This is a genomic window from Vibrio lentus, assembly GCF_030409755.1.
GTDB lineage: Bacteria > Pseudomonadota > Gammaproteobacteria > Enterobacterales > Vibrionaceae > Vibrio > Vibrio lentus.
The window spans coordinates 2,594,739-3,056,111 of the sequence record NZ_JAUFQE010000002.1; the positions used below are offsets into that span (position 1 = coordinate 2,594,739).

Consider the following 461,373-nt stretch of genomic DNA (forward strand, 5'->3'; position numbering starts at 1 on the left):
CAAACGTTTAGTTATGACATATCATAAAAAAGAGCTTGTAATTCGACCGCTGGAATTTAGAATAGCCGTCTAGATGTAGAAACACCTACAAAATATACTGTATTTAATGGCGGCGCTTCCTAGCTTGCGACGCCTAAAATTATTTGCATTTAACTATTTGCAACTAAAAACTAAACTAAAAGTGGAGCTCTCATGGCTAAGCACCTATTCACTTCTGAATCTGTTTCAGAAGGCCATCCAGATAAAATTGCAGACCAAATCTCTGATGCTGTTCTTGATGCCATCTTGGAACAAGATCCAAAAGCACGTGTTGCTTGTGAGACTTACGTAAAAACCGGCATGGTTATGGTTGGCGGTGAAGTAACAACGTCTGCATGGGTTGATATCGAAGAAATCACTCGTGAAACAGTTCGTGAAATTGGTTACGTTCATTCTGATATGGGCTTTGACGCTGACTCTTGTGCAGTACTAAACACAATTGGTAAGCAGTCTCCAGACATCAACCAAGGTGTTGATAAAGCCGATCCTAAAGATCAAGGCGCAGGCGACCAAGGTATCATGTTTGGTTACGCGACTAACGAAACACCAATCCTAATGCCAGCTCCAATTACTTATTCTCACCTTCTTGTTAAGAAGCAAGCTGAAGTACGTAAGAGCGGCAAGCTTGACTTCCTTCGCCCAGATGCGAAATCTCAAGTTACGTTCCAATACGACCAAGGTAAGATTGTTGGTATCGACGCAGTGGTTCTTTCAACTCAACACTGTGATTCAGTAACAACACCTGACCTACGTGAAGCGGTAATGGAAGAGATCATCAAGCCAGTACTTCCTGCTGAGTGGATCAACAAAGACACTAACTTCTTCATCAACCCAACCGGCCGTTTCGTAATCGGTGGCCCAATGGGTGACTGTGGTCTAACCGGTCGTAAGATCATCGTTGATACCTACGGCGGCGCAGCTCGTCACGGTGGCGGTGCATTCTCTGGTAAAGATCCATCAAAAGTTGACCGTTCTGCAGCTTACGCAGCTCGTTACGTTGCGAAAAACATCGTTGCTGCTGGTATGGCTGACCGTTGTGAGATTCAATTGTCTTACGCTATCGGTGTTGCAGATCCAACATCTATCATGGTTGAAACGTTTGGTACTGAGAAAGTAGCTCACGAAATCATCATTGAAGCAGTTCGTCAAAACTTCGACCTACGTCCATACGGTCTTCAAGAGATGCTGAACCTTCTTCAGCCTATCTACAAGCAGACTGCTGCATACGGCCACTTCGGTCGTGAAGAGTTCCCTTGGGAAGCGACTGACAAAGCAGCAATCCTTGCGGACTTCGCTGGCCTAAAATAATTTAGCCACTGCGATTTGTTTCTTTAAAGCCCTTACTGCTTAGTAAGGGCTTTATTTTTATGCACTTACCAAACCTTTCCTTGCTAGAACACCCTGCCCAAGTCTTCTTTACCGTTAACCACTTAGTATAAAAACCCACCGATAATTTGTGTTTTCGAACACTACTGACAATAGTTAAGGTAACTCCTAGGCGATCAAGCTCACATTTAACTCAAAGTAATTCAGTCTGATAGCTCTCGTTAAATGCACGCTAGAACAATAACTGGGACGAAAAAGAGCATTTTAGCTCAACACCATAATCCTCATATGATCGCAATACTGAGCTTTATGGAACTATAACTAGGACGTTATTTAACTAGGGGGATATATGCCTCGTACTGTACACCCATCCGAACTGAACGATAAGAAACACAAGGTCAGCGATCAGGATTATGCTCGCACTATTCCTTGTAACCAAGTAAGCATATCCGCCCCATTCCATTGGTTATCGCTTGCACTGCATGACTTAGTGAGAATGCCATTAATCAGCGCATTTTACGGTTTGTGCTTTATGGGTGCGGCCATCGCAATTGTTCAACTTGTCCAATGGCAAGGAACACATTTGGTCGTTATGCCAAGCTTGATTGTGTACATGCTAATAGGGCCGTTTCTTGCCTTAGGCCTGTATGACGCAGCCTGGGAAAGAGAAAAGGGGCACAACGCTAGCCTACTGCACTCGATGAAAGCCATCACACGGAACTCAACCCACCAATGGGCGTTTGCGATTGTATTAATGGTCGCGATGATATTCTGGATGCGTATCGCAGCATTATTGCACGCACTTTACCCTTCAGTACAAGGTGCACCATTGACCGAATTTGCTCCCTTCTTAATTACAGGATCTGTGATTGGTTTTGTTATCGCTAGCCTGATATTTAGTATCTCAGCATTTTCAATTCCACTAATGATGGAGAGACGTGTAGATGTAATGAGTGCGATTTTTACTAGCTTCAACGCTGTTAAATCAAACATCCCTGCGATGGTCGTTTGGGCTGGTATCATTGGTACTGGTATCTTAGTCGGCTTCGCGACCTACGGTGTGGGTATGATTGTAACGATGCCATTACTTGGCTACGGAACATGGCATGCTTACCACGAAGTCATCAAAAAGAAACATCACGTTTAAATCGTTTCACGATCGATGAGCAATGTTATGATAAGGCCTTAGCTTAAACGCTGAGGCTTTTTTTGGAGTTAACAACGCTTGTCTTACACCCCGCAACAACATCGAGTAAATAAAAAACTGGGCGAATGCCTAGCTATCGCTAATCAACATTTTTCTCGTGAATTTCCATGCCCAACCGTCACTTACAAGTTAAGAGGAAAGGCAGCGGGAAAAGCCTACCTCCAGTTAAACGAGATAAAACTCAACCAAGTGCTATTCAGAGAAAATGAAGACGCCTTTATTAACGAAGTCGTGCCTCATGAACTCGCACATCTGATCACATATCAGGTCTTTGGACGAGTTAGGCCTCACGGCAATGAGTGGAAATACGTGATGGAAAAGGTATTCAATGTACCGGCCAGAACGACCCACAGCTTGGAAATCACCTCAGTGCAGGGCAAAACTTTTGAGTATCGCTGTGATTGCACCACTTATCCCCTGTCGATAAGACGACACAACAAAGTCATCCGCAACCAATCAACGTATCGTTGCCAACAATGCCAACAAACCTTAGCTTTTACCGGCCTTCAATTGAGCTAAGTCTTAAGCTCATAAGGTAACGTGAATAAATGTAATAGAGAGAACTAACATTTGAGTGCTAGACTGTTGTTTATCATACTTTCATCAGTCTTTTTCTATGCAAAAAACCTCTCCAAAAGTATTTGGCCTATCGGTGTCCTTTTACCTATCAATAGTATTTGGCCTACTGGTAACCCAAAGCGTTTTCGCCGCTCCACCAAGTTCGTTCTCCAAAGCTAAAAAAGAAGCGGTGAAGATTTATCTCGATCACCCGACTTCATTTTATTGTGGTTGTGACATCACTTGGAAAGACAAAAAGAAAGGTATCCCCGACCTCGACGGCTGTGGTTATCAAGTCCGAAAACAACAAAAGCGAGCAAGTCGGATTGAATGGGAACACGTGGTTCCAGCTTGGCAATTCGGCCACCAGCGTCAGTGCTGGCAAGATGGCGGACGTAAGAACTGCACTCGCAATGACAAAATATTTAAATCGATGGAAGCCGACCTTCATAATCTAACTCCGGCAATTGGCGAGGTTAACGGTGATCGATCCAATTACAATTTCAGTCAGTGGAATGGAATGGATGGCGTGAGTTACGGTCAGTGTGAAATGCAGGTCAACTTCAAACAGCGTAAGGTTATGCCGCCAGACAGAGCAAAAGGTTCTATCGCGCGTACTTATCTTTATATGAGCCAAGAGTATGGTTTCAAACTATCTAAGCAGCAGACTAACCTGATGATGGCGTGGAACAAGCAATTCCCTGTCGATAAGTGGGAATGTACTCGTGATAAGCGAATCTATGCGATCCAAGGTAATCACAACCCATTTGTTTTCCCTGCTTGTAAATAACACGACTCAGGCAACCAACATCTCCAATTGCCTCCATCTCAAACAAGAGTTTCAGAATTGCCCCTGAAACTCTTGCTCTACCCTTGTTTTTTCAACTAAAAGCATCCATGTTAGGCAGAGACAAAATACCCAAATGACACTATTTATAGGTTTACCAGCATGAGAATCCCTCGTATCCATCACCCAGAACGCATTCATCAGTTAGGTTCACTCGCTTTAGGCGAAGATGCCGCGGGTCATGTTGGTCGAGTCCTTCGTATGAAAGAAGGCCAAGATGTTCTTCTATTTGATGGCAGTGGCGCTGAATTCCCTGCGACCATTGCTGAAGTATCAAAAAAGAACGTCACAGTTAATGTTACTGAACGTATCGAACGTAGCAGCGAATCTCCGTTAGACTTACATTTAGGCCAAGTGATTTCACGTGGCGACAAAATGGAATTCACGATTCAGAAATCGGTTGAGCTTGGTGTAAACACCATTACCCCACTGATTTCAGAGCGCTGTGGCGTTAAACTGGATACTAAACGCTTCGAGAAAAAGCTCGCTCAGTGGCAAAAGATTGCTATCGCAGCATGTGAACAATCTGGTCGCAATACGGTTCCGGTTATTCGCCCAATTATGCAGCTTGAAGAGTGGTGCAGCGAACCGAGTGAAGCGTTAAAGCTAAACCTGCATCCTCGTGCAAAATACTCAATTAATACCCTTCCAGAACCCATCAGTAAGGTACGCCTATTGATCGGTCCTGAGGGCGGACTGTCAGCTGAAGAAATCGGTATGACAGAACAATACAAATTTGAAGAGACGCTACTCGGCCCACGTGTACTTCGTACCGAGACAGCGGCTCTAACCGCAATTACTGCCTTACAAGTCCGTTTTGGCGATCTAGGCTAGGAGAAACAAATGATCAAACTTGGCATCGTAATGGATCCAATTTCATCCATTAACATCAAAAAAGACTCTAGCTTTGCCATGATGCTTGAAGCTCAGCGTCGTGGTTACGAAATCCATTACATGGAAATGGATGATCTACATTTAGATCAAGGCGTAGCCATTGCTGACACTAAGGTTGTTGAACTAAAAGAAGATCCAAACGGCTGGTACGAGTTCAAATCAGAACAGACTATCGCGCTATCTGATTTAGATGCGGTTCTGATGCGTAAAGATCCTCCGTTTGATACTGAGTACATCTACGCGACTTACATTCTTGAGCGTGCTCAAGAGAACGGTGCACTGATCGTCAACAAGCCACAAAGCCTACGTGACTGTAACGAGAAGTTGTTCACGGCTTGGTTCCCTGAACTGACACCAACCACCATCGTGACTCGTAAAGCTGAAAAGATTAAAGCGTTCCGAGAAGAGCACGGTGACGTGATCCTAAAACCACTTGATGGTATGGGCGGCGCGTCTATCTTCCGAGTGAAAGAAGGCGATCCAAACGTATCAGTGATCATTGAAACACTGACTAACCACGGTCAAAACTACGCAATGGCACAAACCTTTGTTCCAGACATCAGCAATGGTGATAAGCGTATTCTTGTGGTTGACGGTGAACCAATGCCTTACTGTCTAGCTCGTATTCCGGCGAAAGGGGAAACTAGAGGTAACCTTGCTGCTGGCGGTACAGGTGAAGCTCGTCCTCTAAGTGAAACAGACTGGGCTATCGCAAGAGCAGTTGCCCCTGCACTGAAAGAGAAAGGCTTAATCTTTGTTGGGCTTGATGTTATCGGCGACAAACTGACTGAAATTAACGTAACAAGCCCTACTTGTATCCGTGAAATTGAAGCTGCTTTTGATATTTCGGTAACGGGCAAATTAATGGATGCAATCGAGCGTCGCGTTAACGCTAAATAGCCTAAACTAAAGAAAGCCTTAGCTATTCGAAACACAAAAATATCTAGGCAAAGAACAATGAGCGGCTTTACGCCGCTCTTTTTCCTTTACTGGGAACACACTGGCAGGAGGCTCTATGAATTTAACGAACCACTTTCTGGTCGCTATGCCCGGAATGAAAGACCCATACTTTCAAAATTCGGTGATCTATCTTTGTGAGCACAATGACGAAGGTGCGATGGGTTTGATGATCAACGCTCCTATCGATGTCACTGTTGGCGGTATGCTTAAGCAAGTTGAGGTTGATTCTGAACAGCCGAAACCCAACCAAGCAAGCCTTGATAAGCCAGTACTTAATGGTGGGCCAGTCGCAGAAGATCGTGGGTTTATTTTGCACAAACCCAAAGGCAGTTATCAATCCAGCATCAACATGACGGATCAAATCTCGGTAACAACCTCGAAAGATATTCTAATGGTGTTAGGGACAGAAGATGAACCTATGCATTATCTGGTCGCGCTTGGTTATGCCGGATGGGAACCAGGACAACTGGAAACTGAGCTGACTGAAAATTCATGGCTAACCGTCGAAGCCGATCCAAAGGTTATCTTCAATACGCCAATTTCGGATCGCTGGAAAGTTGCCGTGCAAATGTTAGGTATCAATGCGGCTCAGCTTTCAGCAGACGCTGGCCACGCATAGCCCGACTCAGCTCAATAAAATAAACACTCTCAAACACAGATTAATTTGGAAGCCCCATGTCACGAACAATTATGGCATTTGACTACGGTACAAAAAGTATCGGCAGTGCGATAGGACAAGAGATCACAGGCACAGCAAGCCCTTTAAAAGCCTTTAAAGCCAAAGATGGTATCCCCAACTGGGATGACATAGAAAAACAAATCAAAGAGTGGCAGCCGAATCTTATCGTGGTTGGTCTGCCTACCGATCTTCACGGTAAAGATCTAGCAACCATTACACCCAGAGCGAAGAAATTCGCTAACCGTCTTAAGGGACGCTTTGGTGTGGATGTTGAATTGCATGATGAGAGACTTTCTACGACAGAAGCAAGGGCCGACCTTTTTGAAATGGGTGGCTATAAAGCGCTAAGCAAAGGTAATGTCGATAACCAGTCTGCGGTCGTCATTTTAGAGAGCTGGTTTGAAGCACAATATTCATAACGAAAAATAAGTGAGCAAAATGTAAGGTAACTTGTGATCCCACTCGAATTTCACATCGTAATGTCGATGCAATTCAAAAATAAGAACGTGGGAGTTCACATGAAAATTTTTCTAGCAATCTTCGCCGCTCTAGCAATATCAGCATGTAGTTCAATGGGTGGTGGCTCAGCGGGTTACACTGGCGAACAATATCCGACTAAAATTAAATTAGAAAAAGAACGCGGTTACTCGAACGATAACAACAGCTTTGCAAACCACTAATTTACTCGCTTCACAAAAAACCCGCTTCTAGAGCGGGTTTTTTATTGGTTTTAAGATTAAGCACTAAGCACTAAGCACTAAGCACTAAGCACTGAATCTACCCCATATCAATCTTAACGCCAGACAAAGCGCCAGTCCCGTAGTCATCATCGCCACGTCTGGTTTTCAACATCAAGCGCAAGTCATTGGCTGAATCTGCACTGTGGAACGCATCTTCTTCGCTAATCTTGCCAGCAACGACTAAATCATACAAAGCTTGGTCAAAGGTCTGCATCCCAATCTCTTTCGATTTAGCCATCGTCGCTTTAAGCTCATGCAAGTCACCACGACGAATTAAGTCAGACACTCGTGGGCTGTTGAGTAAAATCTCAAACACACCATGACGACCGCTGCCATTCTTATCTCGGATTAATTGCTGAGCGACCACACCACGCAGGTTCATCGACAGATCAAACAGGAACTGCTCTTTCTGCTCTTTTGGTACCAAGTGAAGAATACGCTCTAGTGCTTGGTTAGCGTTATTCGCATGCAGTGTAGCCATACACAAGTGACCCGTCTCAGCAAAGGTCATCGCGTATTCCATAGTTTCACGGCTACGGATTTCGCCAATCAAGATCATATCTGGTGCTTGGCGCAAAGAGTTCTTAAGTGCGACTTCGTAACTCTCGGTATCGAGCCCGACCTCACGCTGAGTCACGATACATTTTTTATGTTCATGGACAAATTCAATCGGGTCTTCAACCGTTAGGATATGACCTGAACGATTGGTATTGCGATAGCCTGTCATCGCAGCCATCGAGGTCGATTTACCAGAGCCAGTCGCACCAACCACCAGCACAAGTCCGCGCTTAGCGATTGAAAGGTCTTGCAGCACATCAGGAAGCTTTAATTGCTCAAAGGTTGGGATGTTAGTCTCGATACGTCGAATAACCGCTCCAGGTAGCTCTCGTTGAAAGAATGCACTGACACGAAAACGACCAAAGTCACGCACAATGGCAAAATTAGCCTCACGCGTTTGCTGATATTCATCGCGTCGGTCTTGATCCATCATCGCATCAAGAAGCTGAGATACTTGAGCCACATTCAGTTTCTCTCCCTGAGGGCGAAGTTCACCATCGACACGAAACAGGATTGGAGCATCGACAGTGATATAAAGATCCGAAGCCTTTTGAGAAAGCATCCCCTCAAGGATTTGATTCAATTCCATTTTGTTATCCTTGATTAAAACATAGAGGTTTCAATTTCGATCTTTTTCTCGACCTCTTCTGAATCAACCAAGCCTTGAGCCATCAACTGCTTCGCATTTTGCTCCATGGTCTGCATACCATGTGCCGCGCCCGTTTGAATGATCGAATACATCTGCGCGACCTTGTCTTCACGGATCAAGTTTCTGATCGCAGGTGTCGCCATCATGATCTCATGACAAGCGACACGACCACCACCGACACGCTTTAACAGCTTCTGGGCGATCACCGAACGTAACGATTCAGACAACATTGAACGCACCATATCTTTGTCGCTACCCGGGAATACATCGATAATACGGTCGATAGTTTTTGCCGCAGAGCTCGTGTGCAAGGTACCAAACACTAAGTGACCCGTTTCTGCTGCGGTTAGCGCTAAGCTGATCGTCTCTTGGTCACGAAGCTCACCAACAAGGATAACGTCTGGATCTTCACGTAACGCACTGCGCAGCGCAGCTTTGAAGCTGTGAGTGTCGCGGTGCACTTCTCGTTGGTTGATTAAGCATTTGTTGTTGGTATGAACAAATTCGATCGGGTCTTCAATCGTCAATATATGCTTATTATGGTTACGGTTAACGTAATCCACCATCGCAGCCAAAGTTGTCGACTTACCTGAACCCGTCGGCCCTGTCACCAAGACTAAACCTTTTTCGTAATTAGATATTCTTTCAAAGATCTCAGGAGCTCCTAGCTGTTCAAGGGTAGGAATCTCTACTGGAATGGTACGAAATACAGCAGAGCAACCACGAGATTGATTAAAAGCATTAACACGGAAACGACCAACGTTGGGTAATTCAAAAGAGAAGTCGACTTCCAGTTTTTCTTCGAACTCACCACGTTGTGAATCACTCATGATCTCAAAAACCAAACGATGCACATCGGCATGACTCAAAGCTGGTATTCCAAGCTTCCTTACTTCACCATCTATACGTACCATTGGAGATACACCCGCAGAAAGATGTAGATCTGACGCGTTATGCTTTACACTAAAATCTAGTAACTCAGTGATATCCATTTATTTTCCCTTAAGTAAAGTCAGCTATGAGTAGTATTCAACAAAATATCGAACAAATCACCTCACAGATTCGTAGTGCTGAGCAAAAGTGCGGACGAGCTCCAGAGTCCGTGCAACTTTTAGCCGTCAGTAAAACTAAACCTATTGATGCGATTCTAGAAGCCGCACTCGGAGGCCAAGTTGCCTTTGGTGAAAACTATGTTCAAGAAGGTGTCGATAAAGTAAAACACTTTTCAGAACAACATTCTAACCTAAATTTAGAATGGCATTTTATTGGCCCAATTCAATCCAATAAAACCCGCCCTATCGCAGAAAGCTTCCAGTGGGTGCATTCTGTCGATCGCGATAAAATCGCGCAAAGGCTTAATGATCAACGACCAAACGAACTTCCACCTCTACAAGTACTCATTCAAGTGAACACGAGTGGTGAAGATTCGAAATCAGGAACGTCAGAAGAGACAGTTTTTGCACTCGCAGAGTTGATTTCATCGCTCCCCAACCTCACCTTAAGAGGATTGATGTCGATTCCTGCAAACGTATCTGACTATCAATCTCAGCTTAATGCATTTTCTCAACTGGCGGATCTTAAAGGCAAGCTAGCCGTGAAGTATCCAAACATAGATACCCTTTCGATGGGTATGAGTGGTGATATGGATGCAGCAGTTGAGGCTGGTAGCACCATGGTTCGTATTGGAACGGCTATCTTCGGAGCTCGTGATTACGCGAAATAGCGACGGCAAGCAGCAAGAAATAGCTACAGCAAGCAACGAAAAATACAGTATTGATACCGCTTCGCTTCAACCGCGCAGCGACACGCTCAGGATTTTATATATGGAACATAAGAACATCGCCTTTATTGGGGCGGGAAATATGGTTCGCTCGATTGTAGCGGGCTTAGTGGCGAGTGGTTACCCAGCGCAAAAGATTACTGCAACAGCGCCTTCAGACACCAGAAGACTGCCGTTAGAGCAAGAGTACGGCATCAATACCACCAGCGATAATATTGCCGCAGCAGAGCAAGCAGACGTTGTTGTACTATCAGTGAAGCCACAAATGATGGCTGATGTATGCAAACCCTTACAAAGCATCGACTTTAGCAACAAACTGGTTATCTCAATTGCCGCGGGTATTAATGCGAATCGACTCAATGAGATGTTAAACTGCCAGCTAAACCTTGTACGTGTTATGCCAAACACGCCATCACTGCTTGGTAAAGGGATGAGTGGCCTTTATGCTGACTCAATGGTTAGTCAAGGTGATAAAGAGTTCGCTTCTCAGTTAATGCAAGCCGTAGGTCAAGTAAGCTGGGTTAAACAAGAGTCTGGTATCAACAACATCATTGCGGCAGCAGGTAGTGCTCCGGCTTACTTCTTCCTGTTTATGGAGGCGATGCAAGCTGAAGCAGTTAACCAAGGTTTTGACCAAGAAACCGCTCGTAAATTAGTGCAGCAATCTGCATTAGGCGCGGCAGAGATGGTAGTAGCAAATCCAAATACTGAATTATCAACACTGCGTGAACAAGTGACTTCAAAAGGCGGAACGACCGCAGAAGCATTGCGCACGTTTAACGACCATCAACTATCTGACATCGTAGCGAAAGCCATGCAATCGGCGGTTGCTCGAGCTGAAGAGATGGAAAAACTGTTTTAATACTAGTTACAAGTACAAAAGCATTGTGTCGTTCGGGTGATACCTAAGCGGCAAGTAAATCCGAAAAAGGAAACAATATGAATTCGATGAGCTTTCTGATCTCGACCGTTTTTGATCTTTACATCATGGTTGTGATCTTGCGTATCTGGCTACAAGCATCACGTGCAGATTTCTACAACCCGTTCTCACAATTTATCGTAAAAGCGACACAACCGGTTGTTGCCCCACTACGCCGAGTGATTCCATCAATAGGCAGCCTTGACCTTGCGACTGTTGTATTCGCTTATGTGCTGTGTGTACTTAAGTTCGTCGCTCTAAACTTGATTATCTCTGGCGGTGCGGCTGTATTTGATATCAGCTTCCTGATCTTTGGTGCACTATCTCTGCTCAAAGCAGCTGGTGGCTTAATTTTCTGGGTTCTGCTAATCCGTGCAATTCTGAGCTGGGTTAGCCAAGGCCGTAGCCCAATCGAATACGTATTCCACCAATTAACAGAACCAATGCTAGTTCCAATTCGCCGCATCCTTCCTGATATGGGTGGCTTCGACCTAAGTGTGCTGGTTCTGTTCATTGTTCTGCAATTTGCGAACTTCCTAATGGGCGACATGATCGGTCCTATTTGGTATCAGCTATAATTCAAGTACGAACCTCAGGTACTTTGACGATGCCAAAAGCAGTTTGGGCCGAAGAGGACGATATTCTTCTTCGGCTCTATATCCAACCCAAGGCAAGCCGCGATAAAATCGTTGGCTTACACGGAGAGGAACTGAAAATTGCCATTACTGCACCACCGGTTGATGGCAAAGCCAATGCTCACTTAGCGAAATACCTTGCGAAACAATTTAAGGTCGCGAAAGGGCAAATTAAGATAGAAAAGGGAGAGCTCGGTCGGCATAAGCAAGTTCGAATATGCTCACCAAGCCAGATCCCAACTGAAGTCAAAGCCATCCTATGATGGCTTTTTGCTATTTATTGGAGTCATTATGCGTCTATGGATAACAGCACTAATCACCGCTCTGATTGCCCTACCAAGCTCGGCAGGACAATTTAAAAGTATCAAGGATGTCGAGGTTCATTACTCGGCTTTCAATTCCACGTTTTTAACTGCGCAGGTCGCTAAGCAATATAAGCTGAAACGAAACGGATACTCAGCGATTCTAAATATCAGCGTGCTAGACAACGCTTCTCTAGGCAAGCCTGCAACAACGGCTAAAATTACGGGAACAGCACGAAACCTAGTAGGCAATACTCGTACGCTTAACTTCCGTGAAATAAAGGAAGGTGATGCGATTTATTACCTTGCTGAGTTCCCTATCACTCACGAAGAGAATATCACTTTTGATATTGATGTTAACGCAGGTTTGAAAGGCACTGGACCACTGCGTTTCACACAAAAATTCTATATAGAAGAGTAGCTTCAAAGCTCACATTTCTAGTCATTAACTTATTAGAGCCACATCCCCATGAGTAAGATTGTTTTAGCAACAGGCAACCAAGGCAAAGTTCGCGAGATGGCAGATATTCTGTCTGAGTTTGGTTTCGACGTTGTCGCGCAAAGTGAATTTAACGTTTCAGAAGTCGCAGAAACAGGAACGACTTTCATTGAAAATGCCATCATCAAAGCTCGCCACGCTGCGAAAGAGACGGGGCTACCAGCCATTGCTGACGATTCTGGCTTAGAAGTTGATTACCTTAATGGTGCACCCGGTATCTACTCAGCGCGTTACTCAGGTGAAGGAGCTACTGATAAGCAAAACATCGAAAAGCTGTTAGATGCTATGCAAGGTGTCGATGTTGAAAAGCGTACCGCTCGTTTTCACTGTGTATTGGTGCTAATGCGTCACGAAAACGATCCAACTCCATTAGTATGTCACGGTAAATGGGAAGGTCGCATTCTGACTGAAGAACACGGTGAGAATGGCTTTGGCTACGATCCTGTATTCTTTGTACCAGAAGATAACTGCGCCTCAGCAGAACTTGAATCGTCACGTAAGAAGCAACTGTCACACCGTGGTAAAGCCCTCGCGTCATTATTCAAGACTCTCAAGGAGCAAGCTCTGTAATGCACAATGCAGCGCTAATACCACCCGCACTCAGCCTTTATGTCCACATTCCATGGTGTGTACAAAAGTGTCCGTATTGTGATTTTAACTCTCACGCTCTAAAAGCCGAGATTCCTGAAAAAGAGTACATCGATGCTCTGCTTGAGGATCTCGATACCGATATCGAAAAATACCAACTCAATGGCGCACCTCGCCCATTGCATTCGATCTTTATTGGTGGCGGCACGCCGAGTCTATTTTCTCCAGAAGGAATAGGTCGATTGCTGCAAGGCATTGAACAACGCATCCCGTTCAAACCTGAAATAGAAATCACCATGGAAGCTAATCCGGGAACTATCGAAGCTGAGCGTTTTGCTGGTTACCAAAAAGCAGGCATAACTCGAATCTCGGTGGGTGTGCAAAGTTTTGAACAAGAGAAACTGGAAAGGCTTGGGCGTATTCACGGTCAAGACGAAGCTGTCAACGCAGCTCATTTAGCACATAAAATCGGACTAAATAGCTTCAACCTAGATCTAATGCACGGCTTACCCGATCAAAGCATTGATCAGGCCTTGGCTGATTTGGACAGAGCGATCGAGCTTAATCCTCCGCATTTATCTTGGTATCAGCTAACAATAGAACCTAACACCATGTTCTATTACAAAACGCCAAAGCTGCCTGACGATGATGACCTTTGGGATATTTTCGACTTAGGCCATAAGAAGCTCGCAGACGCAGGTTATGTACAGTACGAAATTTCAGGCTACAGCAAGCCAGGATATCAGTGTCAGCATAACCTCAACTACTGGCGCTTTGGTGACTACCTAGGTATTGGCTGTGGCTCTCATGGCAAGCTGAGCTTTGCAGATGGACGTATTGTTCGCACCACTAAGGTTAAACATCCTAGAGGCTACCTAGCAGCGTATCAGAATCTGGTGAAACCCTATCTGTCGGATGAACTTGAAGTACCTAATGACGACCGCCCTTTCGAGTTCTTCATGAACCGCTTCAGGCTAATGGAAGCGTGTCCAAAACAAGACTTCATTGATACGACTGGGTTAGAGTTTGATTCGATTCAGCCAACGATAGAGTGGGCCAAAGAGCTCGGTTATCTTAATGAGACCGACAGCCATTGGCAGATCACTGAAAAAGGAAAACTCTTCTTAAACGATTTGCTTGAAGCCTTTATGGCAGAAGAAGACGAATAGTTCGAGATTCGAGATTCGAGATTCGAGATTCGAGATTCGAGATTCGAGATTCGAGAAGTATTGCGTAAGGGTTGGCTTTAGGGTCAACCCTTTTTATTGTAAAAATCTTTCTCGAAGCGAAGCGCTCTATAGGACAAAGTCTGTGCTCGCATCTCGCACCTTTCTTCTAAAAAATAGAACGACCAATACGCTCAGAGAGCAATTCTAAAGCCTGAGTTCCCGCTAGTGAATTACCCGACGCGTCCAGTTCCGGAGACCACACCGCGATCGTCATTTCGCCAGGAACAATCGCAATAATCCCACCGCCAACACCCGATTTACCCGGCATACCAACACGATAAGCAAACTCTCCCGCCCCATCGTACAAACCACATGTCGCAAGCAAAGCATTCAGCTGTTTGGTTTGAACTGGCGTGATGATCTCTTTCTTGGTTTGAACCGACACGCCTTTGTTCGCCAAATAGCTAAAGGTTTTCGCCAAGTCCACACAGGTCATTTTAAGCGCACAAGCATGAAAGTAATTGTTGAGTACGGGAATAACATCGTTCTCAAAATTACCAAATGAACGCATCAAATAAGCGATAGCCGCATTACGATCGCTGTGCATCATCTCAGAAGCCGCCACAACCTTGTCATACACGATATGTGTATCACCTGATAGCTGACGGACAAATTCTAATAAACGGTGTCTTGGTGCTGATAGACGGCTTTGTAATAAGTCGGCAACGACAATAGCGCCAGCATTAATAAACGGATTACGAGGAATGCCGTGTTCCATCTCAAGCTGAATCATCGAGTTAAAGGCTTGTCCTGAAGGCTCCTTCCCAACGCGTTGCCAAATTTCTTCCGGCTTATACAACACCATTGCTAGCGTCAGGCTCAGAGCTTTCGAAATAGATTGCACTGAGAATGCTTCATCAGCATCGCCAGCTTGAATAACTTCACCTTCATTGGTGTATACAGCAATCGCCAGTTTCTGGTTCGATACGCGAGCCAATGCAGGAATATAGTCAGCGACCTTTCCCTGACCAATTAAGGGACGAACTTCGTCTAAAATCTCGGCTAAAATAGCTTGAGTTGGTTTCATGTGAGCTTACTTCTTATTGTTATTTTTGTAGGGGTGTGACATTCAGTTTTGTCCTTAAACTTCTAATTTGATAAAAGCCTAAGGACAAAAAAGCCAACACTACAATAATGTTGGCTTTTATCAATCCCATAAAATGTAAGGTTAAGATCTTAATCCGATCTCACCTTCATTTTTTATTCAGAATTACTTAGTACGCTTGAACTTAATGTCCCAAACACCGTGACCTAAACGGTGGCCACGAGCTTCAAACTTAGTCAGTGGACGCTCGTCTGGACGAGGAATGTAATCACCATCTTCAGCGATATTCTCGAAACCTGGAGCTACGTTCATCACTTCAATCATATGTTCTGCGTAGTTTTCCCAATCTGTTGCCATGTGGAAAATACCAGTATCAAGTTGCAGCTTACCGCGAACCATCTCTGCAAACTCAGCCTTAACGATACGACGTTTGTGGTGACGAGCTTTATGCCATGGGTCAGGGAAGAACAGTTGCAGTGTATGCAGGCTGCTGTCTGGGATCATGTGTTCAAATACTTCTACTGCATCGTGACACATTACACGCAGGTTAGTTACGCCAGCATCGCGAGCTGTACCTAAACACGCACCAACACCTGGGCTGTGAACTTCAATACCTAAGAAGTTTTTCTCAGGCGCATTCTTTGCCATTTCAACCAGTGATGCACCCATACCGAAGCCAATTTCTAGTACAACAGGGTTGTCGTTGCCAAACACTTCTTTCCAATTAAGAAGTTCTGGGTTGTAGTCGATACCCATTGTTGGCCAACATTCGTTCATCGCGTTTTCTTGGCCTTTTGTTAAGCGGCCTTCGCGTCGAACAAAACTACGGATCTTACGAACCAGTTTGCCGTCTTCAGTATATTCGTTAGTGGTCACTTCACTCATTGATTTTTGCCTGCACATTGATTAATCAAAGCGGGGATTATCCAAAGAATTGCCTCCGGTGCAAGTCTTTCCGTGGATAAATTCCCACACAATTTGTCTGTTTTACATCCAACCGTAAGTGTGGTGCAATTTCACTCCTAATAATAGCAAAGCATAGAGCATGTCGTGACTCCTTTCGCAACCGCCATATTAAAGTGGTATGACGCCTTTGGGCGTAAAGAATTACCTTGGCAACAAAACAAAACCGCCTACACCGTTTGGCTATCTGAAATCATGCTTCAGCAGACTCAGGTTGCCACGGTGATTCCATACTACCAGCGCTTCTTAGAGCGCTTTCCAACGGTTATCGACCTAGCAAACGCTGAACAAGATGAAGTGCTCCACTTATGGACGGGGCTTGGTTATTACGCGCGAGCTCGTAACCTTCACAAAGCAGCCAAGATTGTTGCCGAGCAATACGGTGGTGAATTTCCGCTTTCTATCGAAGAAATGAACGCGCTACCGGGTATTGGACGCTCTACTGCCGCTGCAGTGCTGTCCTCTGTGCATAAACTCCCTCATGCGATTCTTGATGGCAACGTCAAGCGCACCTTGGCGAGAAGCTTTGCAGTAGAAGGTTGGCCTGGGCAAAAGAAAGTCGAGAACCAGCTTTGGGAACACGCAGAAGCACACACTCCCAATCAAGATGTTGACAAGTACAATCAAGCCATGATGGATATGGGTGCGATGGTTTGTACTCGTAGCAAGCCCAAATGTACGTTGTGCCCGATTGAAAGCATGTGTGAAGCTAAGAAGCTCGATAAACAGCTCGATTTCCCTGGTAAGAAGCCTAAGAAAGAAAAGCCAATAAAAGAAACATGGTTTGTAATTCTGTACCACGATAATCAAGTATGGCTCGAACAACGCCCTCAGTCTGGTATCTGGGGAGGACTGTTCTGTTTCCCTCAAAATGAAAACGCAGAGATCGAACATCAATTAGATATTCGTTCGATCAAAGACAACGAAGCCGATTCGATCAAGACCATGATTGCGTTTCGACATACTTTCAGCCACTACCACTTAGATATCACACCTGTATTAGTAAAATTAGATAAACAACCAGATTTGATAATGGAAGGGACTAAAGGTCTCTGGTATAACTTATCAAAACCGGAAGAAATTGGCCTAGCCGCTCCTGTAAAGCAGCTTATTGAGAGCCTACCCTTTGAACTGAACGACGACGTTTGAATCAACGAACGCGATAAGAGGAACCACTATGAGCCGCACTGTATTTTGTGCTCGCCTTCAAAAAGATGCTGAAGGCCTAGATTTTCAACTTTACCCAGGTGACTTAGGTAAGCGTATCTTTGACAACATCTCTAAAGAGGCTTGGGGACAATGGCAAAGCAAACAAACCATGCTTATCAATGAGAAGAAGCTAAACATGATGGATCCTGAACATCGTAAACTTCTTGAAACTGAGATGGTTAACTTCCTTTTTGAAGGTAAAGATGTCGTTATTGATGGCTACACTCCACCAAGCGAATAAGACATTTATTTAAGCAAATTTTAATGACATCATGGTTAACGCTGCGATGTCATTTTTGTATGAGGAACTATGAAAAAGCTAAGTTACTTCCTAACAGCCATGTTGTTAACTGGGTGCAGTCGTGAATTTGTCGAAAGCATTTATGATGTTAATTACGAACCAACCAACCGATTTGTCAGTAATTTAGCGGAGCTACCCGGTCAATTTGAAAAAGACACAGGGGCGTTAGATTCTTTAATTAATAGCTTTTCTGGCAACATCCAAAAACGTTGGGGCAGTAGTGAAGTAAAGATGGCGGGCAAGAGTAACTATGTGAAATACATAGATAATTACTTGAGCCGTTCAGAAGTAAACTTTAGCCAAGGTCTAATCACAGTTGAAACCGTATCCTCAACTGATCCTAAAAAGCACCTCAAAAATGCAATAATGACGACACTTTTAACGCCAGATGATCCTGCGAATGTCGATCTATTCTCTTCCAAAAGCATCAAGTTAGAAGGTCAACCTTTCCTCTATAACCAAGTCGTTGATCAGGATAAGAAGCCTATCCAATGGACATGGCGTGCTAACAAATTTGCTGATTACCTGATCGCCAATAACCTAAAAACCAAGGAAGTCGACTTTAAAAAAGCGTATTACGTCGAAATTCCAATGGTGGCCGATCACGCCAGCAAACGAAGCTATAAGTACGCCGATATCGTTCGTCGCGCATCTCAACGTTATGACATTCCTGAAGACTTGATTTACGCAATCATCAAAACAGAAAGCAGTTTCAATCCATACGCCGTGAGCTGGGCGAATGCTTATGGTCTTATGCAGGTGGTCCCAAAAACGGCAGGCCGAGATGTCTTTAAACTCGTCAAAAAGAAATCTGGAGAGCCTAGTCCTGAGTACTTATTCAATCCAGAAAACAACATAGATGCTGGCACTGCGTACTTTTACATCCTTAAAAATCGTTATTTGAAGGACGTGCAACACCCAACCACACTTGAATACAGCATGATCTCAGCATACAACGGTGGCACTGGTGGGGTACTCAATACCTTCAGCAAGGACAGAAAGCGGGCAATGCGTGACCTAAACTCATTGCAACCTAGTCAAGCTTACTGGGCACTGACAAAGAAACACCCAAACAAAGAGTCGCGTCGATACTTAGAAAAAGTAACAAAATTCAAGAAAGATTTTAACCAAGGTAAAACGTAAGCCTCACTTTTGAATAAAAAAACAACTAACGAACGTTTTTTTTAATTATTTTCAAAAAAGGTGTTGACGGTTATGCAGAAAATCCGTTTAATAGCGCTCCGTTGCCCGGATAGCTCAGTCGGTAGAGCAGAGGATTGAAAATCCTCGTGTCGGTGGTTCGATTCCGCCTCCGGGCACCACAATTTGATTTGTTGGTGTCATTACTCTTTAACAGGGAGTAGCAACACGAACAAAAGCATAAAGAATTTAGTGTGCCGACTTAGCTCAGTAGGTAGAGCAACTGACTTGTAATCAGTAGGTCACCAGTTCGACTCCGGTAGTCGGCACCATTCTTTTGCCTCGATAGCTCAGTCGGTAGAGCAGCGGATTGAAAATCCGCGTGTCGGTGGTTCGATTCCGCCTCGAGGCACCATTATTTGGTACTTAACAAATAATGGTCTTTATAGACCTGATGTTGAGACAAGTAATTCCCCTTTAGTTCAGTTGGTAGAACGGCGGACTGTTAATCCGTATGTCGCAAGTTCAAGTCTTGCAAGGGGAGCCACTTTAAAGAACTTCATTTTATATGAGGTTTTAATTAGAGAGTTTACTCTCTAAAGCAAAGAATTTAGTGTGCCGACTTAGCTCAGTAGGTAGAGCAACTGACTTGTAATCAGTAGGTCACCAGTTCGACTCCGGTAGTCGGCACCATTCTTTTGCCTCGATAGCTCAGTCGGTAGAGCAGCGGATTGAAAATCCGCGTGTCGGTGGTTCGATTCCGCCTCGAGGCACCATTATTTGGTACTTAACAAATAATGGTCTTTATAGACCTGATGTTGAGACAAGTAATTCCCCTTTAGTTCAGTTGGTAGAACGGCGGACTGTTAATCCGTATGTCGCAAGTTCAAGTCTTGCAAGGGGAGCCACATTCAAGAAAGCCAAGTCGAAAGACTTGGCTTTTTTTTGTTTGAGCAAAAGCTAACTCTATTCAGTATTGCCGCCAACTCAACATCAAGCCCTGATCATCTCCATAAAGTTAAAGCATCCCCTTTCCTATCTCGACAGTATCCATCCTTGAATTCGTTCAAACCCTCTCGATACAAACTAAACCACCTCTGAAATTAAGCACCTTTAGCCGCGTATCGTCACATAAAAACAAACAACATGTCAGTCCGTTACTTTTTTTGCTTCGTAAATTTAATCTTCATCATGTTTTGATATCTTTCTGATATCTGCCCTACACGACTTAGATTAAGATTCGATGAATTATATCTAATACTAATTATTGAATCGCTACGCAGGAAAATATGAAATTAAAAACGCAAGCTTACTTATTATCGGGCATCATCTTGATCGCTCTGCTGGCGCTAACTGCTACTGGTTTATGGACCTTGAGAGTCGCTAGTAACATGGACAACAAAGCTCGTGTGACAGAGCTATTTAAGAGCGCATACAGCATTCTTACTGAAGTCGAAAAAATGGCTATTGATGGCACTCTAGAAGAACAACAGGCCAAACAACTTGCTACTCGCCTACTACGTAACAACATCTATAAAGACAATGAATACGTTTATGTTGCGGATGAAAACATGACGTTTGTTGCGACACCTCTGGATCCACAACTACACGGGACCAGCTTTAATGATTTTAAAGACGGTGATGGAAACAGTGTTGGCCAACTCATTCAACGAGTACTTGGCAATCGTACTGGCCAGATCATTGAGTACACCTGGACACAAAAGCTTCCAGACGGAACGATTGAAGAAAAACTGTCTATTGCAGAGAAGACTCCGCATTGGGGTTGGGTTGTCGGTACAGGTATCGGCTTCAATGAAGTCAATGCACGTTTCTGGTCAACGGCTCAATGGCAATTGTTTCTATGTGTCGTGATTGCTGGTCTTATTTTATCAAGCCTAATTGTATCTATTAAGCGAATGCTGGCACTTCTTGGCGGAGAACCTAAAGATGTAAGAGAAGCGGTACAAGCCGTCGCAGAAGGCCGCATTCAAACCTCTTTTGAAACTCAGGCAATAAACGGCAGTATTTATCACGCTGTACAACAAATGAGTAAGTCGTTAGCCGAGCTAGTATCAAACCTTAATGCCTCAATGCTGGCATTAAGAGGTGAGTTACAGCGCGTGGAAGATCGTGCAGGTTCTATCGCTCAGCTGACCGAGACTCAGCAACAGTCGACTGAGATGATCGCGACAGCTATGACGGAAATGGCCTCTTCAGCCAACAATGTTGCTGATTCAGCGGGCGATACAGCGCGTAATACTGACGAAGCTGATAAACAGAGCCAACATACTCAGCGCCTAATTCACAACACAGTAGATAACATTCAAGGTCTAGCAGGCCAACTCGGCACAGCAAGTGAAGCCGTCGCTAACTTAGATAGCGATGTACATAACATCGTTAAGGTCTTAGACGTCATCGGTGATATTGCGGAACAAACTAACCTTCTAGCACTGAATGCAGCAATTGAAGCGGCGCGTGCTGGTGAACAAGGTCGCGGATTTGCCGTTGTAGCAGATGAAGTTCGCAACCTTGCAGGTCGAACACAGTCAAGCACCAAAGAAATCCAGCTAATGATCAATAACCTTCAAGAAGGCTCTCGTAACGCGATAAAAACTATGGAAGTGTGTGCGACTACCAGTGAAAGCACCGTAACAGAGTCTCAGAATGCCTCTGAAGCACTACAACAGATAGTTGTGGCGTTAGAGTCTATTTCATCAATGAGTCATCAAATCGCGACAGCCGCCGCTGAACAGACTCAGGTGAGTGATGATATTTCGAAGCGTATCAATATGATCGAAGAAAGTGGCAACCAACTGAGTAATGTAGTGACAGAAAGTCATAACAGCACTCAAACACTCGCCTCTCTTTCTAACGAATTAGAAGCTTGGGTTAATAGGTTTGAAGTAAAACACTAAACTCTCAGCAAAATTCTTAAATATAAAAGCACGTTTTCATACGTGCTTTTTTTATTTCGACGCCCATTCAGTGTAGTTAACCGTAGTTTTACTATCTTTTAGAGCATGCTAGACCTAGGCTTTTTGCCCCAAACGAACAAAAACAACCCACTAAGTATAGAAAAACATCAAACAATACTTTTTTTGCAATTTAATGTTGACCCAGAACGCGAAAACACGTTTAATACACCTCGTCGCCCGGATAGCTCAGTCGGTAGAGCAGAGGATTGAAAATCCTCGTGTCGGTGGTTCGATTCCGCCTCCGGGCACCACAATTTATTTGTTGGTGTCCTAGAAAACAACAGTAAAGCACAAAGAAATATTATGTGCCGACTTAGCTCAGTAGGTAGAGCAACTGACTTGTAATCAGTAGGTCACCAGTTCGACTCCGGTAGTCGGCACCATTTCTTTAAAGCTTTAAGAATAATTCCCCTTTAGTTCAGTTGCTAGAACGGCGGACTGTTAATCCGTATGTCGCAAGTTCAAGTCTTGCAAGGGGAGCCAAGTTAATCATCAAGCATAAGCTTTTTGATTCATGATGCCGACTTAGCTCAGTAGGTAGAGCAACTGACTTGTAATCAGTAGGTCACCAGTTCGATTCCGGTAGTCGGCACCATTCTCTTGATTAGAGACTAAACAATCAATTCCCCTTTAGTTCAGTTGGTAGAACGGCGGACTGTTAATCCGTATGTCGCAAGTTCAAGTCTTGCAAGGGGAGCCAATTAGAAAAGGCCGCATCATTGATGCGGCCTTTTTGCATTTAAAGATCCGAATTTCCCCATGCAAGTACCTTCACCTCTCTAATACCCTTTCGATTCAGTAACTAACCGTTTCATGTTCTTCCAAAACTACCAAGCTTCACTCTTTAATTCGCTTTGAATCCCTAACCTAGCAACAGCGACACATTTAAATAAGAGTCACTCATAACATACTTACCATTTATGTCATTGATGAAGAGCTCGGCTGAAAAAAATCAATGACTAAGTATGGAAACAAGACAACTTAATAAAGAATCAACTAAGCTCTAGAAAGGCTCTGTTGGCTGCTTAAAATGAAGTAACATACAACTCACTCTTTATCGAAACTATCCACCACGATAGCTCCCATAGACGCTGGCATGGAAATAACGATAACCCTTTTGATAGATACAATTGGATCGCTTAATAAAGGCAGTTTGTCCAAACAAGTCAGCACCAAAGCAACAACCAATGCAGTCATCACATAAGCAATAACAATTCTGAAAATAAACACCGGCAATCGAGCGACAATATCTTTTTGAAATACACTCTCATACGTGTAAAAGCCAAGGAATAAAGCAGACAATAGAAACAACAACAGCAAGTTAGCGGTAGGTAAAGTCTCCCCTAACTTCCAGGCTTCTTCAGAAAAAGAAATTGGCACGGCCAAAGCAAAAGATCCTACAAATATCTGGCTGGCATCTTCAAAGTTAAAGCTTAATTTCATAGATCTACCTTTAAGGCTTTAGGGCGCAATCGATTTGTCGAACCAATCCCAAAACTATCAGTTCATGAACTTGGGTAATTTGGGCTATCAACTAACAAAGATCACTTTGAGTAACCTTATACTAGCCTCCTTTACCAACACACAACTTAAACTAGTAAGCAATAAATCAAATGACTCACAGGCAAAGGCGTGTATCGCTGTAACCCATGATGACAAATCAATAACTAATATCGAGTAAACAAACACACCTCAGTAAAAAACCAGAAACATCACGAAGATCGAGTCAATTCTTCCTCTAAACCAGGATACGGGAGATGTTCTATCTAGATGATTGATCGAATACTGTCATTTCAAACCTTAGCTATTCTAATCATTAGCTGCAGACCAACACATAGCTAGTCACTTAAATACTATATCTAGAATTGTTAGCCTTTACTAAGCAAATGAAACAAGGTGCTAAAATACGCTTCAAAATGGCTTTAGGGTTAATGTATGCTAGGAGTAGTTAATTAATACCGACAAGCTCTACCACGCTCTAAAAAGGCTTCTAACGCACAGCTAGAGCCTTATCTTCATCAAAGAATTCCGACCGAAAGAATAATCGAGTTCGTAGACAAGCACATTGCCAATATTAAAGAGTAATACTCATAACCTAACTGAAGTCATGATGGCACACCCCAAACGAAACTGGGCATTCCCTCTATCAACAGATCTCATATAGCGCTAGACAGTTGGAGAAACTGTAGATGAGCCAGCACGACTTGGTTTACCAGGGACAAATCCCTATAACTCCACACTTTCGATTACGATACCTTAATAAGTTAAGTAGCTAATGATGTAGGCTGTTGAAATATATCTAAGTCATTCTCGATTAGAATCGTAAGAAAGCCCAGCTATTGATAACAGAGCTTCCCCAATAAGTATCTAGATATGAGGCATTGCAAGCTATTGGGATTGCAGGTCGCACTGAGAAACCTTATCCAAGTAAAGGGTAAGCCTAGTCTTTAAGGCCAGATTTTCGAAGTAGGGCTGAAATTCACACGACTGAGCAATGAGCTGAGCCCATTCTAAAAATGTAGAAAGCCTCACGAGGCGTTCTAATCAGTGATTGAATTACTGGGAAACCTTTTTCGGAACTAGTCTGTCTAACCCCAAATATGAAACTGGAAACGACGAAAGCCTAGTCGTGAGACTAGGCTTTCTAATAAGTGGCGAATGGTCAGCTATAGGCACCCCCTCGCAGGGCTCGTTCGAGCGAAGGGTAGAAATACAATTATTTAGATGTAAAAAAGCCCCGCTATTTCTAGCGAGGCTTCTAAATAAGTGGCGGAGTGGACGGGACTCGAACCCGCGACCCCCGGCGTGACAGGCCGGTATTCTAACCAACTGAACTACCACTCCGCAGTGTCTATTCAGCATAATGCAATTTAAGCCTGACGATGTCCTACTCTCACATGGGGAAACCCCACACTACCATCGGCGCTATTGTGTTTCACTTCTGAGTTCGGCATGGAATCAGGTGGGTCCACAATGCTATGGTCGTCAAACAAATTCTGGTGTTAACTTGATGAATCAAATTAACTAAATAGTGGTGCTGATACCCAGACTCGAACTGGGGACCTCACCCTTACCAAGGGTGCGCTCTACCGGGCTGAGCTATATCAGCAAATTGAAAATCGTTAAAAACGATTCTCTAAATTTAAAGCCTGGCGATGTCCTACTCTCACATGGGGAAACCCCACACTACCATCGGCGCTATTGTGTTTCACTTCTGAGTTCGGCATGGAATCAGGTGGGTCCACAATGCTATGGTCGCCAAGCAAATTTTAAAATTCGGAAAACTGGATTTAAAAGTATCTCTTCAAACTCATTCAAGGTCTGGTCTTTCTTTGAGTCCACAAAACCCCTTGGGTGTTGTATGGTTAAGCCTCACGGGCAATTAGTACAGGTTAGCTCAATGCCTCGCAGCACTTACACACCCTGCCTATCAACGTCGTAGTCTACGACAACCCTTTAGGACACTTATAGTGCCAGGGAAAACTCATCTCAAGGCTCGCTTCCCGCTTAGATGCTTTCAGCGGTTATCGATTCCGAACTTAGCTACCGGGCAATGCCATTGGCATGACAACCCGAACACCAGAGGTTCGTCCACTCCGGTCCTCTCGTACTAGGAGCAGCCCCTTTCAATTTTCCAACGCCCACGGCAGATAGGGACCGAACTGTCTCACGACGTTCTAAACCCAGCTCGCGTACCACTTTAAATGGCGAACAGCCATACCCTTGGGACCGACTTCAGCCCCAGGATGTGATGAGCCGACATCGAGGTGCCAAACACCGCCGTCGATATGAACTCTTGGGCGGTATCAGCCTGTTATCCCCGGAGTACCTTTTATCCGTTGAGCGATGGCCCTTCCATTCAGAACCACCGGATCACTATGACCTGCTTTCGCACCTGCTCGAATTGTCATTCTCGCAGTCAAGCGGGCTTATGCCATTGCACTAACCACACGATGTCCAACCGTGTTTAGCCCACCTTCGTGCTCCTCCGTTACTCTTTGGGAGGAGACCGCCCCAGTCAAACTACCCACCAGGCACTGTCCGTAATCCCGATTCAGGGACCAACGTTAGAACATCAAAACTACAAGGGTGGTATTTCAAGGACGACTCCACCACATCTAGCGACGCGGTTTCATAGTCTCCCACCTATCCTACACATGTAGGTTCAATGTTCAGTGCCAAGCTGTAGTAAAGGTTCACGGGGTCTTTCCGTCTAGCCGCGGGTACACTGCATCTTCACAGCGATTTCAATTTCACTGAGTCTCGGGTGGAGACAGCGTGGCCATCATTACGCCATTCGTGCAGGTCGGAACTTACCCGACAAGGAATTTCGCTACCTTAGGACCGTTATAGTTACGGCCGCCGTTTACCGGGGCTTCGATCAAGAGCTTCGACCGAAGTCTAACCCCATCAATTAACCTTCCGGCACCGGGCAGGCGTCACACCGTATACGTCATCTTACGATTTTGCACAGTGCTGTGTTTTTAATAAACAGTTGCAGCCACCTGGTATCTGCGACTCTCGTCTGCTCCATCCGCAAGGGACTTCACTGATAAGAGCGTACCTTCTCCCGAAGTTACGGTACCATTTTGCCTAGTTCCTTCACCCGAGTTCTCTCAAGCGCCTTGGTATTCTCTACCCGACCACCTGTGTCGGTTTGGGGTACGATTCCTTACAATCTGAAGCTTAGAGGCTTTTCCTGGAAGCATGGCATCAATGACTTCACTACCGTAGTAGCTCGACATCGTATCTCAGCGTTAAGAAAGTCCGGATTTACCTAAACTTTCCGCCTACGTACTTGAACCTGGACAACCGTCGCCAGGCCCACCTAGCCTTCTCCGTCCCCCCATCGCAATTGTAAGAAGTACGGGAATATTAACCCGTTTCCCATCGACTACGCCTTTCGGCCTCGCCTTAGGAGTCGACTTACCCTGCCCCGATTAACGTTGGACAGGAACCCTTGGTCTTCCGGCGAGGGAGTTTTTCACTCCCTTTATCGTTACTCATGTCAGCATTCGCACTTCTGATACCTCCAGCAGCCCTTACAGACCACCTTCAACGGCTTACAGAACGCTCCCCTACCCCACATACCCTAAGGTACGTAGCCGCAGCTTCGGTGTATAGCTTAGCCCCGTTACATCTTCCGCGCAGGCCGACTCGACCAGTGAGCTATTACGCTTTCTTTAAATGATGGCTGCTTCTAAGCCAACATCCTGGCTGTCTGAGCCTTCCCACATCGTTTCCCACTTAGCTATACTTTGGGACCTTAGCTGGCGGTCTGGGTTGTTTCCCTCTCCACGACGGACGTTAGCACCCGCCGTGTGTCTCCCGGATAGTACTTACTGGTATTCGGAGTTTGCAAAGGGTTGGTAAGTCGGGATGACCCCCTAGCCTTAACAGTGCTCTACCCCCAGTAGTATTCGTCCGAGGCGCTACCTAAATAGCTTTCGGGGAGAACCAGCTATCTCCAGGTTTGATTGGCCTTTCACCCCTAGCCACAAGTCATCCGCTAATTTTTCAACATTAGTCGGTTCGGTCCTCCAGTTGATGTTACTCAACCTTCAACCTGCCCATGGCTAGATCACCTGGTTTCGGGTCTAATCCTAGCAACTGTACGCCCAGTTAAGACTCGGTTTCCCTACGGCTCCCCTAAACGGTTAACCTTGCTACTAAAATTAAGTCGCTGACCCATTATACAAAAGGTACGCAGTCACACCACGAAGGTGCTCCTACTGCTTGTACGTACACGGTTTCAGGTTCTATTTCACTCCCCTCACAGGGGTTCTTTTCGCCTTTCCCTCACGGTACTGGTTCACTATCGGTCAGTCAGTAGTATTTAGCCTTGGAGGATGGTCCCCCCCATATTCAGACAGGATATCACGTGTCCCGCCCTACTCGATTTCACTGATTATGATGTGTCGGTTACGGGGCTATCACCCTTTATTGCGAGACTTTCCAGACTCTTCACCTGCATCATTAAAAGCTTAAGGGCTAATCCAATTTCGCTCGCCGCTACTTTCGGAATCTCGGTTGATTTCTCTTCCTCGGGGTACTTAGATGTTTCAGTTCCCCCGGTTTGCCTCCTGTTGCTATGTATTCACAACAGGATACGTGCTTATGCACGTGGGTTTCCCCATTCAGAAATCCCAGACTCAAAAGGTTATTACTACCTAATCTGGGCTTATCGCAAGTTATTACGTCTTTCATCGCCTCTGACTGCCAAGGCATCCACCGTGTACGCTTAGTCACTTAACCATACAACCCGAAAGGGTCTTAGTGTATGGCAACTAACCAAGGTTTTTGGTTGTCATCAAGAAGGGTTAATTCCTGATAACTGTTTGCCGGACTCAATTGTGAATCAATGTAAACATTGATTCGAATACAAGACACTTGAATGTGTTTGTTGTGTTTATCAATAAAGATAAACATTGAGAACTTTTAAATTTGATTGAATTACTCGTAAGTAATCAAATCAGTCAGCTTTCCAAATTGTTAAAGAGCTTGATTTCTTTCGAAACCATTTTTAAAGATTCTTAAGGAAAAACCCTTAAAGATGGTGGAGCTATGCGGGATCGAACCGCAGACCTCCTGCGTGCAAGGCAGGCGCTCTCCCAGCTGAGCTATAGCCCCATCTAGGTATCTAGTCGATATTGGTGGGTCTGAGTGGACTCGAACCACCGACCTCCCGCTTATCAGGCGAGCGCTCTAACCAGCTGAGCTACAGACCCAATATCGTCTCTTTTACTTTCTAAACCTAATCAATCTGTGTGGACACTCATCGTGGTATCTTCGTATAAGGAGGTGATCCAGCCCCAGGTTCCCCTAGGGCTACCTTGTTACGACTTCACCCCAGTCATGAACCACAAAGTGGTGAGCGTCCTCCCCGAAAGGTTAAACTACCCACTTCTTTTGCAGCCCACTCCCATGGTGTGACGGGCGGTGTGTACAAGGCCCGGGAACGTATTCACCGTGACATTCTGATTCACGATTACTAGCGATTCCGACTTCATGGAGTCGAGTTGCAGACTCCAATCCGGACTACGACGCACTTTTTGGGATTCGCTCACTATCGCTAGCTTGCTGCCCTCTGTATGCGCCATTGTAGCACGTGTGTAGCCCTACTCGTAAGGGCCATGATGACTTGACGTCGTCCCCACCTTCCTCCGGTTTATCACCGGCAGTCTCCCTGGAGTTCCCGACATTACTCGCTGGCAAACAAGGATAAGGGTTGCGCTCGTTGCGGGACTTAACCCAACATTTCACAACACGAGCTGACGACAGCCATGCAGCACCTGTCTCAGAGCTCCCGAAGGCACACCTGCGTCTCCGCTGGCTTCTCTGGATGTCAAGAGTAGGTAAGGTTCTTCGCGTTGCATCGAATTAAACCACATGCTCCACCGCTTGTGCGGGCCCCCGTCAATTCATTTGAGTTTTAATCTTGCGACCGTACTCCCCAGGCGGTCTACTTAACGCGTTAGCTCCGAAAGCCACGGCTCAAGGCCACAACCTCCAAGTAGACATCGTTTACGGCGTGGACTACCAGGGTATCTAATCCTGTTTGCTCCCCACGCTTTCGCATCTGAGTGTCAGTGTCTGTCCAGGGGGCCGCCTTCGCCACTGGTATTCCTTCAGATCTCTACGCATTTCACCGCTACACCTGAAATTCTACCCCCCTCTACAGCACTCTAGTTCACCAGTTTCAAATGCAGTTCCGAGGTTGAGCCCCGGGCTTTCACATCTGACTTAATGAACCACCTGCATGCGCTTTACGCCCAGTAATTCCGATTAACGCTCGCACCCTCCGTATTACCGCGGCTGCTGGCACGGAGTTAGCCGGTGCTTCTTCTGTTGCTAACGTCAAGATGCGCAGCTATTAACTACACACCCTTCCTCACAACTGAAAGTACTTTACAACCCGAAGGCCTTCTTCATACACGCGGCATGGCTGCATCAGGCTTTCGCCCATTGTGCAATATTCCCCACTGCTGCCTCCCGTAGGAGTCTGGACCGTGTCTCAGTTCCAGTGTGGCTGATCATCCTCTCAGACCAGCTAGGGATCGTCGCCTTGGTGAGCCATTACCTCACCAACTAGCTAATCCCACCTAGGCATATCTTGACGCGAGAGGTCCGAAGATCCCCCTCTTTGGCCCGTAGGCATTATGCGGTATTAGCCATCGTTTCCAATGGTTATCCCCCACATCAAGGCAATTTCCTAGGCATTACTCACCCGTCCGCCGCTCGACGCCCATTAACGCACCCGAAGGATTGTTAGTGTCGTTTCCGCTCGACTTGCATGTGTTAGGCCTGCCGCCAGCGTTCAATCTGAGCCATGATCAAACTCTTCAATTTAAGATTTTGTGACTCAACGAATACTGACTTCAAAACTACTATGTAATTTTAAAGCTATTACCATTCCAACAGAATGGTAATGAATTGACTGTGCCGAATAACTACAAGTAGTTAAACGTATTGGTCACTCAGTTCATTGAAATCAAGTTTGTTACCGAAGTAACTGTCATTACCTAAGTAATAACGTTTTGATATTCATCAACGAGTGCCCACACAGATTGATAGGTTTAAATTGTTAAAGAGCTTTGCTTTCAGTGCCTTAGCACGTAAGCAGGACGCGTATAATACGCTTTCCACTTTGAAAGTCAACATAAAATACTAAGAAAACTTAGAACTCTATGGTGACTTGTCTATTAAATAGACAAAGTCGAAATTAAAGCCTGGCGATGTCCTACTCTCACATGGGGAAACCCCACACTACCATCGGCGCTATTGTGTTTCACTTCTGAGTTCGGCATGGAATCAGGTGGGTCCACAATGCTATGGTCGCCAAGCAAATTTTAAAATTCGGAAAACTGGATTTAAAAGTATCTCTTCAAACTCATTCAAGGTCTGGTCTTTCTTTGAGTCCACAAAACCCCTTGGGTGTTGTATGGTTAAGCCTCACGGGCAATTAGTACAGGTTAGCTCAATGCCTCGCAGCACTTACACACCCTGCCTATCAACGTCGTAGTCTACGACAACCCTTTAGGACACTTATAGCGCCAGGGAAAACTCATCTCAAGGCTCGCTTCCCGCTTAGATGCTTTCAGCGGTTATCGATTCCGAACTTAGCTACCGGGCAATGCCATTGGCATGACAACCCGAACACCAGAGGTTCGTCCACTCCGGTCCTCTCGTACTAGGAGCAGCCCCTTTCAATTTTCCAACGCCCACGGCAGATAGGGACCGAACTGTCTCACGACGTTCTAAACCCAGCTCGCGTACCACTTTAAATGGCGAACAGCCATACCCTTGGGACCGACTTCAGCCCCAGGATGTGATGAGCCGACATCGAGGTGCCAAACACCGCCGTCGATATGAACTCTTGGGCGGTATCAGCCTGTTATCCCCGGAGTACCTTTTATCCGTTGAGCGATGGCCCTTCCATTCAGAACCACCGGATCACTATGACCTGCTTTCGCACCTGCTCGAATTGTCATTCTCGCAGTCAAGCGGGCTTATGCCATTGCACTAACCACACGATGTCCAACCGTGTTTAGCCCACCTTCGTGCTCCTCCGTTACTCTTTGGGAGGAGACCGCCCCAGTCAAACTACCCACCAGGCACTGTCCGTAATCCCGATTCAGGGACCAACGTTAGAACATCAAAACTACAAGGGTGGTATTTCAAGGACGACTCCACCACATCTAGCGACGCGGTTTCAAAGTCTCCCACCTATCCTACACATGTAGGTTCAATGTTCAGTGCCAAGCTGTAGTAAAGGTTCACGGGGTCTTTCCGTCTAGCCGCGGGTACACTGCATCTTCACAGCGATTTCAATTTCACTGAGTCTCGGGTGGAGACAGCGTGGCCATCATTACGCCATTCGTGCAGGTCGGAACTTACCCGACAAGGAATTTCGCTACCTTAGGACCGTTATAGTTACGGCCGCCGTTTACCGGGGCTTCGATCAAGAGCTTCGACCGAAGTCTAACCCCATCAATTAACCTTCCGGCACCGGGCAGGCGTCACACCGTATACGTCATCTTACGATTTTGCACAGTGCTGTGTTTTTAATAAACAGTTGCAGCCACCTGGTATCTGCGACTCTCGTCTGCTCCATCCGCAAGGGACTTCACTGATAAGAGCGTACCTTCTCCCGAAGTTACGGTACCATTTTGCCTAGTTCCTTCACCCGAGTTCTCTCAAGCGCCTTGGTATTCTCTACCCGACCACCTGTGTCGGTTTGGGGTACGATTCCTTACAATCTGAAGCTTAGAGGCTTTTCCTGGAAGCATGGCATCAATGACTTCACTACCGTAGTAGCTCGACATCGTATCTCAGCGTTAATGAAAGTCCGGATTTACCTAAACTTTCCGCCTACATACTTGAACCTGGACAACCGTCGCCAGGCCCACCTAGCCTTCTCCGTCCCCCCATCGCAATTGTAAGAAGTACGGGAATATTAACCCGTTTCCCATCGACTACGCCTTTCGGCCTCGCCTTAGGAGTCGACTTACCCTGCCCCGATTAACGTTGGACAGGAACCCTTGGTCTTCCGGCGAGGGAGTTTTTCACTCCCTTTATCGTTACTCATGTCAGCATTCGCACTTCTGATACCTCCAGCAGCCCTTACAGACCACCTTCAACGGCTTACAGAACGCTCCCCTACCCCACATACCCTAAGGTACGTAGCCGCAGCTTCGGTGTATAGCTTAGCCCCGTTACATCTTCCGCGCAGGCCGACTCGACCAGTGAGCTATTACGCTTTCTTTAAATGATGGCTGCTTCTAAGCCAACATCCTGGCTGTCTGAGCCTTCCCACATCGTTTCCCACTTAGCTATACTTTGGGACCTTAGCTGGCGGTCTGGGTTGTTTCCCTCTCCACGACGGACGTTAGCACCCGCCGTGTGTCTCCCGGATAGTACTTACTGGTATTCGGAGTTTGCAAAGGGTTGGTAAGTCGGGATGACCCCCTAGCCTTAACAGTGCTCTACCCCCAGTAGTATTCGTCCGAGGCGCTACCTAAATAGCTTTCGGGGAGAACCAGCTATCTCCAGGTTTGATTGGCCTTTCACCCCTAGCCACAAGTCATCCGCTAATTTTTCAACATTAGTCGGTTCGGTCCTCCAGTTGATGTTACTCAACCTTCAACCTGCCCATGGCTAGATCACCTGGTTTCGGGTCTAATCCTAGCAACTGTACGCCCAGTTAAGACTCGGTTTCCCTACGGCTCCCCTAAACGGTTAACCTTGCTACTAAAATTAAGTCGCTGACCCATTATACAAAAGGTACGCAGTCACACCACGAAGGTGCTCCTACTGCTTGTACGTACACGGTTTCAGGTTCTATTTCACTCCCCTCACAGGGGTTCTTTTCGCCTTTCCCTCACGGTACTGGTTCACTATCGGTCAGTCAGTAGTATTTAGCCTTGGAGGATGGTCCCCCCATATTCAGACAGGATATCACGTGTCCCGCCCTACTCGATTTCACTGATTATGATGTGTCGGTTACGGGGCTATCACCCTTTATTGCGAGACTTTCCAGACTCTTCACCTGCATCATTAAAAGCTTAAGGGCTAATCCAATTTCGCTCGCCGCTACTTTCGGAATCTCGGTTGATTTCTCTTCCTCGGGGTACTTAGATGTTTCAGTTCCCCCGGTTTGCCTCCTGTTGCTATGTATTCACAACAGGATACGTGCTTATGCACGTGGGTTTCCCCATTCAGAAATCCCAGACTCAAAAGGTTATTACTACCTAATCTGGGCTTATCGCAAGTTATTACGTCTTTCATCGCCTCTGACTGCCAAGGCATCCACCGTGTACGCTTAGTCACTTAACCATACAACCCGAAAGGGTCTTAGTGTATGGCAACTAACCAAGGTTTTTGGTTGTCATCAAGAAGGGTTAATTCCTGATAACTGTTTGCCGGACTCCATTGTGAATCAATGTAAACATTGATTCGAATACAAGACACTTGAATGTGTTTGTTGTGTTTATCAATAAAGATAAACATTGAGAACTTTTAAATTTGATTGAATTACTCGTAAGTAAATCAATCAGTCAGCTTTCCAAATTGTTAAAGAGCATAAAGCAAAAAGCTTTAATCAATAACTTACGTTATTAATTAAAGCTCTGGCTTTAACTAAATCTAAACCATCAATCTGTGTGGACACTCATCGTAAGTATCTTCGTATAAGGAGGTGATCCAGCCCCAGGTTCCCCTAGGGCTACCTTGTTACGACTTCACCCCAGTCATGAACCACAAAGTGGTGAGCGTCCTCCCCGAAAGGTTAAACTACCCACTTCTTTTGCAGCCCACTCCCATGGTGTGACGGGCGGTGTGTACAAGGCCCGGGAACGTATTCACCGTGACATTCTGATTCACGATTACTAGCGATTCCGACTTCATGGAGTCGAGTTGCAGACTCCAATCCGGACTACGACGCACTTTTTGGGATTCGCTCACTATCGCTAGCTTGCTGCCCTCTGTATGCGCCATTGTAGCACGTGTGTAGCCCTACTCGTAAGGGCCATGATGACTTGACGTCGTCCCCACCTTCCTCCGGTTTATCACCGGCAGTCTCCCTGGAGTTCCCGACATTACTCGCTGGCAAACAAGGATAAGGGTTGCGCTCGTTGCGGGACTTAACCCAACATTTCACAACACGAGCTGACGACAGCCATGCAGCACCTGTCTCAGAGTTCCCGAAGGCACACCTGCGTCTCCGCTGGCTTCTCTGGATGTCAAGAGTAGGTAAGGTTCTTCGCGTTGCATCGAATTAAACCACATGCTCCACCGCTTGTGCGGGCCCCCGTCAATTCATTTGAGTTTTAATCTTGCGACCGTACTCCCCAGGCGGTCTACTTAACGCGTTAGCTCCGAAAGCCACGGCTCAAGGCCACAACCTCCAAGTAGACATCGTTTACGGCGTGGACTACCAGGGTATCTAATCCTGTTTGCTCCCCACGCTTTCGCATCTGAGTGTCAGTGTCTGTCCAGGGGGCCGCCTTCGCCACTGGTATTCCTTCAGATCTCTACGCATTTCACCGCTACACCTGAAATTCTACCCCCCTCTACAGCACTCTAGTTCACCAGTTTCAAATGCAGTTCCGAGGTTGAGCCCCGGGCTTTCACATCTGACTTAATGAACCACCTGCATGCGCTTTACGCCCAGTAATTCCGATTAACGCTCGCACCCTCCGTATTACCGCGGCTGCTGGCACGGAGTTAGCCGGTGCTTCTTCTGTTGCTAACGTCAAGATGTGCAGCTATTAACTACACACCCTTCCTCACAACTGAAAGTACTTTACAACCCGAAGGCCTTCTTCATACACGCGGCATGGCTGCATCAGGCTTTCGCCCATTGTGCAATATTCCCCACTGCTGCCTCCCGTAGGAGTCTGGACCGTGTCTCAGTTCCAGTGTGGCTGATCATCCTCTCAGACCAGCTAGGGATCGTCGCCTTGGTGAGCCATTACCTCACCAACTAGCTAATCCCACCTAGGCATATCTTGACGCGAGAGGCCCGAAGGTCCCCCTCTTTGGCCCGTAGGCATTATGCGGTATTAGCCATCGTTTCCAATGGTTATCCCCCACATCAAGGCAATTTCCTAGGCATTACTCACCCGTCCGCCGCTCGACGCCCATTAACGCACCCGAAGGATTGTTAGTGTCGTTTCCGCTCGACTTGCATGTGTTAGGCCTGCCGCCAGCGTTCAATCTGAGCCATGATCAAACTCTTCAATTTAAAGTTTTGATTACCTAAATTAATAGGTGTGACTCAACGAATACTGACTTCAAAACTAATATTCATTCGAAAATGAACATGTAATTCTAAAGCTATTACCATTCCAACAGAATGATAATGAATTGACTGTGCCAAATAACCGAAGTTATTCGTATTGGTCACTCAGTTCATTGAAATCAATTTTGATTCCGAAGAATCTGTTTTATCTAACGATAAAACGTTTTGATATTCATCAACGAGTGCCCACACAGATTGATAGGTTTAAATTGTTAAAGAGCTTCACTTGTTGAGCGTTCCTTTTAGCAAGGAGCCTCTCGAAGTGGACGGCCATTCTAGCGTTTTAATTCTCAGTGTCAAACACTTATTGGGAATTAATTTCTACTTTTAAAAAGTAGGAGCGATTAAACGCTTTAAGCTAGTTGCCTTACCAACATTCTGCGCTGAAGCCTTGTGGCGTCTGCCGTGTCAGTGAGGCGGCATTATAGAGATGCCACTCATATTGGCAAGCAATAAATGCGTTTTTTATTGAAAAAAGAGGTTAAGTGAGGACATTTAAACCAAAGGCTTATTTATACCAGTTTCACCCCAAGTTTCGAACAAATTACCCACAGCGACCTGTGGATAACTACTCACCATTATCAAAAAAGTAAGATAAACGAGCCCTAGGGTTTAGATATTCTCTAACTTGTTCCGGTAGCTTGCTTGGATGAACAGCATTAACGATTTTGATCTCTTTAATAAAGAGGTCAATGATCGGGGCTTGGGTTCTTGGCACGCTAGGATCGTAGATCAGTACATTTGGATAAAGCATATGCTTGGCGTTAACAGATATCACAATCCCAATCGAATCATTTGAAAGCTGTACTACGGTTCCTGGTGGGTAGACTCCCATAAACTTAACCAACAGCCCCAAATTATCTTGGCTATATAGATATTTGCCGTTCTTATATAAGTGAGACAATGCCAAGTATGGGATCATTTGTTGATATTGCGTTTTACCATGGCAAAGATTATCGAAAGCGTTAGCCACTGCAACTATCTTGGCAAACTCATCGATCTCATCTTCTTTTAAACCTTCAGGATAACCAGAACCATCATTCATCTCATGATGTTGAGCAATCACCTTTTTAGCACTTTCAGGAAAGTCATCAATTGTTGAGACAATATCTGCACCATATTTGGTGTGAAGCTTTAGGTAGTTCTCTTCTGGTACCGTTAGTGCGCTCTGCTTTCTTAATATCGCGACTGGTATTTTGATTTTGCCTACATCGTGGAACAATGAGGCAAATGAAAGATCTTTCAACTGTTGCGTATTGTAGCCTTTAGCTTTACCTATCATTAGCGCAATAACAGAGACATTTAATGTATGAAAGTAGATATCTTCAAAGTCAGCTTTTGCATTCATGAGATGCAAGGTGACGTTATCATCGCTCACTAGGGTTTCGACAATATCATCAACAAGAGCCTTAACCTCCCCTACCGCATCTAATGGGCGATTACGGATTTTAGTCATCACTGAACGCATTCGAGCAAGCGAACGTTCGAACTCTTTCTCGCAATGGCTCACCCTACGACGGTAAGAGCTTAGAGTTTCGATACGCTCATGCTTATCTTTCCACATTCTTTCTGCTTCAAGGCTTACCTGTAAATCACCATCAAGGTCTTGTTCACTCACATGGTTAGGGGGTAAAGGTGATGTATCACTTTGGTTCGGGTTTATATAGACGTGCTTAATCCCAAGGTGTCGAATGACTTTTACTTGGGCGTCGTCTTTGATTTTAAAGCTGTTGAGTAGAAATGGGTGTTCATTCCATTTTACTGGGAGTCGTACATGTAGACCGGGCTGAATGCGATCTACGGTAATCTTTATGCTGCCCATTTTTATATATAATATTGATTATTAATCTCTATTTATAATTCTAATAAAACCAAGCAGCAATTTCACTATCCAATTTCACAGGTTCAACTTAAAGAATCACAGTGCACCATCCAACGTATACCGAACTTGTCTTCTACTTTGCCAAACCGGGCACCCCAAAAAGTATCCGCTAGCGGTGTCATTATACGCCCGCCTTGCTTTAGCTTTTCAAAGATGTGTTCTTGAGTGGCGGTATCCTCGGTAACAAGCGAGAGTGCAAGGTTGTTCCCTTCGAGCTCCTTGGCTTTAACACCATCGGACATCATCAGCTTCATGCCGAACGCTTCAAACTCAGCATGCATAATCCAATCAGGTTGAGCTCCCTCTATTACTTGTGGCGCATCACTAAAAAGTTGTTTAGATAAAACTACACCGCCAAAACACTTATGGTAAAAATCCAACGCTTCATTACAACGACCATCAAAAAACAAGTAAGGGGTTACTGTCAGCATATATCTCTCCTCTATTATTCCTTTAAACATAGACAATAGAAGAGAGATTGGTAGGTAACATCATGATTTAAGATGATTAATTCACTAAGGAATCGAATTACGAAGGGAAACCGTGAGATTTAGGAATGAAACCACAAGATCTGACTGATTGAAAAAGCATTCCTGCCGCCACCACGAAGGCAACGTATTCTGGTCTCCGGATACAACAAAGCCCCGACTTGAGTCGAAGCTTTGTCATTTAAATATGGTATCGGTAGGCGACTTGACTGGGCTGCATCCAAGCCGGCACGCCGGATTTCAAATTAACAAACACCTAAAACGACGAAAGGTCGCTATAAAAGCGACCTTTCTATGTTTGGTACTGGTTTAGACCGACTGATTGGACAGGCATTCCTGCCGCCACCGCGAAGGCAACGTTTTCTGCTCTCCAGATACAACAAAGCCCCGACATGAGTCGAGGCTTTGTTATTTAAATATGGTACCGGTAGGCGGACTTGAACCGCCACGCCCGAAGGCAACGGATTTTGAATCCGTCGTGTATACCAATTTCACCATACCGGCATTATCTTGGGGCATTGCCCTTTCGATGTTTGGCATTATACGTATGCGAACTGATGTGGCAAGTATAAAAACTTGAATTCATGTGTGTTTGCCGATAATTTCGCCACTAAGTCATAAGCTGTGCGTCATGTCTCTTTTCACGCCAAGCCTTAGACTATATTCTGACGCCTAAATTTTTGAAGAAGTAATAACACCATGACATCAACAAACACAATGCCACCAGCAGGAGTAATGCGCCGATTTGGTGCCTTGTTCTATGACGCCCTTATCGTAATCGCTATTGAAATGTTGGCGGCTGGCGTCATTGTCGCTCTACTGCACGCACTCATGGCTCTTGGCGTTTTTAACCATAGCGGTTATGCCGATGTTAGTGACTTCTTAACGAACCACCCTATCTGGAGCCCAGCATATACTTTCTACTTAGTCGTAGTTTGGGTGTACTTCTTTGTATTCTTCTGGACAAGAGCTGGCCAAACGCTAGGAATGAGAGCTTGGAAACTGCGTGTTCAAAACAAAGATGGCTCAGCAATTACGGTAACCCAAGCACTGATTCGCTTAGGAACCTCAGGGTTTGGATTGGCAAACTTATGTGTTCCATTCGATCCTCAGAAGCGAGGCTTTCACGACATCTGGGCTAAGACTGAAGTAGTCGTGCTACCACAAGCACGATAACGCTATTAATCTCACTACAATCAAGATCAAAAAAGGAAGGCGTTATGCCTTCCTTTTTCTATTTACAGTTTCCGCCTTAAGAGCATTATGGCTATTCCGAGGAACACCACGCTCGGGGCGAGCGCACCAAAGGCCGGTGGTATTTGATAAACCAAACTGACCGGACCAAAAAACTCACTGGATATATAGAAGGTAAAACCTGCAATAACCCCCGAAAGAATTCTTGCTCCCATAGTCACACTTCGTAATGGACCAAAGATAAACGACAGTGCCATCAACATCATGACCGCTATCGAGATAGGCTGAGTTATCTTTCTCCATAAAGCGAGCTCATAGCGTGATGCATCTTGCTCCGACGCTTTTAGGTAGGAAACATAATCATACAATCCACTTAAAGACAGCTCTTCAGGCTTAACCGTTACAATCGCAAGCTTATCTGGAGCGAGTGACGTCTTCCATGAGTATGTCGGTAGGCTTTCTTTGGTAATTTGAATCTCATTTTCGAACGACGTGATCTCGACATCGTTCATTGTCCAAACGTTGTCTCCAACGTAATCGACCTCTTTAGAGTATATCGCCGTTTTAAGTGCCTTATTCTCATCAAAGCGCCACATGTTCAAACCATATAGCTTTTCATCGTCAATTTTGACAACGAATATAAAGTCATTGGCATCACGCGCCCATACCCCACTTTGGGTAGAGATAATATTACCACCAGCAATCGATATAGTTCTCAGATCACGAGCCATCTTCTGTGCTTGAGGCGCACCCCATTGACCAAGAAGAGTCACCACGATCATTAATGGAATGGCGGTTTTGAGTACCGATAGGCCAATATCTAACTTAGAGAAACCAGCAGCTTGCATCACCACCAGCTCAGAACTCGCAGCAAGCATACCCAATCCAATCAATGCACCAAGTAATGCGGCCATTGGAAAGAACATCTCGATATCGCGAGGGATACTCAATAGAACGAAATACAGCGCTTGTAATAGGTCATAGGTACCACGACCAACCTTTCTCAGCTGCTCTACGTACTTGATAATTCCAGAGAGACCAACAAACGTCACCAATACCAGTGACGTAGTTGCGATGATGGTTCTGCCTATATATAAATCGAGAATCTTAAACACGGCTTAAGCTAACCTTTTATTCTTGAATTTTTCTTTCAAACGCCTTACTGGCACGCTATCCATAAAGTTTGCACCAATTGCGACAAATAACAACAACGCATTAATTGGCCACATGCCAACTACCGCAGGGATACTCCCCTCTTCAATCGAAGATTTGGTTGCACTAATTGCTAAGAAATAGGTTAGGTAAATTAGAATAGCTGGCCCAATTTTAGCGAAACGACCTTGTCGAGGGTTCACCGCAGACAGTGGCACGACAAGCATGGTCAACAATGGAATACAAAGCACCAATGAAATTCGCCACTGTAATTCCGCTTTAGCACTGTTTTCTGGATTGCCAATCAGTTCGAGCGTAGGAATGGCTTCCCAATCTCGACCTTTTTTCTCAACCTCACGCTGACCAATTAAGCCTTCGTACTCTTCAAAGTGCGTCACCATATAATCAAGACGTGTTGGAATCCCTTCATGACGGGTACCATCGTACATCACAATCACTTGGCGACCATCGCTGAGTTCTTTTACATCACCTGACTTAGAGAACATCACACTAGGCAATACCGAATCACGTGGGCGCATTTGAGCAACGAACACATTTTCTAACTTGTTACCGTCGATATCATCAATGAAAACGACAGAAGAACCATCCGGCGTACCTTCAAACTTACCTTTCGGAAGTAAATCAACGCTATTTTCTGCAGCGACTTCTTCATACATTTGCTCAACTTTGTCTTGCGACCAAGGAGATAACCAAAATGAGTTAAAGGCAGCAACAGATGCGGTAATCAAAGCCAAATAAAGCGCAGATTGGATAAGGAATTTGTTACCAATACCCGTAGCGTTCATTACGACTATTTCACTTTCAGCGTAAAGACGGCCAAAAGTAAGCAAAATACCAATATAGATACTGAGTGGAAGCATCAACAAGCCCATTGCTGGCATATTTAGACCAACAATCGACAATATGAGGCTCGCAGGAATATCACCATCAGAGGCGTCCGCTAAAACACTGATGAATTTTTGGCTGAGAAACACGAGAAAGAGAACAAAAAAGATCGCAAATTGGCTCTTGATTGTCTCGCGGATCAAATATCTAACAATAATCACGCTCAAATTACCTATACAAAACTTGTTTTTTTGATTGAATCACTATAATTTCCCGTTGAACCTTTTATTTTTTTAAATTTTTAGCTAAGTGTTAGCGTTCTTCTTTAAGGTTAGTTCCATTATAGGATCCAACAAGTAAGAACCCATTATCTAACATTTAGTTCGATTTGTCTTCAGGATGTAGGAGTACGCATGGAGTTCAGTGTAAAAAGTGGCAGCCCAGAGAAACAGCGCAGCGCATGTATCGTTGTCGGTGTATTCGAACCGCGCCGCCTTTCTCCAGTAGCCGAGCAATTAGATAAGATTAGCGATGGCTATATTAGTTCACTGCTTCGTCGCGGTGATCTAGAGGGTAAACCTGGCCAGATGCTGCTACTGCATCAAGTACCTGGTGTACTTTCAGAACGTGTTCTACTGGTAGGCTGTGGTAAAGAACGTGAGCTAGGCGAGCGTCAATACAAAGAAATTATCCAAAAAACCATCAGCACACTAAACGAAACAGGTTCTATGGAAGCAGTATGTTTCCTTACAGAGCTTCACGTTAAAGGTCGCGACACTTACTGGAAAGTTCGTCAAGCGGTAGAAGCGACTAAAGATGGTCTTTACACATTCGACCAATTTAAGAGCAACAAACCAGAGACTCGTCGTCCATTGCGTAAATTGGTATTCAACGTACCAACTCGTCGTGAGCTAAGCCTTGGCGAAAAAGCGATTTCTCACGGTCTTGCTATTGCTTCAGGTGTGAAAGCATCTAAAGATCTTGGCAACATGCCACCGAACATCGCAAACCCGGCTTACCTAGCTTCTCAAGCTCGTCGTTTAGCTGACGATTATGAGACAGTAAAGACTAAGATCATCGGTGAAGAAGAGATGGAAAAGCTGGGTATGACTTCATACTTAGCAGTAGGCCGTGGCTCTAAGAACGAATCTATGATGTCTATCATGGAATACAAAGGTGCTGCTGACCCAAATGCAAAACCTATCGTTCTAGTTGGTAAAGGTCTTACTTTCGATTCAGGCGGTATCTCACTTAAGCCTGGTGAAGGCATGGATGAGATGAAGTACGACATGTGTGGTGCTGCATCTGTATTCGGCACAATGAAAGCATTGGCGAAACTTAACTTGCCAATCAACGTTGTAGGTATTCTTGCTGGCTGTGAAAACATGCCGGGTAGCAATGCTTACCGCCCTGGTGACATTCTAACGACAATGTCTGGCCAAACTGTTGAAGTACTCAACACTGATGCTGAAGGTCGCTTGGTTCTATGTGATGCTCTAACTTACGTTGAGCGTTTTGAACCGGATTGTGTTGTTGACGTTGCGACATTAACTGGCGCGTGTGTTATTGCTTTAGGTCACCACATCAGTGGCGTTCTATCAAACCACAACCCTCTTTCTCATGAACTTGTTAATGCTTCAGAGCAAGCAAGTGACCGTGCATGGCGTCTACCTATGGCAGACGAGTACCATGAGCAGCTAAACAGCCCGTTTGCTGATATGGCAAACATCGGTGGCCGCCCAGGCGGTACTATCACCGCAGGTTGTTTCCTGTCTAAATTCACCAAAAAGTACCACTGGGCTCACATCGACAGTGCAGGTACCGCGTGGAAGTCAGGTGCAGCGAAAGGCTCGACAGGTCGTCCTGTCTCAATGCTAGTCCAATTCTTATTGAACCGCAGCGGCCATGAGACTGAAGAGCAATCTTCAAAATAATGAAAAGGGCCTACGGGCCCTTTTTTAATAAGCGCTATTTGTTAGATCCTGTTAACCAAGTAACATTAATATCCACAATTTTCAGTTCGAGTGTTAAATATGCAGACTGCTACGTTTTACATTGTGTCTCCAGACAGCCCGCAAGCCAGTGAAGAAGGTTTTGCTCACTACGTGTTGTTTCTTGCGCAGCATTTTGCAAAACAAGGCGCTAAGCTTTATCTCAACTGTAACGATAAAGATCATGCTGAGCGTATCGCTGAAGTTTTTTGGCAAGTAGAGCCTACTGAATTTATCGCGCACAACTTGGTTGGCGAAGGTCCAAAATATTCAACGAATATTGAGATAGGCCATCAAGGTGTCAAGCCTAATTGGAACCGCCAATTGGTAATAAATCTGGCCGATAATCATACAACCTTTGCGAACGCCTTTGCTCAGGTGATAGACTTCGTTCCTTGCGAAGAAAAACCTAAGCAACTCGCTCGAGAAAGGTATAAAATTTACCGTCAGGCTGGATATCAGCTACAAACTATCGAGATTCAACATCCATAGTCAAACCTCATAGTTAAAGCTATCTTTGGATTTAGATTCAAGAAGCTTCACTTATGAAGTTTGACCACGATTAACCATTCACAGTATCCGTTTAAGAGCACTATGGAAAAGACATACAACCCAACATCAATCGAACAAGCTCTGTATAAGACTTGGGAAGAGAAAGGCTACTTTAAGCCACACGGTGACACATCAAAAGAAGCTTACAGCATCATGATCCCGCCACCGAACGTCACTGGTAGCCTACACATGGGTCACGCGTTCCAAGATACGATCATGGATACGCTTATCCGTGCTCAACGTATGAAAGGCAAAAATACGCTTTGGCAAGTGGGTACTGACCACGCTGGTATCGCAACTCAAATGGTTGTTGAGCGTAAGATCGCTGCTGAAGAAGGCAAAACAAAACACGACTACGGCCGTGAAGCTTTCATCGACAAGATCTGGGAATGGAAAGGCGAATCAGGTGGCACGATCACTCAACAACTTCGTCGTCTTGGTGCATCTGTAGATTGGGATCGTGAGCGATTCACTATGGATGACGGCCTATCGGCTGCGACTCAAGAAGTATTTGTTCGCCTATACGAAGAAGACCTAATCTATCGTGGTAAGCGTCTAGTAAACTGGGATCCTAAACTGCACACTGCAATTTCTGATCTTGAAGTTGAGAACAAAGACAAAAAAGGTTTCATGTGGCACTTCCGCTACCCACTAGCGAATGGTGTTAAAACTGCTGACGGCAAAGACTACATCGTCGTTGCGACTACGCGTCCTGAAACCATGCTTGGTGATACCGGCGTTGCAGTTAACCCTGAAGATCCTCGCTACAAAGATCTTATCGGTAAAGAAATCCTGCTTCCTATCGTAAACCGTCTTATCCCTATCGTAGGTGATGAGCACGCTGACATGGATAAAGGCACGGGTTGTGTGAAAATCACGCCAGCTCATGACTTTAACGATTACGAAGTGGGCAAGCGCCATAGCCTACCAATGATCAACATCCTAACGTTCAACGGTGATATCCGTGATGCGGCTGAAATCTTCACAACGAACGGTGAAGAAAGCGATGTGTACTCAACAGAGCTTCCAGCTAAATACCAAGGTATGGAGCGCTTTGCAGCTCGTCGTGCAACGGTTGCTGAATTTGAAGAACTAGGCCTACTTGAAGAAATCAAAGATCACGATCTAACCGTTCCTTACGGTGACCGTGGTGGCGTGGTTATCGAACCAATGCTGACTGACCAATGGTACGTGCGTACAGCACCTCTTGCTGCGCCTGCTGTTAAAGCCGTTGAAGATGGTGAAATCCAATTCGTACCTAAGCAGTACGAAAACATGTACTTCGCGTGGATGCGTGACGTGCAAGATTGGTGTATCTCTCGTCAACTTTGGTGGGGTCACCGTATCCCAGCATGGTACGACAACGATGGTAAAGTTTACGTAGGTCGCACTGAAGAAGAAGTTCGTGAAAAGAACAACCTTTCACCGGTAATTGTTCTTAAGCAAGACAACGACGTTCTTGATACATGGTTCTCTTCTGCACTTTGGACGTTCGGCACACAAGGCTGGCCTGAAGATACTGAAGCAATGAAAACGTTCCACCCATCAGAAGTACTAGTATCTGGTTTTGATATTATCTTCTTCTGGGTTGCTCGTATGATCATGATGACCATGCACTTCGTGAAAGACGAAGATGGCAAGGCTCAAGTACCTTTCAAAACAGTTTACATGACGGGCCTTATCCGTGATGAAAACGGCGACAAGATGTCTAAGTCGAAAGGTAACGTACTTGACCCAATCGATATGATTGACGGCATCGGCCTTGAAGAGCTAGTAGAAAAGCGTTGTGGCAACATGATGCAACCTAAACTGGCTGCTAAGATCGAAAAAGCAACACGTAAGACTTTCGAAGATGGTATCGAACCATACGGTACCGATGCACTGCGTTTCACTCTTGCTGCTATGGCTTCAACTGGCCGTGACATCAACTGGGACATGAAGCGTCTTGAAGGTTACCGTAACTTCTGTAACAAGCTATGGAACGCAAGCCGTTACGTACTGATGAACACAGAAGAGCACGATTGTGGCATGTCACTGTCTGTAGAAGACCGTGCAAACATGGAATTCTCTCTAGCAGACAAGTGGATTGAATCTCAGTTTGAAGTTGCAGCGAAAGAGTTTAACGCTCATCTAGACAACTACCGTCTAGACATGGCAGCAAACACGCTTTACGAATTCATCTGGAACCAATTCTGTGACTGGTACCTAGAGCTAACTAAACCTGTTCTTTGGAAGGGTACTGAAGCTCAACAACAAGCGACTCGTTACACGCTTATCACGGTTCTAGAGAAGACTCTGCGTCTTGCTCACCCTGTTCTTCCTTACATCACTGAATCTATCTGGCAAAGCGTTAAGCCACTAGTAGACGGCGTTGAAGGCGAGACCATCATGACTCAAGCGCTTCCTCAGTTTAATGAAGCTAACTTCAATACTGAAATCGTTGACGACATCGAATGGGTTAAAACTTTCATCACAGCTATCCGTAACCTACGTGCGGAATACGACATTGCACCAAGCCAAGGCTTAGAAGTAATGATCAAAGTCGCTGATGAGAAAGATGCAGCTCGTATCGAAGCAAATAAGATCGTTCTTACTTCTCTAGCTAAGCTAGACGATATTAAAGTTCTAGCAGACGGCGAAGCGACTCCAGCTTGTGCAACTAAGCTTGTTGGCAAATCTGAGCTGATGATCCCAATGGCGGGTCTTATCGACAAAGATGCTGAGATTGCTCGTCTAGATAAAGAAGTAGCGAAAACTCACGGTGAGATTAAGCGTATCGAAGGTAAGCTAGGTAACGAAGGTTTTGTTGCTAAAGCACCAGAAGCCGTTATCGCGAAAGAGCGTGAAAAGCTTGAAGGCTACCAAGAAACTCTTGTTAAGCTAGAAGAGCAAAAAGCGACAATCGCTGCTTTATAATCCATGCGATAGTTTTTAAGTAAGAAAAAGGGCAGGTAATAATCTGCCCTTTTTATTGTCTAAAATTCGGTTTCAATTGTTTGATTAACACATTCACATTAGATAACAATGATTTAAGCATTAACACTAGCCTTCACCAGTAAACAACTAATGTACGTCCCTCAATGACTCAATCCGTTCACCCAATTCAGGATGAGAGCTGAGCCATGTGGGTAGTTCAGCATGTCCATCAGAACCTTTTCCTAACAATTCAAACATCTCAATCATAGCTTGATTAGAACCATGTAGCTCGATCATCGAATAGGAAGCAAATGAATCCGCTTCTCGCTCTGCATCTTGTGATTGACCATTATTTGCAACAAACACACCAAGACCCGTAAGGTTATCAATGATCCCAGAGCTTTCACCAGTCAAAGCCGCCACAGTTACTGATAACAAACTGGATCGAACCAATACTTTCATTACATGCTGATGTTGAACATGTCCTAATTCATGTAACAAGATACTGTCTAGTTGCTCTTTCGTCTCAGTCAACCGAACTAAGTCATCTAATACAATGATTGTTCCCGCACTCAGTGCAAAAGCATTGGCGCCAAGTTCTGAAGAACGAAAGACCAACTGTACATCGCCCTCAATATTCATTTGTTGCAACTGCTTTTCAAAGCGCTGACGAATATGATGCTGTCGCTCTTCCGGCAGAGTAGAGCTCTCAAAGAACTGTTCATCTAAAGACTCTAAAACCTGTATTTCAACCAGTCGAGGCACTGAATCAGGCAAATAAGTGACTATTTTGTTAGTTAACCACGGGATCCCATGAGTAAACATAGAAATAGTAAGTAACACAAGAACAACACTACTAAGTAAGATAGCCGCGATGTTCTTCTCTAATTTACCTAAGAAATTATGTTTACCTCTGTCTCTCAAATAGGCGTCCAATTCATCACTTGCCTCTGTGATAAATTGCCATCCATCTGGGAATTTGAGCTTTGTTGGAGCGGATCCAACGCCTCGCATAATTTCAACACGTTCAAAATATGCAGAAACAATAGAACCATCCCCATCCACACTCAGGAGTAGTTTATCAGGGTGAGATATATCTAAAATGGCCTCGCAGCGTTCAGAACTACGAGGCGGGTGTGCAACACCAGAGATCATTTAGCCAATACCAAGATCAACATTAAACGCTTGAGCTATTTCATCAGAAATAGCCGATTCCACATCAGACGGTTGGTCGTTTGCTACTAGTAAATCTAAGTTACCTTGAACATACGTATTCTCCGACAAGTAGTTCATCGTTCTTACCATCACCCATGGTCTAGCTAACCCGAGGGTAATCACTTGAAGCAAGAAGTTAGTTAATACTAAAAGCATGTAGCTTTTTATCGTTAATGTCGAAGCAAAACTTAACGTTGAATAGGCCTCATTTTCTTTTCCTTCAAGCACTAATTTAGAGAAAGTATAATTTCTAATTTTTACTTGAATGTAAGCAGCAATCGCAATACTCATAACAATGAAAGCAAAGTAATAAGCAACTACCATTGAAGTCAAACTTCCGTTGTTAGCGATTTCGGATAACGACTCAGGGTTGTTGATCATGTTGAAGCCAACGGCACTGAAGAGAGCCAAGACGGCAACAATAGAGACAATCAGCCAAGCAATCATACTGGTTAAGTATACTTTGAAATAAAAGCCATCTTGGTAATCAGCTTTAAACTGACGATCGCCATAGCGATAACCATTAGAAAAATAATTGGCGATACCGGCAAGTAGCCAGGATTGTAAATAAACATAAGAAGGTATCGATATTAAAATGGCGATGCCACCAGCAATCATGTTCATTTGCATAGTAAATATTATTGCCATGATTGCCGTAAATACGCCGACACCCACAACAAGACCGCGCCCAAGAATTGCCCAATATGCTCCGGAAACAGTACCATGGAAAGAGAAGTGAACATTTCGAAAGCTTGTCATTGCAGAATCAAAACGAGCATTACTGCGAGACAACAATGGCAACAATGCAAAGAAAGCCAGTAATAAAACCAATGCAACCTGAGGAGCAAATTGATTACTGACTCCCCAAGCGACTACACAAATCAACGCAATGATTCGCCCTTTCAATATTTGTATAGGCTTACCATGATATTCAAAGCTATCACTGCCAATAAATGTATTCCCATAAAAGTAACGTTTATTTCGAACTTTTGCCCAAGCCGAGTAAATACCCAATGTGATGACGGATAAAAGGATGTTAACGATCCAAATACCAAAATATTCGTTACCCTTTCCCTTAAAATTCACCCTAGTTTCTAACTGTTTTGTTTCCATTTCTCTATTCCATTTGACGTTTTAAAAACAACCATGTACATCTGCGTGCACATCAACAACGTAAAAATATAGAAATACATCATTCTGATCAATTGATAATTAATATAAAAAGAGAGCGAACTATCAACATTAACCCTTTGATCTCTAATTTATTCTCCCTTCCTACAATAATCCCATTGACATAGTTGCGATTCGCACTTAAATTATAGTTGTACATCGCAACCATATTAAGAGGCAACATGACTTCAGCACAACTTAGAGAATTATCACGTCAGCTCGTTCGACAGCTTGGAATGCTCGACAAAGATTGTGGTGATATTGCCCTACCTCCGATTCAAGCTCATACACTTATTGAACTAGAACAGCAGCCATTAACCGTGAACCAATTAGCGGATAAGCTCAATATTGATAAATCCAACGCCAGTAGAGCAGTCAACAATCTAGCGAAGAACTCGTTAATTCAAACCTCACCACACCCCAACGATAAGCGCAGTGTTGTGGCTTCAGTAACAGAGCAAGGAATAAACACTCTTGCCAAACTTCACAATCAACAGAATCAATTTTATGACTCGGTACTTGAGCGTTTAACGGAAGCGGAAACTCAACAAGTTTCGGGGGGAATCGAGCACTACCTTAAAGCACTGCAACAAAGCCACGCTTCAATCGATGTGGTGGTTCGCCCCCTACAACAGCAAGACAACACCGTAGTAGCCAATGTGATTCGCCAAGTCTCTTATGAAAACGGGCTAACTGAAGATAAAGGCTATGGTGTTGCTGATCCCACCTTAGAAGACATGTTCAGTGTTTATAACAATGAAAGAGCTCAGTATTGGGTGATTGAACTTGATGGAAAGGTTGTTGGTGGTGGTGGATTTGCACCATTAGCCGGCATGCCAGAAGTCTGTGAACTGCAAAAGATGTACTTCTTGCCAGAAACCAGAGGCAAAGGCTTAGCGAAGAAGTTGGTTAATATGTCGATGGAGAAAGCTAAGGAACTGGGTTATCAACATATGTATCTAGAAACGACCGAATGCCTTAATGCCGCCGTTAAACTTTACGAAAAATTGGGCTTTGAACACCTTGATTCAGCTTGGGGAGAAACAGGCCATGACGCTTGTGAGGTTGTCATGGCCAAAACGCTATAATGTGTTTTTGAAATAGGGTTAGCGTCGGCAGTTCATTGGATGACAAGCGAGTGAGTAAATTGATTCATTACGTAACGGGCTAATTGAATAACAGCTAGTTACGCAAAAAGTTACTCACACAAGAGGCTGGATTCAAGGCTACGAAAGAACTCTCTTTTTGCCCATCGAGTTCTACTTCTAACTGATATAAATGCTTAGGGTTGGGCTTCTCAAGGTTAAATACCATTGGAGCCTCAACCTGAAACACAACACCCGTATGTTCTGCTCGCACATCAATCGGCATCACGAGAGTCATACCATTAAACTTGATTGATGCCGATATTAATCCCGGCTTTAGCGTTTGATAGATAACATCTACTTTAAACTCACAGCCACCACCGTGATGCCAGATTTGCTCGGTGACGACTTGCTCAAGCTTGACGTTACGAACGAACTGCAGATATGGAGCTTGCCAGATTCCGATACGAGAATCTGATTTAGCGACGACCTGTGAAGGGATAGAGTCATCCATATCCTCTTCAAGCAACAGGCTCTCCTCTTCTTCAAGGAAAAGGATCTCAAAACGATTTCGACCAGGCTGCATATAAGGACGGATGTCTTTGCGATATTCAGCTTCGCTGCCATCACAGTCAAACACGGCAACGCCATTGAGTCGTACTTCTGCAAAGTAGTCAACGCCTGCGACGACTAGCTCAACAAATGGGCACGCCAACATGGCATCATCCACTTCGATGTCATGCATCAGGTGCCACTCTTGCTCTGCGATTTCCTCTTCACTCAAGCTATTAGGGAGCTTTGAGCTTAATGGAGCAGGAAAGGTAATGTCATCTTGTGGGATAGAGAGATCCGTCAGTGGCGAAATTTGCCAAAGACCATCGAGAGGTAGCCGCATGTCATTCCTTGAGCTAGATCAATTTTGACCGCATTATAATGAATGAATGCATATAAAGACATTTATTTTTCTGAGGACAAAAAAATGCCAGCTCAAGGCTGGCATTCTTTAAAACTGGGAGAGATTACTCTTCGTCTTCATCATCTTCGTCAGGGTAGATAGCATCTTCACCTTCGTAGTAAGTGCCCCAACCGTCGTAGATAATGTCAAACTTCTCTGCAAGATTTACAAGCTTCTCAACTTGCTCATCAATCGCTTCTGCGTTCAGAGTACACTGCATCGTTGCATCACAACAAAGAAGCTTGTTGCCATCTTCGTCTTCTGTCTCTTCAGCTTCAAGTACTTCAAAGCCCATTTTGAATGCTTCAACAACGGCTTTCTCAAGTACTGCGAAATCTTCAGCGAATAGGTGATGCTCGATATCGTATAGAGCTTCAGGATCGCTACCATCTTCGATTAGTGCTTCAATGATGTCGCGAGTCTCTCCTTTTTGAAATTCAATTAATTCCGCTACTGATAGATATTCATCTTCGTGAGACATGTGTCTGCTCCAGAGTGTTGACTATGAAAAGATCAAATTTGATTGCCACGAAATATGGCACGGATCGCCTAGAAAAGCCACCTAGATCAGGTGTAGAAGAGTAAGTTTATCGCTAGATAACAGAAGGGATATCAATTAAAAAGTGAAATCAAAATCACAGAAACAAATTTTCAACATATTATTAACCATCGTGTGTTTTAGCATTTCATTTTTATTGTTACTTTTAGCCTTACTCCTTCAAAATTGAGTGGTTAGTCATATCAGATGCATACTGCCGATCACTTCAACGATGCATAAAACCTCACTTATAAGTAAGTAACTGCATAAATTTTGAATGAAAAATCACGTTCACCAAGCAAAGTGGATTATCGAATCACTGAAATTGGAGCATAGATCCGCAAAAAGTTTGTTCCAGAACTCAGCCTTTCGGTTGGATTTTAATATTAACAATCCCATACGACTCAGCATTTAAAACCAAAAATATCAAAATAACATAACCTTTACACAAGTTTCAAAACTTGCATATTACGAACAAGCTTGTCATAAATAGACGCTGGATTAATAGTAAGGATGCAAAATGAGTAAGCTGTACGTTGGCTCCGAAGTCGGTCAATTAAGACGAGTTCTCCTAAATAGGCCTGAAAGGGCACTCACCCACCTCACCCCTTCTAACTGTCATGAGCTACTCTTTGATGATGTACTTGCAGTAGAAGCAGCAGGTGAAGAACACGATGCCTTTGCGACAACACTTCGTAACCAAGACGTTGAAGTGTTATTACTGCATGACCTACTGGTTGAGACACTCGCTGTAGCACAAGCTCGTGAGTGGCTGCTTAATACTCAAATCTCTGATTTCCGTTACGGCCCTACATTCGCACGTGATTTAAGAGAGTACCTTGCTCAAATGGACAATGAGCACTTGGCTACCATCCTACTTGGTGGTTTAGCCTACTCTGAGCTTCCTATTAAATCTTCTTCAATGCTACCGAAGATGCATCGCCCACTTGATTTCGTTATTGAGCCGCTACCTAACCATCTATTTACCCGCGATACTTCTTGCTGGGTTTATGGCGGTGTCTCTCTTAACCCTATGATGATGCCTGCTCGCCAACGAGAAACGAATCACTTGCGAGCAATATATCGCTGGCACCCTGTATTCGCAGGGCAAGATTTCATTAAGTACTTCGGTGATGAAGATCTTCATTACGACAACGCCAATATTGAAGGTGGAGATGTACTGGTTATCGGTAAAGGCGCTGTTCTTATCGGTATTTCAGAGCGTACCAAGCCACAAGGTGTCGAAAACTTAGCTGCGAGTTTATTCAAGTCCGGTCAAGCTAAAGAAGTGATTGCGATTGATTTACCGAAGCACCGCTCTTGTATGCACCTTGATACGGTGATGACGCACATGGATATCGACACATTCTCAGTCTATCCAGAGATCGTTCGCAAAGACTTAGACACCTGGCGCTTAACGCCGAAAGAAAATGGCGAAATGCGAGTAGAGAAAGCTGAAAACTACTTAACAGCGATTGAAGGCGCACTGGATCTCGATCAACTGAAGATCATCACAACTGGTGGTGATAACTACGAAGCTGAACGTGAACAGTGGAATGACGCTAACAACGTACTGACGGTGAAACCGGGTACGGTTATCGGTTATGAGCGTAATGTTTACACCAATGAGAAATACGACAAAGCAGGCATCGAAGTTCTGACAATTCCAGGCAATGAACTGGGTCGCGGTCGTGGTGGCGCTCGTTGCATGAGCTGTCCTATAGAAAGAGACGGTATTTAACTCAAGTAGTTCAGTAAAGCGAACACATAACTTATCTAGGCCAGTACAATTGTACTGGCCTTTTTTATCAAATTAACAAAATAAATATTCACAAATATAGCATTTTTATGTTTAACTAAGTTCTTCATTGATTCTATATACCCAAGGAGCGAGAGATGGCATTTAATCTTCGCAATCGTAACTTTCTAAAACTTCTCGACTTTACTCCTAAAGAGATTCAGTTTTTACTCGACCTGTCTGCTGACCTTAAAAAGGCTAAGTATGCAGGTACAGAGCAAAAAAAGCTTAACGGTAAAAACATCGCTTTGATCTTTGAAAAAGCATCAACTCGAACTCGATGTGCCTTTGAGGTAGCTGCTTTTGATCAAGGAGCTCAGGTCTCTTATTTGGGCCCTTCTGGTTCTCAGATTGGTCAAAAAGAATCAATGAAAGATACCGCGCGTGTATTAGGTCGTATGTACGATGGCATCGAATATCGTGGTTTTGGCCAGAGTATTGTCGAAGATCTTGGCGCTTATGCGGGTGTGCCGGTTTGGAATGGTCTAACCGATGAGTTCCATCCAACTCAGATCTTGGCTGATTTCCTTACTATGATCGAACATGGTCGCGGTAAACATCTGCATCAAATCAGTTTTGCTTACCTAGGAGATGCACGTAACAACATGGGTAATTCTCTGTTAGTAGGTGCAGCTAAAATGGGTATGGATATTCGCCTTGTCGCGCCTAAAGCGTTCTGGCCAGAAGAACAGCTCGTTGAAGAGTGCCAAGCTATCGCGCAAAGTACAGGTGCCAAAATCACGCTGACAGAAGACGTTGCCGAAGGTGTGAAAGGTTGTGATTTCCTTTACACCGATGTTTGGGTTTCGATGGGTGAAGCGCCAGAAGCTTGGGACGAACGTGTGGCTGTGATGACGCCTTACCAAGTGAATATGGATGTCATAAAGCTCACTGGTAACCCTCAAGTGAAGTTCATGCATTGCCTGCCAGCTTTCCACAACAATGAAACCGTGATCGGCCAGCAAGTCGCAGACAAATATGGAATGAACGGTTTGGAAGTAACAGACGAAGTATTTGAGTCCGACTACTCGATTGTGTTTGATGAAGCAGAGAATCGCATGCACACCATCAAAGCGGTAATGGTCGCGACACTTGGCCAATAGAGAATAATGAAAGTAAACAAAAGCTTGATGTAATCGCTTGCGCTCACAAATTGAAAGCGTATAATTCTCGGCAATTTGTCTGAGAGTAGTGAAAATGACGCCAAGCAATGTTGTGATAAAACATAATAAAATTGTGAAAACACCAAATATTGCTCGCAAGCTAGCATGCTTGCCAGGCCGTCTATTCTGCTTTTCAGCACTTTTTTAAAGCCTCCCATTATGGGGGGCTTTTTTATGGCCAATACATTATTGTGGGGAAGAAGATCATGGCGAATTCGCTCTATCAAAAGCACATCATCTCAATTCCAGAGCTTTCTCGTGAAGAGCTAGAATTAATTGTTCAAACGGCAGGTCAACTTAAAGCTGAACCAAACCCAGAACTCATCAAGAACAAAGTTGTTGCCAGCTGCTTCTTCGAACCTTCAACACGAACTCGTCTCTCTTTTGAAACGGCTATTCAGCGCATCGGTGGTGATGTGATTGGTTTCGATAGCGGTGGTAACACGTCACTGGCGAAGAAAGGCGAAACGCTAGCAGACTCAGTACAGGTTATCTCTTCATACGTTGATGCTTACGTAATGCGCCATCCTCAAGAAGGCGCAGCGCGTCTGGCTTCTGAGTTCTCAAACGGTGTACCTGTGATTAACGCGGGCGACGGCGCAAACCAACACCCAACACAAACGTTATTAGACCTCTTCTCTATCGCCGAAACTCAAGGCCGCCTCGACAACCTTAACGTTGCATTCGTTGGTGACCTTAAGTACGGCCGTACGGTTCACTCGCTAACTCAAGCACTAGCGAAGTTCGACAACATCTGTTTCTACTTCGTTGCTCCAGAAGCACTGGCGATGCCTGACTACATTTGTGAAGAACTTGATGAAGCGGGTATTAAGTACCAACTGCTGACAGACATGGAAGATGTGATTCCTGAGCTGGATGTTCTGTACATGACTCGAGTTCAAAAAGAACGTTTTGATGAATCGGAATACGCACACATCAAATCAGCGTACATCCTGACAGCTCCGATGTTGGAAAATGCACGTGATAACCTAAAGGTTCTTCACCCTCTTCCTCGTGTTGATGAAATTACTGTCGATGTCGATAAAACACCTTACGCTTACTACTTCCAGCAAGCTGAGAACGGTGTTTACGCTCGTGAAGCATTGCTAGCCCTTGTTCTTAACGAAACGCTGTAGAGGAGAGATATCATGTCTAAAGAGACTCAATTAAAAGTTGAAGCAATCAAGAACGGAACGGTTATCGACCATATCCCAGCCAATATCGGGATCAAGGTACTCAAACTGTTCGACATGCATAACTCTAATCAGCGAGTAACGATTGGCCTAAACCTGCCATCCTCAGCTCTAGGCGGTAAAGACTTACTCAAGATAGAGAATGTGTTTATCACTGAAGAACAGGCGAGCAAGTTAGCACTTTACGCGCCTCACGCGACCGTAAACCAAATCGAAGATTACGAAGTGGTTAAGAAGCTACCACTAGAACTTCCTGAGCAAATCAACGATGTGTTCGAGTGTCCAAACACCAACTGTATTACTCACAATGAACCCGTTGAAAGCAGCTTTAAGATCTTTGAAAAGAAAGAAGATATTCGATTGAAGTGCAAATACTGCGAAAAAGTCTTCTCTCGTGAGATCGTGACAGAAAGATAACGTCATACGGCAACACCGATCGAACGCAAAAACTATTCAATACCTCGCCTGTGCGGGGTATTTTGCTCTTTACCTATCCTAAGTTTGAAGGCACACTAAAAATCGCTTTTTATCCAATAACTGATGGAATAACCAATGACTAAAGTACTTCACACAGAATCTGCTCCAGCTGCAATCGGCCCATACGTACAAGGTGTTGACCTTGGCAATATGGTTCTGACTTCTGGTCAAATCCCAGTAAACCCAGCAACTGGTGAAGTATCTGCAGATATCGCAGTGCAAGCTCGCCAATCTCTAGACAACGTTCAAGCGGTTGTTGAAGCTTCTGGCCTGACTGTAAAAGACATCGTAAAACTAACGGTATTCGTTAAAGACCTAAACGACTTCGGTACAGTAAACGAAGTTTACGGTAAATTCTTTGATGAGCACGGTGTTGCAAACTACCCTGCACGTTCATGTGTTGAAGTAGCGCGTCTGCCAAAAGATGTAGGTATCGAGATCGAAGCTATTGCGGTTCGCAAATAGGTTTTAATATCTAGAATAAACGGTTTCTAGTAAACAAGTTGACATAAAGCTGAGCGTTTATCAGATACAAAAAAGGTTGCCCAATTGGCAACCTTTTTTATTGTTCATCGTTTCGCTTAGATGATTACTTCTTATTAAGCTCAACCACTTCTTTGTCTAACTCTTCAAGCTTCGCAGCCATCTGCTCACGAGCTAGGTTAGCCAGTTGACGAACATTAGACTTATCGTAATCTTCAGTGCTGATTGGTGGCAGCATTTCAACAATCACATGACCATTGTTCCAACGGTTCAGCTTCACGCCACCTGTTGAGCTACATACGATAGGGATAATAGGTAAGCCAGCGCCAATCGCAGCATGGAAAGCACCCGTTTTGAATGGCAACAAACCACGACCACGAGAACGAGTCCCCTCAGGGAACATCCATACTGAAACATCACTCTCTTTAAGGCTAGTAACCACTTGGTCAATCGTACCTACCGCTTTGCTGCGGTTAGCTCGGTCAATTAGGATATTACCCGTCAGCCAATACAGCTGACCAAAAAGAGGCATCCACGCTAAGCTCTTCTTACCAACAGTCACAACCTTAGGTGTTACCGCTGATGAAATCGTGAATAGATCCCAGCTGTTTTGGTGGTTTGCAACGTAAACATGTTGGCCACGAGAGTAAGCATCTTCCGGGATACGAAGCTCTAACTTCATACCAAAGATTTTCGACATGCGACCGAAATAACGACCAAAGGTAAATACGTGTTTCGGGTTGCGTGGGCTTAGTAAACAGTAACCACACCCAAATACAAACATAAGAATCGCAAATATCGCCACTGCGAAAATACGTAATATTGCTATCATTTTGTTCCTCACAACCGCCAAGTTGATTCATCTATTTGCACAAAATAAGCAATAGATTCACTGGCGGTAAATACAACTATAAAAAAGCCGAAACCAAGGTTCCGACTTTTCTGTTTTCATCTTACTGATTCATGAACTCACTAACCTAAGTTAGTTCGACTCGCTAAACCGTGTAATGTTTGCGCCTAAGACTGACAATTTATCTTCAATCTTATCGTAGCCACGATCGATGTGATAAATACGGTCAACAATGGTTTCACCTTGAGCAATACAGCCAGCAATAACAAGACTCGCAGATGCGCGAAGGTCCGTTGCCATTACTTGAGCGCCGCTCAATTTTTTGGTTTCACCACAAATAGCCGTGTTGCCTTCTATTTCCGCTTTTGCGCCCATTCGCTGTAACTCAGGGATGTGCATAAAGCGGTTTTCAAAGATAGTCTCAGTGATAACACCACTGCCCTTCGCCATCATGTTAAGCAGAGTAAATTGTGCTTGCATGTCGGTTGGGAAACCTGGGTGAGGTGCTGTTACGATTTTCACCGCTTTCAGCTCACGATCTGTCATATCAAGGCTGATCCAGTCTTCGCCTGTTTCAACCTTCGCACCCGCTTCTTCAAGCTTCGCTAATGCAGCTTCAAGAAGATGAGCGTTAGTGTTACGACAAACGACTTTACCGCCAGACACTGCCGCAGCAACCAAGAACGTACCTGTTTCAATACGGTCAGCAACCACAGAGTGTTGGCCACCACCAAGACGCTCAACGCCTTCGATAGTGATCGTGTCTGTACCTGCGCCAGAAATCTTAGCACCCAGTTTGTTTAGGAAATCAGCCGTATCAACAATCTCAGGCTCGCGCGCTGAGTTATCTAATACAGTTGTACCTTCAGCCAATGTTGCCGCACACATGATAGTAATGGTGGCACCCACACTTACTTTATCCATCACGATGTGCGCGCCTTTCAGACGGCCATCAACACTTGCTTTCACATAACCATCTTCCAATACAATGGTCGCACCTAGTTGCTCTAGGCCATGGATATGTAAATCAACAGGTCGGGCACCAATCGCACAACCACCAGGAAGTGACACTTGGCCTTCACCAAAACGAGCAACTAGAGGACCTAAAGCCCAGATAGAAGCACGCATTGTTTTTACTAAATCATAAGGCGCACAAAATTCATTAATTTCGCTGCCATCAACATGAACACTACCGTTACGTGATACTTTTGCGCCTAAACGCTTGAGTAGTTCCATCGTAGTATCGATGTCACGTAGGTGAGGAACGTTACTTACTTCCACTGGCTCTTCAGCAAGAATTGAAGCAAATAAGATAGGTAGCGCTGCATTTTTTGCGCCTGAGATCGTCACTTCACCGCTTAGCGGCTTATCCGATCCAATAACTCGAAACTTTTCCATCATAAACCTTAAAGTGACATCAGTTTCTTATCACGTTCCCACTCTTCAGGCGTAAAAGCCTTAATAGAAAGAGCATGGATATCATTGCGTTGAATGTATTCCATTAGTGGGCCGTAGATTAGTTGCTGCTTCTTAACTCGATTCATGCCGTCAAAACATGCATCAACCGCAACAACTTCGTAATGACTGCCTTCACCCTTCACGAAAATCTCCTGAAGGTTCAGTGCCGCTGCTAATAATTCTTGTACTTTTGTGCTGTCCACAAATAGCTCCTGCCTAATTTTTTATGTGTTCTGCCATCATTGGCTGGATATTGCTCAATTGGAACAACGTTCGTAATTGTTCTGGCACGAAACTGAGCATTATATGACAGTTTTGATTTTTTGCATGCTCTAATAAGTGAATTAGCATCACCATTCCTGCTGAATCGACCCGATTTATATGGCTAAGGTCAATTTCAACGCTCGATTCCGTTGTTTGCCACTTTTCCAATATTCGCCAGATTGCAGGAACGCTGTCTCGGTCGATATCACCGAGCAGCTGATACTCTTTAGAGCTTAGTGCTTGCCATTGAGAATGGCTCATTATTTGTTGCTCTCAAAACGAATGGGCTGCGCTGCCAATTTCTCTAGTTCGTCAGCAACTTGTAAGATGCCTTCTTGACGAATTTTAGTATTCCACTCTGACTGCTTGCTTGATAATAGACTAATACCTTCAGCAACCATATCGAATGCCTTCCATTCGCCTGACTTCTTGTCTTTGCGTAACTTAAATTCAAGCTTAATGTTTGGTCGCGGCGTATCAATGATATCGACCTTTATACTCGTAATACGGCTATCCGCTTTGATTTTTGGTTCTGGACCAAATTGAATCGTCTGATCCGTGTACTGCGTCAGTACTTGAGCATAAGAAGAAACGAGGTACTTACGGAATGAATCGATAAATACACGCACGTCTTTTCTGTCCGCACCTTTTAGGTTTGGCCCTAACAACTTAAGTGCTGCATATTGAGCGTTCACATAAGGCATCAATTCTTCTTCTACAATAACCTTCAATAATTCAGGATCATTGTGGATGTTCTCTTGTTCGTTCTTCAGGCGTTCAAAAGACACTTCGGCTACTTGAGTCATCATCTGATAAGGCTGAGTGCGATCAATCGATTCTTCAGCAAGAACTTGAGTCGACATCAGCAAAGCAACCGCTGTTATAAACCATTTTTTCAATAGGCTATTCGTCTTTAACATGAGACTACTCCTTAGCTTCATTATCATCAGAACCGCCAACGCTATACAGCACTTGGCCTATCAAATCTTCGAGCACTAATGCTGATTTGGTGTCTTCAATCGAGTCACCATCAACCAACATCTCTTCATCTTCAAAAATGAAGCCCGGAACAAGGCTGATGTACTGCTCACCAATTAAACCAGACGTTAAAATTTGAGCACTAGAGGTATCAGGAAATTGTGAGTACTTCGCATCAATAGACAGTTCAACCACAGGGAGATAGCTTTCAGTATCAAGCTGAATGCTCTGAACTCGGCCAACAACCACGCCACCCACCTTTACCGGAGAGCGAACTTTCAGGCTACCAATGTTGTCAAAGGTCGCTTTTAAGTTGTAAGTATGGTTTGAACCTAGACCTTTTACGTCAGCGACTTGAAAGATCATGATTAAGATTGCGCAAATTCCGGCAATAACAAAGGTGCCGACCCATAATTCTAATTTTCGAGTTTGTTGCATGATTAATTCCCAAACATCAATGCGGTAAGAACAAAATCTAGCCCTAATACCGCTAGAGAAGAGTGCACTACAGTGCGTGTGGTTGCTTGACTAATACCTTCAGAGGTCGGTACTGCATCATAACCATTGAAAAGCGCGATCCACGTTACGGTGATAGCGAAGACCATACATTTGATCATGCTGTTGCCAATATCTCGACCCAGCTCAACAGAAGATTGCATCGCAGACCAAAAGCTACCGTGGTCGATGCCTTTCCAATCAACACCCACTAGCTGACCGCCCCAAATACCTACCGCCATAAAGATCATCGCAAGCAATGGCATAGAGATAAGCCCAGCCCAAAGTCGTGGTGCAATAATGCGTTTAAGAGGATCAACGGCCATCATTTCAAGGCTAGAGATCTGCTCCGTCGCTTTCATTAAGCCAATTTCAGCCGTTAACGCAGAACCAGCACGCCCAGCAAATAAAAGCGCGGTTACCACAGGGCCGAGTTCACGTAGCAACGACAGCGCGACCATCTGCCCAAGGTTACCTTCAGCACCGTAATCAATTAATACGACATAACCCTGTAGGCTAAGTACCATGCCAATAAACAGACCCGAAACCAAAATAATAGCTAGTGACTGAACGCCAACGCTATAAAGTTGTTTAACTAATAAAGGGAAGTTTTTTAGTCTCGGGACGCCAAACAAGGCGCCAAATAACATCAGGCTTGCTCGACCAAATGACTCGCAGATCGCAAGTGTTCGTTTGCCGACACCCGCAATAGTTTTCGCAATCATATTAAAACAAATCCTTTTCTAGACTCTTTGCCGGGAACCGAAACGGCACAGGGCCATCCGCATCACCCAGCAAAAATTGCTGCACTCTTGGATCGTCATTGTTGTACAGTTCTTCGGGAGATCCAGCAGCAATAATTTTACTATCAGCCATTAGGTAAACCCAATCAGCAATACTCATCACTTCTGGAACATCGTGAGAAACGACAATCGAGGTTAAACCCAAGGCTTGATTCAGATTGCGAATAAGCTCAACTAAAACACCCATGGTGATTGGGTCTTGGCCAACAAAAGGCTCATCATACATAATCAGTTCCGGATCCAAAGCAATCGCACGAGCCAACGCCGCTCGTCTTGCCATGCCACCGGATAACTCACTCGGCATCAATTGAGCCGCACCACGCAACCCTACCGCTTCAAGTTTAAGCAAAACCACAGTACGAATGAATTTCTCGTTAAGCTCAGTATGTTCTCGAAGGGGGAATGCCACGTTATCAAAGACATTGAGATCCGTAAAAAGTGCACCCGATTGAAAAAGCATGCTCATTTTTTTACGGGCTTGGTATAACTTACGACGTGACAATGCAGGGATATTATCGCCATCAAACCACACTTCCCCAGCATCTGGAGGCAGTTGACCGCCAATCAAACGGAGTAAGGTGGTTTTACCAATCCCAGACGGTCCCATGATTGCAGTAATTTTGCCTTGAGGTACCTCTAAGCTAATATCATCAAAGATAACTCGCTCGCCTCGAGAGAAGCTGAGATTTTTAACCTTCACAAGCTCAGTATTCAACATAACCTGTTGTTTCCTTGCTCTAAAAAACATCAATTATGGCTGTAATAATAATGAGTCTACTTTAGAATTAAAAGCACTGTTCGATTAATTACACAAAACAAAAAGACAGGCAGGGATTTGAAAGCATTGAAAAATTCACCTTTCGGGTACATTTCTTTACCACTAACCCGGAATTAATTTGTAGAGTGACTTCCCTTTTATCTATCAACAAGTCAAAATTAGCGGTTAATTCTCCGTTTTTTATTAATTTTTAGGAATCATCATGCTTGAAGCGATTGCGTTTCTCATTATCGGTCTAGGTTTTTTGGTGTGGAGTGCAGATAAACTGGTTTATGGAGCCGCTGCTCTTGCCCGCAACTTCGGTATTTCACCTTTAGTTATCGGTATGACGATTCTTGCAATGGGATCTTCTGCGCCAGAAATGATGGTTTCAGCAACAGCTGCTCTCGACGGAAAAACAGATACAGCAGTTGGTAACGTTTTAGGTTCTAACATCGCTAACATCGCTCTGATTTTAGGTATTACAGCGCTTATTAAGCCACTATCTATCAGCTCTGGTGTGATTCGCCGTGAACTACCATTGATGATTGGTGTCACTCTACTTGCAGGCGCTTTGCTGTGGGACAACCATTTAGGGTTCTACGAAGGCGTGTTGTTGTTTGTTCTTTTTGCCGCATTCTTATTCGCAATGCTACAAATCAGCCGCAGTGAGAAAAAGAATGGTGATGCCTTTCTTGAAGAGCAAGAATCTGAAGTTCCTGAAGGCGTAAGCAACCCTAAAGCCGCAATGTGGGTTGTGGTTGGTCTAATTGTTCTGCCTCTCGCTGCCAATATGTTGGTTGATAACGCGGTTGTTATCGCGAAGTTCTTTGGCATGAGCGACCTTGTAATTGGTTTAACCATCATTGCCGTTGGCACTAGCCTACCTGAACTTGCAGCCTCTCTTGCTGGTGTAATGAAGGGTGAAGATGACATGGCCGTGGGTAATATCATCGGTTCAAACGTATTCAACATTCTCGCGGTTATGGGTATTCCGGGCATCTTAAATCCATCAATCTTGAGTGAATTTGCGATGGGTCGTGATTTCTGGGTAATGCTAGGCGTATCGCTACTGCTTGTTGTAATGGCACTCGGTAAATCTCGCAGTGTGAATCGTATTGAAGGTGGCGTATTGATTGTGACGTTTGTGGCGTATCAAAGTTACCTACTAATGAACATGTCAGCTTAATTATTGATTTAACTTCCCGTACTTGGAGTATTTGATGTCTCAGTCATTCGATTATCGCAGTGTTGCAAAGCAAGTTTTAGAAACCGAAGTTGCAGGTCTTACTCAATTAGACCAATATTTTAATGATGATTTTTGCAAAGCTTGCGACCTTATCCTGAACAACAAAGGAAAAGTGGTTGTGATGGGCATGGGGAAATCTGGTCACATCGGTAACAAAATAGCAGCAACATTGGCAAGTACAGGTACATCCGCTTTCTTCGTACACCCTGGGGAAGCCGCACACGGTGATCTAGGCATGATCGGAGCTGGTGATGTTGTGATAGCGATATCCAACTCGGGTGAATCAGGTGAGATCCTGAGCCTATTCCCAGTCCTGAAGCGTTTGAACATCAAGATCATCAGCATGACTGGTAAGCCAGCTTCAAACATGGCGACGTTATCTGATATTCATTTGCAAATATCCGTGCCAGAAGAAGCGTGTCCATTAGGGCTTGCGCCAACAACCAGCACCACGGCAACCTTGGTGATGGGTGATGCATTAGCCGTCGCACTTTTACAAGCCAGAGGCTTTACTGCGCAAGATTTTGCTTTGTCTCACCCTGGCGGCGCTTTGGGTCGACAACTATTATTGAAGCTTGAAGATATCATGCACACAGGTGATGCACTTCCTGTCGTTGCACCTAACGCCCTAGTCAGAGATGCTCTACTAGAGATATCGCAGAAAGGTCTCGGTATGACCGCGGTTGTTGGCGATGACGGTCAAATGGCAGGTATTTTTACCGACGGTGATTTACGTCGTATCCTAGACAAGCGCGTTGATATTCATAGCACGCAGATCGGCGATGTAATGACACAAAACCCAACCGTAGCAGAGCCAAATATGCTCGCGGTTGAAGGCTTAAATCTGATGCAAGCAAAAAGCATTAATGGCTTGATGTTATGTCATGAAGGCAAGCTCGTCGGTGCCCTCAATATGCATGACTTACTCAAAGCAGGAGTAATGTAATGACAAACACAGTAGAAACTTTATATGGCACAGCAGACGCAGCCGTATTCGAATTGGCAAAAGATATCAAACTACTGATTTGCGATGTTGATGGTGTATTCTCAGATGGTCGCATCTACATGGGCAACAACGGCGAAGAACTGAAAACATTCCACACTCGTGATGGTTACGGCATTAAATCACTGATGAACGCAGGCATTGAAATCGCGATCATCACCGGTCGTAAATCTCAAATTGTTGAGAACCGTATGACGGCTCTTGGTATTAAACTTATCTACCAAGGTCAAGATGATAAAGTTAAAGCCTACCAAGATATTTGCGATAAGCTTTCTGTAGACCCAATCAATACGGGTTACATCGGTGACGATCTGATCGATTGGCCAGTGATGGAAAAAGTTGGCTTGAAGGTATGTGTGGCAGATGGTCACCCACTGCTTGCTAGACGAGCGAATTACGTAACAACCATTAAAGGTGGTCATGGTGCGGTGCGCGAAGTGTGCGACCTTATCCTACAAGCAAGAAATGAACTCGACATGCATAAAGGTTTAAGCATATGAGTTTTACTCGTATTATCTATTTAATACTCATATTTATTGCTTCTTGGTCGACCTATTACTTGTTCGACAAAGAGCAGCAATCAACGATACAAGTAGCTCCAAATTTAGAGCTGCCGGCTTTTAGTGGCAAAAGTTTAGATAACATCAGTTATGACGAAAGCGGTATTCGTAGCTACCAGGTTGAATCAACCTACTTGGAACACTACTCCGTTGTTGGTGATACACATTTTCAAAACCCGGTTCTCTCAGTTTTCCGTGAAGGACATACGATTGAATGGCAAGTGACCGCTGATCGCGCGATCATGGATGAAAATCAAGTCGTCACTTTTTATGATAACGTTGTAGCCAAGAACCTATTGCCAGAAGCGAGCTTCGATACCATGACAACTGATAAAATGGTTGTTGAGCTCACTAGCCGAGATTTTTATTCAGATACTCCGGTCCATATGATCGGTACATTTTTTGAAACTGAGGGACAAGCAATGAAGGGTAACTTCGGTACCAACAATGCAACCCTCTTTAATTCTGTTCAAGGTAGATATGAAACTCTTACCCCTTAGTTTACTTGCTTTTGCCTTTGCTGCGCCGAGCGTATACGCCCTATCTTCGGATAGCGAGCAGCCTGTCTACATTGATTCAGACAGTCAGCAGCTGGATATGAAAAGCAACAAAGTCACATTCATCGGCGATGTTGTTCTTAAGCAGGGCAGCATCAATATCAATGCTGATAAAGTGATTGTTACTCGAAACGCAGTCAACGGTGAAATTGAAGAAATTCAAGGCTTCGGCAAGCCCGCAACCTTCTCTCAGCTTACTGACGACGGGAAGACACTCTACGGCGAAGCTGACGACTTACATTACCAGCTTGTTGCTGACAGATTGATCATGACTAAGAATGCAATGCTATCTCAAGATGGCAGCATCATTCGTGGTTCTAAAATCACTTACCAGATCGGCTCTCAAAAATTAGTCGCTGACAGTGGTGAGAACAAACGTGTATCAACGGTTTTACAACCTACTGAAGTGAACAAATAATCATGGCAGTACTTACAGCAAAGAACCTAGCGAAAACATACAGCAAGCGTAAAGTCGTGACCGACGTAAGCTTACAGGTAGAGTCAGGCCAGATCGTAGGATTACTTGGGCCCAACGGCGCAGGTAAAACCACATCTTTCTATATGATTGTTGGCTTAGTTGCGCGTGATGAAGGCACTATCAGCATTGATGACCTCGATATCAGTATCTTGCCAATGCACAGTCGTTCACGCCTTGGTATTGGTTACCTGCCTCAAGAAGCGTCGATTTTCCGTAAGTTGTCAGTTGAGAATAACATCATGGCCGTTTTACAAACGCGTGATGAGCTGACTCACGAACAGCGTCAGGATAAGCTAGAAGACCTGCTTGAAGAGTTCCATATCCAACATATCCGAACCAGTAATGGTATGGCTCTGTCGGGTGGTGAGCGCCGTCGTGTTGAGATTGCCCGCGCACTGGCAGCCAATCCTCAGTTTATTCTATTGGATGAACCGTTTGCTGGTGTTGACCCAATCTCGGTTATTGATATCAAGAAAATCATCGTTCACCTACGCGATCGCGGCTTAGGCGTTTTGATTACCGACCACAACGTTCGCGAAACATTGGACGTGTGTGAAAAAGCTTACATTGTGAGTCAAGGACACCTGATTGCAGAGGGTACTCCTGAAGATGTTCTCAATAACGAACAAGTTAAACAAGTTTATCTAGGCGAACAATTCCGTCTATGATTATATAGAGAGTATCGAGAGTTCTTAGAATAATAACTAGGTAAGTACCACTGAATGAAACCCTCATTACAACTTAAGCTAGGCCAACAGTTAGCAATGACTCCTCAATTGCAGCAAGCGATCCGTTTGTTGCAATTGTCTACATTAGATTTGCAGCAAGAGATTCAAGAAGCACTAGAATCCAACCCACTACTCGATGTCGAAGAAGGCAATGAAGAAACGCCTACATCAGAAGAGAAACCTAGCAGTGACGAGAAAGAAACAGTTGAAACCGCAGAACCGGACTTACCTGATAGCTCCGAATTAATCGAAAAATCAGAGATTGGCAACGAACTAGAAATCGATACCACTTGGGAAGACGTTTATAGCGCAAATACCGGAAATACGGGTATTGCCATTGACGACGATATGCCCGTCTATCAAGGTGAAACAACTCAAAGCCTACACGACTACCTACTTTGGCAACTCGACCTAACACCATTCTCTGAAACTGACAGAAGCATTGCTTTCGCGCTGATTGATGCCATTGATGACTATGGCTACCTCACCGTATCTTGTGAAGACATCCTTGAAAACTTCGATAGCGAAGAAGTAGAGCTTGATGAGATTGAAGCCGTCCGCAAGCGAGTTCAGCAATTTGACCCACTCGGTGTTTGTTCAGTGAACCTACAAGATTGTTTGTTACTGCAACTGGCAACGTTCCCTCAAGACACGCCTTGGCTCAACGAAGCTAAGTTAGTACTTACTAGCCATATCGATCAACTCGGTAATCGTGATTACAAACTGGTCATCAAAGAGACTAAGTTGAAAGAAGCAGAGCTACGTGAAGTTTTGCAGCTCATTCAACAACTGGACCCTCGTCCTGGCAGTAAGATAACCCCAGACGAAACTGAATATGTCGTTCCCGACGTATCAGTATTCAAAGATCTGGGTAAATGGTTAGTGACCATTAATCCCGACAGCGTGCCTAAACTAAAAGTAAATCAGCAATACGCTGACTTAGGTAGCAAAGGTAATAGCGCCGATAACCAATACATCCGCTCAAATTTGCAAGAAGCGAAATGGTTAATTAAGAGCCTAGAAAGCCGAAATGAGACGCTACTCAAAGTTGCACGATGTATTGTTGAACATCAACGCGGTTTCTTCGAACATGGCGCAGAAGCCATGAAGCCGATGGTACTGAATGATGTGGCTTTAGCCGTCGACATGCACGAGTCGACTATTTCTCGTGTAACGACTCAGAAATTCATGCACACCCCTCGTGGCATATTTGAACTCAAATACTTTTTCTCTAGCCATGTCAGTACTGACAATGGCGGTGAATGTTCATCGACAGCAATTCGCGCGCTCATTAAGAAGCTTGTCGCGGCTGAAAATACCGCTAAACCTCTCAGTGATAGTAAGATTGCTGCTTTACTGGCTGACCAAGGAATTCAGGTAGCTAGACGTACGATAGCGAAATACCGTGAGTCTCTGGGCATTGCCCCATCGAGTCAGCGTAAACGTCTGCTGTAGCTTATTTAGTTAGCTATTTAAGTGATATATCAGGCAACCAACTGAAAAGGAAAGTCTATGCAAATCAATATTCAAGGCCATCACGTTGATCTTACCGATTCAATGCAAGACTATGTTCACACCAAATTCGACAAACTTGAACGCTTTTTTGACCATATCAATAGTATTCAAGTTGTTTTAAAAGTTGAGAAAATCAATCAGATTGCAGAAGCGACCCTTCATATAAATCAAGGCGAAATTCATGCAGCAGCAACAGATGAAAGTATGTATGCTGCGATTGATTCATTGGTTGATAAACTCGTTCGCCAACTCAACAAACACAAAGAAAAGCTAAGTAGTCACTAACATGCAATTAAGCGAAGTACTTTCATTGGACTGCACCAAAAGTGCTGTCCAATGCACAAGCAAAAAAAGAGCCCTTGAGCTCATCAGTCAAATCGCCGCTGAAAGCTGCGGTCAAGATTCAACAGAACTGTTTGAGTGCATGTTGAGCCGTGAAAAGATGGGCAGTACTGGCATCGGCAATGGCATCGCTATTCCGCATGCTCGTATGAATGTCAGTGATAAAGCGATTGCTGTATTACTGCAATGCCAAGAACCCATCGAATTTGATGCGATTGATAACCGTCCTGTCGACCTATTATTTGCTCTGCTTGTTCCTAGTGAACAATGTAAAGAACATCTAAAAACCCTTTCTTGTATGGCAGAACGACTTAACGATAAGCAGACCCTTAAACAGTTGCGTAATGCTCAGAGTGATCAAGAGCTTTACGACATCATGATTCAAGTGCCAACTTGCGAGCAATAGCATGCGATTAATCGTTGTTAGTGGCCAATCTGGGGCCGGTAAAAGTGTTGCGCTACGAGTCCTTGAAGACTTGGGGTATTACTGTGTTGATAACCTACCAGTAAATCTACTCAGCGACTTTGTCGAATCAGTTCGCGAAATCAATCAGAACGTTGCTGTCAGCATTGATATCCGTAACCTGCCGAAAGAGCCGAAGTTAGTCACAGATACGCTAGAACAGCTAGAATCTGCAACCGACATCGACGTCAATGTGCTGTTCCTAGATGCGAGCAAGCAGACGCTACTGAAACGCTACAGCGAAACACGCCGAATCCACCCTCTTTCGATTGGCCAAGACAAGTTATCACTTGAACAAGCTATCGACTTAGAGAAAACCCTTCTGACACCTCTCGCAGAGCAAGCTTGCATCGTCATTGATAGCAGTGACTGCAATCTTTACGAGTTAAGTGAAAAGGTTCGATTTAAAGTTGAAGGAAAAGAGAAGCAAGAGTTAATCATTGTCTTTCAATCTTTCGGTTTTAAATATGGTCTACCCAGTGACGCTGACTATGTGTTTGATGTTCGTTTCTTGCCAAACCCTCACTGGGAGCCGGCGCTTCGACCATTGACTGGGCTTGATGCGCCTATCCATTCTTTTCTAGAAAAACACTCTGAAGTGCTTGAACTCAAACAGCAGATCCAAGGCTTTGTTGAGCAGTGGTTACCGATGTTAGAGAAGAACAATCGCAGCTACCTAACGGTCGCGATTGGTTGTACCGGTGGCAAACATCGCTCAGTGTATTTAACGCAGAAAATTGGTGAGTACTTCGACCAACTTGGACACCAAGTTCAAATTAGACACGCCTCCCTAGAGAAACAACAGCAGGTTTAACCATGGAATTAACTCGAACTGTACTGATCCAAAATCGTTTGGGTCTTCATGCTAGAGCGGCGGTAAAGTTAGTTGAACTCGCACAAAGCTTTGATGCCACTATCACTATCCACAGTGAAGAAGACAAAGTCGCGACAGCTGACAGTGTTATGGGGCTTCTCATGCTGGAATCAGCGCAAGGCCAACATATCACCATTCAAGCCGCGGGTACTGATTCGCAACAAGCCTTGGATGCTGTCTGCCATTTAATTGAAGACAAGTTTGATGAGGGCGAGTAGCTCAAAGCACTGCTCTAAATACCCAATAGTCCGGAGCAACTTCCGGACACGATTAAATCTTAGTTCTAACTAAGTTTATGATTTAAATAAGCCCCAGAATTAAGTTACTATTCCAAGCATTGTTAGAATAATGAGATAGGAGGAAAATATGGCAGAGCAATTAGAATTCGACCAAGCTCACCAAACCCTCCAAGAAGTCAGCGAAGCCCTAGAAAACGGCCGATTTGTTCACGTACGCCGACTACTTCAGGACATGGAGCCTGAAGATATTGCACACCTTTTAGAAGCCTCCCCTCGCAAAAGTCGTGATGTACTCTGGCAACTCACCGATCCTGAAGACTACGGTGAAATTCTTGATGAGCTAAACGAAGACGTCAAAGATGCTCTTGTGTCGAAAATGGCACCAGAAACCTTGGCAGAAGCAACCGAAGGTATGGAGACCGATGACGTCGCGTACGTACTTCGAAGCCTACCCGACGATGTTTCTCGCGAAGTCCTTTCTCAAATGGACTCCGTTGATCGTGCCTTAGTTGAAACAGCACTATCGTACCCAGAAGATTCAGCGGGTGCGTTAATGAACACCGACGTAATCACGATCCGTGGTGATGTCGATGTTGAGGTCGTCCTGCGTTATTTACGTATGCGTGGTGAATTACCAGACGCTACCGATGCATTGTATGTTATTGACGACGACGAACGCCTGATAGGTAACCTATCGCTCAGCACACTGATTACGACGCAACCCGATGTTGCGGTTTCCGAAGTGATGGAAGATGCAGACGAAGCTATCGCGGTTGAAACCAGTGCCTCTGATATCACCAGTCTATTCGAACGTCGTAACTGGGTGTCAGCTCCTGTTGTCGATGTAAATCAACATCTTGTCGGTCGTATCACGATCGATGATGTGGTTGATGTCATTCGTGAGGATGCCGAACACTCGATGATGAGCATGGCGGGTATGGACGATGACGAAGATACCTTCGCTCCGGTCGTAAAATCCGCACGTCGTCGTAGTGTCTGGTTAGGCGCAAATGTTTTAGCAGCACTCGCCGCAGCGTCTGTGTCTAACATGTTTGAAGCGACACTGAATGAGATGGCAGCCATCGCTGTTTTGATGACCATCGTACCGTCCATGGGCGGTGTTGCTGGTAACCAAACCGTCGCTCTGGTCATTCGTGGTTTAGCACTTGGTCACATCGGTGACAGTAACAAACGCGAACTACTACTCAAAGAAGCCTCTATCGGCTTCCTTAACGGCATTCTATGGGCCGTTATCATTGGCGGTATAGTCGTAGCTTGGAAAGGCAATTGGATCTTGGGAGGCATTATCTCAGCAGCGATGATGACGAACTTGATTGTCGCAGGTATTGCAGGTGTAACCATTCCAGTGATGCTGAAGAAGATGAATATCGACCCAGCCCTTGCTGGCGGTATGGCATTGACCACTGTAACCGATGTTATTGGCCTATCGGTGTTCTTAGGCTTAGCGACCATACTGATCTAGTTAGCAAAAGCAGCTAGCCAACTTTTGGCGAAAAACAAAAAGGGAGCTATCAGCTCCCTTTTTAATTCATCAGATTAGCTTTAATTGAATTACTCGCCTGCGACTTTCATCGACTCAAGCAAGATAGAACCGGTTTGAATTTGCGAACGCGTTTCAACGTCGTTACCTACCGCTACAATCTGAGTGAACATGTCTTTTAGATTGCCCGCGATCGTCACTTCCGACACTGGGTATTGGATCTCTCCATTCTCAACCCAGAAACCTGCTGCGCCACGAGAGTAATCACCAGTCACGGTATTCACACCTTGCCCCATCACTTCAGTCACAAGGAAACCTGTGCCTAATTCTTTTAGCATTTGCTCAAAGTTTTGACCGGTAGATTTAACGAACCAGTTATGGATACCACCCGCATGACCTGTCGGTGTCATTTCCATCTTACGAGCAGCATAGCTAGTCAGAAGGTAAGTTGCTAACACACCATCCGTGATAATTTCACGATCTTGAGTGTAAACACCTTCGCTGTCGAACGGACTTGAAGCCAAACCACGTAAGATATGCGGACGCTCAGAGATATTGAACCAATCTGGTAGGATTTTCTGACCTAGGTGATCCAGTAAGAACGAAGACTTGCGGTAAAGGTTGCCACCGCTAATTGCCATCACAAGGTGGCCAATTAGTCCTGTAGCGACGTCGTTAGCGAACATGATTGGGTATTGACCTGTTGGAAGCTTCTTCGCATCCAAACGGCTTACAGTCTTTTCTGCGGCTTCTTGACCAACACGCTCAGGCGTCCAAAGCTCATCACGGTGACGTGCAACGGTGTAGCTGTAATCACGTTCCATTTCGCCATTAGCACCTTCACCAATCACACAACAGCTTGTGCTATGACGGCTTGATGCGAAGCTGGCTAGTAAACCGTGGCTATTACCATAAACCTTAACGCCATAATGGCTGTCGTAGCTTGCGCCATCACTTTGTTTGATCTTGTCGCTGTACGCGAGTGCTTGTCTTTCGGCAGCAATCGCAATCTCAGCGGCATAGTCAGGGTTCGGCTCATCAGGGTGAAAAAGATCCAAATCAGGAATTTCTTTCACCATATATTCTTTAGGTGCTGGACCTGCAAACGGGTCTTCAGAAGTGTATTGAGCAATATCAAGCGCGGCTGCGACGGTTTGAGCAATCGCCTTCTCGCTCAGATCAGATGTAGATGCGCTGCCTTTCTTCTGGCCGCGATAAACAGTAATGCCTAGAGCACCATCACTATTAAATTCAACGTTTTCCACTTCACACATACGTGTTGAAACACTTAAACCCGTTGACTTAGTAATAGCGACCTCAGCTGCGTCTGCACTCACTGATGCCATATCCAACGCTTTAGCTACTGCGGCTTCTAGCTCAACTCTTTGCTGGGCGACTTGCTGTTTTACATCCATATCTATTCTAATTTTTTAGGTCAATATTACGTAGGATAACAAGAATTTCGCTTTCTCCCCAAGATTCTTGCTAAAATAGGCAATATATTCGTTTGAGATAGTGACATAGGCAGAAAAGATGGCTCGCAAAAACCAAAAAGCCCCATGGGAACCAGAAGAAGAAATCATCTGGGTAAGTAAGACTGAAATGAAAACGGACATGGACGCCCTGCAAAAGCTGGGAGAAGAGCTTGTTGAACTAAAGCCTTCTATTCTTGATAAGTTTCCTTTGTCTGAAGATCTGGCTTTAGCGATTAAAGATGCACAGCGCTTTAAAAATGAAGCAAAGCGCCGTCAGCTTCAATACATTGGTAAAGTAATGCGTAATGTAGATCCAGAGCCGATTCAAGCGGCTTTAGATAAGATTCGCAACAAACACTCTCAAGCAACAGTTGAACTGCACAAACTAGAGCAACTGCGTGACCGCGTTGTTGCTGAAGGCGATGCTGCCATTTCAGACGTGATGGATATGTACCCTGAAGCAGACCGTCAACGTCTTCGTCAGCTAGCTCGTCAAGCTAACAAAGAGAAATCAGCGAACAAGCCAGCAAAATCTTCTCGTGAGATTTTCCAAATCTTAAAAGAGCTAAAGCTAGGCGACTAATTTTTGCCTCCCTTTACTCAGAAAGATAGTAAAAGACCTAGCACATGCTAGGTCTTTTTGTATTTGACGCTCTCAATATAAAGAAGTATTCAATATCAGGACTCAGTCGTTATTCTCCAGCTCGAACAAAGGAACTCAATTCGCCTTGTGGGTGATCGGCAGTTAGCGCATCTATCGAGTCTTCGACTAAAACCTTACCCAGTGCCACAAACACAAACTTGTTTGCGATACTGCGCGCATCACCTAAGTGGTGTGTCACCATCAAAACAGTAATGTTTCGCTCTGCTGCTAATCGCTTCACTAAGCTCAGCATCTCTTCACGAAGCAAAGGATCAAGCGCCGAAAAGGGCTCATCAAGCAGCCAAATGTCATGTGGCTGTACGAAGCATCGAGCTAGCGCTACACGCTGACGTTGACCGCCCGATAAATGCTCCGGCAATCTATCCAAATACTCCGCGACCCCAACTTGTGCGGCTGCTTGCTCAACTTCAAGCTTTTGGGTTGCCGTAAGCTTTAACCCTGGGTGCAGCCCCAAACCAATATTTTCACGCACGGTGAGATGGGCAAACAAGTTATGCTCTTGGAACAACATAGCTAATGGGCGTTGATGTGCTTCTTTGCCTATCAAAGATTGCCCTGCTACCGAGATCTCACCCGATGTCGGCTCAATAAAACCAGCAACCAGTGCCAGCAGTGTTGATTTACCCGCCCCACTAGGCCCCATCAATGCAACAATGTCGCCCTGCTCTGCTTGAAAATCAAAACTAAACAACTCTCGGTGATAGTGGTAATCCACATCTTTCATCACTAACATCATCGGTTCCTTAACCCTTTAGCATCTAGCTTTGAGTTTCGAGTAAATAAAAATTCTATCAGACTAAAACTGCCGACACTCAATAACAGCAGACTGACCGAAACAACGGCGGCGGCTTCCATTTGATAGCTGCCTAGCAATTGGAATAGATACAAAGGTAGTGTTCTAAAATCATGACTGCCAAACAAGGCAATCGCACTTAAATCTCCCATTGCAAGCATGAAGCTAATCGAGAATGCGTGCGCCATAGGTTTACGTAATGCTCGCCATTCCACCAGCCTAAATCGCGTAAAGCCGGTCATCCCTAAGCTCGCACACACATACTGATACTGCTGAGACAGGTGCAGCATAGGTTGAGCCAAGGTTTTAATCACGTAAGGCAGCGCCATCAAACTGTTTACTGCAATCACAATAAAGAAAGCCAAGCTGAACACATCGGTAAATGAACGCAGCAATAAGAAAAGGCCAGTACTGATCACTAACCCCGGTGTCACTAAGATAATCGTGCCAATCAGCTCGATTTTATCGGCTCGAAAATTCTTATTCTGCAAGCGCCATGCTCGACTGGTCAGCAGTATCGCAATACCAATAAAAACGGCGATAACACTGGCCAAGGAAGCGACACGAACTGAGGTCATTAACGCCGCCCAAAACGGTTCACTGCTGAGTACCGTCAAAGCTTGAGAGTTAATACCACTAAAGATAACCATGGCTAATGGCGGCAATACCAGCATTGAGACTACGATGATCCAAAAGCTATCCCAAGCTTTTGACCACCAGCTGTCCTTAACCAAATATTTATCTTCCGACAGCTGGCTGGCTGTCACAGAGATTGACTTAGACAGGCGCTGAATACTCACCGCTAACACACCACACAGTAGCATTTGCCATATTGCGAGTAACGCACCAGCCTGTAAGTCAAAGTCGAATTTAATCGCTTGATAGATGGCTAGTTCAATCGTGGTCGATTTAGGGCCTCCACCAAGAGCCATTACGGTAGCAAAGCTGGTGAAGCACAACATGAAAACTAAACCACAAACATGTGGTAGTTGTTGTCTTAAACGTGGCCATTCGACCCATTTAAATTTATTCCAATGGCTCATGCCCAAATGAGCACACAGCTTGTGTTGCTCGGCAGGCACGGTATCCAAAGCTTGTAAAAGTAAACGGCTAGCATAAGGCAGATTAAAGAAAACGTGCGCCAGCAAAATGCCATTCAAACCATAAATCGAGAATGGCAATTCAATGTCGAAGTTAGCCAAAAATTTAGCTAACCAGCCACTGTTACCATAAATCGCAAGCAAGCCAAAGACACCGACTAACACAGGCAGAACCAAAGTCGACGCGAACAGTCTTAACAACAAAGCTCGTCCAAAAAATTGCCTGCGACACAGAGCATGAGCAACGGGTATAGCAAAGCCAACACTCAGCACAGTTGAGAGTATCGCTTGATAAAAACTGAATTTCGTTACATGCCAATAGTAAGGATCGGACCATACTTGGCTGATATCAAGAGAAGGGGCATTGCTAAGCAATGCCCCAACTGCTGAAACCACGAAGGCGGTAATGAGTATCGCAACCCAGATCCCGACCTTAGGTGTTTTCTTTATCATAAATTGATTTTTTACCGTGAATAGTTCGCTCAAAGTATATCGAACGAACTTTTAAATACAGGACGTTAAAAAGTAAGCGCACTCTGCCATTCGCGAATCCAAGGCTTACGCTTAGCGGCAATTTCTTCAGGCGTAAAGCTCAGAGCTTTCTGCGGTACCGTTAACTGCTCGAACCCTTTTGGTAGTTCGATGTCAGTCACTGGGTACATCCAGTTGCCCGTTGGCATTGCTGATTGGAATTCGTCACTTAGAATAAACGCCATAAACTCATCAGCAAGTTTCTCGTTCTTGCTACCTTTTACCTTGGCTGCCACTTCAACTTGAGTGTAATGACCTTCTTCAAAGCTTGCAGCTGCGTACTTAGAATCACTTTCTGCAATGATGTGATAAGCCGGAGAAGTTGTGTAAGACAACACTAAATCAGACTCTCCTTCTAGAAACATAGAGTAAGCTTCAGACCAGCCTTTAGTCACAGTAACCGTTTTCTGAGCAAGTTTCTTCCATGCTGCAGTTGCTTCATCACCGTAAACCGACTTCATCCAAAGCATCATGCCTTGGCCTGGTGTTGATGTACGTGGGTCTTGGTAGATAACCTTGAGGTCATCACGCTGCTCGACCAATTCTTTCAAACTCTTAGGCGGGTTTGCTAATTTCTCTTTGTTATAGATAAACGCAAAGTAACCAAAATCATAAGGAACAAAGGTGCTGTCGTTCCAACCGTTAGGAAGTGTCACTGATGACGTATCAACACTGTGCTCAGCTAATAAGCCTGTCGCTTTCGCTTCAGCCATTAGATTATTATCTAGGCCTAACACGATGTCTGCTTTGCTGTTACCACCTTCAAGACGCAAGCGGTTAAGAATAGACACGCCATCTTCTAGCGCGACAAAATTCACATCACAGCCACACTTTTCTTCGAATGCTTTTTCAACGGCAGGACGAGGGCCCCAATCCGCAGCAAAAGAATCATAGGTATATACAGTTAGAGTATTGTCTGCAGCAACGGCAGAAAAAGAGATGGCTGTAGTAACAGCAAGGGTTGTTAATGTGAATTTCACTGGACGCTCTCCATGGTCTGAGCGGCACAGGTTTGAGGGAGGAGAACGGTAGAAGTTGTTCCTAACTCAATTCCTACGCCAGCATTATCTGGTTCAGGTTTACGGGTCCCAAGCACTTGCTTGATCTCAGCTCGCATTCATTATTTGAATGGTTAGCTCCCCGATGAGTGTTCAGAATTGTAATTCGAATTTTAACAATAAGCTATCAAGTTTGGATCAATTACGTTGATCGTAACCCCAACGTGGCACTAAACCTTGCTCAATACCAAGATGATCCAAAATACGCGCCACCATAAAATCGACCAGATCTTCGATCGACTTAGGTTGGTGATAAAAACCCGGAGCCGCAGGCATGATCGTTACGCCCATGGTCGAGAGTTTGTGCATGTTCTCTAGATGCAGCGTAGAAAATGGCGTCTCACGAACCACCAACAGCAGCTGGCCTCGCTCTTTCATAACCACATCAGCAGCTCGCTCAATCAGGTTATCTGATAGACCATGAGCAATTGAAGCTAAGCTTCCCGCAGAACATGGACACACCACCATCTGCTTCGGTGCTGCAGAACCAGAGGCAACCGGTGAGAACCAGTCATCTTTGCCACACACCACCAGCTTTTCTGGGTCGCAACCTAAATGCTTAACCAAAGCTTGTTTCGCTGCGTCAGGCCCAGCAGGTAACTTAAGTTCATGCTCAGTCGCCAACACCACTCGCGCTGCCGACGATATCAGCAAATAGACCTGATAATCTGCCGCCAATAGGCATTCAAGTAAACGCAGTCCGTAAGGCGCACCAGATGCGCCAGTGAAAGCGAGGGTTATAGCTTTATCGTGTTTTGTCATGTTCTCAATTACTTCAAATTATAGGGGCTTGGATGCCGTTAGCCCTGAGTGCCAACGCATCCAACAGTTTCTGGTGAATACCACCAAAACCACCGTTACTCATTACCAAGATTTGGTCGCCCGCTTGTGCCTCTGAGACAATTCTAGCAACGAATGCGTCCATGTCATCACTAACGTGCGCGGGTTGATGGCACGCATCGGCCACGTCTTGTACAGACCAATCAATGTTATCCGGTTGGAATAAGTAGGTAGAATCCGCCTGCTTGAGCGAATCAGCCAAGGTTTCTTTGTGCACACCACGCTTCATGGTGGCAGAACGCGGCTCTAAAACGGCAATGATTTTCTTTGTGTCGACCTTATTACGTAAGCCGCCCAGCGTAAGTTCAATCGCTGTAGGGTGATGAGCAAAATCGTCATAGACAGAAACGCCTGCCACTTCGCCTTTAAACTCTAAGCGACGCTTGGTATTAATGAACGTCGCCAGTGATTCGCACCCTAAGTCAGGTGTGACACCAACATGCCTTGCCGCCGCAATCGCCATCAAAGCATTGTTGACGTTATGATCGCCAACCAAATCCCAATCTACGGTTCCAACACATTCACCTTGGAAGTACACCTCAAATTTAGAGCCGTCTTTAACCAGTTTCTTGGCATCCCAATCACCGAGTTCACCACTCGACTCAGTTTCACTCCAGCAGCCACGAGATAACACATCTTGGATCGCGGTGTCTTGCTTCGGTGAGAAAATACGGCCATTACTTGGTACAGTGCGAACCAAATGATGGAACTGTCGCTTGATTGCCTCAAGATCATCAAAGATATCTGCATGATCGAATTCGAGATTGTTCATCACTAACGTTCTTGGGTGGTAATGAACAAACTTAGATCGCTTATCGAAGAAAGCGCTGTCGTATTCGTCAGCTTCAACCACGAAGAACATGCTTTCACCAAGGCGAGCAGAGATACCAAAGTTACCCAACACACCACCAACAAGAAAGCCCGGCGCGTAACCGCAGTCTTCAAGGATCCAAGCCAGCATGCTCGATGTTGTTGTCTTACCATGCGTTCCAGATACCGCCAGAACCCAACGGTCATGCAACAAGAACTCTTGCAACCACTGCGGCCCTGAAGTGTATCTAAGGTTGTTATCCAATACATACTCAACACACGGGTTACCACGGCTCATCGCATTGCCAATGACTACTAAGTCAGGTCTTGGTTCTAATTGGCTCGGGTCGAACCCTTCAATAATCTCAATCCCCTGAGACTCCAACAAGGTGCTCATTGGAGGATAAACATTCGCGTCACTACCAGTAACCTTGTGACCTAATTGACGAGCCAATACCGCAGCACCACCCATGAAGGTGCCACAAATTCCTAAGATATGAATATGCATATATTGCTTCCAAACGCTTGGCTAAATGAGCCATGTCTAAATCAAACTACTTGCACTCATTATCATTAAATGGCGATTAAAAGCGAGCCACAATGCAAAACAAATTTAGTCGACATAGTAAGTGAGATCTGTGTCGCTTAGTTCATTACCATTAAAAAGATCTAACCTTTAGAATTTAGGTAAGCGTCTAGATGAATAAAGCCCATATAAGAGGCTAATTCTACAGTGCTCAAATCCCCCCTAATATTCAGAGAAGTTTAAGGAAATAACATGTCTGAGATGCGCACCCTTGGTGAATTCATTGTTGCAAAACAAAATGACTTCCCCCATGCAAGCGGTGATCTATCATCCCTTTTGTCATCAATTCGTCTTGCTGCGAAAATTGTTAACCGCGAAATTAACAAAGCAGGTCTTGTCGACATTACTGGCGCTGTTGGTACAGACAACGTTCAAGGTGAAGAGCAACAAAAGCTAGACCTATACGCGAACGACAAGTTTAAAGCTGCACTTGAAGCCCGAGACCAAGTTTGTGGTGTTGCGAGTGAAGAAGAAGACGAAGCCGTTGCCTTCAATAAAGAGCTCAACAAAAACGCAAAATACGTCGTGCTGATGGATCCACTTGATGGTTCTTCAAACATCGATGTGAATGTATCGGTTGGTACAATCTTCTCTATCTACCGTCGAGTATCACCGATTGGTACTCCGCCAACACAAGAAGATTTCCTACAACCTGGGCACAAGCAAGTTGCCGCGGGTTACGTAATTTACGGTTCTTCAACCATGCTTGTTTACACAACAGGTGCTGGTGTAAATGGTTTCACCTACGACCCATCACTGGGTACCTTCTGTCTATCTCATGAAAACATGATGATCCCTGATGAAGGCAAGATTTACTCGATCAACGAAGGTAACTACTTCCGCTTCCCAACGGGTGTTAAAAAGTACATCAAGTACTGCCAAGAAGATGAGCCGAGTGACAACCGCCCTTATACTTCTCGTTACATTGGTTCTCTAGTATCAGATTTCCACCGTAACCTGCTAAAAGGCGGCATCTACTTATACCCAAGTACACAAAGCCACCCTCAAGGTAAGTTGCGTTTGCTTTATGAGTGCAACCCAATTGCTTTCCTTATGGAACAGGCTGGTGGTATCGCTTCAGACGGTGTTCAACGTATCATGGATATCAAACCAACAGAGTTACACCAACGTGTACCTTTCTTTGTTGGCTCAACAGACATGGTTCGTAAGGTAGAAGAATTTCTTGAGCTTAACCAAGACTAATCCTCTCGTTTATTTCTCAAAATAACACCATTAAAAAAGCCAGCATTCACATGCTGGCTTTTTGTTTATTCATTGAATTATCGAACATCAAATTTCGATTCAGCACCTCGTTCATAGTTGAAGCGGAACCATTTATCGATGTCATCACAAATTCCAAGATAGGTTTCACCACGACGCCCTAGCGCTCTTGGATTCTGAGAACAATACTGAGTTTTACCCACTTCGTAACCTTGGCCATAAGCGGCATACAAGTTTGCATCAATTGATGGTGAAGACGCGGCTTCAGCCAAACTTGCTTCAGTCTGTTTGGTTTTTCCTTTCAGCGCCATTTCTTCGCCAAAGCTCTGCCAATCGGTCGTGTTCATTGATGTTGGTGGCGGAGTTTGCGCACAACCAAATAGCATTACTGATAGCACCAATAATATATATTTCATAATTTCCTCCTGATGGAAAAGACTAGCTCGTACATTGAGACTTTTAGCTATTACGTCAGAATGCTTCCAGTAGTTCATTCACTATAGCGGGTTGTTCCGCTTACACCAGTCACCCGAAAGTATTTCTTTATTAGCTGTTAGATCAAGCTGATACAAATATACCCATGCTAATCCAAATATAGTCTCTATTTGCTCGCGACGATACTCAACAGGGACATCTTCTAGCCGATCGAGCGACTCCAAAATTTCGTCGTTAATGATATAGACCTCGCCAGCGACACTTTTCTTTCCAAAAATCATCGCCGGATAGGCACCTAAATCAAAAAGAGTAAACGACTCTGGTGTATCAAAGCGCCCCAACAACTCACAATGCTGCAAATAGTGGTGATTAGACTGGCCTTCTCTCAACGTGCCATAGACGAACACAAGATGCTGCATAAACCCTCCACAAGCCCTTCATACTTTTACTTCGATGAATGGCTGAAACATTATCTACTCGAGCTCAAATTACTCTATTCAAACTTCTTTACTCGAACTCGAATTGATAAAGAAGGTCCACAGCACTGTCTAGGCCCGATACGGCTTCAACATAGAGATCCTGCATCAATCGATAACGAACAGTAAATTCACCTAACGAGTTGAAGATACCCACGCCATATTTCACCTGTAAGCCAGGCAGAATGTAGCCACTTACCGTTACTTGTGAGTCATCACCAGAACCTGCGGTATCCAGTTGTAAATCTTGCACACCAAACGCTTCACCGATTTCGCCGACAACTTTACCGCTCTTCGCCAAGCTCAAGCCAATTAAGGTGGTTGTCATCGAACCGCTCGACTCGCCGTCGATATCTTGGCCACGCAATATATAAGACAGCGCATTCGCTTGAGGCATCGCTGGGTCAGAATAAATCTCAATGGTCGGCTCTGTCGCAGGGCCCGTCACTCGAATACCTGCGGTCACATCATCCTGAGTATTATCTGGGTTACGTATCGCATTGATTGCTACGTATGGCTGATCCGGCGGACCATTCATTAGAATCTTACCTTCTTCGATCAACAGATCTTGTCCGAATGATTGGTAAGTACCATCGACGATGTTCACTTCACCGGTAATGAATGGACCTTGGTCTTTTTGAGCCACATTGAGCTTACCAACCAAGTCGCCTTCAAGACCGAATGCTGACAATTTAAAGTCATCACCAATGGAGATATTAATATTGGTCATCACATTGAATGGAATCGTGTCTTCATTTTCTGGCTCAAGATCTTTATTCAAGATAACTTGATCAGAGGACACACCAACCGCTGTCGGCGGTAAGTCTTCGACAACAATACGTCCCCAAGGCAATGCAATATCACCCGTAATTTTTGCAAGCTCTGGCGTGACATCAATGGTCATGTCGGGAACAACCTTCACCTTCACCATAGGCGGGATAACAACCATCAACTCGTCGGCAAACACTCTGACATTAGAGTGCCATGCTTGAAGGTCCTGCCAATCCCCAGAGCCTTCGATATCAAGGTGACCATCCGGTGTTTCAACATTGGCATCTAACTTCGCGCTGTAGCCGTCAAAATCGAGGTCAATACGACCACCTTTAATATCCACTGGCGTCACATCGCCTTTGACTTGAATACCATCAACAGAGAATTGGCCAAAGACTTGAGGATGCATCAAGGAGCCTTTTACTTTTAAATCACTCTCAAGATCCGCCTTCAATAGGCTGTATTCACCAAGAATCGGCTGTAAGAAATCCAGATGGAACGTTGTCAGCTGAATTGCCGCATCAACCATTTTGTCGTCAGCGAGAATATCCGGTAGCGACACAGTGCCAGACAGGTCACCATTATCAGACACATCCAACTTAAAATCGGCATCCAGTTTGTTATCTTTCAGTTGGGCATTCAATGCAACGCTTTCCCAACCTAATGTGATTGGCTCACCAACTTGCTGAACAACCTGACCTTTCGGCATATCGACGCTAACCGTCACCTCAGGTTCACCTTGTTCCGACCACTTAGCATGAGCGGTCGCATTCACTAAGCCCTGTAGTTGTGTTTCTTTAGGCACAAAGGCTTTAATCTGTTCGAAGTCGAATTGGTTGATCGCCAATTTGGCCTCACCCGACTTTCCGACACGCACGTCTTCATCCAGACACACACTCGAACCCGATTGCTTCCAACAGTGCGCTTGTACATCAGCAAACTGATTATCGACATCCGCCTTAATTGCGACAGGTTGATCTAATACCCAAGGTCCCTGCTGAGTGGTAATTTTGACTCTATCTAACGCCCCATCCCAAATAAGAGAAGGTTTTTGAATCAACTCACCGGAAATCGCTAAGCTTGTAGACACGATGTCGGATATCACATCAAGTGTCACGGTATGCTTCTTCTCACCACCACTCACTGTTAAGTCGATGCTTTCAACACTCTGATCTTGATAGGTTAAGTTCTTGGCTTTTAGTACAAGATCAGCTTGAGCTTCAGGTAATGGCAGTGGAACCACAGATCCATTGAGCGACAAGGATTCCAGTGTAGCCTCGTTATTCCAATCGACCTTATCAACATTTAAAGCAAGATCGACCTCAGGTTCTTTCGTTGGGCCGCTCAGTTGGATGCTACCAATCACTCTGCCTTTCAACTCGGGAATACTTTTTGCGATCTCAGGGAAGAAGATCTCAACGCCCATGTCCCATTGCTTATCAAGCTCACCCAGCGCCTTAATCGAGTTAACACCGTGAGCCAAACTCAAACCACTGGTTTTCAGTTTAGGTTCACCGCTCGCGCTGCGATCAGACGCTGACAACTGCCCTTCGATATCCAGAGGGTATTCTCGCAAGATCCCTTCAATATCGAGCTTCGGTAGTTCAATCGCCCAACCACCCGCTTCCGTCAACTCACCCGAAGTGACGATGCTTCCGCTAATGTTACCTTCGGCTTCAGGCCACTGTAGACCCGGTTGTATGTCTTTGAGCGTCACATCGGCTTGCCAATTAACGAGCTTCTTCCAGTTCGCTTTGACTACACCATTTAGTTCGCCACCCAAGGTATTCAGTTTCAAGCGTTCAAGTTCAATCTGTTCTGTGGTGCCTTTGCCTTGCAGGTCGATGGCTAACGCAGGTATCTCCTTACCGTTCGCTTTGCCTTTAAGTTGCACATTAAAACCATCTAATGAGCCATCGGCTTTGAACTTCTCGATAGCCGCTTGATAGTCACTTTTACCGGTTAGAGGCCATTGCGCTTTACCTCCCTCTAAAAGAAGGTCAAATGGCAGAGTCGGTTCTAAGGGTTGAATATCACCAGACAGTTGTGCCTCAATCAATTCAGAAAACTGAGAATCTAAGTGCAGCTTAGCCACGCTGCCTTGTGCTTTCAGCGATAATTTCTGACCAGCGAGGTCGGTTTCTTTCACTAACGCATCCAAAGAAAGTTCTAGCGGATAGCCATCCTTGAGCTCAACCTTCGTCGCTAAATTCGCGCTTACTTGTGGCATATCGAGTTCGAGAGTAGAAACATCGACCGTATGTTTCCCTGCTCGAGCTTCTAGTCCAAGGTGGTTTACCACAATCGGTGTTTCTTGTTCTAAAGTGAAATTGTTGAGATCAAAACGCTCAAGTACAACCTGCAAAGGAATTAAGACTTCAGGCAACTCGATAGCCGTTTTAGTAGCAGCCTCTGGTTCTACCGTTTCGGTTTGCGGTTCTTCTGTCGATTCTGCAAGCTTAACTTTTAGGTCATTGAACAAGGTTGGCGATACCGTCAGCGTTTCCCCCTGCATACCTAGAGCCGTTGAGAACAAACCCCATTCAATTTCATGACCCAAGATATTCAATTTGATATCAGACAACGCGATACGATTGATCACTATTGGTAGTGGTGTTTTCACCGATGTCACGGGCGGAGTCGGTTCTGCTTCTTCTGTTGAAGCTGGTGGTAATTCAGTAAATGCGAAATCCAAACCTTGAATCGCTAAGCGGTCGACACACAATTTAGGGTCGAGTAAACAACGAGGATTAATCGCCAAGTTCAGCTTTTTTACCTTGGTGTCGATATGCAGGCTGTCATCTTTAAATTGAACATTATTAAGCGTAAAGCTTGGGAACAGAGCCCCTTTAGTGCTTTCTACTTTAAGTTGTGGCAATGCTTTTTCAGCGCCCCATAGCACTGTATTCAACCCAGGATTGGTGAACAAAACAAAACCGAGCAGGGCTATCAACAACAGCAAAATAGACGTCAGTGAAATTGACGTCCATTTTATGCATTTACCCATCACTTTGATCATAATTCTGGCCCTAAGCTAAAGTGTAACTGGAACTCATCACCTTTTGCTGCATCTAGACCCCAAGCAAAATCTAAGCTCACAGGACCGACGGGCGACGCCCAACGAACCCCGACGCCGGTACCATGTTTCCATTCAGGTTTATCATTGAAGGCATCACCAATATCGTAGAAAGCCGCACCCCACCAATTCCCAACCAATCGGTATTGATATTCAAAAGAGCTGGTTGCAATAAATTTTGCACCCGTTAGTGCGCCACTTTCATCACGAGGAGAGATAGATTCATAACCATAACCACGAATACTGTTATCACCACCGGCAAAGAACCTTAGCGAGGGAGACAGCTTCTCAAACTCGTCGGCAAAGTTTCCGCCGAATTGAAGGCGAGTTAAACCGCGGTGATTATTACCAATGCTGCGAATCCATGCGGTTTGGCCTTGAAAACGCACTACCTTAGTTTCAGATAATAAGGTGTCATCAGCCGCTTCAAACATAATGGTTTGTTTATCGCCCCACATCGGCATCGACCCACCACGCGTTCGAGTTCGCGAGAAAGAGATACCCGGCAACACGAATTGCGCTAAGTCATCTTGCAAACCTTGTTCATAGTTTTCGACCAAGTATCGAATAAATACAGTACGTTGCCAGCCATTATCCAGACGCCAATATCTTTCTAAGGCTAAGTTTGACTCCAAACTTTTTGTATCTCGGTTATCCAAGTTCTTCATACCGTACTTAATTTGATAGTAGTCATTAAGCACGTCATCCAATGGGATTTTATAAGCCGCGGTAATCGTCTGCTCGGGCTTGGAGATCGACAGGCTACTATTGAAGCTATGACCTTTCTCGTTAACCCAAGGTTTCTTCCATTTTAGGGTGCCTTTTACACCAAGGTCTGTTGATACACCGATACCTGTTTCGATTTGGTTACGCGCTTGCGGAGCAAGACTCACCTTCATCGGAATTTCACGGCCTTCGCCCAATTGGCTTAAATCAGGTTCAACAAAAACAGAAGAGAACCAATCCGTATTGGACAGGTTTTGGTTGTACTCACCGACTTTGGTTATCGAGTAAGGTTCGCCATCCTCAAATGGTTTAAGTGACTGCACCTTATCTTCTTCAATCTGGCTACCGGTAACCTGAGTGGTACCAAAGTGGTAGCGGATACCACTGTCATAATGAAGGCGAACATAAGCACGGTTTAATTCGGGAGCGACTTCGAGCTTACTGAGGTCGTAAGCCCCATCGAAATAACCTTTCGCTAATCCAAGGTTACGTATCGACGATTTCAAAGAATCATAATTACCATGATTAAGCACTGAGCCTTTAGACAGATTGCTCTTGGCGATCAAAGCCAAAAAGTCAGGATCATCTTTGGCTTCACCAGTTAGAACGATATCTGAAGTATAAATAACAACAGGCTCTCCCTGCTCAACCGTGACCGTCAGCTCGGTATCATCTTCGGCGTGAGTAAATGTGATGCGAGGTTGGTAGTAACCTAATGCATTCAGCGCTTCTTTGATCATAGATTCCAAGCGTGATTGGAACCTTAGCGAAACCGAGTACTCTTCTTCAGGGATCGCACTCAGATAAGCATCAACATTATCCTCAAGCGCTCCATCTAGCCCTTTAATTTCAAGGGAAACGTCAGCGAAAGCGAGCGTCGATGACAGTAGAGTGCCAATCAGAACTGGTAAAGTTTTTCTTATCATGTTTAATTGGTGAAGAAGTTATCAATACGTTAATAAGTGAAAAGAAATAATACCGCTAAAAAGGCATTGAGTCTGTAATAAATCCTGCAATAACACGGTCTAATTTAAAGACTTAGTCAATATGAACTAACCGTTGATATGAACCTACAGTTAGTAAAAGCCAACGCGGTAAACGTATGCGAAAAGGAATATAACATGCTAAACAAACAACAACTGGTTTCCGCAGCAACCGCATTACCGGGAAATGCTGACCCAATCCAAATCACTGAGCGCCATTTTGTCAATCAAACGGATCTACTCGATGCTCCTACGGGTTCTCAACAAGAAGTCCTACTTGGTATGGGATGCTTCTGGGGAGCTGAGCGTTTATTCTGGCAACTGGATGGCGTGATCTCCACATCCGTTGGCTACGCAGGTGGGTACACGCTCAATCCTACTTATGAGCAGGTATGTAGCGGGCAAACCGGCCATACCGAAGTTGTTCGTGTCATTTTTGATAGCGAACAAACGTCTCTAGCTCGAATACTTGAGACCTTTTGGGAACGCCATGACCCAACTCAAGGTATGCGTCAAGGCAACGATTTGGGGACCCAATATCGCTCGGCAATTTACACATTCAGTGAACAGCAGCAAGCTGTCGCCGAACACTCCAAACAAGAATATCAACGAGCGATGACTGAATCTTTAGGCAACGAGATCACGACGGAAGTTCTACCTGCTGGAAAATATTTTTTCGCGGAAACCTACCACCAACAATACCTAGCAAAAAACCCTAACGGTTACTGTGGGTTGGGCGGTACGGGTGTGTGCTTCCCTCCACAATAATTTGTGTTAGGCATACCAACTAGAACGTCACCCATAAAAAAAGGGCTTCCAATTAGGAAGCCCTTTTTCACTATAAATCTATTTAATACAAGACAATTCAATAAAGCTCAGTTACACCGGCAGTGCAGCAATTGTGCCGTTAACTTCTTTAAAAATAGTGAGCTTTTGTTTGTCTGAAACTTCAGGAAGAAGCACCTTGCCTTGGTCGAAGCGAAACTCTCCGATACCTTCAATAGCAAACTGGCCTTTGAACAGGACTTTAACGAAACGCGCCACCTGATGTGGACGGTAAGTAGAAAATTTTCTTAACATAATACAACCTCAATTCCATTTGAGTACTACAGTCGCGCACCTGAACACCACCGTATTCAAAGCACATTAAATCGCTAATTCCTTTAGCAAACAGCAAGATAATCTATTGTTCATCTCGATATTGATGCATTATACCTTTTGGTAACAAGCCTGCAACTTATTTCTACGTCGTACGATAAAAAAGTTAAAGAGGCATTTTTCAAATTTCATATTATACTTCCAGAGCAAACCAATAAGCGGAACAAAAATATAATGAAAAACAAAACTCTACTGGCTTTTTTAGCCGCAGCCTCTCCACTCTTTGCCAATGCTCACAACTTATCTGTAGGTGAAACTCTGCCTGCTGTCGATGTTAGCAACTATGGTGAAATCGTACTAAACGACGGAAATACTGGATATCAAGCTTGGGCAACCAACGCTCTTCTAGGTAAAGTTCGCGTCGTTCAAGCAATCGCTGGCCGCAGCAGCTCTAAAGAGCTCAACGCACCACTGATGGCAGCCATTACAGCATCGAAATTCGCAGAAGACAGCTACCAAACCACTACCATCATCAACCAAGATGATGCGATTTGGGGTACGGGGTCTTTTGTTAAATCATCAGCCGAAAGCAGCAAAGAAGAATTTCCATGGTCTTCTATGGTGCTAGATGAAGACGGAGCCGTCGCGTCATCATGGGCTTTAGCAGAAGAAAGCTCAGCGATTATCGTTCAAGACAAGCAAGGTAAAATATTGTTTGTTAAAGAAGGCGCTCTCAACGAATCAGAAGTCACGCAAGTTATTGAATTGATTAAAGCCAGCCTTTAATCAGATAATCGCGTCTTTTTCGAGACCTGACCAAAGGATATTGTTATATTATAACAGTATCCTTTTTTAATTCTGTGGTTAATCATCCTCATGTGGCAAAACACACCTAACAATGTGAAACGCAAAACAGGCTTGTTGCTTGGGCTGATGCTCATGTTAAGCGTGTTAGCAGCGACACATATTGTGGATATCGACCCAGATCATCACTCTTCACATCATTGTGAGCTGTTTTCGATAAATCAGTTCATTACGGCGCACTCACTGCCACAGATCCCAGAGTTCCATTCAGAATTTACTGCCACTATCACAGAATCAGTAATTTCGTTACAGCGCTTGTATTTCGCTTATTTAGCACGTTCACCTCCTGTAAAGATCGCTTAATTACCACTATTTTTTAATTAATCTTTATTCAGGAAAAAAACATGAAACCTACTATTTTAGCCGTTGTTATCGGCATGACTGTCTCTGCGAATGTTCTAGCTAACGAAGAGTTCCGCTCTCACGAAGCACACGTGCACGGTAAAGTTGAAGTAAACATAGCTCAAGATGGACAAGAGCTGCTTGTTGAAGTAACGGCTCCCGGCGCTGATGTGGTTGGCTTTGAACATGCTCCAGAGACTGCCGAGCAGAAGAAAGTGTTTGAGCAAGCTATCGCGCAATTAAATAAGCCAGAAGAGCTATTTGGTTTCAACAATGCAGGCTGTACGCTGAAGTTCAAGTCAGTGACGAACACCTTGGAAGGCGATCATGATGACCATGAAGGCCATGAAGGCCATGACCACGCAGAACACGATCATGACGACCACAAAGGCCATGACCACGCGGAACACGATCATGACGACCACAAAGGCCATGACCACGCAGAACACGATCATGACGACCACAAAGGCCATGACCATGCTGAACACGATCATGATGACCATGAAGGCCATGATCACTCAGAAGGTGGGCACGGTGAGTTCACTGTCGAGTATCATTACCAATGTTCAAACATTGCGAAGCTGGATACCGTTAACACCCAATGGTTCTCTAAATTCGGCAACACCAAGTCTATGACTGTGAACCTGTTAACTGACAGCGCGCAAATTCAAGAAATACTTAATGCCGAGCGTATTAGTTTTCAATTCTAATCACGATTAGATTGAATTAAACGCAGATAAACAGCCAAGTAACGACCTGCTTACTTGGCTGTGCAAATCGGTGTGTTCTGGGAATTTATTTTTCTAATAGCTGTCCAGTAAATACACCGCTTTAATCATTGGAGCTAATATGTCTTTTGACAGTTCATCACTTGTGGTCAAACTCGAAAATATCAGCTTTCGTTGGAAGCCTGAATTATCCCCAACGCTAGAGATCCCCTCACTGCATATCCAAGCCCAAGAGCACCTTTTCATCAAAGGGCCTAGTGGTTGTGGGAAGTCAACATTATTAGGGTTATTGACCGGAATTAACCAAGCAGAGCAAGGTGAAGTTTCTATCCTTGGCCAAGATCTCACACAGCTAACGCCTCGCCAGAGAGACAAGTTCAGAGCCGATCATATTGGCTATATATTCCAACAATTTAATCTGCTTCCTTACTTATCCGTGATCGACAATGTGACGCTTCCTTGCCAGTTTTCAAAGATTCGTAAACAGCAAGTCACTGAAAGTCAGAACAGCCTGCAAGCCACCGCTCAAGAATTATTGCTCAGATTAAAGCTACCGCAAGCCTTAATGAACAAACCTGTTACTGAGCTGAGTATTGGTCAACAGCAACGTGTCGCTGCAGCTCGCGCTTTAATCGGCCAACCAAAGATCATCATTGCCGACGAACCAACATCGGCTTTGGATCATGACAACCGAGAAGCCTTCATCGAATTGTTACTCGAGCAAGCAAATCAAGCCGGGTCTACTCTGATATTTGTCAGTCACGATCCAACATTAGAAAAGCTGTTCACTCGAACCATAGATTTAAAAACCGTTAACCAAGCTAAGGTTGTCGTATGAAAGTAATTACTCACTTAGCCCTAAAAAGCGTACTCAACCGTAAAGCCACCGCTATTCTGACGATTCTCACCGTGGCAGTGTCAGTGATTCTATTACTCGGTGTTGAACGTGTAAGAACCGAAGCAAAGAGCAGTTTTGCCAATACGATTTCAGGTACTGACCTTATCGTTGGTGGCCGTTCTGGTCAGGTAAACCTACTGCTTTATTCAGTATTTAGAATCGGTAATGCAACCAACAATATCGACTGGAAAAGTTACGAAGAATTTAGCCAGCATAATGCCGTAAAGTGGGCGATACCCATCTCATTGGGAGATTCGCACAAAGGCTTCCGAGTTATGGGTACAAACCATAGCTACTTCGAAAACTATCGCTATGGAAGTAAGCAACCACTTACTTTTCAGCAGGGTAAAGAGTTTAAACAGCTATTTGATGTAGTAATTGGGGCTGATGTCGCGAAGAAGTTAGATTACAAAATCGGTGATCACATCATTCTTGCACACGGTATCAGTGATGTTGCCTTTAGTCGCCATGATAACCTGCCCTTCACAATTGTCGGTATACTCGCGCCAACCGGCACACCAGTAGATAAAACCGTGCATGTTTCGTTAGAGGCTATTGAAGCGATTCACGTGGGCTGGGAATCAGGAGCCAACCTAGGGCACACGCCAGATGCAGAAACATTAAAGACCTATGATTTCCAACCTAAGCAGATTACCGCGATGATGGTTGGCCTTAAATCGAAAATCCAAACCTTTGCACTGCAACGAGAAATCAATAACTATCGCCAAGAACCTTTGAGCGCCATTATGCCGGGTATTGCGCTTCATGAATTGTGGGGAATGATGGCCGTTGCAGAACAAGCACTACTGATTGTTTCAGGGTTTGTTGTAGTCGCGGGACTATTAGGAATGCTAAGTAGCCTACTGACTAGCTTGCAAGAAAGACGTCGAGAGATGGCCATTTTGCGTGCGATGGGAGCAAGGCCTCGCCATGTCTTTGGTTTACTGATCAGTGAAGCAAGTGCACTGACCTTCCTTGGTATAACACTAGGGGTTGCAGTTTTGTTTGCCCTAATCGCAGTAGTTGCTCCTATTGTGCAACAAAGCTATGGTATCAATATATCGATATCCGCAATCACCCCTCATGAGTGGAAACTGCTTATACTGGTACAAGTTGCCGGAATCATTATCGGCTTTATTCCCGCTTTCAGGGCTTACCGTCAGTCATTGTCTGATGGCATGACTATTCGAATCTAAAATAGGAACCTACGATGCAACGCAAATTCCTACTGATATTTGGGCTACTTCTGTTCCCATTTATCAGCACAGCTCACGCTGAAACCGCACCGACTGACGAATCGGTATTAACTTTGGATTGGATTGATTTGATTCCGGAATCAGAACGTGCTCAGCTGGATTCGTTCGGCATGCCGACGGTTAACCACGACAGCATGGACAAACCTCAACAATCGACACTTGGCGCTGTTCGCCCTGAGCTGAATGGCAGCACAGTAAAGATTCCTGGCTTTGTGATTCCATTGGAAGGTGATGAAAACATGATCACTGAATTTCTGCTGGTACCGTACTTTGGCGCATGTATCCACGTGCCGCCACCGCCGCCGAACCAAATCATCTACGTGAAGTTCCCTAAAGGTGCACCAATACAGCAACTATGGGATGTGATTTATTTAGTAGGTACGCTAAAAACCGAGTCAATAAGCCACGACTTAGCTCAAACAGGTTATCTTATTGAAGGTACAGCAATAGAAGAATATGACGACATGTAGTCATTAGAAGGGTGGCTCACGGATGAGCTGCCATCACTGAACAAGTGAACTTATTAAATAACAGTTTCATAACGATATTGTTAGACTAGATTACGCGATGTAATTAGACAAATATGCTAGGACAGCGACATAAGTAGCGAGTAATAACCCTATACTAAGCTGTTTCTTCAGCTTGTTATCATTGACTTGATTCATAACTCCTCCTTGAGAATTACAACAAATTTAACATTTTATTATCATTAGCAAAAGTAAAATTTTGTTGAAACCTTCAACTCTGCACGCAAAATCTAGCCACCAATAAGATAAAGAGTTACATTTTAGACAGTTAAGTCGTCTCCTTACGGTACTCTTATGTCAGAAACCAAACAGCCAGTGATCATTGAGCATGCTAGCGATACACAGCACAAGCATGAGAAAAAGCCTCATATTACCGACAGCACAAGCAGAATGCTGCACATCGCACAGAGCTTCGGCTTAGATTCCTTAATCAGTCATAGTGCAAAACCAAGCGATAAAGCTGAGAGTACGCTTATCGAGCGGGCGCTATTACGAGAGAAAAAACGTAAAGAACTGCGTCAAAAGAATCTAGAACAGATTCTGAAATTGGCGCACTCTTCATGTAAGGATGAAGCGGCTGGAGATCCTGATCAGGACTGGTTATATCGCTTTTTCGATATGGCACAAGAGATCCACAATACATCGATGCAGAGACTATGGGCTCAGGTATTAAAAAGAGAAGTCACCAACCCAGGTTCGACGTCGATGAAGGCACTGCAGATCTTGCAAGACATGACGCCAAAAGAAGCACTCACCCTACAAAGAGCGGCGTCACTTGGCTGTAGTTTTGGTAGTGATAGCAGCAGAAAGCTATTACTTGGTTTCAAATCTCATGCTGGAATATTCAGTTTCGGCAAAAGAGACACCACCAACACCATCAACCTTGGTGGACACAACCTACCCTACTCTAGCCTGCTCCATTTAATTGAGCTCGGTATCATTCTAGGCACTGAATTAGAGTCTGGTGAGATTGATTTCGACCCAGCGTTGCACCTGACTTATCAAGGTAAGAGCATGTCACTGGCACCTATCTCAAAAGGGGTTAAGCTGGTTTACTACCGATTCAGTCCAACCGGTAATGAGTTGTGCACCTTACTTGGCAACAAACCCAACATGCAGTATTACGACCAACTGATTACTCTATTGAGTCAGAAGTTCACGGTACAGACAGAAGTGAAAAGCAGTGTGAATTACACCGTCTAGGCACTCGACGGTGCAAAAAATAGACGGTGTAAAAGGTGAAGAGTATTAAGAAGAATAAAGAGAATCTAGAGGATAGGTTTCTTGTCTCGGTAAACCAAGGCTGCACTATTTATCGGTCGTGAATAAGCAGATAAACAGCTGAGTAGCCTTACATACCAACGATCTCAATTGGCTAAAATATTACGCTTCTCTAAAGCATCAATACACAATTCGACCAGTTCATCGAGTGTCTTCTCACCCGCAGGTAGATCTATCTCAGGATTCTGAGGCGCTTCGTACACTGAGCTAATGCCCGTAAAATTCGGGATTTCTCCAGCACGCGCTTTCTTATACAAACCTTTAGGATCACGCTGTTCGCAAACCTCAAGTGGCGTATTAACAAACACCTCTAGAAACTCACCTTCCGGCAATAAATCACGCACCAACTGTCTCTCCGCTTGATGTGGAGAAATAAACGCTGACAACACGATCAAACCCGCGTCCGCCATCAATTTAGCGAGCTCACCAATACGACGGATATTCTCTCGACGGTCTTGCTCAGAGAAGCCCAAGTCACTACATAATCCGTGACGGACATTATCACCATCCAATAAGTAAGTATGGTAACCAAGCTGTGCCAAGCGGTTTTCTAATGCTCCAGCGACTGTCGACTTCCCAGAACCAGATAAACCCGTGAACCAGAGCACGGCTGGTTTTTGTGATTTCAGATCAGAGCGAAATGTTTTATCAATCGAGTGTTGATGCCACACAACATTCTCATCTTTTGGTTTGAGTACTGCGGTCATAATTAGTCCTTTAAATAAACAGCATTAAAATGGGAAAAAGTAAGGAATTAGGGTCAGCACCAAGCCCGAATAGACAATCGAGATTGGGATGCCGATACGTAGATAATCCGTGAGATGGTAATTACCTACGCTATAAACAAGTAAATTAGTTTGGTAGCCGTATGGCGAAATAAAACTAGCACTGGCACCAAATAGAACCGCCATAATGAATGGCATAGGGTCAACGCCATAGCCGATAGCCATGCTATAGCCGATTGGGAAAGAGAGTGCTGCGGCCGCATTATTGGTAACAAGTTCTGTCAAAACCAATGTCATGAAATAAGTCGCGACTAACGCACCAAACACGCCCCAGCCATTAAAGGCTTCCATAAACATCAGCCCCATCCGCTCAGACAAACCCGATGAAATCATCAATTGAGCAATAGAAAGTGCAGAGCCAACGATCACCACAATATCAACCGGAAAACGGCGACGAAGCTCACCCAGTTGCACCACACCAAAGGCCACCAGCAACAGTAAGAAACCAGCCAGCCCTTTGATAATCGGCACGACTTCAGCAAGGGCTAAACCAATCACACTGGCAAAACCGAGCAATACAAACGTCGATTTATCCGCATCAAGCTTGGCACTCGAGTCCAAGTCATTCATCAACACAAATTCTTTGCTGTGTTGCTGGCGCTGTTCTTCAAAGCGTTTGCCAGGAACCAGAATCAAGGTATCACCAGCGGTTAGCGTGATGTTTCCAAGACCACCTTCAAGGCGCTCATGGCCACGACGAATGGCAACCACAACCGCATCGAAACGGTCTCTGAACTGGCTGGTTTTCAGGGTTTTGTTACAGAAGCTTGCCGACGAGCTCACCACAACCTCAACAAAGCTCTGGCCGTTAAGGTGATGTTGGCCAAACAGGGTTAATCCTTGGATTTCTTGCAGTGTCGCCACACTCTCGACATCGCCACAAAACAGCAGTCGGTCACGAGCTTGCAATATGAAATCAGGGTCGATAGACGCCGTGGTTTTACCGTCTCGAATCACTTCCGCTAAGAACAATTTTCTCAGAGCTCTAAGATTATTTTCGCTAACACTGCGGCCAACTAACGGTGAACCGGGCTCAACTCTGGCTTCTAGAAAGTAAGGCAGATCGTCCTGCGATCCATCATCGTAGCTTGGTAGGAAGTAACTCAGAGGAATAAGGATCAACACACCACCGATCAAGACCGCTAAACCGATCAAGGTTGGTGTGAAAAAATTTAAGCTCGGCAATCCCGCATCTTCAACAAAGCTATTGATGATCAAATTGGTTGAAGTGCCGATCAATGTCAGCGTTCCACCTAAGATGGCAGCGTAAGACAGAGGGATAAGTAACTTAGATGGCGCGTGTTGCTGATTACGTTTGATCGCTCCGATCAAAGAGACAACCACCGCTGTGTTATTAGTAAAAGAAGAAAGTAACGCTGTGGAAATACCCAACTTCGCAACCACGGTACCTAGCCTGCCTTCAGAGATATTGCGGCTAACCCAGCTGATTAAGCGAGTTTTCTCCAACGCACTTGATGCGAGGATCAGAAGAATTAAAGTCAGTAACGAGGAGTTAGTGAAGTTATTGGCTAAGCTCGACAAGTCGATCATACCAGCCATAAAAGCAATAAACGCCGCGCCAGCAAAGATAAAGCTTGGCTTAATACGGGTAACGAGCAGGCAAGTAATAATGCCGAGCAAAATCGCTAATACAAATCCTTGTTGCCACATATACCCGTCCTTTATGGCGGAAACGATGAGTTTCCACCTGATTCAATAAGCTGTTGCTTGGTCGTTTATGACTTCAGTAATTGGCTTAGATCTTTGGCATCCCAATGAGGGAAGTGCTTACGAACCAGAGCGTTGAACTCAAGTTCAAATGCAGAGAAGTTACCGACTTGCTGTTCAACAGAATCCAAACGGTCTCGAATCAAACCCGCACCAACCGTCACGTTGGTTAGACGGTCGATAACGATAAAGCCACCGGTATCGGCACTCTCACGGTATTTATCCAGTGCGACAGTCTCGTTCAGTGACCATTCACACAAACCAATACCGTTCAGTGGTAACTCATCGACAGCGTGAGTCGACAGGTTGTTGATGTCATATTGATGACGAACCGTTTCAACCTGACCGACGGTTTTCTTGCCTGCGATTTTGATGTCGTAAGCTTTACCCGGTTGCAATGGTTGCTCTGTCATCCACACGATGTCTGCCAATACATGGTTAGTGGATTCAATTTGCGCGTTTTCCAACACAATCAAATCACCACGGCTGATATCGATTTCATCTTCAAGAGTCAGTGTTACCGCCAAACCCGCTTGTGCTGATTCAAGTTCACCATCAAAGGTCACAATACTTGCCACCTTAGAGGTTTTACCTGAAGGCAACGCCTTGATTTCATCACCCACACTGACACGGCCAGACGCAACGGTGCCTGCAAAACCACGGAAGTCTAAGTTAGGACGATTGACATACTGCACAGGGAAACGGAATTCGCCTGCAGAACGTTTTTGGTCAATGTCGACGTTCTCTAACACTTCTAATAGAGACGGACCTTCGAACCATGCAAGCTCTTTGCTTGGCGCAGCAACGTTAATACCTTCAAGTGCCGAAACTGGCAGAATCTGAATATTAGTTTCGCCCTCTAGGTTTTCAGCAAACTCTAGGTACTGATCGCGAATCTCCTCAAAACGATCTTGCGAGTACTCGACGAGATCCATTTTGTTGACTGCGACGATGAAATGCTTCAAACCAAGCAGGTTAGAAATAAACGAGTGACGACGTGTTTGATCCAGTACACCCTTACGAGCATCAATCAAGATCACAGCCAGATCACACGTTGAAGCGCCTGTTGCCATGTTGCGCGTGTACTGCTCATGCCCAGGAGTATCAGCAATAATGAATTTACGTTTTTGCGTCGAGAAGTAGCGATAAGCCACATCGATCGTGATGCCTTGCTCACGTTCAGCTTGCAAGCCATCAACAAGCAATGCCAAGTCAGGTTTCTCACCTGTAGTACCCACTCGTTGGCTATCCGAGTGAACCGCTGCTAGCTGATCTTCATAAATCTGTTTTGTATCATGGAGCAAGCGACCGATTAGCGTACTTTTACCATCGTCTACCGAGCCACAAGTTAAAAATCTAAGCATAGATTTATGCTGATGCTGACTTAGATAACCTTCAATCCCTAGTTCAGCCAATTCGGCTTCTACTGCACTATTCATTTTTCTTTCCTTAGATTCTTAGAAATAACCTTGGCGCTTTTTCAGCTCCATTGAGCCCGACTGATCATGGTCAATCGCTCGACCCTGACGCTCACTGGACGTTGCCACCAGCATCTCTTCAATAATGCCTGTTAGCGTATTCGCCTCAGATTCAACGGCTCCGGTTAGTGGGTAACAGCCCAAAGTACGGAAGCGAACGCTTTTCTCTTCAATCACTTCACCTTCTTGCAGCTCCATACGGTCATCATCAACCATGATCAGCATGCCATCACGCTCAACCACAGGACGTTTGTCTGAAAGGTAAAGTGGAACAATATCGATGCTCTCTAGGTAGATGTATTGCCAGATATCAAGCTCAGTCCAGTTAGATAGCGGGAAGACACGAATGCTTTCGCCCTTATTAACCTGACCGTTGTAGGTGTGCCAAAGCTCAGGACGCTGGTTTTTTGGATCCCATGTGTGGTTCTTGTCGCGGAAAGAATAAACACGCTCTTTCGCTCGAGATTTTTCTTCGTCACGACGCGCACCACCAAAAGCGGCATCGAACCCGTACTTGTTTAACGCCTGCTTAAGGCCTTGAGTTTTCATGATGTCAGTGTGCTTAGAAGAACCATGTACGAACGGGCTACATCCCATCTCAATACCTTCTGGGTTCTTATGTACTAAAAGGTCGAAGCCGTACTTTTTAGCCGTACGATCACGAAACTCAATCATCTCGCGGAATTTCCAATCCGTATCAACGTGCAATAGTGGGAATGGAATCTTGCCTGGATAAAACGCTTTGCGAGCTAAATGAAGCATCACAGAAGAATCTTTACCGATGGAGTACATCATCACTGGGTTATCAAACTCAGCAGCAACTTCACGGATAATATGAATACTTTCCGCTTCAAGCTGTTTTAGGTGGGTTAAACGTTCTTGGTCCATTTCAGTGCTTCCTTTAAGGCTCGCAGTACGAGCAATTCATTACTTGGTCTTGCCAAGCAAGGGATTTAACTCATCCACTTGAGTGAATGGGAGTATTGGCACTAGAAGAAAACAGAAGCTTCGTTTTGAGCTATCCTTGCTATTCATCTGCCTGATACGTCCTTGATATAGGCATTATGACGAGCCTCTCATATTACTGGAAATTCTAAAATTTCATTTTTTATTCGAAAAGCTGATAAGGGATGAGATTCATCGATAAATTGGTGAAATGAATGGACTAATACTATCGATGTGATTTGTACATTGATTGAGCAGGTTTGGGAGGCGTCTTGCAGAACACCATAAAGTAATCGATCTAAGTCACGAATTAACATTCGTTGTAATCATTGTTTCATTCGGTTTTGTTACATTACGCAACGAATTTTCTACTATCCACTTTGGAGCTACAAAATGAAAGTTGCAATGAAACCTTTGTCATTGGCTGTACTTGCGGGTCTTGGTTTGACTCTAGCAGGCTGCACAACAACACCAGATACCGATGAAGTGATTAAATTACGTGTCGTAGAAACGACGGATATCCATACCAACCTAATGGATTACGACTACTACAAAGACAAGCCATCGAAAAAAATCGGCTTAGCACGTACTGCAACTCTAGTAAAAGAAGCTCAAAGCGAAGTAACCAACAGCGTATTAGTTGATAACGGTGACTTGCTGCAAGGTAGCCCAATGGGTGACTACATGGCAGACAAAGGCATCGAAGCGGGCGAAGTTCACCCTGCATACAAAGCAATGAATCAACTAAGCTACGACGCTGCAAACCTAGGTAACCACGAATTCAACTACGGTCTTGAGTTCCTAGAAGAGTCTATCAACGACGCTGATTTCCCATACATCAGTGCTAACGTTTACGACGCAGAAACCAAAGAACACTACTTCACGCCATACATCATCAAGACGCACATGTTTGAAGATACTGCTGGCGTAAAACATGAAGTAAAAGTCGGCTACATCGGTTTTGTTCCACCACAAATCATGACGTGGGATAAGAAGAACCTTGAAGGCAAAGTGATCGCTCGTGACATCATTGAGACAGCTAACGAGTTAGTGCCTCAAATGAAAGCGGAAGGCGCTGAAGTTATCGTTGCTATCCCTCACTCAGGCGTATCAACTGACCCGTACAAAAATGGCGAAGAGAACTCAACGTTCTACCTATCTGAAGTAGACGGCATTGATGCAATCGCATTCGGCCACTCTCACGCAGTGTTCCCTGGTAAAGGTTTTGATGACATTCAAGGCATCGACAACGAAACTGGCACAATGAACGGCGTTGCGGCAGTAATGCCAGGTCGTTGGGGTAGCCACGTTGGTGTTATGGATCTAACACTTGCACAAAAAGACGGTAAGTGGGAAGTCGTTAAAGGCCAATCAGAAGCGCGTCCGATCTACGACAAAATCGAGAAGAAATCTCTTGCTGCCGCTGATGAAGGCATCGTAACAGCACTAGAAAAAGACCACGCTGGTACTCGTGAGTTTGTTAACCAACCGATTGGTAAAGCAGACGATGTGATGTACAGCTTCTTATCTCTAGTACAAGACGATCCAACAGTTCAAATCGTTAACCTTGCACAGAAAGATTACGTTGAACAGTTCATCCAAGGTGACCCAGACCTAGATGGTACGCCAGTACTTTCAGCAGCTGCACCATTCAAGGCCGGTGGCCGTAAGAATGACCCAGCGAACTTCACTGAAGTTGAATCTGGCCAACTGACATTCCGTAACGCAGCTGACCTGTACCTTTACCCGAACACGCTAGTCGCGATGAAGGTAACAGGCCACGAAGTAAAAGAGTGGCTTGAATGTTCTGCTGGTCAGTTCAACCAAGTGGATGTTAACTCAACAGCACCACAACAGTTGATCGAGTGGGATAACTTCCGCACTTACAACTTCGATGTTATCGACGGTGTTGATTACCAAATCGACGTAACTCAACCTGCGAAATACGATGCAAACTGTAAAGTCGTTAACCCTGACTCACAGCGTATCGTTGGCCTAACTTACCAAGGTAAGCCAATTGACATGAAGCAAGACTTCCTGATCGCAACCAACAACTACCGTGCATACAGTGCTAAGTTCCCAGGTACCGGTGAAGACTTCATCGCATTTGATGCACCAGATGAAAACCGTACTGTTCTTGCGAACTACATCTCTCGCGTAAGCAAAGAGCAAGGTCAAGTTAGCCCAACGGCTGATAACAACTGGTCATTTGCGCCAATCAAAACGGATAACAAACTAGATATCCGCTTTGAAACATCTCCAAGCGACAAAGCGGCAGAGTTCATCAAAGAAAAGGGTCAATACCCGATGAAACGTGTTGCGACTGACGATGTTGGTTTTGCTGTTTACCAGATTGACCTAACTAAATAGATTACCCAGTAATCCATAGTTAACGTTCTGAAAGGCTGAGTTTAACGACTCAGCCTTTTTCTTTTGTTATTTATAAATCGAATCCACTGCCCTATTTTTCTCACCGTAAACACCCGCTAATTCAATACCCAAACAGCACGACTCAAACCGTCAATCGATTTAAGTCCCCACAAAAAAACACTAATCAGCTGTAAGTTTTTCTCTGCTCCTCCTGTCTATTTAATTTACTACACTCAATGAATGGCCAATAAGCCATTCATCTATAGGATAGATAAGGGTATTTGATGAGCACCGTCGAGAGTATTCAAGCATGGTTAAATACAGGAGAAGAATCGCTGCTATGGCTGATGCTTGGCATTATCGCGCTTTCTTACTTGCTTGAAGATCTGGCGATTGTTACAGCGGCAGGTTTAGCAACTCAAGAGTTCATGCTTCCTCAATATGCGTTGCTTGCCATTTTCATCGGCATTGCCACAGGTGATCTCGGTCTCTATTACCTAGGTAAATCAGGACGTTATTTCCGAGGCGTTCGTTACAAAGCCCTCACCAACCGATACTTTCGTGCACTTCGCACTAAATTACGTCAAAACGCTTTCAGCAGTCTTTTTGTCATCCGCTTTATTCCCGGGCTTCGTACCGTCGGTTTTACCTTAAGTGGCTTTTTCGCAATCCCACTGCCTACTTTCCTGTTTGCCGTTATTAGTGCCACTGCGCTCTGGACTGGCATTGTCTTCTCTGCCATCTACTATTTAGGGACATCAGCGTGGCTGCAAGCCTCTGAATATCAATGGATCATCATCCCGTGTGCCATCGCTTTGCTGTTTATCGGCAATCAATTAATGAATAGAACCTACTCTAGAGGATTATCATGAGTTCACCGCAAGATATTCGCATCATTCCAGCACATCAAATCAATGCAGGCATGCCCTTGCTTGAAAAAGATACCGTGCGCAGTGTCTCTCCTTATGAGTTTCTTCCAACTTGGTTCTTCTACACGCCAGTGGTGATTCAAAGCCTGATGCAAGGGTTACGGCACTTTGACTGGGCGCTACCGCTCATCGCCAACCCGAGTATTAAGTTAAGCGGTATGGTAGGCGAATCAAAACACGAGATACTGAGCCTTGCCGGATCATCGAGTCAGCGTTGGATCTCTCCGTTTATCACCTTAACCAAAACGGATCTTAGCAGTAAGAAACAAGCCGAAGATGCGCGCAGCGCACTCATACAGTCGGATCTCGATTTCCCGATTGTGGCCAAACCGGATCTTGGTTGTCGAGGTGTTGGCGTTAAGCTGATCAACACACAAGATCAACTTGAGCAGTATGTTGAATCTTTCCCAAATAATGCTCGCTTTCTATTGCAAGAAAAGGCGCCTTATCAAGCCGAAGCGGGTGTTTTCTATGTTCGCTACCCAAAAAAAATATCCGCCTTCTTAGAAGGCGGTTTTGCTTTATAACCCCCTAAAAGGGGGCGTCCGCGCTATCAGTTCTTCAATAACTGTAATTGTTGTTCATACTCTATGTCCTGCTTATCTTGGTGTCGTACATATCGCCGAATGACTTCTTCATTCACACCGACCGTATCTACAAAATACCCTCTAGCCCAAAAGTGATTTCCCCATAATTTCTTACGTATATGTGGGAATCTATTGAAAAGTCGAATTGCTGTTCGGCCTTTTAAAACTCCTAACAAACTCGATACTGATAACTTGGGAGGAATAATGACAACAAGATGAACATGATCTGGTTGAACATTTAATTCTAAAACTTCGCAGTCTTTCATATTGCACAAAATATAGATTGAACGATAAAGCTCCTTTCCTACCTTATCTTTCAAAATCTTATATCTGTACTTTGGAGTCCAAACTATATGGTATTTGCAACGCCAATAGACATGTGATGAACTTCTGTAATCGCCCATGTGGTTGTTTCCTCTTACTTGTGGTGAATAAGAGGTTACTTCTAACATGGGCACTTCTTCAGGCTATAGCCTCAAGGAACAATCACCACCGCCCTAGGCGGTGGTTTTGAGGAGCCAATAAAAAGCAAGGCGAGATCATCTCGATCACACTCAAATACGCACCAATGGTGACGGGGAATGGTGCCTCAACACTCAAGCAGTTAATTGAAAATAGCCCGCGTGCTGGGCAGCTTAGTCACCTCTATCTACCGAGACATCAAGATAAATTAGATCAAGTGCTCGCAGAGGGCGAAGAGTTCCAACTCGCATTCGCAGGTAGCCATAGCCGTGGTTGTATCTTCCGAGACGGCAATCAATACATCACTCAGGCTTTAACTGAACGCTTAGATGAGATATTCGACGACTTCGATGGCTTTCACTTTGGTCGACTCGACGTCAAATTCAAGGACATGCACAGCCTAATGAACGGCGAGGACTTCACTATCCTTGAGGTCAATGGCGCAAGCAGTGAGGCCGGGCACATCTGGGATCGCAACACACCATTGCGAGAGATATTTTCTACGCTACTCCTGCAATACCGCATTCTTTTTGATATTGGCGCTCAACAGAAACAAAGAGGCCACCAGCCTCCTTCTTTTAAGAGCTTATTTAACGCGTGGCAAGAAGAGCGACGTCTTGTTCAACAATATCCGACCACCGATTAACTTTGTACGAGGATCATGAATGAACCCCATAGCCCAACCGAGCGCCCTCACCTCTCTCTCTCCTAGTATCAAGGGAGCGGTAGAGATATTGAATCAGGGTTTAGAGTTTTTGTTAGCCATATCTGACAGCGACTATCTGACACGAGCAAAGCCGCACGTCACAAGTTCTATTGGTGAGCATACTCGTCACACGCTCGATCTTTTTCACGCTCTGATTTTAAAAGAGAATGCGACCGTTGATTACAACACTCGTCGTCGTGGTCACCCTGTCGAATTCGATAGGTCGATTGCGTTGAAAGAGATCCATTACGTGATCAACTGGCTTGAACGATTAGACCGTAGAGATCTCGAAGCGCCTATCATGATCCAAACCGAAGTTTCGATGGATACACAAGTATTTGCCAGCCTGCCTTCTACGCTAGAAAGAGAGGTTACCTTTGCTGCGCTGCACGCCAATCATCATTACGCGATGATCAAAGTGATCACGACCTTTCTTGATGTCGAAACATGCAACACCTTTGGTTATGCCCCAACCACCAGCAGCTATTTGAGGGAGCAATAATCATGTGTTCAGTATCTTGGCTACTTGAAGACAATGGCTATCAGGTCTTCTTTAATCGTGATGAACAAAAGACACGTGCACTGGCGATGCCACCTAAACAATATCGAGTTAACGGCGTCGATATCATCATGCCACTCGACCCAACCGGTGGTGGTAGCTGGATCAGTATCAATGAGTTCGGGCTTTCGTTATGCCTACTCAATAACTATCAAGGCATCGTACCTGATGGCCTTTTAGTCAGCCGTGGTTTGTTACTCAAGAACCTATCATCGAGTCGTAATATCAGTCAGCTCTCTGAAGCATTTCATAAGCTCGACCTGCACTCTTTTGCCCCATTTACCTTGCTGGCTTTCGCGCCGAACTTAACTCAACACCATGGTTTGGTTATCGCCTATATGTGGGATGGCATTCAACAAAAAATAGTCGAAACCGATTCTCCACTGTTCTCATCCGGTGTTGATTTAGAGCGAGTACAAGCCTATCGACAAGCAAAATACGATCAGCTTATGGCAACGGGTAAGAATCAACAGAACTTACTTCAGTTTCACTCTCACCATCACAGCGAACAACCTCATTTAGCGACCTGTATGCATCGTGAAGACGCGCACACAGTGAGCTTTACACACTTACGCAATCTACACGGCCAAGCCTCGATGCTTTACGCACCCGGCTCGCCTTGTGAACCCATTAAACCATGCCAGATAAATCAACAGCGTTTTACCTTCGATTTATCACCAGCAATCAATCTATAGATGGAGTCCATCATGAGAAAACTATTAACCATGGTCATGCTACTTGTTAGCCCATATGTATTTGCCGCCGATGAAATCTACACCGGATTCTTTAGCAGCAAGGCGCTCGATGGCTACGACACTGTGGCTTATTTCACTTCAGGTAAGCCTATTGAAGGCAGTAAAAAATTCAGCACCGAGTACAAGGGCGCGGACTGGTATTTTTCTTCTGAAAAGAATCTGACTTTATTTGTTAATAATCCTGAAAAATATGCCCCTCAATATGGTGGTTATTGCGCTTGGGCTGTTTCAGCAAAAAGTGATTTTGCACCCGGTGACCCGAATCAATGGACAATTGTTGATAACAAGCTTTACCTCAACTACGACCAAGAGATTAAACAGCGTTGGGAACAAGACCGAGCACAACATATTCAAAAAGCCGACACCGTTTGGCCGCAACTGATCAAATAAGGGAATAACCATGACATTCACTCCAGCTAAACATATCCCTGCGGCATTTATTGCGTTTGTGTTCATTCAGTCGCTATTTTTTAAGTTCACCGGCTCATACGAAACTGAGCATATCTTTGGCACCTTGGCGACATGGTCTGGCTTAAGTTGGTTCGGTTCATTTGGCGGCTACTTGATTGGGTTCGCTGAATTGATTGCGGCTATTTTGCTGTTTACTCGTTGGCATGGCCTAGGTGCCATCATAAGTGTGGGAATTATGAGTGGCGCTATTTTCTTCCACCTGTTTACGCCGCTCGGTATTCAAATGCCTGAGTTTAATGCAGCGGGTGAAATTGTTGGTTATGACGGCGGATTACTGTTTGGTATGGCATGCCTAGTGTGGCTGTGCGGTGCATTTTTAAGTGTGAAAGATTTCAAGAATCAAGACGGTTTCCTAAACAACTTTAGTCAATAAGGTAGCTTCATTATGATTGATAGTCCTTTTCGTTTACCACGTTACACGCCTTTTGGTTTAGGTGAGTCTGTTGTCGAGTGGGCAACTGGGCTATCTAAACTAGATAAACTCTATCAAGATAGACCTGATGAGTTGTCTAGTTTTGAATTCATGCATCACACCCTATCGGCTTTGAATATCGACTATTCTGTTTCCGCAGGCGCCACTGATAATATTCCTGAGGAAGGATCCGTAGTCATTGTAGCTAACCACCCGCTTGGCGCGATTGAAGGTGTGATCCTTGCTGATCTCGTAGGATCGGTAAGGAAGGATGTAAAGGTGTTAGCGAATGAACTGCTCAAGCGACTGCCTGAACTGGACGATCTTTTCATCGGGGTCGATGTCTTTAATAGTAAAGAATCGAAACGCACCAACGCTAAAGCCATTCGAGATGCCAATCGTCATTTGGCAGACGGTGGACTGTTGATTGTGTTCCCTGCTGGCGAAGTATCGAGTTACCGTAAAGGGGCAAAAACACTGACAGATATCGAATGGAGTAAATCGGTTGCCAAGTTTGTTAAGCGTCATCAGGCCACTACGGTTCCTATCTTTATCAATGGTAAAAACAGCGAGCTTTTCTATCAAGCCGGACGAGTTCATCCACTGCTAAGAACGGCTTTACTTGGGCGTGAACTTCTTAATAAACGAGCGACTACCATCTCTATCTCTATCGGCTCTTCAATCCCATACTCAGAGATAAAATCGTTTGAACAAGAAATGGATATCGTCAACTATCTGCGACTCAATACCTATCTGATGAGTCAACAAGATAGCCCTAGCACGCCAGTCCATGCGCCCTCTTTTGACACTCAGGTTATTGCGCCTATTCCATCAGAAGTACTCTCTATAGAAGTCGCGTCACTGCCTCAAGAAATGAGATTACTTGAACAGGGAGATTTTGAGGTGTATTGCACACCAAGCCAGTCGATCCCCAATTTAATGCGCGAGATTGGTCGAGTAAGAGAAGAGAGCTTTAGAGAGGTCGGCGAAGGCAGCGGGCTTGCCTGTGATTTAGATGAGTATGACCTTTACTACCATCAACTGTTTGTGTGGAACAAAGCTAAGGCTGAACTGGTCGGGGCGTACCGACTTGGTATGGTCGACAAGTTGATCGCTGAGCACGGGCTTGATCAACTCTATTCCCGCAGTCTGTTTAACTACAATCAAGAATTCATCGATACCTTAGACAACAGTATCGAGCTTGGGCGTTCTGTAGTGAGCAAGCCTTATCAAAAGAGCCTTAACTCACTATTACTATTGTGGAAAGGTATCGCGGCCTTCGTGTATCGTCACCCTCAATACACTCACCTATTCGGCCCAGTCAGTATCAGTAATGATTACAGCCACAATGCGCGCCTGTTGATCGCGACCACCTTATCAATCCACCATTATGATGAGGAAAAGGCTAATCTGGTTTCTCCTTCTTCACCGCTCAATACCAGTAGTCATGTGTTCTGGCAAAATCACCTGTTATCGTCATTGGCGAGTGTTCCTCTGCTCTCTAAAGTATTAGCACGTATGGAGCAAGGAAAAGGCCTACCAGTACTACTGCGCCAGTATCTAGGGATGAACGGTAAGTTGGTGTGCTTTAACGTCGACCCATCATTTAATGATGCTCTGGATGGCTTGATTGTGGTTAACCTTAAGAAAGTACCACTGAAAACTCTTGGTAAATACATGGGTAGAGAACTTGCTCAAGATTATCTAGAACAGCACGCTCGACGCTGATTTAGCCTGCTCTGTACCTATACTCAAATAAGTGCGATGATTTCGCCACTTATTTGGGTTAGGTTATTTCCATGCACACCTCTTTTATCGAACAACTACAAAGCTTTGACTTCTCTGAAAGTCAGATTGAATCTCTATTAGCCGTCGCCAAGCCGCTTGAGCTACCCACTAGACACATCCTGATCAATCAAGGTGAAATGGCGAGTTCAATCTACTTTGTACTTGAAGGCTTGTGCCACGCTTGTTATCTCACTAATGACGGTAAGCAATACAGCAAAGAGTTCTACTGGGAACAAGATTGGATTATCGGCTTTGAGAGTCTGATAAAAAGCCAAGCGTCCCCTTACCTGTTAGAAACACTCACACCAATTACTATGTTAGAACTGCCAATGAACGCGGTTATCGAGTGGCGCGCATCAAACAACCCTTTGTATTTAAAGTTATTAGAAACTCAACTGATGCATAAAGAAAACAAAGAACGCTTTATGCTGCTCTATACTCCCGAGCAACGCTATCAACTTTTCTGCGAACATTATCCCGACCTGGAACAGCGCTTGAACGACAACCAGATTGCCGCTTACCTAGGAATAACCGCGATAAGTCTGAGTAGAATTAAAGGTCGAATTAACAATAGTTAATGCCAACAATCATCGCACATAGTACATTCAGAGCATCGATAACCTCTGGATGTAAACATGATCACTTGGCACTCAATTCCCTTCTCTGAACTTTCAACACAACAGCTTTATCAACTACTTAAATTACGAGTAGATGTGTTCGTCGTTGAGCAAAATTGCCCTTACCCAGAGCTCGATGGTAAAGATACACTCGCAGGTGTTGAACACTTGCTTGGCTATGCTGATGAAGAGTTAGTGGCGTGTGCACGCTTGTTACCACCAGGGACTTCTTACGACAACACGAGCATCGGCCGAGTGGCGACTAAGCAATCGGCAAGAGGTGATGGTTTAGGCCATCAATTGATAAAAGAAGCGTTAACACGCTGTGAGGCTCTTTGGCCTAGCACGACTATCGATATTGGTGCGCAACAACACCTAGAAAACTTCTATGCGAGCCACGGCTTCAAAACGATCTCTGAGATGTACTTGGAAGACGATATTCCGCACGTTGATATGAGATTAGAGAAGTAATGTCGAATATCACTGTCGGTATCCTATTGCTGATTGCAGGTAATTTGTTTGCCTCGCTTTCCGACGTAGCGGTAAAACTGTTGAATGGCGAAGTGCCACCTCTTCAGTATATTTTTTTCCGACAGTTGATATCTCTGCTCATCATCACCCCTTTGTGGCTACAGCAGAAAAAGGAACAACGACGCTTACAACAAGCCAAAGTAACCATCATACGCGGACAGCTGATATTAATTGGCAGTGGATGTATGGTTGTCGCGATTACCCATTTATCTTTGGCTACCGCCAACGCTGTATTTTATGTCGCACCCTTGTTGATGCTGCCTTTATCGATGTTTCTACTCAAAGAGCAGCCCGCACTGGGTAAGGTGATAGCAACCACTATCGGCTTCATTGGCGCACTGATTGTCTTGAGGCCATCGCAATTTCATTGGGCAGCATTGTTTGCATTAGGCACAGCGCTGACGCTCGCACTGTTCAATGTCTTGGTAAGAAAGCTTCCGAGTGAGCAAACGGTGGTCACTACGCTGTGGTGGACAACGTTATTCTCTATTCCAGCATCACTAATACTGTGCTTCCTATACTGGCAACCGGTATCTGTGGAGCATTTGGGATACATAGCACTCAGCGCAACACTCATATTGAGCTATAACGGCCTTGCTGTTTCCGCCTACCAGAAAGCGCATTCGAGTCAAATCGCCTTGGCTGAATATTCAGGATTAGTGTTTGTCGCACTAATAGGCGCAATATGGTTTGATGAGATTCCAGATACGTTAACCTTTATCGGAATCATGCTTATCATCTTGCCACTCGCCCCTTTCAAGCGACCAAAAAAAAGAGCTAACACTTAGCTCTTTTCTATCGTTTATCTATGTCTACCGAAACATTTTAGCGCACGGCTCTATATTAGACCTATTTGCTGCGGCCAAAACCACCGTCAGACAAACGGAAAAACATCACTGACGTGTCGCCCTTCTCTAGCTGCAGAATATCCAGTTGCCCAGTTTCGGCTAGCTTGAATCTAACTAGCTGACCTTTTCTGATCTGACTCAGCGGCTTGTCTGAACCTTCAATCCGTACTAACGCATTCAAATCAGACAACGGTAAATCGTTGTTTCGAAAAACTTGTGCCAACGTATCGCCCTGTTTAACCAGGTACTCCTGCCAGTTATTGTTGCTCGGTTCTGATGAACTGTTCTTGGCATTTTGCTGTTCGCTTAAGCCAACGGTGTTAATTTCAAGCTCAACGCGCGATGTGGTTGGGGCTGCGTCTACTTTAGGTTCTGGTAGCGGCACGAAAAGTAAGATTAATACGATCGGCGAAATCACCATCAATAGTCGTTGGTGTAATTTCGGTAATGATCCCCAAGTTTGTACTGTTGAGGTTTTCATTTTCTTTATATCGATCGAACTTAGTTTCTCTTTGACCTGATTCAGTCGATCCTTGAACTCTGCTAAGTGGTCTACTTTCTGTTTTTTCTTTTGACGACGATTCATGCCACTGCGTCCTATACATTGAATAACTACAGTATAAAAACCAAAGTACCAACAGTATAGATCTTTCCGCTACAACAGAGACCAAAGCGAGAAAATTGACATAGCTGTGATTTGGACACGGTAAAGCGTAAGTGATCAGGGGCTAGCCGTTTATTCAGGCTGCTAATACTGGTATTCTTACCCTTTTCGTACTGACAAAAAGAGTGACTTTTCATGTCTGAAGTAAAATTTGAAACTGTAGAGCAAAAAGCTAGCTACGGTATCGGTCTACAAATGGGCCAACAACTTGCTGGTTCTGGTCTTGAAGGCCTAAACGTTGACGCAATCGCTGCTGGTATCGCAACAGCTCTAGTTGGTGACATGCCAGCTATCGAAGTTGACGAAATCAACAACGCACTACAAGAGCTACACACTCGTGGTGAAGCTGCACGTCAAGAACTAGCTAAAGCTGCAGCTGCTGACGGCGAAGCTTTCCTATCTGACAACGCTCTTCGTTCAGAAGTAACAGTTCTTGAGTCTGGTCTTCAGTACGAAGTACTAACTGAAGGCACTGGCGAAATCCCTACTGCAGACAAGCAAGTACGTGTTCACTACCACGGCGAACTAACTGACGGTACTGTTTTCGACAGCTCTGTATCTCGCGGTCAACCTGCTGAATTCCCAGTAACTGGCGTAATTCAAGGTTGGGTACAAGCTCTACAAATGATGCCTGTTGGCTCTAAGTGGAAGCTATACATCCCTCAAGATCTAGCATACGGTGAGCGTGGCGCAGGTGCTGCAATCCCACCATTTGCAGCTCTAGTATTCGAAGTAGAACTTCTAGCTATTCTTTAATTTTTATAAAAACCTTTAGTAAAACAAAATACTATAGGCAAATAAAATTGAAATAATTCAACGGCGATGTGACTACATCGCCGTTTTTCGTTTATAGTGAATAGGTCGATTACTTTATTACTTAAGGAAGAATAATGAAGAAGATACTCATCACTGTACTCAGCAGCCTTGCTGTAGTCTCTTGCGCTAGCACGAGCGATTCTGAACAAACCGGTTCATCATCAGATACCAACTATTCCCAACTATCACAAACTGCACTGATGGCAGCGGTGAATATGTGGTCTCAACAAAATGAAACAACGCCACTTGCTGATACCGTTGCTGACCAAGCGTCTGTAACGAGCGATCAAGCTATCGGCGGAATCGGTTCAATGTTGGCGCTTGCACAAAATTCACTTGGCTCTGCCGACAATAAAGAACTTGCGACGCTTATTCCTGGAATGTCTTCACTTGAATCTACTGGCTTATCATCGGTTCTAAGCTCACAAGGTGCTGTTGAAAGTGCGTTTGCTGGGTTAGGTATGGATTCGTCAATGGTTACGACATTTGCACCAATCATTCTTCAGGCACTTCAATCACAAGGTGCAACGAGTGGCCTTATGGATTCACTTGCCGCTATTTGGCAGTAGGCCTTAGCGATTAGCGATTAGTTGAAGAATATTGTAAGGGCACTTCGGTGCTCTTTTTTGTGCATGAAAGAAAAGGGATTTGAGATACGAGATACGAGATACGAGATATGAGATACGAGATACGAGATACGAGATACGAGATACGAGATACGAGATACGAGATACGAGATACGAGATACGAGATACGAGATACGAGATACGAGATACGAGATACGAGATACGAGATACGAGATACGAGATACGAGATACGAGATACGAGATACGAGATACGAGATACGAGATACGAGATACGAGATACGAGATACGAGATACGAGATACGAGATACGAGATACGAGATACGAGATACGAGATACGAGATACGAGATACGAGATACGAGATACGAGATACGAGATACGAGATACGAGATATTTTTGAAAAATGAAGCAGAGAAGGCAAGAATAAATGCCAAACATCGTGGTGCTAGTTTCTTGCTCTAAAGACACAAAATCCAGATACAAAAAAGCCGAGCTAATGCTCGGCTTTTGTATTAAGAATCTAGTATAGATTACTCAGCAGCTTCTTCAGCAGCTGGGCGGTCTACAAGCTCAATGTAAGCCATTGGAGCTTTATCACCAGTACGGAAACCACATTTAAGAATGCGAGTGTAACCACCTTGGCGAGCCGCGAAACGCGGGCCTAGTTCATTAAATAGTTTTGCCACAACTTCGTTATCACGAGTGCGAGCAAATGCAAGACGACGGTTAGCAACACTGTCTGTCTTAGCTAGGGTAATCAACGGCTCAATTACGCGACGTAGTTCTTTTGCTTTAGGCACGGTAGTTTTGATAACTTCGTGACGAACAAGAGAGCTAGCCATGTTGCTGAACATCGCTTTGCGATGACTGCTGTTGCGGTTGAGTTGACGACCACTTTTACGATGGCGCATGACCTAATCCTTCTAACTTTTCGATTAATCTTCAGCGATTGACGCTGGTGGCCAGTTTTCTAGGCGCATGCCTAGAGAAAGACCACGTGAAGCAAGCACATCTTTAATCTCTGTAAGAGATTTCTTACCAAGGTTTGGCGTTTTAAGTAGCTCAACCTCAGTGCGCTGTACAAGATCACCGATGTAGTGAATCGCTTCTGCTTTCAAACAGTTAGCAGAGCGAACTGTTAGTTCAAGATCGTCTACAGGACGCAGTAGGATAGGATCGAATTCTGGCTTCTCTTCCTTCTCCTCAGGTACACGTACATCACGAAGATCTACGAACGCATCCAGTTGTTCAGCTAAAATAGTAGCTGCACGACGGATTGCTTCCTCAGGTTCAAGAGTACCGTTCGTTTCCATATCGATAACAAGCTTGTCTAAGTCAGTACGTTGTTCTACACGTGCCGCTTCTACAGCGTAGGCGATTTTATCGACCGGGCTGTAAGTAGCGTCAACAAGTAGACGACCGATTGGACGCTCATCTTCTTCAGTATGGATACGAGCTGAAGCTGGAACGTAACCACGACCACGTTCAACTTTGATACGCATAGCGATCTCAGCGTTGTCATCCGTAAGGTGACAAATAACGTGCTCAGGGTTAGCGATCTCTACATCACCATCGTGGGTGATGTCACCTGCAACAACAGGGCCTGAGCCTGATTTGTTCAGTGTAATAAACACTTCATCTTTGCCTTCAGCAACGCGTACAGCCAAACCTTTAAGGTTTAGAAGGATTTCTAGGATATCTTCCTGAACGCCTTCTTTAGTGCTGTATTCGTGTAGCACACCTTCGATTTCAACTTCTGTTACGGCACAACCCGGCATAGAAGATAGAAGAATGCGGCGAAGAGCATTACCTAGAGTATGGCCGAAACCGCGCTCTAATGGCTCAAGAGTTACTTTCGCGTGTGTCGTATTGATCTGTTCAATGTCAACAAGACGCGGCTTAAGAAATTCTGTTACAGAACCCTGCATTGTGTCCTCTCTTTTTTTAACCTTACTTAGAGTAAAGTTCGACGATCAAGTGTTCATTGATGTCAGCTGATAGGTCAGAACGCTCAGGCATACGCTTGAATGTACCTTCCATCTTGCTAGCATCTACTTCAATCCAAGTTGGCTTTTCACGTTGTTCAGCAACTTCTAGAGCCGCTTTAATACGAGATTGCTGTTTAGCTTTCTCGCGGATAGAAACAACGTCGTTTGCCGCTACTTTGAAAGAAGGAACGTTTACAACTTTACCGTTAACTAGAATAGACTTGTGGCTAACTAGTTGACGAGATTCAGCACGAGTAGCGCCAAAGCCCATACGGTAAACTACGTTATCAAGACGACCTTCAAGAAGCTGAAGCAGGTTTGCACCTGTGTTGCCTTTAAGACGTGCAGCTTCTTTGTAGTAGTTGCGGAATTGTTTTTCTAGAACGCCGTAAATACGACGAACTTTTTGCTTCTCACGAAGCTGAACGCCATACTCAGATAGACGACCGCGACGAGCGCCGTGTACACCTGGTGCGTTATCAATTTTACACTTGGTATCGATCGCACGGACACCAGACTTAAGGAATAAGTCAGTACCTTCGCGACGGCTAAGCTTCAGCTTAGGACCCAAATATCTTGCCATGATCTTTCTCCAATATTCCTAGAAACGAAACTTAAACGCGACGTTTCTTAGGTGGACGACAACCGTTATGAGGGATTGGTGTCGCATCAACAATGTTAGTGATACGGAAACCAGCAGCGTTCAGTGCACGAACAGTAGATTCGCGACCTGGACCTGGACCCTTAACCATAACTTCCAAGTTCTTTAGGCCATATTCTTTAGCCATTTCACCACAACGCTCAGCTGCAACTTGTGCTGCGAACGGAGTAGATTTACGAGAACCACGGAAACCTGAACCACCAGCTGTAGCCCATGCAAGAGCGTTGCCTTGACGGTCAGTGATAGTTACGATTGTGTTGTTGAAAGAAGCATGGATGTGCGCTACGCCATCAGCTACTTGCTTGCGTACGCGCTTACGCGCGCGAGTTGGTTGTTTTGCCATTGTACTCTACCTTATCCGACTATTTCTTGATCGGCTTGCGCGGACCCTTACGGGTGCGAGCGTTGGTTTTAGTACGCTGTCCACGTAGTGGTAGACTGCGACGATGACGAAGACCGCGGTAACAGCCAAGGTCCATAAGACGCTTGATGTTCATCGATACTTCACGACGTAGATCACCTTCTACAGTGTACTTAGCTACACCATCACGCAGTTGATCGATCTGCTCTTCAGTTAGTTCACTGATCTTAGCATCTTCAGCAATACCCACTTCAGCTAGAATAGCTTGAGAGCGAGTTTTACCGATACCGTAGATTGCAGTAAGTGCAATTACAGAATGCTTATGATCAGGAATGTTAATGCCGGCTATACGGGCCATTATTCACTCCTAAGGGGTTCATAAAAGAATTATCCGCAGCAAAGCCCGTGATGGATACGCTGCGGCATACTACTTCTTTTGCACGCAAAAGGTAGGCCGAGGAATATACTCGACTCTACCTTGTATTTCAAGTAAAAATTTCTGCTAATTAGCCTTGGCGTTGCTTATGCTTTGGCTCACTGCAAATCACGCGAACGACACCGTTACGCTTGATAACTTTACAGTTACGGCAGATTTTTTTAACGGAAGCACGAACTTTCATTGCTAAACTCCGTAATGGAATCTAAATGCTACAACCGGATTAACGGCCGTAACCTTTAAGATTCGCTTTCTTTAACACAGAATCATACTGTTGTGACATCAGATGAGTCTGTACCTGTGCCATGAAATCCATGATAACAACCACTACGATTAGTAGGGATGTGCCGCCAAAGTAGAAACGAACGTTCCACGCGACCATCATGAACTCAGGAATCAGACATATAAAAGTAATGTATAGAGCGCCCGCTAGGGTTAGTCTAGTCATCACTTTATCGATATATTTCGCTGTCTGCTCACCTGGGCGGATACCGGGTACGAATGCACCAGACTTCTTCAAGTTATCAGCTGTTTCACGTGGGTTAAACACCAACGCTGTATAGAAGAAACAGAAGAAGATTATAGCTGCTGCATAAAGCATTACATACAAAGGTTGACCTGGGCTAAGAGCTAATGACACGTCAGTTAACCAACCGAACGCGCTGCTTTCACCATTTTGACCAAACCATTGCGCTAATGTTCCTGGGAACAAAATAATACTTGATGCAAAAATCGCTGGTATAACACCTGCCATATTAATCTTAAGTGGCAAGTGAGAACTTTGTGCTGCAAACACTTTACGACCTTGTTGACGCTTCGCATAGTTAACGACGATACGACGTTGACCACGCTCCATGAAAACCACGAAGTAAATTACAGCAAAAGACAATACCGCGATAAACAACAGAAGAAGCACATGCAATTCACCTTGACGCGCTTGCTCGATTGTTTGACCGATTGCAGAAGGCAATCCAGCAACAATACCTGCAAAAATCAGAATGGAAATACCATTACCGATTCCTCGCTCAGTGATTTGTTCACCTAACCACATCAAAAACATGGTACCAGTTACTAAACTCACGGTAGCAATAAGCGTAAACATGGTTTGGTTGATAACAACCAGATTGTCGACCATGTTTGGTAAGCCTGTTGCGATACCAATAGCTTGGAATGTTGCAAGTACAAGCGTGCCGTAGCGTGTATATTGGCTTATCTTACGACGGCCTGCTTCACCCTCTTTCTTGAGTTCCGCTAACGCTGGATGAACTACAGTTAGCAATTGGACTACGATCGATGCCGAAATGTACGGCATGATACCCAATGCTAATATAGATGCACGCTCAAGAGCACCACCGGAGAACATGTTAAACATTTCTACGATGGTACCTTTTTGCTGATCGAACAAATCGGCAAGTACAGCTGCGTCAATACCAGGGATCGGCACAAAAGAGCCGGCTCGGAATACTAAAAGTGCACCAATTACGAATAACAAGCGCGACTTTAATTCACTTAAGCCGCTCTGAGCACTACGAAAATCTTTTCCTGGTTTCTTAGCCATCTGTACCTCGTTCCTCGAGATTATTCCTCGATTTTACCGCCTGCAGCTTCGATTGCAGCTTTAGCGCCTTTAGTCACGCGTAGACCTTTAACAGTCACAGCTTTGCTTAGGTCACCAGAAAGAACGATCTTAACAAACTCGATGTTCTTAGTGATAACGTTAGCAGCTTTAAGGCTGTTAAGATCAACTACGTCACCTGTTACTTTCGCTAGCTCAGCTAGACGAACTTCAGCAGACACTAGGCTCTTACGAGAAGTGAAACCGAATTTAGGTAGACGTTGTTTTAGAGGCATTTGACCGCCTTCAAAACCTGGACGAACAGAGCCGCCAGAACGTGACTTTTGACCTTTGTGACCGCGGCCACCTGTTTTACCAAGGCCAGAACCGATACCACGACCTACACGCTTCTTAGAAGGTTTAGAGCCAGCAGCCGGTGATAGAGTATTCAAACGCATTCTGATTACTCCTCAATCTTAACCATGTAGTAAACCTTGTTGATCATACCGCGTACGCACGGTGTATCTTCAAGTTCTACTGTATGGTTGATGCGACGAAGACCTAGACCTTTAAGACACGCTTTGTGCTTAGGTAGGCGACCAATTGAGCTTTTAGTTTGAGTTACTTTAATAGTTGCCATCGTGTTCTTACTCCGAAATAGATTCAACAGTTAGACCACGTTTAGCAGCAACCATTTCTGGTGACTTAACGTCTACTAGAGCACCAATCGTTGCGCGAACAACGTTGATTGGGTTCGTTGAACCGTATGCTTTAGAAAGTACGTTATGTACGCCTGCAACTTCAAGTACGGCACGCATTGCACCACCGGCAATAACACCTGTACCTTCAGCAGCTGGCTGCATGTAAACTTTAGAGCCCGAATGACGACCTTTCACCGGGTGGTGAAGAGTGCCTTCGTTAAGCGCAACAGTAACCATGTTACGACGCGCTTTTTCCATTGCTTTTTGAATCGCAGCAGGTACTTCACGAGCTTTGCCGTAACCGAAACCTACGCGACCATTACCGTCACCAACTACTGTTAGTGCAGTGAAGCTCATGATTCGACCACCTTTAACCGTCTTAGATACACGGTTAACAGCGATCAGCTTTTCTTGCAAATCATTAGCTTGTTGTTGTTCTTTAGCCATCTTCCAACCCTACCTTAGAATTTCAGACCAGCTTCGCGAGCAGAATCTGCTAGCGCCGCTACTCGACCGTGGTATTGGAAACCAGAACGATCAAATGCAACTGTAGCTACGCCTTTTTCAAGAGCGCGCTCAGCAACAGCTTTACCAACTGCTTTAGCTGCATCAACGTTACCAGTGTTCTTAACTTGCTCACGGATCGCTTTTTCTACAGTAGAAGCAGCTGCGATAACCTCAGAGCCGTTTGCCGAGATAACTTGAGCGTAAACGTGGCGAGGAGTACGGTGTACTACCAAGCGAGTTGCGCCAAGTTCTGCAATCTTACGACGTGCACGTGTAGCACGACGGATGCGAGATGCTTTCTTATCCATAGTGATACCTTACTTCTTCTTAGCTTCTTTAGTACGCACATTTTCATCTGCGTAACGAACACCTTTGCCTTTGTAAGGCTCAGGAGCACGGTAAGAACGAATGTCAGCCGCAACTTGACCTACTACTTGCTTATCGCAACCAGTAATGATGATCTCAGTTTGGCTAGGGCACTCAGCTTTAATACCTTCAGGTAGAGCGTGCTCTACTGGGTGAGAAAAACCAAGAGTTAGAGCTACAGTATTGCCTTTCATAGCAGCACGGTAACCAACACCCTTAAGAGTTAGCTTCTTAGTGAAGCCCTCAGTAACACCCACAACCATGTTATTAACTAGAGCGCGAGCTGTACCAGCCTGTGCCCATGCGTTAGTAACGCCTTCTTTCGGACCGAAAGTAAGGTTGGTTTCTTCCTGTGCAATAACTACGGCGCTGTTAAGAACGCGAGTAAGCTCACCTTTGCTACCTTTTACAGTAACTTCTTGGCCGTTTAGTTTCACCTCTACGCCAGCTGGAATAGCGACAGGTGCTTTAGCAACACGAGACATAATCTACTCCTTAAGCTACGTAACAGATGATTTCACCGCCAAGACCTGCTTTACGAGCAGCACGGTCAGACATCAGACCCTTGGAAGTAGAAACAACTGCAATACCAAGACCACCCATCACTGTAGGTAAAGAGTCTTTATTCTTATAAACTCTTAGACCAGGACGTGATACACGCTTGATTTGCTCGATTACAGGTTTAGCTTGGAAGTACTTAAGAGTAACTTCTAGCTCAGGTTTTGCTTCGCCGTCAACAGCGAAGTCTACGATGTAACCTTCAGCTTTAAGTAATGCAGCAATTGCAACTTTAAGCTTTGAAGAAGGCATTTTTACAGCAACTTTGTTTGCTGCCTGACCGTTGCGAACGCGGGTCAGCATATCCGAAATCGGATCTTGCATGCTCATAAGATTTACTCCAAATGATTAAGTGGCAATTACCAGCTAGCCTTACGAAGACCCGGAATCTCGCCTTTCATGCAAGCTTCGCGAACCTTAATACGGCTTAGACCGAATTTACGTAGGTAACCGTGTGGACGACCAGTTTGGTTGCAACGGTTGCGCTGACGTGATGCACTTGAATCACGTGGAAGAGATTGCAGTTTAAGAACCGCATTCCAACGATCTTCTTCAGATGCGTTTACATCGCTAATGATAACTTTTAGCGCAGAACGCTTTTCAGCGAACTTAACTACTAGTTTTGCACGTTTAGCTTCACGTGCTTTCATTGATTGTTTAGCCATAACAGTAACCCTACCCTTACTTACGGAATGGGAAGTTAAAGGCAGCCAGCAGAGCTCGGCCTTCCTCATCGGATCCCGCAGATGTCGTGATAGTAATATCAAGACCGCGGACACGATCGACTTTATCGTAGTCGATTTCCGGAAAGATGATTTGCTCGCGAACGCCCATGCTGTAGTTACCGCGTCCGTCAAAAGACTTAGCGCTAACACCACGGAAATCACGTACACGTGGAAGTGCGATAGAGATTAAACGCTCTAAAAATTCCCACATGCGCTCACCACGCAAGGTTACTTTACAACCGATTGGGTAGCCTTCACGAATTTTGAAACCAGCTACAGATTTACGCGCTTTAGTGATAAGTGGCTTTTGACCAGAGATCGTTGCCATATCAGCTGCTGCGTTTTCTAGCAGTTTCTTATCGTTGATTGCTTCACCAACGCCCATGTTTAGGGTGATTTTCTCAATCCTAGGGACTTGCATGACGCTTGTGTAGCTGAACTCTTTGGTAAGCTCAGCGACTACAGACGACTTGTAGTAATCATGCAGTTTCGCCATAGTAGAACTCCAAATTACTTCTAATTAGTTAGAAACAGTTTCGCCGTTAGATTTGAAGAAACGAACTTTCTTACCATCTTCGATACGGAAACCGATACGGTCTGCTTTACCAGTAGCCGTGTTAAAGACTGCAACGTTAGAAGCATCAATAGCTGCTTCTTGTTCAACGATGCCACCTTGTTGACCTAGAGCCGGAACCGGCTTTTGGTGTTTTTTAACAAGATTGATGCCTTCAACAACAACTTTACCAGTTGTCAGAACCTTAGTTACTTTACCTTTCTTGCCTTTATCTTTACCAGCAAGAATGATTACTTCGTCATTACGACGGATTTTAGCTGCCATGTTGCCGCTCCTTACAGAACTTCAGGTGCTAGTGATACAATCTTCATGAATTTCGCGTTACGAAGTTCACGAGTCACAGGACCAAAGATACGTGTGCCGACTGGTTGCTCAGTAGTGTCATTTAACAATACACAAGCATTACTGTCGAAGCGAATGACAGAACCGTCTGGGCGACGAACGCCTTTACGGGTGCGCACTACTACCGCCTTCAGAACATCACCTTTCTTTACTTTACCGCGAGGAATCGCTTCCTTCACTGTAACCTTGATGACGTCACCGATATGTGCATAACGGCGGTGAGAGCCACCCAGAACCTTAATACACATTACCTTGCGCGCGCCAGAGTTATCTGCTGCGTCAAGTGTACTTTGCATCTGGATCATTGTTAGTGCTCCGCTAAATATTAAAACTAGACCCTCTCGGGTCGGGCTGCCTCTTTAAAAGGGACGCGAATTGTACCACCCTTTTTTTAAATTGGGTAGACAAAAAACAAGCGGCTCCAAAAAATTATTTGGAGCCGCTTTAAGTCATAGAATTACAAAGATTAAATCTTCGCTTTTTCTAGAACTTTAACCAATGTCCAAGACTTAGTCTTAGACAGAGGACGACACTCAGCGATTTCAACTTTGTCGCCTAGGCCACAAGTGTTGTCTTCGTCGTGTGCGTGTACTTTAGTCGTGCGTTTGATGAACTTACCGTAAATTGGGTGTTTTACAGTACGCTCAATAGCAACAACGATAGACTTGTCCATCTTGTCACTTACTACACGGCCTTGCTGGATGCGGTTAGTTTCGCTCATTATGCGCCTGCCTTTTCAGTCAAAACAGTTTTCACACGTGCGATGTCACGGCGTACAGCTTTTAGAGTATGAGTTTGCTGTAGTTGACCAGTTGCAGCTTGCATGCGCAAGTTAAACTGTTCACGTAGCAAATTCAATAGCTCAGCGTTAAGCTCTTCAACGTTCTTTTCGCGTAGATCTTGTGCTTTCATCACATCACCTGCTTAGTTACAAAAGTAGTTTTAACAGGCAGTTTACGTGCCGCTAGGCGGAACGCTTCACGTGCCAACTCTTCAGGTACGCCATTCATCTCGTACATAACTTTGCCTGGTTGGATTTGAGCAACCCAGTACGCAACTGAACCTTTACCTTTACCTTGACGAACTTCAAGAGGCTTTTCAGTAATCGGTTTGTCTGGGAACACACGGATCCAGATTTGACCTTGACGCTTAATGTGACGTGTCATAGCACGACGTGCCGCTTCGATTTGACGTGCAGTCAGACGACCACGGCCAACAGCTTTAAGACCGAATTCGCCGAAGCTCACTTCAGTACCTTTAGCTAGACCACGGTTACGACCAGTCATAACCTTGCGGAACTTAGTACGTTTTGGTTGTAGCATCGTTCGACTCCTTACTTACGGCCTTTACGCTGCTTCTTAGGCTTATCGCCTTTAGGCTCTACTGCGTTAGCAGCTGGCATACCGCCTAGAATCTCACCTTTGAAGATCCAAACTTTAATGCCGATCACACCGTATTGAGTGTGAGCCGAAGAAGTTGCGTAATCAATGTCTGCACGTAGAGTGTGTAGAGGCACACGGCCTTCACGGTACCACTCTGAACGTGCGATTTCAGCGCCGCCAAGACGGCCGCCTACTTGTACTTTGATGCCTTTAGCGCCTAGACGCATAGCATTTTGTACCGCACGCTTCATTGCACGACGGAACATAACACGACGCTCTAGTTGAGACGCGATGCTATCAGCTACAAGCTGACCATCTAACTCAGGTTTACGTACTTCAGCGATGTTGATCTGCGCTGGTACACCTGCGATTTTAGCTACAGCTGCACGTAGTTTCTCTACGTCTTCACCTTTCTTACCGATAACAACGCCAGGGCGAGCAGTGTGAATAGTCACACGGATGCTCTTAGCTGGACGCTCGATAACGATACGAGATAATGATGCTTTTTGTAGTTCCTTAGTAAGGAACTGACGTACCTTGAAGTCGCCGTCTAGGTTGTCAGCGAATTCGTTGGTATTAGCAAACCATGTAGCATTCCAAGGCTTAACGATGCCAAGACGAATACCATTAGGATGTACTTTCTGACCCATTGCTTAATCTCCTAGTCTTTAGCGATCTGCTACAACAATAGTGATGTGGCTTGAACGCTTCAAGATACGATCCGCACGACCTTTAGCACGAGGCATAATGCGCTTCATGATAGGGCCCTCATCTACGAAGATTTTAGCGACATTTAGATCGTCGATATCTGCACCTTCGTTATGTTCCGCGTTAGCGATAGCTGACTCAAGAACTTTCTTAACTAGTACAGCAGCTTTTTTGTTGCTGAAAGTTAGAATTTCTAGAGCCTGGTCTACCGACTTACCGCGAATTTGGTCTGCAACTAAGCGAGCTTTCTGTGGAGAAATACGAGCAAAGTTATGTTTAGCTAAAGCTTCCATCATCTACTCCTTATTTCTTCTTAGCTTTCTTATCTGCAGCATGACCGCGATAAGTACGAGTTGGTGCAAATTCGCCCAGTTTGTGACCGATCATTTCTTCGGTAACGAAAACTGGAACGTGCTGACGACCATTATGGACAGCGATGGTCAAACCAATCATTGTTGGGATGATCATTGAGCGACGGGACCAAGTCTTAATAGGCTTTTTGTCTCCGCTTTCCACCGCTTTCTCTACCTTCTTCAGCAAGTGTAGGTCAATAAAAGGACCTTTCTTGAGAGAACGTGGCATGGCGATTCCTCTTTATAGATTATTTATTACGACGACGTACGATGTACTTGTCAGTGCGTTTGTTCTTACGAGTCTTGAAGCCCTTAGTAGGAACGCCCCAAGGAGAAACTGGGTGACGACCACCAGATGTGCGGCCTTCACCACCACCATGTGGGTGATCCACCGGGTTCATTACTACACCACGTACGGTTGGACGTACGCCGCGCCAGCGTGAAGCACCAGCTTTACCAAGTTCACGTAGCATATGCTCAGAGTTACCAACTTCACCGATCGTTGCACGACCTTCAGAAAGTACTTTGCGCATCTCACCAGAACGTAGACGGATAGTTACGTATGCACCATCGCGAGCGATGATTTGTACATATGCACCAGCCGAACGAGCTAGTTGAGCACCTTTACCAGGCTTAAGTTCAACACAGTGTACAGTAGAACCTACTGGGATGTTGCGCATCGGCAGAGTGTTACCTGCTTTGATTGGCGCATCAGAACCAGATTGAATCTGGTCACCTGCGTTAACACCTTTAGGTGCAATGATGTAACGACGCTCACCGTCTGCGTACAGAACTAGAGCGATGTTAGCACTACGGTTTGGATCGTATTCTAAACGCTCAACTTTCGCTGGGATACCGTCTTTAGTACGTTTGAAGTCAATCAAACGGTAATGGTGCTTATGACCACCACCGATGTGACGTACTGTGATACGACCGTTGTTGTTACGACCACCGTTCTTAGAGTTTTTCTCTAGAAGTGGTGCGTATGGCTTACCCTTGTGCAGGTCAGCGTTAACAACTTTAACGACGTGACGACGACCAGGGGAAGTCGGCTTACATTTAACAATAGCCATTTTTACTACTCCTGTTATTCCGCGCCGCCAACGAAGTCAAGATCTTGACCTTCTTTCAAAGTAACGTAGGCTTTTTTCACGTCTGAACGACGGCCTTCACGCATACCTTGACGTTTGGTCTTACCCTTTTGTACAAGAGTATTTACTGACTTAACTTCAACTTCAAATAGCTTTTCTACAGCTGCTTTGATCTCTTTCTTAGTTGCATCTTTAGCTACTTTGAAAACGATAGTGTTCGCTTTCTCAGCCGCCATAGTTGCTTTTTCAGAGATGTGCGGAGCACGTAGAACTTTTAAGATACGTTCTTCAGTGATCATGCTAGCATCTCCTCAACTTGCTTAACTGCGTCAGCAGTCATTAGAACCTTGTCGAATGCAATTAGAGATACTGGATCAATACCAGCAACGTCACGTGCGTCAACTTTGTACAGGTTACGAGCAGCTAAGAATAGATTTTCATCTACTTCGCCAGTTACAATCAGAACGTCGTTAAGCTGAAGCTCATTAAGCTTAGCTAAAAGTTCTTTTGTTTTTGGTGCTTCTACAGAGAAGTTATCAACAACGATTAGACGCTCTTGACGAATCAACTCAGAAAGAATGCTTTTCATAGCACCGCGGTACATTTTCTTGTTAACTTTTTGGCTGTGATCTTGTGGTTTCGCAGCAAAAGTAACACCACCTGTACGCCAGATTGGGCTACGAATTGTACCAGCACGTGCACGGCCAGTACCTTTTTGGCGCCATGGCTTAGCACCGCCGCCTGATACTTCAGAACGAGTCTTTTGAGCACGAGTACCTTGACGAGCACCTGCTGCATACGCAACAACTACTTGATGTACTAGAGCTTCGTTAAAGTCACGTCCGAAAGTAGTCTCGGAAACAGTTAGTGCATCAGCACCTTTAACCATCAATTCCATTACTTACTCCTAGACGTTATGCTTTAACAGCAGGTTTTACGATCACGTTACCGCCTGTTGAGCCTGGTACTGCACCTTTAATAAGGAGTAGATTGCGCTCAGCGTCAACACGTACGATCTCTAGGTTTTGAGTCGTTACACGCTCAGCACCCATGTGACCTGCCATTTTCTTGCCTTTAAACACGCGGCCTGGAGTTTGACATTGGCCAATTGAACCCGGTGCGCGGTGAGACAAAGAGTTACCGTGAGTCATATCTTGAGTAGAGAAGTTCCAACGCTTGATAGCGCCTTGGAAGCCTTTACCTTTAGATGTACCAGTAACGTCTACTTTTTTAATTTCGTTGAAAAGTTCTACGTTTAGCTCAGCGCCAACTTCAAACTCTTCGCCGTTTTCTAAACGGAATTCCCAAAGACCGCGACCTGCTTCAACACCCGCTTTCGCGAAGTGACCAGCTTCAGGTTTAGTTACACGGTTAGCTTTCTTAGCACCAGTAGTTACTTGGATTGCTGCGTAGCCGTCTGTCTCAAGAGTTTTAACTTGAGAAATACGGTTCGCTTCAACCTCAACAACAGTTACTGGGATAGAAACGCCTTCTTCGGTAAATACGCGGGTCATACCCACTTTACGTCCGACTAGACCAATCATTATTCTTATCTCCCTTAACCTAGGCTGATTTGAACATCAACGCCAGCTGCAAGATCAAGACGCATTAGAGCATCAACAGTTTTATCTGTTGGCTCAACGATGTCGATCAAACGCTTGTGAGTACGAATTTCGTACTGGTCACGTGCATCTTTGTTGACGTGTGGAGAGGTAAGAACAGTGAAACGCTCTTTACGAGTAGGAAGTGGAATAGGACCACGAACCTGTGCGCCAGTACGTTTTGCTGTTTCAACGATTTCCGCAGTTGAAGCATCGATTAACTTGTAATCAAACGCTTTAAGGCGGATACGAATACGTTGGTTCTGCATGAGACAGAGCTCCAATTATTAAAAATTACACAAACAATATCGCCACTCAAGCTCGAAAGAACGAGAGAATGCCGATTGATTTATGTGAAACCGTAGCATCCAAAATCAGGACGCATTGTCAGTTAACTTTTGAAGTAAACACAAGGTTTACTATTTTTATTAACCGCGAACATAAGCTGAGTATACATTACTAGGTAAGACCTACTCCTCAGTGCTCATTGGTTCACAAACCGGCGTTAGCCAGTGCGATGCATTATACAGATCACATTTTGGTATGCAAGTGGCGTTGGAAAAATAATCGGAATATATTTGATGGAAGCAATCGATGGTAGCTGAAGGTCGAAGGTCGAAGGTCGAATAGCAAAGAACAGAGAAACACTTGGGGAATTGTAGAAACGAAAAAGGTTAGAAAAATAAAAGGGAAGCCGAAGCTTCCCTTTTTTAATGCAGTTCTTCTAATGAAGAGTGTGCAAAATCAATTCGCGATTAAGCGAAGATTTTAGCTACAACACCAGCACCAACTGTACGGCCACCTTCGCGGATTGCGAAACGTAGACCTTCGTCCATTGCGATTGGAGCGATTAGCTCAACAGTCATTTGAACGTTGTCACCTGGCATTACCATTTCTACGCCTTCTGGTAGAGTGATATCGCCTGTTACGTCAGTTGTACGGAAGTAGAACTGTGGACGGTAACCCTTGAAGAAAGGAGTGTGACGGCCGCCTTCGTCTTTAGAAAGTACGTATACTTCAGACTCAAACTTAGTGTGTGGGTTGATTGAACCTTTAGCAGAAAGTACTTGGCCACGTTCAACGTCATCACGCTTAGTACCACGTAGAAGTGCACCAACGTTCTCACCTGCACGACCTTCGTCAAGCAGTTTACGGAACATTTCAACACCAGTACAAGTAGTAAGAGTAGTTTCTTTGATACCAACGATTTCTACTTCGTCACCTACACGTAGGATACCGCGCTCGATACGACCAGTAACTACAGTACCACGACCTTGGATTGAGAATACATCTTCAATAGGAAGTAGGAACGGTAGATCAACAGCACGCTCTGGAAGTGGAATGTAAGAATCTAGTGCTTCTGCAAGCTCAACGATCTTGTCTTCCCACTGCTTTTCGCCGTTTAGAGCGCCAAGTGCAGAACCTTGAATTACTGGAAGGTCGTCTCCTGGGTACTCGTACTCAGAAAGAAGTTCACGAACTTCCATTTCTACTAGCTCAAGTAGCTCTTCGTCATCAACCATGTCACATTTGTTCATGAATACGATGATGTAAGGGATACCAACTTGACGACCAAGTAGGATGTGCTCACGAGTTTGTGGCATAGGGCCATCTGTAGCAGCAACAACTAGGATACCGCCGTCCATTTGAGCAGCACCAGTGATCATGTTTTTAACATAATCGGCGTGTCCAGGACAGTCTACGTGTGCGTAGTGACGTTCAGGAGTATCGTACTCAACGTGAGAAGTTGCGATTGTGATACCGCGCTCGCGCTCTTCTGGAGCGTTATCGATAGATGCGAAATCTTTAGCAACACCGCCGTACACTTTTGCAAGTGTAGTACAGATAGCAGCAGTTAGAGTTGTTTTACCGTGGTCAACGTGGCCGATAGTACCAACGTTTACGTGCGGTTTCGTACGTTCAAATTTTTCTTTAGACACAATCGTGTTCCTTCCTAGTTATGATTCGCCACGTTCATTATTGAGCGAGACGCGCCAGAAATTGCTATTTTATGCGCCAACTCTCGTTAGCGCAATATTTGGACGCATTGTTCTTTCAAAAAATGAAAAAAATGCATCCCTTTTGTTTAACCACGCTCTGCAATGATTGCATTAGCAACATTTTTTGGCACTTCGGCGTACTCACTAAACTCCATAGAGTAAGAAGCACGACCTTGTGTCGCAGAACGTAAATCAGTTGCGTAACCGAACATGACAGACAACGGAACTTGTGCACGAATTATCTTCAGGCCAGCTGTCCCCTCGTCCATACCTTCGATGATGCCGCGACGACGGTTAATATCGCCAACAACGTCACCCATCCAGTCTTCTGGAGTAGTTACTTCAACTTTCATCATAGGCTCAAGCAAAACTGGTTGCGCTTCTAGTGCACCCGTTCTGAAAGCCATAGAGGCAGCGATTGTAAACGCCATCTCACTTGAATCTACTTCATGGTAAGAACCATCATATAGTGTAGCTTTGATATCCAAAACTGGATAGCCCGCTAATACACCATTGTTCATTTGTTCTTCAACGCCTTTAGCGACAGAGGTAATGAACTCTTTTGGCACGATACCATTGGCAATTTCATCTACGAAGACAAAGCCTTCACCGGCTTCTGATGGTTCCAGTTTCAGCCACACGTGACCGTACTGTCCTTTACCACCATGTTCGCGGATAAATTTACCTTCAGCTTTCGCTGTACCACGAATGGTTTCACGATAAGCAACTTGCGGATTACCAACGTTGCAGTTCACACTGAATTCACGCTTCATGCGGTCAACGATGATATCTAAGTGCAGTTCACCCATACCAGAGATTAGTGTCTGGCCAGTTTCGTCATCCGTTTCTACACGGAACGATGGATCTTCTGCCGCTAGCTTACCTAACGCGATAGTCATTTTGTCTTGATCAGCTTGAGAGCGAGGCTCTACAACGATCTGAATAACTGGATCTGGGAATTCCATACGCTCAAGAACAATTTTATGGTTCTGGTCACATAGAGTTTCACCAGTAGTAACATCTTTAAGGCCTATAATGGCTGCGATGTCACCTGCTCGTACTTCTTTTACTTCTTCACGTTTGTTTGAGTGCATTTGAACAATGCGCCCTAAACGTTCACGTTGTTTCTTCACAGAGTTGTAAGCTGTTTTACCGCTTTCAACAACACCAGAGTAAACACGGATGAAAGTTAAAGTACCAACAAATGGGTCTGTTGCAATTTTAAATGCTAGCGCTGAGAACGGTTCTTTGTCGTCCGCGTGACGCTCGATTTCATTCTCGTCATCATCGATACCTTTAATCGCAGGTACATCGACTGGAGAAGGAAGGAAATCAACAACTGCATCTAGAACAGCTTGTACGCCTTTGTTTTTGAAAGCACTACCGCAAGTTGCAAGTACGATTTCATTGTTAAGGGTACGAGTACGAAGACCTTGTTTGATTTCAGCTTCTGTCAATTCACCTTCTTCAAGGTACTTATCCATCAGCTCTTCATTTGCTTCTGCAGCAGCTTCAACAAGTTCTGTACGATATTCTTCAGCCATTTCTTGCATGTCTGCTGGAATGTCTTCGTACGTAAAAGTCATGCCTTGGTCAGCTTCGTTCCAGTTGATTGCCTTCATCTTAATAAGATCGACAACACCCTGGAAGTTTTCTTCAGCACCAATGTTCAGTTGAATCGGAACAGGAGTCGCACCTAGGCGGTCCTTGATCTGTTCAACTACGCGCAAGAAGTCTGCGCCGGTACGGTCCATTTTGTTAACGAAAACCATACGCGGAACTTGGTACTTATCAGCTTGACGCCATACTGTCTCTGACTGAGGTTCAACACCAGATGAGCCACAGAAAACAACAACTGCACCATCAAGTACACGCAGAGAACGTTCTACTTCGATTGTGAAGTCAACGTGTCCAGGAGTATCGATGATGTTGATACGGTGGTCAGAATACTGAGCTTCCATACCACGCCAAAACGTAGTAGTTGCTGCTGAAGTGATCGTAATACCGCGCTCTTGCTCTTGCTCCATCCAGTCCATGGTTGCTGCACCATCGTGAACTTCGCCGATTTTGTGAGAAAGACCGGTATAGAACAGAATACGTTCACTTGTGGTTGTTTTACCTGCATCTACGTGAGCAACGATACCGATATTACGGTACTGCTCAATAGGAGTTTTACGAGCCACGGTTGAATCCTCTTATTAGAGACTTAGGGACTATTGCTATGTCTAGATTGTGCGTTAAAAGCGATGCTTCGCTAAAAAGCTTTGCCCTAGAAATAGCAATAGTTCCTAGCATAAGCATAGGAACTAAAGAAGTGCTGCAAGGAACCTTGCAGCACTGAAAAGGTATTACCAGCGGTAATGTGCGAACGCTTTGTTTGCGTCAGCCATGCGGTGAACGTCTTCACGTTTCTTAACCGCAGTACCTTTGTTCTCAGACGCGTCTAGCATTTCAGCAGCTAGGCGTTGAGCCATAGATTTTTCACCACGCTTACGCGCAGCTTCAACTACCCAACGCATAGCAAGAGCGTTACGGCGAACCGGACGAACTTCTACAGGTACTTGGTAAGTTGAACCACCCACACGGCGAGATTTAACTTCTACCGCTGGGCGAACATTTTCAAGAGCTTCTTCAAATACAGCTAAGTGATCTTTACCAGATTTCTCAGCCATAGTTTCTAGTGCAGTGTAAACAATCTTCTCTGCAGTAGATTTTTTTCCGTCAACCATAAGGATGTTAACGAATTTTGCCAGCAGTTCAGATTTGAACTTAGGATCTGGAAGGATCTTACGCTGGCCTATTACGCGACGACGTGGCATGGAATTTCTCCGTTGTCTTCTTCAGGTTTTTTCCAAAACTTTTCAGAATAATAAATAAATAGTGTTTGGCCTTACTTAACGCTTTCTTTTAAAAAAAGACGCATTAAGACTTAGGACGTTTCACACCATACTTAGAACGACCTTTCTTACGGTCGTTAACGCCTGCACAGTCAAGTGCACCGCGAACAGTGTGGTAACGCACACCTGGTAAATCTTTAACACGACCACCACGGATAAGAACAACACTGTGTTCTTGAAGGTTATGACCTTCGCCGCCGATGTATGAAGTAACTTCAAAGCCGTTAGTTAGACGAACACGACATACTTTACGTAGTGCTGAGTTCGGTTTTTTTGGAGTAGTAGTATATACGCGAGTACATACACCACGTTTTTGTGGGCACGCTTCTAGTGCAGGCACGTTGCTTTTAACAACCTGCTTTACACGAGGAGTACGTACCAACTGGTTAATAGTTGCCATTAACTAGCTCCTGATTTACTTGAAAGTAAGCTTGATGAAAAATCTAGCCCTATTACACATAGTGTAAATAGGGACGCAAAATTCTATTCAGCAGTGGGATGTGTGTCAAGAAATATACAGATCTTTTTTAGCCGTCTAGAGCTCAGGATGGTCTTTTTTTAACCATACTGATAAAACACAGCTACCAAGTGACTGATTTGTCGTTCAAAACCGTCAATTTGACGAAGCCATCGAAGTCCACTTGATTCAGAGTACTTGAAGCAAGTTGTTGTAAACCTCGGCTATCGAGATCTGTTTTTAATACCGACACATGTTCAACGGTTGAGATTTGATTGAATAACTCATGATTTGGAAGGCAAACATACACCGCATCTTCAACCAAAAGGATATGATCCTGCTGTTGCGAGTACGCCAATGCAAGCTTGAGTTTATCTACTGATTTTACAATATGAAGCATAACGTTCCCTAGAAAGTCAGTATTTTTTGGGTCTGAGCTAACTTCTGCGTCAACTCACTCACTTCTAGCGCAGTCACATCGATCAACAAGTTATCTATCGAGAGGCCGAACTGATTGAGGCTATGTTGACACACGTAAACCTGCTCGATGTCGTAGAGATCCATGAGCTTGAATGCAGAAATATAGTCACGTGATAGGGATTCATCTGGCTGTTGAGCCTTGAGAAGCTGTGTAACGCCATCACCGACAAAGAATACGGTAATGTCTTCACTATAGGCTGAAGCCGCTAGCAGTGCGTCTAGCCCTTCCCTACCCGCAGCCGTAGTATGAGGAAAAGTGTTAAATACAAAGGCCAATTTGCTCAAAACTGCACAACCCTATCTTGCGTTAAAAGTGCTTCAGATAAGCTCCCTAACCCAGCTTGGGTAAACCCAGCCGCCAAGTTAGAGGCACTCAATTGATGTTGTGTAGCTTCGTCCGTGCTGATCACTCCGCGTCTGAGCGCAGCAGCCACACATGTCTCTAGGCTAACATTGTGCTCATCCGCCAGTTTTTGCCAAGCGGAAGCCAAGTCAAATTCATCATTAGCAGGCACAGTAATGCCAGAGCCATTGCTGACACCATCTTGATAGAAGAACACACTGTGGAGTTTGTGGCCCTGTTTCAATAGAGCCACGGCAAACTGATAAGCACTTCTTGCGGATTGTGAGCCGTAAACCGGCCCATTAACTAGGAGTGTGTAGCTTAACAACCCTCTTCATCCTCTGTTTTGCGTTGACGGATGTATAAGTAAACGGTGTGCTTAGAGATATTCAATCGCTCAGCTACACGGTTAATCGCGTCTTTAATATCGAAAATACCTTTGTCGTAAAGCTCCATCACGATTTGACGGTTCTTAGTATTGTTCGATACTGATTTGTCTGCATTGATTTCTTCAATGGTGCGTTCAACCGTTTGGTCGACAAGCTCTTCCACATCACTTGCAAAGTTTACTGATGATGCAGCTTCGTCCGCATCTTGCGTAGGCATGAAAGATTGCAGTACTTGTGAGAATGGCGCATCTAGGTTGACGTTAATACACAACAAGCCAATCACTCGGTCTTCACCATTGCGGATAGCAACCGTGATCGACTTCATCAATACTCCGCCTTTAGCACGAGTAAAGTATGAACGTGAGAAGTTACGCTTAGAACCTTCAATATCTTTCAGCATCTTTAATGCAAGATCGGTGATCGGCGAACCAACCTGACGACCTGTATTTTCGCCGTTGGCAATTTTAATCGCAGAAGTATTGAGGTCTTCTAAAGAGTGTAAAACGATTTCACAAAACGGACCGATAAGACTCGCAATACCGTCAACCACGGCCTCATAAGATCTTAAGATAATTTTATCGTGTTCACTGAATGGCATGACGTGGACTGATTCCATTTCAAGTAACACATCCGCATTGACTGTTTCTGTAGTAGTCACTTATTCCTTACCTTCGTGTGAAAAATCAACAAATTTATGTAAGTTTATCAGAAAATTTTAATTGCACACCTAGCTAACATTGCAACTAGTGATTTAGAACAACTTTAAAAATCAAATACTCATTTAAAAAGCAAAAAAAAAGCCCAACTCAACGTTAGGCTTTTTATTCAATCCACGAATTTTAATACGAAATATTCATTCGATACTTTCGTTCGATATTACTGAGCAGGAGCTGCTTCAGCGTTATCGATTTTCAGTAGCTCAACTTCAAATACTAGTGTTGAGTTAGCTGGGATAGTCGGTGTGTCTTGCTCACCGTATGCTAGCTCTGGCGGGATTACGAATTTGTACTTAGAACCAACTTGCATCAGTTGTACGCCTTCAGTCCAACCTGGGATTACGCGGTTTAGTGGGAATGTTGCTGGTTCGCCACGATCGTAAGAGCTGTCAAACTGAGTACCGTCTGTTAGCGTACCTTTGTAGTGTACTTGAACTGTATCAGTGTCTTTTGGAGATGCGCCTTCGCCAGCTGTCATTACTTGGTAAAGTAGGCCAGATTCAGTTTGCTTCACGCCTTCAGTCTTAGCGAACTCAGCGCGGAAGTCATCACCCGCTTTCTTCACTTCAGCTGATTTCTCTGCCGCTTGTGCTTGCATTGTTTCAGCAACACGCTTGTCTAGAGCTTCAAGTGCAGCGCGAGTCTCTTCTTCGTTCAGTGCAGTTTTTTCTGCAAATACGTCTTCAATACCTTGAAGAACCATATCTTTGTCTAGGTTGATGCCTAGCTCGCTTGGCTTATCAATGCTTGTGCTTAGGTAGTTCGCGAAAGATACACCGATTGCGTATGCCGCTTTGTCGTCTTCTGTTTTAAAGTTTACTGCTGCAACTTTAGCTTCTTCTACCTGTGGAGCTTCTGCCTTTGGTTCTTCTTTCTGACAACCAACTGCTAGCATAACCGTTGCGGCAAGCAGTGATACTTTTAAAACTGATTTCATTGAATTCTCCAATTAATGGCCAAGCCATTGGTTATTGTGCACAAATCTAATGATTAGATTGGTGTGAATACGTTAGTTATAACAATATACTAGTCATATGTCTTTCGACAAAAACCGGATTATTAGACGTGATGCAAATATTTTTCCATTCATTGCTATGTGCAATTGTCATCACCTTGTTAAATGGATGTTTTTTCTTCCAAGATGATGAGCAACGTTGGGAAATTGAACCCAATGGTGCCACCAGCTTTGCCCTAAGCAGAGATGGACGCTTCGCCCTACTCTACTCTCAACAAAAACACTTACTGCTCTGGGACTTAGACCAAAACAAAGAGCTCGCTCAACTCGGCCCGCAAGACCAATCAGAAAACCAAATATCGCGTATCCGCATCTCTGACAATGGTCGCTTTGCGATTACCGCCAGTCAGATGAATTTCGCCGTTTGGGACCTATCTTGGACTCAAGCTGAAGGGCTATGGTCTATTTCCGATGGCTTGATTCGCGATGTCGATATATCCAGCAATGGTGAAAAAGTCTTACTTGGCCTGTCTAACGGCAAAGCCATCTATGTGGACTTAGTCACCGGACGCCGTCTGGAGTTCCTCGCTCACCGAGAAAAAGTTAATTCCGTCTCCCTCTCTTCGAATGGGCGCTACGCATTATCGGGTGGTAACGACTACAAAGCTTACCTTTGGGATACCGAATCAGGCTTGGTGTTACGTACTTTCGAGCATGAACAAAGAGTAGTACGAGTTGCACTACAACGGGATGGAGAATTGGCTTTTACTTCCGATGGCGGTAACCAAGCGATGATTTGGGATCTAGAAACGGGTGAACCTCAAGCGCAATTGCAGAGCTGGTCTCGACAGCTGATATTCTCCAGTGCTCGCTTTTCTGACGACGGCAGTATGTTGGTGACAGGTACGCCATCAAGCCAAGTGAGCGTGTGGAATACTCAAGATGGAAAACGAATTTCTCGTCACGATGCTGAGCCATTAAAAGATGCTCGCCCTCCCCGCGCGGTAGTGTATGATGCAGCCTTTGATGAAAAGAACCGTGTTATATCGGGCACCTCTGCGGGCATCGCCCAAGCTTGGAATGTGGATTAAGAACGATGACAGAAAAGCGAATTGAACAACTAGAAAGCCGCGTGAATGACCTAGAATGTCAGTTGGCTTTCCAAGAACAAACCATTGAAGAACTCAATGAAGCGCTTAGCCAACAACAGATGTTGATCACGAGAATGCAAGATCAAATGAAGTTCGTGGTAGGTAAAGTGAAAAATATGGATGGCTCAAACCTCGCTGATGCATCAGAAGAGACGCCACCTCCACACTATTAAGTGCGGTTTAAAGATAACGAATTAATTCTAGCGACGCATATCGTTAGTCTCTCGTCCTCGATGTGTAAACACATTTCAGGGCGGGACATAGAAAACCAAAAGGGCGACAGATGCTTATCTGTCGCCCTTTTGTTTGTTTAATCTGCGCTAATTCAACTAAAACCAGTTAAGCCAATACAAGCTTATTAGTCGTCGGCATAAATTTTCACTTCCACGCAGCCGTTCGTATCAACACTCGCGCGATACATTCCTGAACTGTTCATACCGAAATGAATATCACCTTGGCCATCGATAGCAATCAAACCGCCTTCGCCACCCATGGTTTTCAGTTCACCTTGAATGATGTGTTCACAAGCCGTATGCACATCTTCCTTGAGATAACGCATTCTTGCCGCCACATCACTGGCAACCATCTTTCTAAGGAAGAACTCCCCCATACCTGTTGTTGAAACGGCCACGTTGCCATTTTCAGCCACAGTGCCTGCACCGATGATTGGAGAATCTCCCACACGGCCGTATTTCTTATTGGTTACGCCACCAGTGCTGGTTGCGGCTGCTAAATTACCTGCTTGGTCTAACGCCACCGCACCAACCGTGCCGTACTTTTTGTCATCTGGGTATTTCTCAGCTTGCTCTTCATCATATTTCGCTTCAGACAGAGCAAAGATGCCTTTCTCTTTCATCGACTGAAGTTGATCATAGCGGCGCTCAGTAAAGAAGTAGTCTTGCTCGGTAAAGGTGTACTCATGCTCAAACGCAAACTTCTCGGCACCTTCACCAATCAGTAACACGTGGTCGCTTTTAATCATCACGTCACGTGCCAGCTCTATCGGGTTTTTAATATGACGGACACCGGCAATAGCCCCCGCATCCATTTCACGACCGTGCATCACAGAAGCATCCATCTCCACAAATTCATCATGAGTCAGAACAGAACCTTTACCAGCATTAAAATGCGGACTGTCTTCCATCACTTTAACCGATGCAACCACCGCATCCAGAGCATCACCACCCGATTGCAACACTTGATAACCGGCCAAAACAGACTTTTCCAAAGCCTCGGTAATACCCGTTTTTAATTCATCGCTCATTTGTTCTCGTAAGATGGTGCCTGCACCACCATGAATGGCAATTGAAAAAGGCTGTGACATGCGAACTCTCCACTGACGTCGTCTTATAATGTTGTGCTATCAATACCACATCCAAGGTTTGATGTCTGATAGCGAAAACCAAACTTTTTACGAATGCTTAGATTTGCGGATGCTTAGATTTACGGATACAGAGCTCGATAGATTAAAAGCCAGCTCAGAAAGCTCAGTTCCTAAACGAAAAAAGCCTCCGCAAGGGAGGCTTTCAGTATTCTTAAACTAAACCGTTAATTCGGTATTAGTGAGAACCACAGCTACCGCCGCCGCAGCAGCCGTCTTTTTTCTCTTCGCCGTGGTCATGGCCTTCGCCACCACAACAACCGCCTTCGTGGTCGTGATCATGGTCGTGACCGTGGCTACCACAGCCGCCTTCTTGGTGTACGTGACCGTGCTGAACTTCTTCTTCAGTCGCTTCACGAACCGCTACAACTTCAACGTCAAACGTTAGAGTTTGGCCAGCAAGCATGTGGTTACCATCAACAACAACTTCGTCGCCGTCTACTTCAGTAACTTCAACTGGGATTGGACCTTGGTCAGTATCCGCTAGGAAACGCATGCCAACTTCGATTTGCTCAACACCTTGGAACACGTCAGCAGGAACACGTTGAACTAGGTCATCGTTGTGATCGCCGTATGCGTCTTCTGGAGTAACAGTTGCTGAGAACTTGTCGCCAGCTACTTTGCCTTCAAGCTCTTTTTCAAGACCTGTAATTAGGTTGTTGTGACCGTGAAGGTAATCTAGTGGAGCTTCTGCAGTTGATTGGTCAACTACTACGCCATCTTCAAGTTTCACTTGATATGCAACACTAACTACTACGTTCTTTTCAATTTTCATGAGAGCTCCAAGGAGGTTTGGACTAAGCTCGAACAGTTGAGCTTAGGAAAAATTCTGTACCGGGATATTATGGGGATCAATTAACGAAACTCAATCATTCTGGCTTAAAAATACCGATCATTTCTTGATTTGCGTGTTCAGATTTCTCTACAGTTTTCGGTTTACGCTGCTCGGTAAAGTCACAATCGACGCATTCCACCAGCTCGATATTATTTTCAACCCACCAACGGAGTGTGTCTTGAGTACTACAGCTTGGGCAGCTCGCCCCAGCGATAAAGCGTTTTTTCTGTTTCACGTTCATATCCTTTACTACTCTGGATTCGCAGTTCTTCTATTCATCTCTGAGTTAAAGACTCTGTAGAGACCGCGTTTATTATTAGGGTGTATTGTTGTTGATTATAATATCTGGATTTTAAGTTCTGAAGAGCTATTCACTCCAGACTATTGCCAGTAATTTCGAGATTGGTGATCGTTTTCCATCTCGTGTCCAAAAATCTCTTCGAGCTCTTTACGAGCCTCTTTCGCTCGCTGGGCTAACTCGGCATCTTCATTATGCTGAGGAAGTAACTCTTTCAGCATACCATTATCCAATTTCCTAAAGTGTGCTTCTGCTCGCTTCGCTTTATATGGATGCATGCCAAGTTCGGTCAATGTTTGACGACCCAAATCTAATGCCCCAAGGAAGGTTTCACGCGAGTAGTTACTCACACCATGGTTAAGTAATTGATACGCTTCAACACGGCTTCGAGCACGCGCTAAAATTTTCAATTGTGGGAAATGCTGCTTACATAAATCCACGGTCTTCATGATTTCATCGGGAGAGTCGGTACACAACACAATGGCTTCTGCCTTATCAGCTCCCGCAGCTCTTAATAATTCAAGGTGAGTAGAATCACCGTAGAACACCTTGTAACCGAACTTTCTAAGGATGTGTATTTGGCTGGCATCACTTTCAAGGACAGTGATACGAATCTTATTGGCATACATCAGACGACCAATGATCTGACCGAAACGACCAAAGCCCGCAATAATCACTCGAGGGCTACGATCAACCACATCCGAAGACATCGCGTTTTCACTGATTTGATTGAGTTGACGAGCAAAGAAGCGATCTTGCAGCTTAAGCATCAATGGCGTGGTCACCATAGAAAGGCTCACAACAACCAGTAAGAACGACACTTGGTCGCCGCTTAAGATGCCTTGTGCACTCGCTGCGGTAAAAATAACGAAGGCAAACTCACCACCTTGGCTGAGAATCATCGCCATTCGGCTGCGCGCTTTAGCTTGAGTGCCGAAGATACGAGCCAGCGCATACAACACCAAGCCCTTCAATACGACCAGAGACGACACCGCGATAAGTATTGCGAATGGGCTTTCTGCCAATAAACCTAGGTTTACCGCCATCCCCACAGAGATAAAGAACAGACCAAGCAGTAACCCTTTGAATGGGTCAATCGCGATCTCAAGCTCGTGTCGATATTCACTTTCAGCCAGAAGTACGCCCGCCAAGAAAGTACCTAATGCCATCGACAAACCAATCTGCTGCATGATAACGGCAATACCAATCACCAATAACAGCGCTGCAACCGTGAACAACTCACGAACACCGCTCATGACTACATATCGGAATAGTGGTCTCAACAAGACAACTCACGAACACCGCTCATGACTACATATCGGAATAGTGGTCTCAACAAGAAGTGACCACCGACAAGCAAGCCAATCACACCGCCCAGCATCCAAAGCATGTCCGCCCAACTGCCACCGGTATTACCCGCGAGCAAAGGCAGCATCGCCAACATTGGGATTACGGCAATATCCTGAAAAAGTAAGACGGCAAAGCCTGACTGCCCCGCTTCTTTACCACCGAGCTCTCGCTCTTCAATAACGCGCAAGGCGATGGCTGTCGAAGACAGCGCTAAACCCATACCTATTACCAGGCTAGTTTGCCAAGTTAATCCGAACAGACAGGCGATGGCGGTAATAATCAGAGTGGTGATCAACACTTGCGCGCCACCCAACCCAAGAATAGGCGCCCGCATCTGCCACAATTTTTTAGGGTTAAGCTCTAAACCAATCAGAAAGAGCAGCAGTACCACCCCAAACTCGGAGAAATGCAGAATCGCTTCGACATCGCTGATTAAACCAAGCCCCCAAGGGCCAATCGCCACGCCAGCTAATAGATAGCCGAGTACTGAGCCTAGGCCAGCTCGCTGCGCGATAGGAACCGCGACCACAGCAGCCGCTAAAAAAATAACGCTACTTTGTAGAAAATCGTTAGTCAGAGCCATCATTCGCTCCTATATCTTGTAGCGGGTCTCGCAACCAATTTCGATAAGCTTCCGCGTGTTGGTAACGCGTCATGTCCGAGACGTTTCTTGCCCAGTGTAAAACCAAAGGTGACATCCAGTGCATCTGACACAAAGCGGCGGTTAACTCGAATGGCTGCAAAATCTCTTGTAATGGATATTTATTATAGCCTGCCTCTCCAAACGCCTCTTCTTTACCACCAGTCGTGATCACACTGCGCCAGTGTTTTCCCTTAAGGGCACTCTGCTCACCAAACGCAAAACCTTTGCCTAATACTCGGTCAAACCACTCTTTCAGTAGCGATGGGCATGAATACATAAACAAAGGGTGTTGGAAGACAATCACATCATACTGAAGCAGTAGTTCATGCTCATAAGGCACATCAATAAAGAAATCAGGATACGTCGCGTAGAGATCATGGATTTTGACATGCCCAAGCGACTCTATCTTTTTAACCATCATTTGATTGGCAATAGAGGTTTGTGGCTCAGGGTGTGCGTAGATCACTAGCACCTTTGGCACAGCTTTTTGTGTCGAGGGAGTATTACTCATTCCTTTGAAACATTCCTTTTAGAGCTAAACGGTGGCAAGGCCACAAGAATTTAAGCAAAAGTTATTAATATGTTATTGGCATCATAACGCAAATTGCATTGTGATCGACTTTTATCTGGATTCAGCCTACTATGCAGGCGTCTGTTCACCTCTAATTTCTATGCTACCTCTATATGATTACTTTCTCTGACATTCAATTGCTACGCGGCGGTAAGCCACTTCTCGACCAAGCATCTGCAACCCTTCATCCTGGCGACAAAGTCGGTTTAGTCGGTAAAAATGGCTGTGGTAAATCTACGCTGTTCGCCTTAATTAAAGACGAGCTATCGATTGATGCCGGTTCATTCAGTAAACCCGCTCACTGGGAAATGGCTTGGGTTGCACAAGAAACCCCTGCATTAGAAAGAAAAGCCATTGAGTATGTAATTGATGGTGACAGAGAATATCGTGGCCTTGAAGAGCAACTGGCGAAAGCAGAACAAGCCGACAACGGTACATTGGTAGCAGAGATACACGGCAAGATTGAAACCATTGGTGGTTACACCATCAATTCACGAGCAGCTGAATTACTGGATGGCCTTGGTTTTCGCCAAGAGCAAATGACATGGAACCTGACCCAATTTTCGGGTGGTTGGCGTATGCGTTTGAACTTAGCGCAAGCCCTTCTATGTCGCAGTGACTTACTGCTGCTCGATGAACCAACCAACCACTTAGACTTAGATGCTGTGATGTGGCTAGAGCGCTGGCTACAAAACTACCCTGGCACACTGGTTCTTATCTCGCACGATAGAGACTTCTTAGACCCGATCGTCAACCGCATCGTGCATGTTGAGAACCAACAGCTTAACGAATACACCGGTAACTACTCGTCGTTTGAGACTCAACGTGCTCAAAAACTGATCCTGCAACAAGCGATGTTCCAAAAGCAGCAGAAGCAAATGTCTCACATGCAGAGCTACATTGACCGTTTCCGCTACAAAGCTTCAAAGGCTCGCCAAGCGCAAAGTCGTATTAAAGCGCTTGAGAAAATGGAACAAGTGCTACCCGCTCAATTTGACAATCCATTCAGCTTTGAATTTAGAGAGCCGGACGCGTTGCCGAACCCAATCATGATGATGGATGAGGTATCGGCCGGTTACGACGACAACCTGATTCTAGAAAAGATTCGCCTTAACCTTGTTCCGGGTAGCCGTATCGGTCTACTGGGTCGAAACGGTGCGGGTAAGTCGACACTGATCAAGCTGCTTTCAGGCGAACTGAAACAGCAAGGTGGTGAGCTGAGCTATTCGCAAGGCGTTAAGATGGGTTACTTCGCTCAGCATCAATTAGAGACGCTGCATCCAGAAGAAACGCCACTGCAACACATGATGCAGATTGCGCCTAAACACACCGAACAACAACTGCGAGATTATCTCGGCAGCTTTGGCTTCCAAGGTGAAAAAGCACTCGATAAAGTGGCTCCGTTTTCGGGTGGTGAAAAAGCACGATTGGTACTGGCTCTGCTGGTATGGCAAAAGCCAAATCTATTATTACTCGATGAACCAACCAACCACTTGGATCTCGACATGCGTCAGGCGCTGACCTTCGCACTGCAAACGTTTGAAGGTGCGATGGTTATCGTATCGCACGACCGTTACTTACTGCGTGCAACCACCGATGACTTGTACCTAGTACACGACCGTCAGGTTGCGCCGTTTGATGGTGATCTTGACGATTACTATAAATGGCTGACTGAACAGCAAAAAATTGAACGTAAAGAAGCGCAAGCGTTAGCTCCAGCCAAAGACAGCGCGAACAGTGCGGCATCGAAGAAAGAACAAAAACGTAAAGAAGCCGAGTTCAGAAAACTGACCGCGCCTATTCGCAAACAATTGACTCAGTTTGAAAAGAAAATGGATAAGTTGACGCTTGATCTTGAAGAGGCTGAACAGCAATTATCTGACACTTCACTTTATGAAGCTGAAAATAAGGCTAAACTGAATAAAGTACTCGCTCTGCAAGCGAGCAGTAAGTCACAGCTAGAAGAAGTTGAAATGGATTGGATGTCCACTCAAGAAGAGCTTGAGCAAATGGAACAGGAAATGGATAGCTTATGAGCCCAGAGCACGCCTCGACATCACTAACACTGGAACGACTATGGCAATTTAGCCTTCAGTATTACAGTGTGCGCGGTGTAAAGGATGCGTGCTTAGCTTTGCAAAACCAGTTCCACGGCAACGTCAATCTACTGCTGCTTCTCAAATGGCTTGATGAGCAGCAATTGTCTTTTGCTGAAGAAGAGTGGCATAAAGTTCAACAGTGCTTGAGCCGCTCTGAAACTCTTCTTCACAGCTATCGAGAGCTGCGTAAGCACCTCAAACCTCAAGTTATCGATTCTCTCTACCGCGAAGCACTCCAATTTGAGCTGCAGCTAGAGAAGCAACAGCAATCTGATCTCGTCGACTGCATCAACTCTCTGCATCTCTCCTGCAATCAACAATCGCCACTCGCATTTGAGTATTGTCGGCTACTCGGCGCAGAAAACCTCTATGATGCTTTTTCTGAACCAGCCCCTCAGCCTTAACTCGTTACCTTTCCCTTTTATTCCGTCTAGATCCAAGCTTAACCTCGATATTATTCAATCAGTTACTCATGGCGTGTTTTTGTAGCTCGTCTCTGTGAAACCCTTGCGCTTATGCCGAGAATCAACCAAGCTCAAATAAAAACGTGGGCGTTTCACTAAAAGCTCAACACTTTTCAAAGCCCATAAATAAGCATGGACTGTTTTATGACAATATTTACCGCTGCTGCTGGTTTATCAAATCCTCACCTACAGACCTTGGTACCTAGGTTTATTAGAAAGCAGGCGTTGTTTGCTCCTCAATGGCAAACCTTAGAAACACCCGATGGTGACTTTCTCGACCTTGCATGGAGCGAATCACCCGATGGTGACAGCTCCAATGGTGACGAATCCAATAGTGACAACTTGAGTAATGACAACCCAAGCTCTGATAATCAAAGATCTGACAAACCAAGCTCCGACAAACAAAGCAATAAGCCCATCTTCATCTTATTCCATGGATTAGAGGGGAGCTTTGAGAGCCCTTACGCCAATGGACTGATGAATGCGTTTGCTAAGGATGGTTGGTTGTCCGTGATGATGCACTTCAGAGGTTGCAGCGGAAAGCCGAATCGCTTAGCTCGTGCTTACCATTCTGGAGAGGTCGAAGATGCGCGCTTCTTTTTAAGGCATCTGCATTCAAGGTTTCCCAATAACCCTAAGGTTGCGGTTGGGATCTCGCTAGGCGGCAACATGTTGGCTAATTATCTCGCCGACTATGCTGATGATCCGTTAATCTCAGCGGCGACGATTGTTTCAGCCCCCTTTGACCTTGCTTGTTGTTCAAGTCGTATTGAACAAGGCTTCTCCAAACTCTATAAAAAGTACCTGCTCAACTCTTTGAAATCGAATGCATTGAAGAAACATAAGCTGCTGCAAGAGAAGATTGGCATCTCAGCAGAAAGCATCAAGAAGATCGATAAGCTGTATGAGTTTGATGAGCGAATCACTGCGCCTCTGCACGGCTTCAAGAATGCACAAGATTACTATGCTCAATGCTCTGCTTTGCCGAAGTTAAATCGGATTAAGCTACCGACTCAGATCATTCATGCGAAAGATGACCCTTTCATGACCGATGATGTGATTCCAAAATTCGTTCTACCTGACAACATCGATTATCGTCTGTTTCAAAAAGGCGGCCATGTGGGGTTCATTACTGGTAGCACGCTCAAACCAAGGTTTTGGTTAGAAGAAGCATTACCCGCCTACTATGAAAGTATTCAAGATTCGGCATAATGGCCGAGCCTTTTAAGGGCTGAGTGATAGGCGTCGCTAGACACACTAATCAACACATCAATAAACCTATTTATGAACATATCCATGAACATAAAAGAGAGAAGTATTTATGATCATCCCATGGCAAGACATCGCACCAGAAACGCTAGAAAACCTCATTAAAGAATTCGTGCTGCGTGAAGGCACAGACTACGGTGACGTAGAGGTTTCACTGCAAAACAAGATTGACCAAGTGAAACATCAATTAGCCTCAAAGGAAGTCAGTATCGTGTTTTCTGAGCTGCATGAAACCGTTGATATTCAAGTCACAAAACGCTTCTAAGCTGCGCTCATAAAGGAGCCGTGTTATAGTGGTAAACGATTGCTAACAAGTAAGTTACTCAAAAGACAAGGGTTGTCATGTCCGCTAAACATCCAATTATTGCGGTGACGGGTTCATCTGGAGCCGGCACCACCACTACCTCAGAAGCCTTCCGTAAAATGTTCAATATGATGGACGTGAAGGCAGCTTGGGTTGAAGGGGATAGTTTCCATCGCTTCACTCGACCAGAGATGGATGTCGAGATCCGTAAGGCGCGCGAGCAAGGTAAGCACATCAGCTACTTTGGTCCACAGGCTAACGATTTTGGCGCATTAGAAGAGTTCTTCCGTCAATACGGAAATGAAGGCACGGGTAAAGTCCGTAGCTATCTACATACCTTCGATGAAGCCGTTCCTTACAACCAAATGCCCGGCACCTTTACGCCATGGCAAGAGATCCCTGAAAACTCGGATGTGATGTTCTACGAAGGCCTTCATGGTGGCGTAGTCGATGGCGACATTAACGTCTCGCAACACGTCGATCTGCTTATCGGCATGGTACCTATCGTAAACTTGGAGTGGATCCAGAAATTCGTTCGTGACACACGCGATCGTGGGCACTCTCGCGAAGCGGTGATGGATTCTATTGTTCGTTCAATGGATGATTACCTTAACTACATTACCCCGCAGTTTTCGCGCACTCATATCAACTTTCAGCGTGTCCCTACCGTAGATACATCGAATCCACTGAACGCCAAAGGGATTCCAAGTTTAGACGAAAGCTTCGTAGTTATACGTTTGCGCGGCATCAAAAACGTCGATTTCCCTTACCTTTTGGCTATGATTGATGGCTCATTTATGTCACGTCATAACACGCTCGTGGTGCCAGGAGGCAAGATGAGTTTTGCTATGGAGCTCATTGTAAGGCCAATTCTACAACAACTAATCGAAACCGGAAAAATAGGTTAACAAAACGACATTCTGGTTGATTACTTTTCATACCGTGATCATGTGCACAATTTTGCGTAAAAAATCGTAGCTTGGTCACGATTAAAATCAAGAAATAGTACCTGAAAAAGGATACTATTCTTAAACGAAACACAAGATAGCTTGCAGCACTCAACGAGTGCTCTTATCCTAACTGAGTCAATTCAGGCTTAGCTAAAATACGGAAAGCGGCAAGCATACCCTGCAGAGGAAGTGAGATATTATGGTTCTAGGTAAACCTCAAACCGATCCAACATTAGAGTGGTTCCTTTCACACTGTCATATTCATAAGTACCCTTCAAAAAGTACTTTGATTCATGCTGGTGAAAAGGCAGAAACCTTGTACTACATCGTTAAAGGTTCTGTGGCTGTTCTTATCAAAGACGAAGAAGGTAAGGAAATGATTCTTTCTTACCTAAACCAAGGCGACTTCATCGGTGAACTTGGACTTTTCGAAGAAGACCAAGAGCGTACTGCGTGGGTTCGTGCTAAATCTCCTTGTGAAGTAGCTGAAATTTCTTTCAAGAAATTCCGTCAACTTATCCAAGTGAACCCAGATATCCTGATGCGCCTTTCAGCGCAAATGGCAAACCGTCTACAAGTAACTAGCCAAAAAGTTGGTGACTTAGCGTTCCTTGACGTTACCGGTCGTATCGCTCAAACGCTACTTAACCTAGCGAAACAGCCAGATGCAATGACTCACCCTGACGGCATGCAAATCAAGATCACTCGTCAAGAGATTGGCCAGATCGTTGGTTGTTCTCGTGAGACCGTAGGTCGTATCTTGAAGATGCTTGAAGAGCAGAACCTAATTTCTGCACACGGTAAGACTATCGTGGTATACGGCACTCGTTAATCTCGATTAATTGAGCCAAAAATTTGAAAGCCACCAAATGCAAATTTGGTGGCTTTTTTGTTTTCTAAAGATCTAGAGAGCAGATGCGAGATGCGAGATGCGAATGGGACACTTACAACTTCCAAACGTAAACACTCTCGAAGCGGAGCGTACCCGCATCTCTAGGGCAAAGCCCGTGCTCGTATCTTTCTTTAACCGTTGGTGCTTTCAAAGATTTTGTCAGCTGATGCCGCGACAAATCCGGTATAAAGCTCACCATTGGCCATCGCATAACGCTTAGCGAACTCATAGAAGCCACCAGGAATCATCTCATTGCCTTCAACAAATGAAACTGGGACTTTATCTGCCATTGTTGATGATTGCTCTAATAAGACCTCTGGAGAGCCTTTCACCTCGCCGCCAGATGCATTGATCGTGAATCCTGATTCGCTCAGGTAATCATTTACTGCCTGAACTTCATCAAAAGTGTCGAGTTGATTAACGCTCACCGTAAAGTGGTTTGCACCGTAACCATGAGCCGCTAGCCAAGAAGCGTATTCACTCTCTTTTGCTAGCACTTGGAAATCTGCGAAGCTCAAATCCCAAAGACGACCACCAAACAAGAATTCATGACCTTGAAGCTTACTTGCGTCCACTTGCTCAACCAACTTAGCAACGATCTGTTGTAAGCCACTTGAACACTCTTCTACCTTCAACTCACTAATGAACACTTTTGGTTGGTTTGGATCTGGGTGCTCGTAGTGCTTAGCCACTAGCTTCTTGCTCTCAAATAAGTAATCGCCACACGCCTTGTAACCTAACTCAAGGAAAGGTTTAGCCAATGTTTCAATACCTAGCGGTGCAACATTGAAAGTACGCAGTGCAATGTGATCATTAATCAGCGCTTCGTCTTCTTTCAGCAAGTGATGCACTTTCTCTGCCGATGGACAAAGCCTGTGAATGTAATCGTCCCATAGTGATTTAAAGAGTAGATCGGGCGTCATGGTGACTCCTTGTCAGAGGTTCTAGCAAGCTAGTAATTTGGATTAGAAAGGGAGAGGCTGGACATAGAGTCAGCAGCCATCAGCCTGTGACATACTTGTTCTATTATTATCTACCGCCCAATCGAGGTGTCGGACGTGGGTGAAAAGAGGAAGCGATAACACCGCTTCCTTATTACACAATCAATGAATCTGTTACTCATGAACCTAGAGCTCATAAGCTTATGATTCATCAAGTTAAAGCTTAAAAGCCAAAACTACAGCTCAATACCTGGGCTAAACGTAGCTGGCAGTTGAGTTTCACCACCTTCCATTGAAGCCATAGGGTAAGCACAGTAGTCAGCCGCGTAGTAAGCACTTGGGCGTAGGTTGCCTGAAGCACCCGGGCCGCCAAATGGTGCATCACCACTTGCGCCTGTTAGCTGGCGGTTACGGTTAACAATACCCGCACGGATATGGTCAACGAAGTATTCCCATTCAGAATCATCTGTTGATACAAGACCCGCCGACAAACCAAAGCGCGTGTCATTAGCCAGCTCAACGGCTTGCTCTAGCGATTGGTAGCGAACCACTTGCAGCAATGGGCCGAAGTACTCTTCATCTGGCAACTCAGCAATGTTGGTTGCATCGATAATACCCGGAGAAACAAACGCCGCTTCGCCCGCTTTTGCTTCAACTAGGCTTACACCACCTAGTGATTGCAGATTAGCTTGCGCGTCCAAAATGAACTTAGCCGCCGCTTCAGAGATCTGTGGTCCCATGAAGGGTGCTGGCTCAGCGAATGGCTGATCAACACGAATCTTCAAGGTAGCCGCAACAAGCTTATCGAGCAGTTGATCGCCCTTCTCGCCAACAGGAACATACAAGCGACGAGCACACGTACAACGTTGACCTGCACTGATGAAGGCTGATTGAATAATGGTATAAACCGTCGCGTCAGCATCACCAAATTGGTCACTGATCACCATAGGGTTGTTGCCACCCATCTCTAGCGCCAGCATCTTGCCCGGTTGACCTGCGAATTGACGGTGAAGGATATGACCGGTATTAGCACTACCCGTGAATAGCACGCCATCAAGACCTTTAGCATCGGCTAGTGCGATACCTGTCTCTTTAGCGCCTTGCACTAGGTTGATCACGCCAGCAGGAAGGCCAGCTTCTTGCCATAGCTTCATCGCAAACTCACCTGTCCAAGGTGTCTGCTCTGACGGCTTAAATACCACGGTATTACCCGATAGCAGTGCTGGAACAATATGACCGTTAGGTAGGTGACCTGGGAAGTTGTAAGGACCAAATACCGCCATAACGCCTAATGGACGATGACGCAGTACGATTTGGTTACCTGTCGCTTCACGTGAAGCTTCACCAGTACGTTCGTGGTATGCACGAATAGAGATAGCGATCTTGCCCGCCATCGCGCCCGCTTCAGTACGAGTTTCCCAAATCGGTTTACCTGTCTCTTTTGCAATAATCTGTGCTATCTCTTCGCTGTTCTCTTTTACTTTCTCAGCAAAGTTCAACACGATCGCTTCACGCTCTGCAAAGCTCAGTTTCTTCCAAACTAAGAACGCATCACGAGCCGCTGCTACTGCAGATTCAACCTGCGCTGGTGTTGCACTATCGCCTTGCCACACCACTTCATTGTTGTATGGGCTTACTGATGTCATGGCGTCGCCTTGACCTGCCACCCACTGTCCTGCTATCCACTGAGTCATACTTCTATCCTTAAAATCTTCGACAGATAATCGCCGCTCTTATTGAGCCAACATGCGAACGAATTCGCCTTCTTTTACTTCAAGAGCGCTTGCTACTTCAGATGATAAAATCACTGTGTCGCTTGCTTGGTCATACGCGCCTTTCGCGGCTACTGCGCGGAAGTTCTCAAACGAGGTATTACCAATTAGGAAGTCTTTAGAGCTGGAGTGCTCTGCAATTTGAACCTGAGCTCGAATCGCATGACGCACTGATTCAATGTTTCTTAAATCACACTCAACCGTTGGGCCTGCATCAAAGATGTCGACATAACCACGGTTAGTGAAACCTTCACGTTCCAACAACTTAAGTGCAGGGCGTGTATTATCATGTACCTCTCCAATCACCGCCTGAGCTTCTTTGCTCAGTAGGTTCACGTAGATAGGCAGCTTCGGCATTAGGTCAGCAATGAAGCCTTTCTTACCAATACCAGTTAGGTAATCTGCAAGCGTGAAATCAATTGAGAAGAAGTGCTCTTGCAGCCATTGCCAGAAAGGTGAGTTACCTTCCGCATCCGATACACCACGCATCTCAGCAAAAATCGTTTTCGAGAAACGCTCTGGGTGCTCTGACATGATCAGGAAGCGACACTTCGACATCAAACGACCATTCAATCCACCACGGAAAGCTGGACGCAAGAACAGTGTGCAGATCTCACTGCATCCGGTGTAGTTATTGCCGAAAGTCAGTAGTTTCACGACGTTATTCACGCCAAGCTTTTGCGATGAGTGAACCACTTTGCTGATGTGGTAAGAGTAAAACGGAACATCCCAGCCAATTGAGGCTTCGATGCCTGTGGTGCCTGCAACTTCTCCCGTTTCAGTGTCGAAGCCAACCATTAGGTAGCCTTCATCACCGGGTTCAGTCACGTCTTGTTTGGCAAAGCTGTATTCAGAGTGAGTAATTCGGTTAGTTAACAGTTCTTCGTTAACCGGAAGAGATGTGAATCCGTGACCAGATTCAACCGCGCAGGTATGCAGCGCATCGTAATCAGATAATTTTATTGGGCGAACAACTAGCATCAATATTCCCTCCAGATGCAAAACAGGCCCAAAACCAGAAGCTTGGGCCTTTAGCAGTACGTCATGGGATCGCTCTAATGGCGATCATTCCTATGACGCCGCTCAGGCTAAACTAGCGTAGCGATTGCTTTGTCTAGTTTTGATAAACCTTCTTCAATTTCTTGTGTAGTGATAACCAGTGATGGCGTGAAACGAACCACGTTTGCACCCGCAACCAGTACCATCAAGCCTTGTTCGCCTGCTGCTACCAATACATCACGAGCACGACCTTGCCATGCTTCATTAAGCGCAGCGCCTAGCAATAGGCCTTTACCGCGAACTTCACTGAATATTTGGTATTTGTCGTTAATCTTAGCTAAACCATCACGGAATAGTGCTTCGCGTTCTTTCACGCCAGCCAACGTTTCAGGTTGGCTTACTACGTCAACAACTGCTTCAGCAACGGCACACGCCAGTGGGTTACCACCGTAAGTAGAACCGTGCGTACCGACTTTTAGGTGCGTCGCAAGCTCAGATGTTGTTAGCATTGCACCGATAGGGAAACCACCACCTAGTGATTTCGCAGTGCTTAGGATATCAGGTGTTACACCTAGACCTTGGTAAGCGTAAAAGTTACCTGTACGGCCATTACCTGTTTGCACTTCATCAAAGATAAGCAGCGCATTGTGTTTGTCACACAGTTCACGAACCGTGTTCACGAACTCAGATGTTGGAGAGATGATACCGCCCTCGCCTTGTAGAGGTTCCATCATGATTGCACATGTGCGATCTGAGATGTGCGCTTCTAGCGCTGCAATATCGTTGTAAGGCAGGTGAGTTACATCGCCCGGTTTAGGACCGAAGCCATCAGAGTAAGCCTCTTGACCACCCACCGTTACGGTAAAGAAAGTACGACCGTGGAAACCTTGTTTGAATGCAATGATTTCAGATTTCTCAGGACCGTGAACATCCGCTGCCCAACGACGAGCTAGCTTCAATGCGGCTTCGTTCGCTTCAGCACCAGAGTTGGCAAAGAATACTTTTTCTGCAAAACATACGTCTGTTAGCTTCTTCGCTAGACGCAGTGCAGGTTCATTGGTCATTACATTACTTAAATGCCAAATCTTGTTTGCTTGCTCAGTAACTGCGTTAACCATTGCTGGGTGACAGTGACCCAAACAGCTCACAGCGATACCACCAGCAAAGTCGATATACTCTCGGCCTTGTTGGTCCCAAACGCGTGCGCCTTCCCCTTTTACTGGGATCATTTCCATTGGGTTATAACAAGGCACCATCACCTCATTAAACAGACTACGTTCTACTTTTTTTTCCACTGTCATCGTACATTCCTTCTCGATACCGCAAGCTTCGCAAATAAGCGTACTGGTTCATAAGTGAGACAAAGATATTTTCTCTCGCCATAATCCCGCTGCAGCATTATATTTACATTTAATTAACGTTTTCAATAGTAGATTATTCTTTAGCCATCCCTAACAGCCAGCTAAACGTCACTACCTATGACTATTTATGCATCAATTAATCTGTTTTATGAAGCTTTTTTTACCTAAACGCATAACCAGTAATAGCAAAGCCTTACTGGCATTGCGGTATATAGGGTTCGAGACGAAATAAGGCGAATAATTTTGCATAGGCCAAAAACTTAGCCTGAAGAGAGAGAAATGTTATAAAAAGTGATCGGCGTCAGAGGAGTAAGAGGCGCGTAGCGCCCGAATTTAAACGCTTAACGAATGGGCTAACAGGTTCAACTGGCTTATTTAGACGGAGAAAGAGTCAAATTTAAACACTCAGCGTGCTAGGAAGTTAGCGAGAAGCTGGTGTCCTTGCTCTGTTTTAATCGACTCAGGGTGAAATTGCACCGCATCAATCGGCAAGGTTTTGTGTTGATAACCCATGATCTCATCCATGCTGCCATCTTCGAATTCCGTCCAAGAGGTCAATTCAAAGCAATCAGGTAGCGTGCCATTTTTCACTACTAGAGAATGGTAACGTGTCACGGTTAGAGGGTTATTAAGCCCTTGAAAAACGCTCTTGCCATTGTGGCGGATTGGAGAGGTTTTACCGTGCATCACTTGTCTGGCTCGCACTACTTCACCACCAAAGACTTGAGCAATGGCTTGATGACCAAGGCACACACCTAAGATAGGCAACTTACCCACGAAGTGTTCAATGACTTGTAGAGAGATTCCCGCATCATCGGGCGCACACGGGCCCGGCGAGATAACAAGGTGACTAGGCTTTAGCGCTTCAATACCCGCAATATCAATCTCATCGTTGCGAACAACTTTCACAGTGACCCCTAACTCACAGAAATACTGATACAAGTTATAGGTAAAAGAGTCGTAGTTATCGATGATAAGTAACATGGGTCGAAATCGTTTGCTAAATACTAAATGATTGGGAGATATAGGGGCGGTATTGTGCAATACCCATGGCGAAAGGCAAGTGGAAACTGCATTTCGCCAATAATTAAGGCCAACCTAAGTTGACCTTAATTGTTTACAGATAACTTTCAGTTACCTGAATCAGCTGGCTTACATGGTTAACGATGTCGCTACTTGCGACGACGCCACATTGCTAAGCCAAACAATGACATCAGTGCACCGAAGCCAAATGAACCGCCTACTCGCAGTTCAAGAACAGCAGGATCATGATCCGATGAACGGAAGTGATCTTGATACTTAGGTAGGTCACCTTTGAACTCTTCGTTGTAGTCAAACAACGTCGACTCACCACCATTGATGTGCCAATCGGTCGCATCAACTACTCTATCTTTCAGGCTGTCACTGATCAACAAATGATCCAAGGCACCGACTTCATCATTGTATGAGTAGCTCCAGCTGTCTGGGTGCTTTTGAGCCACAGCATTAATGTAGCCGTAGTTCTTAGTAATTACCGCACCGCTGTCACCAAACTGCTCAACGCCGTCAATGTAAGTGTTACGCGCCGCTTTGATTTGCTTACCGTATTTCTCTTCAGAGTAATCCGTCAGTACCAGCATTGGGTCTTCCATGCCGTACGAGTTCATATCACCCAGAATCACTTTATGGCCTTTGATGCCGTCTAGCGCTTCACCTAATGCAACTGCCGCAGCAACACGGAAGTTCTCACATGAACCTTGCTTATCGGCATCAACGCCACCTTGACCGCCCTGCTCAACCGGTGCAGCATCTTCCCAACACTTAGAACCTTTCGACTTAAAGTGGTTGATCGCTACGGTGAGTTTCTCTTTGGTGCCCTTAACTTTAAAGGTTGGCGCCAACGAGTCGCGTTGATAGTTCTTACCGTCTTCAATCACCTTGCCAGAATCATCTAACACTTCTGGCGCTTGTTGGCTTGGCATCGCGATAACACGACTGTCTTTAAGCTTAACCACTTTCTTACGGTAGATAACGCCCGTTGTAATGACATCAGTACCAATCGAGTCCATCTCGTCGGTCACGCCATCTTCGTTCGAGTCGACAGCCACAAAGGTATAGCGGTCTTTCTTGCGCTCAATGCGGTCATTCAGTTGGTTAACAAGCTGCTGAATGGCAGAGCCTTCACCAAAGCCGTTATTCTCAATTTCCATCAAACCAATAATGTCAGCGTCTAAGCGAAGAATCGCATTCACAATCTTCTCTTGTTGCATCTCAAACTCAGTCATGGTGTTCGCGCCACGGTTGTTACCATGCTGATTCGCATCGCCACCAAATGGAGAGTTAAAGTAGTTCAAGACATTGAAAGTCGCGATACGTAGATCACCTTCATCCATATCAGGTTTGTCAGTACGTGGGTCATTACGTACAAAGTTCTCAGCCGAGATCTGGTTGGTTGTCACTAAGCGATACTCGCCGTAGCTGTAAGTCAGCACGCCTTCTAGGCCAACAATGGTGTCATCGATACGGATGTAGTCTTCCGTCGAACCATCTTGGTCGATATCGGTGCGGCCAAAGTCTGGGTAGAAAGGTACTTGTCCGTCAGCCGCTTTTTGATCGGTTTCAACGAAAAGACGACGGTCTGCGTTATCTTCCGTTTGTTGTTTCGCGTCTTCAGAACCTGCAGCGAAAAGCTGGTTCGGTTGCATGTTAATACGCTCATGCGCCAGTACCATGTTGTTACGACGACCTGCGTAGTCATAACCAAAGGTACGAGTGACACGCATATCAAGCGCTTCCGTCGTTTTCACCAACATACCTTCGTAGCGTTCAAGCGTTGCAGCGAAGTTTTCATCACTGTCTAGAGCTTCAATCGCCATTGCTTCAAGCGCTTGTTGCTCGCCCTGTTTTAGCCATTGGTTGTTTTCAACTTTAAGCTGAGTATGGCTGTAGTATTCTTGAACCTTACCTTTCACACACACCACATCGCCCGCAGCCAGCTCTGAGCTAGATTGATTGGTGTGAATAAATAGGCCTTCAGAAGTGCTTGAATTGAAGTCGTCATCAAGTGCTTGCAGGTAGAAACCTTTGGTTATGCCCGTAGTCACTGCGCTAACCACACCTTTTACGAAATACTCATCGTCGGTGATGTACGGGTAACCATCAATGAACGGCGATGTTGCGCCCTCACCTTGGATCTCTTGAATGGTGGTGAATACTGGGGCAGAGCCATCCTGTGTACAAGTGAACGCTTCTGGCAGTTCAACACTGTCTAGTGAACCTAGCCCTTCAATGTTGTCTTTTGGTAGCGATACCCATTGCGAAGCATCAAACGTCGCCGAAGGTGTTTGTGTCGCACGAACCAAAGTAACATCTTTGCCCCAGTCCACATCGCCCATCAAACCAACAACATCATGTACCGAACCATCTGAATTCAAGATAGCCAACGGGTCGTCACCGTTATGATTAGCGATAGAAGCATTAATGATGTCAGCTTTAGCTTTAATCTCATCACTCGCACTAGAATGTGCGACTACAAGTACTTCACCGGGCGCTAAAACGTGGCCATCCAAAGGTAAAGTGGCACCCCATGATCCGTTGCCGTTCGCTGACTTAGCCAGTGAATAACCATCTAAATTCATGCTGCTATCGCCGTTATTGGCAATCTCAACCGCTTTGTTGTAGCTGCCGCCTTCCACATATTGTGAAATAAACAAATCAGCGTGTGCACTTGCCGTTAGCAAGCTACCAATTGCCACTGCTAGCAATGAAGGTTTGTGTAAAAGAGCCATCCGTTTCACCTGAGTACATTGATTTATAGTCACTGCCATCTATGGGCAGTCATGTATTTTGTGGTAACTATCAGGTTTATTTATGAAAGGAATAAGTCAGTTGGCAAGAAAATGAGGAACTTATCACTTTGGAATCATCAATTGTTTGGCACGTTATATATTTCCAACACAAATAGAAATGAGCTGAATTTTATAAACTTAAAGACCCATTAACAGGATCATCTGCACAGCATTAATATTATGAATATGTTAGCTAGATAATGCTTAAATTATCAATTCAAACAAGAGGTTTACTGGGAAGGCAAATGGAGCGGGCAATAAAAAGCCCAAAGTAAACAAAGTCACTTTGGGCTAAAATTCTCAAGCGAGTTATTTTAGTTCACTCTATGGGCGAGTAACAAAACCTACCGCTTCGTATGCTTTTTTCAGTGTTACTGCAGCACGCTCAGAGGCTTTTTCAGCACCCGCTTTCATTACTGCGTCCATGTAAGCACGATCAGCACGGATACGGTGGTATTCAGATTGAATCGGCTCAAGCATCTCAACCAATGCTGCGCCTACATCTTTCTTAAATGGACCGTACATTTCAACGCCTTGGTATTGCGCTTCGATCTCTTCGAACGTTTTGCCCGTCGCCGCAGAGTACAGACCCATTAGGTTAGAGATACCTGCTTTGTTTTCCCAATCGTGAGCGATACGTGGTGGCGTTTCTGCATCCGTTTGCGCTTTGTTGATCTTCTTGATGATCGACTTAGGCTCTTCTAGCAGAGTAATTACGTTCTTACGGTTGTCATCCGACTTAGACATTTTCTTAGTCGCATCTTGCAGGCTCATTACACGCGCATTCACTGTTGGAATGTAAGGTTCTGGAACTTGGAAGATTGGTGTTTCTGGGCCGTAGATGTTGTTAAAGCGATTGGCGATATCACGCGCTAGCTCTAGGTGTTGTTTCTGGTCGCTACCTACTGGTACTTGGTGCGCGCCGTAAAGCAGGATATCTGCAGCCATCAACACTGGGTAGTCGTATAGGCCTACGTTTACGTCATTTGAGTGACGTGCAGACTTATCTTTGAACTGAGTCATACGGCTCAGTTCACCCATTTGTGTGTAACAGTTAAGAAGCCAACCAAGTTGAGCATGCTCTGGTACGTGTGACTGAACAAATAGCGTGCTCTTCTTTGGATCAACACCGACAGCAAGACAGATTGCTAATGCGTCTAGAGTCGCTTCATGCAACGCTTTCGGGTCTTGACGAACCGTAATTGCGTGAAGGTCTACAACACAGTATTGGCAATCGTAATCATCTTGCATCTGTTGCCATTGACGTAGAGCACCCAAGTAGTTACCGATACTTAGTTCACCAGATGGTTGAACACCACTCAATACGATGGGCTTGCTCATGGTTTTAATTCCTTTGCTTGTTCGCTAAGCTCGTTAACTTAGTTTCTTAACGTAGTATCTGAAAAACTTAGCTTCTTAACTTTAAAATAGAAAAGCCGCACAGCTCTTCTGTACGGCTCATCCAGTGTACTCATTGATAAGTATTTTGCTAGTGGGTTAGCTAACTTTTGTCCGCTTTATGCTGAAACTAGAACGACATCTAGTAATTGCGCAATGTTGTCTGCGACATAGTCAGGGTTTGATGCTGAAATCGGCTCACCGTGGTTGTAGCCGTAAGTCAGACCAAACGAGTGGCAGCCTGCATTCTTAGCGGCTTTGATGTCGTTGCTTGAATCACCAACCATTAGCATCTCTTCAGCCTTCACATTGTGCTTTTCTAGCAACCAATTCAGTGCCACTGGGTTCGGCTTTTTCTCTGAGAAAGAGTCGCCGCCCAACACATCAACAAAGTACTTATCGATACCGTGCTGCGCCAGAACGTCTGGTACAAATTTCGATGGTTTGTTGGTTACCAGCGCCATGGTGAAGCCCGCTTTGTCTAGCTCTGCTAGCGTCTCTTTAACTGATGGGTAAAGGTGGCTTAGCTTATGGCCGCCCTGCTCGTAGAAATCATCAAACAGGATGCGCGCTTTCTTCAGTAGCTCTGGCTCAAGGCTTGGGTCAACCGTCAGGTTGCGGCTCAATGAACGTCCGATAAGAACATCAGCACCATTACCCACATAGTCGCGAACTTGTTCTTCGCTTACTGAAGAAAACCCCAGTTCCTGACAAGCTTGGTCAGCGGCAACAGCCAAATCAGGCACGCTATCTAACAAGGTTCCATCCAAATCAAAGGCGATCAGTTTTATTGAGCTTAATGACATCTTACTTTCCTATTTATAATTTTCGCCTTATGAGTTGAGCTATAAGACGTAAAAAAGGGGCCAATGAGCCCCTTAATCTAAATTTTTTTGATTTTAGGTCAACAGACCTTAGTTCTACTTTTATGCGTTAACTTTTGCAAGCTCTGCACGCATCTCATCAATCACTTCTTTGTAATCTGGTTGATTGAAGATAGCGGAACCGGCAACGAACATATCTGCGCCCGCTTCTGCAATTTCACGGATGTTATCAACCTTCACGCCGCCATCAATCTCAAGGCGGATATCACGGCCAGATTCGTCAATAAGTTTACGAACAGCGCGCAGCTTATCAAGAGTATGAGGAATGAAAGATTGACCGCCAAAACCAGGGTTCACTGACATCAGTAGAATCATGTCGACTTTGTCTAGGATGTAATCAAGGCAAGAAAGTGGCGTTGCTGGGTTCAATACTACGCCTGCTTTACAGCCGTGTTCTTTGATTAGCTGTAGAGTACGATCAACGTGCTCAGAGGCTTCAACATGGAAGGTAATCATTGATGCGCCGGCTTTAGCAAACTCAGGTACGATGCTATCCACAGGCTTAACCATTAGGTGAACATCGATAGGCGCTGTAATACCGTAGTCGCGTAGCGCTTTACAGATAGGAGCGCCAAAAGTCAGGTTCGGTACGTAATGGTTGTCCATCACATCGAAGTGCACAACATCAGCACCTGCTGCGAGTACTTTCTCTACGTCTTCACCAAGACGAGCAAAATCTGCAGACAAAATCGATGGAGCGATTAGAAAATCTTTCATACCAAACCTCTTAAGAGTGAGTAAATTGCGAATATCACCGCCTTGTGACCTCTCGTAACAAATACAAGACTCGATCCCAAGACTATTTGGTGTGCAATTCTACCTAAGCACCCAAGCAGATCCTAGCAGTTCGAAAGATTAGTTTATGAAAGTCCCCGTGAGTCACTCAATTTGATGAGTTCGAGGGTTATTCTGACTACTACAATTCTGTTGAAGCGTGTTGCTGGTTTTTCTCTTTATGAAAAAGCGCCAGTAACTCATCGACTTTATTGCGCCCTGCGCCATTACGGCTAATGGTGCGCTTAACCTTGACCACGTTTAGCTCCGCACCATGGTATAAACGGCGCGTTAAGGTGGTGTCATGGTTTGAAATCAATACAGGGATGCCTCGTTCCATTGCCGCTCTTTCTGCAACATCAGCCAAGGCCGCTTGATCATCTAAGCTGAAGCCATTACCCGCGTAAGAGGTAAAGTTAGCAGTGCTAGACAATGGCGCATAAGGAGGATCACAATAAACCACACAGCCTTTACGGGCGCGGCTAAAGGTCTCACTGTAGCCTTCACAAACAAACGTCGCTTTTTTTGCTTTCTCAGAGAAAAACTCAAGCTCAGCTTCTGGGAAATAAGGTTTTTTGTAAGAACCAAACGGAACATTAAAACCACCTTTCTTGTTGTATCGACACAGGCCATTGAAGCCAAATCGGTTCATATACAAGAAAGCAAGCGAGCGATACATGACATTGTCGGTACCATTGAACTCAGCTCGAATATCTAAAAAGACTTCTTTGCGATTATTCTCAGGACAGAACCAGCGCTTCGCTTCAGAGATGTAAGTTTCAGGGTCAGTTTTAAGAAGGTTGTACAAGTTGATAAGATCGGGATTGATATCCGCAAGCAGGTACTGTTCAAAATCAGTATTCAAAAACACTGAGCCTGCACCGACAAACGGTTCTACCAATTTTCGAGCAGGTGGCAGGTGACGTTGGATGTCTTCAACTAGGCCATATTTACCACCAGCCCATTTTAGAAAGGCACGCTGCTTTTTCATTTACTGCTCTATCTATCAACTCAAAAATAAGGCTGCGGAATGTAACATATTTTGAGGCTAAGCTCAGGGTTATTTCGCACGTTCTATCTCTCGATGCACTTGATTCATCGATTTTGCCCAAGGTTCCAACTGTTGAAGTGGTTTTGATAATGCACTTACCGCGTCTCGCGCCACTTGAATCGTCGGGTAATCTTGATAAGTGATGATAAACCACTTGGTGTCATTACGAAGTGTTGGGTAAATACGAACCTTGTCTTCGACTTCATATTCTTCAATAAAAGACTGAACATCTTCTAATGACGTCATCGCGCTCAACTGTAAGGTATACGCGCGTGGCGAGATAGCTTGTAACTCTTCACGAGCAAATGAGAAGGTGATCTTTTTCGTCGGCGGTGTTGATTCAGTTAGGTCTGCATCTTCATCAACTGAAGCTTGTGACTCGTTGTTCGCAGCATCAGGTTGCACGCTCACCGCGGCACCTGTGTTTTCTTCAACGGCAGCATCAATCGCACTGGTATCGGCACTTTTCGGCTTGTCATCCAATAACGCATCAACCACATCAGAAGTAATCACCACACGTTGCTGCTCTTGTTTTACTTCGCCAACACTGGCTGTACCTTCCACCACAACCGGTGGTAAAGATGAACTGTCATCGTCAGCACCTTGGTAACTCATGTCAGTGTCGGTTTCAGAATCAACCGAACCGTCGATTCCTGTTTGCTCTGTGCCACTTTCCACTTCAACCGTCGGGATAGCGGTCTGTTCTATCGGTGCAATGAGAGATTGCGCTTTATCATCAGGGGTTGGCTGACTGAACATCCACCAGTAACCGCCGCCGATAACAACCAACAACAACGCCACCACAATCGCGATATTGATAGGTGAACCAATAATTGAGCGAATAATAATCCTTTTTTCCACTTTCAATTCTCCTAAGGCCATTAACTCACCGGGCAAAGGTTGCGCTTTATTAAACGCACGTCGCACGCGAGCTTCAGACTCATCATCAACATATCGAATCACCAGTGATTCAAAGAAATGTTCAGCTTCGGGTTGGGATAGATTATCGATTTCTAGATCGATAGGCTTGTGTTGTTGACCGTAGCTCAGACGTGTTAACAGCGGGTCTAAATGGCCAGGTTCCGAGAAGAGAACGATATTGATCGTCCATTGAGGATTAGATTGAGCCTCAAGTACCAGCATCCACAGTTCGGATACTAGGAGTTCTGAGAGTCGGTGGGCATCATCGATAACGATAACCACATGACACGAATCTCCATCCAGTAACCGTGCAAGGCTATCTGATAAAGAGTCATGTTGATTAAAGAGTGGATCAGAAACGATCTGACTAAGAATAAGAGCTCGGTGTTGCTGATCATCTTGGCTTGGGTGACAAAGCAGTAAGCACTGATTCTTTTCTGTCGACCACGACTCTAGATAACGCTGAGCTAACCATGAACGGCCAGAGCCAGTTTTACCAGCGACCGTGACTAGGTTTGAGCCAAAGTTAGTCAAAAGCTGTAAGCGTTCTAATAGCTCAACTTGAGATTCTAACTCTAATACTCTTAATTCATGAGCCAAACTCATTGGGGATCCCTACTGATAAGATCGATCAGTAAAACGCTTCAGTTGCCTAGGGGTTAACTAGGCAACATCACAACCAAATTTAAAGAGTACGGCAGAAATCAATCGCTTGTTTAATGATGTCTTGAGGCACATCAGCGACCACTTCAGCAGTACCAATACTTGTTGGCAATACCAAACGTAACTGACCAGACAGCACTTTTTTATCGCGCATCATGTGCTGCATAAAGTCTTCAAAAGACATGCTTTCTGGCGTATGGATTGGCAGTTTCGCATTCTTGAGTATAGAAATAATTCGCTCAAGCTGCTGCTGAGAGATCAGTCCCTGTAATTGAGCCGTTTTGGCTGCCATTACAGTACCTGAAGACACAGCTTCACCATGTAGCCAATTACCATAGCCTAGTTCTGCTTCAATCGCATGACCAAATGTATGACCTAGGTTCAATAACGCTCTGATTCCTGACTCTTTTTCATCGATAGCAACCACTTCAGCCTTAATTGCACAACAACGAGCAATTGCGGTGATCAGTGCTTGTTCATCAAGTTGATAAAGTTTCTCTAGATTCAGTTCCAACCAATCAAAGAAGGTTTCATCATAGATGATGCCGTATTTGATGACCTCAGCAATACCCGCTGCAAACTCACGCTCAGGAAGCGTTGATAAACAGTTTGTATCGATGATGACAGATTTTGGTTGATAGAAAGCGCCGATCATATTCTTGCCAAGAGGATGGTTCACTGCGGTTTTACCACCTACAGAGGAATCCACTTGAGAAAGAAGTGTCGTCGGGATCTGAATGAAATCAATACCGCGTTGGTAACAAGAGGCAGCAAAACCGACCAAATCACCGATAACGCCACCACCTAAAGCAATCACCACCACATCGCGGCTGTAATTTCCTTCAAGCATGTAGCTCATCACTGAGTTGAACGTTTCAAGTGTTTTGTACTGCTCACCGTCTGGCAACTCTAAAAGAGAAGTTTGACAGCCTACTTGATCCAATAGCGATAAAATTTTATCGGCATAAAGAGGCGCTACTGTCACATTACTGATAACAACAACTTTCTGTTTGCCTGATAAAAAAGAAAGGTACGCCGGGTCTTCAAATAACCCGGCGCCAATAGAGATAGGGTAGCTACGCTCAGCTAGATTGACCGTAATCCGTTCCATGGGTTTGCTCTCCGAAAAAAATGAACTTAACGTTCTTCTAGCATTTTTACGATCTGGTTGGCTACCACTTTTGCACTTTGGTCGTCAGTACGAACTGTGTAGTCCGCCACTTCGTCGTATAGTGCGTTGCGAGATACAGCTAGATCTTCTAGCACATCACGCGGGTTGTCTGTTTGAAGTAGAGGGCGTTTCTTGTCGCGGTTAGTGCGAGCAAGTTGCTTTTCAATTGTTGTCTCTAGGTATACAACAATGCCTCGTGCAGATAGACGGTTACGGTTCTCTTTGCTCAGTACTGAACCACCACCTGTCGCAAGAACAATACCTTGTTCTTCTGTCAGATCGTTGATTACAGATTCTTCGCGCTTACGGAAACCATCTTCGCCCTCAACATCAAAAACCCATGCGATGTCTGCGCCAGTGCGCTCTTCGATCACAGTGTCAGAGTCTAAAAACTCCATATGAAGTTGGGAAGCTAGGTGTCTACCAATTGTACTTTTGCCGGCGCCCATTGGGCCAACAAGAAAAATATTGCGTTTCTCAGCCATGTTTTTAGCAGTAATTTACAACGTTAATTCAATGACATCGCCACAAGGTAGGTCAGTACAAGTACTGAAATTAAAAGGCCCGTGGCACCGATTCCTCACAGATAATTCGTGATAAGACCCGAAATTATCAAGGTTAGGTGCCACTAATGCAACTTTATTTTTAATCTAATTGTTCATTACTGAATCACAACTTTAGGTGTAACAAAAATAAGTAGTTCACTTTTACCCACATTTTCATAGCTGCGACGGAACAATGCCCCCAAAACTGGCAGGTCTCCCAACAACGGAACTTTGTCGACTGTGCTGCTAACACTGTGTTGAAATATCCCACCAAGAACAACCGTTTCACCATTATTAACAAGCACTTGCGTGCCAATTCTTTGGGTATCGATTGCTACAGCCTCACCGGTTCCTGTTTTCACAACCTGACCCGGTCTGTCCTGTGTAACACTCAAATCTAATACCAGACGATTGTCAGGGGTTATCTGTGGTGTGACCTTAAGACTCAAGACCGCTTTTTTAAATGCGACCGAAGTTGCACCACTGGAAGAGGATTCTAAATAAGGGATTTCAGTACCTTGCTCAATGTAAGCGGGCTTTTTATTGGTGGTGATTAAGCGTGGGCTAGAAATAATCTCAGCTTTTGATTCTTGTTGCAGTGCCGATAATTCAAGATCAAGCAAGGTATCTGAACCCAGCTTAGCCACCTGAAACGCAATGCTTGATGCATTAGGCGATGTCGCCCCTAGATTAACGTTGAGGTAATCGTCAATCGCACTATCTCCACCATTATCGTCATACGGTGCAATTTGTGATGGATGGTTACCTTCTATTGAGCCGCCGACTTTGAAGCTTCCGTTGGTCGAGGAAACGCCCCAACGCACTCCTAGTTCATCAAGATTACCCTCGGTAACAGTGACAATACGCGCTTCTATCTGAACTTGCTTCACGGGAATGTCTAGCGATTCAATGATGCCTCGTATCACCGCAATGTTTTCTTCCAATTCACGAATGAGCAGTGAGTTAGTTCTCTCATCAATGGTAATCGAACCGCGGTCAGACAGCATACTCACCGCCCCTTCCCCGCCAATCATATCGGCGATGTCGGTCGCTTTAGCAAAGTTAATCTTGATGATTTCCGATTTAAGCTCACCCAGCTCTTCTTCCAAACGAGATTTTTCTAAGGCTTGCTGCTCTCGAAGGTCAAGTTCAGCTTTTGGCGCAACCAAGATGACATTGCCATCAACACGCTTATCCAAGCCTTTAACTTGTAAGATAATGTCGAGAACTTGCTGCCAGGGTACGCCATCTAACCGTAAAGTGAGGTTTCCTGAGACCGAATCAGACACCACTAAGTTGAAGTCGTTGTAATCTGCAATGAGCTGAAGAACATTACGAACTGGAATGTCTTGGAAATTAATTGAGATGAGTTTGCCCTCTTTCTCCAACACACTCTTCTCAGCGACACTCTCTTTAACCAGCGGCTTACTCACGATGACCTCGATAAAACGACCTTTTAGGTTGTACTCGTATTGATAATCATCGGCGATCGTGGCTAACAGTCGGGTACTCGGCGTTTCTCTGAAGACCTCAACCCCTTCAACTAAGGTGGCAAAGTCTTTTACATCCAACAAATAAAGCTTGTCGTCATCCACCTTAGTATTAAGCAGTTCAATGCTCAGCCCTTCTTGAACTCTTTGAACATCGACCACCGCAGTGCTGGTTGCCAATTCAATAATGATGACCGCATCTTTGTTCTTGTTGACCCTGAAATCGATGTTGTCCAAATTATTGGGTGATGTCTCTGCGTAACTCATCACGCTAAAAAACAACATCATAGACAGCACTGCACCCTGTAGCCCTTTGTTCATTATCTCGCTTATTCCTTTAATCATAGTTACATCTCATATCCACATCGTGTGGCATTGGTTTACTTCAGAGCCAGCCTAACGTTGCGCTTATGCCAACAACCTAAGCCATCTGGAAGAGTTTCATTAATCTGAACGTACTGGCTCGTCACCTTAGTCACTCGGCCATTATTGAGGCCGATAAACTGGCCCTTCTTCACATTCACCACATTGCCCCTTGGCGTTTGCACTAAACCAAACACACTGGAGCCACTGCCCATCACGCCTCTTAAACGCAGCTTACTCAGCGGGTACTTCTCTAGCTTGCCATTTCGAGAGCGTGCGCTTGGTTGCCAACAGTCTTTCTTAACCAAAGGTTGGTTTTGCACAATGGCTTCTTTGGGAAGTTCAAAGGGAGGGCGAAATGCTCTTCGCTGATAGTTAGCGGCTACAAATTCCGTTGCTGGGACAAGCTGCTCGACCTCTTTTTTTGCTTTGGTTTCAACTTGCACCACAAAATCTTCTAACGAATCTTGATTGGCTTTACAGCCCGTCAGCACGAGCAGTAACAAGGTTGAACACAACGCTCTATTGAGTTTCATCGTCTACCTCCGACTTAAACTGGTAGGTATAAGCGCGAACTCGGAAATGCAACGTGCTGCTTTCTTGACTGACTCGCTGCCAATTCACATCATCGAAGCTAATAATGCGCGGCAGCTTGGCGATGGCCGCAGAGAAGTCACCAATTTCATGGTAGTCACCCGTCAGCTCGATATTGAGCGGTAAGCGATAAAGAAACTCTTTGTTCTGCTTTTGTCCCCAATCAATTCGAGTAAAGGTCAGCGCATTATCCAAGCCAAGTTCATTGACGGAAGCCAACATACTGGCGAGCTCTTTTTGCACGGGTAATTGCTCTAACAGATAATCGTAACGGCTAGTCAGCTCATCCAACAGGCTCTGAAGCTTCGGTAGAGCTGCGACCTTATTGGCTTTAATCCTTAAAGTGGCTTTCAAGGTCTGCTCTTGCTGCTTCAATTGTTGCAGTTCATCATCCATTGGCATGATGTAGAACCAAACGCCAACGCCCTGAATCAAGATCATCAGCAATAGAACCACCGCCAGTTGAGGCAGTAGCGGCCATTCAGTGATCTCATCGACATCAAGGTCTTGCAAACTGACCATATTTTGAAAACTAGCCATGGTTTGCCCCCTTCTCTTTTATCTTCGCGGTTGTGCTCTCTGCGGTTGTGTTGTCTAAAGAAACAGGGCTAAACACAAAAGAGACCTTGAAGGTCTGGAACTCCTTATTGAAGCGCTTACGGTTATGAACAATGGAATGCATCTCGACACTGTTAAGTGACTCAGAGCGCTCCAAGTTATCCAACATAGTCGCAAGGCGAGCGGTACTGTCGCTGATGCCCGACATTTCAATCTCTTGACCATTCATCTTTATCTTGTCGACATAGACGCCCTCAGGAATCAGCTCTGGCATCAAGTTCATGAAGTCAGTGGTCTTGTTGCGACCAAGCTGTAAGGATTCCACAACGTCGAGTCGAGTCAGGATCGCTTTATGTTCTTGCTCCGCGACTTTCAGTGATTGGATTTGTCGGTCGAGCTGGGCAATGTATTGCTTTAGGTAAGTAAGACGTGCTTGCTGCTTGTCTTGCTGAGCATGGAAATAGTTGCCCACCGCCCATTGCCCTGCAAGCGCGATGATGACACCAAGAATGACCAGATGAACAAAGCGCTTTTTGTGCTGAGCGCGAATCTCATCACGCCAAGGCAACAGGTTAATTTGATGCAACATGCTTTCCCCCTTGCCATTTAAGCCCACTCATCGCCATACCAGCCGCAATTCCAAAGTGTTGCCAGTCCATCGGCAGTCGGTATCTCTTGGCGACCTTATTCTCAAAAAGAGATAAAGGGTTTAGCGACTCACAGCTCAGCTGAAAGTGACGCTCAAGCTCTTCGGTGACCATGGGAATGCTGGCACCCTCACCCATCAACCAGATCCCTGAGATCGGTTGAAGCGTATTGACCGAGGAATAGAGCTGCAACTGACGCTTAAGCTTTTCAATCAAGTTAACAATGAACTTATGTGTCTCCTCTGCGGTGCCGAATACGCTCTCGATATCATCAGGGGTGTCAGTGCTACGGAGATCTTGGGTACCAAAAGCAATATCTTTGTAAAACGGGGCTGAACCTTGTGGAATGATGCCTAATGATGTTTGGTCGACACCCACATCCACCAGCAACCAATTACCCTTTTCTGGATACATGCGCGAAGCCAACTGCCAGATATTGAGTAACCCATGCGCCTGCGTATCCACCACTACAGGTTTAAAACCTGCCTTGGTTAAAGCATCCGCTCGACTCTCTACTACTTCTTTACGAGTGGCGTACACCTGATAACTGCTTGTCGATCCTTTACCAAATCGTTTGTCTTCCAGCTTTACAAAATCTAAACTCAGCTCCTCGATAGGAAAGGGAGACTGGTGAGCAAAGGTTTGATAGATCGAAAACTCTTTTTCTCTGTCTTCTAACTCACTCTCTATTTGCAGTACTTTGCTGATCACTGTGTTATCAGGTACCGAAATGGCGACGTTGCGACAGCCAAAAGGCAGTTCTTTCCTAAGTTCTTTAAGTTTCTTAACAGTTTTCTGATACTCCAGAGTATGGTTAGCTGTAAAAATGTCGTCCGAAATCGGCAGCTCTTTGTATCCCACTAGGGCATACAACTCCCCCACGGGTTTTAGTACCACGGCTTTGATGCTGTGATGATTTATATCTATACCTGTAATTAATGATGAACCCATGTGACCTAGCTCCTGAAGTGCCAAGCATTTCGTTGATTATCTAGGGGTTGTGATTATTAGTTAAATAAGCGTTAATAAACGAAAGCTAAGTTTTTAGCCTAGAGTACAAGGGTTTGCTGCTTATCAGCCTTAACTAATCAGGGATTATCCGGTGAAGTTCATAAAGCGATTATTCATATTTACATTGATTTGCATGATTCTTGGAGTCAGTACAATTTTCGGGTTTTATTATTACGTAAAACCAGAGTTACCTGATGTTGCCACTTTGCGTGACGTAGAACTCCAAACGCCAATGCAAGTCTTCAGTCAAGACGGTAAGTTGATCTCTCAATTTGGTGAAAAACGTCGCAACCCAGTGACTTATGACGAGATACCTCGCCACCTTGTTGAAGCCCTGATTGCTACCGAAGACAGTCGTTTCTACGAGCACCCAGGTATTGACCCAATTGGTATTACTCGTGCTGCGATCGTGGTTGCGATGTCAGGATCCGCAAAACAAGGTGCGAGTACCATTACTCAGCAGCTTGCACGTAACTTCTTCTTATCTAATGAGAAAAAGGTCATGCGTAAGATCAAAGAGATCTTCATTGCGATCCACATTGAGCAATTGCTTAGCAAAGAAGAGATCATGGAGCTGTACGTCAACAAGATCTTCCTAGGCCACCGTTCATATGGCTTTGGCGCTGCTGCACGCGTTTACTTTGGTAAAGACCTCCCTGAACTGACTCTTAGTGAAATCGCTACGCTTGCTGGTATGCCAAAAGCACCATCAACCATGAACCCTATCTACTCTCTTGAGCGCGCGACAAACCGTCGTAACGTAGTATTACGTCGTATGTTAGACGAGCAATACATCACTCAAGAAGAATACGACCAAGCTCGCAATGAAACTTTGGTATCAAAATACCACGGTGCAGAGATTGAACTCAGCGCACCATATGTTGCTGAAGTCGCACGTGCTTGGATGGTAGAACGCTACGGCGAAGCTGCTTATACATCAGGCATGAAGGTCTACACGACCGTCGATTCAAAACTACAAAAAGCCGCTAACCAAGCCGCGATTAAAAACCTACTTGGCTACGATGAACGTCACGGCTACCGTGGTGCTGAAAAAGTATTGTGGCAAACTGAGCAATCAGCTTGGGATCATGAACAAATCGTTAAGCACCTTAAGTCTCAACCAACCTATGGTGACCTTGTCCCTGCCGTTGTGACGGACGTTGATGCAAAAAGCGCACAGATTTGGGTTAAGAACCAAGGCAAAGGCTCTATCGAATGGCAAGGCATGAACTGGGCGCGTAAATTCCTAACGGATAATCGTCAAGGCCCTGCCCCATCTCAAGCAAAAGAGATTCTTGCGGTTGGTGAACAGATCTGGGTTCGCCATGAAGCAATAACAGGCGACGAAGTTTCTGAAGAGCCAACAGAAGAAGCAACGACGGAAACTGAAACACCGGTTGTATGGCGACTAAGCCAAGTACCAAATGCGAACACCGCTTTTGTTGCAATGAACCCGAACAACGGTGCAGTACTGTCGATGGTGGGTGGCTTTAACTTTGTTCACAACAAATTCAACCGTGCGACGCAATCTATTCGTCAGGTGGGTTCTGGTATCAAACCATTTATCTACTCAGCGGCGATTGATAAAGGTCTAACGTTGGCATCATTGATCAACGATGCGCCTATCAACCAATGGGATAAGAGCCAAGGTACAGCATGGCGACCAAAGAACTCACCACCGACTTACGTAGGTCCAACTCGTTTGCGTATTGGCTTAGCTCAATCTAAAAACGTAATGGCGGTACGTGTATTGCGTGAAGTAGGCCTAGATAATACTCGTAACTACCTAACTCGATTTGGTTTTGATATTGACGAAGTACCGCGCTCTGAAACCATTGCTCTAGGTGCGGGTAGCTTAACGCCAATGAAAGTAGCACAAGGTTATTCAGTATTCGCTAATGGCGGCTACTACGTTGAACCTTTCTACATCAGCCGCATTGAAACACCCTATGGTGAGACTGAATTTGAAGCGACACCGAAAGTGGTGTGTAAAGACGATTGCCAACAGCCAATGACTGCAGACCCAATGGCGGATGAATTTGCAGAGCAAGACGTTGATGCCAAAGTACAATACGCACCTCAAGTTATCTCTGAACAGAACGCATTCCTTGTTCGTGAAATGATGTACAGCAACATTTGGGGTGGCGGTGATTGGAGCGCAGGTACTGGTTGGAACGGTACAGGTTGGCGTGCACAACCGTTGAAGCGTCGTGACATTGGCGGTAAAACCGGTACCACCAACGATTCGAAAGATACTTGGTACAGCGGTTACGGCCCTGGCATGGTTGCAACGGTATGGGTTGGTTTTGATAACCACAACCGCAACCTAGGTCGAACCAAAGCGAACTCTAACCTTGGCAAGAGCCAGATTACTGGTGCAGAAGCTGGCGCAAAAACAGCAGAACCTGCATGGGTTGATTTCATGGGCACAGCGTTAGCGGGTGTTCCTGCGCAGCGTAAAGAAATTCCGGAGAACATCGTTCGTGTTCGTATCGACCGTGAAACTGGCTTACTGACCAACAAGTTCGATAGCTCATCAATGTTCGAGTATTTCGAGAAAGGCACTGAGCCAACCGAGTACATTACTGAACGTTTCAACGATGACATCTACTCAACGTCATCAGGCGAAGCAGTAGAAGAACTGTTCTAGTTAGAGTCTATTGAACCTAGTAAGATGAACCAACAAAAAAGGGTTGATATGTATTCATATCAACCCTTTTTTTATATCTATAATCTGATCTATCTACGATTTAAATTAAATGGCTAAACAGCTTTATCTAATTGAGTTCGGATAGCCTCAGCCAATTGCTCAAAGCGCCCCTTTAGCGGAGAACCCGGTCGGTAAGCCACGACAATACGACGTGAAGGCGTTGGGTTAACCGCAGGCACATAACACACACCATCTTTCTGCTTTTCTTTTGGTACCGATAGCTGAGGTAACAAAGTAATACCCGCTCCAGCCGCTACCATATTACGCAGCGTTTCTAAGCTGGTCGCTTTAAAACGCTCATCATCTTTTGCTCCCGCAGCAAAACAGAAACCCAAGGCTTGGTCTCGCAAGCAGTGACCATCACCTAGTGCAAGTACGGTTTGTCCATTTAACTGCAGCATATCGACAGTATCCTGCTGAGCCCACTCATGACCACACGGTACAGCAACACTTAATGGCTCGTCATAGACATCAATCTCTTTGAACGCCGCCGTTTCATCAACCGCAGCCAGCACCAAGCAATCAAGCTTGCCATCTTCTAGTTGGCTGACTAACTGATGGGTCTGCGCTTCGTGCAGGTAAAGCTCAAGATCTGGGAAACTCTCTTTTAGATGAGGAATAATCTTTGGCAAAATGTACGGGCCAACGGTAGGGATAAAACCAATGTGCATTGGCCCCGTCATCGCTTCACCGTGTCCGCTCGCCATATCTTTAAACGTCTTTACCTCGTTGAGAATGCGCTTGGCTTGCTCAACAAGTTGTAAACCTGATTCTGTAAATATTACCTTCCTTGGGCTACGCTCGGTTAACTGAAGTCCAATTTCATCTTCCAGTTTGCGTATTTGACCGCTCAATGTCGGCTGACTTACAAAGCACGCTTCTGCTGCTTTTCGAAAATGTTTGTGCTCAGCGAGCGCCACCAAGTATTCAAAGTCACGAATGTTCATGATCAGTCTCTTACCTCAGGTTTTAATAAGAACAAGGTTTTTAATAGAAACATTTAAAAGAAAAATGCTCTTGATAGAATTTACCTATCAAAACCATAACATCAAACGATTAGAGCTATCAAAGGATTTATCTAATAATGGGCTCAACGAAACGAAACAGAGCAAAGAAAAACGTTAAGCTCTGATAGAACAAAATTAAAATACTATTTAAGGAAATCAATATGTTTGCATCTAAAGAAGGTCAATCAATCCCTCAAGTAACATTCCCAACTCGCCAAGGCGATGCATGGGTTAACGTAACGACGGAAGAGCTATTCAAAGACAAGACAGTTATCGTATTCAGCCTACCAGGTGCGTTTACACCAACATGTTCTTCAAGCCACCTACCTCGTTACAACGAACTGCACTCAGTGTTCAAAGAAAACGGCGTTGATGACATCCTTTGTGTTTCTGTAAACGACACGTTCGTAATGAACGCGTGGAAAGCAGACCAAGAAGCTGAAAAAATCACATTCATCCCAGATGGCAACGGTGATTTCACAGACGGCATGGGTATGCTAGTTGAGAAAAACGACATCGGCTTTGGCAAACGTTCATGGCGCTACAGCATGCTGGTTAAAAACGGTGTGGTAGAAAAAATGTTCATCGAAGAAGACGTACCAGGCGACCCGTTCAAGGTTTCTGATGCTGATACTATGCTTAACTACCTTGCTCCTGAGCACAAAGAGCAAGAGTCAATCACAGTATTCACTAAGCCAGGCTGTCCTTTCTGTATGAAAGCGAAACAAAACCTAATCGACAAAGGTCTAAACTACGAAGAAGTGGTTCTAGGTAAAGACGCAACAACAGTAAGCCTACGTGCAATCTCTGGTCGCACAACCGTTCCTCAAGTCTTCATCGGTGGTAAGCACATCGGTGGTAGCGAAGAGCTCGAAGCTTTCCTAGGTTAATCACTTAGTCGCTAATAAACGCCTAGCAATTAAATAACCTAAGTAATACCGCTAACCCACCCTCTTGTGGGTTAGCGATTCCAAACCACTCTTATCTGAGCTTTGGAAAAAGAGACAGCTTCTGACTCGCTAACTTTTAACTAACCTATAGTTAATTAAAAGAAGAGTTAGCAACAAGAAGCAGTTAGTAACAAAAAGCTGAATCACAAGCTAAACCTAATAAAACAGAATCACAAAACTGACCCACAATCCTGACTCTTAAAAAATCACCAGAGTTGGAGGGGTTCGTTCACACTAAATTTAGCCATTGCGAGAAAATTATTATGAAACAAGTCAATGTAGATGTAGCAGTTATCGGGGGCGGTACGGCAGGTCTAGGTTCTTACCGCGCTGCAAAAGCACACACTGACAGTGTCGTGATGATTGAAGGCGGCCCTTACGGTACAACCTGTGCCCGTGTTGGTTGTATGCCATCTAAACTGCTTATTGCAGCAGCAGAAAGCGTACATCACATCGAGAAAGCTCCGGCTTTTGGCGTTCACCCACAAGGTGATATCGTGATTAACGGCCGTGAAGTGATGGACCGAGTGAAGTTTGAACGTGACCGTTTTGTTGGTTTTGTTTTAGAAGGCGTTGATGAAATCCCAGAGCAAGACAAGATCTCTGGCTACGCAAAGTTTTTAGACGACAACACGCTACAAATCGATGACCACACGGTTGTGACCGCTAAGCGTATTGTTATCGCAACAGGTTCTCGCCCTGCATACCCTGCAGTTTGGAATGAACTTGGCGACCGTCTAATCATTAATGATGACGTATTCAGCTGGGATGATTTACCAGAATCAGTTGCGGTATTTGGCCCGGGTGTTATTGGCCTAGAGCTTGGTCAATCACTACACCGCTTGGGTGTGCAAACAAAACTGTTCGGTTTAGGTGGTCAAGTAGGCCCAGTAACCGACCCAGAAATCATGGCTTACGCAGACAAAGCCTTCAATGAAGAATTCTACCTTGATGCCGACGTAAAAATCGAAAGCATGAAACGTATTACGACGGAATCGGGTGAAGATCGCGTCGAAATCCAGTTCATCAATAAGCAAGGTGAACTAGAAACTAACGTCGTTGAATATGTACTGGCAGCAACAGGTCGTCGTCCAAACACCGACAAACTTGGCCTAGAGAATACCTCTCTAGAACTTGATGAGCGTGGTGTGCCAATCGCCGACCACTACACACTACAAACATCGCTACCATCAGTATTTATTGCCGGTGACGCAAGTAACCAACTGCCTCTACTGCATGAAGCAGCAGACCAAGCACGTATTGCGGGTGATAACGCAGGTCGCTTCCCTGAGATTCGCGCAGGCTTACGCCGCTCTAAAATCTCTGCGGTATTCTCTGACCCACAAATCGCGATGGTTGGTGAAACATACAAAGAGATCATAACTCGCTTAGGCACATGTGGTTGTTTCGCAACGGGTGAAGTGTCTTTCGAGAACCAAGGTCGTTCACGAGTGATGCTACGCAACAAAGGTATTCTGCACGTGTACGGCGAGCAAGGTACAGGTCGCTTCCTTGGTGCTGAAATGATGGGACCAAACGCAGAACACTTGGCTCACTTATTAGCATGGGCACACCAGAAAAAGATGACAGTTTCTGAAATGCTGGATATGCCGTTCTACCACCCAGTTATCGAAGAAGGTGTACGAACAGCGCTGCGTGATCTCAATGCGAAACTGCACCTTGGTCCAGAGATGGTGAAACACTGTCTAGATTGCGGCCCTGGTTGTTAATCTCAAGTCATTGAAAAAACTAGCAGTTTGGTCTATTGACCAAGACTAGATACTAAAAAGGAAAGCCATTGGCTTTCCTTTTTGTTTTTGACTTCGAGCATCATCATTCCAGAACCGAGGGACGAGGTATCTGGGATCTCTTAATGCCATTGCTTGTATCTAAAGACTTAACAATTACTTCTCAGCAGCAATCACAGAGATCTCAACAAGTAGCGCTTCACGAGCCATGTCGCCAGTCACACATGCGCGAGCTGGAGCGTGGCCTTCAGGTACCCATGCATCCCAAACTGCGTTCATTTCCTGGAAGTCTTTCATGTCTTTCAAGTAAATCGTTGCTGACAGCATGTGCTCTTTGTCGCTGCCCGCTTGCTCAAGTAGCGCTTCTACTTTATCTAGCATTGTCTGTGTTTGTTCTGTGATGTCTTTGGTTGCGTCAGCACACACTTGGCCACATAGGTAGATAGTACCGTTGTGTTTAACAATACGGCTCATGCGTTGCTTCGTTTCTTGGCGCTCAATCATCGATCTTCTCTCTCTATGTCACCGTGATCCAATATCTTGTGACGTGGTATTATCAAGGCAACAAGCATAACGCGAATTAAGCCTAAGATGACATGTGTTCATTGCAATAAAAATGAAAAAATCTTCAACAAACTCGGTCGCTGCCAACGTTGCATGAACCAACTAATGGTGTTGTCGCTAGTAAGTTGGGGAGCATGGTGGTTATTTTTCAGAGAAGACCCGAAAACCATCAATGCTATCGCCTTGATGATGGCCGCGTTGGCATTCAGTAGTTTGCTGTCACTGCATTGGATAATGAAGTTTTTGGTGCTGCCTTTGAGGAAAAAGAAGCGTTAGCAGAGAGGCTTTATTAGATAAACGATATTAGTTAGGTAAACGATAATGGCTAGATGTTCGATTCAATGACCCGATAGTGCTTCGATTTAACGACCTACCCTCATTTCCCAAACAGCAGATAGAAAAAAGCCCCAGAACCAATCGATTCTAGGGCTTTCTTAGAAAATTCTAAGAAAAAGCAGTGGTACTTTAATAGACCGGACTTTTCTTAGTTTGTTCCCAAAAAAGATCAGATTTTTGATCTTTTTTTTAGGAGCTATAAAATCAATGCCTTATGCAACATTCACCTTAGCTATAATCTGCTCTACCAAATTCACTTCCAACGCCACTTCATCACATGCATGTTGACGAGGACACTGGTCGCAATCTTTCAGTACCTTCTCAGGTAGCAAAGATTTCGATGTTGGTAAGAAGTCATGCTTCATGAAGAACTCAGGAGTACGAGTCAGCACAAACACCTTCTTGATGGCCATTTGTCGAGCTTTCTCAACCAAGTGCTGCACAATCGCGGTACCCTGCCCTTGACCTTGCCAGCCAGCTTCAACACCTAACGAACGGATTTCCGCTAAACCAGAGTCATACACATAAAGTGATGCACAACCCGTCACCTCGCCATGATGCTCAGCGACCGCAAACGAGCCAATATCACGCACCAGTTCGTTACGAGAACGAGGTAGGTTTTCACCAAGGTTAGCCCAGTAGGCCACCATGCCTTCCAATGATTCGATATCGGTCAAACGAGCCGGACGAACTTTAACGATGGAAGTATCACGCTGTGATAAACGCTTCTCGGCTTGGTCAACCGCGTAAGCGACTTGCTTCGGTGATACGCCACCCAGCGCGCTACGTTTCTCAAGACACGATTCAATGGTCAAGATGTCATACACATCATCTTCAATCACCTCAGAGAACTCTTTCATCTCTGCGATGGTTAATTCTTCTAATGCACAGCCTTTAGCAATAGCAGCAACTACCGTTACACCAACAATATGGTGAGCTTCACGGAAAGGAATGCCTTTCGCTACTAGGTAATCAGCCAGTTCTGTTGAGTTTGCATAACCTTGCTTCGCCGCTTCAAGTGTACGTTCGCCGTTCACTTTAATGCCATCAAAACAAAGAGCAGCCATTTCCATACAATCATTCCAAGTGTCTAAAGCGTCGAACAGACCTTCTTTATCTTCTTGCATATCTTTGTTGTAAGCCAAAGGCAGTGCTTTCACTGTCATCATCATTGCGGCTAATGAACCGTATACACGGCCAGTTTTGCCACGGATAAGTTCTAGCGCATCCGGGTTTTTCTTTTGTGGCATCAGAGATGAACCTGACGTCACGGTATCTGCTAACTCGATGAAGTTTGATTCACCTGAGTTGTAGAAAATCATATCTTCTGCAAGACGTGAAAGGTGAAGCATCGAGATAGAAGCAATCGACATCAGCTCCATCACATGGTCACGGTCAGAAACTGAATCTAGAGAGTTACGCGTTGCACGACGGAAACCTAAGTTGTGAGCTAACTCTTCACGGTCCATCGGGTAAGCGGTTCCTGCAAGGGCACCAGAACCCAGCGGACATGTATCTAGACGCTTAATCGCATCATTCAAACGAGAATAATCACGCTCAAGCATTTCAACGTAAGCCAAGCACCAGTGAGCAAAAGTTACCGGCTGAGCACGTTGAAGGTGAGTATAACCAGGAAGCACGGTTTCTTGATGCTGAGAAGCAACGTTCACCATTTGGCTTTGCAGGCGATCAAGCGCGAGCAGCAGTTGATTACCTTGCTGACGACACCAAAGCTTAAGGTCAGTCGCTACTTGGTCATTACGAGAACGGCCAGTGTGAAGCTTTTTGCCCAAATCACCGACTTTACCGATAAGTTGTTGCTCAACCCAGCTGTGAATATCTTCCGCATCAGAACGTAAGATCTGTTCAGGATCTTCCATCACTTCGAGTTTTAGCTCGTTCAGTGCAAGCTCGAGTCTTTGCTGCTCTTCTTCTGTTAGAACATTGACCGACTGTAGAGCCTTTGACCAGGCAATAGAGCCCACAATGTCTTGCTCAGCCAATCGGTAATCAAAACGAAGAGAATCGTTAAAATCTTTGAACCGCGTGTCTGCTGCTTGGGTAAATCTACCGCCCCATAATGCCATTGTGTATCTCCTAATTGCACAGTGCTCACTGTTTTTGCAAATGATAATTCTGATTAAGATTCAGTATTTTTCTGATGGTTTAAACTTACGGCAATTCAAAATGAAAATAAAGTATTAATTCATTATTTTCACATATTTATTCACCAAAAAATCATTCCATTGATTATTTTCAGCGTGGAGCGCGAATTATATGCCATTCAATGGTAAAAGCTGAAGCTGATTTATTAAGCGAATAGAAAACAAAAAGCCCATTCACTGTTTAGTAGTAAATGGGCTTTGCATAATAATGTCGGTTTACTGGCCTTTAACCTTACGCTAAAGGCTAGCTCGCTAACTCATTGTTAGGATTACTTTTGGCTATTCAAAGCACGGATACGGCTTGATAGCGAGTAAAGACGGATGAAACCTTCAGCGTGGCTTTGGTCGTAAACTTCATCTTCACCAAAGGTTGCAAACTCTTCTGAGTACAGGCTGTTGTCAGAACGCTTCTGAGTCACCGTTGCATGGCCTTTGTAAAGCTTGATAACCACTTCACCATTCACGTCTTGTGCTAGCTCATCTGTTGCTGCAAGAATTGACTTACATAGCGGAGTGAACCAACGACCATCGTAGACAAGGTGAGAAGCCTTAACACCCAACTCTTCACGGAATTCGAATGCCGCTTTATCCAGAACCAGTTGCTCTACTGCACGCAATGCTTCCATCATGATTGTGCCACCTGGAGTTTCGTAACAACCACGAGACTTCATGCCAACAAGACGGTTTTCTACGATATCGATACGACCAACACCGTGCTTCGCACCTTTCTCATTTAGGTAAACCAGTGCGTTGTATGGCGTCATTGTTTCGCCATCAACCGCTACCACTTCGCCTTTTTCAACTTTAAGCGTCACTGTTTCAGATTCGTTTGGCGCTTGCTCTGGGTCTACAGTCCAAGCCCAGCAATCTTCATCAGGGGCATTCCATGTATTTTCTAGTACACCACCTTCTGTAGAGATGTGCCATGCGTTTGCATCACGCGAGTAAATCTTAGTAAGAGAAGCGGTACAAGGGATGTTACGCTCTGCTAGGTAATCTAGACACTCTTCACGGCTCACTAAATCCCATTCACGCCAAGGTGCAATTACGTGTAGGTCTGGTGCTAGTGCAGCAAATGCACCTTCAAAACGAACTTGGTCATTACCCTTACCAGTACAACCGTGACATAGTGCGTCTGCACCGACTTTACGTGCAACTTCAACCTGAGCTTTAGCAATGATTGGACGCGCCATTGAAGTACCTAGCAAGTATTTACCTTCGTAGTAAGCACCTGTTTTAAGCGTTGGATAGATATAATCTGCCACCATCTCTTCTTTAAGGTCAGCGATGTAACACTCAGACGCACCAGACGCTTTTGCTTTCTCTTCAATACCAATCAGCTCTTCATCGCCTTGGCCTACATCAGCAACAAATGCGATAACTTCACAGTCATAGTTCTCTTTTAACCATGGAATGATTACTGATGTGTCTAGACCGCCAGAGTAGGCTACTACAACTTTCTTTACGTTAACTTTGCTCATTTTCTTTCTCCTAATTTCCATACTGCACATGGCGGTCAGCGTTGGAAATGACTTTAATAATTATATGTTTAATCTGTTTATCTAAATTCTTTAGTAGTCACTCGTTGTGAGGCCTACTGAGGTAAAAACTGTGTTCCTATGCTCTTACCTGAAAAAAGTTGTGTCAGCTTGTCTGGGTATCGCCAAGTAGCGACTTCGATTGGTCGTCCAAGGTCGTTAGCGGCTTCTAGTGCGGCTTTAACCTTAACGATCATGCCGTCAGTAATTACTTTACCTGTGATGAGGTCATCGGCTTGTTGTTGATTAAGGCTTGGAATCAGGTGCCCTTTACCATCCAACACTCCACTTACATCAGAAAGCAGTACCAGTTCAGCATCAAGCGCACCTGCAACGGCAACCGCGGCTTGATCGGCATTAACGTTCATCAGTTGTCCCTGATCAGTGAGACCAATAGAACTAATGATTGGCAATGCACCAGCATTAAGGATCGCTTGCAGAACGGTTGAGTCGCCCGGCTCAGCTTTACCTACTGCACCCAATTCAGGATTCAGCTCGCTGACTTTACATAAACCACCGTCTGCTAGGCTCAAACCAACGGCGTTGATACCGTCTTTAATCGCCTGACCTTGAAGTAATTTATTCGCTGTACCTGCTAACGCGCCAGCAATCACAGGGATCTGATCATAAGGAGTAACACGTAGCCCCTCTTTCTTAACCGTTTCGAGGTTCAACTGATTCATCAACTCATCAACAAGGTAACCACCACCGTGAACAATCACGATTGGTCGTTGTGCCTGCTGTTGGTAAGCAGAGATAGCACCAAATAACTTGCTAAGTGTTTCACCACAAGATAGCGCAGCGCCACCTAACTTTATGATTAATGGTTGATTATTAAGGCTCATATCTAGATTTCCTTACACTAACGCAGTTAATGGCGCAAAACCATAACGTAAATTCAAACACTGCATCGCTTGGCTAGATGCACCCTTTAGTAAGTTATCAATCGCTGAAACAACGATGATGTGTTGACCTTGAACCTTCCAACCTAAGTCGCAGAAAGGCGTCTGTTCTACATCTTGAATTCTTGGCAATGTCTCTTCGAGTAATCTCACCGCTGGCTTACCTTGATAAGCTTGCTCAAAGGCATCTTGTATCTGTTGTTCTGTCACACCGTCAGCCAATTTCATGGTAATGGTTGCCAAAATGCCACGCTTAAAGTTGCCGAGGTGCGGGGTGAAAATCACATCACATCCTAAATGTGCAGCCATTTCAGGTTGATGACGGTGATTGAATACACCATAAGCTTGCAAGCTCACTTCGCAGAAGCTGTTGACCATAGTCGCCTTACGACCGGCTCCAGTAACGCCACTAGTCGCGTTAATCACTGGCCATTGGTTCTCATCCAGTAACTTTGCTTCAACTAAAGGCTTAATCGCCAGTTGTGATGCAGTTGGGTAACAACCCGCGACTGCAACAAGCTGAGCTTCTTTTATTTCTTGTTCGTTCCATTCAGCTAAACCGTAAGCCGCTTTGTCTAGCCATTGTTCGTGTTGATGTTCAAAACCGTAAAACTCTTGATAGAAGTTTTCGCCTTTAACTCTGAATGCACCCGATAGGTCGAACACTTGGCAATCGTTCTCAAGGAAGATTGGCGCTAGGTCGTGACTGACTTCGTGTGCAGTGGCTAAGAAAATCACATCCGACTGTTTAGCTACTTCTTCTGGATTCGTTAATGGCTGTACTGGCATATCAATCAGGCCAGCTAACTTACCGTGCAGTGCCGCAATAGGTTTACCTGCGTCTACACTATTGGCTGAGACATATAAACCTGATAGCGTGAGCTCAGGGTGTCTGTTTATCATTAGAGCCAGTTCTGCTCCTGTGTAGCCGCTTGCGCCAATGATCGTGGTTTTCAACATCTCAACACATCCATTCTTGAGGTAAGTTACATTTCAAATTTGACTATTCATACTTAATTTTTAGCTTTATTTGATTTCTTATGCATTAAATATGATTTAATATGTGTTTTACCGACTTATGGTTTTCCTGTCAATAGTAGAAGTGAAGTTATTATGCAATTACCGAGTTTTCTAGAGGTCTATAAAGGCCTGATTTCCACCGACTCCATTAGCTCGACCGATCCAAGCTGGGATCATGGCAACGAGAAAGTGATCGAAAAAATGGCTCAATGGTTTAAAGACGTAGGCTTTAGTGTTGAGGTGGTAGAGGTCGAACCCGGCAAGCATAATATGGTCGCAAAGATGGGTTCTGGCGAAGGGGGATTACTGCTTGCTGGACATAGCGACACCGTGCCATTCGATGAAGGACGTTGGAACTTCGACCCTCACGCACTGACAGAACACAACAACCGCTTTTACGGATTGGGCACCGCCGATATGAAAGGCTTTTTTGCCTTCGTTTATGAAGCTGCGAAGAAGATGGATTGGAGCAAGCAAACCAAGCCGCTTTATGTATTAGCAACGTGTGACGAAGAAACCACCATGCTGGGTGCACGTCATTTCACTGAAAATGCACCGTTTAAACCGGACTACTGCATCATTGGTGAGCCAACCAGCCTTGTGCCGATTCGTGGTCATAAAGGCCATGTCGCCAACGCAGTACGAGTAACGGGTAAATCAGGTCACTCTTCAGATCCAGCTTTAGGCGTTAACGCTATCGAGATCATGCATGAAGTGTTATTTGCTTTAATGCAGCTGCGTGACAAATTAGTCAAAGAGTACCACCACCCAGGTTTTGCGATTCCAAGCCCAACCCTAAATCTTGGTCATATCCACGGTGGCGACAGTGCCAACCGTATCTGTGGGTGTTGTGAACTGCACTATGATGTTCGTCCTTTACCGGGCATTAGCTTAGATGGCTTGGATAACATGCTGCGTAGCGCGCTTAAAGAAGTAGAAGCAAAATGGCCGGGCAGAATTGAGATTACTCCACTGCACGAACCTATTCCGGGTTACGAGTGTCAACACGATCACCCATTTATCGGTGGCATGGAATCGGTGTGTGAAACTGAATCTCAAACCGTGAACTACTGTACTGAAGCACCTTTCCTTCAAGAGTTATGCCCAACATTGGTGTTAGGTCCAGGCTCAATTGACCAAGCTCACCAACCGGATGAGTTCTTAAGCTTCGATTTTATTGACCCAACAATTGATGTTCTGAGTAAATCTATCCGTAAATATTGTTTCTAGTTATTACTTCTCAATCCGAATATTCACATAAAAGCCACCCTAAAAAGTGGCTTTTATTCTGCCATCCCTGATATAGCCGCAATCTTGTAATTAAATTTCACTTTTTCTCTAAGTTTTGAAAAATTTACTTCTCCCGCATTTTTAAACCTAATAATTGCAAACTTAGAATGCTTTATTTGACTAGATACAGCACTTTTCGCTAGATTGTGTACTTAACAAGGAACAATGGATGTAATTTTTTTACGAGGCAGGATGACAATGAACGAGAAATACGCCGCTCTCAAGAGTAACGTAAGCATGCTGGGACGCTTGCTAGGTAACACAATCCAAGATGCACATGGTGACGTTATCTTAGAGAAAGTGGAGACTATCCGTAAACTTTCCAAATCCGCCCGCGCAGGCAACAAAGCTGACCGTGACAGCCTAGTTGAAGAAATCAAAAACCTGCCGAACGAACAACTCACTCCTGTTGCTCGTGCATTTAACCAATTTCTCAACCTCACCAACATGGCAGAGCAATACCACACCATCTCTCGCCACTGTGAGGAGCATGTTTGTGAACCAGACGTGCTGCAATCTCTATTTTCCAAATTAAACCAAAACGACATCAGCAAGCTAGACGCAGCTCAAGCTGTTCGCGACCTGAACATCGAACTCGTTTTGACTGCTCACCCGACAGAAATCACTCGTCGCACCATGATCAACAAGTTGGTTAAGATCAACGAGTGTCTGTCTAAATTAGAATTAAGCGACCTATCACACAAAGAGCGTGTGAAAACCGAACGTCGCCTAGAGCAGCTTATCGCTCAAGGTTGGCACTCTGATGTGATTCGTCAGCAACGCCCAACACCACTTGATGAAGCTAAGTGGGGCTTTGCGGTTGTAGAAAATTCTCTTTGGGAAGCCGTGCCTGATTTCTTGCGTGATATGGATGGCCGACTAAAAGGTTACCTTGGTGAAGGCTTACCAATCGATGCACGCCCAGTACACTTCTCCTCTTGGATGGGTGGCGACCGCGATGGTAACCCATTCGTAACGCACACCATCACCAAAGAAGTACTGCGCCTATCTCGCTGGAAAGCCGCTGATCTATACTTAGGTGACGTGAACGAGCTGATTACCGAACTGTCGATGACCAAGTGTAATGATGCCGTTCGTGAATTGGCTGGCGATGAGCACGAAGCTTACCGTGCAATCCTCAAGAGCCTACGCACTCTGCTGAACAACACGCTAGAAGTGCTTGATGCAAAACTGCACGACGCAGAAGTACCGAAGAAAGAAACACTACAGAATATCGACCAACTTTGGACACCGCTTTACGCGTGTTACCAATCGCTGCACGAATGTGGCATGGGCGTCATCGCAGACGGTTCTCTACTTGATACACTGCGCCGCCTAAAAGCATTCGGTGTGCACTTGGTTCGTCTCGATGTTCGTCAAGAAAGTACACGTCACTCAGACGTACTGTCTGAACTGACTCGCTACCTAGGCATTGGTGATTACGACCAGTGGAGCGAGCAAGACAAGGTCGCTTTCTTAACCAATGAATTAAGCTCAAAACGCCCATTGTTACCACGCGACTGGGAGCCATCTGAACAGGTCAAAGAGGTTTTGGACACCTGTAAAGTCGTTGCTGCTCAACCTCGTGAAGCCTTCGGTGCTTACGTAATTTCTATGGCTCGAACTGCATCGGATGTACTGGCTGTTCACTTGCTTCTGCAAGAATGTGGTTGCCCGTACCGCATGGACGTATGCCCACTGTTCGAAACGCTAGACGACTTGAACAACTCAGAAGCGGTAATGAAACAGCTAATGAGCATCGACTTGTACCGTGGCTTTATCCAGAACCACCAAATGGTGATGATTGGATATTCTGACTCAGCAAAAGATGCTGGCGTAATGTCTGCAGGCTGGGCTCAGTATGACGCGATGGACAAGCTGGTTAAGGTTTGTGAAGAAGAAGGCATTGAGCTGACTCTATTCCACGGCCGTGGCGGTACAGTTGGTCGTGGTGGTGCGCCAGCGCACGCAGCCCTACTTTCTCAGCCACCTAAGAGCTTGAAAGGCGGCTTACGTGTAACAGAACAAGGCGAGATGATCCGCTTTAAGCTTGGCTTGCCAGATGTTGCAGTAAACAGCTTCAACCTTTACGCAAGTGCGATTTTAGAAGCGAACCTTCTGCCACCACCTGAACCAAAACAAGAATGGCGCGACCTAATGGAAGTGCTGTCTCAAGTCTCTTGTGAGGCTTACCGTAACGTGGTTCGCGGTGAAGAGAAATTCGTACCTTACTTCCGTCAAGCTACGCCAGAGCTAGAGTTAGGCAAATTGCCCCTTGGTTCTCGCCCTGCGAAACGTAACCCGAACGGTGGCGTAGAAAGCTTACGTGCGATTCCATGGATCTTCTCATGGAGCCAAAACCGTTTGGTACTTCCAGCATGGTTAGGCGCAGGTGAAGCGATTCAATATTCCGTCGACCAAGGTCATCAAGCACTGCTTGAAGAGATGTGTCGCGAGTGGCCATTCTTCTCGACTCGTCTGGGTATGTTGGAAATGGTGTACTCGAAGTGCAACATGGAAATCGCTAAGTACTACGATCAACGCCTTGTTGATAAAGAACTGCTGCCGTTGGGTGAATTACTGCGTGAACAATTGCAGAAAGACATCAAAGCCGTGCTGAATGTAGAAAACAACGAGAACCTGATGCAGAGTGACCCATGGGGGCTTGAATCAATTCGCCTACGTAACATCTATGTTGAGCCACTAAACATGCTTCAAGCTGAGTTGCTTTACCGTACTCGTAAGTGTGAAACACCACCAGCAGAACTAGAAGAAGCGCTAATGGTGACGATTGCAGGCATTGCAGCAGGTATGCGAAATACTGGTTAATTAGTGATTCCTACTATAACCTAATCAGCATTTACATCTGCAAAAAGAACAAAAGGTCGCCATGTGCGACCTTTTTGTTTTGTAAAACAAACACTAATGAGTATTTTATCAGTTTTTTGGGTTATTTTGTCCATGTATTCTACTTTATGCTTATTATTTAGATATACTACTGCTCCGCTGCGGAAATACTCCAATAAAATAATCTGCAGCAGTTTGACCAAGAAACCGGTCAACCTAGGTGATAAACGGCTTTATAAGGTGACATAACCAACCGCTGAGTTGGTGCTACTTAGACATAACCAATATAACGTGCCATTAGAAGCACACTTGTTGTTTAAGTATTTGTTTACTGTTTACCATTTGGATTTCAGACATGTCATTACCACACGTAATTCTAACCGTTTTAAGTACACGCGATGCTACTGGTTACGATATCACAAAAGAATTCTCCGCAAGCATTGGTTACTTCTGGAAAGCTAGCCACCAACAAGTTTACCGCGAGCTAAATAAAATGGCTCAGAACGACCAAGTAACTTGCGTGCTTGAACCTCAAGAAGGCAAACCTGATCGTAAAGTTTACTCTATCACTGACGCTGGTCGTGGCGCTCTAGGTGAATGGTTTGAACAACCGACTGCACACCCAACGGTTCGTGATGAGTTCTCAGCTAAGCTAATGGCTTGTGCTGTTCAAGCATCTGACCCGTACCGTGTACAACTTGCTGAGCTAGTAGAAGAGTCTCGCAAACTGGTTTCTCACTACAAAGAGATTGAAGCAGCTTACTACGCAACACCATCAACGCTAGACAAGCAAGCGCGCCTTGAGCGTCTAACACTTCGTCGCAACCTACTGATCCGTGAAGCATGGATTGTATGGGCTGAAGAAGTGCTGCTTGAACTTGGTGCTATCGCATAAGCTAGAAAAGAAAAGAAAAGAAAAGAAAAGAAAAGAAAAAGGCTTGAACTCTTAGAGTCCAAGCCTTTTTTGTATCTGTAGGATTTGAAATGTTAGTGCCAGAGGCTTTCTACAAGTGCTTAGGTTTTGATTACAACGCAGCAATTTGTGGACGAACGCCTAGCGTATGGCAAAGCGCGTACGTCATTTCTGCACGGTTTAGCGTGTAGAAGTGGAAGTCCTTCACACCTTCACGGCTCAGCGTACGAACCATATCAATCGCTTGGCTAGCACCAACAAGCTGACGAGTCGTTGGATCATCATCCAAGCCTTCGAATTGCTTCGCCATCCAGCCCGGCACTTTTACGTTGTTCATTGCTGCAAAGCGAGACGCTTGCTTGAAGTTAGATACTGGCAAGATGCCCGGTACAATCTCAACATCAACACCCGCTGCCACACAACGGTCACGGAAACGTAGGTAGCTTTCTACATCGAAGAAGAATTGCGTAATAGCACGGTTCGCGCCCGCATCCACTTTACGTTTTAGGTTGATAAGATCAGATTGAGCGCTCTTCGCTTCAGGGTGAACCTCAGGGAATGCTGCTACCGAGATATCAAAATCATGACGTGATTTAAGCAGTTCAACTAGGTCAGATGCGTACATCTCTGGCGCACCGCCGCCAGCGGGAATATCACCACGCAGAGCAACAATACTTTCGATTCCATTTGCCCAATAATCGTCGGCAATTTGAATCAACTCTTCACGGCTAGCATCGATACACGTTAAGTGAGGTGCTGCCACTAGGCCAGTTTGGTTTTTGATTTCTTTAATGATTGAGTGGGTACGATCACGCTCACCCGAGTTGGCACCATAGGTTACCGATACAAATTTTGGTTGAAGTGTTTTAAGACGGTGAACAGAGTTCCACAGTGTTTCTTCCATCTTCTCACTGCTTGGTGGAAAGAATTCAAATGACACATTGATGTTGTCAGAAAGCTCAGCGATATTCTGATTCAAAGCGTCGATATGGCCTGCGTGTGTGTATCCCATCTTACTCTCCCTGTGGCAAAAGCAACCACTAAAAAATCTTAAATCCTTCAAACGACGTTTAGACGTCTATATGTCTGTAGAATGTATTGAATACGATTTAATGTCAACAGATCCATTATGAATTTTTCTCAAGTAGATCGTGAGTAAAACTCAAGTCGTTAGATGGGTCGCAAAGCAGAAATAAGGTAGAAAAAAGGCTGACAAACACATCGTGCTTTCAGCCTTATTTATCTTAGTGAATAGTATGCCATTTACGTACTAAAACAATTGATCTAAGTATTAAACCAACCGTTCTGAGCATCAGAACAAACTAGACATTCTGTTTAGGTCTGATTGAATTGCGCCAGCTGTTACTTCACGACCAGCACCCGGGCCACGAATAACCAATGGATTATCTTTGTACCATTTGCTCTCAATCGCAAAAATGTTGTCACAAGGCAATAAGTTCGCCAGAGCGTGTTCTTTAGATAGCGCTTCAACGCCTACGGTAGCTTTACCATTCTTCTCTAAACGCGCTACGTAACGCAGAACCTTCTGTTGAGAATGTGCTTTTTCTAAACGTTCAGCCAACTCTTCACTCAGCACAGAAGCCTTATCAAAGAAGTCATCAACTGATAGGTCTTGCAACTCTGCAGGTACCAGTGACTCTACTTTCACGTTTTCAGGCTCAATATCTAAACCCGATTCACGCGCCAGAATCACCAGCTTACGCATCACGTCAGAACCATCGAGGTCTGCGCGAGGATCCGGTTCCGTCAGGCCTTGCTGCCACGCTAAGTCAACCAACTCGCTGAACGGCACCGTGCCATCAAACTGTTGGAACAACCAAGATAGCGTACCCGAGAAGATCCCCGACAATGCAATGATGTCATCGCCGCTTTCACGCAGGTCACGTACCGTGTGGTTAATCGGTAAACCAGCGCCGACTGTCGCGTTGTACAACCAGTGACGGCTGATCTTAGCGAAAGCATCCTGTACTTGATGGTAATACTCGCTTGATGCAGAACCTGCCACCTTGTTAGCCGAGATCAGGTGAATACCTTGTTGTGCGACTTGCAGATATTTTGCTGCAAGCACAGGGCTTGCCGTAACATCTAACACAACCGCTTCATCGTAGCCTTGAATAGAACCTAAACGCTCTAGCCAGTCGTTACCATTATTAGCAATCGCTTCATCATCAAAACGCTTACCAACAGAAGTCGCATCAATGCCTTGATCATCGAACCAATAGGTTTGACTATCAACCACCGCAACCAATTCAAAGTTCATTCCACGACGCTTTTCAAGTTCCGCTTTTTGCTCAGCAAACAGGCTTAACCAACTTGAACCAATGTTACCCTTGCCACATAAAGCAATCGCAACACGCTTCTGCGCTTGGAACAGTTGAGAGTGAATACCTTTCACAAGGCTTGATGTTTCGCTCTTACGAATCACAGCGACTAGGCTCAAGCCTGAGTTCGCTTCTGAGATGAATTCAACCGGCGAGCTCTTAAGCTGTTGGTAGAAACCGTAGCAATGGTTCGGGTTCTTAGTCACACCCGCGCCCACCGCCGCGATCAGAGAGAAACCTTCTTTGAGCTTAATCTCAGCTTCAATCGCGTGATCTTGCAGATATTCCAAAGCGCCACCAGCAATCTCTTCTGTGTAAGCAAGACGCAAGCAGTGCTGATCAGGTTCAAGCTCATAAGCAAGCGGCTCTAATTGAGCTCGCTTAAGCCCTTCCAGTACTTCACTTTCTAGACGGTCGAAATCATGACCGTGACCAAAGGTCAGCTGCACGATAAGAACTTCATCCAGAGAAGTAATAATTTTTGCACCACGACCCGATGCCAGTACACGCTCTATCTGTGTAGAGCCCGCTTCTGGCTGATAGCTGCAGCGTAAGCTTAAATCCATAGCACTTTGAGCGACAGGCTGTAACGTTCGGCTATGAAGCACTGGAGCCGCTAAACGAGCTAACTCACTCGCTTCATCCAGACGAAGCAGAGGCAGTAAACACGCATCCGAAACCAAGCGAGGGTCAGCGCTATATACGCCTGCCACATCACTCCAAATCGTCACACGTTCAACTTCAGCCAAAGCACCAATCACAGTTGCTGAGTAATCCGAGCCGTTACGACCGAGTAGAACCGTTTCACCTTCAGTGTTTTGAGCCATAAAGCCCGTAATCACCACACGACAATGCGCATGCTGCGCTAGAGCTTCCTTAATCAGAGGATACGAGCGAGCACGGTCAACTTCAGGCTGAGCCCCCGCTTCTGCACGCAAAAAGGCACGAGCGTCTTGAGCAACCGCTTGTAAGTCATGCTGGCACAACAAAGTCGCCAACAAACGTGAAGACCAAATCTCGCCATGACCCAGCACTTGCGCTTTTTGTGCTTCGCTCAAGGGAGCAGTGAGCTCACCCAAAGCGGTAAATTCTTGTTGGATGGTTGCCGTTAGTTGAGAAGCGGCTTCGCCTTCAAGCAGTGCTTCAATCAGTTCAAGCTGGAACTGACGAAGGGTTTGTAGGCATTCATGAGCAATGCGGCCATCTTTGTCGAGCGCTTCAACAAACTCAATCAAACGGTTGGTTGTTTTACCCGCTGCTGATACAACGACTAAATCCGTTGCTGATGAGTATTCTCTAAGAATGTTGACCACGCGTTGGTAACATTCAGGATTCGCTAAACTGCTGCCACCAAATTTATGTAGCTGGCGAAAGGTTGCCATTATTAACCCTCCCCTTCAGCGATAAAGCGTTGCGTTCTTTCGAAAGCTTGCTTGAGATCGTCGATGAGGTCTTCTGCATCTTCAAGACCAACAGAAAGGCGCAGTAGTTGTTGAGAAACACCCGCTTCTGCTAGAGCTTCTTCGCCCATCGCACGGTGAGTCATCGACGCAGGGTGACAAATCAAGCTTTCAACACCACCCAGTGATTCAGCCAAAGAAAATAGCTCTAACTTATCGACAAAATATTTAAGTGCTTCAAAAGAGCCCGCAAACTCAAAGCTCAGCATGGAACCAAAGCCCAACTGCTGTTTCTTCGCGATCTCGTGACCCGGATGTTCAGGAAGGCTTGGGTGGTAAATTGTACCCACCAGATCTTGTTGTTGCAGAGCCGTCAGAATTTCACGTGAGCTTTCTTCGTGAACACGCATACGCGCACCTAGCGTACGAATACCACGTAGAGTCATATAGCTATCAAATGGTGTGCCGGTTGCACCAATACAGTTGCCCCACCATGCTAACTCTTCAGCGTGTTCTTCAGTTTTCGTGACCACAACGCCACCAATAACATCTGAGTGTCCATTGATGTACTTGGTGGTTGAGTGGATAACAAAATCAGCACCCAGCTCTAAAGGCTTTTGGAACACAGGCGTCAAAAACGTGTTGTCGACAGCAACCAGAGCACCCACTTCTTTCGCTTTGCGGCAAGTTTCTGCAATATCAACCACACGAACCAATGGATTCGATGGTGTTTCAATTAAGATCAACTTTGGCTTAAGCGCGATCGCTGCATCCAGCGCGGCTTGATCCGATTGATCAACAAACAGAACTTTGAAGTCACCTTTAAGTGAGCGTGTATTAAACAGACGGTAAGTGCCGCCGTAGCAGTCGTGCGGTGCGATAATAAGATCATCGCCACCTAAGAAAGCAGAAACCCATAAGTTAAGTGCCGAAGTACCACAGTTAGTGACAACCGCGCCTTTACCAGACTCAAGTTCAAACAGTGCCGTTTCTAATAAACCACGGTTTGGGTTACCAGAGCGGGTATAATCATACTTTGGCACTTCACCAAAAGCGGGAAACCCATAGTTAGTCGAAAGATAAATAGGTGGGACAACGGCATGGTGTTGCGTGTCTGACTCGATGCCAGTACGTACTGCGATGGTTGCTGGCTTCCGGCTGCTCATAGGTGCTTCCTTACAAGTTTTGCGTCTGAGAATCACAGCTGCTTGTCGGCATTTTGCGGCTGTGTTAGATATATGTTATTCACTTTACTTTCATAAACGTGAGACGTCAACACTTCTAGACGTCCATATGTCTTTGCTTATGGCAGTAAATCCCGCTAAAATCACCACTATTAATTTATTCTAACAACTAAAGTGATGAAGGTACGCAATGGCCGACTGGAATGGTGAATACATAAGCCCATATGCTGAGCATGGAAAGAAAAGCGAACAAGTAAAGAAAATTACAGTTTCTATCCCTCTAAAAGTGTTAAAGGTTCTTACTGACGAGCGTACTCGCCGCCAGATTAATAACCTACGCCATGCAACAAACAGTGAGCTACTGTGCGAAGCCTTTCTACATGCGTACACAGGCCAACCACTACCAACGGATGAAGACCTTCGTAAAGACCGTCCAGACGATATCCCTACTGAAGTGAAAAAACTGATGACAGAGATGGGTATCGAGTTCGAAGCGTTTGACGAAGAATAAAAACAACTCAGTCACTGCCTTCAATATTGATTCGCGATAACTGAACCCTATTTGTCACATCAACCACTATGCCCTCTATGACTGCGCAGTGAATGATAGACATAAAAAAACCGACTCCTAATGGGTCGGTTTTTTATTATTCTTTTTCGCTCAATAGAGCGACCGCTATAATAAGCTATTAAGCCATATAGTTAGCAGGCATCTCAATACGAGCAACGCCAGACTCAACCGCCGCTTCCGCAACAGCTTTTGCAACGCGAGGAAGTAGACGTGGGTCCATTGGCTTAGGAATGATGTAACCTGTACCAAACTCCAATGCAGTCTCACCCGCAGCGGCTAGAACTTCAGCTGGAACTTCTTCTTTTGCTAACTCACGAATCGCCTTAACTGCAGCTAGCTTCATCTCATCATTGATTTCGCTTGCACGCACATCGAGTGCACCACGGAAAATGAATGGGAAACAAAGTACGTTGTTTACTTGGTTAGGGTAATCACTACGGCCTGTACCCATAATTAGGTCAGAACGAACCTCGTGAGCAAGCTCAGGCTTGATCTCTGGATCTGGGTTTGAACATGCAAACACGACTGGCTTATCAGCCATCAGCGTTAGTGCTTCAGCTGGTAATAGGTTAGGACCCGATACACCCAAGAACAGATCAGCGCCTTCGATAACATCTTCAAGTGTGCGCTTATCAGTGTTGTTTGCGAACAACGCTTTGTATTCGTTTAGGTCATCACGACGAGTGTGGATCACACCTTTACGGTCAAGCATGTAGATCTTCTCGCGCTGAGCGCCACACTTAATCAGTAGCTCCATACATGCTACAGCCGCTGCGCCAGCACCTAAACAAACGATCTTACACTCTTCAAGTTTCTTACCCTGAAGTTCGATCGCGTTCAGCATACCCGCTGCCGTTACAATCGCAGTACCGTGTTGGTCATCGTGGAATACAGGTACATCACAACGCTCGATCAGGCGACGTTCAATCTCAAAACAATCTGGTGCTTTGATGTCTTCTAGGTTAATACCACCGAATGTATCTGCGATATTCGCAACCGTATCAACGAACTCATCGATTGTGCGGTGTTTTACTTCAATATCGATAGAATCTAAACCAGCAAAACGCTTAAACAGTAGCGCTTTACCTTCCATTACAGGTTTAGAAGCAATAGGACCAAGGTTACCTAGGCCAAGAATCGCAGTACCGTTAGAGATAACAGCAACCATGTTGCCCTTACCTGTGTATTTATAGACGTTATCAACGTTCTGTGCGATCTCGCGAACAGGCTCAGCCACGCCTGGGCTGTATGCAAGTGCTAGATCTTCTGCAGAGTTTGCAGGCTTCGTCAGTGCTACGGCAATTTTGCCTGGAATTGGGAACTCATGATAATCAAGAGCTTGCTGACGGAATCGTTCTTGAGGCGATAATTCTTGAGAGGATTGATCTTGGCGGCTGTCTTCAGACATAGGTGTAGGTTCCTAGGATATTATTATTTGGGGGATCTTGTTCATGTTAATAGATGTACTTCAAAGTTCCTAGGTGGTTAAAGCCTCTGTCTCATTAAAAAACGAGATTTCACTACTAATAAGACCAGTGAGCAGTTGAAATTACTATCGCTTGTTGAACTTTCGAGCGGATTTCTAGGGAGGAGTAATTCAGGGGGAAAGTGTTGGAGCTAAACTCAAATCGACAGCCTATCGTCGAGATAAGCGAAGAGTGTTATTAAAGTCAGGGGTTTCTCAAATTTCAGGCAACAAAAAAGGACACCGAAGTGTCCTTTTTCATGTCTAAATAGCGAGAATTACTTCTTGCTAGAAAGAGCACCGAAACGCTTGTTAAAGCGATCTACACGGCCGCCTGTATCTACGATACGTTGCTTACCAGTGTAGAATGGGTGACATTTGTCACATACGTCTAGGTGAATACCATCTTTACCTAGAGTAGAGTTGAATTCGAATGTGTTGCCGCAAGAACAAGTTGCTGTTACTGCTTTGTATTCTGGGTGGATTCCAGCTTTCATGGGATAACCTCAATTAGGCCGTGTCGCCATCCGATTCTAAGCCGGACACCACACGTTGTTAAAAAATAAAATAAAGACACCGCAGCATCACTAAAAAGCGATAAAGCCATACCTTTAAGGCGCAGTATAGTAATGAATCTGTGAGGTAGGATCAACTGATTTGATACATTTTTCACCAACACAGTCCTTAAACCCTCTATTAAGCGTTATTTTCTGGCTCCAGTAGCATTCAAGCCTCAAGTAAGCTCTGTCATCTAAACTGCTCCTCGAATTTAACGCCCTTATCCATTAGACTGTTCGCTCTCGTCAACTCAGATAAAGCCGTCCCTTTATGCGTCCAATGATTGCCCGTGTGGCACTGCCTGTTCCACTCGACAAGCAGTTCGATTACAAGATTCCTAGCCACCTATTTCCGATTATTGGCGGTCGAGTTTCTGTGCCTTTTGGACGACAAACCTTAACCGGTATCGTGACGGCTCTGGTTAACGAATCAGAATTCGATCTCGACAAGCTCAAACCTATTAAAGCCTTATTAGACAACCAACCCGTTTGGCCTGAATCGGTCTACTCACTCTTGGTATGGTGCAGTCAATTCTATCAGTACCCTCTTGGCGAAACTTTGGCTAACGCTCTGCCTAGCGCTTTACGAAAAGGCAAAGCTGCCGATTTCGCAACGCTTGTCGAATGGCAACTAACCCCATCAGGTAGAGATCAACTAATGCAAGGCTTTGGTCGCGCAGTCAAACAAGCCAAAGTAATGCACATGCTTGAACACGGTGCAGTTCCTCATCAAGAGTTCATTGATGAAGAGGTGGGCAGCGCAGTACTGAAGACATTGGAAGAAAAAGGCTGGATTGAGTCGGTAGAAAAAAAACCGAAGCGCAAGCCATGGCCAATGGAACTCGAAAACGACCAAGACAAGCCAAAACTCAATGCAGAACAAGCGATCGCGATTGCGACAGTAAACAGTCAAACTGATTTTGGTTGCTTCTTGCTAGAGGGGGTCACAGGCTCAGGTAAGACCGAGGTCTACCTGAATATGATCAAGCCGATTCTCGACCAAGGCAAGCAAGCGTTAGTCTTGGTACCTGAGATTGGCCTCACTCCACAAACGATTAACCGCTTTAAGCGACGCTTTAATGTGCCTGTTGAAGTGATTCACTCTGGATTAAACGATTCTGAGCGACTCAATGCATGGCTATCAGCCCGCGATAAGATAGCTGGCATCGTGATTGGTACGCGCTCGGCTCTGTTCACGCCGTTTGCTGATTTGGGCATTATCATTGTCGATGAAGAACACGACGCCTCTTATAAGCAGCAAGATAGCCTGCGCTACCACGCTCGTGACGTCGCGATCATGCGCGCTCATAAGGCGCAAATCCCAGTGGTTCTAGGTTCAGCAACACCGGCTTTTGAAACGCTGCACAACGCTCAGATAGGCAAATACAGCTACCTCACCCTCACCTCACGCGCTGGTGTCGCACTGCCGACCACCAATAAAGTGTTGGATGTTAAAGGTGAATATCTGGAAAGCGGCTTATCTGCGTCGTTAATTGCTGAAATGCAGAGGCACCTCAAAGCAGGCAACCAAGTGATGCTGTTCCTCAATCGCCGCGGGTTTTCCCCAGCATTGATGTGTCACGACTGTGGTTGGACAGCCGAATGTAAACGCTGTGATGCTTACTACACCTATCACCAATACAGCAATGAAATGCGCTGCCACCATTGCGGATCGCAGCAGCATATCGTGCACAATTGCCAAGGCTGTGGTTCAGCTAACTTAGTGACGGTTGGTGTCGGCACCGAGCAACTTGAAACGCAACTTGGTCAACTGTTCCCTGAATACAAAACCATTCGTATTGATCGCGATAGCACCCGCCGCAAGGGCAGCTTAGAAAGCGCGCTAGAGTCAATTCGTAAGGGTGAATACCAAATACTGATCGGCACACAGATGCTTGCTAAAGGTCACCACTTCCCTGACGTGACACTTGTGGCGTTATTGGACGTTGATGCCTCTTTATATAGTAGTGACTTCCGCGCCTCTGAAAGACTCGCTCAGTTGTTCACCCAAGTTGCAGGTCGAGCAGGACGTGCCAGTAAGCCAGGTGAGGTTATCTTACAAACTCACCATCCAGAACATGGCTTGTTACAAGCACTGCTACACAAAGACTATAACCACTTTGCTCAGACGGCTTTAGCAGAACGTAAACAAGCGATGTTGCCTCCCTATACGTTCATGACACTCTTCAGAGCAGAAGCGAACGACACGCGCTTGGTGGAAGAGTTCTTACGTCAGGTTCGTCATACACTGGAGTCACATCCACTGTTCGACCAATATTGCATGGTGTTGGGGCCAACTCCTGCGCCATTGGCAAAACGAGCAGGTAAATCTCGCTGGCAGCTGATATTGCAAACACAGACTCGTTCATTAATGCAGAAGCTATTAATGAGTGCAAAGCCGGCAATTAATATGTTACCCGCTGCGAAAAAAGTCCGTTGGTCACTCGATATTGAGCCGCAAGATTTGAGCTAAACCCACTCGGGTTAAAACTAATGATAAGTTTGTTCACAAATATTTCATATTTCTCGTGAGCAACTTCACACTAGTCATGTGATTTTTGTTAATCTAGCCGTAACTTTACACGGATGAAACGAATAAAATATTGCAATAAAAAAAGTGTTAGCAACACTTTCACAATATCTATCCGATTGTATTAATTATTCACGCCTTAGATACTTAGGCAGCAAAGGAACTTAAAAGAGGGTTTAATTTATGGCGACAATGAAGGATGTTGCCCAGCTAGCAGGCGTCTCAACCGCAACGGTATCACGTGCATTGATGAACCCTGAGAAAGTCTCAGTTTCGACTCGTAAACGAGTAGAGACAGCAGTACTTGAAGCTGGATACTCACCCAATACATTAGCTCGAAACTTACGTCGCAACGAATCAAAAACCATCATCACTATTGTTCCTGATATCTGTGACCCTTATTTCGCTGAGATCATCCGTGGTATCGAAGATGCTGCAGTAGAAAATGACTACCTAGTTCTACTTGGCGACAGTGGTCAGCAGAAGAAGCGCGAATCATCATTTGTAAACTTGGTATTCACCAAACAAGCTGACGGCATGCTGCTGTTAGGCACTGATCATCCATTTGATGTCAGCAAACCTGAACAAAAGAATCTACCTCCAATGGTAATGGCGTGTGAATTTGCACCCGAGCTTGAATTGCCAACGGTACATATCGACAACCTGACCTCTGCATTTGAAGCCGTGAACTACCTAGCTCAATTAGGTCATAAGCGCATTGCTCAAATCTCTGGGCCAAGCACTGCAACCCTGTGTAAGTTCCGCCAACAAGGTTACCAACAAGCACTGCGCCGCGCTGGAGTATCAATGAACCCAGCTTACAGCACTGTGGGCGATTTCACCTTTGAAGCTGGCGCGCAAGCGGTTCGTCAATTATTGGCACTTCCAGAGCAACCAACTGCGATTTTCTGTCACAACGATGCGATGGCCATTGGTGCGATTCAAGAAGCGAAGAAGCTAGGTTTACGTGTTCCTCAAGATCTATCGATTGTTGGCTTCGACGACATCCAATTCGCTCAATACTGCGATCCACCGCTAACGACGATTTCTCAACCTCGTTACGAAATTGGACGCCAAGCGATGCTGATGATGCTTGATCTACTGAAAGGTAATGATGTTCAAGCAGGTTCACGTCTACTTGAAGCCAAACTCGTGGTTCGTGGCAGTACGGCACCACCTCGAATTTAGGCAAGATAAATACCCACACAAACCTGCGGCACATTTTGATGTGCCGCTTCCATTTCTGCACTATTATCCTCGCGCAATCTGGATTACCATGAGAGCAGAACTATCAACTATTGAATTGTCTTGTGGCTAATAGAGATTATGTAAAGCGCGGTCGTGGCACGAAAAAACCGACCAAGAAACAAGCCCCTCGCCGTAAACCTTGGCGCAGTGGTCTTTTGGCGATCCTCCTTGCCGGTGGTTTTGGTTACGGACTTTACTTATTGAGTAACGATCCTGAACCGCCAACACCAGTGCCAGAGGTGAGCAAGTCGAAACCTAAGCCAAAACCAGCGAAAGTGATTCCACCACCTCCAGAAGAGAAGTGGGACTACGTTGAAACACTGCCAAGTCGCGAAATTGAAGTTAAGGCCAAAGAGCAAGAGATTTCAAAGATCCCTTACATCATGCAGTGTGGCGCTTACAAAACCGCTTCTCAAGCAGATGCGCGTAAATTGGATATAGCTTTCCAAGGTATCTCGAGTGAAATCCGTAAGAAAGACGGCAGTAGCTGGTATCGTGTGGTTCTAGGACCATACAAGTTTAAGCGTGACGCCGAGCGCGATCGCCACAAACTACAGCGAGCAAAAATCGAACCTTGTGCTATTTGGAAAGACACTGAATAGATTTAGATTTAGATTTAGCGATAGCCACAGTATTAATCTAAGCAAAAGCCGAAAACCAAACACCGAAAGCCTCCCATTGTGGAGGTTTTCTTTTATCCCCTCGCCCTTTAACCAAATTTCCTTACAACTTCCGCCGATAAGTTGCGCGACATCACTCGACCTTCCTTGAATTATCCGAGCACCATCCTCATATACTTTTTATACCCAAAGATAAGAAATATTAAGAGGCCCTACTCGTGACTACCATTGTATCTGTACGTCGTAATAATAAAGTCGTCATCGCGGGTGATGGACAAGTATCTCTAGGCAACACCGTAATGAAGGGCAATGCCCGTAAAGTACGTCGCCTATACAACAACAAAGTACTGGCTGGTTTTGCTGGCGGTACGGCAGATGCTTTCACGCTATTCGAAAAATTTGAAAGCAAGCTGCAAATGCACCAAGGCCACCTGACCAAAGCTGCCGTTGAGCTGGCGAAGGATTGGCGTAGCGACCGTGCTCTACGTAAATTAGAAGCACTACTAGCAGTAGCGGATGAAACCGCTTCATTGATCATCACTGGTAACGGTGACGTAGTTCAACCAGAGAACGACCTGATTGCGATCGGTTCGGGCGGTAACTTTGCTCAAGCAGCGGCTACTGCACTATTAGAAAATACAGATTTAGATGCGCGTGAAATTGCAGAAAAGTCGCTGAACATTGCTGGCGATATCTGCGTATTCACCAACCATCAGCACACTATTGAAGAACTAGAGAGCACCGTTGAGCTGCCAAAGCCAGAGTAACGACGGCTTCCATCAATAACGTTGTATTCAACAGTGATTAAAGAATTAAGGAAAAACCATGTCTGAGATGACTCCTCGCGAAATCGTTCACGAACTCAATCGCCACATTATCGGCCAAGACAACGCTAAGCGTTCAGTGGCTATCGCACTGCGTAACCGCTGGCGTCGTATGCAGCTTGAAGAAAGCCTGCGTGTTGAAGTATCACCAAAAAACATCCTGATGATCGGCCCTACCGGTGTAGGTAAAACTGAAATTGCTCGCCGTCTAGCAAAACTAGCAAACGCGCCTTTCATCAAGGTAGAAGCGACTAAGTTCACTGAAGTGGGCTACGTAGGTAAAGAAGTTGAAACCATCATCCGTGACCTAACGGACGTTGCGATCAAGATGACGCACCAGCAAGCGATGGAAAAAGTACAATACCGCGCTGAAGAACAAGCTGAAGAACGCATTCTTGATGCCCTTCTACCACCAGCACGCGATGCTTGGGGTCAGAACGAGCAATCAACGGAAGAAACTACCTCTTCAAACACTCGTCAGATTTTCCGCAAGAAACTGCGCGAAGGTAAGCTAGATGACAAAGAGATCGAAGTTGATGTAGCGGCGCCACAAATGGGTGTTGAAATCATGTCACCTCCTGGCATGGAAGAGATGACTAACCAGCTGCAAGGCATGTTCCAAAACCTCGCTGGCGACACCAAGAAAAAGCGTAAGATGAAAATCAAAGACGCATTCAAAGCACTGACAGAAGAAGAAGCTGCGAAGCTTGTGAACCAGGAAGAGCTAAAAGAGAGCGCGATCTTCAACGCTGAAAACAACGGCATCGTATTCATCGATGAGATCGACAAAATCTGTAAGCGTGGCGACAGCTCAGGCCCAGATGTATCTCGTGAGGGTGTTCAACGTGACTTGCTTCCTCTTATCGAAGGCAGCACAGTATCAACTAAGCACGGTATGGTAAAAACTGACCACATCTTGTTTATCACATCAGGTGCATTCCAAGTGGCTAAGCCATCAGACCTGATCCCTGAACTGCAAGGTCGTCTGCCAATCCGTGTTGAACTTGAAGCGCTTTCTGCACATGACTTCAAACGTATTCTTACTGAGCCAAAAGCATCACTGACAGAGCAGTACATTGCCCTGATGAAAACAGAAGATGTCGGCATTGAGTTCACTGAAGATGGCATCAACCAAATTGCTGACGCAGCATGGCGTGTGAACGAAACTACTGAAAACATCGGGGCGCGTCGTCTACATACCGTCATGGAGCGCCTAATGGATGAGATTTCATTCGACGCAACAGACCGAGCAGGCAGCAAATTGGTAATTGATGAAGCTTATGTAATATCTAAGCTTGGCGAGCTCGTAGAAGACGAAGACCTAAGCCGCTTCATCCTGTAGCACAGGAAACTCCAACTTATTGCTCTATCTCAAAGAAATAGCAGCTAATAAGCGAATTCAAGGCCCACTTTCGAGTGGGCTTTTTATTACCCGAAAAATGGGCGTATACTCAAATCACAGTATGAAACGAAGACTTACAAAGAATTAGACCTACGATGAAACAATCTCTACTGATTTGGCTTGATGCCGCACGACCAAAAACTCTGCCTCTCGCACTTGTCTCTATTCTTACAGGAAGTAGTTTAGCGTTCGCCAACGACCAATTTTCTTTGTCGATAGCCCTGCTGGCATTTTTAACGGCCACGCTATTACAGATTTTGTCGAACTTAGCGAATGACTATGGCGATGCGGTTAAAGGCACGGATAACGACAAACGCCTAGGCCCGATGAGAGCCATGCAATCAGGCGCTGTCACCGCCCAAACCATGAAACAAGCGATCATTCTCAATATCGTATTTACGGTCATTGCTGGGTTGATTCTTATTTTTCATGCACTGAGCTCACTCGAAAGCATCGTATCTTTCATTGCGTTAGGTGTTTTAGCGATTGTCGCAGCGATTGCCTATACCGTCGGTAATAAGCCTTATGGTTATATTGGCCTTGGCGACTTGTCGGTGTTTATCTTCTTTGGCTTGTTAGGGGTTTCAGGTACTTACTTCTTACATACAGGTCATGTTGAGCCAAGCCTGTTCCTTCCAGCGCTAGGCTGTGGACTAATGGCGGTTGCCGTTCTCAACATCAACAACATGCGCGATATTGAAAACGACAGCGAATGTGGCAAACGCACCATGGCCGTTCGCCTAGGGCAACGTAAAGCTAAGCAATACCATTTCGCACTGCTTGGTTTGGCGCTTGCGTCTTTCGCCATCTACCTACTGATTCAAGAAAAACCGGTCTGGATTAGCCTACCGTTTTTACTCAGCATTATTATTGTGTACAAGCATGGCAAAGCCGTTTGGGAAACCGAAAAAACCGGCTCAGATTGCCCCAATGATGCCCGTTATTGTGAAATGTTCACTGGTGACTAATCTACTGTTTGCAGGGGTTGTCGTAGCTCAAACTCTATTGAGTTAATTAAGACTAATCATTGCAAAGGGATCAAGCACCGATATACTCAAAGTAAGCTCATTGTTCAAAAGGTATGCTAATGGAATACAACACTTCAGCACTGTGCGACATATATTTGGATCAAGTTGATGTCGTGGAGCCAATGTTCAGTAATTTCGGTGGACGAGCGTCATTCGCCGGACAGATCTCGACGATAAAATGCTTTGAAGACAACGCATTGATTCGGTCTGTATTAGAACAAGATGGTCTGGGGCGGGTGTTGTTGATCGATGGTGGCGGCTCACTAAGAAAAGCGCTGATCGATGCTGAAATGGCCCTACTTGCCGAAGACAATGAGTGGGAAGGTATTGTGGTTTACGGCTGCGTACGCGAAGTCGATGAGCTAGAAGACATGAACCTTGGCATTCAGGCTTTAGCGTCTATTCCCGTGGGTGCGAGCCAAGAAGGTGTGGGCGAATTAGACGTACCGGTCAACTTTGGCAGCGTCACTTTCTTACCGGAAGATTACCTCTACGCAGACAACACGGGCATCATTCTTTCTGCTGAGCCTTTGGATGTTGAGCTTGATTTGGATGTTGAGGAAGAAGAGGTCGAGTAGCTCACTCAGCTTCAAATAATTAAAAAACCATAAGAACACAAAGCATAATAATACAAACAAAAACGCCCGCTACTCAGTAGCGGGCGTTTTTTTTAAATCTGAAGAGTCAATTACTCAACGTCATCCATTTTACCTAGAAGGTTACGGATGCGATCTTGCCATGCAGAGTGCTCTTCCTGCATTTGCTGAGTTTTTTGCTCTAGGTCGTGACGGCTTGCTTTTAGCTCACCAGCTTCTGTTGCTAGTGCTTCTTTCTCTTCTTTAAGCTCTTCCACTTCCATTTGAAGAAGTGCAATTGTATCTACTGCTGTTTGAATTTTTGCTTCTAGCTGCTCTAGTACTTCAAAAGACATTCTGGCCTACCTTTAAGTTATCCATTTGATGGTGAAGGTCTACTCCACTTATTTCCCCATTCTACTCAGCAGAGCAAGGATAAACACTCTATATATTCGATATTTTGCGCCATTCGATGAAAAAAACAGCGCTTTTTACCGAATATTGACGTGAATTATTACTAGCGCGACAACAGACTGATTATTTTGATGAATATTACCTGTTTTCACCTGCAAATTGATCGAGAGCAATCCCCCAAAAACAAAAAGGCAAACGTTTCCTTTGGGATATGGTAAAATTCGCCGCGAAATTTCTATTCCCCCTTTGAAAATTTTGGAGTCCGCATGAAACGCGATTTAGCAATGTCATTCTCTCGTGTCACTGAAGGTGCAGCGCTAGCTGGTTACAAGTGGCTTGGCCGCGGCGATAAAAACGCTGCAGATGGCGCTGCTGTAGAAGTAATGCGTAGCCTACTGAACAAAACCGAAATTAGCGGTGAGATCGTTATTGGCGAAGGTGAAATCGATGATGCACCTATGCTATACATCGGCGAAAACGTCGGTATTGGCGGTGATGCTGTAGATATCGCCGTTGACCCAATTGAAGGGACACGCATGACAGCAATGGGCCAATCAAATGCATTGGCGGTATTGGCTGCTGGCGAAAAAGGCAGCTTCCTTAAAGCGCCTGACATGTACATGGAGAAATTAGTTGTTGGCCCTGGCGCAAAAGGCGTGATTGACCTAGAACTGCCACTGACAGAAAACCTAGAAAACATTGCGAAAGCACTAGGTAAAACACTCGATACACTAGTAGTAACCACTCTTGCTAAACCACGTCATGATCAAGTAATTGCTGACATGCAGGCGATGGGCGTTCGTGTATTCGCAGTGCCAGATGGTGATGTTGCTGCTTCTATCCTAACGTGTATGCCAGACAGCGAAGTCGACGTAATGTACTGCATCGGTGGTGCTCCTGAAGGTGTCGTGTCAGCTGCGGTTATTCGCGCACTCGACGGCGACATGCACGCACGTCTGCTTCCTCGTCATGAAGTAAAAGGCAATACAGAAGAGAACCGCAAACACGGTGAGCTTGAATTAGAGCGTTGTGCGGAAATGGGCGTAACGGCGGGTATCGTATTGAAGATGGAAGACATGGCTCGTAGCGACAACGTTGTGTTCTCTGCAACGGGTATTACTAAGGGTGACCTGCTAGAAGGCATCACTCGTACAGGCAATATCGCAACCACAGAAACACTGCTTATCCGTGGCCGCTGTCGTACTATTCGTCGCATCAAGTCTATTCACTACCTAGAGCGTAAAGACCCAGAAGTGATTGGTCACATCCTGTAAACCTAAACTAGGTTCAACAGAACACACGAAGGCTGATACCAAGTATCAGCCTTTTGTTTTATTGGCCATCAAGAACCTGTGCATTTCACCTGCACCATAGTAAATGGTTTGCTTTATAAACACCTTGCCTCATAATAGTAAGGTTCATAAGGTAGAGATAGTATGAAAACAAGCGACAAAATCTTACAGACCATTAAGCGTCAAGGCGCGGTAACCGCGAAACAACTGTCAGAAGAATTTGGCATGACGACAATGGGTGCCAGACAGCACCTACAAAGTTTGGAAGATGACGGTATTCTTGCGTTTCATGACGTCAAAGTAAAAGTAGGTCGCCCAACTCGCCATTGGTCACTGACTCAGCAAGGTCATGGTCAATTTTCAGATCGACACGGTGAGCTCACTATTCAAGTGATAGATGCTGTCGAGAACCTGTTTGGTAAAGAGGGGCTAGCTAAAGTGGCCGCTGAACGTGAACAACACACGTTAAAGCAATATCAAACGGCCCTATCTGGCTGCGACAACCTGCTGAGTAAACTTGAAAAGCTAACCCAACTTCGAGAAGAAGAAGGGTATATGGCTGAACTTCAAGAGCAAGGCGATCACTACATCTTGATCGAAAACCACTGCCCTATCTGTAAGGCTGCAACTCGTTGCCCTAGCCTCTGCCAATCAGAACTCAATGTTTTCAAAGAATTACTCAAAGATGAATGTCATGTGATCCGCACTGAGCACATCATTACTGGCGAACGTCGTTGTACTTATACCCTAACGCCAAGTTACTAATACCGTCTCAATATTGAGAAAATAAAAATAGAACAAAATTTGTACAGATTTCTTTCTTAAGCTTAAAGCATATGAAACATGCTTAATTCTAAGGAAGGAAAGATGGGACATCCACAGCCAGATCAAAAACTGCCCCCCTTTGATGAACTTGTTCAACTCGCGAAAAGCGATCCGAAAGCATTCAATCAATTCAAACACGAGATGTGCGAACAGATGATCTGTTCGGCCTCTGAAACCATGCAAGACAGGCTTCGAGCCCAACAGAGCCACATAGACTTAGTGGTTAGTCGTTGTAAAAACCCGCATCATGCCAATGTCGTGCTGATGCAAGAATTAAGCTGCCAAGTGTGTAAGTTCCAAGATGCGCTTCAAGGTCGTTGCAGTTTTGAAGAGCCTCTGCCTGAAAATGTCGTGCCTTTTAGACCCAATACAGAACCAAAAATGTACTGAAAGCTAAAATGTATGAGTAAAAAACGCATTAAAAACAAAATGCCTTAGAACAAAAAAGGGAGCGCAATGCTCCCTTTTTACTGATGAATCATCCAATCTTTAAACTGGATCTTCACCGTAATCATTACGGCCTTCAGTGCCTTTCATCAAACCGCACTCTACCAAGATCCACAAACCACACACGAGTGCAGCAACCGTTGCCACCATGTGAATAGGCGATACTGGCTCTGTCGTAGTCGCAGCCATAGGTGATGCAAGTCGCCCGAGTACGAGCGGTACATTCAGCAATAGCCAGTAGTTCGACTTGTTGCGGTCATGCCAGCGCTTAGCGGTAACGGCAAGATCTGGAATAACAAGTAATAGAAGGAAGATTGGTAACAGGAGATAGGAGTATGCTGGGAACAAAACCGAGATACCGGTGGCAAAACCAGTAATCGCGATATAGTAGAAAATATTCCAAATCCAGTAAGTCTTACGACCAATTCTCCCTTTGAAAGAGAGCAGTAAATCTTTCATCGACATCTTAAATACTCAAAAAATTAATACGCTACCAAAAAGTTAGCAGCAAATAGTCAGTTAATCACTTTTAGTTAGTTGATTCTTTTAAGCTAATTCATCACTTTCTGAAAGCAACTTTTATCCATATCTCGTATGTTGACCGTTAGGCTACGGATATGGCTTGCCTGTTCTTGTAGGGTTTGCATCAACAAACGCGACAATTCTCTTTTCTGTTCTTCGGTACGTCCTGAAAGTAACTCGAAGCTAATATGAACAAAATCCACATTGTCCTCTTCATCACCGACCAACCAGTTATGACAGCGCAGTGAACGAGACTTCACAGAAGGTACATCAAACAAACCACAGTTTAATGTAACTTGATGAAGGTCTTCCAGTAAACCTTGGATATTCACTCGCTCATCCACTGAATTTGAGTACTCTAGAACTAGATTCGGCATTATTACTTCCTATTGTTAACGCAATCGTTTGTCCCTTAATAGCAACTAACGATGAAAAATCCGAGAAGTTAGCTATTATTCTGTCTGCCGGATCACTGATATTTGCTCAAAATCTACTCTGACCATTGAGTAAGATCCAAGAAAGTCATGACCACAGTCATGATCTGTTGATATTATTCTGTTATATTATTTCGTAATAAAGTTTACTTTTTCACATTCGATTTATTTAAATACTTTGGAGATATTCCTATGCGTCATCCTGTAGTTATGGGTAACTGGAAACTAAACGGCAGCAAAGAAATGGTTGTTGATCTACTAAACGGTCTTAACGCTGAACTTGAAGGCGTAACAGGCGTAGACGTAGCAGTTGCTCCACCAGCACTTTTCGTTGATCTTGCTGAGCGTACGCTTACTGAAGCGGGCAGCGCGATCATCCTAGGTGCTCAAAACTCTGACCTAAACAACAGCGGTGCATTCACTGGCGACATGTCTCCAGCAATGCTTAAAGAGTTCGGCGCATCTCACATCATCATCGGTCACTCTGAGCGTCGTGAATACCACGCTGAGTCTGACGAATTCGTTGCTAAGAAATTCGCATTCCTAAAAGAGAACGGCCTAACTCCAGTTCTTTGTATCGGTGAATCTGAAGCACAAAACGAAGCAGGCGAAACTGTTGCTGTATGTGCACGTCAACTTGACGCTGTTATCAACACTCAAGGTGTTGAAGCTCTTGAAGGCGCGATCATCGCTTACGAACCAATCTGGGCTATCGGTACTGGTAAAGCAGCTACAGCTGAAGATGCACAACGCATCCACGCTCAAATCCGTGCACACATCGCTGAGAAATCTGAAGATGTTGCTAAGAAAGTTGTTATCCAATACGGCGGTTCTGTTAAGCCAGAAAACGCAGCAGCTTACTTCGCACAACCAGACATCGACGGTGCTCTAGTTGGCGGCGCAGCGCTTGACGCGAAAAGCTTCGCAGCTATCGCTAAAGCAGCAGCTGAAGCAAAAGCTTAATTTAAACGTCACCGTTTAGATTGAATGAAAGGTCAACTTAGGTTGGCCTTTTTTATTGCCTGTCATTTGGAATTCAAGCTTCAAACCTAAACGGCAGGCACAAAAAAACCGCTGAACAATCAGCGGTTTTTAAATTCTTTAAGCGAACGCTAAGCGTGGCTTAGAACAACTCTTCTGCAACGCGGAACAGCTCAGAACGGTCTGGGTTCTGCATGTTCTCGATACAGTCGATGATGTCGTGGTGAACAAGTTCTTCTTTCTCGATACCAACACAACGACCACCGTGGCCTTCTTGAAGAAGGTGAACAGCGTAGTTACCCATGCGTGAAGCCAGTACACGGTCAAATGCAGTAGGACGACCACCACGTTGGATGTGACCAAGAACCGTTGCACGAGTTTCACGACCTGTTGAAGATTCGATCTCTTTAGCCAGTTCGTTAGCATCCATCATTAGCTCAGTTAGAGCGATGATTGCGTGCTTCTTACCTTTCGCAATTCCATCTTGGATATTGCTGATTAGCTGTTCTTTATCTAGGCCAGTCTCTGGAGTAATGATGTACTCACAACCGCCTGCGATTGCTGACATAAGCGTAAGGTCACCACAGTGACGGCCCATGATTTCAACAATAGAAATACGTTGGTGAGAAGAAGACGTGTCACGTAGACGGTCGATTGAATCAATAACTGTGTTAAGCGCAGTTAGGTAACCGATTGTGTAGTCAGTACCCGCGATATCGTTATCGATTGTGCCAGGAAGACCGATACATGGGTAACCCATTTCTGTCAGTTTCTTAGCGCCCATGTAAGAACCGTCGCCACCGATAACAACAAGTGCTTCGATACCGTGCTTCTTAAGGTTCTCGATGCCTTTCTCGCGAACTTTAACATCTTTGAATTCAGGGAAACGTGCAGAACCTAAAAAAGTACCGCCGCGGTTGATGACGTCAGATACGCTTGAACGGTCAAGCTTTTCAATACGGTCTTCAACAAGGCCTTGGTAGCCGTCGTAAATGCCGTAAACTTCAATGCCAACTGATAGTGCGGTACGAACTACGCCGCGTACTGCTGCGTTCATGCCTGGAGCGTCACCACCACTGGTCAAAACACCGATCTTCTTAATCATGCTCACCCTCGATTTTTGGGAATCTATTATTCAATTCTTTTGCTTGCCGATTGTATATCAACAAGATTTTAAATCTATATATGTGCTTTATGTTACATTTCCTCAATGGGAATAGCACTTAAATCGCGTAAATTTATGTAACATTTCTACTTCTGTAAGAGTATTACAGTTTTACTCAGTAACTTTGTTGATTCACATCAGAATCAACATTAATTGTTATGCGGTGGTTTTTGTATCACCAAAGAATTCGCAATTTTTACTCACTTTAGTTCAAAAGCCACCCACTTACCATTTGCGGGCTGCTTTTCCCACCTATTACCAAGAATGGAATTTCTGCTGCTTCTCCGGGCCAAACACCACCGAATACGGGTCTTGATGAATTAATACATCAGCATCAGGGAACACAGAGATAAGCTTGGCCTCCACTTCATCAGAAATGCGATGCGCTTCAATAAGTGGGATATTATCTTCCAATTCTAAATGCAGTTGGATAAAGCGAATCGGCCCCGAACGACGAGTTCGTAATTGATGCACACCCAGCACGCCTTCAATGCTCAATGATGTCTCTTTAATCTGTTTCAGCTCTTCATCTGGCAGCTTATGATCAAGCAGAGATTGCACCGCTTCCATCGCCATTTGGTAAGCGCTGTATAGGATGTAGATACCAATACCAATCGCGAACACCGAATCCGCCTGACCAATGCCAAACCAGCTCAACGCCAGTGCCAACATAATAGCGGCGTTCATATAGAGATCGGTCTGGTAGTGCAGTGAATCAGCCGCAATGGCTTGGCTACCGGTTTTGTTGACGACATGCTTTTGGAACCGAACTAAACCGAAGGTCATCACCATCGCGAATAAGCTGACATAGATACCAATTTCTGGGGAGTTCAGTTCGTGGGGTCTAAAGAAGCGCTCAATACCGTTAAGAATGAGGAAACAAGCAGAGCCTGAGATAAACATCGCCTGCGCTAATGCGGCAAGCGATTCAGCCTTACCATGACCAAAGGTATGTTCTTTGTCGGCGGGCTGGAGAGAGTAGCGAACCACGATAAGGTTGACGACAGAGGCCGCGATATCCAACATTGAATCCACGACGGAAGCCAACAGACTCACAGAACCTGTCACCCACCACGCTGCGACTTTCACTATCAATAAGATAGTGGCGATGGTTGTGGCTGCCCAAGCGGCGAGCGTAACTAAACGTGCGTATTCTTGTTTCATAATTTGGCTATAAAGTGACTGATAGCACAAAGTATAACCTGCAAACAATCAATTGAATATGACAGCTTGGATGTAAAACATTCATTTCTAGGGATCAAAAAAAGCGACACTCGGCCGCTTCTTTCTCAACACTGTCATTCAATCCGGCTTTCTCAAGCCATGAATTACTTGTCTTTGTTCATGCGTTTTTCCATTTTATCAGCACACTTAGTCATGCGCTCTTGTTGGATCTCTTTCAGTTGAGTCTTTTGCTCAGCCGTTAGTACGCTCATCATTTGGTGTTGTTTCTTAAGCATTGCTACGCGACGCTCAGTTTGCTTCTCAACCATTTGGCTTGCTAGGTCGTTTGCCGCCGCTTCATCAAAAGTATCCGCTAGAACTAAATCTTGAACTTTCTCTTGGTGCGCTTTCATTTTTGCCATTTTATCGGCTTTATTACCAGCGTGTTTTTCTTTCATCTCAGCACGATTCGCTTCGCGCATCTCTTTCAATTCTGTTTTTTGTGCATCAGTCAGGTCTAGTTGACGCATCACTTTCTTATCGAAGCCGCCACATTTACCGTGCATGCCTTTGTGGTCGCCTTTATCGCCGCCGCCATATGCGAATGCGCTTGCTGTACCTAACATTAGTGGAAGTGCCGCAGCTGCTAGTACAAGTTTCTTAGTCATTTTCATAATTGTTGCCTCAATTCGGTATAATAAGTCATGTGTTGCGTCTGTTTCTCAGCGCTTAGATATAGATTAGTCTTTCCCTCGTAAAGCGACGTTTAGAAAGCGTAAAGAATCGTAAAGAGTGAAAGTTGACGAATAATTAGCAGTATTATTAAAGTGAAATAACCAATTAAGGCTTCCCAATGGCGAACATTCTTCTTATTGATGACGACACCGAGTTAACCAGTTTACTTAAAGACATTCTGAGCTTTGAGGGCTTCACTGTTTCCGAAGCCAATGATGGCTATGCGGGGCTTGAGGCGATCAATGATGAGATAGATTTGATCCTATTGGATGTGATGATGCCGCGTCTTAATGGCATGGAAACCCTTAAGAAGCTGAGAGAAAATTGGGAAACACCGGTATTAATGCTGACCGCTAAAGGGGAAGAGATCGATCGTGTGATTGGCCTTGAGCTTGGCGCGGATGATTACTTACCAAAACCGTTTAGTGACCGTGAACTTCTCGCTCGTATTCGTGCCATCTTGCGTCGTACACAAACCGCGGCGGCACCTAAAGCAGCCAGTGATACCATTCAATACCAAGACATCGAAGTCTTCCCCGGCAAGCAAGAAGCTTACTGTAATGGTCAGCAAATCGATCTCACCACCACTGAGTTCGCCTTGCTAAGCCATCTAATCCAAAATCCGGGGCAAGTGATCACTAAAGAAGCATTGAGCTTAGATGTATTAGGTAAAAGGCTGGCAGCATTTGACCGTGCAATTGATATGCACATCTCTAATTTACGTAAGAAGATTCCAGAACGTAATGACGGCAAATCTCGCATCAAAACCTTACGTGGCCGTGGCTATTTATTGGTAGAGGAAGGTTAATGCGTATACCTAAAATCACTAGCTTATATGGACGTATCTTTGCCATCTTTTGGTTCACCATGTTACTGGTGCTTTTATCCGTGTTATCTCTACCGCACCTCGATCCTCGAGTGGCGCGAGATGTGCCCGCCGATCATCTCAATAAATTAGAGCGTATCGCTAAAATCACAGAAAAACGCTACGCCAAAGAACCGAATCTAGGCAAAATTGTTTTCCAACTTGAGGCTCCACGTAGCCGCAAGGATTCTCGTGCTCGTATCTATTTAACCGATCTTGAAGGTGCAGTCCTTACTTCGAAAAGGCATTCGGACTATAAACTTAAAGCGATTCGTAACTTTGTTACCTCTATTGATAACCCTGAGATGCCGAAACAAAAGCTTTACGGACATTACATGGTCGCTGGGCCTGTGCCGATTACACTCGCTGGTGAAGAACTGTTGATGTACGCCGGAGTGAAGTGGAATCAACCACCGCCATTTTTGCTACGACTGTTTGATAAGCCTCTACAGCTATTACTTGCCGTCATGCTGGCAAGTACCCCACTATTACTTTGGTTAGCTTGGGCATTGAGCCAACCTGCTCGTAGGCTTGAACGCGCAGCGCAACGTGTGGCGAAAGGCCAATTCGAGGTCGATCCAACACTCGAAAAAGGTACCTCAGAATTCAGACAAGCGGGTGAAAGCTTTAACCAAATGGTCGAAGCGGTAAACCAGATGATCTCAGGGCAACAACGCCTGCTCTCTGATATCTCACACGAACTGCGCTCACCATTGACTCGTCTGCGTATGGCCAATGCGCTAGCGATACGTAAACAAGGTGAAAGCCAAGAGTTAGAACGTATCGATATGGAAGCACAGCGATTAGAGCAGATGATCAGTGAACTACTGACACTCTCTCGCATGCAGGTCGACAGCCACATAACTCGTGAAGTTCAACCACTCTCAAGTCTATGGGAAGAGATATTAAAAGACGCAGAGTTTGAAGCCGAGCAGATGGGTAAATTACTGACGTTTTCAGAGATCCCAGATCGTTCTATTTCGGGTAATCCTAAGCTACTGATGAGTGCCTTAGACAATATTACGCGCAATGCCATCTACTACGGTAAAGACCAAGTCGATGTGCAATTCCATGTAGCCCAAGATCAGCTGACCATTCGCGTGAATGACAATGGCGATGGTGTGCCTGATGACGAACTCGATTCGATTTTCAGACCGTTCTATCGTGTTTCAACGGCGCGAGATCGTAACTCAGGCGGTACTGGACTTGGGTTAACCATTACTGAGAGCGCGATTCGCCAACACAGCGGAACCATCACAGCCAGTCGCAGCACATTGGGCGGACTACAGCTGGAAATTACCTTACCTATCCTACCGGTATAATACCCCCACAAAGATCGCAGTTGATAATGATTGCTATTATCATTATGGTAAATCCTCTAATTAAGGAGGATTTACCATGTCACACATTTTCCCTGCTCTACCCTACGCTTACGATGCCCTAGAACCTTACATTGATGCTAAGACGATGGAAGTGCATTACAGCAAGCACCATAGAACCTACTACGATAAGTTTGTTGCGGCTGTCTCTGGCAGCGAGCTAGAGCAACAGTCTCTGACCGAGATCTTCGCTAATATTTCTCAGCATAGCCCAGCGGTTCGTAACAATGGTGGTGGTTACTACAATCACATCTTGTATTGGAACTGCATGTCGCAAGATGGCGGTGGTGAACCGACGGGCGAACTTGGTGAGGCTATCAAAAGTACCTTCGGGGATTTCAAAGCGTTCCAAGAGTTGTTCGCACAAGCGGCAATCAATACCTTTGGTTCAGGCTTCGCTTGGTTGGTAGTAGAAGAAGGACAACTGAAGATCATCTCAACCTCAAACCAAGACAACCCGTGGATGGATACGGTTGCCAGCAACGGTGAGCCGATTCTTGCGCTCGATGTTTGGGAGCACGCCTACTACATCAGCTACCAAAACCGTCGCCCTGAGTACATCAATGCATGGTGGAACGTGGTGAATTGGAATGCAGTGTCAGCAAACTACGCACAAGCACTGGCGAATCAAGCATAAGCTGATGGTGGTGGTGAACTGTACTCACTCAGCTTGCCACCGTATACTCTGGCTATCTTTGAATATTCTTGTGAACCAACATGTTTGATATCGCTCTATACGAACCAGAAATTGCGCCCAATACGGGTAACATCATCCGCCTATGTGCTAACTGTGGCGCAAACCTGCACCTGATTGAGCCACTTGGCTTTGATTTTGAAGAGAAGAAAGTTCGTCGTGCTGGCTTGGATTACCACGACCTAGCGCGTGTTAAGCGTCACAAGAACCTAGAAGCCTTCCTTGAGTATCTAGAGAATGAACGCGAAGGTGATTTCCGCATCTTCGCTTGCACGACTAAAACGACAGGTCACCACGTTGATGCAAAATTCCAACAAGGTGATGTGTTGATGTTTGGCCCTGAGACACGTGGCCTGCCTGCTGAGTTCATCGAAAGCATGCCAATGGAACAACGCATTCGTATTCCAATGATGCCAGACGCGCGTAGCCTAAACCTATCTAACGCGGTTGCTATTATTGCATTCGAAGCATGGCGACAAATGGGCTTTGAAGGCGCGGTATAACCTAATCTCAGTAAATCAATCTCAGTAAATAACTGTTCACACGGCCTGTTACCTGCTCCTGCGAGTAATCGTAAATAGCAGGTAACATGCAATAAAAAAGGCTCTTACCATTATCACTTGCTTGCGAAGGATAAAGGTAAGAGCCTTTTCTGTTTTTCCCTCTATATAAAGAAGAGAGAAAGACAAAGAAGAGAAAAAACGGATTAGTTTAAGCGGTTACGATCGTTGTCGTCGTCTTTCTTCTCAAACTCACCTTCAAAGGTGTTGCCGTCTTTTGATTGGTCAGAGGGATCACGATTGAATGGGTCTTGTCCAAATGGACTCTGACCAAAACCAGCCTGTCCACCCGCATGGAAACCGCCAGACATATTGCTAACCACCATTTTTTCCATCATTTTCTTGGCAATCATCGCTCTTGGTGCTGGTAGCAATACCAACATACCGAGTGCGTCCGTCATAAAGCCCGGAGTCAGCAGCAATACACCTGCAACCGCAAGCATCACGCCTTCAAGAATCTGTTGTGCTGGCATTTCGCCTTGTTGTAGTCGACCTTGCACAGACATAAGTGTTTGAATGCCTTGGCTACGAACAAGCGATGCACCTACAAATGCAGTAATCAAAACTAACGCAATAGTTGGCCACAATCCTAAGAAGCCACCAACTTGAATAAATAGACCAATCTCAATGATAGGTACGAAGATAAACAGTAATAATAAGATAGGAAACACACGCCCTCCTTTGTTACTCCCAGTTTACGCTGAAAGCCCTATTAATCTCAAATTTATCCTGTAAATAAGCGTGTTTATTGACCGAGAATAACTTTGCAAAATATTGACGAAACAAAACCGAAAAAGGTGATCAACTTAATATTTTTATGCGCTAGGTACAGTATCATGTGCCACATAAGTCAGGACGGATTTATCAGCCCAATATTCTAGCGAACGGAGTATTTGCACACAGAATAGGCTAATAACTAACTATATAATCAGAATAATTCTCTAAGGATCCTGTTATGGCTAATCTATCAGAAGCTCAAGTTGAAGCTCCTCAAGCTACTCGTCTCGAAGAAGATCTACTAGGTCAACGTCATGTTCCGGCTGATGCTTACTACGGCATCCACACTCTACGCGCAGTTGAAAACTTCAACATCTCAAATGTAACGATCTCAGATGTACCTGAATTCGTTCGCGGTATGGTGATGACAAAGAAAGCAGCGGCTTTAGCAAACAAAGAGTTAGGTGTAATCCCAAGCGAAGTGGCTAAGTACATCATCGAAGCTTGTGACCTCATTCTAGACACTGGCAAGTGCATGGATCAGTTCCCATCGGATGTATTCCAAGGTGGTGCTGGTACTTCTGTAAACATGAATGCTAACGAAGTTGTGGCAAACGTGGCACTTGAACTTATGGGCAAAGAAAAAGGCCAATATGAGTTCATCAACCCGAATGACCATGTTAACCGCAGCCAATCAACTAACTGTGCTTACCCAACTGGTTTCCGTATCTCTGTGTACAACAGCGTTCGTAAACTGATTGACGCTATCGAGTACCTAAAAGGTGCATTCGAGCTTAAGAGCCAAGAATTCAATACAATCCTGAAGATGGGTCGTACTCAACTTCAAGATGCTGTTCCAATGACGGTTGGCCAAGAGTTCCACGCTTGGGCTGTAACCATCAATGAAGAAATCAAAAACCTAGAATACACTTCAAAGCTTCTTCTTGAAGTTAACCTAGGCGCAACGGCTATCGGTACAGGTCTGAACGCAGCACCGGGTTACCAAGGCCTAGCAGTGAAACACCTAGCAGAAGTAACGGGGTTAGAGTGTGTCGCGGCTGAAGATCTTATCGAAGCAACGTCTGACTGTGGCGCATACGTAATGACGCACGGTGCACTTAAACGTCTAGCGGTTAAACTGTCTAAGATCTGTAACGACTTACGTCTTCTTTCTTCAGGCCCACGCACTGGCTTCAACGAGCTAAACCTACCTGAACTGCAAGCGGGCTCTTCAATCATGCCTGCTAAAGTAAACCCAGTTGTACCTGAAGTAGTAAACCAAGTTTGCTTTAAAGTTCTAGGTAACGACAACACGGTTTCTTTCGCAGCAGAAGGTGGTCAGCTTCAACTGAACGTAATGGAACCTGTTATCGCACAAAGCATGTTTGAGTCTTTAGACATCCTAACAAACGCATGTGTGAACCTACGCGACAAGTGTGTAGACGGCATTACGGTGAACAAAGAAGTGTGTGAATCTCACGTATTTAACTCTATCGGTATCGTAACTTACCTAAACCCATACATTGGCCACCACGAAGGTGACATCGTTGGTAAGATTTGTGCGGAAACAGGTAAGAGTGTTCGTGATGTAGTTCTAGAGCGCGGTTTATTGAGCGAAGAAGAACTTGATGACATTTTCTCTGTTGAAAATCTGATGCATCCTCAGTATAAAGCTAAGCGCTACGAGTAAAGTTAGCGAGAAAGGGCTCCAAACGGAGCCCTTTTTTAGGCTCCAATACGGTTACCCATGATTATTTTGTGGATTTCCGTGGGTTGCGTTTTTGCTTAATTGAACCTAAACCATAGAACTATTATGTGAACATTCCAGCGGCGAATGTTCACATAATAAAATCTAAATGAGGTGTTACTTATGATTGCAGTAGAACTATTTGTCGTCCTGCTCTTTATCTTTTTGGGGGCCAGAATTGGCGGTATCGGTATTGGTTTTGCCGGTGGTGCTGGTGTTATTGCCCTTTCACTTATTCTTGGTGTTCCAACAAGCCAATCTTTCATCCCGATCGATGTAATCTTGATCATCATGTCGGTTATCACCGCAATTGCAGCAATGCAGGTTGCTGGCGGTATGGACTGGTTGGTGCAAATTGCAGAAAACTTTTTGCGTAAGCACCCTGAGCGCATCACCTTTTACGCGCCAATCGTGACCTTTGTAATGACATTGATGGCGGGTACTGGCCACACAGCATTCTCAACGCTTCCTGTAATCGCAGAAGTAGCGAAAGGCCAAGGCGTTCGTCCTTCTCGTCCACTGTCTATCGCAGTTGTAGCCTCTCAAATTGCTATCACAGCTTCGCCAATTTCGGCAGCGGTTGTGGCATTCGCAGCAATGCTGGCACCGTTTGGTGTTGATTACCTAACGCTATTAATGGTTTGTATTCCAACAACCTTCATCGCTTGTATGGTTGGTGCGGTTGTCGCGAACTACATGGGCTGCGAACTGAAAGACGATCCTGTTTACCAAGAGCGTCTAGAGAAAGGTCTAATCAAACTGGCAACAGAAGAGAAGCGCGAAATTCTACCAACAGCGAAGAGAGCGACTTACATCTTCCTAGCGGCGATTGGTTTCGTGGTTTGTTACGCAGCGGCTATCTCTAGCTCTGTTGGCCTAATTGAAAACCCAGCTCTGGGCCGTAACGAAGCAATCATGTCTGTGATGCTGGCAGCAGCTGCTGCAATTGTTATGTTCACTAAGATTGATGCAGCGAAGATTTCTTCAGCGCCAACATTCCGCTCTGGTATGACTGCGTGTGTATGTGTACTAGGTGTGGCTTGGTTAGGTTCAACGTTTGTAAACGCACACGTTGCTGAAATCAAAGACGTAGCCGGCGCTCTACTGGCTGACTACCCTTGGATGCTGGCTCTTGTTCTGTTCTTCGCTTCTATGCTGCTTTACTCTCAAGGCGCAACAACCGTTGCACTGATGCCTGCTGCTCTAGCGATTGGCGTAGCACCACTAACAGCCGTGGCTTCTTTTGCTGCGGTAAGTGCGCTGTTCGTACTTCCAACTTACCCTACGCTACTGGCAGCGGTTGAGATGGATGATACAGGCTCAACGCGTATTGGTAAGTATGTATTTAACCACCCATTCTTCATTCCTGGTGTGGCAACAATCAGTACAGCGGTAGCACTAGGCTTCGCATTCGGCGGTCTGTTTATCTAACATTCGCTGATGATTAAAACTTTAAAAGGAAGCTTCGGCTTCCTTTTTTGTTTTCTACTCAATGTGTTATTTGATACACATCAAATAACTATTATAAACTTTAAAACCCGCCTAAAAATAAAATTTGAATAAAATTCCAAGATTATTCAACCCAACTAATAACAACACTTACCAAATCAATCTCCCCTCGCTTTCATCTAATCCACATCGAATATTAATCCAAGCTAACTAACCAAAAAACCTTGCTGTTTTTATGCCATTTTCAAGCCATCTTATTGGCCACTATTTTTGTGAACAGCACCAAACTTAAATAGCTAGGTAAGGAATAAAATAACCGCAGCTAAATTAAATCTAACTTCATTTGGATCAGTAAATATAAAAACGAACTTAATTTAAATTCAGCAATTTTATATCGCTGGATACTTTATAAGCATCAGTATGTTTACAATCTATAAATCATTAGTCGCTAATTCACATCACTTTTATTTAAGATGATGTAAGGAGATAGCTATGACGACTCAGACAATACCAAGCGAGACAAAAAAGGGCGGCTTCTTTGCCAATTTTAAATTCCCTTCTGCCTACACCATTTTATTTATTCTTATTGCGTTCGTAGCGCTCCTTACCTGGATTGTTCCGGCAGGCCAATACGACCGAGCCATGAATGAAGAACTCGGTCGAGAAGTACCCGTAACCGGAACCTATCAAGCCGTAGAAGGTAACCCTCAAGGTGTGATTGACGTACTGCTTGCGCCTATTGACGGTTTCTACGACCACAATAGCTATGAAGCTGCGGCCATCGACGTTTCACTGTTTATTCTAATCATTGGTGGCTTCTTAGGGCTAGTAACCAAAACTGGTGCTATTGATGCCGGTATCGAACGTGTCACCGCCCGCCTAGAAGGGCGAGAAGAATTGATGATACCGATACTGATGGCGCTGTTTGCTGCTGGCGGTACCGTCTACGGCATGGCGGAAGAATCACTGCCATTCTATACGCTGCTAGTACCAGTAATGATGGCCGCTCGCTTTGACCCTCTAGTGGCAGCTGCCACTGTATTACTTGGCGCAGGGATTGGGGTGCTAGGTTCAACGATTAACCCATTCGCAACCGTTATTGCTGCCAACGCCTCTGGCATTCCATTTACCGACGGTATCGCGCTGCGTGTTGGTATGCTGATTATTGGTTGGGGTATTTGTGTCGCTTACGTTATGCGTTACGCAAGAATGGTTCAAGCCGACCCAACAACATCGATTGTCTACGACAAATACGAAGAGAACAAAGCACATTTCCTTGGTAACACGAGTGGTGAAAAACTTGAATTCACCGCAACTCGCAAACTGATTCTGACCATTTTTGGTGGCTCTTTCGCTGTGATGATTTACGGCGTATCCGTTGCAGGATGGTGGATGGCTGAGATCTCCGCGATGTTCTTAGCAGCAACAATCATCGTCGGTATTGTGTCTCGCATGAGCGAAGAAGAGTTTACCACTAGCTTCATTGACGGTGCTCGAGACCTATTGGGCGTAGCACTTATCATAGGTATCGCACGTGGTATTGTGGTGGTGATGGACCGCGGTATGATCACCGACACCATTCTGTTCTCTGCAGAACAAATGGTTACCGGGCTATCTTCGGTTATCTTTATTAACGTGATGTTCTTCTTAGAGATTCTATTGTCATTCTTAGTACCATCAACGTCTGGATTAGCGGTACTGACTATGCCAATCATGGCCCCATTGGCCGATTTTGCTGGCGTAGGTCGTGACCTCGTTATCACCGCGTACCAATCCGCCTCTGGCTTGGTGAACTTAATCACACCAACCTCTGCGGTAGTAATGGGTGGCTTGGCGATTGCTCGCGTCCCTTACGTGCGCTGGGTTAAGTGGGTAATGCCATTAATCGGTATCTTGATGGTGTTCTGCATCGTTGTACTAAGTATTGGTGCGCTTATCTAGACAGCCCTAACCAACAAACTTCAGATAACAAGCTTCATCTTCTCGTTCAAAGCCGCTTTCTTAGCGGCTTTTTTTGTCGCTATCGAATCCAACTCTAACCCGATCACCAAAACAACCTCACGAGCTGCACACGCTTCATTTAACGCCTCCCTATTACCTATCTCAGTAGCAAAGCTTAAACAAACAAAAACCACTTGCGACAAAGAGTAAGCCAACGCTTAAATATCAACATTAAGACTAATAAAACGCCAACTATTCTTCTCTCTTATATTTATACAAATATTTAGTCATTTATTATCGTTAATTATATTTAAAGTAATTTACGCAGTAATAACCAAAGAGGAAATAGTAGTGGTTTTTATAGAAAACCAGCTTAAAAAGCCCAATTATAAAGTGTGACCACAATAGCTTTATTCGCATTTAAATTGTTAAAGAATAATTAATTCTTCGTACAAAATTAAATATATAAATACTAACATTGCATACTTCCAATCTAAGCTCATTATTATCAATAAAACCATTTTGCATATAATCCCTCACAAATTGGATTCTAGCTAGGCGAATGAAAAAAGCATGCATAATATTCCCAAGGAGTTAACTATTTAGAAAAGGCTGACAATAGTTGAAAGTGCATAAAGTTTGTTAAAACCCTTGATTTTAAAGGGCTGCGGGATAAAAAACGATTTGTGATAGATCTCTAAGAATACCTGACTATCAGGCGTAATATTAATTCCAGACAAGAGATATGAATAAAATAATTCATTCTTCTCAACTGAAAATAAATAATTACTCTTAGCGATAAAAGTAATTCAAATATATAAGAGAGAGACGATCATGAGTAAGTTCTATGTAGGTTCTGAAATAGGTCAATTACGCCGCGTTCTAGTTCACCGTCCAAGACGCGCACTGACTCACCTAACACCCTCTAACTGTCACGATTTGCTGTTTGATGACGTACTGGCTGTTGAGCGTGCAGGTAAAGAGCATGACGCATTTACTCAAACGCTACGTGATCAAGGTGTTGAAGTTCTTCTTCTTACTGACTTGCTAGCAGACACACTAGCTGTGCCAGAAGCGAAAGATTGGCTACTAAGCTGCCAAGTATCTGATTACCGTTTGGGTAAAACATTCGCCAATGATGTGCGCTGCTACTTGGGCGACTTACCAAACCTAGAGCTAGCAAAAATCCTAACAGGCGGTTTGTCTTACGCTGAGATGCCAATGAAATCATCTTCAATGATGCAAGGCATGCACGCACCAACCGACTTCATTATCGAGCCTCTACCAAACCACCTATTTACTCGCGACACATCTTGCTGGGTATACGGCGGTGTATCTATCAACCCAATGGCGAAACCAGCTCGTCAACGTGAAACAAACCACGTTCGCGCTATTTACCGTTGGCACCCAACATTCGCAGGCCAAGACTTCATTAAATACTTCGGCGATGAAGAAAAGATCAACTATGACAACTCAACCATTGAAGGTGGTGACGTTCTTGTGCTCGGTCGTGGCGCGGTACTTATCGGTATGTCTGAGCGTACAACAGCACAAGGTGTAGAGCACTTAGCATCTAGCCTATTCAAACACGGTCAAGCGAAACAAGTTATCGCAATGCAACTACCAAAACACCGCTCTTGCATGCACTTAGACACCGTTATGACGCACATGAACGAAGATACGTTCTCTGTTTACCCTGAAGTCGTGAGTAAGGATGTGCAGTGCTGGAACCTAACTGGTGATGAGTCAGGCGCAGTGAAAGTGAAAGAAGAAGGCTACTTCGTAACGGCTATCGAAAAAGCACTTGGCGTAGACAAGCTAAACCTAATCACAACGGGTGGCGACAACTTCCATGCAGAGCGTGAACAGTGGAACGATGCAAACAACGTTCTAACGGTTAAACCTGGCGTCGTTATTGGCTACGAAGGCAACACATACACCAATGAAAAATACGACAAAGCAGGCATCACGGTTCTTCCGATTCCAGGAGACGAACTTGGTCGCGGTCGCGGTGGCGCACGCTGCATGAGCTGCCCAATCGAGCGTGATGGTATCTAATCACTAAGACGAAACGGCCAAGTTGAACGATCTAAAATAATCTCAACTTGGCCAAAATGAGAGAACACAATTATGACTAAGCAAACTGTTGTTGTTGCACTCGGCGGTAATGCCCTACTTCGTCGCGGTGAGCCGTTAGAAGCCGATGTTCAACGCCGTAATATTGAAACAGCTGTTAAAACCATCTCTGAAATCGCGAAAGTGTACAACGTGGTTCTAGTACACGGTAATGGCCCACAAGTTGGTTTACTTGCTCTGCAAGGTTTGGAATACAAAAAAGTAAATCCGTACCCGCTAGATGTGTTGGGCAGTGAGACTCAAGGCATGATCGGCTACATGCTGATGCAAGAGTTCAAAAACTATCTTCCTAACCGCAACATCTCATGCATGCTGACGCAAATGACCGTCGATCCAAACGATCCTGCATTCGCGGATCCAACCAAACCGATTGGCCCGATCTACGAAGAAGCAGAAGCGCGTGAATTGGCAGAGAAGTTCCACTGGATCGTAAAACCAGATGGCCAACATTTCCGTCGCGTAGTACCAAGCCCACGCCCTACCGGGATTGTTGAACACGACGCGATCACCCAACTTATCGAGGCAGGTCATCTCGTGATTTGTACTGGTGGTGGTGGCATCCCAGTGAAAAAAGAAAATGGCAAATTAGTGGGTGTTGAAGCGGTTATCGACAAAGACATGTCAGCGGCTTTCTTGGCGAAACAATTGGATGCAGATGCACTGCTTATTCTGACCGATGCTGACGCTGTATACCTTGATTGGGGCAAACCAACTCAACACGCACTGCGCAGCACCACACCAAGCGAATTGGCGAAGTTCACATTTGATGCCGGCTCAATGGGGCCAAAAATTGAAGCATCGTGCGAATTCATTCAGCAAGGCGGCAAAGTAGTGGGTATCGGTGCACTCGAAGATGGCTTGCAAATTCTGCAAGGCCAAGCGGGCACCAATATCACCAAAGGTTAACGTACTAGCGAGCTTTATCATCTTGAGAACCTTAAACCTTGAGAGCTTTTAAAGCTTGCGAAAACAGATTAAACGAAACAAACCGAACCGAACCGAACAAATTTAACTAAAAATTGAATCGCGCTTTCTTGAATTTTCTTTCCCTGTAACAGGAAAGCGCCTAAATCTAAAAAGGAATACATCATGGCTTTTAACCTACGCAATCGTAACTTCCTAAAACTACTAGATTTCACTCCACGCGAAATTCAACACTTGTTAGATCTTTCTATGGAGCTAAAAAAAGCGAAGTACAACGGTTACGAACAGCCAACACTGACTGGCAAAAACATTGCACTTATCTTTGAGAAAACCTCAACTCGTACTCGCTGTGCATTTGAAGTTGCTGCATTCGACCAAGGTGCTCGAGTTTCTTACTTAGGCCCATCTGGCTCTCAAATTGGCCACAAAGAATCAATGAAAGATACGGCTCGTGTTCTTGGCCGTATGTACGATGGCATTGAATACCGCGGCTTCGGTCAAGAGATCGTTGAAGAGCTAGGCGCTTACGCTGGCGTTCCTGTATGGAATGGTCTGACTGACGAATTCCACCCAACACAAATCCTGGCTGACTTCCTAACCATGACGGAATACGGCCGTGGTAAACAACTGCATGAAATCAGCTTTGCTTACCTAGGTGACGCTCGCAACAACATGGGCAACTCTCTGATGGTTGGCGCGGCGAAAATGGGCATGGACATTCGCCTTGTTGCTCCAAAACAATTCTGGCCACAAGAAGAGCTATTGGCTCAATGTCGTGAAATTGCAGAACATACGGGCGGCAAAATCACACTGACTGAAGACGTTCAAGAAGGCGTGCAAGGTTGTGACTTCCTATACACCGACGTTTGGGTATCCATGGGCGAAGCAAAAGAAGCATGGGCTGAACGTATTAACCTAATGATGCCTTACCAAGTCAACATGGACATGATCAAAGCGACAGGCAACCCACATGTGAAATTCATGCACTGCCTACCTGCTTTCCACGGCGAAGACACAACCGTAGGCAAACAGCTTGCTGCTGAATACCCACAACTAAAAGACGGCGTTGAAGTAACAGATGAAGTGGTTGAGTCTGAATACTCTATCGTGTTCGATGAAGCTGAAAACCGCATGCACACCATCAAAGCTGTAATGGTTGCAACATTAGGCAGTTAATAAGCTGAACAACTAAGAATCTAGATAACTAATAATCTAAATAGTTAAGCACTCACTTGTTCGCAAGACATTAACAAGTTAAGTGCAATAGCAGGGAAATGCGGGTGGCGTACTTGGGATTTAACCCTTGGATAAAGCCCGCATTTTTTTTCATTCGACTGAAGAAGTTATCACCCCAAAAAACACAAGTTTGTCAGCTTCAACAAAGGCTTAAATGGAAGTTAAAAACGGACGCGATTTCGCATAAAAATCCATTAAATGAATACTTTACAGAAAGTATTGCATGGCCTTTTTATCTGAGTATAATCCTCCGCAATTTGTCTTAAGAGAGCAAAAAATGAACCGCAATTCTGTCGCACATTATTGTCAAACTACACGCCAAAGAGTGGCGGTGGTGTCATTTTTATTTTGCTCTATTGATCGTTTCGAAGCCTCCTATTTTTAGGGGGCTTTTTTTTGTCCGCAATTTGACTGTATGCATAGAAGGAAGACCCGTTATGGCGCATTCGTTATTTAACAAGCACATCATCTCCATACCTGAGCTCACTCGTAATGAACTGGAGCTTATCGTCGACACCGCAGCAAGGCTCAAGGCTGAGCCAAACCCAGAGTTGCTGAAAAATAAAGTCGTTGCGAGCTGCTTCTTTGAGCCTTCAACTCGAACTCGCCTTTCATTTGAAACCGCGGTTCAGCGTCTTGGCGGCACCGTCATCGGCTTTGATAATGGCGGCAACACATCGCTGGCCAAGAAAGGCGAAACACTTGCCGATTCGGTGCAGGTTATTTCATCTTACGTCGATGCCTTCGTGATGCGTCATCCACAAGAAGGCGCAGCACGTTTGGCCTCTGAATTTTCGAATGGGGTTCCGGTAGTAAATGGCGGCGACGGTGCAAACCAACACCCGACTCAAACCTTGTTGGATCTGTTCTCGATTTACGAAACGCAAGGTACGCTTGATAACCTCAATGTAGCGTTCGTTGGCGACCTAAAATATGGCCGAACTGTGCACTCACTGACGCAAGCACTATCAAAATTCAATAACGTGCGTTTCTTCTTTATCGCGCCAGAAGTGTTAGAGATGCCAGATTATATCTGTGAAGAATTAGAAGAGATGGGTATCCAATACAGCGCCCACAGCAGCATTGAAGAAGTGGTGCCTGAACTGGATGTCCTGTACATGACTCGCGTACAGAAAGAGCGCTTTGATGCATCGGAATACGCGCACATGAAGTCGGCTTACATCCTAACCGCCGATACATTGAAAGACGCTCGTCAAAACATGAAGGTACTTCACCCACTGCCACGCGTCGACGAAATCACCACTGACGTTGATAAAACGCCACACGCTTACTACTTCGAACAAGCTGAAAACGGTGTGTATGCACGTGAAGCTTTATTAGCCCTAGTTCTAAACGACACTTTATAAGCAGGAGATACAGTCATGGTTAAACAAACTCAGCTACAAGTAGAAGCGATCCGTAACGGCAGCGTGATTGACCACATCCCTGCTCATCTTGGGATTAAAATTCTCAAACTGTTCAAGCTGCATAAAACAGAACAACGCATCACGATGGGGTTAAACCTGCCATCATCAGCGCTCGGCAACAAAGACCTAATCAAGATTGAGAACATCTTTCTGACCAAGGAACAAGCCAATCAATTGGCTCTGTACGCTCCACAAGCGACAGTGAATCAGATTGAAGAGTACAAAGTGGTCAACAAGCTCACACTTGTACTGCCAGAACAAATCAACAGTGTGTTCTCCTGCCCAAATAGCAACTGTATTTCACACGGTGAACCTGTCGAAAGTAGCTTTAAAGTGCAGCTAAAATACGAAAACGTACAGTTAAAATGTCACTATTGTGAAAAAGTATTCTCTCGCGAGATCATGAGTGAAATTCGCTAACCCTTAGCGCTATTACCTCCGCAACGAAAACCCTTTATAGTTCATGGATATTTATTCCCAACGCGGAATAAATATCCATTTAACCAAAGAATAAAACTCCAAAATAAAAGCAATTAACCAGAATTTTGTTTGGTGATCGCCTTCAAAAAGATAACTATCCTTTAGTGGTAGACTCAATGCATAGATGATCATACATCTCGCATACCCTCCCTCTTATTTCGGGGTTCATCGGTAAGCCCTAATTAACAATCGTACTCTACGGCTTTGGGAGTGCGTTCTGCGCTATGGACAAGCGATATCAACACGTTGACCTTAAGGAGTTGTTCATGAACCAAATCACTGAGCACGGTTGCTTGTATTCAGCTGAAGATAAAACACTGACTGCCGCGTGCAAACGCTTACTACAACAACAAAGCTTCTCGACCCAGAACCAACTGCGCGAGAAACTCGTCGACATTGGCTATACAGGTATCAGCCAATCGACCGTCTCTCGCATTTTGTCACAGCTTGGCGTTGTCAAAATTCAGAATGCCTGTGGCAAAAAGGTTTACTGCATCACTGTTGAAAGCGCGCCTGTGCGTGTCGATGCCTCAATCTCATCACAAATCGAATTAATTACTCACAACCAAGCGATGGTGATCGTAAAAACAAACCCTGGTTGCGCACAGTTGGTCGCAAGATTAGTCGATATCGACCCACATACCGAGATTATCGGTACGGTCGGCGGCAATGACACCGTGCTAATTATCCCGAAAGACACGATGAACATTGATGCTTGTGAACAAGTAGTAAGAGCACGCTTAGGTGTTGCCTAAATGTCTTATTGGCAAGGGCTGTTCACTGCAGTTGCACAGCTAATCCTCTCTCGACTGCCTAAGAAAGTGGCTCACCCGCCCTAGCGGATATTTGCTGGTCGATGAAACTAATCACAAACTATTACGGTCTGATTGAGTTAAGATACCTTCAACTCCATTTTGATGACTAAATAGTATGCGACGACTTGCCACATTACTTTTTGTTTGTGTTTCCCTGTTCACCCAGCCTGCGTGGGCGCTTTTTGGAAACGACAACACCGAGCCAAGCTTCGGAGGCAATAACAACGGTTTTGTCCCTGTAGACCAAGCTTTCCCTTTCAATTACTACCAGCAAGACGGCAAAGTCCTTCTCGACTGGCAAGTAAAAGAGGGCTACTACCTCTATCAACATAGCCTCTCGTTCACTGGCCAAAATCTCGCTATCGGCAATGTTGAAATGGAAGATGGCCAACCACACCAAGATGAATTCTTCGGTGAGGTGAGCATTTATACTCAGCCGTTATTCGTGCAAGTTCCTCTACAGAGTTACCAAGATGGCTCGCAGCTGATCGTTAAGTATCAAGGCTGTGCAGATGCTGGTTTCTGCTACCCACCAGAGATCCGAGTAATCGACATTGAACCGTTTACTGCGACGAGTTCTGGTGATGTGAAAAGCAGTGATGTGCAAAACAGTGGTGCCTCACGAGATTCTTCTGATGCAACTGGTGAAGCAGACAATTCAGTACAACCCTCTTCTCCTACAGCTGACGCAGCAAGTAATACCACTCAACAAACCAATGCTCCCGTTTCAAAAGAAGCAGGCTTAGCCGATAAGCTGGGTGACAGTTGGTGGACTCCATTATTATTCTTAGCTCTCGGTGTTGGCTTAGCCTTTACGCCGTGTGTTCTGCCTATGTACCCAATTCTAACGGGTATCGTGCTAGGTGGCGGCAAGCTCAGCCAAGGTCGTGCGCTGATGTTGTCCTTCATCTACGTGCAAGGCATGGCGCTGACCTACACCTTATTGGGTTTAGTGGTTGCTTCAGCAGGTATGCAGTTCCAAGCTGCGATGCAACATCCTTACGTATTAATCGCGCTGAGTGTTCTATTCGTGACGTTGGCGATGTCGATGTTCGGCGTTTATAACCTACAACTACCAAGCAGCATCCAAACTTGGCTTAACAACCAAAGTAACAAGCAACAAGGTGGCAATACCTTGGGCGTGTTCGCGATGGGGGCTATCTCGGGCTTGGTGTGTTCACCTTGTACCACAGCGCCATTGTCAGGTGCACTGCTGTATGTGGCTCAAAGTGGCGACCTATTAACCGGAGCGATCGCTCTTTATGCGTTAGCGATGGGTATGGGTATCCCGCTGATCTTGGTTGCGGTGTTTGGTAATAAGCTGCTGCCGAAAGCAGGCAGCTGGATGGACAAGGTGAAGATCGTATTCGGCTTTATCTTGCTGGCAGCACCTATCTTCCTACTAGAGCGTATTATCCCTGAATTGTGGGCAACGGTACTTTGGTCTGGATTAGGCTTCATCGCCTTTGGTTGGCTTTACCACAGCAAGAATGCACTGCCATTCGGTGGCTGGAAGCAAAGCGCAGTGGGTATCATCGCGATGCTCGGACTATTCGCTTCAGCGCAACCAGCATTGAATTACTGGTTCGCAGAAAAGAGCGTTGTGGTTGAACAACAAATCCAATTCGCACGCGTCAACACGGTTGAAGAGTTAGAAATCCAGCTCATCGAAGCCAAGAAACTCGGCAAGCCAGTGATGCTCGATTTCTACGCCGATTGGTGTGTGGCATGTAAAGAGTTTGAGAAGTACACCTTCCACCAAGCTGATGTTGAGAACAAGCTTTCTGATTTCGTCCTGCTTCAGGCTGATGTAACGAGAAACATGCCTCAAGACATTGAACTTCTTAAACAATTACAAGTGCTCGGCTTACCAACCATTGAGTTCTGGGACGGCAAGGGTAACCATGTTCCAAATGCTCGTGTCACTGGTTTTATGCCGGCAGATGTATTCTTAAAACACATGCAAGACCACCAGCTATAACGACGACATTCGTCTAAATACAAGCACTAACGAAAGCCGCACCGCCCCTCCGTAACGAGATGGCAGTGCGGCTTTTTTGCTATTCAGAGTAACGCTTTCTTATTCCGGGGATAAAAGTCGATATGGTTCAGACTTTTCATGCATAGATATTGTCCACATACTCAATCAGGATGATAATAAATATTAACTAAATTGTTAAAAGTATGAACGTCATGGACTCGACCTATACCATCATCATTGCTGATGACCACCCTCTCTTTCGCAACGCCCTGTTTCAGTCAGTTCATATGGCTATCAGCGGTGCGAACCTGCTTGAGGCTGATTCTCTCGATGCCTTACTGACTCTACTAAAAAAAGAAGATGAACCCGACCTGTTGCTTCTCGACCTTAAAATGCCGGGAGCAAACGGGATGTCGGGCTTAATTCAACTGCGTGCTGAATATCCAGATTTACCGATTGTGGTGATCTCAGCCAGCGAGGATGCCAGCGTTGTCACTCAAGTGAAGAGCCATGGTGCCTTTGGCTTCATTCCTAAGTCGAGTGATATGCGTGAATTGGTGAGTGCACTGAATCAAGTGCTGAATGGCGACCCGTTCTTCCCTGAAGGGCTTATCACCAACAATGCAGCCTGTAGCGACCTTGCAGAAAAGCTTTCCACACTGACGCCTCAGCAATACAAGGTATTAGGGATGCTTTCAGACGGCCTGCTGAACAAGCAAATCGCCTATGAATTGAATGTTTCGGAAGCGACCATCAAGGCACATATGACAGCCATCTTCCGTAAACTGGATGTGAAAAACCGAACTCAGGCGGTTATCTTGCTACAAGAAGTCCACAACTAAGCTTCGCTTATATCCTCTTCTAAAGTCGTCTTTGGTAAACATAAACCCAACCTGACGACTTTATGATCATCTATCTCTGCAACCACCCAAGTAATGTCATGCCACACAAAACTATCGCCTAATACAGGGTGGGCACCAAGCTCTCGCTCAGCCAATTGTTTTAGCGTCATTTCTCGCTCTTCTTCCGAGCCCAGTTCAATGCCATAACAATCACTGACTGCTGCAACCGATAGTTCGACATCCAAGAAGAAATCACCAAAGAATCGAGCGGCCTCTTCAGCTAGAGGAGCCTCACTGAATAGTGCACTTAAACTATCTAGATCTTTATCTTGGCCAAGCACACAGAGAATATCGTTCGCCTCTAACACGGTGCTACCCGATGGGTGAAGCAAAGCATCTTTTCTAAACAGTGCCGTAATTCGCGTCCCTTCAGGCATAGACAAACGCTTAAGCGGCTCACCAACACACCACTTTTCCTCTTTCAGCTTGTAGACAAACATCTCCCACTCACTGGTCGGATAAATCTCCATGCCAGTACGAGAAATTGGGGTTGGTGTCGGTGGTAAGGTCACCTGAGCCAACCTCGCAACTTTCATCAAGCTACCGCCCTGAACAATCAGCGAAACCATAACCACGAAGAAGGCGATGTTGAAGTAAAGCTGAGCATTAGGCAGGCCAGCCATCATCGGGAACACCGCCAAAATGATCGGCACAGCACCACGTAAACCGACCCAAGACACAAACCAACGTTCTCTGGTGGTAAAGCTTCTGAACGGCAGTAAACCCAACCAAACAGACAACGGGCGAGCAAACAAGATCATACCGAAAGCCAATGCTAACGCAGGAAGTGCAATGTCCATCAATGTCGATGGTGTAACCAATAGCCCCAGCACCAAGAACATCACGATCTGGCTTAGCCACGTCATGCCATCAAGAACATTAAGGATAGAGTGTCGAGAGCGAGTTGGACGATTACCAATGAACAGACCGACGAGGTAAATCGATAAGATGCCACTACCACCAAGCATGTTAGAGAACGCAAACAGCGCCACACCACCGCTGAGTACCAGAATCGAGTAAAGGCCATCGGCCAGCTGTACTCGGTTAATTAGACTCCATAGAACCCAACCGCCACCAATACCAATAAGGGTGCCGATACCAAACTGCATCGCGAAGCTTTTGAGTAGGAAGTTCATTCCCATCTCGGCATCTGGGGTGCCCAGTAGCGCAATTAAAGTCACTGTCAGGAAGACCGCCATTGGGTCATTGGTACCGGATTCTATCTCTAAGGTTGAGCCAACACGTTCATTGAGGCTCTGCCCTTTCAATAAAGAAAATACCGCAGCTGCATCGGTCGAACCCACAATCGCACCAACCAAAATGCCTTGCATCAGTGATAGGTCAAACAGCCAAGCCGCCATTAAACCGGTTAGGGTTGCGGTACAGGCCACACCTATCGTCGCCAGCGAAAGCGACGGCCAAAAAGCGACCTTGAAGCTCGCGACCTTGGTTCGCATACCACCATCAAGCAGGATCACAGCCAGCGCAAGGTTACTCACCAAATAGGTCAGCGAGTAATCATTGAAATTAATGCCACCGGGGCCATCTTCGCCCGCCAACATACCAACGAACAAAAAGATTAAAAGAATCGGAACGCCCAATCGAGAGGACACTTGTGAGAAAAGTACACTGATGGCGATGAGTACGGCACCAGTCAAAAATAAGTGATTAATGGTTATTGCGTCCAATTCGTTCCCCCAAAGAATAAAACTCGAGCTTTAAGCCTGTTGATCTTTTGCCACTAGCTTGTTGATCTTCTGCCGTTAAGCAAGTCACGGCCGGTGAAAGTACCGTAGTTACTATAACAAACTTATGTTTCGCTTCGTGTCATAAGCAGGACTAAATACCGTTTCTCAGTCATTTAGTTGTTAAATTTTATGACTCACACTCTAATTCATCCCTTTTTGTTAGACCTTTGGCTAATTTAACATCATTGCAACATCACGTTTTTCTATGATTATGCCTCCTAGCTCCCATATTTCAGTGCATTAGCGCTAATAGCGTCCCGACTAAAGTTGCACAGATCCCTTGACTTATCCTTGCTACATTCTAAATCGTAACATTACGTTAACACGCTATTTTACAAAAACGGTTTCACAAAACGGTTTCTACGAAAACGGAATAAAGGAGAAGGCAATGGCGTTCGAATCTACGGAACATGCTCAAGCCTACTGGAAGGAAAACTTGGGAATAATGGGAACACTACTCGCAGTTTGGTTTGTGGTGTCTTATGGCGCTGGCATCTTATTTGTGGATGTCCTAAATACCATTCAATTTGGCGGATTTAAGCTAGGTTTTTGGTTCGCTCAACAAGGTTCAATTTATACCTTCGTGGCGTTGATATTTATTTACGTTGTTCGCATGAATAAGCTGGACAAAAAATACAACGTACAGGAAGACTAGAGGCTAGAACATGGATATTCAAACTTGGACGTTTATTCTCGTCGGTATTACTTTCGCAGTCTATATCGGCATCGCAATCTGGGCTCGCGCTGGAACAACGAGTGAATTCTACGTTGCTGGCGGCGGCGTACACCCAGTAGCAAACGGCATGGCAACAGCCGCTGACTGGATGTCGGCAGCATCATTCATCTCAATGGCAGGTATCATCTCATTCGTTGGTTACGACGGTGCGGTTTACCTAATGGGTTGGACAGGTGGTTATGTACTACTTGCGCTATGTTTAGCACCTTACCTACGTAAGTTCGGTCAGTTTACGGTTCCTGATTTCATCGGTGAACGTTACTACTCGAAAACAGCACGTATGGTAGCGGTATTCTGTGCAATCTTCGTATCATTTACGTACGTTGCAGGCCAGATGCGTGGTGTTGGCGTTGTATTCTCTCGTTTCCTAGAAGTTGATATTAACCTAGGCATCATCATTGGTATGGGTATTGTGTTCTTCTACGCAGTGCTTGGTGGCATGAAAGGCATCACTTATACGCAGGTAGCTCAATTCTGTGTCCTCATTTTCGCCTTCCTTGTTCCAGCAATCTTTACCTCAATCATGATGACAGGTAACCCACTTCCACAAGTTGGTATGGGCTCGACGCTATCAGGTACAGATGTATACCTACTTGATAAACTGGATGGACTAACAGAAGAACTCGGATTTACCGCCTATACCGAAGGTAACAAGAGCATGGTAGATGTATTCTTCATCTGTGCGGCTCTAATGGTAGGTACTGCCGGTCTTCCACACGTAATCATTCGTTTCTTCACGGTACCAAAAGTACGTGATGCTCGTATCTCAGCAGGTTGGGCACTACTGTTCATCTCATTGCTATACACAACAGCACCTGGCGTTGCAGCTTTCGCTCGTGTAAACATGATCGAAACGATTAACGGCCCAGACATGCAAGGTGTCGCAGCAGCAGACGCACCAAGCTGGTACAAAAACTGGGAAAGCACTGGCCTAGTTGGTTGGGAAGATAAGAACGGCGATGGCAAAATGTTCTACTCGGGCGATGAACGTAACGAGATGAAGATTAACCGTGACATCATCGTACTGGCTTCTCCAGAACTAGCAAAACTACCAAACTGGGTTGTAGCACTACTTGCAGCCGGTGGCCTAGCAGCCGCACTATCAACAGCCGCTGGTCTACTACTGGTAATCTCAACGTCGATTTCACATGACTTGTTGAAGAAAGGCTTCAGACCAAACATGACCGACAAGCAGGAGCTATTAGCCGCTCGTTTGGCCGCCATGGTCGCGATTGTTGGCGCAGGTTACTTAGGTATTAATCCACCGGGCTTCGTAGCTCAGGTAGTAGCGTTTGCCTTCGGCTTAGCCGCAGCATCCTTCTTCCCTGCCATCATCCTAGGTATCTTCTACAAGAAGATGAATAAGGAAGGCGCAATTGCAGGTATGTTGTCAGGTATTGCCTTCACAGCAAGCTACATCATCTACTTCAAGTTCATTAACCCAGCAGCAAGCACACCGGAAAACTGGTGGTTTGGTATCAGCCCAGAAGGCATCGGTACGCTAGGTATGTGTCTAAACTTCGTAGTATCAATTGCTGTAAACAAAGTAACTGCTGAAGTTCCACAAGATGTACAAGATATGGTTGAGAACATCCGTTACCCGAAAGGTGCTGGTGAAGCTCACGACCACTAAGCACGGCCACTAAACAAAGATGTTTAGCAAAAAATGAATCAGTACTTACATTGTAGGGATTAGGTACTGAATCTTAGAAAGCCGATACGTCATGTATCGGCTTTTTCTTTTCCCCTCCATTTTATAAAAAGACAAACAAAGGGTTGTTTTTAAAATCTCATTTGATAATAATTATCATTAACATCCATTAAAGAGATGCAAATAATGATGAAAGAACAGCAGGGTCTCTATTCGAGGTTTTACAAAGCACAAGATCGCTTTGCTTCATTAGATCAAGTTCAAGGCCACGAGCCGTTTGTGATTCGAGACTACATCGAGTGCGCACTAACGCTTTCGGCTTACTATGAAAAGCATGCCGCCCAAGAAAACATCTTGTTGTGCGAGCTGTATCTGCGCCAAGTTTTCTTCCATTTAATTGAAGCGATTGAGTCTCGTGACCGCAGTTTCACCTTTCGTCATATCTGCCTAGACTCTATTCACTCACCACTATTTTATTTGAAACGCCACTACTGCCAGCAACCACAAGGCCAAGCGCGTTTTTTGAATCTCAGCCAAACACTACAACAAGTCCAAGCCCCACTTGGCTAACAAGGATAGAACATGACCCTACAATTTCGGATAGAAAAAGACAGCATGGGCGAAGTGAAAGTTCCTGCCGATGCGCTATACCAAGCACAAACTCAACGTGCCGCGGATAACTTCGCGTTTAGTTCACACAAGATGCCAACCAGCTTCATTCAAGCACTGGCGTTAATTAAGCTGGCCGCCGCCGATACTAATGCTCAGCTAGGTTTACTGGAAGGTGATATTGCCAACGCGATAGCCGAAGCCAGCCAAGAGATCATCGATGGTAAACACCTCGAGCAATTCCCTATTGATGTCTATCAGACGGGCTCTGGTACTAGCTCTAACATGAATGCTAACGAAGTAATTGCGACACTCGCTTCGAGAAGTCTGCAAGGAGACGTGAACCCGAATGATCACGTAAACATGGGGCAAAGCAGTAACGATGTCGTGCCAACAGCAATCCAAGTCAGTGTCGCTTTGATGGCAGAAAATAAGTTGCTGCCTGCACTTACCCACCTTTCTGCGGCGCTTACCGTAAAACAGCATGAACTTGCTGAGGTAGTCAAAACCGGCCGTACCCATCTAATGGATGCAATGCCGATTACCTTTGCCCAAGAGCTTGGTGGTTGGAAATTTCAGATTGAACATGCCAAGCAAGCGATAGAAAGCAGCTTGCCAGCAGTCAAGGCGCTTGCTCAAGGTGGTACAGCGGTAGGCACAGGGATCAATGCCGACCCACGCTTTGCCGATAAGTTTGCAAGTAACCTGTCTCAATCGACAAAGATCAATTTTACCTCGAGTGAAAACTTCTTTTTTAACCTCAGCAGCCAAGACGCGATCGTTGCGCTGTCAGGTCAGCTTAAAACTGCAGCAGTTGCGATCATGAAGATCTCAAACGATCTTCGTTGGATGAATTCAGGCCCGTTAGCTGGCTTAGGGGAAATTGAGTTGCAGGCTCTGCAGCCGGGCTCGTCTATCATGCCTGGCAAGGTCAACCCTGTAATTCCAGAAGCAGCTGCCATGGCAGCTGCGCAAGTGATTGGTAATGACACCACCATTACGATTGCAGGCCAATCGGGTAACTTCCAATTAAATGTGATGCTGCCGGTTATTGCTCATAACGTTCTAGAAAGTATAGAGTTGTTAGCCAACAGCTCAGTCGCACTGGCTGATAAAGCGATTGCTACCTTCACCGTGCGCCAAGACAATCTCGATTTAGCGCTTTCAAAGAATCCAATTCTGGTGACCGCACTTAACCCTGTGATTGGCTACCTAAAAGCGGCTGATATTGCCAAGAAAGCTTATAAAGAAGGCTTACCGATTCTAGATGTTGCCGAACGAGAAACTGATCTCAGCCGAGAAGAACTTAGCAAGCTGCTTGACCCAACCACACTGACGCAGGGTGGAATCGCAGGTTAGTGAATCAGTGAACAAGAATTAACGCTCCTTACCGAAACAAAAAAGGCCTCATCTGAGGCCTTTTTTACATCCGTTCATTAATTCGGAATTAGAACTGATTATTCCTAATTAACTCACACGATTTAGAACAGCCCTGAGTTTTAGCGGCTTCACTGGCTTAGCAATAAAGCTGAAGCTGTTGGCCTTTATCGCTGCCAACATGTCATCTGTTCTATCAGCACTGATGATGACACCTTCAAAAGAGTCCCCAAGACGTAAACGACACTGCTGCAGGACTTCGAGTCCAGTTCGGCCATTATCGAGGCGATAATCAGAGAAAATCACATCCGGTTGCCAATCATCATCGAGACACTTCAAGCTTTCGACTAAGTCGACGGCGGTCTTAACTTCACATCCCCATCGTCCTATCAAGTTCTCCATACCGACCAAAATTTCTCGCTCATTATCGACACACAGTATTTTCAAGTGCTCGATATCACTGGTCGCCATTGGCGCTGAAGCTTGCACAATTGGGGCCACCCGCTCTGCTCTCGCTAAGGTGATGGAAAAGACGCTGCCTTCTCCCGGCCATGAACGCATCGAGATTTGATGACCAAGCACATGAGCAATCCCTTTCGAGATAGCCAACCCTAACCCCAGACCTTGATCAGCACGTACTTGGCTACCACGCGTAAACTCTTCGAAGATCTCTTGTTGCTTGTCTTCATCGATACCGGTTCCGTTATCCCACACATCAATTCGTACCTGACCATTGACTCGTCTCGCGCCAAGTACCACTTTTCCTTCTGGGTTATAGCGGAACGCATTAGTCAAAAAGTTCTGAATCACACGTCTCAATAATTTAGGATCCGAGTGAATAAACAGTGATGATGGGATCATCTGAAATTGGATCTTCTGCTGCGTTGCCAAAGCGCTAAATTCAGCATTCAAATTGGTCAGCACATCATGCACGGCAATCGCGTGAATGTTGGTTTCTAATTTTCCTGACTCCAATCGAGAGATATCAAGCAGGTCGCCAATCAGATCTTCAGCCGCACCCAACGCACTTTCGATATGAGAAGAAAGTTGCTTCTCCTCTTGCTCTTTTGCCACCTCAGACAGCGACGAAGCAAATAGACGCGCAGCATTGAGTGGCTGCATCAAATCATGACTCACCGCAGCAAGAAAACGACTCTTAGATTGAGATTCTTGATCCGAAATTTGAGTGGCTTTAACTAAACGTTGGTTAAGCTTTTCGAGCTCTTGAGTTCGCTCATGAACTCTCGATTCCAAGCTTTCATTGGCATCTTTTAGTGCTTGCTCTGCTTGTCGGAATACCGTGATGTCGGTAAAGCTCATGACAAACCCACCACTCGGCATTGGGTTACCTTGCACCTCAATCACTCGACCATCAGGACGAATACGAGATGAGGTGTGTCGCGTGCCTTGCTCAAGGTGATAAACACGACGTCGAACGTGATCTTCTGGGTCACCCGGACCACATAAACCTTGCTCAGCATTGTGACGAATCACATCTGAAATAGGTCGACCAACTTGAATCAAACCAGCAGGGAATTCAAACAGCTCTAAGTAACGTTGATTCCACGCCACCAGCCTCATTTGTTTGTCTATTACTGCAATGCCTTGGCCAATATGTTCAATTGCGCCTTGTAGTAAACCACGGCTGAAGTCGTACAGTTCAGAGGCTTCATCAACGATGGTCGCCACCTCTTCAAGCTGCATGTTTCTGCCCTGCAAGGCCGAAGTGAGTACTAACTTAGCAGACGAAGCACCGAACACCCCGGCGAGCACGCGCTCTGCGTGTCGAATCAGACTTGCGGGCGCTTGTTGATTGGGAAGCAGCGGCTGACCGTGTTGTTGCCAATAACTGTGTAAAGCACTTTTCGCTCGCTTACGACCTACAAAACGCGAGGCGAGCATCTCTAATTCAGCCACCGTAACGCGGTTCTGATAGAGGCTAATATTCTCATTTTCAGGCAGTGGCGTACCAACAAATGCTGCTGATTGTAAGCGCTCACTTAGGCTTGGGCGTGTTGTCATCGAGACCACTACATAACACAGGGTATTGAGTAAGATACTCATCACGATACCCCAGTTTGAACTGCTGACATCCCAACTACTCAGTAGCTCTGGAGGCGTAATAATCCACAACAGTAAATTACTGTCGCTATCGCCCGCCAACATACTGGTTTGGCTCATTAGGGTAATTAGCCAAATCACTGAGCCAACTAATAAGCCAACATAAACGCCCTTTCGATTACCCAAACGCCAATACAAACCACCGATCAAGGCGGGGGCAAACTGCGCAATCGCCGCAAAGGAGAGAAAGCCGATCGCCGACAGAGAATGAATGGTATCGAGCGCCTGATAAAATGCCCAAGCACCCAGCAACAGTAATAGGATCAGTCCACGACGAATCACCAATAACAAGCCAGAAAAATGTTTATGCGTTCTTTGCGTCAAACGCATACGACGCAGCAACAGTGGCATCACAAGATCATTCGATACCATGATCGCTAATGCAATGGTCGAGACAATCACCATGCCACTCGCCGCCGAAGTACCTCCGAGGAAAGCTAACAAAGCAATATGATTGGCCCCTTCTGCCATCGGCACGCTAATCACATAAGTATCAGCCGGCATACCCGTAAGTAATCCCTGACCTGCCCAAGCAATCGGTAGAACAAACAGCCCCATTAAGATGAGATAAAGAGGAAATAACCAACGAGCGGTGTGTAAGTCCTGAGGTCGTTCGTTTTCAACCACCATGGTGTGAAACTGACGCGGCAGACAGACAATCGCCAACATCGTAAGAATGGTGTGAATCACTAACGTGGGAATATTGGGTGATTCATAAGTGGAGGCCGCGACATCAAGCAAGTCGATTTTATCGCTGCTCATTGCGAGGTAAATGATAAACAGACCAACAATCAAGAAGGCCGCCAGCTTTACAATCGACTCAAACGCCACCGCCATCATCATGCCACGGTGATGTTCTGTGTTATCGATGTGCCGCGTGCCAAACAGCATCGTAAAAATCGCTAATGCACCGACCACAAACCAAGAGACGTGATAATTCTGATATCCAAAATCTTCGGCGAGATCGGGGGCGACAATCTCCAAGCCCATCGTAATACCACGCAGCTGTAGCGCGATATAAGGAAGAATACCGACCACTGCAATCACGGTGACGGCTACAGCCAAGCCCTGAGATTTTCCATAACGAGCCGCGATAAAGTCGGCAATAGAGGTGATGTGTTCACGCTTCGCGATGAGGATCAGCCGAGCTAAGATCCGCCACCCCAACGTGAAAACTAAAATAGGGGCGAGGTAGATGGGTAAGAATGACCAAGGGTTATTACTGGCCTGCCCGACCGTTCCGTAGAAGGTCCAAGAGGTACAATACACCGCAATAGAAAGGCTATATATCCATGGACGCCAGCGTGATAGCCAACGAACTTGCCTGTCTCCATACCACGCGATCAGAAATAACACGCCCAAGTAAGCTAAAGAGACTGGAATTACTACCCATCCTTGCATTGAAAACCCTTTCTTCATCCATAAAAAAACCTCTCCATAAGGGAGAGGTTTCATTTAACTAGGGAAGTGCGTTTAACTCAATCGCATCGCTTAAATTCTGTGCTTTGGGCTTTAATTCTGAGCATCAGATTGAGTTGACGCTGTTTGATTGACTTCAACCACTGAACTTCTTTCATCAACCTTAATGAACAGTGCAAGTGCACCCATTGCGGCCATGCCCCAGAAAATATTCGCACCCCAAAGTTCATAACCCCAACCACTCAGGGTTGTCATTAGAGCGATAAATGCACCTAATGGAATCGCGTTATACAAAGCTTGCAGGGCAACCATCTTGTTCTGTTCTTCAGATTGAATGTATTGAATCGCAGCAATATGCGCCATAGCAAATGTCACACCGTGAAGCAGTTGCACCATCACCAATGCAAAAATAGCCGTCGTTGACGCGGTAATACCCCAGCGAGCCATTACCCCGATTGCCGCTACTACGAACAGCGTGCGCAGTGACCACCCTGAGAACAAGCGTTTACTTAAAGCAAACACGGCCACCTCAGCGACAACACCTAAGCTCCATAAGTAACCAATAATCGCTTCAGAGTGACCCGCCTCTTTCCAATAAATCGCACTAAAGCTGTAATACGCAGCGTGGCTACCTTGCAGCAGCGCCATCAAGGCCAAAAATTTAACTACTGACGATTCACGCAGCAGCTCACCTAATTTTGGTCGTACCGCTTGTTGCTCAGAGTTTGTCACCGGCATCACATTAGGATTTCTCATCGCCAATACTAATGACATCAGCACACCAGCAAACGCGGTATACAAAATCATGTCTGTGCCAAACTTCGCAACCAAAAAACCCACCACGGTGGAGCCCGCGATAAATGCAATCGACCCCCACAAGCGAGTACGCCCATAATCAAGCATATTGAGGCGACTGTAATGGTTCGCCATTGCATCAGACAATGGAATGATCGGGCCGCAGCATAGGTTGAACAATACTGTGGCAAGCAGCATCAATAAAAAGCTACCGCCGGTGAAGAAGTGGAAGCCAACAAACAGCAATGCCGCGAAGCTCAAGCAACGCAAAGCCGGCATTAAATGCTCAACTTTATGGATACGTGGGGTGATCACTAGGTTGGCAACACAACGCGTCGCAAAGCCAATACCAATCAGGACACCAATGTCACCCGCAGAGACACCTTGGTCTTCAAACCACAGCGCCCAAAATGGCAAATAAACGCCATAGGCAAAAAAGAAACCAAGAAAATACTGGGAGATCCAGCCATAGGGAGAAGGGCTAAACATAAATAACCTATAAAGTGTGCGGAAAAAGGCAAAACCAATTATGCCTACGTCGCATACGATGAAAAAGGGAATTATTGAAGAGATAGTATTCCTGTATTCAATGAATATCGATATCCCATTTGAGTGAGGTATCCGGCGCTCACCTGCACCCACGATCGCATTTAGACTAAAGTCGTCTGGAGCTTCGCTGGTAATTTGTCAGACTGAAAAGAGACTCCTACTTCTTTCGATGCTTATGCCTGATAAATTTAATATGCAGCACCCGCCCTTCGATAGCCTGTCCGACACGGAGCAGTTAACGCTGCGTTCCTCATTAGATGTGGTTTATTACCGAGCACACGAGGTGATATTGGAGGCAGACCGCCCTAGTCGCCATCTGCATATTCTGATTAAAGGAGCCGTGGAGGAACGAGCGAGCAGCGATGGGGAAATCTACGCACATTATGCCAATGACGATATCTTCGATGTACGCAGTCAGTTTGAACCTCACACCAAACACCAATATATCGCACTTGAAGATACGCTAAGTTATCTACTGCCAACCGATATCTTTCTCGATCTGTACCACGCCAATGGCCAGTTTGCCGCTTACTTTGATAGCAACCTTTCGACACGAAAAGCGCTAATTGAAGCTGCCCAACAGCAACAAAACCTTGCCGAGTTCATACTGACCAAAGTGGACGAGTCGATCTATCACCCTCCACTGATACTGGAACCCGGACAACCTATCAACCAAGTCACTCAAACCCTTAAAGAACAAGGGTTGGACTCGGCTCTTATTCATTTGGAACATGATGATCCAAAAGCTTTTGGATCATCATGTTCCTTTCCGTATGGAATCGTCACAAGAACCAATTTATTGCACGCGGTGATGCTCGATAATCATCCGCTCGATACCGCGGTTGGCGAGATAGCAACGTTCCCTGTACTGCACGTTAATCAAGGGGACTTCTTGTTTAACGCCATGATCACCATGACCCGAAATCGCGTAAAAAGGTTGATGGTTTGTGATGGCCCAAATGCTGTTGGTATGGTGGATATGACGCAGATTCTGAGTGCATTCTCTACTCATTCTCACGTTCTTACTTTGCGTATTGCGCGAGCCACCAGCATTGAAGAGCTCGCATTAGCCTCCAACAAACAACGTCAACTGGTCGAAAGCCTACTCAGTAACGGCATTCGAACGCGCTTCATCATGGAGCTAATTTCAGCCGTTAATGAACAGATCATAGAGAAGGCTTTTGAGTTGGTTATCCCACCCGCACTGCATAATCATTGCTGCCTGATTGTATTGGGATCTGAAGGTCGCGGAGAGCAAATCCTTAAAACCGATCAAGACAACGCGCTGATTATTCAGGATGGTTTGGAGTGGCACCAATGCCAAAGCGCCATGAACGACCTAACGCATACATTGCAACAATTGGGCTACCCACTCTGCCCGGGCAACGTGATGGTCAACAACCCGAAATGGGTTCATTCACAACAAGAGTGGAAACAAACGCTCACCCGTTGGGTAAAAAAGGCAACGCCCGATACCGTGATGGATATTGCCATCATGTCAGATGCACATGCCGTTGCGGGTAATAGAGAACTTTTAAAACCGGTCAAGCAACACCTGAGTGATTTGATGCTAGGACAGGAATTGATTCTGACTGAATTCTGCCGCCCAGCTCTGAACTTTTCAGTTCCCCTCACCCTATTTGGTAACGTGAAAAAATCCAAGTCAGGGCTCGATATCAAGCAAGGTGGTATTTTCCCGATAGTCCACGGTGTGAGAGCACTTTGCCTTGAGCATGGTGTGACGGTGAACAACACCTTTGAGCGTATTGAACAGCTCGTTAGCAAGAGGGTATTAGAGCAAAGTACCGCGGACAATCTCAATGAAGCGCTCAAACAGTTCTTTAAATGGCGTTTAGCTCAGCGACTTTCACAACAACACAGCAGCAATAAAATCGACGTTAAACTGATGGAACGGGCAGACCGAGACTTACTTCGCCATAGCTTACATGTGGTCAAAAAGTTCAAGCAATGGCTCGGCTACCACTATCAAATCAGAGATTAGGTGACTGAACGATGAATAGATTGATTCGTTATTACTGGCATCACAAGCTCAAAGGCTCTGCTTATCAGCCTCTGTTTGCTGCGCCTGCTAATCACGAATACGTATCTCTTGATTGTGAAACCACCAGCCTCGACCCCAATCAGGCCGAATTGGTCACCATTGCCGCCACAAAAATCATTGGTAATCGAATTATTACCAGCCAACCTTTCGAGGTCCGGCTGCGAGCCCCTCAATCGCTCGATTGCAATTCAATCAAAATTCATCGCATTCGCCATCAAGATCTCAAGCATGGGATCGAAGAGAAACAGGCTTTGATCGAGCTGCTCGACTTTATTGGTAATCGCCCTTTAGTTGGCTATCACATCCGCTATGACAAGAAAATTCTCGACCGCGCCTGTTTAAAACAACTCGGATTTCCACTGCCTAACCGGTTAGTCGAAGTGAGCCAGCTCTATCAAGAAAAACTCGAAAGACAGCTACCCAATGCCTATTTTGATCTCAGTATGGACGCCATCTGTCGCCAGCTGGATCTACCTATCCCGGTCAATAAACATGATGCATTACAAGACGCTATCTCCGCCGCCCTTATCTTTGTTCGCCTTAAACACGGTGGTTTACCTCGTTTCAACTCTTCTTATTCTTAATTCAACCATTGCCTCTCTACATAGAGAGCAATATCGCAAAAATGAACTTAACTCGCTATTTTGTAAGTGAAAAGCGGCGTCTCATCCTAAAGTCTAATTGTGGAAATCGCCGTCCTAGCCGAGAGTGATAGCACAACGACGGTCCTGTAATAGACTTAGAAACTGAACACAAAGGAAGTTGCCAGTTCATTAAGAATGTAGGCACAAGGAGAGATGCAATGAGTGAAGCCCACGTTTATCCGGTAAAAGAAAATATTAAATCAACCACACACGCGGATAATGACACTTACCTAGCCATGTACCAGCAATCTGTTTCTGACCCTGAAGGCTTTTGGGGTGAACACGGAAAAATCGTTGATTGGATTAAACCTTTCACACAGGTAAAAAATACTTCTTTCGACCCAGGCCACATTGATATTCGCTGGTTTGAAGATGGCACGCTTAACGTTTCGGCTAACTGTATCGACCGCCACCTTGCTGATCGCGGTGATGAAGTCGCTATCATCTGGGAAGGCGATGACCCTGCTGATGATAAAACCCTAACCTTTAACGAACTGCACAAAGAAGTGTGCCTGTTTTCTAATGCTCTGAAAGAGCAAGGCGTACGTAAAGGCGATGTGGTTTGTTTATACATGCCAATGGTTCCAGAAGCGGCGGTTGCGATGCTGGCATGTACCCGCATCGGCGCGGTTCACACTGTGGTATTTGGCGGTTTCTCTCCAGAAGCACTGTCTGGTCGTATTATCGATTCAAATTCTAAAGTCGTTATCACTGCCGATGAAGGCGTGCGTGGCGGCCGTGCTGTTCCACTGAAGAAGAATGTCGATGAAGCACTGACTAACCCTGAAGTGAAGAACATCGAAAAGGTTGTGGTCTTCAAACGTACTGGCGGCGATGTTGCTTGGCACGAACACCGTGATGTGTGGTGGCATGATGCTATCGCAAACGTATCGGCAGATTGCCCACCAGAAGAGATGAATGCAGAAGATCCACTATTCATTCTTTATACATCAGGCTCAACAGGCAAACCTAAGGGTGTAATGCACACCACAGGTGGTTACCTTGTTTATGCAGCCATGACCTTCAAATACGTATTCGATTACCAAGAAGGTGAAACCTTCTGGTGTACAGCCGATGTGGGCTGGATTACCGGTCACACTTACCTTGTTTACGGACCACTTGCCAATGGTGCGAAAACCATCCTGTTTGAAGGCGTGCCGAATTACCCGAACACAAGCCGAATGAGTGAAGTGGTTGATAAGCATCAAGTTAATATTCTTTATACTGCGCCAACGGCTATTCGTGCATTGATGGCGAAAGGCAATGAAGCCGTTGAAGGCACTTCTCGTGACAGCCTAAGAGTCATGGGCTCGGTAGGTGAACCTATCAACCCAGAAGCGTGGGAGTGGTACTACAAAACAATTGGTAACGAGCAGTCTCCAATTGTCGATACATGGTGGCAAACAGAAACGGGCGGCATCTTAATCGCTCCACTACCGGGCGCAACAGACCTAAAACCGGGTTCAGCGACTCGTCCATTCTTCGGTGTGCAACCCGCGCTTGTCGACAACATGGGCAACATCATTGAAGGCGCGACTGACGGCAACCTTGTGATTCTTGACTCTTGGCCAGGCCAGATGCGTACCGTTCATGGTGATCATGACCGTTTTGAGCAGACTTACTTCTCTACCTTTAAAGGTATGTACTTTACCAGTGATGGTGCTCGTCGTGATGAAGACGGTTATTACTGGATTACGGGCCGTGTCGATGACGTGCTTAACGTATCAGGTCACCGTATGGGTACCGCTGAGATTGAATCTGCGCTAGTGGCGTTCGATAAGATTGCAGAAGCAGCGATTGTGGGCATTCCTCACGATATTAAAGGCCAAGCAATTTACGCTTACATCACGCTTAATGATGGTGAGTTCCCAACCGCAGAGCTTCATAAAGAAGTGAAAGACTGGGTACGTAAAGAGATTGGCCCAATCGCAACACCAGACGTTCTGCATTGGACAGACTCTCTGCCGAAAACTCGTTCAGGTAAAATCATGCGTCGTATCTTGCGTAAGATTGCCACTGGCGATACTGGCAACCTAGGCGATACGTCAACACTGGCAGACCCAAGCGTGGTCGATAAACTGATTGCAGAGAAAGCTGAACTGGCATAAGCAACCCGTCACATTAGCTTATCACTGTTTAAAACAGCCATTAATAAACCGTCACCTATGTGGCGGTTTTTTTATGGCTGATCTTGATCTCAAATATCTTCGATAAAATTAAGGCAATCGCGGTTTTTTGTTAAGTTGATAACAATTCCATGCCGTACTTATAGGAGATTAGACCAGTAAATTGCTGCGATTTGCGCTGAATTAGCTATAATCTGGTTCTAATTTTTAAATTTGGGTTTTTCTTACTGGAAATTAACCCCAAATTTTCAATAAAATGGCAACATTCACATTCGTAAACACGATAAAGGAAGATAGCCCCACAATGTCTACAAAGTTTCGCATTCTAGTTTTAAATGGCCCAAACCTTAACCTGTTAGGCCTTAGAGAGCCTGCACACTACGGTTCTCAAACACTTGACCAGATTATTAGCTCTTTGACCGAGCAAGCGAAAACACAAGATGTTGAGCTGTCTCACTTACAGTCAAATCGTGAGTATGAACTGATTGAAGCTATCCATAGTGCTTATCAAAATGTTGATTTTATTATTATCAACCCAGCGGCCTTTACACATACCAGTGTGGCGTTGCGTGATGCACTACTTGGTGTTGCTATCCCATTTATTGAGGTTCATCTATCGAATGTTCACGCACGTGAACCATTCCGTCACCACTCATACCTATCTGATAAAGCAGAAGGTGTGATTTGTGGCTTAGGTGCCCAAGGTTATCAATTTGCTTTGACGGCTGCGCTCAACAAGCTCAACGCAAAGTAAATAAAAACAACGAACTATTACTAACCTACTCAGTCAAAGAGTAAGTTCAATCAACAGATAAAGAGAAAGAAACAATGGATATTCGCAAAATCAAAAAGCTAATCGAATTGGTTGAAGAGTCTGGCATTTCTGAGCTAGAGATCTCTGAAGGTGAAGAGTCAGTACGAATCAGTCGTAACAGCCCTGTATCTGCAGCGCCTATTCAATATGCAGCGGCTCCAGCTCCTGTAGCGGCAGCAGCACCTGCGGCGGCACCTGTAGCAGCAGAAGCAGCAGCTCCTGCAGTTCCAGCTGGTCACCAAGTTCTTTCTCCAATGGTTGGTACTTTCTACGGCGCTCCAAGCCCAGATGCAAAACCATTCGTTAAAGTTGGTCAATCTGTAACGGCTGGCGAAACTCTATGTATCGTTGAAGCAATGAAAATGATGAACCAAATCGAAGCTGATAAGTCTGGTGTTGTAACAGCAATCCTAGTTGAAGACGGTCAACCAGTAGAATTCGACCAAGCTCTAGTAATTATCGAATAATAGAGAGCACTTATTATGTTAGATAAATTAGTAATCGCGAACCGTGGTGAAATTGCACTGCGTATTCTGCGAGCATGTAAAGAGCTTGGCATCAAAACGGTAGCGGTTCACTCAACCGCTGACCGTGATCTTAAGCACGTACTTCTTGCTGACGAAACCATTTGTATTGGTCCAGCTCGCGGTATCGATAGCTACCTGAACATCCCTCGTATCATCAGCGCAGCTGAAGTTACAGGTGCAGTCGCTATTCACCCAGGCTACGGCTTCCTATCTGAAAATGCAGACTTTGCAGAACAGGTAGAGCGCAGTGGCTTTATCTTTGTTGGCCCTAAAGCTGAAACCATTCGCATGATGGGTGACAAAGTGTCAGCTATCACGTCAATGAAGAAAGCTGGCGTACCTTGTGTACCAGGTTCTGACGGCCCTCTTGACGACGACGAAGCGAAAAACAAAGCGCACGCTAAGCGCATTGGCTTCCCAGTTATCATCAAGGCATCTGGCGGCGGCGGCGGTCGTGGTATGCGTGTTGTTCGTTCTGAAGCAGAACTAACAGAAGCTATCGCGATGACTCGTGCTGAAGCAAAAGCATGTTTCAACAACGACATGGTTTACATGGAGAAATTCCTAGAAAACCCACGTCACATTGAAGTACAAGTGCTTGCAGATGGCCAAGGCAATGCTATCCACCTAGGTGAGCGTGACTGTTCAATGCAGCGTCGTCACCAGAAAGTTGTGGAAGAAGCGCCAGCTCCAGGTATCACTGAAGAAATGCGTAAATACATCGGCGACCGTTGTACTCGTGCATGTCTTGAGATTGGTTACCGCGGCGCAGGTACATTTGAATTCCTATACGAGAACGGTGAGTTCTACTTCATCGAAATGAACACTCGTATTCAGGTTGAGCACACGATTACTGAAATGGTAACGGGTATCGATCTAGTGAAAGAGCAACTTCGCATTGCTGCTGGTCAGCCTCTATCATTCACACAGGATGATATTAAGCTGCGCGGCCACTCAATCGAATGTCGTATCAATGCTGAAGATCCAGTTCGTTTCCTACCTTCACCAGGTAAGATTGAACGTTTCCACGCACCAGGCGGCATGGGTGTTCGTTGGGAATCTCATATCTACACTGGCTACACAGTGCCACCGCATTACGATTCAATGATCGGCAAGCTGATCACTTACGGTGAGAACCGTGACGTAGCGATTGCACGTATGAAGAACGCACTAGCAGAAATGATTGTTGAAGGTATCAACGTCAATACTGAGCTGCAATTAGCGATTATGAACGACGAAAACTTCCAACACGGTGGTGCAAACATCCACTACCTTGAGAAGAAGCTTGGTCTGCAATAGAAGCTTGGTCTGCAAAAGAAGCAGGTCTTCCATAATACGTTCTCTGTAGAACAGTAATAAATGCTCACTTCGGTGGGCATTTTTGTTTTTAAACACTCGCAAAAATCAATCGATAATCCCTCTTATAATCCGCGGTGTTTTGGTGAATTTGCTCATATTTTCTGCTAGACTCCCCATCCAATTTTTCTCATATAGAAGATGCAGCCATGCCTTGGATTCAAATCAAGCTTAATGCGACCAATGAAAATGCCGAACAAATCGGCGACATGTTAATGGAAGAGACTGGTGCTCTTTCTGTAACTTTCCTGGATGCACAAGATACCCCTGTATTTGAGCCTCTGCCGGGTGAAACTCGCCTTTGGGGTGATACTGACATTCTCGCGCTTTACGACGCTGAGACTGATACTGGTGTCGTTCTAGCGCAGATTAAAGCAAGCAACATGTTCCCTGCAGACTTTGCTCATAAAGTAGAGCAAATTGAAGACAAGGATTGGGAACGTGAATGGATGGACAACTTCCACCCAATGAAGTTTGGTGAGCGTCTTTGGATCTGCCCTAGCTGGCGTGATATCCCGGAACCTGACGCTGTGAACGTCATGCTAGACCCTGGTCTTGCATTTGGTACTGGTACTCACCCAACAACAGCATTGTGTCTTGAATGGCTGGAAGGCTTAGACCTTACAGGCAAAACCGTGATCGACTTCGGTTGTGGTTCAGGCATTCTTGCGATCGCTGCGATCAAACTGGGCGCTGCAAAAGTTATCGGGATCGACATTGATCCTCAAGCTCTGCTTGCCTCAAAAGACAACGCACAACGCAATGGTGTTGCTGAGCAGCTAGAGGTGTTCCTACCTCAAGATCAACCTGAAGGTCTGATTGCTGACGTTGTTGTTGCTAACATTCTTGCAGGTCCATTACGCGACCTTTCAGGTATCATTAAAGGCCTAATTAAGCCAACTGGCGTGCTTGCGATGTCGGGTGTTTTGGATACACAAGCAGAAGATGTTGCGACTTATTATCGTGATGAGCTTCACATTGATCCAATCATTGAACAACAAGAATGGTGTCGAATCTCTGGTCGCAAGCAAGGCTAGACAAGACTTTGGGCGCTAATTGACTGAATTTTAAGCAAATTACAAAAACAAATTGTAAATGCTCAAATATTAGTCTTTTCACGCAGCGAAAAAATGCGTAAAATGCGCGCCCTTGCTGGTACAGAACTGTGATGACATTTTTTGAAAATCGGAAATTATCAACTTAAGAACAATCTAATCGTCGCTCCTATGGCTGGCGTAACGGATAGACCATTCCGTGAGTTGTGTCTTCGTTACGGTGCGGGGATGGCAGTCAGTGAAATGATGTCCTCCAATCCGAAAGTTTGGAAAACGTCAAAGTCTCAGCAGCGTATGGTACATGAAGGCGAATCGGGCATTCGTTCAGTACAAATCGCTGGTGCAGATCCACAGCTTATGGCCGAGGCTGCTCAATTCAATGTTGCTAACGGTGCGCAAATCATCGATATCAATATGGGTTGTCCAGCCAAAAAAGTGAATAAGAAGCTTGCGGGCTCAGCCCTACTTCAGCATCCAGAACTCATTGAAGATATTCTGAAGGCTGTGGTAAATGCTGTCGACGTTCCAGTAACGTTGAAAACGCGCACAGGCTGGGATACAGACAATAGAAACTGCGTCCAAATCGCTAAAATAGCCGAAGACTGCGGCATACAAGCTCTTGCCCTTCACGGGAGAACTCGCGCTTGTATGTACAAAGGTGAGGCAGAATACAAACACATTAAAGCAGCAAAACAAGCAGTATCTATTCCGGTTATCGCTAACGGTGATATCGATAGCCCGGAAAAAGCTAAGTTTGTGCTGGAGTACACTGGCGCTGATGCTTTAATGATAGGTCGGCCTGCCCAAGGACGCCCTTGGATTTTTAACGAAATCCTACACTATTTGGAAAACGGCACCACGATGGACCCGCTCCCGACTTCGGAAGTGAAAGACATCATGCTTGGCCATGTTAACGCTCTACATGAATTTTATGGCGAGTTTTTAGGCCCCCGTATTGCTCGTAAGCATGTGGGTTGGTACCTAAAAGAACATGAACAAGCGAGTGAGTTTCGCCGTACCTTCAACGCTTTCGAAGCAGGTGATCTGCAGCTTGAAGCGCTAGAAGGTTTTTTTGATAACGTTGCACCATAATTACGAGAAGAGCTAGACCGAATATGTTCGAACAAAATCTGACTTCAGAAGCATTGACAGTAACTACAGTTACATCACAAGACCAAATCACGCAGAAGCCTCTACGTGACTCAGTTAAAGCATCATTGAAAAATTACCTTGCTCAATTAAACGGTCAAGAAGTCAGCGAGTTATACGAATTAGTATTAGCTGAAGTTGAACAGCCACTACTAGACACTATCATGCAGTACACTCGCGGTAACCAAACTCGCGCAGCAACCATGATGGGTATTAACCGCGGTACTCTTCGCAAGAAACTTAAAAAATACGGCATGAACTAATCGTTCTTTCGTAATTAATTGAATTGAAAGCCAAGCTCATTTATTGAGTTTGGCTTTTTTTTGGCCTTTTGATTATGTCGCTAAACAAGACTGCCTCGCTGAGTAACAAGGTTGTAAGGCAATAAGTAACAAGGCGGTAAGACAGCAAGGCAACATACCCAATGAATACAAATCAGTTGCTATCAGCTTGCTTAGCTACAACAACGTCCCTTCTCAAGGTTTGCTGAGTCCAAGGCAGCCAAAATCGAGCAATGGCTCGCATCGTCATCTATGTGGCCACAGCAGGCATCATTAATCTTTTTGAGTGCCGTTCGAATCTTAGTAAGCTCCGTTATCTTTTCATCAATCATCTCTAATTTAGAAGAGGTGATCGACTTCACTTCAGCGCAACTGTGTTGAGTCGCTTCAAGACGAATCTCTAACAATTCTTTGATTTCATCTAAACTCAGCCCTAACTCTTTAGATTTGAGAATAAATGTCACCTGCTTTTGGTTATTTTCATCATACAGACGATAACCCGACTCACTGCGACTGGCTGGTGCAATCAGGTTATTCTTCTCATAAAAACGCAAGGTATCGGCTGTCACACCGCATCTTTTCGCTAATTCGCCAATCTGAAACATGTTTTTTCCTATTCTTTCATCCATTCCACTATTAACCTTGTTGTTACTTTTCAGGCTGAAATGGCACTTTTCATAATTAATTTTGAGATGCCAAACGATTGCGCGAGCTTTTTTGTAATAAATTAGTTAGAATCTGCGCCATCAAATTTGGAGTTGGTTATCTTATAGCTTGATTATAAGAACACCCAAAAGGTCTTTACCAAAACTGGCCAATATTTTATCTCTTACTGGTATCTAAGATACTCCACGCTGAGAAGATAGAAACAAGTTCTTTTTTGGCAAATATCTTTATTTTAACCCCATGAATTTGAGGAAATGGAAGCATGAATAACGCTCGTCCAATTCGCCGCGCTCTCATCAGCGTATCAGACAAAACTGGTATCGTTGAATTTGCACAAGCTCTTGCTAACCGTGGTGTAGATATCTTATCTACTGGTGGCACTGCTCGCCTGCTTGATGAAAAAGGCATCTCTGTAACAGAAGTATCTGACTACACTGGCTTCCCAGAAATGATGGATGGCCGTGTTAAGACTCTGCACCCGAAAGTTCATGGTGGTGTTCTAGGCCGTCGTGGCCAAGATGATGACGTGATGGAAACTCACGGTATCAACCCTATCGATATGGTTGTTGTAAACCTATACCCATTCGCAGAAACCGTTGCTAAAGAAGGTTGTACCCTTGCTGACGCTGTTGAGAACATCGACATCGGTGGCCCAACAATGGTTCGCTCTGCGGCTAAAAACCACAAAGACGTAACGATCGTTGTAAACGCACACGACTACGAGCGCGTTGTGGCTGAAATGGACGCGAACGAGAAATCTCTAACACTAGAGACTCGCTTCGACCTCGCTATCGCAGCATTCGAACACACGGCTTCTTACGACGGTATGATCGCAAACTACTTCGGCACTATGGTTCCATCTTACGGTGAGAACAAAGAAGGCGACGAAGAGTCTAAATTCCCTCGCACGTTCAACCAACAGTTCGAGAAGAAGCAAGACATGCGCTACGGTGAAAACAGCCACCAAGCAGCAGCTTTCTACGTTGAAGCAAACCCTGAAGAAGCATCAGTTTCTACAGCTCGCCAAATCCAAGGCAAAGCGCTTTCTTACAACAACATCGCTGACACTGACGCAGCGCTTGAATGTGTGAAAGAGTTCGACCAGCCAGCATGTGTGATCGTTAAGCACGCTAACCCATGTGGTGTAGCACTAGGTACAGATATCCTAGAAGCTTACGACCGCGCATTCAAAACAGACCCAACGTCTGCATTTGGCGGCATCATCGCATTCAACCGTGAACTAGACGCTGCAACAGCAACGGCTATCACTGAGCGTCAATTCGTTGAAGTTATCATTGCACCATCTGTTTCTGCTGAAGCAGTAGCAATCGTAGCGGCTAAGAAAAACCTTCGCCTGCTTGAGTGTGGTGAGTGGACAACTAAGACAACTGGTTTTGACGTGAAACGCGTTAACGGTGGTTTACTAGTTCAAGACCGCGACCAAGGCATGGTTTCTGAAGATGACCTAAAAGTAGTTTCTAAGCGTCAACCAACAGCCGAAGAGCTAAAAGATGCTCTATTCTGCTGGAAAGTAGCGAAGTACGTTAAGTCTAACGCTATCGTTTACTCGAAAGGTGACATGACGGTTGGTGTGGGCGCTGGCCAAATGAGCCGCGTTTACTCTGCGAAAATCGCAGGCATCAAAGCGGCAGACGAAGGTCTACAGGTTGAAGGTTGTGTGATGGCATCAGATGCATTCTTCCCATTCCGTGACGGTATCGACGCGGCAGCAGAAGCTGGCATCAAGTGTGTTATCCAGCCGGGCGGCTCTATGCGTGATGACGAAGTTATCGCAGCAGCAGACGAACACGGCATGGCGATGATATTCACAGGCATGCGTCACTTCCGCCACTAATTTCCTCTTCGTATTTGGCACTGTGGCGTCGTTAGCTGCTTTCGCCCACCCCGGTCACATAGCGAGCTATGCTCCCGGGGATGGGCTCAATTGCTGCCTAGCCACATCACCAACTACTTTGAGCAAAACTTATAATTTTGTTTTTTAAATATTCCGATATTTGAAATACGTAGAGCAAGTCAGTGACTTTAGTTCAAGGAAAACACGCGGAGCTTATGACCATAAGTGAGCATGTTTGACACAGAAATAAAGGCTCTGAAGCAGCTATAAGGATTTTAAAACATGAATGTATTGATTATCGGTGCCGGCGGTCGTGAGCATGCACTTGGTTGGAAAGCGGCACAAAACCCAAATGTTGAAACGGTATTCATCGCTCCAGGTAATGCAGGTACTGCGCTTGAGCCTAAACTTGAGAACGTAAACATCGGTGTTGAAGACATCGCAGGTTTAGTGGCGTTTGCTCAAGAGAAAAAAATCGAACTGACCATCGTTGGTCCTGAAGCACCATTGGTTATTGGTGTGGTTGATGCATTCCGCGAAGTTGGCCTACCAATCTTTGGCCCAACTCAAGCAGCGGCACAGCTGGAAGGCTCTAAAGCATTCACCAAAGACTTCCTAGCTCGTCATGAGATCCCAACAGGTTACTACTCCAACTTCACAGAGATCGAGCCAGCTATCGCTTACGTTCGCGAGCAAGGTGCTCCAATCGTAGTAAAAGCTGACGGCCTTGCTGCAGGTAAAGGCGTTATCGTTGCGATGACCCTTGAAGAAGCAGAAGACGCAATCAAAGACATGCTAGCAGGCAACGCATTTGGCGAAGCAGGCAGCCGCGTGGTTATCGAAGAGTTCCTTGAAGGCGAAGAAGCAAGCTTCATCGTAATGGTTGACGGTTCTAGCGTTCTTCCTATGGCCACCAGCCAAGATCACAAACGTGTTGGCGACAAAGACACTGGCCCTAATACTGGCGGCATGGGTGCTTACTCCCCAGCTCCAGTCGTGACTCCAGAAATCCATAACCGCATCCTTGAGGAAGTTATCTACCCAACGGTACGTGGTATGGACGCAGAAGGCGCACCTTACACTGGTTTCCTTTACGCTGGCCTAATGATCGATGCTGACGGCACTCCTAAAGTTATCGAATACAACTGCCGCTTCGGCGATCCAGAAACGCAACCTATCATGATGCGTATGGAGTCAGACCTTGTTGAGCTTTGCCTAATGGCTATCGACGAGAAACTCGACGAAGCAGAATCTAAGTGGGATCCACGCGCTTCTATCGGTGTTGTTCTTGCGGCTGGCGGTTACCCTGCAGACTACGCAAAAGGCGATGTAATTTCCCTGCCGACAAGCGAAGTTGAAGGCCAAAAGGTTTTCCATGCAGGTACCACAAATAACGAAGCTGGCGACGTTGTGACAAACGGCGGCCGCGTGCTATGTGCAACTACACTGGGCAATACGGTTTCTGAAGCTCAGGAGCGCGCTTACGCGTTAACTAAGCAAGTTAGCTGGAATGGTATGTTCCACCGCAATGACATTGGTTACCGTGCGATTGCGCGCGAGCAAGAGCAGTAATCTCTCTCGAACAATCTATCTCTAACTCATTGCAGTTAGTTGAATCAAAAAAGGCGCCTAGGGCGCCTTTTTTAATATTTAAAATGCATTATGTTCGCTACCAAGCGTTTGGCCTATCGTAGGTCAAAAGCTCTCTACTCACTGAGAAGTGATGGTCTTTGAATACATTGGTGGTTTTCATCGGCTAATACTAGTAGCTCAGCAACCGACACTTTACGTGACGACACCTTGCCCACAAGAGCACCATAACTCTCTACTGAAGCAAGACGATTGACAACGATTCTTGGTAAGGTCTTGTTAAATTCAAAGTACTCGAATTGATCGCCAGAACACGTCTCAAAAATCTCACCATTCCAGTAGCCCTGAAGAAGCTCTAATCCTTCATCATTTTGCTTCTCTGTGATATCGAGAACCGAAATCGCCTGCTTTTGGTAGTTATCCAGCTGCTCTGATTGAAGTGGCAAGATTTTGCTACCGATTCGGTATTGTTGATACACGGCCTCGCCAGACTGATTAAAGCGCACATGAACACGGTAAGGTGCTAACGCTTGTGAATCGTCACGTAGCTCGCCTTCACGAATAAATTCACGCAGTACACCACCGGACCAAGCATAATCGGTTTTGTACCAACCATAGTCGCCCATTGTGACGTAATCAGCAGAAGTGTGTGGTTGTGTTAGCTTGTTGGTGACCCAGAAGAAACTTGTCGCGTCGCCCATGACTTGGCCGCCGGTATAGGTTTCAAATTGCTCTAGGTTTTTGCCGGGACTTGTTGAAGAACAGCCGAGAAGAAATGTAGATAAGAGTGAAACGAGAAGAAATGCTTTTTTCATAAAACCTGTACCGAGGTGAGAGTAAAACTACCTCGGTACAGTTTAGATTATTTTACTGAATCTTTCAGCGCTTTACCTGCAACAAATGCTGGAACATTTGCAGCAGCGATTTGGATCTCATCACCAGTTTTTGGGTTACGACCAGTGCGAGCTGCACGGTGGTTTACTTTAAAAGTACCAAAACCAATTAGCTGTACTTGATCGCCATCTTTAAGAGTCTCAGTCACGCCGCCAAGAGTTGCTTCTAGAGCCGCTTTAGCTTGTGCTTTCGAAAGGTCCGCTTTTTCAGCAATAAAGTCGATTAATTGAGTCTTGTTCATTTTAGGTTTCCCTTCTTAGTATTTTCGAATTCAATTAACTCTAAAACATAAATGCCCTATCTGGCAAAGGTTTGTCGTCGATCTTTAGCTCTAATGCCGTAGTTTTAGCCATAATATGAGTAATAACTCACAATTTGTTACTGATTTTATTGAGTAAGCCCTTGTTTAAAAGGGGCTGAGAGTGAAATTAATGATGACCTAGCCACTACTTATTCTCTATAATCCACCTTGAATCGCTGACAAAGCGTACAATTTAATTTAAGGGCAAACATGCTGCTGCTAACTATTTACGTCTCCATTGCTATTGGAGTTTCTTTCATTTGTTCTGTTTTGGAAGCTGTACTTTTGAGTATTAGTCCGAGCTACATCGCTCAACTAAAACAAAATGGGCACCCTGCAGCCGCGTCTTTAGACAAACTGAAAACAGATATTGATCGCCCACTCGCGTCAATTTTAACGCTCAACACCATCGCACATACTATTGGTGCGGCAACCGCAGGTGCACAAGCCGCTGTGGTTTTTGGTAGCCAATGGCTAGGTGTTTTCTCTGCCGTGCTCACTCTGGGCATTCTGGTGTTGTCTGAGATTGTTCCAAAAACGATTGGTGCGACCTACTGGCGTCAACTTGCTCCAGCATCGTCAACGGTACTGCGTTGGATGGTGTTCTTCCTAACTCCATTTGTTTGGTTCTCAGAGCAAATCACTAAACGTCTAGCTCGTGGTCACCAAGCACCTAAGATGCGTGACGAGCTATCAGCGATGGCTATTTTGGCAAAAGAGAGTGGCGAGTTCGCAGAAGGCGAATCAAAAATCCTAAGCAACTTATTAGGCATTCAAGATGTGCCTGTTACCCAAGTCATGACACCTCGACCGGTTGTATTCCGTGTAGATGCCGAGATGAGCGTCAATGTGTTCCTTGAAAAACACAAAGACACGCCGTTCTCACGTCCTTTGGTCTACAGCGAACAGAGTGACAATATCATTGGTTTTGTTCACCGTCTGGAGCTGTTTAGATTGCAACAAGCGGGTTGCGGCGAAAAAGCGTTAGGCGAAGTCATGCGCCCTATCCACGTGTTATTGAACAACATGGGTCTAGCTAAAGCCTTTGACCAAATGATGGCAAATCGCCTGCAATTGTCTTTGGTTGTTGATGAATACGGCACCATTCAGGGCATCATCACCCTAGAAGACATCTTTGAGCATTTAGTTGGCGAAGAGATCGTTGATGAAGCGGACAAGACCACAGACATGCAAGAACTTGCGTTTCAGCGTTGGGAAAAATGGAAAGAGACACATGGCGTTATCGAAAACCGTGATGAAGAGGACGAGCTAGAGAAAGAAACTCCAGCCGACAACGATGCCTCAGATTCAAAATCAGCGGATGATGACGACGCATCAAAAGATAATGCCTCAAAAGACAAAGCTCAGAACTAACAGCTAAGAAAAAGACGCTTAATCGAAACTTGATAGCGTCAGATACAACAAAGGCTCCCTAGGGAGCCTTTGTTTTTTTATTCTATTCGCTACAACTCAACATCCGTTATAACGCAACACCAATGTTGCTCACTGGGTCTTCACGCAGTTCATGACGCAGATCTTTAATCAGTTCAAGGTCGCGCTCTGTCGTTTCACGAAGTGGTCGGAAGATCGCCCATTGAACGTCCCACTCTTCACATACCGCTTCATTTTCTTTCTGGTTTTCGTTCGTGACTTCTTCAGCACCTTGAGCGAATTCAAGTTCTGCAACCGTCTTAACCGACTGTTGGCTAACTTTAATTACCGACTCAAGCATGTGTTCACGATCAAGCAAACCATGTATTAACGTTGCTAAGCCTTGGCATGCGTCCATTGCTGGATAAACACCATAAAAATCAAAATCATCACCGCTAGGGAATAGCTCTTCTACTTTCTCAAGTTGACGCTCAAAGTTCACCTTTGCCGTTTTAACCGTTAGGATTTCCCAAATGCTATCCAAAACATCACGATAGATTCGAGCTTCCGCAAATTCTGTATTCTCACAAAACATGGCATAGTTAGGATACATACGCTCACATAGACACGCCATAAAGGTAATTTGTTGCCAAGGTTCTAACTTTTCAAGACGAACCTGCAATGGATTCTGAAGCATAGTCACTCAATAATTGCAGAAAAAGACAGCGAAAGTGTACTTGATAAACCCTGGGGGGAAAAGGTAAGCCGATGAACAATTTTACGAATAAGCTCTATATTCTTACCGAGCATGACGATACTTACACGCAACTGATTGTAAACCGAGATTTACCTGACCTAGAAATCACCACAAACCCCGAGTTAGCGGAGATCGTCTTGGCCTCTCCTCCCCTCATAGCAGAACGTCTTGATGAGTTTAAGCATCTGGATTGGGTGCAAAGTACCTATGCCGGGATCAACAAATTAACCCAACCGAATTTGCGTCAGGACTACACATTGACCAACGTCAAAGGCATCTTCGGCCCTGCCATTGCCGAATACGTATTGGGTTACACAATCAGCCACTTTAGACACTTCACTCATTACCACCAGCAACAACAACAGCGAAACTGGCAGCCGCAGCTTTATACCAGCCTAACCGACAAAACCATGGTGATTTTGGGAACAGGTTCAATTGGCAGCCATTTGGCGAAAGCCGCTTCTGCGTTTGGTATCCATACCATTGGGGTCAACCGGACAGGTATCCCATCAAAGCAAGAAACCTTCAAAGATACTTTCCACATTAATGAATTAGAAGCCGCCCTCAAACAAGCGGATATTGTGGTGAACACACTGCCATCAACGGATGAGACCTACCAACTACTGAATCAAACCACCTTAAGCTACTGCTCTAACGTATTGCTGTTTAATGTGGGTCGCGGGGAAAGCGTAGACAATAAGGCGTTACTGCTTGCGATTAAGAATAAATGGGTTGAACACGCTTTCTTAGATGTCTTTGAATGCGAGCCTCTCACACAAGAACATCCGTTTTGGAAGTTGCCGCAAGTAACCATCACCCCACACATTGCAGCACTCAGTGAGCCAAGACAGGTCGTGGAGATCTTCGCCAATAATTACCAACAATGGCGAGATGGTTTTACACTGAATCACACCATTGATTTTGATAAAGGCTACTGATGTTCTCATCACTTCTCACCGAGATACGACATTGCACTGCTTGTGAGCCTCACCTATCACACGGTGCGAACCCAGTGATTCAGGCACACCCAAACGCGCGCTTGTTAATCATAGGGCAAGCGCCCGGTATCAAGGTTCATGAATCATCGATCCCTTGGAATGATGCCAGTGGCGAGCGATTGAGAGAATGGCTAGGAATGGATAGCGATACGTTTTATGACGAACAAAAAGTCGCGATTGTCCCGATGGGCTTTTGCTATCCAGGAAAGGGAAAAAGTGGCGACCTACCGCCTAGAAAGGAGTGCGCTGCGCTATGGCACCAAAAAGTGCTGCAATCACAGCCCAACATCCAAATGACCTTGCTGATTGGTCAGTATGCGCAAAACTATTATCTAAAAGATAAAGCCACCAGCACACTCACTGAAACGGTGCGTAACTGGCAGGCTTGGGCTCCAGAATTTTTGCCACTTCCCCACCCTTCACCACGTAATAATATCTGGCTCAAGAAAAATCCATGGTTCGAAAGTGAAGTCCTTCCCTATATCAGGAAGCACGTATCAGAGCATTTGGCCTACCATGATCCAAATACCTAATTAGCTGCACATCAACGATGATTAAGCCGATATTGGGTGCGGATAAAAAGATAATAAAAAAGCGCTGCCGATTTCTCGACAGCGCTTTTTCTAAAAACACATACTGAATTACTTGTGGTATGGCTTAGATAGGTCGTGAACTGCGTCCACAAATACACCAGCATTTTCTGGTGGCACATCTAGGTGAATACCATGGCCAAGGTTAAATACGTGGCCAGTACCGCCGTCACCAAAACCTTCAAGGATAGTGCCGACTTCTTCACGAATACGCTCAGGTTGTGCGTAAAGTACTGATGGATCCATGTTGCCTTGTAGAGCCACTTTATCGCCAATACGTGCTTTTGCATCAGCAATATTGATTGTCCAGTCTAGGCCAACTGCATCACAGCCAGTCGCTGCGATAGATTCTAGCCACATGCCACCGTTCTTAGTGAACAGAGTAACCGGTACACGGCGACCTTCGTTTTCACGGATTAGACCATCGACAATTTTGTGCATGTACTGTAGTGAGAACAGGTTGTAGTCACGCGGAGTCAGTACACCACCCCATGTGTCGAATACCATTACCGATTGTGCACCCGCTTTAATTTGCGCGTTCAGGTATTCAATAACAGTGTCAGCAAGCTTATCGAGAAGTAAGTGCAGCGTTTGTGGTTCTGCATACATCATCTTCTTGATTTTAGTAAACGCCTTCGAGCTGCTGCCTTCAACCATGTAAGTTGCCAATGTCCAAGGGCTACCAGAGAAACCAATCAGTGGCACTTCGCCTTTCAGATCTTTACGGATCTGACGAACAGCGTTCATTACGTATTGAAGCTCACCTTCTGGATCCGGTAGGCCAATTTTCTCTACGTCGGCTTTACAAGTAATCGGACGCTCAAATTTAGGGCCTTCACCTGTTTCGAAGTACAAACCTAAACCCATCGCATCTGGGATCGTTAGGATGTCAGAGAACAAGATTGCCGCATCAAGAGGGAAACGACGCAAAGGCTGAAGTGTTACTTCTGATGCTAGTTCCGCGTTCTTGCACAAAGACATGAAATCGCCAGCTTCTGCACGCGTTGCTTTGTATTCAGGAAGATAGCGACCCGCTTGGCGCATCATCCATACTGGAGTGCAATCAACAGGCTGCTTTAAAAGTGCGCGTAAATAGCGATCATTTTTTAATTCGGTCATTCCGTTCAATTCCAATTCAATCTTGTCTAGTTTTGATGGCAAGTATTCTAACACTGATTGAGGGGTAAAAGCTGTGTGCTTTGCAACCTAGATCAAGTTATTAACTTTTAAATCAATGCTTAATTTGCACCCAATTGCAGGCGCATGTTAAAAATTTGTTCGCTAGCGAAAATTACAATTATAACATCTGAGTAGTCACTACTCAGCATCTCATAACGACATCTTACTTACCCCCTCCACTTGTGGAGGGTTTTTTTTAGCTTTTGACCACCCATAGGCCAAATACCATCACTGGCCAATTAGTGCTCGAGTTCCTGCTCCGTCACTGCATCTTTCATCACGTCATCGACTGTTTTCTCAATCAATTGTCTCGCAATGGTTCCAACTGGAGCGACATCCGGCAGGGTTGTTACGTCAAACCATTGTGCATCCGACAGTTCACTGTAATCTGGTTTTAGCGTTCCACCAGCATAGTCAGCAAGAAAGGCCATCATCATACTCGATGGAAACGCCCATGGCTGGCTACCAAAGTAACGAATGTTACTCACGTCGATACCCGTTTCTTCTTTGACTTCTCGCGCCACACACTGTTCTAAGGTTTCTCCAACCTCTAAGAAGCCCGCTATCACGGTATACATGCCTGTTTTGTGCCTTGGGTGCTGCGCAAGCAATATCTTGTTGTCGTTTCGCACAGCGACAATGATGCACGGGAAGATACGAGGGTAATGAAGAGTTCGACAGTCACCACACTGCATCGCAACCTGATTGTGATTCAAATGATTACGACCGCCGCACTGTGGACAAAAACGCATACTTTGAGTCATGTGCCCGTACTGTATAGCCTTACTTGCCATAAGAAAGCTCGATTCAGACCAGTGCAATAACTCACGTAGGTTGACCATGGTCAGTTCACTCTCGACATCGCAGTCGTTGAGCCAATAGACCTGACAACCTTGGTGCTGACCAATACAGATAGCGTGTTCAACACTGAGTCCTAACTCATCAGCCGAGCCATAAGGAAACTGATCATTACTAACCCAAATATCACTACCAGAAACGACGCACCAGTAAGCTTGCTCTGTCATTTTTGTATCACTTTTTTTTAACATCCCTATGCCTCATTGCTTGCAGTTCGTTCATTTTACTGGCAATCTAATTTCATACTAGAGTTGTAGCAGAGAATATTTCAAGCTATTACTTTTAGTAGTTACCAATAAACGGACCTTGCTTAGGCAATTACCATGATCACAAGGTTGTGATCAGATCATGAGGACATGGTCATGCTAAATAAATTCAAACAAATACAAGAACAATGGGGTGGCTCTAATGAGGTCATCGATCATTGGCTCGAAACTCGACAGTCTCTAATCGTTGAGTATTGTAAGCTTGCCGCTCTACAGCCTTCATCATCGAAAGCAACGGCAATTACCGAACTACCTTCTCCAGAAGCGCTCCAAAAATTCAGCCAACATCTTGTTGATTACATCTCCGAAGGTCATTTCAAAATCTATGACATGGTGATGGACAAGTGGCAGTCTACTGGCTTCAAAGCAACAGACGAAATTAACAAATCTTATGGTCATATCGTCCTTACCACAGAGCCACTACTAAACTTTACCGATAAGTACGCCGCCATCAAAGCCAGCGATGCATTAGAGAGCTTTGACAGTGATTTATCTTTGATTGGTGAGATTATTGAGGCGAGGTTTGAGGTTGAAGATCAACTGATACAGCAAATTGCCGATAGCCTAGCGGTTCCGCCAGGAGCTTAGCTGGCTAACTATCTTGTAAGCTTGCCTCTGTGCAAGCTTTTTGTTTTGTCTATGAATCATGAATATCACCTATCTCCAGAAGCCTAGAGCTTGATAGCCTGCAACCCATTGATACTCTCTTATTGCTATCTCTTCGCACACATTCCTGCATATCAGCAACCTACACACCCAGCTTACGGTTCTCTATATAAATTCGTAGAGACTGCAACGTCATTAACTCTATTCCAAAAATGAAACACATAGCTCACTTGAAACTTGTACCAAAGATACTAGTTTGCCCCTGCAAGATTAATCCGATTTAAGCCAAACGACAGATACAAAAAAGGCACCCGAAGGTGCCTTTTTTCTTATCTCTTAGAGACTACTCGTAGAGCTTACTCTTCTGAAGAGAAACCAGCGTTTAGAAGTGCTGCTAGATTGTCAGTAGCTTGTTCAGCTGAAGGACCTTCTTGCTCTTCTTCACGTTGCTTTTGACGCTCTTGGTGGTATGCGAAACCAGTACCAGCTGGGATCAGACGACCAACAATTACGTTCTCTTTCAGACCGCGAAGGTCATCACGCTTACCAGAAACCGCAGCTTCTGTTAGTACGCGAGTCGTTTCTTGGAACGATGCAGCTGAGATGAATGACTCAGTTGCAAGAGATGCTTTAGTAATACCTAGTAGATCACGTTCGAAACGTACTAGTTCTTTACCTTCAGCTTCTAGCTTACGGTTAGCAATCTTAACATTGTGGTACTCAACTTGTTCGCCAGGTAGGAACGGAGAGTCACCAGAATGAGTGATTGTACACTTACGTAGCATTTGACGAACGATAGTCTCGATGTGCTTATCGTTAATCTTTACGCCTTGTAAGCGGTAAACTTCTTGAACTTCGTTCGCGATGTACTGAGTTACTGCGTGGATACCACGTAGACGCAGGATATCGTGTGGAGTTTCAGGACCGTCGGCGATTACATCACCACGTTCAATCTTCTCACCTTCGAACACGTTCAATTGACGATGCTTAGGAATCATCTCTTCGTAAGCGTCACCGCCTTCACGAGTGATTACTAGACGACGCTTACCTTTCGTTTCTTTACCAAACGACACAGTACCTGTGTGCTCAGCAAGGATCGCAGGCTCTTTAGGCTTACGAGCTTCGAATAGGTCAGCTACGCGTGGTAGACCACCGGTGATATCTTTGTTTCCGCTCGATTTTTGAGGGATACGAGATAGTGTGTCACCAATGCCAACTTCAGCGCCATCTTCGATGTTTACAATCGCTTTGCCAGGTAAGAAGTAGTGAGCTGGCATATCAGTACCAGGGATCATTACGTCGTTACCTTGCTCATCAACAAGTTTGATAGCTGGACGCATATCTTTACCTGCTGCTGGGCGAGCTGCTGCGTCTGTTACTTCACTTGAAGAAAGACCAGTTAGATCGTCAGTTTGACGAGAAACTGTAATACCATCGATCATATCTACGAATTGGATACGACCTGCCACTTCAGTGATGATTGGCATGGTATGCGCTTCCCAGTTAGCTACAACTTCACCAGCAGTAACTGCTGCGTTGTCGCCTTTGGTTAGCATCGAACCGTAAGGAAGTTTGTGCTTCTCTTTCGTACGGCCGAATTCATCAATAATCGTCATCTCAGATGCACGAGAAGTGATAACCAGTTTCTTATCTTTGTTAACTACAAACTTAGCATTGTGAAGTTTCACAGTACCAGTTGTCTTAGCTTGGATGCTGTTCTCTGCTGCTGCAGTAGATGCCGCACCACCGATGTGGAACGTACGCATTGTAAGCTGTGTACCCGGTTCACCGATAGATTGTGCAGCGATAACACCAACTGCTTCACCTTGGTTCACTAGGTGGCCACGTGCTAGGTCACGACCGTAACACTGTGCACAACAACCGAAGTCTGCATCACAGGTAACAACTGAGCGCACTTTCATGCTATCTACAGAGTTGTCTTCCATGATTTGACACCACTTCTCATCAATCAGAGTATTACGTGGAATCAGTACATCTTCAGTACCAGGCTTAAGAACATCTTCAGCAACTACACGACCAAGAGCAAGCTCAGAAAGTGCAACTTTAACGTCACCACCTTCGATGTGAGGCATCATGTCGATACCTTCATGCGTGCCACAGTCATGTTCGTGTACTACAACGTCTTGTGCTACGTCTACTAGACGACGAGTTAGGTAACCCGAGTTAGCTGTTTTCAGTGCTGTATCCGCAAGACCCTTACGAGCACCGTGCGTTGAGATAAAGTACTGAAGGACGTTTAGACCTTCTTTAAAGTTCGCAGTGATCGGCGTTTCGATGATAGAACCATCTGGACGCGCCATCAGACCACGCATACCTGCTAGCTGACGAATCTGAGCTGCAGAACCACGTGCGCCTGAATCGGCCATCATGTAGATGCTGTTGAACGATTCTTGCTGTTCTTCTTCGCCGTCACGGTTAATAACTGTTTCAGAAGAAAGGTTATCCATCATTGCTTTCGCAACACGGTCGTTCGTAGACGCCCAGATATCGATAACTTTGTTGTAACGCTCACCCGCAGTAACAAGACCAGATTGGAATTGCTCTTGGATTTCGCGAACTTCTTCTTCTGCATCAGAAATTTCAGTGTACTTAGCCGCTGGAACAACCATATCGTCGATACCAACAGAAACACCTGAAAGTGCTGCGTATGCAAAACCTGCGTACATGATTTGGTCAGCAAAGACTACTGTGTCTTTTAGACCAAGCTTACGGTAACACTCGTTAAGAAGAGTAGAGATCTGCTTCTTACCTAACTTTTGGTTAACGATGCTGTACGGAAGGCCTCTAGGAACGATCTGCCAAAGCATTGCACGACCTACAGTCGTATCAACTAGGCCAGTGTTCGTTGTGCTGTTGCCGTCTTCGTCTACTACAGTTTCAGTGATACGTACTTTAACGCGAGCGTGTAGCTCAGCAGTCTTAGTACGGTATGCCTTTTCAGCCTCTTCAGGGCCAGCAAGGTACATACCTTCACCTTTCACGTTGATCTTGTCACGTGTCATGTAGTAAAGACCCAATACAACATCCTGAGAAGGAACGATGATCGGATCACCTGATGCTGGCGACAGAATGTTATTCGTCGACATCATTAGGGTACGAGCTTCTAGCTGTGCTTCTAAAGTTAGAGGCACGTGTACAGCCATTTGGTCACCATCGAAGTCGGCGTTGTATGCCGCACACACTAGTGGGTGAAGCTGAATCGCTTTACCTTCGATTAGTACTGGTTCAAACGCTTGGATACCTAGACGGTGAAGTGTAGGTGCACGGTTAAGCAGTACTGGGTGTTCGCGGATAACTTCGTCTAGGATATCCCAAACGATCGCTTCTTCGCGCTCTACCATTTTCTTAGCAGCTTTGATTGTCGTAGCCATGCCACGAGTTTCTAACTTGCTGTAGATGAATGGTTTAAATAGCTCAAGTGCCATCTTCTTAGGAAGACCACACTGGTGTAGACGAAGGTATGGACCAACTGTGATTACAGAACGGCCAGAGTAGTCTACACGTTTACCTAGAAGGTTCTGACGGAAACGACCTTGTTTACCCTTGATCATATCAGCAAGAGATTTCAGAGGACGCTTGTTAGAGCCAGTGATCGCACGACCGCGACGACCGTTATCTAGAAGTGCATCAACAGACTCTTGCAGCATACGCTTTTCGTTACGTACGATGATGTCCGGAGCAGCTAGCTCTAGAAGACGCTTCAAACGGTTGTTACGGTTGATCACACGACGGTAAAGGTCGTTCAGATCTGAAGTCGCAAAACGACCGCCATCTAGTGGAACTAGAGGACGTAGATCTGGCGGTAGCACTGGAAGTACAGTTAAGATCATCCACTCAGGCTTGTTGCCTGAAGAGATGAATGCTTCAACTAGCTTCAAACGCTTAGTAACTTTCTTACGCTTAGTTTCTGAGTTAGTTGTTTCTAACTCTTCGCGCATTTCTTCCACTTCTTGATGAAGGTCCATTGTTGAAAGCAGATCTTTGATCGCTTCAGCACCCATCTTAGCAGTGAATTCGTCACCCCACTCTTCTAGACGATCCAGATACTCTTCTTCAGTAAGCATCTGAGATTTTTCTAGATCAGTCATACCCGGTTCAGTTACTACGTACATTTCGAAGTAAAGAACACGTTCGATATCACGCAGAGGGATATCCATTAGTAGACCGATACGAGACGGTAGTGATTTTAGGAACCAGATGTGAGCAACTGGTGAAGCTAGCTCGATGTGGCCCATACGGTCACGACGAACTTTAGTCTGTGTAACTTCAACGCCACACTTCTCACAGATAACACCACGGTGCTTCAGGCGCTTGTATTTGCCACAAAGACATTCGTAATCTTTAACTGGACCAAAAATACGAGCACAGAACAGACCATCACGTTCAGGTTTGAACGTACGATAGTTAATTGTTTCTGGCTTTTTAACTTCACCAAAAGACCACGAACGGATCGTGTCTGGTGAAGATAGACCGATTTTGATTGCATCAAATTCTTCGGTCTTATGCTGTGCTTTTAGAAAGTTTAATAAGTCTTTCACGTTCAGCTCCTGTAAGGAGTTAAAGGAGCTCACCGACTAAAGTGAGCCCCCTTTACCAAGTAATCCAATCTTCTTTTAAAAAAGAGGGATTACTCTTCGTCTTCTAGCTCGATGTTGATACCTAGCGAGCGAATCTCTTTCAACAGTACGTTGAACGACTCTGGCATGCCAGGTTCCATGCTATGGTTACCATCTACGATGTTCTTATACATCTTAGTACGGCCGTTAACGTCATCTGACTTAACTGTTAGCATTTCTTGTAGAGTATATGCAGCACCGTATGCTTCTAGTGCCCATACTTCCATCTCACCGAAACGCTGACCACCGAACTGAGCTTTACCACCAAGTGGTTGCTGAGTTACTAGGCTGTAAGAACCAGTTGAACGAGCATGCATCTTGTCATCAACCAAGTGGTTCAGTTTCAGCATGTACATGTAACCAACAGTTACAGGACGCTCAAACGAATCACCAGTACGACCATCAAACAGTTTAAGCTGACCAGATTCTGGCAGATCACCCAGTTTAAGTAGTTCTTTGATTAACGCTTCTGAAGCACCGTCGAACACAGGAGTAGCAATCGGTAGACCGCCACGTAGGTTCTTGATCAGTGTACGAACTTGATCATCAGACAGTTCAGCAATATCAACTTTCTGACGAGTATCACCAAGATCATAAACCTTCTGTAGGAACTCACGGAACTTATGCAGTTCTTGTTGTTCCTTAACCATTTGGTTGATCTTGTCACCGATACCTTTAGCAGCCAAACCTAAGTGTACTTCTAGGATTTGACCGATGTTCATACGCGATGGTACACCCAGTGGGTTAAGTACGATGTCTACAGGCTGACCTTTTTCATCGTATGGCATGTCTTCAACAGGGTTAATCTTAGAGATTACACCTTTGTTACCGTGACGACCGGCCATCTTATCGCCAGGCTGGATACGACGTTTAACCGCTAGGTAAACTTTAACAATCTTAAGAACGCCAGGCGCTAGATCATCACCTTGAGTGATTTTACGACGCTTAGTTTCAAACTTCTTATCGAAGTCTGCTTTTAGCTCATCCCACTGCTCAGCAAGTTGCTCAAGCTGTGTTTGTAGCGCATCGTCTTCTAGAACTTGCTCTAGCCATTGCTTACGACCGATCGTATCAAGCTTAGCTTCAGAGTAACCACCAGACAGAAGTACAGCTTTAACGCGGTTAAGAAGGCCACCCTCAAGAATTTGGAACTCTTCAGTAAGGTCTTTCTTAGCTTCTTTAAGCTGCATCTGTTCGATTTCAAGTGCACGTTTGTCTTTCTCTACGCCATCGCGAGTGAAGACTTGTACATCGATGATAGTACCCGAAACAGAGTTTGGTACACGTAGAGAAGTATCTTTAACATCAGATGCTTTCTCACCGAAGATAGCACGTAGTAGCTTCTCTTCAGGAGTCAGTTGAGTTTCACCTTTAGGTGTCACTTTACCAACTAGGATGTCGCCACCCTTAACTTCAGCACCAATGTAAACGATACCTGACTCGTCTAGTTTAGACAGAGCAGACTCACCTACGTTTGGAATATCAGCTGTGATCTCTTCAGAGCCCAGCTTGGTATCACGAGCCACACAAGATAGTTCTTGGATGTGGATTGTCGTGAAACGGTCTTCTTGAACTACGCGCTCAGATACTAAGATCGAGTCTTCGAAGTTGTAACCATTCCAAGGCATGAACGCGATACGCATGTTTTGGCCAAGAGCAAGTTCACCAAGGTCAGTTGAAGGACCATCAGCTAGAACATCGCCACGTGCAACTGGTTCACCAGGAAGTACAGTTGGACGTTGGTTAATACATGTGTTTTGGTTCGAACGCGTGTACTTAGTTAGGTTGTAGATATCGATACCAGCTTCGCCAGGTACCAATTCATCTTCGTTAACCTTAACTACGATACGAGAAGCGTCAACAGACTGAACTTGACCACCACGTTTAGCAACCGCTGTAACACCAGAGTCAACTGCGATGTTACGTTCAATACCAGTACCTACTAGAGGCTTATCAGCTCTAAGTGTTGGTACAGCTTGACGTTGCATGTTCGCACCCATCAATGCACGGTTCGCATCATCGTGTTCTAGGAACGGGATAAGCGAAGCAGCGATAGATACTACTTGGTTTGTCGCAACGTCCATGTAGTCAACGTGATCGCGTGGGTGAAGACCAGATTCACCTTTTTGACGAGCAGTGATTAGCTCATCAGCAAACGTCGCTTCTTCAGTAAGAACCGTGTTTGCCTGTGCGATAACGAATTGACCTTCCTGGATTGCAGACAGGTAATCAACTTCTTCTGTTACTACACCATCTACAACGCGACGGTACGGAGTTTCTAGGAAACCGTAATCGTTACAACGCGCAAACGCAGATAGCGAGTTAATCAGACCGATGTTTGGACCTTCAGGCGTTTCGATCGGACATAGACGACCGTAGTGAGTTACGTGAACGTCACGTACTTCAAAGCCTGCGCGTTCACGAGTTAGACCGCCTGGACCTAAAGCAGAGATACGACGTTTGTGCGTAACTTCTGACAATGGGTTGTTTTGGTCCATAAACTGTGAAAGCTGTGAAGAGCCAAAGAATTCTTTAACTGCAGCAGAGATCGGCTTAGCGTTGATAAGATCTTGAGGCATGATTGCATCAAGGTCACCAAGGCTTAGACGTTCTTTAACGGCACGTTCTACACGAACTAGACCAACACGAAATTGGTTTTCTGCCATTTCACCTACAGAACGGATACGACGGTTGCCAAGGTGGTCGATATCGTCCACTTCGCCTTTACCGTTACGGATGCCAATCAGTTTCTTCATCACTTCAATGATGTCTGATTCATCCAGAGTACCGCGCTCTTCTTCTTCTTCACGCTCGATAGAGCTGTTGAATTTCATACGGCCTACAGTTGATAGGTCGTAACGATCTTCAGAGAAGAATAGGCTTTCGAATAATGATTCTGCAGCTTCTTTTGTTGGTGGCTCGCCAGGACGCATCATGCGGTAGATTTCTACCAATGCAGAGATGCGATCTACTGTGCTATCTGCACGTAGAGTGTCTGACATGAATGGACCATGGTCTAGGTCATTCGTGAACAGAGTTTCTAGAGATTTGTGACCTGCTTGAGATAAGTTAGCAAGTGCCTCTAGGCTGATCTCTTGGTTCGCGCCAACGATGATCTCGCCAGTTGCTTCGTTGATGTAATCTTTCGCAGCAATCTTTTCAACGATGTACTCTACAGGTACTTCGATGTGCTCAACGCCATCTTTTTCAAGCTGACGGATATGGCGAGCAGTTACACGACGACCAGTCTCAACGTAAGTCTTACCATTTGATTCGATGTCGAATGACGCAGTTTCACCACGTAGACGATCAGGAACCAACTCCATAAGTAGAGTTTGGTCTTTCACTTCGAAGTTCACTTTGTCGAAGAACAGATCTAGGATCTCTTCTGTCGATTTACCAAGTGCACGAAGGATAATCGATGCTGGTAGCTTACGACGACGGTCGATACGTACGAATAAGTTATCCTTAGGATCGAACTCAAAGTCTAACCATGAGCCACGGTAAGGAATTACACGTGCGTTATAAAGAACTTTACCAGATGAGTGGGTCTTACCCTTATCACTGTCGAAGAACACGCCTGGGCTTCGGTGCAGCTGGGATACGATAACCCTCTCGGTACCATTAATTACGAAAGTACCATTGTCTGTCATAAGCGGAATTTCGCCCATGTAGACTTCTTGTTCTTTAATGTCTTTTACAGTACCTGCAGGCGCATCTCTATCAAAGATAACTAGACGCAGTTTAACGCGTAGTGGCTTTGAGTAAGTTACACCACGAATTTGACATTCTTTAACATCAAATACTGGCTCACCAAGACGGTAGCTAACGTATTGCAGCTCAGAATTGCCGTTGTAGCTCTGAATTGGAAATACAGAACGAAAAGCAGCCTCAAGACCGTATTGACCTTCTGGATCCTGTTCGATGAATTTATCGAAAGAATCAAGCTGGATCGATAACAGGTATGGAATGTCCAAAACTTGTGGACGAGTACCAAAATCCTTACGGATGCGCTTTTTCTCGGTATAAGAGTAAACCATGGGGTTCCTCAGCTCGCTGATAAGTGACCCAAACTGTCCAAACGCTCATTAGAGTGGGACAGTGACTAACAGCTGTTTATTGTGGTTAACAATTATTTCGAAGAAATAACTGTTTTTTTGCTCAGACTATGACGCTTAAACAGCGGGAAATTCATCATAGCCCTACAGCGCAAAAAGGCCGGTGGTTAATAAACCACCAGCCAATAGCCTTGCGGCTAGGAAATTAAGTAATAATTACTTGATTTCAACAGAAGCGCCAACTTCTTCTAGCTGTGCTTTAAGAGCTTCAGCTTCAGCTTTGTCAACGCCTTCTTTAAGCGCTGCAGGAGCTGAGTCTACAAGACCTTTAGCTTCTTTAAGACCTAGGCCAGTTGCGCCACGTACAGCTTTGATAACTTGAACTTTGTTTGCGCCAGCGCCAGTAAGGATAACGTCGAATTCAGTTTGCTCAGCAGCAGCTTCAGCAGAAGCACCACCAGCTACAACTGCAGCAGCAGCAGTAACACCGAATTTTTCTTCCATAGCTTCGATAAGCTCAACAACTTGCATTACAGACATTTCTGCAACTGCGTCTAGGATTTGCTCGTTAGTAATAGACATAACAATTCTCTTTTAAGTCAACAATAAGTTTAAATAGCAACCAGTGAAAAGCAAGGCTTATGCCGCAGCTTCTTCTTTTTGGTCGCGAACAGCAGCGATAGTACGAACCAGCTTGCCAGCAGAAGCTTCTTTCATGCACATCATTAGGCGTGCGATAGCTTCGTCGTAAGTTGGTAGTGTCGCTAGTACTTCAGCATCAGTAACTGCGCCTTCAAATGCAGCAGCTTTGATCTCGAAATCTTTATTCTCTTTAGCGAAGTCTTTGAAAAGACGCGCAGCAGCACCAGGGTGCTCATTAGAGAATGCGATCAGAGTTGGACCAGTGAAAGTGTCTACTAGACACTCGTAGTCTGTACCCTGAACCGCACGGCGTGCTAGTGTGTTACGAACAACTTTCATGTAAACACCCGCTTCGCGAGCTTGTTTACGTAGAGAAGTCATTGCGCCAACTTCAACGCCACGAGAATCAGCTACAACTGCAGAAAGTGCACCACTGGCAGCTTCGTTGACTTCAGCAACAATTGCTTTTTTGTCTTGAAGATTTAAAGCCATTTGGATTAACCTCTGGTTGTGATTACAGCACTCAATACAAAATGTATTGAGCGTTTACGATGTTATTTAAAAATGAATAAATTCACTTCAAACCACAACATCGCCTACGTAGGTTTTATTAAGCCATCAATAATCTAAAGAAAATCGACAGCGCCTACGGTCTTGGGATAGACGATTATGAATTGCTTCAAAAATCACCCAACCACAAATATTAGGCGCAGAAGTATACACTAAATCTACGCCTAAGCAAATTAGTTTGCTTGTGTGTCAAGACTAGCTTGATCAACAGCAACACCAGCACCCATCGTAGTAGAGATGCTTACTTTCTTCAGGAAAGTACCTTTCGCTGAAGAAGGCTTAGCTTTCTTAAGAGCAACTAGAAGTGCTTCTAGGTTCTCTTGAAGCTGGTTAGCTTCGAAAGTTGCTTTACCGATAGTAGTGTGGATGATGCCGTTCTTGTCGTTACGGTAACGAACCTGACCAGCTTTAGCATTTTTAACTGCTTCAGCAACGTTAGGAGTTACAGTACCAACTTTAGGGTTTGGCATTAGACCGCGTGGACCTAGGATTGTACCTAGTTGACCAACAACGCGCATTGCATCTGGAGAAGCAACAACAACGTCAAAGTCCATTACGCCTTTTTTCACTTGCTCAGCAAGATCTTCCATACCAACGATATCTGCGCCAGCTTCTTTAGCTGCTTCTGCGTTTGCACCTTGAGTGAACACAGCAACGCGGATTTCACGGCCAGTACCGTGAGGTAGCACAGTTGCGCCACGTACGTTTTGGTCAGATTTACGAGCATCGATGCCTAGGTTAACAGCAACATCTACAGACTCAACGAATTTAGCAGTTGCTAGTTCTTTAAGAAGAGCAATAGCTTCGTTGATTTCGTATTCTTTAGTTACTTCAACTTTGTCGCGGATTACGCGCATACGCTTAGTAAGTTTTGCCATGATCTTATCCCTCTACCACTAGGCCCATTGAACGAGCAGTACCAGCAATAGAACGCTTCATTGCTTCGATGTCAGCACCAGTCATATCAGCAGCTTTAGTTTCTGCGATTTCCTGTACTTGAGCGTCAGTTACTGTGCCCACTTTTTCAGTGTTTGGACGACCAGAACCAGACTTAACGCCAGCAGCTTTCTTAAGAAGAACAGCAGCAGGTGGAGTCTTAGTTACGAACGTGAAAGAACGGTCGTTGTATACAGTAATAACTACTGGAGTAGGTAGACCTTTCTCAACAGATTCTGTTTTTGCGTTGAACGCTTTACAGAATTCCATGATGTTCACGCCGTGTTGACCTAGAGCAGGACCAACCGGTGGACTTGGGTTTGCCATACCAGCTGCAACTTGCAGTTTGATATAAGCTTCAACTTTCTTAGCCATGATATTTCCTAAATATTTGGGTACATGCGCTAGCCTTTAGGCGAGCTCCCCTTAATTTCATAAATTACTTTTCACTTCCTAAGAAGTAAAAAGGCGCGAAATTATAATCATAATTCGCGCCTTTAACAACCCTAAAAAGGTGATTTTTTATACTCTTTCATTTTGAACAGCTTGTTAAATAGTTATCAACAGCTTACTCAAACTAACCGAGTCTTAGTCTAGTTTTTCAACCTGACCGAATTCAAGCTCAACAGGTGTTGCACGACCAAAGATCGATACAGATACCTTAATGCGGCTCTTCTCGTAATCCACTTCTTCAACAGTACCGTTAAAGTCAGCAAATGGACCATCGTTCACACGAACCACTTCACCCGCTTCGAACATTGTCTTAGGACGTGGAGACTCGCTCGCTTTCTCTAGACGGTTCAAGATAGCATCAGCTTCTTTGTCAGTGATTGGTGCAGGACGATCAGAGGTACCACCAATGAAGCCCATAACACGAGGAATGCTGCGTACTAAGTGCCATGATTCATCATTCATGATCATTTGCACTAATACGTAGCCAGGGAAGAACTTACGTTCGCTTTTACGGCGTTGACCTGCACGCATTTCCACTACTTCTTCAGTAGGTACTAAAACGTCACCAAAGAATTCTTCCATGTCGTGCATTTTAATATGTTCGCGTAACGATTGAGATACACGACCTTCATAGCCAGAAAAGGCTTGAACTACATACCAACGTTTTTTTGGAGCTTCACTCATGAATCAGAACCCTCTACACCCCAGTCGCTAGAGAAACTAAACGGACCATAATGCCGTCAATTCCCCAAAGCACTAGAGACATAACAATACATACAGCTAAAACGATCAATGTAGTTTGCATAGTTTCTTGGCGAGTAGGCCAAACAACTTTACGAATCTCCATACGAGATTCTTTTGCAAAATCGATCGCAGCTTTACCTTTAGTTGTTGTTGCTGCAACGCCTAGTGCGGCAGCAATCAGCACAACTACACCTGCAGCGCGAATTACAACAGACAATTCACCATACAGGTAATTACCCACAACAGCAGCAGCCAACAGTACAAAAGCGACTACCCACTTCATTGTATCTGCTGCACCTGAGCTATCAGGAGTTTCAGCGTTTGCTTTCATAAAACCAACCTGTGATAAGTCTTAAATATAGACGACAATAACCCCGCTGTTGCAGGGCACATTCCTTTGCGTTGCAAAACAACACATCTAACAGTCATTTTAGTCAAAAAGACCGTTTAATTCTTTGCTAAGAGCTAAAATTGATGTCAAAACACCCAACTCTTTTTTCAGCGCAGAAAAAGGGCATCAAATGATGCCCTTTTTACTAGTGGTTCGTCAAATCTTATGCAAAGATTTTAGCTACAACACCAGCACCAACTGTACGGCCACCTTCGCGGATTGCGAAACGTAGACCTTCGTCCATTGCGATTGGAGCGATTAGCTCAACAGTCATTTGAACGTTGTCACCTGGCATTACCATTTCTACGCCTTCTGGTAGAGTGATATCGCCTGTTACGTCAGTTGTACGGAAGTAGAACTGTGGACGGTAACCCTTGAAGAAAGGAGTGTGACGGCCGCCTTCGTCTTTAGAAAGTACGTATACTTCAGACTCAAACTTAGTGTGTGGGTTGATTGAACCTTTAGCAGAAAGTACTTGGCCACGTTCAACGTCATCACGCTTAGTACCACGTAGAAGTGCACCAACGTTCTCACCTGCACGACCTTCGTCAAGCAGCTTACGGAACATTTCAACACCAGTACAAGTAGTAAGAGTAGTTTCTTTGATACCAACGATTTCTACTTCGTCACCTACACGTAGGATACCGCGCTCGATACGACCAGTAACTACAGTACCACGACCTTGGATTGAGAATACATCTTCAATAGGAAGTAGGAACGGTAGATCAACAGCACGCTCTGGAAGTGGAATGTAAGAATCTAGTGCTTCTGCAAGCTCAACGATCTTGTCTTCCCACTGCTTTTCGCCGTTTAGAGCGCCAAGTGCAGAACCTTGAATTACTGGAAGGTCGTCTCCTGGGTATTCGTACTCAGAAAGAAGTTCACGAACTTCCATTTCTACTAGCTCAAGTAGCTCTTCGTCATCAACCATGTCACATTTGTTCATGAATACGATGATGTAAGGGATACCAACTTGACGACCAAGTAGGATGTGCTCACGAGTTTGTGGCATAGGGCCATCTGTAGCAGCAACAACTAGGATACCGCCGTCCATTTGAGCAGCACCAGTGATCATGTTTTTAACATAATCGGCGTGTCCAGGACAGTCTACGTGTGCGTAGTGACGTTCAGGAGTATCGTACTCAACGTGAGAAGTTGCGATTGTGATACCGCGCTCGCGCTCTTCTGGAGCGTTATCGATAGATGCGAAATCTTTAGCAACACCGCCGTACACTTTTGCAAGTGTAGTACAGATAGCAGCAGTTAGAGTTGTTTTACCGTGGTCAACGTGGCCGATAGTACCAACGTTTACGTGCGGTTTCGTACGTTCAAATTTTTCTTTAGACATGGGGTGTCCCTCTAGGTACGGATTAGGTGGCTTAAAATAAGACCACGCAACCAAAAAAATGGTTTTTTTATTAAAAGGAGAAGAAGCTTTAGACTGGTGCTAATACCCAGAGTCGAACTGGGGACCTCACCCTTACCAAGGGTGCGCTCTACCGACTGAGCTATATCAGCACACAAAAATGAGTTGGAGCGTGCAGCGGGAATCGAACCCGCATCATCAGCTTGGAAGGCTGAGGTAATAGCCATTATACGATGCACGCAACACGTAACTCTTTTGAGCTATTTAACCTTTAGAATATGGTGGAGGGAGACGGATTCGAACCATCGAAGGCAGTGCCGGCAGATTTACAGTCTGCTCCCTTTGGCCACTCGGGAACCCCTCCAAATTTTGATCTTTCTCTCGCTCTCTATAAATAGAGGGGAGAAAGTGGTGCCGACTACCGGAATCGAACTGGTGACCTACTGATTACAAGTCAGTTGCTCTACCTACTGAGCTAAGTCGGCACAAGTGGGGCGCATTTTATTGAATGATTTTCCACCTTGCAATAGTAAATTGCAAAAAAGTGAAAAATTCTCTTATCAAATTCATATATACGGTTATTTAGCTCAAGGTTTCTGCCTTTAATCCGCATCTAGTAAAGGAAGATATTTAATTTATCTATCGCTTGATGTATTTTCCATGCACTTGTTTTGTTATCCACTATAGAGTTTTGTATGAGCCCATTTATGTCATTTGACCGCGCGCAGTGGTCTGAACTAAGGAATTTAGTTCCGATGACACTTTCTGAGAGCGATTTGAAAGAGCTTCAAGGCATCAATGAAAAGCTGACAATGGAAGAAGCTGTAGAAATTTACCTACCGTTATCTCGTCTGTTGAACCTCTATGTGGCCGCTCGACAAAATAGAAACTCAGTACTTCATCAATTTCTGGATAAGAAAGAGACAGCGCCACCATTCATCATTGGTATCGCTGGCAGTGTGGCGGTAGGTAAAAGTACAACTGCTCGTCTACTCAAAGCTTTGTTATCTCGTTGGGACAACCACCCTAAAGTTGAGCTAGTTACGACAGATGGCTTTTTGTATCCCAATGAAGTGCTACAAGAAAAAGGCCTAATGAGTAAGAAAGGGTTCCCGGAGTCTTATGATATTAAAGCGCTAGTCAACTTTGTTTCAGACGTAAAGGCATGTAAGCGTAATGTGACAGCCCCTGTGTACTCTCACCTCACCTACAACATTACCAAGGAAGTAAAAGAGGTCGACTTACCCGATGTGCTCATAATTGAAGGACTCAACGTTCTACAAAGCGGTATGAATTACCCACATGAGCCTCATAGAGTCTTTATTTCTGACTTCCTCGACTTCTCGTTATATGTCGATGCAGAAAGCGCTCAAATTCAACAATGGTATGTAAATCGTTTTATGAAGTTTCGTGAAGGTGCCTTCGCTAAACCGGGGTCATACTTCGGGCACTACACTAAATTGTCAGATCTAGCCGCTAAGGAAAAAGCAGAAGGTATTTGGCAATCAATCAATGGTTTGAACCTAGAGCAAAATATCCTTCCGACCAGAGAAAGAGCTCACTTGATTTTACGCAAAGGCGCTGATCATATGGTTGAGGAAGTGTTACTAAGAAAATAATAACCTCTTAATCCCCTTTTCTTAGGGATATCTCTCCACCGATATAACTCTCAACACCGTTCTCAGTTTTGAGTAATACGGCACCTTGTTCATCGATACCTTGTACTACACCTTCAATTTCTCTAGGTCCAATGATCAGTCTAACGTTGCGACCTAAGAAGTTATCTAAACGATTCCAGCGTTCGACAAAATTGGACATACCTTTCAATTCATAGTCGACGAGCGACTTGTCCCAAGCATTAATCAAAGCCTGAGCTAAGTCATTACGATCTGGCACTTTCCCATCACACACTTCCTTGAGGGAGGTCCATGGTTGGCCAATACCTGATGTTGCGGGATCCATCGATAGATTAAGCCCCAAACCAATTACAATATGAGCAGCCCCACCAGATTGCCCTGACAGCTCTACTAAGATGCCTGCGAGCTTCTTATCATTATGATAAAGGTCGTTCGGCCACTTTAGTTTAACGCCTTCAACCCCCATATCCTCCAACGCCTCTACAACAGCAACACCAACCACAAGACTCAGTCCCATAGCCGCAGCCATACCGGCATCGAGCCTCCAGTACATTGAAAGGTATAGATTGGCACCGAATGGCGATACCCATTCACGCCCACGACGTCCGCGACCTGCAGCTTGATATTCAGCCACACAGACTGAGCCTGACTCAAGGGTGCTGGTACGTTCTAACAGGTGTTGGTTTGTTGAACCTATGATTGGAATCAACTCCAGAGAAGCATCACGGCTAACAGCTGACAACCTCTCCTGATCGAGCATATCCAAACGACTGGCTAACTTATATCCCTTACCTTGTACTCGATAGATATCCAAACCCCACTCTTGAATACCTTTAATATGTTTACTGATGGCGGCTCTCGACACACCAATCATTTCTCCCAGATCTTCACCAGAATGAAACTCGCCATCAGCAAGACATTTTAGCAATGTGAGCTTGGTACTGTGTTCTCTCATGCCATGGCCTCCAACGCCTTGTCTAAGTTTGTCTCACTGTCTTGGCCCATAAAGCGAACTTCGTGTTCCAATGGAATATCGAACTTGTCCAGAACAGCTTGACGTACTCGTGCTGCAAGTTTGAGGATGTCCACAGCAGACGCTTCATCATAATTGATGATAACTAAAGCTTGGTTTGGATGAACTTGAGCACCACCTTCAATCACACCTTTAAACTGGCATTGATCAATGAGCCACCCAGCGGCGACTTTGATCATGTCGTTACTCTCGTAACCGACAATGTTTGGGAATAACGCAGACAACCGATCAAAATGATCTTTGGTGATCACGGGGTTTTTAAAGAAACTTCCAGCATTCCCTTGCACGGATGGGTCTGGTAGCTTACTTGAGCGTATAGCACACACTTCATCGAATATAGAACGAGGAGAAAGTGTTTCTGTGGGTAAACTTTTAAGCGGACCATAGTGGTTACATGGTTTCCACTCTTTAGCTAATGTTAAGCCAATCGCGACAACAATCGCTTTACCGTAAAGAGCGTGCTTAAAAATAGAGTCTCGATAACCGAATAGACATTCTTCTTTGCTTAATCGCTTAACTGTATAAGTATCCAGACAAAGAATATCAACGTATTCACATACATCTTGTAGTTCAACACCATACGCACCGATATTCTGAATTGGCGCAGAGCCAGAACAGCCTGGGATCATGGCTAAGTTCTCTAAACCACCCAGTCCATGGTCAACACTCCACTCAACAAGGCTAGGCCAGTCTTCACCACCAGAGACATGTAGAGAGTAACTTTCTGAGCTTTCTGTTAACTCAATACCACTTAATCGATTAACAATGACCAAGCCCGAAAAATGTTCAGTAAAGAGCATATTACTCCCTTTCCCGAGCATTAATTTAGGCAAGGCTGACCATTGAGGGTCTTGATATACAGAGATGAGTTCATCAACAGAGGTGACTTCGACAAGTACATCGCAAGTCTGTTCGATCGAAAAAGTATGAACATTTTTTAAGCTAGCATTGAGATAAGATTGCATGGCGATATTTAATTAAATTACACTGCCGACATTCTAACGCAGATAAACAAATGGCGCAGTGACTGAATGAACAATGTCATCATTACTCAATTAGACCCCATAAAGGTTCCCCTCGTTAAGCGTTTTTACAAAGAGCATTACCCAACAGGTAAAGCCAACAAAAGCGAGCAAATCTACTCATTAGAACTAGATGGCCAGTTATGTGGTGTAGTTCGCTTTCGAACGATAGAAGGTGCACGCTTACTTACAGGAATGGCTATCTCTAAGGAATACCGCGGCAAGCGATTAGGTTCACAGCTAATGGATTATTGTGTTCTTCACACGCTGACGGAAAAAGATTATTGCTTCGCGTATTCTCATCTGACTAATTTCTACAATCGTCATCAATTCATACAAATCGATCCCAATGAACTACCAAATGGTTTAAGAGTCTTATATGAGCGCTATTCGAATAGCGGAAAAGATCTCATTCCTATGCATTATCAGCAAAATTGTTAGAGAATGACTCGATTATCTAGTATTTGATGCTATCCCTTTGGTAAAATTGAAGGTTCGCAATTTTGCATATTTTTAAGGTAAAACAGTCAATATGATTGCTAGTAGGAATCCATTCATACAGTTGCCAACCATAGCGCAGAATCCTGACAAGTTTGAAGTACTGCTATCAGCGCATGAGTTCCGAACTCGCTTACTTGATGAGATATCTCGTGCAACTACTCGTATTAGTTTAGTTGCTCTGTATCTTGAAGATGATGACGCTGGCCGTGAGATCCTAACTGCCTTATACGAAGCAAAGCAAAAGAACCCAGAATTAGACGTGAGCGTTTGTGTCGATTGGCATAGAGCTCAACGTGGATTGATTGGTGCGGAGTCCTCTGAGGGCAATGCAGCAATGTACAAAGAGTTTGCTGATAAATACCAGCACACCGTACCTGTTTATGGAATTCCTGTTCGTGGCAAGGAAGTGTTTGGTGTATTGCATCTAAAAGGCTTTATTGTCGATGACAGCGTGATTTACAGCGGTGCTAGCCTTAACAATATCTATTTAAGTTATCATGATCGTTACCGTTTCGATCGCTACCATGTTTTAAACAACGCAACACTTGCTGACTCAATGTTCTCCTATATCCAAGAACAAATGATCTCAGACATCGCTGTTTATGATCTTGCAGATAAGAACAAACCACTAACTAAAGAGTTAAAGCCAGCAATCCGTCAATTCAGAGCATCGTTAGCACGCTCTCAATACAAATTCGATTCTCAAGAAGTTTCGGCAGATCAAGTTGCTGTAACTCCTTTAGTTGGTATTGGTAAGAGACGTAATCGCCTAAATCAGGGAATTAACCAACTGGTTGCTCAGGCTAAAGATGAGATTTTCATTTGTACGCCATATTTCAATTTTCCACCAAGCCTAGCGAAGGAAGTGAAGAAAGCACTTAAGCGTGGCGTCAAGGTCACGATTGTTGTCGGTGATAAAACAGCGAATGATTTCTTTATCTCACCGGAAGAAGAGTTTAAAACAATTGGTGGATTGCCTTACTTATACGAATTGAACCTGCGTCGATTCGCAAAGGCTAATGAAGCAAATATAGCAAGTCGTAACCTGTCTATCCGACTTTGGCAACACGACTCTAACAGCTTCCATTTAAAAGGTATTTGGGTTGATAAACGCTACATGCTGCTAACGGGTAACAACCTAAACCCGCGCGCATGGAAATTAGACTTAGAGAATGGCATATTCATCCAAGATAACTACCATCATCTAACGGACAAATTCCAAGCTGAGGTTGATAATATTGTTCAGCACACACAGCTTATTTGCACTTATAAACAGTTAGATAAAGTAGATAGCTACCCAATGGAAGTACAGAAACTAATTCGAAAGATCACTCGAGTTAAAGCAGATAGAGTTCTTAAACAAATACTCTAAATCGTTGTATTTCCCATTGTCTAAATGCCTAGCAATCGCTGGGCATTTTTATATCTACATTAGAACCTCAGGCTTAACCCCAAGTGCCGATATCGCTTCTGAAGTTCCCTATCCAGAATCTACTAATACCTACTCACAAGATAACTCTTGGCAATTCTCTGATGAGATATGAGTTGTATGTGAAAGCCAGAGAAACTTGATACATCAGATTAATTACGGTTGCCGCCTTATAGAGCGAGAAAACAGCTACTTCTATCTAGCCAGGGCTTGGTTTAAGTTGCCTAACAGAGAATATAAGTACCGGGATTACAACTTCAAATCTGAGTTCAAATAATATACCTACCGCCAGATACCAAACCTACCACCCTAGCAATATTCACTAATAGGCCGAGAGGCAGTTAGCAGGCTAGTTTGATCTCGAATCGCAGTCTACCTTACAAAACAAGAAACCTTCCTAACTAGGCTTCTTGCCAATTGTACTCCTAGAGCTCCGCAGAAGCTTATTTACCAAGATCAAACCTAACCGACATAACAAAACATAAAAGTGTAAAAAAGCTCTGCGATTTCTAACCAGGCTTTCTAACCTATGGTTAATTCGATTCGAGAATTACGGGCCGTGAGCAACCTTTTACGGGGATTGTAGTAACTAAGAGCTAAAACTCACATCTCAGAAACGACGAAAGCCTAGTCGTCAGACTAGGCTTTCTAATATGTGCCGGAATAGCGTGAAGTGTAGGGTCTCGATGCCTTTACAGCACTCATACAACCAAACAGCAAAACTCTTTTCTCCAAATGTAAAAAAGCCCTGCTATTTTTAGCAGGGCTTTTCTAATAAGTGGCGGAGTGGACGGGACTCGAACCCGCGACCCCCGGCGTGACAGGCCGGTATTCTAACCAACTGAACTACCACTCCGCAGTGGTCAACTCACTAAGTGAGCGTCCATATCTCCAGGTCGGTCAACCTAAAGATTTAATTTAAAGCCTGGCGATGTCCTACTCTCACATGGGGAAACCCCACACTACCATCGGCGCTATTGTGTTTCACTTCTGAGTTCGGCATGGAATCAGGTGGGTCCACAATGCTATGGTCGCCAAGCAAATTTTAAAATTCGGAAAACTGGATTTAAAAGTATCTCTTCAAACTCATTCAAGGTCTGGTCTTTCTTTGAGTCCACAAAACCCCTTGGGTGTTGTATGGTTAAGCCTCACGGGCAATTAGTACAGGTTAGCTCAATGCCTCGCAGCACTTACACACCCTGCCTATCAACGTCGTAGTCTACGACAACCCTTTAGGACGCTTATAGTGCCAGGGAAAACTCATCTCAAGGCTCGCTTCCCGCTTAGATGCTTTCAGCGGTTATCGATTCCGAACTTAGCTACCGGGCAATGCCATTGGCATGACAACCCGAACACCAGAGGTTCGTCCACTCCGGTCCTCTCGTACTAGGAGCAGCCCCTTTCAATTTTCCAACGCCCACGGCAGATAGGGACCGAACTGTCTCACGACGTTCTAAACCCAGCTCGCGTACCACTTTAAATGGCGAACAGCCATACCCTTGGGACCGACTTCAGCCCCAGGATGTGATGAGCCGACATCGAGGTGCCAAACACCGCCGTCGATATGAACTCTTGGGCGGTATCAGCCTGTTATCCCCGGAGTACCTTTTATCCGTTGAGCGATGGCCCTTCCATTCAGAACCACCGGATCACTATGACCTGCTTTCGCACCTGCTCGAATTGTCATTCTCGCAGTCAAGCGGGCTTATGCCATTGCACTAACCACACGATGTCCAACCGTGTTTAGCCCACCTTCGTGCTCCTCCGTTACTCTTTGGGAGGAGACCGCCCCAGTCAAACTACCCACCAGGCACTGTCCGTAATCCCGATTCAGGGACCAACGTTAGAACATCAAAACTACAAGGGTGGTATTTCAAGGACGACTCCACCACATCTAGCGACGCGGTTTCATAGTCTCCCACCTATCCTACACATGTAGGTTCAATGTTCAGTGCCAAGCTGTAGTAAAGGTTCACGGGGTCTTTCCGTCTAGCCGCGGGTACACTGCATCTTCACAGCGATTTCAATTTCACTGAGTCTCGGGTGGAGACAGCGTGGCCATCATTACGCCATTCGTGCAGGTCGGAACTTACCCGACAAGGAATTTCGCTACCTTAGGACCGTTATAGTTACGGCCGCCGTTTACCGGGGCTTCGATCAAGAGCTTCGACCGAAGTCTAACCCCATCAATTAACCTTCCGGCACCGGGCAGGCGTCACACCGTATACGTCATCTTACGATTTTGCACAGTGCTGTGTTTTTAATAAACAGTTGCAGCCACCTGGTATCTGCGACTCTCGTCTGCTCCATCCGCAAGGGACTTCACTGATAAGAGCGTACCTTCTCCCGAAGTTACGGTACCATTTTGCCTAGTTCCTTCACCCGAGTTCTCTCAAGCGCCTTGGTATTCTCTACCCGACCACCTGTGTCGGTTTGGGGTACGATTCCTTACAATCTGAAGCTTAGAGGCTTTTCCTGGAAGCATGGCATCAATGACTTCACTACCGTAGTAGCTCGACATCGTATCTCAGCGTTAAGAAAGTCCGGATTTACCTAAACTTTCCGCCTACGTACTTGAACCTGGACAACCGTCGCCAGGCCCACCTAGCCTTCTCCGTCCCCCCATCGCAATTGTAAGAAGTACGGGAATATTAACCCGTTTCCCATCGACTACGCCTTTCGGCCTCGCCTTAGGAGTCGACTTACCCTGCCCCGATTAACGTTGGACAGGAACCCTTGGTCTTCCGGCGAGGGAGTTTTTCACTCCCTTTATCGTTACTCATGTCAGCATTCGCACTTCTGATACCTCCAGCATGCCTTACAGCACACCTTCAACGGCTTACAGAACGCTCCCCTACCCCACATACCCTAAGGTACGTAGCCGCAGCTTCGGTGTATAGCTTAGCCCCGTTACATCTTCCGCGCAGGCCGACTCGACCAGTGAGCTATTACGCTTTCTTTAAATGATGGCTGCTTCTAAGCCAACATCCTGGCTGTCTGAGCCTTCCCACATCGTTTCCCACTTAGCTATACTTTGGGACCTTAGCTGGCGGTCTGGGTTGTTTCCCTCTCCACGACGGACGTTAGCACCCGCCGTGTGTCTCCCGGATAGTACTTACTGGTATTCGGAGTTTGCAAAGGGTTGGTAAGTCGGGATGACCCCCTAGCCTTAACAGTGCTCTACCCCCAGTAGTATTCGTCCGAGGCGCTACCTAAATAGCTTTCGGGGAGAACCAGCTATCTCCAGGTTTGATTGGCCTTTCACCCCTAGCCACAAGTCATCCGCTAATTTTTCAACATTAGTCGGTTCGGTCCTCCAGTTGATGTTACTCAACCTTCAACCTGCCCATGGCTAGATCACCTGGTTTCGGGTCTAATCCTAGCAACTGTACGCCCAGTTAAGACTCGGTTTCCCTACGGCTCCCCTAAACGGTTAACCTTGCTACTAAAATTAAGTCGCTGACCCATTATACAAAAGGTACGCAGTCACACCACGAAGGTGCTCCTACTGCTTGTACGTACACGGTTTCAGGTTCTATTTCACTCCCCTCACAGGGGTTCTTTTCGCCTTTCCCTCACGGTACTGGTTCACTATCGGTCAGTCAGTAGTATTTAGCCTTGGAGGATGGTCCCCCCATATTCAGACAGGATATCACGTGTCCCGCCCTACTCGATTTCACTGATTATGATGTGTCGGTTACGGGGCTATCACCCTTTATTGCGAGACTTTCCAGACTCTTCACCTGCATCATTAAAAGCTTAAGGGCTAATCCAATTTCGCTCGCCGCTACTTTCGGAATCTCGGTTGATTTCTCTTCCTCGGGGTACTTAGATGTTTCAGTTCCCCCGGTTTGCCTCCTGTTGCTATGTATTCACAACAGGATACGTGCTTATGCACGTGGGTTTCCCCATTCAGAAATCCCAGACTCAAAAGGTTATTACTACCTAATCTGGGCTTATCGCAAGTTATTACGTCTTTCATCGCCTCTGACTGCCAAGGCATCCACCGTGTACGCTTAGTCACTTAACCATACAACCCGAAAGGGTCTTAGTGTATGGCAACTAACCAAGGTTTTTGGTTGTCATCAAGAAGGGTTAATTCCTGATAACTGTTTGCCGGACTCAATTGTGAATCAATGTAAACATTGATTCGAATACAAGACACTTGAATGTGTTTGTTGTGTTTATCAATAAAGATAAACATTGAGAACTTTTAAATTTGATTGAATTACTCGTAAGTAAATCAATCAGTCAGCTTTCCAAATTGTTAAAGAGCATAAAGCAAAAAGCTTTAATCAATAACTTACGTTATTAATTAAAGCTCTGGCTTTAACTAAATCTAAACCATCAATCTGTGTGGACACTCATCGTAAGTATCTTCGTATAAGGAGGTGATCCAGCCCCAGGTTCCCCTAGGGCTACCTTGTTACGACTTCACCCCAGTCATGAACCACAAAGTGGTGAGCGTCCTCCCCGAAAGGTTAAACTACCCACTTCTTTTGCAGCCCACTCCCATGGTGTGACGGGCGGTGTGTACAAGGCCCGGGAACGTATTCACCGTGACATTCTGATTCACGATTACTAGCGATTCCGACTTCATGGAGTCGAGTTGCAGACTCCAATCCGGACTACGACGCACTTTTTGGGATTCGCTCACTATCGCTAGCTTGCTGCCCTCTGTATGCGCCATTGTAGCACGTGTGTAGCCCTACTCGTAAGGGCCATGATGACTTGACGTCGTCCCCACCTTCCTCCGGTTTATCACCGGCAGTCTCCCTGGAGTTCCCGACATTACTCGCTGGCAAACAAGGATAAGGGTTGCGCTCGTTGCGGGACTTAACCCAACATTTCACAACACGAGCTGACGACAGCCATGCAGCACCTGTCTCAGAGTTCCCGAAGGCACACCTGCGTCTCCGCTGGCTTCTCTGGATGTCAAGAGTAGGTAAGGTTCTTCGCGTTGCATCGAATTAAACCACATGCTCCACCGCTTGTGCGGGCCCCCGTCAATTCATTTGAGTTTTAATCTTGCGACCGTACTCCCCAGGCGGTCTACTTAACGCGTTAGCTCCGAAAGCCACGGCTCAAGGCCACAACCTCCAAGTAGACATCGTTTACGGCGTGGACTACCAGGGTATCTAATCCTGTTTGCTCCCCACGCTTTCGCATCTGAGTGTCAGTGTCTGTCCAGGGGGCCGCCTTCGCCACTGGTATTCCTTCAGATCTCTACGCATTTCACCGCTACACCTGAAATTCTACCCCCCTCTACAGCACTCTAGTTCACCAGTTTCAAATGCAGTTCCGAGGTTGAGCCCCGGGCTTTCACATCTGACTTAATGAACCACCTGCATGCGCTTTACGCCCAGTAATTCCGATTAACGCTCGCACCCTCCGTATTACCGCGGCTGCTGGCACGGAGTTAGCCGGTGCTTCTTCTGTTGCTAACGTCAAGATGCGCAGCTATTAACTACACACCCTTCCTCACAACTGAAAGTACTTTACAACCCGAAGGCCTTCTTCATACACGCGGCATGGCTGCATCAGGCTTTCGCCCATTGTGCAATATTCCCCACTGCTGCCTCCCGTAGGAGTCTGGACCGTGTCTCAGTTCCAGTGTGGCTGATCATCCTCTCAGACCAGCTAGGGATCGTCGCCTTGGTGAGCCATTACCTCACCAACTAGCTAATCCCACCTAGGCATATCTTGACGCGAGAGGTCCGAAGATCCCCCTCTTTGGCCCGTAGGCATTATGCGGTATTAGCCATCGTTTCCAATGGTTATCCCCCACATCAAGGCAATTTCCTAGGCATTACTCACCCGTCCGCCGCTCGACGCCCAACAAATCCTCCGAAGATTCAATGTTGTCGTTTCCGCTCGACTTGCATGTGTTAGGCCTGCCGCCAGCGTTCAATCTGAGCCATGATCAAACTCTTCAATTTAAGATTTTGTGACTCAACGAATACTGACTTCAAAACTAATATTCATTCGAAAATGAACATGTAATTCTAAAGCTATTACCATTCCAACAGAATGGTAATGAATTGACTGTGCCGAATAACTACAAGTAGTTAAACGTATTGGTCACTCAGTTCATTGAAATCATTGTGTTACCGAAGTAACTGCTATTACCTAAGTAATAACGTTTTGATATTCATCAACGAGTGCCCACACAGATTGATAGGTTTAAATTGTTAAAGAGCGCTAGCGTTTTGTGATTTACATCTCAGTCGCTAGGGGTGCGTACTATACCTGCACCACTTAGAGAGTCAAGGGTTATTTTCAACTCCTTTTCCTCTACCGATTTCGCTGTGTGACTTTCGTCTCACTCCGTGTCGGTGAGGCGGCATTATAGAGAGATCGACATAGAGCACAAGGGCTTTTTTGAATAAAAGTTTTGTTCGCCTAAAAAGCCACCAGTTCCGCATTTTTCGAATAAAAACTAAACATTTGAGACGTATCACAGCAATACATTGGCAAAATGGAAACCATGAACGTAAGATTCATGTATCTATTTTGTTAAGAGTAGATGCGTCTATTTCGTTTATTAATATGTAGTATTCCGATATGAACTCAAAAAAATCGATGTTGTTAATTGTCGCACTAGCTGTTCTAGGTGGCATTGTTTTCTCTCAGGTAGATATATCGCCTGCAATTACCTTTATCCTTGGTGTCTTGGCTTCCGCTTTTGTTGTTAACTTTTCAAGCACCGACTCAAAATCAGATTCAGAACCTAAGGCATCAACAAAAACACTTTATGTAGGTAACCTTCCATACAAAGCGAATGAATCACACGTACGTGAATTATTCTCAGAGTATGGTGAAGTATTTGCAGTACGCTTAATGAAAGACAAACGTACTGGTAAAAGAAGAGGCTTTGGATTTGTCGTAATGGCTAGCAATGATGTGAATCATGCTATTTCAGAACTTAACGATAAAGATTACATGCAACGAACTTTAAAAGTGCGAGTTGCAAATGATCCTAAACATCCAGAAACGGACGAAGCTGAACTGAGCTAAATCCTAACTGCTTTAACATGCTATTTAGTGCACTTTCTTTCTTAGGAAGTGCACTACAAAAAACCTCACGCACTCCCCCTTCTTTATTAATGCTTTCCAAACCCAACAAATCTTGAACCCTCTTAGCTATCGCTTTACCAGAATCTATCAGCACTACGCTTTCACCTAGTACTTGTTGAATCTCTGATTTGATCAGAGGGAAATGAGTGCATCCTAATACGGCCACATCAACCATGTTTATCATCGGTTGAAGAATCTGCTCCAATTCTTCAAGGTTAATCGCCTCTCCTCTGAGTTTATCTTCGGCCATATCCACCAGCCGAGTAGAACCTAAAAGTTCGACTCTTTTATTACTCGAGAAGTTTTTGATGAGCTCGTGTGTGTATTCACGAGTAATCGTTGCGGGAGTAGCAATAAGACCCACCGCTTTATTGGCAAGTAAGGATGCAGGCTTGATTGCCGGAACAACGCCAACAATTGGGATTTGATTATTAGCGCGGAGTGTAGGTAATACAATCGTACTTGCGGTATTACAAGCTATTACTACGATATCTATTGCGTGAGTAGCCACAAAGCTGGCGACGATGCTTTGGACTCTTCGAACAAGGACTTGTTGATCGAGTTCACCGTATGGGTAAGCCTCGTTATCGAATACATAAGTATAGTTATGATTCGGTAGTAACTGGCTTATCTCTTTATATACAGATAAGCCACCCACTCCAGAATCAAAGACCAATATGTTTTTTTTCAGACTATCCGACACAACGATTACCTATAATAAGTTTCGCTGCAATGATACTCCTTCGCTTAGTGTTCGCCAATCCTCACTCTATATAATACAAGCTTGATAACGTTGATGAACAAAACGCTCACCTTGCTCTACATTTTCTAGGTCTATCTTGAGCTTACCTCTAAAGCATGGCGCTGACGTCACTAAGGTATGGAACTCGCCATCTTCGCCACATGGATCGACATGACTAGGTAAGCTGTCTATTAGCTCAAGGGTGTATTCTTTCCCGCAATAGTCCATGTCCAATGCGTCGCTATCGACTGTGACGAGAAAGGTTTCGATTCCTCTGTCTATTATTTCACTCGCAAGTGTCTGACTGCTCTCTCCCATTAGAGGAAATACACACTCCCAACCTGCTGGTTTTATATAGCTTCTTCGATAATCGGCAATGCCATTACAGAACATGTCTCCAAACGCGACCGCATCAATTGATAAGCCAGAACCTTTAAGTGCGGAAACAATAGTACTTTGATAAATCTCATTACTAGGGAACACTTCCGGAAGTTCAATCGTGATCAATGGCAAACCGACTAATTGCGCCTGCATGGCAACAACGTCAATCGGAGTCACTTGGAAAGGAACTTCATCTCCAACATATGTCGTATAGAGAGCAACAACTTCATATTCGGAGCTTTCAAGTAGACGCTCTAACGTTAATGTCGAGTCTTTACCTGACGACCAACTTATGACGACTTTCTTTTTCATTGATATACCCATAAGAAAAAACCGCCCGGAGGCGGTTTAGGTGTAAATTAGAATTGGTAAGCTAGATTAGCAAAGTACCTGCGTTCAGGAGCGTTATATCCTAGCGTTGTTTGGTAGTTCTCATTAGTTAAGTTATCAACTCGACCACGGACAACTAGCTCAGGGGAGATCCAGTACCCCACAGAAACATCCCACAAGCTCACTGATGGCAAAATATTATCTGGATCGGTTGTTTCTTTTGGATTACCCGCTCTATCACCCGTGTATGTATAAGTAAGGTTCACATCAAAATCTTCATATGAAGCATCCATCAACCACTTGTAGTTTTCATCAGCACGCTTCGCTAATTTGTTGCCAGCAGAGTCTTTATGATCTTTAAATTCAGCGATAACCGTATGATGGATAAACCACGTGTCAAAATTACCTGTGATTTCTAAACCTTTAAGTTTTGCATCTACGTTTTGAGGATACCAAAATGGGCTACCTTCATACCAAATAATTAAGTTATCGACTTCATTATCGTATGCAGTCACATCCAACTTGAATAAATCGAATTCACCTGTGTATCCAATTTCGCGATTTTCGGCTTCTTCAGGCTTCAGGTCTGAATTTGTTGTTAGATCAGAATAGCTCGGAGCTTTAAATGATGTACCCGCAGCCGCTCTAAGTGAGTGCTTTTCTGTTAGGTAATAGCGAGTACCTAAAGACCATGTAGTGTGGTTGTCGTATGTGTCGTGTTTATCGTTACGTACACTACCTACAATTTGAACATCACCAAATCGAAGTTCAGAAGAAGCGTAGACGCCAGTAGTATCGCGAGACTCGCCAGCTAGAGCATCAGGTGAACCATATGACAAGGCATCATCATCAAGTTTTTCTCTACGCCAGTCAGCACCAGCACCAACAGATACGTTCTCATTAATGTAATACTGATTTAAGAACTGCAGGTTCGTCAGATCTATTTTCTTCTTTGTTCCAGCATTGTCTTTACCTTGAGCTTGTGAATAGTCTAGGTTTTCGATTGCCTGTTGATTAGCTCTAAAGGTAGAGCTTAAGTTATCACCTTTATAGTCAACAGCGGCTGTAACGCTCAAGTTCTCAGAGTAACCATAGTTCTTACCACTAGAGTCATACTCAGTCAGACTATCAAACCAACGAACAGATGCTGTGCCAGTAAAGGCCTCATTGATCGGCTGTGAGTATGACGCAAAAAGATTTTGGCTTTCATAGCCATAATTAAGACCAGTAGCCGGGTCTTTAATATCGTAACCTTCAGTCTCATCAAAACCGCCAGCGAGTTTCAATGTTCCGCCGTTCGACAATTTTCGAGTCGTTGAGAAATTAGCTTCCTTTTGAGCATCACTGCCAGCGCCAACAGCTATCATTGTCGATTCAGTAGAATGAGCAGACTCAGTAATAACGTTAATCACACCCGCTACCGCATCTGATCCATATAAAGCGCCACCAGAGCCACGAATCACTTCAACTCTCTCAATAATACCTACTGGAATATGGTTGAAGTTAATACCGCCGGCAGCAGAGTCAATACGAACACCATCGACTAGAAACAATACTTGATCGCTATTGTAGCCACGCATAAAAACAGAGGCACTGTGCCCACGTCCGCCACTTTGAGAAACTTCAACACCAGGTACTCGTTTCAAAACATCCACTAAAGACTTAGCTTGGGTTTCTTCTATTTCTTGTTTTGAAATAACGGTAGTAGAAGCAATAACATCACTTAGAGGCTGCTCAAAACGGTTAGCCGTAACCACCATGGTTTCGTCAGTAGATGCTTCTTGGGCGTGTAAATTGGAGATAGGTGAAAGCAGCGATGCTACAGCAGCCGCTAAAAGGGATTTGTTCATGTTGTGATCCTAAATCGCGTAAATTCCTACCAAACCACATTGTATGGTTTAGCTACTGGCAGGTATTCGGACTCAAGAGCACAACCTTATGGTTTACCTCATATTCGACTTCCCACAAAAAGCTATTTGCAGTGTCTTGTGAATATTCGTTCTCTTTTACCGCTGCGCGTCAGTTCTGGATTCACACCAGATTCCCTCTTCAGCCATCTATACATCCAAATGGCACCAGCTTGCGGGAGATAGTATTAACCTATGAATCATTTGTCTAGTCTAAGATAGTTATAAGCTATAGTTTTCATGCTCGATTTACATTGAATAGCTCTCAACACTGGACAAGCGCCTGTGATTGAATAAAATCTGCGCTCTTGATTTAAAAGCACGACAGCAAAAAGGCATAACAATGGCGAATTTAGATGTAAACCCGCAACGCTACCAAGAACAACTAGCAGAAAAGACTGAGCGTCTTACTGAGATGTTCTCACAATACGATGTGCCTGAGTTGGAAGTGTATGAATCTCCAGAACAACACTACCGCATGCGTGCTGAGTTTCGCGTGTGGCATGAAGGTGACGATATGTATTACGTCATGTTCAATCAAGAGACCAAAGAAAAATACCGTGTAGACCAGTTCCCAGCGGCTAGCCGTCTTATCAACGACTTAATGCCTCTACTAACAGATGCAATGAAAGAGAACCACTCTCTACGCCACAAGCTATTCCAGGTAGATTTTCTTTCTACGTTGAGTGGTGAGATTTTGGTATCACTGCTTTACCACCGTCAATTGGGCGAGCAATGGATTCAAGATGCTAAAGCACTTAAGCAACAATTGAATGATGAAGGTTTTAACCTAAACCTGATTGGCCGTGCGCGTAAGATGAAGATCGTGCTGGACCGCGACTACGTCATTGAAAAGCTAGACGTGAATGGTGACAGCTATATCTACCAACAAGTAGAGAACAGCTTTACGCAACCAAACGGCAAAGTAGCAGAGAAAATGCTGGAGTGGGCTGTCGACTGTACTCAAGACAGCAAAGGTGACTTGCTAGAACTTTACTGTGGTAACGGTAACTTCTCATTAGCACTGGCACAAAACTTTGAGCGTGTACTAGCAACTGAGCTAGCGAAGCCATCTGTAGAGTCAGCACAGTACAACATTGCGGCGAACAAGATCGATAATGTTCAGATCATTCGTATGTCCGCGGAAGATTTTACCGTAGCAATGGAAGGTAAGCGTGAATTCCGCCGCCTACAACAAGCAAACATCGATCTGAAGAGCTACAACTGCAACACTATCTTTGTTGATCCACCGCGCTCAGGTATGGATGTTGATACTTGTAAGATGGTGCAAGGCTACGAACGTATCATGTACATCTCTTGTAACCCTGAGACATTGAAAGAGAACCTAGACATTCTAAGCGAAACACACGACATCACTCGTTTTGCTCTATTTGACCAGTTCCCTTATACGCACCACATGGAAGCCGGTGTATTCCTTGAGCGTAAAGCGTAAATATCGCTCTCTAGGTCGTACAGCAGATACAAAAAAACGAGCCAATTGGCTCGTTTTTTATTTATACGTTGGTTTAAGCGGTTTTACCGATAAAGCCTAGCTTCTTACCTACCCAAGCGAGCAATAACATAGCAACAATAATCGCAAAGAAGTTTGAACCTGCATCAGGGTGTTGTGCTTTCACAAAAGCCGAGTGGCCAAATGCACCTACAAAGAAACAAGCTAAACCTACTAACGGAATATCTTCAGATACTGGATTAGTTAGGTATTCTTGGTAAAGCGCTTGTACAGCCAAAACTAAAGCAATCAGCGGGAAAATAGAGAAGCCCACTTCGCTCATTGTTACCCAAGATAACAGTGCATCACCACACACACCTGCAACAACAGCAAGTACGAGTGTCTTTCTTTCAGAACCACGGTTTACAGTATTATTTTCATTCGACATTATTCAATCCCGCCTTTTAATCGGTTACGTTCACGTTCTTTACGATACCAAAAAGCCCCTTTGGCCATCATTCGCAATTGCATGATCAAGCGATCAGCCAGTTCATCTCGCTGACGTCGATCTAAATCTAATGCTTCTGCCCCTGAGTTGAAGACCAAAATGACGGAGGCTTCAGCTTGAGTAAAAGCTTCATCTCGTGTCATGCCAGTCGTTATCAAATATTCGGTTAACTCAGCAGAGAAGTGCTGTATCTCACGAGCTACCGCTGCACGAAACTCAAATGAAGTTCCTGAGCGCTCTCGCAATAACAGTCTGAATACGTTTGGGCTGCTTTCAATGAATTCCATAAAGGTTTCAACCGATGTGCGAATCACACTGCCTTCTTTTACTATGCGTTGCCTAGCTTGTCGCATTAGCTGGCGCAATAGTAAGCCACCTTCATCAACCATAGTTAAGCCAAGCTCATCCATGTCTTTGAAATGACGATAAAAGGAAGTCGGTGCTATTCCAGCCTCACGAGCGACTTCTCTCAAGCTTAGATTGGAAAAACTGCGATCAGCACTGAGTTGGCTAAATGCCGCATCAATTAAGCTACGACGAGTTTTTTCTTTTTGCTGTGCGCGAATGCCCATTGGTTTCATACTTTATCAACATCTTCTTTTACAGCCTAAACAGGCATGTCTAATACTCTCTTCAATATAACGCGAATCACTTATTTATATAAGGCACTCTGGTTATATAAGACACTCAACATACCTCTTTGTTCACGTACCGAAGTAAATACGTTCGAATAAAAAATTTCAATCTCCACACTGTCATTTGGAGACATACGACATACCAAATATTATTTTTTCGATAACACTGCGTGATCCCACCGACTCTCTGATGCCCTTTTCATGTACCCAAGAACAGAATCAGTTAAAATCTCGCTAAAGCAATGTTAATCAAATATAACAAGGAAGATATCTATGCCACACTCCAACCACTTTGATGTAATCGTAATTGGTAGTGGCCCCGGAGGCGAAGGGGCAGCGATGGGATTAACCAAAGCCGGGTTGAACGTTGCAATCATTGAAAAAGAGAGCAGCGTTGGTGGTGGTTGTACTCACTGGGGAACCATTCCTTCAAAAGCACTGCGTCATGCCGTGAGTCGTATTATTGAATTCAACAGCAACCCGCTGTTTTGTCAGAACAACAAAAGCATTCACTCAACCTTCTCCAACATACTGGGTCATGCTAAATCAGTCATCGATAAGCAAACTCGACTGCGCCAAGGTTTCTACGATCGCAACCAATGCACACTGGTATTTGGTACTGCGCGTTTTATCGATACCAACACCATCTCGGTTTTACAAAGCGATGGTACTGAAGAACATTACAGTGCAGACAAGTTTGTTATCGCAACAGGTTCACGTCCTTACCAGCCAGACAACGTCGACTTCCTACACGAACGTATCTACGACAGCGACTCGATTCTTTCTCTTAAACACGACCCTCAACACATCATCATTTATGGTGCTGGCGTTATCGGTTGCGAGTACGCGTCGATCTTCCGTGGTTTAGGCGTAAAAACCGATCTCATCAATACACGTGATCGTCTACTGTCATTCCTAGACAATGAAACCTCAGATGCGCTTTCTTACCACTTCTGGAACAGTGGCGTAGTAATTCGTAACGATGAAACCTTTGAGAAAATTGAAGGCACTGACGATGGCGTGATCATTCACCTAGAGTCCGGTAAGAAAATGCGTGCTGATTGCCTACTGTATGCCAATGGCCGAACAGGTAACACAGACAAGCTCAACCTTGGTGCCGTTGGCTTAGAAGCGGACTCTCGTGGACAAGTATCAGTCAACAGCAACTACCAAACCAGTATTAGTCACGTTTATGCCGTGGGTGATGTGATTGGCTACCCTAGCCTAGCAAGTGCTGCCTATGACCAAGGTCGTTTCGTGGCTCAAGCAATAGCGAAAGGCGAAGCGGAAGGCCACCTGATTGAAGACATTCCAACAGGCATCTACACCATTCCTGAGATCAGCTCTGTAGGTAAAACAGAACAAGAGCTTACCGCGGCTAAAGTACCTTATGAAGTGGGACGATCTTCTTTCAAACATCTCGCTCGTGCACAAATCGCAGGCAAAGATATTGGTAGCTTGAAAATCCTATTCCACCGTGAAACCAAAGAGATTTTAGGTATCCACGTGTTTGGTGAGCGTGCTGCTGAGATCATCCACATCGGTCAGGCGATCATGGAACAGAAAGGCGAAGCCAACACCATCGAGTACTTTGTGAATACGACCTTCAACTATCCAACAATGGCCGAAGCTTACCGCGTCGCAGCGCTTAACGGACTTAACCGTTTGTTCTAAACAAAGAACCAATAGAACTATTTGACCACCTGTAGGCCAAATACATAAACAGCAAGCCATGAGCTTGCTGTTTTCATTTAACTCACAGAATTACATGGCTATGTGAGCAATTAGATCATGATGTTCTAAATACCCTTTTACCTGCACAGCTTCTATTTATCGCTCCCTGAACTGAGCTATCTAAGCTATCTAAGCTATCTAAGCTAAGCGAGAAACTCTCCTTTCTTCCACTGAGAAATAAATAAAACACCAAGACCAATCCCACGCATCGCCATAAAGCTCAACATTGCTAGCCACAGAGCATGGTTTTCTAAACCTGATGCTAAGTAGAAAATCGCAAAGAAACTGCAGGTCGCAACAAACATACTGTTACGCATATCTTTGCCTTTGGTTGCGCCCACGAAGATACCGTCCAGCAAGAAGCACCACATAGAAACGAGCGGCATCGCAATCAACCACGGTAAATAAACTTCAGCTTGAGTTTTAACTGCTGGGATTGTGGTGATCATATTAATCAAACTAGACCCAGCAATCGCGAACACTATGGTCAGTACCAAACAAATATTGAAGCTCCAGAAGAAGGTGCCTATCAAAGACTGATTTAGCTCATCTTTATCTTTCGCGCCGATCGCTTTACCGACCATGGCTTCCATTGCGTAGGCAAAACCATCCATCCCATAAGAGATAATCATCAAGAAACTCATCAATACCGCATTGGCTGCCACCACATCATCACCAAAGCTTGCACCTTGGAAAGTCATAAAAGTAAAAGTGGCTTGCAGACATAATGAACGCAGAAAGATGTCGCGATTCAATTTCACGAAACGACTCAAACCTTGGCTGGTTTTCTTAAACAGATCCCATGGGGATGGCAGTTGTCTCTTCATCCAGATTCGATACACACAAATTAAGCCAAACGTTAGACCCGCATAGTCCGCAATCACCGATGCTAACGCAGCGCCTTCAACTTGCCAGCCGAGGCCAATCACAAATACGATATCTAAAACGATGTTGGTGATATTAGTAATGATCACCATCCACATAGGTGCTTTGGCATTTTGGGTTCCGAGTAACCAACCTAACAACACAAAGTTAGTCAACGCAGCAGGTGCACTCCATGCTCGGATAGAGAAATATTGCTGACCATAGTGTTTCACTTGGTCACTGGCACTACTCAGAGAAAAAACCGCATCCGCAACGAAGCTGTGCAATAGCAAAAAGACACCAGCAAACCCTAGTGCCATGGTCACGCCTTGCACAAAGACTAAACCAAGTTGCTTGCCATCGTTCGCTCCATAAGATTGTGCAGCTAACCCAGTCGTCGACATTCGCAGGAAACCAAGCAACCAAAAGGTCACGCTGATCATAGTCCCACCCAAAGCGACACCACCTAAATACCAAGAATGCTCTAAGTGACCGATAACCGCAGCATCGACTAAACCCAGTAGTGGAACCGTAATATTGGAGAGAACCATCGGGATCGCGAGCAACAGCACTTTTTTGTGCATCGATTGATTGGATAGCGTTTGAAAAATAGTTTGGGGATTAAATAGCTTCACGATCACCTCTTTGATTAGAGGTGATAGTTTAACCTAGTGAGTGTGCTTTCACTATGTTGTGTACTTTGTATATTGGTTAGCTTTTACCAAACTATCTGTTGATAGAAGAAGCTAGCGCTACCACTTAACGAGTACTAATTGTGGAGTTAAGCGCTTTTTAAACTGAGAAATTTTACACAACAATCGTTGCCACAACTTCCAACGGTTACATTGCTGCTCTAGTGGTGAAAATGACTTAACCCATTGCGCCCATGGCAACCAATTAAGAACACTGTCTATTGGTGAAGACAACCCGTGAGCATACTCACCAGATCCTAGCTTCTGCCCCAACGTACTTGAGCTCTTATCTCCGGCCAATACTAAGCAGGCGTGGGCATGAGTAAAATAACGACTGAGAGACTGAATAAAATGTGCCGTCTGCTGTTCGCTGCAATCAAGCAGAGCATGTTCACACACCACCATCACTGAGGCTTGCTCTGGAATGTTCAATTCATCGAGCCACGTTAGATCGTCAACCGAGCCACATTCCAAACGATAGCGTTCATTTTTGTGGAACAAGCGTTGGCGCCAAACTAAGTTCTCTGTGACATCCAATTCAACCCAATGACAACGGCCATTATCTAAACGGTAGAAACGCGTATCAAGCCCGGCACCAACATTAATGATCCAAGCATCTGGGTTATGAGATAAAAACTGCTGTACCTGAGAATCGCAAAGTTGAGTCAATGTGGCATAGAGAAGTTGTTGTTGGTCGAGTTCACCGGTAAGACATTCCGGAGCTAGTTGGCAACGCTTGCAGGCTTGAGCTGCAATAGGGTCATAAACTAAACCATCATCGGCAAGACTTTCGCGACTGCGAAACCAAAGGTGTTGAACGAGATTGGTCGGAACTTGAAATTCTTGATGTGCAGACCCTCGATCAGAAGAAGCCTTTTGATCAGAGGAGCGCGGCTTACGAACAAGCGGCTTCATTTGAGGTTTGGTTGGGTTTGGCATCATCATCTTCCTTGTATCTCGACAAAGAAGATGATAATGAATATCAATTACAATAACAAGTTATTGAGAATAAATATCAATAAGCTGCTTGTAATGACTACATCCAGTCCGTGTTACGAATAATACCAACCGCAAGCCCTTCAATAGACAAGTGTTGGGATTCTAAGTCCACGTGAATTGGAGAAAACTCTTCATTTTCAGCATGTAACAGAACGGTAGAACCTTTGCGCTCTAGGCGTTTTACCGTTACATCATCGTCGACACGAGCAACGACAACTTGTCCATCACGCACGTCTTGTGTTTTATGCACGGCCAGTAAATCGCCATCCATAATACCGATGTCTTTCATACTTTCGCCATTTACGCGAAGTAAGAAGTCAGCTTGTGGCTTAAACATACCTGGGTCAACTTGGTAATGCATTTCTACATGCTCTTGAGCCAAAATAGGCTCGCCAGCGGCAACCTGACCAATTAATGGTAAACCTTGCTCTTCGTTCGCTGCATCTTCAAGCAAAATACGAATACCGCGAGACGCACCCGGGATAATCTCAATCGCTTCTTTACGAGCAAGAGCTTTCAAATGTTCTTCTGCTGCATTAGCAGAACGGAAGCCTAGTTCACGTGCAATTTCTGCGCGTGTCGGTGGCATACCGAAATCGTCAATCTTACTTTTGATAAGATCGAAAACTTGTTGTTGGCGGGGCGTTAACGGCTTCATGATTCACCTGTCTTTTTATACAGTTGACTGTGAGTATATCCAGTAACCGAACAAAAGCAAAGCAATTGGTTGTTTTTAGTTCATTTTTCAAAAATCACAAAAATAAAATGTCTAGCCAAACATAACCCGCCAAGCCTAAGCAGACAAAAACCGCAGCGGAACCGGCATCTTTAGCCATGCCCGCTAGCTCATGATGTTCACTGCCAATCCGATCAACGACCGCTTCAATCGCCGTATTGATCAACTCGACCACGACCACTAATACAACAGCAGCAATCATTAAGATGCGCTCTACCTGGCTCACATCTAAGTAGAACGCCAGTGGGATTAACACCGCTGCCATAAATACTTCTTGGCGAAAAGCCGCCTCGTTTTTAAATGAGCTAGTGATGCCTTGCCATGAAAAGCCTGCTGCTTTCACTATGCGTTTGAATCCGGTGTTTGATTTTTTGCTCATTTTTAACCCTATACTCAATCAGTCGATGAATGATTTTAAACAAACTTAACGGCAATATGACTATTTCCATTAAAAGGTTAGACCAGTTTCTGGTATTCTTGCATCGATTAAATTTACGCCTAGGCTTATCCCTATTTCACTCACAGGATTTATCCTTTCATCATAGAAATAGAGATACGCTTAAGCACATTGAAATAACTATTGAGGCAGTGAACCTATATGTCTTCTGGACAATCTTTTTCACGTTCATTAATGAAGCTACCTTTATCCGTTTTGGTAAAGGGCACATCAATACCTTCGAATCCGGTTGAGGATTTGAACATTGATTTAGGCAAACCGATTGTATACGCCTTACCATTTCGTTCAAGTGTCGACCTACTTACGCTGCAAAAGCATGCGCTTGAATTGGGCTTACCCGATCCTTTTAGCAAGCTTGAAATAAACGGCAAATCACTGCAACGCTTCGTGTTCATCTCTTCACGCAAAACATTGCTGCAAGATGATGACTATGTTCCAAGCTCTTCAATTGAAGTTTTCTCTGAGCTGCTTTCACTGCATGCTGAAGACTCAGAGCTTGATGTTCAAGTTATCCCAGCAACCGTATTGTGGGGACGTAAACCAGGTAAAGAGAATAACCAGAAACCTTACCTACAAGCAATGAACGGCTTAGAAAAATCAAAAGCTGTATTGCTGGCTGGTCGTGACTGTCTGGTTCGCTTTAGCCCGGTTGTCTCTCTACGCTACATGGCTAACTCACACGGTACCGATAGCACCATCGCGCATAAGCTTGCTCGCGTGGCACGCATTCACTTCTCTCGTCAAAAGCTTGCAGCATCAGGTCCTAACCTACCAAGCCGCCAAGCTCTGTTCGACCGCCTGCTAAAATCAGAAGCTATCAAAAAGGCGATCGAAGACGAAGCTGAAGCAAAAAATATTTCCATAGAGAAAGCGAGCAAAGAAGCTCAAGACATCATGGATGAGATCGCAGCTAACTTCTCTTACTCGCTGATTAAACGCGGTGAGAAGATTCTTGGTTGGTTATGGAATAAGTTGTACCAAGGCCTGCATATTAGCAACGCTTCAACGGTTCGTAAGCTAGCTCAAGACGGCCACGAAATTGTTTACGTGCCTTGTCACCGCAGCCACATGGATTACTTACTGCTTTCTTATGTGCTTTATCATGAAGGCATGGTGCCTCCGCACATCGCGGCGGGTATTAACCTCAACTTCTTCCCTGCCGGTCCTATTTTCCGTCACGGCGGTGCGTTCTTTATTCGTCGTAGCTTCAAAGGCAACAAGCTTTACTCAACGATTTTCCGTGAATACCTAGCCGAACTGTTCGCTAAAGGTTACTCGGTAGAGTACTTCAGTGAAGGTGGTCGTTCTCGTACGGGTCGTCTACTGCAAGCGAAAACGGGCATGCTAGCGATGACCATTCAAGCCATGCTACGCGGTATGAACCGTCCTGTTACTTTGGTTCCTGTGTACATCGGTTATGAACACGTAATGGAAGTGGCTACTTACGCCAAGGAACTTCGTGGTAAACGCAAAGAGAAAGAGAATGCGAGCCTTGTGATTCGTACTCTGCGTAAGCTGCGCAACTTTGGTAAAGGTTATGTGAACTTCGGTGAGCCGATCCAACTTAACCAATACCTGAACGAGCACGCACCGGAGTGGACTAAAGACATCGATCCAATGGGCACCAGCAAACCACAATGGATGAACCCTGTGGTTAACGATCTGGCGACTAAGATGATGACGCACATTAACGATGCAGCAGCGACTAATGCCCTGACACTCTGTGCGACCGCGCTACTCGCTTCTCGACAGCGTGCATTGTCTCGTGATTCTTTGGTTTCTCAAATCAACTGCTACCTGTCTCTGCTTAAGAATGTTCCTTACTCGGATACGTTCACGGTTCCAAAAGACAGCGCAGAAGACTTAGTAAAACACGCAGAGTCATTGAACAAGTTCTTGATTGAATCAGACACGATGGGCGACATCATTTCACTTGATCGTCACCAATCCATTCTGATGACTTATTATCGTAATAACATCATCCACTTGTTTGCACTGCCATCACTGATTGCTCAGATGACAATTCGCCAACGTGGTATCTCAATTGCGACCATTCAGAAGAATGTTGCTGCGATCTACCCGTTCTTGAAGAAAGAGCTGTTCTTAAGCTATGACGAAGATCAGCTTGAAGACGTGGTTGCGAACATCATCAATGAGCTAGTCAGCCAAGGTATGATTGTCGTTTCTGATGGTGAAGTAACGATCAACCAATCAAACAGCCAAGCACTGATGTTGTTAGGTCGTACGATTTCAGAGACTTTACAGCGTTACTCAATTGCGCTGAATCTATTGGCAGAGAACCCTGATCTTGATAAATCTGATCTTGAGCAGAAGAGCCAAGACATCGCGCAACGACTGGGCCGCTTGCATGGTATCAATGCACCAGAGTTCTTCGACAAAGGTGTATTCGCATCGATGTTTGCGACACTGAAACAGCAGCAATACCTTGATAACGATGGTAACTGTGATTTAGAAAAGACTCAGCAATTCGCTAAGCTTCTTTACTCGATGCTTTACCCAGAAGTGCGTCTGACTATTCAAGAGAGTATTCACCAAGCAGAGTAATCTCTTGATATACCGTGAATCTCTGTTCAAGGTTTGATTGACCACGATCGAAAAAGGCACCCAATGGGTGCCTTTTTATTTGGAACGGATTCAATAACCAAAACTTACCAGAAAGTAATGAATAAGCCTGCTGTCACTGCCATTCCAACATAGTTGTTGTTTAGGAAAGCTTGGAAACATAGGTCTCGGTCACGATGACGCATCAAATGTTGTTGATACACAAACAAGCTACCTGCCACCAACAATGCCCAATAGAAGGTATCACCCAACTGGTAATGCATACCTAAAGCAATCAACATCGCCAGTGTCACTAATTGTAAGAAGCCAACGATAAGCTTATCGAAGCGGCCAAATAAAATAGCGGTCGATTTGATACCAATTTTAAGGTCGTCATCTCGATCCACCATCGCATATTGCGTGTCGTAGGCTATCGTCCAAAGCGCATTAATCACGAAAATAAACCACACTACATTTGGCAGTTCATTGGTTTGAGCAGCCCACGCCATTGGAATCGCCCAACTAAAAGCTAATCCAAGAAACAGTTGTGGAAGATGTGTAAAACGCTTCATGAAAGGATAGATAAAGGCTAAGCCAACACCGATAACAGAAAGCTTAATCGTCAGCGGATTCATGGTTAACACCAACAAGAATGAAACCACCGCCAATACTAAGAAGAGTAATATCGCTTCTTTACTGGAAACTAAACCTGAAGGTAATGGGCGCTGCTTGGTACGTTTTACATGACCATCGACCTTGCGATCGGCAAAGTCATTGATCACACAGCCCGCCGAACGCATCAACACAACGCCAAGTACGAAAACAACCAAGACATCAAAATCTGGCATGCCTTGTGCGGCAATAATCAGAGACCATAAGGTCGGCCAAAGGAGTAATAAGGTACCAATTGGGCGATTCATTCGCGTTAACTGCCAATACGCTTTCGCTTTGGTGGCCAGCATTTACACATTCTCCTTAGAGTAAATTGGGGCTGTGGGTAAAAACAGCTCTGCCACAAGCATTGGCTTGTGGTTCATCCATAATCGAGAGCGGCGAGCGAGCAATCGCTCATCACCTGCAATAACCCATCCGACTTGCAGCGCATCTCGCTTCACGTTCTCCGCGCTGAAAACCGTCAAACCAAGCGGGACATTACCTTGTTGAGAAAGGTCAGAATGCTGATCGTCTAGCGTGACTCTGGGAATTAAGGTACGACCTAACACCCACGGGGTATCATCACCTTTTAAAATCACTTTACGCAATAAGCAATCAAACGATGATAAAAGATGTTCCTCGTCTTGTTGTAGCCTTGAGCGTTCTACAACTTGGTTATGAAGCAACTCAACAGACAGGTGCTGACAGCTCTTGCCCAACTTACGGGAAAGAGAACCTTGCTCCATCAGCCACTCTTTGGTGGTTTCATTAGGAAAATCAAATGTTTCTGTACTTTGCCAATCTACATTCATTAACGAATTAAGATACAGCGATATTGGCTGATTCATACTAGTATTCAATAGGTGACTTTACACGTACAATAAAGCTTCAACTTTCGAACAAAATTAAAGCGTTCTTCGAATTGTAAACGTATTTAGATTTAGACCGCTCATTGTAACAAGACTAATGCGTTTCGAATATCGCGAATAAACTAAAGAAAAGTCACAAATATGCACAAACGTTATGTAGCCCAAATATTTCTTGCGATTAGCCTTCTTTTTTCAGCATCAAGTTTTGCAGAGGAAGAGTCTGGGCCTAAACTCGCCTACTTCACACTAGAGCCAGACCTCACTACCAATTTTTACACTAAAGGTAAAAATCTCGGCTACATTCAGGTACGCCTCGACATCATGGTAGCAAATAGTGACGACCTAGCGGCCATTGAACATCACCAACCTTTGATTCGTGATGCGGTGATTGAATTACTTGGCAAACAAAACGAAGAAACCATTAAATCTTTGTCTGGTCGTGAAGATTTAAGAAAAAGCCTAGTTGAGCACCTCAACAAGATTCTGCTTCCGGAAACAGGCAAAACGATCATTGCTGACTTACTGTTTACTAAATACCTCTACCAGTAACAGTCATTACTACTAGATTCCCAATAAAAAAGCGGCCAGTGGCCGCTTTTTTGTTTTTATCGTTTCTCTATCAATGAGAGATCATCATTTAACTTATTGCTGAGTTCGGCGCTTTCATTGCATCAATAAAACCAATGATCACACCAGCCGCTAAACCAGCTAGATGCGCAGTATTGGCGATGGCCATGAACGGCTGCATATAACCTAAGACTAACCAGACCAACATAAAGCCGACGATTTGTCTTGGGATACCGAGGCCAAGCTGAGGTGCTTTTGCACCCACTACCCACAAATAACCGACCAACGCATACACCACGCCAGAAAGACCACCAAAGTTAGCTCCCTCAACCCAGTATTGTCCAGCTCCTGAAAGTGCAGAAGACACAGCAAAGATCTGAAGCAGTTTGAGACCGCCTAACTTTTTCTCTATATCTCCGCCCAGTTGCCACCACCACAAGATATTGAATGCGATGTGCATAACAGAGAAATGTAAAACAGCGTGACTTAACCAGCGCCAAAGCTGCCATTGTTGTCCATCAACCGCAGGAAAATGTAAGGCGTTAAAGATTGCCTGACCAAAACCTATCTGCTGCAGAGCAAAAATAACGACACATACCAGCATGATGCTGAGTGTTACTGGGCCTGCTTTTGCTTTTATCATGCCCATGAAGCTCGGGGTGTGATAATGAAAATTGCTCTTTCTGGTTTCTGCCATATCCCAAGACGCGGCTTGGTAGCGTTTATGGTTTGGCTCAGACAAGAAACGATTGAGCTCTGATTCCGTCTCGACCTGATACTGACCATCCGTCAACCAAAGAGCAAAACGCCCCTCACCTTCAGGAGACATTTGAATAGGGATCTGGCGAGAAGCCATGTAATCAATAAATGCTTGAGCAAGACGCGGGTTGTCTAACACCATCAGTCTAATCATTATCACTTCCTATTCATTCTACTGAGAAACGTTTAACGCAACTAACCAGCGTTCACTGGAAGTTCTGCGCGATGCCAGGCTTCAAACCCACCATCAACACTATATACCTCTTCGAAGCCTTGGTTCACTAAATATTGTGCAGCGCCTTGGCTACTGATGCCGTGATAGCACATCACCAAAATAGGCTGTTCAAACTCAACTTCATCCATGAACGACACCATCGTATCGTTCGTTAGGTGATAAGCGGTTTTAGAGTGAGCGACCGCAAAAGACTGCGGATCGCGGATATCGACAAGTCGAGCTTCACCTTGCTCTATAAGGGCTTGAGCACCTTTAACATCGATATGTTTAAACTGGTCCATAACTTTCTCTTTTATGCTGATTTACTTTGCTGCCATTGTAACCTATCCCAAGGCTAACAATCACATCCACTTAATAAGGTTATCCACCAGCGATCACTTTTACACCGATTGTGGATAAACCTGTGAATTGCGTGAATAAAGTGGTTTTTGAAAAATGGATCCACAACATATAGTAATGATCCTGATCTAGCTGTGGGTTACTTAAAACATATCCCCACACCAAAAACCCTTCCAAAGCCTTACTACACCCTGCTTTTAGACAGCTGACGAATAAACTTCTCACAGAGTTATCCACAAAATCACAATGCAAATATCGATCGCAAAAGTTGAGAATTCGATCCAAAACAAAAAGGCCGAGATCTCTCGATCTCGGCCTTTTCAAATTCTAACTTTTTATGCTGCTGTTAGTTTAGTGCTTAGAAGTCGCCAACGGCTTGTTTCAACTTCTTCATGGCATTCTTCTCTAACTGACGTACACGCTCAGCAGAGATGCTGTAGGTATCCGCTAAGTCTTGCAGGGTCGACTTGTTATCATCCAACCAACGTGAGCGCACAATGTGCTGGCTACGTTCGTCTAAGCTCTTCAAGGCGAGCCCTAAACGATTATTGGTATGAGATTCCCAGTTAGCCGCTTCAACCGTTTCTGCAACGTCTGACGCTTTATCTTCTAGGTAATAAACCGGAGCCGTGTAAGCAGAACCGCCTTCGTCGTCATCCATCGGAGCTTCAAAGGTTGCATCTTGTGCCGCTAAGCGAGATTCCATTTCACGAACTTCTGAAGGCTCAACGCCCAGTTCACGCGCAACAGTCTCAACTTCACCGTTATTGAACCAGCCTAAACGCTTCTTAGATTTACGCAGGTTAAAGAACAGTTTGCGCTGCGCTTTGGTTGTCGCAATCTTAACGATACGCCAGTTACGCAGTACATATTCGTGAATCTCAGCTTTGATCCAGTGAACAGCAAAAGAAACCAGTCGAACACCCACCTCAGGGTTGAAGCGCTTCACCGCCTTCATTAGGCCGATGTTACCTTCTTGGACGAGATCAGCCATTGGCAGCCCGTAGCCAGAGTAGCCTCTTGCAACGTGCACCACGAATCTTAGGTGTGAAAGGATCAAACCTTTCGCAGCATCGATCTCACCTTTGTAATGTAATCGCTCTGCAAGTCCACGTTCCTCTTCAGGCGTCAGCATTGGGTAGCTGTTCGCTGAACGGATATAGCTATCTAAGCTATCTTGTGTGACTAAAGCCATTTGATACGATTGGTTTGCCATTCGGTTCCTCATCAATCTCTGATCTGGAGTAATATATCTATTAAAACCCGACAATCTTGAACCTAAAATGAACAGGATTCAAGAAGGGGGAAGTAATTATGCATAATCAATTCGTCTATACAAGGTAAAAACTGATTAAAAAGTGCCTATTTATCGTCTAAATATGACTCTATTCAACTAAACAGGTTCAATTTCTTTTAGGTGGCGCTGTGCGGAAAGCTTCGCAGCCACGCTACCTAATAGGGTTCCAACGATCAAAAGTAGTAACGATTCGTCCCAACTTAAGCCAATCAGTCTGAAGTGACTATCGTAAAGCTGAGCTAAATCATCAACCGCGCTATTCAGTAAAACAGTTATCAGCGCCGTCATTACCCAAGCACAGATCGCACCTAACACACCAAACCACATTCCAGAATAAAGGTATGGGCGTAAAATGAAGCTATCGGTAGCACCAATCAGCTTCATGGTTTGAATCTCTTCTTTATGCGCCAACACATTAAATCGTAATGTATTGCCAATAATCAAAAACACCGCGCCCAGCATAAGCACGGTTAATGTAATCACGATGACGGCCGCCAGTGCTTTAATCGCATCCAGCCTTGCAAGCCAATCTTCATCTAAACGAACATCGGTCACAAGCTCTTGCTTCTTAACCTTGCTCGCCAATTCTTTGATTTGCGTGTCGTTGTGTACACTTGGCGTAATCACCAACACACCAGGCAACGAGTAATCATCTAAAATCGTCAGTGCGTCATCAAAGCCAGAATACTTGCTCAGATCAGCAAGGCCTTGTTGTGGTGAAATGTATTCAACCAACTCAACTTGATCCCAACCTTCTATCTCATCTTTAAGCACTATCACTCTAGGCTCAGGAATTCCATCCTCAACGTAAGCACTGATTTGTGACGGACTAGTGACGTCTTTAGCCACTTCTCCAACGTTTTTACCTAATAAATATAAGCAGGCAGGCATAGCCAAGGCCATAGAAATAACAGCCAGCGTCAACAGGTTGCCGATTGGGCGTTGCCACATTTGCGAAAAAGATGATTTGGCTTGTTTCCAATGAACAACAAAAAAGCCGTCACTAGCAGCACGGCTAGTGGCTCGATTAGATTGAGGTTTTTTAATGCGCTTATTCGCGGCCATAGTCTTCAACCTCACTCAAAAAGCCTTGGTTTAATTCAAGATGACGGTATTGAGGGCGAGTGTTCACTAACCCTATATCATGCGTCGCTAGGATGATCGTGACACCCGCGCGATTGAACTCTTCAAATAAACGAAGGACACGGTTCGACAATTCAGGGTCTAGGTTACCGGTGGGCTCATCCGCTAAAAGCAGAGTTGGACGATTAACCACAGCGCGAGCAATACCGACTCTTTGCTGCTCACCACCAGAAAGCTGGCTTGGCAAACAACGAGCTTTGTCTAGTAAGCCGGTTTTATCCAACGCAGCACTGACTCGGCGCTTTATTTCATTTTCAGAAATAGATTCAATACGCATAGGCAGTGCAACGTTATCAAAGATAGAACGATCCATCAGCAGGCGATGGTCTTGAAAGACAATCCCAATATTACGGCGTAAAAAGGGAATGTCTTTGGCTGGTATACGAGTGATATCGTGATCGTTAAACCAAACACGGCCATCCGTTGGGCGCTCAATGGCGCAAATCAACTTCAGCAAGGTACTTTTACCAGCACCGGAATGCCCGCCTAAAAATGCCATCTCTCCACGTTTGAGGTGAAAGTCCACTTTTTGGAGTGCCTGGCGTCCGCCTCGGTAGGCTTTACTCACTTGCTGAAATTTGATCACCGAAAATTCCTCTTACGATCACTCATATCAAACTTAAAACGGTAGCAGGTTAAGAATAAACCACTTTGCTACACGAGTTACTCTTCACGACTAAATAGTGCTTCAATAAAGTCTTTCGACTCAAATGGACGTAAGTCATCAATGCCTTCGCCCACACCAATGTAACGAATTGGAATCTGGAACTGATCAGCAATTGAGAAAATCACACCACCTTTCGCCGTACCATCTAGTTTAGTTAGCGTAATACCCGTTACCGGCGCTACTTCACTGAATAGTTTCGCTTGGCTGATCGCATTCTGACCAGTGCCAGCATCTAGCGTAAGCATGATTTCGTGCGGTGCTGAGTCATCAATTTTCTTCATTACACGAACAATCTTGCGGAGCTCTTCCATCAAGTTGCTCTTGTTCTGCAAACGGCCCGCAGTATCAGCAATCACGACATCAACACCACGCGCTTTAGCGGCTTCGATAGCATCGTAGATAACAGAAGCACTATCTGCGCCAGTATGTTGAGCAATCACAGGAACGTCATTACGTTGTCCCCAAACTTGAAGTTGCTCTACAGCTGCTGCACGGAAGGTATCACCTGCCGCCAGCATCACTTTTTTGCCTTCGCCTTGGAATTGTTTCGCCAGCTTACCGATAGTGGTCGTCTTACCCACACCGTTCACACCCACCATTAAAATAACGTAAGGCGTTTTCGTTGTATCAACCACAAGAGGCTGTTCAACTTGGCTTAGGATTTCTGCCATCTCTTCTTTGAGCAGACCATATAGAGCTTCACCATCTTTTAGGTCATTACGAGATGCTTTTTCTGTCAGGTTTTCAATGATCTTAACGGTAGTATTCATACCCACGTCAGCGATCAGAAGTTGCTCTTCTAGTTCTTCAAACAGATCTTCATCGATTTGTTTGCCTTTGAACAAGCCAAAGAAGCCAGCACCGATATTCGCTTTTGTGCGGCTTAGGCTGCGCTTAAGACGCGCAAAAAAGCTTTCTGTTGGCTTTTCTTGAACTTCTTCAATCTTAGTTTGAGGAACAACAACGTCTTCCTGTTCTGCTTCTGCTTCTGCTTCTGCTTCTGCTTCTGCTTCTGCTTCTGCTTCTGCTTCTGCTTCTGCTTCTGCTTCTGCTTCTGCTAGGACAGGTTGTTGCTCTTCTTGAGTTTCTTCAAGTGCTTGATCTGATTCAGCAAGCTCAGATTCAACTGACTGAGTTTCAGTTGGCTTAGCTACTTCAGCTTCAGTCTCGACTTGTGATTCAACTTCAGTTTGCTCTTCAACGTTTTCTACGTTCGCTTCATTCTGAGTTTTTGGGCTTTGTTCTTCTTCACCAAAACCAAGCCACGATAATAATCCGCGCTTCTTTTTTTCCGTCATCAGAGGAGTTTCCTAGATCTACTAATTAACTGCATTGACTTAATGCACGTCGACTCTTTGCTATTGTTATACAATACAAGCTTGTACAAACGAATAGTAAAGAAAAATGACAAAGCAGTGATAAGTTTGCTTTTAGCTTGATACACTTTGTCATTGCAAATTTATTTAATACCCGAACCCAACTAAATTGGGCTCGGTATAGTATCACTTTATTAGCGGTCAAAAAATCTATGGTAAGACGTCGCCAGCAAAACACATCACAAAAAAAGCCATCCGGAGGCTTTGTTCGAATTATTAGTGGCTCATGGAGAGGTAGAAAACTGCCCGTACATGACTTAGAAGGCTTACGCCCGACCATTGATCGAGTAAAAGAGACTCTCTTTAACTGGGTAGCACAAGATATCCCACACTCGACCTGCTTGGATGTATTTGCCGGTTCTGGTGGTCTAGGTTTTGAAGCGGCTTCTCGCCAAGCAAAATTAGTGACGCTACTAGAAATGAATCAGAAGGCCGCTAAGCAGCTTTCTGATAATGCAAAAGAGCTCAAAGCAGACAACATCAACGTGGTAAACACCGATGCGATCTCTTTCCTCAAAAAGCCGGGTACTCCTTACGATATGGTCTTTCTTGATCCTCCATTTCGTAAAGGCTTATTAGCTGAAACTGTGGAGCTTCTTGAGAGCAATGGCTGGCTTGCCGACAATGCCATCATTTACGTTGAGACAGAAAAAGAATTACAACTCGAAGCAATGCCAGAGAACTGGGAATTGCATCGCGATAAGACCACTGGGCAGTCGAGCTACCGTCTGTTTAATCGAACCACTGAAGAATAGGAGTTATTGAATGAAGTTCTTGCTTCCATTAGCCAAAGCGGCCATCGCCTTTGTTTGGTTTATCTTAATCGCAAATATTTTCTACCCATTCCCAGGTAATGCTGCGATTGCGCTTTATATCATGACAGCATTCTTGTTCTTCATGCACGGCCTGCAGATGCTAATCTTTATCGGTGCTTTCGGCGATAAGATCGAAATGTCACGTTGGGAGAAGTGGTCAATATTGATTTTCGGAGTCTTTGCCCTACTCGATATCCGACGCAAACACATGATGTAATCGAGCTAAAGGCTAGATATACAAGCTCCAGTACACAGTTCTCGATACAGAAACCTAGTGACGAGAAAGATAAATACAAAAACGCCGCTCATTTGAGCGGCGTTTTTTATTGTTCGAGAAGAAATTGAACGGTAAGAAAACACTAAGACATATAACTTTTCACACCATCTAGGAACATTTGAGTCGACAGCATAACCAACAGTAAGCCCATTAAGCGCTCTATCGCCTTCAAGCCTCTCTCACCAAGAATACGCAGGAAGAAACCATTAAACATAAGAATGAAGAAGGTTACGCCCCATGCCAGTAAAACCGACAGAGACAACTCAAACATCTGGTCTGGGTTTTGAGTTGCCAAAAGAATCAGCGCAGCGATAACCGATGGGCCCGCAATCATTGGAATAGCCATAGGCACGATAAACGGCTCTTCACCCGCGGCTAGGCCTGTGATGCTACCTGCACTTGGGAAGATCATCTTAATCGCGATGATGAATAGAATGATTCCGCCAGAAATACTCAGAGTTTCAGGCTGAACGTGCAGGAAGTTCATGATGCTTTGGCCAGCAAACAAGAACAACAACAGAATAACCAGTGCAAACATCAGTTCGCGAACAAGAACAATACGACGACGCTTAGGATCGATATGCTTAAGGATTGAGAGCACGATTGGCAGATTACCAAGCGGGTCCATAATAAGAAACAGCATGGTTGCTGCAGATAAAATTTCCATAAGTTTGTCTCGAAAAGCGTAAGTGCGCGGAGTATAGCAGCCTCAACATTGATTTTCGAACGCAGTAATAAACGAGTTAACTTATGCTATTTAGAAGGGAATTTAACGAGAGCAAATAGAAAGGTAGAAAGGTAATTTAAAGAGTGGAACCGAAAAGATAGCATCCACTCTTCTTATCTATAAAAGCCAAAAGGCTCTAAAAACCAAATCATTGGTAATTAGTGGTTACATACACGTTCGCGATTGGTGCAAAGCTTATCATCGACAACCACAACCTTTTCCATCTTCAGGAAAAACTTAAGTAGACCATCCAAATCTAAACCACTTAGCTTACAAGTATGGAAACGAGCTTCTGTTCCATACGTTTGAGCGAGTTCTTGTGTTAGCTCTTCGCGAGTCAGTGGCTTCTCACTAAGCAGGTTTAAAACGTTGTGTGCGTGAATTTCAGTCGTCATAACTCTATCTCATGTTTAATGAATCAAATGTAGAGTACCGATTTTCAGCGACGCTGCCTTGATGTAGCTCAGAGTTGAGGGGGCTCTATCCTAAATGGTTAGAGATGCCACGATAAGAGCATGAGCGAAGAAGTAACTGCCCGTTACCCAAAGATAAGCACCCTTGATTGGACTACGATAACAATTTAGAGCATACGCCAATGCAGAAAGCAGCAGCACGCTACAGCCAGCAAAACCAACCGCATGTGATAGCTGAGGCTCAAGCAACCAGAGCTCACCAGAAGCCCATGCAAGCTGAATAAGCACGATGCCCATGATAACCACAGGAAAGACGAGTTTATCTAAGCGAGGCAGAAGTAAAAAGAAAGCAACGACACAAGCCGCTAACAATAACGCAAACAACCACCAAACCATCTCTCCTGAGAGTTGTAGCCAAAATGCCTTGCTATAACAGAGTTGAGCCAATAAAAAACAGACAAAATGAAGCGGTCGTTTTTGAGTCACCGTATGCAGAACATCAGCCACCGCCGAGATAGCTAAGCCAGCGACAATCCAATAAGTATATTCAGCAACGATCGATTGAGTGACCGCCAATACCGCCAACAAAACAAAGGTAAACACCTTGTACACTAAGGCCTGACCGATATGTCCATGTTTCGTCCCTGCTATCGCTCCGATACCAGATAAAGAAACCGCTAACCAACTCCACATACCAATTGCCCTATTGCTTTAAAACGTCGCCAGTCTAGGCACACGAGTGTTGATGTAAAGCCTCAGCCCCTCAAAATTGGATCTTGATTACGCTTCCACTAAAAAGAGCCTCTTTCGATTGAAGTCCTAACAATTACCGTCGTGATATTGGTTATTAGTTTAAAACTAGAGCGATTCACCGTAAAACTCATTTAAAACGACGTTACAGGACTCAGATTTCAATTTTAGACACTTCTATATCATTGAAACCCTAATAAACCGTTAAATACCGTCAAAAACCACAACTAAAAATTAAAAATCAAACCAATAAAAAACACTAAAAACAATCACTTAAATTAAACAATCCAGAGTTAACCAGCAAATAAAAACCTCGAGCGACCCTAGGTTTATAAAGTGAATAACTTGTTTTATTTATACCTATAATTGTCAGAGTTTCCCAAACCTCGTGTCAAAACAACCACCAAAACCAAGCCAAAAACCCAGAAACAAAACCAAATCAAACCTCGCCACCACCAACCCCTATTAATACAGTTTAACAACCTTTAACAATATAAATTACACATAACAACCATTATAAAACAGCAACTTAAATCAAATAAGAACAAACATGAATCACAACGAACAAAATAAGAACACACCAAAAAACACAGTTAAACAGAGTCAAACAAGCCAAAAACTAATAGTTTTCTACTACTTTTGGAGCTTTCGAAAGTAATTCTTGATCTAAACCTATAAGTGGGCTATTCTTTAAAACATAGCGAGAGACAACCAAATTTAGGAGTAGTGTTATGATTTCATCTTCGCAAAGACAAGGACTTGTAATGATCGCGGTAGTTGTAGGTCTAATGACACTACCGATGATGTACTAAACAAGTTACAGATAAAAAAAGGGACGCCATGAGCGTCCCTTTTTTTGTTCAATTTTTTCACTTCGAAAACAGATGCAGTGTTAGCACATCCCAGTTCGCATAATAGAAACCCGCGGCAGCTAAAGTCATTGCCATCATCAGTAAGATCGCAACTCGCCAGATAAAACGACCGCTTCGTGGAGTCAGCTCCTTCTCACAGTCGTTACACATCATGATGAACTTATGTTGATCTTCCAACTTAGCCTCATGTTCATTGACTACCTTATTACGACACGTTGCGATATAACGCAGCTTGATTACCATATCGTGCGGTAGCCTTTCTTCGCAGCTTGTTACAAGCTCATGCAATCCTTCGCCTTCAGCGTGATATTGAAGCCTCAATAATTTCTCTATATTGCGAGTTCTTGTCACCACTTTTTCAATATCGGTCATCTTGGCCCTCCCACTCCACACTATAATTCTAGTCGAGCATTTCCCTATTTTTATACTAAATCATTGCTATTTACATAAGAAAGAGACAATAAATAACAATGCTTTATCCCAAAATTGCCATTAAATGTGATATCAGCCGAAAAATAATCAGCTTAGCTTACAGCAGTTCACGAATAGCGGCTTTAAACACATATCCCTATTGCCCGAAAGACTAGAATAACCATCACGACTACATGGAGGTTATATGCCTAATTCACTCTTTTTTGCCATCTTTGCACTTGCCGGTTTAGCGGCTTGGGTATTTATTGGTTTCTATCGAAAGCACTCGCAAGGTGAAAACGCGCCAGAAAAGAAAGTGAACGTCACGGTATTAGATAAACAATCTATCGACCTTCCTGACGCAGAGCCGGGACAAGAAGATCAAGAGTACTGGATTTACGTTCAACGTGGTGTCGTGGGCCCGAAACGAGAATTCCAAGTCGGTATCCACTACTTCCATGCTCTTAACCCTGGTGACAAAGGAACCTTAACTTACCAAGGCGATAAGTTCTTACACTTTGCCTTGAAGCGCTAAATGCTAGCCGCTTCAACCACTACCATAGAACAACCCATCATCAGCTGCCAACAGCCTTAGCACTCACCGCTAAGGCAATAGCCAACGTGTTTTCTCTGACTTAGAGACCAACCAACTCATCCATAAAGCCCCTGCACCACTGATCACTATCCATAATGGAATCACCCAAGCAGGATTTCCTTGGTACCAACCGAACTCTTTCATTGGCCACAAGAAAATTGGGTGCAACAAATAAATACCTAAGCTGTGCTTACTGATAAAGCCAACCACTTGATTACTTTTCTCAGATAACCCTTCACCATAGTAACGACACACCATAAACACCATGCTCGCCGCCAGCACCGTATTCAACGTTTTATAAGATAACCAACGCCCTACCGTGTACTCTTGTGCGACCAAACTCGCATCAACCACCATGTAGACTGTGGTCAACAACGCAAGGCCACCAAGCCCCACACTCACACCAACGGTTAATTTGTTAAGCGGTACCTTCTTGTATAACAGGTACCCCAGAGGCAAGTAGCCAGTATAAAGCCATAACTCATGACTCCATGGGCCATCGATTCTTAGTAAGAACAGTAACGTCGTGAACAACCACACCGCCGTGAAGCCATAGACAGCTTTGTCGCCATACTTTCTGACCATGATCTGTAAGAAAGGAATCACAAAGTAGAGCGGGATAAAGTAATAGAAGAAACCAAGATGGTAGTACGTGTAGTGGTGATAGCTATTGAGCAACACCTCCCAACTCACGTCAGCATCAAAGCCCATCGCAGACCAACCTGACAGGTAGGTATAGAAAAGCGACCAGACGATGAAAGGTATCAATACCTTACCTAGACGGCGCTTGAGATAATACTTGGCGTCAAACGGGCGCTGATCGCTCAACATCAACGCACCACTAATCAAAATAAACACGGGCACAGCCCAACGACTGAAGCCATTAACAGTGATTGCCGTTAACCACTCGCCGAAAGGAATGGTTCCTAGTTCGTTGCGATAAGGCGCCAAAACATGAATCGCGATAACCGCTACGGCCGCGACACATCGTGCTAAATCAAAAAAGAGAATTCGCTGCTTCATGTAAATGCCTGATTAATATTCAATCATTCTACTATAGCAATAAAAAAGCTGACCGGAATAAATACCAAGTCAGCTTATTGTTAAAGGAGAAGCATATCGCGAATTAAGATCGTTCGACTTTAGATTATGCGGCTTTAGCTCTTGTGAATGAAGCTCATGCGGCTGACGCTTGCGGCACCTTAGGTAAACGCAAAGAGATCACCGTCGTTATAGCTAAGAACGCGAACGATACCCACAAACACGCAGACAAACCGGCCATTTGAAATACCAAGCCCGACAGAATGGTACCGATTAAACGACCCATCGCATTTGCCATATAGTAGAAACCAACATCAAGCGACACTCCATCCCCTTTCGCATAACTCACAATCAGGTATGAGTGAAGCGATGAGTTCACCGCAAAGATGGCACCAAATACCATCAAACCACCGATGATAACCAATTCAGGTTGCCAACCGATCTGTACCGCATAGGCAATACCAGCGGTCACAATAGCCAATGCACCCGCCCACAATAGTGCCGCATGGCCATCAGGCACCTTGCCTTGCGCTTTACCGGTAATCTTAGGTGCAATGCCCTGTACAAAGCCGTAAGCGATGGTCCAAGCCGCTAAGAAGCCACCAACCCATGAGTGATCCCACCCAAACACGCTGCCTAGATAAATCGGCAGAGCAATCACAAACCACACGTCACGAGCACCAAATAAGAACATACGCGCTGCCGATAAGATATTGATGGATTCAGACTTAGAGAAAATTTGTTTGAACTTAGGTTTGGTTTTCGCTTTACCCATGTCCGCTTCTAAGCTCACTAAACTGCCAATGAAGACCAATGTCAGCACAGCAGCCATCGTTAGCACTGCGTATTGGAATCCAATCGTCGAAAGCAGTAAACCACCAATAAAGAACCCTGCACCTTTCAGTGCATTCTTAGATCCGGTCAGAATCGCAATCCACTTATAAAGCGCACCCTGCTGCTCATCAGGAACCAGAGTCTTAATCGAGCTTTTAGCACTCATCTTATTGAGGTCTTTAGCGATACCAGACAACGCCTGCGCGGCCATGACCCAAGGGATGGTCAACATTGCGCTTGGCACCGCGAGCATACCCAAGGCAACAACCTGCATCCCTAAGCCGATGTTCATAGTTTTATTGAGGCCAAGACGCGCGCCTAACCAACCACCGATTAGGTTAGTCACCACACCAAAGAATTCATAAAAAAGGAACAGTGAGGCGATCTCTAACGAACTGTAGCCAAGGTCATAGAAATACAGAACCACCAGCATACGAAGTGCACCATCAGTAATGGTGAAGTTCCAGTAGTTGAAGGTCACCAACATGTATTGGCGAACGCTTTTGCTTAGGTTAGCGAACATAACATCACACCTATAAAAACGGAGAAAAGCGAAGTAAGAAGAGTAGATAGAGCTTTTGGACCATGATGTTCCAAAAACTCTTGTAACTGCTAAGTGCGATGTTACTGAGCAGCAACACCTTGAATGTAGTCAACCTGAATTGACTTAGTAAACGCGCCCGGACGCAGTGATTGTACTTCTTGAACAATCTTACTCAGATCCCAACTCTTCTCTAACAGCAGGTGTGCAGCCAGCAAACCAGTACGGCCAGAACCGCCCATGCAGTGCATTGCTACCTTGCCGCCGTTATCCACCACTTGGTGTAGCGCTGGGCTCGCCGCCTGCCATTTCGCAGCAAAATCAGTACCCGGTGCACAATCGTCTTCGATTTCGATTTGGAACCACTGCATGCCTAGTGCTTGCGCTTTCTCGCCTAGCTCAGCAACATTCTTACTTGCCAGCTCTTCACTGTCTAGAGCCGTCACAATCGCTTCCACGCCTTGCGCTTTCAGCTGCGCTAGAGATGCATCTAGGTCAGCGCCTTTAGTGCCTGGGCACGGAGTAAGCACTAACGCACCTGTTTTTAAATCTAGTTGCCATGTTGGGTGTACTTGAGAATTCGTCATCGTAATCAATCTCTTAAAATTCTTTTGTATATAGACCGGTACTCAAAATAATTGGAGTTGCAGCTAGGCAACCAGTAAGTTCAGCCCTATGAGCATAGGGGTTCTATGTGATTAGGGCGGCCGGCGCTCCGGTGAACTTATGAACTTACGCAGTTAACAACGCTTGCAGCTTCAAGTATGAAGAGTATTAAGCTAGGCCAACTGTACGTACTAGCTCTGCCGTACGTGTCGCGTAACCCATCTCGTTGTCGTACCAAGCGTAGATCTTAACCATGCGCTTACCCACTAACATGGTTGATAGTGCATCTACGATGGTTGAACGTTGGTCGCCTTTATAATCGATAGAAACCAGTGGACGCTCTTCAAAACCAAGAATGCCTTTTAGTTCGTTCTCAGACGCTTCTTTCAGCATCGCGTTGACTTCTTCTGCCGTGGTGTCTTGCTTCACTTCAAAGATGACGTCAGTTAGAGACGCATTAGCTAGTGGTACACGAACCGCATGGCCATTGATGCGGTTTTCAAGCTCTGGGAATATCTCAACAATCGCTTTAGCACTGCCTGTTGTTGTCGGAATAAGGCTCATGCCACATGCTCGTGCACGACGTAAATCTTTATGGGGCGCATCAAGAATAGTTTGCGTATTAGTTAAATCGTGAATAGTGGTGAAAGCTGCATTTTCGATACCCAGCTTCTCGTTGATTACTTTAACCACGGGCGCGAGACAGTTGGTTGTACAAGATGCTGCGGTTACGATTTTATGTACTGCTGGATCGAAGATATTGTCGTTCACACCGACAACGATGTTTGCAATGCCTTCTTCTTTCACTGGCGCCGATACCACAACACGCTTCACGCCTTGCTCAAGGTATTTGTTTAGGAAAGATGACTTACGGTGAACGCCGGTCGCTTCAAGGACAACATCGCAACCAGACCAATCGATCGCATCGATGTCGCGCTCTTGCGTAGTTCTAATGCGTTGACCGTTGATGATCATCTCATCGCCTTCAACCGCAACTTCGTGGTTCCAGCGACCTTGAACCGAATCGAACTCAAGAAGGTGAGCCAATGTCGCGGTGTCGCCAGCCACATCGTTAATCTGTACGAACTCAATTTCCGCCCAATCAAACGCTGCGCGAAGTGCTAAACGGCCGATACGACCAAAACCATTAATACCTACTTTGACTGTCATTTTCTGTTCTCTCAGCTCGTGGTGAATCTAAAAATATTAAATTAAACGCAACATTGAGGGCGTGAAGTCATTGCTTCTAAGCGCTCACTATCTTGTTGGTATTCCGTTTTCAAACAGTTCGATGCGATAAGGTCATCGATTAACTTTAGCATCCAACCCGGTAAGTCTTGTGATAGGCGGTAGAACACCCATTGCCCTTGGCGAACGTCAGTTAAAATGCCGTTTGAACGCAACTGCGCTAGGTGACGAGATACCTTTGGCTGACTTTCTTGCAATGCCTGAGTTAGCTCACCAACAGATAAGCACTCATTGCGCACTATCAACATTAAGCAACGCACTCGCGTCTCATCAGACAGTAATTTGAAAAATTGGTGAGGAAGCATAACTACATACTCATATATGGATATGCGTATATATTAATTATTAAAAAACGCACGTCAAGGCGTGCGTTTCAATTGTCATAAAAGTTTAACGAAGAGAAATCAGAGCTGGTTGGTTACGTTATGACTCCAGCGTTGGGCTTCGGTGAGCTCGGTTTTGACCTGATCAACATTCAGTCCCAAGTGAGCACAGTGCTTATCAATCTGTTGCCAATCCGCATGCTCAAAGCTCTCTTCAAGCGCTAAAAGCGTCCCGTATGGCCCTTCTCTACGTAACAAAGCGACCTTGATGGTTTTAGATAATGGGAGTTGTTCAACCAAGTTTTCTAGCGATAAATCTAACAGGGCATCGAGCGACGAAAACAAACCAATCATGAAGGCTTGTTCAGCATGCCCTGAAAACGGCTGATAGCGGGACATGCGCTGACAGAACTGAGCACGCTGAAGCGATAAACTGTATAACTCTTTCGGCTTTTTATCTGACACGTAAGAAGCCACCGCCAGCGAAACAAACATTTTAAGTTTTTCTTGCCCCAGATAAACCAAGGCCTGACGGAAAGAAGAGATCGTCACTTCAAGACGCGGCGACATGGAATTTACGAAGCGTAAAAGCTTGTATGACAACGCCACATCTTTGGCCACGATATTTTCAACTCGTTGAAAATCGACATTGGCTTTACACACTTCTTGAAACAGCTCCATAGCAATCACCTGCTCCGGGCTAATGTACTTGGTTTTGACTATTTCAGGCTTACTGAAGAAGTACCCTTGAAAAAACCGGAAGCCCGCTTCTTTGGCTTGTTGGAATTCTTGTTCGGTTTCGACACGCTCAGCAAGAAAGCTAAACTTCTTCCCTTCGTGTTTTCTTACCAGTTCACACGCTTCATCCAAGCCCATCTGCATGATATCGAGCTTAACAATATGTGTGTATTTTAGGAAACGTTCCCATTCTGGCGTTGAAGTAAAATCATCTAAGGCAATCATATAGCCCGCTTGATGCAACTCTTTCACCGCTTCGAGCAATTCGTCCGTCGGTTGGCAGGTTTCAAGGATCTCAACCACGACCTTGTCTTTTGGCAAGCTCAAAGGCAACCGGCGAATCAGGCTTTGATAAGGGAAATTAATAAAACAACGTGAAGATGGGATCGAAGGGTTAAGCCCAACCGACAAGAAGTTCTCAACAATCAAACGATACGTTGCACGATTAGACTCAATATGCGCAGGATAGGCATTCCTTTCTCCGTCGCGAAACAACAGCTCATAACCAAGCGTGTTCTTCTTACGATTTAAGATAGGTTGTCTAGCAACGTAGGTAGCGGTCATTTATTGATAACTCTATTGGTTTAACGATAACTCTATTGCCTAAACTAAGCTTTCGCGGCAGCCAGCAAAGCACCGCAGCCCATGAACATACCACCAAATATTTTATTTATCTTACCCATTACACGATCAGAACGAATAAAACGTCCCATTTGTGAAGCTAATGAGGTGTAACCCAACATAACCACGCTATCAATGAATACAGTGGTTACACCAAGTACTAATAGCTGTGGAGCCTGAGGCTGTGTCGGGTCGATAAATTGAGGAAACAGGGCCACCAAAAACACGATAGATTTCGGATTGGTTAAATTAATAAGCACGGCATTGCGCAGTAATCTTCCGCTCGATAATGTTGTGCTCTCTTCTGAAGCCACCAAGCTAGAGTTATCACGCCACTTTTGAATGCCCAACCACAAAAGATAAGCCACACCGACCCATTTGATGATAGTGAAAGCCAATGCGGATTGAGCGACTAGTGCACCAATGCCCGCACCCACCAGCATGATGTGGAATGCTAGACCAAGCTGTAAGCCTGCGATCGACGCGAGTGACTTCTTGGTACCATAACTTAGCCCATTGCTGATTGAATTAACGGTACCTGAGCCCGGAGCCAAACTAAACAAAATCGCCGTGACGACATAAGCAAGCCAAACATGAGTATCCATTTGCATTTCCTTACTAGTTCTTTAATCTAACAACATTAGTAGCGATGACGCTCTCACATGCATCAGTTCAGGTAATTTCCCATGGAAAACCACAGTGCCGCCCCTGTTTCATACACGCAAGAACCTGAGTTCGAGCAAGCGATTAAACACCCGATCCCTGCCCTTTGGCAACAACGAAAAGATGGGTATATCACATCATCTGGTAAAAAGAAGCTGTACTGGTGTAGCTTAACCTCACCGACGCACACCAAAGCCATTGTGATTTCAAATGGTCGCATCGAATGCTGCTTAAAATACCAAGAACTCTTTTACGACTTCTATCAACAAGGCTATGACGTTTATTCATTTGACCACCAAGGTCAAGGCCAGTCGGAACGTATGGTAACAGACTCTGACATTGGTCACATTCATGAGTTTGATGATTACGTATCAGACATGTCCGACATCATTAACAGTTTTAATCTTAGCCGATATTCCAATCGTTATCTGCTAGCGCACTCAATGGGCAGCACCATTGCTACTCGCTACCTACAGACCAACCCTAACCACCCATTTGACAAAGCGACTCTCTGTGCTCCCATGTTTGGGATCAATACTGAATGGTACTTCAAGCCCATCGCGATGGTTGTTGGACAAGTACTCACTGCTTGCTATACCAAACCGACTTATGCCCCTGGGCAACAAGCGTATTACTCCAAGCCATTCGAAAATAATTTACTTAGCCACAGCAAGGTTCGTTACCAGTGGTTCCGACGCCTGTATGACGAGTCACCTTCTTTGCAAGTTGGCGGACCAAGCACTCGCTGGGTATGGCAAGGGTTAATGGCTGCGAAGCAGGCAATCCAACAAACTCGTCAAATCAAAATCCCGCTGCTATTGATTCAGGCCGGAAACGAGAAGATTGTCAGTAACGATGCTCAATTGAAGTTCATCAAGAAGCTGAAGAAAACCAACTCAGCTTGCCAGTTTAAGGCCATTGAAGGATCTAGGCATGAGGTGTTGTTTGAAAAGGATGAATATCGTAATCAAACACTGGATGCCATTAATCAGTTTTTTGCTTAATGTCAGCGGGATAACAAGAGGCGCGACGAATAAAAAAGATAAGCGCTAAAGAGGAAGAGAAGTAAGTGAGCTTTGCCCTCTTTTCTTTCGCAGATTTGGCATACAATTTCTGCATAGAGATATTGTACTTTAGAGGATGCTAGCACTGGCTAGTGTCGATATCAGCTAAGCATTTTGCAATGAGGGTTAAATGACTATTCCTGCACTAAAAGATTCCGTGAAAATCGTTGCCTCTGATTTAGATGGTACGCTTCTGGCTCCCAACCATCAGTTAAGCGCTTTTACCAAGCTAACACTTAAGAAGTTACACGACCAAGGCTACACCTTTATCTTCGCGACCGGCCGCCATCATGTAGATGTTGCTGGTATTCGTGAGATAGCAGGAATTCCGGCGTATATGATCACTTCAAACGGTGCACGCGTGCACGACCAAAATGATCAACTAATGTATAGCCAGAACGTGCCTCAGGATTTAGTTCAGCCTGTTATTGATGTGGTTCGCCAAGATCCAAACATTTTCATTCACATGTACCAGAATGAAGATTGGCTACTGGACCGTGAAGACGAAATGCTAGCAAAATTCCACAGTGAGTCAGGCTTTAGCTACAAGCGATTTGAAGCCGACAAAGCACCAAGTGATGGCATTGCGAAAGTCTTCTTCACGCACCCAGAGCAAGACCATGAGTATCTGGTCACATTTGAGCAGAAGCTAAAAGACGCTTTTGGAGACAAACTCAATATCGCCTTTTCAACACCTTGGTGCTTAGAAGTCATGGCCGCTGAAGTCTCTAAAGGGCATGCCTTAGACGCTGTTGCGAAATCACTCAATCTGAGCCTCGAGAACTGTGTTGCCTTTGGTGATGGTATGAATGATGCTGAAATGCTCGCAATGGCTGGTAAAGGTTTAGTCATGGAGACTTCACACCATAAAGTGAAAGAAGCGCTACCCAATAATGAAGTAATCGGCAGTAATGCCGACGATGCGGTTGCGCACTACTTAGAAAAGCACCTGCTTTAATCTAATCTAGTCAAAGATATCTGAATAAATAAAAAGGCAGCCAATGGCTGCCTTTTTTGAACCTTACGCTAAAAGCTTCCTCTAACGCTAACGAGAACCGAGTACTTCTTTCCCTAAGATCGCCTGCCACTCCTGCTCAGTAACAGGCATGATAGATAAGCGATTGCCTCGTTTAACCAGCGGCATTTCTGCTAGCTCAGGCATAGCTTTCAGCGTTGCTAAAGGGATCAAGCGCTCAGTTACTCGCACAAATTCGACATCAACCATTATCCAACGCGGATTCTCTGGCGAAGATTTAGCATCATAGTAATCACTTTCTGGGTCGAATTGAAAATGATCTGGATAGGCTTCTCTGGTTACCTTAGCGATCCCTGCTACGCCAACTTTTTTGCATGATGAATGGTATATCATCACCAGATCTCCAAGCTTGACGTCATCACGCATCATGTTTCGAGCCTGATAGTTGCGTACACCCTCCCAACAAGAGGTTTTTTGCACTCTAAGAGTCTGAATAGAGAAGGTGTCGGGTTCTGTTTTAAATAACCAATATGCCATAATAAATCCAATTAACGGTTGCTCCGAGGAAGATATAACATGAAGGTAATGAAAAACCCAGTGACATGGCTAGTCGCATTCGCTTTACAAGGCTGTGTATCGGCTCCAGATACGCCGCAACAACCTGAATTACCACCAGCAACCTTAGATGAACCACTGAGCATTCAACCGCAAACCTTCATCATGCGTGGTCAAGTTGTGGTGGGTCATGAAAGCCGAACTTTCACGCCTTGCGGCAGCCAACAACAATACTGGTTAGATTTATCACCAGAATTAGCGCTCGAAGCACAAGGGCTGGCAACCAGACCTTATCAAGCCTTATACGGCGAGCTTATCGGCCATTTAACCGTTCCTAGCCAAACGGGATACAATGCCGACTTCACCGCACGCTTCGTAGTTGACCAAGTCAATGTGCTAACGGCAGAGAACCCTGAACGTTGTGACCAACCACTTCGCGCAACACGCGCTTTTGGTAACGAACCTTACTGGTCAGCAACCTTCGATAAAGACCAACTCAAATACACTAAGATGGGCGAAGAACCTCAGCGCCTCGATATCGAATCAAGCCGCACCTCACCAAGCACTCGCGACTACCAGCTTAAAGGTAATCAGGGACAAGGTGAGCTAAACCTTAAAAAGGAGAGCTGCAGCGATGGCATGAGTGACTCTATCTATGGCTGGCACGCCAAACTTAATCTCAATGACAGCAACTACAATGGCTGTGCAATGGTGGCCAATCAAGATCCAACGCTGAACTGGAGTGGACTCTACTTCGCAAGCTCAACGCAGAACACTGGCTTCTCTATCAACCTAGAACTCAACGACGACCACAGCGCTATTACAACTTACTCGTACAGCAATGGCGATCCTTCTATTGTTGAACAGGGCTTCTGGCAGCAACTTAACCAAAATCAGGTACAGGTTGTGATGACTCGCCACCAGCAACAGTACTTAATCTCTGAGCGCGTCTTCACACTCGATAACGGCAAACTGGTCGCTGAAAAAGAGAAAGTGGGCAATGTTGTCTACCCTATTGCCAATGGCGGTCTAGTGCTATTCGAAGCTAAGGGTACACAAGCGCAGGTTAATACGACCACCAACGTTGATCTCACCGCAAAGCAGATAAACTCGAGTGATCAACTTGATCAAAAAGTCGACCAAGCGATCCGTGAGTATTTTAAGATCAACAACACCGAACCAGACAATACTCAGTACCGCTGGCTAACCTACGATCTGAACGGTGATGGCAAAGAAGAGTTGTTTGCTCAACTGAACTGGTGTGGCTCGGGTGGCTGTACATTGCTTATCTTTGAGAACCACCAAGACAACTGGCGCTTCAATAGCCGAGTGACACTGGTTAAAGGCGATATACGCTTAGGAAAGTCGCAAAATCATGGCTGGCAGGATCTGATCTTCAATGTCAGCGGCGGTGGAGCAACACCTGCGAAGCACACGCTGTCTTATACCGGTGTTAGCTACCCACTGAATCCAAGCGTCGCTCCAGTTGCAAATGATGCTGATATCAGCGATGTGGTTCTGTTTGCTGATGGCGTATCAGCAGCACAAAGCGGAGTTAAGCTATAACCATGAGTAATCAACAAGCTTGCGGTGGTTGTGGCTTCACTCATCAATGTATTTGTCATCGCATACCAAGTGTTGAAAGCCAAACTGATCTTGTACTGCTCACTCATGAGAATGAACTATCGAGAGACACCAATACCGGAAAGTTACTTGAGCAATCTATTCAGCAATGTCAGTCCTTCGTATGGCAACGAAAGACACCACCAGAAGAGTTGATTGCCTTACTCGAAGACAAAGCATTGCAGCCTTTTTTGCTGTTTCCAAGTGACAACAGTATTGAGTGCCAGCAGGCCGTATCCTCTGTAGCTGGAGATCGTAAGCCGTTATTCATCATCTTGGATGGGACATGGCAGGAAGCGAAGAAAATGCTCAACAAGAGCGCGTGGTTAAACACCCTTCCTCAAATCCATCTCGATATCACGACTGAATCGTCATACACCTTGCGCCGCAATCAAGACAGCGGGCACTTATGTACCTGCGAAGTTGGCGTTGAGTTGCTAAAAACGTTAGGTGAAATCGAACCGGCTAAGTTGATTAACGATTACTACCAACACTACCTAAAGGTCTTTCAAGCAGATAAATGTGGTCATTCACTCAAGTAGATTAAGCCACGTATAAGCTTGCGGTAGATAACGTAAAACTGAAACAAAAAGGGTGAGCCATAAGCTCACCCTTTTTACATCTAACGTTAATCTATTGAACCGATCGGTGTTTCACGTGAAACCGACACTCTGGCTGCTCTTTGAAAGAAATTTAACTCGTTCGATTAGAACAAACGCTGAGGTTGACCAAAGTAGTAACCCTGAAGGTAATCGACCCCCATATCCTCTGCGATTCGACACACCTGTTCATTATGTACGAACTCCGCCACTGTCTTCGCATTGAGTATCTGGCACAAACTAACAAGTTGTTGAGCAATCTTACGCTGTTTCTTGTCTTGGTCGATATTGCGAATCAGGCTGCCATCGAGCTTTATCACCTGTGGCTCAAGCTTCAATATCTCATCAATGTTCGAATAGCCTGAGCCAAAATCATCAACGATGATATTCACGCCCATATCGCGAAAATGGTTACATATCTCAATCAGCCTGCCGTAATCTTGAATCTGTTCGGTTTCCAGTACCTCTAACCCAATGCGCTGCGGGTGACTGATCTTTTTGATGGCTTGCTCAAGGTGAAGGATAGTTTTCTCGTTGTTGAAATCTTGTGGCGCCAAATTAATAGAAAACGAATCGGTCCTTTGACTCATAAAATCAAAGGTACGCGTTATCATCTGGCGACTAAGGCGCGTATAAAGATGCGTTCCCTCGATAATCGGTAAAAACTTACCTGGAGCTATCAGCTGACCATCTTCTTCTATTCGAACCAAGCACTCATAGCTTTCAACTTGATGGCTGTGCGCTGACACTATGGGTTGAGAGCACGCAACAACGTTTTGATTCAACACCGCGCGGCTAACACAAGACAACCAACCTAATTGCTCTTGGCGCTGCTTCTCTAGTTGGATTAATGTTTTAGCGCTCACTAGATGCTTATTCTGACTCACCGCACTGCGACGAGCCTCAATAGCTTTCAGTAACAAGTCATCTATCGATGTGGTTGGAAAATCACGACGACTCGCAATGCCTGCGCAAATTGAAACCGAGAGGTAATCGATATCCGGCAAGCCCATTGGCTCAAAATTCACGTGTTCGGTTTTATCAGCAAACTCAGAAAAGCGCTGATGAATGTGCTCGTGGCTGGCCCAGCTTTCAAAAACTACCGCCCACTCGCCAATACCGATGCTGTAAAGCTGACACCCTTCATCAAAAAACTGCCATAACGCCTTTTGAAAATACTCACTCAAATCACGAAGCAGCTTATCACCCACCCGATAACCGTACTTTTCATTGATCTGTCCAAAAGTTGTGACCTTCAACGCCAACAAGTGACTATCAGCATTCATTTTTGACAGCTTTTCACGCAACACACTTCGATTAGGTAACCCCGTTCGACGATCAATCCGGTAACTGGCAGTCAGTGCCGTGGCTTGCTGCTGGATCTTGCTCGCCATGCTGTTGTTCATGTCATCAACATCGAGCAAGGCATTACGAATCAATGAAAATAAGGGGGATATGTTCGTGGCAGGTTGTGTCTCAAGCGGAACTGCACCTTCAGCTTCGACCTCTCCCTCTCTTAGGGTGAGATACGTTAGGCTGTGATGCAGAATGCGTTGTTGATCATCATCTTGATAAAGCTCGCCCATACAATACACACCATAGGTGTCTGCTAGGTTTTGAAAAGTCTCCACCTCTTGGTTACCATCAATAAAGTCGATACGCGAAGTGCAGTTATAAATAAAGAACTGTTGCGGGGCATGAACACCAATTTGTTGAACGCCAAGTCGTATCTGCTCCAAGGTCAGAGAAGGATGGTCATAACAAAACCGAACTTCATCGCCAATCTGAAACGGACCACTAAACTCGATCTCTCCGTCATCAATGACCTTGAGTGGTAAATGGATGTTTTGTTCTTTTGGATCACCAACCATCAAAGGGAAGTTATGGAGTTGCTCGAAAGGTACTTCGAGGCCGTCCGCAAGGTAGCGATTATAAAGATCACGAACTGGCATGCCATCCAATTCAGCCAAGCGGTTACCTTCAGCACCAGTGACTCGAAAGGTGCGCCCTATCGGGTTCCATTCGGTGTAATAGCCTTTGGTTACTGCTAGCTCAGAGCTGTGTAAGGCCAACATAACGTAGGCATTTTCGTAGCAATGGCCATTCAACATCACCCACCGTCCACAGCCGGTAATGGTCGATGCACCTCCACAAATAGGCAGTGAGTATCTGGATTGTTCAAACGCAGAAAACAAGGCTCGGTTATTTATCTGCAAGCGATCGGCAAAGCAGATAATACTTTGAGTCTGAGCATTACATCCCAACTGTTCCCACATCAATTGACTATCAAGTTGTGGCTGCTCGCTATATTCCACGACACCACAAGAAAATGAGGTACTGTCGAAGCGAGTAACAATAAGGTACAGGCCCTGATGTAAAATGACACCTTGGCTGATGTAATGATTGGCACTGCAACCAATGAGCTTTGCGTTGGGGAAAGTCGATTGAATGACTTGGCAGGCAGCCAAAACCGAACCTTTCTCGAAAGACGAAAACACCTGAATCAGTAGGCTTTCATGTGTATGAAAATCTATCTTTTCCAATTCACGTTGGGTTTGTTCTATGTCTTGTATCAGGAGAGAGGTCGACTGCATATTCACATTAATCGTTGCGTTAATGATTTGTTATTGTGCTTATTATAGATAAGGCTTGCACGGAATACTTACAATCGTCTTGTAAATAATGTGACGCTAGTTAGACATCACTCATTCCACCAAAAAACAGTCATTAATGGTGGCTGAGCGCTTTCAAAGTAAGGGCTTGTGAGATTTTACGAGCTTTAATAACTAAAACAGTCGCTTAGGCTCGCCAAAGTAATAACCTTGTAGGTAATCGACACCCATTTGCTCTGCTATCTCACAAACCTGTTGATTGTGAACAAATTCAGCGACCGTTTGGGCATTAAACACTTGGCACAAACGCACCAATTGAGAAGCGATGTTCCTTTGCTTTTGGTCTTTGTCGATGTTGCGAATCAAGCTGCCATCGAGCTTGATGATCTGCGGCTCGAGTTTGATGATTTCATCAATATTGGAATAACCTGAACCAAAATCATCCACAATGATTCTCGCCCCGAGTGCACGGAAGTGATCACACACCTCAATCATTCGACCGTAATCTTTGATCTGCTCAGACTCGAGAACTTCTAAGCCAAGCCGAGTGGGATCGTTGATACCACTAATGGCTGTCTCGAGAATCTCAAGTGTCTTATCGCTCAACAAATCTTGAGGAGAAAGGTTGATCGAGAATGGGCTCTGCTTATCCGCCATATAACCAATGGTGCTCTTAATCATATGTCGGCTTAGACGAGTATAAAGATGCGTGTCAGCAATCATAGGTAAGAACTTACCCGGTGGCACAATCGTCCCGTCTGCTTCCATGATTCTAACCAAACACTCTTGGCCGATCATTTCGTGAGTACCCGCCGCAACAATAGGCTGTGAGTAAGTGATGATATTCTGATCTAAGATTGCTCGGCTTACACAACTTAACCAACCGAGCTGTTCCTTGCGATCTTCCTCGCTCACCTGAATGTCTTTAGCGTTAGTAATATGGGTGTTATTACGCACTCCATAACGTCGAGCTTCAATCGCTTTCAATAAGATCTCATCACCGCTGTCAGTTAAGAAATCACAACGGCTGGCAAAGCCACCACACAGCGAAACCGACAGGTAATCAATGTCGGTTAATCCATACGGCTCAAAATTAATGTGTTCAATGTCATCAGCAAACTCAATGAAGCGTTGCTCTATCTTCCCGCTATCGATACTCGCGTTAAAGATGATCGCCCACTCACCAACACCAATACTGAACAGTTCGACCTGAACCTTAGATTCCTTCACCACACGAAGATGTAATCGTTCTACAAAATGATTCGAAAGGTCGAGTAACAGCTGATCACCCACTTGATAACCATACTTCTCGTTAACCTGATGAAAATTAGTCAACTTTAAAGTCAGAAGGTGTTCACTGAACAAAATCGAATTAAGGCGCTCTTTTAATACAATCCGATTAGGCAGCCCAGTACGCGAATCGATTCGGTAGCTTTCGGTTAGACGATGCGCCTGCTGATGAAGTTTTTTCTCCATCTGAGTATTGATGCTGTCTAAGTCTGCAACCGCATTTCTCACTAAATTGAGCAGCGGTGATACCGTAGAATCACAATGAAAATCATCACAACGAAATTCGTCTATCTCATCCGACTCTCTCATCGCAATATAGGTGAGGCTGTGATGAAGTATGTCTTGGCGATCCTCATTACGGTAGAGCTCACCCATACAGTAAGCACCGCTGGCCTTCACAATGCCTTCAAACGGCTTTAGTTCAAGCTTACTGTCGATGAATTCAAGTCGAGAGACACAGTTATAAATGATCACCGATTCAGGCTGATGCATCGCAAGCACCTCGGCACCATGACGCACTTTTTCAGCGGTCAAAGACGGGTGGTTATAACAGAACTGTGCTTCCTCTCCGACATGCCAAGGGCTATCAAATTCAATACTGCCATCGTCATTGATACGGAGAGGCGTTGAGATGCCCTTCTTTCTTCCGAGTTCACGATAGAGCGGGAAACTCATCAATTGACTGAATGGGAGGTCTTTGCCGTCAGCAAGGTAATGTTTGAACACGTCAATCGCTGGCTTGTCATTCAATGCATATAAGCGGTTGCCCTCGGCTTGAGTGACTCTTAACTTCATTCCGATAGGATTCCACTCAGAATACGCATCCGACCAAACCTTCAACCTTGGGTTGGTCAAAGCGACCGCAACACAGGCGTGTTGATAGGTCTCTTCGTTATGCATAACCCAACGGCCAAAGTCATTCTCATGACAGAGTCCACCAGCCACCGGCAAGGCATAAGGCAGGTTTTCAAAAGCGCCATAAATGGGATAATCGCGCCCTTCTACCTGATCACACAGGCTAATCACCGTTTTAGTGTCTTTGGAAAGAGATAATTGAGCCACCAGAGCTTGGCTATCGTGGTTAGGATTGCCAGTAAAAATCTGCACAGCAGAGGTTAAATGTGTTTCATCAAACTCGCTGATAATCACTAAGGTACAAGCGCTTTCAAGGCAGTTATCACAAATAACATGACGCGCACTTTGACCTATCAGTATGGAATGATTTAGGTGCTTGAGAGCAACACTCGCGATGCGTCGAGCAACGTCTTGAGATTGGGCTGAGAAAAGTTGAATTAGGTATTGCTTGCGGTCACACCATTCTCGCTGTTCAAATTGAGATTTAAATAACTCCTCAGTATTTGCGAGAAATGTAAATGTTTGCATGCCAACCCTTGTTCAAAATCGAGTGAAGTGAGAACCCGCAACCACTGCTATGATAGAAATGAATCGATAAAAAGTAGTCGCCAATTATCCTAGCCTAAACAGGCATTTAATTACGACTAATGTAACAATTCAATATCATAAATGCGACACAATAGCTTACCGTAGCCATTAAATTAGTCGCATAAGATCGCTAAGTTGCTCTATTTCAACATCAGGGAGCACACTCGCCTTCGAGGAGAGGTATAAATTGGAACCAGTGTCATTAAACCAGCATGCCTGGAAGCCATTTTTCTTAGCTCCGTAAACATCCGTTCTCAGATGATCACCAACGTGAAGAATGTTGTTCGCATCAAAACCTAAGTATTGCTGCGCTTTTTCAAACATATCCGGGTAGGGTTTTGCTCTGCCATCAGGGCCGGCTTTGAGGATTAACTGAAAGTATTGCCCTAAGCCAATTTTATGCGGATCGACATTACCATTGGTAATCGCCACCAAAGGAATACGCTGACTAAGCTCAGCCATCACGCGATGCGTCTCTTGAGGAACATCCACCTGATTACGCAGCCACAAGGCGTGTTCTATGCCTTCACGAGCCGCTTGTTCTGCTTGCTGCTGTGAGTAACCCAGTTGCAGCAAACCACGCTTAATCTGTGTTTCACGCCACACGGTGACATCATGTTTTAACGCTGGATTTTCAGAGGCGACTTGCTGTTTGATGCCTTGCCACTCTTCCAACGAGAGAGACGCCGACACTGGGTGCTTTTGATAAAGCCACTGCGCCATCTCTTTCTCAACCTTCATGATCACAGGCCAGTTGTCGTACAGGGTGTCGTCCAAATCAAAGGTCATGGCTTTGATGGGCTTTAACCCTCGATAAATTCGCATAGTTAAACCTTTAATCTAATCTTTATTCTTCTTACGAGCTCTTGGATGAGCTTGGTCATAAGCTTGTGCTAAATGTTGGAAATCTAAGTGGGTATACACTTGGGTTGTCGAGATATTTTCATGTCCGAGTAACTCTTGGACCGCACGAAGGTTTTGGCTTGATTCAAGCACATGCGTTGCAAATGAGTGACGCAGTTTGTGTGGGCTAATATGACTGGCGACAGCCTGCTTCTTTCCCCACTCCTCCATACGCTTCTGAACACTGCGATGAGAAATACGTGTCCCAAGTTTAGAGACAAACAGTGCAGGCTCACCCGGCGAAGCGAGTTCACCACGTACTTTTAACCATTTATCGACCCACTCTTTCGCTAAACCGGAAAACGGTGCTTTGCGTTCTTTATCACCCTTACCAATCACTCGAATTTCGCCTTGTCGAGCCAACACATCTCTCAGGTTGATACCGACCAGTTCGGCCAATCGTAATCCCGCACCATACATCACTTCCATCATCGCTCGGTCACGAATCGATAACGGATCATCCTCATTCACATCAAGCAGTTGACCCACTTCATCGACATCGAGGTTTTTAGGCAAAGGACGTTGCTTGCGAGGTGCAGAAACACCTTTGGCTGGGTTGGCGGTCATCTCGCCACGCAATACAAGGAAATCAAAGAAGCTGCGCAATGAAGATAAACGAGTCGCGATGCTGCTCGCTTTCATTCCCTCACGCATGCCTTTACTGGCAAGTTGCCTTACCCAAGCAGCATCGACTTGAGCCCAATCTTTCAGTCCTAGAGTGACTAAATGAGCGGCCATGGTTTCGAGCTGTTGTCGGTAATTGCGCTGGGTGTGTAGGCTGAGTCCCTTCTCGCTTCTGAGATATTCATAGAAGCGAGAAAGTGGCTTTTGAAGGCTGTTAGGAAGAGGTATTTTGGGCTCTAGGCTCATTATTTATCTGCCAAGGTAAAGTGTCCGCCAAATGAGCAACAACAAGCGCTAAATGGCGTAAAAAGAGCGTATCCATATGGGGTTGGAAATGGCCGCCATCTTCGCTAGAAAAGGCGAGCAAGCCCAATGGAGACTGCTTAGCAAGCGGAAGTACTACATAAGAGCCTAGCTCTGGAACTGGAAAATCACCAAACAAATCTTGTCTGTCTGCTTTTCTCAAGCGTCCTAAATAAGCATCTTTACCGTTGAAATGGTTCAATGAAAACTTCGAATAACGCTCTCCGTTAAGCTGATAAAAGCCCAACTGAGACAGTACGCGAATATGAGCTTTCAAACCTAATTCAATCGCCTTTTGTTCAACTGCTTTAATAACTTGCATGAAATCACTGCATTTCAATACCTGAGCTTGCAGATCCATAAACTCATAAAAAGTTTTGTCGTTATTCGCAGCCAGTGACATCAAGCCAGTGATCTCTTCTTCTAACTCTTCGATTCTCTGGCGTTGACGCTTAAGCTGAACCTCAACCAAAGAAACCGCGCCCTGCTCAACATCGTTAACAGCAAGGCGATCAACCAGATTTCTTCTGTCTTGAAAAAAATCTGGGTTATCACGTAAATATTCCGCGACCACTTCAGCGGTGAGTGCGTCGGCTTCAACGTAAGACAAAACCTATCCTTTATTTTTTATGAATCTATTTGTTATCAGTCATTCTTAGCAAGAAAGTTGACCATCAAACACATGCGTTGCTGGGCCAGTCATAAACAGAGGTTTACCCGGACCTTGCCAGCTAATGTGTAAGTCACCGCCAGGTAGACGAACTTTCACATTCTCAGCCAGTAAGCCTTGAGTAATACCAACCGCAACTGCGCCACATGCGCCGCTACCACATGCCTGAGTTTCACCCGCGCCGCGCTCGTAAACACGTAAACGAACCTCTTCACGATTAACAACCTGCATAAAGCCAGCGTTAACACGCTCAGGGAAGCGCTCATGTGATTCAAGAAGCGGACCTAAGGTCTCCACATCAGCAGTGTCGACGTCATCAACAACGGTAACCACATGCGGGTTACCCATGCTTACGGCACCGCAGAACAAGGTGTGTACATCCGTTCTCAGGATATACGTCTTCTCTGGCTGCTTTGCCTTGAATGGAATCTTGCCTGGTTCGAACTCAGGAATGCCCATGTTCACCGTGATCTGGTCATTGTCTTCAATCTTGAGAACCATTTTTCCTTTCTTGGTGCTCACGTTGATGCTGTACTTATTCGTTAAGCCTTTCATGCGAACGAATCGTGCAAAACAACGAGCGCCATTACCACACTGTTCCACTTCACTGCCATCCGCATTGAATATGCGGTAATGGAAGTCAGTTTCTGGATCATAGGGAGCCTCAACCACAAGTAGCTGATCAAAACCCACGCCAGTGTGACGATCCGCCAAACGACGGATCAAATCTGGAGAAAAGAAAATATTTTGAGTAATGCAGTCCACGACCATGAAATCATTGCCCAAACCATGCATTTTAGAAAAGTGGAAGTGCATAACGCTTAAAATTACTCCGGAAGAATGTTTTCAAGTTCCCACAGACTCGTAAGCTCTTCACGCTGACGAACCAAATGAGTTTTATCGCCATCAACCATCACTTCAGCCGCACGCGAACGAGTGTTGTAGTTAGATGACATAGCGAAGCCATAAGCACCAGCAGAACGAACGGCCAGTAGATCGCCTTCTTCAAGAACAAGGTCACGATCCTTACCTAGGAAGTCACCGGTCTCACAGATAGGACCAACCAAGTCATAAGTCACAGCTTCACCCTGACGCGGGCTCACTGGCACAATATCTTGCCAAGCTTGGTAAAGCGCCGGGCGCATCAGATCGTTCATTGCTGCATCTATGATGGCAAAGTTCTTATGCTCAGTAGGCTTCAGGAACTCGACTTTCGTTAATAATACACCAGCGTTAGCAGCAATCGCTCTTCCAGGCTCGAAAATCAGCTCTAGATCAGAATGATTGTCTAGACGAGCCAACAAAGCTTTCGCGTAGTCTGAAGGTTGTGGTGGTAATTCATCGCGGTAAACCACGCCTAAACCGCCACCGACATCAAGATGTTTGATGTTGATGTCATTGGCGCGTAGTTGGTCGATCAGTGCAAGCAGGCGATCAGTGGCATCGATGAAAGGTTCGATATCCGTTAACTGAGAACCGATGTGGCAATCAATACCATGGATAGACAAGTTATCGAGTGTTTTTGCAAACGCATAAACAGCAGGGGCACGGTCGAAGGCAATGCCGAACTTGTTATCACGCAGACCCGTAGAAATGTAAGGGTGAGTGTTCGCATCAACATCTGGGTTAATACGCAGTGAAATCGGCGCCTTAACACCAAGCTCACCAGCCACTTTATTCAGTCGCTCTAGTTCTGGTTCAGACTCTACGTTGAAACATTTAATGTTCAACTCAAGCGCACGCTTCATTTCAGCGGCTGTTTTGCCGACACCAGAGAACACAACTTTCGCCGGATCGCCACCGGCAGCAACCACACGCTCTAGCTCACCGCCAGAAACGATGTCGAAGCCAGAGCCCAAACGAGCCAAAGTATTCAACACGCCAAGGTTCGAGTTAGCTTTAACGGCATAACACACTAAGTGTGGGTGCTCGCCAACCGACGAATCAAACGCATTCCAATGGCGTTCTAATGTTGCACGAGAATATACATACAGCGGTGTACCATATTGCTCTGCTAGTTGTGAAAGTGCGACGTCCTCAGCCCAAAGCTGGCCATCTTCCTGATAGTTGAAGTAATCCAAAGTTCTTATCCCTTATAAATAACGATTTCTGCGTGTTTTCACTTATTGTGATTGTTCAGTCTGCTGAACTTCATCAGGATCGTACAAAGGACCCGTTTGACCACAACCAGAAAGTCCAATAACGGACACCATAAACAGAGCGGTAATTAATTTTTTCATTTTGCATATCGTGATTATTAACTCAATGCCCCCTATAATCGCACCACACTCAGGAAAAGCAATAGGATAGAAAGGATGAACGAGACTGAATTTCATCAACTGGTCGATATACAGATGCAAAACATCGAAGAAGCTATCGATGAATCAGAGGCAGATATTGATTACGAAGTGACTGGTAACGTAATGACGCTGGAGTTTGAGAACCGCAGCCAGATCATTATCAACCGCCAAGAACCAATGAAAGAAATCTGGTTAGCGTCGAAATCTGGTGGTTTTCACTTCAAGCTAATCGACGACAAGTGGACATGTTCTAAGACAGGCATGGAATTGTTTGAGATGGTTAAAGAAGAATGCTCGAAGCACGCAGATGAAGCGATCGATTGGGTCTAATCTTTTGTAAGCAAAACTAAAAAGGAGTGAATCAATCACTCCTTTTTTAATATCAATCAGTCTTAGTAAGACTAGATGTTGACTATTTTTGAGCTCCGAGAAGCTAAAGTCGCATCGTTACGATAAGGTACAACGTAAGAGTTGCCCTCTTCTGGATGAACAATTTGGTAGTACTGAGGCAGATTAAAGTTAATCAACTTAGACGACATCTTCGACTCATCTTTTACCGACGTGTAGAAAGAATTCACACTCGCGATCATCTCATCTTTTTCACCGCTGTACTGGTGATACACCTCAACTTGATTCGACTCGTCCAATACATAGATATTGAAGCCTTTGTCAGTATCTTCGAAGAAAAATTGAATTAACCCTTCACTCGCAAAGCCATCAACTACATCTGGCAACTGATACTCTTGCTCTTTATCAAGCATCAGTAGAGGTGAGCCCTTAAGCTTGTTGGTTGAGATACTACGGTAGAAATCGACCGAGTTTTCCAACATCTGTACCGAAACACCACGTCGTTCAAAGAACAGACCAAACATCTTATTGGCTAAACGAATAGCTTTAAAGCGGCGACGTTTCTCTGGTTCAATCGGTTTCAATCGTAAGTCGATACACTCGGCAAGCAGTTGGTACACCATGTTACGCATAACACCGCGTAGGTTTTTGCTGTAACAGAACACATCGACCGACTCAGGCGGTAAGGCATCTTGGTGCATTTTACCCAGTACCGTCTTAAGCGCGTCCAGCATCGCGGTATCACCTTGGAAATGAAGCGTACGTACTTCATGCCAAGAGTTACGATAAACCAGATCGACACTGCCGACTAAACTCTTACCTTCTTCACCAAAACTGAAGATATCGGCGTTCTTAAGATCAACCTTCAATGCACGGCCACTTAATTCAGAAGTCGGGTCATTTTCAAAGTTGATGAACATCGCCAGTTGGCTAATTTCACATGGGCTCGCCAATGCTTGCATGCTTGGGCGGCGCTTACGCAACGAGAAAGTATTACGAAGGTCACTCACCATTTGATAGAACTTATCGATATCAATATGAGCATCGCGAACCACAGAGTGCAAACGCGTCGATTCAGTAATCAAACCATTAAAGAATGACCAAGCCACCAATTTACTCAAGTACTCATGGTGCTCAAGAGATGGTTGACCAAGAATACGGTGAGCAATTAATGGTTGTTTATATAGATACCAACCTGGCTTATTTGCCTGACCTTGACGAACTTCGATGAAGCTCAAGTCCGGTTCATGCAGATCCGGAGAGATTTGAGGATTCAATAAGGTCACTTTACCCGGCAAGACCTCAAATGCAGCATAAAGCTTACGAGCCAAAATGCTGATATCTTGTGGACTGATAGCTGAAGTGATGTCATTGCGACGTGCAAACTGAATCAGATTACGGTAGCTCAGCATCAAAGCATCAAGCAATGCATGGTGCACCACTTTAACCTGCTCAACCTTCCAATTACGGCGGTTGTCGAGCTCGGCAATGGTTTCTTGTCCCCAGTTCCAAGATTTAGTCATCTCGGTTAAGGCTTCACGACGCCATGCCACAGAACCAATGCCCGCTTCACGCGACAACTTCTCATGAGTCTTAAGGTAGAAACAACGTCTCACCAGATCCAAACGAGTGTGGTCGTTAATACGTTCTAGATAGCGCGTTACCTTCTCTAGCATCAGATAGTAGCTATCCATACCATACAGATCAGGTTCATCCGCAAAGAAGCGACGTTTAGTATCAATGCTCAGCAGTTGGGTATTTGGGTATTCCCATGAATACGCTTCTAACAGGATCGCCTTCAACACCGATTTATACGGTGAGTCGATACTCTTATAAAGTTGCCATAGGTTTGAACCAAAGTATTCTTCAGCAGGAATGCGATTCAGCTTGCCGAAATCGATCCACTGCGAACAATCAAGATAACCATCCTGACATAAGCCTTGAACGTATTGGTCATAACACTCTTCCATCTCAGGAGGAATGATTTGCCATAGCAAACGTTGGCCAGCCAAGCGAACCGCTGAGCGATAAAACTCATCAAGCAACAACAAGTGCTGTGAAGAACCGCAGTTATCACCGGTCATCTCTTCAGAATGATTCGAGCGAAAACGCTGTTCATCCATCAAGAAGAAATTTGCCTCAACCCCTAAGGTTTCCGCCCAATCAGTAATAAGCAGACATTTGTTGGTCAGGCTATCGCGCGATGCGCCATCCATATCTGGAGAAACACATACCCAGATATCAAGATCACTTGAGGTGCTTTGGCCAATAGAAGAGGTGCTACCCATGGTGTACAAGCCAAGGATTGCCGGTTCAGCAGCCTCAGTGAGTTTTCCACCAAGCGTTAATTCGGTATCAGACACAAATTGCTTTTGGAATTCATTAAGCGTGAAGCTACGAATTCCAAAAGGAACTTGTTGGTCATAGTAACCGGGCATCATTGGATGATTGAAATGAAGTAGTGCGGGGATAAGGTTGAAAACTCGCTGACCTTGGACATTCATCAACGCCAACGCACGATCAATGCGCTGCTGATTTAGATTGTCTAACCGTTGAATCAAAGTCTGAGTGTAAGCCTGCAAGGTAAGTCCTTGGTTTGAGATTAAATGCACTTCTGTTTAGTTACTGAACGAAAGCAGCAACAAAACGTGATCAATTTAACACTTTTACCCTTATTGGTAAAGTAAAGGAAGCTGTCATACTGGCCAATCCCTTGATGACAGAAAGTTAAACTCACGGCGCCGTAGTGTCCTCTTTATTGACTATTTCTAATAATAGCCCATGTTTCAAATGAGATACTAATCACACTATTTTGGTGAACTCATGAAAATCTCTCAGCTATCAAAGCATGGAATGATCAAACAGTAAGAATTTTCTCCTCACAATGTTAGGATTAGGCTATTACAGAACCTATATCGGAAACACCATGACAAATTCAACACCAATCCGTATCGCTACCAGAAAAAGCCCTCTTGCCCTTTGGCAGGCATACTTTGTAAGGGATGCACTTCAAGCTGCTCACCCTGGTTTAGAGGTTGAGTTGGTAACTATGGTGACCAAAGGTGACATCATCCTTGATACTCCGCTTGCTAAAGTGGGTGGTAAAGGGCTGTTCGTTAAAGAACTCGAAGTGGCAATGCTAGAAGGTCGTGCTGACCTCGCAGTTCACTCAATGAAAGATGTGCCAGTCGACTTTCCTGAAGGTCTAGGCCTGGTAACTATTTGTGAGCGCGAAGATCCTCGTGATGCATTCGTATCAAACACTTACAACAACATCGATGAGCTACCACAAGGTGCTGTCGTGGGTACATGTAGCCTACGTCGCCAATGTCAGTTACTAGAATACCGCCCTGATTTAATCATCAAAGAACTACGCGGCAATGTAGGTACTCGTTTAGGTAAGCTCGATGACGGTCAATACGATGCGATCGTACTGGCAGCTGCTGGTCTTAAGCGTTTGGAACTAGAAGAACGGATCCGCAGCTTTATCGAACCAGAACAATCTCTACCAGCTGTAGGCCAAGGCGCTGTTGGTATTGAATGTCGTCTTGATGATGAACGCTTAATCAAACTTCTTGAGCCACTGAACCACAAAGACACAGCCGATCGCGTGCTATGCGAACGTGCAATGAACCTAACTCTGGAAGGTGGTTGTCAGGTGCCTATTGGTAGCTACTCACTATTAGACGGCGACAACATCTGGCTGCGTGCACTTGTCGGTGAACCAGACGGTTCTAAAATGGTTCGCGGCGAGATCTCTGGCTCTCGTAAAGATGCTGAAGCGCTTGGCGTTACTCTAGCGAATCAACTGTTGGATGACGGTGCGAGAGAAATCTTAACCAAGCTATACGCAGACCAAGAATAACTATGACAGTGTTGGTGACTCGTCCCGGTTCAGAGGGACAATCGCTTTGCCAACAACTAGCGGATGAAGGGATTCAAGCAATCCATCATCCGCTTATTCGTATCGTTGATAATCCAGACTCAGTGGATCTAAGCACCCAGCTTAATAACAGCGATATTATTATTGCAGTCAGTCACCATGCCGTGACCGCTGCCCAAAGCATCCTTTCGAAAACTTCATCTATTTGGCCTACTTCGCCGCTTTATCTTGGCGTTGGTCAAAAAACTGCGCACGTTTTGAGCAAAGTCTGTAAACAAAAAGTAAACTATCCCCAAGTTAGTGATAGTGAACATCTTCTTAAACTTACTGAACTTAATGGCGTAGATAATAAATCCATTTTGATACTGCGTGGCAATGGTGGGCGTGAGCTCATTCGAGATTCTTTACTCACTCGAGGTGCACAAGTCTCTTATTGTGAGACCTATCGTAGAGAATATATTCCCATTAGCGACCACAATACCTATCAAACATGGATAAACAAAAACACGTCCAAAGTTGTCATCACTAGTCAGGAGCAATTGGAGTATCTCTGCTCAATTACCCCTGATGAGTATTTGGCTTGGCTTTCAACAAGACAACTATTTGTCCCAAGCCAGCGCATAGCAGATCGAGCACAACAACTCGGATTCTCTAGCGTGACCAATACTCAAAGTGCTACGAACCAAATATTACTGGCTGCTCTCCAGCCTTAGCTAGAAACAGGAAATAAGCATGACAAGCAAAAAAAATAATGAGCATATTGAACCTGAACAGAAACAAGACACTCAGCCAGTAGTTGTTGAAAACGAAAAAGCTGAATCTACAGAGACAAAACAACCTGAACAAAAACTTGATGCCTCTGCGTCAAATATCGCTCAAAATGAACAGCCTCAAGCCGAACATAAAGAGCAAATAGAAAAAGCGGAAAAGCAAGGTAAGCGCGGTGTCAAACTAGGCGCTATTGCGATCGCTATTTCTATTATTTTCAGTGGCGGCATCGCGTTTCAAATGCAGCAAAAGAGCGCTGAGTACTCAGCTCAGATCGCAGCTCTTCAAGCACAACTGCAAAATACTCAATCTGCAGTAAATAAAGACTTACAAACCATCAAGCAAGAGACCATCCAAGAAGCATCACATGCGGTGGAGAAGACTCAAGTCGTGCAATCTCAGCAACAGAAGAGCATTCAAAGCCTACAGCTAGCAGTTGCTGACGTTAAAGGTCGCCGTCCAAATGACTGGTTGCTTGCTGAAGCTGATTACCTTGTGAAACTTGCTGGTCGTAAACTGTTCCTAGAGCATGATGCCGTTAGTGCCACCAAACTAATGGAAAGCGCCGATCAACGTATCGCCGCACTGAATGACCCAAGCTTGGTCTCTCTTCGTCAATCAATGACCAATGATATTACTAAGCTTCGCACTATCCCTCTGATCGACCGTGATGGCTTAGTTCTTCGTATCACAAGCCTACAAAAACAAGTCGATACTCTACCGCTTGCCAATGCGATTCTTCCAGAAGCTGCGGTTGTTGAGAAAAAAGCCGTATCGCAAGACATCAATGATTGGCAGAACAACCTGATGACGTCGATGAAAGATTTCTCAGAAAACTTCATCACCTTTCGCAGTCGTGATGGAGAAGTCATTCCTCTACTATCACCAGAGCAGCACTTCTACCTACGTGAAAATATCAAAGGCAAACTAGAGACAGCCATTCGCGCAGTCTACAAAGAGCAAGGCGATATCTACAGTGCAGCACTGCAAACAGCTAACGAGTGGTCGAAGTCATACCTAAACCAAGATAACAACTCAGTGATTGAGTTTGAGAAGGCAATTAAGCAGCTGAGCGAGCAGAATATTTCTGTGAAATACCCTGTGAAACTTGAGTCTCAAAATGAGTTATCAGACGTGATACGTGAACGCCTACGTCGTGAAGTCACCGTTATGACCACGGAGGAAAAATAATGATTCGTTGGATTTTTCTTTTTCTCGTTCTAGGTGCTGGGTTAATTGTTGGTACTCAGTTCTCTGGTCAACAAGGCTACGTTCTGATCTCAATTGCGAATAAGACCATTGAGATGAGCGTGACAACACTGGTTATCTTTGTCATTGCTCTTCTAGCGGCTCTATTCGGCTTAGAGTTCCTATTTAAAAAGCTTATGTACGCAAGCTCGACAACTTGGAACTGGTTCAGTGTTCGTAAACTAAAGCGCTCTCGTCGTTATACCAATGAAGGCATCATCAAACTTCTTGAAGGTGACTGGAAAAGCGCAGAGAAGAAAGTAACTCGTTGGGCTAACCACCACGACATGCCGCTACTTTGTTATTTAGTCGCTTCTCAAGCTGCTCACGAACAAGGCAATACAAGTGAGCGTGATAAGTACATCGAGCTTGCTAGCCAACAAGAGGACTCTCTATTGGCCGTTGAGCTAACGAAAGCAAAACAACAGATCAGTGAGTCGAACTACGAAGCCGCATTCGATACACTTTCAACATTGAAAGGCTCGTACCCGAATAACACCGCTGTACTTGGCCTGCTAAAAGCCACTTACGTGCAGCTTAAACTTTGGCAGCCATTGTTAGAGCTAACGCCTAAGCTGGCTAAGAACAAGCTTCTTACACCTGATGAACAAGTTGAGCTGGAACAGAAAGCACAATGTGGTTTGCTTCACGATGTGGCACAGCAGCAAGGTAGCGAAGGTTTAATCAGCCATTGGAACAAGCTTTCAAGAAAGCAGAAACAAAGCTCTCACCTTGTTTCCTGTTTTGTGAAGCAACTGATCGCTCGTAAAGCTGATTCAGAAGCCTTCACAGTGATTAAAGAAAACATTGCGAAGAGTGGTTCAAATGAGCTCTACATGTTGCTTCCTGAGCTAAATCTTGCCGATCACCACCCAGTAGTTGTGATGCTAGAGCGTGCTATCAATAAAGATGGTAGTAATGCCGAAGCACACAGCGCATTGGCTCAGTTCTATCTAAGAGAACAGAAGTGGGCAGAAGCGCAAAGTCACTTTGAAAAAGCACTAGCACTTCGCTCAAACGTATCAGATTACGGATACCTATCTGATGCACTAGAGAAGCAGAACCTAACGAAAGCAGCTCACGAAGTTTCTCGTAAGGCACTCGCTCTCGTTCAACCAGCGTAATTCAAAACGACTCAAACTAAGCCGATGTCTAGCATCGGCTTTTTTGTATCTGTTACTTGCCCCTAGATAACTTCTACAACACCTATAAACCAAACTCATCGAACCCTGCCCGTCCAACGCCACGCCACCAAACCAACTAACCATTAAATTACGCAATGAAGCCCCTCAAACACACGGAGAACTACTTTAATTGTGTCTGTATGTAGTTTTACGATTTTTATAAACAAGCTCTAAGAAGACGCTCGAGAGGAGTCATAAAGAAAAGTGACGCCTCTAAGCTGAAGAGTAAAAGGAGCTTACTTTGAGAGGAGACATTTAAAGATATTCACCAACAGACCGAAAGCCGCGTTATATCACACTGAATTAGCAATTAAATGGCCATCAATATTCCAACTATAAAACGCTAAAGCCGGGGCTTCACGTAACTGCTTAATAGGTTCATCTATTAAGCAATAGAGATATAGCAAGAGTTGCCGAACCAGCAAAACCTTGTGACTAAAGACGAGACATCTTTATCAACCAGTTCAAATTAATAGGAAGTAAACCTCACTAAGACATTCTCTAAAGGTTAATCATTGAATCGATAGCCTACAAATATCAACTAACGTAATCAAGCGCTTCTAGAAAGAGCAGGACTTTTATAATAAGTGTTGGAATATCAGAGTTCGTGAGCAACGAAAAACGCTTCAACAAAAGTCGGAGGCGAATAATAAACTCAGGGGCTTGTAGTAACTAAGAGCTAAAACTCACATCTCAGAAACGACGAAAGCCTAGTCGTCAGACTAGGCTTTCTAATATGTGCCGGAATAGCGTGAAGTGTAGGGTCTGCCTTTACAGCACTCATACAATCTACAAGCAAAACTCTTTTCTTCAAATGTAAAAAAGCCCCGCTATTTCTAGCAGGGCTTCTCTAATAAGTGGCGGAGTGGACGGGACTCGAACCCGCGACCCCCGGCGTGACAGGCCGGTATTCTAACCAACTGAACTACCACTCCGCAGTGGTCAACTCACTAAGTGAGCGTCCATATCTCCAGGTCGGTCAACCTAAAGATTTAATTTAAAGCCTGGCGATGTCCTACTCTCACATGGGGAAACCCCACACTACCATCGGCGCTATTGTGTTTCACTTCTGAGTTCGGCATGGAATCAGGTGGGTCCACAATGCTATGGTCGCCAAGCAAATTTTAAAATTCGGAAAACTGGATTTAAAAGTATCTCTTCAAACTCATTCAAGGTCTGGTCTTTCTTTGAGTCCACAAAACCCCTTGGGTGTTGTATGGTTAAGCCTCACGGGCAATTAGTACAGGTTAGCTCAATGCCTCGCAGCACTTACACACCCTGCCTATCAACGTCGTAGTCTACGACAACCCTTTAGGACACTTATAGTGCCAGGGAAAACTCATCTCAAGGCTCGCTTCCCGCTTAGATGCTTTCAGCGGTTATCGATTCCGAACTTAGCTACCGGGCAATGCCATTGGCATGACAACCCGAACACCAGAGGTTCGTCCACTCCGGTCCTCTCGTACTAGGAGCAGCCCCTTTCAATTTTCCAACGCCCACGGCAGATAGGGACCGAACTGTCTCACGACGTTCTAAACCCAGCTCGCGTACCACTTTAAATGGCGAACAGCCATACCCTTGGGACCGACTTCAGCCCCAGGATGTGATGAGCCGACATCGAGGTGCCAAACACCGCCGTCGATATGAACTCTTGGGCGGTATCAGCCTGTTATCCCCGGAGTACCTTTTATCCGTTGAGCGATGGCCCTTCCATTCAGAACCACCGGATCACTATGACCTGCTTTCGCACCTGCTCGAATTGTCATTCTCGCAGTCAAGCGGGCTTATGCCATTGCACTAACCACACGATGTCCAACCGTGTTTAGCCCACCTTCGTGCTCCTCCGTTACTCTTTGGGAGGAGACCGCCCCAGTCAAACTACCCACCAGGCACTGTCCGTAATCCCGATTCAGGGACCAACGTTAGAACATCAAAACTACAAGGGTGGTATTTCAAGGACGACTCCACCACATCTAGCGACGCGGTTTCATAGTCTCCCACCTATCCTACACATGTAGGTTCAATGTTCAGTGCCAAGCTGTAGTAAAGGTTCACGGGGTCTTTCCGTCTAGCCGCGGGTACACTGCATCTTCACAGCGATTTCAATTTCACTGAGTCTCGGGTGGAGACAGCGTGGCCATCATTACGCCATTCGTGCAGGTCGGAACTTACCCGACAAGGAATTTCGCTACCTTAGGACCGTTATAGTTACGGCCGCCGTTTACCGGGGCTTCGATCAAGAGCTTCGACCGAAGTCTAACCCCATCAATTAACCTTCCGGCACCGGGCAGGCGTCACACCGTATACGTCATCTTACGATTTTGCACAGTGCTGTGTTTTTAATAAACAGTTGCAGCCACCTGGTATCTGCGACTCTCGTCTGCTCCATCCGCAAGGGACTTCACTGATAAGAGCGTACCTTCTCCCGAAGTTACGGTACCATTTTGCCTAGTTCCTTCACCCGAGTTCTCTCAAGCGCCTTGGTATTCTCTACCCGACCACCTGTGTCGGTTTGGGGTACGATTCCTTACAATCTGAAGCTTAGAGGCTTTTCCTGGAAGCATGGCATCAATGACTTCACTACCGTAGTAGCTCGACATCGTATCTCAGCGTTAATGAAAGTCCGGATTTACCTAAACTTTCCGCCTACATACTTGAACCTGGACAACCGTCGCCAGGCCCACCTAGCCTTCTCCGTCCCCCCATCGCAATTGTAAGAAGTACGGGAATATTAACCCGTTTCCCATCGACTACGCCTTTCGGCCTCGCCTTAGGAGTCGACTTACCCTGCCCCGATTAACGTTGGACAGGAACCCTTGGTCTTCCGGCGAGGGAGTTTTTCACTCCCTTTATCGTTACTCATGTCAGCATTCGCACTTCTGATACCTCCAGCAGCCCTTACAGACCACCTTCAACGGCTTACAGAACGCTCCCCTACCCCACATACCCTAAGGTACGTAGCCGCAGCTTCGGTGTATAGCTTAGCCCCGTTACATCTTCCGCGCAGGCCGACTCGACCAGTGAGCTATTACGCTTTCTTTAAATGATGGCTGCTTCTAAGCCAACATCCTGGCTGTCTGAGCCTTCCCACATCGTTTCCCACTTAGCTATACTTTGGGACCTTAGCTGGCGGTCTGGGTTGTTTCCCTCTCCACGACGGACGTTAGCACCCGCCGTGTGTCTCCCGGATAGTACTTACTGGTATTCGGAGTTTGCAAAGGGTTGGTAAGTCGGGATGACCCCCTAGCCTTAACAGTGCTCTACCCCCAGTAGTATTCGTCCGAGGCGCTACCTAAATAGCTTTCGGGGAGAACCAGCTATCTCCAGGTTTGATTGGCCTTTCACCCCTAGCCACAAGTCATCCGCTAATTTTTCAACATTAGTCGGTTCGGTCCTCCAGTTGATGTTACTCAACCTTCAACCTGCCCATGGCTAGATCACCTGGTTTCGGGTCTAATCCTAGCAACTGTACGCCCAGTTAAGACTCGGTTTCCCTACGGCTCCCCTAAACGGTTAACCTTGCTACTAAAATTAAGTCGCTGACCCATTATACAAAAGGTACGCAGTCACACCACGAAGGTGCTCCTACTGCTTGTACGTACACGGTTTCAGGTTCTATTTCACTCCCCTCACAGGGGTTCTTTTCGCCTTTCCCTCACGGTACTGGTTCACTATCGGTCAGTCAGTAGTATTTAGCCTTGGAGGATGGTCCCCCCATATTCAGACAGGATATCACGTGTCCCGCCCTACTCGATTTCACTGATTATGATGTGTCGGTTACGGGGCTATCACCCTTTATTGCGAGACTTTCCAGACTCTTCACCTGCATCATTAAAAGCTTAAGGGCTAATCCAATTTCGCTCGCCGCTACTTTCGGAATCTCGGTTGATTTCTCTTCCTCGGGGTACTTAGATGTTTCAGTTCCCCCGGTTTGCCTCCTGTTGCTATGTATTCACAACAGGATACGTGCTTATGCACGTGGGTTTCCCCATTCAGAAATCCCAGACTCAAAAGGTTATTACTACCTAATCTGGGCTTATCGCAAGTTATTACGTCTTTCATCGCCTCTGACTGCCAAGGCATCCACCGTGTACGCTTAGTCACTTAACCATACAACCCGAAAGGGTCTTAATGTATGGCAACTAACCAAGGTTTTTGGTTGTCATCAAGAAGGGTTAATTCTTGATAACTGTTTGCCGGACTCAATTGTGAATCAATGTAAACATTGATTCGAATACAAGACACTTGAATGTGTTTGTTGTGTTTATCTAATGAAAGATAAACATTGAGAACTTTTAAATTTGATTGAATTACTCGTAAGTAATCAATCAGTCAGCTTTCCAAATTGTTAAAGAGCTTGATTTCTTTCGAAACCATTTTTAAAGATTCTTAAGGAAAAACCCTTAAAGATGGTGGAGCTATGCGGGATCGAACCGCAGACCTCCTGCGTGCAAGGCAGGCGCTCTCCCAGCTGAGCTATAGCCCCATCTAGGTATCTAGTCGATATTGGTGGGTCTGAGTGGACTCGAACCACCGACCTCCCGCTTATCAGGCGAGCGCTCTAACCAGCTGAGCTACAGACCCAATATCGTCTCTTTTACTTTCTAAACCTAATCAATCTGTGTGGACACTCATCGTGGTATCTTCGTATAAGGAGGTGATCCAGCCCCAGGTTCCCCTAGGGCTACCTTGTTACGACTTCACCCCAGTCATGAACCACAAAGTGGTGAGCGTCCTCCCCGAAAGGTTAAACTACCCACTTCTTTTGCAGCCCACTCCCATGGTGTGACGGGCGGTGTGTACAAGGCCCGGGAACGTATTCACCGTGACATTCTGATTCACGATTACTAGCGATTCCGACTTCATGGAGTCGAGTTGCAGACTCCAATCCGGACTACGACGCACTTTTTGGGATTCGCTCACTATCGCTAGCTTGCTGCCCTCTGTATGCGCCATTGTAGCACGTGTGTAGCCCTACTCGTAAGGGCCATGATGACTTGACGTCGTCCCCACCTTCCTCCGGTTTATCACCGGCAGTCTCCCTGGAGTTCCCGACATTACTCGCTGGCAAACAAGGATAAGGGTTGCGCTCGTTGCGGGACTTAACCCAACATTTCACAACACGAGCTGACGACAGCCATGCAGCACCTGTCTCAGAGCTCCCGAAGGCACACCTGCGTCTCCGCTGGCTTCTCTGGATGTCAAGAGTAGGTAAGGTTCTTCGCGTTGCATCGAATTAAACCACATGCTCCACCGCTTGTGCGGGCCCCCGTCAATTCATTTGAGTTTTAATCTTGCGACCGTACTCCCCAGGCGGTCTACTTAACGCGTTAGCTCCGAAAGCCACGGCTCAAGGCCACAACCTCCAAGTAGACATCGTTTACGGCGTGGACTACCAGGGTATCTAATCCTGTTTGCTCCCCACGCTTTCGCATCTGAGTGTCAGTGTCTGTCCAGGGGGCCGCCTTCGCCACTGGTATTCCTTCAGATCTCTACGCATTTCACCGCTACACCTGAAATTCTACCCCCCTCTACAGCACTCTAGTTCACCAGTTTCAAATGCAGTTCCGAGGTTGAGCCCCGGGCTTTCACATCTGACTTAATGAACCACCTGCATGCGCTTTACGCCCAGTAATTCCGATTAACGCTCGCACCCTCCGTATTACCGCGGCTGCTGGCACGGAGTTAGCCGGTGCTTCTTCTGTTGCTAACGTCAAGATGCGCAGCTATTAACTACACACCCTTCCTCACAACTGAAAGTACTTTACAACCCGAAGGCCTTCTTCATACACGCGGCATGGCTGCATCAGGCTTTCGCCCATTGTGCAATATTCCCCACTGCTGCCTCCCGTAGGAGTCTGGACCGTGTCTCAGTTCCAGTGTGGCTGATCATCCTCTCAGACCAGCTAGGGATCGTCGCCTTGGTGAGCCATTACCTCACCAACTAGCTAATCCCACCTAGGCATATCTTGACGCGAGAGGTCCGAAGATCCCCCTCTTTGGCCCGTAGGCATTATGCGGTATTAGCCATCGTTTCCAATGGTTATCCCCCACATCAAGGCAATTTCCTAGGCATTACTCACCCGTCCGCCGCTCGACGCCCATTAACGCACCCGAAGGATTGTTAGTGTCGTTTCCGCTCGACTTGCATGTGTTAGGCCTGCCGCCAGCGTTCAATCTGAGCCATGATCAAACTCTTCAATTTAAGATTTTGTGACTCAACGAATACTGACTTCAAAACTACTATGTAATTTTAAAGCTATTACCATTCCAACAGAATGGTAATGAATTGACTGTGCCGAATAACTACAAGTAGTTAAACGTATTGGTCACTCAGTTCATTGAAATCAAGTTTGTTACCGAAGTAACTGTCATTACCTAAGTAATAACGTTTTGATATTCATCAACGAGTGCCCACACAGATTGATAGGTTTAAATTGTTAAAGAGCTTTGCTTTCAGTGCCTTAGCACGTAAGCAGGACGCGTATAATACGCTTTCCACTTTGAAAGTCAACATAAAATACTAAGAAAACTTAGAACTCTATGGTGACTTGTCTATTAAATAGACAAAGTCGAAATTAAAGCCTGGCGATGTCCTACTCTCACATGGGGAAACCCCACACTACCATCGGCGCTATTGTGTTTCACTTCTGAGTTCGGCATGGAATCAGGTGGGTCCACAATGCTATGGTCGCCAAGCAAATTTTAAAATTCGGAAAACTGATTTAAAAGTATCTCTTCAAACTCATTCAAGGTCTGTCTTTGAGTCCACAAAACCCCTTGGGTGTTGTATGGTTAAGCCTCACGGGCAATTAGTACAGGTTAGCTCAATGCCTCGCAGCACTTACACACCCTGCCTATCAACGTCGTAGTCTACGACAACCCTTTAGGACGCTTATAGCGCCAGGGAAAACTCATCTCAAGGCTCGCTTCCCGCTTAGATGCTTTCAGCGGTTATCGATTCCGAACTTAGCTACCGGGCAATGCCATTGGCATGACAACCCGAACACCAGAGGTTCGTCCACTCCGGTCCTCTCGTACTAGGAGCAGCCCCTTTCAATTTTCCAACGCCCACGGCAGATAGGGACCGAACTGTCTCACGACGTTCTAAACCCAGCTCGCGTACCACTTTAAATGGCGAACAGCCATACCCTTGGGACCGACTTCAGCCCCAGGATGTGATGAGCCGACATCGAGGTGCCAAACACCGCCGTCGATATGAACTCTTGGGCGGTATCAGCCTGTTATCCCCGGAGTACCTTTTATCCGTTGAGCGATGGCCCTTCCATTCAGAACCACCGGATCACTATGACCTGCTTTCGCACCTGCTCGAATTGTCATTCTCGCAGTCAAGCGGGCTTATGCCATTGCACTAACCACACGATGTCCAACCGTGTTTAGCCCACCTTCGTGCTCCTCCGTTACTCTTTGGGAGGAGACCGCCCCAGTCAAACTACCCACCAGGCACTGTCCGTAATCCCGATTCAGGGACCAACGTTAGAACATCAAAACTACAAGGGTGGTATTTCAAGGACGACTCCACCACATCTAGCGACGCGGTTTCAAAGTCTCCCACCTATCCTACACATGTAGGTTCAATGTTCAGTGCCAAGCTGTAGTAAAGGTTCACGGGGTCTTTCCGTCTAGCCGCGGGTACACTGCATCTTCACAGCGATTTCAATTTCACTGAGTCTCGGGTGGAGACAGCGTGGCCATCATTACGCCATTCGTGCAGGTCGGAACTTACCCGACAAGGAATTTCGCTACCTTAGGACCGTTATAGTTACGGCCGCCGTTTACCGGGGCTTCGATCAAGAGCTTCGACCGAAGTCTAACCCCATCAATTAACCTTCCGGCACCGGGCAGGCGTCACACCGTATACGTCATCTTACGATTTTGCACAGTGCTGTGTTTTTAATAAACAGTTGCAGCCACCTGGTATCTGCGACTCTCGTCTGCTCCATCCGCAAGGGACTTCACTGATAAGAGCGTACCTTCTCCCGAAGTTACGGTACCATTTTGCCTAGTTCCTTCACCCGAGTTCTCTCAAGCGCCTTGGTATTCTCTACCCGACCACCTGTGTCGGTTTGGGGTACGATTCCTTACAATCTGAAGCTTAGAGGCTTTTCCTGGAAGCATGGCATCAATGACTTCACTACCGTAGTAGCTCGACATCGTATCTCAGCGTTAAGAAAGTCCGGATTTACCTAAACTTTCCGCCTACGTACTTGAACCTGGACAACCGTCGCCAGGCCCACCTAGCCTTCTCCGTCCCCCCATCGCAATTGTAAGAAGTACGGGAATATTAACCCGTTTCCCATCGACTACGCCTTTCGGCCTCGCCTTAGGAGTCGACTTACCCTGCCCCGATTAACGTTGGACAGGAACCCTTGGTCTTCCGGCGAGGGAGTTTTTCACTCCCTTTATCGTTACTCATGTCAGCATTCGCACTTCTGATACCTCCAGCATGCCTTACAGCACACCTTCAACGGCTTACAGAACGCTCCCCTACCCCACATACCCTAAGGTACGTAGCCGCAGCTTCGGTGTATAGCTTAGCCCCGTTACATCTTCCGCGCAGGCCGACTCGACCAGTGAGCTATTACGCTTTCTTTAAATGATGGCTGCTTCTAAGCCAACATCCTGGCTGTCTGAGCCTTCCCACATCGTTTCCCACTTAGCTATACTTTGGGACCTTAGCTGGCGGTCTGGGTTGTTTCCCTCTCCACGACGGACGTTAGCACCCGCCGTGTGTCTCCCGGATAGTACTTACTGGTATTCGGAGTTTGCAAAGGGTTGGTAAGTCGGGATGACCCCCTAGCCTTAACAGTGCTCTACCCCCAGTAGTATTCGTCCGAGGCGCTACCTAAATAGCTTTCGGGGAGAACCAGCTATCTCCAGGTTTGATTGGCCTTTCACCCCTAGCCACAAGTCATCCGCTAATTTTTCAACATTAGTCGGTTCGGTCCTCCAGTTGATGTTACTCAACCTTCAACCTGCCCATGGCTAGATCACCTGGTTTCGGGTCTAATCCTAGCAACTGTACGCCCAGTTAAGACTCGGTTTCCCTACGGCTCCCCTAAACGGTTAACCTTGCTACTAAAATTAAGTCGCTGACCCATTATACAAAAGGTACGCAGTCACACCACGAAGGTGCTCCTACTGCTTGTACGTACACGGTTTCAGGTTCTATTTCACTCCCCTCACAGGGGTTCTTTTCGCCTTTCCCTCACGGTACTGGTTCACTATCGGTCAGTCAGTAGTATTTAGCCTTGGAGGATGGTCCCCCCATATTCAGACAGGATATCACGTGTCCCGCCCTACTCGATTTCACTGATTATGATGTGTCGGTTACGGGGCTATCACCCTTTATTGCGAGACTTTCCAGACTCTTCACCTGCATCATTAAAAGCTTAAGGGCTAATCCAATTTCGCTCGCCGCTACTTTCGGAATCTCGGTTGATTTCTCTTCCTCGGGGTACTTAGATGTTTCAGTTCCCCCGGTTTGCCTCCTGTTGCTATGTATTCACAACAGGATACGTGCTTATGCACGTGGGTTTCCCCATTCAGAAATCCCAGACTCAAAAGGTTATTACTACCTAATCTGGGCTTATCGCAAGTTATTACGTCTTTCATCGCCTCTGACTGCCAAGGCATCCACCGTGTACGCTTAGTCACTTAACCATACAACCCGAAAGGGTCTTAGTGTATGGCAACTAACCAAGGTTTTTGGTTGTCATCAAGAAGGGTTAATTCTTGATAACTGTTTGCCGGACTCAATTGTGAATCAAACTAACGTTTGATTCGAATACAAGACACTTGAATGTGTTTGTTGTGTTTATCAATAAAGATAAACATTGAGAACTTTTAAATTTGATTGAATTACTCGTAAGTAAATCAATCAGTCAGCTTTCCAAATTGTTAAAGAGCATAAAGCAAAAAGCTTTAATCAATAACTTACGTTATTAATTAAAGCTCTGGCTTTAACTAAATCTAAACCATCAATCTGTGTGGACACTCATCGTAAGTATCTTCGTATAAGGAGGTGATCCAGCCCCAGGTTCCCCTAGGGCTACCTTGTTACGACTTCACCCCAGTCATGAACCACAAAGTGGTGAGCGTCCTCCCCGAAAGGTTAAACTACCCACTTCTTTTGCAGCCCACTCCCATGGTGTGACGGGCGGTGTGTACAAGGCCCGGGAACGTATTCACCGTGACATTCTGATTCACGATTACTAGCGATTCCGACTTCATGGAGTCGAGTTGCAGACTCCAATCCGGACTACGACGCACTTTTTGGGATTCGCTCACTATCGCTAGCTTGCTGCCCTCTGTATGCGCCATTGTAGCACGTGTGTAGCCCTACTCGTAAGGGCCATGATGACTTGACGTCGTCCCCACCTTCCTCCGGTTTATCACCGGCAGTCTCCCTGGAGTTCCCGACATTACTCGCTGGCAAACAAGGATAAGGGTTGCGCTCGTTGCGGGACTTAACCCAACATTTCACAACACGAGCTGACGACAGCCATGCAGCACCTGTCTCAGAGCTCCCGAAGGCACACCTGCGTCTCCGCTGGCTTCTCTGGATGTCAAGAGTAGGTAAGGTTCTTCGCGTTGCATCGAATTAAACCACATGCTCCACCGCTTGTGCGGGCCCCCGTCAATTCATTTGAGTTTTAATCTTGCGACCGTACTCCCCAGGCGGTCTACTTAACGCGTTAGCTCCGAAAGCCACGGCTCAAGGCCACAACCTCCAAGTAGACATCGTTTACGGCGTGGACTACCAGGGTATCTAATCCTGTTTGCTCCCCACGCTTTCGCATCTGAGTGTCAGTGTCTGTCCAGGGGGCCGCCTTCGCCACTGGTATTCCTTCAGATCTCTACGCATTTCACCGCTACACCTGAAATTCTACCCCCCTCTACAGCACTCTAGTTCACCAGTTTCAAATGCAGTTCCGAGGTTGAGCCCCGGGCTTTCACATCTGACTTAATGAACCACCTGCATGCGCTTTACGCCCAGTAATTCCGATTAACGCTCGCACCCTCCGTATTACCGCGGCTGCTGGCACGGAGTTAGCCGGTGCTTCTTCTGTTGCTAACGTCAAGATGTGCAGCTATTAACTACACACCCTTCCTCACAACTGAAAGTACTTTACAACCCGAAGGCCTTCTTCATACACGCGGCATGGCTGCATCAGGCTTTCGCCCATTGTGCAATATTCCCCACTGCTGCCTCCCGTAGGAGTCTGGACCGTGTCTCAGTTCCAGTGTGGCTGATCATCCTCTCAGACCAGCTAGGGATCGTCGCCTTGGTGAGCCATTACCTCACCAACTAGCTAATCCCACCTAGGCATATCTTGACGCGAGAGGTCCGAAGATCCCCCTCTTTGGCCCGTAGGCATTATGCGGTATTAGCCATCGTTTCCAATGGTTATCCCCCACATCAAGGCAATTTCCTAGGCATTACTCACCCGTCCGCCGCTCGACGCCCATTAACGCACCCGAAGGATTGTTAGTGTCGTTTCCGCTCGACTTGCATGTGTTAGGCCTGCCGCCAGCGTTCAATCTGAGCCATGATCAAACTCTTCAATTTAAGATTTTGTGACTCAACGAATACTGACTTCAAAACTAATATTCATTCGAAAATGAACATGTAATTCTAAAGCTATTACCATTCCAACAGAATGGTAATGAATTGACTGTGCCGAATAACTACAAGTAGTTAAACGTATTGGTCACTCAGTTCATTGAAATCATTTTGTTACCGAAGTAACTGCTACTACCTAAATAATAACGTTTTGATATTCATCAACGAGTGCCCACACAGATTGATAGGTTTAAATTGTTAAAGAGCTTCACTTGTTGAGCGTTCCTTTTAATTAAGGAGCCTCTCGAAGTGGACGGCCATTCTAGCGAATTAACATTCAGTGTCAAACACTTTTTGAAAATTAATTTTTGTCGCTTTCCGTCTGACTGATTCTTGCTGAAGCCTTGTGGCGTCTGCCGTCTCAGTGGTGTCGCATTATAGGGAACCCTCTCAGCTTAGCAACTACTTTTTCATGAAAAATGAATAAATAGAGCTTAAGTGCCTAATAGTTCACCTAAACGGAAAAAAGAGAGCATTTCTGCTCTCTTTTTGCTCTAAATCTAAAAGAATTCTTAGATAAACGCGTAAGCATCTGCGTACATATGGTCACGCTTTGCTTCTTTATTCTGAGTAAACAAGTCTCTTGCAGCACCTGCCATTTCGAAACGACCCGCAATGTAGATATCAAAATCAGCTAATGATTCGAAACTTTGCGTGATTGCTTCAAGTACATTACCCGTTTGACCGTGCCAAACTTCAGGTGCTTCTTCTACTACTGGTACAAAATGTACATTGCTGTGTTTTGCTGCAATGTCGACAAGCTCTTCTTTCGCATACAGCTGGCACTCATCTTTTGCGCCCCAGTATAGATGAATCTCTTTTTTACTGTTCTGAGCGATACAGTGATCGAGAATAGAGCGCACGTAGCTAAAGCCAGTACCACCAGCAATTAGTAACAGAGGACGATCGCTTTCTTCTTTAACCCACGCATCACCGTGCGGAGCATCAATAGCTATGTCGCCATCTTCAGCTTGCGCTTTCTTCATTGCCTCAACAACTTCTGAAGCGTAAGCATTGTGCTCAGCTGCACCAATGTGTAACTCAAGCTCGCCTTCATGACGACAAGGGCTGCTTGCAATCGAAAATGGACGCTTGTCTTTTTCACCCATTTCAACCATCAAGTATTGGCCCGCTTTAAAAGCGACCGGTGTTTCTGGGTGAAGTAGGATTTGGTAAGTGTTACAAGCTAATGGCTCGATAGACTTCACTTTACATTTAATAGTCATGTTCTTCCTCTCACTAACCCTTAATCGGCAAAGGTTAGAACTAAATTACTTTCTGCAAATGCTTGGCAAGCAAAAATCCAACCTTGTAACTGCTCTTTCTCTGTGAGCATGGGTTCAAGGTGGTAACTCACTTGGCCTTCTAATTTTTTACACATGCACATAGCGCATGCACCAACTTGGCAACGGTTTGGAAAATTGATATTGCTGTTGAGCGCAGCATCCAAAACCGTTTGCCCTTTTTCTACGGTAAAACTGATATTTTCTGGGTATAAGATTACTTGGAAGCTCATGAGATTCCTAGTTGTTCCCAAATGCTATCAATCTTTTTAACGACGTCTGGGTTCTTAGTGATTGGAACACCCCACTCACGCAGGCATTCACCTTCAAACTTGTTCGTCGCATCTAGACCCATTTTTGAATGTCCAGTTTGGTTTTTCAGGAAGAACGTATCTCTTGCCGGATCCATTCTTGTAGTCACCGCCCAGATAATGTCATTCCAGTCACTGACGTTAACGTCACTATCACACACGATGACAAACTTGTTCTCATCGAACTGAGACCAAACCGCTTCAATGATTTTCTTACCATTACCTGCTGCTTGCTTATCGATAGACACAACGACCATGCACGCATTGTCATTCTGTAAGTGAATATCAATAATTTCAGGGAAGGTTTTGGTTAGCTCAGCTAGGCAACCTTCAATATGCTGACTATCTATAGGTAAAGATTGAGCATCAGGTGATAGTGCCAGCTCCGCATCCCACTTCTTAGTAATGTCTAAACCCATTTTTGAGCCTAAACCTACCACTGGCGATGCAAAGTCTAGTGAATCGATAGGCGTGTTCTCTATCATCAAGCTATCACGAGACGGATCCATATGCTCACACATGGCAGCGGTCACTTGAGACCAATCACGTGCATTCACATCCTCATCGCATACCAAGACAAATTTTGTGTACATGAATTGGCGTAGGAAAGACCATACACCCATCATCACTCGCTTAGCGTGACCTGGGTATTGCTTCTTCATGGTCACGACCGCCATTCGGTACGAACAACCTTCAGGCGGCAAGTAGAAGTCTTCTATTTCTGGGAATTGCTTTTGAAGAATAGGAACAAACACTTCATTTAACGCAACACCTAATACTGCGGGCTCATCAGGTGGACGGCCAGTATAGGTACTGTGATAGATCGGATTCTCGCGCATGGTTACATGAGTAATAGTAAACACATGATGCTTTTCTTTCTCGTTGTAGTAACCAGTATGGTCTCCGTATGGCCCCTCGTCTGCGAACTCATTCGGGTCGATGTAACCTTCCATTACGATTTCAGCACTCGCTGGCACTTCTAGGTCGTTACTGATTGATTTCACGACCTCAGTTTTACTGCCACGCAACAAGCCGGCAAACGCGTATTCCGATAAGGTATCTGGAACGGGTGTAACGGCACCAAGAATCGTGGCAGGATCGGCACCAAACGCTACCGATACAGGGAATGGCTTGCCTGGGTTGGTCTCCATCCAATCACGTAGATCAAGCGCTCCACCACGGTGGGCTAACCAACGCATGATGATTTTATTCTTGCCGATCTTCTGTTGACGATAGATGCCTAAGTTTTGGCGTTTCTTGTTTGGACCACGAGTAACCGTTAAACCCCACGTTAGCAACGGTGCGACATCATCAGCCCAGCAACTCATCACCGGAATTTTATCAAGATCGACGTCATCACCCTGCCATACGATTTGTTGACAGGCCGCCTTACGAAGACGCTTAGCTGGCATGTTTAAGACCTGCTTAAACACAGGCAGCTTATCGATAGCGTCTTTAAAGCCTTTTGGTGGCTCAGGTTCTTTTAAGTAAGCAAGCAACTTGCCCACTTCGCGTAGTTCTTTGACCTCTTGACGCCCCATACCAATGGCTACGCGATCAGGCGTACCGAATAGATTGGTCAAAACAGGCATGTCATAGCCTACGGGGTTTTCAAATAAAAGAGCCGGGCCACCAGCACGTAGAGTACGGTCGCTAATCTCGGTCATTTCATAGTCTGGGTCGACGGGGTGAGAAATGCGTTTCAACTGACCAATGCTTTCAAGATGGTCGACAAAATCACGTAAATCTTTAAAACTCATAGGGCTTCTACATGCTGATTATTCTGCGCTCAGTATATCAAAAAGGGCGACACTGAGATCCCCCTTTTTAGTAAGGTTATTGAGAGCCAAAATCCACTTTAAGGTAATGCTTGCTCGATCAAAGAACTCTTAACCTGAGGGTTATCATTCACAAGATCTTGCAACCAGCGAGTGTGACCTTGTTTTGCCAGTTCACGAGCAACCAACGATGCTTCATCGGCTATCGCCATCCGAGAGACAAGAAACTGTTTCACCTCTTCTGAGAGCGGGTTCACTTTGGTCAAGAGCATGATGGCTTCATCTTTCAAACGCGGGTTCTTGGTCGCAGCCATAACCTGTTCAAGCGCGAAAGTTTGTTTGGTTTCAGCAAGACGTACCAGCTCTGCTTGGCTATGGTAGTCAGCCTTCATACGCCATAAGATCTTGTAGACCTCAGGGTCTTCACTGACCTGTGCCAGTCGAACCACAACTTCCGTTGAGGGCAACCAACTTACGATAGACGAAGTGGTCAGTTGCTTAGTCAAATAATCAACGGCTTCAGGTGACAAACTATCGAGCTCTCGGATTAACAGCGCTTCTCGCGCTTGAACCTGATGCTCTGGGCCAGATAACCACTCTTTCAAATCGAGCTCTTGCTTCTCAGCATCTAACACAAAGACCAATGTCTTTTGGTCTTGGCGCCATTGTTTGATTAATCGGTTAGCAATCGAAGGGTAGTTAAAGGCAGGTACCGTAAACTCATAGCCATCGCCACGCTCCAATACTTGGTAAGTTGGCGTAATAGCAAGTTGCTGTTCAATGAAGATAGACATCTTAGGCGTGAGTACGACTTTTTGCTGTTCGAGCTTTTTCAAGAGTTGGTAACGAGCCACCTCTTGCTGAGGAAATGTCAGACGCTCGAGTGCAAAGCGCAGCGAATTGACTTCGTCACGTACGACAAATTCGAGTAATTCAGCAGTTTTCAGTTTTACTTGATCATTCTCAAGCCAAGACTCTACTGTCGTTGGAGACATCTCAGTGGCATAGCTCATACCGACCGGGGAAAGTAACAGTGAAGTAGACAGGAGTAATGATGACAACAGTCCATGTTGCATTTTAACGTCCTTGTAACACTTTTGGTCATTCTGCAAGCTGTCGCTACAAAATGCAAATAAAAAGCGCCACCCGAAGGCAGCGCTTTTTAATAACTATCAGCTAATCAAGACTACTGACGACGCATTGCGTCAAAGAACTCATCGTTCGTTTTGGTCATTGCTAGCTTATCGATAAGGAATTCCATTGCGTCGATTTCGCCCATTGGGTGAACAATCTTACGCAGGATCCACATCTTCTGTAGTTCATCGTTCTTCGTAAGAAGCTCTTCACGACGAGTACCAGAGCGGTTGAAGTCAATCGCTGGGAATACACGCTTTTCAGCAATCTTACGGTTTAGGTGCAGTTCCATGTTACCTGTACCTTTGAATTCTTCGTAGATAACTTCATCCATCTTAGAACCAGTATCAACCAGTGCTGTTGCGATGATAGTTAAGCTACCGCCTTCTTCTACGTTACGTGCCGCACCGAAGAAACGCTTTGGACGATGTAGAGCATTCGCATCAACACCACCAGTAAGAACTTTACCTGATGAAGGAATCACAGTGTTGTATGCACGAGCTAGACGAGTGATTGAATCTAGTAGAATAACCACGTCTTTTTTGTGTTCAACAAGACGCTTCGCCTTCTCGATTACCATTTCTGCAACTTGCACGTGGCGAGATGCTGGTTCATCGAAAGTCGATGCGATTACTTCGCCTTTAACTAGGCGCTGCATTTCTGTTACTTCTTCTGGACGCTCATCGATAAGTAGAACCATTAGTTCACACTCAGGATGGTTGCGTGCAATGCTTTGTGCAATATTTTGCAGAAGCATTGTCTTACCTGCTTTAGGCGGAGCAACAATCAGACCACGCTGACCTTTACCAATTGGTGAAGCAAGGTCAAGAATTCGAGCTGTGATATCTTCAGTCGCGCCGTTACCCGCTTCCATTACCATACGTTCGTTGGCATGAAGAGGAGTCAGGTTTTCAAAAAGGATTTTGTTACGAGCGTTGTCTGGCTTGTCGTAGTTAACCGTATTTACTTTAAGCAGTGCAAAGTAACGTTCGCCATCTTTAGGTGGACGGATTTTACCGCCAATCGAGTCACCTGTGCGAAGGTTAAAACGACGAATCTGGCTTGGTGATACGTAAATATCATCTGGTCCAGCAAGGTACGAGCTGTCGCCGCTACGCAGGAAACCAAAACCGTCTTGAAGAATTTCTAGAACACCATCACCAAAGATGTCTTCACCACTTTTTGCATGCGCTTTAAGGATGGAGAAGATAATGTCTTGTTTTCTTAGACGAGCTTGATTTTCAAGACCTAGGCTTTCGCTAAGTTTAACAAGTTCAGACACAGGTCTGTTCTTCAGTTCAGTAAGATTCATAGTGGTGGAAGTTTGTTTAGTCAAAATAGGATCTGTTTTCTTAAGTTAAGAAGGAGTTGGTCACAGGATCGACCAAGAAGAGAAATTCGTTCAATTAACGTGCGATAAATTAGCACTAAAACTAAGACTAGTCCATAGCTTAGAAAAAACAAAACCGCGCATTTGTTAACTGCGCGGTTTCTTTTCAAAGGCTCACCTAATTAAAGGTTAGCGTCTAGGAACTCTTTAAGTTGAGTTTTAGACAATGCACCAACTTTAGTTGCTGCTACGCCGCCATCTTTGAAAAGAAGTAGCGTTGGAATACCACGAATACCAAACTTTGGTGGAGTTCCAGCATTCTGGTCGATATTTAATTTACCGATAGTGAGTTTGCCTTCGTACTCGTCTGCGATTTCATCAAGAATCGGAGCAATCATTTTACATGGACCACACCATTCTGCCCAAAAATCAACAAGAACCGGGCCTGCAGCGTTGATCACATCGTTATCAAAACCGTCATCAGTTAGCTGCAAAATCTTATCACTCATCTTCCACTCCAATGTATTTTTTAGAACTGGTTGGATGATAACCAGTAAATAGATGCCCTATTGGAATGTATTTACTTTCGTATTGCAAGCTTAAGCTGATATTCTATAGCAATGAAAAAGACGCATATCACAGAGCAAAAGTTCGCCGACTTGGATTTACTCCCGCAAGTCATTGAAGGATTGGAGAAAAAAGGGTTCGATTACTGTACCCCTATCCAAGCCTTGGCGCTCCCGGTACTGCTCACCGGCCAAGACATCGCAGGCCAGGCCCAAACGGGTACTGGTAAAACGCTAGCGTTTCTTACTGCTACATTCAACCACCTGCTAAAAACACCTGAGCATGAAGGCCGCAAGCCTAATCAGCCACGTGCGATTATTATGGCACCAACGCGTGAACTCGCGATTCAGATCTACAACGATGCTGACTCTCTGGTTGAAAGCACGGGTATCAAAGCAGCATTAGCTTACGGTGGCGAGAGCTACGACAAGCAACTAGGTAAGATCGAAGAAGGCGCAGATATCTTAATTGGTACGACTGGCCGCATCATCGATTTCTACAAACAAAAGGTATTTAACCTTAACCACATTCAAGCTGTTGTTCTTGACGAAGCTGATCGCATGTTCGATCTTGGTTTCATCAAAGACATCCGCTTCTTGTTCCGTCGTATGCCAGAACCTAAAGATCGCCTGAACATGCTGTTCTCTGCGACGCTGTCTTACCGCGTACAAGAACTTGCATTCGAACACATGCACAACCCAGAGCATGTGGTTGTTGAACCTGAGCGTAAGACTGGTCACCGTATTCAAGAAGAGCTTTTCTACCCTTCTAACGAACACAAAATGGCTCTTCTACAAACGTTAATAGAAGAAGAGTGGCCAGATCGCGCAATCATCTTCGCTAATACTAAGCACAAATGTGAATCAGTTTGGGGCCACTTGGCTGCCGATGGTCACCGTGTTGGTTTGCTAACGGGTGATGTTCCTCAGAAGAAACGTGAAAAGATTCTTGAGCAATTCACTAAAGGTGATGTTGACCTGCTTGTCGCAACTGATGTTGCAGCACGTGGCCTACACATCCCTCAAGTAACACACGTATTCAACTTTGACCTACCTGACGATTGTGAAGATTACGTTCACCGTATCGGCCGTACAGGTCGTGCTGGTGAAAGCGGTCACTCGATCAGCTTTGCTTGTGAAGATTACGCAATCAACTTGCCACCAATCGAAGAATACATTGAGCACGCTATCCCAATGTCTGACTACGATGCTTCTGCACTACTAGAAGATCTGCCAGCACCGATGCGCTTACGTACACGTAACCCGCAACAACGTCGCTCAAACAACAATGGTCCACGCAACGGTAACCGTAAACCAAACCAGAACCGTCGCCCACGCCAACCGCGTCATAACAAGGAAGCTTAGTCGCTTATGAGTCAAACAGTGTCACCCCCGCTTTACGCTGCAATCGACCTCGGGTCGAACAGTTTTCATATGCTCGTTGTGCGTCATATCGATGGCAGCGTTCAAACCATGGCTAAGATTAAGCGCAAAGTGCGTTTAGCTGCAGGCTTAAATGAAAATAATGCGCTTAGTACAGAAGCTATGCAGCGCGGCTGGGACTGTTTGAGTCTCTTTGCAGAGCGACTGCAAGATATTCCAAAAGAAAATATCCGCATTGTCGGTACCGCTACCCTGCGTACAGCGACTAATGTGGATATCTTTCTAGAGAAAGCGAACCAGATACTCGGTTACGACATCAATGTTATCTCTGGTGAAGAAGAAGCTGCGACTATCTATAAAGGCGTTGCACACACTTCTGGTGGCAGCGGCCGCCGACTAGTGGTTGATATTGGTGGTGCAAGTACCGAGATGATCATCGGTGAAGGTTTCTCAGCCAAAGCCTTAACCAGCCTGAAGATGGGTTGTGTTACTTGGCTTGAACGCCACTTTAAAGATCGCCAATTAACCGCAACCAACTTTGACAACGCTATTGAAGCGGCTAAGTCTACGTTGGCTCCTATCCTTGATAGCTACACTGATATCGGATGGGATGTGTGTGTGGGTGCAAGTGGCACTGTTCAAGCACTGCAAGAAATCATGTTGGCGCAAGGCATGGATGAAGTCATTACTCATGCCAAACTTAAGCGTCTACAAAAACAAGCGATGATTACAGAGCGCTTAGAAGAGCTTGAGATTGAAGGCTTAACCCTTGAGCGCGCACTAGTGTTCCCAAGTGGTCTTTCTATTCTTATCGCGATTTTTGAGCTGCTTGAAATTGATTCAATGACACTCGCAGGCGGCGCACTGCGTGAAGGTCTCGCCTACGAGATGGTTGACGAACTACGCCAAGAAGATATCCGTGCACGTACCGTGACGAGCGTTCAATCACGCTACCAAATGGACGTGAGCTACGGTGAACAAGTAGCTGTACTAGCACAAACGTTATTTGAACAAGCAGGAGCTGAAACTTGGGTTTCAGAGCCTCAAGCTAGCGTATTATTGCAAACTGCCGCGAAGCTTCATGAAATCGGTTTAACCATTGATTTCAAAAAAGGCGGAGAGCACAGCGCTTACTTACTACAGAACTTAGACTTGCCAGGCTTTACCCGAGCTCAAAAGCACTACTTGGGTGAGTTAGCACGTCGCTACCGTGAGCAATTAACCTCACTACCAGAGCAACACGCTGTTTCTGGTACGAGCAGCAAACGTATTTTACGTATTCTGCGTTTGGCTATTTTGCTTACCCATCGTCGTACTCCTGAACTGGAACCTAAAGTTCAACTGACGACAGAAGGCGACAATCTGACACTTACGATCTCGAAGCAATGGCTGCAAGACAACCCTCTCACAGCCGCAGAGCTAGAAATCGAATCCAATCGACAAACTGATATTGGCTGGCCACTGACTGTGTTAGAGCGTTAACACCTAACAAGGCTCTTAAGAACTAATCATTAAACCCTCTCTAGGAGGGTTTTTTATTGCCTGTTAATGCTGAATTGAACGTAAAAAACCGCTCACAACCTGGCTATCTAGTTGAGTGGCCAATTAATTTACAACCACCCCATAGGTAATGTGCTTAACTGTTAATAATAGATAAGGGCATCTAACAACAACCAACGGGCGCGTATCTTTTCGCTGCTGAAGTGAGCCTATTATTAATCTAATAACTACAATCCGTACTGTTTTCCGAGGCAACCAAAGAGGTAATAATGTCGAGCTATCTTGAGACCATTTTCAGTTCACTAAAAGAATACGAATTATTACTGGCGATTCTATTTTTCTGTGTGTACTGGTTACTCAAACGAACCACAGAGAAAACCATCAAAGCATTGGCTGAAAAGAAAACCGTCCACGCAACTCGAACCGCCTTTATTAATCGCTGCTTTAGCATTACCTACTTCAGCTTCTTATTCGCGGTATACATCATTGTTAGTGGGATTGGTTACGGTAACTTCTCTATTTTCATTTCTTCTGTGTTTACCGTTATCGGCGTTGGATTCATTGCTCAATGGTCGATACTCAGCAACATCACTGCAAGCTTTCTTATTTTCTTTGTATTTCCGTACCGGATTGGAGATTCGATCATTGTGGCGGATGGGGAAGGTATAGAGGGAGAAATTTTGGATATACGGATGTTTCACACGTTGCTCAAGCACCCTGAGGGTAATGTGATTACCTATCCAAATTCTTTGCTCTTACAAAAAAGCGTAACGAAGATCTTACCCAAAGCAGCAACAAAACCAGCCTCAGTTTCAAAACCCATGAACAAAAACCGCAAAGCAAACTGAGAATAGATAAAGCAAAAGAAGAGAAGAGAAGAGAAGAGAAGAGAAGAGAAGAGAAGAGAAGAGAAACAATAACGTCACTCTCTCAAAGCTAGGCGCTCTAAGACAGTGACGTTTCAAACATGCTAAGCGTTAACGCCCGTTGCTTTGAAGTCAGGGTTCACAGCGGTTAGCTTCTTAACTACGTAATTTAGAAGCACACCGTACATTGGAACAAATAGACCTAAGCTGATGATAAGCTTGAATCCGTAGTCGACCAACGCAATTTCAGTCCAGTGCTCAGCCATAAATGGATCTGGGCTTTGGTAGAAAGCAATCGCAAAGAACGCGATGGTATCAATGGCATTACCGAATAACGTTGAACACGTTGGCGCAACCCACCATTGCTTCATTTGGCGTAAGCGGTTGAACACATGCACATCCAAGATCTGACCAAGCAAATAAGCCATGAAGCTTGCCGCTGCGATGCGTGCAACAAACAAGTTGAATTCGCCTAGTTGACTAAAGCCTTGGAATGAACCTTCAAAGAACACCACAGACAATAAATAAGAAACGGCCAGTGCTGGTAACATCACTAAGAAAATGATTTTACGAGCAAGCTGCGCGCCAAAGATGCGTACGGTCAGGTCGGTCGCTAAGAAGATAAACGGGAAAGTGAAAGCACCCCAAGTGGTGTGCATACCGAAGACGGTAAAAGGTAGCTGAACCAAATAATTGCTTGATGCAATAATGATCAAATGGAACAAAACTAATAGTGCTAGGGCTTTGCGCTGTTGCGCAGGGGTAAAGTTACTCATGCTGTACCTTTTTAGTTTGGTTTGGGGGTGAGGGAACCCAAATCGAGTCATTTCTTCGAATAAACTAAGAAAGCTCTTACCAATAATGTGAATTAAAAATGTTTCTATAATTTGCTCTATTGAGCGGCGGGCGATTATACATTAATCAATATTGGCTGCAACGGTGGGAACAAACGCAAACGTTTATCCTCACTTTTATTGATGAATGATGTTAGAAGCCAAGTTTTAAAAGCTAGGTTTAGAAGCTACGTTTCAGAAGCCATGCCAAAAGTTAAAAACCGCGCTTGAAAAGCGTCGCGAGATAATCGAACTCTTCTCGGCTTTCTTCAGCGTTTAACGACTCAAACCAAATTGATTCGCTGTAATGCTCAGACTTTAAAAACATTCGACAATCTTCAAAATCAATCAACCAAGAATGCATATCGGCGTCCCATTGCTTTTCAACAACTGACGCTGACAGCAACGCCACCAGCTTTTCACCTAGCACTTCATAAGAATCAAAATCAAAACTTGGAGACGTAATCAATAAACGCCCTTCCTCAGCCAAATACTCTCTTAAGCCAAATTCTGTTGGTGTTGTCATGTCCCTATCAACCTTATTCTTTTTCTATAAGCCAATCGTTTTTATAAGCTAGTCGTTTCTCGCAAGCTAGCCGTGTGTGGTGATGTGTTCTTGAATCAAATCTAAGAATGGGTCAGCGTACTTATCAAGTTTACGCTGACCAACGCCATTGACTGCCAGCATCTCGCCATAAGATGTGGGTAATATTTCAGCCATATCAATCAGCGTCGCATCACTGAATACCACATAAGGTGGCAAACCATCTTCATCTGCAATCGACTTACGCAGCTTGCGCAGTTTGGCAAACAGCTTCTTATCGTAGTTCTTGCTGCTTAGTTTATCGGACTTCGCATTACGCACTGCGGTATCTAAACGAGGTACAGCCAACTCCAAAGACATCTCACCACGCAGTAACGGGCGGGCTTCTTCTGTTAACTGTAATGTCGAGTTACGAGTGATGTTTTGGAACAACAAACCTTTGTGAATCAGCTGACGGAAGATACTGATCCAGTAATCATGGCTGTGGTCGCGGCCGATACCGTAAGTAGAAAGCTTGTCGTGACCATTATCGCGGACACGGATGTTCTGCATACCGCGCATCACTTCAACCACATAACCCATACCAAACGACTGATTAACGCGGTACACACAAGACAACGCTTTCTGCGCCTCTTGGGTCGCATCAAAGTGTTTTGGTGGATCTAAGCAGATATCGCAGTTGCCACATTGCTTCTCGCGATATTCGCCAAAATAGTTCAACAGAACCTGACGACGACAGGTTTGCGCTTCGGCAAAGGCACTCATCGCGTTCAGCTTGTGCATCTCAACTTGTTTTTGCGGGCCTTCTTCTTTTTCATCAAGCATACGACGCAGCCAACCCATATCAGCAGGGTCAAACAACATCATCGCTTCAGCAGGCAAGCCATCACGACCAGCACGGCCTGTCTCTTGATAGTAAGATTCGATGTTGCGTGGGATATCAAAGTGCACCACAAAGCGTACGTTGGGTTTATTGATGCCCATACCGAAGGCCACAGTCGCGACCACGATCTGAATATCATCACGTTGGAAAGCTTCTTGAACGTAAGCACGTTCGTCGGTGTCCATGCCAGCATGGTAACCAGCAGCGCGAATACCGTTATTGCACAGCTTCTCGGTCACCATTTCCACTTTCTTACGGCTACCACAATAGATGATGCCGCAATTGCCTTTCTGTGTTTCTAGGTAGCGAACCACCTGTGACACGGGCTTGTGCTTCTCAACTAGGTTGTAGCGAATATTAGGGCGATCGAAGCTGCCTAAGTAAGTGTGCGGCTCCACCAGCTGCAAACGCGAGATAATATCTTTGCGAGTCGCATCATCGGCAGTAGCGGTTAGCGCCATATAAGGCACATGCGGGAAATACTGTTTAAGCTGACCTAGCAAAGCATACTCAGGGCGGAAATCGTGTCCCCACTGAGAGATACAGTGCGCCTCGTCCACCGCAATCATCGAAAGCGGCAAGCCTTGTAAGCGTTCGATGAAGTCACGCATCAACACACGCTCTGGTGAAGCATAAACCATCTTCAATTGGCCTGAGTTCATGCGGTTGAACACACTCAACAGTTGATCGCGTGGCATCGATGAGTTTATGCACTCAGCCGCCACGCCATTGGCTTTCAATTGGTCAACTTGGTCTTTCATCAATGAAATGAGCGGTGAGATAACCAAAGTCAGTCCATCACGCACTAAAGCCGGGATCTGGTAACACAGAGATTTACCACCACCGGTTGGCATAATTACCAAGCTGTCTTTGCCTTCAACGGCTAAGTCTATGACCTCTTGCTGACCATCACGAAAGCTTTGATAACCAAAGACATCTTGTAAGATATCTTGCGCATCATTCGCGGGAGTTGGTGTTTGCTCAGCAATCAGAGTGGCGGTCATTGTGGTTCCTAATCAAGGTATAAAGTCAGCGTGCAGCATTGGCAAGCAAGGCGCACATTGTAGAGGGGAACGCTGGCGAATTAAACCGCAAATTGTTAGGTGAAAAGGGTTAACGCTCCTATACTGACCAACTCTCTTTATAAATCTTATTAATAAGCACTCAGTGCTAGAGAAAGTTACATGACACAAGACGACCAACAACGTACGCGACAGGGAATTTTGCTTGCCGTTGCCGCTTACACCATGTGGGGAATCGCTCCCATATATTTCAAATCTTTAAGTGAAGTATCCCCATTTGAGATTCTTAGCCACCGTGTAATATGGTCTTTTTTCCTACTCGCTTTTCTACTGCACATGAGTCGTGGCTGGCGTAAGGTTCGAGACACCCTCACCTCTAAACCAAAAATGCTCTATTTAGTCGCCACTTCGATTTTAGTAGGCGCCAACTGGCTTATTTTTATTTGGGCGGTGAATTCCAATCACATGCTCGATGCCAGCTTAGGCTATTACATCAATCCGCTGATTAACGTGTTGCTCGGGATGTTCTTCCTTGGCGAACGCTTACGCAAACTTCAATGGTTTGCCGTTAGTCTTGCTGCGATTGGCGTGATAATTCAATTGATCGCGTTTGGCTCTGTGCCGATCGTTGCCATTGCCCTAGCCTTCAGCTTTGGTTTCTATGGCTTGTTGCGTAAAAAAGTTAGCTTGGAAGCTCAAACTGGCTTATTCATTGAGACGCTGGTAATGCTGCCTATCGCAGCAACGTACTTGTTGTTTATCGCAGACAGTGCAACGTCTGATTTCTCGATGAACCCAATGCAGCTCAATCTATTATTGGTTGCAGCAGGTGTGATCACCACGGTTCCACTGCTTTGTTTTACTGGCGCTGCAACCCGCTTGAAGCTATCGACACTCGGTTTCTTCCAGTACATCGGCCCAAGCTTAATGTTCTTACTGGCGGTCCTTATTTACGGTGAAGCCTTTACTTCAGATAAAGCGATTACCTTCGCCTTTATTTGGGGCGCTCTGGTGATTTTCAGCTTTGATGGCCTACGTAACAACAAGAAGAACAAACGCGCTAAGCAATAACACTGATCGTTTTTTACAAGACAATCCCTTAATACGAAGATAAGCTTGGTTGAATTGATGACTATTTGACCAAGCTTTTTTGTACCATGGATAAAGTCCACTACTACTCTACCCCAACAGAAGATATCAGCCTGATCCAAGCTCAGTACCAAGAGTTTGCCTTTCAGCGCCACTATCATTTGGACTTTCACATTGGCTTAATTACCCAAGGACAGCAGAAGTTCGTCTATAAAGGGACGAGCCATAATGTTGGTGCTGGCCAAGTTGTTATCATGCCACCCGATGAACTGCATGATGGGCACTCCAAGCTCGATTCGGGTTATCAAGTCAGTGTGTTTGCGGTTTCTCACCAATGGTTTCAAGATCTTGCCGATCCCAAGAAAAACGGTCACACATTAGGCTTTTCTGAGTTGATCCTCTCCGATCAAGCTGCATTTTCACAATTACGCAACTTACATGGCCTGTTAATCAATCAAAACATCAGCCAACTCGCTCAAGATTGCTTACCTTTCGAAGGATTCTCGACGATTGTCGATCGTTATGCGAAATTTGGATCGAAAAGTGACATCAAACTGGGTAATCAATCGATTGATACGCTCAAAGACTATTTGATGGCGAACTTGGATCAACCAGTGCGATTAGAACAATTGTCTGAGTTGTGTGGTTTAACCACGACTCAATTCCAACGCCATTTTAAAAACAAAATGGGTATTACGCCTTATGCATGGCTGAGCCGTTTACGCATGGAACAAAGCATGCGCCTGATTAAGTCTGGGATATGTGGTACTAAGGTTGCGCACCAAGTTGGCTTCTATGATCAGGCACACTTCTCTAAGGCTTTCAAAACCACGTTCGGCGTACCCCCCTCACAAATCAACTAAGTGTTGATAATTTACAATTGCTCGATTTCAAATCACGGTAAGCTACGCTCAATACGATTACTTATTTAAAAATAGCGGCAACGTTATTGAGAACTGATGATGAACGAAGTCACCATACTGATCACCCTAGCCTCTATCCACTTTATCGCTTTGATGAGCCCCGGCCCTGATTTTGCGTTAGTCGTGCAAAATGCGACGCGTCACGGACGCCAGACAGGCTTGTACATTGCGCTTGGCTTATCTTGCGGGATCTTGCTGCACTCACTGCTGAGCCTGACGGGAATCAGTTACCTAGTCCACCAGCAACCAACACTATTTGCCATTATCCAATTGGCCGGCGGTAGCTACTTACTGTACTTAGGTTACGGTGCACTTAAAGCAACCTGGCAAATCATTCAGAACCACGATGATGACGCCGACACCGTCAATTCCAAAGATCTGATTCTGACCAACAAACGAGATGCATTTTCTAAAGGGTTTATGACCAACATTCTCAACCCAAAGGCTTTGGTATTCTTTATTAGTTTAATGTCGAGCTTAGTCCCTGCGGATATGTCGCTGTCAGGCAAAGGCTTTGCGCTGATCATCCTATTTGGCCTCTCACTGTTTTGGTTCTCACTGCTGGCGTGGATGCTTTCAACCAAAACACTGCAGAAGAAACTCAGCGAAGCGACCGTGTACATCGATGGCTTGTGTGGCGTGTTATTCAGCCTTATTGGCGCGAGTATTCTTTGGCAGTCACTGTCCGGTTTAATCGCTTAAATTCGAATCAAGATTACAATTCGTTAACAACGCTCTGGCTATCTCATCTTTCCACTGCCAATCTAGCTCTGCATATTAAAAGGAGAAGATCATGCAGTGGAAAACAAAACTAACAACCCTCGCCACTTCTACCCTACTTTTTGCCTCTCACGTCAGTTGGGCAAATCAAGCTGCCGATTCCGTCGCACCCGAACAAAGTAGTGGTTTAGAAACCAAACAACTCGTCAAAGCCAATGACTGGATGGTCACCGCGGCCAACCCTCTTGCAACACAGGCTGGTGCTGATGTGCTTGCTCGTGGTGGTAACGCCATTGATGCCATGGTAGCGGTTCAGCTCATGCTTGGCTTAGTAGAACCTCAGTCATCAGGTATTGGTGGTGGTGCGTTCCTTGTTTATTTTGATGGCAAGGACAAGCAACTCAAAACCTACGATGGTCGTGAAACTGCACCACTTGATGCCACACCACGTCTATTCCAAGACGAAAACGGACAACCGCTTAAATTCTATGATGCAGTGGTTGGTGGTCGCTCAGTGGCGACACCGGGCACAGTCCAACTGCTGTGGGACACTCACCAAAAATACGGCAAGTTAGAATGGGCATCACTGATTAAGCCCATCGCTCAACTGGCTGAAAAAGGCTTTACCATCAGCCCACGTTTAGCCACCTTGATTGAAAATGACCAAGAGCGACTAAGCCGATTTGCCACAACTAAGGCTTACTTCTTCAATGCCGATGGCAGCCCGAAAACAGCGGGGACTCAACTTAAGAACCCAGAATACGCGGCAACGTTAAACGCTATCTCAAAGGATGGTGCTAAGGCCTTCTATCAGGGTGAGATCTCTGCCGACATCATTAATACTGTGCAAACTGCCAAAGGTAACCCTGGCGTATTGGCGCAGAAAGATTTCGACGCGTATTCAATTAAGCAACGTGAGCCAGTTTGTTCTGCTTATGAAAGCTATCAAGTATGTGGAATGGGACCACCAAGTTCAGGTGCATTAACGGTTGGGCAGATCTTAGCGATGACCGAGCAGTTTGACCTCAAATCATGGGGACCAAACAACGCGAAATCTTGGCAGGTGTTAGCAGACGCTTCTCGCCTAGCCTTTGCTGACCGTGGTATGTACATGGCCGATCAAGATTACGTGCCAATGCCAACCCAAGGGTTAGTCAATACTGACTATTTGCAGGAACGTGCTCAGTTAATTACCGCAGGTAAGGCACTATCAAGTGCACCTTCAGGCACGCCACCGTGGGATCACGCCATGCTGCGAAGCCAAGATGTTTCTATTGAATTGCCGTCCACCAGCCACTTCAATATCGTCGATAGCGATGGCAATGTCGTTTCGATGACCACCACCATTGAGAATGCCTTTGGCTCACGTTTGATGGTGAGAGGCTTCCTACTCAATAACGAACTGACCGACTTCTCATTCAAGACCCACAACGATGGTAAGCCTATCGCTAACCGACTTGAGCCGGGTAAGCGTCCACGTTCTTCAATGGCACCCACTATCATCATGCAAGACGATAAACCTTACATGGCGATTGGCTCTCCCGGTGGCAGCCGTATCATCGGTTATGTAGCACAAGCGATCATTGCGCATACCCAATGGGACATGGATATTCAGCAAGCGATCAACCAACCACACTTCCTAAACCGTTTCGGTACCTTAGATTTGGAAAAAGGAACATCAGCGGAAAACTTCAAACCTGAGCTAGAAAAGATGGGATTTGAAGTCAACGTTCGCGATCTTAACTCTGGTTTACACGCGATTCGCATCACAAAAGATGGTTTAGAAGGCGCTGCAGACCCTCGTCGTGAAGGTGCAGCCATTGGTCAGTAGGGAATAATCCTCCCTTTTTACTCGCTGCCTTGTGCGAGATCTCTCACAAGGCAGTGAGTAAATATCGATATTTGATGACGAAATTAGTCACCTCGATATCGTAACCAATTGAAATTAAAAGATACGTACATTTATCACTCAAATAATTATATAGAAATTCGCTTATGCACCATTGCTGATAAATAAGGAATCGGTAATATGAATGGTGTCGGAAGGATGCTGACACGGAACAGGAAACGCCAAGGACTTGGTTATCTTCAGGATGAAGATTCGATTACTCAGGATGAATAATCGGCATGGATAGCGAAATGGACATTGAATGGACGCAATAGTAACTAGGATGGTTGCTACTAAGGAAAGACAATGGACACCTCTGGACGAGGAAAGGACTGAACATCAGGATGATGTAAAGGACACCGCTCAAGGAACAAGTGACGCGCGCTAATGAGGATTGTTGGCAGATCAGGATAAGATCAAGGACACCGCTAGGAAGGCGACGAAAGGAATACGCTGAAGGATAACAGCACACTATCATGGATTTGATGCATGGAGCACACTTAGTAGCCGGATTGCTGCGAGTAAGACTATAGACCCCGATGAGCGCAAGCTCTCGGGGTTTTTCTTTATCTGTCGTTTCATTTATTCCCCTCTCAAACAAATAAATCAAAGACCTTTGATTACAATTCTGACATTTAAAGCATTCACTTCTTAACCACTTCCGAGTAACGTAAGTCGAACTAGGCTCAACTAGTTTCATAACCATAATTAAACTAAGGACAAATTCATGTCACACGTTACCTTCAAAGGCGCTGCTGTACCGCTAACAGGCACATTCCCACAAACAGGTGAAAAGTCACCAAGCTTTGCACTGACTGCAGGCGATCTTTCTGAACTGACTCTTGCTTCTCTTGAAGGCAAGAAAGTAGTTCTAAACATCTTCCCAAGCATCGACACAGCAACTTGTGCGACGAGCGTACGCACGTTCAACGCAAAAGCGGCAGAGCTTGAGAACACGGTTGTTGTTTGTATTTCTGCTGACCTACCATTTGCTGCGGGTCGCTTCTGCGAACTAGAAGGCATTGAAGGCGTTCAACACGCCTCAACTTTCCGTTCTCCTGCATTCGCATCAGACTACGGCGTAGCGATCGCTGAAGGCCCACTATCAGGCCTAACAACACGTGCCGTTGTCGTTGTTGATGAAAAAGGTGTGGTAACACACAGCGAGTTGGTTGCAGAGATCACTGAAGAACCAAACTACGAAGCGGCACTTGCAGCACTGTAAGTCTGACTTTGAGGCAGCAATGCCTTAAGCTCGTATTAACCTAATAGAGGTCAGTACAAAGCAATAAAAAGAGCAGCCATTGGCTGCTCTTTTAGTTTTTAATAATGAACGATTTTTAGATGCCGAAGTAGCAGATTAAAGCTGCTCTAATCGAGCGTAAGCCGTTACTAACCACTTAATCCCTTCACCATTGAACGCAACTTGAACTCGGCTTTGTGGGCCGCTTCCTTCGAAGTTGATGATGGTACCTTCACCAAACTTAGGGTGTTTAACGCGAGAGCCCAAACTAAAGCCTGTTTCGTTAAAGTTCTCTTTCACGGCGGTTTGGCTAAAGCGACCACTGCTTGCAGGGCGGCTCACTTGCGCTTTCATACGCACTTCATCCAGACATGTCTCTGGTAGCTCACGAATAAAACGAGATGGCTTGTGATACTTGTCTTGACCGTACAAGCGACGCATTTCAGCGTAAGTGATATAGAGCTTCTCCATCGCACGGGTCATGCCGACGTAACACAGACGACGTTCTTCTTCTAAACGCCCCGCTTCTTCTGCCGACATCTGGCTTGGGAACATACCTTCTTCAACGCCAACCATGAATACCATTGGGAACTCTAGGCCTTTGGCACTGTGCAAAGTCATGAGCTGAACCGCATCATCAAATTCATCAGCCTGACCCTCACCCGCTTCCAAAGCCGCATGAGTCAAGAATGCCGTTAGCATGCTCATTTCATCCGCTTCTTCTGGTTTTTCAAACTGACGCGTTGCCGTTACCAATTCTTCCAAGTTCTCAATACGAGCCTTCGACTTTTCGCCTTTCTCTTGCTCGTACATCGCAAACAAGCCCGACGATTTGATTACGTGGTCGGTTTGCTCATGAAGTCTCAGTTCTATGGTGTCATCTTCAAGTGCATTGATAAGCTCAATAAAGCGGCTCAATGCACCCGCAGCACGGCCGGGTAGCACTTGCTCTTCTATCAAAGCAACACTGGCTTCCCACATGGTTGCACCACGATCACGCGCTGCAAGACGAATCGTTTCTAAGGTTTTATCACCCAAACCACGCGTAGGCGTATTGACGACACGTTCAAACGCCGCATCATTGCTGCGGTTACTCATTAAACGCAGGTAGCTCAAAGCATCTCTGATTTCCTGACGCTCGAAGAATCGCATGCCACCGTAGATTCGGTAAGGCAGACCACCTTGGATAAGCGCTTCTTCAAGCACACGAGATTGGGCGTTATTACGATAAAGCATCGCGGTATCTTCTAACGCACCGCCTTTCTCTTGCCACTCTTTGATTTTGCTGACCGTGAAACGCGCTTCATCTAACTCGTTATAAGCAGAGTAAACAGAGATTGGCTCGCCATCGTTGCCATCAGTCCACAGCTCTTTACCCATACGCTCAGTATTGTTCGAGATAAGTTCGTTAGACGCCTGAAGAATGGTTTTGGTTGAACGGTAGTTTTGTTCGAGTCGAACCGTTGAAGCGCCTGGGAATTCATCCAAGAACTTCTGAATATTTTCAATTTTAGCACCACGCCAACCATAGATAGATTGGTCATCATCACCCACGATCATCACGCGACAATCCGGGCCTGCCATCATACGTAACCAAGCGTATTGGATGTTGTTGGTATCTTGAAATTCGTCGACAAGAATATGTTTAAAGCGAGCTTGGTAGTGCTCGCGGATGTGTTTTTTATCGCGCAATAGTTCATGCGATCGCAACAAGATTTCAGCAAAATCGACCAAGCCAGCACGATCACATGCCTCTTGGTAAGCAGAGTAAATCTTTAACCACGTTTGAGTTATTGGATCATGGTAGGCGTCAATGTGACTTGGGCGTAGCCCTTCGTCTTTCTTGCCATTGATCCACCAAGAAGCTTGCTTGGCAGGCCACTGCTTTTCATCAAGGTTTTGCGCCTTGATTAAGCGACGCAGCAAACGAATCTGATCATCTGAATCAATGATCTGGAAGTCTTCTGGCAGTTTTGCATCTAGGTAGTGAGCACGAAGGATGCGGTGACAGATACCGTGGAAGGTGCCGTTCCACATGCCCGACGAGCTACCCATCATCAACTCTTCAATACGACCACGCATCTCTGCTGCCGCTTTGTTAGTGAAGGTAACCGACATGATAGAGAACGGTGATGCTTGCTCTACGCTTTGTAACCAAGCGATACGATGCACCAACACTCGCGTTTTACCACTGCCAGCACCTGCCAGAATAAGTAGGTTTTCTAAAGGTGCTGCGACCGCCTCACGTTGTTTGTCGTTTAGGCCATCGAGTAAAAGCGAAGGATCTATCATTGGATATGCTCACTACTGGGTATTTATACATAAAAGTTGATTATAACCTAAACACTAGGCTGCGTTTAGGATAATAAGAAGAAAAAACATTCAAAAAATAACATCATATAATCAGTAACTTAAAAGGTAATACGTCATTAATATTGATATTTCTTATAATGTCGTGAAATTATTTCCTGGTTCTTCCTATCCTTTTTAGTAAGCAAGTTAACAATCCATTAACCTGCGATATAAAATACTATTAAGTCCTAGAGGGAATGACTATGAAAAATTCTAATCTTGCTGTTACAGCTGCAATCACAAGTGTACTAGCGTTCGGCGGTGCAGTTCTTACATCAGCACCTGCTGAAGCAGCGGCAAAAGAAAAATGCTACGGTGTGGCAAAAGCTGGCCAAAATGATTGTGCAACCAAAACAAGTTCATGTGCAGGTACAGCAAAAGAAGACAACCAATCCGATGCATTCGTAGTCGTACCTAAAGGGCTGTGTGGCAAATTATCAGGTGGTAACACTCAATCATCATAATTGAGCTGCTTAGCATGGTGAGCTGACATTCAGCTCACCTCCACTTCTTATTAGGAGAATCGTTGTGACTCAAACTCTTCACCCCAACACAGGGGTTGGCCTTAGAACACCGCACTTGGACTTCTTTAGCCAAAACCCAGCCTTAGTGAGTTGGTTAGAGGTGCACAGCGAGAACTACTTTTTAACTCAATCACCGCAACGTCAACAACTCCGAGAAATTCGTAACGCCCACAACATCAGTTGCCACGGTGTGGGTTTGTCTCTCGGTTCTGTTGAGCGCATCAACCCAAATCACTTACTACAGCTGAAAGAACTCATTGATGACATCGAGCCGTTCTTGGTTTCTGACCATCTCAGCTGGAGTCAAACCGGCGGTCATTACTTCAATGACTTGCTACCGCTGCCTTACACAGAAGAAGCGTTAGAAATCTTCTGTCGTAATGTCATCGAGGTTCAAGACAGCCTGCAACGCCCTATGTTGATTGAGAACCCATCGAGCTACCTAGCCTTCAAGCATTCAACCATCCCAGAGTGGGAATTTTTGGCTGAGGTACAGAAGCGCACCGAGTGTCGCCTCTTACTCGATTTCAATAATATTTTTGTCTCATCTTTTAATCATGGTTTCAGTTGTGAAGAGTACTTAAGCGGAATTCCTGCAGACAAAGTGGAAGAGATTCACTTGGCAGGTTTTACCAAAAAGAAGCTTGAACAAGGTGAGATCTGGATAGACACCCACAGTAAACCTGTCTGTGACGAAGTGTGGAAACTCTACACTGACTGGATAGCACAACATGGTTTGCGCCATACCTTAATTGAGTGGGATCTAGATATCCCAGAGCCACAAGTTTTATTGGCTGAAGCAACCAAAGCCAGCGACATTTTGTATCAACACGACAAATTCAACCAAAGGAGTCGCGCATCATGAGCCACTCCCTAGCTAATGTTCAATCAGAGTTTGCGAACGCGTTACGCTATCAAAACAATGGTGAGCACTGCGACATAGTGAGCAACCATTTTACCGATGAACAGCGAATCCAGATTTACCGTAATAACTTTGTGATCAGCTTGAGCGAAGTACTGGCAGCTACCTACCCACTCACTGAAATGCTGGTTGGTGAAGAGTGCTTCCAACAGATGGCTCGTCAACATGTCTTAAGTTATCCATCGACTTCTGGTGATGTCAGCGGTTATGGGGAACACTTTGAACAGACTATCCAAGCTTTTCCTGCCGTTATTGAGGCTGCACCTTATCTCGCTGAAGTGGCTTTGTATGAATGGCAAAAAGATAGCTTGGTGAGATGTGTTTCAGAATCACATGTCGACCAACGTCCCCTTTCTTGTTTAGCTGATGTGCCACAAGAGCAGCAAGGCGCTTTAGTCTTTCATCTCAAAGGTTCAATAACGCTAGTCAATTCTAGCTATACGATGATCGCGCTTGAGCAAGCTATCTATCAGCAACGACTCGACGGGTTAGACATCAACCAACCTGAATTTGGGGTGTTAATCCGAGCTGAGAATTCACAGATTGAGAGTCATTTTTTGACAGAAGAATGCCACCAACTATTAACTGAATTGCAATCGGGTCAAACGCTCGCTGAGATTGACCCTTCATTACTACAACATCTGAATACTGTCATGGCGCTTAACGTCATCTCAGGTTTTTCAATCGATGCCGAATTGGAGACATAATATGGATAACAACACAGTCACGAACATGATGGCTCAATACGACAATTTGATTGAGAAATCACAGGCACTTTTTGTTCCAGTGCTTCTGCTATTTTGTCGCCTTTGGGTGGCATGGGTATTCTTTAATTCTGGGCTGACTAAAATAGCAACTTGGGATAGCACTCTGTACTTGTTTGAATTGGAATACCAAGTCCCACTGTTACCTTGGGAGTTAGCGGCCTATATGGGTACTGCCGCTGAATTGATTCTGCCAGTATTCTTAGCACTTGGTTTATTAACACGACCTATGGCTGCAGCACTATTCGTTTTCAATATCATGGCCGTCGTGTCATACCCTGTATTGTGGGCGCAAGGCTTCTACGATCATCAGCTTTGGGGATTAATGATTCTTATCGTCGTTGTATGGGGCGCAGGACCATTTTCATTGGATAGAATCTTGAAGAAGCAATTCAGCAACTAGTCCTCATCGCAAATCCAAAAACGCAAAAAACCACTCAAATGAGTGGTTTCTTTTTAACTGGTGAAAAACTACTTGCTCAGAAAAGCTTGTAATTCCTCAGCTGAAATACCTTGCTCTGCCAGCTCTTTTGCTAGTAGCTGAACTTGTTCACCTTTACGAGATTCAACTACGCGTTGAAATTGGTAAATGATATCTCGCAAAGTGTCGATTGGAACTTGTTTTGCCGCACTGCGAATACGCTCTTCACTTTGGTTTCCTAGCTCTTTAAGCAATTTACCAAACATGACCTTTTCAGGTGCATCTTCCATTTGTTCTAAGATGCGCGCCATTTCGTAGGTTGTTAATGACATTACAGTATTTTCCGTTGGGGACTAACGTTTCAATGAGTGACAAATATACCATGTTTTAACGTTTCGCAAACCGCCATTTGTATATTTTGTCACCCTTGAGACTTATGCCTTAGCAAACGTCGTGTGCCACGACTTACCTGCTTTGCTCGCAAGCACTAACAATGCAGGAACAATAAGGAACATTTGCAGCGCAATCATCACTTGCGATGTTAAATCAAGGCGCTGCATGGTACCAACCAGTAACCCTGAACCACTCATTTGGAACAAACCAAGCAACGCAGCTGCGGTACCCGCACGGTCACCGAAAGGTTCAAGTGCCTTACCGGCTGCAGCACCAAGAATCCAAGCAAAACCAACTGAAGACAAGAAGATTGGCAGCATGAATGCGATCGCACTAGCATGGTCAGCAAGTACCAACATAATGACGCCAGCCAGACCCAATGTTGAGATACCTACAACTAACGCCTTATATGTACCAAAACGGTCCATGAACTTCGGAGCAGTGAATGCAGCCGTGATGTTGATAACCGCGTTAATACCAAACCAGAAGGTAAATTCGTTCATCGTCAAACCTAGATTTTCCATCAACACAACAGGTGCAGAGGTAACGTAAGCAAGGATGACTGCCATAGCCATCAAGCACAATGTCGCATGGAAGATGAATGATGGTGTTTTCAATACCGACCAGTAACGCTCAAGTTTGAACACCGCGACCTTTTCTGTCGCTGGATTAGACTCTTTCATTTGAAAAAACAAAATGGTGCCAACCACGACAGCGAACACAGCCATGAAGCTGAAGTTCGAGCGCCAGCCAAACTGTTGAGTTAACCAAGCACCCAGAATCGGTGCTAATGCAGGAATAAAGCAAATGGCACCATTGAGGTAACTGATCATACGGCCGCTCTTCTCAGGGCCAAATAGATCGCGAACCGTCGCAAAGGCTGCTACAGAAGTCGCACAAGCTCCTAAGCCTTGTAGCAGCCGAGCTATTAGCATCATATCAATCGATTGAGCTGCCCACGCCAAGCAAGCACTCAATGCATAGATACTAACACCTCCCAATGCAACGGTTCGACGTCCTAGCTTATCAGCCAAAGGGCCTGCAAATAATTGCCCGACACCCATGGCGAATAAAAACCAAGTAATCGTATCTTGTGCTAGTGCGTGTTCCACGTGAAACGCTGTTGAAATTTGTGGCAGAGCTGGAAGATAAATATCTATAGCCAGAGGGCTAAATAGAACCAGCATTGCCAATAAAGCAACCTGCAGTTTACTAGGGGTTGGAAGCGCGTTAGAAGGCACAAGATTCTCCGAATGAGTTAATTTAGGTGCATAATAACCAACTAAAGATATGAACAAAAATGGCATATACTCATTAGCATTATTCCAAATAGGAAACTCACATGAATATCGAGAAACTATCACGCCTCGACCTCAATCTATTGGTTTGCTTACAGGTGCTGATGGAAGAGCTGAGTGTCACTCGCACTGCGCATCGATTATGCTTGAGCCAGTCAGCGGTGAGTAAGTCGCTAGCCAAGCTTCGTGAGCAATTTAATGATCCCCTTTTTACGCGAAGTGCTCATGGCCTACGACCGACACCTAAGGCTGTATTTCTCAAGCCTCGATTAGAAACGCTGATCAATCAACTTGATGTACTTACCCAGCCAGAGACATTCATTCCCAACAACAGCGACCACAGTTTTCATATTGCTGCCGTTGAGAGTGTTTACCCACTGATTCTTCCTCACTTCTTACCGGCGATATTTCGACAAGCACCTAAGGTCAATATCAACACACACGCGTGGACAGAACAAACCTTTAAGAAGCTGCAACTTGGTGAACTAGATATCGGACTCACTGGCAAAGACATCGACATCAACGATGCGCGTTTAACTATGCTGCCGCCAGACGACATTTGCGAACAAGAGATCTACCGCGACGCACAGATGTGTGTGCTAAGACGCAACCACCCTGCTCTGAGTGGTAAATGGGATTTAGAAACCTACCTTGCGCAGCGTCATGTACAAGTAAGGTGTGATGGTAACGACCGCTGGCTGCTCGACTACAAACTGGCTGATCTTGGTTACCAACGTGATATCGCGATTTCTGTTCCAGACTTCAATAGCGCCGCAAGCCTGTGTACTTACACCGACTTTGTGTTTACCGCACCAAGCCACTTTACTTACCTCGTCGCTAAGCAACTCGACTTAGTGGTTGTTCCTTTACCAATGGAATTCCCACCGATGGCATACACTCTGTTTTGGCACCGTGACAGAGAAAATGACCCAGCCTTAACTTGGTTGCGAGATATCATCAAAGAAAAAACTCTGCACCTTAGATAAAAATGGCGTACAGCGTTTGCAGCAAACGAACAAAAGCGCTAGCTTATTGACCTAATAAGTCCCCTCGCATGTATATCGACTGTGAGTGTTAACAAGGACCCTAACAATAAGGATAAACACAGATGCACAATATCACTGCTGAACGCGTTGCTGCGGTTCGAGCTTGGCTTGAAACAAGCAACCTAGATGCCGTTATTATTCCACACGAAGACGAATATCTAGGTGAATACGTTCCCGCTCATAACGAGCGACTTCACTGGTTAACAGGTTTCACTGGCTCTGCAGGTGCCGCTGTTATCACTCGTGAAACTGCTGCTATTTTTGTAGATGGTCGCTACACCGTTCAGGTTCGTAAGCAGGTACCAGCAGAGTTATTTGAGTATCGCCACCTTATTGAAGAACCGGCTTTAGATTGGATCATCAATTCATTGCCGCAAGGCAGTAAGGTTGCATTCGACCCACGCATGCACACCGCTGCTTGGTTGAAAGGCGCACAAGCAAAACTAGCGGAGAAAGTTGAACTAACGACACTCTCTTCTAATCCAATTGATGAACTTTGGTCTGATCGCCCTGAACCTGTCGTGTCTGATGTTCGCCTAATGGCAACAGATGCCGTTGGTCAATCAAGTGAAAGCAAACGTGCGGAGATTGCTGGCTTACTAAAAGCAAAAGGTGCGGACGCCGCTATCCTTACCGAGCTAGACTCAATCTGTTGGTTGCTTAACATTCGTGGCTTGGACGTATCTCGCCTACCTGTTGTACTGTCTAATGCAATCATTCACGCTGATGAAAGCGTCGATTTCTTCCTAGACCCAGCACGCATCCCAGCAGGCTTTGAAGCACACGTTGGTAATGGTATTCGCGTTTCTCACCCATCAGAGCTTGAAGCGCGCCTTCAGTCTTTAGAAGGTAACAATGTGTCTGTCGATTCAGGCACGAGTAATGCTTGGTACACGCTGGTTCTGCAAAACGCTGGCGCTCACATCATTGAAGCAGCAGACCCATGCCTAATGCCAAAAGCTGCTAAAAACGCAACTGAGATTGCAGGTATGAAAGCGTGTCACATTCGAGATGGCGTGGCGATGGCGAAATTCCTGTCTTGGATTGATGCAGAAGTCGCGCAAGGTAACCTGCACAACGAAGCGGTACTAGCAGACAAAGTACAATCATTCCGCGAGCAAGACCCGACGCTGATGGATCTAAGTTTTGACACCATTTCTGCGGCAGGCGGCAACGCTGCAATGTGTCACTACAACCATGAGAATCAACCTGAACCAGGTCAGTTAGAAATGAATACTCTGTACCTAGTCGATTCAGGCGGCCAGTATCTAGATGGCACAACAGACATCACGCGTACTATCGCGATTGGCCAACCAAGTGACGAAATGATTCAGCAGTTCACTCTCGCACTGAAAGGTCATATCGGCATCGCACGAGCTCGTTTCCCACAAGGCACTCGTGGTTTCCAACTTGATATCCTAGCGCGTCAGCACTTATGGGCAGAAGGCTTCGATTACGACCACGGTACTGGTCACGGTGTTGGTCACTTCCTAAGTGTTCATGAAGGACCGCAAAGCATCTCTAAGAAGCTTATCGACGTGCCTCTTGTTGTAGGTATGGTGTTATCAAACGAGCCGGGTTACTACCGTGCTGATGAATTTGGTATCCGTATCGAGAACCTAGAACTGGTGGTTGAGCTGCCAACTCAAGGTGATTTTTCAGTACTAACGTTTGAGTCGCTAACTCGTTGTCCTATCGATAAGCGCAACATCAATGTTGATTTGCTAACACGACCTGAACTGGCGTGGCTGAACGACTACCATCAGAAGGTATGGAACGACGTTAGCCCACTAGTTGAAGGTGATACATTGGAATGGTTACGCCAATCAACAACACCACTTGCTCACGCTTAACGCTTCACTAAGCTGTTAGCTGAACCAAAACGAGCTTGCTCGGTTAATAAGTTAAATAGCAAATAGCAAATAGCAAAACGGCTACCCAAAGGTAGCCGTTTTTATTTGCCTGTATCATTACGATGTTTCACGTGGAACATCGACCAATATGTTGATTAACCAGAATAGGCACTGTGCCAGTCTCGCCACACTGGGTCGAAACCTCGCTGACGAATCATTGACTCAACATCGGCAGCACTTCTCTCGTCGCTTATCTCAAATTGCTCAAGCTCTTCTTCACCAGAAGCATAACCACCAGGTTGGGTTTTAGAAGCCGCCGACATACTCGTGATCCCCAATGGCAACACATTGTCGCGAAAGGTTGCCGATTCGCGAGTAGAAAGGGATAGCTCGACCTCGGGATTCAAGAGTCGATATGCGCAGATAAGCTGAACCAATTGTTTGTCGTTCATGACTGATTTAGGCTGTAATCCTCCACTAGAGTCTCCACCCTCACACGGACGAAGACGCGGGAATGAAATTGAATAGCGAGTCTGCCAATAAGTGCGCTCTAGGTAATCTAAGTGAGCAGCAACAAAAAAGCAGTCGGTTCGCCAATCTTCCAAACCAATCAAGGCACCAATCCCTATCTTATCGATCCCTGCCTTTGCCAAGCGATCAGGGGTTTCAAGACGATATTCAAAATCCATTTTATTACCACGTAGATGATGCTCAGCGTAGGTCCTTGGTTGATAAGTCTCTTGATAAACCATCACCGCATCTAAACCAAGCGTTTTAAGTTCTGCGTAATCTTGTTGGTCAAGCGGCTGCACTTCCATCGCAAGGTAGTTGAATTGCTTTTTGATATTCGGCAACACCTGTCGAAAGTAATTCATCCCGACCTTAGTTTCATGCTCACCGGTCACCAACAATACACTATCGAATTTCATCTTTTTGATGGCCGCACTTTCGGCATCAATTTCATCCAAAGTAAGCGTGCGGCGCTTGATACGGTTCTCCATTGAGAAGCCACAATACGTACACGCATTAGCGCACAGGTTAGATAGGTATAAAGGAATATAAAGCGACATCGTATTGCCAAATCGCTTGCGAGTTAGTGCCAACGATTGTTGTGCCATCTGCTCTAAGTAAGGTTCTGCCGCCGGAGAGATCAGAGCCTTAAAGTCTTCTAAGTCGCGTTTGGGTTTACTCAGAGCACGTTCAACATCCGCTGCCGTTTTACTGAAGATAGACATACCAATGTCATCCCAGTTGAGCTGTTTAAATCGATCAACAAACGTCATAGCAATACTACTCGTCTAGGAATGAAGTTAACGGGCTCGAAGCAACCGCGTGAGATACTTTTCCTGCAAGTCCAGCAAGGTAAGCCATTCGACCCGCCTCAACTGCCAACTTAAACGCAATTGCCATTTCAACCGGCTGTTGAGAAGCAGCAATTGCGGTATTCACTAACACAGCGTCTGCGCCCATTTCCATTGCACGAGCAGCATGAGATGGCGCACCAATCCCCGCATCAACAATCACAGGGACATTCGCTTGGTCGATAATGATCTCTAAGAAGTCTGCAGACGCAATACCCTTATTTGAACCAATCGGCGCACCTAACGGCATAACCGCCGCACAACCCACCTCTTCCAAGTGTTTACACAATACTGGGTCGGCATGGCAGTAAGGCAACACAACAAAGCCATCTTTGACCAGTTGCTCAGCGGCTTTAAGCGTTTCAATTGGGTCTGGCATCAAATACTTTGGATCCGGATGAATCTCAAGCTTTAGCCAGTTAGTACCTAGTGCTTCACGAGCCAAGTGTGCTGCGAAAATTGCATCCTTCGCGTTCTTCGCACCAGAGGTATTCGGAAGTAGATTAACGCCAGCGTCAATAATTGGCTGTAAAATATCATCTTGCTCAGAACGAATATCGACTCTCTTTAGTGCCATGGTCGCCAGTTGAGAACCTGACGCTTCGATAGCACTCGCCATCAAATGCTTATTTGCGAACTTGCCGGTTCCAGTGAACAGACGTGATTGAAACGTTTTATCTGCGATGGTTAACATGGTTAGCCCCCTGCAATAGCTTGGAAAAGAGATATAGCGTCGCCTTCATTAACGACCGTTTGTTGCCACTGGCTACGCGGGACAACCGCATTATTGATAGCAAATACACAACCTAGATCAGGTAATGCTAGAACTTGGATAATGTCCGCTAGAGACGACGAGTGTGCTACTTGTTCTGATTGTTCGTTTATCGAGATCGTTATATGGCTCATTGGATATCTTCTTCTAAATGCTTAACTACAGACGCACTGCACACAGGACATTCACTATCTTGAGTGAGCATAAGGTTTTGCCAATTCATCGTCTGGCCATCGAACAGTTTGAGTTGGTGTGTTGCGGCCTGAAACTCACCACGAGTTAGACGTTGAATAGCAGCCAAAGCTTGAAGGTTACCTATGGTGCCAACAACTGGGCCTATGATGCCGCTATCGCTACAACGAGTCGTTTGTGGATGATGTCTGAACGGGAACAAGCAGTGATAGCACCCTTTCTGATTCTGATAATCAAATACAACAAACTGGCCTTTCCAGCCAATTGCAGAACCAGAAATCAAAGGGGTCTTCGTGCTGAAACATGCTTGGTTAACCTGCTGGCGTGACTCGAAGTTGTCAGTACAATCCAACACTAAGTCAGCTAGCATCACTTCAAGCTCAAGCTGACTTTCACTCATTCGTTGATTGATGGTTCTTACTTGGCTGCGACCATTGAGCTCACTCAGTTGTTGCTTCAACGCTTCAACCTTAGGCGAACCTAACTGACTTTCCCTGAACGCGACCTGTCGTTGCAGGTTCGATGAATCGACACAATCATCATCAACCAGCACGATCTTTCCAACACCAGAAGCAGCTAGATAAAGAGCCGCGGCATTACCTAAGCCACCACAACCAATCAACAACACATGACTATTTAGTAAGTTGCGTTGCCCTTGCTCACCCACTTCAGGCAACGCAATTTGTCGTTGATAACGAATGAATTCAAAGTCACTCAGCATAGCTAGGCTCCTGTATAACCTCTTCCTTAAGAGTTGGAGATTTAGGTGCCATCAGTTTTTTGAAAAATTCGATCACTTTCTGCGGGTCTTCCGCCAATGTAATCGCACGTACCACCGCCAAACTCGATACCCCACACTCCCACACCTGCTCAGCTGTCGATTGGTCAATACCGCCAATAGCAACCGTCGGATAACCAGTGAGTTGGTCTGTGTATGGGATAGTATCAATCAGCTGTTGATACAGAGATAAACGAACTAAACCTTGAGGCTTTGATGGCATCTGTTTAGTTGTTGTTGGGAAGATATGCCCTAGCGCAATATAGCTTGGGTTGATTTGAACAATGCGGAGCAACTCGTAATAGCCATGAGTCGAGAGACCGATCTTGATACCTGCTTGGCTCAACTGTGAGAGGTTTGACTCTTCAATATCCTCTTGCCCCAAATGAACACCAAATGCGTCATGCTTGAGTGCAAGCTGCCAATAGTCATTGATAAAAACCTGAGCGTTATACTCTCGACCAAGCTCGATTGATCGCGCAACTTGTTGTTCTAAGTCCGCTTGCTGCGGGTTTTTAATACGTAGTTGAACAGTGTTGATTCCAAGCTTGAGCAACCTTTCGATCCACTCAACATCATCAACCACAGGGTATAGCCCTAGGCTACTCTTGCTCAATTCAGGGAACGAAAGTGATGCTCCTTGGTGCGCCCAACCAACACTAATATCCAGTCGCTCATCTTCCAAAACTGGAACTGGAAAGTTTTGGTAATGTGCTGGCCATGTTCCACGTGAAACATTGGACGATGCGCGAGCTAGAACCAGTGCATCTTCTAATGGGAATTCCAGCGCCAACAAAGAAAGTAACCAAGCGAAGTGACCACGACTATCTAACTCCTGATGAGTTGTAGTGTCACTCTTGATAGCACGATTAGCATCCCGGTATGACCAGATATCCAGTACAGCTGAATCATCTGAGACACCGACATAGATGGTATTCGGAGTTTGTGTAAAGGCGTCACAAACGTCAGTTAGCGCGACTGAATTACTGTAATCAACAACATGGTTCAGTTCCGCCAACTGACACTCCGCCAATGAATCAACATCATGAGCAAAGCCAATAGATAATGCCTGTTGAGCATCAACGATAAAGAAGTATTGAGTTGGGCTTACACCCAACTCAACTGCATCAGTTGCTAAACCTTGTCGTTTAGCAACCAATAGACAGTTTTGAACCTCCCCCGTTAACTCTATGTATTGAGATGGGATGAGAATATTCACTGTCATTATTCCTCTAATTGAGCTTCTTTTACGCCTACAGCAGGGTGATAAAGTTCAGAGCCAGTATCACGGAACTCTTGTGATTTTTGACGCATTCCCTCCAACGGGTTACCTAGCATCTTAATCTCGATAGCCTGATCCGCGGCTACTTGTTCAGTGTCTTTCGCATACTCTCGAACTTCTTGAGAAATCTTCATCGAGCAGAACTTAGGTCCACACATAGAGCAGAAGTGAGCAACCTTGCCCGACTCTTGTGGCAGGGTTTCATCGTGGAAAGAACGTGCTGTTTCCGGATCTAAAGCTAGATTAAATTGGTCTTCCCAACGGAATTCAAAACGTGCTTTAGACAATGCATTATCTCGGATTTGTGCACCAGGATGACCTTTTGCCAAGTCTGCAGCATGTGCTGCCAGTTTGTAAGTAATCAGGCCGGTCTTCACATCTTCTTTATTTGGTAAGCCTAAATGCTCTTTAGGGGTTACATAACAAAGCATCGCACAACCGTACCAACCAATCATCGCCGCGCCAATTCCAGATGTAATGTGGTCATAACCCGGAGCGATATCTGTAGTCAGCGGGCCTAATGTATAGAAAGGCGCTTCATGGCAGTGCTCTAGCTGCTCGTCCATGTTTTCCTTAATAAGGTGCATAGGTACATGTCCAGGGCCTTCAATGATCACCTGAACATCATATTCCCAAGCCACTTTAGTCAGCTCACCTAGAGTACGTAACTCCGAGAATTGAGCCTCATCGTTGGCATCTGCAATAGAGCCTGGACGCAAGCCATCACCTAATGACAGAGCAACGTCGTACTTCGCACAGATCTCGCAGATCTCGCGGAAGTGAGTATAAAGGAAGCTCTCTTGGTGATGAGCAAGACACCATTTCGCGATAATAGAACCACCACGAGAAACAATGCCGGTGACACGTTTAGCCGTCATCGGAACGTAGCGAAGCAACAAACCTGCGTGGATAGTGAAGTAATCAACACCCTGCTCTGCTTGTTCAATCAAAGTATCGCGCATCACTTCCCAGTTAAGATCTTCCGCAACGCCATTCACTTTTTCAAGGGCTTGATACATAGGAACCGTACCGATTGGTACTGGGCTATTACGCAGGATCCACTCACGAGTCTCGTGAATATTACGCCCTGTGGAAAGGTCCATTACGGTATCGCCACCCCAACGGGTTGACCATACTAGCTTCTCAACTTCTTCTTCAATCGAAGAGCTTACTGAAGAGTTACCGATATTAGCGTTCACCTTCACTAAGAAGTTACGACCAATAACCATCGGTTCTGATTCTGGGTGGTTGATGTTTGAAGGGATAATAGCTCGACCTTCAGCAACCTCTTTACGCACGAACTCAGGGGTAATTTCTTTTGGCAGGTTTGCGCCAAAGTTATGGCCAGGATGTTGGTGGTTAAGCTGCTCATCAGCAAACTTCTGACGCCCCATGTTCTCACGTATAGCAATGTACTCCATCTCAGGAGTGATAATTCCCTGACGAGCATAGTGCAGCTGAGTAACACATTGATCGCCAGTCGCGCGACGAATTCTAGGTAGGTTGCCGTAACGAAGGTCGTCTAGAGTTTCATCTTCTAAACGTTCTTTAGTGTAAACAGAGCTTACATCGTCTAACAGTTCCGTATCACCACGCTCATCAATCCATTGCTCACGCAACTTAGGAAGGCCGCTATACAGGTCTATTTGATGTGTGGGGTCAGTGTAAACACCTGAGGTATCGTAAACTTGAATGGGTACATTAGGTTCGAATACAGGCTCTTTTTTGGTACCACCGACAAGGCTATCAGCGAGTGATATTTCTCGTACAGGGACTTGAATATCTTCTCGAGATCCTTGGATGTAAGCTTTTTTGGAATTTGGATAAGGTTGTACGGATAAAGAATCGATGAAATTCTTCGCTTCCAGTCTTGCTTGTTTACGACTCGACATAGCATTTTTCCTTGGCCTTTAGCCATTATTTATAGGGATAAAAATGCTTGACGGATTAGATGCTACAAGAGGGATCACGGTAAGAAATACAGTTGTGATCTGGAGATAGATCTCTAGAGGGATTCTAGTTAGATATCTACTCTTGTTCCCTTCGCAGGTATTAGCCTGATCAGGTTCAACGGATCCCGAGTTAACGGTCTCAGCCATATGGCACTCCGACAAGTTCGATCGAGTATATAAAAACGGCTTGGATAAACCAAGCCGAGTTGTTAACAAATCGTAAGAAAGTTTTAAGACTTTATCAAAAGTTGGAAGCCGATCCATGCTGCTGAGATGCTGAGAACCACGTTGAGTAACACATTGAGTCCCATCTTAAAGAAAGCACCCTGCTGCATAAGAAGCACGTTATCCATCGAAAATGTAGAAAATGTAGTCAGTGCTCCAAGGAAGCCAAGACCGATAATTTGTCTCCATGGTTCTGTCGCAACCATCTCATTCTCAAACGCTGCGATGAGTAAGCCCATAATTAAAGAGCCAACCACGTTAACAGTTAGCGTACCATAAGGAAAACCACGCCCTAGCATCACCACACATAACTCTGAAATCAAATAGCGCGAACAAGCACCAAATGCGCCACCAATGGCAATAAAACCTAAAATAGATAACTGACCCATGAATCCTCCCAAACAATAATCCCTATATTCTAGCTTTAACGCCGATAAAAGCGAGGGTAGAACTAAGAATGCATGCGCAAATATTAAACGTTACAGGTGTCACTTAACTTCGATATATCCCATTAAACCCGTTTTCATGTGTTCTATAACATGACAGTGATACATCCAACGTCCTGGGTTGTCGGCAACAAATGCGGCTTTCGCTCGGCCGTTTTTTCCAAGTAGCACGGTATCGGTATGGAAAGGTTCTTCAATTTTTTTACCATCAAGTTCCAATACAGTGAATGTATGACCATGAATATGAATCGGGTGATGATATTGAGTGACGTTCTTAAGATCGAATATGTAAGTCTTACCTAGATCTAAAGTCGCCAACGGCTCAGGGATATTGTCTTTGCTCATCCCCTCCCACGCTCGTTTATTAGTAAGCCAAAATTTAGGCATCGATTTACCATCTTTAGATACAGGTGAAACTGCACCCTCCCACTCGAACACGAAATCGATCTCTTCAGCATTAGTAAGATCTAGGTTGGGTACTGGATTCAATGGTAATAATGGCAACACTCGCTCTTGAGTAAATGTTGAATCTACGACTTCAAATTCGCACAAAGAAAATGGAAAACGCCCCTTCATTTGGAGAACGTTAATTCGCTCACCAGCTTTGGGAGCGATCAGTCCGATATCAACACGCATCCCTGGACCAATTTTATGTTGAGTCAGTTTGTAAGGCGATTTTACAGGGTTACCATCGATGGCAATCACCCATGCCTCTGCCCCTTCGATAGCAATAGGATAAGTGATCGTATTATCGACATTGGCAATCCGCAGTCGAGTCGTTGCATACTGCTTCAACCGATATACGGGTTCATGAACTCCATTAACACTACTCCACTCACCAGGAGTGCCCATACGAGCACTGAGTCGAGGAATCATTAAGTCTTTCCATTGACCTTGCTTGTCGATATGCCAATGTTTAAGCATCAATGCGTGTTCTTCGTCAAACTGCACTGGAGTGCTTTCTTCTACGATAATAAGGCCAACTAAACCCATACCGAGTTGTTTAACGCTATTCATATGTGGGTGATACCAAAATGTGCCAGCATCTGGCGGCGTAAACTCATAAATGAATGTTTCACCTGGCATGATTGGTGGCTGACTTAAGAAGGGAACTCCATCCATTTCGATAGGAATTCTTAAGCCATGCCAATGGATAGTCGTCGGCTCTGATAGCTTATTCGTAAAACGAATTATGACTTTTTCACCCTGTCGACATCGAATCGTCGGAGCTGGGATCTGTCCATTAAAAGCTAAAACATTGGTATCAAATCCCGCGACTAACTCAGCTGTTGAAGGTTCAGCAATTAAGTCATAGACATACTTACCTTGCCCATCAACAGACTGCTTCATAGAACAAGCGGGCAAAACAGTTAGTGCAGATATAGCGAGAGATGATTGAATAAATTTACGACGGGAAATATCCATATTTGTTGCCTTTTAGTAATAACGACCAAAATGTAACAAAATATTGAGAATAATTCTCATAAAGAAGTGGGGATTGTGCTGTTGATTGTTTATAAAAGAGACTGGGATAAGTGAGCACTTACCTTTCTAAGGTCAAATATCAGCCAATACAAGAAATGACAGCTTAAATATCACACATAGAAAGCCAAAAGACCTCCCTCTTCGACTAGATATTCAAACTATTACGGAGGCGTTAAGGTTCGAATATCAATATATCCAAATTAGAAGAATTAGGTAAAAGCATTATGAGTCGGCGCTCAAAGTATTCCACCGGGATGACGTTCCATCTCCCAATATTGCTTCGAAGAAGCAACAGGCGTAAAAAAGCCCCAACATTTCTGCTGAGGCTTTGTATATAGAAGGGTTGGAGGTTTAGACTCCCAACATGCGCTGTTTTGGTAAGTCGGGGAATCCGCTACATTGCTAATCGCATATATTAGATTCAGAAAGCAAAAAGGCTCTAGCATTTCTGCTAGAGCCTTAAATATGGCAGGGGTGGAGAGATTCGAACTCCCAACACGCGGATTTGGAATCCGCTGCTCTGCCAATTGGAGCTACACCCCTAAAATTTTTTACTACTTCAGATTCGAAAAAACCTCGCACTAGGCGAGGTTATCGAATAAGTGGCGGAGTGGACGGGACTCGAACCCGCGACCCCCGGCGTGACAGGCCGGTATTCTAACCAACTGAACTACCACTCCGCAGTGGTCAACTCACTAAGTGAGCGTCCATATCTCCAGGTCGGTCAACCTAAAGATTTAATTTAAAGCCTGGCGATGTCCTACTCTCACATGGGGAAACCCCACACTACCATCGGCGCTATTGTGTTTCACTTCTGAGTTCGGCATGGAATCAGGTGGGTCCACAATGCTATGGTCGCCAAGCAAATTTTAAAATTCGGAAAACTGATTTAAAAGTATCTCTTCAAACTCATTCAAGGTCTGTCTTTGAGTCCACAAAACCCCTTGGGTGTTGTATGGTTAAGCCTCACGGGCAATTAGTACAGGTTAGCTCAATGCCTCGCAGCACTTACACACCCTGCCTATCAACGTCGTAGTCTACGACAACCCTTTAGGACGCTTATAGCGCCAGGGAAAACTCATCTCAAGGCTCGCTTCCCGCTTAGATGCTTTCAGCGGTTATCGATTCCGAACTTAGCTACCGGGCAATGCCATTGGCATGACAACCCGAACACCAGAGGTTCGTCCACTCCGGTCCTCTCGTACTAGGAGCAGCCCCTTTCAATTTTCCAACGCCCACGGCAGATAGGGACCGAACTGTCTCACGACGTTCTAAACCCAGCTCGCGTACCACTTTAAATGGCGAACAGCCATACCCTTGGGACCGACTTCAGCCCCAGGATGTGATGAGCCGACATCGAGGTGCCAAACACCGCCGTCGATATGAACTCTTGGGCGGTATCAGCCTGTTATCCCCGGAGTACCTTTTATCCGTTGAGCGATGGCCCTTCCATTCAGAACCACCGGATCACTATGACCTGCTTTCGCACCTGCTCGAATTGTCATTCTCGCAGTCAAGCGGGCTTATGCCATTGCACTAACCACACGATGTCCAACCGTGTTTAGCCCACCTTCGTGCTCCTCCGTTACTCTTTGGGAGGAGACCGCCCCAGTCAAACTACCCACCAGGCACTGTCCGTAATCCCGATTCAGGGACCAACGTTAGAACATCAAAACTACAAGGGTGGTATTTCAAGGACGACTCCACCACATCTAGCGACGCGGTTTCAAAGTCTCCCACCTATCCTACACATGTAGGTTCAATGTTCAGTGCCAAGCTGTAGTAAAGGTTCACGGGGTCTTTCCGTCTAGCCGCGGGTACACTGCATCTTCACAGCGATTTCAATTTCACTGAGTCTCGGGTGGAGACAGCGTGGCCATCATTACGCCATTCGTGCAGGTCGGAACTTACCCGACAAGGAATTTCGCTACCTTAGGACCGTTATAGTTACGGCCGCCGTTTACCGGGGCTTCGATCAAGAGCTTCGACCGAAGTCTAACCCCATCAATTAACCTTCCGGCACCGGGCAGGCGTCACACCGTATACGTCATCTTACGATTTTGCACAGTGCTGTGTTTTTAATAAACAGTTGCAGCCACCTGGTATCTGCGACTCTCGTCTGCTCCATCCGCAAGGGACTTCACTGATAAGAGCGTACCTTCTCCCGAAGTTACGGTACCATTTTGCCTAGTTCCTTCACCCGAGTTCTCTCAAGCGCCTTGGTATTCTCTACCCGACCACCTGTGTCGGTTTGGGGTACGATTCCTTACAATCTGAAGCTTAGAGGCTTTTCCTGGAAGCATGGCATCAATGACTTCACTACCGTAGTAGCTCGACATCGTATCTCAGCGTTAAGAAAGTCCGGATTTACCTAAACTTTCCGCCTACGTACTTGAACCTGGACAACCGTCGCCAGGCCCACCTAGCCTTCTCCGTCCCCCCATCGCAATTGTAAGAAGTACGGGAATATTAACCCGTTTCCCATCGACTACGCCTTTCGGCCTCGCCTTAGGAGTCGACTTACCCTGCCCCGATTAACGTTGGACAGGAACCCTTGGTCTTCCGGCGAGGGAGTTTTTCACTCCCTTTATCGTTACTCATGTCAGCATTCGCACTTCTGATACCTCCAGCATGCCTTACAGCACACCTTCAACGGCTTACAGAACGCTCCCCTACCCCACATACCCTAAGGTACGTAGCCGCAGCTTCGGTGTATAGCTTAGCCCCGTTACATCTTCCGCGCAGGCCGACTCGACCAGTGAGCTATTACGCTTTCTTTAAATGATGGCTGCTTCTAAGCCAACATCCTGGCTGTCTGAGCCTTCCCACATCGTTTCCCACTTAGCTATACTTTGGGACCTTAGCTGGCGGTCTGGGTTGTTTCCCTCTCCACGACGGACGTTAGCACCCGCCGTGTGTCTCCCGGATAGTACTTACTGGTATTCGGAGTTTGCAAAGGGTTGGTAAGTCGGGATGACCCCCTAGCCTTAACAGTGCTCTACCCCCAGTAGTATTCGTCCGAGGCGCTACCTAAATAGCTTTCGGGGAGAACCAGCTATCTCCAGGTTTGATTGGCCTTTCACCCCTAGCCACAAGTCATCCGCTAATTTTTCAACATTAGTCGGTTCGGTCCTCCAGTTGATGTTACTCAACCTTCAACCTGCCCATGGCTAGATCACCTGGTTTCGGGTCTAATCCTAGCAACTGTACGCCCAGTTAAGACTCGGTTTCCCTACGGCTCCCCTAAACGGTTAACCTTGCTACTAAAATTAAGTCGCTGACCCATTATACAAAAGGTACGCAGTCACACCACGAAGGTGCTCCTACTGCTTGTACGTACACGGTTTCAGGTTCTATTTCACTCCCCTCACAGGGGTTCTTTTCGCCTTTCCCTCACGGTACTGGTTCACTATCGGTCAGTCAGTAGTATTTAGCCTTGGAGGATGGTCCCCCCATATTCAGACAGGATATCACGTGTCCCGCCCTACTCGATTTCACTGATTATGATGTGTCGGTTACGGGGCTATCACCCTTTATTGCGAGACTTTCCAGACTCTTCACCTGCATCATTAAAAGCTTAAGGGCTAATCCAATTTCGCTCGCCGCTACTTTCGGAATCTCGGTTGATTTCTCTTCCTCGGGGTACTTAGATGTTTCAGTTCCCCCGGTTTGCCTCCTGTTGCTATGTATTCACAACAGGATACGTGCTTATGCACGTGGGTTTCCCCATTCAGAAATCCCAGACTCAAAAGGTTATTACTACCTAATCTGGGCTTATCGCAAGTTATTACGTCTTTCATCGCCTCTGACTGCCAAGGCATCCACCGTGTACGCTTAGTCACTTAACCATACAACCCGAAAGGGTCTTAGTGTATGGCAACTAACCAAGGTTTTTGGTTGTCATCAAGAAGGGTTAATTCTTGATAACTGTTTGCCGGACTCAATTGTGAATCAAACTAACGTTTGATTCGAATACAAGACACTTGAATGTGTTTGTTGTGTTTATCAATAAAGATAAACATTGAGAACTTTTAAATTTGATTGAATTACTCGTAAGTAAATCAATCAGTCAGCTTTCCAAATTGTTAAAGAGCATGAGACTTTAAGAACCAGTGTTCTAAAATTCACATTTTCTAAAGACTCTCAGGGTCAAACACACCAACCAACGACAAAAGAAGTGGTTTGGATATGACTATAACCAAGAATATTTAGAGAATGGTGGGCGATACCGGGCTCGAACCAGTGACCCCCTGCTTGTAAGGCAGGTGCTCTCCCAACTGAGCTAATCGCCCACGATAGTTTTAATTCCTTCGCGGAGAAAGAATGGTGGGTCGTGCAGGATTCGAACCTGCGACCAATTGATTAAAAGTCAACTGCTCTACCAACTGAGCTAACGACCCAATGGTATCCCGTAGGGGAGTCGAACCCCTGTTACCGCCGTGAAAGGGCGGTGTCCTAGGCCTCTAGACGAACGGGACACTGGATATTGAAGAACTTGGGAGTTCTTCGTCTCTTTTACTTTCTAAACCTAATCAATCTGTGTGGACACTCATCGTAAGTATCTTCGTATAAGGAGGTGATCCAGCCCCAGGTTCCCCTAGGGCTACCTTGTTACGACTTCACCCCAGTCATGAACCACAAAGTGGTGAGCGTCCTCCCCGAAAGGTTAAACTACCCACTTCTTTTGCAGCCCACTCCCATGGTGTGACGGGCGGTGTGTACAAGGCCCGGGAACGTATTCACCGTGACATTCTGATTCACGATTACTAGCGATTCCGACTTCATGGAGTCGAGTTGCAGACTCCAATCCGGACTACGACGCACTTTTTGGGATTCGCTCACTATCGCTAGCTTGCTGCCCTCTGTATGCGCCATTGTAGCACGTGTGTAGCCCTACTCGTAAGGGCCATGATGACTTGACGTCGTCCCCACCTTCCTCCGGTTTATCACCGGCAGTCTCCCTGGAGTTCCCGACATTACTCGCTGGCAAACAAGGATAAGGGTTGCGCTCGTTGCGGGACTTAACCCAACATTTCACAACACGAGCTGACGACAGCCATGCAGCACCTGTCTCAGAGCTCCCGAAGGCACACCTGCGTCTCCGCTGGCTTCTCTGGATGTCAAGAGTAGGTAAGGTTCTTCGCGTTGCATCGAATTAAACCACATGCTCCACCGCTTGTGCGGGCCCCCGTCAATTCATTTGAGTTTTAATCTTGCGACCGTACTCCCCAGGCGGTCTACTTAACGCGTTAGCTCCGAAAGCCACGGCTCAAGGCCACAACCTCCAAGTAGACATCGTTTACGGCGTGGACTACCAGGGTATCTAATCCTGTTTGCTCCCCACGCTTTCGCATCTGAGTGTCAGTATCTGTCCAGGGGGCCGCCTTCGCCACTGGTATTCCTTCAGATCTCTACGCATTTCACCGCTACACCTGAAATTCTACCCCCCTCTACAGTACTCTAGTTCACCAGTTTCAAATGCAGTTCCGAGGTTGAGCCCCGGGCTTTCACATCTGACTTAATGAACCACCTGCATGCGCTTTACGCCCAGTAATTCCGATTAACGCTCGCACCCTCCGTATTACCGCGGCTGCTGGCACGGAGTTAGCCGGTGCTTCTTCTGTTGCTAACGTCAAGATGCGCAGCTATTAACTACACACCCTTCCTCACAACTGAAAGTACTTTACAACCCGAAGGCCTTCTTCATACACGCGGCATGGCTGCATCAGGCTTTCGCCCATTGTGCAATATTCCCCACTGCTGCCTCCCGTAGGAGTCTGGACCGTGTCTCAGTTCCAGTGTGGCTGATCATCCTCTCAGACCAGCTAGGGATCGTCGCCTTGGTGAGCCATTACCTCACCAACTAGCTAATCCCACCTAGGCATATCTTGACGCGAGAGGTCCGAAGATCCCCCTCTTTGGCCCGTAGGCATTATGCGGTATTAGCCATCGTTTCCAATGGTTATCCCCCACATCAAGGCAATTTCCTAGGCATTACTCACCCGTCCGCCGCTCGACGCCCATTAACGCACCCGAAGGATTGTTAGTGTCGTTTCCGCTCGACTTGCATGTGTTAGGCCTGCCGCCAGCGTTCAATCTGAGCCATGATCAAACTCTTCAATTTAAGATTTTGTGACTCAACGAATACTGACTTCAAAACTAATATTTACCGAAGTAAACATGTAATTCTAAAGCTATTACCATTCCAACAGAATGGTAATGAATTGACTGTGCCGAATAACTACAAGTAGTTAAACGTATTGGTCACTCAGTTCATTGAAATCAATTTTGATTCCGAAGAATCTGTTTTATCTAACGATAAAACGTTTTGATATTCATCAACGAGTGCCCACACAGATTGATAGGTTTAAATTGTTAAAGAGCTTTTCCTTTTTGAGCTTCGCTCAAATCGGACGGCCATTTTAGCGATTTAAGTTTTAGTGTCAACCACTATTTTCAAAACTTTTTTCAAGCGCTTAGCTTGGCTAATTTGACCTGCTGACTCGTTTTGGTTTCTTACGAAGCCTTCCCGTTTCAACGAGGTCGCATTATAGAGATTTCGATCACACTGGCAAGCCCTTTTTTAAGTTTTTCTCGTTTTTTTATTCGTTCGATTAAAAAGAGCACAAAACGCCTCAAAAGTAGGCTTTTCTCTTACATCTCTTGCAGTTTCTTAGAGAATAAAGAGACTTTTTCCCAGTTCGTGTACTCAACTTCCTTGGTTGTATCCGTTTCTCCACCTGTCATATTCATAATGAATCGAATCATGGTTTTATCGAACCAGTTATAACGAGGGTAATAGAGGGCGCCAGCAAACACACCGATCAAAGTAGGTTGCCACGGGGACTTAAGAAGGAACTTCTTAATATAAGCGCTACCTTCAGGAGTATCTTTGCCTTGGTCTTCTTTACGAGCGGTTAAGTTAACGCAAAAGAAAGCAACCTTGCTTGATTGCAGCTGAGCAAGGTTGGCATCAATGAACTGATATAGCTTCTTATTGAGGTGCCCATAACGAATAGACGCGCCAATCAAAACTCGGTCGTATTGAGCAAAGTCGACATTACCAGTGGTGTGCAGATCTTGAAGCTCACATTCGAACTCATTCATTTCTTCTTTTATATAGTTCAAGATTTTCTTGGTCTGGCCTTCACGGCTTGAATACAAAAATAGAGCTTTTGCCACAATATGTCCTTAGCTACGCCAAAACGTAGGGGTCAATAAAATTAATAAGGTGAATATCTCTAAACGGCCAAACAGCATGGATACGATCAACACCCATTTAGCCTTGTCATTCACATCGCCGAAGTGCATTGCCACTTCACCTAAGCCTGGACCAAGGTTATTCAATGTTGCCGCTACAGCAGAGAAAGCGCTTAGCTCATCCATCCCCGTAGCAATAAGAGCCAACATACAAACCACAAAAACCAATGCGTATGCAGAGAAGAAGCCCCAAACCGCATCAACGACACGTTGTGGTAGCGCTGAACCACCAACCTTGATGGTATAGACAGCACGCGGGTGGACAAGACGCTTCATTTCACGAGCACCCTGTAAAGTAAGCAGTAATATTCGAATGACTTTCATACCACCACCCGTTGAACCTGCACAACCACCTATAAAAGAAGAGAACAAAAGCAGCACAGGTAAGAATAACGGCCATTCAGAGAAACCGGTGGTGGTGAAGCCTGCGGTTGTTGAAATAGATACTGTCTGGAACAACGCCTGATCGAAAGCATCATAATACGAGTCATAAGAATGGTGATTCAACAGTAACAAGAAACAAACTAAGAACAGGACGACTTGAATAAAGATAAAAGCGCGGAACTCAGGATCTTTCCAGTAATACTTAGGATGTACACCACCAGAAGCAAATGCCGCAAAGTGAAGAGAATAGTTACACGCAGATATAAGAAGGAACACGACCGTAATCATATTGATAGCAGGGCTGTTGAAGTAGCCCATACTCGCATCGTGAGTCGAGAAGCCACCAATAGCAATGGTTGAGAAACTGTGGCTGATTGCATCAAAGAAACTCATACCTGCAAGCCAAAACGCTACCGCACAAGCAATCGTTAGACTCAGATAGATGTACCAAAGTGCTTTTGCCGTTTCAGCAATACGCGGAGTCATCTTACTGTCTTTTACAGGGCCCGGAATTTCAGCACGATATAGCTGCATACCACCGATACCCAGAACAGGAAGGATGGCTACCGCCAATACGATGATACCCATACCACCAAACCATTGTAGGAATTGGCGGTAAAATAGAATTGCTTTAGGTAAGTCATCGAGGCCGACAATTACGGTTGCACCTGTCGTTGTTAATGCAGAAAACGATTCGAAAAAGGCATCAGTAACGGAAACGCTCGGATTATCCGCGATCAAAAACGGCAGCGCACCAGCACTGCCGATTACCGTCCAGAACAACACCACAATGAGAAAGCCATCTCGCGCCTTCAATTCATGTTTATAGCGTCGGTTTGGAAACCAGCAAGTTGCTCCACAAAATAATAGAACGAAGAAAGTCGTCACAAATGGCACACCCGCACCATCTCTATAGATCAGTGCGACGAGCGCAGGTGCGAGCATTGATACACTAAAAAGTGCTAATAATAATCCGACGATTCGAATAATTGAGCGAAATTGCATGAGCTATTGAACGAAGCGAAATGCTTCACACTTCCTAGTTGTCTTTGACTTTCGTTACCAGTGCCTTGGCACCGCTTTTATTGATCATGGTTTGGGTAAACGAATCTACCTGAAGGAGCTCTATTTCAATAATAAGCTCAACTTGAACACCATAATCCGCTTGGACTTCAACAGCCTGATGCTGAGCCATAATGGATTGCGCGATTGGCACAAAGCCATAGTCTAACTCTAGCCGTAATTTTGTGGTTATTTTTTTCTCGATAGTTTGAAGCAGCTTGAGAGCTTGTTGCACTCCTCCACCATATGCCTTTACTAGCCCACCCGTTCCAAGCTTGATTCCGCCAGAATAACGAGTGACAACGGCCGTCAGTTCACCAACACCAGAACCAGACAGTTGCGCCAAGATAGGCTTACCCGCAGTACCAGATGGCTCTCCATCGTCACTAAAGCCCCACTTCATTGAGTCTTCAGGTCGCCCTGCAGCAAAGCCCCAACAATTATGTCGCGCTGATGAATGCTCTTTTTTTACCTGTTCTACGAACTGTTTAGCAGCTTCTACACTTGGAGTATGAGCAAGATGAGTAATGAAGACGCTCTTCTTTATCTCTTCTTCAAACAGAGCCGACGCTGACGGTATTAAATAGGGCTGTTCATTCATATCGTTAACTTAATTAATAAGAGCGGCGAAGTGTATCACGCGTGAATAATAAGGGTTAGAGGATCTGTGCTATCGCACAATGTTAAACAATTGTTTAAAAAATGTATTGAAATTCACCAAGCAGAGGTACAGACTAGAATGACTGGTCTTACCAGGTACTCTACAATAATAGAAAGATAACAAGATTCTCTCAAACAATCGTGGATTGTATGTCATGGAGATAGACAATGATTTACCAAGCTAACACCTTACAGGTAAAGGAATTACAAGATGGTATTGCAGAACTTAGCTTCTGTGCTCCGGCCTCTGTAAATAAACTCGACCTTGCTACTTTAGAATCGCTAGATAAAGCGTTAGATGCTCTTAATGCTCACGCTGGATTACGTGGTTTAATCTTAACTTCAAACAAAGACGCGTTCATCGTAGGCGCAGACATCACTGAATTTCTTGGCCTATTTGCTAAGCCAGAAGCAGAACTTGATGAATGGTTAAGATTCGCTAATTCAATCTTCAGTAAGCTAGAAGACCTTCCTGTCCCAACTATTTCAATGATGCGTGGCCATGCCCTTGGCGGCGGCTGTGAATGTGTCTTAGCGACCGATTTCCGTATCGGTGACAAGACCACCAGCATAGGCCTACCAGAAACCAAACTTGGCATCATGCCTGGCTTTGGTGGTTGTGTGCGTCTGCCACGTGTTATCGGTGCTGACAGTGCAATGGAAATTATCACGCAAGGCAAAGCATGCCGTGCAGATGAAGCACTTAAAGTTGGCTTGTTAGATGCGATTGTTGAAACAGACCAGTTACTAGAGTCGGCAATCAACACTGTTTCTCTAGCAGCCAATGAGAAACTCGATTGGCAGCTACGTCGTAAACAAAAAACATCAGCACTTTCACTAAGCAAACTAGAAGCGATGATGAGCTTTACCATGGCTAAGGGCTTAGTGGCTCAAAAAGCAGGGCCTCACTACCCAGCTCCGATTACTTCTGTGATTGCAATTGAAGAAGCAGCGCGCAGCGATCGCGATGCAGCATTGGATATCGAACGCAAACACTTTGTTAAGCTAGCAAAATCTGAAGAAGCAAAAGCATTGGTCGGCTTATTCCTTAATGACCAATACATCAAAGGCTTAGCAAAACAAGCTGGTAAGTCTGCGAATAAAGCAACTGAACGCGCAGCAGTACTTGGCGCTGGCATCATGGGTGGCGGTATTGCTTACCAGTCAGCGTTAAAGGGCGTGCCAGTGATGATGAAAGACATCGCACAGGCGTCTCTAGATCTTGGTATGAACGAAGCTTCTAAGTTGTTGAATAAACGCTTATCACGCGGTCGCCTCGATGGATTCAAGATGGCAGGCATTCTGTGTTCTATTACTCCAAGCCTGCATTATGCAGGTGTTGAGCAATCAGATGTGATTGTGGAAGCGGTTGTAGAGAATCCTAAAGTAAAAGCAGCGGTACTGAGCGAAGTGGAAGGTTTGGTTGGTGAAGACACGGTTCTAACATCAAATACCTCAACAATTCCGATTAACCTGTTAGCGAAATCTTTGAAGCGCCCAGAGAACTTCTGTGGCATGCACTTCTTTAACCCAGTACACCGCATGCCTTTGGTTGAGATCATCCGTGGCGAGCATACTTCAGAAGAAACGATCAATCGTGTGGTTGCTTACGCAGCGAAGATGGGTAAATCCCCTATCGTTGTTAACGACTGCCCAGGCTTCTTCGTTAACCGTGTACTTTTCCCTTACTTTGGCGGTTTCAGCATGTTGCTACGTGATGGTGCTGACTTCACGAAGATCGATAAAGTCATGGAGCGTAAGTTCGGTTGGCCAATGGGCCCAGCTTACTTGCTAGACGTTGTAGGTTTAGACACAGCACACCATGCACAAGCAGTAATGGCGCAAGGCTTCCCTGAGCGTATGGGTAAAGAAGGTCGTGATGCGATTGACGCACTTTACGTCGCTGAAAAATACGGCCAGAAGAACGGCAGCGGTTTCTACACGTACAGCGTAGACAAACGCGGTCGTCCTAAAAAGACCTTCTCTGAAGACATTCTTCCTATCTTGGCTGACGTATGCCAACAGCCACAAGACTTTGATGACCAGACAATTATCCAACGTGTGATGATTCCAATGATCAACGAAGTGGTGCTTTGTTTAGAAGAAGGCATCATCGCGACACCGCAAGAAGCGGATATGGCACTGGTTTACGGTTTAGGCTTCCCTCCATTCAGAGGCGGCGTATTCCGCTACTTAGACAGTGTGGGTATTGGTAACTTCGTTGAAATGGCGAAGAGCTACCAAGACTTAGGTGCAATGTACCAAGTTCCTCAACTATTGCTTGATATGGCAGCGAAAGGCGAAAGCTTTTACGACGGCCAACAAGCCAGTTCTCTGTAACCCACATTTGGAAAAGGAATAGCAAAATGAATAATGTAGTTGTTGTTGATTGCCTTCGTACCCCAATGGGACGTTCCAAAGGTGGAGCTTTCCGTCACACTCGTGCTGAAGATCTGTCGGCACATTTGATGAAAGGCATTTTAGAGCGCAACCCAGAAGTAAACCCTGTCGAAATTGAAGACATTTACTGGGGTTGTGTACAACAAACGCTAGAGCAAGGCTTTAACGTGGCTCGTAACGCTGCTTTGCTTGCTGGCCTACCGATTGAAATTGGTGCGGTAACGGTGAACCGTTTATGTGGTTCATCTATGCAAGCTTTGCATGATGCTGCTCGTTCAATCATGGTTGGAGATGCGGAAATCTGCTTGATAGGTGGTGTAGAACACATGGGGCATGTACCTATGAACCACGGTGTCGATTTCCACCCGGGCATGTCTAAGCACGTAGCAAAAGCAGCAGGCATGATGGGCTTAACGGCTGAGATGCTTGGCAAGATGCACGGCATCAGCCGTGAAGACCAAGATGCCTTCGCCGCTCGTTCACACGCTAGAGCACAAGCTGCAACGGTAGAAGGTCGTTTCAAGAACGAAATCCTACCAACCGAAGCTCACGCAGCAGACGGTTCGCTGTTCACTCTGGATTACGATGAAGTTATTCGCCCAGAAACAACAGTTGAAGGTCTATCTCAGCTGCGTCCTGTATTCGACCCAGCAAACGGAACGGTAACAGCAGGTACTTCATCAGCATTGTCTGATGGTGCATCGGCAATGTTGATCATGAGTGAAGATAAAGCCAACGCGCTTGGCCTTAAGATTCGCGCTCGCGTGAAGTCAATGGCTATCGCAGGTTGTGATCCTTCAATCATGGGTTACGGTCCAGTACCAGCGACTCAAAAAGCGTTAAAACGTGCAGGTCTGAACATTGAAGACATGGGCGTTATTGAGCTCAACGAAGCGTTCGCTGCTCAATCTCTTCCATGTGCGAAGGACTTAGGTCTACTGGATGTGGTTGACGAGAAAGTTAACCTTAACGGCGGTGCGATTGCACTCGGTCACCCACTGGGTTGTTCTGGCTCTCGTATCTCAACAACGCTAATCAACCTAATGGAAGCACAAGACGTGAAATACGGCTTAGCGACCATGTGTATTGGTTTAGGCCAAGGTATTGCAACGGTATTTGAACGCCCATAGCGATCACTGACAGTAATACTTGAAGGGTAATCTTTTGTGCAGCTATATTTATATAGCTGCACTTTTTATTACTTGGCATCCGATAATCTATCTATTCGTTCAGCGAACTTGGCAAAAGAAAAAGTACCAACTACATCTATGCACAAAACGCATAGATTCAATGTTGATGTTTCATTATTTTTTCTTCGATGATTCAACTAAAGTTACTTCAGTTTCCTAATATTCCTCCTACGGAGCAGATCATGTTTAAAGCACTTGTACTAAACCAAGAAGACAAAAAAACTATCGCATCAGTTTCTCAAATTGATGAGTCTCAATTACCAGAAGGTAACGTGAAGGTTGATGTGAGCTACTCTTCTTTGAACTACAAAGATGGTTTGGCGATAACAGGTAAAGGGCGCATTGTTCGCAACTTCCCTATGGTTCCTGGTATCGACCTTTCTGGTGTGGTTTCACAATCTGATGACCCGCGCTACAAAGCAGGCGACGAAGTTGTTCTGACGGGTTGGGGTGTTGGTGAAGGCCACTGGGGCGGTATGGCTGAGAAAGCTAGCCTAAATGGTGACTGGTTAGTGCCAATGCCTGCAGGTCTAGACGCGAAGAAAGTCATGGCGATTGGTACAGCTGGTTTCACCGCTATGCTTTGTGTGCAAGCTATTGTAGACGCTGGCATCAAACCAGAAGACGGTGAAATCCTAGTAACGGGTGCAAGTGGCGGCGTAGGCAGCGTGTCTATTACGCTACTAAACCAACTAGGCTACAAAGTAGCAGCAGTTACTGGCCGAGCTTCAGAAAATGGCGAGCTTCTAAAATCACTAGGTGCAACACGCATTGTTGAACGTGCGGAACTAGAAGAACCGGCGAAACCACTTGAGAAACAACTGTGGGCTGGTGCTATCGATACAGTAGGTAGCAAAGTACTTGCTAAAGTATTGGCGCAAATTGATTACAACGGCGCGGTTGCAATGTGTGGCCTAGCCGGCGGCTTTGACTTACCAACTACGGTAATGCCATTCATTCTACGTAACGTTCGCCTACAAGGTGTGGATTCAGTAATGTGTCCTCGTGAGAAACGTATTAAAGCGTGGGAACAACTTGCAGAGTTGCTACCTGAGTCTTTCTACGGCCAAGCGACTAAAGAAGTGTCTTTAGATGGTGCAATTCAAGCTGCAGAAGACATCACTAACGGTCAAATCACTGGTCGCGTAGTTATTAAACTGTAATTGCGAATTAAACTTCCGTAACCCAGAATAACAAAGGGCTGATAGTAATCAGCCCTTTTGCATTTTTGTCATTTGGATCGAGTATACCAAAGCGAGATCTCAGTTAACCTAAGCCAACATCCGCAATACGCTTCTGAATCAACTCACCACACTCCTCTTTTACCACTCTTCTTAACCATTGTTGCGAAGCAGAAGAATCGCAGCGCGAGTGCCAGATCAATGAGTAATCAAACGGCATAAACTCGAATGGTAGCGGTTTAACGACTAAGTCATAACGCTCAGCCACCAAGTAAGCTAAGTCAGCAGGTACAGTGATCACCAACGGCATTCTATCGACAATCGCCAATGCAGCTTCAAGGTGATAAGCACGCAACACCATTTTTCGTGGTTGTTGATTGGCTAAGGCATTGTCTAATAAAGCCTTAACACCATCACTGATCGCAATCATCGCGTGCGGGAGTGACACATAGTCTTCAAGGCTTAAAGGCTTATCGGCTAATGGGTGATTCTTAGATAACAGGCACGACACACCGACCGGCCCCAATACCTCTTGATGAAGTGGTGCAATGCTGCCACTGGGGCGACAAATCGCCATATCCACACGTTCGGTGCTGAGCTGTTTAAACAAATGTTCATGCTGCAACGGAGCAAACTCCAAAGAGATATTAGGAGCTTGTTCATAAATCTTAGGCAACGCATAAGGCAAGATGGTTTGCATCGCGTAGTCAGTGGTCGCAATCAAAAAGCGCTCGCTGCAATAGTAAGGATCGAAATCACTCGGGCTAAGAAGTTGTCGGAATGATTCTAAAGGTTGATCAATGCGCTGGCTGATCTCGAGTGCTTTTTTGGTGGGAATAAGGTGCTGACCTTGGCGTGTAAACAGGGGATCGTTGAGTAGTTCTCTTAAGCGCCCTAATACTCGGCTGGTTGCCGATTGGCTTAGGTTAAGACGAAGCGCGGCTTGACTAACACTGCCCTCTTCAATCAATACCTTTAAGGCGACCAGTAAATTCAGGTCTCTACGATAGATGTCTTCTAATTCCACGCCACTTACCTAGCTGTATACAATTATCATTGGTAACTAAGTTGTTTATAGCATGCTTTAGATAAAAAAAATCCCGCAATTACGCGGGGAAGCCCAAGAAAATCTGGGGATAGTGTCGGAATGTTGTCGTATTGGAATTTGCTTGTTGTATTCGGGTTAGTGCTCTTGCTCCTCGGCTATGCCTTGCCAACGGCGCATCTCTACCCAAATACCAATAATCGTTGCTACTATGCCAAAAATTGGCATTAGAGAGGTCTCTGTCGATGAGCGTAGTACTAACGCACAAAAAGAAATAAAACAGAGAACTGAATAAATTGTTAATCTATCTAATCCTGTCAACATCGCCACTCCTTAGCTAGTTGCCTTTGTTACGAGTTGTTATCAACTTGTTAACTAAGTTATAGGAAATGATTCTGTTTGCCAAGCACTTATTGCATATTTTTTCTGCAGACGTATTATTCACTCGTTAGATAGATATAGAGATACAAACCATGACATTCAAACCTGAACTGGCAACCCACACTTTAGAAGCTGAAGGCCTGCGTTGCCCAGAGCCAGTAATGATGGTCAGGAAGACAATTAGAAATATGCAGGATGGCGATGTGTTACTGGTAAAAGCTGACGACCCTTCGACAACTCGCGATATTCCGAGCTTTTGTCGTTTTATGGATCATCAGTTAGTCGGCCAAGCGACTGAAGCTTTGCCTTACCAATATTTGATAAGAAAAGGGTTGGAGGCATAAGCCTCACCTCAATATCAAGCATCAAAAAAGCCGCTCGTACCTTATGTTCTTCAACAGAACTCAGAGTACGAGCGGCTTTTTGTTTATTCGTTTCTAGATTTATTTTGTAGATACTCAAGCTGATGCTGAATTTCTCGGATATCTTTTCGCATAGGAATAATATGCGCGACTCGAATCCAAGCCTCTACCGCAAGCCCGGTCATGATCATCGAACCAGCCACCATTGGTAGCCACATGTCCGTCAACACCATGCCTAGTAGTGTAAGTGCAAGACCAAAGGTAAATAGATAACTTTGGCTTTGTGGAGTAATACCCATATAACGCGTCAACATAATCATGCCCTCGTGTTCTTAACTCACAAGGTTAAAATATCATGACAAGTATGACAGTTATATGTCCATTCGCTCGATAAACCCCACAATACTGTAAGAGTATGACCTACAACACATTACTCTACTGGTTGAGTATAATAAGACTTAATACTACCGCTTAATAGAAAGCCGCTGCGATAGCCAAACCCACGAATAACAAGGCCGTGATCTTGCGAATCAGATCAAGAGGCATCTTGTCTGCAGATAACTTACCAATGATCACCACAGGCACATTCGCCAGCAACATACCAATGGTAGTACCGAGAATGACCCACGTTAATGCATCCGAATATTGAGCCCCTAGAATCGATGTCGCAATCTGAGTCTTATCACCGATCTCAGCAATGAAGAAAGCGATAAAACTGGCGACAAACGGCCCTCGGTTCGAGATCTGCTCATCGTCATCTAATTTATCCGGAATCAGAATCCAGCCTGCCATCGCAATGAAACTGACCACCAGCACCCACTTAAGTACTTCAGGAGATAAATAATCGGCGACCACAACCCCGAGCCACGCAGCAAGGGCATGGTTGGCAATAGTGGCAAAGAAAATAGCCGCAATGATAGGTAACGGTTTTCGATATCGACTGGCTAATAAAAGGGATAACAACTGAGTCTTATCACCGATCTCGGCTAAGGCGACAGTTGTAATTGAAATTGCTAAAACGCTCACGACATGCTCATTTGGGATGAGGATTATTATATTTAACCAAAGACAAACCTCGCGCCCCATCCCGGTTCACGATGCTTGTCTAAGGTCTTGCTAAGCGCCACCAAGGTGGTGGTTGCCTCGAACGCCATGATGATTTTGCATCAATTATGTTGACGAACGAACTCATTCAATAGGATATGAATAAGCAAGCTACTCCCCAAAGACCGCGAGATTTTAATCACCCGTGCTTTCAAACACAAGTGTCAAAGTTATCAAAATATCTACTTGTACCGAAAAACAAACATTAAAGGCAAAAAAATCCACTAAACGACATTTTAGACCACTAATTAAACAAGATTACCCCTACTCGCTTTACCAATATCTCGGTATACTCAGAGGTTATTTTTATCATTCATTTAAAAGAATCGCGCGAACCTGACTATGCAAAAATACGATATCAAAACCTTCCAGGGAATGATCCTCGCGCTGCAGGATTACTGGGCACAAAACGGTTGTACCATTGTTCAACCACTAGATATGGAAGTAGGTGCTGGCACCTCTCACCCAATGACATGTCTACGTGCACTTGGCCCAGAGCCAATGTCTACGGCATACGTTCAACCTTCTCGTCGTCCGACCGATGGTCGTTACGGTGAAAACCCGAACCGCCTGCAGCACTACTATCAATTCCAAGTAGCTCTAAAACCTTCTCCAGATAACATCCAGGAGTTGTACTTAGGCTCGCTTGAAGTTCTTGGTGTCGACCCACTTGTTCACGATATTCGTTTCGTAGAAGACAACTGGGAAAACCCAACGCTAGGCGCATGGGGTCTTGGTTGGGAAGTATGGCTAAACGGTATGGAAGTGACTCAATTCACTTACTTCCAACAAGTTGGCGGTCTTGAGTGTAAGCCAGTAACGGGTGAGATCACTTACGGTATCGAGCGTCTAGCAATGTACATCCAAGAAGTAGACTCTGTTTACGACCTTGTATGGAACGTAGCACCAGACGGTTCTAACGTGACTTACGGTGACATCTTCCACCAAAACGAAGTTGAGCAATCAACATACAACTTCGAGCACGCAGACGTAGATTTCCTATTCACTTTCTTCGACCAGTGCGAAAAAGAGTGTAAAGAGCTACTTGAGCTTGAGAAGCCACTTCCGCTTCCAGCTTACGAGCGCATTCTAAAAGCAGGTCACGCATTCAACATCCTTGATGCGCGCAAAGCTATCTCTGTAACAGAGCGTCAACGTTACATCCTTCGTATCCGCAACCTGACTAAAGCTGTTGCAGAGGCGTACTACGCGTCACGTGAAGCGCTTGGCTTCCCAATGTGTAAGAAGGATAAATAATCATGGCGAAGAATTTTCTAATTGAACTGGGTACGGAAGAGCTTCCACCAACGGCACTTCGTTCTCTAGCAGAAGCCTTTGCTTCTAACTTTGAAGCAGGTCTTAAAACGGCTGAACTTTCTCACGAAGGCATCAAGTGGTACGCAGCACCTCGTCGTCTAGCACTTAAAGTGACGGCACTGGCTGAAGGCCAAGCAGACAAAGTAGTTGAGAAGCGCGGTCCTGCAATTTCTGTAGCATTCGATGCTGAAGGCAACGCGACTAAAGCTGCACAAGGTTGGGCTCGTGGTAACGGTATTACTGTTGAGCAAGCTGACCGCCTGAAAACAGACAAAGGCGAGTGGCTTCTTTTCAAACAAGAAGTAGCTGGCAAACCTGTTCAAGAATTGGTGATGGACATCGCTGCGAAAGCTCTCGCTGGCCTACCAATTCCTAAAGCAATGCGCTGGGGTAACTCAGACATTCAATTTATCCGTCCAGTGAAAACACTGACAGTACTACTAGGTGATGAGCTTGTTGAAGGCAAAATCCTAGGCGTAGCTTCTGCTCGTACTATCCGTGGTCACCGTTTCATGGGCGAACAAGAGTTCACAATCGACTCTGCTGACCAATACCCTGCGATCTTAGAAGAGCGCGGTAAAGTAATGGCAGATTACGATGCGCGTAAAGCGATCATCCTTGCTGATGCTAAAAAAGCAGCAGACGCGGTTGGCGGTATTGCTGACCTAGAAGATGACCTTGTTGAAGAAGTTACCTCTTTGGTTGAATGGCCAGTGGTGCTTACTGCTAAGTTTGAGCAAGAGTTCCTAAAAGTGCCTTCTGAAGCATTGGTTTACACCATGAAAGGCGACCAGAAATACTTCCCAGTGTATGACGCTGATAAGAACCTTCTGCCAAACTTCATCTTCGTTTCGAACATCGAGTCTAAAGAGCCTCGTCACGTAATCGAAGGTAACGAGAAAGTTGTACGTCCACGTCTTGCTGATGCTGAGTTCTTCTTCAACACAGACCGTAAGCGTCCGCTAATCGACCGTCTTGCTGAATTAGACCAAGCTATCTTCCAGAAGCAACTGGGTACTATCAAAGACAAAACCGACCGCATCACAGAGCTTGCTGGCTACATTGCTGAGCAAATCGATGCTGACGTTGAAAAATCTAAGCGTGCAGGCCTACTGGCTAAGTGTGACCTAATGACCTCTATGGTATTCGAATTTACGGATACTCAAGGTGTGATGGGCATGCACTACGCGACTCACGATGGTGAAGACGAGCAAGTAGCACTGGCACTTTACGAGCAATACATGCCTCGTTTCGCGGGTGACACACTACCAAGCACTGGTATTTCATCTGCAGTAGCAATGGCAGACAAGCTAGACACTATCGTAGGTATCTTCGGTATTGGCCAAGCACCAAAAGGTTCTGACCCATTCGCGCTACGTCGTGCATCACTAGGTGTGCTACGTATCATCGTTGAAAACGGCTACAACCTAGACCTAACCGATCTTATCGGTAAAGCGAAAGAGCTACTAGGCGACAAGCTAACTAACGACAACGTAGAAGCTGATGTTATCGACTTCATGTTAGGTCGTTTCCGCGCATGGTACCAAGATGCTGGTTTCAGCGTTGATATCATCCAAGCGGTACTAGCACGTCGTCCAACTAAGCCTGCTGACTTTGACCAACGTGTTAAAGCCGTTTCTCACTTCCGTGAACTGGAAGCAGCAGAAGCACTAGCAGCAGCGAACAAGCGTGTAGGCAACATCCTTGCGAAATTCGATGGCGAACTACCAGCAGAAATCGACCTAACTCTTCTTCAAGAAGACGCAGAGAAAGCACTGGCTGAGAACGTTGAAGTAATGACGGAAGCACTAGAACCAGCATTCGCAACAGGCAACTACCAAGAAGCCCTAAGCAAGCTTGCTGATCTACGTGAACCAGTAGATGCATTCTTCGATAACGTAATGGTTATGGCTGATGATGAAGCGCTTAAGAAAAACCGTCTAACGCTACTGAACAACCTACGTAACCTGTTCCTACAGATTGCTGATATCTCTCTACTGCAAAAATAAGCACGAGTGAGACTGTTGCTCTAATTCATGTTCTGAGCAACAACAGGTAAACACCCAAAGGGAAGCGAAAGCTTCCCTTTTTGTTTTTGTGAACCAAGCATTTGTTTGTAGAGGTGTTATTGATTAACTGAATGAATCAGCACTCAGACTGTAGAGGGCATTGTTTGCTATAACTGACCTGTTTATTCAGGGGAAGGGAACAATGAAAAAAACAGTACTCGCGCTTTCAATACTCGCACTCAGCGCATGCAGCCAAACCAGTGACAACAACCTACTGCTGACGATTGATAACGACACTGTCGTATTTGAATCAACAGGTAAAGGTACCGTAATTGCAGAACAGGAACTCGCTAAAGGTAGCTATACCTTCTCTATCGGCGATACTCAAAATACCTGTGGTACCAACTTTGCGCTGGCTGAAGAGAGCCGCATCAAATTCAATAAGCCCCTTCGCCTAGACGACTGCGCCGAGAAATCCGAAATAGATATTAAAGTCTTTCGCGCTAACACTTATCAATTTACGCTCAACCCACAGACCAATGAGCTGACAGTTCAGATAAAGCCAAAGCAGCAACAAGTACAAAGCTTTGCTTGTCCGGTTCCTAGTGATCAGCCAACCACTATCGATGTTGCTCAGACCTTTGACGATGGCACCTTAGTTAGAGATGCTCTTTCAGGCACACAAGCGACTGTAACCAACGGCAGCGTCTCCATGCAGCCAGCAGAAAATAGCCAAGGTGTTCTGCTGCTTGAGAAAGTAGAACCAGAAACCAAGGCCGATTTTAGTTGGGACAACGCCACGGTTTACTTCGTAATGACCGACCGTTTCCATAATGGTAATCCTAATAACGACAACAGCTATGGTCGCAGCCAAGACGGACAAGATGAAATCGGCACCTTCCACGGTGGTGACTTGGCAGGCTTAACCGAAAAACTCGACTATATAGAATCGCTCGGTGCCAATGCTATCTGGATTACCTCTCCACTAGAGCAGATCCACGGCTGGGTTGGCGGTGGCGATCGCGGTGACTTCAAACATTATGGCTACCATGGCTACTACCACCAAGACTGGACCAAGCTCGATGACAACATGGGCACCGAAGACGAACTGAAAACCTTCATCGATACCGCGCACAGCAAAGGCATTCGCGTTGTTTGGGATGTGGTGATGAACCACACTGGCTATGCGACACTTGCCGACATGCAAGAGTTCGACTTCGGCAAACTCAACCTTACCGATGAACAAGCTAAACAAACCCTCGGCGAAAACTGGACAGATTGGCAACCAGAAGCAGGCCAGAACTGGCACTACTTCAATAACTACATCTCTTACAGTGACAAAGAAGCGTGGGAGGAATGGTGGGGTAAAGCTTGGTTACGCAGCGACATTGGTGCTTATGACTCTCCGGGTTACAACAACCTCACCATGTCTCTGGCACACCTGCCCGATTTCAAAACAGAGTCGACAGAGACAACCGGGCTGCCTAACTTCTATCGCAATAAGTCCACCAGCGCGACCGATGAACTCAAAACACCTCGTGACCATTTAATCACTTGGCTATCAGATTGGGTGCGCGAATATGGTGTTGATGGCTTTAGGGTAGATACAGCTAAACACGTTGAACTCGAAGCATGGGCAGAGCTTAAAGAGAGCACTAACCAAGCGCTTGCAGAATGGAAGCAAAACAACCCAGACAAAGCCTTGGATGACTTACCTTTCTGGATGACTGGCGAAGTATGGGCACACAGCGTGGTCAAATCAGATTACTTCGCTAACGGGTTTGATTCGATCATCAACTTTGAATTCCAGAGTGATATCGCACCTAAGGCGCTTAAATGCCTATCCGATCTCGATGCTGACTACCTGCGCTACGCAGAGAAGATCAACAACGACAGCGAATTCAACGTACTGAGTTACCTATCATCTCACGACACCTCGCTATTCTGGACACAACACGGCAGTAACTTTGCAAAACAAACCAAAGCTGCAAACGCGTTGATGCTGGCTCCCGGTGCTGTGCAGATCTATTACGGTGATGAAATCGCTCGTGATTTTGGTCCAACAGGCTCCGACCCAATGCAAGGCACTCGCTCTGACATGCCTTGGGATCAAATCACAGGCGAACGAGCACAACTGTTAGAACACTGGCAAACCCTTGGCCAATTCCGCCAACGCCACCCAGCGGTTGCTCAAGGCAAGCACATCATCCGTAACAGCAAGGGCTACTATGCCTTCGAGCGCCAATACCAAGATGACAAGGTGTTGGTTGTGTACACCGGCTCGAAATAACCGTTCATTGACATAAAATAGTAGAAACTAAAGGGGAAGCTTAGGCTTCTCCTTTTTTGATCACGAAACACTCGTCCAATAAGAAAGCAGACACTCATTAGTTAAACTTTATAGAAGTTTTTTTAGTGTTAGAGCATTTGGCGCTATGCGTCGCAAAAACATTGCGGTATGTTCAAGGAACACACTGATGGTAGACATAAGGTCTGCCTTAATGACACATAACAAGCAATCACAATGAATTAGGTAAAATAAGTAATGCAGTTCTCTAAGTTTGGTGAAAAGTTTAATCGATACTCTGGAATCACTCGTTTAATGGATGATTTGAATGATGGCCTGCGCACTCCTGGCGCAATCATGCTCGGTGGTGGTAACCCAGCCGCTATCCCAGCCATGCTCGATTACTTTAACCAAGCCAGTGCCGACATGCTCGCCAGTGGAGAGCTCATTGCCGCCCTCGCCAACTACGATGGTCCACAAGGTAAAGACAGCTTCATTAAGTCGTTAGCGGCGATGCTGAAAGATACTTATGGTTGGGACATAAGCGAGAAGAACATCAGCCTGACCAACGGCAGTCAAAGTGGCTTCTTTTACCTATTCAACCTATTAGCAGGCCAACAGCCAGACGGATCACACAAGAAAATCTTGCTACCGATCGCACCAGAATACATCGGCTACGGCGATGCGGGCATTGATGACGATATTTTTATCTCTTACCACCCAGAGATCGAACTGCTAGAAAACCGCCAGTTTAAATACCACGTTGATTTTGAAAAGCTCAAGGTTGATGACTCGGTTGCCGCTATCTGTGCTTCTCGCCCAACCAACCCAACCGGTAACGTGTTGACCGACGAAGAAGTACGTAAACTGGATAAACTGGCGCGTGAAAACAACATCCCGCTACTGATCGATAATGCTTACGGCCTGCCGTTTCCAAACATCATCTTTGAAGATGTGGAACCGTTCTGGAATGAAAATACCATTCTGTGCATGAGCTTATCTAAGCTTGGTTTACCGGGTGTACGTTGCGGTATCGTGATTGCGAGCGAAGAAGTAACACAAGCTCTGACCAACATGAATGGCATTATCAGCCTAGCACCCAATAGTGTCGGCCCTGCAATTGCCAATCACATGATTGAAAAAGGCGATTTACTGCGCTTGAGCAGTGAGGTAATCAAACCTTTCTATAAAGACAAATCTCTACGTGCGGTTGAGCTTTTACAAGAAGCGATCGATGACCCTCGCTTCCGTATCCACAAGCCTGAAGGTGCGATTTTCTTATGGCTATGGTTTGATGAGCTGCCGATTACCACCATGGAGCTGTACGACCGCCTGAAAGCTCGTGGCGTATTGATTGTTCCGGGTGAATACTTCTTTATCGGCCAAGAAGACGAGTGGGATCATGCTCATCAGTGTCTACGTATGAACTACGTGCAAGATGATGAGGCGATGCAGAAAGGCATTTCAATCATTGCTGAAGAAGTGAAAAAAGCTTACTCAGAACAGTAACCAGAGCTTTTAGCTTACCGTAGACCAAATACAAAAAGAGCACCTCATTAGGTGCTCTTTCACTTTTACTTCCCGATAGTTTTTGTCACTTGAATACCCTAAATAATTTGGGGTTCAGCTAGGCGACTAGAAAATTCAGCCCTATGAGCATAGGGAACCTATGTGATTAGGGGGAATTTACGACGTCAACAACGCTGAAGCTTCAAGTATGACGGGTATTAACCCTCTAGTAGGCTATTACCGTTGATAGCAATCTTACGTGGCTGCATCGCTTCTGGGATTTCGCGTTCTAGGTCGATGTGAAGAAGACCATTTTCCATGCTTGCACCTACCACTTTTACATAGTCAGCCAATTGGAATTTGCGCTCGAAATCGCGCTCTGCAATACCTTGGTATACGAAAGTTTTCTCGGCTTCGGCTTTACGCTCACCTTTAACAATTAGCATGTTCTCTTTTTGAGTAAGGTCTAATTGATCATCTGCAAAACCAGCGACTGCCATAGTAATACGGTAGTTGTTCTCGTCTTTTTGCTCGATATTGTAAGGAGGGTAACCGCCAGAAGTATTTTTCGACGTGTTCGATTCCATCATGTTGAATAGACGATCGAAGCCGATTGCGTTGCGGTAAAGTGGAGTGAAATCTACAGTTCTCATAATGCTATCCTTTTAGTAAGCAATAGTCTTAGCCGTGAATTTTACTGAGATCGAACCTGTGAGTGATACAGTAAACAGCTAAGGGATTCAGTTCGCATTCCACGGGTTTCACCTCGTTTGGCGACAACTCTGGGACATGACAATGAATCAATTTTTAAATTGTGTGCTGCCAAATTTATCCTCTATTGAGCGATACTCTAGCAACGGTTATGAAGGTTCTGTTTCTTCTCTTGTAGAGCAAGACAGTCATCCTCTTCACAACTAGATATGTGGATTCAGCAAATCAGTTTCAAGCGTTTATTTTCAATTATTCTTCCAATCCAATATTTTTCAATACCTTATAGACACAAAAAAGCACTACCCTTTGGATAGTGCTTTTAAATAATTTAGGTTTCTTTATCGAAGATGGATTGGCTGAGTTCAAGAAGAAGGCGCGTAATTTATAAGTATAAATGAGCACCTTCGACGCAGAAATCGGTCAATCCAGCAAAGAGAAAGTAATCTAAACGTCTAGGTTTGCTACTTTCAATGCGTTCTCTTCGATGAAGTTACGACGCGGTTCTACTTGGTCGCCCATCAACGTTGTAAACAACAGATCCGCACCAACGGCATCTTCAATCGTTACTTGCATCATACGACGAGTTTCAGGATCCATTGTTGTTTCCCAAAGCTGATCAGGGTTCATCTCACCTAGACCTTTGTATCGTTGTAGGCTCAGGCCACGACGAGACTCTTTCACTAACCAGTTCAGAGCTTCAACGAAGCTAGAAACTTCTTGAGTACGCTCACCACGCTTAATGTAAGCGCCTTCTTCAATCAGGCCATCAAGTGCTTCAGAAAGATCCGCTAGCTTGCCAAACTCTTTCGAGTTGATAAGGTCAATGCTCAGTACGTGCTCATGAGTTACACCATGAGTACGAACCACAATCTTAGGAACGCTTAAACCTAGCTCTTCGTGTTTTTCAACTTCAAGAGAATATTGGCTCGCACCTGCTTCTTTACCGTTTAGCTGCTCTACAAGCTGCTTACCCCAAGCTTCAACCACCGCGTCATCGTGACACTGCTCAGCGGTTAGGCGAGGAACGTAAATCAGTTCGTGAACCAATGCGCGTGGGTAGCGGCGGCTCATACGATCAACGAGCTTGATGCCTGCATTGTATTGCTGAACAAGCTTCTCTAAGCCTTCACCAGCAAACGCAGGTGCTTCAGGATTTACGTGCAGTTCTGCATTGTCTAAAGCCAAAGATACTTGATACTGGTTCATCGCATCTTCATCTTTGATGTACTGCTCTTGCTTACCCTTCTTCACTTTGTAAAGTGGCGGTTGAGCAATGTAGATGTAACCACGTTCAATCAACTCTGGCATTTGACGGTAGAAGAACGTCAGTAGCAGAGTACGGATGTGAGAACCATCGACATCGGCATCGGTCATGATGATGATGTTGTGGTAACGCAGTTTATCTGGGTTGTATTCATCACGGCCAATACCACAACCAAGGGCTGTGATTAGCGTTGCGACTTCTTGAGAAGACAGCATTTTATCGAAACGCGCTTTCTCTACGTTAAGGATTTTACCTTTAAGCGGTAGGATTGCTTGGTTCTTACGGTTACGCCCCTGCTTAGCTGATCCGCCAGCAGAGTCTCCTTCCACAATATATAGTTCAGACTGTGCAGGATCTTTTTCCTGACAGTCAGCTAGTTTACCTGGAAGACCCGCTAAATCTAATGCGCCTTTACGACGAGTCATCTCACGAGCTTTACGCGCTGCATCACGAGCACGCGCTGCATCGATAATTTTAGAACAAACGATTTTCGCTTCACCTGGGTTCTCAATTAGGAACTCAGATAGCTTCTCACCCATCGTAGACTCAACGGCAGACTTCACTTCTGAAGAAACCAGCTTGTCTTTAGTTTGGCTTGAGAACTTAGGATCTGGAACTTTCACTGAAACAATCGCCGTCAAACCTTCACGAGCATCATCACCTGATGTTGAAGTCTTCGCTTTCTTCGAGAAGCCTTCTTTATCCATGAAGCTGTTCAGAGTACGCGTTAGTGCAGCACGGAAACCCGCTAAGTGAGCACCACCATCGCGTTGAGGGATGTTGTTGGTGAAACAGTAGATGTTTTCTTGGTAACCATCGTTCCACTGCATTGCAACTTCAACAGTGATGCCGTCATCACGCTCTGAATCAAAGTGGAAAATCTTTTGGATGATTGGTGTTTTGTTGGTATTAAGGTGTTCAACAAACGCTTGGATGCCGCCTTCGTATTCGAAGTGATCCATTTTGTCTTCTTCGCGCTTATCAATTAGCTTAATTGATACACCTGAGTTCAAGAATGATAGCTCGCGTAGACGCTTAGCTAAAATATCGTAATGGAACTCGATGTTAGTGAAGGTTTCTTCACTCGGCCAGAAACGAATCTCTGTACCTGTTTTGTCCGTATCACCCACAACCGCTAGTGGCGCTTGAGGCTCACCATGACAGTATGTTTGAGTGTGGATTTTTCCACCGCGGTGGATAGTAAGAGTAACTTGCTTAGAAAGTGCGTTAACTACTGAAACACCAACACCGTGCAAACCACCAGATACTTTGTACGAGTTATCATCGAACTTACCACCAGCGTGAAGAACCGTCATGATTACTTCTGCTGCTGATACTTTTTCTTCTGGGTGCAATTCAGTTGGAATACCACGGCCGTCATCGCTTACTGACACAGAACTATCTTCATGGATAGTTACAATGATGTCATTACAGTGACCAGCGAGTGCTTCATCAATAGAGTTATCTACCACCTCAAAAACCATGTGGTGCAGACCGGTACCATCATCCGTGTCGCCAATGTACATTCCAGGACGCTTACGTACCGCATCCAGACCCTTCAGTACTTTAATACTCGATGAATCGTAATTATCTGACATAGTTACTCTCTGACTAATTATCCTTGCTCTATTTTGCCATGTTCCACATGAAACATCCTGCTATTTTCATCATGCATATCTGCAATCTGATCAGCGGTAATAGAGCTTACAAAAACTTGAGCCTGGGTCGCCTTTAAACACTCAGCAAGACGTGCTCGGCGTTGGCTATCTAATTCGGAAGCGAAGTCATCTATCAAATAGATGCACTGCTTACCTGTCATTTGAGTGAGGTGTTGCCCTTGTGCTACTCGCAACGCGCACACCATCAACTTCAACTGACCTCGTGACAAGACATCTTCCACTGGAGTGCCGTTCACTTTTATCTTTAGATCCGCTTTGTTTGGCCCACTAAAGGTGTAACCAAGCTGCTGATCCCTTTCAAAATTCTTTTCTAATATCTCGGCGTACGGGGTGTCTTTATCCCAGCCACGATAATAGTTAATCTTTATCTCAAACTCAGGTAAGAAGGTCGCGCAGATTTCTTCGGCGACTTCTTTAAGCTGTTCAACGTAAGTAGCACGCCACTGGCTGATGCTTTCCGCTAAACGGGCCAATTCTTGATCCCAATAGCTCAGCTCTCGATAGTTCGTTGCCGTTTTCAATAATGCATTACGCTGTTTATTGAGGCGCTTTACCCTGCCCCAAGCATCATAAAAACCCGACTCACTGTGGAAGACTCCCCAATCAATGAATGCGCGGCGATGCTTAGGTCCATCGGTTAGTAAATCAAACCCTTCAGGGTGAATCAACTGCAAAGGTAAGACTTGAGCTAACTGAGCCAATTTTTGCCCAGTTTGACCGCTTATTTTAACCTCTGTGGTGCCATCGCGCTGCTTATTAATGCCAATTGGCAGCTCAAATTGATCCGAGGTCATAAAACGGCCATGGACAAACAGTTCGCTACACTCATTTTGAATGATACGACCGGTTAAGGAGCTTTTGAACGAGCGACCATGTCCGAGCAGATACACCGCTTCAAGGACACTGGTTTTGCCGCTTCCGTTAGCCCCTATAAGAAAGTTAAAGCCTGATGACGGTTGAATGTCACAGGCTTCAATATTTCTAAACTGCTTTACGATTAAGCGCGATAAAGGCATAACGTCTTCATATTAATCTTCAATCACGGCTCGATAGACAAACGTTGTTGATAAGCAAACATAATGTATAAACAAACACAGCTTACAAACGAATCGGCATAACAACGTACATCGCGCTGTCATCTTGTGCATTCTCAATCAAGGCACTCGCATTCGCGTCTGACATTGAGATGCGAACCTGTTCACAACGCAGCGTATTTAATACATCCAATACGTAGCTTACGTTGAAGCCAATCTCTAGTGCGTCACCATCAAAGGTTACGTCTAGCACTTCTTCCGCTTCTTCTTGCTCTGGGTTATTCGCGGTAATGCGCATCTCGCTATCGACAAGATTAACGCGAACACCACGGAATTTTTCATTCGACAGAATCGCAGCACGAGAAAACGCTGAACGTAACTCATCACAGCCAGCTTCCAATGTCTTGGTGGTATTTTGCGGCATTACGCGGCGATAATCAGGGAAACGACCATCAACGAGTTTAGAAGTGAATACATAGTTGTTCACTTCAGCGCGCACATTAGAGTTACCAATTTGCAGCGTTACTGGCTGTTCAGGTGCATCGAGTAGCTTCACTAGCTCTTGAACCCCCTTACGAGGAACAATGATCTGCTTTTGAGCAAAATCGGCACCCAGTTGCGCTTGTGATACCGCCATACGGTGGCCATCAGTTGCGACACTACGTAAGATAGAACCTTCAATCTCAAACAACATACCGTTGAGGTAGTAACGAACGTCTTGGTTCGCCATTGAGAATTGTGTTTTCTCGATCAGACCGCGCAATTCAGCTTGTGTCACAGACACTTCAACTTCGCTGCTCCAGTCTTCAATGTTTGGAAAATCTGCCGCAGGTAATGTTGCCAATGAGAAGCGGCTACGACCAGAGCGAACCTGAACACGGTCACCATCCAATACCACGGTGATCACTGAGCTGTCTGGCAAGCCACGACAGATATCTAGGAACTTACGTGAAGGTACGGTAATGCTGCCCGCTTCGAAATCACCTTCAAGCGTTACACGGCTGATCAGTTCAACTTCTAGATCCGTCGCTGTCATCGACAACACGTTATCTTCTACTTTAATCAGTAGGTTTCCTAGAATTGGAAGCGTTGGCCTGCCACCTAGCGCGCCAGATACTTGTTGTAATGGCTTAATCAGGTGACTACGTTCAATGGTAAATTTCATATCTTGCTCTTACGGTCTAATTGGCACTGCGTAATAGTACGTGGCCAAGATTCTGCTTATTAAGGTTAAGAATACTGTGTATTAAGAAGAAAGGGTACGAATCAAGTTCGAATAATCTTCTTTAATGTCGTGGCTCTCTTCACGCAGCTGAGCAATCTTACGACAAGCGTGCAACACGGTCGTGTGGTCGCGGCCACCGAATGCATCGCCAATCTCAGGCAAGCTGTGGTTAGTCAGCTCTTTAGCCAATGCCATCGCCAGTTGGCGTGGACGAGCAACAGAACGAGAACGACGTTTAGATAATAGATCAGCAACTTTGATTTTGTAGTATTCAGCGACTGTCTTTTGAATGTTATCAATGGTGACCAGTTTTTCTTGCAGGGCAAGTAGGTCACGCAGTGCTTCACGCACGAAATCGATCGTAATCGGACGGCCAGTGAAGTTTGCATTCGCAATAACACGGTTCAATGCGCCTTCAAGCTCACGAACGTTAGAGCGTAAACGCTTAGCAATAAAGAATGCCACTTCATCCGCAAGATGAATTTGGTGGTCTTCTGCTTTCTTCATTAAGATCGCAACACGAGTCTCAAGCTCTGGTGGCTCAATCGCAACCGTCAAACCCCAACCGAAGCGAGATTTAAGACGATCCTCTACCCCGTTGATCTCTTTTGGATAACGGTCAGACGTTAGGATGATCTGTTGGTTGCCTTCAAGCAGCGCGTTAAAGGTATGGAAGAACTCTTCTTGAGAACGCTCTTTATTCGCGAAGAATTGGATATCATCGATAAGCAAGGCATCAACACTACGGTAGTAGCGCTTAAATTCTTCAATCGCGTTATTTTGTAGCGCCTTCACCATATCCTGAACAAAACGCTCAGAATGCATGTAAACCACTTTAGCATTCGGTTTGTTGTCAACAATGGCGTTACCCACCGCATGCAACAAGTGCGTCTTACCTAAACCAGTTCCACCATATAAAAACAACGGGTTATAGGCTGTTCCTGGATTATCAGAAACCTGACGTGCCGCCGCCAAACCCAATTGGTTTGATTTACCCTCAACAAAGTTATTGAACTTATGTTTTGGGTTTACGTTTGAACGGTGGTTAAGGTCAACCGCTACAGGCTCTTCATCACGCCATATATTGTGAACAGGCTTACGAGCTTGTAACTGCGCAGGTGCTGACGATTCAGCGGCCACATCAGCGGCTGTACGTGTACGAGCTGGGGCGACAGTCTCAGATTTTGGAGCAGTAACTCGTTTACTTCCAATCTCAAAATGAAGATGTGGAATATCATTACCACAATATTCTTGTAGCAAACGGTTGATGCTATTTAGGTACTTATCGCGCACCCAATCGAGTACAAATCGGTTTGGTGCAAATAGAGTTAGAGTATTACCATTGAGCTCCGCTTGTAACGGACGTACCCACATACTGAATTCTGTAGCTGGTAATTCTTCTTGAAGCTGTTGCAAGCATTGCAACCAAAGCGAAGATGACACGGTGCCCCACTCTATTTAAGTTATATGAAATGACCGCTAATTTTACCTGTTGATAAGTCAGATCACCAGCAATTGATCACAGATCCAGTGAATAAGATCCAAGTTATTCACAATAAATAGGGCAAAATTGGCTGGATCCACACATCTTGCCCCTACTTTACTCACACAACGATCCACTTATGCCCGGATCCTTGCTAGTTATCCCCAAATCGAGAATGCGATCTGGTTATGGTTAATAACATCTGGTTATTTATTCTATTGAGCAATTTCCCAGTAACATCCAACCCTATAAATATAAGGAGTTACCAAATGAATAACTGGATTAAGGCTGCAATTGCGGCTATCGCACTCTCTGCTGCTACTGTTCAAGCTGCGACTGAAGTAAAAGTCGGCATGTCTGGTCGCTACTTCCCATTCACTTTCGTGAAACAGGACCAACTGCAAGGTTTTGAAGTGGATTTATGGGATGAGATCGGTAAACGTAATGACTATAGCGTTGAATACGTGACTGCAAACTTCTCTGGTCTGTTTGGTCTTCTTGAAACGGGTCGAATCGATACGATTTCAAACCAAATTACAATTACGGATGCACGTAAAGCGAAATACCTATTCGCAGACCCATACGTAGTAGACGGCGCACAGATTACCGTTCGTAAAGGTAATGACAGCATTCAAGGCATCGAAGACCTTGATGGCAAGACGGTTGCAGTAAACCTTGGTTCAAACTTTGAGCAACTATTACGCAGCTACGATAAAGATGGCAAAATCAATGTGAAAACCTACGATACGGGTATTGAGCATGATGTTGCACTGGGCCGTGCCGATGCATTCGTTATGGATCGCCTATCAGCACTAGAGCTTATTAAGAAGACTGGTCTACCATTACAGCTAGCAGGACAACCATTCGAGACTATCGAGAATGCATGGCCTTTCGTAAACAACGACAACGGCAAAAAACTGCAAGCTGAAGTAAACCAAGCACTCGCAGCAATGCGTGAAGATGGTACGCTAGAGAGCATCTCTCAAAAATGGTTCGGTGCGGACATTACTAAGAAGTAATTACCCACTCAACGCATTCAGAGCCCACTGCTTATACAGCGGTGGGCTTTTTGCTTTTGTGTACTGATTAAAAAGCCTGATATAACAGTATTTCCAAACAATACTTCCAATAAAAATATGAGATAGATTATGGGATTTGACTTTAACTACATGCTAGGTCTGTTGCCAATACTGCTGAAGTATTTAGGCACCACTATGGAGATGGCAATTTGGGGCTTATTTTTCGCTCTGATTCTATCTTTGATACTGGCGAACATTCGTGTATTCAAAATCCCAGTACTCGATCAACTGAGCCAGCTGTATATTAGCTTCTTCCGAGGCACGCCACTGTTGGTGCAACTGTTCCTTCTATACTACGGCCTACCCCAGGTATTTCCATGGATGGTTGGACTCGATGCGTTTGGCGCGGCCGTTATCGGCTTAACCTTGCACTTTGCAGCCTACATGGCTGAAAGTATTCGTGCTGCCATAATCGGTATCGATCGTAGCCAAATGGAAGCCAGCCTCTCAGTCGGTATGACAACCAGCCAAGCGATGCGTCGAGTGATCTTGCCGCAGGCTACCCGTGTGGCACTGCCGTCTTTGATGAACTATTTCATCGACATGATCAAGTCAACTTCCCTTGCCTTCACCTTAGGTGTGGCTGAAATCATGGCCAAAGCTCAAATGGAAGCATCTTCTAGTTTCCGCTTCTTTGAGGCTTTCCTAGCGGTTGCGCTGATTTATTGGGGCGTGGTGGTTATCCTCACTCGTATTCAAATCTGGGCCGAAGTGAAACTGAATAAGGCGTATGTACGATGATCAAATTAGAAAATATCCACAAGCAGTTTGGTGACACCGAAGTTCTTAAAGGGATCGACCTAGAAATCAATCAAGGTGAGATAATTGTCATCATTGGTTCAAGTGGTACGGGTAAGTCTACACTGCTGCGCTGCGTTAACTTTCTTGAGCAAGCCGATCAAGGCAAGATTTCCATCGATGATATTAACGTTGATGTAAAAAAACACACCAAAGCCGAGGTACTCGCACTGCGTCGTAAGACCGGTTTTGTGTTCCAAAACTACGCGTTGTTTGCTCACCAAACGGCAAAGCAGAACATTGCCGAAGGTTTGATTACCGTTCGTGGTTGGAAAAAGCAGCAAGCTCATGAAAAAGCACAACAAATATTAGATGATATCGGTTTAGGTGACAGAGCAGATAGCTACCCAGCAGCGCTTTCTGGAGGGCAGCAACAACGTGTTGGTATTGGCCGAGCAATGGCCCTTCAACCGGAGCTTTTATTGTTCGATGAGCCGACTTCAGCGCTCGATCCTGAGTGGGTTGGTGAAGTACTTAACCTAATGAAAAAATTGGCAAATCAGCATCAAACCATGCTGGTGGTCACCCATGAAATGCAATTTGCTAAAGAGGTTGCAGACCGAGTGATCTTCATGGCTGATGGCCATATTGTCGAACAGGGATCTCCACAGGATATTTTTGGTAATCCACAGGATCCTAAATTACAAAAATTCTTAAATAAGGTCGGGATCGACTAAGGATCCTTGTGATTTTAGTTATTCTACGTATAATCCCCCGACCGGAATTTTAGTTAACCCAATCATTGACACTTTTTGTGACAGTGATTACAATTCCGCCTCTTTGTTGAGAGGCGTCGGTTTTCCTTTCTTATATAAAGAAGAGAAAAAATGCCCACGCCGGGTTTAACAAAAACCTAAAACTACTGATCAGTAAGGTAATTACAATGAAACGCACTTTTCAACCTACAGTTCTAAAGCGTAAGCGTACACACGGTTTCCGTGCTCGCATGGCTACTAAGAACGGTCGCGCAACAATCAATGCACGTCGTGCAAAAGGCCGTAAGCGTCTTTCTAAGTAATCTTTGATTATTTTGAATAAGCTAGCCTTCGGTCGGGAGTTACGCTTGTTAACTCCCGAACATTATCAGAATGTCTTCAAGCAAGCTCATCGAGCCGGCTCCCCTCATTTCACCATCATTGCCCGAAATAACTCTCTTTCAAATCCTCGCCTTGGATTAGCTGTTCCGAAAAAGCAGATTAAAACCGCCGTGGGTCGTAACCGATTCAAGCGTCTTACTCGTGAAAGCTTTCGTAACACTCAACACAAACTTCCTAACAAAGATTTTGTTGTAATCGCTAAAAAGAGCGCGCAAGATTTAAGCAATGAAGAAATGTTCAAGCTACTCGACAAATTATGGCTTCGCCTGTCTCGCCCTTCGCGTGGATAGCGCTAATACCCATCTATTTTTATAGATGGTTTATTAGTCCACTCATCGGCCCACGCTGCCGATTTACTCCAACCTGCTCTTTATATGCGATAGAAGCGTTGAAAGCTCACGGTTTTGTAAAAGGGTGTTGGTTATCAGGCAAACGTCTATTAAAATGCCATCCTTTGAACGAAGGGGGCTTCGACCCCGTTCCACCGGTCCAAAAACAAGACAGAGATAAATAACGATGGATTCTCAACGTAATATCCTGTTAATCGCACTGGCATTGGTTTCTTTTCTACTGTTCCAACAATGGAACGTAGCTCAGAACCCAGCACCACAAGCGGTTGAGCAGGCACAATCTGGCAGCACCCTACCAGCGCCATCTTATGCAGATGATCTAGACCCAACTCCGGGCCAAGTTGCTTCTGCAAAAACTATCACAGTAACAACTGATGTACTGACTCTGTCAATTGATACGGTTGGTGGTGATGTCGTTAAAGCAAATCTAAATGATTACTCTGCTGAGTTTGATTCTGAAGATACGTTTGTTCTTCTTAAGAACGAACCAGGTCACCAATTTATCGCACAAAGCGGTCTAGTGGGTCCTCAAGGTATCGACCTAAGCAGCACAAACCGCCCAAGCTACTCAGTTTCAGCAGACAGCTTCACGCTTGCTGATGGTCAGGATGAACTACGCATCCCGATGACTTACCAAGCGAACGGCCTTGATTACACGAAAACATTCATCCTTAAGCGTGGCAGCTACGCAATGGATGTTGAATACGATGTAGTCAACAACTCTGGTAACAACGCGACATTCGGCATGTACGCTCACCTACGTCAGAACGTAATGGATGACGGCGGTAGCTTAACAATGCCAACTTACCGTGGTGGTGCTTACTCTACGGAAGATACGCGTTACAAAAAATACAGCTTCGACGACATGCAAGATCGCAACCTGTCTCTTAACCTAGCAAATGGTCAAGGTTGGGCAGCGATGATTCAGCACTACTTTGCAAGTGCATGGATCCCACGCGACGAAGCAGGCAGCAACCTTTACACTCGTGTAATTGGTAATCTTGGCGACATTGGTGTTCGCATGCCGAACAAAACCATCGCTACTGGCGACGAAGCAAGCTTCAAAGCAACGCTTTGGGTTGGTCCTAAACTTCAAGACCAAATGGCTGCTGTAGCACCAAACCTAGACCTAGTAGTTGACTACGGTTGGTTATGGTTCATTGCTAAACCACTTCATACTCTGCTTTCGTTCATTCAAGGCATCGTTGTGAACTGGGGTCTGGCAATCATCTGTCTAACGTTTATCGTTCGTGGTGCGATGTACCCACTAACGAAAGCTCAGTACACGTCTATGGCGAAAATGCGTATGCTTCAGCCTAAGCTGACAGCAATGCGTGAGCGTATTGGCGACGACCGTCAACGCATGAGCCAAGAAATGATGGAGCTGTACAAGAAAGAGAAAGTAAACCCACTTGGTGGCTGTTTACCTATCGTCTTGCAAATGCCGATCTTCATTTCGCTATACTGGGCACTAATGGAGTCTGTTGAACTGCGTCACTCACCGTTCTTCGGTTGGATTACTGACCTTTCAGCACAAGACCCATACTACATCTTGCCACTTCTGATGGGTGCTTCAATGTTCCTAATCCAGAAGATGAGCCCGACAACTGTAACGGATCCAATGCAGCAGAAAATCATGACCTTTATGCCGGTTATGTTTACTTTCTTCTTCTTGTTCTTCCCTTCAGGTCTGGTTCTTTACTGGCTAGTATCGAACATCGTAACTCTGATTCAGCAAACGCTTATCTACCGCGCGCTGGAAAAGAAAGGCTTACACTCTAAGTAAGTTCGATAACAGAAAGAGATAAAAGAAAGGCGACCAAAAGGTCGCCTTTTTGTTTTGAGCTGATTACAATTCAGCTAATTGATTAATCGTGAACGCCCCTTTTGGCCTTCACATGCTAGCAGGCACAACTATGACTACAGATACGATTGTTGCTCAAGCGACTGCGCCAGGGCGTGGTGGCGTCGGTATTATCCGCGTTTCAGGCCCACAAGCCGCTCAAGTCGCGCTTGAAGTAACAGGCAAAGTACTAAAACCGCGCTATGCCGAGTACCTGCCTTTTAAATCTCACAATGGCACCGAACTCGACCAAGGTATTGCACTTTACTTCCCTAACCCACATTCGTTCACAGGCGAAGATGTGTTAGAGCTGCAAGGCCACGGTGGTCCTGTGGTTATGGACATGCTGATCAAACGTATCCTATCCATCTCAGGTGTACGTGCCGCGCGTCCTGGTGAATTCTCTGAGCGTGCCTTCTTGAACGACAAGATGGACTTAACGCAAGCTGAAGCGATTGCCGACTTGATTGATGCCAGCTCAGAAGAAGCGGCGAAATCTGCACTACAATCCCTGCAAGGTGAATTCTCTAAACGCATTAATACGCTGGTAGATTCTCTGATTTACTTAAGAATCTACGTTGAAGCGGCGATTGACTTCCCAGAAGAAGAAATTGATTTTCTGGCTGACGGTAAAGTAAGTACTGACTTACAAGCTATCATTGATAACCTAGAAGCTGTACGCCAAGAAGCCAATCAAGGCTCAATCATGCGTGAAGGCATGAAAGTCGTGATTGCAGGCCGCCCAAATGCGGGTAAATCAAGCCTATTGAATGCGCTGTCGGGTAAAGAGTCTGCCATTGTGACCGATATTGCGGGAACGACACGTGATGTACTGCGTGAACATATCCACATTGACGGCATGCCACTGCACATTATCGATACTGCAGGCCTGCGTGATGCCTCCGATGAAGTAGAAAAAATAGGTATTGAACGCGCTTGGGAAGAAATTGCACAAGCAGACCGCGTATTATTTATGGTAGATGGCACGACAACAACGGCAACGGACCCCAAAGAAATTTGGCCAGATTTCGTTGATCGTCTACCCAATAACATAGGTATGACGGTGATCCGCAATAAAGCGGATCAAACCAGTGAAGAGCTCGGGATCTGCCATGTAAATGATCCGACTCTCATCCGCCTATCTGCAAAAACAGGTGAAGGTGTTGATGCCCTACGTAGCCATCTTAAAGAGTGCATGGGTTTTGCTGGTGGCAACGAAGGTGGCTTTATGGCACGTCGTCGCCACTTAGATGCCTTAGAACGCGCGTCGGAACACCTTGATATTGGGCAACAGCAGCTTGAAGGCTACATGGCCGGAGAGATATTGGCGGAAGAGCTTCGAATCACCCAACAGCACCTCAATGAGATCACTGGCGAGTTCAGTTCAGATGATTTATTAGGTCGTATATTTTCTTCATTCTGTATCGGTAAATAACCATAAAGGCTGGCTTACGCTGGCCTTTTCTTTTGTAAGGACAGCTTAATGATCCACATTATTACTGGCAGCACCTTAGGTGGCGCTGAATACGTTGGCGATCACCTTAACGATCTTCTAGAGGCTCAAGGGCACGAGATCGAGCTTCATAATCAGCCTGAATACGACAATATTCCGCAGCAAGGTACTTGGTTATTGGTGACATCGACGCATGGTGCGGGTGAGTTTCCTGATAATATCCAGCCTTTGATCAAGTCATTGAATCAAGAATCTCCCGATTTAAGCGCGATTCGCTTTGCTGTGGTTGCTCTTGGTGACTCAAGCTACGACACCTTCTGTTCTGCTGGCCAGTCTGCTTATTCGCTTCTAGAAAAGCTTGGAGCTCAGCCTATTTCAGCGTGTTTTACCATCGATGTTCTTGAAACACCGGTTCCTGAGGATGCTGCAGAGGATTGGTTTAACGATCATAGTGACCAGTTTTAAGACCTCAATCTTCTAAAAAGCGGCTTATGCCGCTTTTTTTGTCTCTGAATATCGTGATTGTGAATAACTTTTTTGAAAATAAATCGAAATACATGTCATTTTTTTCAATTTTATCTGTGGATAAGATCATACATATACGGTGATTAACCTATAGTTATCCAAATAACAACTTTCTAGGTAATTTCCCCTTGTGTATAAGTAGTCATTTTGATCCCAGCTAATCCTCATCATGATCAAAGTTAGATCACATCATTTGATCCAAAAAAGATCCATGATCTTGTTGATCATTTTTGACTTATCCACAGATACCCTCGATCCTAATAATAGATCTAATAAAAGATCTCTTTAAAGATCTTATCTATATTAATAAAAAACAGCTTTCTCGAAAAATTCCAAAAACGTTTTCTCAAGCTATGAAAACAGGTAGAATATCGCTCCTTTTTATCAATCTAGAAACGTTTGAGTACCTGAGGTCGGTTCATGCTTTATCACGAAAAATTTGACGTCATCGTTGTTGGTGGTGGCCATGCAGGAACGGAAGCCGCACTCGCATCTGCACGTACTGGTCAAAGTACGTTATTACTAACTCATAATATCGATACGTTGGGACAGATGTCTTGCAACCCAGCCATTGGCGGGATCGGTAAGGGCCACTTGGTAAAAGAGGTCGATGCTATGGGTGGATTAATGGCGCAAGCTATTGATCATGCAGGTATTCAGTTCAGAACATTAAACGCATCAAAAGGCCCTGCGGTACGTGCAACTCGTGCACAAGCTGACCGCGCACTTTACAAAGCCTTTGTCCGTAATGTTCTTGAAAACACACCAAACCTAACTCTGTTCCAACAGTCGGTTGATGACTTGATCGTTGTCGAGTAGACGACACTTGTTACCAAGTGCCGCCCCTCTAAGAACCGTACGTGCAACTTTCACTGCATACGGCTCAAGCCTCCACTAAGGCATCATTGATACCCAGCAACTTATAACGCAGTCGGGACAGGTTCTTTCCAAGAGTTGCGGGCTAGCCTTTTGGGTTTTCTCTTCGCCAAGTATTCTTGGTATTGAGGATCAAAAGGGGTCGCTGCACTCCTGATTTTTACGTGTCGCTCGATGGGCACTTTCGCTATTTGGAACAGATTGAAGTGACAGTCCATGTTCATGATTTTCTGCCAACCGTGAAATTGCCACTGGCCTTTACGATTAAGAAAATACTTGTGAACAATCCAGTCTTTGGACTTAGTTGGATGACGTCTAACTGCCCAGTGCCATAGCGCTTGGAATACTTTGTGGCCGACATACCCGAATACTTGTTTGGCAACACAGTGGCGATAGTAACTCGCCCATCCTCTGAGTTTCGGATTTATCAATTTGATAAGGTCATTAACAGGGATGGTTGCGTGCTTTTTAATGAGTTCTCTTAGATTTCTCAAGAATAACAACGTGTTGGATTTACTCGGTTTAATGAGCAATTTCCCTTTGTACTTCCTATGATTGAAGCCCAGAAAGTCAAAGCCATCATCAATATGAGTGATCTTCGTTTTCTCTTCGGAGAGGGTTAACCCTCTTTCTGCCAGAAAGTCAGCAATCAACGGTTTGATATCATTCACTAGCACCTCCTTTGAAGAGCAGGTGACCACGAAATCATCCGCGTAACCGATAAAGTTGGCCCTAGCACCCTTTTTCAGGGCTGTAGATTTTATTTGTTGCTCTATTCCCGCGAGAGTTATTAGCATCAAAGTTGGAGAGATTATTCCACCTTGAGGTGTACCCTCATCGGTATCGTAGAACAGTCCCTTATCCACATAGCCAGACTTTAACCATTGCTCTAACATACGTTTATCTACCGTGATATTGTTCATAAGCCATTCATGCCCGATTTTGTCGAAGCAAGCTTTAATATCTCCCTCAAGAACCCATTTCGCTGATCGCTTTAGAGCCAAACATTTGAAGCACTGACTGACCGCGTCAGCCGTGCTGCGATTTGGCCTAAACCCATAGCTATTGAGGTCGGCAAACGTTTCGGACACAGGCTCTAATGCAAGAAGGTATAGAGCTTGTTGCGCTCTATCAATCATGCATGGAATGCCTAATGGCCTGAGCTTACCGTTCTTTTTGGGAATGTAGATACGTTTGAGTGGTTTTGCAGAGTAAGCCTTGCGACTCAGTTGATTGACTGCTTTCATACGGCGTGCATCTGTGTTCCAGATAACACCGTCTATTCCAGACGTTTTACTGCCTTTATTCTGAGAGACTCGTTTAACCGCAAGAAGCTTGGCTGAACGAGAATGAGTCAAGAGCCACTGTAAAGACTTCACCTTACCGTATTTCTTTTCTCTAGTTGCTTTTGCGATACGCATTTGAAGCTTTAATACGTGCGCTTCAACGGATTTCCAGTCGATGGACTGCCATTGAGCGCCGTCAGAAGATGCACTAATCTCTTTCGAGACCATCATTTGCTTTTCTCCTTGAATAAAGTTCTTCAAATTCTCTCGCAATGGGAGACCAGTCGGAAGTGGGCTCACTTTCGTGATCAGACATAAGTCTGTATCTGCATCATTACAATGTAGCTTTCGCTTTTTCCGACCTCCTATACCTGCATCACTATCGGCCACAAAGGCTTTCCCAAAGGGAGTGATACAGGCTTACCCTGTTCCGTATGTCGCGCAATGTCAGGTTAGATGCCCACTATAGTGCGGAGAGTGCGGCGACCACGAAAAAGTACTGTCCAACCTCTTTCCAACTCTCATTGCCTTTTGGCCACAGCGTATTAACCACTTCCGCTGCTTCATCATATAACGCACCTTGAATGGATTCACATACGTTCATCATACTGACTCCCTAGCACTTACCTGAATTGTGGTTTTCAGGAGGAACGTCCTCTCACGATTCTTTTCCCACTCAGCCCAACGGCCAAGTTTCGTTACATTGTCCGAGCCGCTGCTTTATTCAGGCTCGTAGGTTCATCTGGTGATACAGACGGTTCACTCGTTAAGCGGTGAACAACGCTTCATACGACTTCAGGTCGCACGAACAAGATCAAGTGGTGGGTGTGGTTACGCAAATGGGCCTCAAATTCCGCGCTAACGCTGTGGTCTTAACGGTAGGCACATTCCTAGGCGGTAAGATCCATATTGGTATGGAAAGTTCATCGGGTGGACGTGCGGGTGATCCACCATCGATCGCGCTTGCTGACCGTCTTCGTGATCTTCCATTTCGTGTTGATCGCCTGAAAACGGGTACACCTCCTCGCATCGATGCACGCAGCGTTGATTTTTCTGAGCTTGAGGTTCAACACGGCGATAATCCGACTCCGGTTTTCTCATTCATGGGTAACCGAGCTCAGCAGCCGCGTCAGATTCCATGTTACATCACGCACACTAACGAAAATACGCATGACGTTATTCGTGCCAATCTTGATCGCAGCCCGATGTACGCAGGTGTGATTGAAGGTATTGGCCCTCGTTACTGTCCGTCGATTGAAGACAAAGTGATGCGTTTTGCTGATAAAAACAGTCACCAAATTTTCATTGAGCCTGAAGGCCTAACGACGCACGAGTTATACCCGAATGGTATTTCAACCAGTTTGCCGTTTGATGTTCAGGTAAAAATCGTTCACTCAATGAAAGGTTTTGAGAACGCACACATCGTTCGTCCTGGCTACGCGATTGAGTACGATTTCTTTGACCCTCGCGATCTTAAACTGACTTACGAGACCAAATTTATTAAGGGTTTGTTCTTTGCGGGGCAAATCAATGGCACCACTGGTTACGAAGAAGCTGCTGCACAAGGCTTAATGGCCGGTTTGAATGCGAGTTTGTTTACGCAAGGCAAAGAGGGCTGGAGCCCACGCCGCGATCAAGCTTACATGGGTGTACTTATCGATGACTTGTCGACAATGGGTACCAAAGAACCGTACCGCATGTTTACATCTCGCGCCGAATACCGCTTGTTGCTACGTGAAGACAACGCAGATATCCGTTTGACTGAAAAGTCACGTGAACTTGGCTTGGTCGACGATGCTCGTTGGACGCGATTCAACGAGAAGATGGAAAACATGGAGAAAGAGCGTCAACGTCTTAAAGAAACATGGATTAATCCAAAATCTGAAGATATTGATCAATTGAACCAGATCCTTAAAACACCAATGTCTCGTGAAGCGAGTGGTGAAGATCTTCTTCGTCGTCCTGAAATGACTTATTCACAGCTAACGTCGTTGGATCGTTTCGGTCCCGCACTGGAAGATCAACAAGCCTCAGAGCAAGTTGAGATCCAAGTTAAGTACGATGGCTATATCCAGCGCCAACAAGATGAAATTGAAAAATCACTGCGTCATGAAAACACCAAACTGCCGGCTGACATCGATTACAGCAAGGTAAAAGGGCTTTCTAACGAAGTGGTTCTAAAACTAACTACCGCTAAACCTGACTCGATCGGTATTGCGTCGCGTATCTCTGGTATTACGCCTGCTGCAATCTCGATTTTGTTGGTTTATCTGAAAAAGCACGGCCTATTGAAAAAAGGTGAGGAAGCATAATGAGCGTATTACGCGAAAAACTGGATCACCTGATTGGCCAGACTGAACTTGAAGTATCGGAAAAACAACGTGGCCAATTAGTGGGCTACGTTGAGTTACTCAATAAATGGAACAAGGCTTATAATTTAACGTCTGTTCGTGACCCGCAAGAAATGATGGTGAAACATATCTTAGATAGCATCATTGTTAGCACTCACTTACAAGGTAAGCGCTTTATTGATGTAGGTACTGGCCCTGGTCTTCCTGGGATTCCGCTCTCAATCATGAACCCTGACTGCGAGTTTTACTTGCTCGATAGCCTAGGCAAGCGTATTCGTTTTATTAAACAAGTGATTCATGAATTGGGCATCGATAACGTTGTTCCAGTACAAAGCCGTGTTGAAGAATTTCAACCAGAAGAAAAGTTTGATGCAGTGCTCAGCCGTGCGTTTGCTTCAATGACAGACATGGTAGAGTGGTGTCATCATTTACCTAAAGAGCAATCCGGTGTATTTTTGGCTCTTAAGGGACAACATCCTAGAGACGAAATCGACCTGTTACCTGAATGGTGTTCAGTGACAGACATCAAAGCTTTGCAAGTGCCAGAGCTTGATGGAGAGCGTCATTTAGTTACTTTATCGCGTCAGGGATAATCAGCGAGGCCATAGTGGGTAGAATTGTAGCAATTGCCAACCAGAAAGGTGGCGTAGGAAAAACAACAACTTGTGTTAACTTAGCAGCATCAATGGCGGCAACTAAACGCAAGATATTGGTTGTTGACCTCGACCCTCAAGGTAATGCCACTATGGCGAGTGGTGTCGACAAATATCAGGTTGAAGCAACTGCTTACGATTTGCTAGTTGAAGACAGCCCATTTGATGAGGTAGTTTGCCGAAGTACATCTGGTAATTACGATCTCATCGCCGCAAACGGTGACGTTACGGCAGCAGAAATCAAACTGATGGAAGTCTTTGCTCGCGAAGTTCGCCTAAAGAATGCGCTGGCATCCATTCGCAGTAACTATGATTTCATCTTTATTGATTGCCCGCCGTCATTAAATCTTCTTACAATCAACGCGATGGCTGCGGCCGATTCCGTTTTGGTTCCTATGCAATGTGAATACTTTGCTTTAGAAGGTTTGACTGCATTGATGGATACCATCAGTAAACTTGCAGCTGTAGTAAACGAGGATCTGAAGATCGAAGGTCTTCTACGTACAATGTATGATCCTCGTAACCGCTTATCGAATGAAGTCTCTGATCAACTCAAAAAACACTTCGGTAATAAAGTCTACCGAACTGTGATCCCTCGTAATGTGCGTCTGGCAGAAGCGCCAAGTCATGGCAAGCCAGCAATGTACTACGACAAATATTCCGCAGGTGCTAAAGCATACCTTGCTCTTGCAGGCGAAATGTTGCGTCGTGAAGAAGTCCCAGTATAAGTCTAACCAAAGGAATTCGCTCAATGTCTAAGCGTGGTTTAGGAAAAGGGCTAGATGCATTGCTTGCAACTAGCTCGTTGGCTCGTGAAAAACAACAAGTTGCTTCTCATAGCCAGGCTTTGTCTGCTGATGGAGAACTGATCGAGATTGCTGTTGGTTGTTTAAAGCCTGGTGTATATCAACCGCGTAAGGATATTGCGCCTGAAGCGCTAGAAGAGTTGGCTGCTTCAATCCAATCTCAAGGCATTATTCAGCCGATTGTTGTGCGCCATTTAACGCAGGACCAGTTTGAGATTATCGCTGGTGAACGTCGTTGGAGAGCCGCTCGTCAAGCCGGTCTTAAGCAGGTTCCATGCCTAGTTAAGAAAGTTGCAGATAAGGCAGCTATTGCTATGGCATTGATCGAGAATATTCAGCGTGAAGACCTGAATGTCATCGAGGAAGCGCAGGCTCTTGAACGTTTACAGAACGAATTTGAACTGACGCACCAGAAGGTAGCTGATGTGATAGGTAAATCTCGCGCAACCGTGAGTAACCTACTGCGTCTTAACCAATTGGCTGAGCCGGTAAAGGCGTTGGTCGTGTCAAAGCAGCTTGAAATGGGCCATGCTCGTGCATTATTAGCACTTGAAGGCGATGTTCAGGTAGAAGCGGCTAACACCGCGGCAAGCAAACAAATGACCGTGCGTCAAACTGAGCAACTCGTCAAAAAGTGCTTAAAACCAGAGGTTGAGTCTGAATCGAAGCCCGAGGACAAAGAAGCCATCGAACTTTCACGAAGACTCACGGAAAAATTGCAAGCAAACGTTTCAGTTACTCGTTCTGTTAGCGGTAAGTCAAAAGTGACAATTACTCTTGATGAGCCTCACAAATTAGAGCAACTTATTGCTAAACTAGAGTACTAAATGAGATAATTGATTTAGGTCAATTATGTAATAAACAAGTAATTTCGTACAAAAGTTGTCGGTTTGTATGCAAAAATGTAAATGATTGCTGCATTGTGATTGCAATCAATTTGGCTGAACGTATAATTTTCGCCAATTTCTCAGCACGCTTTGAAGCGAGTGGTAAAGTGGGCTTAAAGAGGAACGAATACATGGTAGCGGCGTTAGCAAGACCAGGACGAGTGCTTGCAAAGCAAATGTTATTGATCGAGCTTAGCGCGGTTATATTAGTGGCGATAGGGTTAGGTTTAGCTGTTAATCCTGATTGGGGTTTTGCTGCATTAATCGGTGGCGGTATTTTTGTCATCGCGAATGTAGTTTTTTGTGTGTGTGCTTTCCTATTTTGTGGAGCTCGCGCAACTAAGTTAGTTGCGGCGTCGTTCTATGCTGGTGAAGTGCTCAAAATCTTAATCACAGTTTTACTATTCTCTATTGTCTACATGTATATGCAGGTGGAATTAATTCCCCTCAAACTGACCTATTTACTGGTTCTAGGTATTAATATCTTTGCGCCAGTGCTTTTCATTAACAATAAAAAATAGGATGAGTTATGGCTGCGCCAACAGCATCCGGATACATTGAACACCATTTACAAAACCTTTCTTTAGCTAAGTTTGGTCTTGTAGAGGAAACAAGTTTCTGGAACGTACATATAGACAGTCTGTTTTTTTCTGTGCTGACAGGGGTGTTATTCCTTTGGGTTTTTCGCTCAGTCGCTAAGAAAGCAACAGTAGGTGTACCTGGTAAGCTTCAGTGTTTTGTTGAAATGGTAGTGGAATTCGTTGGCGACAACGTTAAAGAAACTTTCCATGGCCGCAATCCTCTGGTAGCTCCATTAGCACTGACTATATTCTGCTGGATTATCATAATGAACTTGATGGACTTAGTGCCTATCGATTTCTTACCGTATCCTGCAGAGCATTGGCTAGGTATCCCTTACTTGAAAGTGGTTCCTACAGCTGATGTAAATATAACAATGGCAATGGCTTTAGGTGTTTTTGCTCTGATGATCTACTACAGCATCAAAGTGAAAGGCTTGGGCGGATTTGCTAAAGAATTGGCACTGCATCCATTTAATCACCCAATCATGATTCCATTTAACTTGGTACTTGAGGTAATTTCGTTATTAGCGAAGCCACTATCTCTAGGTATGCGTTTATTTGGTAATATGTTTGCGGGTGAGGTGGTGTTTATTCTTATCGCGGCAATGCTACCGTGGTACTTACAATGGGTAGGTGCACTACCTTGGGCTATCTTCCATATCTTGGTTATTTTGATTCAAGCGTTTGTTTTCATGATGTTGACAATCGTTTATCTATCAATGGCCCATGAAGATAGTGATCACTAAAAAAATTTTTAAGCTTTATTCTAACTATTAATGTTAATCGGAGAACGTAAATGGAAACTGTACTAAGTTTTTCAGCAATCGCTGTTGCTATCATTGTTGGTCTTTGTGCCGTAGGTACTGCAATTGGTTTTGCTATTCTTGGTGGTAAATTCCTAGAAGGCGCTGCGCGTCAACCTGAAATGGCTCCAATGCTACAAGTTAAGATGTTCATCATCGCTGGTCTACTGGATGCTGTTCCAATGATCGGTATCGTAATCGCACTACTATTCACGTTTGCTAACCCATTTGTAAGTCAGCTAGCAGGCTAATTAACTCTCAATAGTTAATTAAATTTTTGTAGTTGATTCTTAACGAGGAGTAGCTGTTGTGAATATGAACGCAACTCTGTTAGGTCAAGCAATTGCTTTTTCGCTGTTTGTTTGGTTCTGCATGAAATATGTATGGCCACCAATTATGCAAGCAATTGAAGAACGTCAGAAAAAAATTGCTGACGGTCTTGTAGCCGCTGAACGCGCTGCTAAAGACTTGAACCTGGCACAAGCCAACGCTTCTGAGCAAATGAAGGAAGCGAAGCGCACTGCAACTGAGGTTATTGATCAGGCAAACAAACGTAAAGCTCAGATTATTGATGAAGCGCGCGAAGAGGCTCAGGCAGAACGCCAGAAGATCTTAACGCAAGCTGAAGCTGAAATTGAAGCTGAACGCACACGTGCCCGTGATGACCTGCGCAAACAAGTCGCAACTCTGGCTATAGCTGGTGCTGAGAAAATCCTTGAGCGTACTATCGATAAAGATGTACACAATGATCTTCTTAACAACATTACTGCAAAACTTTAAAGCAAGGGGCTGTATATGTCTGATTTGACTACAATCGCACGCCCCTATGCTAAAGCAGCGTTTGACTTTGCGGTGGATAAAGGTGAGCTAGACCAATGGGGTCAAATGCTTACTTTTGCTGCCGAAGTGGCACAAAATGATGATGTTCATAATTTATTAAGCAGTTCTATGACTGCTGAAAAGTTAGCTGAAGTATTCATTGTAATTTGTGGCGAACAATTTGATGAATTCGGTCAGAACTTAATTAAAGTGATGGCAGAGAATGGTCGTTTAATGGCCTTTCCTGATGTTTGCAAACAGTTCTTATTGCTTAAACAAGAGCATGAGAAAGAAATCGACGTTGAAGTAACTTCAGCCGTTGAGCTTTCTGAAGAACAACGTTCAAGCATCATCAGCAAATTGGAACTGCGCCTAGCGCGCAAAGTTCAGCTGAATTGCAGTATAGATGAGACTCTACTTAGTGGAGTTATTATTCGAGCCGGAGACCTAGTCATCGATAACTCAGCGCGCAGTCGTTTAGACCGCCTGAGCGATGCATTGCAGTCTTAATGGGGATTGGAGCATGCAACTTAATTCCACTGAAATTAGCGATCTAATTAAACAACGTATTGAATCTTTCGACGTTGTTAGTGAAGCTCGCAATGAAGGTACTATCGTTTCTGTAAGCGATGGCATCCTTAGCATCCACGGCCTAGCGGACGTGATGCAAGGTGAAATGATCGAACTACCGGGTGGCCGTTACGCGCTAGCACTAAACTTGAACCGTGATTCGGTTGGTGCTGTTGTAATGGGCCCGTATGCTGACCTACAGGAAGGCATGAAAGTTACAGGTACTGGTCGTATTCTTGAAGTACCAGTAGGTCCTGAAATGCTTGGTTGTGTTGTAAACACGCTAGGTGAGCCAATTGATGGTAAAGGTCCTATCGAAGCGAAATTAACTTCGCCTGTAGAAATTATCGCACCAGGTGTAATCGACCGTAAATCGGTAGATCAACCTGTTCAAACTGGTTACAAGTCAGTTGACTCAATGATCCCTATCGGTCGTGGTCAACGTGAACTAGTAATCGGTGACCGTCAGACTGGTAAAACAGCAATGGCGATCGATGCGATTATCAACCAGAAAGACTCTGGTATTTTCTCTATCTACGTAGCTATCGGCCAAAAAGCGTCGACTATTGCTAACGTAGTTCGCAAACTAGAAGAGCACGGCGCACTGGCTAACACTGTTGTTGTTGTTGCATCGGCTTCTGAATCTGCAGCGCTGCAATACCTTGCACCGTATGCTGGTTGTGCGATGGGTGAATACTTCCGTGATCGCGGCGAAGATGCACTGATTGTTTATGATGATCTATCTAAGCAAGCGGTAGCTTACCGTCAAATTTCACTACTACTTAAGCGTCCACCTGGCCGTGAAGCGTTCCCTGGTGATGTTTTCTACCTTCACTCTCGTCTACTAGAGCGTGCTGCTCGTGTAAGCGAAGCATACGTAGAAAAGTTCACTAACGGTGAAGTGACAGGCAAGACTGGTTCTTTAACTGCTCTACCTATCATCGAAACGCAAGCTGGTGACGTATCTGCATTCGTACCAACGAACGTAATCTCGATTACTGATGGTCAGATCTTCCTACAAACTGAACTATTCAACGCGGGCGTACGTCCAGCTGTTGACCCTGGTATCTCAGTTTCTCGTGTAGGTGGTTCGGCGCAGACTAAAATCATCAAGAAGCTATCTGGCGGTATCCGTACTGCTCTAGCTCAATACCGTGAACTTGCAGCATTTGCACAGTTCTCATCGGATCTTGATGAAGCGACCAAAAAGCAACTAGACCACGGTCAAAAAGTTACAGAACTGATGAAGCAGAAACAATATGCTCCTATGTCTGTATTTGACCAAGCTCTAGTAATCTTCGCTGCAGAGCGTGGATACCTTCAAGACGTAGAACTTTCTAAAGTTCTAGATTTTGAAGCTGCTTTACTGTCGTTTGCTCGTGGTCAATACGCTGATCTAGCAACACAGATCGACGCAACGGGTGCTTTCAACAAAGAAATCGAAGCTGAGCTGAAGAAGCTTGTTGACGATTTCAAGGCAACCCAGACCTGGTAATTGGTAGGTGGTCTTAGGGCCACCTCATACCATTAACGGAGAGTAACGATGGCCGGCGCAAAAGAGATACGTAATAAAATCGGTAGTGTTAAAAGCACACAGAAGATTACGAAAGCAATGGAAATGGTAGCAGCTTCAAAAATGCGTCGTTCTCAAGACGCAATGGAAGCTACTCGTCCATATGCAGAAACAATGCGTAAAGTGATCGGTCATTTGGCTAATGGTAGCCTCGAGTATAAGCATCCTTATCTTGAGGAACGTGAAGCCAAACGTGTTGGTTACATCATCGTTTCTACAGACCGTGGTCTTTGTGGTGGTTTGAACATTAACTTGTTCAAGAAAGCTATGAATGACATGAAAGATTGGTCTGAGAAAGGTGCTGATGTAGAGCTTGCAATTGTAGGTTCTAAAGCAACAGCATTTTTCAATAACAGCGGCGCGAAAGTAGCAGCTCAAGTTTCTGGTCTGGGCGATCGTCCAAGCCTTGAAGACTTGATTGGCTCTGTAAGCGTTATGCTGAAGAAATATGATGAAGGTGAATTGGATCGCCTGTTCGTAGTGTTTAACAGATTTGAAAACACTATGGTTCAAGAACCAACGATCGATCAATTACTTCCTTTGCCTAAATCAGACAGCGAAGACATGAAACGCGATCATGCTTGGGACTACATTTATGAGCCTGAGCCAAAACCATTACTAGATGCACTATTAGTTCGATACGTCGAATCTCAAGTGTATCAAGGTGTGGTAGAGAATCTTGCTTGTGAGCAAGCGGCTCGAATGATTGCAATGAAATCAGCAACAGATAACGCTGGTGACATTATTGATGACTTAGAACTTGTGTATAACAAAGCCCGTCAATCGGCGATTACACAAGAACTTTCTGAGATCGTTTCAGGCGCAGCTGCGGTTTAAGCTTAGGTAAAACTAAATAGTTAGAGGATTAACGATGGCTACAGGTAAGATCGTACAGATCATTGGTGCGGTAGTCGACGTAGAGTTCCCACAGGGCGAAGTACCTCGTGTATACGATGCTCTGAATGTTAATGAAGTGAAAGAGCGTCTAGTTCTTGAAGTTCAGCAACAACTTGGCGGTGGCGTAGTACGCGCAATCGTAATGGGTAGCTCTGATGGTTTACGTCGTGGTTTGACAGTTGAAAATACTGGCGCTCCAATCTCGGTACCAGTAGGTACTAAGACACTTGGTCGTATCATGAACGTCCTAGGTGACGCAATTGATGAGTGTGGTGAAATCGGTGCTGAAGAGCATTACGCAATTCACCGTGAAGCTCCAAGCTACGAAGAGCAGTCTAATGAGACTTCTCTTCTAGAAACTGGTGTTAAAGTAATCGACTTGATTTGTCCATTCGCTAAGGGTGGTAAAATCGGTCTATTCGGTGGTGCTGGTGTAGGTAAGACCGTTAACATGATGGAACTTATCAACAACATCGCACTTCAACACTCAGGCCTATCTGTATTTGCAGGTGTAGGTGAGCGTACTCGTGAAGGTAACGATTTCTACTTTGAGATGCAGGAAGCTGGTGTTGTAAACATCGAAAAACCTGAAGAATCAAAAGTAGCGATGGTTTACGGTCAGATGAACGAGCCACCAGGTAACCGTCTACGTGTTGCACTGACTGGTCTAACAATGGCAGAACGCTTCCGTGACGAAGGTCGTGACGTTCTACTGTTCGTTGATAACATCTACCGTTACACACTAGCAGGTACTGAAGTATCAGCACTTCTAGGTCGTATGCCTTCTGCGGTAGGTTACCAACCTACACTAGCTGAAGAAATGGGTGTTCTACAAGAGCGTATCACGTCAACTAAAGCTGGTTCTATCACGTCTGTACAGGCGGTATACGTACCTGCGGATGACTTGACTGACCCGTCTCCAGCAACAACGTTCGCTCACTTAGATGCAACGGTAGTACTTAACCGTAATATCGCATCTATGGGTCTATACCCAGCGATCGACCCGCTAGATTCTACTTCACGTCAACTGGATCCATTGGTAGTTGGACAAGAACACTACGACATCGCTCGTGGCGTTCAGTCTACACTTCAGCGCTATAAAGAGCTGAAAGATATCATTGCTATCCTAGGTATGGATGAGCTATCTGAAGAAGATAAGCAAGTCGTATCTCGTGCTCGTAAGATTGAGAAGTTCCTAACTCAGCCTTACCACGTAGCGGAAGTATTTACAGGTGACCCAGGCGTTTACGTACCTCTTAAAGAGACTCTACGTGGCTTCCAAGGTCTTCTATCTGGTGAATACGATGACATTCCAGAGCAAGCGTTCATGTACTGTGGTGCAATTGACGAAGCTATTGAGAATGCTAAGAAGCTATAAGGCTAACTAGGAGGCGATATGGCAGCAATAACCTTTCACCTAGACGTTGTAAGCGCAGAGAAACAACTTTTCTCTGGTCTTGTTGAAACGTTTCAGGTGACCGGTAGTGAGGGTGAGCTTGGTATTTTCCATGGTCACACTCCACTGCTGACCGCTATCAAGCCTGGTATGGTGCGTATTGTTAAGCAGCACGGCCACGAAGAAATCATTTATGTTTCTGGTGGTATGGTAGAAGTTCAACCTGGTACAGCGACTGTACTGGCTGATACGGCTATCCGTGGTGAAGAACTAGACGCAGCAAAGGCGGAAGAAGCTAAGCGCAAGGCTGTGGAGAATATCCAAAATCAGCATGGCGACATAGACTTCGCACAAGCGGCCGGTGAACTGGCTAAAGCCATTGCTCAGTTACGAGTTATCGAACTGACAAAACAGCGTCGCTAATCTTTTATAAGATTATAGACTCTGAGATAAAGGCGACCTAAGGGTCGCCTTTTTGCATTTTTGGATTCTCAAAAAATGCTTCTTTTACGTATCACTACTGGTTAAATGGTTATTGCGATTTAATTTTTTGGCCAAAAACGGTTACAATATCGGCTTAATAAAAATAACGTTGGATAGGTTTACAATGAAGTTTAGCGCGGTAATTCTCGCGGCGGGCAAAGGCACTCGCATGTATTCAAACACACCAAAGGTTCTGCACACGCTTGCAGGTAAGCCAATGGTGAAGCATGTTATTGATACATGTAATGGTCTAGGCGCTCAAAACATCAACCTGGTTTACGGCCACGGTGGTGATCAGATGAAAGCTATCTTAGCTGAAGAATCTGTAAATTGGGCACTGCAAGCTGAGCAGCTAGGTACAGGCCACGCTGTCGATCAAGCATCTGCACATTTCGCCGATGATGAAAAAGTATTAGTGTTATACGGTGATGTTCCACTGATCTCACCTGAAACCATTGAAAACCTATTAGACGCTCAACCAAACGGTGGTATAGCACTACTTACTGTCGTTCTAGATAACCCTATGGGTTACGGTCGTATCATTCGTCGCAATGGCCCTGTTGTGGCAATCGTTGAGCAGAAAGATGCAACCGATGAGCAGAAGCTTATCAAAGAGATCAACACCGGAGTTATGGTTGCAACAGGTGGTGATCTGAAGCGTTGGTTATCAGGCCTAAGCAATGACAACGCACAAGGTGAATACTACCTGACTGACGTTATTGCAGCCGCTCACGATGAAGGCCGTGCCGTTGAAGCTGTACACCCAGTAAGTCCGATTGAAGTGGAAGGCGTGAACGACCGTTCTCAACTGGCTCGTCTAGAGCGTGCTTACCAAGCTGAGCAAGCAGACAAGTTATTGAAGCAAGGCGTAATGCTGCGCGACCCAAGCCGCTTTGACCTACGTGGTGAGCTTCAATGTGGTATGGATGTTGAGATTGATACTAACGTAATCATTGAAGGCAGCGTAAGTATTGGTGATAACGTGGTTATCGGCACCGGTTGTGTACTGAAAGACTGTGAGATCGATGACAACACTATCGTTCGCCCATATAGCGTAATCGAAGGTGCGACAATTGGTGAAGACTGTACGGTTGGTCCATTCACTCGCTTACGTCCAGGTGCTGACATGCGTAACAATTCGCATGTAGGTAACTTTGTTGAAGTGAAGAACACTCGTCTTGGTGAGGGTTCTAAAGCGAATCACCTTACTTACCTAGGTGATGCTGAGATCGGTCAACGTGTAAATGTGGGTGCGGGTGCTATCACTTGTAACTACGATGGCGCGAACAAGTTTAAGACCATCATAGGCGATGACGTATTTGTTGGCTCTGATAGCCAATTAATCGCACCTGTTACTATTGGCAACGGCGCAACTGTCGGTGCAGGCTCAACGGTGACTCGTGATGTTTCAGAGAACGAGCTTGTTATTAGCCGTGCGAAAGAGCGTAAGATTGCTGATTGGAAACGTCCAACTAAAAAATAATCTCTAACGTCCAAAAGATACTCTTATGAAAGCCAGTAGCATCGCTACTGGCTTTTTTGTATCGGTCACTCACTGCTAACAAAATAATCAATTTGGCAATTGTATTTTTTTAATAGATTGTTAATATTCGGGCTATGGTTCGGTATAAATGGGTTGATGTACGGTGATATTGGTTGAAAAGAAATGGCAAACATTGCCGATCATTATTTTGTCTTTTTCAATGTTAATAGGTCTCTATGGCTTTTATGTAACGCTGGAAAAACTGGTTGTTGAAAATGAGCGTGATCACCTAGTTTCTTTGATGTCAGACGTTATCTATGAAATTCGCGAAGATAGTGAGTTATTTACGGTTGATATGGATGTCGATGATTACATCGGAGACTTAACGCAAGCCAACACTCGACTCCGAATCCAAGTGATAAGTCCCGATGGTGTCGTGATTGGTGATACAGATCTTTCAGACCATGCATTGGCTAGAGTCGAAAATCACGGTAACCGCCCTGAATTCAAGCAAGCCATTCAACAAGGTACCGGCAGTGATGTCCGTTTTAGTACCGTGACCTCCATCGACCGAATCTACTATTCAATGAAAGAGAGCATTAACGGGCAAGACTTCGTTATCGTGATCTCTTCGCCAATGCATCAACTGAAACAGATGAATTTCCAATTGATGGGGATTTTGGTTGGTATGGTATTGCTGAGTTTGAGTTTCTTGATTGGCACCTCATATGTGAGCAATCGCCAAATTGTTCATCGAGTGGAAGAAGAACAGAAGAAGCAAGATGAACGCATTCGCCAACGAACCCATGAAATTGAGTTGATGCACCGCCTCGCGAATATGCTTGCCGCGTGTAACAACATGGTGGAAGCACAACAGATCGTTTCGGATATCTTGCCGCGAATTCTCGGTAACGTGAACGGCAGTGTTTCTTTGATGCGCGCATCGCGTAACCAGCTGATCACTCAGCTTGACTGGGGAGAAGCGTGGCCAGGCAGCGCAAGCTTTGCGCCGGAAGAGTGTTGGTCATTACGTAAAGGTCGAGCGCACCAATCGAATGATGATTTCCATTCGTTGACTTGTGGGCACATGCACGAGATGGATAACAACCAAACGCTTTGTATTCCGTTGACGGCACACGGCAACACCATCGGTATTATGCACCTTTACTTCGGGGTGGGTGATATCAAGATTGACCCTATTACCGAGCAACTGGCTTTCAGTGTTTCAGAGCATTTAGGTTTAGCATTGGCTAACCTGAGCCTGCAAGAGAAGCTTCGCTCGCAAGCATTGAGCGATCCATTAACAGGCCTGTTTAACCGTCGTTTCTTCGAACAAAAATTGGAAGAACATTCGATGAACTCCGCCACCAGCGAGCAACCGTTATCATTGCTGATGCTCGATTTGGATCACTTTAAACGTTTTAATGACAACTTTGGCCATGATGCGGGTGATTTCGTATTGAAAGAGATCAGTGCACTACTCAAACAGAGTGTGAGTGAAGATGAGATCGCGTGCCGATTGGGTGGTGAGGAGTTAGCGATACTGCTTCCGCATTACTCGATGGAACAAGCTACGGAGTTTGGTCAGGTATTATGTGATGCGGTGCGTTCTATGCACCTTGAGCACAAAGGGCTTTCATTAGGACAGTTGGGCGTATCTATTGGTGTTGCCACCTATCCTAAGCCAGCATCTGATACTGAATCTTTGGTTAAGATGGCAGATAATGCGCTCTATATGGCCAAAGATATGGGCCGTAGCCGAGTGGTTAACTATGACGAATACAGTCGCCATAAAGCACCAGCATTGGAAGCCGTTGAAGTGTAATAGAAGCAGTATTTAAGTAACCGTAGATATAAAAAAAGAGCGAGTAATCTCGCTCTTTTTTGTTTTCTTAAGCTAGAAGCTAGTCTTGCTTGTCTTCTGCCACTACGCGAGAGTTATCTGGCGCAACAAAGTGGTCAGACAGTTCTTTGTTCGAAACGATGTAACCAATCCACAAAGTACCTAAGCAAATCACCACTGCAATACCCGTAGCGCTCAGTGCTTGGCTCGCCATTGCAGCAACGAGTGCGCTTGATAAGCTGCTAATGCTGATTTGAAGGCTGTTCTGTAGACCAGCTGCTGTTGCTGGACTCTGTTTTGCGCTTGATAGGGCACGGTTTACTACTATTGGGTAAAGTGCGCCGTTTGCTACTGCAATCAGACAGAACGGTGCCAGTAGAGGCCAAATTGACGTCAGTTCCCATTGTGATGCGATGAAAATCAGTAACGCAGCAACGCTAAACAAACCAATCAGGTTTCGTAATACGACACCATCACCGTACTTTTTCACTGCTTGCTTACCGAAGTAGCCACCAGCCATAAAGGCGATTGTCTGTGGAATGAAGCTCAAGCCAATGTCTTTTGCTTCATAACCTAGCTGAGCCATGATCTCTGGCATACCCGTTAGGTAAGCGAAGAACGCTGCTGACGCCGATGCAAACATCAACACATTGCCCATGTATGGCTTAGACTTAAGTAGCGTTTTAATATCAGTCTTGATCGATGTCTGTTTTACTTCCGGCGCTTCTTTTGGTTGAGCCATTGTCGTTGCGATCAACAATGCGCCCATTAGCGTCAATGTGATAAAGATACTGTGCCAACCAAAGCTGTCTGCTAGCAACACACCCAGTTGAGGTGCTAATGCTGGAGATAGCGCTACTAGAGGCATGATAGTCGCAAAAATTTGCTGGCTACTGCTCTGAGAGTAACGCTTGATAACCATTGCTTGCCAAATTACAGCTGGCGCACATACACCGATCGCTTGAATGAAGCGTAGTGTCAGTAGATGCCATACTTCGGTACTGAATGCTAAGCCAAATGAAGCGGCGGTGAATATTACTAGACCGACTGCCAGCGTATTGCGGTGACCATATTTGTCACTTGCTAGGCCCCAAAGAAGCTGGCCTAGTGCCATACCGCCAAGGAATACGGTTAGAGACAAGGCGATCTGCTCTGGTCCGGTTGCAAAGTCGACTTCCATTGCTTTAAACGCTGGAAGGTACATATCAGTCGCGATGAAACCAAGCATTGAAAGTACTGCAAGGTAGACCAATTGAAATTTAGAAATATTCATAAGATGCCATTAAGCTAAAAGTAGTGATGTTTTTATCATCAAAAAAATTGTTAGATAATCAGGAGTTAAAGTCCCTGTTTATTTATGCTGACATTCTATTTTTCAGAACTGATAAAATAAAACGCTAAAATATGTAGTTATCAATCAAAAAATTTGAAGGCTTATGTTCTCTAAATCCTCGTTAGAAATGCTTGATACCGTTGCTCGCTTGGGCAGCTTTACTGCGGCTGCAGAGCAATTGCACAAAGTACCATCGGCGATCAGCTATGGGGTTAGGCAGGTAGAGCAAGAGCTTGATGTTTTACTTTTCAGACGCTTACCAAGAAAAGTAGAGCTGACGCCCGCTGGGGAGCTGTTTATTGAAGAGGCTCGCCAACTGCTGAGGCAAATGGAAGAACTCAGTGCACAAACTCGCCGCGCTGCTCGTGGTTGGAAGAAAACCTTACGTCTAACCCTTGATAACGTGGTTAAGCTCGACAAGATGAAGCCAATGATTGAAGAGTTTTATCAAACCTTTGAGTTTGCTGAACTTCAGATCAACATGGAAGTGTTTAACGGTTCTTGGGAAGCCATAGCACAGGGCAGGGCGGATATTGTGATTGGCGCTACTTCGGCGATTCCGGTTGGCGGTGACTTTGAAGTTAAGGATATGGGGCGGTTAGATTGGGCATTTGTGATGTCACCCAGTCACCCTTGTGTGCGAGAACAAAACCTCAATGAAGCCTTTGTCAGTCAATATCCAGCGATCTGTTTGGATGATACCTCCAGCGTGCTGCCTAAGCGTCACACTGGCCATTATGCAAGTCAGAGACGTCTTCTATTACCTAACTGGTACAGCGCAATAGAGTGTCTTAAAAATGGTGTAGGGGTGGGTTACATGCCAAGGCATATCGCCGCACCTATTATTGAGCAAGGTTTGCTGGTGGAAAAAATATTACCTGAGCCAAGCCCGCAGAGTCATTGTTGCTTAGTGTGGCGTAAAGACGACAACCATAAGTTGATCGAGTGGATGGTTAAGTATTTAGGATCGAGTGAACAGCTTCATCAAGATTGGTTGGATCATCGCAAAGCGATCTAATGATGCGATCCGTTGAAGATCATTCGGGTTAGGTTTGAATCCGTCCAATAAAAAGAGCGAGTTATGATAACTCGCTCTTTTTGATGCTTAGGCCGAACTCTTAAGACAAGAAAAACTTGTAGGAAGGGTTATCGGTTTCATCTTTGCATTGGTAACCGAGTTCTTCTAAATGTGTAGAGAACTGAGCTAAGTCGTCATCACCGAGTTCAAAACCACACAGCACACGACCGTAGTCAGCACCATGGTTACGATAGTTGAACAAGCTGATATTCCAGTGAGTCCCTAAGGTATCAAGGAATTTAATCAATGCCCCTGGGTATTCAGGGAACTCAAAGCTGTAAAGACGCTCTTTCAATGGCTTCGATGGTTTGCCGCCAATCATGTAACGAATATGAAGTTTTGCCATCTCGTCATCAGACAAGTCGACAACCGCGTAGTCACCCTCACGTAAGTCATTGATGATGTGTTCGAGTTCTTCTTGTCCACCTTGTAGACGTACACCAACGAAGATATTCGCCAGGCTTTCGTCGTTGTGGCGGTAGTTAAACTCAGTCACCGCTCGACCACCAATAATGTTACAGAACTCTAGGAACGCACCTTGTCGCTCTGGAATCGTCACCGCAAGCAGGCCTTCTCGCTTCTCACCTAATTCACAACGCTCAGAGACATAACGCAGACCGTGGAAGTTGGTGTTAGCACCAGACAGTACCGTTGCCAGTTGCTTACCTTGCAGTTGGTTTTGTTCTGCAAACTTCTTAAGGCCTGCCAGAGCAAGCGCTCCTGAAGGCTCAGCAATTGCACGGGTGTCTTCAAAGATGTCCTTTACCGCAGAGCAGATTTCATCGCTAGAGACTGTAATATGACCATCAATGTACTGTTGGCAAAGACGGAAGGTTTCTTCACCAATGCGTTTAACCGCAACACCATCAGCAAACATGCTGACCTGATCCAGTACCACTGGTTCACCCGCATCCAGTGCTGCTTTCAAGCAAGCCGAGTCTTCAGGCTCTACCGCAATCACTTTAATCTCTGGCATCAGTTGTTTGATAAGCACTGCAACACCAGCGGCTAAGCCACCACCACCAACCGGCACAAATATATAATCCATGTGACCGTTTTGCTGCAGCATCTCCATGCCCATAGTACCTTGCCCTGCAATCACCAGTGGGTGATCGAAAGGAGGTACAAAGGTGAAGCCATGTTCAGCCGATAGGCGTTCCGCTTCCGCTTTCGCTTCATCGAAATTACTACCGTGCAGAACCACTTTGCCACCAAATCCGCGTACCGCATCAACCTTGATATCCGGCGTTGTTTTTGGCATCACGATCGTGGTTTGAATACCCAGCTTAGAACCGGACAGCGCCATACCTTGTGCGTGGTTTCCTGCTGATGCTGCAATCACACCTGCGGCTTTCTGTTGTTCAGAAAGGCTTGATACCATGTTGTAAGCACCGCGCAGCTTAAACGAGTGTACCGGCTGACGGTCTTCTCGTTTAAGCTGAACCTGATTACCGATACGAGCGCTTAAGCGTGGCATATCTTGCAGAGGTGTCACGATTGCCGCTTCGTAAACCGGTGCTCTCAGGATCTGGCGCAGATAATCTGCGCCACTTTGTTTTTTGGGACTGGAGGTGTCGTCACTCATAGTTAGCCCTCAAGCTTAGACTTATCACGTACAGCGCCTTTGTCGGCACTGGTTGCCATGCTCGCGTAAGCTTTGAGTGCGAATGACACTTCACGCTGACGGTTTTCTGGTTTCCAGCCTAATGCATCTTGTTTAACGCGACGTGCTTCAAGCTCTGCTTCAGGCACATAAAGCGTGATTGAACGGCTAGGGATGTCGATAGTGATGATATCGCCCGTGTTAACTAGACCAATCACACCGCCACTTGCTGCTTCTGGAGACGCGTGACCGATAGACAGACCTGATGTACCACCAGAGAAACGACCATCGGTTAGAAGAGCACAAGACTTGCCTAGACCCATAGATTTTAGGTAAGTCGTTGGGTACAGCATTTCTTGCATACCTGGACCACCTTTAGGGCCTTCGTAGCGAATAACCACGACTTCGCCAGCTTTAACTTTACCCGCTAAGATACCTTCTACCGCTGTATCTTGGCTTTCAAATACGATTGCTGGACCTTGGAATTTAAGGTTTTCTTCATCAACACCCGCAGTCTTAACGATACAACCATCAACCGCGATGTTACCTGAAAGTACCGCTAGGCCACCTTCTTGGCTGAATGCGTTTTCTTTGGTACGAATACAACCATCTTTGCGATCGTCATCAAGGCGATCCCAACGACAATCTTGTGAGAAAGCTTTAGTTGTACGGATGCCCGCAGGGCCAGCGCGGAAGAACTTAAGCACGGCTTCGTCTTCTGTCTGCATGATGTCGTACTGTGCAAGTTGCTCTTGCATGCTTAGACCAAGCACGGTGCGAGTTTGGTTGTTCAATAGACCTGCACGGTCAAGCTCACCAAGGATAGCCATTACGCCACCAGCACGGTGAACATCTTCCATGTGGTACTTCGGTGTTGAAGGCGCCACTTTACATAGGTGTGGAACACGGCGAGACATCGCATCGATATCATCCATATCGAAATCAATGTCGCCTTCTTGAGCAGCCGCTAAAAGGTGAAGAACAGTGTTACTAGAACCACCCATTGCGATATCAAGCGCCATCGCATTATCGAAAGCAGCGCGGTTTGCGATGTTGCGTGGCAGTGCTGACTCGTCGTCTTGCTCGTAGTAACGCTTGGTTAGATCAACGATGCGCTTACCGGCATTGATGAACAGTTCTTCGCGGTCTGCGTGTGTCGCCAGCATAGAACCGTTACCAGGCTGAGATAGACCAAGTGCTTCTGTTAGGCAGTTCATTGAGTTTGCTGTGAACATACCTGAACATGAACCACAGGTTGGACATGCTGAACGTTCTACTTGCTCACTTTGCTCATCAGAAATTGTTGGATCGGCACCCTGAATCATCGCGTCAACAAGATCGAGCTTGATGATTTGATCTGAAAGCTTGGTTTTACCTGCTTCCATTGGGCCGCCTGATACAAAGATCACTGGGATGTTAAGGCGCATTGCGGCCATCATCATCCCCGGAGTGATTTTGTCACAGTTAGAGATACACACCATCGCATCCGCACAGTGTGCATTGACCATGTATTCTACTGAGTCTGCAATAAGCTCACGTGATGGCAGTGAATACAGCATGCCGCCGTGGCCCATTGCGATACCATCATCGACTGCGATGGTATTGAATTCTTTAGCGATACCGCCCGCTTTCTCGATTTCACCCGCAACCAGTTGACCCATATCTTTAAGGTGAACGTGGCCTGGTACGAATTGAGTGAAAGAGTTTACAACCGCGATGATTGGCTTACCGAAGTCATCATCTTTAACGCCAGTTGCACGCCATAAAGCGCGCGCACCAGCCATGTTGCGTCCGTGGGTAGTCGTTGCTGAACGATAGATTGGCATTGCTTAAATCCTTATAAAATATTTGGCTGTTGCTTACTTAGTTGTTTGTGTTTGGTTATCTGACGTGTGGTCTGCTGGATAAACGTAATCTAACCAGCCCCACTTATCTTCAGTAGTGCCATTAAATAAACCAAAGTAAGCTGCTTGAACTTTTTCAGTGATAGGACCGCGTTTGCCTTCACCTACTGTAATTTTATCTACGCTGCGAACCGGAACGATTTCTGCTGCTGTACCTGTCATGAAGACTTCATCGGCAAGGTATAGCGCTTCACGAGCAATGTTCTCTTCACGGATTTCATAACCCATATCTTTTGCTAGCGTCATGATCGAGTCACGAGTGATACCTGGCAGAATCGCGCTGGTTGCTGGTGGCGTAGAGAGAATGCCGTTACGAATAACAAAAATGTTCTCGCCCGCTCCCTCTGAAAGGTAACCATCAACACTTAGGGCAATGCCTTCATCATAACCATGACGACGAGCTTCACCGCCCACTAGCAGTGATGATAGGTAGTTACCACCAGCCTTTGCTGAGGTTGGGATAGTATTTGGCGCTGCACGGTTCCAGCTTGAGATCATCGCATCTACGCCATTTTCTAGCGCTTCTTCACCAAGGTAAGAACCCCATGGGAAAGCGGCGATGATCAGATCCATTTCTGTGTTTTCAGGAGGGCAAACACCTAAACCAACGTTGCCGACAAAGCCGAGAGGGCGTATGTACGCTGACTCTAGCTTATTTTGGCGTAGCGTTTCGCGAGTCGCTTCCATAATCTCTTCCTCAGTGAAAGGAATTGGGAAGCGGTAGATTTTCGCTGAGTCTTTTAGGCGTCTTGCATGCTCTGGGTGACGGAAGATAACCGGACCCTTTGGCGTGTTGTAGCAACGAACGCCTTCAAATACAGAAGTACCGTAGTGCATTGCATGAGTCAGGACGTGAACGTTCGCCTCTGCCCAAGGAACCATTTCACCGTTAAACCAAATATAGTCTGCTGTTTTAGCTGTCATGTTTGCGGTTCCTTATGCACTTATTTTTTGTTGTAAGTTATTGTTTGGCAATTCATTACGACTGATAGAAATAACGTCAACGGTACGTACATCCCACAGCTTTTCGATCTGATTAACTAAGAAAGAAATCGGGCGGTCACTGTCGACAATGATCTCAACGCTCGCGACTTTGCTTTCGTGGTTTTGGGTGCCAGCCACTTGCTTAACGATGAAGCCACGGTGGCGAATAACACGAAGAACACGTTCTAACAGTACTGGTTTATCATCGGCTTTGATGTCTAATAAGTATCTTTTCATGTTATGTGTTCTCCAACATTTCGCTGTTTGAAGCACCTGGCGGTACTAGTGGCCATACGTTTTCTTCTTCGTCGATAAGGACATGAAGTAGGTAAGCGGTTTTGCTCTCAAGCATCTCTTTCAATGCTGGTTCTACTTCTTCTTTACGCGTGATGGTTTTGCCCGGGATATCGAACGCTTTTGCCAGCATGACGAAATCTGGGTTGTCATCCAAGATAGTTTCACTGTGTCGACCATCAAAGAACAGAGATTGCCATTGGCGAACCATGCCTAAACGGGAGTTGTTAAGCAGCACCATCTTCACTGGGATTTGGCGACGCTTCAGCGTACCAAGCTCTTGCACGTTCATCATGAATGAACCGTCGCCTGAGATAAGTATAGATTGGTCATCAGGACGGCCAACCGATGCTCCCATAGCTGCAGGTAGGCCAAAGCCCATCGTGCCTAAGCCCGCTGAAGTGATGAAGTTTTGTGGATCGCGAGGTTGAATATGCTGAGCTGCCCACATCTGATGTTGGCCAACATCGGTTGAAACCATAGAACTCGCAGGCATCATGTCTGACAGTTGTTTCAACAACAAAGGTGCGAAGATAAGGTCGCCTGGGTGGTCGTAGCGCCACTTGAATGAGCTGCGTAGCCCTTCAGAGTGGTGAACCCAAGAAGAGATGTCTTGGCTTAGTTCCAGTTGAGGCATGATCTTGTTGATGTCACCGCGAATAGGCGCATTGGCCAGACGCAGTTTACTAAACTCTGCCGCATCGATATCGATATGGATAACTTTCGCGTGTGGTGCAAAGGTATCGAGCTTACCGGTAACTCGGTCATCAAAACGAGCGCCAACAACAATCAACAGGTCACTTTCTTGAACCACTAGGTTAGCGGCTTTGGTGCCGTGCATACCCAGCATACCCAAGTAGTGTGGGTCGTCACGTTCAATGGTGCCTAAGCCTTTTAGTGTGCTTACTGCAGGCATTGGATTTAGACGTAAAAACTCACGAACTGCATCGGTTGCTTTCGCCAGTTGAACGCCACCACCTACGTATAAAACAGGACGAGTCGCTTGAGACAAGAAGTACTGAGCTTGTTCAATAGCATCCGTTGTCACAACAGGAATGGCTGGTGGTGTAAATTCAGGAAGAATTTTTACAGGGGACTCTGCTAGCTGAACATCTTTAGCGATATCGACAATAACCGGACCGGGACGCCCTGCTTTTGCAACGATAAATGCTTCAGCCAGTGTTGGAGCAAGATCTTCAATATCGGTAACGAGGTAACTGTGTTTAGTACATGACAGAGACATACCAATCACATCCATTTCTTGGAATGCATCGGTACCAATGTGGGAGCTAGCGACTTGACCAGTGATAGCGACGAGTGGGATGGAGTCCATAAAGGCATCAGCAAGACCTGTGACTAGGTTAGTCGCGCCTGGGCCTGAGGTTGCCATACAAACAGCGACGTCTTGTGTTGCTCGTGCCATACCGATAGCAGCCATTGCAGCACCTTGCTCATGGCGACACAGGATATGCTCAACCCCGCCGTCATAAAGTGCGTCGTAGATTGGCATGATGGCACCACCTGGGTAACCAAATACGGTTTTAATACCCTGCTGTTTTAGTGCGGATACAACTAGTTCTGCGCCTTTCATCGGAATTTCCCCGTATTACCTATATTTTGGTAACTGTTTCCATTGTCTATGCACATCTTGTGCTCCCATTCTTCCTGTAAATCGGCAAAGCCGAAAATGTTTCAAATATAAAAATCGAATCGTTAAATTAGAAAAAACCCCCGGACTTTTCAGTGCGGGGGTTTTTTCTAATTCGTGGTTACTTTTTTCCCACTCGCCCCCGCGTAGTCTCAATAATGACTACGATAATCAGGTTAATCAGTGCGTAAATGCGAGCGTTAAACATCATAAAATTCGAGTTTTCTCGTTTATTGTCTTAAGTAATTGTCTACATCTCTAGTGTTATCACACAAATCTGCCGCATGACAAGGAAAATGTCATTCTTTTTTCACATTAAAACACCATTCCACCACGCTATATAACAACCTTATCGCTTTGGTGAGCAGTGAATATCCAGAGTGAATACTTTTAAATCAAAGACAAAGGAAAGTTATGGGACTCGCGATAATTCATAGCCGAGCTAGTGTGGGTGTAGAGGCGCCAGAAGTGACCGTTGAAGTGCATATAAGCAACGGAATGCCCGGTTTTACGCTAGTGGGTTTACCTGAGACTACGGTTAAAGAATCGAAAGACCGAGTGAGGAGTGCCATCATTAATTCTCGCTTTGAATTCCCATCGAAAAGAATCACCGTCAATCTTGCTCCTGCCGATTTACCCAAAGAAGGAGGGCGTTTTGACTTACCAATTGCTCTGGGTATTTTGGTGGCGTCCGATCAACTACCCACATCAAAAATAGCCCAACATGAGTTTATTGGTGAGTTGGCGTTATCGGGAGAATTACGCTCAGTCAAAGGAGTTCTACCAGCCACATTAGCGGCGGATAGTGTTGAGCGATGCTTGGTGGTACCGCATCACAATGGCGATCAGGCAGCCCTAGTTGGTAAGGGGGTACATAAGTCAGCGCAAACGTTGTTGGAGGTTTGTGCGGATATGTGTGGTCAGGCTCAGCTTGGGTTATACCGGACAGAGCAACATCAGGTCGATGTTATCGAACATCGTGATTTGCAGGACATCATTGGTCAACAGCAAGGCAAGCGAGCATTGGAGATCGCTGCTGCTGGCAACCACAACTTACTTTTTCTTGGCCCACCCGGAACCGGCAAGACTATGTTGGCGTCTCGATTGCGCGACTTACTGCCTGAAATGAGTGATGACGAGGCGATGGAAACTGCATCGGTGGCCTCGTTAACGCAGCAAGAGATCAATCAATACAACTGGAAGCAAAGGCCTTTTCGATCTCCTCATCATTCCAGTTCGATGGCGGCATTGGTCGGTGGTGGTTCCGTACCTCGCCCCGGAGAGATCTCTTTGGCGCATAACGGATTATTGTTTCTCGATGAGATGCCTGAGTTTGAGCGCAAGGTGCTCGATTCACTGCGAGAGCCGTTGGAATCAGGTGAGATCATTATTTCACGCGTGGCAGGCAAGACACGTTTTCCTGCACGCTTTCAGTTGGTCGGAGCCTTGAACCCAAGCCCGACTGGTTATTACGAAGGCAATCAAGCACGCGCTAATCCGCAGATCATATTGCGCTATCTCAATCGATTATCGGGGCCATTACTGGATAGGTTCGATATGTCATTGGAGATCCCACTATTGCCCAAAGGGATGTTGGCTGAAGGTGGCGATCGTGGTGAAACGACTCAAGTGGTAAAACAACGGGTCAAACAAGCGCGCCAGTTGATGCTGTCTAGGAACCATAAATCGAATGCGCTGTTAGGCAGCCGAGAAATTGAAAAGTATTGCCCATTACGACGCGAGGATGCGGAGTTTTTAGAAACGGCGCTGCATCGATTGGGTTTATCGATTCGTGCTTATCATCGAATCATCAAGGTTGCGCGAACTATTGCGGACCTAGAGGGTAGTGAGCAGATTGAAAAGAAGCATTTATCAGAGGCGCTTGGCTATCGAGCGATGGATCGACTCTTGAAACAACTCTCGGCTCAAGCGGTATAAAAACAAGAAAGCCTGCTTTTTACGCAGGCTTTCGTTGTTAGTCATTGGTTGCTAAGAGCTAGAGGCTACCAGTGATTAGAACTTGTAGTTCAAGCCAACTGAGACGATGTATTGTGATTCATCGTAGAAGGTAATGTTCGAGTCGCTGGTGCCGTAGCCCGCAAGCGAAACAAACGACCAGTTTTCCCAGTCCATGAATTGATCATATTCATACGCGGCAAATAGGTTGATGTTGTCGTCGCTGCGCTTCTTGTCGTAGATAGGGTTGCTTGCATCGTAAGAGCGTTGGTTATAGCCCGCTGTTAGTGCGTATTGGTGACGACCCATACCGCCGAATAAGCTGACTTCACCACCGAACTGTTCATAAGAAGCAGCTTTGCCATCCGCAGAACTTGATTGGTAAATCAATGATGGCACTAACATCATGGTACGACTGATCGGCTGACGATACTGACCTTTCAGGTAGAAAGTTTCTGCATCACGTTGGAGTTCTTCTCTAACTAAATCATCTTCTACATCTTTGGTGGCGTAGGCCATGTCTAGAGAAAAAGCTGAACCCGCAATGCTGCTTAATTTCAAACGAAACGCATTACCCGTTTCGTCTGTTTTACTTCGAGCTGTACCAACCTCGTATGGGTTTGCCCAAGTCTCACCAGACATGATGGTTGGCAGAAGTGAAGCGTCGATGGTCATGCCTGACTCTAGTTGGTATTTATAACCCAATTCAAGTACCACAGTACCCGTTGCTACGTCATCTCGCGCTGTACCTGTGTAAACCTGGTGGTTTAGTTTTTCACCGAAGGTGTAAGCAACGCTGCCTAAAGGTGCAACAAGGAATGAGCTTTCCGAAGAAGCCTTCTGTTCGTTAGATGAAATAGTGCTGTCAGCATCGGTATTAAAATTTGAGGTTGAAGAAGTAAAACCGGTGTTGATAGATATTTCACCACTAAAACCTGCTTCATCAGCAAGCTTGGCAAAAGCGGGTGCTGTGGCAACGCTCAGTGCTAATAACGTATATTTAATTTTCATTCAGAGGCTCCTTGCCCCAGTGAGTGGTAGCAACAAATAGCTGTTAATAAAAAGTTATAGAAAACAGCATAATCTAAAGGTTCACTTTATCGCGCACCTTATAAAGGTTTATTAGATAAATGGGAAGTAGAACCGTATCGCGGCCTAAAAATTATGTGTTTGCTGAAGATGATTAAAAAGCGTCAGGCACAAAAAAGGAAGCCGAAGCTCCCTTAATATGGTTTTTTGATTGTTTTTTACTTCTTCAGTAAGAAGTTAACCAATTCAAAATATTCGTCTAGGCTGTTGATGCCTTGTGCTTCTACCAAGTAACGGTTATTCACTACTACTGCTGGTACGCCAGAAAGGCCGCTGTCTTTGAATGCTTTGTCGAAACGACGAACCATAGAATCTACTGCAAAGCCGTTGTATGCCGC

At 45.3% G+C, this 461,373-nt stretch carries 413 protein-coding genes, 30 tRNA genes, 19 rRNA genes, 5 pseudogenes and 4 riboswitches (1 of these 471 cut by a window edge); of the genes and pseudogenes, 209 read left to right on the forward strand and 258 right to left on the reverse strand.

The genetic code is table 11. From position 1 onward, the window contains the following. Positions 1-192 precede the first annotated feature (192 nt). The 9 genes from metK to QWZ07_RS19985 all read left to right on the forward strand — a co-directional run bounded on the left by metK (position 193) and on the right by QWZ07_RS19985 (position 7,190). Positions 193-1,347, forward strand: coding sequence for a methionine adenosyltransferase (gene metK / locus QWZ07_RS19945; protein ID WP_065102940.1), 1,155 nt, complete (start codon positions 193-195; stop codon positions 1,345-1,347). Positions 1,348-1,714: 367 nt separating this feature from the next. After that, positions 1,715-2,512 carry a DUF2189 domain-containing protein gene (locus QWZ07_RS19950; protein WP_017105107.1) on the forward strand — a complete coding sequence of 266 codons (798 nt, stop codon included), beginning with the start codon at positions 1,715-1,717 and terminating at the stop codon, positions 2,510-2,512. A gap of 78 nt (positions 2,513-2,590) precedes the next feature. Continuing rightward, positions 2,591-3,091: a SprT family zinc-dependent metalloprotease gene (locus tag QWZ07_RS19955; protein WP_017105106.1), complete on the forward strand. Its 501-nt coding sequence runs from the start codon at positions 2,591-2,593 to the stop codon at positions 3,089-3,091. Between the two features lie 97 nt (positions 3,092-3,188). Next, positions 3,189-3,920 carry an endonuclease gene (locus tag QWZ07_RS19960; protein WP_192852323.1) on the forward strand — a complete coding sequence of 244 codons (732 nt, stop codon included), beginning with the start codon at positions 3,189-3,191 and terminating at the stop codon, positions 3,918-3,920. A gap of 159 nt (positions 3,921-4,079) precedes the next feature. Next, positions 4,080-4,811, forward strand: a complete 732-nt coding sequence (rsmE, locus tag QWZ07_RS19965) for a 16S rRNA (uracil(1498)-N(3))-methyltransferase (protein WP_017077778.1) — start codon at positions 4,080-4,082, stop codon at positions 4,809-4,811. A 9-nt stretch (positions 4,812-4,820) separates the two neighbouring features. Beyond that, positions 4,821-5,771, forward strand: coding sequence for a glutathione synthase (gene gshB / locus QWZ07_RS19970; RefSeq protein ID WP_192852324.1), 951 nt, complete (start codon positions 4,821-4,823; stop codon positions 5,769-5,771). Positions 5,772-5,886: 115 nt separating this feature from the next. Further along, the gene (locus QWZ07_RS19975; protein ID WP_102279318.1) at positions 5,887-6,450 is read left to right on the forward strand and encodes a YqgE/AlgH family protein; all 564 of its coding nucleotides are present in this window, start codon (positions 5,887-5,889) and stop codon (positions 6,448-6,450) included. Between the two features lie 56 nt (positions 6,451-6,506). Then, positions 6,507-6,929 (forward strand): Holliday junction resolvase RuvX, encoded by a 423-nt coding sequence (gene ruvX, locus QWZ07_RS19980; protein WP_017062240.1) that lies wholly within the window; start codon positions 6,507-6,509, stop codon positions 6,927-6,929. A gap of 99 nt (positions 6,930-7,028) precedes the next feature. Continuing rightward, positions 7,029-7,190: a hypothetical protein gene (locus QWZ07_RS19985; protein ID WP_170960663.1), complete on the forward strand. Its 162-nt coding sequence runs from the start codon at positions 7,029-7,031 to the stop codon at positions 7,188-7,190. A 97-nt stretch (positions 7,191-7,287) separates the two neighbouring features. On the opposite strand, the gene QWZ07_RS19990 is transcribed toward QWZ07_RS19985, so the two are convergent. Both QWZ07_RS19990 and QWZ07_RS19995 read right to left on the reverse strand, forming a co-directional pair. After that, on the reverse strand, positions 7,288-8,397 hold the full coding sequence (locus tag QWZ07_RS19990) for a PilT/PilU family type 4a pilus ATPase (protein ID WP_192852325.1): 1,110 nt from the start codon (positions 8,395-8,397) through the stop codon (positions 7,288-7,290). A gap of 14 nt (positions 8,398-8,411) precedes the next feature. Continuing rightward, on the reverse strand, positions 8,412-9,449 hold the full coding sequence (locus tag QWZ07_RS19995) for a type IV pilus twitching motility protein PilT (protein ID WP_004735478.1): 1,038 nt from the start codon (positions 9,447-9,449) through the stop codon (positions 8,412-8,414). Between the two features lie 26 nt (positions 9,450-9,475). On the opposite strand from QWZ07_RS19995, the gene QWZ07_RS20000 reads away from it, so the two are divergent. From QWZ07_RS20000 to hemW, 7 genes are all read left to right on the forward strand, one after another. Beyond that, positions 9,476-10,180, forward strand: a complete 705-nt coding sequence (locus QWZ07_RS20000) for a YggS family pyridoxal phosphate-dependent enzyme (protein WP_065110764.1) — start codon at positions 9,476-9,478, stop codon at positions 10,178-10,180. A 100-nt stretch (positions 10,181-10,280) separates the two neighbouring features. Next, positions 10,281-11,099 carry a pyrroline-5-carboxylate reductase gene (gene proC / locus QWZ07_RS20005; protein ID WP_192852326.1) on the forward strand — a complete coding sequence of 273 codons (819 nt, stop codon included), beginning with the start codon at positions 10,281-10,283 and terminating at the stop codon, positions 11,097-11,099. Between the two features lie 77 nt (positions 11,100-11,176). Continuing rightward, the gene (locus tag QWZ07_RS20010; RefSeq protein ID WP_017067798.1) at positions 11,177-11,734 is read left to right on the forward strand and encodes a YggT family protein; all 558 of its coding nucleotides are present in this window, start codon (positions 11,177-11,179) and stop codon (positions 11,732-11,734) included. 29 nt (positions 11,735-11,763) lie between these two features. Continuing rightward, positions 11,764-12,054 (forward strand): DUF167 family protein YggU, encoded by a 291-nt coding sequence (gene yggU / locus QWZ07_RS20015; RefSeq protein ID WP_009847703.1) that lies wholly within the window; start codon positions 11,764-11,766, stop codon positions 12,052-12,054. A 28-nt stretch (positions 12,055-12,082) separates the two neighbouring features. Then, positions 12,083-12,514: a DUF4426 domain-containing protein gene (locus QWZ07_RS20020; RefSeq protein WP_192852327.1), complete on the forward strand. Its 432-nt coding sequence runs from the start codon at positions 12,083-12,085 to the stop codon at positions 12,512-12,514. A gap of 48 nt (positions 12,515-12,562) precedes the next feature. Then, a complete protein-coding gene (locus tag QWZ07_RS20025; RefSeq protein ID WP_017080776.1) occupies positions 12,563-13,162 on the forward strand; it encodes an XTP/dITP diphosphatase in 600 nt (199 codons plus the stop codon). Further along, complete coding sequence (hemW, locus tag QWZ07_RS20030) at positions 13,162-14,349, forward strand: radical SAM family heme chaperone HemW (RefSeq protein ID WP_192852328.1); 1,188 nt, start codon at positions 13,162-13,164, stop codon at positions 14,347-14,349. Before QWZ07_RS20025 ends, hemW begins: the two co-directional genes overlap by 1 nt. 166 nt (positions 14,350-14,515) lie before the next feature. On the opposite strand, the gene glsB is transcribed toward hemW, so the two are convergent. Both glsB and trmB read right to left on the reverse strand, forming a co-directional pair. Next, the gene (glsB, locus tag QWZ07_RS20035) at positions 14,516-15,436 is read right to left on the reverse strand and encodes a glutaminase B (RefSeq protein WP_009847707.1); all 921 of its coding nucleotides are present in this window, start codon (positions 15,434-15,436) and stop codon (positions 14,516-14,518) included. A gap of 183 nt (positions 15,437-15,619) precedes the next feature. Then, positions 15,620-16,339 (reverse strand): tRNA (guanosine(46)-N7)-methyltransferase TrmB, encoded by a 720-nt coding sequence (gene trmB, locus QWZ07_RS20040; protein WP_004735468.1) that lies wholly within the window; start codon positions 16,337-16,339, stop codon positions 15,620-15,622. 165 nt (positions 16,340-16,504) lie between these two features. On the opposite strand from trmB, the gene mutY reads away from it, so the two are divergent. The 16 genes from mutY (at position 16,505) to QWZ07_RS20120 (ending at position 22,742) form a co-directional block, all read left to right on the forward strand. After that, positions 16,505-17,566, forward strand: a complete 1,062-nt coding sequence (mutY, locus tag QWZ07_RS20045; protein ID WP_192852329.1) for an A/G-specific adenine glycosylase — start codon at positions 16,505-16,507, stop codon at positions 17,564-17,566. A gap of 28 nt (positions 17,567-17,594) precedes the next feature. Beyond that, complete coding sequence (locus tag QWZ07_RS20050) at positions 17,595-17,867, forward strand: oxidative damage protection protein (RefSeq protein ID WP_004735465.1); 273 nt, start codon at positions 17,595-17,597, stop codon at positions 17,865-17,867. Between the two features lie 69 nt (positions 17,868-17,936). Continuing rightward, positions 17,937-19,070, forward strand: coding sequence for a membrane-bound lytic murein transglycosylase MltC (gene mltC, locus QWZ07_RS20055; protein WP_192852330.1), 1,134 nt, complete (start codon positions 17,937-17,939; stop codon positions 19,068-19,070). Positions 19,071-19,173: 103 nt separating this feature from the next. Beyond that, a tRNA-Phe gene (locus tag QWZ07_RS20060) sits at positions 19,174-19,249 on the forward strand. A 74-nt stretch (positions 19,250-19,323) separates the two neighbouring features. Further along, positions 19,324-19,399: transfer RNA gene (locus tag QWZ07_RS20065), tRNA-Thr, on the forward strand. 7 nt (positions 19,400-19,406) lie between these two features. Next, positions 19,407-19,482 (forward strand) — tRNA-Phe (locus tag QWZ07_RS20070). Between the two features lie 56 nt (positions 19,483-19,538). Next, positions 19,539-19,614 (forward strand) — tRNA-Asn (locus QWZ07_RS20075). Positions 19,615-19,684: 70 nt separating this feature from the next. Then, a tRNA-Thr gene (locus QWZ07_RS20080) sits at positions 19,685-19,760 on the forward strand. A gap of 7 nt (positions 19,761-19,767) precedes the next feature. Beyond that, positions 19,768-19,843, forward strand: a tRNA-Phe gene (locus QWZ07_RS20085). Between the two features lie 56 nt (positions 19,844-19,899). Then, positions 19,900-19,975, forward strand: a tRNA-Asn gene (locus tag QWZ07_RS20090). Positions 19,976-20,356: 381 nt separating this feature from the next. Then, positions 20,357-21,982: a methyl-accepting chemotaxis protein gene (locus QWZ07_RS20095; RefSeq protein ID WP_076672340.1), complete on the forward strand. Its 1,626-nt coding sequence runs from the start codon at positions 20,357-20,359 to the stop codon at positions 21,980-21,982. A gap of 235 nt (positions 21,983-22,217) precedes the next feature. Next, positions 22,218-22,293 (forward strand) — tRNA-Phe (locus tag QWZ07_RS20100). A gap of 56 nt (positions 22,294-22,349) precedes the next feature. Further along, positions 22,350-22,425 (forward strand) — tRNA-Thr (locus tag QWZ07_RS20105). A gap of 24 nt (positions 22,426-22,449) precedes the next feature. After that, positions 22,450-22,525: transfer RNA gene (locus tag QWZ07_RS20110), tRNA-Asn, on the forward strand. 36 nt (positions 22,526-22,561) lie between these two features. Continuing rightward, a tRNA-Thr gene (locus QWZ07_RS20115) sits at positions 22,562-22,637 on the forward strand. Between the two features lie 29 nt (positions 22,638-22,666). Next, positions 22,667-22,742: transfer RNA gene (locus QWZ07_RS20120), tRNA-Asn, on the forward strand. A gap of 347 nt (positions 22,743-23,089) precedes the next feature. On the opposite strand, the gene QWZ07_RS20125 is transcribed toward QWZ07_RS20120, so the two are convergent. The 17 genes from QWZ07_RS20125 to QWZ07_RS20205 all read right to left on the reverse strand — a co-directional run bounded on the left by QWZ07_RS20125 (position 23,090) and on the right by QWZ07_RS20205 (position 38,717). Further along, complete coding sequence (locus QWZ07_RS20125) at positions 23,090-23,485, reverse strand: DUF2391 family protein (protein ID WP_192852331.1); 396 nt, start codon at positions 23,483-23,485, stop codon at positions 23,090-23,092. 1,324 nt (positions 23,486-24,809) lie between these two features. Continuing rightward, positions 24,810-24,886: transfer RNA gene (locus QWZ07_RS20130), tRNA-Asp, on the reverse strand. A 30-nt stretch (positions 24,887-24,916) separates the two neighbouring features. After that, positions 24,917-25,032, reverse strand: a 5S ribosomal RNA gene (gene rrf / locus QWZ07_RS20135). 42 nt (positions 25,033-25,074) lie between these two features. Then, positions 25,075-25,151, reverse strand: a tRNA-Thr gene (locus QWZ07_RS20140). Positions 25,152-25,189: 38 nt separating this feature from the next. Further along, positions 25,190-25,305, reverse strand: a 5S ribosomal RNA gene (gene rrf / locus QWZ07_RS20145). A 98-nt stretch (positions 25,306-25,403) separates the two neighbouring features. Then, positions 25,404-28,297, reverse strand: a 23S ribosomal RNA gene (locus QWZ07_RS20150). 18 nt (positions 28,298-28,315) lie between these two features. After that, a complete protein-coding gene (locus tag QWZ07_RS20155) occupies positions 28,316-28,471 on the reverse strand; it encodes a hypothetical protein (protein ID WP_017109141.1) in 156 nt (51 codons plus the stop codon). Positions 28,472-28,596: 125 nt separating this feature from the next. Continuing rightward, positions 28,597-28,672, reverse strand: a tRNA-Ala gene (locus tag QWZ07_RS20160). Positions 28,673-28,693: 21 nt separating this feature from the next. After that, positions 28,694-28,770, reverse strand: a tRNA-Ile gene (locus QWZ07_RS20165). A 66-nt stretch (positions 28,771-28,836) separates the two neighbouring features. Next, positions 28,837-30,391, reverse strand: a 16S ribosomal RNA gene (locus QWZ07_RS20170). 378 nt (positions 30,392-30,769) lie between these two features. Beyond that, positions 30,770-30,885, reverse strand: a 5S ribosomal RNA gene (rrf, locus tag QWZ07_RS20175). A gap of 98 nt (positions 30,886-30,983) precedes the next feature. Then, positions 30,984-33,877, reverse strand: a 23S ribosomal RNA gene (locus QWZ07_RS20180). An 18-nt stretch (positions 33,878-33,895) separates the two neighbouring features. After that, positions 33,896-34,051 carry a hypothetical protein gene (locus tag QWZ07_RS20185; protein WP_290255913.1) on the reverse strand — a complete coding sequence of 52 codons (156 nt, stop codon included), beginning with the start codon at positions 34,049-34,051 and terminating at the stop codon, positions 33,896-33,898. A gap of 180 nt (positions 34,052-34,231) precedes the next feature. Next, a 16S ribosomal RNA gene (locus QWZ07_RS20190) occupies positions 34,232-35,786 on the reverse strand. Together the 16S, 23S and 5S rRNA genes with 4 tRNA genes alongside form the textbook arrangement of a ribosomal RNA operon. Before the next feature lie 625 nt (positions 35,787-36,411). Continuing rightward, positions 36,412-37,665, reverse strand: coding sequence for a cyclic di-GMP phosphodiesterase (locus QWZ07_RS20195; RefSeq protein WP_192853934.1), 1,254 nt, complete (start codon positions 37,663-37,665; stop codon positions 36,412-36,414). Between the two features lie 83 nt (positions 37,666-37,748). After that, entirely contained in the window at positions 37,749-38,156 is a 408-nt protein-coding gene (locus QWZ07_RS20200; protein ID WP_029223348.1) for a VOC family protein, read from the reverse strand. Positions 38,157-38,632: 476 nt separating this feature from the next. Continuing rightward, positions 38,633-38,717: transfer RNA gene (locus QWZ07_RS20205), tRNA-Leu, on the reverse strand. A 195-nt stretch (positions 38,718-38,912) separates the two neighbouring features. On the opposite strand from QWZ07_RS20205, the gene QWZ07_RS20210 reads away from it, so the two are divergent. Beyond that, positions 38,913-39,389: an RDD family protein gene (locus QWZ07_RS20210; protein WP_017107789.1), complete on the forward strand. Its 477-nt coding sequence runs from the start codon at positions 38,913-38,915 to the stop codon at positions 39,387-39,389. A gap of 62 nt (positions 39,390-39,451) precedes the next feature. On the opposite strand, the gene lptG is transcribed toward QWZ07_RS20210, so the two are convergent. Further along, complete coding sequence (gene lptG / locus QWZ07_RS20215; protein WP_192853933.1) at positions 39,452-40,522, reverse strand: LPS export ABC transporter permease LptG; 1,071 nt, start codon at positions 40,520-40,522, stop codon at positions 39,452-39,454. A gap of 3 nt (positions 40,523-40,525) precedes the next feature. Further along, a complete protein-coding gene (lptF, locus tag QWZ07_RS20220) occupies positions 40,526-41,626 on the reverse strand; it encodes an LPS export ABC transporter permease LptF (protein WP_029225986.1) in 1,101 nt (366 codons plus the stop codon). A gap of 192 nt (positions 41,627-41,818) precedes the next feature. On the opposite strand from lptF, the gene pepA reads away from it, so the two are divergent. The 3 genes from pepA (at position 41,819) to QWZ07_RS20235 (ending at position 46,864) form a co-directional block, all read left to right on the forward strand. Then, entirely contained in the window at positions 41,819-43,339 is a 1,521-nt protein-coding gene (gene pepA, locus QWZ07_RS20225; RefSeq protein WP_065104169.1) for a leucyl aminopeptidase, read from the forward strand. 99 nt (positions 43,340-43,438) lie between these two features. Continuing rightward, positions 43,439-43,888: a DNA polymerase III subunit chi gene (locus tag QWZ07_RS20230; RefSeq protein ID WP_017107785.1), complete on the forward strand. Its 450-nt coding sequence runs from the start codon at positions 43,439-43,441 to the stop codon at positions 43,886-43,888. Positions 43,889-43,990: 102 nt separating this feature from the next. Beyond that, positions 43,991-46,864 carry a valine--tRNA ligase gene (locus QWZ07_RS20235; RefSeq protein ID WP_192853932.1) on the forward strand — a complete coding sequence of 958 codons (2,874 nt, stop codon included), beginning with the start codon at positions 43,991-43,993 and terminating at the stop codon, positions 46,862-46,864. Between the two features lie 147 nt (positions 46,865-47,011). Here QWZ07_RS20235 and QWZ07_RS20240 read toward each other — a convergent pair whose 3' ends face one another. Both QWZ07_RS20240 and QWZ07_RS20245 read right to left on the reverse strand, forming a co-directional pair. Beyond that, a complete protein-coding gene (locus QWZ07_RS20240) occupies positions 47,012-48,019 on the reverse strand; it encodes a M48 family metallopeptidase (protein ID WP_192853931.1) in 1,008 nt (335 codons plus the stop codon). Then, positions 48,020-49,192 (reverse strand): YjgN family protein, encoded by a 1,173-nt coding sequence (locus QWZ07_RS20245; RefSeq protein WP_192853930.1) that lies wholly within the window; start codon positions 49,190-49,192, stop codon positions 48,020-48,022. Positions 49,193-49,431: 239 nt separating this feature from the next. On the opposite strand from QWZ07_RS20245, the gene QWZ07_RS20250 reads away from it, so the two are divergent. After that, on the forward strand, positions 49,432-50,337 hold the full coding sequence (locus QWZ07_RS20250) for a bifunctional helix-turn-helix transcriptional regulator/GNAT family N-acetyltransferase (RefSeq protein WP_192853929.1): 906 nt from the start codon (positions 49,432-49,434) through the stop codon (positions 50,335-50,337). 94 nt (positions 50,338-50,431) lie between these two features. Here QWZ07_RS20250 and QWZ07_RS20255 read toward each other — a convergent pair whose 3' ends face one another. Beyond that, positions 50,432-51,229, reverse strand: a complete 798-nt coding sequence (locus QWZ07_RS20255; protein ID WP_102280903.1) for a glycosyl hydrolase 2 galactose-binding domain-containing protein — start codon at positions 51,227-51,229, stop codon at positions 50,432-50,434. 124 nt (positions 51,230-51,353) lie between these two features. After that, the gene (gene rraB, locus QWZ07_RS20260) at positions 51,354-51,770 is read right to left on the reverse strand and encodes a ribonuclease E inhibitor RraB (RefSeq protein WP_004735324.1); all 417 of its coding nucleotides are present in this window, start codon (positions 51,768-51,770) and stop codon (positions 51,354-51,356) included. A 577-nt stretch (positions 51,771-52,347) separates the two neighbouring features. On the opposite strand from rraB, the gene arcA (QWZ07_RS20265) reads away from it, so the two are divergent. The 5 genes from arcA (QWZ07_RS20265) to QWZ07_RS20285 all read left to right on the forward strand — a co-directional run bounded on the left by arcA (QWZ07_RS20265) (position 52,348) and on the right by QWZ07_RS20285 (position 56,923). Further along, complete coding sequence (arcA, locus tag QWZ07_RS20265; protein WP_009847726.1) at positions 52,348-53,568, forward strand: arginine deiminase; 1,221 nt, start codon at positions 52,348-52,350, stop codon at positions 53,566-53,568. 155 nt (positions 53,569-53,723) lie between these two features. Continuing rightward, positions 53,724-54,728, forward strand: coding sequence for an ornithine carbamoyltransferase (locus QWZ07_RS20270; protein WP_192853928.1), 1,005 nt, complete (start codon positions 53,724-53,726; stop codon positions 54,726-54,728). A 266-nt stretch (positions 54,729-54,994) separates the two neighbouring features. Then, entirely contained in the window at positions 54,995-55,924 is a 930-nt protein-coding gene (gene pyrB, locus QWZ07_RS20275; RefSeq protein WP_004735321.1) for an aspartate carbamoyltransferase, read from the forward strand. 12 nt (positions 55,925-55,936) lie between these two features. After that, positions 55,937-56,398 carry an aspartate carbamoyltransferase regulatory subunit gene (gene pyrI, locus QWZ07_RS20280; protein WP_004735320.1) on the forward strand — a complete coding sequence of 154 codons (462 nt, stop codon included), beginning with the start codon at positions 55,937-55,939 and terminating at the stop codon, positions 56,396-56,398. Positions 56,399-56,533: 135 nt separating this feature from the next. Continuing rightward, positions 56,534-56,923: a RidA family protein gene (locus QWZ07_RS20285; RefSeq protein WP_009847729.1), complete on the forward strand. Its 390-nt coding sequence runs from the start codon at positions 56,534-56,536 to the stop codon at positions 56,921-56,923. Between the two features lie 124 nt (positions 56,924-57,047). Here the strand turns inward: QWZ07_RS20285 and QWZ07_RS20290 are convergent, their stop codons facing one another. From QWZ07_RS20290 to mlaF, 8 genes are all read right to left on the reverse strand, one after another. Beyond that, on the reverse strand, positions 57,048-57,773 hold the full coding sequence (locus QWZ07_RS20290) for a 1-acylglycerol-3-phosphate O-acyltransferase (protein WP_004735318.1): 726 nt from the start codon (positions 57,771-57,773) through the stop codon (positions 57,048-57,050). A gap of 150 nt (positions 57,774-57,923) precedes the next feature. Beyond that, positions 57,924-59,189, reverse strand: a complete 1,266-nt coding sequence (murA, locus tag QWZ07_RS20295; RefSeq protein WP_192853927.1) for a UDP-N-acetylglucosamine 1-carboxyvinyltransferase — start codon at positions 59,187-59,189, stop codon at positions 57,924-57,926. An 8-nt stretch (positions 59,190-59,197) separates the two neighbouring features. Continuing rightward, positions 59,198-59,452 carry a BolA family iron metabolism protein IbaG gene (ibaG, locus tag QWZ07_RS20300; protein ID WP_004735316.1) on the reverse strand — a complete coding sequence of 85 codons (255 nt, stop codon included), beginning with the start codon at positions 59,450-59,452 and terminating at the stop codon, positions 59,198-59,200. Between the two features lie 13 nt (positions 59,453-59,465). Further along, positions 59,466-59,774: an STAS domain-containing protein gene (locus tag QWZ07_RS20305; RefSeq protein ID WP_004735315.1), complete on the reverse strand. Its 309-nt coding sequence runs from the start codon at positions 59,772-59,774 to the stop codon at positions 59,466-59,468. Beyond that, on the reverse strand, positions 59,774-60,376 hold the full coding sequence (locus QWZ07_RS20310; protein ID WP_198430409.1) for an MlaC/ttg2D family ABC transporter substrate-binding protein: 603 nt from the start codon (positions 60,374-60,376) through the stop codon (positions 59,774-59,776). The genes QWZ07_RS20305 and QWZ07_RS20310 overlap by 1 nt, the downstream gene beginning before the upstream one ends. A 61-nt stretch (positions 60,377-60,437) precedes the next feature. After that, positions 60,438-60,929 (reverse strand): outer membrane lipid asymmetry maintenance protein MlaD, encoded by a 492-nt coding sequence (mlaD, locus tag QWZ07_RS20315; protein WP_065104177.1) that lies wholly within the window; start codon positions 60,927-60,929, stop codon positions 60,438-60,440. 2 nt (positions 60,930-60,931) lie between these two features. After that, the gene (gene mlaE / locus QWZ07_RS20320) at positions 60,932-61,711 is read right to left on the reverse strand and encodes a lipid asymmetry maintenance ABC transporter permease subunit MlaE (protein ID WP_020477255.1); all 780 of its coding nucleotides are present in this window, start codon (positions 61,709-61,711) and stop codon (positions 60,932-60,934) included. 1 nt (position 61,712) lies between these two features. Next, a complete protein-coding gene (gene mlaF / locus QWZ07_RS20325) occupies positions 61,713-62,507 on the reverse strand; it encodes a phospholipid ABC transporter ATP-binding protein MlaF (RefSeq protein ID WP_192853926.1) in 795 nt (264 codons plus the stop codon). 262 nt (positions 62,508-62,769) lie between these two features. Between mlaF and QWZ07_RS20330 the strand changes: the two genes are divergently transcribed. The 12 genes from QWZ07_RS20330 to mgtE all read left to right on the forward strand — a co-directional run bounded on the left by QWZ07_RS20330 (position 62,770) and on the right by mgtE (position 72,037). Further along, the gene (locus QWZ07_RS20330) at positions 62,770-63,735 is read left to right on the forward strand and encodes a calcium/sodium antiporter (RefSeq protein WP_017107773.1); all 966 of its coding nucleotides are present in this window, start codon (positions 62,770-62,772) and stop codon (positions 63,733-63,735) included. Positions 63,736-63,769: 34 nt separating this feature from the next. Continuing rightward, positions 63,770-64,741: an arabinose-5-phosphate isomerase KdsD gene (gene kdsD, locus QWZ07_RS20335; RefSeq protein WP_065104180.1), complete on the forward strand. Its 972-nt coding sequence runs from the start codon at positions 63,770-63,772 to the stop codon at positions 64,739-64,741. Beyond that, the gene (gene kdsC / locus QWZ07_RS20340; RefSeq protein WP_017107771.1) at positions 64,741-65,298 is read left to right on the forward strand and encodes a 3-deoxy-manno-octulosonate-8-phosphatase KdsC; all 558 of its coding nucleotides are present in this window, start codon (positions 64,741-64,743) and stop codon (positions 65,296-65,298) included. The genes kdsD and kdsC overlap by 1 nt, the downstream gene beginning before the upstream one ends. Then, positions 65,295-65,858, forward strand: a complete 564-nt coding sequence (gene lptC, locus QWZ07_RS20345) for an LPS export ABC transporter periplasmic protein LptC (protein ID WP_065104181.1) — start codon at positions 65,295-65,297, stop codon at positions 65,856-65,858. Before kdsC ends, lptC begins: the two co-directional genes overlap by 4 nt. After that, positions 65,839-66,333 carry a lipopolysaccharide transport periplasmic protein LptA gene (lptA, locus tag QWZ07_RS20350; protein WP_017107769.1) on the forward strand — a complete coding sequence of 165 codons (495 nt, stop codon included), beginning with the start codon at positions 65,839-65,841 and terminating at the stop codon, positions 66,331-66,333. Before lptC ends, lptA begins: the two co-directional genes overlap by 20 nt. A gap of 2 nt (positions 66,334-66,335) precedes the next feature. After that, positions 66,336-67,061 carry an LPS export ABC transporter ATP-binding protein gene (gene lptB / locus QWZ07_RS20355; RefSeq protein ID WP_017107768.1) on the forward strand — a complete coding sequence of 242 codons (726 nt, stop codon included), beginning with the start codon at positions 66,336-66,338 and terminating at the stop codon, positions 67,059-67,061. A gap of 54 nt (positions 67,062-67,115) precedes the next feature. Beyond that, positions 67,116-68,576 (forward strand): RNA polymerase factor sigma-54, encoded by a 1,461-nt coding sequence (locus QWZ07_RS20360; RefSeq protein ID WP_017110568.1) that lies wholly within the window; start codon positions 67,116-67,118, stop codon positions 68,574-68,576. A 57-nt stretch (positions 68,577-68,633) separates the two neighbouring features. Next, the gene (gene hpf / locus QWZ07_RS20365; protein ID WP_017107766.1) at positions 68,634-68,921 is read left to right on the forward strand and encodes a ribosome hibernation promoting factor; all 288 of its coding nucleotides are present in this window, start codon (positions 68,634-68,636) and stop codon (positions 68,919-68,921) included. 1 nt (position 68,922) lies between these two features. Beyond that, the gene (gene ptsN / locus QWZ07_RS20370) at positions 68,923-69,384 is read left to right on the forward strand and encodes a PTS IIA-like nitrogen regulatory protein PtsN (protein ID WP_017107765.1); all 462 of its coding nucleotides are present in this window, start codon (positions 68,923-68,925) and stop codon (positions 69,382-69,384) included. 1 nt (position 69,385) lies between these two features. Continuing rightward, entirely contained in the window at positions 69,386-70,255 is an 870-nt protein-coding gene (gene rapZ / locus QWZ07_RS20375; protein WP_017110570.1) for an RNase adapter RapZ, read from the forward strand. A 2-nt stretch (positions 70,256-70,257) separates the two neighbouring features. Further along, positions 70,258-70,533, forward strand: coding sequence for an HPr family phosphocarrier protein (locus tag QWZ07_RS20380; RefSeq protein ID WP_017110571.1), 276 nt, complete (start codon positions 70,258-70,260; stop codon positions 70,531-70,533). A 148-nt stretch (positions 70,534-70,681) separates the two neighbouring features. After that, complete coding sequence (mgtE, locus tag QWZ07_RS20385) at positions 70,682-72,037, forward strand: magnesium transporter (RefSeq protein ID WP_192853925.1); 1,356 nt, start codon at positions 70,682-70,684, stop codon at positions 72,035-72,037. 89 nt (positions 72,038-72,126) lie between these two features. Here the strand turns inward: mgtE and pmbA are convergent, their stop codons facing one another. Beyond that, complete coding sequence (gene pmbA, locus QWZ07_RS20390; RefSeq protein WP_099165089.1) at positions 72,127-73,470, reverse strand: metalloprotease PmbA; 1,344 nt, start codon at positions 73,468-73,470, stop codon at positions 72,127-72,129. A 118-nt stretch (positions 73,471-73,588) separates the two neighbouring features. Between pmbA and yjgA the strand changes: the two genes are divergently transcribed. Then, the gene (gene yjgA / locus QWZ07_RS20395) at positions 73,589-74,113 is read left to right on the forward strand and encodes a ribosome biogenesis factor YjgA (RefSeq protein WP_017110573.1); all 525 of its coding nucleotides are present in this window, start codon (positions 73,589-73,591) and stop codon (positions 74,111-74,113) included. 109 nt (positions 74,114-74,222) lie between these two features. Here yjgA and thiQ read toward each other — a convergent pair whose 3' ends face one another. The 5 genes from thiQ to mpl form a co-directional block, all read right to left on the reverse strand. Beyond that, on the reverse strand, positions 74,223-74,927 hold the full coding sequence (gene thiQ / locus QWZ07_RS20400; protein WP_065112000.1) for a thiamine ABC transporter ATP-binding protein: 705 nt from the start codon (positions 74,925-74,927) through the stop codon (positions 74,223-74,225). Then, the gene (gene thiP / locus QWZ07_RS20405; protein ID WP_192853924.1) at positions 74,927-76,540 is read right to left on the reverse strand and encodes a thiamine/thiamine pyrophosphate ABC transporter permease ThiP; all 1,614 of its coding nucleotides are present in this window, start codon (positions 76,538-76,540) and stop codon (positions 74,927-74,929) included. The genes thiQ and thiP overlap by 1 nt, the downstream gene beginning before the upstream one ends. Before the next feature lie 65 nt (positions 76,541-76,605). Beyond that, positions 76,606-77,598: a thiamine ABC transporter substrate binding subunit gene (gene thiB / locus QWZ07_RS20410; RefSeq protein ID WP_017110576.1), complete on the reverse strand. Its 993-nt coding sequence runs from the start codon at positions 77,596-77,598 to the stop codon at positions 76,606-76,608. Between the two features lie 53 nt (positions 77,599-77,651). Next, positions 77,652-77,771, reverse strand: a riboswitch (TPP riboswitch). Positions 77,772-77,814: 43 nt separating this feature from the next. After that, the gene (locus tag QWZ07_RS20415) at positions 77,815-78,438 is read right to left on the reverse strand and encodes a flavin prenyltransferase UbiX (RefSeq protein ID WP_016787846.1); all 624 of its coding nucleotides are present in this window, start codon (positions 78,436-78,438) and stop codon (positions 77,815-77,817) included. A gap of 13 nt (positions 78,439-78,451) precedes the next feature. After that, complete coding sequence (mpl, locus tag QWZ07_RS20420; protein ID WP_192853923.1) at positions 78,452-79,834, reverse strand: UDP-N-acetylmuramate:L-alanyl-gamma-D-glutamyl-meso-diaminopimelate ligase; 1,383 nt, start codon at positions 79,832-79,834, stop codon at positions 78,452-78,454. Positions 79,835-80,104: 270 nt separating this feature from the next. Between mpl and fbp the strand changes: the two genes are divergently transcribed. Next, positions 80,105-81,115, forward strand: coding sequence for a class 1 fructose-bisphosphatase (fbp, locus tag QWZ07_RS20425; protein ID WP_017107754.1), 1,011 nt, complete (start codon positions 80,105-80,107; stop codon positions 81,113-81,115). 77 nt (positions 81,116-81,192) lie between these two features. On the opposite strand, the gene QWZ07_RS20430 is transcribed toward fbp, so the two are convergent. The 4 genes from QWZ07_RS20430 to tamA all read right to left on the reverse strand — a co-directional run bounded on the left by QWZ07_RS20430 (position 81,193) and on the right by tamA (position 87,543). Continuing rightward, the gene (locus tag QWZ07_RS20430) at positions 81,193-81,549 is read right to left on the reverse strand and encodes a DUF2799 domain-containing protein (protein ID WP_065112004.1); all 357 of its coding nucleotides are present in this window, start codon (positions 81,547-81,549) and stop codon (positions 81,193-81,195) included. 81 nt (positions 81,550-81,630) lie between these two features. Next, positions 81,631-81,987 (reverse strand): gamma-glutamylcyclotransferase family protein, encoded by a 357-nt coding sequence (locus tag QWZ07_RS20435; protein ID WP_192853922.1) that lies wholly within the window; start codon positions 81,985-81,987, stop codon positions 81,631-81,633. A gap of 88 nt (positions 81,988-82,075) precedes the next feature. Next, on the reverse strand, positions 82,076-85,834 hold the full coding sequence (gene tamB / locus QWZ07_RS20440) for an autotransporter assembly complex protein TamB (RefSeq protein WP_192853921.1): 3,759 nt from the start codon (positions 85,832-85,834) through the stop codon (positions 82,076-82,078). Then, positions 85,831-87,543 (reverse strand): autotransporter assembly complex protein TamA, encoded by a 1,713-nt coding sequence (gene tamA / locus QWZ07_RS20445; RefSeq protein WP_017110580.1) that lies wholly within the window; start codon positions 87,541-87,543, stop codon positions 85,831-85,833. The genes tamB and tamA overlap by 4 nt, the downstream gene beginning before the upstream one ends. Before the next feature lie 195 nt (positions 87,544-87,738). On the opposite strand from tamA, the gene msrA reads away from it, so the two are divergent. Next, positions 87,739-88,368 (forward strand): peptide-methionine (S)-S-oxide reductase MsrA, encoded by a 630-nt coding sequence (gene msrA, locus QWZ07_RS20450; protein WP_102295869.1) that lies wholly within the window; start codon positions 87,739-87,741, stop codon positions 88,366-88,368. A 111-nt stretch (positions 88,369-88,479) separates the two neighbouring features. Here msrA and QWZ07_RS20455 read toward each other — a convergent pair whose 3' ends face one another. Next, positions 88,480-88,680, reverse strand: coding sequence for a DUF1107 family protein (locus QWZ07_RS20455; protein ID WP_004735283.1), 201 nt, complete (start codon positions 88,678-88,680; stop codon positions 88,480-88,482). A gap of 252 nt (positions 88,681-88,932) precedes the next feature. Between QWZ07_RS20455 and QWZ07_RS20460 the strand changes: the two genes are divergently transcribed. From QWZ07_RS20460 to QWZ07_RS20490, 7 genes are all read left to right on the forward strand, one after another. Continuing rightward, positions 88,933-89,484, forward strand: coding sequence for a YtfJ family protein (locus QWZ07_RS20460; protein ID WP_017107748.1), 552 nt, complete (start codon positions 88,933-88,935; stop codon positions 89,482-89,484). 90 nt (positions 89,485-89,574) lie between these two features. Continuing rightward, positions 89,575-89,865, forward strand: coding sequence for a DUF2607 family protein (locus tag QWZ07_RS20465; protein ID WP_076669193.1), 291 nt, complete (start codon positions 89,575-89,577; stop codon positions 89,863-89,865). A 41-nt stretch (positions 89,866-89,906) separates the two neighbouring features. After that, complete coding sequence (gene zrgA / locus QWZ07_RS20470; RefSeq protein ID WP_192853920.1) at positions 89,907-90,614, forward strand: zinc uptake protein ZrgA; 708 nt, start codon at positions 89,907-89,909, stop codon at positions 90,612-90,614. A 139-nt stretch (positions 90,615-90,753) separates the two neighbouring features. Further along, positions 90,754-91,470, forward strand: a complete 717-nt coding sequence (locus tag QWZ07_RS20475) for an ABC transporter ATP-binding protein (RefSeq protein ID WP_017110584.1) — start codon at positions 90,754-90,756, stop codon at positions 91,468-91,470. Beyond that, positions 91,467-92,726 carry an ABC transporter permease gene (locus QWZ07_RS20480; protein ID WP_017110585.1) on the forward strand — a complete coding sequence of 420 codons (1,260 nt, stop codon included), beginning with the start codon at positions 91,467-91,469 and terminating at the stop codon, positions 92,724-92,726. The genes QWZ07_RS20475 and QWZ07_RS20480 overlap by 4 nt, the downstream gene beginning before the upstream one ends. Before the next feature lie 14 nt (positions 92,727-92,740). Then, complete coding sequence (locus QWZ07_RS20485; protein ID WP_065104194.1) at positions 92,741-93,256, forward strand: DUF3299 domain-containing protein; 516 nt, start codon at positions 92,741-92,743, stop codon at positions 93,254-93,256. A gap of 351 nt (positions 93,257-93,607) precedes the next feature. After that, positions 93,608-94,516 (forward strand): TIGR03899 family protein, encoded by a 909-nt coding sequence (locus QWZ07_RS20490; protein WP_192853919.1) that lies wholly within the window; start codon positions 93,608-93,610, stop codon positions 94,514-94,516. Between the two features lie 164 nt (positions 94,517-94,680). Here QWZ07_RS20490 and cysC read toward each other — a convergent pair whose 3' ends face one another. The 4 genes from cysC to cysD all read right to left on the reverse strand — a co-directional run bounded on the left by cysC (position 94,681) and on the right by cysD (position 99,509). Continuing rightward, positions 94,681-95,301: an adenylyl-sulfate kinase gene (gene cysC, locus QWZ07_RS20495; RefSeq protein ID WP_017083764.1), complete on the reverse strand. Its 621-nt coding sequence runs from the start codon at positions 95,299-95,301 to the stop codon at positions 94,681-94,683. Between the two features lie 24 nt (positions 95,302-95,325). Continuing rightward, entirely contained in the window at positions 95,326-97,050 is a 1,725-nt protein-coding gene (locus QWZ07_RS20500) for an SLC13 family permease (RefSeq protein ID WP_192853918.1), read from the reverse strand. Between the two features lie 65 nt (positions 97,051-97,115). Then, the gene (gene cysN, locus QWZ07_RS20505) at positions 97,116-98,546 is read right to left on the reverse strand and encodes a sulfate adenylyltransferase subunit CysN (protein WP_004735272.1); all 1,431 of its coding nucleotides are present in this window, start codon (positions 98,544-98,546) and stop codon (positions 97,116-97,118) included. Positions 98,547-98,564: 18 nt separating this feature from the next. Then, positions 98,565-99,509: a sulfate adenylyltransferase subunit CysD gene (gene cysD / locus QWZ07_RS20510; RefSeq protein WP_226974827.1), complete on the reverse strand. Its 945-nt coding sequence runs from the start codon at positions 99,507-99,509 to the stop codon at positions 98,565-98,567. 414 nt (positions 99,510-99,923) lie between these two features. Here cysD and QWZ07_RS20515 point away from each other — a divergent pair, with 414 nt between their 5' ends. The 3 genes and pseudogenes from QWZ07_RS20515 to QWZ07_RS20525 form a co-directional block, all read left to right on the forward strand. After that, entirely contained in the window at positions 99,924-101,900 is a 1,977-nt protein-coding gene (locus QWZ07_RS20515; protein WP_017110589.1) for a bifunctional 2',3'-cyclic-nucleotide 2'-phosphodiesterase/3'-nucleotidase, read from the forward strand. A 284-nt stretch (positions 101,901-102,184) separates the two neighbouring features. Then, positions 102,185-102,772, forward strand: coding sequence for a DedA family protein (locus QWZ07_RS20520; RefSeq protein WP_192853917.1), 588 nt, complete (start codon positions 102,185-102,187; stop codon positions 102,770-102,772). Next, positions 102,769-103,320: pseudogene (locus tag QWZ07_RS20525) on the forward strand (D-alanine--D-alanine ligase); the annotation flags it as partial. The gene QWZ07_RS20520 and the pseudogene QWZ07_RS20525, both read left to right, overlap by 4 nt. A gap of 62 nt (positions 103,321-103,382) precedes the next feature. Here the strand turns inward: QWZ07_RS20525 and tnpA are convergent. After that, complete coding sequence (gene tnpA, locus QWZ07_RS20530) at positions 103,383-103,820, reverse strand: IS200/IS605 family transposase (protein WP_192854767.1); 438 nt, start codon at positions 103,818-103,820, stop codon at positions 103,383-103,385. A gap of 116 nt (positions 103,821-103,936) precedes the next feature. Here tnpA and QWZ07_RS20535 point away from each other — a divergent pair. The 9 genes and pseudogenes from QWZ07_RS20535 to QWZ07_RS20575 form a co-directional block, all read left to right on the forward strand. Further along, positions 103,937-104,524 (forward strand): annotated as a pseudogene (locus QWZ07_RS20535) (D-alanine--D-alanine ligase); the annotation flags it as partial. A 19-nt stretch (positions 104,525-104,543) separates the two neighbouring features. Continuing rightward, complete coding sequence (locus QWZ07_RS20540; protein ID WP_059022205.1) at positions 104,544-105,086, forward strand: DinB family protein; 543 nt, start codon at positions 104,544-104,546, stop codon at positions 105,084-105,086. A 2-nt stretch (positions 105,087-105,088) separates the two neighbouring features. Further along, positions 105,089-105,838: an NRDE family protein gene (locus tag QWZ07_RS20545; protein ID WP_192853364.1), complete on the forward strand. Its 750-nt coding sequence runs from the start codon at positions 105,089-105,091 to the stop codon at positions 105,836-105,838. Between the two features lie 12 nt (positions 105,839-105,850). Next, the gene (locus QWZ07_RS20550; RefSeq protein ID WP_004735265.1) at positions 105,851-106,288 is read left to right on the forward strand and encodes a YHS domain-containing (seleno)protein; all 438 of its coding nucleotides are present in this window, start codon (positions 105,851-105,853) and stop codon (positions 106,286-106,288) included. Between the two features lie 10 nt (positions 106,289-106,298). After that, the gene (locus QWZ07_RS20555; RefSeq protein ID WP_192853363.1) at positions 106,299-106,742 is read left to right on the forward strand and encodes a hypothetical protein; all 444 of its coding nucleotides are present in this window, start codon (positions 106,299-106,301) and stop codon (positions 106,740-106,742) included. Positions 106,743-106,754: 12 nt separating this feature from the next. Then, positions 106,755-108,509 (forward strand): bifunctional lysophospholipid acyltransferase family protein/GNAT family N-acetyltransferase, encoded by a 1,755-nt coding sequence (locus QWZ07_RS20560; protein ID WP_192853362.1) that lies wholly within the window; start codon positions 106,755-106,757, stop codon positions 108,507-108,509. A gap of 71 nt (positions 108,510-108,580) precedes the next feature. Continuing rightward, on the forward strand, positions 108,581-109,147 hold the full coding sequence (locus QWZ07_RS20565; RefSeq protein ID WP_061039609.1) for a Crp/Fnr family transcriptional regulator: 567 nt from the start codon (positions 108,581-108,583) through the stop codon (positions 109,145-109,147). 57 nt (positions 109,148-109,204) lie between these two features. Further along, positions 109,205-109,657 (forward strand): GNAT family N-acetyltransferase, encoded by a 453-nt coding sequence (locus QWZ07_RS20570; protein ID WP_065112015.1) that lies wholly within the window; start codon positions 109,205-109,207, stop codon positions 109,655-109,657. Further along, positions 109,657-110,505, forward strand: a complete 849-nt coding sequence (locus QWZ07_RS20575) for a DMT family transporter (RefSeq protein WP_017110596.1) — start codon at positions 109,657-109,659, stop codon at positions 110,503-110,505. Before QWZ07_RS20570 ends, QWZ07_RS20575 begins: the two co-directional genes overlap by 1 nt. A gap of 61 nt (positions 110,506-110,566) precedes the next feature. On the opposite strand, the gene QWZ07_RS20580 is transcribed toward QWZ07_RS20575, so the two are convergent. Beyond that, complete coding sequence (locus QWZ07_RS20580; RefSeq protein WP_065104202.1) at positions 110,567-111,151, reverse strand: LysM-like peptidoglycan-binding domain-containing protein; 585 nt, start codon at positions 111,149-111,151, stop codon at positions 110,567-110,569. Between the two features lie 213 nt (positions 111,152-111,364). On the opposite strand from QWZ07_RS20580, the gene bamJ reads away from it, so the two are divergent. Both bamJ and QWZ07_RS20590 read left to right on the forward strand, forming a co-directional pair. Next, complete coding sequence (gene bamJ, locus QWZ07_RS20585; RefSeq protein WP_017107729.1) at positions 111,365-111,985, forward strand: BamJ family beta-barrel-assembly machinery protein; 621 nt, start codon at positions 111,365-111,367, stop codon at positions 111,983-111,985. Between the two features lie 134 nt (positions 111,986-112,119). Further along, a complete protein-coding gene (locus tag QWZ07_RS20590; RefSeq protein WP_017110598.1) occupies positions 112,120-112,614 on the forward strand; it encodes a DUF2780 domain-containing protein in 495 nt (164 codons plus the stop codon). A gap of 3 nt (positions 112,615-112,617) precedes the next feature. On the opposite strand, the gene QWZ07_RS20595 is transcribed toward QWZ07_RS20590, so the two are convergent. From QWZ07_RS20595 to fkpA, 38 genes are all read right to left on the reverse strand, one after another. Next, the gene (locus tag QWZ07_RS20595; protein WP_290255936.1) at positions 112,618-113,064 is read right to left on the reverse strand and encodes a hypothetical protein; all 447 of its coding nucleotides are present in this window, start codon (positions 113,062-113,064) and stop codon (positions 112,618-112,620) included. Between the two features lie 96 nt (positions 113,065-113,160). Then, on the reverse strand, positions 113,161-113,541 hold the full coding sequence (gene rplQ / locus QWZ07_RS20600; protein WP_004729812.1) for a 50S ribosomal protein L17: 381 nt from the start codon (positions 113,539-113,541) through the stop codon (positions 113,161-113,163). Between the two features lie 24 nt (positions 113,542-113,565). Further along, a complete protein-coding gene (locus QWZ07_RS20605) occupies positions 113,566-114,558 on the reverse strand; it encodes a DNA-directed RNA polymerase subunit alpha (protein WP_004729813.1) in 993 nt (330 codons plus the stop codon). 22 nt (positions 114,559-114,580) lie between these two features. After that, complete coding sequence (gene rpsD, locus QWZ07_RS20610) at positions 114,581-115,201, reverse strand: 30S ribosomal protein S4 (RefSeq protein WP_017076303.1); 621 nt, start codon at positions 115,199-115,201, stop codon at positions 114,581-114,583. A 31-nt stretch (positions 115,202-115,232) separates the two neighbouring features. After that, entirely contained in the window at positions 115,233-115,622 is a 390-nt protein-coding gene (gene rpsK / locus QWZ07_RS20615; protein ID WP_004738778.1) for a 30S ribosomal protein S11, read from the reverse strand. A gap of 19 nt (positions 115,623-115,641) precedes the next feature. Then, positions 115,642-115,998, reverse strand: a complete 357-nt coding sequence (gene rpsM, locus QWZ07_RS20620) for a 30S ribosomal protein S13 (protein ID WP_004738779.1) — start codon at positions 115,996-115,998, stop codon at positions 115,642-115,644. 148 nt (positions 115,999-116,146) lie between these two features. Beyond that, positions 116,147-116,260, reverse strand: a complete 114-nt coding sequence (gene rpmJ / locus QWZ07_RS20625) for a 50S ribosomal protein L36 (protein ID WP_000868186.1) — start codon at positions 116,258-116,260, stop codon at positions 116,147-116,149. Positions 116,261-116,299: 39 nt separating this feature from the next. Beyond that, entirely contained in the window at positions 116,300-117,634 is a 1,335-nt protein-coding gene (gene secY / locus QWZ07_RS20630; RefSeq protein ID WP_004736759.1) for a preprotein translocase subunit SecY, read from the reverse strand. 20 nt (positions 117,635-117,654) lie between these two features. Beyond that, positions 117,655-118,089: a 50S ribosomal protein L15 gene (gene rplO, locus QWZ07_RS20635; RefSeq protein ID WP_004736758.1), complete on the reverse strand. Its 435-nt coding sequence runs from the start codon at positions 118,087-118,089 to the stop codon at positions 117,655-117,657. 5 nt (positions 118,090-118,094) lie between these two features. Then, the gene (gene rpmD, locus QWZ07_RS20640) at positions 118,095-118,271 is read right to left on the reverse strand and encodes a 50S ribosomal protein L30 (RefSeq protein ID WP_004736756.1); all 177 of its coding nucleotides are present in this window, start codon (positions 118,269-118,271) and stop codon (positions 118,095-118,097) included. A gap of 7 nt (positions 118,272-118,278) precedes the next feature. Continuing rightward, positions 118,279-118,779, reverse strand: coding sequence for a 30S ribosomal protein S5 (gene rpsE, locus QWZ07_RS20645; protein WP_004736754.1), 501 nt, complete (start codon positions 118,777-118,779; stop codon positions 118,279-118,281). A 14-nt stretch (positions 118,780-118,793) separates the two neighbouring features. Further along, positions 118,794-119,147, reverse strand: coding sequence for a 50S ribosomal protein L18 (gene rplR / locus QWZ07_RS20650; RefSeq protein WP_017104678.1), 354 nt, complete (start codon positions 119,145-119,147; stop codon positions 118,794-118,796). A gap of 9 nt (positions 119,148-119,156) precedes the next feature. Continuing rightward, complete coding sequence (gene rplF / locus QWZ07_RS20655) at positions 119,157-119,690, reverse strand: 50S ribosomal protein L6 (RefSeq protein ID WP_017104677.1); 534 nt, start codon at positions 119,688-119,690, stop codon at positions 119,157-119,159. A gap of 10 nt (positions 119,691-119,700) precedes the next feature. Continuing rightward, positions 119,701-120,093, reverse strand: a complete 393-nt coding sequence (gene rpsH / locus QWZ07_RS20660) for a 30S ribosomal protein S8 (protein ID WP_017104676.1) — start codon at positions 120,091-120,093, stop codon at positions 119,701-119,703. Positions 120,094-120,122: 29 nt separating this feature from the next. After that, complete coding sequence (gene rpsN, locus QWZ07_RS20665) at positions 120,123-120,428, reverse strand: 30S ribosomal protein S14 (RefSeq protein WP_004736747.1); 306 nt, start codon at positions 120,426-120,428, stop codon at positions 120,123-120,125. A 16-nt stretch (positions 120,429-120,444) separates the two neighbouring features. Beyond that, complete coding sequence (gene rplE / locus QWZ07_RS20670) at positions 120,445-120,984, reverse strand: 50S ribosomal protein L5 (protein ID WP_004738790.1); 540 nt, start codon at positions 120,982-120,984, stop codon at positions 120,445-120,447. Positions 120,985-121,008: 24 nt separating this feature from the next. Beyond that, positions 121,009-121,326: a 50S ribosomal protein L24 gene (rplX, locus tag QWZ07_RS20675; RefSeq protein WP_017108547.1), complete on the reverse strand. Its 318-nt coding sequence runs from the start codon at positions 121,324-121,326 to the stop codon at positions 121,009-121,011. Between the two features lie 11 nt (positions 121,327-121,337). Beyond that, the gene (gene rplN, locus QWZ07_RS20680) at positions 121,338-121,709 is read right to left on the reverse strand and encodes a 50S ribosomal protein L14 (RefSeq protein ID WP_004736740.1); all 372 of its coding nucleotides are present in this window, start codon (positions 121,707-121,709) and stop codon (positions 121,338-121,340) included. A 161-nt stretch (positions 121,710-121,870) separates the two neighbouring features. After that, a complete protein-coding gene (rpsQ, locus tag QWZ07_RS20685; RefSeq protein ID WP_004736739.1) occupies positions 121,871-122,125 on the reverse strand; it encodes a 30S ribosomal protein S17 in 255 nt (84 codons plus the stop codon). After that, complete coding sequence (gene rpmC, locus QWZ07_RS20690; RefSeq protein WP_004736737.1) at positions 122,125-122,316, reverse strand: 50S ribosomal protein L29; 192 nt, start codon at positions 122,314-122,316, stop codon at positions 122,125-122,127. Before rpmC ends, rpsQ begins: the two co-directional genes overlap by 1 nt. Continuing rightward, positions 122,316-122,726: a 50S ribosomal protein L16 gene (gene rplP, locus QWZ07_RS20695; protein ID WP_004736736.1), complete on the reverse strand. Its 411-nt coding sequence runs from the start codon at positions 122,724-122,726 to the stop codon at positions 122,316-122,318. Before rplP ends, rpmC begins: the two co-directional genes overlap by 1 nt. Before the next feature lie 11 nt (positions 122,727-122,737). Then, the gene (gene rpsC / locus QWZ07_RS20700) at positions 122,738-123,436 is read right to left on the reverse strand and encodes a 30S ribosomal protein S3 (RefSeq protein ID WP_004736734.1); all 699 of its coding nucleotides are present in this window, start codon (positions 123,434-123,436) and stop codon (positions 122,738-122,740) included. Between the two features lie 18 nt (positions 123,437-123,454). Further along, positions 123,455-123,787 carry a 50S ribosomal protein L22 gene (rplV, locus tag QWZ07_RS20705; protein ID WP_004736732.1) on the reverse strand — a complete coding sequence of 111 codons (333 nt, stop codon included), beginning with the start codon at positions 123,785-123,787 and terminating at the stop codon, positions 123,455-123,457. 10 nt (positions 123,788-123,797) lie between these two features. Beyond that, a complete protein-coding gene (rpsS, locus tag QWZ07_RS20710; protein ID WP_004736729.1) occupies positions 123,798-124,076 on the reverse strand; it encodes a 30S ribosomal protein S19 in 279 nt (92 codons plus the stop codon). A gap of 19 nt (positions 124,077-124,095) precedes the next feature. Further along, positions 124,096-124,920 (reverse strand): 50S ribosomal protein L2, encoded by an 825-nt coding sequence (gene rplB / locus QWZ07_RS20715; protein WP_017104674.1) that lies wholly within the window; start codon positions 124,918-124,920, stop codon positions 124,096-124,098. Positions 124,921-124,934: 14 nt separating this feature from the next. After that, positions 124,935-125,237, reverse strand: a complete 303-nt coding sequence (gene rplW / locus QWZ07_RS20720) for a 50S ribosomal protein L23 (RefSeq protein ID WP_004738802.1) — start codon at positions 125,235-125,237, stop codon at positions 124,935-124,937. Beyond that, on the reverse strand, positions 125,234-125,836 hold the full coding sequence (rplD, locus tag QWZ07_RS20725) for a 50S ribosomal protein L4 (protein WP_017104673.1): 603 nt from the start codon (positions 125,834-125,836) through the stop codon (positions 125,234-125,236). The genes rplW and rplD overlap by 4 nt, the downstream gene beginning before the upstream one ends. Before the next feature lie 16 nt (positions 125,837-125,852). Next, positions 125,853-126,482 (reverse strand): 50S ribosomal protein L3, encoded by a 630-nt coding sequence (gene rplC, locus QWZ07_RS20730; RefSeq protein ID WP_004736763.1) that lies wholly within the window; start codon positions 126,480-126,482, stop codon positions 125,853-125,855. A gap of 14 nt (positions 126,483-126,496) precedes the next feature. After that, positions 126,497-126,808 (reverse strand): 30S ribosomal protein S10, encoded by a 312-nt coding sequence (rpsJ, locus tag QWZ07_RS20735; protein WP_004736761.1) that lies wholly within the window; start codon positions 126,806-126,808, stop codon positions 126,497-126,499. A gap of 486 nt (positions 126,809-127,294) precedes the next feature. Further along, complete coding sequence (tuf, locus tag QWZ07_RS20740; protein ID WP_012604914.1) at positions 127,295-128,479, reverse strand: elongation factor Tu; 1,185 nt, start codon at positions 128,477-128,479, stop codon at positions 127,295-127,297. A gap of 146 nt (positions 128,480-128,625) precedes the next feature. Continuing rightward, entirely contained in the window at positions 128,626-130,722 is a 2,097-nt protein-coding gene (gene fusA, locus QWZ07_RS20745; RefSeq protein WP_017104672.1) for an elongation factor G, read from the reverse strand. A gap of 165 nt (positions 130,723-130,887) precedes the next feature. Next, positions 130,888-131,358: a 30S ribosomal protein S7 gene (gene rpsG / locus QWZ07_RS20750; RefSeq protein WP_017073678.1), complete on the reverse strand. Its 471-nt coding sequence runs from the start codon at positions 131,356-131,358 to the stop codon at positions 130,888-130,890. Between the two features lie 103 nt (positions 131,359-131,461). Further along, positions 131,462-131,836 carry a 30S ribosomal protein S12 gene (gene rpsL / locus QWZ07_RS20755; protein ID WP_012604917.1) on the reverse strand — a complete coding sequence of 125 codons (375 nt, stop codon included), beginning with the start codon at positions 131,834-131,836 and terminating at the stop codon, positions 131,462-131,464. 181 nt (positions 131,837-132,017) lie between these two features. Further along, positions 132,018-132,293 (reverse strand): sulfurtransferase complex subunit TusB, encoded by a 276-nt coding sequence (tusB, locus tag QWZ07_RS20760; protein ID WP_192853361.1) that lies wholly within the window; start codon positions 132,291-132,293, stop codon positions 132,018-132,020. A gap of 8 nt (positions 132,294-132,301) precedes the next feature. Beyond that, positions 132,302-132,658 (reverse strand): sulfurtransferase complex subunit TusC, encoded by a 357-nt coding sequence (gene tusC / locus QWZ07_RS20765; RefSeq protein ID WP_192853360.1) that lies wholly within the window; start codon positions 132,656-132,658, stop codon positions 132,302-132,304. Then, entirely contained in the window at positions 132,655-133,044 is a 390-nt protein-coding gene (gene tusD / locus QWZ07_RS20770; protein WP_017077634.1) for a sulfurtransferase complex subunit TusD, read from the reverse strand. Before tusD ends, tusC begins: the two co-directional genes overlap by 4 nt. Then, positions 133,038-133,763: a helix-turn-helix transcriptional regulator gene (locus QWZ07_RS20775; protein WP_004729851.1), complete on the reverse strand. Its 726-nt coding sequence runs from the start codon at positions 133,761-133,763 to the stop codon at positions 133,038-133,040. The genes tusD and QWZ07_RS20775 overlap by 7 nt, the downstream gene beginning before the upstream one ends. Positions 133,764-133,981: 218 nt before the next feature. Then, on the reverse strand, positions 133,982-134,758 hold the full coding sequence (gene fkpA, locus QWZ07_RS20780) for an FKBP-type peptidyl-prolyl cis-trans isomerase (protein ID WP_004729852.1): 777 nt from the start codon (positions 134,756-134,758) through the stop codon (positions 133,982-133,984). A gap of 131 nt (positions 134,759-134,889) precedes the next feature. On the opposite strand from fkpA, the gene QWZ07_RS20785 reads away from it, so the two are divergent. Further along, entirely contained in the window at positions 134,890-135,867 is a 978-nt protein-coding gene (locus QWZ07_RS20785) for a WD40 repeat domain-containing protein (protein ID WP_029223204.1), read from the forward strand. A gap of 5 nt (positions 135,868-135,872) precedes the next feature. Beyond that, a complete protein-coding gene (locus tag QWZ07_RS20790) occupies positions 135,873-136,100 on the forward strand; it encodes a SlyX family protein (protein WP_004729640.1) in 228 nt (75 codons plus the stop codon). Between the two features lie 185 nt (positions 136,101-136,285). Here the strand turns inward: QWZ07_RS20790 and QWZ07_RS20795 are convergent, their stop codons facing one another. From QWZ07_RS20795 to kefG, 5 genes and pseudogenes are all read right to left on the reverse strand, one after another. After that, positions 136,286-137,251: an isoaspartyl peptidase/L-asparaginase family protein gene (locus tag QWZ07_RS20795; protein WP_192853359.1), complete on the reverse strand. Its 966-nt coding sequence runs from the start codon at positions 137,249-137,251 to the stop codon at positions 136,286-136,288. Between the two features lie 235 nt (positions 137,252-137,486). Next, positions 137,487-138,083, reverse strand: coding sequence for a peptidylprolyl isomerase (slyD, locus tag QWZ07_RS20800; protein WP_017104666.1), 597 nt, complete (start codon positions 138,081-138,083; stop codon positions 137,487-137,489). Between the two features lie 94 nt (positions 138,084-138,177). After that, the gene (locus QWZ07_RS20805; RefSeq protein WP_020477226.1) at positions 138,178-138,378 is read right to left on the reverse strand and encodes a YheV family putative zinc ribbon protein; all 201 of its coding nucleotides are present in this window, start codon (positions 138,376-138,378) and stop codon (positions 138,178-138,180) included. Positions 138,379-138,524: 146 nt separating this feature from the next. Then, positions 138,525-140,374 (reverse strand): annotated as a pseudogene (gene kefB, locus QWZ07_RS20810) (glutathione-regulated potassium-efflux system protein KefB). Next, a complete protein-coding gene (kefG, locus tag QWZ07_RS20815) occupies positions 140,361-140,945 on the reverse strand; it encodes a glutathione-regulated potassium-efflux system ancillary protein KefG (RefSeq protein WP_017104663.1) in 585 nt (194 codons plus the stop codon). Before kefG ends, kefB begins: the two are co-directional and overlap by 14 nt. A 173-nt stretch (positions 140,946-141,118) precedes the next feature. Between kefG and QWZ07_RS20820 the strand changes: the two genes are divergently transcribed. The 6 genes from QWZ07_RS20820 (at position 141,119) to crp (ending at position 146,923) form a co-directional block, all read left to right on the forward strand. Further along, entirely contained in the window at positions 141,119-143,041 is a 1,923-nt protein-coding gene (locus QWZ07_RS20820; RefSeq protein ID WP_017108555.1) for an ABC transporter ATP-binding protein, read from the forward strand. Further along, a complete protein-coding gene (locus QWZ07_RS20825) occupies positions 143,038-143,508 on the forward strand; it encodes a TIGR02444 family protein (RefSeq protein ID WP_192853358.1) in 471 nt (156 codons plus the stop codon). The genes QWZ07_RS20820 and QWZ07_RS20825 overlap by 4 nt, the downstream gene beginning before the upstream one ends. Before the next feature lie 204 nt (positions 143,509-143,712). Beyond that, a complete protein-coding gene (locus QWZ07_RS20830; RefSeq protein ID WP_192853357.1) occupies positions 143,713-144,780 on the forward strand; it encodes a hydrolase in 1,068 nt (355 codons plus the stop codon). 109 nt (positions 144,781-144,889) lie between these two features. Continuing rightward, positions 144,890-145,102, forward strand: coding sequence for a YheU family protein (locus tag QWZ07_RS20835; protein ID WP_004729649.1), 213 nt, complete (start codon positions 144,890-144,892; stop codon positions 145,100-145,102). A 77-nt stretch (positions 145,103-145,179) separates the two neighbouring features. Beyond that, positions 145,180-146,049, forward strand: coding sequence for a phosphoribulokinase (locus tag QWZ07_RS20840; RefSeq protein ID WP_004729650.1), 870 nt, complete (start codon positions 145,180-145,182; stop codon positions 146,047-146,049). Between the two features lie 241 nt (positions 146,050-146,290). Continuing rightward, on the forward strand, positions 146,291-146,923 hold the full coding sequence (gene crp / locus QWZ07_RS20845) for a cAMP-activated global transcriptional regulator CRP (protein ID WP_004729651.1): 633 nt from the start codon (positions 146,291-146,293) through the stop codon (positions 146,921-146,923). Positions 146,924-147,114: 191 nt separating this feature from the next. Here crp and QWZ07_RS20850 read toward each other — a convergent pair whose 3' ends face one another. The 18 genes from QWZ07_RS20850 to pilM all read right to left on the reverse strand — a co-directional run bounded on the left by QWZ07_RS20850 (position 147,115) and on the right by pilM (position 167,893). Beyond that, positions 147,115-147,906, reverse strand: coding sequence for a DUF1338 domain-containing protein (locus tag QWZ07_RS20850; RefSeq protein WP_192853356.1), 792 nt, complete (start codon positions 147,904-147,906; stop codon positions 147,115-147,117). A gap of 254 nt (positions 147,907-148,160) precedes the next feature. Next, entirely contained in the window at positions 148,161-149,618 is a 1,458-nt protein-coding gene (gene astD, locus QWZ07_RS20855) for a succinylglutamate-semialdehyde dehydrogenase (protein ID WP_192853355.1), read from the reverse strand. Between the two features lie 39 nt (positions 149,619-149,657). Then, positions 149,658-150,677, reverse strand: coding sequence for an arginine N-succinyltransferase (astA, locus tag QWZ07_RS20860; RefSeq protein ID WP_009848917.1), 1,020 nt, complete (start codon positions 150,675-150,677; stop codon positions 149,658-149,660). A 107-nt stretch (positions 150,678-150,784) separates the two neighbouring features. After that, positions 150,785-151,996 (reverse strand): aspartate aminotransferase family protein, encoded by a 1,212-nt coding sequence (locus QWZ07_RS20865; RefSeq protein ID WP_012604934.1) that lies wholly within the window; start codon positions 151,994-151,996, stop codon positions 150,785-150,787. Between the two features lie 465 nt (positions 151,997-152,461). Beyond that, positions 152,462-153,040, reverse strand: coding sequence for an aminodeoxychorismate/anthranilate synthase component II (locus QWZ07_RS20870; RefSeq protein ID WP_192853354.1), 579 nt, complete (start codon positions 153,038-153,040; stop codon positions 152,462-152,464). Between the two features lie 188 nt (positions 153,041-153,228). Then, complete coding sequence (locus QWZ07_RS20875; RefSeq protein ID WP_192853353.1) at positions 153,229-155,823, reverse strand: ExeM/NucH family extracellular endonuclease; 2,595 nt, start codon at positions 155,821-155,823, stop codon at positions 153,229-153,231. A gap of 384 nt (positions 155,824-156,207) precedes the next feature. Further along, positions 156,208-157,224 (reverse strand): tryptophan--tRNA ligase, encoded by a 1,017-nt coding sequence (trpS, locus tag QWZ07_RS20880; protein WP_017103608.1) that lies wholly within the window; start codon positions 157,222-157,224, stop codon positions 156,208-156,210. 176 nt (positions 157,225-157,400) lie between these two features. Continuing rightward, entirely contained in the window at positions 157,401-158,087 is a 687-nt protein-coding gene (locus QWZ07_RS20885; protein WP_192853352.1) for a phosphoglycolate phosphatase, read from the reverse strand. Positions 158,088-158,207: 120 nt separating this feature from the next. Further along, entirely contained in the window at positions 158,208-158,882 is a 675-nt protein-coding gene (gene rpe / locus QWZ07_RS20890) for a ribulose-phosphate 3-epimerase (RefSeq protein WP_029222055.1), read from the reverse strand. 199 nt (positions 158,883-159,081) lie between these two features. Next, entirely contained in the window at positions 159,082-159,930 is an 849-nt protein-coding gene (locus QWZ07_RS20895; RefSeq protein WP_017104652.1) for a Dam family site-specific DNA-(adenine-N6)-methyltransferase, read from the reverse strand. A gap of 69 nt (positions 159,931-159,999) precedes the next feature. Beyond that, entirely contained in the window at positions 160,000-161,517 is a 1,518-nt protein-coding gene (locus QWZ07_RS20900; RefSeq protein ID WP_192853351.1) for an SPOR domain-containing protein, read from the reverse strand. Between the two features lie 79 nt (positions 161,518-161,596). After that, positions 161,597-162,685, reverse strand: a complete 1,089-nt coding sequence (aroB, locus tag QWZ07_RS20905; protein ID WP_192853350.1) for a 3-dehydroquinate synthase — start codon at positions 162,683-162,685, stop codon at positions 161,597-161,599. Positions 162,686-162,711: 26 nt separating this feature from the next. Then, on the reverse strand, positions 162,712-163,230 hold the full coding sequence (aroK, locus tag QWZ07_RS20910; protein WP_004729664.1) for a shikimate kinase AroK: 519 nt from the start codon (positions 163,228-163,230) through the stop codon (positions 162,712-162,714). A 176-nt stretch (positions 163,231-163,406) separates the two neighbouring features. Next, positions 163,407-165,101, reverse strand: coding sequence for a type IV pilus secretin PilQ (locus tag QWZ07_RS20915; RefSeq protein ID WP_102279228.1), 1,695 nt, complete (start codon positions 165,099-165,101; stop codon positions 163,407-163,409). A 59-nt stretch (positions 165,102-165,160) separates the two neighbouring features. Then, positions 165,161-165,679, reverse strand: a complete 519-nt coding sequence (locus QWZ07_RS20920; protein ID WP_076668786.1) for a pilus assembly protein PilP — start codon at positions 165,677-165,679, stop codon at positions 165,161-165,163. Then, positions 165,666-166,277 (reverse strand): type IV pilus inner membrane component PilO, encoded by a 612-nt coding sequence (locus tag QWZ07_RS20925; RefSeq protein ID WP_192853349.1) that lies wholly within the window; start codon positions 166,275-166,277, stop codon positions 165,666-165,668. Before QWZ07_RS20925 ends, QWZ07_RS20920 begins: the two co-directional genes overlap by 14 nt. Continuing rightward, positions 166,270-166,884 (reverse strand): PilN domain-containing protein, encoded by a 615-nt coding sequence (locus QWZ07_RS20930; RefSeq protein ID WP_192853348.1) that lies wholly within the window; start codon positions 166,882-166,884, stop codon positions 166,270-166,272. The genes QWZ07_RS20925 and QWZ07_RS20930 overlap by 8 nt, the downstream gene beginning before the upstream one ends. Then, positions 166,868-167,893: a type IV pilus assembly protein PilM gene (gene pilM, locus QWZ07_RS20935; RefSeq protein ID WP_102296354.1), complete on the reverse strand. Its 1,026-nt coding sequence runs from the start codon at positions 167,891-167,893 to the stop codon at positions 166,868-166,870. Before pilM ends, QWZ07_RS20930 begins: the two co-directional genes overlap by 17 nt. A gap of 151 nt (positions 167,894-168,044) precedes the next feature. On the opposite strand from pilM, the gene QWZ07_RS20940 reads away from it, so the two are divergent. Continuing rightward, positions 168,045-170,603 (forward strand): penicillin-binding protein 1A, encoded by a 2,559-nt coding sequence (locus tag QWZ07_RS20940; protein ID WP_065104131.1) that lies wholly within the window; start codon positions 168,045-168,047, stop codon positions 170,601-170,603. A gap of 113 nt (positions 170,604-170,716) precedes the next feature. Here the strand turns inward: QWZ07_RS20940 and oxyR are convergent, their stop codons facing one another. Beyond that, positions 170,717-171,610 (reverse strand): DNA-binding transcriptional regulator OxyR, encoded by an 894-nt coding sequence (gene oxyR, locus QWZ07_RS20945; protein ID WP_017108572.1) that lies wholly within the window; start codon positions 171,608-171,610, stop codon positions 170,717-170,719. Here oxyR and QWZ07_RS20950 point away from each other — a divergent pair. The 3 genes from QWZ07_RS20950 to QWZ07_RS20960 all read left to right on the forward strand — a co-directional run bounded on the left by QWZ07_RS20950 (position 171,609) and on the right by QWZ07_RS20960 (position 174,350). Further along, positions 171,609-171,788: a hypothetical protein gene (locus QWZ07_RS20950; protein WP_017086012.1), complete on the forward strand. Its 180-nt coding sequence runs from the start codon at positions 171,609-171,611 to the stop codon at positions 171,786-171,788. The two genes, oxyR and QWZ07_RS20950, sit on opposite strands and share 2 nt — an antisense overlap. Before the next feature lie 43 nt (positions 171,789-171,831). Further along, positions 171,832-172,560: a glutathione peroxidase gene (locus QWZ07_RS20955; protein WP_017073712.1), complete on the forward strand. Its 729-nt coding sequence runs from the start codon at positions 171,832-171,834 to the stop codon at positions 172,558-172,560. A 323-nt stretch (positions 172,561-172,883) separates the two neighbouring features. Beyond that, positions 172,884-174,350 carry a dihydrolipoyl dehydrogenase gene (locus tag QWZ07_RS20960; protein ID WP_192853347.1) on the forward strand — a complete coding sequence of 489 codons (1,467 nt, stop codon included), beginning with the start codon at positions 172,884-172,886 and terminating at the stop codon, positions 174,348-174,350. 174 nt (positions 174,351-174,524) lie between these two features. On the opposite strand, the gene QWZ07_RS20965 is transcribed toward QWZ07_RS20960, so the two are convergent. Continuing rightward, positions 174,525-174,872, reverse strand: a complete 348-nt coding sequence (locus QWZ07_RS20965) for a RidA family protein (protein ID WP_004729674.1) — start codon at positions 174,870-174,872, stop codon at positions 174,525-174,527. A gap of 87 nt (positions 174,873-174,959) precedes the next feature. Here QWZ07_RS20965 and QWZ07_RS20970 point away from each other — a divergent pair, with 87 nt between their 5' ends. After that, entirely contained in the window at positions 174,960-175,208 is a 249-nt protein-coding gene (locus QWZ07_RS20970) for a DUF3624 domain-containing protein (RefSeq protein WP_102314086.1), read from the forward strand. Positions 175,209-175,480: 272 nt separating this feature from the next. Here QWZ07_RS20970 and argH read toward each other — a convergent pair whose 3' ends face one another. From argH to argC, 4 genes are all read right to left on the reverse strand, one after another. Next, positions 175,481-177,355: an argininosuccinate lyase gene (gene argH / locus QWZ07_RS20975; protein WP_017086009.1), complete on the reverse strand. Its 1,875-nt coding sequence runs from the start codon at positions 177,353-177,355 to the stop codon at positions 175,481-175,483. Positions 177,356-177,702: 347 nt separating this feature from the next. After that, positions 177,703-178,914, reverse strand: coding sequence for an argininosuccinate synthase (locus QWZ07_RS20980; protein WP_009848894.1), 1,212 nt, complete (start codon positions 178,912-178,914; stop codon positions 177,703-177,705). A 113-nt stretch (positions 178,915-179,027) separates the two neighbouring features. Further along, positions 179,028-179,816 carry an acetylglutamate kinase gene (argB, locus tag QWZ07_RS20985; protein ID WP_192853346.1) on the reverse strand — a complete coding sequence of 263 codons (789 nt, stop codon included), beginning with the start codon at positions 179,814-179,816 and terminating at the stop codon, positions 179,028-179,030. Between the two features lie 12 nt (positions 179,817-179,828). Next, positions 179,829-180,833 carry an N-acetyl-gamma-glutamyl-phosphate reductase gene (gene argC, locus QWZ07_RS20990; RefSeq protein ID WP_017099991.1) on the reverse strand — a complete coding sequence of 335 codons (1,005 nt, stop codon included), beginning with the start codon at positions 180,831-180,833 and terminating at the stop codon, positions 179,829-179,831. 153 nt (positions 180,834-180,986) lie between these two features. Between argC and argE the strand changes: the two genes are divergently transcribed. The 3 genes from argE (at position 180,987) to QWZ07_RS21005 (ending at position 185,925) form a co-directional block, all read left to right on the forward strand. Beyond that, positions 180,987-182,123, forward strand: coding sequence for an acetylornithine deacetylase (gene argE / locus QWZ07_RS20995; RefSeq protein WP_009848891.1), 1,137 nt, complete (start codon positions 180,987-180,989; stop codon positions 182,121-182,123). A 252-nt stretch (positions 182,124-182,375) separates the two neighbouring features. Continuing rightward, on the forward strand, positions 182,376-185,012 hold the full coding sequence (gene ppc / locus QWZ07_RS21000) for a phosphoenolpyruvate carboxylase (protein ID WP_017108577.1): 2,637 nt from the start codon (positions 182,376-182,378) through the stop codon (positions 185,010-185,012). 373 nt (positions 185,013-185,385) lie between these two features. Next, a complete protein-coding gene (locus QWZ07_RS21005; RefSeq protein ID WP_017104637.1) occupies positions 185,386-185,925 on the forward strand; it encodes a PadR family transcriptional regulator in 540 nt (179 codons plus the stop codon). Between the two features lie 130 nt (positions 185,926-186,055). Here QWZ07_RS21005 and metF read toward each other — a convergent pair whose 3' ends face one another. The 3 genes from metF to QWZ07_RS21020 all read right to left on the reverse strand — a co-directional run bounded on the left by metF (position 186,056) and on the right by QWZ07_RS21020 (position 190,851). Then, the gene (metF, locus tag QWZ07_RS21010; protein WP_029223209.1) at positions 186,056-186,955 is read right to left on the reverse strand and encodes a methylenetetrahydrofolate reductase; all 900 of its coding nucleotides are present in this window, start codon (positions 186,953-186,955) and stop codon (positions 186,056-186,058) included. A gap of 300 nt (positions 186,956-187,255) precedes the next feature. Next, on the reverse strand, positions 187,256-189,667 hold the full coding sequence (locus QWZ07_RS21015; protein ID WP_017108578.1) for a bifunctional aspartate kinase/homoserine dehydrogenase II: 2,412 nt from the start codon (positions 189,665-189,667) through the stop codon (positions 187,256-187,258). Between the two features lie 2 nt (positions 189,668-189,669). Then, positions 189,670-190,851 (reverse strand): O-succinylhomoserine (thiol)-lyase, encoded by a 1,182-nt coding sequence (locus tag QWZ07_RS21020; RefSeq protein ID WP_065104136.1) that lies wholly within the window; start codon positions 190,849-190,851, stop codon positions 189,670-189,672. Between the two features lie 208 nt (positions 190,852-191,059). Here QWZ07_RS21020 and metJ point away from each other — a divergent pair, with 208 nt between their 5' ends. Beyond that, positions 191,060-191,380, forward strand: a complete 321-nt coding sequence (gene metJ, locus QWZ07_RS21025; protein ID WP_004729686.1) for a met regulon transcriptional regulator MetJ — start codon at positions 191,060-191,062, stop codon at positions 191,378-191,380. Between the two features lie 178 nt (positions 191,381-191,558). Here the strand turns inward: metJ and QWZ07_RS21030 are convergent, their stop codons facing one another. Both QWZ07_RS21030 and rpmE read right to left on the reverse strand, forming a co-directional pair. Further along, positions 191,559-192,848, reverse strand: a complete 1,290-nt coding sequence (locus QWZ07_RS21030) for a malic enzyme-like NAD(P)-binding protein (protein WP_017104634.1) — start codon at positions 192,846-192,848, stop codon at positions 191,559-191,561. Between the two features lie 335 nt (positions 192,849-193,183). Then, the gene (gene rpmE, locus QWZ07_RS21035; protein ID WP_017055855.1) at positions 193,184-193,402 is read right to left on the reverse strand and encodes a 50S ribosomal protein L31; all 219 of its coding nucleotides are present in this window, start codon (positions 193,400-193,402) and stop codon (positions 193,184-193,186) included. Between the two features lie 331 nt (positions 193,403-193,733). Between rpmE and priA the strand changes: the two genes are divergently transcribed. From priA to rraA, 7 genes and pseudogenes are all read left to right on the forward strand, one after another. Further along, a complete protein-coding gene (gene priA / locus QWZ07_RS21040) occupies positions 193,734-195,935 on the forward strand; it encodes a primosomal protein N' (protein WP_192853345.1) in 2,202 nt (733 codons plus the stop codon). Between the two features lie 240 nt (positions 195,936-196,175). Next, positions 196,176-197,180, forward strand: a complete 1,005-nt coding sequence (gene cytR, locus QWZ07_RS21045) for a DNA-binding transcriptional regulator CytR (RefSeq protein ID WP_192853344.1) — start codon at positions 196,176-196,178, stop codon at positions 197,178-197,180. A gap of 122 nt (positions 197,181-197,302) precedes the next feature. Continuing rightward, positions 197,303-197,842 (forward strand): SPOR domain-containing protein, encoded by a 540-nt coding sequence (locus tag QWZ07_RS21050; protein WP_192853343.1) that lies wholly within the window; start codon positions 197,303-197,305, stop codon positions 197,840-197,842. A 236-nt stretch (positions 197,843-198,078) separates the two neighbouring features. Beyond that, positions 198,079-198,627, forward strand: coding sequence for an ATP-dependent protease subunit HslV (gene hslV, locus QWZ07_RS21055; RefSeq protein ID WP_017104630.1), 549 nt, complete (start codon positions 198,079-198,081; stop codon positions 198,625-198,627). A 58-nt stretch (positions 198,628-198,685) separates the two neighbouring features. Continuing rightward, positions 198,686-200,026: an ATP-dependent protease ATPase subunit HslU gene (hslU, locus tag QWZ07_RS21060; RefSeq protein WP_017104629.1), complete on the forward strand. Its 1,341-nt coding sequence runs from the start codon at positions 198,686-198,688 to the stop codon at positions 200,024-200,026. Between the two features lie 155 nt (positions 200,027-200,181). Next, positions 200,182-201,100, forward strand: a pseudogene (locus tag QWZ07_RS21065) (1,4-dihydroxy-2-naphthoate polyprenyltransferase). Between the two features lie 73 nt (positions 201,101-201,173). Beyond that, the gene (rraA, locus tag QWZ07_RS21070) at positions 201,174-201,692 is read left to right on the forward strand and encodes a ribonuclease E activity regulator RraA (RefSeq protein ID WP_102362930.1); all 519 of its coding nucleotides are present in this window, start codon (positions 201,174-201,176) and stop codon (positions 201,690-201,692) included. A 110-nt stretch (positions 201,693-201,802) separates the two neighbouring features. Here rraA and zapB read toward each other — a convergent pair whose 3' ends face one another. Beyond that, positions 201,803-202,045: a cell division protein ZapB gene (gene zapB / locus QWZ07_RS21075; protein WP_017104626.1), complete on the reverse strand. Its 243-nt coding sequence runs from the start codon at positions 202,043-202,045 to the stop codon at positions 201,803-201,805. Between the two features lie 324 nt (positions 202,046-202,369). Here zapB and glpX point away from each other — a divergent pair, with 324 nt between their 5' ends. From glpX to QWZ07_RS21090, 3 genes are all read left to right on the forward strand, one after another. Next, positions 202,370-203,377: a class II fructose-bisphosphatase gene (gene glpX, locus QWZ07_RS21080; protein WP_192853342.1), complete on the forward strand. Its 1,008-nt coding sequence runs from the start codon at positions 202,370-202,372 to the stop codon at positions 203,375-203,377. A 162-nt stretch (positions 203,378-203,539) separates the two neighbouring features. Next, positions 203,540-204,160, forward strand: a complete 621-nt coding sequence (locus QWZ07_RS21085) for a helix-turn-helix transcriptional regulator (RefSeq protein WP_192853341.1) — start codon at positions 203,540-203,542, stop codon at positions 204,158-204,160. Positions 204,161-204,262: 102 nt separating this feature from the next. Continuing rightward, complete coding sequence (locus QWZ07_RS21090) at positions 204,263-204,610, forward strand: DUF3135 domain-containing protein (RefSeq protein ID WP_017104624.1); 348 nt, start codon at positions 204,263-204,265, stop codon at positions 204,608-204,610. Positions 204,611-204,709: 99 nt separating this feature from the next. Here QWZ07_RS21090 and QWZ07_RS21095 read toward each other — a convergent pair whose 3' ends face one another. Together QWZ07_RS21095 and QWZ07_RS21100 are read right to left on the reverse strand one after the other, a co-directional pair. After that, the gene (locus QWZ07_RS21095) at positions 204,710-205,132 is read right to left on the reverse strand and encodes a DUF805 domain-containing protein (RefSeq protein WP_004729700.1); all 423 of its coding nucleotides are present in this window, start codon (positions 205,130-205,132) and stop codon (positions 204,710-204,712) included. An 86-nt stretch (positions 205,133-205,218) separates the two neighbouring features. After that, on the reverse strand, positions 205,219-205,566 hold the full coding sequence (locus tag QWZ07_RS21100; RefSeq protein ID WP_017077592.1) for a 5-carboxymethyl-2-hydroxymuconate Delta-isomerase: 348 nt from the start codon (positions 205,564-205,566) through the stop codon (positions 205,219-205,221). A 249-nt stretch (positions 205,567-205,815) separates the two neighbouring features. On the opposite strand from QWZ07_RS21100, the gene tpiA reads away from it, so the two are divergent. Further along, positions 205,816-206,586, forward strand: a complete 771-nt coding sequence (gene tpiA / locus QWZ07_RS21105) for a triose-phosphate isomerase (RefSeq protein WP_012604968.1) — start codon at positions 205,816-205,818, stop codon at positions 206,584-206,586. Positions 206,587-206,746: 160 nt separating this feature from the next. Here the strand turns inward: tpiA and pfkA are convergent, their stop codons facing one another. The 3 genes from pfkA to QWZ07_RS21120 form a co-directional block, all read right to left on the reverse strand. Continuing rightward, positions 206,747-207,709: a 6-phosphofructokinase gene (gene pfkA, locus QWZ07_RS21110; protein WP_029223212.1), complete on the reverse strand. Its 963-nt coding sequence runs from the start codon at positions 207,707-207,709 to the stop codon at positions 206,747-206,749. A gap of 315 nt (positions 207,710-208,024) precedes the next feature. Then, a complete protein-coding gene (fieF, locus tag QWZ07_RS21115; RefSeq protein WP_029223213.1) occupies positions 208,025-208,933 on the reverse strand; it encodes a CDF family cation-efflux transporter FieF in 909 nt (302 codons plus the stop codon). Between the two features lie 164 nt (positions 208,934-209,097). Continuing rightward, positions 209,098-209,607 (reverse strand): CpxP family protein, encoded by a 510-nt coding sequence (locus tag QWZ07_RS21120; RefSeq protein WP_076668755.1) that lies wholly within the window; start codon positions 209,605-209,607, stop codon positions 209,098-209,100. Between the two features lie 179 nt (positions 209,608-209,786). Between QWZ07_RS21120 and QWZ07_RS21125 the strand changes: the two genes are divergently transcribed. From QWZ07_RS21125 to trmL, 4 genes are all read left to right on the forward strand, one after another. Continuing rightward, positions 209,787-210,476 carry a response regulator gene (locus QWZ07_RS21125; protein ID WP_076668753.1) on the forward strand — a complete coding sequence of 230 codons (690 nt, stop codon included), beginning with the start codon at positions 209,787-209,789 and terminating at the stop codon, positions 210,474-210,476. Further along, positions 210,476-211,855, forward strand: a complete 1,380-nt coding sequence (gene cpxA / locus QWZ07_RS21130) for an envelope stress sensor histidine kinase CpxA (protein WP_076668751.1) — start codon at positions 210,476-210,478, stop codon at positions 211,853-211,855. The genes QWZ07_RS21125 and cpxA overlap by 1 nt, the downstream gene beginning before the upstream one ends. Positions 211,856-211,931: 76 nt before the next feature. After that, the gene (locus QWZ07_RS21135; RefSeq protein WP_102306782.1) at positions 211,932-212,549 is read left to right on the forward strand and encodes a superoxide dismutase; all 618 of its coding nucleotides are present in this window, start codon (positions 211,932-211,934) and stop codon (positions 212,547-212,549) included. An 80-nt stretch (positions 212,550-212,629) separates the two neighbouring features. Then, positions 212,630-213,109, forward strand: coding sequence for a tRNA (uridine(34)/cytosine(34)/5-carboxymethylaminomethyluridine(34)-2'-O)-methyltransferase TrmL (gene trmL / locus QWZ07_RS21140; RefSeq protein WP_009844716.1), 480 nt, complete (start codon positions 212,630-212,632; stop codon positions 213,107-213,109). Positions 213,110-213,312: 203 nt separating this feature from the next. Here trmL and QWZ07_RS21145 read toward each other — a convergent pair whose 3' ends face one another. After that, positions 213,313-213,837, reverse strand: a complete 525-nt coding sequence (locus tag QWZ07_RS21145; protein ID WP_017077583.1) for an FxsA family protein — start codon at positions 213,835-213,837, stop codon at positions 213,313-213,315. A gap of 284 nt (positions 213,838-214,121) precedes the next feature. Here QWZ07_RS21145 and aspA point away from each other — a divergent pair, with 284 nt between their 5' ends. The 3 genes from aspA (at position 214,122) to QWZ07_RS21160 (ending at position 219,020) form a co-directional block, all read left to right on the forward strand. Further along, positions 214,122-215,573, forward strand: a complete 1,452-nt coding sequence (gene aspA / locus QWZ07_RS21150; RefSeq protein WP_017083812.1) for an aspartate ammonia-lyase — start codon at positions 214,122-214,124, stop codon at positions 215,571-215,573. Between the two features lie 180 nt (positions 215,574-215,753). Next, on the forward strand, positions 215,754-217,061 hold the full coding sequence (locus QWZ07_RS21155; RefSeq protein ID WP_017083813.1) for an anaerobic C4-dicarboxylate transporter: 1,308 nt from the start codon (positions 215,754-215,756) through the stop codon (positions 217,059-217,061). Between the two features lie 510 nt (positions 217,062-217,571). Beyond that, positions 217,572-219,020 (forward strand): YfcC family protein, encoded by a 1,449-nt coding sequence (locus QWZ07_RS21160; RefSeq protein WP_192853340.1) that lies wholly within the window; start codon positions 217,572-217,574, stop codon positions 219,018-219,020. 20 nt (positions 219,021-219,040) lie between these two features. On the opposite strand, the gene QWZ07_RS21165 is transcribed toward QWZ07_RS21160, so the two are convergent. Continuing rightward, positions 219,041-219,214 carry an arginine deiminase gene (locus QWZ07_RS21165; protein ID WP_241911094.1) on the reverse strand — a complete coding sequence of 58 codons (174 nt, stop codon included), beginning with the start codon at positions 219,212-219,214 and terminating at the stop codon, positions 219,041-219,043. Between the two features lie 640 nt (positions 219,215-219,854). Between QWZ07_RS21165 and arcA (QWZ07_RS21170) the strand changes: the two genes are divergently transcribed. The 8 genes from arcA (QWZ07_RS21170) to QWZ07_RS21205 all read left to right on the forward strand — a co-directional run bounded on the left by arcA (QWZ07_RS21170) (position 219,855) and on the right by QWZ07_RS21205 (position 228,861). Further along, positions 219,855-221,078: an arginine deiminase gene (gene arcA / locus QWZ07_RS21170; protein WP_017104611.1), complete on the forward strand. Its 1,224-nt coding sequence runs from the start codon at positions 219,855-219,857 to the stop codon at positions 221,076-221,078. Positions 221,079-221,150: 72 nt separating this feature from the next. Next, positions 221,151-222,062 (forward strand): carbamate kinase, encoded by a 912-nt coding sequence (gene arcC, locus QWZ07_RS21175; protein ID WP_192853338.1) that lies wholly within the window; start codon positions 221,151-221,153, stop codon positions 222,060-222,062. 183 nt (positions 222,063-222,245) lie between these two features. Continuing rightward, entirely contained in the window at positions 222,246-223,256 is a 1,011-nt protein-coding gene (locus QWZ07_RS21180; RefSeq protein ID WP_004729719.1) for an ornithine carbamoyltransferase, read from the forward strand. A gap of 497 nt (positions 223,257-223,753) precedes the next feature. Then, positions 223,754-224,683, forward strand: a complete 930-nt coding sequence (pyrB, locus tag QWZ07_RS21185; RefSeq protein ID WP_192853337.1) for an aspartate carbamoyltransferase — start codon at positions 223,754-223,756, stop codon at positions 224,681-224,683. A 15-nt stretch (positions 224,684-224,698) separates the two neighbouring features. After that, positions 224,699-225,163, forward strand: coding sequence for an aspartate carbamoyltransferase regulatory subunit (gene pyrI / locus QWZ07_RS21190; protein WP_192853336.1), 465 nt, complete (start codon positions 224,699-224,701; stop codon positions 225,161-225,163). Positions 225,164-225,489: 326 nt separating this feature from the next. Then, positions 225,490-225,978 (forward strand): arginine repressor, encoded by a 489-nt coding sequence (locus tag QWZ07_RS21195; RefSeq protein ID WP_004729722.1) that lies wholly within the window; start codon positions 225,490-225,492, stop codon positions 225,976-225,978. 175 nt (positions 225,979-226,153) lie between these two features. Further along, on the forward strand, positions 226,154-228,019 hold the full coding sequence (locus QWZ07_RS21200; protein ID WP_192853335.1) for a protein-disulfide reductase DsbD: 1,866 nt from the start codon (positions 226,154-226,156) through the stop codon (positions 228,017-228,019). Positions 228,020-228,231: 212 nt separating this feature from the next. Next, positions 228,232-228,861: a response regulator transcription factor gene (locus QWZ07_RS21205; protein WP_012604978.1), complete on the forward strand. Its 630-nt coding sequence runs from the start codon at positions 228,232-228,234 to the stop codon at positions 228,859-228,861. Here the strand turns inward: QWZ07_RS21205 and QWZ07_RS21210 are convergent. Further along, positions 228,858-230,609, reverse strand: a complete 1,752-nt coding sequence (locus QWZ07_RS21210) for a potassium/proton antiporter (RefSeq protein ID WP_192853334.1) — start codon at positions 230,607-230,609, stop codon at positions 228,858-228,860. The two genes, QWZ07_RS21205 and QWZ07_RS21210, sit on opposite strands and share 4 nt — an antisense overlap. 448 nt (positions 230,610-231,057) lie before the next feature. Here QWZ07_RS21210 and QWZ07_RS21215 point away from each other — a divergent pair, with 448 nt between their 5' ends. The 4 genes from QWZ07_RS21215 (at position 231,058) to QWZ07_RS21230 (ending at position 235,024) form a co-directional block, all read left to right on the forward strand. Next, the gene (locus QWZ07_RS21215) at positions 231,058-231,324 is read left to right on the forward strand and encodes a DUF4212 domain-containing protein (RefSeq protein ID WP_009844701.1); all 267 of its coding nucleotides are present in this window, start codon (positions 231,058-231,060) and stop codon (positions 231,322-231,324) included. 10 nt (positions 231,325-231,334) lie between these two features. Next, positions 231,335-233,038 (forward strand): sodium:solute symporter family protein, encoded by a 1,704-nt coding sequence (locus QWZ07_RS21220; protein ID WP_017108594.1) that lies wholly within the window; start codon positions 231,335-231,337, stop codon positions 233,036-233,038. 204 nt (positions 233,039-233,242) lie between these two features. Then, the gene (locus tag QWZ07_RS21225) at positions 233,243-233,626 is read left to right on the forward strand and encodes a hypothetical protein (RefSeq protein ID WP_102485546.1); all 384 of its coding nucleotides are present in this window, start codon (positions 233,243-233,245) and stop codon (positions 233,624-233,626) included. Positions 233,627-233,638: 12 nt separating this feature from the next. Continuing rightward, the gene (locus QWZ07_RS21230; RefSeq protein WP_192853333.1) at positions 233,639-235,024 is read left to right on the forward strand and encodes a class II fumarate hydratase; all 1,386 of its coding nucleotides are present in this window, start codon (positions 233,639-233,641) and stop codon (positions 235,022-235,024) included. Positions 235,025-235,132: 108 nt separating this feature from the next. Here the strand turns inward: QWZ07_RS21230 and QWZ07_RS21235 are convergent, their stop codons facing one another. Continuing rightward, positions 235,133-238,564 (reverse strand): hybrid sensor histidine kinase/response regulator, encoded by a 3,432-nt coding sequence (locus QWZ07_RS21235; protein ID WP_192853332.1) that lies wholly within the window; start codon positions 238,562-238,564, stop codon positions 235,133-235,135. 111 nt (positions 238,565-238,675) lie between these two features. After that, positions 238,676-239,866, reverse strand: coding sequence for a 3-phenylpropionate MFS transporter (locus QWZ07_RS21240; RefSeq protein WP_102485548.1), 1,191 nt, complete (start codon positions 239,864-239,866; stop codon positions 238,676-238,678). Between the two features lie 229 nt (positions 239,867-240,095). Here QWZ07_RS21240 and QWZ07_RS21245 point away from each other — a divergent pair, with 229 nt between their 5' ends. The 9 genes from QWZ07_RS21245 (at position 240,096) to fis (ending at position 249,922) form a co-directional block, all read left to right on the forward strand. After that, a complete protein-coding gene (locus tag QWZ07_RS21245; RefSeq protein WP_192853331.1) occupies positions 240,096-241,928 on the forward strand; it encodes a DUF294 nucleotidyltransferase-like domain-containing protein in 1,833 nt (610 codons plus the stop codon). Positions 241,929-241,939: 11 nt separating this feature from the next. Continuing rightward, on the forward strand, positions 241,940-242,572 hold the full coding sequence (locus tag QWZ07_RS21250) for a 3'-5' exonuclease (RefSeq protein ID WP_192853330.1): 633 nt from the start codon (positions 241,940-241,942) through the stop codon (positions 242,570-242,572). A gap of 218 nt (positions 242,573-242,790) precedes the next feature. Beyond that, positions 242,791-244,740: an acetate--CoA ligase gene (acs, locus tag QWZ07_RS21255; RefSeq protein WP_192853329.1), complete on the forward strand. Its 1,950-nt coding sequence runs from the start codon at positions 242,791-242,793 to the stop codon at positions 244,738-244,740. Positions 244,741-245,062: 322 nt separating this feature from the next. Then, positions 245,063-245,512: a type II 3-dehydroquinate dehydratase gene (gene aroQ, locus QWZ07_RS21260; protein WP_004729735.1), complete on the forward strand. Its 450-nt coding sequence runs from the start codon at positions 245,063-245,065 to the stop codon at positions 245,510-245,512. A 74-nt stretch (positions 245,513-245,586) separates the two neighbouring features. Then, on the forward strand, positions 245,587-246,039 hold the full coding sequence (gene accB / locus QWZ07_RS21265) for an acetyl-CoA carboxylase biotin carboxyl carrier protein (protein WP_004729736.1): 453 nt from the start codon (positions 245,587-245,589) through the stop codon (positions 246,037-246,039). 15 nt (positions 246,040-246,054) lie between these two features. Beyond that, positions 246,055-247,398 (forward strand): acetyl-CoA carboxylase biotin carboxylase subunit, encoded by a 1,344-nt coding sequence (gene accC / locus QWZ07_RS21270; protein WP_017104594.1) that lies wholly within the window; start codon positions 246,055-246,057, stop codon positions 247,396-247,398. 206 nt (positions 247,399-247,604) lie between these two features. Continuing rightward, positions 247,605-248,492 (forward strand): 50S ribosomal protein L11 methyltransferase, encoded by an 888-nt coding sequence (gene prmA / locus QWZ07_RS21275; protein WP_017108603.1) that lies wholly within the window; start codon positions 247,605-247,607, stop codon positions 248,490-248,492. A gap of 141 nt (positions 248,493-248,633) precedes the next feature. Continuing rightward, the gene (dusB, locus tag QWZ07_RS21280; protein WP_017104592.1) at positions 248,634-249,602 is read left to right on the forward strand and encodes a tRNA dihydrouridine synthase DusB; all 969 of its coding nucleotides are present in this window, start codon (positions 248,634-248,636) and stop codon (positions 249,600-249,602) included. A 23-nt stretch (positions 249,603-249,625) separates the two neighbouring features. Then, a complete protein-coding gene (gene fis, locus QWZ07_RS21285; protein ID WP_004729744.1) occupies positions 249,626-249,922 on the forward strand; it encodes a DNA-binding transcriptional regulator Fis in 297 nt (98 codons plus the stop codon). Positions 249,923-250,113: 191 nt separating this feature from the next. On the opposite strand, the gene zntR is transcribed toward fis, so the two are convergent. Beyond that, entirely contained in the window at positions 250,114-250,545 is a 432-nt protein-coding gene (gene zntR / locus QWZ07_RS21290; RefSeq protein ID WP_029223214.1) for a Zn(2+)-responsive transcriptional regulator, read from the reverse strand. A gap of 323 nt (positions 250,546-250,868) precedes the next feature. Here zntR and purH point away from each other — a divergent pair, with 323 nt between their 5' ends. Then, positions 250,869-252,461, forward strand: a complete 1,593-nt coding sequence (gene purH, locus QWZ07_RS21295) for a bifunctional phosphoribosylaminoimidazolecarboxamide formyltransferase/IMP cyclohydrolase (protein ID WP_192853328.1) — start codon at positions 250,869-250,871, stop codon at positions 252,459-252,461. A 282-nt stretch (positions 252,462-252,743) separates the two neighbouring features. Further along, positions 252,744-254,033 (forward strand): phosphoribosylamine--glycine ligase, encoded by a 1,290-nt coding sequence (gene purD / locus QWZ07_RS21300; RefSeq protein ID WP_192853327.1) that lies wholly within the window; start codon positions 252,744-252,746, stop codon positions 254,031-254,033. A gap of 134 nt (positions 254,034-254,167) precedes the next feature. Here the strand turns inward: purD and QWZ07_RS21305 are convergent, their stop codons facing one another. Next, complete coding sequence (locus QWZ07_RS21305; RefSeq protein WP_017108606.1) at positions 254,168-254,866, reverse strand: DUF1481 domain-containing protein; 699 nt, start codon at positions 254,864-254,866, stop codon at positions 254,168-254,170. Between the two features lie 47 nt (positions 254,867-254,913). Then, positions 254,914-255,186, reverse strand: a complete 273-nt coding sequence (gene hupA / locus QWZ07_RS21310) for a nucleoid-associated protein HU-alpha (RefSeq protein ID WP_017108607.1) — start codon at positions 255,184-255,186, stop codon at positions 254,914-254,916. A 270-nt stretch (positions 255,187-255,456) separates the two neighbouring features. On the opposite strand from hupA, the gene QWZ07_RS21315 reads away from it, so the two are divergent. Next, entirely contained in the window at positions 255,457-256,620 is a 1,164-nt protein-coding gene (locus QWZ07_RS21315) for a CNNM domain-containing protein (RefSeq protein WP_017108608.1), read from the forward strand. Positions 256,621-256,726: 106 nt separating this feature from the next. On the opposite strand, the gene QWZ07_RS21320 is transcribed toward QWZ07_RS21315, so the two are convergent. Further along, positions 256,727-257,314, reverse strand: a complete 588-nt coding sequence (locus tag QWZ07_RS21320; protein ID WP_029223215.1) for a YjaG family protein — start codon at positions 257,312-257,314, stop codon at positions 256,727-256,729. Positions 257,315-257,385: 71 nt separating this feature from the next. Here QWZ07_RS21320 and QWZ07_RS21325 point away from each other — a divergent pair, with 71 nt between their 5' ends. Then, positions 257,386-258,312: a D-2-hydroxyacid dehydrogenase gene (locus QWZ07_RS21325; protein ID WP_192853326.1), complete on the forward strand. Its 927-nt coding sequence runs from the start codon at positions 257,386-257,388 to the stop codon at positions 258,310-258,312. After that, positions 258,312-258,905: a uracil-DNA glycosylase family protein gene (locus QWZ07_RS21330; RefSeq protein ID WP_192853325.1), complete on the forward strand. Its 594-nt coding sequence runs from the start codon at positions 258,312-258,314 to the stop codon at positions 258,903-258,905. Before QWZ07_RS21325 ends, QWZ07_RS21330 begins: the two co-directional genes overlap by 1 nt. A 108-nt stretch (positions 258,906-259,013) precedes the next feature. On the opposite strand, the gene hemE is transcribed toward QWZ07_RS21330, so the two are convergent. Together hemE and nudC are read right to left on the reverse strand one after the other, a co-directional pair. Next, positions 259,014-260,081: a uroporphyrinogen decarboxylase gene (gene hemE, locus QWZ07_RS21335; RefSeq protein ID WP_029223216.1), complete on the reverse strand. Its 1,068-nt coding sequence runs from the start codon at positions 260,079-260,081 to the stop codon at positions 259,014-259,016. Positions 260,082-260,380: 299 nt separating this feature from the next. Continuing rightward, positions 260,381-261,190 (reverse strand): NAD(+) diphosphatase, encoded by an 810-nt coding sequence (gene nudC, locus QWZ07_RS21340; protein WP_192853324.1) that lies wholly within the window; start codon positions 261,188-261,190, stop codon positions 260,381-260,383. Positions 261,191-261,355: 165 nt separating this feature from the next. Between nudC and rsd the strand changes: the two genes are divergently transcribed. Further along, positions 261,356-261,853 carry a sigma D regulator gene (gene rsd, locus QWZ07_RS21345; protein WP_192853323.1) on the forward strand — a complete coding sequence of 166 codons (498 nt, stop codon included), beginning with the start codon at positions 261,356-261,358 and terminating at the stop codon, positions 261,851-261,853. Positions 261,854-262,227: 374 nt separating this feature from the next. Here rsd and rpoC read toward each other — a convergent pair whose 3' ends face one another. From rpoC to QWZ07_RS21410, 13 genes are all read right to left on the reverse strand, one after another. Next, positions 262,228-266,430: a DNA-directed RNA polymerase subunit beta' gene (rpoC, locus tag QWZ07_RS21350; protein WP_029223217.1), complete on the reverse strand. Its 4,203-nt coding sequence runs from the start codon at positions 266,428-266,430 to the stop codon at positions 262,228-262,230. An 89-nt stretch (positions 266,431-266,519) separates the two neighbouring features. After that, a complete protein-coding gene (gene rpoB / locus QWZ07_RS21355; RefSeq protein ID WP_017104578.1) occupies positions 266,520-270,548 on the reverse strand; it encodes a DNA-directed RNA polymerase subunit beta in 4,029 nt (1,342 codons plus the stop codon). A gap of 234 nt (positions 270,549-270,782) precedes the next feature. Next, the gene (rplL, locus tag QWZ07_RS21360) at positions 270,783-271,148 is read right to left on the reverse strand and encodes a 50S ribosomal protein L7/L12 (RefSeq protein WP_004729770.1); all 366 of its coding nucleotides are present in this window, start codon (positions 271,146-271,148) and stop codon (positions 270,783-270,785) included. Between the two features lie 57 nt (positions 271,149-271,205). Then, positions 271,206-271,700, reverse strand: a complete 495-nt coding sequence (gene rplJ, locus QWZ07_RS21365; RefSeq protein WP_010435550.1) for a 50S ribosomal protein L10 — start codon at positions 271,698-271,700, stop codon at positions 271,206-271,208. Positions 271,701-271,951: 251 nt separating this feature from the next. Then, on the reverse strand, positions 271,952-272,656 hold the full coding sequence (rplA, locus tag QWZ07_RS21370) for a 50S ribosomal protein L1 (protein ID WP_017104577.1): 705 nt from the start codon (positions 272,654-272,656) through the stop codon (positions 271,952-271,954). A gap of 4 nt (positions 272,657-272,660) precedes the next feature. After that, positions 272,661-273,089, reverse strand: a complete 429-nt coding sequence (rplK, locus tag QWZ07_RS21375) for a 50S ribosomal protein L11 (protein WP_010435555.1) — start codon at positions 273,087-273,089, stop codon at positions 272,661-272,663. A gap of 213 nt (positions 273,090-273,302) precedes the next feature. Then, positions 273,303-273,851, reverse strand: coding sequence for a transcription termination/antitermination protein NusG (gene nusG, locus QWZ07_RS21380; protein ID WP_012605006.1), 549 nt, complete (start codon positions 273,849-273,851; stop codon positions 273,303-273,305). 13 nt (positions 273,852-273,864) lie between these two features. Continuing rightward, positions 273,865-274,242: a preprotein translocase subunit SecE gene (gene secE, locus QWZ07_RS21385; RefSeq protein ID WP_017096511.1), complete on the reverse strand. Its 378-nt coding sequence runs from the start codon at positions 274,240-274,242 to the stop codon at positions 273,865-273,867. Positions 274,243-274,465: 223 nt separating this feature from the next. Beyond that, a complete protein-coding gene (gene tuf / locus QWZ07_RS21390) occupies positions 274,466-275,650 on the reverse strand; it encodes an elongation factor Tu (RefSeq protein WP_012604914.1) in 1,185 nt (394 codons plus the stop codon). A 94-nt stretch (positions 275,651-275,744) separates the two neighbouring features. Then, positions 275,745-275,820: transfer RNA gene (locus tag QWZ07_RS21395), tRNA-Thr, on the reverse strand. Positions 275,821-275,834: 14 nt separating this feature from the next. Beyond that, positions 275,835-275,909, reverse strand: a tRNA-Gly gene (locus QWZ07_RS21400). A 38-nt stretch (positions 275,910-275,947) separates the two neighbouring features. Then, a tRNA-Tyr gene (locus tag QWZ07_RS21405) sits at positions 275,948-276,032 on the reverse strand. Between the two features lie 45 nt (positions 276,033-276,077). Then, positions 276,078-276,153: transfer RNA gene (locus tag QWZ07_RS21410), tRNA-Thr, on the reverse strand. Between the two features lie 210 nt (positions 276,154-276,363). Between QWZ07_RS21410 and coaA the strand changes: the two genes are divergently transcribed. Further along, a complete protein-coding gene (gene coaA, locus QWZ07_RS21415; RefSeq protein ID WP_017108613.1) occupies positions 276,364-277,287 on the forward strand; it encodes a type I pantothenate kinase in 924 nt (307 codons plus the stop codon). A 7-nt stretch (positions 277,288-277,294) separates the two neighbouring features. Here coaA and birA read toward each other — a convergent pair whose 3' ends face one another. Then, entirely contained in the window at positions 277,295-278,260 is a 966-nt protein-coding gene (birA, locus tag QWZ07_RS21420) for a bifunctional biotin--[acetyl-CoA-carboxylase] ligase/biotin operon repressor BirA (protein WP_065112069.1), read from the reverse strand. Continuing rightward, positions 278,257-279,303 carry a UDP-N-acetylmuramate dehydrogenase gene (gene murB, locus QWZ07_RS21425; RefSeq protein ID WP_192853322.1) on the reverse strand — a complete coding sequence of 349 codons (1,047 nt, stop codon included), beginning with the start codon at positions 279,301-279,303 and terminating at the stop codon, positions 278,257-278,259. Before murB ends, birA begins: the two co-directional genes overlap by 4 nt. A gap of 66 nt (positions 279,304-279,369) precedes the next feature. Here murB and QWZ07_RS21430 point away from each other — a divergent pair, with 66 nt between their 5' ends. Both QWZ07_RS21430 and pssA read left to right on the forward strand, forming a co-directional pair. After that, complete coding sequence (locus QWZ07_RS21430) at positions 279,370-279,801, forward strand: GNAT family N-acetyltransferase (RefSeq protein ID WP_192853321.1); 432 nt, start codon at positions 279,370-279,372, stop codon at positions 279,799-279,801. 91 nt (positions 279,802-279,892) lie between these two features. Then, positions 279,893-281,233: a CDP-diacylglycerol--serine O-phosphatidyltransferase gene (pssA, locus tag QWZ07_RS21435; protein WP_065112066.1), complete on the forward strand. Its 1,341-nt coding sequence runs from the start codon at positions 279,893-279,895 to the stop codon at positions 281,231-281,233. Between the two features lie 836 nt (positions 281,234-282,069). On the opposite strand, the gene QWZ07_RS21440 is transcribed toward pssA, so the two are convergent. From QWZ07_RS21440 to QWZ07_RS21460, 5 genes are all read right to left on the reverse strand, one after another. Further along, positions 282,070-282,146: transfer RNA gene (locus tag QWZ07_RS21440), tRNA-Asp, on the reverse strand. A gap of 67 nt (positions 282,147-282,213) precedes the next feature. Further along, positions 282,214-282,329: ribosomal RNA gene (rrf, locus tag QWZ07_RS21445) — 5S ribosomal RNA — on the reverse strand. Between the two features lie 98 nt (positions 282,330-282,427). Next, a 23S ribosomal RNA gene (locus QWZ07_RS21450) occupies positions 282,428-285,320 on the reverse strand. Positions 285,321-285,338: 18 nt separating this feature from the next. Further along, the gene (locus tag QWZ07_RS21455; RefSeq protein WP_017109141.1) at positions 285,339-285,494 is read right to left on the reverse strand and encodes a hypothetical protein; all 156 of its coding nucleotides are present in this window, start codon (positions 285,492-285,494) and stop codon (positions 285,339-285,341) included. Between the two features lie 180 nt (positions 285,495-285,674). Then, positions 285,675-287,229: ribosomal RNA gene (locus QWZ07_RS21460) — 16S ribosomal RNA — on the reverse strand. A gap of 625 nt (positions 287,230-287,854) precedes the next feature. Between QWZ07_RS21460 and QWZ07_RS21465 the strand changes: the two genes are divergently transcribed. Then, positions 287,855-288,307, forward strand: coding sequence for an RNA recognition motif domain-containing protein (locus QWZ07_RS21465; protein ID WP_004736687.1), 453 nt, complete (start codon positions 287,855-287,857; stop codon positions 288,305-288,307). Here the strand turns inward: QWZ07_RS21465 and murI are convergent. The 3 genes from murI to QWZ07_RS21480 are packed head-to-tail and all read right to left on the reverse strand — an operon-like array spanning position 288,270 to position 291,670. Then, positions 288,270-289,076: a glutamate racemase gene (murI, locus tag QWZ07_RS21470; protein ID WP_261891332.1), complete on the reverse strand. Its 807-nt coding sequence runs from the start codon at positions 289,074-289,076 to the stop codon at positions 288,270-288,272. The two genes, QWZ07_RS21465 and murI, sit on opposite strands and share 38 nt — an antisense overlap. A gap of 60 nt (positions 289,077-289,136) precedes the next feature. Further along, positions 289,137-289,802 carry an adenine nucleotide alpha hydrolase gene (locus QWZ07_RS21475; protein ID WP_192853965.1) on the reverse strand — a complete coding sequence of 222 codons (666 nt, stop codon included), beginning with the start codon at positions 289,800-289,802 and terminating at the stop codon, positions 289,137-289,139. Between the two features lie 47 nt (positions 289,803-289,849). Continuing rightward, on the reverse strand, positions 289,850-291,670 hold the full coding sequence (locus tag QWZ07_RS21480) for a TonB-dependent receptor domain-containing protein (RefSeq protein ID WP_192853966.1): 1,821 nt from the start codon (positions 291,668-291,670) through the stop codon (positions 289,850-289,852). A 40-nt stretch (positions 291,671-291,710) separates the two neighbouring features. Further along, positions 291,711-291,915, reverse strand: a riboswitch (cobalamin riboswitch). 155 nt (positions 291,916-292,070) lie between these two features. On the opposite strand from QWZ07_RS21480, the gene trmA reads away from it, so the two are divergent. Further along, a complete protein-coding gene (gene trmA, locus QWZ07_RS21485) occupies positions 292,071-293,180 on the forward strand; it encodes a tRNA (uridine(54)-C5)-methyltransferase TrmA (RefSeq protein WP_054548339.1) in 1,110 nt (369 codons plus the stop codon). A gap of 73 nt (positions 293,181-293,253) precedes the next feature. Here trmA and QWZ07_RS21490 read toward each other — a convergent pair whose 3' ends face one another. Together QWZ07_RS21490 and fabR are read right to left on the reverse strand one after the other, a co-directional pair. Beyond that, positions 293,254-293,625: a YijD family membrane protein gene (locus QWZ07_RS21490; protein WP_004736696.1), complete on the reverse strand. Its 372-nt coding sequence runs from the start codon at positions 293,623-293,625 to the stop codon at positions 293,254-293,256. Further along, positions 293,625-294,266 carry an HTH-type transcriptional repressor FabR gene (gene fabR / locus QWZ07_RS21495; protein ID WP_004736697.1) on the reverse strand — a complete coding sequence of 214 codons (642 nt, stop codon included), beginning with the start codon at positions 294,264-294,266 and terminating at the stop codon, positions 293,625-293,627. Before fabR ends, QWZ07_RS21490 begins: the two co-directional genes overlap by 1 nt. A 327-nt stretch (positions 294,267-294,593) precedes the next feature. Here fabR and sthA point away from each other — a divergent pair, with 327 nt between their 5' ends. Next, on the forward strand, positions 294,594-295,994 hold the full coding sequence (sthA, locus tag QWZ07_RS21500) for a Si-specific NAD(P)(+) transhydrogenase (protein WP_192853967.1): 1,401 nt from the start codon (positions 294,594-294,596) through the stop codon (positions 295,992-295,994). 203 nt (positions 295,995-296,197) lie between these two features. Here sthA and dinF read toward each other — a convergent pair whose 3' ends face one another. From dinF to QWZ07_RS21520, 4 genes are all read right to left on the reverse strand, one after another. Next, positions 296,198-297,553 (reverse strand): MATE family efflux transporter DinF, encoded by a 1,356-nt coding sequence (dinF, locus tag QWZ07_RS21505; RefSeq protein WP_192853968.1) that lies wholly within the window; start codon positions 297,551-297,553, stop codon positions 296,198-296,200. 117 nt (positions 297,554-297,670) lie between these two features. Next, complete coding sequence (locus tag QWZ07_RS21510) at positions 297,671-298,549, reverse strand: class I SAM-dependent methyltransferase (protein WP_192853969.1); 879 nt, start codon at positions 298,547-298,549, stop codon at positions 297,671-297,673. 97 nt (positions 298,550-298,646) lie between these two features. Beyond that, positions 298,647-299,267: a transcriptional repressor LexA gene (lexA, locus tag QWZ07_RS21515; protein WP_017104719.1), complete on the reverse strand. Its 621-nt coding sequence runs from the start codon at positions 299,265-299,267 to the stop codon at positions 298,647-298,649. A gap of 94 nt (positions 299,268-299,361) precedes the next feature. Beyond that, positions 299,362-299,724: a diacylglycerol kinase gene (locus QWZ07_RS21520; protein ID WP_029223652.1), complete on the reverse strand. Its 363-nt coding sequence runs from the start codon at positions 299,722-299,724 to the stop codon at positions 299,362-299,364. 219 nt (positions 299,725-299,943) lie between these two features. Between QWZ07_RS21520 and plsB the strand changes: the two genes are divergently transcribed. Then, complete coding sequence (gene plsB, locus QWZ07_RS21525) at positions 299,944-302,367, forward strand: glycerol-3-phosphate 1-O-acyltransferase PlsB (protein WP_065104273.1); 2,424 nt, start codon at positions 299,944-299,946, stop codon at positions 302,365-302,367. Positions 302,368-302,471: 104 nt separating this feature from the next. Here plsB and ubiA read toward each other — a convergent pair whose 3' ends face one another. Together ubiA and QWZ07_RS21535 are read right to left on the reverse strand one after the other, a co-directional pair. Beyond that, the gene (ubiA, locus tag QWZ07_RS21530) at positions 302,472-303,326 is read right to left on the reverse strand and encodes a 4-hydroxybenzoate octaprenyltransferase (protein WP_017111731.1); all 855 of its coding nucleotides are present in this window, start codon (positions 303,324-303,326) and stop codon (positions 302,472-302,474) included. After that, entirely contained in the window at positions 303,327-303,866 is a 540-nt protein-coding gene (locus QWZ07_RS21535; RefSeq protein ID WP_165689586.1) for a chorismate lyase, read from the reverse strand. It abuts the gene before it with no gap. 162 nt (positions 303,867-304,028) lie between these two features. On the opposite strand from QWZ07_RS21535, the gene QWZ07_RS21540 reads away from it, so the two are divergent. After that, positions 304,029-304,436: a flagellar basal body-associated protein FliL gene (locus QWZ07_RS21540; protein WP_017111730.1), complete on the forward strand. Its 408-nt coding sequence runs from the start codon at positions 304,029-304,031 to the stop codon at positions 304,434-304,436. Between the two features lie 88 nt (positions 304,437-304,524). On the opposite strand, the gene glpG is transcribed toward QWZ07_RS21540, so the two are convergent. From glpG to ftsY, 6 genes are all read right to left on the reverse strand, one after another. Further along, the gene (glpG, locus tag QWZ07_RS21545; protein WP_192853970.1) at positions 304,525-305,367 is read right to left on the reverse strand and encodes a rhomboid family intramembrane serine protease GlpG; all 843 of its coding nucleotides are present in this window, start codon (positions 305,365-305,367) and stop codon (positions 304,525-304,527) included. A 41-nt stretch (positions 305,368-305,408) separates the two neighbouring features. Next, positions 305,409-305,729, reverse strand: a complete 321-nt coding sequence (gene glpE / locus QWZ07_RS21550; protein ID WP_017104726.1) for a thiosulfate sulfurtransferase GlpE — start codon at positions 305,727-305,729, stop codon at positions 305,409-305,411. Positions 305,730-306,145: 416 nt separating this feature from the next. Continuing rightward, positions 306,146-307,003, reverse strand: coding sequence for an RNA polymerase sigma factor RpoH (gene rpoH / locus QWZ07_RS21555; RefSeq protein WP_029223651.1), 858 nt, complete (start codon positions 307,001-307,003; stop codon positions 306,146-306,148). 177 nt (positions 307,004-307,180) lie between these two features. Then, positions 307,181-308,149 carry a permease-like cell division protein FtsX gene (ftsX, locus tag QWZ07_RS21560; protein ID WP_029223650.1) on the reverse strand — a complete coding sequence of 323 codons (969 nt, stop codon included), beginning with the start codon at positions 308,147-308,149 and terminating at the stop codon, positions 307,181-307,183. Further along, a complete protein-coding gene (gene ftsE / locus QWZ07_RS21565) occupies positions 308,136-308,813 on the reverse strand; it encodes a cell division ATP-binding protein FtsE (RefSeq protein ID WP_004736585.1) in 678 nt (225 codons plus the stop codon). The genes ftsX and ftsE overlap by 14 nt, the downstream gene beginning before the upstream one ends. A gap of 77 nt (positions 308,814-308,890) precedes the next feature. Beyond that, positions 308,891-310,192, reverse strand: coding sequence for a signal recognition particle-docking protein FtsY (gene ftsY / locus QWZ07_RS21570; protein WP_192853971.1), 1,302 nt, complete (start codon positions 310,190-310,192; stop codon positions 308,891-308,893). 230 nt (positions 310,193-310,422) lie between these two features. Between ftsY and rsmD the strand changes: the two genes are divergently transcribed. Then, on the forward strand, positions 310,423-311,025 hold the full coding sequence (gene rsmD, locus QWZ07_RS21575; protein ID WP_192853972.1) for a 16S rRNA (guanine(966)-N(2))-methyltransferase RsmD: 603 nt from the start codon (positions 310,423-310,425) through the stop codon (positions 311,023-311,025). A 10-nt stretch (positions 311,026-311,035) separates the two neighbouring features. Next, entirely contained in the window at positions 311,036-311,302 is a 267-nt protein-coding gene (locus QWZ07_RS21580) for a DUF1145 domain-containing protein (protein WP_009848233.1), read from the forward strand. 142 nt (positions 311,303-311,444) lie between these two features. Here the strand turns inward: QWZ07_RS21580 and QWZ07_RS21585 are convergent, their stop codons facing one another. The 4 genes from QWZ07_RS21585 to QWZ07_RS21600 all read right to left on the reverse strand — a co-directional run bounded on the left by QWZ07_RS21585 (position 311,445) and on the right by QWZ07_RS21600 (position 314,496). Next, on the reverse strand, positions 311,445-312,029 hold the full coding sequence (locus tag QWZ07_RS21585; protein ID WP_029223649.1) for a YhgN family NAAT transporter: 585 nt from the start codon (positions 312,027-312,029) through the stop codon (positions 311,445-311,447). Between the two features lie 218 nt (positions 312,030-312,247). Then, positions 312,248-312,484 carry a YecH family metal-binding protein gene (locus tag QWZ07_RS21590; RefSeq protein ID WP_017111725.1) on the reverse strand — a complete coding sequence of 79 codons (237 nt, stop codon included), beginning with the start codon at positions 312,482-312,484 and terminating at the stop codon, positions 312,248-312,250. Positions 312,485-312,574: 90 nt separating this feature from the next. Continuing rightward, positions 312,575-313,195, reverse strand: a complete 621-nt coding sequence (locus QWZ07_RS21595; protein WP_029223648.1) for a lysoplasmalogenase — start codon at positions 313,193-313,195, stop codon at positions 312,575-312,577. A gap of 926 nt (positions 313,196-314,121) precedes the next feature. Further along, positions 314,122-314,496: a hypothetical protein gene (locus QWZ07_RS21600; protein WP_029223647.1), complete on the reverse strand. Its 375-nt coding sequence runs from the start codon at positions 314,494-314,496 to the stop codon at positions 314,122-314,124. Between the two features lie 244 nt (positions 314,497-314,740). Here QWZ07_RS21600 and QWZ07_RS21605 point away from each other — a divergent pair, with 244 nt between their 5' ends. Then, on the forward strand, positions 314,741-315,070 hold the full coding sequence (locus tag QWZ07_RS21605; protein WP_004736596.1) for a DUF2500 domain-containing protein: 330 nt from the start codon (positions 314,741-314,743) through the stop codon (positions 315,068-315,070). Positions 315,071-315,139: 69 nt separating this feature from the next. Here the strand turns inward: QWZ07_RS21605 and QWZ07_RS21610 are convergent, their stop codons facing one another. The 7 genes from QWZ07_RS21610 to rhtB all read right to left on the reverse strand — a co-directional run bounded on the left by QWZ07_RS21610 (position 315,140) and on the right by rhtB (position 321,687). Next, positions 315,140-316,153, reverse strand: a complete 1,014-nt coding sequence (locus QWZ07_RS21610; RefSeq protein WP_102353449.1) for an acyltransferase — start codon at positions 316,151-316,153, stop codon at positions 315,140-315,142. A 154-nt stretch (positions 316,154-316,307) separates the two neighbouring features. Continuing rightward, entirely contained in the window at positions 316,308-317,528 is a 1,221-nt protein-coding gene (gene arsJ / locus QWZ07_RS21615; protein WP_102353448.1) for an organoarsenical effux MFS transporter ArsJ, read from the reverse strand. Between the two features lie 101 nt (positions 317,529-317,629). Next, a complete protein-coding gene (locus QWZ07_RS21620) occupies positions 317,630-318,139 on the reverse strand; it encodes a cyclin-dependent kinase inhibitor 3 family protein (RefSeq protein ID WP_170960653.1) in 510 nt (169 codons plus the stop codon). A 181-nt stretch (positions 318,140-318,320) separates the two neighbouring features. Next, positions 318,321-319,322: an ArsJ-associated glyceraldehyde-3-phosphate dehydrogenase gene (locus tag QWZ07_RS21625; protein ID WP_192853973.1), complete on the reverse strand. Its 1,002-nt coding sequence runs from the start codon at positions 319,320-319,322 to the stop codon at positions 318,321-318,323. A gap of 41 nt (positions 319,323-319,363) precedes the next feature. Next, positions 319,364-319,705 (reverse strand): metalloregulator ArsR/SmtB family transcription factor, encoded by a 342-nt coding sequence (locus QWZ07_RS21630; RefSeq protein ID WP_102281228.1) that lies wholly within the window; start codon positions 319,703-319,705, stop codon positions 319,364-319,366. A 99-nt stretch (positions 319,706-319,804) separates the two neighbouring features. Beyond that, positions 319,805-321,025 (reverse strand): EAL and HDOD domain-containing protein, encoded by a 1,221-nt coding sequence (locus tag QWZ07_RS21635; protein ID WP_065112031.1) that lies wholly within the window; start codon positions 321,023-321,025, stop codon positions 319,805-319,807. Positions 321,026-321,069: 44 nt separating this feature from the next. After that, the gene (rhtB, locus tag QWZ07_RS21640; RefSeq protein ID WP_029223645.1) at positions 321,070-321,687 is read right to left on the reverse strand and encodes a homoserine/homoserine lactone efflux protein; all 618 of its coding nucleotides are present in this window, start codon (positions 321,685-321,687) and stop codon (positions 321,070-321,072) included. An 81-nt stretch (positions 321,688-321,768) separates the two neighbouring features. Here rhtB and QWZ07_RS21645 point away from each other — a divergent pair, with 81 nt between their 5' ends. Together QWZ07_RS21645 and QWZ07_RS21650 are read left to right on the forward strand one after the other, a co-directional pair. After that, complete coding sequence (locus QWZ07_RS21645; RefSeq protein ID WP_102281231.1) at positions 321,769-322,749, forward strand: alpha/beta fold hydrolase; 981 nt, start codon at positions 321,769-321,771, stop codon at positions 322,747-322,749. A 190-nt stretch (positions 322,750-322,939) separates the two neighbouring features. After that, positions 322,940-323,767: a Cof-type HAD-IIB family hydrolase gene (locus QWZ07_RS21650; protein ID WP_192853974.1), complete on the forward strand. Its 828-nt coding sequence runs from the start codon at positions 322,940-322,942 to the stop codon at positions 323,765-323,767. Positions 323,768-323,854: 87 nt separating this feature from the next. On the opposite strand, the gene QWZ07_RS21655 is transcribed toward QWZ07_RS21650, so the two are convergent. Next, positions 323,855-324,322 carry an EVE domain-containing protein gene (locus QWZ07_RS21655; RefSeq protein WP_102269105.1) on the reverse strand — a complete coding sequence of 156 codons (468 nt, stop codon included), beginning with the start codon at positions 324,320-324,322 and terminating at the stop codon, positions 323,855-323,857. A 39-nt stretch (positions 324,323-324,361) separates the two neighbouring features. Here QWZ07_RS21655 and QWZ07_RS21660 point away from each other — a divergent pair, with 39 nt between their 5' ends. Both QWZ07_RS21660 and QWZ07_RS21665 read left to right on the forward strand, forming a co-directional pair. Next, positions 324,362-325,906, forward strand: coding sequence for a COG3650 family protein (locus QWZ07_RS21660; protein WP_192853975.1), 1,545 nt, complete (start codon positions 324,362-324,364; stop codon positions 325,904-325,906). A 2-nt stretch (positions 325,907-325,908) separates the two neighbouring features. Further along, entirely contained in the window at positions 325,909-326,505 is a 597-nt protein-coding gene (locus QWZ07_RS21665; RefSeq protein WP_192853976.1) for a tRNA-uridine aminocarboxypropyltransferase, read from the forward strand. Positions 326,506-326,669: 164 nt separating this feature from the next. Here the strand turns inward: QWZ07_RS21665 and QWZ07_RS21670 are convergent, their stop codons facing one another. The 8 genes from QWZ07_RS21670 to lptM all read right to left on the reverse strand — a co-directional run bounded on the left by QWZ07_RS21670 (position 326,670) and on the right by lptM (position 336,647). Next, a complete protein-coding gene (locus QWZ07_RS21670; RefSeq protein ID WP_192853977.1) occupies positions 326,670-329,156 on the reverse strand; it encodes a bifunctional diguanylate cyclase/phosphodiesterase in 2,487 nt (828 codons plus the stop codon). A 192-nt stretch (positions 329,157-329,348) separates the two neighbouring features. Beyond that, the gene (locus QWZ07_RS21675; RefSeq protein WP_192853978.1) at positions 329,349-331,847 is read right to left on the reverse strand and encodes a bifunctional diguanylate cyclase/phosphodiesterase; all 2,499 of its coding nucleotides are present in this window, start codon (positions 331,845-331,847) and stop codon (positions 329,349-329,351) included. A 168-nt stretch (positions 331,848-332,015) separates the two neighbouring features. Beyond that, positions 332,016-332,732: a 5-amino-6-(5-phospho-D-ribitylamino)uracil phosphatase YigB gene (gene yigB / locus QWZ07_RS21680; RefSeq protein ID WP_017104746.1), complete on the reverse strand. Its 717-nt coding sequence runs from the start codon at positions 332,730-332,732 to the stop codon at positions 332,016-332,018. Between the two features lie 15 nt (positions 332,733-332,747). Continuing rightward, the gene (gene xerC, locus QWZ07_RS21685; protein ID WP_017111712.1) at positions 332,748-333,680 is read right to left on the reverse strand and encodes a tyrosine recombinase XerC; all 933 of its coding nucleotides are present in this window, start codon (positions 333,678-333,680) and stop codon (positions 332,748-332,750) included. Then, positions 333,649-334,347, reverse strand: a complete 699-nt coding sequence (locus QWZ07_RS21690) for a DUF484 family protein (RefSeq protein ID WP_192853979.1) — start codon at positions 334,345-334,347, stop codon at positions 333,649-333,651. The genes xerC and QWZ07_RS21690 overlap by 32 nt, the downstream gene beginning before the upstream one ends. A 45-nt stretch (positions 334,348-334,392) precedes the next feature. Further along, positions 334,393-335,223, reverse strand: coding sequence for a diaminopimelate epimerase (dapF, locus tag QWZ07_RS21695; protein ID WP_017104749.1), 831 nt, complete (start codon positions 335,221-335,223; stop codon positions 334,393-334,395). A gap of 11 nt (positions 335,224-335,234) precedes the next feature. Further along, positions 335,235-336,488 carry a diaminopimelate decarboxylase gene (gene lysA, locus QWZ07_RS21700; protein WP_009848209.1) on the reverse strand — a complete coding sequence of 418 codons (1,254 nt, stop codon included), beginning with the start codon at positions 336,486-336,488 and terminating at the stop codon, positions 335,235-335,237. 42 nt (positions 336,489-336,530) lie between these two features. Continuing rightward, positions 336,531-336,647 carry an LPS translocon maturation chaperone LptM gene (lptM, locus tag QWZ07_RS26515; protein WP_407829960.1) on the reverse strand — a complete coding sequence of 39 codons (117 nt, stop codon included), beginning with the start codon at positions 336,645-336,647 and terminating at the stop codon, positions 336,531-336,533. A gap of 75 nt (positions 336,648-336,722) precedes the next feature. Between lptM and cyaY the strand changes: the two genes are divergently transcribed. Continuing rightward, positions 336,723-337,037, forward strand: coding sequence for an iron donor protein CyaY (cyaY, locus tag QWZ07_RS21710; RefSeq protein WP_065104290.1), 315 nt, complete (start codon positions 336,723-336,725; stop codon positions 337,035-337,037). A gap of 71 nt (positions 337,038-337,108) precedes the next feature. Here the strand turns inward: cyaY and QWZ07_RS21715 are convergent, their stop codons facing one another. Then, positions 337,109-339,637 carry a class I adenylate cyclase gene (locus QWZ07_RS21715; RefSeq protein WP_017104753.1) on the reverse strand — a complete coding sequence of 843 codons (2,529 nt, stop codon included), beginning with the start codon at positions 339,635-339,637 and terminating at the stop codon, positions 337,109-337,111. Positions 339,638-339,981: 344 nt separating this feature from the next. Here QWZ07_RS21715 and hemC point away from each other — a divergent pair, with 344 nt between their 5' ends. From hemC to QWZ07_RS21735, 4 genes are read left to right on the forward strand one after another with little or no spacing between them, the layout of a single operon-like run. Further along, positions 339,982-340,920: a hydroxymethylbilane synthase gene (gene hemC, locus QWZ07_RS21720; RefSeq protein ID WP_192853980.1), complete on the forward strand. Its 939-nt coding sequence runs from the start codon at positions 339,982-339,984 to the stop codon at positions 340,918-340,920. Positions 340,921-340,922: 2 nt separating this feature from the next. Beyond that, complete coding sequence (locus QWZ07_RS21725; protein ID WP_192853981.1) at positions 340,923-341,651, forward strand: uroporphyrinogen-III synthase; 729 nt, start codon at positions 340,923-340,925, stop codon at positions 341,649-341,651. A gap of 19 nt (positions 341,652-341,670) precedes the next feature. Then, entirely contained in the window at positions 341,671-342,897 is a 1,227-nt protein-coding gene (locus QWZ07_RS21730) for a uroporphyrinogen-III C-methyltransferase (protein ID WP_192853982.1), read from the forward strand. Next, positions 342,897-344,078, forward strand: a complete 1,182-nt coding sequence (locus QWZ07_RS21735) for a heme biosynthesis protein HemY (RefSeq protein ID WP_192853983.1) — start codon at positions 342,897-342,899, stop codon at positions 344,076-344,078. Before QWZ07_RS21730 ends, QWZ07_RS21735 begins: the two co-directional genes overlap by 1 nt. 918 nt (positions 344,079-344,996) lie before the next feature. On the opposite strand, the gene QWZ07_RS21740 is transcribed toward QWZ07_RS21735, so the two are convergent. From QWZ07_RS21740 to trxA, 15 genes are all read right to left on the reverse strand, one after another. Further along, positions 344,997-345,073 (reverse strand) — tRNA-Asp (locus QWZ07_RS21740). A 67-nt stretch (positions 345,074-345,140) separates the two neighbouring features. Next, positions 345,141-345,256, reverse strand: a 5S ribosomal RNA gene (gene rrf / locus QWZ07_RS21745). Positions 345,257-345,354: 98 nt separating this feature from the next. Then, positions 345,355-348,248, reverse strand: a 23S ribosomal RNA gene (locus QWZ07_RS21750). Positions 348,249-348,548: 300 nt separating this feature from the next. Beyond that, positions 348,549-348,624, reverse strand: a tRNA-Ala gene (locus tag QWZ07_RS21755). A gap of 21 nt (positions 348,625-348,645) precedes the next feature. Further along, positions 348,646-348,722: transfer RNA gene (locus tag QWZ07_RS21760), tRNA-Ile, on the reverse strand. Positions 348,723-348,788: 66 nt separating this feature from the next. Further along, positions 348,789-350,343 (reverse strand): 16S ribosomal RNA (locus QWZ07_RS21765). A 378-nt stretch (positions 350,344-350,721) separates the two neighbouring features. Then, positions 350,722-350,837, reverse strand: a 5S ribosomal RNA gene (rrf, locus tag QWZ07_RS21770). A gap of 92 nt (positions 350,838-350,929) precedes the next feature. Further along, positions 350,930-353,822, reverse strand: a 23S ribosomal RNA gene (locus QWZ07_RS21775). A gap of 354 nt (positions 353,823-354,176) precedes the next feature. After that, positions 354,177-355,731 (reverse strand): 16S ribosomal RNA (locus QWZ07_RS21780). A gap of 566 nt (positions 355,732-356,297) precedes the next feature. Continuing rightward, complete coding sequence (gene fre, locus QWZ07_RS21785) at positions 356,298-357,011, reverse strand: NAD(P)H-flavin reductase (RefSeq protein WP_009848201.1); 714 nt, start codon at positions 357,009-357,011, stop codon at positions 356,298-356,300. A gap of 20 nt (positions 357,012-357,031) precedes the next feature. Next, complete coding sequence (locus QWZ07_RS21790; RefSeq protein ID WP_009848200.1) at positions 357,032-357,301, reverse strand: 2Fe-2S iron-sulfur cluster-binding protein; 270 nt, start codon at positions 357,299-357,301, stop codon at positions 357,032-357,034. Beyond that, positions 357,298-359,139, reverse strand: a complete 1,842-nt coding sequence (ubiD, locus tag QWZ07_RS21795; protein WP_065679796.1) for a 4-hydroxy-3-polyprenylbenzoate decarboxylase — start codon at positions 359,137-359,139, stop codon at positions 357,298-357,300. Before ubiD ends, QWZ07_RS21790 begins: the two co-directional genes overlap by 4 nt. Positions 359,140-359,237: 98 nt before the next feature. After that, the gene (locus tag QWZ07_RS21800) at positions 359,238-360,233 is read right to left on the reverse strand and encodes a hypothetical protein (RefSeq protein WP_076668516.1); all 996 of its coding nucleotides are present in this window, start codon (positions 360,231-360,233) and stop codon (positions 359,238-359,240) included. A gap of 110 nt (positions 360,234-360,343) precedes the next feature. After that, positions 360,344-361,603, reverse strand: a complete 1,260-nt coding sequence (rho, locus tag QWZ07_RS21805; RefSeq protein ID WP_010440702.1) for a transcription termination factor Rho — start codon at positions 361,601-361,603, stop codon at positions 360,344-360,346. Positions 361,604-361,803: 200 nt separating this feature from the next. Next, complete coding sequence (gene trxA / locus QWZ07_RS21810; protein WP_010440700.1) at positions 361,804-362,130, reverse strand: thioredoxin TrxA; 327 nt, start codon at positions 362,128-362,130, stop codon at positions 361,804-361,806. A 111-nt stretch (positions 362,131-362,241) separates the two neighbouring features. Between trxA and rhlB the strand changes: the two genes are divergently transcribed. From rhlB to QWZ07_RS21825, 3 genes are all read left to right on the forward strand, one after another. After that, positions 362,242-363,552, forward strand: coding sequence for an ATP-dependent RNA helicase RhlB (gene rhlB, locus QWZ07_RS21815; RefSeq protein WP_004736636.1), 1,311 nt, complete (start codon positions 362,242-362,244; stop codon positions 363,550-363,552). A 6-nt stretch (positions 363,553-363,558) separates the two neighbouring features. Then, complete coding sequence (gppA, locus tag QWZ07_RS21820) at positions 363,559-365,052, forward strand: guanosine-5'-triphosphate,3'-diphosphate diphosphatase (RefSeq protein WP_102291277.1); 1,494 nt, start codon at positions 363,559-363,561, stop codon at positions 365,050-365,052. Positions 365,053-365,339: 287 nt separating this feature from the next. Then, the gene (locus QWZ07_RS21825) at positions 365,340-365,918 is read left to right on the forward strand and encodes a mechanosensitive ion channel family protein (protein WP_192854233.1); all 579 of its coding nucleotides are present in this window, start codon (positions 365,340-365,342) and stop codon (positions 365,916-365,918) included. Between the two features lie 122 nt (positions 365,919-366,040). Here QWZ07_RS21825 and QWZ07_RS21830 read toward each other — a convergent pair whose 3' ends face one another. From QWZ07_RS21830 to recQ, 3 genes are all read right to left on the reverse strand, one after another. Then, complete coding sequence (locus tag QWZ07_RS21830; RefSeq protein ID WP_009848193.1) at positions 366,041-366,712, reverse strand: 7-cyano-7-deazaguanine/7-aminomethyl-7-deazaguanine transporter; 672 nt, start codon at positions 366,710-366,712, stop codon at positions 366,041-366,043. A gap of 271 nt (positions 366,713-366,983) precedes the next feature. Next, positions 366,984-367,295: a DUF3630 family protein gene (locus QWZ07_RS21835; RefSeq protein ID WP_009848192.1), complete on the reverse strand. Its 312-nt coding sequence runs from the start codon at positions 367,293-367,295 to the stop codon at positions 366,984-366,986. A gap of 66 nt (positions 367,296-367,361) precedes the next feature. Then, positions 367,362-369,200 carry an ATP-dependent DNA helicase RecQ gene (gene recQ / locus QWZ07_RS21840; protein WP_009848191.1) on the reverse strand — a complete coding sequence of 613 codons (1,839 nt, stop codon included), beginning with the start codon at positions 369,198-369,200 and terminating at the stop codon, positions 367,362-367,364. 180 nt (positions 369,201-369,380) lie between these two features. On the opposite strand from recQ, the gene rarD reads away from it, so the two are divergent. The 5 genes from rarD (at position 369,381) to tpx (ending at position 375,063) form a co-directional block, all read left to right on the forward strand. After that, positions 369,381-370,289 (forward strand): EamA family transporter RarD, encoded by a 909-nt coding sequence (gene rarD, locus QWZ07_RS21845; protein WP_065112061.1) that lies wholly within the window; start codon positions 369,381-369,383, stop codon positions 370,287-370,289. Between the two features lie 86 nt (positions 370,290-370,375). After that, positions 370,376-371,170 (forward strand): helix-turn-helix transcriptional regulator, encoded by a 795-nt coding sequence (locus QWZ07_RS21850; protein WP_192854232.1) that lies wholly within the window; start codon positions 370,376-370,378, stop codon positions 371,168-371,170. Positions 371,171-371,269: 99 nt separating this feature from the next. Next, positions 371,270-371,932, forward strand: coding sequence for a LysE family translocator (locus tag QWZ07_RS21855; protein ID WP_012605065.1), 663 nt, complete (start codon positions 371,270-371,272; stop codon positions 371,930-371,932). Between the two features lie 91 nt (positions 371,933-372,023). After that, positions 372,024-373,781, forward strand: coding sequence for a gamma-glutamyltransferase (gene ggt / locus QWZ07_RS21860; protein WP_102561043.1), 1,758 nt, complete (start codon positions 372,024-372,026; stop codon positions 373,779-373,781). Between the two features lie 784 nt (positions 373,782-374,565). Then, positions 374,566-375,063, forward strand: coding sequence for a thiol peroxidase (tpx, locus tag QWZ07_RS21865; protein ID WP_009848186.1), 498 nt, complete (start codon positions 374,566-374,568; stop codon positions 375,061-375,063). Positions 375,064-375,198: 135 nt separating this feature from the next. Here tpx and uvrD read toward each other — a convergent pair whose 3' ends face one another. Further along, complete coding sequence (gene uvrD / locus QWZ07_RS21870; protein WP_009848185.1) at positions 375,199-377,373, reverse strand: DNA helicase II; 2,175 nt, start codon at positions 377,371-377,373, stop codon at positions 375,199-375,201. A gap of 263 nt (positions 377,374-377,636) precedes the next feature. On the opposite strand from uvrD, the gene QWZ07_RS21875 reads away from it, so the two are divergent. From QWZ07_RS21875 to QWZ07_RS21890, 4 genes are all read left to right on the forward strand, one after another. Then, entirely contained in the window at positions 377,637-377,897 is a 261-nt protein-coding gene (locus tag QWZ07_RS21875) for a BufA1 family periplasmic bufferin-type metallophore (protein WP_004736650.1), read from the forward strand. A 64-nt stretch (positions 377,898-377,961) separates the two neighbouring features. Then, positions 377,962-378,822, forward strand: coding sequence for an MNIO family bufferin maturase (gene bufB / locus QWZ07_RS21880; protein WP_192854231.1), 861 nt, complete (start codon positions 377,962-377,964; stop codon positions 378,820-378,822). After that, positions 378,819-379,586, forward strand: a complete 768-nt coding sequence (locus QWZ07_RS21885) for an HvfC/BufC N-terminal domain-containing protein (protein WP_192854230.1) — start codon at positions 378,819-378,821, stop codon at positions 379,584-379,586. The genes bufB and QWZ07_RS21885 overlap by 4 nt, the downstream gene beginning before the upstream one ends. A 1-nt stretch (position 379,587) precedes the next feature. Then, positions 379,588-380,046, forward strand: a complete 459-nt coding sequence (locus QWZ07_RS21890; RefSeq protein ID WP_016787601.1) for a DoxX family protein — start codon at positions 379,588-379,590, stop codon at positions 380,044-380,046. A 68-nt stretch (positions 380,047-380,114) separates the two neighbouring features. Here QWZ07_RS21890 and tsrA read toward each other — a convergent pair whose 3' ends face one another. Next, on the reverse strand, positions 380,115-380,396 hold the full coding sequence (gene tsrA, locus QWZ07_RS21895) for an H-NS-like global regulator TsrA (protein ID WP_016787602.1): 282 nt from the start codon (positions 380,394-380,396) through the stop codon (positions 380,115-380,117). Between the two features lie 102 nt (positions 380,397-380,498). Beyond that, entirely contained in the window at positions 380,499-381,698 is a 1,200-nt protein-coding gene (locus QWZ07_RS21900; RefSeq protein WP_026012368.1) for a multidrug effflux MFS transporter, read from the reverse strand. A gap of 101 nt (positions 381,699-381,799) precedes the next feature. On the opposite strand from QWZ07_RS21900, the gene QWZ07_RS21905 reads away from it, so the two are divergent. Continuing rightward, the gene (locus QWZ07_RS21905; protein WP_065112053.1) at positions 381,800-382,741 is read left to right on the forward strand and encodes a LysR substrate-binding domain-containing protein; all 942 of its coding nucleotides are present in this window, start codon (positions 381,800-381,802) and stop codon (positions 382,739-382,741) included. Positions 382,742-382,863: 122 nt separating this feature from the next. After that, complete coding sequence (locus QWZ07_RS21910; protein WP_192854229.1) at positions 382,864-384,654, forward strand: aminopeptidase P family protein; 1,791 nt, start codon at positions 382,864-382,866, stop codon at positions 384,652-384,654. Between the two features lie 155 nt (positions 384,655-384,809). Here QWZ07_RS21910 and thiH read toward each other — a convergent pair whose 3' ends face one another. The 19 genes from thiH to QWZ07_RS22005 all read right to left on the reverse strand — a co-directional run bounded on the left by thiH (position 384,810) and on the right by QWZ07_RS22005 (position 402,454). Further along, on the reverse strand, positions 384,810-385,937 hold the full coding sequence (gene thiH / locus QWZ07_RS21915) for a 2-iminoacetate synthase ThiH (RefSeq protein ID WP_065679807.1): 1,128 nt from the start codon (positions 385,935-385,937) through the stop codon (positions 384,810-384,812). 7 nt (positions 385,938-385,944) lie between these two features. Then, a complete protein-coding gene (locus tag QWZ07_RS21920; protein ID WP_192854228.1) occupies positions 385,945-386,709 on the reverse strand; it encodes a thiazole synthase in 765 nt (254 codons plus the stop codon). A 2-nt stretch (positions 386,710-386,711) separates the two neighbouring features. Further along, positions 386,712-386,921, reverse strand: coding sequence for a sulfur carrier protein ThiS (gene thiS, locus QWZ07_RS21925; protein WP_010440653.1), 210 nt, complete (start codon positions 386,919-386,921; stop codon positions 386,712-386,714). Further along, complete coding sequence (locus tag QWZ07_RS21930; RefSeq protein WP_192854227.1) at positions 386,918-387,700, reverse strand: HesA/MoeB/ThiF family protein; 783 nt, start codon at positions 387,698-387,700, stop codon at positions 386,918-386,920. Before QWZ07_RS21930 ends, thiS begins: the two co-directional genes overlap by 4 nt. After that, positions 387,690-388,982, reverse strand: a complete 1,293-nt coding sequence (locus QWZ07_RS21935) for a thiamine phosphate synthase (protein ID WP_192854226.1) — start codon at positions 388,980-388,982, stop codon at positions 387,690-387,692. Before QWZ07_RS21935 ends, QWZ07_RS21930 begins: the two co-directional genes overlap by 11 nt. Further along, positions 388,982-390,931 (reverse strand): phosphomethylpyrimidine synthase ThiC, encoded by a 1,950-nt coding sequence (gene thiC, locus QWZ07_RS21940; protein ID WP_192854225.1) that lies wholly within the window; start codon positions 390,929-390,931, stop codon positions 388,982-388,984. Before thiC ends, QWZ07_RS21935 begins: the two co-directional genes overlap by 1 nt. A 129-nt stretch (positions 390,932-391,060) precedes the next feature. After that, positions 391,061-391,159: riboswitch (TPP riboswitch) on the reverse strand. 62 nt (positions 391,160-391,221) lie between these two features. Then, positions 391,222-391,605 (reverse strand): fluoride efflux transporter CrcB, encoded by a 384-nt coding sequence (crcB, locus tag QWZ07_RS21945; protein WP_060983701.1) that lies wholly within the window; start codon positions 391,603-391,605, stop codon positions 391,222-391,224. A 99-nt stretch (positions 391,606-391,704) separates the two neighbouring features. Then, positions 391,705-393,087: a multicopper oxidase family protein gene (locus tag QWZ07_RS21950; protein WP_192854224.1), complete on the reverse strand. Its 1,383-nt coding sequence runs from the start codon at positions 393,085-393,087 to the stop codon at positions 391,705-391,707. A 526-nt stretch (positions 393,088-393,613) separates the two neighbouring features. Beyond that, positions 393,614-393,690: transfer RNA gene (locus QWZ07_RS21955), tRNA-Trp, on the reverse strand. A 60-nt stretch (positions 393,691-393,750) separates the two neighbouring features. Continuing rightward, positions 393,751-393,827, reverse strand: a tRNA-Asp gene (locus QWZ07_RS21960). 67 nt (positions 393,828-393,894) lie between these two features. Next, a 5S ribosomal RNA gene (rrf, locus tag QWZ07_RS21965) occupies positions 393,895-394,010 on the reverse strand. Between the two features lie 92 nt (positions 394,011-394,102). Further along, positions 394,103-396,995: ribosomal RNA gene (locus tag QWZ07_RS21970) — 23S ribosomal RNA — on the reverse strand. A 368-nt stretch (positions 396,996-397,363) separates the two neighbouring features. Beyond that, positions 397,364-397,439 (reverse strand) — tRNA-Val (locus QWZ07_RS21975). A gap of 32 nt (positions 397,440-397,471) precedes the next feature. Next, positions 397,472-397,547, reverse strand: a tRNA-Lys gene (locus QWZ07_RS21980). A gap of 2 nt (positions 397,548-397,549) precedes the next feature. Further along, positions 397,550-397,625, reverse strand: a tRNA-Glu gene (locus QWZ07_RS21985). A 91-nt stretch (positions 397,626-397,716) separates the two neighbouring features. Beyond that, positions 397,717-399,271, reverse strand: a 16S ribosomal RNA gene (locus QWZ07_RS21990). 530 nt (positions 399,272-399,801) lie between these two features. After that, positions 399,802-400,329 carry a menaquinone-dependent protoporphyrinogen IX dehydrogenase gene (hemG, locus tag QWZ07_RS21995; RefSeq protein WP_192854256.1) on the reverse strand — a complete coding sequence of 176 codons (528 nt, stop codon included), beginning with the start codon at positions 400,327-400,329 and terminating at the stop codon, positions 399,802-399,804. 9 nt (positions 400,330-400,338) lie between these two features. After that, positions 400,339-401,796 carry a TrkH family potassium uptake protein gene (locus tag QWZ07_RS22000; protein ID WP_012602960.1) on the reverse strand — a complete coding sequence of 486 codons (1,458 nt, stop codon included), beginning with the start codon at positions 401,794-401,796 and terminating at the stop codon, positions 400,339-400,341. Positions 401,797-401,830: 34 nt separating this feature from the next. Continuing rightward, positions 401,831-402,454 (reverse strand): YigZ family protein, encoded by a 624-nt coding sequence (locus QWZ07_RS22005; protein WP_004736669.1) that lies wholly within the window; start codon positions 402,452-402,454, stop codon positions 401,831-401,833. Between the two features lie 227 nt (positions 402,455-402,681). Between QWZ07_RS22005 and fadB the strand changes: the two genes are divergently transcribed. From fadB to acuI, 3 genes are all read left to right on the forward strand, one after another. Further along, positions 402,682-404,853 carry a fatty acid oxidation complex subunit alpha FadB gene (gene fadB / locus QWZ07_RS22010; RefSeq protein WP_192854257.1) on the forward strand — a complete coding sequence of 724 codons (2,172 nt, stop codon included), beginning with the start codon at positions 402,682-402,684 and terminating at the stop codon, positions 404,851-404,853. A 26-nt stretch (positions 404,854-404,879) separates the two neighbouring features. Continuing rightward, on the forward strand, positions 404,880-406,043 hold the full coding sequence (gene fadA / locus QWZ07_RS22015; protein WP_065111981.1) for an acetyl-CoA C-acyltransferase FadA: 1,164 nt from the start codon (positions 404,880-404,882) through the stop codon (positions 406,041-406,043). Between the two features lie 242 nt (positions 406,044-406,285). Then, the gene (gene acuI, locus QWZ07_RS22020; protein WP_017103120.1) at positions 406,286-407,266 is read left to right on the forward strand and encodes an acrylyl-CoA reductase (NADPH); all 981 of its coding nucleotides are present in this window, start codon (positions 406,286-406,288) and stop codon (positions 407,264-407,266) included. Positions 407,267-407,369: 103 nt separating this feature from the next. Here acuI and QWZ07_RS22025 read toward each other — a convergent pair whose 3' ends face one another. Together QWZ07_RS22025 and QWZ07_RS22030 are read right to left on the reverse strand one after the other, a co-directional pair. Further along, positions 407,370-408,311 (reverse strand): LysR family transcriptional regulator, encoded by a 942-nt coding sequence (locus QWZ07_RS22025; RefSeq protein ID WP_012602956.1) that lies wholly within the window; start codon positions 408,309-408,311, stop codon positions 407,370-407,372. Positions 408,312-408,467: 156 nt separating this feature from the next. After that, entirely contained in the window at positions 408,468-408,653 is a 186-nt protein-coding gene (locus QWZ07_RS22030) for a hypothetical protein (protein ID WP_004736674.1), read from the reverse strand. 149 nt (positions 408,654-408,802) lie between these two features. Between QWZ07_RS22030 and tusA the strand changes: the two genes are divergently transcribed. After that, the gene (tusA, locus tag QWZ07_RS22035; RefSeq protein WP_017055492.1) at positions 408,803-409,054 is read left to right on the forward strand and encodes a sulfurtransferase TusA; all 252 of its coding nucleotides are present in this window, start codon (positions 408,803-408,805) and stop codon (positions 409,052-409,054) included. 83 nt (positions 409,055-409,137) lie between these two features. Here the strand turns inward: tusA and QWZ07_RS22040 are convergent, their stop codons facing one another. Then, the gene (locus QWZ07_RS22040) at positions 409,138-409,392 is read right to left on the reverse strand and encodes a hypothetical protein (RefSeq protein WP_081279861.1); all 255 of its coding nucleotides are present in this window, start codon (positions 409,390-409,392) and stop codon (positions 409,138-409,140) included. 151 nt (positions 409,393-409,543) lie between these two features. Further along, a complete protein-coding gene (locus QWZ07_RS22045) occupies positions 409,544-410,098 on the reverse strand; it encodes a TMEM165/GDT1 family protein (protein ID WP_009848160.1) in 555 nt (184 codons plus the stop codon). Between the two features lie 34 nt (positions 410,099-410,132). Continuing rightward, positions 410,133-410,308: riboswitch (yybP-ykoY riboswitch) on the reverse strand. Between the two features lie 210 nt (positions 410,309-410,518). Between QWZ07_RS22045 and glyQ the strand changes: the two genes are divergently transcribed. The 4 genes from glyQ (at position 410,519) to QWZ07_RS22065 (ending at position 417,298) form a co-directional block, all read left to right on the forward strand. After that, positions 410,519-411,433, forward strand: a complete 915-nt coding sequence (gene glyQ / locus QWZ07_RS22050; protein WP_009848159.1) for a glycine--tRNA ligase subunit alpha — start codon at positions 410,519-410,521, stop codon at positions 411,431-411,433. A gap of 2 nt (positions 411,434-411,435) precedes the next feature. Then, the gene (glyS, locus tag QWZ07_RS22055) at positions 411,436-413,502 is read left to right on the forward strand and encodes a glycine--tRNA ligase subunit beta (RefSeq protein ID WP_017111755.1); all 2,067 of its coding nucleotides are present in this window, start codon (positions 411,436-411,438) and stop codon (positions 413,500-413,502) included. 202 nt (positions 413,503-413,704) lie between these two features. Then, positions 413,705-415,792, forward strand: a complete 2,088-nt coding sequence (locus tag QWZ07_RS22060) for an alpha-amylase (RefSeq protein WP_192854258.1) — start codon at positions 413,705-413,707, stop codon at positions 415,790-415,792. Positions 415,793-416,047: 255 nt separating this feature from the next. Next, positions 416,048-417,298, forward strand: a complete 1,251-nt coding sequence (locus QWZ07_RS22065; RefSeq protein ID WP_017077292.1) for a valine--pyruvate transaminase — start codon at positions 416,048-416,050, stop codon at positions 417,296-417,298. Positions 417,299-417,516: 218 nt separating this feature from the next. Here QWZ07_RS22065 and QWZ07_RS22070 read toward each other — a convergent pair whose 3' ends face one another. The 5 genes from QWZ07_RS22070 to dnaA all read right to left on the reverse strand — a co-directional run bounded on the left by QWZ07_RS22070 (position 417,517) and on the right by dnaA (position 424,654). Then, positions 417,517-417,951, reverse strand: coding sequence for an Hsp20 family protein (locus QWZ07_RS22070; protein WP_017107513.1), 435 nt, complete (start codon positions 417,949-417,951; stop codon positions 417,517-417,519). 502 nt (positions 417,952-418,453) lie between these two features. After that, positions 418,454-420,871 (reverse strand): DNA topoisomerase (ATP-hydrolyzing) subunit B, encoded by a 2,418-nt coding sequence (gene gyrB, locus QWZ07_RS22075; RefSeq protein ID WP_017081727.1) that lies wholly within the window; start codon positions 420,869-420,871, stop codon positions 418,454-418,456. Positions 420,872-420,888: 17 nt separating this feature from the next. Further along, complete coding sequence (recF, locus tag QWZ07_RS22080) at positions 420,889-421,968, reverse strand: DNA replication/repair protein RecF (RefSeq protein ID WP_017080844.1); 1,080 nt, start codon at positions 421,966-421,968, stop codon at positions 420,889-420,891. 82 nt (positions 421,969-422,050) lie between these two features. Then, the gene (gene dnaN / locus QWZ07_RS22085) at positions 422,051-423,151 is read right to left on the reverse strand and encodes a DNA polymerase III subunit beta (protein WP_017107516.1); all 1,101 of its coding nucleotides are present in this window, start codon (positions 423,149-423,151) and stop codon (positions 422,051-422,053) included. 81 nt (positions 423,152-423,232) lie between these two features. After that, positions 423,233-424,654 carry a chromosomal replication initiator protein DnaA gene (gene dnaA / locus QWZ07_RS22090; RefSeq protein WP_017107517.1) on the reverse strand — a complete coding sequence of 474 codons (1,422 nt, stop codon included), beginning with the start codon at positions 424,652-424,654 and terminating at the stop codon, positions 423,233-423,235. 309 nt (positions 424,655-424,963) lie between these two features. Here dnaA and QWZ07_RS22095 point away from each other — a divergent pair, with 309 nt between their 5' ends. The 10 genes and pseudogenes from QWZ07_RS22095 to QWZ07_RS22140 form a co-directional block, all read left to right on the forward strand. Next, on the forward strand, positions 424,964-425,713 hold the full coding sequence (locus tag QWZ07_RS22095) for an amino acid ABC transporter substrate-binding protein (RefSeq protein WP_065104230.1): 750 nt from the start codon (positions 424,964-424,966) through the stop codon (positions 425,711-425,713). Positions 425,714-425,842: 129 nt separating this feature from the next. Next, complete coding sequence (locus QWZ07_RS22100) at positions 425,843-426,514, forward strand: amino acid ABC transporter permease (protein WP_004735796.1); 672 nt, start codon at positions 425,843-425,845, stop codon at positions 426,512-426,514. Then, positions 426,511-427,248 (forward strand): amino acid ABC transporter ATP-binding protein, encoded by a 738-nt coding sequence (locus QWZ07_RS22105; RefSeq protein ID WP_017111750.1) that lies wholly within the window; start codon positions 426,511-426,513, stop codon positions 427,246-427,248. Before QWZ07_RS22100 ends, QWZ07_RS22105 begins: the two co-directional genes overlap by 4 nt. Before the next feature lie 206 nt (positions 427,249-427,454). Further along, positions 427,455-427,589, forward strand: a complete 135-nt coding sequence (rpmH, locus tag QWZ07_RS22110) for a 50S ribosomal protein L34 (RefSeq protein ID WP_004735800.1) — start codon at positions 427,455-427,457, stop codon at positions 427,587-427,589. 45 nt (positions 427,590-427,634) lie between these two features. After that, on the forward strand, positions 427,635-427,958 hold the full coding sequence (gene rnpA, locus QWZ07_RS22115) for a ribonuclease P protein component (protein WP_017055478.1): 324 nt from the start codon (positions 427,635-427,637) through the stop codon (positions 427,956-427,958). After that, positions 427,925-428,182 carry a membrane protein insertion efficiency factor YidD gene (yidD, locus tag QWZ07_RS22120; protein ID WP_004735802.1) on the forward strand — a complete coding sequence of 86 codons (258 nt, stop codon included), beginning with the start codon at positions 427,925-427,927 and terminating at the stop codon, positions 428,180-428,182. Before rnpA ends, yidD begins: the two co-directional genes overlap by 34 nt. Before the next feature lie 2 nt (positions 428,183-428,184). Beyond that, positions 428,185-429,804 carry a membrane protein insertase YidC gene (gene yidC / locus QWZ07_RS22125; protein WP_065104229.1) on the forward strand — a complete coding sequence of 540 codons (1,620 nt, stop codon included), beginning with the start codon at positions 428,185-428,187 and terminating at the stop codon, positions 429,802-429,804. 130 nt (positions 429,805-429,934) lie between these two features. Continuing rightward, the gene (mnmE, locus tag QWZ07_RS22130) at positions 429,935-431,296 is read left to right on the forward strand and encodes a tRNA uridine-5-carboxymethylaminomethyl(34) synthesis GTPase MnmE (RefSeq protein WP_029223656.1); all 1,362 of its coding nucleotides are present in this window, start codon (positions 429,935-429,937) and stop codon (positions 431,294-431,296) included. Positions 431,297-431,344: 48 nt separating this feature from the next. After that, complete coding sequence (gene mioC, locus QWZ07_RS22135; protein WP_017111747.1) at positions 431,345-431,779, forward strand: FMN-binding protein MioC; 435 nt, start codon at positions 431,345-431,347, stop codon at positions 431,777-431,779. Positions 431,780-432,259: 480 nt separating this feature from the next. After that, positions 432,260-432,649, forward strand: a pseudogene (locus QWZ07_RS22140) (FAD-dependent oxidoreductase); the annotation flags it as partial. Between the two features lie 110 nt (positions 432,650-432,759). Here the strand turns inward: QWZ07_RS22140 and ltrA are convergent. Together ltrA and QWZ07_RS22150 are read right to left on the reverse strand one after the other, a co-directional pair. Further along, positions 432,760-434,232, reverse strand: a complete 1,473-nt coding sequence (ltrA, locus tag QWZ07_RS22145; RefSeq protein WP_192854744.1) for a group II intron reverse transcriptase/maturase — start codon at positions 434,230-434,232, stop codon at positions 432,760-432,762. A 232-nt stretch (positions 434,233-434,464) separates the two neighbouring features. After that, entirely contained in the window at positions 434,465-434,608 is a 144-nt protein-coding gene (locus QWZ07_RS22150; protein ID WP_192854745.1) for a hypothetical protein, read from the reverse strand. Between the two features lie 166 nt (positions 434,609-434,774). Between QWZ07_RS22150 and mnmG the strand changes: the two genes are divergently transcribed. From mnmG to QWZ07_RS22225, 15 genes are all read left to right on the forward strand, one after another. After that, the gene (gene mnmG, locus QWZ07_RS22155; RefSeq protein ID WP_390227739.1) at positions 434,775-436,313 is read left to right on the forward strand and encodes a tRNA uridine-5-carboxymethylaminomethyl(34) synthesis enzyme MnmG; all 1,539 of its coding nucleotides are present in this window, start codon (positions 434,775-434,777) and stop codon (positions 436,311-436,313) included. Then, the gene (gene rsmG / locus QWZ07_RS22160) at positions 436,313-436,945 is read left to right on the forward strand and encodes a 16S rRNA (guanine(527)-N(7))-methyltransferase RsmG (RefSeq protein WP_017107525.1); all 633 of its coding nucleotides are present in this window, start codon (positions 436,313-436,315) and stop codon (positions 436,943-436,945) included. The genes mnmG and rsmG overlap by 1 nt, the downstream gene beginning before the upstream one ends. A gap of 14 nt (positions 436,946-436,959) precedes the next feature. Beyond that, a complete protein-coding gene (locus tag QWZ07_RS22165) occupies positions 436,960-437,733 on the forward strand; it encodes a ParA family protein (protein WP_017111746.1) in 774 nt (257 codons plus the stop codon). 23 nt (positions 437,734-437,756) lie between these two features. After that, the gene (locus QWZ07_RS22170; RefSeq protein ID WP_017111745.1) at positions 437,757-438,638 is read left to right on the forward strand and encodes a ParB/RepB/Spo0J family partition protein; all 882 of its coding nucleotides are present in this window, start codon (positions 437,757-437,759) and stop codon (positions 438,636-438,638) included. Positions 438,639-438,829: 191 nt separating this feature from the next. Continuing rightward, positions 438,830-439,219 (forward strand): F0F1 ATP synthase subunit I, encoded by a 390-nt coding sequence (locus QWZ07_RS22175; RefSeq protein ID WP_004735732.1) that lies wholly within the window; start codon positions 438,830-438,832, stop codon positions 439,217-439,219. Between the two features lie 8 nt (positions 439,220-439,227). Next, on the forward strand, positions 439,228-440,025 hold the full coding sequence (atpB, locus tag QWZ07_RS22180) for a F0F1 ATP synthase subunit A (RefSeq protein ID WP_004735733.1): 798 nt from the start codon (positions 439,228-439,230) through the stop codon (positions 440,023-440,025). 50 nt (positions 440,026-440,075) lie between these two features. Beyond that, positions 440,076-440,333, forward strand: a complete 258-nt coding sequence (gene atpE / locus QWZ07_RS22185) for a F0F1 ATP synthase subunit C (protein ID WP_004735734.1) — start codon at positions 440,076-440,078, stop codon at positions 440,331-440,333. A 58-nt stretch (positions 440,334-440,391) separates the two neighbouring features. Next, positions 440,392-440,862: a F0F1 ATP synthase subunit B gene (gene atpF, locus QWZ07_RS22190; protein ID WP_017077303.1), complete on the forward strand. Its 471-nt coding sequence runs from the start codon at positions 440,392-440,394 to the stop codon at positions 440,860-440,862. Between the two features lie 15 nt (positions 440,863-440,877). Continuing rightward, a complete protein-coding gene (gene atpH / locus QWZ07_RS22195) occupies positions 440,878-441,411 on the forward strand; it encodes a F0F1 ATP synthase subunit delta (RefSeq protein WP_017107529.1) in 534 nt (177 codons plus the stop codon). Between the two features lie 13 nt (positions 441,412-441,424). After that, a complete protein-coding gene (gene atpA / locus QWZ07_RS22200; protein ID WP_192854248.1) occupies positions 441,425-442,966 on the forward strand; it encodes a F0F1 ATP synthase subunit alpha in 1,542 nt (513 codons plus the stop codon). A 48-nt stretch (positions 442,967-443,014) separates the two neighbouring features. Then, entirely contained in the window at positions 443,015-443,881 is an 867-nt protein-coding gene (gene atpG / locus QWZ07_RS22205; protein ID WP_017107530.1) for a F0F1 ATP synthase subunit gamma, read from the forward strand. Between the two features lie 34 nt (positions 443,882-443,915). Further along, positions 443,916-445,319, forward strand: coding sequence for a F0F1 ATP synthase subunit beta (gene atpD / locus QWZ07_RS22210; protein ID WP_017107531.1), 1,404 nt, complete (start codon positions 443,916-443,918; stop codon positions 445,317-445,319). A gap of 18 nt (positions 445,320-445,337) precedes the next feature. Next, positions 445,338-445,760 (forward strand): F0F1 ATP synthase subunit epsilon, encoded by a 423-nt coding sequence (locus QWZ07_RS22215; protein ID WP_017107532.1) that lies wholly within the window; start codon positions 445,338-445,340, stop codon positions 445,758-445,760. 184 nt (positions 445,761-445,944) lie between these two features. Beyond that, positions 445,945-447,303: a bifunctional UDP-N-acetylglucosamine diphosphorylase/glucosamine-1-phosphate N-acetyltransferase GlmU gene (gene glmU / locus QWZ07_RS22220; RefSeq protein ID WP_065111974.1), complete on the forward strand. Its 1,359-nt coding sequence runs from the start codon at positions 445,945-445,947 to the stop codon at positions 447,301-447,303. A 220-nt stretch (positions 447,304-447,523) separates the two neighbouring features. After that, on the forward strand, positions 447,524-449,128 hold the full coding sequence (locus tag QWZ07_RS22225; protein WP_192854249.1) for a sensor domain-containing diguanylate cyclase: 1,605 nt from the start codon (positions 447,524-447,526) through the stop codon (positions 449,126-449,128). Positions 449,129-449,207: 79 nt separating this feature from the next. Here QWZ07_RS22225 and punC read toward each other — a convergent pair whose 3' ends face one another. Next, positions 449,208-450,419 carry a purine nucleoside transporter PunC gene (gene punC, locus QWZ07_RS22230; RefSeq protein WP_192854250.1) on the reverse strand — a complete coding sequence of 404 codons (1,212 nt, stop codon included), beginning with the start codon at positions 450,417-450,419 and terminating at the stop codon, positions 449,208-449,210. A 163-nt stretch (positions 450,420-450,582) separates the two neighbouring features. On the opposite strand from punC, the gene punR reads away from it, so the two are divergent. Further along, a complete protein-coding gene (punR, locus tag QWZ07_RS22235; protein ID WP_065104226.1) occupies positions 450,583-451,497 on the forward strand; it encodes a DNA-binding transcriptional activator PunR in 915 nt (304 codons plus the stop codon). Between the two features lie 100 nt (positions 451,498-451,597). Here the strand turns inward: punR and ilvA are convergent, their stop codons facing one another. From ilvA to ilvG, 5 genes are read right to left on the reverse strand one after another with little or no spacing between them, the layout of a single operon-like run. Beyond that, positions 451,598-453,142, reverse strand: a complete 1,545-nt coding sequence (gene ilvA / locus QWZ07_RS22240) for a threonine ammonia-lyase, biosynthetic (protein ID WP_192854251.1) — start codon at positions 453,140-453,142, stop codon at positions 451,598-451,600. 2 nt (positions 453,143-453,144) lie between these two features. Beyond that, a complete protein-coding gene (gene ilvD, locus QWZ07_RS22245) occupies positions 453,145-454,986 on the reverse strand; it encodes a dihydroxy-acid dehydratase (RefSeq protein WP_192854252.1) in 1,842 nt (613 codons plus the stop codon). Between the two features lie 33 nt (positions 454,987-455,019). Continuing rightward, complete coding sequence (locus tag QWZ07_RS22250) at positions 455,020-455,988, reverse strand: branched-chain amino acid transaminase (protein WP_017107538.1); 969 nt, start codon at positions 455,986-455,988, stop codon at positions 455,020-455,022. 12 nt (positions 455,989-456,000) lie between these two features. Continuing rightward, positions 456,001-456,285, reverse strand: coding sequence for an acetolactate synthase 2 small subunit (gene ilvM / locus QWZ07_RS22255; protein WP_017111739.1), 285 nt, complete (start codon positions 456,283-456,285; stop codon positions 456,001-456,003). Position 456,286: 1 nt separating this feature from the next. Further along, entirely contained in the window at positions 456,287-457,933 is a 1,647-nt protein-coding gene (gene ilvG / locus QWZ07_RS22260) for an acetolactate synthase 2 catalytic subunit (RefSeq protein WP_065104223.1), read from the reverse strand. A 471-nt stretch (positions 457,934-458,404) separates the two neighbouring features. On the opposite strand from ilvG, the gene QWZ07_RS22265 reads away from it, so the two are divergent. Continuing rightward, positions 458,405-459,928 (forward strand): YifB family Mg chelatase-like AAA ATPase, encoded by a 1,524-nt coding sequence (locus QWZ07_RS22265; protein ID WP_192854253.1) that lies wholly within the window; start codon positions 458,405-458,407, stop codon positions 459,926-459,928. A gap of 75 nt (positions 459,929-460,003) precedes the next feature. Here QWZ07_RS22265 and QWZ07_RS22270 read toward each other — a convergent pair whose 3' ends face one another. Together QWZ07_RS22270 and QWZ07_RS22275 are read right to left on the reverse strand one after the other, a co-directional pair. Beyond that, a complete protein-coding gene (locus tag QWZ07_RS22270; RefSeq protein ID WP_192854254.1) occupies positions 460,004-460,957 on the reverse strand; it encodes a DUF2860 domain-containing protein in 954 nt (317 codons plus the stop codon). Positions 460,958-461,193: 236 nt separating this feature from the next. Continuing rightward, on the reverse strand, positions 461,194-461,373 hold the final stretch of the coding sequence (locus QWZ07_RS22275; protein ID WP_017109674.1) for a thiol:disulfide interchange protein DsbA/DsbL. The gene runs 420 nt beyond the window's last position; the window shows 180 of its 600 coding nt (coding positions 421-600); its start codon lies off the right edge, out of view — the gene reads right to left on this strand; the stop codon is at positions 461,194-461,196.

What these genes read in the sequence shown, in the direction of transcription:
- metK (WP_065102940.1), top strand. Translation starts at nt 193, where the DNA reads ATGGCTAAGCACCTATTCACTTCTGAATCTGTTTCAGAAGGCCATCCA.
- QWZ07_RS19950 (WP_017105107.1), top strand. Translation starts at nt 1,715, where the DNA reads ATGCCTCGTACTGTACACCCATCCGAACTGAACGATAAGAAACACAAG.
- QWZ07_RS19960 (WP_192852323.1), top strand. Translation starts at nt 3,189, where the DNA reads ATGCAAAAAACCTCTCCAAAAGTATTTGGCCTATCGGTGTCCTTTTAC.
- rsmE (WP_017077778.1), top strand. Translation starts at nt 4,080, where the DNA reads ATGAGAATCCCTCGTATCCATCACCCAGAACGCATTCATCAGTTAGGT.
- gshB (WP_192852324.1), top strand. Translation starts at nt 4,821, where the DNA reads ATGATCAAACTTGGCATCGTAATGGATCCAATTTCATCCATTAACATC.
- QWZ07_RS19975 (WP_102279318.1), top strand. Translation starts at nt 5,887, where the DNA reads ATGAATTTAACGAACCACTTTCTGGTCGCTATGCCCGGAATGAAAGAC.
- ruvX (WP_017062240.1), top strand. Translation starts at nt 6,507, where the DNA reads ATGTCACGAACAATTATGGCATTTGACTACGGTACAAAAAGTATCGGC.
- QWZ07_RS19985 (WP_170960663.1), top strand. Translation starts at nt 7,029, where the DNA reads ATGAAAATTTTTCTAGCAATCTTCGCCGCTCTAGCAATATCAGCATGT.
- QWZ07_RS19990 (WP_192852325.1), bottom strand. Translation starts at nt 8,397, where the DNA reads ATGGAATTGAATCAAATCCTTGAGGGGATGCTTTCTCAAAAGGCTTCG.
- QWZ07_RS19995 (WP_004735478.1), bottom strand. Translation starts at nt 9,449, where the DNA reads ATGGATATCACTGAGTTACTAGATTTTAGTGTAAAGCATAACGCGTCA.
- QWZ07_RS20000 (WP_065110764.1), top strand. Translation starts at nt 9,476, where the DNA reads ATGAGTAGTATTCAACAAAATATCGAACAAATCACCTCACAGATTCGT.
- proC (WP_192852326.1), top strand. Translation starts at nt 10,281, where the DNA reads ATGGAACATAAGAACATCGCCTTTATTGGGGCGGGAAATATGGTTCGC.
- QWZ07_RS20010 (WP_017067798.1), top strand. Translation starts at nt 11,177, where the DNA reads ATGAATTCGATGAGCTTTCTGATCTCGACCGTTTTTGATCTTTACATC.
- yggU (WP_009847703.1), top strand. Translation starts at nt 11,764, where the DNA reads ATGCCAAAAGCAGTTTGGGCCGAAGAGGACGATATTCTTCTTCGGCTC.
- QWZ07_RS20020 (WP_192852327.1), top strand. Translation starts at nt 12,083, where the DNA reads ATGCGTCTATGGATAACAGCACTAATCACCGCTCTGATTGCCCTACCA.
- QWZ07_RS20025 (WP_017080776.1), top strand. Translation starts at nt 12,563, where the DNA reads ATGAGTAAGATTGTTTTAGCAACAGGCAACCAAGGCAAAGTTCGCGAG.
- hemW (WP_192852328.1), top strand. Translation starts at nt 13,162, where the DNA reads ATGCACAATGCAGCGCTAATACCACCCGCACTCAGCCTTTATGTCCAC.
- glsB (WP_009847707.1), bottom strand. Translation starts at nt 15,436, where the DNA reads ATGAAACCAACTCAAGCTATTTTAGCCGAGATTTTAGACGAAGTTCGT.
- trmB (WP_004735468.1), bottom strand. Translation starts at nt 16,339, where the DNA reads ATGAGTGAAGTGACCACTAACGAATATACTGAAGACGGCAAACTGGTT.
- QWZ07_RS20050 (WP_004735465.1), top strand. Translation starts at nt 17,595, where the DNA reads ATGAGCCGCACTGTATTTTGTGCTCGCCTTCAAAAAGATGCTGAAGGC.
- mltC (WP_192852330.1), top strand. Translation starts at nt 17,937, where the DNA reads ATGAAAAAGCTAAGTTACTTCCTAACAGCCATGTTGTTAACTGGGTGC.
- QWZ07_RS20095 (WP_076672340.1), top strand. Translation starts at nt 20,357, where the DNA reads ATGAAATTAAAAACGCAAGCTTACTTATTATCGGGCATCATCTTGATC.
- QWZ07_RS20125 (WP_192852331.1), bottom strand. Translation starts at nt 23,485, where the DNA reads ATGAAATTAAGCTTTAACTTTGAAGATGCCAGCCAGATATTTGTAGGA.
- QWZ07_RS20155 (WP_017109141.1), bottom strand. Translation starts at nt 28,471, where the DNA reads ATGTTTATCTTTATTGATAAACACAACAAACACATTCAAGTGTCTTGT.
- QWZ07_RS20185 (WP_290255913.1), bottom strand. Translation starts at nt 34,051, where the DNA reads ATGTTTATCTTTATTGATAAACACAACAAACACATTCAAGTGTCTTGT.
- QWZ07_RS20195 (WP_192853934.1), bottom strand. Translation starts at nt 37,665, where the DNA reads ATGGGCAGCATAAAGATTACCGTAGATCGCATTCAGCCCGGTCTACAT.
- QWZ07_RS20200 (WP_029223348.1), bottom strand. Translation starts at nt 38,156, where the DNA reads ATGCTGACAGTAACCCCTTACTTGTTTTTTGATGGTCGTTGTAATGAA.
- QWZ07_RS20210 (WP_017107789.1), top strand. Translation starts at nt 38,913, where the DNA reads ATGACATCAACAAACACAATGCCACCAGCAGGAGTAATGCGCCGATTT.
- pepA (WP_065104169.1), top strand. Translation starts at nt 41,819, where the DNA reads ATGGAGTTCAGTGTAAAAAGTGGCAGCCCAGAGAAACAGCGCAGCGCA.
- QWZ07_RS20230 (WP_017107785.1), top strand. Translation starts at nt 43,439, where the DNA reads ATGCAGACTGCTACGTTTTACATTGTGTCTCCAGACAGCCCGCAAGCC.
- QWZ07_RS20235 (WP_192853932.1), top strand. Translation starts at nt 43,991, where the DNA reads ATGGAAAAGACATACAACCCAACATCAATCGAACAAGCTCTGTATAAG.
- QWZ07_RS20240 (WP_192853931.1), bottom strand. Translation starts at nt 48,019, where the DNA reads ATGATCTCTGGTGTTGCACACCCGCCTCGTAGTTCTGAACGCTGCGAG.
- QWZ07_RS20245 (WP_192853930.1), bottom strand. Translation starts at nt 49,192, where the DNA reads ATGGAAACAAAACAGTTAGAAACTAGGGTGAATTTTAAGGGAAAGGGT.
- QWZ07_RS20250 (WP_192853929.1), top strand. Translation starts at nt 49,432, where the DNA reads ATGACTTCAGCACAACTTAGAGAATTATCACGTCAGCTCGTTCGACAG.
- QWZ07_RS20255 (WP_102280903.1), bottom strand. Translation starts at nt 51,229, where the DNA reads ATGCGGCTACCTCTCGATGGTCTTTGGCAAATTTCGCCACTGACGGAT.
- rraB (WP_004735324.1), bottom strand. Translation starts at nt 51,770, where the DNA reads ATGTCTCACGAAGATGAATATCTATCAGTAGCGGAATTAATTGAATTT.
- arcA (WP_009847726.1), top strand. Translation starts at nt 52,348, where the DNA reads ATGAGTAAGCTGTACGTTGGCTCCGAAGTCGGTCAATTAAGACGAGTT.
- QWZ07_RS20270 (WP_192853928.1), top strand. Translation starts at nt 53,724, where the DNA reads ATGGCATTTAATCTTCGCAATCGTAACTTTCTAAAACTTCTCGACTTT.
- pyrB (WP_004735321.1), top strand. Translation starts at nt 54,995, where the DNA reads ATGGCGAATTCGCTCTATCAAAAGCACATCATCTCAATTCCAGAGCTT.
- pyrI (WP_004735320.1), top strand. Translation starts at nt 55,937, where the DNA reads ATGTCTAAAGAGACTCAATTAAAAGTTGAAGCAATCAAGAACGGAACG.
- QWZ07_RS20285 (WP_009847729.1), top strand. Translation starts at nt 56,534, where the DNA reads ATGACTAAAGTACTTCACACAGAATCTGCTCCAGCTGCAATCGGCCCA.
- QWZ07_RS20290 (WP_004735318.1), bottom strand. Translation starts at nt 57,773, where the DNA reads ATGATAGCAATATTACGTATTTTCGCAGTGGCGATATTTGCGATTCTT.
- murA (WP_192853927.1), bottom strand. Translation starts at nt 59,189, where the DNA reads ATGGAAAAGTTTCGAGTTATTGGATCGGATAAGCCGCTAAGCGGTGAA.
- QWZ07_RS20305 (WP_004735315.1), bottom strand. Translation starts at nt 59,774, where the DNA reads ATGAGCCATTCTCAATGGCAAGCACTAAGCTCTAAAGAGTATCAGCTG.
- QWZ07_RS20310 (WP_198430409.1), bottom strand. Translation starts at nt 60,376, where the DNA reads ATGTCGACTCAAGTTCTTGCTGAAGAATCGATTGATCGCACTCAGCCT.
- mlaD (WP_065104177.1), bottom strand. Translation starts at nt 60,929, where the DNA reads ATGCAACAAACTCGAAAATTAGAATTATGGGTCGGCACCTTTGTTATT.
- mlaE (WP_020477255.1), bottom strand. Translation starts at nt 61,711, where the DNA reads ATGATTGCGAAAACTATTGCGGGTGTCGGCAAACGAACACTTGCGATC.
- mlaF (WP_192853926.1), bottom strand. Translation starts at nt 62,507, where the DNA reads ATGTTGAATACTGAGCTTGTGAAGGTTAAAAATCTCAGCTTCTCTCGA.
- QWZ07_RS20330 (WP_017107773.1), top strand. Translation starts at nt 62,770, where the DNA reads ATGCTTGAAGCGATTGCGTTTCTCATTATCGGTCTAGGTTTTTTGGTG.
- kdsD (WP_065104180.1), top strand. Translation starts at nt 63,770, where the DNA reads ATGTCTCAGTCATTCGATTATCGCAGTGTTGCAAAGCAAGTTTTAGAA.
- kdsC (WP_017107771.1), top strand. Translation starts at nt 64,741, where the DNA reads ATGACAAACACAGTAGAAACTTTATATGGCACAGCAGACGCAGCCGTA.
- lptC (WP_065104181.1), top strand. Translation starts at nt 65,295, where the DNA reads ATGAGTTTTACTCGTATTATCTATTTAATACTCATATTTATTGCTTCT.
- lptA (WP_017107769.1), top strand. Translation starts at nt 65,839, where the DNA reads ATGAAACTCTTACCCCTTAGTTTACTTGCTTTTGCCTTTGCTGCGCCG.
- lptB (WP_017107768.1), top strand. Translation starts at nt 66,336, where the DNA reads ATGGCAGTACTTACAGCAAAGAACCTAGCGAAAACATACAGCAAGCGT.
- QWZ07_RS20360 (WP_017110568.1), top strand. Translation starts at nt 67,116, where the DNA reads ATGAAACCCTCATTACAACTTAAGCTAGGCCAACAGTTAGCAATGACT.
- hpf (WP_017107766.1), top strand. Translation starts at nt 68,634, where the DNA reads ATGCAAATCAATATTCAAGGCCATCACGTTGATCTTACCGATTCAATG.
- ptsN (WP_017107765.1), top strand. Translation starts at nt 68,923, where the DNA reads ATGCAATTAAGCGAAGTACTTTCATTGGACTGCACCAAAAGTGCTGTC.
- rapZ (WP_017110570.1), top strand. Translation starts at nt 69,386, where the DNA reads ATGCGATTAATCGTTGTTAGTGGCCAATCTGGGGCCGGTAAAAGTGTT.
- QWZ07_RS20380 (WP_017110571.1), top strand. Translation starts at nt 70,258, where the DNA reads ATGGAATTAACTCGAACTGTACTGATCCAAAATCGTTTGGGTCTTCAT.
- mgtE (WP_192853925.1), top strand. Translation starts at nt 70,682, where the DNA reads ATGGCAGAGCAATTAGAATTCGACCAAGCTCACCAAACCCTCCAAGAA.
- pmbA (WP_099165089.1), bottom strand. Translation starts at nt 73,470, where the DNA reads ATGGATGTAAAACAGCAAGTCGCCCAGCAAAGAGTTGAGCTAGAAGCC.
- yjgA (WP_017110573.1), top strand. Translation starts at nt 73,589, where the DNA reads ATGGCTCGCAAAAACCAAAAAGCCCCATGGGAACCAGAAGAAGAAATC.
- thiQ (WP_065112000.1), bottom strand. Translation starts at nt 74,927, where the DNA reads ATGTTAGTGATGAAAGATGTGGATTACCACTATCACCGAGAGTTGTTT.
- thiP (WP_192853924.1), bottom strand. Translation starts at nt 76,540, where the DNA reads ATGATAAAGAAAACACCTAAGGTCGGGATCTGGGTTGCGATACTCATT.
- QWZ07_RS20415 (WP_016787846.1), bottom strand. Translation starts at nt 78,438, where the DNA reads ATGACAAAACACGATAAAGCTATAACCCTCGCTTTCACTGGCGCATCT.
- mpl (WP_192853923.1), bottom strand. Translation starts at nt 79,834, where the DNA reads ATGCATATTCATATCTTAGGAATTTGTGGCACCTTCATGGGTGGTGCT.
- fbp (WP_017107754.1), top strand. Translation starts at nt 80,105, where the DNA reads ATGTCTGAGATGCGCACCCTTGGTGAATTCATTGTTGCAAAACAAAAT.
- QWZ07_RS20430 (WP_065112004.1), bottom strand. Translation starts at nt 81,549, where the DNA reads ATGAAATATATATTATTGGTGCTATCAGTAATGCTATTTGGTTGTGCG.
- QWZ07_RS20435 (WP_192853922.1), bottom strand. Translation starts at nt 81,987, where the DNA reads ATGCAGCATCTTGTGTTCGTCTATGGCACGTTGAGAGAAGGCCAGTCT.
- tamB (WP_192853921.1), bottom strand. Translation starts at nt 85,834, where the DNA reads ATGATCAAAGTGATGGGTAAATGCATAAAATGGACGTCAATTTCACTG.
- tamA (WP_017110580.1), bottom strand. Translation starts at nt 87,543, where the DNA reads ATGATAAGAAAAACTTTACCAGTTCTGATTGGCACTCTACTGTCATCG.
- msrA (WP_102295869.1), top strand. Translation starts at nt 87,739, where the DNA reads ATGCTAAACAAACAACAACTGGTTTCCGCAGCAACCGCATTACCGGGA.
- QWZ07_RS20455 (WP_004735283.1), bottom strand. Translation starts at nt 88,680, where the DNA reads ATGTTAAGAAAATTTTCTACTTACCGTCCACATCAGGTGGCGCGTTTC.
- QWZ07_RS20460 (WP_017107748.1), top strand. Translation starts at nt 88,933, where the DNA reads ATGAAAAACAAAACTCTACTGGCTTTTTTAGCCGCAGCCTCTCCACTC.
- QWZ07_RS20465 (WP_076669193.1), top strand. Translation starts at nt 89,575, where the DNA reads ATGTGGCAAAACACACCTAACAATGTGAAACGCAAAACAGGCTTGTTG.
- zrgA (WP_192853920.1), top strand. Translation starts at nt 89,907, where the DNA reads ATGAAACCTACTATTTTAGCCGTTGTTATCGGCATGACTGTCTCTGCG.
- QWZ07_RS20475 (WP_017110584.1), top strand. Translation starts at nt 90,754, where the DNA reads ATGTCTTTTGACAGTTCATCACTTGTGGTCAAACTCGAAAATATCAGC.
- QWZ07_RS20480 (WP_017110585.1), top strand. Translation starts at nt 91,467, where the DNA reads ATGAAAGTAATTACTCACTTAGCCCTAAAAAGCGTACTCAACCGTAAA.
- QWZ07_RS20485 (WP_065104194.1), top strand. Translation starts at nt 92,741, where the DNA reads ATGCAACGCAAATTCCTACTGATATTTGGGCTACTTCTGTTCCCATTT.
- QWZ07_RS20490 (WP_192853919.1), top strand. Translation starts at nt 93,608, where the DNA reads ATGTCAGAAACCAAACAGCCAGTGATCATTGAGCATGCTAGCGATACA.
- cysC (WP_017083764.1), bottom strand. Translation starts at nt 95,301, where the DNA reads ATGACCGCAGTACTCAAACCAAAAGATGAGAATGTTGTGTGGCATCAA.
- QWZ07_RS20500 (WP_192853918.1), bottom strand. Translation starts at nt 97,050, where the DNA reads ATGTGGCAACAAGGATTTGTATTAGCGATTTTGCTCGGCATTATTACT.
- cysN (WP_004735272.1), bottom strand. Translation starts at nt 98,546, where the DNA reads ATGAATAGTGCAGTAGAAGCCGAATTGGCTGAACTAGGGATTGAAGGT.
- QWZ07_RS20515 (WP_017110589.1), top strand. Translation starts at nt 99,924, where the DNA reads ATGAAAGTTGCAATGAAACCTTTGTCATTGGCTGTACTTGCGGGTCTT.
- QWZ07_RS20520 (WP_192853917.1), top strand. Translation starts at nt 102,185, where the DNA reads ATGAGCACCGTCGAGAGTATTCAAGCATGGTTAAATACAGGAGAAGAA.
- tnpA (WP_192854767.1), bottom strand. Translation starts at nt 103,820, where the DNA reads ATGGGCGATTACAGAAGTTCATCACATGTCTATTGGCGTTGCAAATAC.
- QWZ07_RS20540 (WP_059022205.1), top strand. Translation starts at nt 104,544, where the DNA reads ATGAACCCCATAGCCCAACCGAGCGCCCTCACCTCTCTCTCTCCTAGT.
- QWZ07_RS20545 (WP_192853364.1), top strand. Translation starts at nt 105,089, where the DNA reads ATGTGTTCAGTATCTTGGCTACTTGAAGACAATGGCTATCAGGTCTTC.
- QWZ07_RS20550 (WP_004735265.1), top strand. Translation starts at nt 105,851, where the DNA reads ATGAGAAAACTATTAACCATGGTCATGCTACTTGTTAGCCCATATGTA.
- QWZ07_RS20555 (WP_192853363.1), top strand. Translation starts at nt 106,299, where the DNA reads ATGACATTCACTCCAGCTAAACATATCCCTGCGGCATTTATTGCGTTT.
- QWZ07_RS20560 (WP_192853362.1), top strand. Translation starts at nt 106,755, where the DNA reads ATGATTGATAGTCCTTTTCGTTTACCACGTTACACGCCTTTTGGTTTA.
- QWZ07_RS20565 (WP_061039609.1), top strand. Translation starts at nt 108,581, where the DNA reads ATGCACACCTCTTTTATCGAACAACTACAAAGCTTTGACTTCTCTGAA.
- QWZ07_RS20570 (WP_065112015.1), top strand. Translation starts at nt 109,205, where the DNA reads ATGATCACTTGGCACTCAATTCCCTTCTCTGAACTTTCAACACAACAG.
- QWZ07_RS20575 (WP_017110596.1), top strand. Translation starts at nt 109,657, where the DNA reads ATGTCGAATATCACTGTCGGTATCCTATTGCTGATTGCAGGTAATTTG.
- QWZ07_RS20580 (WP_065104202.1), bottom strand. Translation starts at nt 111,151, where the DNA reads ATGAATCGTCGTCAAAAGAAAAAACAGAAAGTAGACCACTTAGCAGAG.
- bamJ (WP_017107729.1), top strand. Translation starts at nt 111,365, where the DNA reads ATGTCTGAAGTAAAATTTGAAACTGTAGAGCAAAAAGCTAGCTACGGT.
- QWZ07_RS20590 (WP_017110598.1), top strand. Translation starts at nt 112,120, where the DNA reads ATGAAGAAGATACTCATCACTGTACTCAGCAGCCTTGCTGTAGTCTCT.
- rplQ (WP_004729812.1), bottom strand. Translation starts at nt 113,541, where the DNA reads ATGCGCCATCGTAAAAGTGGTCGTCAACTCAACCGCAACAGCAGTCAT.
- QWZ07_RS20605 (WP_004729813.1), bottom strand. Translation starts at nt 114,558, where the DNA reads ATGCAGGGTTCTGTAACAGAATTTCTTAAGCCGCGTCTTGTTGACATT.
- rpsD (WP_017076303.1), bottom strand. Translation starts at nt 115,201, where the DNA reads ATGGCAAGATATTTGGGTCCTAAGCTGAAGCTTAGCCGTCGCGAAGGT.
- rpsK (WP_004738778.1), bottom strand. Translation starts at nt 115,622, where the DNA reads ATGGCAAAACAACCAACTCGCGCGCGTAAGCGCGTACGCAAGCAAGTA.
- rpsM (WP_004738779.1), bottom strand. Translation starts at nt 115,998, where the DNA reads ATGGCCCGTATAGCCGGCATTAACATTCCTGATCATAAGCATTCTGTA.
- rpmJ (WP_000868186.1), bottom strand. Translation starts at nt 116,260, where the DNA reads ATGAAAGTTCGTGCTTCCGTTAAAAAAATCTGCCGTAACTGTAAAGTT.
- secY (WP_004736759.1), bottom strand. Translation starts at nt 117,634, where the DNA reads ATGGCTAAGAAACCAGGAAAAGATTTTCGTAGTGCTCAGAGCGGCTTA.
- rplO (WP_004736758.1), bottom strand. Translation starts at nt 118,089, where the DNA reads ATGCGTTTGAATACTCTATCACCGGCTGCTGGCTCTAAACCTTCTAAG.
- rpmD (WP_004736756.1), bottom strand. Translation starts at nt 118,271, where the DNA reads ATGGCAACTATTAAAGTAACTCAAACTAAAAGCTCAATTGGTCGCCTA.
- rpsE (WP_004736754.1), bottom strand. Translation starts at nt 118,779, where the DNA reads ATGGCTAAAGAACAACAACAAGCTAATGATTTGCAAGAAAAGCTGATC.
- rplR (WP_017104678.1), bottom strand. Translation starts at nt 119,147, where the DNA reads ATGGATAAGAAAGCATCTCGCATCCGTCGTGCTACACGTGCACGTCGT.
- rplF (WP_017104677.1), bottom strand. Translation starts at nt 119,690, where the DNA reads ATGTCTCGTGTTGCTAAAGCACCTGTCGCTATTCCAGCTGGCGTAGAG.
- rpsH (WP_017104676.1), bottom strand. Translation starts at nt 120,093, where the DNA reads ATGAGCATGCAAGATCCGATTTCGGATATGCTGACCCGCGTTCGCAAC.
- rpsN (WP_004736747.1), bottom strand. Translation starts at nt 120,428, where the DNA reads ATGGCTAAACAATCAATGAAAGCACGTGAAGCTAAACGTGCAAAACTA.
- rplE (WP_004738790.1), bottom strand. Translation starts at nt 120,984, where the DNA reads ATGGCGAAACTGCATGATTACTACAAGTCGTCTGTAGTCGCTGAGCTT.
- rplX (WP_017108547.1), bottom strand. Translation starts at nt 121,326, where the DNA reads ATGGCAGCTAAAATCCGTCGTAATGACGAAGTAATCATTCTTGCTGGT.
- rplN (WP_004736740.1), bottom strand. Translation starts at nt 121,709, where the DNA reads ATGATCCAGATGCAAAGTACACTTGACGCAGCAGATAACTCTGGCGCG.
- rpsQ (WP_004736739.1), bottom strand. Translation starts at nt 122,125, where the DNA reads ATGAGCGAAACTAACCGCATCCAGCAAGGCCGTGTAGTAAGTGACAAG.
- rpmC (WP_004736737.1), bottom strand. Translation starts at nt 122,316, where the DNA reads ATGAAAGCACAAGATCTACGCGAAAAGAACGTTGAAGAGCTTAACGCT.
- rplP (WP_004736736.1), bottom strand. Translation starts at nt 122,726, where the DNA reads ATGCTACAACCAAAACGTACTAAGTTCCGCAAGGTTATGACTGGTCGT.
- rpsC (WP_004736734.1), bottom strand. Translation starts at nt 123,436, where the DNA reads ATGGGTCAGAAAGTACATCCTAATGGTATTCGTCTTGGCATCGTTAAG.
- rplV (WP_004736732.1), bottom strand. Translation starts at nt 123,787, where the DNA reads ATGGAAGCTTTAGCTAAACATAACTTTGCTCGTATTTCTCCACAGAAA.
- rpsS (WP_004736729.1), bottom strand. Translation starts at nt 124,076, where the DNA reads ATGCCACGTTCTCTCAAGAAAGGTCCTTTTATTGACCTACACTTGCTG.
- rplB (WP_017104674.1), bottom strand. Translation starts at nt 124,920, where the DNA reads ATGGCTATTGTTAAATGTAAGCCGACTTCCCCTGGTCGTCGTCACGTC.
- rplW (WP_004738802.1), bottom strand. Translation starts at nt 125,237, where the DNA reads ATGATCACTGAAGAACGTATCTTAAAAGTTCTACGTGCTCCGCACATC.
- rplD (WP_017104673.1), bottom strand. Translation starts at nt 125,836, where the DNA reads ATGGAATTGATGGTTAAAGGTGCTGATGCACTAACTGTTTCCGAGACT.
- rplC (WP_004736763.1), bottom strand. Translation starts at nt 126,482, where the DNA reads ATGATTGGTCTAGTCGGACGTAAAGTGGGTATGACCCGCGTATTTACC.
- rpsJ (WP_004736761.1), bottom strand. Translation starts at nt 126,808, where the DNA reads ATGCAGAACCAACGTATTCGTATCCGCCTTAAAGCGTTTGATTACAAG.
- rpsG (WP_017073678.1), bottom strand. Translation starts at nt 131,358, where the DNA reads ATGCCACGTCGTCGCGTAATAGGCCAGCGTAAGATCCTTCCAGATCCT.
- rpsL (WP_012604917.1), bottom strand. Translation starts at nt 131,836, where the DNA reads ATGGCAACTATTAACCAGTTGGTACGTACTCCTCGTGTAAAGCAGGTT.
- tusB (WP_192853361.1), bottom strand. Translation starts at nt 132,293, where the DNA reads ATGCTTCATATTGTAAAATCAGTAGATAAACTCAAGCTTGCATTGGCG.
- fkpA (WP_004729852.1), bottom strand. Translation starts at nt 134,758, where the DNA reads ATGAAATCAGTTTTAAAAGTATCACTGCTTGCCGCAACGGTTATGCTA.
- QWZ07_RS20785 (WP_029223204.1), top strand. Translation starts at nt 134,890, where the DNA reads ATGCAAATATTTTTCCATTCATTGCTATGTGCAATTGTCATCACCTTG.
- QWZ07_RS20790 (WP_004729640.1), top strand. Translation starts at nt 135,873, where the DNA reads ATGACAGAAAAGCGAATTGAACAACTAGAAAGCCGCGTGAATGACCTA.
- QWZ07_RS20795 (WP_192853359.1), bottom strand. Translation starts at nt 137,251, where the DNA reads ATGTCACAGCCTTTTTCAATTGCCATTCATGGTGGTGCAGGCACCATC.
- slyD (WP_017104666.1), bottom strand. Translation starts at nt 138,083, where the DNA reads ATGAAAATTGAAAAGAACGTAGTAGTTAGTGTTGCATATCAAGTGAAA.
- kefG (WP_017104663.1), bottom strand. Translation starts at nt 140,945, where the DNA reads ATGAGTAATACTCCCTCGACACAAAAAGCTGTGCCAAAGGTGCTAGTG.
- QWZ07_RS20820 (WP_017108555.1), top strand. Translation starts at nt 141,119, where the DNA reads ATGATTACTTTCTCTGACATTCAATTGCTACGCGGCGGTAAGCCACTT.
- QWZ07_RS20825 (WP_192853358.1), top strand. Translation starts at nt 143,038, where the DNA reads ATGAGCCCAGAGCACGCCTCGACATCACTAACACTGGAACGACTATGG.
- QWZ07_RS20830 (WP_192853357.1), top strand. Translation starts at nt 143,713, where the DNA reads ATGACAATATTTACCGCTGCTGCTGGTTTATCAAATCCTCACCTACAG.
- QWZ07_RS20835 (WP_004729649.1), top strand. Translation starts at nt 144,890, where the DNA reads ATGATCATCCCATGGCAAGACATCGCACCAGAAACGCTAGAAAACCTC.
- QWZ07_RS20840 (WP_004729650.1), top strand. Translation starts at nt 145,180, where the DNA reads ATGTCCGCTAAACATCCAATTATTGCGGTGACGGGTTCATCTGGAGCC.
- crp (WP_004729651.1), top strand. Translation starts at nt 146,291, where the DNA reads ATGGTTCTAGGTAAACCTCAAACCGATCCAACATTAGAGTGGTTCCTT.
- QWZ07_RS20850 (WP_192853356.1), bottom strand. Translation starts at nt 147,906, where the DNA reads ATGACGCCCGATCTACTCTTTAAATCACTATGGGACGATTACATTCAC.
- astD (WP_192853355.1), bottom strand. Translation starts at nt 149,618, where the DNA reads ATGACTCAGTGGATAGCAGGACAGTGGGTGGCAGGTCAAGGCGACGCC.
- astA (WP_009848917.1), bottom strand. Translation starts at nt 150,677, where the DNA reads ATGCTAGTTGTTCGCCCAATAAAATTATCTGATTACGATGCGCTGCAT.
- QWZ07_RS20865 (WP_012604934.1), bottom strand. Translation starts at nt 151,996, where the DNA reads ATGACAGTGGAAAAAAAAGTAGAACGTAGTCTGTTTAATGAGGTGATG.
- QWZ07_RS20870 (WP_192853354.1), bottom strand. Translation starts at nt 153,040, where the DNA reads ATGTTACTTATCATCGATAACTACGACTCTTTTACCTATAACTTGTAT.
- QWZ07_RS20875 (WP_192853353.1), bottom strand. Translation starts at nt 155,823, where the DNA reads ATGGCTCTTTTACACAAACCTTCATTGCTAGCAGTGGCAATTGGTAGC.
- trpS (WP_017103608.1), bottom strand. Translation starts at nt 157,224, where the DNA reads ATGAGCAAGCCCATCGTATTGAGTGGTGTTCAACCATCTGGTGAACTA.
- QWZ07_RS20885 (WP_192853352.1), bottom strand. Translation starts at nt 158,087, where the DNA reads ATGTCATTAAGCTCAATAAAACTGATCGCCTTTGATTTGGATGGAACC.
- rpe (WP_029222055.1), bottom strand. Translation starts at nt 158,882, where the DNA reads ATGAAAGATTTTCTAATCGCTCCATCGATTTTGTCTGCAGATTTTGCT.
- QWZ07_RS20895 (WP_017104652.1), bottom strand. Translation starts at nt 159,930, where the DNA reads ATGAAAAAGCAGCGTGCCTTTCTAAAATGGGCTGGTGGTAAATATGGC.
- QWZ07_RS20900 (WP_192853351.1), bottom strand. Translation starts at nt 161,517, where the DNA reads ATGAGTTTGGCTCATGAATTAAGAGTATTAGAGTTAGAATCTCAAGTT.
- aroB (WP_192853350.1), bottom strand. Translation starts at nt 162,685, where the DNA reads ATGGAACGGATTACGGTCAATCTAGCTGAGCGTAGCTACCCTATCTCT.
- aroK (WP_004729664.1), bottom strand. Translation starts at nt 163,230, where the DNA reads ATGGCTGAGAAACGCAATATTTTTCTTGTTGGCCCAATGGGCGCCGGC.
- QWZ07_RS20915 (WP_102279228.1), bottom strand. Translation starts at nt 165,101, where the DNA reads ATGAACAAAGGGCTACAGGGTGCAGTGCTGTCTATGATGTTGTTTTTT.
- QWZ07_RS20920 (WP_076668786.1), bottom strand. Translation starts at nt 165,679, where the DNA reads ATGAAACTCAATAGAGCGTTGTGTTCAACCTTGTTACTGCTCGTGCTG.
- QWZ07_RS20925 (WP_192853349.1), bottom strand. Translation starts at nt 166,277, where the DNA reads ATGGCTAGTTTTCAAAATATGGTCAGTTTGCAAGACCTTGATGTCGAT.
- QWZ07_RS20930 (WP_192853348.1), bottom strand. Translation starts at nt 166,884, where the DNA reads ATGTTGCATCAAATTAACCTGTTGCCTTGGCGTGATGAGATTCGCGCT.
- pilM (WP_102296354.1), bottom strand. Translation starts at nt 167,893, where the DNA reads ATGGGTTCATCATTAATTACAGGTATAGATATAAATCATCACAGCATC.
- QWZ07_RS20950 (WP_017086012.1), top strand. Translation starts at nt 171,609, where the DNA reads ATGATCAGTCTCTTACCTCAGGTTTTAATAAGAACAAGGTTTTTAATA.
- oxyR (WP_017108572.1), bottom strand. Translation starts at nt 171,610, where the DNA reads ATGAACATTCGTGACTTTGAATACTTGGTGGCGCTCGCTGAGCACAAA.
- QWZ07_RS20955 (WP_017073712.1), top strand. Translation starts at nt 171,832, where the DNA reads ATGTTTGCATCTAAAGAAGGTCAATCAATCCCTCAAGTAACATTCCCA.
- QWZ07_RS20960 (WP_192853347.1), top strand. Translation starts at nt 172,884, where the DNA reads ATGAAACAAGTCAATGTAGATGTAGCAGTTATCGGGGGCGGTACGGCA.
- QWZ07_RS20965 (WP_004729674.1), bottom strand. Translation starts at nt 174,872, where the DNA reads ATGATTGAGCGCCAAGAAACGAAGCAACGCATGAGCCGTATTGTTAAA.
- QWZ07_RS20970 (WP_102314086.1), top strand. Translation starts at nt 174,960, where the DNA reads ATGACATGTGTTCATTGCAATAAAAATGAAAAAATCTTCAACAAACTC.
- argH (WP_017086009.1), bottom strand. Translation starts at nt 177,355, where the DNA reads ATGGCATTATGGGGCGGTAGATTTACCCAAGCAGCAGACACGCGGTTC.
- QWZ07_RS20980 (WP_009848894.1), bottom strand. Translation starts at nt 178,914, where the DNA reads ATGAGCAAAGTTAACGTAAAGAAAGTTGTAGTAGCCTACTCTGGCGGT.
- argB (WP_192853346.1), bottom strand. Translation starts at nt 179,816, where the DNA reads ATGAGCCTTAATAATCAACCATTAATCATAAAGTTAGGTGGCGCTGCG.
- argC (WP_017099991.1), bottom strand. Translation starts at nt 180,833, where the DNA reads ATGTTGAAAACCACGATCATTGGCGCAAGCGGCTACACAGGAGCAGAA.
- argE (WP_009848891.1), top strand. Translation starts at nt 180,987, where the DNA reads ATGCAATTACCGAGTTTTCTAGAGGTCTATAAAGGCCTGATTTCCACC.
- ppc (WP_017108577.1), top strand. Translation starts at nt 182,376, where the DNA reads ATGACAATGAACGAGAAATACGCCGCTCTCAAGAGTAACGTAAGCATG.
- QWZ07_RS21005 (WP_017104637.1), top strand. Translation starts at nt 185,386, where the DNA reads ATGTCATTACCACACGTAATTCTAACCGTTTTAAGTACACGCGATGCT.
- metF (WP_029223209.1), bottom strand. Translation starts at nt 186,955, where the DNA reads ATGGGATACACACACGCAGGCCATATCGACGCTTTGAATCAGAATATC.
- QWZ07_RS21015 (WP_017108578.1), bottom strand. Translation starts at nt 189,667, where the DNA reads ATGGCAACCTTTCGCCAGCTACATAAATTTGGTGGCAGCAGTTTAGCG.
- QWZ07_RS21020 (WP_065104136.1), bottom strand. Translation starts at nt 190,851, where the DNA reads ATGAGCAGCCGGAAGCCAGCAACCATCGCAGTACGTACTGGCATCGAG.
- metJ (WP_004729686.1), top strand. Translation starts at nt 191,060, where the DNA reads ATGGCCGACTGGAATGGTGAATACATAAGCCCATATGCTGAGCATGGA.
- QWZ07_RS21030 (WP_017104634.1), bottom strand. Translation starts at nt 192,848, where the DNA reads ATGTCTGAAGACAGCCGCCAAGATCAATCCTCTCAAGAATTATCGCCT.
- rpmE (WP_017055855.1), bottom strand. Translation starts at nt 193,402, where the DNA reads ATGAAAGCTGGAATCCACCCAGAATACAAAGCAGTAACAGCAACTTGT.
- priA (WP_192853345.1), top strand. Translation starts at nt 193,734, where the DNA reads ATGCGTCCAATGATTGCCCGTGTGGCACTGCCTGTTCCACTCGACAAG.
- cytR (WP_192853344.1), top strand. Translation starts at nt 196,176, where the DNA reads ATGGCGACAATGAAGGATGTTGCCCAGCTAGCAGGCGTCTCAACCGCA.
- hslU (WP_017104629.1), top strand. Translation starts at nt 198,686, where the DNA reads ATGTCTGAGATGACTCCTCGCGAAATCGTTCACGAACTCAATCGCCAC.
- rraA (WP_102362930.1), top strand. Translation starts at nt 201,174, where the DNA reads ATGGAATACAACACTTCAGCACTGTGCGACATATATTTGGATCAAGTT.
- zapB (WP_017104626.1), bottom strand. Translation starts at nt 202,045, where the DNA reads ATGTCTTTTGAAGTACTAGAGCAGCTAGAAGCAAAAATTCAAACAGCA.
- glpX (WP_192853342.1), top strand. Translation starts at nt 202,370, where the DNA reads ATGAAACGCGATTTAGCAATGTCATTCTCTCGTGTCACTGAAGGTGCA.
- QWZ07_RS21085 (WP_192853341.1), top strand. Translation starts at nt 203,540, where the DNA reads ATGAAAACAAGCGACAAAATCTTACAGACCATTAAGCGTCAAGGCGCG.
- QWZ07_RS21090 (WP_017104624.1), top strand. Translation starts at nt 204,263, where the DNA reads ATGGGACATCCACAGCCAGATCAAAAACTGCCCCCCTTTGATGAACTT.
- QWZ07_RS21095 (WP_004729700.1), bottom strand. Translation starts at nt 205,132, where the DNA reads ATGTCGATGAAAGATTTACTGCTCTCTTTCAAAGGGAGAATTGGTCGT.
- QWZ07_RS21100 (WP_017077592.1), bottom strand. Translation starts at nt 205,566, where the DNA reads ATGCCGAATCTAGTTCTAGAGTACTCAAATTCAGTGGATGAGCGAGTG.
- tpiA (WP_012604968.1), top strand. Translation starts at nt 205,816, where the DNA reads ATGCGTCATCCTGTAGTTATGGGTAACTGGAAACTAAACGGCAGCAAA.
- pfkA (WP_029223212.1), bottom strand. Translation starts at nt 207,709, where the DNA reads ATGATTAAGAAGATCGGTGTTTTGACCAGTGGTGGTGACGCTCCAGGC.
- fieF (WP_029223213.1), bottom strand. Translation starts at nt 208,933, where the DNA reads ATGAAACAAGAATACGCACGTTTAGTTACGCTCGCCGCTTGGGCAGCC.
- QWZ07_RS21120 (WP_076668755.1), bottom strand. Translation starts at nt 209,607, where the DNA reads ATGAAAATGACTAAGAAACTTGTACTAGCAGCTGCGGCACTTCCACTA.
- QWZ07_RS21125 (WP_076668753.1), top strand. Translation starts at nt 209,787, where the DNA reads ATGGCGAACATTCTTCTTATTGATGACGACACCGAGTTAACCAGTTTA.
- cpxA (WP_076668751.1), top strand. Translation starts at nt 210,476, where the DNA reads ATGCGTATACCTAAAATCACTAGCTTATATGGACGTATCTTTGCCATC.
- QWZ07_RS21135 (WP_102306782.1), top strand. Translation starts at nt 211,932, where the DNA reads ATGTCACACATTTTCCCTGCTCTACCCTACGCTTACGATGCCCTAGAA.
- trmL (WP_009844716.1), top strand. Translation starts at nt 212,630, where the DNA reads ATGTTTGATATCGCTCTATACGAACCAGAAATTGCGCCCAATACGGGT.
- aspA (WP_017083812.1), top strand. Translation starts at nt 214,122, where the DNA reads ATGGCTAATCTATCAGAAGCTCAAGTTGAAGCTCCTCAAGCTACTCGT.
- QWZ07_RS21155 (WP_017083813.1), top strand. Translation starts at nt 215,754, where the DNA reads ATGATTGCAGTAGAACTATTTGTCGTCCTGCTCTTTATCTTTTTGGGG.
- QWZ07_RS21160 (WP_192853340.1), top strand. Translation starts at nt 217,572, where the DNA reads ATGACGACTCAGACAATACCAAGCGAGACAAAAAAGGGCGGCTTCTTT.
- arcA (WP_017104611.1), top strand. Translation starts at nt 219,855, where the DNA reads ATGAGTAAGTTCTATGTAGGTTCTGAAATAGGTCAATTACGCCGCGTT.
- arcC (WP_192853338.1), top strand. Translation starts at nt 221,151, where the DNA reads ATGACTAAGCAAACTGTTGTTGTTGCACTCGGCGGTAATGCCCTACTT.
- QWZ07_RS21180 (WP_004729719.1), top strand. Translation starts at nt 222,246, where the DNA reads ATGGCTTTTAACCTACGCAATCGTAACTTCCTAAAACTACTAGATTTC.
- pyrB (WP_192853337.1), top strand. Translation starts at nt 223,754, where the DNA reads ATGGCGCATTCGTTATTTAACAAGCACATCATCTCCATACCTGAGCTC.
- pyrI (WP_192853336.1), top strand. Translation starts at nt 224,699, where the DNA reads ATGGTTAAACAAACTCAGCTACAAGTAGAAGCGATCCGTAACGGCAGC.
- QWZ07_RS21195 (WP_004729722.1), top strand. Translation starts at nt 225,490, where the DNA reads ATGAACCAAATCACTGAGCACGGTTGCTTGTATTCAGCTGAAGATAAA.
- QWZ07_RS21200 (WP_192853335.1), top strand. Translation starts at nt 226,154, where the DNA reads ATGCGACGACTTGCCACATTACTTTTTGTTTGTGTTTCCCTGTTCACC.
- QWZ07_RS21205 (WP_012604978.1), top strand. Translation starts at nt 228,232, where the DNA reads ATGGACTCGACCTATACCATCATCATTGCTGATGACCACCCTCTCTTT.
- QWZ07_RS21215 (WP_009844701.1), top strand. Translation starts at nt 231,058, where the DNA reads ATGGCGTTCGAATCTACGGAACATGCTCAAGCCTACTGGAAGGAAAAC.
- QWZ07_RS21220 (WP_017108594.1), top strand. Translation starts at nt 231,335, where the DNA reads ATGGATATTCAAACTTGGACGTTTATTCTCGTCGGTATTACTTTCGCA.
- QWZ07_RS21225 (WP_102485546.1), top strand. Translation starts at nt 233,243, where the DNA reads ATGATGAAAGAACAGCAGGGTCTCTATTCGAGGTTTTACAAAGCACAA.
- QWZ07_RS21230 (WP_192853333.1), top strand. Translation starts at nt 233,639, where the DNA reads ATGACCCTACAATTTCGGATAGAAAAAGACAGCATGGGCGAAGTGAAA.
- QWZ07_RS21235 (WP_192853332.1), bottom strand. Translation starts at nt 238,564, where the DNA reads ATGCAAGGATGGGTAGTAATTCCAGTCTCTTTAGCTTACTTGGGCGTG.
- QWZ07_RS21240 (WP_102485548.1), bottom strand. Translation starts at nt 239,866, where the DNA reads ATGTTTAGCCCTTCTCCCTATGGCTGGATCTCCCAGTATTTTCTTGGT.
- QWZ07_RS21245 (WP_192853331.1), top strand. Translation starts at nt 240,096, where the DNA reads ATGCTTATGCCTGATAAATTTAATATGCAGCACCCGCCCTTCGATAGC.
- QWZ07_RS21250 (WP_192853330.1), top strand. Translation starts at nt 241,940, where the DNA reads ATGAATAGATTGATTCGTTATTACTGGCATCACAAGCTCAAAGGCTCT.
- acs (WP_192853329.1), top strand. Translation starts at nt 242,791, where the DNA reads ATGAGTGAAGCCCACGTTTATCCGGTAAAAGAAAATATTAAATCAACC.
- aroQ (WP_004729735.1), top strand. Translation starts at nt 245,063, where the DNA reads ATGTCTACAAAGTTTCGCATTCTAGTTTTAAATGGCCCAAACCTTAAC.
- accB (WP_004729736.1), top strand. Translation starts at nt 245,587, where the DNA reads ATGGATATTCGCAAAATCAAAAAGCTAATCGAATTGGTTGAAGAGTCT.
- accC (WP_017104594.1), top strand. Translation starts at nt 246,055, where the DNA reads ATGTTAGATAAATTAGTAATCGCGAACCGTGGTGAAATTGCACTGCGT.
- prmA (WP_017108603.1), top strand. Translation starts at nt 247,605, where the DNA reads ATGCCTTGGATTCAAATCAAGCTTAATGCGACCAATGAAAATGCCGAA.
- fis (WP_004729744.1), top strand. Translation starts at nt 249,626, where the DNA reads ATGTTCGAACAAAATCTGACTTCAGAAGCATTGACAGTAACTACAGTT.
- zntR (WP_029223214.1), bottom strand. Translation starts at nt 250,545, where the DNA reads ATGTTTCAGATTGGCGAATTAGCGAAAAGATGCGGTGTGACAGCCGAT.
- purH (WP_192853328.1), top strand. Translation starts at nt 250,869, where the DNA reads ATGAATAACGCTCGTCCAATTCGCCGCGCTCTCATCAGCGTATCAGAC.
- purD (WP_192853327.1), top strand. Translation starts at nt 252,744, where the DNA reads ATGAATGTATTGATTATCGGTGCCGGCGGTCGTGAGCATGCACTTGGT.
- QWZ07_RS21305 (WP_017108606.1), bottom strand. Translation starts at nt 254,866, where the DNA reads ATGAAAAAAGCATTTCTTCTCGTTTCACTCTTATCTACATTTCTTCTC.
- hupA (WP_017108607.1), bottom strand. Translation starts at nt 255,186, where the DNA reads ATGAACAAGACTCAATTAATCGACTTTATTGCTGAAAAAGCGGACCTT.
- QWZ07_RS21315 (WP_017108608.1), top strand. Translation starts at nt 255,457, where the DNA reads ATGCTGCTGCTAACTATTTACGTCTCCATTGCTATTGGAGTTTCTTTC.
- QWZ07_RS21320 (WP_029223215.1), bottom strand. Translation starts at nt 257,314, where the DNA reads ATGCTTCAGAATCCATTGCAGGTTCGTCTTGAAAAGTTAGAACCTTGG.
- QWZ07_RS21325 (WP_192853326.1), top strand. Translation starts at nt 257,386, where the DNA reads ATGAACAATTTTACGAATAAGCTCTATATTCTTACCGAGCATGACGAT.
- QWZ07_RS21330 (WP_192853325.1), top strand. Translation starts at nt 258,312, where the DNA reads ATGTTCTCATCACTTCTCACCGAGATACGACATTGCACTGCTTGTGAG.
- hemE (WP_029223216.1), bottom strand. Translation starts at nt 260,081, where the DNA reads ATGACCGAATTAAAAAATGATCGCTATTTACGCGCACTTTTAAAGCAG.
- nudC (WP_192853324.1), bottom strand. Translation starts at nt 261,190, where the DNA reads ATGTTAAAAAAAAGTGATACAAAAATGACAGAGCAAGCTTACTGGTGC.
- rsd (WP_192853323.1), top strand. Translation starts at nt 261,356, where the DNA reads ATGGTCATGCTAAATAAATTCAAACAAATACAAGAACAATGGGGTGGC.
- rpoB (WP_017104578.1), bottom strand. Translation starts at nt 270,548, where the DNA reads ATGGTTTACTCTTATACCGAGAAAAAGCGCATCCGTAAGGATTTTGGT.
- rplL (WP_004729770.1), bottom strand. Translation starts at nt 271,148, where the DNA reads ATGTCTATTACTAACGAGCAAATCCTAGACGCAGTTGCAGAAATGTCT.
- rplJ (WP_010435550.1), bottom strand. Translation starts at nt 271,700, where the DNA reads ATGGCTTTAAATCTTCAAGACAAAAAAGCAATTGTTGCTGAAGTCAAC.
- rplA (WP_017104577.1), bottom strand. Translation starts at nt 272,656, where the DNA reads ATGGCAAAACTTACTAAGCGTATGCGCGTAATCCGCGACAAAGTTGAA.
- rplK (WP_010435555.1), bottom strand. Translation starts at nt 273,089, where the DNA reads ATGGCTAAGAAAGTTGAAGCTTATATCAAACTGCAAGTTGCAGCTGGT.
- nusG (WP_012605006.1), bottom strand. Translation starts at nt 273,851, where the DNA reads ATGAGTGAAGCTCCAAAAAAACGTTGGTATGTAGTTCAAGCCTTTTCT.
- secE (WP_017096511.1), bottom strand. Translation starts at nt 274,242, where the DNA reads ATGAAAGCAAACGCTGAAACTCCTGATAGCTCAGGTGCAGCAGATACA.
- tuf (WP_012604914.1), bottom strand. Translation starts at nt 275,650, where the DNA reads ATGTCTAAAGAAAAATTTGAACGTACGAAACCGCACGTAAACGTTGGT.
- coaA (WP_017108613.1), top strand. Translation starts at nt 276,364, where the DNA reads ATGAGCCCATTTATGTCATTTGACCGCGCGCAGTGGTCTGAACTAAGG.
- birA (WP_065112069.1), bottom strand. Translation starts at nt 278,260, where the DNA reads ATGAGAGAACACAGTACCAAGCTCACATTGCTAAAATGTCTTGCTGAT.
- murB (WP_192853322.1), bottom strand. Translation starts at nt 279,303, where the DNA reads ATGCAATCTTATCTCAATGCTAGCTTAAAAAATGTTCATACTTTTTCG.
- QWZ07_RS21430 (WP_192853321.1), top strand. Translation starts at nt 279,370, where the DNA reads ATGAACAATGTCATCATTACTCAATTAGACCCCATAAAGGTTCCCCTC.
- pssA (WP_065112066.1), top strand. Translation starts at nt 279,893, where the DNA reads ATGATTGCTAGTAGGAATCCATTCATACAGTTGCCAACCATAGCGCAG.
- QWZ07_RS21455 (WP_017109141.1), bottom strand. Translation starts at nt 285,494, where the DNA reads ATGTTTATCTTTATTGATAAACACAACAAACACATTCAAGTGTCTTGT.
- QWZ07_RS21465 (WP_004736687.1), top strand. Translation starts at nt 287,855, where the DNA reads ATGAACTCAAAAAAATCGATGTTGTTAATTGTCGCACTAGCTGTTCTA.
- QWZ07_RS21475 (WP_192853965.1), bottom strand. Translation starts at nt 289,802, where the DNA reads ATGAAAAAGAAAGTCGTCATAAGTTGGTCGTCAGGTAAAGACTCGACA.
- QWZ07_RS21480 (WP_192853966.1), bottom strand. Translation starts at nt 291,670, where the DNA reads ATGAACAAATCCCTTTTAGCGGCTGCTGTAGCATCGCTGCTTTCACCT.
- trmA (WP_054548339.1), top strand. Translation starts at nt 292,071, where the DNA reads ATGGCGAATTTAGATGTAAACCCGCAACGCTACCAAGAACAACTAGCA.
- QWZ07_RS21490 (WP_004736696.1), bottom strand. Translation starts at nt 293,625, where the DNA reads ATGTCGAATGAAAATAATACTGTAAACCGTGGTTCTGAAAGAAAGACA.
- fabR (WP_004736697.1), bottom strand. Translation starts at nt 294,266, where the DNA reads ATGAAACCAATGGGCATTCGCGCACAGCAAAAAGAAAAAACTCGTCGT.
- sthA (WP_192853967.1), top strand. Translation starts at nt 294,594, where the DNA reads ATGCCACACTCCAACCACTTTGATGTAATCGTAATTGGTAGTGGCCCC.
- QWZ07_RS21510 (WP_192853969.1), bottom strand. Translation starts at nt 298,549, where the DNA reads ATGCCAAACCCAACCAAACCTCAAATGAAGCCGCTTGTTCGTAAGCCG.
- lexA (WP_017104719.1), bottom strand. Translation starts at nt 299,267, where the DNA reads ATGAAGCCGTTAACGCCCCGCCAACAACAAGTTTTCGATCTTATCAAA.
- QWZ07_RS21520 (WP_029223652.1), bottom strand. Translation starts at nt 299,724, where the DNA reads ATGAGCAAAAAATCAAACACCGGATTCAAACGCATAGTGAAAGCAGCA.
- plsB (WP_065104273.1), top strand. Translation starts at nt 299,944, where the DNA reads ATGTCTTCTGGACAATCTTTTTCACGTTCATTAATGAAGCTACCTTTA.
- ubiA (WP_017111731.1), bottom strand. Translation starts at nt 303,326, where the DNA reads ATGCTGGCCACCAAAGCGAAAGCGTATTGGCAGTTAACGCGAATGAAT.
- QWZ07_RS21535 (WP_165689586.1), bottom strand. Translation starts at nt 303,866, where the DNA reads ATGAATCAGCCAATATCGCTGTATCTTAATTCGTTAATGAATGTAGAT.
- QWZ07_RS21540 (WP_017111730.1), top strand. Translation starts at nt 304,029, where the DNA reads ATGCACAAACGTTATGTAGCCCAAATATTTCTTGCGATTAGCCTTCTT.
- glpG (WP_192853970.1), bottom strand. Translation starts at nt 305,367, where the DNA reads ATGATTAGACTGATGGTGTTAGACAACCCGCGTCTTGCTCAAGCATTT.
- glpE (WP_017104726.1), bottom strand. Translation starts at nt 305,729, where the DNA reads ATGGACCAGTTTAAACATATCGATGTTAAAGGTGCTCAAGCCCTTATA.
- rpoH (WP_029223651.1), bottom strand. Translation starts at nt 307,003, where the DNA reads ATGGCAAACCAATCGTATCAAATGGCTTTAGTCACACAAGATAGCTTA.
- ftsX (WP_029223650.1), bottom strand. Translation starts at nt 308,149, where the DNA reads ATGGCCGCGAATAAGCGCATTAAAAAACCTCAATCTAATCGAGCCACT.
- ftsY (WP_192853971.1), bottom strand. Translation starts at nt 310,192, where the DNA reads ATGACGGAAAAAAAGAAGCGCGGATTATTATCGTGGCTTGGTTTTGGT.
- rsmD (WP_192853972.1), top strand. Translation starts at nt 310,423, where the DNA reads ATGGTAAGACGTCGCCAGCAAAACACATCACAAAAAAAGCCATCCGGA.
- QWZ07_RS21580 (WP_009848233.1), top strand. Translation starts at nt 311,036, where the DNA reads ATGAAGTTCTTGCTTCCATTAGCCAAAGCGGCCATCGCCTTTGTTTGG.
- QWZ07_RS21585 (WP_029223649.1), bottom strand. Translation starts at nt 312,029, where the DNA reads ATGGAAATTTTATCTGCAGCAACCATGCTGTTTCTTATTATGGACCCG.
- QWZ07_RS21590 (WP_017111725.1), bottom strand. Translation starts at nt 312,484, where the DNA reads ATGACGACTGAAATTCACGCACACAACGTTTTAAACCTGCTTAGTGAG.
- QWZ07_RS21595 (WP_029223648.1), bottom strand. Translation starts at nt 313,195, where the DNA reads ATGTGGAGTTGGTTAGCGGTTTCTTTATCTGGTATCGGAGCGATAGCA.
- QWZ07_RS21600 (WP_029223647.1), bottom strand. Translation starts at nt 314,496, where the DNA reads ATGACCGATATTGAAAAAGTGGTGACAAGAACTCGCAATATAGAGAAA.
- QWZ07_RS21605 (WP_004736596.1), top strand. Translation starts at nt 314,741, where the DNA reads ATGCCTAATTCACTCTTTTTTGCCATCTTTGCACTTGCCGGTTTAGCG.
- QWZ07_RS21610 (WP_102353449.1), bottom strand. Translation starts at nt 316,153, where the DNA reads ATGAAGCAGCGAATTCTCTTTTTTGATTTAGCACGATGTGTCGCGGCC.
- arsJ (WP_102353448.1), bottom strand. Translation starts at nt 317,528, where the DNA reads ATGTTCGCTAACCTAAGCAAAAGCGTTCGCCAATACATGTTGGTGACC.
- QWZ07_RS21625 (WP_192853973.1), bottom strand. Translation starts at nt 319,322, where the DNA reads ATGACAGTCAAAGTAGGTATTAATGGTTTTGGTCGTATCGGCCGTTTA.
- QWZ07_RS21630 (WP_102281228.1), bottom strand. Translation starts at nt 319,705, where the DNA reads ATGCTTCCTCACCAATTTTTCAAATTACTGTCTGATGAGACGCGAGTG.
- QWZ07_RS21635 (WP_065112031.1), bottom strand. Translation starts at nt 321,025, where the DNA reads ATGACCGCTACCTACGTTGCTAGACAACCTATCTTAAATCGTAAGAAG.
- rhtB (WP_029223645.1), bottom strand. Translation starts at nt 321,687, where the DNA reads ATGGATACTCATGTTTGGCTTGCTTATGTCGTCACGGCGATTTTGTTT.
- QWZ07_RS21645 (WP_102281231.1), top strand. Translation starts at nt 321,769, where the DNA reads ATGGAAAACCACAGTGCCGCCCCTGTTTCATACACGCAAGAACCTGAG.
- QWZ07_RS21650 (WP_192853974.1), top strand. Translation starts at nt 322,940, where the DNA reads ATGACTATTCCTGCACTAAAAGATTCCGTGAAAATCGTTGCCTCTGAT.
- QWZ07_RS21655 (WP_102269105.1), bottom strand. Translation starts at nt 324,322, where the DNA reads ATGGCATATTGGTTATTTAAAACAGAACCCGACACCTTCTCTATTCAG.
- QWZ07_RS21660 (WP_192853975.1), top strand. Translation starts at nt 324,362, where the DNA reads ATGAAGGTAATGAAAAACCCAGTGACATGGCTAGTCGCATTCGCTTTA.
- QWZ07_RS21665 (WP_192853976.1), top strand. Translation starts at nt 325,909, where the DNA reads ATGAGTAATCAACAAGCTTGCGGTGGTTGTGGCTTCACTCATCAATGT.
- QWZ07_RS21670 (WP_192853977.1), bottom strand. Translation starts at nt 329,156, where the DNA reads ATGCAGTCGACCTCTCTCCTGATACAAGACATAGAACAAACCCAACGT.
- QWZ07_RS21675 (WP_192853978.1), bottom strand. Translation starts at nt 331,847, where the DNA reads ATGCAAACATTTACATTTCTCGCAAATACTGAGGAGTTATTTAAATCT.
- yigB (WP_017104746.1), bottom strand. Translation starts at nt 332,732, where the DNA reads ATGCGAATTTATCGAGGGTTAAAGCCCATCAAAGCCATGACCTTTGAT.
- xerC (WP_017111712.1), bottom strand. Translation starts at nt 333,680, where the DNA reads ATGAGCCTAGAGCCCAAAATACCTCTTCCTAACAGCCTTCAAAAGCCA.
- dapF (WP_017104749.1), bottom strand. Translation starts at nt 335,223, where the DNA reads ATGCACTTCCACTTTTCTAAAATGCATGGTTTGGGCAATGATTTCATG.
- lptM (WP_407829960.1), bottom strand. Translation starts at nt 336,647, where the DNA reads ATGAAAAAATTAATTACCGCTCTGTTTATGGTGTCCGTTATTGGACTT.
- cyaY (WP_065104290.1), top strand. Translation starts at nt 336,723, where the DNA reads ATGAACGAGACTGAATTTCATCAACTGGTCGATATACAGATGCAAAAC.
- hemC (WP_192853980.1), top strand. Translation starts at nt 339,982, where the DNA reads ATGACAAATTCAACACCAATCCGTATCGCTACCAGAAAAAGCCCTCTT.
- QWZ07_RS21725 (WP_192853981.1), top strand. Translation starts at nt 340,923, where the DNA reads ATGACAGTGTTGGTGACTCGTCCCGGTTCAGAGGGACAATCGCTTTGC.
- QWZ07_RS21730 (WP_192853982.1), top strand. Translation starts at nt 341,671, where the DNA reads ATGACAAGCAAAAAAAATAATGAGCATATTGAACCTGAACAGAAACAA.
- QWZ07_RS21735 (WP_192853983.1), top strand. Translation starts at nt 342,897, where the DNA reads ATGATTCGTTGGATTTTTCTTTTTCTCGTTCTAGGTGCTGGGTTAATT.
- fre (WP_009848201.1), bottom strand. Translation starts at nt 357,011, where the DNA reads ATGACTATTAAATGTAAAGTGAAGTCTATCGAGCCATTAGCTTGTAAC.
- QWZ07_RS21790 (WP_009848200.1), bottom strand. Translation starts at nt 357,301, where the DNA reads ATGAGCTTCCAAGTAATCTTATACCCAGAAAATATCAGTTTTACCGTA.
- ubiD (WP_065679796.1), bottom strand. Translation starts at nt 359,139, where the DNA reads ATGAGTTTTAAAGATTTACGTGATTTTGTCGACCATCTTGAAAGCATT.
- QWZ07_RS21800 (WP_076668516.1), bottom strand. Translation starts at nt 360,233, where the DNA reads ATGCAACATGGACTGTTGTCATCATTACTCCTGTCTACTTCACTGTTA.
- rho (WP_010440702.1), bottom strand. Translation starts at nt 361,603, where the DNA reads ATGAATCTTACTGAACTGAAGAACAGACCTGTGTCTGAACTTGTTAAA.
- trxA (WP_010440700.1), bottom strand. Translation starts at nt 362,130, where the DNA reads ATGAGTGATAAGATTTTGCAGCTAACTGATGACGGTTTTGATAACGAT.
- rhlB (WP_004736636.1), top strand. Translation starts at nt 362,242, where the DNA reads ATGAAAAAGACGCATATCACAGAGCAAAAGTTCGCCGACTTGGATTTA.
- gppA (WP_102291277.1), top strand. Translation starts at nt 363,559, where the DNA reads ATGAGTCAAACAGTGTCACCCCCGCTTTACGCTGCAATCGACCTCGGG.
- QWZ07_RS21825 (WP_192854233.1), top strand. Translation starts at nt 365,340, where the DNA reads ATGTCGAGCTATCTTGAGACCATTTTCAGTTCACTAAAAGAATACGAA.
- QWZ07_RS21830 (WP_009848193.1), bottom strand. Translation starts at nt 366,712, where the DNA reads ATGAGTAACTTTACCCCTGCGCAACAGCGCAAAGCCCTAGCACTATTA.
- QWZ07_RS21835 (WP_009848192.1), bottom strand. Translation starts at nt 367,295, where the DNA reads ATGACAACACCAACAGAATTTGGCTTAAGAGAGTATTTGGCTGAGGAA.
- recQ (WP_009848191.1), bottom strand. Translation starts at nt 369,200, where the DNA reads ATGACCGCCACTCTGATTGCTGAGCAAACACCAACTCCCGCGAATGAT.
- rarD (WP_065112061.1), top strand. Translation starts at nt 369,381, where the DNA reads ATGACACAAGACGACCAACAACGTACGCGACAGGGAATTTTGCTTGCC.
- QWZ07_RS21850 (WP_192854232.1), top strand. Translation starts at nt 370,376, where the DNA reads ATGGATAAAGTCCACTACTACTCTACCCCAACAGAAGATATCAGCCTG.
- QWZ07_RS21855 (WP_012605065.1), top strand. Translation starts at nt 371,270, where the DNA reads ATGAACGAAGTCACCATACTGATCACCCTAGCCTCTATCCACTTTATC.
- ggt (WP_102561043.1), top strand. Translation starts at nt 372,024, where the DNA reads ATGCAGTGGAAAACAAAACTAACAACCCTCGCCACTTCTACCCTACTT.
- tpx (WP_009848186.1), top strand. Translation starts at nt 374,566, where the DNA reads ATGTCACACGTTACCTTCAAAGGCGCTGCTGTACCGCTAACAGGCACA.
- uvrD (WP_009848185.1), bottom strand. Translation starts at nt 377,373, where the DNA reads ATGATAGATCCTTCGCTTTTACTCGATGGCCTAAACGACAAACAACGT.
- QWZ07_RS21875 (WP_004736650.1), top strand. Translation starts at nt 377,637, where the DNA reads ATGAAAAATTCTAATCTTGCTGTTACAGCTGCAATCACAAGTGTACTA.
- QWZ07_RS21885 (WP_192854230.1), top strand. Translation starts at nt 378,819, where the DNA reads ATGAGCCACTCCCTAGCTAATGTTCAATCAGAGTTTGCGAACGCGTTA.
- QWZ07_RS21890 (WP_016787601.1), top strand. Translation starts at nt 379,588, where the DNA reads ATGGATAACAACACAGTCACGAACATGATGGCTCAATACGACAATTTG.
- tsrA (WP_016787602.1), bottom strand. Translation starts at nt 380,396, where the DNA reads ATGTCATTAACAACCTACGAAATGGCGCGCATCTTAGAACAAATGGAA.
- QWZ07_RS21905 (WP_065112053.1), top strand. Translation starts at nt 381,800, where the DNA reads ATGAATATCGAGAAACTATCACGCCTCGACCTCAATCTATTGGTTTGC.
- QWZ07_RS21910 (WP_192854229.1), top strand. Translation starts at nt 382,864, where the DNA reads ATGCACAATATCACTGCTGAACGCGTTGCTGCGGTTCGAGCTTGGCTT.
- thiH (WP_065679807.1), bottom strand. Translation starts at nt 385,937, where the DNA reads ATGACGTTTGTTGATCGATTTAAACAGCTCAACTGGGATGACATTGGT.
- QWZ07_RS21920 (WP_192854228.1), bottom strand. Translation starts at nt 386,709, where the DNA reads ATGTTAACCATCGCAGATAAAACGTTTCAATCACGTCTGTTCACTGGA.
- thiS (WP_010440653.1), bottom strand. Translation starts at nt 386,921, where the DNA reads ATGAGCCATATAACGATCTCGATAAACGAACAATCAGAACAAGTAGCA.
- QWZ07_RS21930 (WP_192854227.1), bottom strand. Translation starts at nt 387,700, where the DNA reads ATGCTGAGTGACTTTGAATTCATTCGTTATCAACGACAAATTGCGTTG.
- QWZ07_RS21935 (WP_192854226.1), bottom strand. Translation starts at nt 388,982, where the DNA reads ATGACAGTGAATATTCTCATCCCATCTCAATACATAGAGTTAACGGGG.
- thiC (WP_192854225.1), bottom strand. Translation starts at nt 390,931, where the DNA reads ATGTCGAGTCGTAAACAAGCAAGACTGGAAGCGAAGAATTTCATCGAT.
- crcB (WP_060983701.1), bottom strand. Translation starts at nt 391,605, where the DNA reads ATGGGTCAGTTATCTATTTTAGGTTTTATTGCCATTGGTGGCGCATTT.
- QWZ07_RS21950 (WP_192854224.1), bottom strand. Translation starts at nt 393,087, where the DNA reads ATGGATATTTCCCGTCGTAAATTTATTCAATCATCTCTCGCTATATCT.
- QWZ07_RS22000 (WP_012602960.1), bottom strand. Translation starts at nt 401,796, where the DNA reads ATGCAATTTCGCTCAATTATTCGAATCGTCGGATTATTATTAGCACTT.
- QWZ07_RS22005 (WP_004736669.1), bottom strand. Translation starts at nt 402,454, where the DNA reads ATGAATGAACAGCCCTATTTAATACCGTCAGCGTCGGCTCTGTTTGAA.
- fadB (WP_192854257.1), top strand. Translation starts at nt 402,682, where the DNA reads ATGATTTACCAAGCTAACACCTTACAGGTAAAGGAATTACAAGATGGT.
- fadA (WP_065111981.1), top strand. Translation starts at nt 404,880, where the DNA reads ATGAATAATGTAGTTGTTGTTGATTGCCTTCGTACCCCAATGGGACGT.
- acuI (WP_017103120.1), top strand. Translation starts at nt 406,286, where the DNA reads ATGTTTAAAGCACTTGTACTAAACCAAGAAGACAAAAAAACTATCGCA.
- QWZ07_RS22030 (WP_004736674.1), bottom strand. Translation starts at nt 408,653, where the DNA reads ATGTTGACAGGATTAGATAGATTAACAATTTATTCAGTTCTCTGTTTT.
- tusA (WP_017055492.1), top strand. Translation starts at nt 408,803, where the DNA reads ATGACATTCAAACCTGAACTGGCAACCCACACTTTAGAAGCTGAAGGC.
- QWZ07_RS22040 (WP_081279861.1), bottom strand. Translation starts at nt 409,392, where the DNA reads ATGATTATGTTGACGCGTTATATGGGTATTACTCCACAAAGCCAAAGT.
- glyQ (WP_009848159.1), top strand. Translation starts at nt 410,519, where the DNA reads ATGCAAAAATACGATATCAAAACCTTCCAGGGAATGATCCTCGCGCTG.
- glyS (WP_017111755.1), top strand. Translation starts at nt 411,436, where the DNA reads ATGGCGAAGAATTTTCTAATTGAACTGGGTACGGAAGAGCTTCCACCA.
- QWZ07_RS22060 (WP_192854258.1), top strand. Translation starts at nt 413,705, where the DNA reads ATGAAAAAAACAGTACTCGCGCTTTCAATACTCGCACTCAGCGCATGC.
- QWZ07_RS22065 (WP_017077292.1), top strand. Translation starts at nt 416,048, where the DNA reads ATGCAGTTCTCTAAGTTTGGTGAAAAGTTTAATCGATACTCTGGAATC.
- QWZ07_RS22070 (WP_017107513.1), bottom strand. Translation starts at nt 417,951, where the DNA reads ATGAGAACTGTAGATTTCACTCCACTTTACCGCAACGCAATCGGCTTC.
- gyrB (WP_017081727.1), bottom strand. Translation starts at nt 420,871, where the DNA reads ATGTCAGATAATTACGATTCATCGAGTATTAAAGTACTGAAGGGTCTG.
- recF (WP_017080844.1), bottom strand. Translation starts at nt 421,968, where the DNA reads ATGCCTTTATCGCGCTTAATCGTAAAGCAGTTTAGAAATATTGAAGCC.
- dnaN (WP_017107516.1), bottom strand. Translation starts at nt 423,151, where the DNA reads ATGAAATTTACCATTGAACGTAGTCACCTGATTAAGCCATTACAACAA.
- QWZ07_RS22095 (WP_065104230.1), top strand. Translation starts at nt 424,964, where the DNA reads ATGAATAACTGGATTAAGGCTGCAATTGCGGCTATCGCACTCTCTGCT.
- QWZ07_RS22100 (WP_004735796.1), top strand. Translation starts at nt 425,843, where the DNA reads ATGGGATTTGACTTTAACTACATGCTAGGTCTGTTGCCAATACTGCTG.
- QWZ07_RS22105 (WP_017111750.1), top strand. Translation starts at nt 426,511, where the DNA reads ATGATCAAATTAGAAAATATCCACAAGCAGTTTGGTGACACCGAAGTT.
- rpmH (WP_004735800.1), top strand. Translation starts at nt 427,455, where the DNA reads ATGAAACGCACTTTTCAACCTACAGTTCTAAAGCGTAAGCGTACACAC.
- yidD (WP_004735802.1), top strand. Translation starts at nt 427,925, where the DNA reads ATGGCTTCGCCTGTCTCGCCCTTCGCGTGGATAGCGCTAATACCCATC.
- yidC (WP_065104229.1), top strand. Translation starts at nt 428,185, where the DNA reads ATGGATTCTCAACGTAATATCCTGTTAATCGCACTGGCATTGGTTTCT.
- mnmE (WP_029223656.1), top strand. Translation starts at nt 429,935, where the DNA reads ATGACTACAGATACGATTGTTGCTCAAGCGACTGCGCCAGGGCGTGGT.
- mioC (WP_017111747.1), top strand. Translation starts at nt 431,345, where the DNA reads ATGATCCACATTATTACTGGCAGCACCTTAGGTGGCGCTGAATACGTT.
- ltrA (WP_192854744.1), bottom strand. Translation starts at nt 434,232, where the DNA reads ATGATGGTCTCGAAAGAGATTAGTGCATCTTCTGACGGCGCTCAATGG.
- QWZ07_RS22150 (WP_192854745.1), bottom strand. Translation starts at nt 434,608, where the DNA reads ATGATGAACGTATGTGAATCCATTCAAGGTGCGTTATATGATGAAGCA.
- rsmG (WP_017107525.1), top strand. Translation starts at nt 436,313, where the DNA reads ATGAGCGTATTACGCGAAAAACTGGATCACCTGATTGGCCAGACTGAA.
- QWZ07_RS22170 (WP_017111745.1), top strand. Translation starts at nt 437,757, where the DNA reads ATGTCTAAGCGTGGTTTAGGAAAAGGGCTAGATGCATTGCTTGCAACT.
- QWZ07_RS22175 (WP_004735732.1), top strand. Translation starts at nt 438,830, where the DNA reads ATGGTAGCGGCGTTAGCAAGACCAGGACGAGTGCTTGCAAAGCAAATG.
- atpB (WP_004735733.1), top strand. Translation starts at nt 439,228, where the DNA reads ATGGCTGCGCCAACAGCATCCGGATACATTGAACACCATTTACAAAAC.
- atpE (WP_004735734.1), top strand. Translation starts at nt 440,076, where the DNA reads ATGGAAACTGTACTAAGTTTTTCAGCAATCGCTGTTGCTATCATTGTT.
- atpH (WP_017107529.1), top strand. Translation starts at nt 440,878, where the DNA reads ATGTCTGATTTGACTACAATCGCACGCCCCTATGCTAAAGCAGCGTTT.
- atpA (WP_192854248.1), top strand. Translation starts at nt 441,425, where the DNA reads ATGCAACTTAATTCCACTGAAATTAGCGATCTAATTAAACAACGTATT.
- atpG (WP_017107530.1), top strand. Translation starts at nt 443,015, where the DNA reads ATGGCCGGCGCAAAAGAGATACGTAATAAAATCGGTAGTGTTAAAAGC.
- atpD (WP_017107531.1), top strand. Translation starts at nt 443,916, where the DNA reads ATGGCTACAGGTAAGATCGTACAGATCATTGGTGCGGTAGTCGACGTA.
- QWZ07_RS22215 (WP_017107532.1), top strand. Translation starts at nt 445,338, where the DNA reads ATGGCAGCAATAACCTTTCACCTAGACGTTGTAAGCGCAGAGAAACAA.
- glmU (WP_065111974.1), top strand. Translation starts at nt 445,945, where the DNA reads ATGAAGTTTAGCGCGGTAATTCTCGCGGCGGGCAAAGGCACTCGCATG.
- QWZ07_RS22225 (WP_192854249.1), top strand. Translation starts at nt 447,524, where the DNA reads ATGTTAATAGGTCTCTATGGCTTTTATGTAACGCTGGAAAAACTGGTT.
- punC (WP_192854250.1), bottom strand. Translation starts at nt 450,419, where the DNA reads ATGAATATTTCTAAATTTCAATTGGTCTACCTTGCAGTACTTTCAATG.
- punR (WP_065104226.1), top strand. Translation starts at nt 450,583, where the DNA reads ATGTTCTCTAAATCCTCGTTAGAAATGCTTGATACCGTTGCTCGCTTG.
- ilvA (WP_192854251.1), bottom strand. Translation starts at nt 453,142, where the DNA reads ATGAGTGACGACACCTCCAGTCCCAAAAAACAAAGTGGCGCAGATTAT.
- ilvD (WP_192854252.1), bottom strand. Translation starts at nt 454,986, where the DNA reads ATGCCAATCTATCGTTCAGCAACGACTACCCACGGACGCAACATGGCT.
- QWZ07_RS22250 (WP_017107538.1), bottom strand. Translation starts at nt 455,988, where the DNA reads ATGACAGCTAAAACAGCAGACTATATTTGGTTTAACGGTGAAATGGTT.
- ilvM (WP_017111739.1), bottom strand. Translation starts at nt 456,285, where the DNA reads ATGAAAAGATACTTATTAGACATCAAAGCCGATGATAAACCAGTACTG.
- ilvG (WP_065104223.1), bottom strand. Translation starts at nt 457,933, where the DNA reads ATGAAAGGCGCAGAACTAGTTGTATCCGCACTAAAACAGCAGGGTATT.
- QWZ07_RS22265 (WP_192854253.1), top strand. Translation starts at nt 458,405, where the DNA reads ATGGGACTCGCGATAATTCATAGCCGAGCTAGTGTGGGTGTAGAGGCG.
- QWZ07_RS22270 (WP_192854254.1), bottom strand. Translation starts at nt 460,957, where the DNA reads ATGAAAATTAAATATACGTTATTAGCACTGAGCGTTGCCACAGCACCC.